The sequence below is a fragment of the Rhizobium sp. BT-226 genome (assembly GCF_025847085.2).
In the GTDB taxonomy this organism is placed as follows: domain Bacteria; phylum Pseudomonadota; class Alphaproteobacteria; order Rhizobiales; family Rhizobiaceae; genus Rhizobium; species Rhizobium sophorae.
Window position 1 is genome coordinate 1 of the sequence record NZ_JAOYTI010000005.1, and the last position, 455,540, is coordinate 455,540.

417 protein-coding genes, 8 pseudogenes and 1 riboswitch are annotated in these 455,540 nt (G+C 61.7%); of the genes and pseudogenes, 182 read left to right on the plus strand and 243 right to left on the minus strand.

All coding sequences use genetic code 11. The features are described 5' to 3' along the window. The 3 genes and pseudogenes from OIU37_RS27065 to OIU37_RS27075 form a co-directional block, all read left to right on the plus strand. Nucleotides 1-180, plus strand: a pseudogene (locus OIU37_RS27065) (alpha-glucosidase/alpha-galactosidase); the annotation flags it as partial. Nucleotides 181-535: 355 nt separating this feature from the next. Then, nucleotides 536-775 (plus strand): DUF982 domain-containing protein, encoded by a 240-nt coding sequence (locus OIU37_RS27070; RefSeq protein WP_018497060.1) that lies wholly within the window; start codon nt 536-538, stop codon nt 773-775. 63 nt (nt 776-838) lie between these two features. Beyond that, a complete protein-coding gene (locus OIU37_RS27075; protein ID WP_264259224.1) occupies nt 839-1,045 on the plus strand; it encodes a hypothetical protein in 207 nt (68 codons plus the stop codon). A 420-nt stretch (nt 1,046-1,465) separates the two neighbouring features. Here OIU37_RS27075 and OIU37_RS27080 read toward each other — a convergent pair whose 3' ends face one another. Continuing rightward, nucleotides 1,466-1,900, minus strand: coding sequence for a hypothetical protein (locus OIU37_RS27080; RefSeq protein ID WP_180696939.1), 435 nt, complete (start codon nt 1,898-1,900; stop codon nt 1,466-1,468). Nucleotides 1,901-2,147: 247 nt separating this feature from the next. Next, nucleotides 2,148-2,447: a hypothetical protein gene (locus OIU37_RS27085; protein WP_130747125.1), complete on the minus strand. Its 300-nt coding sequence runs from the start codon at nt 2,445-2,447 to the stop codon at nt 2,148-2,150. 257 nt (nt 2,448-2,704) lie between these two features. Between OIU37_RS27085 and OIU37_RS27090 the strand changes: the two are divergent. Beyond that, nucleotides 2,705-3,615 (plus strand): annotated as a pseudogene (locus OIU37_RS27090) (HNH endonuclease). A gap of 185 nt (nt 3,616-3,800) precedes the next feature. Here OIU37_RS27090 and OIU37_RS27095 read toward each other — a convergent pair. Together OIU37_RS27095 and OIU37_RS27100 are read right to left on the minus strand one after the other, a co-directional pair. Continuing rightward, nucleotides 3,801-5,759, minus strand: coding sequence for a hypothetical protein (locus OIU37_RS27095; RefSeq protein WP_240605294.1), 1,959 nt, complete (start codon nt 5,757-5,759; stop codon nt 3,801-3,803). Nucleotides 5,760-6,192: 433 nt separating this feature from the next. Then, complete coding sequence (locus OIU37_RS27100; RefSeq protein ID WP_264259225.1) at nt 6,193-10,254, minus strand: NACHT domain-containing NTPase; 4,062 nt, start codon at nt 10,252-10,254, stop codon at nt 6,193-6,195. A gap of 40 nt (nt 10,255-10,294) precedes the next feature. Here OIU37_RS27100 and OIU37_RS27105 point away from each other — a divergent pair, with 40 nt between their 5' ends. Then, on the plus strand, nt 10,295-10,756 hold the full coding sequence (locus tag OIU37_RS27105; protein ID WP_264259226.1) for a DUF2513 domain-containing protein: 462 nt from the start codon (nt 10,295-10,297) through the stop codon (nt 10,754-10,756). Between the two features lie 157 nt (nt 10,757-10,913). After that, nucleotides 10,914-11,798 (plus strand): hypothetical protein, encoded by an 885-nt coding sequence (locus tag OIU37_RS27110; protein WP_240605297.1) that lies wholly within the window; start codon nt 10,914-10,916, stop codon nt 11,796-11,798. Nucleotides 11,799-12,142: 344 nt separating this feature from the next. Here the strand turns inward: OIU37_RS27110 and OIU37_RS27115 are convergent, their stop codons facing one another. The 8 genes from OIU37_RS27115 to OIU37_RS27150 all read right to left on the minus strand — a co-directional run bounded on the left by OIU37_RS27115 (nt 12,143) and on the right by OIU37_RS27150 (nt 22,176). After that, the gene (locus OIU37_RS27115) at nt 12,143-12,955 is read right to left on the minus strand and encodes an ABC transporter ATP-binding protein (protein WP_240605298.1); all 813 of its coding nucleotides are present in this window, start codon (nt 12,953-12,955) and stop codon (nt 12,143-12,145) included. Continuing rightward, nucleotides 12,952-13,941, minus strand: coding sequence for an ABC transporter ATP-binding protein (locus OIU37_RS27120; RefSeq protein ID WP_240605299.1), 990 nt, complete (start codon nt 13,939-13,941; stop codon nt 12,952-12,954). The genes OIU37_RS27115 and OIU37_RS27120 overlap by 4 nt, the downstream gene beginning before the upstream one ends. Before the next feature lies 1 nt (nt 13,942). After that, nucleotides 13,943-14,800 (minus strand): ABC transporter permease, encoded by an 858-nt coding sequence (locus OIU37_RS27125; protein ID WP_077980211.1) that lies wholly within the window; start codon nt 14,798-14,800, stop codon nt 13,943-13,945. A 3-nt stretch (nt 14,801-14,803) separates the two neighbouring features. Continuing rightward, nucleotides 14,804-15,808: an ABC transporter permease gene (locus OIU37_RS27130; protein WP_020053050.1), complete on the minus strand. Its 1,005-nt coding sequence runs from the start codon at nt 15,806-15,808 to the stop codon at nt 14,804-14,806. 113 nt (nt 15,809-15,921) lie between these two features. Beyond that, the gene (locus OIU37_RS27135) at nt 15,922-17,826 is read right to left on the minus strand and encodes an ABC transporter substrate-binding protein (RefSeq protein ID WP_264259227.1); all 1,905 of its coding nucleotides are present in this window, start codon (nt 17,824-17,826) and stop codon (nt 15,922-15,924) included. Nucleotides 17,827-18,138: 312 nt separating this feature from the next. Beyond that, complete coding sequence (locus OIU37_RS27140; RefSeq protein ID WP_264259228.1) at nt 18,139-19,647, minus strand: alpha-N-arabinofuranosidase; 1,509 nt, start codon at nt 19,645-19,647, stop codon at nt 18,139-18,141. Between the two features lie 210 nt (nt 19,648-19,857). Further along, the gene (locus tag OIU37_RS27145; protein WP_011655028.1) at nt 19,858-20,784 is read right to left on the minus strand and encodes a transcriptional regulator; all 927 of its coding nucleotides are present in this window, start codon (nt 20,782-20,784) and stop codon (nt 19,858-19,860) included. A gap of 102 nt (nt 20,785-20,886) precedes the next feature. After that, complete coding sequence (locus OIU37_RS27150; RefSeq protein WP_264259229.1) at nt 20,887-22,176, minus strand: cytochrome-c peroxidase; 1,290 nt, start codon at nt 22,174-22,176, stop codon at nt 20,887-20,889. Between the two features lie 198 nt (nt 22,177-22,374). Here OIU37_RS27150 and OIU37_RS27155 point away from each other — a divergent pair, with 198 nt between their 5' ends. Beyond that, a complete protein-coding gene (locus OIU37_RS27155) occupies nt 22,375-23,919 on the plus strand; it encodes an acid phosphatase (RefSeq protein ID WP_264259230.1) in 1,545 nt (514 codons plus the stop codon). Nucleotides 23,920-23,973: 54 nt separating this feature from the next. On the opposite strand, the gene OIU37_RS27160 is transcribed toward OIU37_RS27155, so the two are convergent. Next, on the minus strand, nt 23,974-24,732 hold the full coding sequence (locus OIU37_RS27160) for an IclR family transcriptional regulator C-terminal domain-containing protein (RefSeq protein ID WP_182208239.1): 759 nt from the start codon (nt 24,730-24,732) through the stop codon (nt 23,974-23,976). Between the two features lie 158 nt (nt 24,733-24,890). Here OIU37_RS27160 and OIU37_RS27165 point away from each other — a divergent pair, with 158 nt between their 5' ends. The 9 genes from OIU37_RS27165 to ligD all read left to right on the plus strand — a co-directional run bounded on the left by OIU37_RS27165 (nt 24,891) and on the right by ligD (nt 34,524). Continuing rightward, nucleotides 24,891-25,598: a 3-oxoacid CoA-transferase subunit A gene (locus OIU37_RS27165; protein WP_180696950.1), complete on the plus strand. Its 708-nt coding sequence runs from the start codon at nt 24,891-24,893 to the stop codon at nt 25,596-25,598. Further along, nucleotides 25,595-26,284 carry a CoA transferase subunit B gene (locus OIU37_RS27170; RefSeq protein ID WP_113547648.1) on the plus strand — a complete coding sequence of 230 codons (690 nt, stop codon included), beginning with the start codon at nt 25,595-25,597 and terminating at the stop codon, nt 26,282-26,284. Before OIU37_RS27165 ends, OIU37_RS27170 begins: the two co-directional genes overlap by 4 nt. 10 nt (nt 26,285-26,294) lie before the next feature. After that, nucleotides 26,295-27,500 (plus strand): 3-oxoadipyl-CoA thiolase, encoded by a 1,206-nt coding sequence (gene pcaF, locus OIU37_RS27175; protein WP_264259231.1) that lies wholly within the window; start codon nt 26,295-26,297, stop codon nt 27,498-27,500. Nucleotides 27,501-27,575: 75 nt separating this feature from the next. Further along, complete coding sequence (locus tag OIU37_RS27180; RefSeq protein ID WP_180696952.1) at nt 27,576-28,058, plus strand: GNAT family N-acetyltransferase; 483 nt, start codon at nt 27,576-27,578, stop codon at nt 28,056-28,058. Nucleotides 28,059-28,192: 134 nt separating this feature from the next. After that, nucleotides 28,193-29,407, plus strand: coding sequence for an MFS transporter (locus OIU37_RS27185; RefSeq protein WP_264259232.1), 1,215 nt, complete (start codon nt 28,193-28,195; stop codon nt 29,405-29,407). Nucleotides 29,408-29,586: 179 nt separating this feature from the next. Beyond that, nucleotides 29,587-30,381: an SDR family NAD(P)-dependent oxidoreductase gene (locus OIU37_RS27190; protein WP_264259233.1), complete on the plus strand. Its 795-nt coding sequence runs from the start codon at nt 29,587-29,589 to the stop codon at nt 30,379-30,381. Nucleotides 30,382-30,476: 95 nt separating this feature from the next. After that, a complete protein-coding gene (gene glgX / locus OIU37_RS27195) occupies nt 30,477-32,633 on the plus strand; it encodes a glycogen debranching protein GlgX (RefSeq protein WP_264259234.1) in 2,157 nt (718 codons plus the stop codon). An 8-nt stretch (nt 32,634-32,641) separates the two neighbouring features. Next, nucleotides 32,642-33,649 (plus strand): DNA topoisomerase IB, encoded by a 1,008-nt coding sequence (locus tag OIU37_RS27200; RefSeq protein WP_264259235.1) that lies wholly within the window; start codon nt 32,642-32,644, stop codon nt 33,647-33,649. Next, nucleotides 33,646-34,524, plus strand: coding sequence for a non-homologous end-joining DNA ligase (ligD, locus tag OIU37_RS27205; RefSeq protein WP_264259236.1), 879 nt, complete (start codon nt 33,646-33,648; stop codon nt 34,522-34,524). Before OIU37_RS27200 ends, ligD begins: the two co-directional genes overlap by 4 nt. 71 nt (nt 34,525-34,595) lie before the next feature. On the opposite strand, the gene OIU37_RS27210 is transcribed toward ligD, so the two are convergent. The 3 genes from OIU37_RS27210 to OIU37_RS27220 are packed head-to-tail and all read right to left on the minus strand — an operon-like array spanning nt 34,596 to nt 35,989. After that, nucleotides 34,596-35,327 (minus strand): glutathione S-transferase, encoded by a 732-nt coding sequence (locus OIU37_RS27210; RefSeq protein ID WP_264259237.1) that lies wholly within the window; start codon nt 35,325-35,327, stop codon nt 34,596-34,598. A gap of 5 nt (nt 35,328-35,332) precedes the next feature. After that, a complete protein-coding gene (locus OIU37_RS27215; RefSeq protein WP_171604763.1) occupies nt 35,333-35,623 on the minus strand; it encodes a DUF3175 domain-containing protein in 291 nt (96 codons plus the stop codon). Nucleotides 35,624-35,674: 51 nt separating this feature from the next. Next, entirely contained in the window at nt 35,675-35,989 is a 315-nt protein-coding gene (locus OIU37_RS27220; RefSeq protein ID WP_017968330.1) for a hypothetical protein, read from the minus strand. A 161-nt stretch (nt 35,990-36,150) separates the two neighbouring features. On the opposite strand from OIU37_RS27220, the gene OIU37_RS27225 reads away from it, so the two are divergent. After that, nucleotides 36,151-36,528, plus strand: coding sequence for a hypothetical protein (locus OIU37_RS27225; RefSeq protein WP_264259238.1), 378 nt, complete (start codon nt 36,151-36,153; stop codon nt 36,526-36,528). A 31-nt stretch (nt 36,529-36,559) separates the two neighbouring features. Here OIU37_RS27225 and OIU37_RS27230 read toward each other — a convergent pair whose 3' ends face one another. The 4 genes from OIU37_RS27230 to OIU37_RS27245 form a co-directional block, all read right to left on the minus strand. After that, the gene (locus tag OIU37_RS27230) at nt 36,560-39,277 is read right to left on the minus strand and encodes a response regulator (protein WP_180696962.1); all 2,718 of its coding nucleotides are present in this window, start codon (nt 39,275-39,277) and stop codon (nt 36,560-36,562) included. A 174-nt stretch (nt 39,278-39,451) separates the two neighbouring features. Continuing rightward, on the minus strand, nt 39,452-39,619 hold the full coding sequence (locus OIU37_RS27235; RefSeq protein ID WP_264259239.1) for a hypothetical protein: 168 nt from the start codon (nt 39,617-39,619) through the stop codon (nt 39,452-39,454). 316 nt (nt 39,620-39,935) lie between these two features. Continuing rightward, entirely contained in the window at nt 39,936-40,190 is a 255-nt protein-coding gene (locus tag OIU37_RS27240; RefSeq protein ID WP_171604767.1) for a DUF2934 domain-containing protein, read from the minus strand. A 142-nt stretch (nt 40,191-40,332) separates the two neighbouring features. Then, the gene (locus OIU37_RS27245; protein WP_264259240.1) at nt 40,333-40,974 is read right to left on the minus strand and encodes a UdgX family uracil-DNA binding protein; all 642 of its coding nucleotides are present in this window, start codon (nt 40,972-40,974) and stop codon (nt 40,333-40,335) included. Between the two features lie 193 nt (nt 40,975-41,167). Here OIU37_RS27245 and OIU37_RS27250 point away from each other — a divergent pair, with 193 nt between their 5' ends. From OIU37_RS27250 to OIU37_RS27260, 3 genes are all read left to right on the plus strand, one after another. Further along, entirely contained in the window at nt 41,168-42,631 is a 1,464-nt protein-coding gene (locus OIU37_RS27250; RefSeq protein WP_264259426.1) for a phosphatidylserine/phosphatidylglycerophosphate/cardiolipin synthase family protein, read from the plus strand. A 95-nt stretch (nt 42,632-42,726) separates the two neighbouring features. Continuing rightward, nucleotides 42,727-43,542 (plus strand): endonuclease/exonuclease/phosphatase family protein, encoded by an 816-nt coding sequence (locus OIU37_RS27255; RefSeq protein ID WP_180696964.1) that lies wholly within the window; start codon nt 42,727-42,729, stop codon nt 43,540-43,542. Nucleotides 43,543-43,752: 210 nt separating this feature from the next. Further along, complete coding sequence (locus OIU37_RS27260; RefSeq protein ID WP_180696965.1) at nt 43,753-44,643, plus strand: LysR substrate-binding domain-containing protein; 891 nt, start codon at nt 43,753-43,755, stop codon at nt 44,641-44,643. A gap of 36 nt (nt 44,644-44,679) precedes the next feature. On the opposite strand, the gene OIU37_RS27265 is transcribed toward OIU37_RS27260, so the two are convergent. Next, entirely contained in the window at nt 44,680-45,585 is a 906-nt protein-coding gene (locus OIU37_RS27265) for a LysR family transcriptional regulator (protein WP_180696966.1), read from the minus strand. Nucleotides 45,586-45,695: 110 nt separating this feature from the next. Here OIU37_RS27265 and OIU37_RS27270 point away from each other — a divergent pair, with 110 nt between their 5' ends. Next, the gene (locus OIU37_RS27270) at nt 45,696-46,526 is read left to right on the plus strand and encodes an SDR family oxidoreductase (protein WP_180696967.1); all 831 of its coding nucleotides are present in this window, start codon (nt 45,696-45,698) and stop codon (nt 46,524-46,526) included. 72 nt (nt 46,527-46,598) lie between these two features. Here OIU37_RS27270 and OIU37_RS27275 read toward each other — a convergent pair whose 3' ends face one another. Both OIU37_RS27275 and OIU37_RS27280 read right to left on the minus strand, forming a co-directional pair. After that, nucleotides 46,599-48,224, minus strand: a complete 1,626-nt coding sequence (locus tag OIU37_RS27275; RefSeq protein ID WP_264259241.1) for a carboxylesterase/lipase family protein — start codon at nt 48,222-48,224, stop codon at nt 46,599-46,601. 368 nt (nt 48,225-48,592) lie between these two features. Next, the gene (locus OIU37_RS27280) at nt 48,593-48,871 is read right to left on the minus strand and encodes a hypothetical protein (protein ID WP_180696968.1); all 279 of its coding nucleotides are present in this window, start codon (nt 48,869-48,871) and stop codon (nt 48,593-48,595) included. A gap of 323 nt (nt 48,872-49,194) precedes the next feature. Here OIU37_RS27280 and OIU37_RS27285 point away from each other — a divergent pair, with 323 nt between their 5' ends. From OIU37_RS27285 to pepT, 11 genes are all read left to right on the plus strand, one after another. Further along, nucleotides 49,195-50,226 (plus strand): ABC transporter ATP-binding protein, encoded by a 1,032-nt coding sequence (locus OIU37_RS27285; protein WP_171604777.1) that lies wholly within the window; start codon nt 49,195-49,197, stop codon nt 50,224-50,226. A gap of 162 nt (nt 50,227-50,388) precedes the next feature. Then, nucleotides 50,389-51,384, plus strand: a complete 996-nt coding sequence (locus OIU37_RS27290) for a Fe(3+) ABC transporter substrate-binding protein (protein WP_372353394.1) — start codon at nt 50,389-50,391, stop codon at nt 51,382-51,384. Nucleotides 51,385-51,436: 52 nt separating this feature from the next. After that, nucleotides 51,437-53,095: an iron ABC transporter permease gene (locus tag OIU37_RS27295; RefSeq protein ID WP_264259243.1), complete on the plus strand. Its 1,659-nt coding sequence runs from the start codon at nt 51,437-51,439 to the stop codon at nt 53,093-53,095. 279 nt (nt 53,096-53,374) lie between these two features. Next, entirely contained in the window at nt 53,375-54,097 is a 723-nt protein-coding gene (locus tag OIU37_RS27300; protein WP_240605327.1) for a FadR/GntR family transcriptional regulator, read from the plus strand. Beyond that, nucleotides 54,094-55,263, plus strand: a complete 1,170-nt coding sequence (locus OIU37_RS27305) for a PLP-dependent transferase (RefSeq protein ID WP_264259244.1) — start codon at nt 54,094-54,096, stop codon at nt 55,261-55,263. The genes OIU37_RS27300 and OIU37_RS27305 overlap by 4 nt, the downstream gene beginning before the upstream one ends. Nucleotides 55,264-55,298: 35 nt before the next feature. Then, the gene (locus OIU37_RS27310; RefSeq protein WP_264259245.1) at nt 55,299-56,558 is read left to right on the plus strand and encodes a sugar ABC transporter substrate-binding protein; all 1,260 of its coding nucleotides are present in this window, start codon (nt 55,299-55,301) and stop codon (nt 56,556-56,558) included. 216 nt (nt 56,559-56,774) lie between these two features. Then, complete coding sequence (locus tag OIU37_RS27315) at nt 56,775-57,710, plus strand: carbohydrate ABC transporter permease (protein ID WP_264259246.1); 936 nt, start codon at nt 56,775-56,777, stop codon at nt 57,708-57,710. 4 nt (nt 57,711-57,714) lie between these two features. Then, nucleotides 57,715-58,545 (plus strand): carbohydrate ABC transporter permease, encoded by an 831-nt coding sequence (locus tag OIU37_RS27320; protein WP_264259247.1) that lies wholly within the window; start codon nt 57,715-57,717, stop codon nt 58,543-58,545. A gap of 4 nt (nt 58,546-58,549) precedes the next feature. Continuing rightward, nucleotides 58,550-59,608: an ABC transporter ATP-binding protein gene (locus OIU37_RS27325; RefSeq protein WP_264259248.1), complete on the plus strand. Its 1,059-nt coding sequence runs from the start codon at nt 58,550-58,552 to the stop codon at nt 59,606-59,608. A 70-nt stretch (nt 59,609-59,678) separates the two neighbouring features. After that, entirely contained in the window at nt 59,679-60,431 is a 753-nt protein-coding gene (locus tag OIU37_RS27330) for a metallophosphoesterase (RefSeq protein ID WP_264259249.1), read from the plus strand. A 104-nt stretch (nt 60,432-60,535) separates the two neighbouring features. Further along, entirely contained in the window at nt 60,536-61,768 is a 1,233-nt protein-coding gene (gene pepT, locus OIU37_RS27335) for a peptidase T (RefSeq protein WP_264259250.1), read from the plus strand. Between the two features lie 40 nt (nt 61,769-61,808). Here the strand turns inward: pepT and OIU37_RS27340 are convergent, their stop codons facing one another. From OIU37_RS27340 to OIU37_RS27360, 5 genes are all read right to left on the minus strand, one after another. Continuing rightward, nucleotides 61,809-62,645, minus strand: coding sequence for a cell wall hydrolase (locus tag OIU37_RS27340; protein WP_180696690.1), 837 nt, complete (start codon nt 62,643-62,645; stop codon nt 61,809-61,811). 263 nt (nt 62,646-62,908) lie between these two features. Continuing rightward, complete coding sequence (locus OIU37_RS27345; RefSeq protein WP_264259251.1) at nt 62,909-63,949, minus strand: sulfate/molybdate ABC transporter ATP-binding protein; 1,041 nt, start codon at nt 63,947-63,949, stop codon at nt 62,909-62,911. 10 nt (nt 63,950-63,959) lie between these two features. Beyond that, nucleotides 63,960-64,832, minus strand: coding sequence for a sulfate ABC transporter permease subunit CysW (cysW, locus tag OIU37_RS27350; RefSeq protein WP_171604787.1), 873 nt, complete (start codon nt 64,830-64,832; stop codon nt 63,960-63,962). Continuing rightward, nucleotides 64,822-65,679 carry a sulfate ABC transporter permease subunit CysT gene (gene cysT / locus OIU37_RS27355; RefSeq protein WP_168312180.1) on the minus strand — a complete coding sequence of 286 codons (858 nt, stop codon included), beginning with the start codon at nt 65,677-65,679 and terminating at the stop codon, nt 64,822-64,824. The genes cysW and cysT overlap by 11 nt, the downstream gene beginning before the upstream one ends. 8 nt (nt 65,680-65,687) lie before the next feature. Then, entirely contained in the window at nt 65,688-66,713 is a 1,026-nt protein-coding gene (locus tag OIU37_RS27360; protein ID WP_171604788.1) for a sulfate ABC transporter substrate-binding protein, read from the minus strand. A 361-nt stretch (nt 66,714-67,074) separates the two neighbouring features. Between OIU37_RS27360 and OIU37_RS27365 the strand changes: the two genes are divergently transcribed. Continuing rightward, a complete protein-coding gene (locus tag OIU37_RS27365; RefSeq protein ID WP_129419082.1) occupies nt 67,075-68,091 on the plus strand; it encodes a porin in 1,017 nt (338 codons plus the stop codon). A gap of 177 nt (nt 68,092-68,268) precedes the next feature. Here OIU37_RS27365 and OIU37_RS27370 read toward each other — a convergent pair whose 3' ends face one another. From OIU37_RS27370 to OIU37_RS27405, 8 genes are all read right to left on the minus strand, one after another. Next, nucleotides 68,269-68,724: a PTS sugar transporter subunit IIA gene (locus OIU37_RS27370; protein WP_171604789.1), complete on the minus strand. Its 456-nt coding sequence runs from the start codon at nt 68,722-68,724 to the stop codon at nt 68,269-68,271. Nucleotides 68,725-68,781: 57 nt separating this feature from the next. Beyond that, nucleotides 68,782-69,474, minus strand: coding sequence for a response regulator transcription factor (locus tag OIU37_RS27375; RefSeq protein ID WP_180696691.1), 693 nt, complete (start codon nt 69,472-69,474; stop codon nt 68,782-68,784). Then, complete coding sequence (locus OIU37_RS27380; protein ID WP_264259252.1) at nt 69,471-72,179, minus strand: sensor histidine kinase KdpD; 2,709 nt, start codon at nt 72,177-72,179, stop codon at nt 69,471-69,473. Before OIU37_RS27380 ends, OIU37_RS27375 begins: the two co-directional genes overlap by 4 nt. Before the next feature lie 308 nt (nt 72,180-72,487). Further along, complete coding sequence (gene kdpC, locus OIU37_RS27385; protein WP_264259253.1) at nt 72,488-73,054, minus strand: potassium-transporting ATPase subunit KdpC; 567 nt, start codon at nt 73,052-73,054, stop codon at nt 72,488-72,490. Between the two features lie 25 nt (nt 73,055-73,079). After that, nucleotides 73,080-75,140: a potassium-transporting ATPase subunit KdpB gene (gene kdpB, locus OIU37_RS27390; RefSeq protein ID WP_264259254.1), complete on the minus strand. Its 2,061-nt coding sequence runs from the start codon at nt 75,138-75,140 to the stop codon at nt 73,080-73,082. A 44-nt stretch (nt 75,141-75,184) separates the two neighbouring features. Next, nucleotides 75,185-75,340 carry a hypothetical protein gene (locus tag OIU37_RS27395; RefSeq protein ID WP_017957997.1) on the minus strand — a complete coding sequence of 52 codons (156 nt, stop codon included), beginning with the start codon at nt 75,338-75,340 and terminating at the stop codon, nt 75,185-75,187. Nucleotides 75,341-75,349: 9 nt separating this feature from the next. After that, complete coding sequence (gene kdpA / locus OIU37_RS27400) at nt 75,350-77,053, minus strand: potassium-transporting ATPase subunit KdpA (RefSeq protein ID WP_264259255.1); 1,704 nt, start codon at nt 77,051-77,053, stop codon at nt 75,350-75,352. A 69-nt stretch (nt 77,054-77,122) separates the two neighbouring features. Continuing rightward, entirely contained in the window at nt 77,123-77,212 is a 90-nt protein-coding gene (locus OIU37_RS27405) for a K(+)-transporting ATPase subunit F (RefSeq protein ID WP_003547774.1), read from the minus strand. Between the two features lie 493 nt (nt 77,213-77,705). Here OIU37_RS27405 and OIU37_RS27410 point away from each other — a divergent pair, with 493 nt between their 5' ends. Further along, nucleotides 77,706-78,749: an NAD(P)-dependent alcohol dehydrogenase gene (locus tag OIU37_RS27410; protein WP_264259256.1), complete on the plus strand. Its 1,044-nt coding sequence runs from the start codon at nt 77,706-77,708 to the stop codon at nt 78,747-78,749. A 125-nt stretch (nt 78,750-78,874) separates the two neighbouring features. Here the strand turns inward: OIU37_RS27410 and OIU37_RS27415 are convergent, their stop codons facing one another. The 4 genes from OIU37_RS27415 to OIU37_RS27430 all read right to left on the minus strand — a co-directional run bounded on the left by OIU37_RS27415 (nt 78,875) and on the right by OIU37_RS27430 (nt 82,585). After that, the gene (locus tag OIU37_RS27415) at nt 78,875-79,444 is read right to left on the minus strand and encodes a DedA family protein (protein WP_264259257.1); all 570 of its coding nucleotides are present in this window, start codon (nt 79,442-79,444) and stop codon (nt 78,875-78,877) included. A 43-nt stretch (nt 79,445-79,487) separates the two neighbouring features. Beyond that, nucleotides 79,488-80,849 carry an FAD-containing oxidoreductase gene (locus OIU37_RS27420; RefSeq protein WP_180696697.1) on the minus strand — a complete coding sequence of 454 codons (1,362 nt, stop codon included), beginning with the start codon at nt 80,847-80,849 and terminating at the stop codon, nt 79,488-79,490. Beyond that, nucleotides 80,846-81,307: a DUF4126 family protein gene (locus tag OIU37_RS27425; RefSeq protein ID WP_264259258.1), complete on the minus strand. Its 462-nt coding sequence runs from the start codon at nt 81,305-81,307 to the stop codon at nt 80,846-80,848. The genes OIU37_RS27420 and OIU37_RS27425 overlap by 4 nt, the downstream gene beginning before the upstream one ends. Nucleotides 81,308-81,397: 90 nt before the next feature. Further along, the gene (locus OIU37_RS27430) at nt 81,398-82,585 is read right to left on the minus strand and encodes an acyl-CoA dehydrogenase (protein WP_012763286.1); all 1,188 of its coding nucleotides are present in this window, start codon (nt 82,583-82,585) and stop codon (nt 81,398-81,400) included. Between the two features lie 173 nt (nt 82,586-82,758). Here OIU37_RS27430 and OIU37_RS27435 point away from each other — a divergent pair, with 173 nt between their 5' ends. Beyond that, nucleotides 82,759-83,097, plus strand: coding sequence for a cupin domain-containing protein (locus tag OIU37_RS27435; protein ID WP_182208268.1), 339 nt, complete (start codon nt 82,759-82,761; stop codon nt 83,095-83,097). A gap of 52 nt (nt 83,098-83,149) precedes the next feature. On the opposite strand, the gene OIU37_RS27440 is transcribed toward OIU37_RS27435, so the two are convergent. Further along, complete coding sequence (locus OIU37_RS27440) at nt 83,150-84,103, minus strand: LysR family transcriptional regulator (RefSeq protein ID WP_182208269.1); 954 nt, start codon at nt 84,101-84,103, stop codon at nt 83,150-83,152. 174 nt (nt 84,104-84,277) lie between these two features. Between OIU37_RS27440 and OIU37_RS27445 the strand changes: the two genes are divergently transcribed. From OIU37_RS27445 to mmsB, 7 genes are all read left to right on the plus strand, one after another. Beyond that, a complete protein-coding gene (locus OIU37_RS27445; protein WP_264259259.1) occupies nt 84,278-85,483 on the plus strand; it encodes an ABC transporter substrate-binding protein in 1,206 nt (401 codons plus the stop codon). Nucleotides 85,484-85,488: 5 nt separating this feature from the next. Beyond that, nucleotides 85,489-86,271: an ABC transporter ATP-binding protein gene (locus tag OIU37_RS27450; protein ID WP_180696701.1), complete on the plus strand. Its 783-nt coding sequence runs from the start codon at nt 85,489-85,491 to the stop codon at nt 86,269-86,271. Beyond that, complete coding sequence (locus OIU37_RS27455; protein ID WP_168312197.1) at nt 86,271-86,972, plus strand: ABC transporter ATP-binding protein; 702 nt, start codon at nt 86,271-86,273, stop codon at nt 86,970-86,972. Before OIU37_RS27450 ends, OIU37_RS27455 begins: the two co-directional genes overlap by 1 nt. A 4-nt stretch (nt 86,973-86,976) precedes the next feature. Beyond that, nucleotides 86,977-87,864, plus strand: coding sequence for a branched-chain amino acid ABC transporter permease (locus tag OIU37_RS27460; protein WP_003547797.1), 888 nt, complete (start codon nt 86,977-86,979; stop codon nt 87,862-87,864). A 1-nt stretch (nt 87,865) separates the two neighbouring features. After that, nucleotides 87,866-88,855: a branched-chain amino acid ABC transporter permease gene (locus tag OIU37_RS27465; RefSeq protein ID WP_171604804.1), complete on the plus strand. Its 990-nt coding sequence runs from the start codon at nt 87,866-87,868 to the stop codon at nt 88,853-88,855. A gap of 133 nt (nt 88,856-88,988) precedes the next feature. Further along, nucleotides 88,989-90,584, plus strand: coding sequence for a GMC family oxidoreductase (locus tag OIU37_RS27470; protein ID WP_180696703.1), 1,596 nt, complete (start codon nt 88,989-88,991; stop codon nt 90,582-90,584). 9 nt (nt 90,585-90,593) lie between these two features. After that, on the plus strand, nt 90,594-91,475 hold the full coding sequence (mmsB, locus tag OIU37_RS27475) for a 3-hydroxyisobutyrate dehydrogenase (protein ID WP_180696704.1): 882 nt from the start codon (nt 90,594-90,596) through the stop codon (nt 91,473-91,475). Nucleotides 91,476-91,494: 19 nt separating this feature from the next. Here the strand turns inward: mmsB and fhuB are convergent, their stop codons facing one another. From fhuB to OIU37_RS27540, 13 genes are all read right to left on the minus strand, one after another. Continuing rightward, entirely contained in the window at nt 91,495-93,483 is a 1,989-nt protein-coding gene (fhuB, locus tag OIU37_RS27480; protein ID WP_264259427.1) for a Fe(3+)-hydroxamate ABC transporter permease FhuB, read from the minus strand. Then, complete coding sequence (locus tag OIU37_RS27485; protein WP_171604806.1) at nt 93,476-94,360, minus strand: ABC transporter substrate-binding protein; 885 nt, start codon at nt 94,358-94,360, stop codon at nt 93,476-93,478. The genes fhuB and OIU37_RS27485 overlap by 8 nt, the downstream gene beginning before the upstream one ends. Before the next feature lie 3 nt (nt 94,361-94,363). After that, a complete protein-coding gene (locus OIU37_RS27490; protein WP_264259260.1) occupies nt 94,364-95,143 on the minus strand; it encodes an ABC transporter ATP-binding protein in 780 nt (259 codons plus the stop codon). 93 nt (nt 95,144-95,236) lie between these two features. After that, on the minus strand, nt 95,237-97,396 hold the full coding sequence (locus OIU37_RS27495; protein WP_264259261.1) for a TonB-dependent siderophore receptor: 2,160 nt from the start codon (nt 97,394-97,396) through the stop codon (nt 95,237-95,239). A 167-nt stretch (nt 97,397-97,563) separates the two neighbouring features. Beyond that, on the minus strand, nt 97,564-98,448 hold the full coding sequence (locus OIU37_RS27500) for an AraC family transcriptional regulator (RefSeq protein WP_264259262.1): 885 nt from the start codon (nt 98,446-98,448) through the stop codon (nt 97,564-97,566). Nucleotides 98,449-98,583: 135 nt separating this feature from the next. Then, nucleotides 98,584-99,342, minus strand: a complete 759-nt coding sequence (locus OIU37_RS27505; protein WP_264259263.1) for a fumarylacetoacetate hydrolase family protein — start codon at nt 99,340-99,342, stop codon at nt 98,584-98,586. A 79-nt stretch (nt 99,343-99,421) separates the two neighbouring features. Then, nucleotides 99,422-100,801 carry an FGGY-family carbohydrate kinase gene (locus OIU37_RS27510; RefSeq protein WP_264259264.1) on the minus strand — a complete coding sequence of 460 codons (1,380 nt, stop codon included), beginning with the start codon at nt 100,799-100,801 and terminating at the stop codon, nt 99,422-99,424. Beyond that, nucleotides 100,798-101,118, minus strand: a complete 321-nt coding sequence (rhaM, locus tag OIU37_RS27515) for an L-rhamnose mutarotase (RefSeq protein WP_182208274.1) — start codon at nt 101,116-101,118, stop codon at nt 100,798-100,800. The genes OIU37_RS27510 and rhaM overlap by 4 nt, the downstream gene beginning before the upstream one ends. Beyond that, nucleotides 101,115-102,122 (minus strand): ABC transporter permease, encoded by a 1,008-nt coding sequence (locus OIU37_RS27520; protein ID WP_264259265.1) that lies wholly within the window; start codon nt 102,120-102,122, stop codon nt 101,115-101,117. The genes rhaM and OIU37_RS27520 overlap by 4 nt, the downstream gene beginning before the upstream one ends. Continuing rightward, nucleotides 102,119-103,120 carry an ABC transporter permease gene (locus OIU37_RS27525; RefSeq protein ID WP_003553868.1) on the minus strand — a complete coding sequence of 334 codons (1,002 nt, stop codon included), beginning with the start codon at nt 103,118-103,120 and terminating at the stop codon, nt 102,119-102,121. Before OIU37_RS27525 ends, OIU37_RS27520 begins: the two co-directional genes overlap by 4 nt. 25 nt (nt 103,121-103,145) lie before the next feature. Next, a complete protein-coding gene (locus OIU37_RS27530; protein ID WP_264259266.1) occupies nt 103,146-104,681 on the minus strand; it encodes a sugar ABC transporter ATP-binding protein in 1,536 nt (511 codons plus the stop codon). A gap of 74 nt (nt 104,682-104,755) precedes the next feature. Then, entirely contained in the window at nt 104,756-105,751 is a 996-nt protein-coding gene (rhaS, locus tag OIU37_RS27535) for a rhamnose ABC transporter substrate-binding protein (RefSeq protein ID WP_018497178.1), read from the minus strand. A 48-nt stretch (nt 105,752-105,799) separates the two neighbouring features. Continuing rightward, nucleotides 105,800-106,612 carry a DeoR/GlpR family DNA-binding transcription regulator gene (locus OIU37_RS27540; protein ID WP_138331360.1) on the minus strand — a complete coding sequence of 271 codons (813 nt, stop codon included), beginning with the start codon at nt 106,610-106,612 and terminating at the stop codon, nt 105,800-105,802. A 198-nt stretch (nt 106,613-106,810) separates the two neighbouring features. Here OIU37_RS27540 and OIU37_RS27545 point away from each other — a divergent pair, with 198 nt between their 5' ends. Next, on the plus strand, nt 106,811-108,907 hold the full coding sequence (locus OIU37_RS27545; RefSeq protein WP_264259267.1) for a bifunctional rhamnulose-1-phosphate aldolase/short-chain dehydrogenase: 2,097 nt from the start codon (nt 106,811-106,813) through the stop codon (nt 108,905-108,907). Nucleotides 108,908-108,970: 63 nt separating this feature from the next. Here OIU37_RS27545 and OIU37_RS27550 read toward each other — a convergent pair whose 3' ends face one another. Next, nucleotides 108,971-109,129: a YqaE/Pmp3 family membrane protein gene (locus tag OIU37_RS27550; protein WP_017958027.1), complete on the minus strand. Its 159-nt coding sequence runs from the start codon at nt 109,127-109,129 to the stop codon at nt 108,971-108,973. A 76-nt stretch (nt 109,130-109,205) separates the two neighbouring features. Here OIU37_RS27550 and rhaI point away from each other — a divergent pair, with 76 nt between their 5' ends. Continuing rightward, nucleotides 109,206-110,498: an L-rhamnose catabolism isomerase gene (rhaI, locus tag OIU37_RS27555; protein WP_182208280.1), complete on the plus strand. Its 1,293-nt coding sequence runs from the start codon at nt 109,206-109,208 to the stop codon at nt 110,496-110,498. Nucleotides 110,499-110,590: 92 nt separating this feature from the next. Here the strand turns inward: rhaI and OIU37_RS27560 are convergent, their stop codons facing one another. After that, nucleotides 110,591-111,049, minus strand: a complete 459-nt coding sequence (locus tag OIU37_RS27560; protein WP_129419115.1) for a carboxymuconolactone decarboxylase family protein — start codon at nt 111,047-111,049, stop codon at nt 110,591-110,593. A 108-nt stretch (nt 111,050-111,157) separates the two neighbouring features. On the opposite strand from OIU37_RS27560, the gene OIU37_RS27565 reads away from it, so the two are divergent. After that, entirely contained in the window at nt 111,158-112,027 is an 870-nt protein-coding gene (locus tag OIU37_RS27565; RefSeq protein WP_171604815.1) for a sigma-70 family RNA polymerase sigma factor, read from the plus strand. Nucleotides 112,028-112,232: 205 nt separating this feature from the next. After that, the gene (locus OIU37_RS27570) at nt 112,233-113,441 is read left to right on the plus strand and encodes an amidohydrolase/deacetylase family metallohydrolase (protein ID WP_264259268.1); all 1,209 of its coding nucleotides are present in this window, start codon (nt 112,233-112,235) and stop codon (nt 113,439-113,441) included. A 23-nt stretch (nt 113,442-113,464) separates the two neighbouring features. Here the strand turns inward: OIU37_RS27570 and OIU37_RS27575 are convergent, their stop codons facing one another. Next, nucleotides 113,465-114,304, minus strand: a complete 840-nt coding sequence (locus OIU37_RS27575) for an IclR family transcriptional regulator (RefSeq protein ID WP_182208282.1) — start codon at nt 114,302-114,304, stop codon at nt 113,465-113,467. 257 nt (nt 114,305-114,561) lie between these two features. Between OIU37_RS27575 and OIU37_RS27580 the strand changes: the two genes are divergently transcribed. Beyond that, the gene (locus OIU37_RS27580; protein WP_182208283.1) at nt 114,562-115,419 is read left to right on the plus strand and encodes an SDR family oxidoreductase; all 858 of its coding nucleotides are present in this window, start codon (nt 114,562-114,564) and stop codon (nt 115,417-115,419) included. A 182-nt stretch (nt 115,420-115,601) separates the two neighbouring features. Here the strand turns inward: OIU37_RS27580 and OIU37_RS27585 are convergent, their stop codons facing one another. After that, nucleotides 115,602-115,817: a hypothetical protein gene (locus OIU37_RS27585; protein ID WP_182208284.1), complete on the minus strand. Its 216-nt coding sequence runs from the start codon at nt 115,815-115,817 to the stop codon at nt 115,602-115,604. Between the two features lie 127 nt (nt 115,818-115,944). Between OIU37_RS27585 and OIU37_RS27590 the strand changes: the two genes are divergently transcribed. Both OIU37_RS27590 and OIU37_RS27595 read left to right on the plus strand, forming a co-directional pair. Then, on the plus strand, nt 115,945-116,568 hold the full coding sequence (locus OIU37_RS27590) for a TetR/AcrR family transcriptional regulator (RefSeq protein ID WP_180696718.1): 624 nt from the start codon (nt 115,945-115,947) through the stop codon (nt 116,566-116,568). A gap of 82 nt (nt 116,569-116,650) precedes the next feature. After that, nucleotides 116,651-116,839, plus strand: coding sequence for a hypothetical protein (locus OIU37_RS27595; protein ID WP_003547852.1), 189 nt, complete (start codon nt 116,651-116,653; stop codon nt 116,837-116,839). Between the two features lie 49 nt (nt 116,840-116,888). On the opposite strand, the gene OIU37_RS27600 is transcribed toward OIU37_RS27595, so the two are convergent. Continuing rightward, nucleotides 116,889-117,329: a DUF1810 domain-containing protein gene (locus tag OIU37_RS27600; RefSeq protein WP_182208285.1), complete on the minus strand. Its 441-nt coding sequence runs from the start codon at nt 117,327-117,329 to the stop codon at nt 116,889-116,891. Nucleotides 117,330-117,505: 176 nt separating this feature from the next. Further along, nucleotides 117,506-117,784: a hypothetical protein gene (locus OIU37_RS27605; RefSeq protein WP_180696974.1), complete on the minus strand. Its 279-nt coding sequence runs from the start codon at nt 117,782-117,784 to the stop codon at nt 117,506-117,508. 273 nt (nt 117,785-118,057) lie between these two features. Here OIU37_RS27605 and OIU37_RS27610 point away from each other — a divergent pair, with 273 nt between their 5' ends. Both OIU37_RS27610 and OIU37_RS27615 read left to right on the plus strand, forming a co-directional pair. Next, nucleotides 118,058-119,428 carry an amidase gene (locus tag OIU37_RS27610; protein WP_182208286.1) on the plus strand — a complete coding sequence of 457 codons (1,371 nt, stop codon included), beginning with the start codon at nt 118,058-118,060 and terminating at the stop codon, nt 119,426-119,428. Between the two features lie 64 nt (nt 119,429-119,492). After that, on the plus strand, nt 119,493-120,353 hold the full coding sequence (locus tag OIU37_RS27615; protein ID WP_264259269.1) for a sugar phosphate isomerase/epimerase: 861 nt from the start codon (nt 119,493-119,495) through the stop codon (nt 120,351-120,353). Nucleotides 120,354-120,371: 18 nt separating this feature from the next. Here the strand turns inward: OIU37_RS27615 and betC are convergent, their stop codons facing one another. Then, nucleotides 120,372-121,886: a choline-sulfatase gene (gene betC / locus OIU37_RS27620; protein ID WP_264259270.1), complete on the minus strand. Its 1,515-nt coding sequence runs from the start codon at nt 121,884-121,886 to the stop codon at nt 120,372-120,374. A 143-nt stretch (nt 121,887-122,029) separates the two neighbouring features. Here betC and OIU37_RS27625 point away from each other — a divergent pair, with 143 nt between their 5' ends. From OIU37_RS27625 to OIU37_RS27640, 4 genes are all read left to right on the plus strand, one after another. Continuing rightward, nucleotides 122,030-122,932 carry a LysR family transcriptional regulator gene (locus OIU37_RS27625; RefSeq protein ID WP_264259271.1) on the plus strand — a complete coding sequence of 301 codons (903 nt, stop codon included), beginning with the start codon at nt 122,030-122,032 and terminating at the stop codon, nt 122,930-122,932. Between the two features lie 120 nt (nt 122,933-123,052). Next, nucleotides 123,053-123,256 (plus strand): hypothetical protein, encoded by a 204-nt coding sequence (locus tag OIU37_RS27630; RefSeq protein WP_180696724.1) that lies wholly within the window; start codon nt 123,053-123,055, stop codon nt 123,254-123,256. Nucleotides 123,257-123,355: 99 nt separating this feature from the next. Beyond that, nucleotides 123,356-124,150 (plus strand): HpcH/HpaI aldolase/citrate lyase family protein, encoded by a 795-nt coding sequence (locus tag OIU37_RS27635; protein ID WP_264259272.1) that lies wholly within the window; start codon nt 123,356-123,358, stop codon nt 124,148-124,150. A 110-nt stretch (nt 124,151-124,260) separates the two neighbouring features. Then, entirely contained in the window at nt 124,261-124,887 is a 627-nt protein-coding gene (locus tag OIU37_RS27640) for a CatB-related O-acetyltransferase (protein ID WP_168315090.1), read from the plus strand. 20 nt (nt 124,888-124,907) lie between these two features. Here OIU37_RS27640 and OIU37_RS27645 read toward each other — a convergent pair whose 3' ends face one another. From OIU37_RS27645 to OIU37_RS27735, 19 genes are all read right to left on the minus strand, one after another. Then, a complete protein-coding gene (locus tag OIU37_RS27645) occupies nt 124,908-125,585 on the minus strand; it encodes a spermidine synthase (protein WP_264259273.1) in 678 nt (225 codons plus the stop codon). A gap of 70 nt (nt 125,586-125,655) precedes the next feature. Then, the gene (locus tag OIU37_RS27650; protein WP_264259274.1) at nt 125,656-126,555 is read right to left on the minus strand and encodes an ABC transporter ATP-binding protein; all 900 of its coding nucleotides are present in this window, start codon (nt 126,553-126,555) and stop codon (nt 125,656-125,658) included. Then, entirely contained in the window at nt 126,552-127,355 is an 804-nt protein-coding gene (locus OIU37_RS27655) for an ABC transporter ATP-binding protein (protein WP_264259275.1), read from the minus strand. Before OIU37_RS27655 ends, OIU37_RS27650 begins: the two co-directional genes overlap by 4 nt. Continuing rightward, nucleotides 127,352-128,230, minus strand: coding sequence for an ABC transporter permease (locus tag OIU37_RS27660; protein ID WP_264259276.1), 879 nt, complete (start codon nt 128,228-128,230; stop codon nt 127,352-127,354). The genes OIU37_RS27655 and OIU37_RS27660 overlap by 4 nt, the downstream gene beginning before the upstream one ends. Nucleotide 128,231: 1 nt before the next feature. Then, complete coding sequence (locus OIU37_RS27665) at nt 128,232-129,209, minus strand: ABC transporter permease (RefSeq protein ID WP_130704444.1); 978 nt, start codon at nt 129,207-129,209, stop codon at nt 128,232-128,234. Between the two features lie 55 nt (nt 129,210-129,264). Further along, nucleotides 129,265-130,908: an ABC transporter substrate-binding protein gene (locus OIU37_RS27670; RefSeq protein ID WP_264259277.1), complete on the minus strand. Its 1,644-nt coding sequence runs from the start codon at nt 130,906-130,908 to the stop codon at nt 129,265-129,267. 42 nt (nt 130,909-130,950) lie between these two features. Then, entirely contained in the window at nt 130,951-131,973 is a 1,023-nt protein-coding gene (locus OIU37_RS27675; RefSeq protein ID WP_240605359.1) for a glycoside hydrolase family 3 N-terminal domain-containing protein, read from the minus strand. A gap of 24 nt (nt 131,974-131,997) precedes the next feature. Beyond that, complete coding sequence (locus OIU37_RS27680; protein ID WP_264259278.1) at nt 131,998-132,477, minus strand: GNAT family N-acetyltransferase; 480 nt, start codon at nt 132,475-132,477, stop codon at nt 131,998-132,000. 217 nt (nt 132,478-132,694) lie between these two features. Continuing rightward, nucleotides 132,695-133,504, minus strand: a complete 810-nt coding sequence (thiD, locus tag OIU37_RS27685) for a bifunctional hydroxymethylpyrimidine kinase/phosphomethylpyrimidine kinase (RefSeq protein WP_264259279.1) — start codon at nt 133,502-133,504, stop codon at nt 132,695-132,697. Then, nucleotides 133,501-134,136, minus strand: coding sequence for a thiamine phosphate synthase (thiE, locus tag OIU37_RS27690; RefSeq protein ID WP_264259280.1), 636 nt, complete (start codon nt 134,134-134,136; stop codon nt 133,501-133,503). The genes thiD and thiE overlap by 4 nt, the downstream gene beginning before the upstream one ends. Beyond that, complete coding sequence (gene thiM, locus OIU37_RS27695; RefSeq protein ID WP_264259281.1) at nt 134,133-134,936, minus strand: hydroxyethylthiazole kinase; 804 nt, start codon at nt 134,934-134,936, stop codon at nt 134,133-134,135. Before thiM ends, thiE begins: the two co-directional genes overlap by 4 nt. Before the next feature lie 50 nt (nt 134,937-134,986). Continuing rightward, nucleotides 134,987-135,083, minus strand: a riboswitch (TPP riboswitch). Between the two features lie 159 nt (nt 135,084-135,242). Continuing rightward, nucleotides 135,243-136,931 carry an ABC transporter ATP-binding protein gene (locus OIU37_RS27700; RefSeq protein WP_264259282.1) on the minus strand — a complete coding sequence of 563 codons (1,689 nt, stop codon included), beginning with the start codon at nt 136,929-136,931 and terminating at the stop codon, nt 135,243-135,245. Next, on the minus strand, nt 136,928-137,872 hold the full coding sequence (locus OIU37_RS27705; RefSeq protein ID WP_064246609.1) for an acetamidase/formamidase family protein: 945 nt from the start codon (nt 137,870-137,872) through the stop codon (nt 136,928-136,930). Before OIU37_RS27705 ends, OIU37_RS27700 begins: the two co-directional genes overlap by 4 nt. 67 nt (nt 137,873-137,939) lie before the next feature. Then, the gene (locus OIU37_RS27710) at nt 137,940-139,559 is read right to left on the minus strand and encodes an ABC transporter substrate-binding protein (RefSeq protein WP_264259283.1); all 1,620 of its coding nucleotides are present in this window, start codon (nt 139,557-139,559) and stop codon (nt 137,940-137,942) included. A 25-nt stretch (nt 139,560-139,584) separates the two neighbouring features. Continuing rightward, entirely contained in the window at nt 139,585-140,505 is a 921-nt protein-coding gene (locus OIU37_RS27715; RefSeq protein WP_027690185.1) for an ABC transporter permease, read from the minus strand. Next, a complete protein-coding gene (locus tag OIU37_RS27720) occupies nt 140,505-141,353 on the minus strand; it encodes an ABC transporter permease (RefSeq protein WP_264259284.1) in 849 nt (282 codons plus the stop codon). The genes OIU37_RS27715 and OIU37_RS27720 overlap by 1 nt, the downstream gene beginning before the upstream one ends. After that, nucleotides 141,353-141,934 (minus strand): ANTAR domain-containing response regulator, encoded by a 582-nt coding sequence (locus tag OIU37_RS27725; protein ID WP_264259285.1) that lies wholly within the window; start codon nt 141,932-141,934, stop codon nt 141,353-141,355. Before OIU37_RS27725 ends, OIU37_RS27720 begins: the two co-directional genes overlap by 1 nt. Then, the gene (locus OIU37_RS27730; protein ID WP_264259286.1) at nt 141,931-143,064 is read right to left on the minus strand and encodes a transporter substrate-binding domain-containing protein; all 1,134 of its coding nucleotides are present in this window, start codon (nt 143,062-143,064) and stop codon (nt 141,931-141,933) included. The genes OIU37_RS27725 and OIU37_RS27730 overlap by 4 nt, the downstream gene beginning before the upstream one ends. A 226-nt stretch (nt 143,065-143,290) precedes the next feature. After that, the gene (locus tag OIU37_RS27735) at nt 143,291-143,875 is read right to left on the minus strand and encodes a DUF1349 domain-containing protein (protein WP_264259287.1); all 585 of its coding nucleotides are present in this window, start codon (nt 143,873-143,875) and stop codon (nt 143,291-143,293) included. Between the two features lie 227 nt (nt 143,876-144,102). Here OIU37_RS27735 and OIU37_RS27740 point away from each other — a divergent pair, with 227 nt between their 5' ends. The 6 genes from OIU37_RS27740 (at nt 144,103) to OIU37_RS27765 (ending at nt 151,360) form a co-directional block, all read left to right on the plus strand. Next, entirely contained in the window at nt 144,103-145,629 is a 1,527-nt protein-coding gene (locus OIU37_RS27740; protein WP_264259288.1) for an ABC transporter substrate-binding protein, read from the plus strand. Nucleotides 145,630-145,850: 221 nt separating this feature from the next. Beyond that, nucleotides 145,851-146,792 (plus strand): ABC transporter permease, encoded by a 942-nt coding sequence (locus tag OIU37_RS27745; protein ID WP_003553764.1) that lies wholly within the window; start codon nt 145,851-145,853, stop codon nt 146,790-146,792. Further along, on the plus strand, nt 146,792-147,661 hold the full coding sequence (locus tag OIU37_RS27750; RefSeq protein ID WP_240605200.1) for an ABC transporter permease: 870 nt from the start codon (nt 146,792-146,794) through the stop codon (nt 147,659-147,661). Before OIU37_RS27745 ends, OIU37_RS27750 begins: the two co-directional genes overlap by 1 nt. 50 nt (nt 147,662-147,711) lie before the next feature. Continuing rightward, on the plus strand, nt 147,712-148,224 hold the full coding sequence (locus OIU37_RS27755) for a RidA family protein (protein ID WP_240605199.1): 513 nt from the start codon (nt 147,712-147,714) through the stop codon (nt 148,222-148,224). Between the two features lie 68 nt (nt 148,225-148,292). After that, a complete protein-coding gene (locus tag OIU37_RS27760) occupies nt 148,293-149,489 on the plus strand; it encodes an aminotransferase class V-fold PLP-dependent enzyme (RefSeq protein WP_240605198.1) in 1,197 nt (398 codons plus the stop codon). Between the two features lie 35 nt (nt 149,490-149,524). Then, the gene (locus tag OIU37_RS27765) at nt 149,525-151,360 is read left to right on the plus strand and encodes an ABC transporter ATP-binding protein (protein ID WP_240605197.1); all 1,836 of its coding nucleotides are present in this window, start codon (nt 149,525-149,527) and stop codon (nt 151,358-151,360) included. A 31-nt stretch (nt 151,361-151,391) separates the two neighbouring features. Here the strand turns inward: OIU37_RS27765 and OIU37_RS27770 are convergent, their stop codons facing one another. Further along, nucleotides 151,392-152,606 carry a polyhydroxyalkanoate depolymerase gene (locus OIU37_RS27770; RefSeq protein ID WP_171604838.1) on the minus strand — a complete coding sequence of 405 codons (1,215 nt, stop codon included), beginning with the start codon at nt 152,604-152,606 and terminating at the stop codon, nt 151,392-151,394. 123 nt (nt 152,607-152,729) lie between these two features. On the opposite strand from OIU37_RS27770, the gene OIU37_RS27775 reads away from it, so the two are divergent. From OIU37_RS27775 to OIU37_RS27820, 10 genes are all read left to right on the plus strand, one after another. Further along, the gene (locus OIU37_RS27775) at nt 152,730-153,383 is read left to right on the plus strand and encodes a glutathione S-transferase (protein WP_171604839.1); all 654 of its coding nucleotides are present in this window, start codon (nt 152,730-152,732) and stop codon (nt 153,381-153,383) included. 114 nt (nt 153,384-153,497) lie between these two features. Then, nucleotides 153,498-154,316: a bifunctional allantoicase/(S)-ureidoglycine aminohydrolase gene (locus OIU37_RS27780; RefSeq protein WP_171604840.1), complete on the plus strand. Its 819-nt coding sequence runs from the start codon at nt 153,498-153,500 to the stop codon at nt 154,314-154,316. Between the two features lie 19 nt (nt 154,317-154,335). Further along, nucleotides 154,336-154,869: a GNAT family N-acetyltransferase gene (locus tag OIU37_RS27785; RefSeq protein WP_171605070.1), complete on the plus strand. Its 534-nt coding sequence runs from the start codon at nt 154,336-154,338 to the stop codon at nt 154,867-154,869. A gap of 344 nt (nt 154,870-155,213) precedes the next feature. Then, on the plus strand, nt 155,214-156,203 hold the full coding sequence (locus OIU37_RS27790) for a DUF2332 domain-containing protein (RefSeq protein WP_264259289.1): 990 nt from the start codon (nt 155,214-155,216) through the stop codon (nt 156,201-156,203). A gap of 805 nt (nt 156,204-157,008) precedes the next feature. Further along, entirely contained in the window at nt 157,009-157,392 is a 384-nt protein-coding gene (locus OIU37_RS27795; protein ID WP_180696746.1) for an ACT domain-containing protein, read from the plus strand. Between the two features lie 493 nt (nt 157,393-157,885). Then, nucleotides 157,886-158,008 (plus strand): hypothetical protein, encoded by a 123-nt coding sequence (locus OIU37_RS27800; RefSeq protein ID WP_264259290.1) that lies wholly within the window; start codon nt 157,886-157,888, stop codon nt 158,006-158,008. Between the two features lie 27 nt (nt 158,009-158,035). Next, on the plus strand, nt 158,036-158,458 hold the full coding sequence (locus tag OIU37_RS27805; RefSeq protein WP_180696747.1) for a hypothetical protein: 423 nt from the start codon (nt 158,036-158,038) through the stop codon (nt 158,456-158,458). 504 nt (nt 158,459-158,962) lie between these two features. Next, entirely contained in the window at nt 158,963-159,775 is an 813-nt protein-coding gene (locus OIU37_RS27810) for a DUF1206 domain-containing protein (protein WP_180696748.1), read from the plus strand. Nucleotides 159,776-159,943: 168 nt separating this feature from the next. Then, the gene (locus OIU37_RS27815) at nt 159,944-160,813 is read left to right on the plus strand and encodes a TIGR02587 family membrane protein (protein WP_180696749.1); all 870 of its coding nucleotides are present in this window, start codon (nt 159,944-159,946) and stop codon (nt 160,811-160,813) included. A 6-nt stretch (nt 160,814-160,819) separates the two neighbouring features. Then, nucleotides 160,820-161,230 (plus strand): TIGR02588 family protein, encoded by a 411-nt coding sequence (locus tag OIU37_RS27820; RefSeq protein WP_094088621.1) that lies wholly within the window; start codon nt 160,820-160,822, stop codon nt 161,228-161,230. A 142-nt stretch (nt 161,231-161,372) separates the two neighbouring features. Here the strand turns inward: OIU37_RS27820 and OIU37_RS27825 are convergent, their stop codons facing one another. Both OIU37_RS27825 and OIU37_RS27830 read right to left on the minus strand, forming a co-directional pair. Beyond that, nucleotides 161,373-161,591, minus strand: coding sequence for a hypothetical protein (locus OIU37_RS27825; protein ID WP_018483477.1), 219 nt, complete (start codon nt 161,589-161,591; stop codon nt 161,373-161,375). A 93-nt stretch (nt 161,592-161,684) separates the two neighbouring features. Further along, complete coding sequence (locus OIU37_RS27830) at nt 161,685-162,497, minus strand: pirin family protein (protein WP_264259291.1); 813 nt, start codon at nt 162,495-162,497, stop codon at nt 161,685-161,687. Between the two features lie 263 nt (nt 162,498-162,760). Between OIU37_RS27830 and OIU37_RS27835 the strand changes: the two genes are divergently transcribed. Together OIU37_RS27835 and OIU37_RS27840 are read left to right on the plus strand one after the other, a co-directional pair. After that, nucleotides 162,761-163,243, plus strand: a complete 483-nt coding sequence (locus tag OIU37_RS27835) for a DMT family transporter (protein ID WP_264259292.1) — start codon at nt 162,761-162,763, stop codon at nt 163,241-163,243. Then, complete coding sequence (locus tag OIU37_RS27840) at nt 163,240-163,680, plus strand: DMT family transporter (RefSeq protein WP_264259293.1); 441 nt, start codon at nt 163,240-163,242, stop codon at nt 163,678-163,680. The genes OIU37_RS27835 and OIU37_RS27840 overlap by 4 nt, the downstream gene beginning before the upstream one ends. 140 nt (nt 163,681-163,820) lie before the next feature. Here OIU37_RS27840 and OIU37_RS27845 read toward each other — a convergent pair whose 3' ends face one another. From OIU37_RS27845 to OIU37_RS27880, 8 genes are all read right to left on the minus strand, one after another. Next, a complete protein-coding gene (locus tag OIU37_RS27845) occupies nt 163,821-165,269 on the minus strand; it encodes a M20 family metallopeptidase (RefSeq protein ID WP_264259294.1) in 1,449 nt (482 codons plus the stop codon). Between the two features lie 134 nt (nt 165,270-165,403). After that, nucleotides 165,404-166,948 (minus strand): ABC transporter substrate-binding protein, encoded by a 1,545-nt coding sequence (locus OIU37_RS27850; RefSeq protein WP_264259295.1) that lies wholly within the window; start codon nt 166,946-166,948, stop codon nt 165,404-165,406. 15 nt (nt 166,949-166,963) lie between these two features. Beyond that, entirely contained in the window at nt 166,964-167,833 is an 870-nt protein-coding gene (locus tag OIU37_RS27855; RefSeq protein WP_264259296.1) for a class A beta-lactamase-related serine hydrolase, read from the minus strand. A 1-nt stretch (nt 167,834) separates the two neighbouring features. Continuing rightward, nucleotides 167,835-169,463 carry an ABC transporter ATP-binding protein gene (locus OIU37_RS27860; RefSeq protein WP_264259297.1) on the minus strand — a complete coding sequence of 543 codons (1,629 nt, stop codon included), beginning with the start codon at nt 169,461-169,463 and terminating at the stop codon, nt 167,835-167,837. Then, the gene (locus OIU37_RS27865) at nt 169,460-170,278 is read right to left on the minus strand and encodes an ABC transporter permease (RefSeq protein ID WP_180696755.1); all 819 of its coding nucleotides are present in this window, start codon (nt 170,276-170,278) and stop codon (nt 169,460-169,462) included. The genes OIU37_RS27860 and OIU37_RS27865 overlap by 4 nt, the downstream gene beginning before the upstream one ends. After that, complete coding sequence (locus OIU37_RS27870; RefSeq protein WP_018448627.1) at nt 170,275-171,219, minus strand: ABC transporter permease; 945 nt, start codon at nt 171,217-171,219, stop codon at nt 170,275-170,277. The genes OIU37_RS27865 and OIU37_RS27870 overlap by 4 nt, the downstream gene beginning before the upstream one ends. Before the next feature lie 178 nt (nt 171,220-171,397). Next, entirely contained in the window at nt 171,398-172,303 is a 906-nt protein-coding gene (locus OIU37_RS27875; RefSeq protein WP_138389628.1) for a LysR family transcriptional regulator, read from the minus strand. 37 nt (nt 172,304-172,340) lie between these two features. Then, a complete protein-coding gene (locus tag OIU37_RS27880; protein ID WP_264259298.1) occupies nt 172,341-173,315 on the minus strand; it encodes a LysR family transcriptional regulator in 975 nt (324 codons plus the stop codon). Nucleotides 173,316-173,354: 39 nt separating this feature from the next. On the opposite strand from OIU37_RS27880, the gene OIU37_RS27885 reads away from it, so the two are divergent. Beyond that, complete coding sequence (locus tag OIU37_RS27885; protein ID WP_264259299.1) at nt 173,355-174,728, plus strand: MmgE/PrpD family protein; 1,374 nt, start codon at nt 173,355-173,357, stop codon at nt 174,726-174,728. Nucleotides 174,729-174,793: 65 nt separating this feature from the next. Here the strand turns inward: OIU37_RS27885 and yghX are convergent, their stop codons facing one another. Then, nucleotides 174,794-175,681: a YghX family hydrolase gene (yghX, locus tag OIU37_RS27890; protein WP_264259300.1), complete on the minus strand. Its 888-nt coding sequence runs from the start codon at nt 175,679-175,681 to the stop codon at nt 174,794-174,796. A gap of 319 nt (nt 175,682-176,000) precedes the next feature. On the opposite strand from yghX, the gene OIU37_RS27895 reads away from it, so the two are divergent. The 5 genes from OIU37_RS27895 (at nt 176,001) to OIU37_RS27915 (ending at nt 181,415) form a co-directional block, all read left to right on the plus strand. Then, on the plus strand, nt 176,001-177,158 hold the full coding sequence (locus OIU37_RS27895) for a Gfo/Idh/MocA family protein (RefSeq protein ID WP_168313093.1): 1,158 nt from the start codon (nt 176,001-176,003) through the stop codon (nt 177,156-177,158). Nucleotides 177,159-177,171: 13 nt separating this feature from the next. Further along, nucleotides 177,172-178,056, plus strand: coding sequence for a carbohydrate ABC transporter permease (locus OIU37_RS27900; protein WP_171604856.1), 885 nt, complete (start codon nt 177,172-177,174; stop codon nt 178,054-178,056). Next, on the plus strand, nt 178,053-178,910 hold the full coding sequence (locus tag OIU37_RS27905; RefSeq protein WP_168313095.1) for a carbohydrate ABC transporter permease: 858 nt from the start codon (nt 178,053-178,055) through the stop codon (nt 178,908-178,910). Before OIU37_RS27900 ends, OIU37_RS27905 begins: the two co-directional genes overlap by 4 nt. Before the next feature lie 73 nt (nt 178,911-178,983). Continuing rightward, a complete protein-coding gene (locus tag OIU37_RS27910) occupies nt 178,984-180,189 on the plus strand; it encodes an ABC transporter substrate-binding protein (protein WP_264259428.1) in 1,206 nt (401 codons plus the stop codon). Between the two features lie 92 nt (nt 180,190-180,281). Next, nucleotides 180,282-181,415, plus strand: a complete 1,134-nt coding sequence (locus OIU37_RS27915; RefSeq protein ID WP_240605190.1) for an ABC transporter ATP-binding protein — start codon at nt 180,282-180,284, stop codon at nt 181,413-181,415. A gap of 226 nt (nt 181,416-181,641) precedes the next feature. Here the strand turns inward: OIU37_RS27915 and OIU37_RS27920 are convergent, their stop codons facing one another. Then, nucleotides 181,642-182,226, minus strand: coding sequence for an N-acetyltransferase (locus OIU37_RS27920; protein WP_264259301.1), 585 nt, complete (start codon nt 182,224-182,226; stop codon nt 181,642-181,644). A gap of 302 nt (nt 182,227-182,528) precedes the next feature. On the opposite strand from OIU37_RS27920, the gene OIU37_RS27925 reads away from it, so the two are divergent. Both OIU37_RS27925 and OIU37_RS27930 read left to right on the plus strand, forming a co-directional pair. Next, nucleotides 182,529-182,906: a VOC family protein gene (locus OIU37_RS27925; protein ID WP_264259302.1), complete on the plus strand. Its 378-nt coding sequence runs from the start codon at nt 182,529-182,531 to the stop codon at nt 182,904-182,906. Nucleotides 182,907-182,925: 19 nt separating this feature from the next. Beyond that, nucleotides 182,926-183,819 (plus strand): arginase family protein, encoded by an 894-nt coding sequence (locus tag OIU37_RS27930; protein ID WP_264259303.1) that lies wholly within the window; start codon nt 182,926-182,928, stop codon nt 183,817-183,819. Between the two features lie 76 nt (nt 183,820-183,895). Here the strand turns inward: OIU37_RS27930 and OIU37_RS27935 are convergent, their stop codons facing one another. The 3 genes from OIU37_RS27935 to OIU37_RS27945 form a co-directional block, all read right to left on the minus strand. Then, nucleotides 183,896-184,399, minus strand: a complete 504-nt coding sequence (locus OIU37_RS27935; protein WP_264259304.1) for an SRPBCC family protein — start codon at nt 184,397-184,399, stop codon at nt 183,896-183,898. Further along, on the minus strand, nt 184,383-184,739 hold the full coding sequence (locus OIU37_RS27940) for a helix-turn-helix transcriptional regulator (RefSeq protein ID WP_171378296.1): 357 nt from the start codon (nt 184,737-184,739) through the stop codon (nt 184,383-184,385). Before OIU37_RS27940 ends, OIU37_RS27935 begins: the two co-directional genes overlap by 17 nt. A gap of 241 nt (nt 184,740-184,980) precedes the next feature. Then, nucleotides 184,981-185,877, minus strand: coding sequence for a LysR family transcriptional regulator (locus OIU37_RS27945; protein WP_264259305.1), 897 nt, complete (start codon nt 185,875-185,877; stop codon nt 184,981-184,983). A 132-nt stretch (nt 185,878-186,009) separates the two neighbouring features. Here OIU37_RS27945 and OIU37_RS27950 point away from each other — a divergent pair, with 132 nt between their 5' ends. Beyond that, nucleotides 186,010-186,993 (plus strand): MBL fold metallo-hydrolase, encoded by a 984-nt coding sequence (locus OIU37_RS27950; RefSeq protein ID WP_264259306.1) that lies wholly within the window; start codon nt 186,010-186,012, stop codon nt 186,991-186,993. 24 nt (nt 186,994-187,017) lie between these two features. Here OIU37_RS27950 and OIU37_RS27955 read toward each other — a convergent pair whose 3' ends face one another. The 3 genes from OIU37_RS27955 to OIU37_RS27965 are packed head-to-tail and all read right to left on the minus strand — an operon-like array spanning nt 187,018 to nt 190,107. Beyond that, a complete protein-coding gene (locus tag OIU37_RS27955) occupies nt 187,018-188,118 on the minus strand; it encodes a D-TA family PLP-dependent enzyme (protein WP_264259307.1) in 1,101 nt (366 codons plus the stop codon). After that, the gene (locus OIU37_RS27960) at nt 188,119-189,594 is read right to left on the minus strand and encodes a M81 family metallopeptidase (RefSeq protein ID WP_240605183.1); all 1,476 of its coding nucleotides are present in this window, start codon (nt 189,592-189,594) and stop codon (nt 188,119-188,121) included. 30 nt (nt 189,595-189,624) lie between these two features. Then, nucleotides 189,625-190,107: a hypothetical protein gene (locus OIU37_RS27965; RefSeq protein ID WP_180696767.1), complete on the minus strand. Its 483-nt coding sequence runs from the start codon at nt 190,105-190,107 to the stop codon at nt 189,625-189,627. Between the two features lie 111 nt (nt 190,108-190,218). Between OIU37_RS27965 and OIU37_RS27970 the strand changes: the two genes are divergently transcribed. The 5 genes from OIU37_RS27970 to OIU37_RS27990 all read left to right on the plus strand — a co-directional run bounded on the left by OIU37_RS27970 (nt 190,219) and on the right by OIU37_RS27990 (nt 194,810). Further along, nucleotides 190,219-190,605: a RidA family protein gene (locus OIU37_RS27970; protein ID WP_171604867.1), complete on the plus strand. Its 387-nt coding sequence runs from the start codon at nt 190,219-190,221 to the stop codon at nt 190,603-190,605. A 25-nt stretch (nt 190,606-190,630) separates the two neighbouring features. After that, on the plus strand, nt 190,631-191,494 hold the full coding sequence (locus tag OIU37_RS27975) for a MurR/RpiR family transcriptional regulator (RefSeq protein WP_113547747.1): 864 nt from the start codon (nt 190,631-190,633) through the stop codon (nt 191,492-191,494). A gap of 25 nt (nt 191,495-191,519) precedes the next feature. Further along, nucleotides 191,520-192,296, plus strand: coding sequence for an SDR family oxidoreductase (locus OIU37_RS27980; protein ID WP_264259308.1), 777 nt, complete (start codon nt 191,520-191,522; stop codon nt 192,294-192,296). Between the two features lie 15 nt (nt 192,297-192,311). Continuing rightward, nucleotides 192,312-193,511, plus strand: a complete 1,200-nt coding sequence (locus tag OIU37_RS27985) for an MFS transporter (RefSeq protein WP_264259309.1) — start codon at nt 192,312-192,314, stop codon at nt 193,509-193,511. A 96-nt stretch (nt 193,512-193,607) separates the two neighbouring features. After that, on the plus strand, nt 193,608-194,810 hold the full coding sequence (locus OIU37_RS27990; protein ID WP_264259310.1) for an ROK family transcriptional regulator: 1,203 nt from the start codon (nt 193,608-193,610) through the stop codon (nt 194,808-194,810). A gap of 26 nt (nt 194,811-194,836) precedes the next feature. On the opposite strand, the gene OIU37_RS27995 is transcribed toward OIU37_RS27990, so the two are convergent. After that, nucleotides 194,837-195,838 carry an NADP-dependent oxidoreductase gene (locus OIU37_RS27995; protein ID WP_171604872.1) on the minus strand — a complete coding sequence of 334 codons (1,002 nt, stop codon included), beginning with the start codon at nt 195,836-195,838 and terminating at the stop codon, nt 194,837-194,839. 47 nt (nt 195,839-195,885) lie between these two features. Then, entirely contained in the window at nt 195,886-196,701 is an 816-nt protein-coding gene (locus OIU37_RS28000) for an oxidoreductase (protein ID WP_182208331.1), read from the minus strand. Nucleotides 196,702-196,790: 89 nt separating this feature from the next. Between OIU37_RS28000 and OIU37_RS28005 the strand changes: the two genes are divergently transcribed. Then, complete coding sequence (locus OIU37_RS28005) at nt 196,791-197,255, plus strand: helix-turn-helix domain-containing protein (protein ID WP_264259311.1); 465 nt, start codon at nt 196,791-196,793, stop codon at nt 197,253-197,255. 85 nt (nt 197,256-197,340) lie between these two features. On the opposite strand, the gene OIU37_RS28010 is transcribed toward OIU37_RS28005, so the two are convergent. Then, the gene (locus OIU37_RS28010; protein ID WP_264259312.1) at nt 197,341-199,362 is read right to left on the minus strand and encodes a beta-N-acetylhexosaminidase; all 2,022 of its coding nucleotides are present in this window, start codon (nt 199,360-199,362) and stop codon (nt 197,341-197,343) included. A 569-nt stretch (nt 199,363-199,931) separates the two neighbouring features. Between OIU37_RS28010 and OIU37_RS28015 the strand changes: the two genes are divergently transcribed. Continuing rightward, nucleotides 199,932-201,524 (plus strand): DHA2 family efflux MFS transporter permease subunit, encoded by a 1,593-nt coding sequence (locus OIU37_RS28015; protein WP_264259313.1) that lies wholly within the window; start codon nt 199,932-199,934, stop codon nt 201,522-201,524. Here the strand turns inward: OIU37_RS28015 and OIU37_RS28020 are convergent. The 3 genes from OIU37_RS28020 to OIU37_RS28030 all read right to left on the minus strand — a co-directional run bounded on the left by OIU37_RS28020 (nt 201,516) and on the right by OIU37_RS28030 (nt 204,952). Next, on the minus strand, nt 201,516-202,829 hold the full coding sequence (locus OIU37_RS28020) for an MFS transporter (RefSeq protein ID WP_264259314.1): 1,314 nt from the start codon (nt 202,827-202,829) through the stop codon (nt 201,516-201,518). The genes OIU37_RS28015 and OIU37_RS28020 overlap by 9 nt on opposite strands. A gap of 340 nt (nt 202,830-203,169) precedes the next feature. Next, nucleotides 203,170-203,430: a hypothetical protein gene (locus OIU37_RS28025; protein WP_264259315.1), complete on the minus strand. Its 261-nt coding sequence runs from the start codon at nt 203,428-203,430 to the stop codon at nt 203,170-203,172. 853 nt (nt 203,431-204,283) lie between these two features. After that, entirely contained in the window at nt 204,284-204,952 is a 669-nt protein-coding gene (locus OIU37_RS28030) for a hypothetical protein (RefSeq protein WP_264259316.1), read from the minus strand. Between the two features lie 345 nt (nt 204,953-205,297). Here OIU37_RS28030 and OIU37_RS28035 point away from each other — a divergent pair, with 345 nt between their 5' ends. Continuing rightward, entirely contained in the window at nt 205,298-208,585 is a 3,288-nt protein-coding gene (locus OIU37_RS28035; RefSeq protein WP_264259317.1) for a cellobiose phosphorylase, read from the plus strand. A gap of 21 nt (nt 208,586-208,606) precedes the next feature. On the opposite strand, the gene OIU37_RS28040 is transcribed toward OIU37_RS28035, so the two are convergent. The 8 genes from OIU37_RS28040 to OIU37_RS28075 all read right to left on the minus strand — a co-directional run bounded on the left by OIU37_RS28040 (nt 208,607) and on the right by OIU37_RS28075 (nt 215,725). Further along, the gene (locus OIU37_RS28040) at nt 208,607-209,347 is read right to left on the minus strand and encodes a FadR/GntR family transcriptional regulator (protein ID WP_171604880.1); all 741 of its coding nucleotides are present in this window, start codon (nt 209,345-209,347) and stop codon (nt 208,607-208,609) included. Between the two features lie 42 nt (nt 209,348-209,389). Next, nucleotides 209,390-210,154, minus strand: a complete 765-nt coding sequence (gene kduD / locus OIU37_RS28045; RefSeq protein ID WP_319004761.1) for a 2-dehydro-3-deoxy-D-gluconate 5-dehydrogenase KduD — start codon at nt 210,152-210,154, stop codon at nt 209,390-209,392. Continuing rightward, nucleotides 210,151-210,987, minus strand: coding sequence for a 5-dehydro-4-deoxy-D-glucuronate isomerase (gene kduI / locus OIU37_RS28050; protein WP_171604882.1), 837 nt, complete (start codon nt 210,985-210,987; stop codon nt 210,151-210,153). The genes kduD and kduI overlap by 4 nt, the downstream gene beginning before the upstream one ends. A 625-nt stretch (nt 210,988-211,612) precedes the next feature. Continuing rightward, nucleotides 211,613-211,759: a DUF1127 domain-containing protein gene (locus tag OIU37_RS28055; RefSeq protein WP_003548073.1), complete on the minus strand. Its 147-nt coding sequence runs from the start codon at nt 211,757-211,759 to the stop codon at nt 211,613-211,615. 160 nt (nt 211,760-211,919) lie between these two features. Beyond that, complete coding sequence (locus tag OIU37_RS28060; protein WP_168315139.1) at nt 211,920-212,900, minus strand: 3'-5' exonuclease; 981 nt, start codon at nt 212,898-212,900, stop codon at nt 211,920-211,922. Between the two features lie 12 nt (nt 212,901-212,912). Next, on the minus strand, nt 212,913-214,313 hold the full coding sequence (locus OIU37_RS28065; protein ID WP_264259318.1) for a HAMP domain-containing sensor histidine kinase: 1,401 nt from the start codon (nt 214,311-214,313) through the stop codon (nt 212,913-212,915). Further along, nucleotides 214,310-214,984: a response regulator transcription factor gene (locus tag OIU37_RS28070; RefSeq protein WP_011655266.1), complete on the minus strand. Its 675-nt coding sequence runs from the start codon at nt 214,982-214,984 to the stop codon at nt 214,310-214,312. Before OIU37_RS28070 ends, OIU37_RS28065 begins: the two co-directional genes overlap by 4 nt. Nucleotides 214,985-215,125: 141 nt before the next feature. Next, the gene (locus tag OIU37_RS28075; RefSeq protein ID WP_180696778.1) at nt 215,126-215,725 is read right to left on the minus strand and encodes a class I SAM-dependent methyltransferase; all 600 of its coding nucleotides are present in this window, start codon (nt 215,723-215,725) and stop codon (nt 215,126-215,128) included. A 254-nt stretch (nt 215,726-215,979) separates the two neighbouring features. Between OIU37_RS28075 and OIU37_RS28080 the strand changes: the two genes are divergently transcribed. Both OIU37_RS28080 and OIU37_RS28085 read left to right on the plus strand, forming a co-directional pair. Next, nucleotides 215,980-217,236: an NAD(P)/FAD-dependent oxidoreductase gene (locus OIU37_RS28080; protein WP_180696779.1), complete on the plus strand. Its 1,257-nt coding sequence runs from the start codon at nt 215,980-215,982 to the stop codon at nt 217,234-217,236. Nucleotides 217,237-217,473: 237 nt separating this feature from the next. Continuing rightward, on the plus strand, nt 217,474-218,505 hold the full coding sequence (locus OIU37_RS28085) for an aldo/keto reductase (protein ID WP_180696780.1): 1,032 nt from the start codon (nt 217,474-217,476) through the stop codon (nt 218,503-218,505). 114 nt (nt 218,506-218,619) lie between these two features. On the opposite strand, the gene OIU37_RS28090 is transcribed toward OIU37_RS28085, so the two are convergent. Next, nucleotides 218,620-219,264, minus strand: coding sequence for a LysE family translocator (locus OIU37_RS28090; RefSeq protein ID WP_264259319.1), 645 nt, complete (start codon nt 219,262-219,264; stop codon nt 218,620-218,622). 130 nt (nt 219,265-219,394) lie between these two features. Further along, entirely contained in the window at nt 219,395-220,222 is an 828-nt protein-coding gene (locus OIU37_RS28095) for an AraC family transcriptional regulator (RefSeq protein ID WP_319004762.1), read from the minus strand. 226 nt (nt 220,223-220,448) lie between these two features. On the opposite strand from OIU37_RS28095, the pseudogene OIU37_RS28100 reads away from it, so the two are divergent. Then, nucleotides 220,449-220,677 (plus strand): annotated as a pseudogene (locus OIU37_RS28100) (carboxymuconolactone decarboxylase family protein); the annotation flags it as partial. Between the two features lie 74 nt (nt 220,678-220,751). Here OIU37_RS28100 and OIU37_RS28105 read toward each other — a convergent pair. Then, entirely contained in the window at nt 220,752-222,536 is a 1,785-nt protein-coding gene (locus OIU37_RS28105) for an APC family permease (protein WP_264259321.1), read from the minus strand. A gap of 248 nt (nt 222,537-222,784) precedes the next feature. Between OIU37_RS28105 and OIU37_RS28110 the strand changes: the two genes are divergently transcribed. From OIU37_RS28110 to OIU37_RS28125, 4 genes are all read left to right on the plus strand, one after another. After that, complete coding sequence (locus OIU37_RS28110; RefSeq protein ID WP_264259322.1) at nt 222,785-225,154, plus strand: DUF1989 domain-containing protein; 2,370 nt, start codon at nt 222,785-222,787, stop codon at nt 225,152-225,154. A gap of 301 nt (nt 225,155-225,455) precedes the next feature. Then, complete coding sequence (locus OIU37_RS28115; RefSeq protein WP_003548109.1) at nt 225,456-225,665, plus strand: cold-shock protein; 210 nt, start codon at nt 225,456-225,458, stop codon at nt 225,663-225,665. A 228-nt stretch (nt 225,666-225,893) separates the two neighbouring features. Further along, on the plus strand, nt 225,894-226,118 hold the full coding sequence (locus OIU37_RS28120; RefSeq protein ID WP_027687567.1) for a hypothetical protein: 225 nt from the start codon (nt 225,894-225,896) through the stop codon (nt 226,116-226,118). Between the two features lie 248 nt (nt 226,119-226,366). Beyond that, entirely contained in the window at nt 226,367-226,747 is a 381-nt protein-coding gene (locus OIU37_RS28125; protein WP_171604888.1) for a DUF6481 family protein, read from the plus strand. A gap of 41 nt (nt 226,748-226,788) precedes the next feature. Here OIU37_RS28125 and minE read toward each other — a convergent pair whose 3' ends face one another. The 16 genes from minE to OIU37_RS28205 all read right to left on the minus strand — a co-directional run bounded on the left by minE (nt 226,789) and on the right by OIU37_RS28205 (nt 242,070). Next, a complete protein-coding gene (gene minE / locus OIU37_RS28130; protein ID WP_003574994.1) occupies nt 226,789-227,049 on the minus strand; it encodes a cell division topological specificity factor MinE in 261 nt (86 codons plus the stop codon). After that, a complete protein-coding gene (gene minD, locus OIU37_RS28135; RefSeq protein ID WP_025397600.1) occupies nt 227,046-227,861 on the minus strand; it encodes a septum site-determining protein MinD in 816 nt (271 codons plus the stop codon). Before minD ends, minE begins: the two co-directional genes overlap by 4 nt. 85 nt (nt 227,862-227,946) lie before the next feature. Beyond that, nucleotides 227,947-228,666, minus strand: a complete 720-nt coding sequence (minC, locus tag OIU37_RS28140) for a septum site-determining protein MinC (protein ID WP_264259323.1) — start codon at nt 228,664-228,666, stop codon at nt 227,947-227,949. 209 nt (nt 228,667-228,875) lie between these two features. Beyond that, a complete protein-coding gene (locus tag OIU37_RS28145; protein WP_319004763.1) occupies nt 228,876-229,478 on the minus strand; it encodes a PAS domain-containing protein in 603 nt (200 codons plus the stop codon). Between the two features lie 121 nt (nt 229,479-229,599). Then, nucleotides 229,600-230,937: an NAD(P)-binding domain-containing protein gene (locus OIU37_RS28150; protein ID WP_171604890.1), complete on the minus strand. Its 1,338-nt coding sequence runs from the start codon at nt 230,935-230,937 to the stop codon at nt 229,600-229,602. Nucleotides 230,938-230,977: 40 nt separating this feature from the next. Continuing rightward, nucleotides 230,978-232,018 (minus strand): DUF3445 domain-containing protein, encoded by a 1,041-nt coding sequence (locus tag OIU37_RS28155; protein ID WP_171604891.1) that lies wholly within the window; start codon nt 232,016-232,018, stop codon nt 230,978-230,980. Between the two features lie 34 nt (nt 232,019-232,052). Then, nucleotides 232,053-233,018, minus strand: a complete 966-nt coding sequence (locus tag OIU37_RS28160; RefSeq protein ID WP_264259324.1) for a PDR/VanB family oxidoreductase — start codon at nt 233,016-233,018, stop codon at nt 232,053-232,055. Further along, complete coding sequence (locus tag OIU37_RS28165) at nt 233,015-233,620, minus strand: dimethylamine monooxygenase subunit DmmA family protein (RefSeq protein WP_264259325.1); 606 nt, start codon at nt 233,618-233,620, stop codon at nt 233,015-233,017. Before OIU37_RS28165 ends, OIU37_RS28160 begins: the two co-directional genes overlap by 4 nt. Nucleotides 233,621-233,631: 11 nt before the next feature. Then, a complete protein-coding gene (locus OIU37_RS28170; RefSeq protein ID WP_264259326.1) occupies nt 233,632-234,765 on the minus strand; it encodes an aminomethyltransferase family protein in 1,134 nt (377 codons plus the stop codon). Between the two features lie 150 nt (nt 234,766-234,915). Continuing rightward, entirely contained in the window at nt 234,916-235,800 is an 885-nt protein-coding gene (gene purU / locus OIU37_RS28175) for a formyltetrahydrofolate deformylase (RefSeq protein ID WP_264259327.1), read from the minus strand. Nucleotides 235,801-235,894: 94 nt separating this feature from the next. Further along, nucleotides 235,895-237,202, minus strand: coding sequence for a type III glutamate--ammonia ligase (gene glnT, locus OIU37_RS28180; RefSeq protein ID WP_027665464.1), 1,308 nt, complete (start codon nt 237,200-237,202; stop codon nt 235,895-235,897). 80 nt (nt 237,203-237,282) lie between these two features. Next, nucleotides 237,283-238,611 carry an FMN-binding glutamate synthase family protein gene (locus tag OIU37_RS28185; RefSeq protein ID WP_003548137.1) on the minus strand — a complete coding sequence of 443 codons (1,329 nt, stop codon included), beginning with the start codon at nt 238,609-238,611 and terminating at the stop codon, nt 237,283-237,285. 14 nt (nt 238,612-238,625) lie between these two features. Continuing rightward, nucleotides 238,626-239,312, minus strand: a complete 687-nt coding sequence (locus tag OIU37_RS28190) for a GXGXG domain-containing protein (RefSeq protein WP_264259328.1) — start codon at nt 239,310-239,312, stop codon at nt 238,626-238,628. Nucleotides 239,313-239,350: 38 nt separating this feature from the next. Beyond that, a complete protein-coding gene (locus OIU37_RS28195; protein ID WP_264259329.1) occupies nt 239,351-240,259 on the minus strand; it encodes a glutamine amidotransferase family protein in 909 nt (302 codons plus the stop codon). Between the two features lie 88 nt (nt 240,260-240,347). Continuing rightward, nucleotides 240,348-241,031: a helix-turn-helix domain-containing protein gene (locus OIU37_RS28200; protein WP_264259330.1), complete on the minus strand. Its 684-nt coding sequence runs from the start codon at nt 241,029-241,031 to the stop codon at nt 240,348-240,350. Between the two features lie 79 nt (nt 241,032-241,110). After that, entirely contained in the window at nt 241,111-242,070 is a 960-nt protein-coding gene (locus OIU37_RS28205) for a GlxA family transcriptional regulator (RefSeq protein ID WP_264259331.1), read from the minus strand. Between the two features lie 87 nt (nt 242,071-242,157). Here OIU37_RS28205 and OIU37_RS28210 point away from each other — a divergent pair, with 87 nt between their 5' ends. Genes OIU37_RS28210 through OIU37_RS28225 form a run of 4 tightly spaced genes read left to right on the plus strand, consistent with a single transcriptional unit; the run spans nt 242,158 to nt 247,193 of the window. Continuing rightward, nucleotides 242,158-243,408: a sarcosine oxidase subunit beta family protein gene (locus OIU37_RS28210; protein ID WP_264259332.1), complete on the plus strand. Its 1,251-nt coding sequence runs from the start codon at nt 242,158-242,160 to the stop codon at nt 243,406-243,408. 11 nt (nt 243,409-243,419) lie between these two features. Next, complete coding sequence (locus OIU37_RS28215) at nt 243,420-243,701, plus strand: sarcosine oxidase subunit delta (protein WP_264259333.1); 282 nt, start codon at nt 243,420-243,422, stop codon at nt 243,699-243,701. Then, nucleotides 243,698-246,655: a sarcosine oxidase subunit alpha family protein gene (locus tag OIU37_RS28220; RefSeq protein ID WP_264259334.1), complete on the plus strand. Its 2,958-nt coding sequence runs from the start codon at nt 243,698-243,700 to the stop codon at nt 246,653-246,655. Before OIU37_RS28215 ends, OIU37_RS28220 begins: the two co-directional genes overlap by 4 nt. Further along, entirely contained in the window at nt 246,648-247,193 is a 546-nt protein-coding gene (locus OIU37_RS28225) for a sarcosine oxidase subunit gamma (RefSeq protein WP_264259335.1), read from the plus strand. Before OIU37_RS28220 ends, OIU37_RS28225 begins: the two co-directional genes overlap by 8 nt. A gap of 224 nt (nt 247,194-247,417) precedes the next feature. Here the strand turns inward: OIU37_RS28225 and rtcR are convergent, their stop codons facing one another. Then, nucleotides 247,418-249,025, minus strand: a complete 1,608-nt coding sequence (rtcR, locus tag OIU37_RS28230) for an RNA repair transcriptional activator RtcR (RefSeq protein ID WP_264259336.1) — start codon at nt 249,023-249,025, stop codon at nt 247,418-247,420. A 210-nt stretch (nt 249,026-249,235) separates the two neighbouring features. Here rtcR and OIU37_RS28235 point away from each other — a divergent pair, with 210 nt between their 5' ends. After that, nucleotides 249,236-250,792, plus strand: coding sequence for an RNA-binding protein (locus tag OIU37_RS28235; RefSeq protein ID WP_171604900.1), 1,557 nt, complete (start codon nt 249,236-249,238; stop codon nt 250,790-250,792). A 694-nt stretch (nt 250,793-251,486) separates the two neighbouring features. Further along, a complete protein-coding gene (locus OIU37_RS28240; protein WP_264259337.1) occupies nt 251,487-252,893 on the plus strand; it encodes an RtcB family protein in 1,407 nt (468 codons plus the stop codon). Between the two features lie 83 nt (nt 252,894-252,976). Here OIU37_RS28240 and OIU37_RS28245 read toward each other — a convergent pair. After that, a pseudogene (locus OIU37_RS28245) lies at nt 252,977-254,369 on the minus strand (CpaF family protein). Nucleotides 254,370-254,762: 393 nt separating this feature from the next. Between OIU37_RS28245 and OIU37_RS28250 the strand changes: the two are divergent. From OIU37_RS28250 to OIU37_RS28305, 12 genes are all read left to right on the plus strand, one after another. Then, a complete protein-coding gene (locus tag OIU37_RS28250; protein WP_003548168.1) occupies nt 254,763-254,966 on the plus strand; it encodes a hypothetical protein in 204 nt (67 codons plus the stop codon). Between the two features lie 13 nt (nt 254,967-254,979). Then, a complete protein-coding gene (locus tag OIU37_RS28255) occupies nt 254,980-255,543 on the plus strand; it encodes a prepilin peptidase (protein ID WP_180696798.1) in 564 nt (187 codons plus the stop codon). A gap of 5 nt (nt 255,544-255,548) precedes the next feature. Beyond that, nucleotides 255,549-256,349: a TadE/TadG family type IV pilus assembly protein gene (locus OIU37_RS28260; RefSeq protein ID WP_180696799.1), complete on the plus strand. Its 801-nt coding sequence runs from the start codon at nt 255,549-255,551 to the stop codon at nt 256,347-256,349. After that, nucleotides 256,346-257,983: a TadE/TadG family type IV pilus assembly protein gene (locus OIU37_RS28265; protein ID WP_180696800.1), complete on the plus strand. Its 1,638-nt coding sequence runs from the start codon at nt 256,346-256,348 to the stop codon at nt 257,981-257,983. Before OIU37_RS28260 ends, OIU37_RS28265 begins: the two co-directional genes overlap by 4 nt. Beyond that, nucleotides 257,955-258,632 carry a TadE/TadG family type IV pilus assembly protein gene (locus OIU37_RS28270; protein ID WP_171604904.1) on the plus strand — a complete coding sequence of 226 codons (678 nt, stop codon included), beginning with the start codon at nt 257,955-257,957 and terminating at the stop codon, nt 258,630-258,632. The genes OIU37_RS28265 and OIU37_RS28270 overlap by 29 nt, the downstream gene beginning before the upstream one ends. A gap of 1 nt (nt 258,633) precedes the next feature. Next, entirely contained in the window at nt 258,634-259,572 is a 939-nt protein-coding gene (locus OIU37_RS28275) for a hypothetical protein (RefSeq protein WP_264259338.1), read from the plus strand. After that, nucleotides 259,569-260,525 carry a Flp pilus assembly protein CpaB gene (locus tag OIU37_RS28280; RefSeq protein ID WP_180696803.1) on the plus strand — a complete coding sequence of 319 codons (957 nt, stop codon included), beginning with the start codon at nt 259,569-259,571 and terminating at the stop codon, nt 260,523-260,525. The genes OIU37_RS28275 and OIU37_RS28280 overlap by 4 nt, the downstream gene beginning before the upstream one ends. 20 nt (nt 260,526-260,545) lie before the next feature. Next, nucleotides 260,546-262,444: a CpaF family protein gene (locus OIU37_RS28285; RefSeq protein ID WP_264259339.1), complete on the plus strand. Its 1,899-nt coding sequence runs from the start codon at nt 260,546-260,548 to the stop codon at nt 262,442-262,444. Nucleotides 262,445-262,454: 10 nt separating this feature from the next. Further along, nucleotides 262,455-263,318 carry a type II secretion system F family protein gene (locus tag OIU37_RS28290; RefSeq protein ID WP_264259340.1) on the plus strand — a complete coding sequence of 288 codons (864 nt, stop codon included), beginning with the start codon at nt 262,455-262,457 and terminating at the stop codon, nt 263,316-263,318. After that, nucleotides 263,315-264,220, plus strand: coding sequence for a type II secretion system F family protein (locus tag OIU37_RS28295; RefSeq protein WP_180696806.1), 906 nt, complete (start codon nt 263,315-263,317; stop codon nt 264,218-264,220). Before OIU37_RS28290 ends, OIU37_RS28295 begins: the two co-directional genes overlap by 4 nt. 2 nt (nt 264,221-264,222) lie before the next feature. Further along, the gene (locus tag OIU37_RS28300; protein ID WP_180696807.1) at nt 264,223-265,098 is read left to right on the plus strand and encodes an FHA domain-containing protein; all 876 of its coding nucleotides are present in this window, start codon (nt 264,223-264,225) and stop codon (nt 265,096-265,098) included. A gap of 225 nt (nt 265,099-265,323) precedes the next feature. Then, nucleotides 265,324-265,581, plus strand: coding sequence for a CrpP-related protein (locus OIU37_RS28305; protein ID WP_171604910.1), 258 nt, complete (start codon nt 265,324-265,326; stop codon nt 265,579-265,581). An 81-nt stretch (nt 265,582-265,662) separates the two neighbouring features. Here the strand turns inward: OIU37_RS28305 and OIU37_RS28310 are convergent, their stop codons facing one another. After that, entirely contained in the window at nt 265,663-266,088 is a 426-nt protein-coding gene (locus tag OIU37_RS28310; protein WP_264259341.1) for a hypothetical protein, read from the minus strand. 138 nt (nt 266,089-266,226) lie between these two features. Beyond that, nucleotides 266,227-266,919, minus strand: coding sequence for a hypothetical protein (locus OIU37_RS28315; RefSeq protein ID WP_180696808.1), 693 nt, complete (start codon nt 266,917-266,919; stop codon nt 266,227-266,229). Nucleotides 266,920-267,053: 134 nt separating this feature from the next. On the opposite strand from OIU37_RS28315, the gene OIU37_RS28320 reads away from it, so the two are divergent. After that, a complete protein-coding gene (locus OIU37_RS28320; protein ID WP_182208364.1) occupies nt 267,054-268,025 on the plus strand; it encodes a DMT family transporter in 972 nt (323 codons plus the stop codon). An 83-nt stretch (nt 268,026-268,108) separates the two neighbouring features. Here OIU37_RS28320 and OIU37_RS28325 read toward each other — a convergent pair whose 3' ends face one another. The 8 genes from OIU37_RS28325 to OIU37_RS28360 form a co-directional block, all read right to left on the minus strand. Further along, nucleotides 268,109-268,420 carry a DUF982 domain-containing protein gene (locus tag OIU37_RS28325; RefSeq protein ID WP_180696810.1) on the minus strand — a complete coding sequence of 104 codons (312 nt, stop codon included), beginning with the start codon at nt 268,418-268,420 and terminating at the stop codon, nt 268,109-268,111. A gap of 170 nt (nt 268,421-268,590) precedes the next feature. Then, nucleotides 268,591-270,996 (minus strand): serine/threonine protein kinase, encoded by a 2,406-nt coding sequence (locus OIU37_RS28330; protein WP_264259342.1) that lies wholly within the window; start codon nt 270,994-270,996, stop codon nt 268,591-268,593. A gap of 42 nt (nt 270,997-271,038) precedes the next feature. Beyond that, on the minus strand, nt 271,039-272,220 hold the full coding sequence (locus OIU37_RS28335; protein WP_264259343.1) for a serpin family protein: 1,182 nt from the start codon (nt 272,218-272,220) through the stop codon (nt 271,039-271,041). Nucleotides 272,221-272,233: 13 nt separating this feature from the next. Beyond that, nucleotides 272,234-274,762, minus strand: coding sequence for a trypsin-like serine protease (locus tag OIU37_RS28340; RefSeq protein WP_264259344.1), 2,529 nt, complete (start codon nt 274,760-274,762; stop codon nt 272,234-272,236). Beyond that, a complete protein-coding gene (locus tag OIU37_RS28345) occupies nt 274,759-276,375 on the minus strand; it encodes a caspase family protein (protein ID WP_264259345.1) in 1,617 nt (538 codons plus the stop codon). Before OIU37_RS28345 ends, OIU37_RS28340 begins: the two co-directional genes overlap by 4 nt. 23 nt (nt 276,376-276,398) lie before the next feature. Then, the gene (locus OIU37_RS28350; protein WP_319004764.1) at nt 276,399-278,348 is read right to left on the minus strand and encodes a DUF4384 domain-containing protein; all 1,950 of its coding nucleotides are present in this window, start codon (nt 278,346-278,348) and stop codon (nt 276,399-276,401) included. Nucleotides 278,349-278,558: 210 nt separating this feature from the next. Continuing rightward, complete coding sequence (locus tag OIU37_RS28355) at nt 278,559-278,936, minus strand: hypothetical protein (protein ID WP_171378010.1); 378 nt, start codon at nt 278,934-278,936, stop codon at nt 278,559-278,561. Between the two features lie 135 nt (nt 278,937-279,071). Continuing rightward, nucleotides 279,072-279,662, minus strand: coding sequence for a hypothetical protein (locus tag OIU37_RS28360; RefSeq protein WP_264259346.1), 591 nt, complete (start codon nt 279,660-279,662; stop codon nt 279,072-279,074). 160 nt (nt 279,663-279,822) lie between these two features. Between OIU37_RS28360 and OIU37_RS28365 the strand changes: the two genes are divergently transcribed. Then, the gene (locus OIU37_RS28365) at nt 279,823-281,433 is read left to right on the plus strand and encodes a hypothetical protein (protein WP_264259347.1); all 1,611 of its coding nucleotides are present in this window, start codon (nt 279,823-279,825) and stop codon (nt 281,431-281,433) included. Between the two features lie 269 nt (nt 281,434-281,702). Here OIU37_RS28365 and OIU37_RS28370 read toward each other — a convergent pair whose 3' ends face one another. Together OIU37_RS28370 and OIU37_RS28375 are read right to left on the minus strand one after the other, a co-directional pair. Next, complete coding sequence (locus OIU37_RS28370; RefSeq protein WP_264259348.1) at nt 281,703-282,965, minus strand: isoprenylcysteine carboxylmethyltransferase family protein; 1,263 nt, start codon at nt 282,963-282,965, stop codon at nt 281,703-281,705. 17 nt (nt 282,966-282,982) lie between these two features. After that, entirely contained in the window at nt 282,983-283,282 is a 300-nt protein-coding gene (locus tag OIU37_RS28375; protein WP_264259349.1) for a tail fiber domain-containing protein, read from the minus strand. On the opposite strand from OIU37_RS28375, the gene OIU37_RS28380 reads away from it, so the two are divergent. After that, the gene (locus OIU37_RS28380) at nt 283,269-283,445 is read left to right on the plus strand and encodes a hypothetical protein (protein WP_264259350.1); all 177 of its coding nucleotides are present in this window, start codon (nt 283,269-283,271) and stop codon (nt 283,443-283,445) included. The two genes, OIU37_RS28375 and OIU37_RS28380, sit on opposite strands and share 14 nt — an antisense overlap. A gap of 215 nt (nt 283,446-283,660) precedes the next feature. Here the strand turns inward: OIU37_RS28380 and OIU37_RS28385 are convergent, their stop codons facing one another. From OIU37_RS28385 to OIU37_RS28395, 3 genes are all read right to left on the minus strand, one after another. Beyond that, on the minus strand, nt 283,661-286,240 hold the full coding sequence (locus OIU37_RS28385) for a caspase family protein (RefSeq protein ID WP_264259351.1): 2,580 nt from the start codon (nt 286,238-286,240) through the stop codon (nt 283,661-283,663). A gap of 246 nt (nt 286,241-286,486) precedes the next feature. Next, nucleotides 286,487-287,764 carry an L-fuconate dehydratase gene (locus OIU37_RS28390; RefSeq protein ID WP_171604924.1) on the minus strand — a complete coding sequence of 426 codons (1,278 nt, stop codon included), beginning with the start codon at nt 287,762-287,764 and terminating at the stop codon, nt 286,487-286,489. A gap of 94 nt (nt 287,765-287,858) precedes the next feature. After that, nucleotides 287,859-288,593 (minus strand): SDR family oxidoreductase, encoded by a 735-nt coding sequence (locus OIU37_RS28395; protein ID WP_171604925.1) that lies wholly within the window; start codon nt 288,591-288,593, stop codon nt 287,859-287,861. Between the two features lie 311 nt (nt 288,594-288,904). Between OIU37_RS28395 and OIU37_RS28400 the strand changes: the two genes are divergently transcribed. The 3 genes from OIU37_RS28400 (at nt 288,905) to OIU37_RS28410 (ending at nt 291,209) form a co-directional block, all read left to right on the plus strand. Continuing rightward, nucleotides 288,905-289,690 (plus strand): IclR family transcriptional regulator, encoded by a 786-nt coding sequence (locus tag OIU37_RS28400; RefSeq protein ID WP_171604926.1) that lies wholly within the window; start codon nt 288,905-288,907, stop codon nt 289,688-289,690. A 75-nt stretch (nt 289,691-289,765) separates the two neighbouring features. After that, on the plus strand, nt 289,766-290,602 hold the full coding sequence (locus OIU37_RS28405; protein ID WP_264259352.1) for an amidohydrolase: 837 nt from the start codon (nt 289,766-289,768) through the stop codon (nt 290,600-290,602). 202 nt (nt 290,603-290,804) lie between these two features. Next, on the plus strand, nt 290,805-291,209 hold the full coding sequence (locus OIU37_RS28410; protein WP_171604928.1) for a helix-turn-helix domain-containing protein: 405 nt from the start codon (nt 290,805-290,807) through the stop codon (nt 291,207-291,209). A gap of 38 nt (nt 291,210-291,247) precedes the next feature. Here OIU37_RS28410 and OIU37_RS28415 read toward each other — a convergent pair whose 3' ends face one another. The 11 genes from OIU37_RS28415 to OIU37_RS28465 all read right to left on the minus strand — a co-directional run bounded on the left by OIU37_RS28415 (nt 291,248) and on the right by OIU37_RS28465 (nt 302,133). Continuing rightward, a complete protein-coding gene (locus OIU37_RS28415) occupies nt 291,248-291,514 on the minus strand; it encodes a hypothetical protein (RefSeq protein ID WP_004668299.1) in 267 nt (88 codons plus the stop codon). Between the two features lie 67 nt (nt 291,515-291,581). Beyond that, nucleotides 291,582-292,325: a TfuA-like protein gene (locus tag OIU37_RS28420; RefSeq protein WP_180696823.1), complete on the minus strand. Its 744-nt coding sequence runs from the start codon at nt 292,323-292,325 to the stop codon at nt 291,582-291,584. Next, nucleotides 292,322-293,584, minus strand: coding sequence for a YcaO-like family protein (locus tag OIU37_RS28425; RefSeq protein ID WP_264259353.1), 1,263 nt, complete (start codon nt 293,582-293,584; stop codon nt 292,322-292,324). The genes OIU37_RS28420 and OIU37_RS28425 overlap by 4 nt, the downstream gene beginning before the upstream one ends. 13 nt (nt 293,585-293,597) lie before the next feature. Then, the gene (locus tag OIU37_RS28430; RefSeq protein ID WP_012763602.1) at nt 293,598-293,741 is read right to left on the minus strand and encodes a hypothetical protein; all 144 of its coding nucleotides are present in this window, start codon (nt 293,739-293,741) and stop codon (nt 293,598-293,600) included. A 105-nt stretch (nt 293,742-293,846) separates the two neighbouring features. Further along, complete coding sequence (locus tag OIU37_RS28435; protein ID WP_180696826.1) at nt 293,847-295,793, minus strand: BTAD domain-containing putative transcriptional regulator; 1,947 nt, start codon at nt 295,791-295,793, stop codon at nt 293,847-293,849. A gap of 331 nt (nt 295,794-296,124) precedes the next feature. Then, the gene (locus OIU37_RS28440; RefSeq protein ID WP_180696827.1) at nt 296,125-297,477 is read right to left on the minus strand and encodes a cytosine deaminase; all 1,353 of its coding nucleotides are present in this window, start codon (nt 297,475-297,477) and stop codon (nt 296,125-296,127) included. Nucleotides 297,478-297,509: 32 nt separating this feature from the next. Continuing rightward, on the minus strand, nt 297,510-298,412 hold the full coding sequence (locus OIU37_RS28445; protein ID WP_171604933.1) for a LysR family transcriptional regulator: 903 nt from the start codon (nt 298,410-298,412) through the stop codon (nt 297,510-297,512). 71 nt (nt 298,413-298,483) lie between these two features. Beyond that, nucleotides 298,484-299,479 carry an isopenicillin N synthase family oxygenase gene (locus OIU37_RS28450; RefSeq protein WP_180696828.1) on the minus strand — a complete coding sequence of 332 codons (996 nt, stop codon included), beginning with the start codon at nt 299,477-299,479 and terminating at the stop codon, nt 298,484-298,486. An 86-nt stretch (nt 299,480-299,565) separates the two neighbouring features. Continuing rightward, nucleotides 299,566-300,360, minus strand: a complete 795-nt coding sequence (locus tag OIU37_RS28455) for an ABC transporter permease (protein WP_180696979.1) — start codon at nt 300,358-300,360, stop codon at nt 299,566-299,568. A 4-nt stretch (nt 300,361-300,364) separates the two neighbouring features. After that, on the minus strand, nt 300,365-301,138 hold the full coding sequence (locus tag OIU37_RS28460) for an ABC transporter ATP-binding protein (RefSeq protein WP_180696829.1): 774 nt from the start codon (nt 301,136-301,138) through the stop codon (nt 300,365-300,367). Between the two features lie 5 nt (nt 301,139-301,143). Beyond that, entirely contained in the window at nt 301,144-302,133 is a 990-nt protein-coding gene (locus tag OIU37_RS28465; protein ID WP_180696830.1) for an ABC transporter substrate-binding protein, read from the minus strand. Between the two features lie 593 nt (nt 302,134-302,726). Between OIU37_RS28465 and OIU37_RS28470 the strand changes: the two are divergent. Then, nucleotides 302,727-302,847: pseudogene (locus tag OIU37_RS28470) on the plus strand (IS6 family transposase); the annotation flags it as partial. A 97-nt stretch (nt 302,848-302,944) separates the two neighbouring features. Here OIU37_RS28470 and nadC read toward each other — a convergent pair. From nadC to OIU37_RS28510, 8 genes are all read right to left on the minus strand, one after another. Continuing rightward, the gene (gene nadC / locus OIU37_RS28475; RefSeq protein ID WP_264259354.1) at nt 302,945-303,868 is read right to left on the minus strand and encodes a carboxylating nicotinate-nucleotide diphosphorylase; all 924 of its coding nucleotides are present in this window, start codon (nt 303,866-303,868) and stop codon (nt 302,945-302,947) included. Continuing rightward, the gene (locus OIU37_RS28480; RefSeq protein WP_180696832.1) at nt 303,846-305,387 is read right to left on the minus strand and encodes an L-aspartate oxidase; all 1,542 of its coding nucleotides are present in this window, start codon (nt 305,385-305,387) and stop codon (nt 303,846-303,848) included. The genes nadC and OIU37_RS28480 overlap by 23 nt, the downstream gene beginning before the upstream one ends. Continuing rightward, complete coding sequence (nadA, locus tag OIU37_RS28485) at nt 305,384-306,355, minus strand: quinolinate synthase NadA (protein WP_180696833.1); 972 nt, start codon at nt 306,353-306,355, stop codon at nt 305,384-305,386. Before nadA ends, OIU37_RS28480 begins: the two co-directional genes overlap by 4 nt. A 69-nt stretch (nt 306,356-306,424) precedes the next feature. Continuing rightward, nucleotides 306,425-307,423: a hypothetical protein gene (locus OIU37_RS28490; protein ID WP_180696834.1), complete on the minus strand. Its 999-nt coding sequence runs from the start codon at nt 307,421-307,423 to the stop codon at nt 306,425-306,427. A 29-nt stretch (nt 307,424-307,452) separates the two neighbouring features. Continuing rightward, nucleotides 307,453-308,268 carry a 3-methyl-2-oxobutanoate hydroxymethyltransferase gene (locus OIU37_RS28495; RefSeq protein WP_180696835.1) on the minus strand — a complete coding sequence of 272 codons (816 nt, stop codon included), beginning with the start codon at nt 308,266-308,268 and terminating at the stop codon, nt 307,453-307,455. 26 nt (nt 308,269-308,294) lie between these two features. Beyond that, nucleotides 308,295-309,521 (minus strand): NAD(P)/FAD-dependent oxidoreductase, encoded by a 1,227-nt coding sequence (locus OIU37_RS28500; RefSeq protein ID WP_180696836.1) that lies wholly within the window; start codon nt 309,519-309,521, stop codon nt 308,295-308,297. A gap of 11 nt (nt 309,522-309,532) precedes the next feature. Continuing rightward, the gene (locus OIU37_RS28505) at nt 309,533-309,847 is read right to left on the minus strand and encodes a MocE family 2Fe-2S type ferredoxin (RefSeq protein ID WP_028758296.1); all 315 of its coding nucleotides are present in this window, start codon (nt 309,845-309,847) and stop codon (nt 309,533-309,535) included. A gap of 21 nt (nt 309,848-309,868) precedes the next feature. Continuing rightward, nucleotides 309,869-310,957 carry a fatty acid desaturase family protein gene (locus tag OIU37_RS28510; protein ID WP_264259355.1) on the minus strand — a complete coding sequence of 363 codons (1,089 nt, stop codon included), beginning with the start codon at nt 310,955-310,957 and terminating at the stop codon, nt 309,869-309,871. 133 nt (nt 310,958-311,090) lie between these two features. Between OIU37_RS28510 and OIU37_RS28515 the strand changes: the two genes are divergently transcribed. Next, nucleotides 311,091-312,119, plus strand: coding sequence for a LacI family DNA-binding transcriptional regulator (locus tag OIU37_RS28515; RefSeq protein ID WP_264259356.1), 1,029 nt, complete (start codon nt 311,091-311,093; stop codon nt 312,117-312,119). A 160-nt stretch (nt 312,120-312,279) separates the two neighbouring features. Further along, a complete protein-coding gene (locus OIU37_RS28520) occupies nt 312,280-313,092 on the plus strand; it encodes a TIM barrel protein (RefSeq protein WP_264259357.1) in 813 nt (270 codons plus the stop codon). Between the two features lie 21 nt (nt 313,093-313,113). Here OIU37_RS28520 and cobM read toward each other — a convergent pair whose 3' ends face one another. Both cobM and cbiE read right to left on the minus strand, forming a co-directional pair. Then, complete coding sequence (gene cobM / locus OIU37_RS28525) at nt 313,114-313,872, minus strand: precorrin-4 C(11)-methyltransferase (RefSeq protein WP_180696840.1); 759 nt, start codon at nt 313,870-313,872, stop codon at nt 313,114-313,116. 4 nt (nt 313,873-313,876) lie between these two features. Beyond that, on the minus strand, nt 313,877-315,109 hold the full coding sequence (gene cbiE, locus OIU37_RS28530) for a precorrin-6y C5,15-methyltransferase (decarboxylating) subunit CbiE (RefSeq protein ID WP_264259358.1): 1,233 nt from the start codon (nt 315,107-315,109) through the stop codon (nt 313,877-313,879). On the opposite strand from cbiE, the gene OIU37_RS28535 reads away from it, so the two are divergent. Further along, complete coding sequence (locus OIU37_RS28535) at nt 315,108-315,878, plus strand: cobalt-precorrin-6A reductase (protein WP_264259359.1); 771 nt, start codon at nt 315,108-315,110, stop codon at nt 315,876-315,878. The two genes, cbiE and OIU37_RS28535, sit on opposite strands and share 2 nt — an antisense overlap. Here the strand turns inward: OIU37_RS28535 and OIU37_RS28540 are convergent. The 5 genes from OIU37_RS28540 to cobF form a co-directional block, all read right to left on the minus strand. Beyond that, entirely contained in the window at nt 315,842-316,606 is a 765-nt protein-coding gene (locus OIU37_RS28540) for a precorrin-3B C(17)-methyltransferase (protein ID WP_264259360.1), read from the minus strand. The two genes, OIU37_RS28535 and OIU37_RS28540, sit on opposite strands and share 37 nt — an antisense overlap. Further along, nucleotides 316,603-317,334 (minus strand): precorrin-2 C(20)-methyltransferase, encoded by a 732-nt coding sequence (locus OIU37_RS28545; RefSeq protein WP_264259361.1) that lies wholly within the window; start codon nt 317,332-317,334, stop codon nt 316,603-316,605. Before OIU37_RS28545 ends, OIU37_RS28540 begins: the two co-directional genes overlap by 4 nt. Next, the gene (locus OIU37_RS28550) at nt 317,331-317,963 is read right to left on the minus strand and encodes a precorrin-8X methylmutase (RefSeq protein WP_264259362.1); all 633 of its coding nucleotides are present in this window, start codon (nt 317,961-317,963) and stop codon (nt 317,331-317,333) included. The genes OIU37_RS28545 and OIU37_RS28550 overlap by 4 nt, the downstream gene beginning before the upstream one ends. A gap of 2 nt (nt 317,964-317,965) precedes the next feature. Beyond that, nucleotides 317,966-319,345 carry a precorrin-3B synthase gene (gene cobG / locus OIU37_RS28555; protein WP_264259363.1) on the minus strand — a complete coding sequence of 460 codons (1,380 nt, stop codon included), beginning with the start codon at nt 319,343-319,345 and terminating at the stop codon, nt 317,966-317,968. A 73-nt stretch (nt 319,346-319,418) separates the two neighbouring features. Further along, entirely contained in the window at nt 319,419-320,183 is a 765-nt protein-coding gene (cobF, locus tag OIU37_RS28560) for a precorrin-6A synthase (deacetylating) (RefSeq protein ID WP_264259364.1), read from the minus strand. 202 nt (nt 320,184-320,385) lie between these two features. Here cobF and repA point away from each other — a divergent pair, with 202 nt between their 5' ends. The 4 genes from repA to OIU37_RS28580 all read left to right on the plus strand — a co-directional run bounded on the left by repA (nt 320,386) and on the right by OIU37_RS28580 (nt 325,257). After that, complete coding sequence (gene repA, locus OIU37_RS28565) at nt 320,386-321,582, plus strand: plasmid partitioning protein RepA (RefSeq protein ID WP_026154606.1); 1,197 nt, start codon at nt 320,386-320,388, stop codon at nt 321,580-321,582. Next, nucleotides 321,579-322,574, plus strand: coding sequence for a plasmid partitioning protein RepB (gene repB, locus OIU37_RS28570; RefSeq protein WP_264259365.1), 996 nt, complete (start codon nt 321,579-321,581; stop codon nt 322,572-322,574). The genes repA and repB overlap by 4 nt, the downstream gene beginning before the upstream one ends. Nucleotides 322,575-322,728: 154 nt before the next feature. Next, nucleotides 322,729-323,943 (plus strand): plasmid replication protein RepC, encoded by a 1,215-nt coding sequence (repC, locus tag OIU37_RS28575; RefSeq protein ID WP_264259366.1) that lies wholly within the window; start codon nt 322,729-322,731, stop codon nt 323,941-323,943. Between the two features lie 180 nt (nt 323,944-324,123). After that, a complete protein-coding gene (locus OIU37_RS28580) occupies nt 324,124-325,257 on the plus strand; it encodes an RHE_PE00001 family protein (RefSeq protein WP_264259367.1) in 1,134 nt (377 codons plus the stop codon). A gap of 185 nt (nt 325,258-325,442) precedes the next feature. Here the strand turns inward: OIU37_RS28580 and OIU37_RS28585 are convergent, their stop codons facing one another. From OIU37_RS28585 to OIU37_RS28595, 3 genes are read right to left on the minus strand one after another with little or no spacing between them, the layout of a single operon-like run. After that, nucleotides 325,443-326,153, minus strand: a complete 711-nt coding sequence (locus OIU37_RS28585; RefSeq protein WP_168266777.1) for a Bax inhibitor-1/YccA family protein — start codon at nt 326,151-326,153, stop codon at nt 325,443-325,445. 20 nt (nt 326,154-326,173) lie between these two features. Beyond that, complete coding sequence (locus OIU37_RS28590; protein WP_264259368.1) at nt 326,174-326,941, minus strand: anti-sigma factor; 768 nt, start codon at nt 326,939-326,941, stop codon at nt 326,174-326,176. Then, nucleotides 326,928-327,467 carry a sigma-70 family RNA polymerase sigma factor gene (locus tag OIU37_RS28595; protein WP_171604957.1) on the minus strand — a complete coding sequence of 180 codons (540 nt, stop codon included), beginning with the start codon at nt 327,465-327,467 and terminating at the stop codon, nt 326,928-326,930. Before OIU37_RS28595 ends, OIU37_RS28590 begins: the two co-directional genes overlap by 14 nt. Nucleotides 327,468-327,653: 186 nt before the next feature. Here OIU37_RS28595 and OIU37_RS28600 point away from each other — a divergent pair, with 186 nt between their 5' ends. Then, nucleotides 327,654-327,962: a hypothetical protein gene (locus OIU37_RS28600; protein ID WP_171604958.1), complete on the plus strand. Its 309-nt coding sequence runs from the start codon at nt 327,654-327,656 to the stop codon at nt 327,960-327,962. A gap of 42 nt (nt 327,963-328,004) precedes the next feature. On the opposite strand, the gene cueR is transcribed toward OIU37_RS28600, so the two are convergent. From cueR to OIU37_RS28625, 5 genes are all read right to left on the minus strand, one after another. Beyond that, on the minus strand, nt 328,005-328,394 hold the full coding sequence (cueR, locus tag OIU37_RS28605; protein ID WP_026158357.1) for a Cu(I)-responsive transcriptional regulator: 390 nt from the start codon (nt 328,392-328,394) through the stop codon (nt 328,005-328,007). Between the two features lie 9 nt (nt 328,395-328,403). Next, the gene (locus OIU37_RS28610) at nt 328,404-330,929 is read right to left on the minus strand and encodes a heavy metal translocating P-type ATPase (protein ID WP_264259369.1); all 2,526 of its coding nucleotides are present in this window, start codon (nt 330,927-330,929) and stop codon (nt 328,404-328,406) included. Nucleotides 330,930-331,038: 109 nt separating this feature from the next. After that, a complete protein-coding gene (gene treY / locus OIU37_RS28615) occupies nt 331,039-333,648 on the minus strand; it encodes a malto-oligosyltrehalose synthase (protein ID WP_264259370.1) in 2,610 nt (869 codons plus the stop codon). A gap of 61 nt (nt 333,649-333,709) precedes the next feature. Continuing rightward, nucleotides 333,710-335,788 (minus strand): penicillin-binding protein 1C, encoded by a 2,079-nt coding sequence (gene pbpC / locus OIU37_RS28620; protein ID WP_264259371.1) that lies wholly within the window; start codon nt 335,786-335,788, stop codon nt 333,710-333,712. Beyond that, a complete protein-coding gene (locus OIU37_RS28625) occupies nt 335,788-341,253 on the minus strand; it encodes an alpha-2-macroglobulin family protein (protein ID WP_264259372.1) in 5,466 nt (1,821 codons plus the stop codon). The genes pbpC and OIU37_RS28625 overlap by 1 nt, the downstream gene beginning before the upstream one ends. Before the next feature lie 198 nt (nt 341,254-341,451). On the opposite strand from OIU37_RS28625, the gene msrA reads away from it, so the two are divergent. Further along, nucleotides 341,452-342,156, plus strand: a complete 705-nt coding sequence (msrA, locus tag OIU37_RS28630; protein WP_264259373.1) for a peptide-methionine (S)-S-oxide reductase MsrA — start codon at nt 341,452-341,454, stop codon at nt 342,154-342,156. A gap of 16 nt (nt 342,157-342,172) precedes the next feature. Here msrA and OIU37_RS28635 read toward each other — a convergent pair whose 3' ends face one another. Further along, entirely contained in the window at nt 342,173-342,712 is a 540-nt protein-coding gene (locus OIU37_RS28635) for a murein L,D-transpeptidase family protein (RefSeq protein WP_264259374.1), read from the minus strand. Between the two features lie 282 nt (nt 342,713-342,994). Between OIU37_RS28635 and OIU37_RS28640 the strand changes: the two genes are divergently transcribed. Further along, a complete protein-coding gene (locus OIU37_RS28640) occupies nt 342,995-343,435 on the plus strand; it encodes a response regulator (protein WP_180696858.1) in 441 nt (146 codons plus the stop codon). A gap of 15 nt (nt 343,436-343,450) precedes the next feature. Here OIU37_RS28640 and OIU37_RS28645 read toward each other — a convergent pair whose 3' ends face one another. Beyond that, entirely contained in the window at nt 343,451-344,188 is a 738-nt protein-coding gene (locus tag OIU37_RS28645) for a TetR/AcrR family transcriptional regulator (protein ID WP_182208413.1), read from the minus strand. Nucleotides 344,189-344,382: 194 nt separating this feature from the next. Here OIU37_RS28645 and OIU37_RS28650 point away from each other — a divergent pair, with 194 nt between their 5' ends. Beyond that, nucleotides 344,383-345,582, plus strand: a complete 1,200-nt coding sequence (locus OIU37_RS28650; RefSeq protein WP_264259375.1) for a multidrug effflux MFS transporter — start codon at nt 344,383-344,385, stop codon at nt 345,580-345,582. A 134-nt stretch (nt 345,583-345,716) separates the two neighbouring features. Further along, nucleotides 345,717-347,009 (plus strand): MFS transporter, encoded by a 1,293-nt coding sequence (locus OIU37_RS28655; protein ID WP_264259376.1) that lies wholly within the window; start codon nt 345,717-345,719, stop codon nt 347,007-347,009. 32 nt (nt 347,010-347,041) lie between these two features. Here the strand turns inward: OIU37_RS28655 and OIU37_RS28660 are convergent, their stop codons facing one another. The 5 genes from OIU37_RS28660 to OIU37_RS28680 form a co-directional block, all read right to left on the minus strand. Further along, nucleotides 347,042-348,079: a LacI family DNA-binding transcriptional regulator gene (locus tag OIU37_RS28660; RefSeq protein ID WP_222397694.1), complete on the minus strand. Its 1,038-nt coding sequence runs from the start codon at nt 348,077-348,079 to the stop codon at nt 347,042-347,044. A gap of 127 nt (nt 348,080-348,206) precedes the next feature. After that, nucleotides 348,207-349,247 (minus strand): LacI family DNA-binding transcriptional regulator, encoded by a 1,041-nt coding sequence (locus tag OIU37_RS28665; RefSeq protein ID WP_264259377.1) that lies wholly within the window; start codon nt 349,245-349,247, stop codon nt 348,207-348,209. Nucleotides 349,248-349,456: 209 nt separating this feature from the next. Then, nucleotides 349,457-349,771: a hypothetical protein gene (locus OIU37_RS28670; protein WP_129419325.1), complete on the minus strand. Its 315-nt coding sequence runs from the start codon at nt 349,769-349,771 to the stop codon at nt 349,457-349,459. A 103-nt stretch (nt 349,772-349,874) separates the two neighbouring features. Next, nucleotides 349,875-351,773 (minus strand): ABC transporter ATP-binding protein, encoded by a 1,899-nt coding sequence (locus tag OIU37_RS28675; protein ID WP_264259378.1) that lies wholly within the window; start codon nt 351,771-351,773, stop codon nt 349,875-349,877. Between the two features lie 92 nt (nt 351,774-351,865). Then, entirely contained in the window at nt 351,866-353,827 is a 1,962-nt protein-coding gene (locus OIU37_RS28680; protein ID WP_264259379.1) for an ABC transporter ATP-binding protein, read from the minus strand. A 121-nt stretch (nt 353,828-353,948) separates the two neighbouring features. Between OIU37_RS28680 and OIU37_RS28685 the strand changes: the two genes are divergently transcribed. After that, nucleotides 353,949-354,566, plus strand: coding sequence for a flavodoxin family protein (locus tag OIU37_RS28685; protein ID WP_264259380.1), 618 nt, complete (start codon nt 353,949-353,951; stop codon nt 354,564-354,566). Nucleotides 354,567-354,831: 265 nt separating this feature from the next. On the opposite strand, the gene OIU37_RS28690 is transcribed toward OIU37_RS28685, so the two are convergent. The 4 genes from OIU37_RS28690 to OIU37_RS28705 are packed head-to-tail and all read right to left on the minus strand — an operon-like array spanning nt 354,832 to nt 358,564. Beyond that, nucleotides 354,832-355,605: an ABC transporter permease gene (locus OIU37_RS28690; RefSeq protein ID WP_171604975.1), complete on the minus strand. Its 774-nt coding sequence runs from the start codon at nt 355,603-355,605 to the stop codon at nt 354,832-354,834. Further along, nucleotides 355,589-356,419, minus strand: coding sequence for an ABC transporter ATP-binding protein (locus OIU37_RS28695; protein WP_171604976.1), 831 nt, complete (start codon nt 356,417-356,419; stop codon nt 355,589-355,591). The genes OIU37_RS28690 and OIU37_RS28695 overlap by 17 nt, the downstream gene beginning before the upstream one ends. 12 nt (nt 356,420-356,431) lie before the next feature. Continuing rightward, a complete protein-coding gene (locus tag OIU37_RS28700; protein ID WP_264259381.1) occupies nt 356,432-357,433 on the minus strand; it encodes an ABC transporter substrate-binding protein in 1,002 nt (333 codons plus the stop codon). A gap of 48 nt (nt 357,434-357,481) precedes the next feature. Continuing rightward, nucleotides 357,482-358,564: a 4-oxalomesaconate tautomerase gene (locus OIU37_RS28705; protein ID WP_180696865.1), complete on the minus strand. Its 1,083-nt coding sequence runs from the start codon at nt 358,562-358,564 to the stop codon at nt 357,482-357,484. A 114-nt stretch (nt 358,565-358,678) separates the two neighbouring features. Here OIU37_RS28705 and OIU37_RS28710 point away from each other — a divergent pair, with 114 nt between their 5' ends. The 3 genes from OIU37_RS28710 (at nt 358,679) to OIU37_RS28720 (ending at nt 363,443) form a co-directional block, all read left to right on the plus strand. Then, entirely contained in the window at nt 358,679-359,575 is an 897-nt protein-coding gene (locus OIU37_RS28710) for a LysR family transcriptional regulator (protein WP_180696866.1), read from the plus strand. 462 nt (nt 359,576-360,037) lie between these two features. Continuing rightward, nucleotides 360,038-361,444: an FAD/NAD(P)-binding protein gene (locus OIU37_RS28715; RefSeq protein WP_264259382.1), complete on the plus strand. Its 1,407-nt coding sequence runs from the start codon at nt 360,038-360,040 to the stop codon at nt 361,442-361,444. 70 nt (nt 361,445-361,514) lie between these two features. Continuing rightward, nucleotides 361,515-363,443 carry a PAS domain-containing sensor histidine kinase gene (locus tag OIU37_RS28720; protein ID WP_180696868.1) on the plus strand — a complete coding sequence of 643 codons (1,929 nt, stop codon included), beginning with the start codon at nt 361,515-361,517 and terminating at the stop codon, nt 363,441-363,443. Here OIU37_RS28720 and OIU37_RS28725 read toward each other — a convergent pair. From OIU37_RS28725 to cyoA, 5 genes are read right to left on the minus strand one after another with little or no spacing between them, the layout of a single operon-like run. Beyond that, a complete protein-coding gene (locus OIU37_RS28725) occupies nt 363,424-364,215 on the minus strand; it encodes an SURF1 family protein (RefSeq protein ID WP_264259383.1) in 792 nt (263 codons plus the stop codon). The two genes, OIU37_RS28720 and OIU37_RS28725, sit on opposite strands and share 20 nt — an antisense overlap. Next, nucleotides 364,212-364,613, minus strand: coding sequence for a cytochrome o ubiquinol oxidase subunit IV (gene cyoD / locus OIU37_RS28730; protein ID WP_171604983.1), 402 nt, complete (start codon nt 364,611-364,613; stop codon nt 364,212-364,214). The genes OIU37_RS28725 and cyoD overlap by 4 nt, the downstream gene beginning before the upstream one ends. Then, a complete protein-coding gene (cyoC, locus tag OIU37_RS28735) occupies nt 364,610-365,230 on the minus strand; it encodes a cytochrome o ubiquinol oxidase subunit III (protein ID WP_171604984.1) in 621 nt (206 codons plus the stop codon). The genes cyoD and cyoC overlap by 4 nt, the downstream gene beginning before the upstream one ends. A 6-nt stretch (nt 365,231-365,236) precedes the next feature. Next, a complete protein-coding gene (cyoB, locus tag OIU37_RS28740; RefSeq protein ID WP_264259384.1) occupies nt 365,237-367,240 on the minus strand; it encodes a cytochrome o ubiquinol oxidase subunit I in 2,004 nt (667 codons plus the stop codon). Between the two features lie 42 nt (nt 367,241-367,282). Further along, nucleotides 367,283-368,431 (minus strand): ubiquinol oxidase subunit II, encoded by a 1,149-nt coding sequence (gene cyoA, locus OIU37_RS28745; protein ID WP_171604986.1) that lies wholly within the window; start codon nt 368,429-368,431, stop codon nt 367,283-367,285. Between the two features lie 378 nt (nt 368,432-368,809). Between cyoA and OIU37_RS28750 the strand changes: the two genes are divergently transcribed. From OIU37_RS28750 to OIU37_RS28760, 3 genes are all read left to right on the plus strand, one after another. Then, nucleotides 368,810-370,141, plus strand: a complete 1,332-nt coding sequence (locus tag OIU37_RS28750; RefSeq protein WP_171604987.1) for an MFS transporter — start codon at nt 368,810-368,812, stop codon at nt 370,139-370,141. Nucleotides 370,142-370,275: 134 nt separating this feature from the next. Next, nucleotides 370,276-370,734: a hypothetical protein gene (locus tag OIU37_RS28755; RefSeq protein WP_171604988.1), complete on the plus strand. Its 459-nt coding sequence runs from the start codon at nt 370,276-370,278 to the stop codon at nt 370,732-370,734. Next, nucleotides 370,731-371,021: a type II toxin-antitoxin system RelE/ParE family toxin gene (locus tag OIU37_RS28760; RefSeq protein ID WP_180696872.1), complete on the plus strand. Its 291-nt coding sequence runs from the start codon at nt 370,731-370,733 to the stop codon at nt 371,019-371,021. Before OIU37_RS28755 ends, OIU37_RS28760 begins: the two co-directional genes overlap by 4 nt. A 6-nt stretch (nt 371,022-371,027) precedes the next feature. On the opposite strand, the gene OIU37_RS28765 is transcribed toward OIU37_RS28760, so the two are convergent. From OIU37_RS28765 to OIU37_RS28810, 10 genes are all read right to left on the minus strand, one after another. Next, entirely contained in the window at nt 371,028-371,495 is a 468-nt protein-coding gene (locus OIU37_RS28765; RefSeq protein WP_171604990.1) for a cyclic nucleotide-binding domain-containing protein, read from the minus strand. Nucleotides 371,496-371,595: 100 nt separating this feature from the next. Continuing rightward, on the minus strand, nt 371,596-374,310 hold the full coding sequence (locus OIU37_RS28770; protein WP_171604991.1) for an ABC transporter transmembrane domain-containing protein: 2,715 nt from the start codon (nt 374,308-374,310) through the stop codon (nt 371,596-371,598). Between the two features lie 182 nt (nt 374,311-374,492). Further along, nucleotides 374,493-375,638, minus strand: a complete 1,146-nt coding sequence (locus OIU37_RS28775; protein WP_264259385.1) for a glycosyltransferase family protein — start codon at nt 375,636-375,638, stop codon at nt 374,493-374,495. Beyond that, nucleotides 375,635-376,882, minus strand: a complete 1,248-nt coding sequence (locus OIU37_RS28780; RefSeq protein ID WP_264259386.1) for a glycosyltransferase — start codon at nt 376,880-376,882, stop codon at nt 375,635-375,637. Before OIU37_RS28780 ends, OIU37_RS28775 begins: the two co-directional genes overlap by 4 nt. A 9-nt stretch (nt 376,883-376,891) precedes the next feature. Next, nucleotides 376,892-378,100 (minus strand): glycosyltransferase family protein, encoded by a 1,209-nt coding sequence (locus tag OIU37_RS28785; protein WP_171604994.1) that lies wholly within the window; start codon nt 378,098-378,100, stop codon nt 376,892-376,894. Between the two features lie 96 nt (nt 378,101-378,196). After that, nucleotides 378,197-379,369 (minus strand): ABC transporter permease, encoded by a 1,173-nt coding sequence (locus OIU37_RS28790; RefSeq protein ID WP_171604995.1) that lies wholly within the window; start codon nt 379,367-379,369, stop codon nt 378,197-378,199. Continuing rightward, nucleotides 379,369-380,367, minus strand: a complete 999-nt coding sequence (locus OIU37_RS28795) for an ABC transporter permease (RefSeq protein WP_028755865.1) — start codon at nt 380,365-380,367, stop codon at nt 379,369-379,371. The genes OIU37_RS28790 and OIU37_RS28795 overlap by 1 nt, the downstream gene beginning before the upstream one ends. A gap of 3 nt (nt 380,368-380,370) precedes the next feature. Further along, nucleotides 380,371-382,278 carry an ABC transporter substrate-binding protein gene (locus OIU37_RS28800; RefSeq protein WP_264259387.1) on the minus strand — a complete coding sequence of 636 codons (1,908 nt, stop codon included), beginning with the start codon at nt 382,276-382,278 and terminating at the stop codon, nt 380,371-380,373. After that, complete coding sequence (locus OIU37_RS28805) at nt 382,278-384,167, minus strand: ABC transporter ATP-binding protein (protein ID WP_180696877.1); 1,890 nt, start codon at nt 384,165-384,167, stop codon at nt 382,278-382,280. Before OIU37_RS28805 ends, OIU37_RS28800 begins: the two co-directional genes overlap by 1 nt. Nucleotides 384,168-384,321: 154 nt before the next feature. Then, complete coding sequence (locus tag OIU37_RS28810; protein ID WP_129419344.1) at nt 384,322-385,665, minus strand: adenylate/guanylate cyclase domain-containing protein; 1,344 nt, start codon at nt 385,663-385,665, stop codon at nt 384,322-384,324. A 753-nt stretch (nt 385,666-386,418) separates the two neighbouring features. Here OIU37_RS28810 and OIU37_RS28815 point away from each other — a divergent pair. From OIU37_RS28815 to OIU37_RS28830, 4 genes are all read left to right on the plus strand, one after another. Beyond that, the gene (locus tag OIU37_RS28815; protein ID WP_264259388.1) at nt 386,419-387,756 is read left to right on the plus strand and encodes a nucleotide sugar dehydrogenase; all 1,338 of its coding nucleotides are present in this window, start codon (nt 386,419-386,421) and stop codon (nt 387,754-387,756) included. A 79-nt stretch (nt 387,757-387,835) separates the two neighbouring features. Beyond that, the gene (locus OIU37_RS28820; protein WP_182208428.1) at nt 387,836-388,087 is read left to right on the plus strand and encodes a type II toxin-antitoxin system Phd/YefM family antitoxin; all 252 of its coding nucleotides are present in this window, start codon (nt 387,836-387,838) and stop codon (nt 388,085-388,087) included. Between the two features lies 1 nt (nt 388,088). Next, complete coding sequence (locus OIU37_RS28825) at nt 388,089-388,361, plus strand: Txe/YoeB family addiction module toxin (protein ID WP_182208429.1); 273 nt, start codon at nt 388,089-388,091, stop codon at nt 388,359-388,361. A 248-nt stretch (nt 388,362-388,609) separates the two neighbouring features. Next, the gene (locus tag OIU37_RS28830; RefSeq protein WP_264259389.1) at nt 388,610-388,984 is read left to right on the plus strand and encodes a tudor domain-containing protein; all 375 of its coding nucleotides are present in this window, start codon (nt 388,610-388,612) and stop codon (nt 388,982-388,984) included. Nucleotides 388,985-389,054: 70 nt separating this feature from the next. Here OIU37_RS28830 and OIU37_RS28835 read toward each other — a convergent pair whose 3' ends face one another. Further along, entirely contained in the window at nt 389,055-390,281 is a 1,227-nt protein-coding gene (locus OIU37_RS28835) for a DUF3095 domain-containing protein (protein ID WP_171605002.1), read from the minus strand. Between the two features lie 73 nt (nt 390,282-390,354). On the opposite strand from OIU37_RS28835, the gene OIU37_RS28840 reads away from it, so the two are divergent. Next, nucleotides 390,355-390,834 carry a class I SAM-dependent methyltransferase gene (locus OIU37_RS28840; protein WP_264259390.1) on the plus strand — a complete coding sequence of 160 codons (480 nt, stop codon included), beginning with the start codon at nt 390,355-390,357 and terminating at the stop codon, nt 390,832-390,834. A gap of 33 nt (nt 390,835-390,867) precedes the next feature. Here the strand turns inward: OIU37_RS28840 and OIU37_RS28845 are convergent, their stop codons facing one another. Both OIU37_RS28845 and OIU37_RS28850 read right to left on the minus strand, forming a co-directional pair. Continuing rightward, a complete protein-coding gene (locus OIU37_RS28845; protein WP_264259391.1) occupies nt 390,868-392,658 on the minus strand; it encodes an ABC transporter ATP-binding protein in 1,791 nt (596 codons plus the stop codon). A 356-nt stretch (nt 392,659-393,014) separates the two neighbouring features. Next, nucleotides 393,015-393,470, minus strand: a complete 456-nt coding sequence (locus OIU37_RS28850; protein WP_264259392.1) for an Rrf2 family transcriptional regulator — start codon at nt 393,468-393,470, stop codon at nt 393,015-393,017. Nucleotides 393,471-393,599: 129 nt separating this feature from the next. Between OIU37_RS28850 and OIU37_RS28855 the strand changes: the two are divergent. The 8 genes and pseudogenes from OIU37_RS28855 (at nt 393,600) to OIU37_RS28890 (ending at nt 401,575) form a co-directional block, all read left to right on the plus strand. Beyond that, a pseudogene (locus OIU37_RS28855) lies at nt 393,600-394,504 on the plus strand (NAD(P)/FAD-dependent oxidoreductase). 246 nt (nt 394,505-394,750) lie between these two features. Continuing rightward, nucleotides 394,751-395,194: a DUF805 domain-containing protein gene (locus OIU37_RS28860; RefSeq protein WP_264259430.1), complete on the plus strand. Its 444-nt coding sequence runs from the start codon at nt 394,751-394,753 to the stop codon at nt 395,192-395,194. 3 nt (nt 395,195-395,197) lie between these two features. After that, nucleotides 395,198-395,953 (plus strand): hypothetical protein, encoded by a 756-nt coding sequence (locus tag OIU37_RS28865; RefSeq protein WP_180696882.1) that lies wholly within the window; start codon nt 395,198-395,200, stop codon nt 395,951-395,953. A 4-nt stretch (nt 395,954-395,957) separates the two neighbouring features. Beyond that, nucleotides 395,958-397,268, plus strand: a complete 1,311-nt coding sequence (locus tag OIU37_RS28870) for a hypothetical protein (RefSeq protein ID WP_180696981.1) — start codon at nt 395,958-395,960, stop codon at nt 397,266-397,268. 58 nt (nt 397,269-397,326) lie between these two features. Beyond that, complete coding sequence (locus OIU37_RS28875) at nt 397,327-398,283, plus strand: MoxR family ATPase (RefSeq protein WP_180696883.1); 957 nt, start codon at nt 397,327-397,329, stop codon at nt 398,281-398,283. After that, entirely contained in the window at nt 398,284-399,603 is a 1,320-nt protein-coding gene (locus OIU37_RS28880; RefSeq protein WP_180696884.1) for a DUF58 domain-containing protein, read from the plus strand. After that, entirely contained in the window at nt 399,603-400,679 is a 1,077-nt protein-coding gene (locus tag OIU37_RS28885) for a stage II sporulation protein M (protein WP_171605011.1), read from the plus strand. The genes OIU37_RS28880 and OIU37_RS28885 overlap by 1 nt, the downstream gene beginning before the upstream one ends. Then, the gene (locus tag OIU37_RS28890; protein ID WP_180696885.1) at nt 400,676-401,575 is read left to right on the plus strand and encodes an RDD family protein; all 900 of its coding nucleotides are present in this window, start codon (nt 400,676-400,678) and stop codon (nt 401,573-401,575) included. Before OIU37_RS28885 ends, OIU37_RS28890 begins: the two co-directional genes overlap by 4 nt. 184 nt (nt 401,576-401,759) lie before the next feature. Here the strand turns inward: OIU37_RS28890 and OIU37_RS28895 are convergent. Further along, nucleotides 401,760-402,694: pseudogene (locus OIU37_RS28895) on the minus strand (LysR family transcriptional regulator). An 85-nt stretch (nt 402,695-402,779) separates the two neighbouring features. Between OIU37_RS28895 and OIU37_RS28900 the strand changes: the two are divergent. Continuing rightward, complete coding sequence (locus tag OIU37_RS28900; RefSeq protein ID WP_180696886.1) at nt 402,780-403,667, plus strand: NmrA family NAD(P)-binding protein; 888 nt, start codon at nt 402,780-402,782, stop codon at nt 403,665-403,667. Between the two features lie 21 nt (nt 403,668-403,688). Here OIU37_RS28900 and OIU37_RS28905 read toward each other — a convergent pair whose 3' ends face one another. Both OIU37_RS28905 and OIU37_RS28910 read right to left on the minus strand, forming a co-directional pair. Beyond that, entirely contained in the window at nt 403,689-404,567 is an 879-nt protein-coding gene (locus OIU37_RS28905) for an FkbM family methyltransferase (protein WP_171605014.1), read from the minus strand. After that, complete coding sequence (locus OIU37_RS28910) at nt 404,567-406,285, minus strand: adenylate/guanylate cyclase domain-containing protein (protein WP_180696887.1); 1,719 nt, start codon at nt 406,283-406,285, stop codon at nt 404,567-404,569. Before OIU37_RS28910 ends, OIU37_RS28905 begins: the two co-directional genes overlap by 1 nt. A 179-nt stretch (nt 406,286-406,464) precedes the next feature. On the opposite strand from OIU37_RS28910, the gene OIU37_RS28915 reads away from it, so the two are divergent. Next, nucleotides 406,465-407,553: a glycosyltransferase family 4 protein gene (locus OIU37_RS28915; protein ID WP_180696888.1), complete on the plus strand. Its 1,089-nt coding sequence runs from the start codon at nt 406,465-406,467 to the stop codon at nt 407,551-407,553. Further along, nucleotides 407,553-408,305: a polysaccharide deacetylase family protein gene (locus tag OIU37_RS28920; RefSeq protein ID WP_180696889.1), complete on the plus strand. Its 753-nt coding sequence runs from the start codon at nt 407,553-407,555 to the stop codon at nt 408,303-408,305. Before OIU37_RS28915 ends, OIU37_RS28920 begins: the two co-directional genes overlap by 1 nt. 21 nt (nt 408,306-408,326) lie before the next feature. Here the strand turns inward: OIU37_RS28920 and OIU37_RS28925 are convergent, their stop codons facing one another. From OIU37_RS28925 to OIU37_RS28935, 3 genes are all read right to left on the minus strand, one after another. Next, nucleotides 408,327-409,193, minus strand: coding sequence for an alpha/beta fold hydrolase (locus OIU37_RS28925; RefSeq protein WP_180696890.1), 867 nt, complete (start codon nt 409,191-409,193; stop codon nt 408,327-408,329). Between the two features lie 25 nt (nt 409,194-409,218). Continuing rightward, nucleotides 409,219-409,593 carry a GFA family protein gene (locus tag OIU37_RS28930; RefSeq protein ID WP_180696891.1) on the minus strand — a complete coding sequence of 125 codons (375 nt, stop codon included), beginning with the start codon at nt 409,591-409,593 and terminating at the stop codon, nt 409,219-409,221. Nucleotides 409,594-409,740: 147 nt separating this feature from the next. Beyond that, nucleotides 409,741-410,571: an MBL fold metallo-hydrolase gene (locus tag OIU37_RS28935; protein ID WP_171605020.1), complete on the minus strand. Its 831-nt coding sequence runs from the start codon at nt 410,569-410,571 to the stop codon at nt 409,741-409,743. A gap of 498 nt (nt 410,572-411,069) precedes the next feature. On the opposite strand from OIU37_RS28935, the gene OIU37_RS28940 reads away from it, so the two are divergent. Next, on the plus strand, nt 411,070-411,738 hold the full coding sequence (locus tag OIU37_RS28940; RefSeq protein ID WP_130696256.1) for a GntR family transcriptional regulator: 669 nt from the start codon (nt 411,070-411,072) through the stop codon (nt 411,736-411,738). Nucleotides 411,739-411,811: 73 nt separating this feature from the next. Continuing rightward, nucleotides 411,812-412,486 (plus strand): GntR family transcriptional regulator, encoded by a 675-nt coding sequence (locus tag OIU37_RS28945; protein WP_180696892.1) that lies wholly within the window; start codon nt 411,812-411,814, stop codon nt 412,484-412,486. 109 nt (nt 412,487-412,595) lie between these two features. Here the strand turns inward: OIU37_RS28945 and OIU37_RS28950 are convergent, their stop codons facing one another. Continuing rightward, nucleotides 412,596-414,491 (minus strand): bifunctional sugar phosphate isomerase/epimerase/4-hydroxyphenylpyruvate dioxygenase family protein, encoded by a 1,896-nt coding sequence (locus tag OIU37_RS28950; protein WP_180696893.1) that lies wholly within the window; start codon nt 414,489-414,491, stop codon nt 412,596-412,598. A gap of 248 nt (nt 414,492-414,739) precedes the next feature. Here OIU37_RS28950 and OIU37_RS28955 point away from each other — a divergent pair, with 248 nt between their 5' ends. The 7 genes from OIU37_RS28955 (at nt 414,740) to OIU37_RS28985 (ending at nt 420,362) form a co-directional block, all read left to right on the plus strand. Further along, complete coding sequence (locus OIU37_RS28955; RefSeq protein ID WP_180696894.1) at nt 414,740-415,570, plus strand: transporter substrate-binding domain-containing protein; 831 nt, start codon at nt 414,740-414,742, stop codon at nt 415,568-415,570. Nucleotides 415,571-415,831: 261 nt separating this feature from the next. Beyond that, nucleotides 415,832-416,281: a type II 3-dehydroquinate dehydratase gene (locus tag OIU37_RS28960; RefSeq protein WP_171605022.1), complete on the plus strand. Its 450-nt coding sequence runs from the start codon at nt 415,832-415,834 to the stop codon at nt 416,279-416,281. Further along, the gene (locus OIU37_RS28965) at nt 416,278-416,946 is read left to right on the plus strand and encodes an amino acid ABC transporter permease (RefSeq protein ID WP_017991876.1); all 669 of its coding nucleotides are present in this window, start codon (nt 416,278-416,280) and stop codon (nt 416,944-416,946) included. Before OIU37_RS28960 ends, OIU37_RS28965 begins: the two co-directional genes overlap by 4 nt. A gap of 10 nt (nt 416,947-416,956) precedes the next feature. After that, nucleotides 416,957-417,598: an amino acid ABC transporter permease gene (locus OIU37_RS28970; protein WP_129419371.1), complete on the plus strand. Its 642-nt coding sequence runs from the start codon at nt 416,957-416,959 to the stop codon at nt 417,596-417,598. Between the two features lie 53 nt (nt 417,599-417,651). Beyond that, entirely contained in the window at nt 417,652-418,416 is a 765-nt protein-coding gene (locus tag OIU37_RS28975) for an amino acid ABC transporter ATP-binding protein (RefSeq protein WP_319004765.1), read from the plus strand. 43 nt (nt 418,417-418,459) lie between these two features. Beyond that, a complete protein-coding gene (locus tag OIU37_RS28980) occupies nt 418,460-419,527 on the plus strand; it encodes a Gfo/Idh/MocA family protein (RefSeq protein WP_264259394.1) in 1,068 nt (355 codons plus the stop codon). Nucleotides 419,528-419,531: 4 nt separating this feature from the next. After that, a complete protein-coding gene (locus tag OIU37_RS28985; protein WP_264259395.1) occupies nt 419,532-420,362 on the plus strand; it encodes a shikimate dehydrogenase in 831 nt (276 codons plus the stop codon). 39 nt (nt 420,363-420,401) lie between these two features. On the opposite strand, the gene OIU37_RS28990 is transcribed toward OIU37_RS28985, so the two are convergent. The 6 genes and pseudogenes from OIU37_RS28990 to pcaD form a co-directional block, all read right to left on the minus strand. Continuing rightward, nucleotides 420,402-421,169 (minus strand): SDR family oxidoreductase, encoded by a 768-nt coding sequence (locus OIU37_RS28990; protein WP_180696897.1) that lies wholly within the window; start codon nt 421,167-421,169, stop codon nt 420,402-420,404. A 67-nt stretch (nt 421,170-421,236) separates the two neighbouring features. Beyond that, nucleotides 421,237-422,283: a 3-carboxy-cis,cis-muconate cycloisomerase gene (locus OIU37_RS28995; protein ID WP_264259396.1), complete on the minus strand. Its 1,047-nt coding sequence runs from the start codon at nt 422,281-422,283 to the stop codon at nt 421,237-421,239. A 199-nt stretch (nt 422,284-422,482) separates the two neighbouring features. Then, on the minus strand, nt 422,483-423,094 hold the full coding sequence (gene pcaG, locus OIU37_RS29000; protein ID WP_182208451.1) for a protocatechuate 3,4-dioxygenase subunit alpha: 612 nt from the start codon (nt 423,092-423,094) through the stop codon (nt 422,483-422,485). A 2-nt stretch (nt 423,095-423,096) separates the two neighbouring features. Next, the gene (gene pcaH, locus OIU37_RS29005) at nt 423,097-423,846 is read right to left on the minus strand and encodes a protocatechuate 3,4-dioxygenase subunit beta (RefSeq protein ID WP_003553667.1); all 750 of its coding nucleotides are present in this window, start codon (nt 423,844-423,846) and stop codon (nt 423,097-423,099) included. Nucleotides 423,847-423,863: 17 nt separating this feature from the next. After that, nucleotides 423,864-424,259, minus strand: a pseudogene (gene pcaC / locus OIU37_RS29010) (4-carboxymuconolactone decarboxylase); the annotation flags it as partial. Further along, complete coding sequence (gene pcaD / locus OIU37_RS29015) at nt 424,256-425,065, minus strand: 3-oxoadipate enol-lactonase (RefSeq protein WP_264259397.1); 810 nt, start codon at nt 425,063-425,065, stop codon at nt 424,256-424,258. The gene pcaD and the pseudogene pcaC, both read right to left, overlap by 4 nt. 95 nt (nt 425,066-425,160) lie before the next feature. Here pcaD and pcaQ point away from each other — a divergent pair, with 95 nt between their 5' ends. From pcaQ to OIU37_RS29030, 3 genes are all read left to right on the plus strand, one after another. Then, complete coding sequence (pcaQ, locus tag OIU37_RS29020) at nt 425,161-426,078, plus strand: pca operon transcription factor PcaQ (RefSeq protein ID WP_264259398.1); 918 nt, start codon at nt 425,161-425,163, stop codon at nt 426,076-426,078. 71 nt (nt 426,079-426,149) lie between these two features. Further along, complete coding sequence (locus OIU37_RS29025) at nt 426,150-426,671, plus strand: MbcA/ParS/Xre antitoxin family protein (protein ID WP_264259399.1); 522 nt, start codon at nt 426,150-426,152, stop codon at nt 426,669-426,671. After that, complete coding sequence (locus OIU37_RS29030; RefSeq protein WP_180696904.1) at nt 426,668-427,339, plus strand: RES family NAD+ phosphorylase; 672 nt, start codon at nt 426,668-426,670, stop codon at nt 427,337-427,339. Before OIU37_RS29025 ends, OIU37_RS29030 begins: the two co-directional genes overlap by 4 nt. A gap of 38 nt (nt 427,340-427,377) precedes the next feature. Here OIU37_RS29030 and OIU37_RS29035 read toward each other — a convergent pair whose 3' ends face one another. Next, on the minus strand, nt 427,378-428,019 hold the full coding sequence (locus OIU37_RS29035; RefSeq protein WP_264259400.1) for an alpha/beta family hydrolase: 642 nt from the start codon (nt 428,017-428,019) through the stop codon (nt 427,378-427,380). Nucleotides 428,020-428,089: 70 nt separating this feature from the next. Here OIU37_RS29035 and OIU37_RS29040 point away from each other — a divergent pair, with 70 nt between their 5' ends. Next, complete coding sequence (locus OIU37_RS29040) at nt 428,090-428,272, plus strand: hypothetical protein (RefSeq protein ID WP_264259401.1); 183 nt, start codon at nt 428,090-428,092, stop codon at nt 428,270-428,272. Nucleotides 428,273-428,717: 445 nt separating this feature from the next. Here the strand turns inward: OIU37_RS29040 and OIU37_RS29045 are convergent, their stop codons facing one another. The 4 genes from OIU37_RS29045 to OIU37_RS29060 all read right to left on the minus strand — a co-directional run bounded on the left by OIU37_RS29045 (nt 428,718) and on the right by OIU37_RS29060 (nt 430,539). Next, on the minus strand, nt 428,718-429,338 hold the full coding sequence (locus OIU37_RS29045) for a glutathione S-transferase family protein (RefSeq protein WP_171605035.1): 621 nt from the start codon (nt 429,336-429,338) through the stop codon (nt 428,718-428,720). Further along, nucleotides 429,331-429,816 carry an SRPBCC domain-containing protein gene (locus tag OIU37_RS29050; RefSeq protein WP_264259402.1) on the minus strand — a complete coding sequence of 162 codons (486 nt, stop codon included), beginning with the start codon at nt 429,814-429,816 and terminating at the stop codon, nt 429,331-429,333. The genes OIU37_RS29045 and OIU37_RS29050 overlap by 8 nt, the downstream gene beginning before the upstream one ends. Then, complete coding sequence (locus tag OIU37_RS29055; RefSeq protein WP_028756051.1) at nt 429,797-430,141, minus strand: helix-turn-helix transcriptional regulator; 345 nt, start codon at nt 430,139-430,141, stop codon at nt 429,797-429,799. The genes OIU37_RS29050 and OIU37_RS29055 overlap by 20 nt, the downstream gene beginning before the upstream one ends. 152 nt (nt 430,142-430,293) lie before the next feature. Next, a complete protein-coding gene (locus tag OIU37_RS29060; RefSeq protein ID WP_264259403.1) occupies nt 430,294-430,539 on the minus strand; it encodes a hypothetical protein in 246 nt (81 codons plus the stop codon). A gap of 97 nt (nt 430,540-430,636) precedes the next feature. On the opposite strand from OIU37_RS29060, the gene OIU37_RS29065 reads away from it, so the two are divergent. Continuing rightward, a complete protein-coding gene (locus OIU37_RS29065) occupies nt 430,637-430,897 on the plus strand; it encodes a DUF982 domain-containing protein (protein WP_264259404.1) in 261 nt (86 codons plus the stop codon). 279 nt (nt 430,898-431,176) lie between these two features. Next, entirely contained in the window at nt 431,177-431,878 is a 702-nt protein-coding gene (locus tag OIU37_RS29070; RefSeq protein WP_264259405.1) for a DUF899 family protein, read from the plus strand. Between the two features lie 21 nt (nt 431,879-431,899). On the opposite strand, the gene OIU37_RS29075 is transcribed toward OIU37_RS29070, so the two are convergent. From OIU37_RS29075 to hutI, 6 genes are all read right to left on the minus strand, one after another. Next, complete coding sequence (locus OIU37_RS29075) at nt 431,900-432,529, minus strand: J domain-containing protein (RefSeq protein WP_264259406.1); 630 nt, start codon at nt 432,527-432,529, stop codon at nt 431,900-431,902. 175 nt (nt 432,530-432,704) lie between these two features. Further along, nucleotides 432,705-433,280, minus strand: coding sequence for a HutD family protein (locus OIU37_RS29080; protein WP_264259407.1), 576 nt, complete (start codon nt 433,278-433,280; stop codon nt 432,705-432,707). A gap of 6 nt (nt 433,281-433,286) precedes the next feature. Continuing rightward, a complete protein-coding gene (gene hutU / locus OIU37_RS29085) occupies nt 433,287-434,960 on the minus strand; it encodes a urocanate hydratase (protein WP_097625554.1) in 1,674 nt (557 codons plus the stop codon). A gap of 24 nt (nt 434,961-434,984) precedes the next feature. Next, the gene (gene hutG / locus OIU37_RS29090; RefSeq protein ID WP_264259408.1) at nt 434,985-435,806 is read right to left on the minus strand and encodes an N-formylglutamate deformylase; all 822 of its coding nucleotides are present in this window, start codon (nt 435,804-435,806) and stop codon (nt 434,985-434,987) included. 1 nt (nt 435,807) lies between these two features. After that, nucleotides 435,808-437,343, minus strand: a complete 1,536-nt coding sequence (hutH, locus tag OIU37_RS29095; protein ID WP_264259409.1) for a histidine ammonia-lyase — start codon at nt 437,341-437,343, stop codon at nt 435,808-435,810. Beyond that, on the minus strand, nt 437,340-438,602 hold the full coding sequence (hutI, locus tag OIU37_RS29100; RefSeq protein ID WP_264259410.1) for an imidazolonepropionase: 1,263 nt from the start codon (nt 438,600-438,602) through the stop codon (nt 437,340-437,342). Before hutI ends, hutH (OIU37_RS29095) begins: the two co-directional genes overlap by 4 nt. 122 nt (nt 438,603-438,724) lie before the next feature. Here hutI and OIU37_RS29105 point away from each other — a divergent pair, with 122 nt between their 5' ends. Together OIU37_RS29105 and hutC (OIU37_RS29110) are read left to right on the plus strand one after the other, a co-directional pair. Then, nucleotides 438,725-440,071 (plus strand): formimidoylglutamate deiminase, encoded by a 1,347-nt coding sequence (locus OIU37_RS29105; protein ID WP_264259411.1) that lies wholly within the window; start codon nt 438,725-438,727, stop codon nt 440,069-440,071. A 120-nt stretch (nt 440,072-440,191) separates the two neighbouring features. Beyond that, nucleotides 440,192-440,911, plus strand: coding sequence for a histidine utilization repressor (gene hutC / locus OIU37_RS29110; RefSeq protein ID WP_264259412.1), 720 nt, complete (start codon nt 440,192-440,194; stop codon nt 440,909-440,911). Nucleotides 440,912-441,265: 354 nt separating this feature from the next. Here hutC (OIU37_RS29110) and hutC (OIU37_RS29115) read toward each other — a convergent pair whose 3' ends face one another. Further along, nucleotides 441,266-442,021, minus strand: a complete 756-nt coding sequence (gene hutC / locus OIU37_RS29115; protein WP_180696919.1) for a histidine utilization repressor — start codon at nt 442,019-442,021, stop codon at nt 441,266-441,268. Between the two features lie 195 nt (nt 442,022-442,216). Here hutC (OIU37_RS29115) and OIU37_RS29120 point away from each other — a divergent pair, with 195 nt between their 5' ends. The 5 genes from OIU37_RS29120 (at nt 442,217) to hutH (OIU37_RS29140) (ending at nt 447,007) form a co-directional block, all read left to right on the plus strand. Then, nucleotides 442,217-443,059: a transporter substrate-binding domain-containing protein gene (locus OIU37_RS29120; RefSeq protein WP_180696920.1), complete on the plus strand. Its 843-nt coding sequence runs from the start codon at nt 442,217-442,219 to the stop codon at nt 443,057-443,059. A gap of 218 nt (nt 443,060-443,277) precedes the next feature. Further along, complete coding sequence (locus OIU37_RS29125; RefSeq protein WP_180696921.1) at nt 443,278-444,003, plus strand: ABC transporter permease; 726 nt, start codon at nt 443,278-443,280, stop codon at nt 444,001-444,003. 10 nt (nt 444,004-444,013) lie between these two features. Continuing rightward, nucleotides 444,014-444,718, plus strand: coding sequence for an ABC transporter permease (locus OIU37_RS29130; RefSeq protein ID WP_180696922.1), 705 nt, complete (start codon nt 444,014-444,016; stop codon nt 444,716-444,718). 28 nt (nt 444,719-444,746) lie between these two features. Next, on the plus strand, nt 444,747-445,523 hold the full coding sequence (locus OIU37_RS29135) for an ABC transporter ATP-binding protein (RefSeq protein WP_018448840.1): 777 nt from the start codon (nt 444,747-444,749) through the stop codon (nt 445,521-445,523). Next, nucleotides 445,520-447,007, plus strand: coding sequence for a histidine ammonia-lyase (gene hutH / locus OIU37_RS29140; protein ID WP_182208470.1), 1,488 nt, complete (start codon nt 445,520-445,522; stop codon nt 447,005-447,007). Before OIU37_RS29135 ends, hutH (OIU37_RS29140) begins: the two co-directional genes overlap by 4 nt. 6 nt (nt 447,008-447,013) lie before the next feature. On the opposite strand, the gene OIU37_RS29145 is transcribed toward hutH (OIU37_RS29140), so the two are convergent. Then, the gene (locus tag OIU37_RS29145; protein ID WP_180696924.1) at nt 447,014-447,556 is read right to left on the minus strand and encodes a hypothetical protein; all 543 of its coding nucleotides are present in this window, start codon (nt 447,554-447,556) and stop codon (nt 447,014-447,016) included. A gap of 191 nt (nt 447,557-447,747) precedes the next feature. Between OIU37_RS29145 and OIU37_RS29150 the strand changes: the two genes are divergently transcribed. The 3 genes from OIU37_RS29150 (at nt 447,748) to OIU37_RS29160 (ending at nt 449,666) form a co-directional block, all read left to right on the plus strand. Next, the gene (locus OIU37_RS29150) at nt 447,748-448,485 is read left to right on the plus strand and encodes a phosphatase PAP2 family protein (RefSeq protein WP_171605050.1); all 738 of its coding nucleotides are present in this window, start codon (nt 447,748-447,750) and stop codon (nt 448,483-448,485) included. Nucleotides 448,486-448,692: 207 nt separating this feature from the next. Then, on the plus strand, nt 448,693-449,445 hold the full coding sequence (locus OIU37_RS29155) for a COG4280 domain-containing protein (RefSeq protein ID WP_171605051.1): 753 nt from the start codon (nt 448,693-448,695) through the stop codon (nt 449,443-449,445). Further along, the gene (locus OIU37_RS29160) at nt 449,442-449,666 is read left to right on the plus strand and encodes a hypothetical protein (protein ID WP_171605052.1); all 225 of its coding nucleotides are present in this window, start codon (nt 449,442-449,444) and stop codon (nt 449,664-449,666) included. The genes OIU37_RS29155 and OIU37_RS29160 overlap by 4 nt, the downstream gene beginning before the upstream one ends. 73 nt (nt 449,667-449,739) lie before the next feature. Here the strand turns inward: OIU37_RS29160 and OIU37_RS29165 are convergent, their stop codons facing one another. The 5 genes from OIU37_RS29165 to OIU37_RS29185 form a co-directional block, all read right to left on the minus strand. Continuing rightward, nucleotides 449,740-451,260 carry a mechanosensitive ion channel family protein gene (locus tag OIU37_RS29165; RefSeq protein WP_264259413.1) on the minus strand — a complete coding sequence of 507 codons (1,521 nt, stop codon included), beginning with the start codon at nt 451,258-451,260 and terminating at the stop codon, nt 449,740-449,742. A 375-nt stretch (nt 451,261-451,635) separates the two neighbouring features. Continuing rightward, entirely contained in the window at nt 451,636-454,197 is a 2,562-nt protein-coding gene (locus OIU37_RS29170) for an FAD-dependent oxidoreductase (RefSeq protein ID WP_264259414.1), read from the minus strand. A gap of 308 nt (nt 454,198-454,505) precedes the next feature. After that, on the minus strand, nt 454,506-454,745 hold the full coding sequence (locus OIU37_RS29175; RefSeq protein ID WP_168289155.1) for a hypothetical protein: 240 nt from the start codon (nt 454,743-454,745) through the stop codon (nt 454,506-454,508). Between the two features lie 10 nt (nt 454,746-454,755). Continuing rightward, a complete protein-coding gene (locus OIU37_RS29180; protein ID WP_180696929.1) occupies nt 454,756-455,016 on the minus strand; it encodes a hypothetical protein in 261 nt (86 codons plus the stop codon). Between the two features lie 3 nt (nt 455,017-455,019). Further along, nucleotides 455,020-455,340 carry a helix-turn-helix domain-containing protein gene (locus OIU37_RS29185; RefSeq protein ID WP_129419404.1) on the minus strand — a complete coding sequence of 107 codons (321 nt, stop codon included), beginning with the start codon at nt 455,338-455,340 and terminating at the stop codon, nt 455,020-455,022. Between the last annotated feature and the right edge of the window lie 200 nt (nt 455,341-455,540).

Below are 455,540 nucleotides of genomic sequence, written 5' to 3' on the forward strand. Positions count from 1 at the left end.
GTTCAGGCGCTGATGACCGAGAATCGCGAGCACATCTATCACGCCGCGATGATGGACCCGCATACGGCCGCCGAACTCGACCTCGACCAGATCTGGTCGCTGGTCGACGATCTGCTCGCCACCCACGGCGACTGGCTGCCCGAATGGGCGCGCACCGCCCGCAAGGTACAGGCCGCCTGACCCCCTCTCCCGGGTGAGGCGTCAAGGAGCCCCGCGGTGGCAACAACCGCGGGGCTCTTTGCGTGGGGATGGGTCGTTTTGCGATTTGGGGACGTGACTCGCATGGCCGGATCGACATCCTTCGCCATTTTCTTGAATGCACCTTCAGAGCCGAATCGAAGGCGCTTCACCGAAGATAAGGCGAAGCTTTCGAAGCACGGCGGTAGGACGCAGCGCAACAGCGACGGCTATCGCGAGCGGTTGTGGGTTAAAACGAAAGAGCCTCATGCTGCTGCCAAAATTCCGGCCGGATCGTCCGCTTGGAACAGATCTTCCTAATATACGTTTGTGGGAAGCCTGCCCCACGGAGGACGCCATGATCAGCATTTGGGATGCGAACGTCGAATTGAAGATAGATGATCGTTTTCACGTCATCAGGAGCGCTCGAGAGGCGGTCGCATTTTTGAAGAAATCCTGGCCCGACAACAGAAGCGCGAGCTACGCGACAGCGCGGAAGGTATGCCTGGACGCGGCGAATGGCGTTGTTCCCGGTGCGGAAGCGCGAGCTGCGTTTGAGGCTGCGGCGAAGGAGGCCGGCATCCTGCGACAAACTTAGGGATTACCTTGTTCGTGCCTGCCATCCAACAGGAGGCGCTGGCGCAGTGCCATGAGGAGCGACATGACAGAGAGTGATACACTCCGCCAGGAAATCTATCGGCTTGCCGCGGCAGCCGAAGCTGACCCAGAAACAACGTCGAATTTGAAGGCGCTGGCCGTGCAGCTCTGGGCAAACTTCGACGAATTCACGGTCGAGGACCTGGAAGATATATTGAGGGACGAATGGAGAACTCGCGGACTGCCGTTCAACGACAACGCGGATATGTAGGCGCTTCTAGAATTGGAGACGTCTGTGCTACCTCAGAGGCCTCTTTGCTGCGTTCGCAATCAGGCCCCTAGCTTTTCAACCTGTTCCGGAAGCCCAAGCAGGCTAACGTCACTGACGTCACCCTCTGGTCACAAGTACGAGACACTCCTCCCGGCAAGCAGGATCCGGAAACGATTGAAGAATTCGATGCTCGACAATATTGAGGCTTAAAGCCCAACTGTCGCGCGGAACCTACACCTCTGCATTTGTCACGTCGGCTACGGAAAGCGCATTGTCGGCAATCAGTTAATGGTCGTTGGAGTGCCGGCCATGCCCCAACGGAGGCCGTGACCATGGCCTGTTCGTGCCACCCGCGACGGGGCGCCGACGGGGATCGATGCATCCCCGACCAGCACGTCAGATGGTGGCCTTTGGCCTCAATCAGGCAAACCACGCACGAAGCTGAGCGAAAAACCCGTCTGGTTTGGAACCTGACATCTTCCGCAAACGGCGAGCGACGACTGCCGCGCTGACGCGTTCACCGAAATGGCAGAAGCACACCAGATCGTGCAATTGCTCATCGCTGAGTTCGAAGAACCGTTTGGCTTCTCCATAGCTGTCATTTTCCATTCCTGCCGCCCGCAGAATGGGATCAGCGAATGCAACGGAGATCGGGGTGCCGTCATCCCTGAGAGCAAGCCGATCTGCCATCGGCTGATATTCGGTTTCGTGTAGCGTCTTCAGAAACGGTCTCGGGCTGCGTTCGAGACTTTCGGCCCAGCGTTCAAGCCTTTCGCGCCGCGTTATTTCGAGGCGCTTGCAGGTCGTGCTGACCTTGGCGATGGTTTTCAACTGATCGAGTGCGTACTGTTCCATTTCGGCCTCCTATCTCCGGAAAAATAGATGGTCCGCCTCCCAAAGATAGCGTCGCTCAGGTCGCAGCCGATGTCCAATCACGATTAGGCACGGCATCTACGTTGAGGTGGAACGGTCGCCTGTATCGGCGACACGCCGTTCGCGCAATTGCCTTCAAGGCGGCGCTGAGTTGGTGGTCTCTGGTCATTTTCAACTGGATTTGCCACCCGCCACATATCGAAACATCGCAACATGGCAGCGCGCGTTCTCAGATCCCTGAGCCGTGAAGCTCCTGGTCATCGTCGCCTTCCCAAGGGGAGGGCATCGAGGTGCGATTGGCCGAGGGCATCGGCATCCAACACTTCAATTCCGGCTCGGCATATTCGATGATGTGCCCGGGCGAGGAATCAGAGGCGCGCCAGCCTTCTGCACCAAACTGATCGCCATTCGACCAATAGGCGAGGTCAACTTCCGCCGGCCCCTGTTCGGACGGGCGAATCGTGACGAGGATCCGGCTGCCGTCTCTCGGTGCGCTTGCCATGTCGCGCCAGCGGTCTGTGTCGTCCATCGTTTTCCTCCTGCCTCGCTACAGGTTGCAAGTGTCGCCTCGCCATCGGAAACGGTCAATTGAAACTTTGCGCGAGTCGTCGTCTGTTGCCGCTCGTCTGCAAACCGAGTTGGCGAGTCGAGGGTTTTCAAACTGGTTGGTGGCCTGCGGCTTGATCATGAGTTGCACTCTTCGAAACACGGACGCCTGCAGCTCTTCCTCGCCAATTATTGCTGATCCCGTATTCCGAACCCACCTAGTCGTGCTAGGCATCGGGCATGGGATTCGGCGTTTTCATTCACCGGTCAGATTCGATCTATGACGATAGCCCGGCAGAACAATACCAATTCCCGAGCCAGTATCTCGGTCGCGTAAAAGCCTGCCTCGGGGATTGGATCATTTACTACGAGCCGCGCAGAGTCGCGGCGACCCGGGGCTATTTTGCTATCGCTAAGGTGGCCCGAGTCGTTCCGGATCCGAAGGCGTTCGGCATGTATTTGGCACTCATCGAGCCGGGCAGCTACCTCGATTTCATCAATACCGTTCCGTTCAGTGGGCCGGGCGGTGTCATTGAGCGAGGCGTGCTGAATGAGGAGGGGCGGATTTCCGGCAGAGCACAGGCCGCGGTGCGCCCCATATCCGTAGCAGATTTCAATCGCATCGTGTCGATTGGCCTGGACGAGCATGAGCCTGAACTGCCTCGGTTGGTTGAGCCGGCAGTAACGCTTGCAGCGGACGGATTTGAAGCGGAACTCAGGCGCCGTTCCTATTTGAGCACGAGCGCGACAGGGCTACACAGCTCTCGTCGCGGATCGTTCGCGATCGGCTGTTTCGCCGGCTCGTTTTGCAGGTCTATGACAAACGGTGCGCAATCACTGGGCTGAAGCTCATAAACGGTGGCGGACGTGCGGAAGTCGATGCTGCGCATATCCGCCCCGTCGAAGCAAATGGACCCGACATCCTCACCAACGGCATTTCTCTGTCTGGCACAGCACACTGGATGTTCGACCGCGGCCTGATCGGTCTCTCGGATGACCTCGATATCCTGATCTCGCGGCAAGCCAACGATCCGGAGAGCATCCAAGGCCTCATCAACACGTCTGGAAGGGCGATCGTCCCTTCAAGACCGTTTGAGCGGCCACATCCTCATTTTCTCCAGTGGCATCGCGAAAATTGCTTCAAGCACTAGGCGGGAGCGGTCCGAACTCGGTTTAGCTGCCCCTAAATATCGCAGACAATATACTGATAATCGGAGACGCTTCCGGCGCGTGAGGTGAGGCCAGTAACAAGAATGGCGAAGATGAAATCAGCGACAGTCGGTAGGCGCTGGACCTTTGAGTAATCCGATATTGTGCAGCTCATCAGGACTAAGAATTACGAACTCGCCACCGGACGCCAATACTTCGCAGTTATGCCCTGGATGTCGGCGAAGGCCGCCTCAGTCCAGAAGTCACGCGTCAAATACGTCATGTATTGAATAGGTTTGAAAGCGAAGGCAACAGAATGGGCGCGGTCGATCGCATAGAGCGCTTGGCCGAGATCAACCCAGATCACATCGATAAAATATGCAAAAGCGTCGCGCTTGCCGTCTGCTCCGATAGGAACAACATCAGTTATGAGCGTTCGGATATCGTCGAACGCCTTATTGAAGTCATCAGTGATCTTCTGATTTCTGTCGTTGATTTCGAGGGGATGAAGTCGAACGTTGAGGAACGACCTTACAAGCGAGCTTCCGAGCATGTTATCGCTTGCTGGGCCGTAGGAGAGGGGCGAGACCGCAACTTTGAAGGATCTAAGCTGGTCGAGGTCTTCCTCTTTCCCCGCCAACGGGGTGAGGCCTTTTCGAAGCGAAGAGTCATGGCGCACCAGCTGCTTGAGCATAGCCAGGAAACTTTTGGTGTAATCGGAGAAGAACGCCATCAAGTCGCCTGACCTGGCCATCGCCGTAATGGATTTGGCTTTTGTTTCAAAGAACACGACTTGATTTCCTTCTCTTGCGCCAACGTCGATTTCCAGCTTGCGCTTACCATCGGAGTATTGTGCCCCGCCAATGACGACGTCGCCCTTGGATTTGCATGCTGTTGCCAGCGTGTATTCGAAGATACTGCCGATCAGCTTCGACGATCTTTTGGAATTTAGGTTCTTTGCTATTGCCGTAAACACAATCAGACAGAACGCTTCTCGGAGAAACGGAGCAGGCATCGTCAACACAGTCTCATCCCCATGATCGAAAAACAGGAAATCACTCTGATTGCGATTTCCGCCACCGATGGGATTTCCATAAGTCGGGTTGACCATGCCATTCGCACCGAATCCCATCTTGAGCAATGTCGGGTAGCGCGAAGCGGCTCCGTGTCTTGGATGCAGGGTTGGGCGGTCGCTGAGCGATCTCGAAAGCAGCTCATCAATTTCCCGAATTGCCGATTCGACATCCCATGGCAATGACGATTGGTCCTCATCTGTGATCAAAGCAACGAACGCGTCATTCAACCCACGCAGAGCAACCGCGGGCAGTTGCGGGAGAACGAATAGCTCCCGCCAAAGGAGCGAATCCCTCAGAACCCGCTCCACTTGGGCCGCGTGAACGTCAATTTCTTCAAATTGGCTGTATCGCTGACAGTCGAGGGCCGCTGCGAAATCGACGGCTAGCTCGACAATCGATTTCCATAGCGCCGCTGGTTTGCGGGCCCTACTGCGCTTGCGGAGAAAGCGAAGTCCGAGCGAGTAGATCCATCCAACGGGGAAAGCAGGCATGCTTGTGGAGTGAATGCCCGGAATGCGATTGCCCAGTAACCACATGCCATCGTGGAGCATGTCGTTCGCTGAAACAAGAGCGCAGACTTGTTGGACGACCTCCGTGCCCCCTAGATGTCGGACCAAACCTTCCATCCGAGCGGTGACATCGGCCGTAAGCCGATCGGTAATTTCGACGCCAAAGGTGTTTATGGAGATTTTGACGCCCCGCTTCTTAAGCCTTTTGCAAGCGCTACCAACCTCCTTTGAGCGCGTGGTAAGGGCTCCAGAACGATGCTCACCTACCGAGGCAAGCAGGCACCAAGTGATTGCGCGGCGCCATTCGAGAGCATGCTCCAGATCAAGACCGCGTTTGTCGCCCATCTGGTCAACGATCATGCGGGCGACGACGGCGTGGCCGATTTCGGCATCGCCGGCAACTGCCGCAATCTGGAGCGATTGAGTCAACCGAAAGAGCTCAGCCGTAAAGAGACCGTCGTCGGCTGCTAAGATATCCGGTGGCGCTGCCGGCTCGTAGGCCTGTTGTCGAGCTGCATCGAAATGCGCTATGAACCGGGCTAGATCGTCTCGATGAAGCAAATCCGACTTCCCTGTGAATTTAGCCGCAATCAGAAGCTCCCGTAAGCCTTGGGTCCTAACCTATGGCGCGGAGAGCTTCCGACGGCTGATCGTGAACGCTACTCAAGCCGGAGGTCGTTCGGCCCCAGATAGGAGATGTCGACTTTATCCGTCTCGGCGCTTCTCGCAACGCGAGTAACACCGCATGGGGAAGGTCGCCGGAGCGGATGGGTTTGCTCGTAGGCAATTTGCCTTCGGCGAACTGGGCAGCCTCCGGCTTCCTAAGGCGCCGCAAGATTCCGGTTATGCGCTCCTCGCTGGCGTAGTGGCCGGGGACCGCGGCGGCTATCGCAGCGATACCCGCATTTAGCCATGCGGGGTCTCCCGACATCACGCGAAGCAGGTGAACGCCTACCGCGCCTTCGGAAGGTATCGCACCAATCGTTGAACTTGATCACGCGCGCGCTTTCTTGTTCCCGGTGGGTTTTGGCTTGGTCATCGTCTCCGGACGCGAAACGTCCAGAACTATGACAGATATTTTTCCTTCTAAGGTCGAGGGGAGGTCGGACCGTAGCATCGCCTCCAATTCCTCCGCGCTGGCCGGCGGTTTCTTCCGGTCGCGCCTTGCGGGCGTGCGATATTCAGTTCCGAACCAAAACACTAGATAGACGCCGTAGCCGAACGCATCCTCATCGGCAGCGTAACCGGCGAGCTGTTCTTCGGCGGCAATCCAAAGTTCGGGATTGAAGTGGCGCTTTGCCTCAATTGGCAGGTTCTTTCCTGCATGTGAGAGAAGCAGCACGTCTGCGCGGGTGTTTTCTCCGCGGCGCGCTTCGGGCAAGGAAGCTGCCACGCCGTATCGTTCCAGCCGAACTCTAAACAGTTCCAGCAGCCGGTCCCGGTCCTCGTTTTCAATTTGGGGTTTGTCGGCCGCGCCATTGTGGTCCGTATTCCAATAGCGTTTCCATGGCATTTCGCTGCCGGTCCGCAGGGTGCTCCTGTACCTTTCGATCTCTTCGAGCACGACAGCCGCAAGATCTGCTGGGCTCGCCGGCGGGCCGCCGGCGAGGGCCGCTTTCAACTGGGCAGCAGATGGCGCGACGAACAGATTGTCGCGCATGAGACGCGCGTGTTCTGCCGCTGCATGAGTGAGCAGCGACCGCCAGCTTGGATCAGATGGGACGATGAGGGACTTCAGGGTCTTGCCCGAATCAGGATCACTTGACGCGCTCAGACGATTGATCGCCGCCCTGATGATACCGCTTGGGCCATCGGGGCGGGCCCAATCCCTGTCTTCCAATGGGGAAATTCCAGCCAGGGTGGAGATCCGCAGCCGGTCGAGCCGGTCGGGCTGCGGGCAGATTTCGTGCAGCCGATTTGCAAGGCCGCCATCTGGAGCCAGCAATGCCGCATGAATTTCCTCGGGCATATGGGAGGTCTCGAACTTTTCCGGGTCGAGCGTCAGGGCAACAGATTCCCACAATTGTCTGCCGGAAATATCCAACTCTCCCGCAAGCGCACCTTCGGTAAGATCGCCCATCTCGACCTTCGTCAAAAGCTTCGCTGACGCCGTCAGGGCTTGGCGCAACGCCATGTGCGGCAGATTCGGACGCTCCTGCAGGAGCCGTTTAAACAGACCAGAGACGAAATCCCGCTCGCTCGATGAAGCCAGGTGGTGGATCGCATCAAGGTCCTTGTCTCCGGCGTCAAGCGCCGAATTCCAATAGCGAAGGATCTGCTCTGAGCCTGTCTCTGGATCGTGCGCAAGGCGCTGTACTCCCCAATTGGCGAGCGATGGCTGTTCTTCGCCGCTGAAGTAGCTTTGCCGTAGAGCTACGATCGCGATAACCGGCGGGCAGTTGCCGATCTCCTCGTCCCTTCCTGCGAGGAGCGCCTGGTGCAGGCCGGCTGCGACGACATATTCCTGGACGTAGGATCCGTTAGTCGCTTCAGCTTTACCGAGTTCACCGGCGTCGACCTTGATGTCAGTATGGATTGCGAACTGGACGAGTCCTTCGGCGATAGCGGATGTGATCCGGGCGTTGGTGAAGTGCTCGATCTTGGCAAGCGGAGGTTCTTTTTTGGAGATCACGGCGTTCCGGTAGAGTTCGGATGCCCATTTCAGCGCACCAAACTCGCTTACTCTGCCGGCAGCGATCGCGTTGAGCTTCGGTTCAAGCGATGCGATGTTGTGGGCGCGGGCCGCGTCGGTTTCGGCGAGTTCTTTTGCCTTTCGCTTTTTCTCCTTTTCCTTCCAGCTCTTGTTAGGATCTGCGCGCAGCCCCGTTATGAAGTCCGAAAAGTTTTCTTCCATTTCGAGCGCCGAGACGATGCGACCCTCCCATATGGGCCATTGGGATTCACTGCGAACCGCGTAGGCTGCAACTTCGAACAGTCGCCGGCGCCGAGCGCCAACGGGCGTCTTGCTGGCGAGATCGAGGAGGTTCTCTATAAGTGTGTCGTCGGGAACCCTGCGAGCAATCGTGATGTAGTGATTGGTCGCCACCCACGGCCCCTCGTCGGCAGGGCTGCTTTCCAGGAGGACAGTGAAAAGCTCAAGTTCGCGCTTTCCCTTGTCAACATCGATCCAAGCGCCTATCGTCTTGGCAAGCTCCTCCTCGAGCCGATCCCACTCGTAGTCGCGCGTGTTCTTGATCCACGACCAAAGCCGTTTCGCACCGATCTCTAGGTTCTCATTGATCGCGTAGGCCAGGGCCGCCTGTAGAAAGTGCCGCACTTCCAGCTTGAGACCTCGATCTTCAGTCGACTTGTGGATGATCGGCTGGTCGAAGAGATCAGGACGGGGCGCTTTCCTGAGCTTCAAAAGAAGCGAATAGAGGTTACCACTTTCCTCAATCTCGCCGTCCGCGGCCGGCGGCAGATCGTTGAACTCCGAAAGTAGGTCCGAGATCTCTTGGTGCGATAGCTCCCGCGTGGGGATGTCCGATAAGAGCACGGCTCTCAAGGAAACCTGATCATAGCTTTTGGTTGTTTGAGATAGTTCCGAGATCAACCTGCGCCTTGCCTTATCGGGATCCGAGCTTCCTTTGACCCAGGCTTCAGCCGCTCTTTGACGCTGCCAAAGGGGGCGGGACGAAGAAAGTGCGATGTCGTGCAGTTTGAGTTGCATTCCAACCAACGGGGGGCCATCGGCAAGCGCCTGAAGGACGGTCAACTGCAGATGGCTTGTGACCTCACTGTCCAGAATCGATAGGAAGTCGGGAACGAGGTCATCCCCAGCCAGACCACCAAATACCGTAGTCGTATCCCGCGAGGAGAGGAAAAACGGGTCGTCACGGTCAAGGTTGACGAGGATTGCCCTGCGCCCATTCGTGGTAAAGGCGGCTGCGTCGCCATAGGCCAGGACCGTGGCCGCATCCCGCTCGATCAGTCTCAATGCTGCCTTCTCGTCGCGCCTTTGTGAGAGATGCGCCGCAAGCCAGGCGTAGAGACCTCGCAGCTCGCTCGGTGCTTTTTGATCGTTGCCGGTGATGAGCGCAGTCGCCCGGTTCAAAGGAAAAATGACGCCTGTCGGCTGCCCGGTAACTCGCTCTGCAAGAAAGCGGCTCGCCAGAAATTCCGCGATCGTTCTGTGCGACGGCTCAAAGCTCTGGCCCTCTCCGCGAAATATTGCCGTATCCAAGGAAAACCCCGCCAACTCGGGGTCAATCGGAAGCGACTGGACAATCACAAAGTCTTTCGCACACGATCCAACGGCCAGCGCATTCGAGCGCCAAAGTGCCCGCGCGCCGGTCGTCAGCAAGTAGAATGATAATTGTCCTGCTGCATCGATAATATCATCGACTGGCGGCCGCCGATCAGTGACGCGTTGAGGATCATGCTCGTGAACAAGCGCATAAATGGCTCGGTCGAACAGCTCGAATCGGGTGCTCGGCCATACGCCGCCAGATGCGACGACCGAATGGAGGAGTTGCAAGCTCAACGGATTCTCAAGGAACGCGCCGGCTCCGCGAGCGCGTGCATCCCTAAGGAACCGCTCCGGATCAGTTTCACCGAGGCCGGATAAGACGATCTCTGCCTCGGTATCGTCCAGCGGCAAAAGTTGCGCAACCGTGACTAGCTGGTTTTTTGCGGCTCGCCGCATGGCGAGCATATCGGCTGCCGCACGCCAATCCTCCGCACGGCAGGTGAGGCGCCAACGCGCGACCCCGCTTTGAGTGATCGCATTGGCAAGTTGCAAAAGCTTGTCCTTGCCATTTTCTCCGGCGCGATATTCGTCCAGCGCGTCGAGATACGCTGTCGAGGAAGCAGCGAGCGGGATCCCGTTCATCGCTTCGCGGCACGTCAGAATCTCCCCGTCTTCTTGACTCGCCTCATATTCAAGGGCCGTGGATTTTCCAATACCTGGCTCGCCGAGTAAGACCACATAAGGCATGCCCCGCAATTCACTGAGGCGAAGTTCGACGGTTTCGCCCTCAAGCACCACAGAAACGCGTCTGTCTAAAGGTGTTTTGATCATGTATCTAAGGTAGTATTTGTTGCAGCTGTCGATCAATCGAGTCGTCTCTTTTCTCAACAACATTCGGAGGATCGTTTTGAAGCGCGATATGGACTTGGTGCGGGATCTCCTTATGCAGATCGAGGAATTCGACCAGGGCCTCGGTGGCGATGTCGAGATTGAAGCCGAGAATCATGAGCCACAAGTTATCGCCGAGCATCTCCGATTGCTTGTCGAGGCCCGGCTAATAGAAGGTGATGCCGTTCCCGATGATCAATACGCCTTCGACCATATCGTGCCGACCCGGCTAACTTGGTCCGGGCATGACTTCCTGGAAAGTGTCAGGGACGCGGAAATCTGGAGAAAAACGAAGGAGGGCGCACTGTCCGCAAAAGGCTTCACGCTCGATCTTTTGCAGGACCTCGCCAAGGGCTTTCTCAAAAACAGATTGAAGAGCGGACTGGCATCGTACTCTAAGGCTATCTCGACCACAGCTGTGATCCACCAACGCATGGGTCTCACACCCTCAAGCAAGTTTGGACGATATGGACGCACTTGACGTCATCTTGCGACGATTTGGTATCCCCCCGCGGCTCGATCCCCGACCGGACGACGCATCGGGTTTCCTGGTGCCGTTTCACATTGAGGGTCGCGAGATCTGCAGGTCAGTTAAGAAGACCCATGAATGCTGCTTCACCTTCGTTGAGGGAGTGGAGATGCAGGCGGTCGCTATACAGGACGAAATGGACATTATAGCGATGCACGCGGGGATGTTTTGGCTGCTTTGCAGACTTGCCGCAAATGCGGCCGAAAGCGGTGTATTTCCCTCATTTGAGGGACCGCTGGAAGCAAGATGGAACCCGGCCGTTGAACGATCGGTTGAAACGCCACGTACGCTTCTCGGTGAAGGCGTACCGTTTGACTGGAAGTCCGAAACAACGTCGTGGATTGCCTATCCTGAGCGACAGATATTGTTTCTGGCAATCCTGAGCGTCCTATTTCGCTTCGTGACTTATCATGAGGCAGGTCATCTTTGGTATGACCATGGGCGACGCCGCGGGGGAAGGGACCGGGCCTCCATTTTCGTTGACAAGACAGAGCCGAGGGAAGCTGGCTCTGTGGGTGCCATTGCCTCCCAGGCGAGAGAGATCATAGCAGACAGCTTTGCCCTCGAGAGAACAATCAAGGTCATTGACCGGGAGCTAACGCTCAAGGCCGAGTTCGAGATGACAAAAATCCTCAGAGCGAAATTGCTTCCCGACCAGAAAGCGATAGCGGGTTTCGTCCTGACAATGGTATTTATTTATTTTCGTGTTTCAGACCGGTCCAATTGGCATTCTGCTTCACTACACGCCCTGTCACATCCGCCGGCACCATTTCGAGCCAAGGCTATTGCGGCAGCCCTGTTCGAGCATCGGCACCTTTCGATATCAGAGGATGCTGCCGGATCTGCGATACGCAGTGCGACTGCGGGCAGCGAAGCGATCCTAAGCGTGATGCTCGGAATATATCCCAATCTCCACTGGCTCGAAAACGTCTCGACAACAGAATTCGACGATCATTTCAAGAAGATCTACGACGAAATCCCGCAATGGTGTTAGAATCGATACAGTTGGAGTTCCGGCGGGGTCGCCCCGACAAACCTCCTGCTCCTTCCTTTTTGATACCGTGCCCCGCAGTGGCACACTTATCAAGGGTTTCGTCAAATCAACTCAGGGCCTGACGGTTCGATTCCGTTCAGCTGCGCCAGACCTCAAATGACGGAGATCTGAGGTTCTGCTCTCATCAAGGCCAGCCACCTCAAACGTCAGCCAGACTGCGCAGTTGCTTACTTTGTCTGTCGCTGTCATTAGTTGGCTTGAGTGAATAACACCTTTTCGCGTCGTCCACCTCAAAGAATCACCCGGTGATAGACGCTCGCACTCGCTACATCTCCTCACACCACTCACACCGCCGCACTAAAATCCGCAGCCAGCACCGCATCCTTGAGCGCCCGCGAATACTCATGCTGCGGATCATCCAACACGGCCCGCGCCTGTCCCCGCTCGACGATTTCGCCTTTGCGCATGATGATAATGTTGTCGCTGATGTAATAGGCGGTGGCGAGGTCGTGGGTGATGTAGACGATGGAAAGACCGAGCTCGTTTTTCAGCCGGCCGAAGAGATTGACGATGGCCATGCGCAGCGATGCGTCGACCATGGAGACCGGTTCATCGGCGACCAGCAGGCGGGGTTGTGGGATCAGCGCGCGGGCGATGGCGACACGCTGAAGCTGGCCGCCCGATAGTTCGTGGGGAAACCGGCCTTTCACTTCTTCAAGGGTCAGGCCGACATGGACGAGGGCTGCATCCGCGATCTTCTCCGCCTGCTGCCGGTCCGGCCGTTTTCCCGAAAACGAAAAATTGCGGGCGGTCTCGAAGAGATAACGATCGACACGCTTCAGCGGATTAAAAGCTTCGAAGGGGTTCTGCAGAACCGGCTGGACCTCTTTCATGAAAGCCTTGCGTTCGGCTCTGCTATGGATGGCGACGGTCCTGCCGCTGAATTGAAGCTCGCCTTCCGTCGGTTCGGTCTGGCCGAGGATCATCGCCGCGATCGTCGATTTTCCCGAGCCGGATTCTCCAACGATCGAGAGGATCTCGGGCTCCGCGCCCAGTTCGAAGCTGACATCCTTGACCGCCGTGATCAGCCGCCGGCCGAGCATGCCGCCCTGGCGGTAGACTTTCGTGACATGCGAGAGGCTTAGAAGAGCGCTCAAACCTGATCTCCCGTAACGGCGAAACACGCCACGCGCCGCTGCGGCTCGACGGTGACGAGCGGCGGAACCTTCTGCGAGCAGATGTCCATGCGCTTCGGACAGCGCGGGTGGAACCGGCAACCCTCCGGCGGCATGGCGAGGTTCGGCGGACGACCCTCCAGCGAAGGGCGGGCCGTCGCATCGCCGATCCGCGGCAGGCTGCCGACGAGGTGCTGCGTATAGGGGTGGAGCGGCATATTGAAGAGCTTGGGGGTCGGCGCTTCCTCGACAAGACGCCCGGCATAGACGATGCCGATGCGGTCGGAGACCGTCGCGTGAACCCCCATGTCATGGGTGACGAACAGGAAGGACGAGCCCATCTCGCGCTGGATTTCGCGGATCATCGACAGCACGTCGCGCTGAACGATGACGTCGAGCGCGGTCGTCGGTTCGTCGGCGATGATGAATTCCGGCGTCAGGATCGTCGCCAGCGCGATGGTCATGCGCTGGCGCATGCCGCCCGACAGTTCGTGAGGATAGGCATCGAGCAGGTGCGGATCCAGCTTCAGCCGCTGCAGATGCGTGGCGACCCTTTCCAAAAAGACCGGGCCGCTGACCTTCATGTGGCGAAAGGCGAAATCGGTGAAGGAATGCCGGATCCGGCGCACCGGATTGAGCACGTTCATCGAGCCCTGCATGATGTAGGACAGATGCTTCCAGCGCAGCGCCAGCCGATCCTCCGGCTTCATCGCGTAGATATCCTGGGTGCCGCCGTCGAAATGAAATGTCACCTTTCCCGACACGACCCGCAGCGGCGGCCGGATCGCGCCGGCAATGGTCTTGATCAGGGTGGTCTTGCCGCTGCTCGATTCACCGGCGACGCCATAGACCTCGCCGCGGGCAATGGTCAGGCTGATATCGTCGACAGCTCGCACCTCGCGATCGACGCCATAGAGGAAGGCACGGTAATAGGCTTTCAGATTCTCAATTTCGACCAAGGGATCCATACTAACTTCCCATCCGGTTCAGCCGGCTGCGCGGATCATTGTATTCGTTCATCGACATGGAGAGCAGGAAGAGCGCCAGGAAGAGGACGACGATGACGGCGACGGGGGCGGCCACCCACCACCATATGCCCGATATCAGCGCCGAATGCGCATTGGCCCAATAGATCATCATGCCCATGGTCGGCGTCTCGATATCGGTGAAGCCGAGCACCGACAGGGTGATCTCCATGCCGATCGACCAGATCATGTTGTTCATCGTGGTGGCGAAGACGATCGGCAGAACATAGGGCAGGTGCTCCTCGACGAGGATCTTGCGCATGCTCATGCCGGAATAGACGCTCTGGGTGGTGAAGGATCTCGTCTTCAGGCTGATCGCCACCGAACGTATGAGGCGTGCGTCGTAGGACCAGCCGAGCGAGGCCATGATGAGGATCAGCGCCGTCCAGGTCATGCTGTCCTTCAGCACGAAATAGAACAGGATCAGCAGCGGAAATTGCGGGATGACCATGACGCTGTCGTTGATGGCCATCAGCACCCGGTCGACCGCGCCGCCGGCATAACCGGCGACAAGGCCGACGACCAGCGAGATGATGCGTGAAATGAAGGCGACGCCGATGCCGAAAAACAGGGTGTTCCTGAGGGCGGTCGTCAGCTGCCAGAAAACGTCCTGGCCGCGCGACGTGGTGCCGAGCCAATACTCGCCGTCCGGTGGCATATCGGGCGGCAGAAGATAGATGTCGGTCGCGCTGTAAGGCGAGAAATAGGACACCACTATCAATCCGACGATGACGGCAAAGAGCAGCAGGCCGCTGAGGAATTCCATATTCTGGCGCGCGAGGTCGCGGACAATCGTAAACATGCTCTATTCCACCTTGATGCGCGGATCGATCAGCGGGCTCAGAATGTCGATGATGAACACCGCGGCGGCGACGCCGACGATCGACAATGCGCTGAGGCCGAGCACCAGGCTGTAATCGCCGGCATGCACCGCTTCGATCAGCAGGTTGCCGATGCCCGGATAGCCGAAGACGATTTCGGTAATGACCGTGCCGTTGAAGATCGCGCCGAGCGACATGGCAAGCCCGGTGAACTGCGGCACCATGGCGTTGCGGGCGATATAGGAACGCAGGATCTTTCGCTTCGGAACGCCGCCGAGCTCGGCGAAGACGACGTAATCCTCGGTGATGATGTTGGAAACGAGCGCCCGCATGCCGATCAGCCAGCTGCCGGCGCCGACCAGGATCAGCGACAAGGCCGGCAGGATCGAGTGTTTCAGGATATCGAAGACGAGGGCAAAGGAGAGATCCAGATTGGCGTTCATCTCGTAGCCGCCATTGATCGGCAGCACCGGCCAGAGATAGCCGAACACAATCAGAAGCACGAATGCCAGAATGTAATAGGGAATGGGAAGCAGGGCGATGAAGACGAGGCTGACGGCCTTCAGCACCATGTCCTTGCGGTAATAGCCGGCGAGCGCGCCGATCGCATTGCCGAGCACGAAGGTTATCAGCGTCGACACCGTCATCAGCCCGATCGTCCAGGGCAGGGACCGCAGGATGATGGTGGAAACGGGTGTGGGAAAGGCCGAGAGCGAGGGGCCGAGATCACCGGTCGCAAGCCGCAGCCAGAAATTCAGATATTGCTGCCAGATCGAGCCCTCCATGCCGTAAAGCTCGCGAAGCGACTGGCGCATCAGCTCGATCGCATTGGGATCGGACTGCCCCATCTGGGTGATGGCGCCTATGCTTTCTTCGACCGGATCGATCGGGGTCAGGTGGGTGACGAAGAATGTGATGGTCACGCCAAGAAATACGACAAGCAGAAACTGACCGAACCGCTTCAGCACAAAGATCAGATAGGACGTCATAGGGCAGTGGTTCCTCTCTGGTTCCCTTCATCAAGTGGAAAGGATCGACGGACATGCCACATGCCCGTCGATTAGGGGGCCGGCGCGCAACACTCGCGCCGGCGTTGGGAGGATTATTTCGGTTGCGCCGGCTTCAGCTTGACCATCATCAGCCTGGAGTTGGCCCAATTCGGCACCGGATCGGTATAGGGATCTGATATCGTCGGATAGCCGGTCCAATAGGTCGTATCCATCGAGGTGAAGACGTTATACGACATCAGCGGGATCGTCGGCATTTCGCGGGCGACCAGCTTCAGATAATCCTTGCCGAGCTCCATGCCCTTGGGATCGTCGGCGCTGATGCCGCGGATGCTCTCGATGATCTTGTCGAGCTCCGGATTGCTCCAGCGCTGCCAGTTGCGCGGCGGCTGGTTGTCACCCTTCTTGGCCACGAACTGCGAATGCCAGCTATCGAGGAAGAACGACAGATCGGGATCGCCGCCCCAGGTTTCGACGCTCCAGGCGATCGCCACCTGGAAATCGCCGGGCTGTAGCGCCGTCTGCCAAAGTTTCGCGGCCGGCACGGCTTTGGCGTCGATGCCGAAGGCCGCCCATTGCTGCGCGATCAGCGTTCCGGCGCGGGTGAAGACCGAGCGCGTGTCGCCTTCCACCGTCATGCGGATCTTGAAGGGCTGTCCATCAGGGGTCAGCCATTTGCCGCCGGATTTCTTGAAGCCTGCCTTCTCCAGCAGTTCGCCGGCAGCCTTCGGGTCCGGTTTCCACCAGCCATAGCCGAAGGCACCGCTGATCGCTTGTGGGTCGGTCGGGATCTGGTCCTTGAACTTCGGCTGCTTGCGCAGAATATCGGCGATCTGTTGCCCGACCGTCGGGTCATAAGGCTTGATCTTGCTCTTGCCGGTATCGATCTCGAAATTCTTCAGCCAATCCTGCATCGGCGCCTGATAGTCTTTCATCGTGGCCGCCGTCGGCGGCACGCCGAGCGCCGAAAGCGTCGCCGCCCCGCGGTAGCTCGCCATATCCACGGCCTTGATGTCGATCAGCAGGGCCAGCGCCCAGCGTACATCGGCGTTGTCGAAGGGCGGATTCTGGGTGTTGAAGATCACCGCCGGAAGCGTCGGGTCCGGATGGGCGAAGGGGAAGCCCGGGAACCAGGTCTCGATCGTCTTGGATTTTTCCTTCAGCGTGAACATGCCCTCCGGCGTGTTGTCGTGAATGATATCGAGATTGTGCTCGAGCTGGGCGATCGTCCGCTTATCCGGCGGGCCGGGATCGGTATAGGTCACGTATTTCGGCGCCGGCTCGCCGAAGCGGGCAAGCGAGGTCCGCTGCCAGTCGTCACGCTTCTCCCAGGTATACCACTTGCCCTGGGGATCGAAGGACTTGAGCTTGTAGGCGCCGAGCGAAACGGGATTGGCGAAATCATAACGAAGCGGATCTTCGACTTTCTCGAAGACATGCTTGGGCATGATCCAGGCGCCGTTCCAGCGAACGGTGAAGATAGCGTGGAAGCGCGAATTGGGCTTCCTCAGCTTGAACACGACCGTCGAGGGGTCGGTCGCCTCGACGCTTGCCACCTGCACCGAGAAGGCAGCACTCCAGATCATGCCGGGGTGATCCATCTGCGTCTTCACGGTATAGACCACGTCGTCTGCCGTGAACTCGACGCCGTCGCTCCAGAAGAGCCCCTTGCGCAGTTTCACGGTCATCTCGGTGAAGTCGGCATTATATTGCGGCTTGTCGGCGGCGAGCGAATTGTCCCAGCTCGCGCCGCCAAGCCCTTGTTCGGGGTCGATATACCAGAGCGTATCCATGGTCAGCTGCTGCAGGCCGGTCGATACGCCGCCGCCGCCATTGACCCAGATGTTGAACCAGCCGGGATTTTTAATCGTCCCTTCCGGATTTTCGACGATGAGCGTCTCCTTGCGCGGCAAGGAGGTGTATTCTTGGGCACCGGCCACTGCGGTCAGGCCGAACGTGGCCAGCACGAAGCCGAATGCAAACCTCTTCCACTGTTGCATGAACTCCTCCCTTGAAGCGATCATGCCACGGCCGTAAAGGCACGCATGGGCACGTCGCGGTTGTCGGTTCGCAGAAGCCTCAGGACTTGAACAGTCAGGTCCAGGACCTCGGTGAACCATCCCTCCGGCTCCCTGCCTCCTCGCAGCGAGCCGAATATCCCAGAGCATGATGCCGAAAAGTGTCAGCGGTTTTCGGACGACATCATGCTCTAACTCTTTAATTTAGAACAGGATTCAGATTTTAGGCCGCCTCGGCCTAAAATCATCCTGTTCTAGCCGGGGGCGCCCCAATGGGCTACCCGGCGGTGGCAGTCACACCGACAGCCGGATGACGTTGTAAGAGAACGGTTTCAACGCCGCCCGCAGCCGTCCATCCTCGATCTTTCCACTCTCGACATTGACGGGGGCGACCGTCTTCGGCCGCGCTGCCGTGTTGACGGCCTCCAGGTCGCCGTGGGTCATCTCCACCTGCTCGACCACCCGGGCATTTCCGAAGCCTTCCAGCCGCACATCGAGATCGAGCGCCGTGCTCGGATGGCGGTTGACGGCAAAGAAGGTCAGCGTCTTGCCGTCCTCGGAATAGACTGCCGACACGTCGAGATAGGGAACGTCATTTTCCTCGTCGCTGTCATAGGTCGGGCCATCGACGACCAGCTGCAGCGCCGTTCCACGGCCATATCTGGAGGCGTAATAAAACGGGTAATAGATGGTCTGGCGCCAGGCGGCACCCCCGTCCTCGGTCATGATCGGGGCAATGACGTTGACGAGTTGAGCGATGCAGGCGATGCGCACGCGGTCGGAGCGGCGGATGAAGGTGTTCAAGATGCCGCCGACCTGGAGCACGTCCTCGAAGTTATAGATGTCTTCCAGGAGATGCGGCGCATCCGGCCATTCGTCGCGCGCCAGGATCTCCTTGTCCTGCTGGTTGGAATGATACCAGACATTCCATTCGTCGAAGGAAATGCCGATCGTCTTCTTCGAGCGCTTTTTCGCCTTGATGTAGTCGATCACGCCGCCGATCGTGGTGATGTAGCGGTCGAGCTTCGTCGCGCGGGCGAGATAGTTGAGCGTATTTTTCTCGCGGTTGGCAAAATACATATGCAGCGAGATATGGTCGGCGCTGTCATAGCACTGCTCGAGGACCTGCGCTTCCCATTCGGGATAGGTCTTCATGTCGGAATTGGACGAGCCGCAGACCACGAGCTCGAGCGACTTGTCGAAGCCGCGCATGGCCTTCGCCGTCTCATCCGCCAGCCGGCCATATTCATAGGCCGACTTGTGGCCGACCTGCCAGGGACCATCCATCTCGTTGCCGAGGCACCACAATTTGACATCGTGCGGATTGGACCAGCCGTGCTTGCGGCGCAGATCCGACCAGTAGGTGCCGCCAGGATGATTGCAATATTCGAGGAAATTGCGGGCCGCATCCAGGCCGCGTGATCCGAGATTGACGGCAAGCATCGGCTTGGTATTCGCCTTCTTGCACCAGTCGACGAATTCATTCACGCCGATCTGGTTGGCTTCGCGGGTGCGCCAGGCAAGGTCGAGGCGTACCGGGCGTTCCTCACGGGGGCCGACGCCGTCTTCCCAATTATAGGCCGAAACGAAATTGCCGCCCGGATAACGGCAGTAGGGCGTGTCGAGCTCACGCACCAGATCGAGGACATCCCGCCGGAATCCGTCCTCGTCGGCCGTCGGGTGTCCGGGCTCATAAATGCCCCCGTAGATCGCCCTGCCGAGATGCTCGAGAAATGAACTGTAAAGCCTGGAATCGATGGTCGCGATGCGGAAATCGCGGTGAACCACAACGTTCGTCTTCAACGGATCCTCCCGTTTATATATCAGGTATTTTGTTTTCTTACCTCTAACTTGATATCAGGAATGTCGTTCTGTCAACCAAGTTGCGATTTTAATCATACTAATATGAATATTGGGGAAAATTGTTTAATTTCAGTTGTTTGGGCGATTTTATCGGCGACCAAAACTGGAAAGAATCAAGATATTTAAATCAAGATTTCCGATTTATATTTTTCAGACGTGCAGCCGCATGATGATATCACGCCCGTGATTTCCGAAGCCGCGGCCGAAAATATTCACGCCGCCGGTATGGCCGGCATTCTCGGCGATGCCGACCCGAAGCCGGATGGAGGAGTGCTGGGCAAGGGCGAGATCGCTGAGCGTGACATTCGAGGCGGCGATACCGTCGATAAAGGTTCCGCGCGTGGAAATCCGCCAGGTTTTCATCATCCCATATTGCGAGCCCTCGAGCTTCCACCATGCCGGCGTGAAGGCGCCGCGCTTGTCGCCGTAGTCGCCGGGCGACGTCCAGGTGCCGATCGCCATTCCATTGACCCAGAGGGTTATATCGGACGGCCAGTCCGGATTGGTGCCCGGCACTTCCGACGACAGCTCCAGCGAAAATTCGATGGCGCGGATATCCTTGTTCAACACCTTGGCATTGTTGGGAAATTTATATTCCACATATCCCCTGCCGAACCAGACGAGCCCGGCCTGCATGCGCTGCGGATCGAGAAAATAGTCGGGAACATCGAGCGGGCCGATGACGCTCTCGGTGGAGCAAAGACCGCACGGCGCATGGACGTCGCAACTGGTGTACAACCCCACAGGCATCTCGACTTCGATGATATTGTTGGCCCTTTGGGCGGCACTTTCCTCAAAGCTGATCAGAATTTCGCTGTAGATCGCCGAGCAGATCTTCTGGTTTCCCTTGCGGGCCTTCGTCAGCTGGGAATCAACAAGCCGGGCGTCTTCCAAAATCTGGATCCCGGTGGCGACGGTCGATTGAGGCAGCGAAAGAGCACGCGCGATATCGTTGATATTCATCGGCCCTTTAGCGCAAAGCAGCTTGAGCATCTCCAGCCGCGCCGGCGCCGAAAGCGCGCGTATCGCATCATTATTCTCGCCGGCGGCAATCGTCAAAAACGAACGTTCCATCATTCCCCCAGTATTTCCGATGAAATGATGTATATCGGAAATTATGATACATCAAGTGGGAATGCTTCGACGGTTTGATTGTTATTGTTGAGAAAGACGTCATTCCTAATGCCCGGTCGCCTCAGGCTGCAGATCGGCATCGGTCAGGGTTCCGAGGAAAGCGACGATGTCGTCGATCTCGGGGTCGGTGAGGGCAGGCGCGTCGCCCGGTTTCCTGCCGAAGGGCGGATCCTGGTTGAGATTGTTCCAATAGGCTTGCGGCAGGTCGTCATATTTGCGGACGGTGCCGTCTGAATTTTTGGGATACCAGCGGCCGGGATCGCTGTCGCGCGTCGCATAGAAGGAGACGACGTCGCGCAGCGAGTGGAAATAGCCGTTGTGGAAGAAGCTCTGCTTCAACGCGACATTGCGCAGCGTCGGGGTGCGGAACAGGCCGCAATAGTCGCTGCGTCCGGCAAAGTCGGTGCGCTGAGGGCCGCAAAGGCCGAGATCGTGGTAGTTCGGGTCGCTGTTGGCCGGGATCGCCATGTTGCGGGGTGCGGCAAGCCCGAGGAAGCCGAAATCGGAAAATTGCGGCGGCTCGCCGTCATTGGCGGGCTCGCTTAAGTGACAGCTCGAACAGTTGCCCTTGGCGGGATCCTCGAACAGTTGCCGCCCGCGCAACTCCTGCGCCGTCAGTGTCGCCTTGCCGGCGAGAAAGGCATCGTAGCGACTGGAATAGGGATAGAAATCCGGGCCGCTCTGTTCGAAGGTGGCGAGCGCTTCGGCGGCGGCTGCGAAGGCATCCTCGGGATCGTCGAAAACGGTCTGACCGAAGGCCGCCTTGATGTCGTCGGCATAGGCGGCCTTGCGCAGCTTCGCCACCACCTCGGCCGCATCCCTGTTGCCCATCTCGAAAGGCGAGAGCAGCGGGATTTTTGCCTGATCGGCGCCGTGATCGACCCGGCCGTCCCAGGTCAGGCCGCCCGTCGGGCCATTGTCGACACTTTCGTCGCCCTCGTCCTCGGAATCGTAATAGTGCTCGGTGAAAGCAGGCACGGCCTGCAGGTAACGCAGCGTCGGAACGGCGCGCAGCCCCGGCTGGTCCATATGTTCGCCGCCCATTTCGACCGGCACGGCCGATGCCGGGCCGAAGGCGTGTGCCGGATTATGGCAGGAAGCGCAGGCCTGGAGCCCCGAGGCTGACAGCGAGGTATCGAAGAATATCTTGCGGCCGAGCGCGGTCAGCTTTTCGGCCCGGGCGAAAGCCTCAGTGCGCGACATCGGTCCGGGATGCAGGCCGGCGGCGGTCGCCGCGCTGCTTTGCCGCAGGGGAAAAATGGCAAGACCAAGCGCCATGGCACCCATGCCGACGGCCAGGCCGGACCGCACAAGCCAGATGATCTTCGTCGTCATGATAAGGATTCCAATAAGTTGGCGCTGGTTTCCTCCATGATCGAACCTCCTTGCAACAAATTGATGACGGCGATCCTCCTGCGGCATCACGGCAACCCCTGGTGTCACAAAGTTGATAGAAGGCCGGAATAGCGTCGAGGTGCCCCGAGCGTTCTCCGCTCCCTCTAGCCAACGCCCCTTAGCCATGAGGTACTCTCCGTGAAAAGACTGAAACTCCTCCATTCGATCTGTCTCGCCGGATCGGCCATCGTGCCGTTTGCGATGGCGACGGCAGCCCATGCGGCGCCGGCCGGTTACGACAAGATCGACAATGTCGTCATCATCTATGCCGAAAACCGCAGCTTCGATAATCTCTACGGCAGCTTTCCCGGCACCGACGGGCTCTCCAACGTCACTGCCGATCGCGCCCGCCAGCTCGACCGCGACGGCCAGCCGCTCTCCGAGCTGCCGCCGGCCTGGGGCGGCCTCACCGCCAAGGGTGTCTCGCCTGCCGTCACCGAGGCGCAGTCGGCCCATCTTGCCAATGCCTCCTTCGCGATCGACGATCCGCAGGGCTTCGCCCAGGCTCCTTCTGTCATCACCCGCGATCTCTGGCATCGCTTCTACCAGGAGCAGATGCAGATCGACGGCGGCAGGAACGACAAGTTCGTCGCCTGGGCCGATTCCGGCAGCCTGGTCATGGGCCATTACGACGGCTCCATCCTGCCGATGTGGCAGGTCGCCAAGAAATACGTCATTGCCGACAATTTCTTCCAGGGCGCCTTCGGCGGTTCCTTCCTCAACCACTTCGCGCTGGTCTGCGCCTGCGCGCCCTATTATCCGGATGCCGACAAGAGCCCGGCCAAGCCCACCATCGCCAAGGTCGATGCGGACGGCACATCCCTGACCGTGGCGGAGAACGCGCCGAAGTCGGCGCTGGAGGGCGCACCGAAATTTGTCTCCGACGGCACGCTGACGCCTGACTTCTACGCCGTCAACACCATGCAGCCGCCCTACCAGCCGAGCGCCAATCCGCCGGCCAAGGACGGCGATGCGGCCTATGCCGATCCGGCGGCGGCAACGACGCTGCCGCCACAGCACGAAATCACCATCGGCGACCTCCTGTCGCTGAAGGGTGTCAGCTGGGCCTGGTATAGCGGCGCCTGGCAGGCAGTCCTGGACGGCAAGAATGCCACCCCGGTGCCGAACTTCCAGTTCCATCACCAGCCGTTCAACTATTTCGCCAATTTCGCGCCCGGCACGCCGGCGCGCGCCGAGCATCTGAAAGACGGCGGCCTTGGCGGCGAAGCCTTCCTCAGGGATATCGACGATGGCAAGCTGCCGGCGGTTTCCTTCTACAAGCCGCAGGGCAACCTCAACGAACATGGCGGTTATGCCGATGTCTCGAGCGGCGACCAGCATCTTGCCGATGTCGTCTCCCATCTCGAAAAGAGCCCGCAATGGGGCCATATGCTCGTCATCGTCACCTATGACGAGAATGGCGGTTTCTGGGATCACGTCGCGCCGCCGAAGGCCGATCGCTGGGGCCCGGGCAACCGCATTCCAGCTTTCATCATCTCGCCCTTCGCCAAGGGCGGCATGGTCGATCATACCCAGTACGACACGACCTCGATCATCCGCTTCATCACCGCGCGCTACGATCTGCCGGTGCTGCCCGGCATCCTCGCCCGCGACAAGGCGTTGCGCAACAACGACCGGCCGCCGATGGGTGATCTCACAGCCGCGCTCGACCTGACGCATTGACCGATTACGAGCGGCCCCGGTGCTGGCTGGGGCCGCTCGGAACGAAGTCTATTGTCAGCGGCGCAGCAGCGGCCGCAATGCGGCCTGTGTTTCCTTCAGCAGCGGCAGATAACGTTCCTTCATCTCCGCGGCCGGGACGAGGGCGGCCGGCGCGCCGATATTGATCGCCGCGACCGTTTCGCCGCGGTCGTTGTCGATAGGCACGGCGATGGAGCAGAGGCCGATTTCCAGCTCCTGATCGATAATGGCGTAACCCTCAGTGCGGACCCGACGGAATTCGGCGATGAGATCATCGGGGTCGGTCCTGGTATTCGCAGTGTTTTGCTTCAGCTCGCTACGGGCAAGGATGGCGCGTGCCTCGCTCTCGGCAAGGGCCGCAAGCAGCACGCGCCCCATCGAGGCGCAGTAGGCGGGCAGGCGGCTGCCGGGGGTGAGGTTGATCGACATGACTCGGCGCTGCGAGGCGCGGGCGATATAGACGATGTCGGTGCCGTCGAGCACCGAAGCCGAGGCGCTCTGGCCGGCCTTTTCCGAGAGATGATCGAGATGCGGCTGCAGCAGCGCCGGCAGCGGCGTCGCCGCGAGATAGGCATGGCCAAGCCGCAGGATCTTCGGTGTCAGCGTGAAGAACTTGCCGTCATAATCGGCATAACCGAGCTCGGCGAGCGTCAGCAGCGAGCGCCGCACGGTGGCGCGGTCGAGCTCGGTCAGCTTCGAGGCCCCGGCGATCGAAAGCCGCTGCCGCGTTTCGCCGAAGGCTTCGATGACCTTCAGGCCGCGGGCAAAGCCGCTGACGAAATCCGTTTCGCGCATGGGTTCGGTCTCCAATAGTTTCATCCCATTCTGTGCGGTATACGAACAAATGTCAAATATCGCACAAAATACATTGCCGCCCGAGATGCCGCGCTTTATGTCTGCGCCAGAGGACGGGATGGAGTTCCCGGCCGCATTTAGCCAAGGAGAGATCCCGCATGGACAAGACAGTCGGGAGCACGGCGGAAGCCGTCTCTGAGATCGGTGATGGCGCGACCGTCATGATCGGTGGTTTTGGTGGCTCGGGCGCGCCGATCGAGCTCATCCATGCCTTAATTGACAAGGGCTCCAAAAACCTCACCGTGATCAACAACAATGCCGGCAACGGGCGCATCGGCATCGCCGCGATGATCGATGCCGGCATGGTGCGGAAGATGATCTGCTCTTTCCCGCGGTCGTCGGATCCGCGCGCCTTCACGGATAGATATCTGGCCGGCGAAATCGAGCTCGAGCTGGTGCCGCAGGGAACGCTTGCCGAGCGCATCCGCGCCGGCGGGGCCGGCATCCCGGCCTTTTATACACCAACGGCCTACGGCACCGAACTTGCCAACGGCAAGGTTATCGCCGAATTCGATGGCCGCCATTACGTGCAGGAGCGCTGGCTGAAGGCCGACTTCGCGATCGTCAAGGCTGCGATCGGCGACATCCAGGGCAACCTCACCTACAACAAGGCCGGTCGCAACTTCAATCCGCTGATGTGCATGGCGGCGGTAAAGACGATCGTCCAGGTCTCATCCATCGTGCCGGCCGGCGGCATCGATCCTGAGCAGGTGGTGACACCAGGCATCTTCGTCGACCGCGTCGTCGCCGTCCCCCGTCCCCAGCAGGAAGAAGAGCTCATTCGAGCCGGAGTGGCCTACGTATGACCATCGATACTCGCGAAGACATCAAGCTCTCCAATGCGCAGATCGCCTGGCGCGCCGCGCAGGACATCGCCGACGGCGCCTATGTGAACCTCGGCATCGGCTTTCCCGAAATGGTCGCCCGCTATCAGCCACCCGGCCGGCAGGCGATCTTCCACACGGAAAACGGCATCCTGAATTTCGGCGAGCCGCCGGCGGCCGGCGAGGAGGACTGGGACCTGATCAACGCCGGCAAGAAAGCGGTGACGCTGAAGCCGGGTGCTGCCTTCTTCCATCACGCCGACAGCTTCGCCATGGTGCGCGGCGGCCATCTCGACGTCGCGATCCTCGGCGCCTATCAGGTCGCCCAGAATGGCGACCTTGCCAACTGGCGGGTGGGCAGCAAAGGCGTGCCGGCCGTCGGCGGCGCCATGGACCTTGTCCACGGCGCCAAGCAGGTCTGCGTCATCACCGAGCATGTCACCAAAACAGGCGAGCCGAAGCTGGTGGAAAAATGCACCTTCCCGCTGACCGGCGTCGCCTGCATCACCCGTGTCTATACCAGCCATGCCGTCATCGACATCGTCAAGGGACGCTTCGTCCTGCGCGAGAAGCTGGCTGCGATGTCGCAAGAGGAATTGCAGGCGATGACCGGTGCTCCGCTGCACGTCGAGGGGCCGGTTGGCGACCTCGTCGTCCCGCAACTCTGAGGAAAAAGCCATGACCGAAGCCTTTATCTGCGACTATGTCAGAACGCCGATCGGCCGCTTCGCCGGCTCGCTGTCCCAGGTGCGGGCCGACGATCTCGGTGCGATCCCGCTGAAGGCGCTGATGGAACGAAATGCCGCCGTTGATTGGGAAGCCGTCGACGATGTGATCTTCGGCTGCGCTAACCAGGCGGGTGAAGACAACCGCAATGTCGCGCGCATGTCGGCCCTGCTGGCCGGCCTGCCGATCGCGGTTCCCGGCACGACGATCAACCGGCTCTGCGGCTCCGGCATGGATGCGGTAATCACGGCGGCGCGCGCCATTCGTTCCGGCGAGGCCGAGCTGATGATCGCTGGTGGCGTCGAGAGCATGTCGCGCGCGCCCTTCGTCATGCCGAAGGCCGAGACTGCCTTTTCACGGGCGGCCGAAATCCACGACACGACGATCGGCTGGCGCTTCGTCAACCCGCTGATGAAGAAGCAGTATGGCGTCGATTCCATGCCGGAGACCGGTGAGAATGTCGCCGAGGACTATCATGTCAGCCGCGAGGATCAGGATGCGTTTGCCGTGCGAAGTCAGGCGAAGGCGGCTGCCGCCCAGGCAAACGGACGGCTGGCGAAGGAGATCACTCCGGTGGTGATCCCGCAGCGCAAGGGCGATGCTGTTGTCGTCGACAAGGACGAGCCTCCTCGCGCGACGACGATCGAAACGCTGGCCAAACTCGCGACCCCTTTCAAGAAGGAAGGTGGCACGGTGACGGCCGGCAATGCCTCCGGCGTCAACGACGGGGCGGCGGCGCTGATCGTCGCTTCCGAAGCGGCGGCGCGGAAATATGGCCTGACGCCGATCGCCCGCATCCTCGGCGGCGCGGCTGCCGCGGTTCCGCCAAGGGTGATGGGTGTAGGTCCGATCCCGGCCTCGCGCAAGCTGATGGCGCGGCTCGGCATGACTGCCGAGCAGTTCGACGTGATCGAACTCAACGAGGCCTTTGCCAGCCAGGGGCTGGCGGTGCTGCGCGCGCTGGGCATTGCCGATGATGACGCGCGGGTGAACCGCAATGGCGGCGCGATCGCACTCGGCCATCCGCTTGGCATGTCGGGCGCACGCATCACCGGCACGGCGGCCCTCGAGCTTCTGGAGACCGGCGGACAATACTCGCTGTCGACCATGTGCATCGGCGTCGGGCAGGGGATTGCAGTCGCGCTTGAAAGGGTCTGAGGGAGCGACGCTTCCAGCTTTTGCCGGAGGCTACCGTCCCGTTGCGCGGAGCGCGCGGTTTCGTTAGAGATCGGGATGCTGATCCGACCCGCAGACAAGAACGATCAAAGCGCCATCTGGAGGATCATCGGTCCGACGATTGGCGCCGGCGAAACCTATGCTCTCGATCGCGATCTGACCGAAGCCGATGCGCTCGCCTACTGGATGGGAGCGGACCGCGAGACCTTCGTCGCCGAAGAGGATGGCGTCATCCTCGGCACCTATTACATCAAGGCCAATCAGGCAGGCGGTGGCCGGCATGTCTGCAATTGCGGCTACATGACCGACGCCGCAGCGAGCGGCCGCGGCGTCGCGCGGCTGATGCATGAGCATTCCCTGGAGCACGCCCGCTTGCGCGGCTTTCGGGCGATGCAGTTCAATTTCGTCGTCAGCAGCAATGAACGCGCGGTTTTGCTGTGGCAATCTCTCGGCTTCGAGATCGTCGGCCGGCTTCCTGGTGTCTTCCTTCATCCGACGCAGGGCTATGTCGACGCATTGGTGATGTTTCGCACGCTTTAGCGACAACATCGTGCGGCGAAAAAAGATGTGAATGCGCTGTCGAATTCGCGGCGGTTCAAACGTCTTAAGATCGCGGGCGCGGATGCTTGCCGCATGCGTCGCGATCACTCTGTCGGCATGGAGGTTATGAAGCCATGGGTGTTTCCTATCGTTGGGTCATCGTTGCCGTCGGCGCTCTGATGTCATGCGTGGCAATCGGCGCGATGTTCTCGCTGGCGATTTTTCAGGAGCCGATCGCAACCGCGACCGGCTGGTCGCATGTCGGCATAGCGAGCGCGATGACGCTGAACTTCATCGTCATGGGCTTCGGCGGCTTCCTCTGGGGGGCGGCAAGCGACCGCTTCGGCCCGCGCGCGGTCGTGCTGATAGGCTCGGTGCTGCTCGGCCTGGCGCTGGTGCTGGCGAGCCGGGCAGAGACCCTGCTGCAATTCCAACTGACATACGGTGTCTTGGTCGGACTGGCCGCCAGCGCCTTCTTCGCGCCGATGATCGCGGCGACGACCGCCTGGTTCGACGAGCACCGCGGCCTTGCCGTGTCGCTGGTCTCCGCCGGCATGGGGGTCGCGCCGATGACGATCTCGCCCTTCGCGCGCTGGCTGATCTCCGCCTATGACTGGCGGCCGGCCATGTTGATCATCGGCATTGCTTCCTGGGTGCTGCTGGTGCCAGCTGCGCTGCTGGTCAGGCGTCCGCCTGCCGAGACCGCAGATGCCGACACCGGATTTGCCGCGGAAGGCGCCAGGCCGCAGCTGTCGAAAGTCTTCCGGTCGCCGCAATTCATCGTGCTCGGCCTGACCTTCTTTGCCTGCTGTGCGGCCCATTCAGGCCCAATCTTCCACATGGTGAACTATGCGACGATCTGCGGCATCGCACCGATGGCGGCGGTCAGCATCTACAGCGTTGAGGGTCTGGCGGGCCTCGGCGGCCGACTGCTCTATGGCAGCCTCGCCGACAGGATCGGCGTAAAGCCGGTGCTGGTCGCCGGCCTGCTGGTGCAGGCAGCCGCACTCGCGACCTATCTCCTCGTCAGCGAGCTTACCGAATTCTATGCGCTCGCCATCGTCTTCGGCAGCGCCTATGGGGGCGTGATGCCGCTTTATGCGCTGCTGGCGCGGGAATATTTCGGCCAGCGCATCATTGGTACCGTCTTGGGCGCAGCGACGATGCTTTCCAGCCTCGGCATGGCCTTCGGCCCACTGATCGGCGGCTGGATCTTCGACACTTTCGCCAATTATTCCTGGCTGTTCATCGGCTCCGCAATGGTCGGGCTGGGGGCTGCGGCAATAGCGTTGGCATTTCCGCCTCTCGCCCGCCAGAAACCACAGCCGGCCTTTGGCGTGGCTCCGTAACGAGACCCTTTTCGGTTCTTGCAGGCAACCTCAGGCGGCCATCGGTGACGATGGCCGCTTGCATGAGCGACGCAAATCTCCCGCTTTCGTGCATTGCCCTTCGTCGATTTCCCCTGATAAGACTTCTCCTATTCGTTTCATCACCTATGTCCTTGGTTTTTCGGGAGGCTATCGTCGCCATGGTCGAACTTGCGCAATCGCTCGCATCCATCAAGCTGCCGGACCTCGCCGGCAAGGCCGTGCTAATCACCGGCGCCTCGACCGGGATCGGTGCGGCACTCGCTCGCGCCTTTGCCGCGCAGGGGGCGAAGGTCGGCGTGCATTACAATGCCAGCCGCGAACCGGCGGAAAAACTTGCCGAAGAGATCCGGGCTGCCGGCGGCACGGTGCATCTGATCCAGGGCGACGTGTCGAGGGAAGGCGAGACCGAGCGTGTCGTCGAGGAGACGGCGAAGACCTTCGGTCACCTCGACGGGCTCATCAACAATGCCGGCGGCATGCTGGGGCGCAAGCCGACCTCGGAATATACCGACGCGCATTATTCCGCGGTCATGGACCTCAACGCCCGCTCGGTGCTGGCCGCCACGCGTGCGGCGCATCCCTGGCTGAAGAAGCAGGGTGGCTTCATTATCAACACCACCTCGATCGCCGCGCGCAATGGCGGCGGCAATGGTGCGATCCTCTATGCGGCGTCCAAGGGCTTCGTCTCGACGATCACCCGCGGTCACGCCAAGGAATTCGTCGCCGACAGGATTCGCGTCAACGCGGTGGCACCGGGTGTTATCGCGACGCCCTTTCACGAGCGTTATACCAATGACGAGCAGATGGAGCTGCAGCGCAGGTCGATCCCGATGGGCTTTGTCGGCACATCGGAAGATTGTGTCGGGGCCTATCTCTTTCTCGCCTCGCCGACGCTGTCGGGCTACATCACCGGCCAGATTATCGAGGTCAATGGCGGCCAGTTGATGCCTTAATCTCCGCCTCCTCAAAAGATCTTCCCTTGCAAGGCAAGGGAACTTTCGCGCCGGCGTTACGTTTCCCGCATGGTCTTTTTATCGAGCGGGGCGCCATGAGCTATTCATTTTCAGAACTCGACTTCCTCAAGCCGGAGCTCGGGGCGGAATATACGGGTTCGGGCACCCATTTCGCGGTATTCTCAGCGCATGCAGAACAGATTGAGCTCTGCCTCTTCTCGCCGGATGGCAAGAAGGAGGTCGCGCGGTTGCCGCTGCCGAAGCGCGAAGGCGACATCTGGTCGGGCTATATTGCCGGCGTCGGACCGGGCACTGTCTACGGCTATCGCGCCCACGGTCCCTATGACCCGCAAGCCGGCCATCGCTTCAATCCGAACAAGCTCCTGCTCGACCCCTATGCCAAACAGGTGACGGGCGAGCTCAAATGGGATGACGCGCTGTTCGGTTATCAGATCGGCGAAGACGACCTTTCCTTCGACGAGCGCGACAGCGCGCCATTCATGGTCAAGGGCGTGGTGCAGGATCCGGACTTCGATTGGGCGGGTGAAGAGGCGATCCGCCGTCCCTGGCCCGACACCATCATCTACGAGGCGCATGTGCGCGGCCTGACGATGACCCATCCGAAGGTGCCAGACCGGCTGCGCGGCACCTTTCTCGGCATGTGCAGCGATCCGATCATCGACCATCTCGTCAAGCTCGGCATCTCGGCGATCGAGCTCTTGCCGATCCAGTATTTCCTCGACGATCGCTATCTCCTGGAAAACAACCTCAGCAATTACTGGGGCTACCAGACGCTCGGCTTCTTTGCGCCGCAATCTCGTTACATGTCCGGCGACAAGATCACCGAAATCAAGACCATGGTGAAGAAGTTCCATGCCGCAGGCATCGAAGTCATTATGGATGTCGTCTACAATCACACCGCTGAAGGCAGCGAGAAAGGCCCGACGCTCTCCTTCCGCGGGCTCGACAATGCCAGCTATTATACCCTCTCACCCGACGATCCTCGCCACACCTTCGATACAACAGGGACCGGTAACACCCTGAATGCCGCCAATCCTATGGTGATGCGTATGGTCCTCGACAGCCTGCGCTATTGGGTCGGCGTCATGCATATCGACGGCTTCCGCTTCGACCTTGCCAGCACGCTCGGCCGCCAGGATATGGAATTCGACCGGCAGGGACTCTTCTTCGGCGCCATCCGCCAGGATCCGATCCTCGCCGGTGTCAAGCTGATCGCCGAGCCCTGGGACGTCGGCGATGGCGGCTATCAGGTTGGCGGCTTTCCGCATCCTTTCCGTGAGTGGAACGACAAGTTTCGTGACGACGTGCGCCGCTTTTGGAAGGGCGACGGCGGTATGGTGTCGGAGATTTCGCAGCGCATCACCGGCTCGGCGATACAGTTCAACCACTCGGATCGCGGCGCGACATCATCCATCAATCTGCTGTCGGCCCATGACGGCTTCACGCTGATGGACACCGTTTCCTTCAACGACAAGCACAATGACGCGAACGGCGAGGAAAATAGGGACGGACATTCGGACAATCATTCGGACAATATGGGTGCCGAAGGAGTGACTGATAACGAAGACATCAATAGGCTTCGGGCGCGGCGGCGCCGCAACATGATGGCGACGCTGATGCTCTCCCAGGGCGTTCCGATGATCCTTGCCGGCGATGAGGTGGGCAACAGCCAGGGCGGCAACAATAACGCTTATTGCCAGGATAACGAGATCGGCTGGACGGATTGGGCGGGGCTCGACGATACCTTCCTCGATTTCTGTCGGCAGGCCGTCGCCTTCCGCAAGGCCCATCCCGTCTTGCGGCAGGAGCGGTTCCTGACCGGCGAGACCGCCGAGGACGGCCGCATAGAGATCGCCTGGTACAAGCCGGACGGCAATTTCATGGACGATGGGGCCTGGAACGACGACGGATTGCAGGTGCTAGGGGTCTATGTCTCGAGGAGTGTGAATGCACCAGACACCGAGACGATGGACGACCTCTTCCTCATCTTCAATGCCGGCGGCGATTGCGAGGTTCACCTGCCTGTCGTGAATGGGCTGAAACAGTGGTCGAGAATTCTCGACACGGGGACGGAGACGGGTGCCTTCGAGGTGCACGAGCCGGAGAATCCGGTCATCGTCTATGCCCAAAGCGTGGCGGTCTTTGCACCGAAGGGACAGACCGAGCCGCCGAAGGACGCGACAAAAGCCGAGCGCCGCCGCTGGTTCCAATTCGGTCGCAGGAGCAAGTAGCATAGAACATGAATGCCGAAGCCATCACCCAACTTGGTCTCATCTATGTCAGCGATACCGAACCAGGCATCCGCAGGCGAAGGAAGGGCAAGGGCTTCAGCTATGTGATGCCGGATGGCCGGACGCTCGCCGATGAATTGCAGCGGGCGCGCATCGGCGCGCTCGGCCTGCCACCGGCCTATGAGAATGTCTGGATCTGCCTCTACGACAACGGCCACCTACAGGCGACGGGCTTCGATGCGCGCGGACGCAAGCAGTATCGCTACCACAAGGAATGGCAATCCTTCCGCAGTGCCGGGAAATTCCATCAGCTGATCGAATTTGGCCGGGCGCTGCCGAGGATACGCCGCACCGTGCTGCGCCATCTCGACACCGGCGCGGAGGATGTCAACGGCGTGCTGGCCGCTCTGACAACGCTGCTCGACGAGGCGCATTTGCGCGTCGGTAACCAGGCCTATGTCCGGGAGAACGGCACCTATGGCGCGACGACGCTGCTCAAGCGCCACCTGAAGATCGTCGACGGACAGATCGAGCTGAAATTCCGCGCCAAGGGTGGCAAGCGCGTCCAGCGCAGCCTCAAACATCCCCGGCTGCAGAAGATCCTGGAGGAAATTGCCGACCTGCCCGGTCGCCAGCTCTTCGTCTGGAAGGATGAAAGCGGGGCGCTGAAGCCGATCGATTCCGGCCGGTTGAACGCCTATCTCGCCGAGATATCGGGCATTCCCATTTCGGCGAAGACCTTCCGCACCTGGGCCGGCTCGCTGGCGGCCTTCGGGGCGGCGCGCGAGGCGATTACCGGCGGCGGCCGGCCGACGGTCAAGCAGATGTCGGAAGCCGCGGCAGAGACACTGCACAATACACCGGCGATCTCGCGTTCGAGCTATATTCATCCGGCGATCATCGCGCTCGCCGGCAACGATCATCCGCTGATCGAGAGCGGCAACGAGCCGCTGCGGGGCTTGCGGGCCGAGGAAAACAGGCTACTTGATTTCCTGACACGCGAGATCGAAGAATGAGCCCCAGAAATCCGCCGACATCGGACGTGTCTTTGACGCATCCCGACCGGCTCTACTGGCCGGATGAGGGCGTGACCAAGCGGGCGCTGGCGGATTATTACGCAGCGGTCTGGCCATTCATGGCGCCCTATGTCGTCAATCGGCCGCTGGCATTGCTGCGACTGCCGGACGGGATAAAAAGCTACCAGCGGTTTTTCCAGAAACATGCCTGGAAGGGCATGAATCCGCATATCGAGGAGATCGCCGATCCGCAGGATGCGGACGGCGAAAACTTGTTGCGCATCGGCGATTTCAACGGTCTCGTGGCGCTGGTGCAGTCGGCCGTGCTCGAAATTCATCCCTGGGGTGCCACGACCGACGATTGGGAAAGACCCGACATGATCACCATGGACCTCGATCCCGGCGAGGACGTGGCCTGGAGCGCTGTGATTTCAGCAGCGCTTGAATTGAAGACGCGGCTGGAAGCCCATGGCCTGGCCGCCTTCGTCAAGACCTCGGGCGGCAAGGGGCTGCATGTGGTCACGCCGCTTGCGCCGAAGGCCGGCTGGGCGGAGGTGAAGGATTTCGCCCATTCACTGGCCGAAAGCATGTCGGCAGACGCGCCGGAGAAATATCTGGCAACCGCGACGAAGGCAAAACGCGGTGGGCATATCTACATCGACTATCTCCGCAACGGCCGCGGCAACACGGCCGTCGCGGCCTATTCGACGCGGGCGCGATCGGGTGCGCCGGTTTCGATGCCGCTGGATTGGTCGGAATTGAACGAGGTGAGCGGTCCCGCCGCTTTCACGCTCGGAAACGTGCCGCAACGGTTGGAGACTCAGCCGAGAGACCCGTGGGGGAATTTCTTCGATGCGGCGGTGCCGCTCGAATAAACGGCTCTATCCTTTTGCTTTTACGCAATTCCGGACGGAACCGCTTCTCGCTTTTCCTGAAATTGCTCGTCTTAGCTCGCACCGTCCAGCTCAGGATAATGCCTGAAGATCCCCTCCTCGTTGAAGGCGAGGCGGCGGGGGGAAGCGAGATAGCGGGCAATGTTAGGCCGCTTAGCCACTGCGTCATGCAGAGCCAAGAGGCCGGGATATTCCGCCTTGCGCTTCGCCATGGCTTTCGGAAAGGCATAGGTCAGGCCCTCGATCACCTGGAAGAGCGAGAGGTCGACATAGGTGAGCGCATCGCCGACCATATGATTGGCGCCTTTCGGGTTCTGCCGCAGCACCCGTTCGAAATAGCCGAGGAATTTCGGGATGCGGTCGCGGATGAAAGCGGCCGCGCGGGCTTTTGCTTCTAGCTTCTGGTCCTCGTAATAGAGCGACATGTCGATCGGGTGGTGCGTATCGTGCACTTCGGCGACGAAATCGGTGACGGTCAGCTGCAGGCCGTTGACGACGTGGCGAAGGCCTTCGTCTTCAGGCGCAAGGCCGAGCTTCGGACCGAGGTAAAATAATATGTTGGCGACATGGGGGATGATGAGGTCGCCATCCTTCAGGAAGGGCGGCGCGAAAGGAATGTGCGGTTCGCTTTCGCTCTCCATGATGTCGATCATGGCGCCGGTACCACGCCCACGGCCGGACTGGCGGGTGATATCGATATAGTCGGCGCCGGCTTCTTCCAGCGCCAACCGCACGAATTCGCCGCGGCCTTGAATGCCGTCCCAATAATAAAGTTCGTATGCCATCGCTCTCAATCCTTCGGTTGACGGCCGAAGTCTTTTCGCAATTCGTCCTTGGCTTTTTCAAGGGTGCCGCGCCGCTTTTTCGTCAGCTGGTCGCCGGCGCGGTTGATGTAGAAGGTCAGCATCGACATGGCGGCGCGATAAGGGCTAGACTTGCGGCGATCGCTCTCCTCGGCGGAGTGCTTGACGGAGCGGGCAATCTTCTTCGGATCGTCCGATTTGAACACGCCTTCCTTCAAGTCCATTGCATCGCTGTGTTCGGTGACGTCCTGCGACCATTGCTTCTTCGATTTGGCCATGGGTCAAACTCCCTGTGCGGCTGGTGGAAGCCCCGCTTGCCGCATCTGCCGTTAATGGTGGCTGTGGTGTTCGTTGCGCTTGCGCGTCGCAGCGGCCTTCTTCGCGGAAGCGGATCGTTCCTCCTTCGAGCGTGCGGCGGATGCCGCGCCGCCGATGCGGCCGCCTTTTTCGGAAGATTCATGCGTATCCTTCTTGCCGCGGCCGGAACCGGATTTGTTGCCGCCGCCGCTTTCCTTGTTGACCGTCGCCCAGGCACGGCGTTCGGCTTCCTTCTCGGAGACGCCGCGATCCTCGTAGCCCTCCTCGATGTGCTCGGCCTTGCGCTTCTGCTTGTCGGTATAGTCGGATTTGTCACCTTTCGGCATCTCGGCCTCCTCTGGTTTGCAAAGGAATTGAACCGGCACGGCGCCCAAAAGTTCCGGCCGCGGTCGTGGTCCGCAAGGCCCAGATTCGGACAAAAGCCGATTTTCCCAGGTTTCGAATGGGAGAAGCTTACATGAGCTGCACATAAGAAGGAGCCGAGAACATGAAAAAACACATCATCAAAGCCGATGGAAACGGCGCGATCGACGTGAACGGCCAGGTATCGCCGGTCACCTATACAGTCAGCCTCAAGCAAGGGAAGGGACGTTCCTACGAGGTCGACATTCGTCTGATGGCGCCGCGTGACTGGCTGTTGCAGCGGGGCTTCGAGCGGGATGCCGTGCTGGTCAGTCAGAGCGGTGCGCGCGTTCCCGTCTACCACGATGGCGTCAGCCATCATGGTGGCGGCAATCATCACGATGATAGCCGTCTCCATCCTGCCGACACGATCTCGATCGAACTGACGGCGCGCGACGACAGCTGCACCAGCGAGGTGGATCTGATGCGCAAATATCCCGAGTTCGACGGCGCCGACGCGTAAAGCAGAGGTTGCAGCAAAGAAACAGAGATGCCTAGGCGCCAGGCCGCTGCCGGACGGCGTTCTTGACCGCCTGGTCGAGCGCCGTGCTGCTGAAAGGTTTCGACAGCAGCACCGAACCGGGGAGACGGTTTGCATCCGGCAGGCTGCTATTGCCGGTGGCAAAGACCAGGCCGACCGACGGAAAGGCCTCGCGGGCCTTGGCGGCAAAGACCTGACCCGACATGCCGGGCAGGCCGACATCGGCGACGATGATGTCGACGATGGTGTGTCCGAGGATTTCCACGCCCCTTTCGCCGCTATCAGCTTCGATGACGTCATAGCCAAGATCCTGCAGAATCTCGGCAGTATCCATGCGGATGAAGGCGTCGTCTTCCACAAGCAGCAGCTTCAGCTTTTCGCGGGCGATCTCGGGGTGTTTGGCAGGGGCCACTGCGGCATCGCTCGCCCCTTGGCGGCGTTGCGTCCGGTTGGCAAGCACGTGGCGGATTTTGCGGGCGAGTTCCTCGCGCGTATAGGGCTTGGAGAGCAGTTCGAGGCCGGGATCGAGCCGGCCGCCATGGACGATCGAATTTTCGGTATAGCCCGATGTATAGAGCACGGCGATATCAGGCAGACGCTCGCGCGCCATGCGCGCAAGCTCCGGGCTCCGCAACGGCCCTGGCATGACGACATCGGTAAAGAGCAGGTCGATATGGGCGCCGCTTTCGATCACGGTGAGCGCGCTTTGCGCATCCTTGGCCTTCAACACGTAGTAGCCGAGATCCGACAGCATCTCGACAACGGTGGCGCGCACGCCCTCGTCGTCCTCGGCGACAAGAATGGTTTCCGTGCCCCCGGCGGCCGGCACGTTGTCGGCGGCCGTGACGCGATCCTCGCTTCGGAACGAGCGGGTCAGGTAGAGCTTGACGGTCGTGCCTTCGCCGATCTCGCTGTAGATCTTCACGTGGCCGCCGGATTGCTTGACGAAGCCATAGACCATCGACAGGCCGAGACCGGTGCCCTTGCCTTCCGGTTTCGTCGAGAAGAAGGGCTCGAAGGCCTGCTCCATCACCTCCTGTGTCATGCCGGCGCCGGTATCGGTCACGGCGAGCACGACATATTGCCCGGCGGTGACTTCAGGATGGGTGCGGCTGTAGGAATCGTCGAGGAAGGCGTTGCCGACCTCGATCGTCAGCTTGCCGGCGCCATCCATCGCGTCGCGGGAGTTGATCGCCAGGTTGAGCAGTGCGTTTTCGATCTGGATCGGATCGGCGAAGGTGTTCCAGAGGCCGCCGGAGACCATGGTCTCGACTTCGATCTCCTCGCCGAGCGCGCGGCGCAGCATGTCGTCCATGCCGGTGACGAGACGGCCGATGTTGATGACCTTCGGTTCCAGCGGCTGGCGGCGGCCGAAGGCGAGCAACTGGCTTGCCAGCCGCGAGCCGCGTTCGACGGCGGCAAGCGCGTTGGAAATGCGTTCCTTACCCCGGCCGCTATCTGCCACGTCCTTGCCGAGAAGCTGCAGATTGCCTGAGATCACCTGCAGCAGATTGTTGAAGTCATGGGCAACGCCGCCGGTAAGCTTGCCGATCGATTCCATCTTCTGCGACTGCTGGAGTGCTGCTTCGGCCTGCTGGCGTTCGGCAATCTCGGCCGCGACGCGGACCTCGAGCATTTCATTGAGTTTCCGCAACTGATCTTCCATGTCGCGGCGCTGGTCGATTTCGACTTTGGCGGCACGGAAGAGCCGGATATTGTCGATCGCGACGGCCGATTGGCCGGCGAGGCTGACGAGGCTCGCCTCGGCCGCTTGGGAAAAACGGCCGGGCTGGCCGTGACCGAAGAACAAGCCGCCGATGACGCTGCCGTCGCGGGATTTCACCGGTACGGCAAGATAGCTCCTGACCGGAAGATGCCCCTTCGGCATGCCTGCATGCGGCGCATTCTGCCCGTAGCGCGGGTCGAGCAGGATGTCGTCGGAGCGCACGATACCTTCGCCGTTGAAGGTCGGCGCGAAGACCTTGGTATTGCGCGGCATCGGGAATTTCTCGAAGTTCCTCCGATCGACACCGGAGAGCGCATAGAGCATGTAGCTGCCGCCCTCACCATCATCGACATTGTAGAAGAAGGCGCCGAATTCCGCGCCGGTCAGCGTCACGCCGGCATCGACGACAATCTGGGTGAGGCGTTCGACACTGGGCTCGACGGTGATCGTGGCCCCCGCCCGGTTGACGACCGCAAGCGCCTCCGATTTTGCACGCAGTTCTTCCAGTGCGATCTGTTCGCCGCGCTTGGCCGACACCTGGTCGGTGACATCAAGGGCCGCACAGAGGATGCCGGCGACCCTGCCGTCATCGTCGCGCAGGGGGGTGTATGAGAAGGTGAACCAGGTGTCCTCGGTGCGGCCGTCGCGGCGCATCGGGATGAGCAGCTCTTTGAAGAGCTGCGCACTGCCTTCCAGCGTGCTGGCGATGATCGGTGAGAATTGTTCCCAGATGTCCGCCCAAACCTCACGGAAGGGTCGTCCGAGGGCATCGGGATGCCGTTCGGGGAAAATCGGCACATAGGCGTCATTATAGAGAAAAGCGAGATCCGGGCCCCAGGCAACGAATTTGGCCTGGCGCGAATTCAACACCATTTCGGCGATATGCTTGAGAGACGCGGGCCAGCTTTCGACCGGACCGAGGCCGACGGCGTGGAAAGCCGGATGCCGTATCAATTCGCCGATTTCGCCGCCGCCTCTCGGCCAGCCGTTCCCGACGCTTCCCATTCAAAATCGCTTCCTTGTCGTCCGCCGCACCGGTGTGATCGGTCGTCTCGGGCTTCAGCCCTTCCAAACCGTCAACATAGAGGCTTGCGATAGGAGGGAAAGGGCGCGGTCGAAATATCCTTAACTGCCGGGCGTTCAACACTTTAGCAGTCTGCGGAGAGCGCCTGCGGACTGTTATTTTCGATAGAGTTTCTGCGATGCGGCAAAGGCGATGTAGACGGAGACCAGCTGCACCGGCGCGCGCGGATCGCGGAAGACCAGCCCGACGAGATTGTCGACGACAAGGATGAACCCGAGCGCGAGACCGAGGTAGAGCAGGGCGGCGATGAGCAGGAGCGACATCTCCATCTCTCACACGATCGCAGTCGAAGCGCGTTTGCCGGTAAAAAGGAGGATTTCGGTGTGACCGTCGTTCATGGCAACTTTCCCGTTCGGCCATAAACAGTCATCGTATCCTCTTGTTCCCCGTTACCGGGGCAAGGCTCAATTTTTTTTGGAAGCCTCAAAGCTTGCAGTGTCATCCGGCCTCTGTTCACCCCCGCATGGAAGCCCACCCCTGCAATTCAATATCGCACGACCAATTCAGGCATATGACAACAAAGGACCAAGGGCGTCGAGACGACGCCCTTTTTAATCGAGATGCGCAGTATTCTAGTGTTCAGGACGCGGTCTTGCGGCTCGCGGTCCGCTTCGGCGCCGGCGTGACCACGCCATTCGTCTTGGCGCCCGTCGCAGTGCGCTTCGCCTTGGGCTTGACCTCTTTGCCGTCGGAAGACGCAGCCGAGCCCTCAAGCGCGTCGCGCTCGTGTCGTGCCTGTTCCCAATGGATGGAATCTCGCCCTGTCGGATAACCCTCTTCTTCCCAGAGGGTATATGCACGTTTTTTGATCCACTCTTCCCGAGTTTCTGCCATCGCTGATCTCCAGTCACATGATGCCGTCGTTCGAACGCGATACTCTTCGGATGGTTCCAGAGGAGCGGAACTCTTTCAAGCGAAATCGCGCCGCAACCGGAAATATTTCGCATCGCAGCATATTAGGGTTGAGAATCGGCCTTCACTGGGACCGATACGCCGCCGCCTTGTGCAGATCTGACACGAAATCCCGGCGCTGCCGGCGCTGGTCCGCCTCGTCGCGAATGCGCAAGAGATAGGAGGGGTGGATGGTGACCAGGACAGGCGGACGGTTTGCCGGATAGAGGATGTGGCCGCGCTCCGGCGTCAGCTTCACCTTCGGCCCGAGCAGCGCATAAAGCGCGCTTGCGCCGAGCGTCACGACGAGCTTCGGCTGCAAGATGCTGAGCTCTGCACCGAGCCACCAGGCGCAACACCTGATCTCACCGGCATTCGGTTTTGCATGCAGCCGCCGTTTGCCGCGCTGCGTGAACTTGAAGTGTTTGACGGCATTGGTGACATAACAGCGCTGGCGGTCGAGACCGGCTTCTTCCAGGCAGCGATCGAGCAGGCGGCCGGCGGGACCGACAAAAGGTCTGCCGCTCACATCCTCCTGATCGCCCGGCTGCTCGCCGACAAGGACGATCTCGGCTTTGACAGGGCCTTCGCCGAAGACGATTTGAGTGGCATTCCTGTAGAGATCACAACGGGTGCAGCCTTCGGCCTGATGCCGGAGTTCGCCAATGCTTGTCGCGTTCGCGACTTCGCGCGCCAAGGCGGGACCGACGTTTGCGGCTATGGTCATGCTGGCGGTCTCATCTCCCCGGGATCAATCGATCTGTGCCGGCATTGTTCCCGTTCGGGAATGTGCGGGCCCATTCCGGAGCTTTTCGCCATCGATCCCCGAGCCGGCAAAATGACCACGGTGAAAAATTTCGCGTCATGAGAGAAGGGCGGCGCGATTGAACGCCTCCGTTTCCCGGCTATATTCGCCAGCGATGTTCTATCTCCTGTCGACCTACTGGCCGCATATCCTCTTTGTCGTTTCTGTCGCCATGGGGGCGGCCGCGGCGATCCATGCCGCCATGACCAAGGAGGAGGTGCGTGCCGCGATCGGCTGGGTCGGCGTCATCATTCTGTCTCCGATCATCGGCGCGGTGCTCTATGCAATTGCCGGCATCAATCGCATCCGTCGCAAATCGTTGAGCGTGCGGCGCGACGCACTGCTGCTTGCGGCCGAATTCGACGAATTGGAGACCTTCGACGCCGAGGCCGAGACGGTGATCAGCCAGTTCGGCCGCCGCTTTGCCGCGCTGCAGACGCTGGGCGACCGCGTGACGCGCAATCCGCTGACATCAGGCAATACGATCGACATGCTGGAGACCGGCGACGAGGCCTATGCGGCGATGAAGACCGCCATCGACGAGGCGACGCGCAGCATCCTGCTCGAAACCTATATCTTCGACCGCGATGCGGTCGGCCTTCGCATCGCCGATGCGCTGATCGCGGCGGTCAGGCGTGGTGTGGAGGTCCGGGTGCTGATCGATGCGGTCGGTGCACGCTATTCGGTGCCGAGCATTCTTGGCCATCTAAAGGAAGGTGGCGTCACGGTCGCTGTCTTCAACGGCAATGTCATCATGGGCTTGCGGCTGCCCTATGCCAATCTGCGCACCCACCGCAAGATCCTGATCGTCGACGGGAAAATTGCGCTGACGGGCGGGATGAACATCAGGGCGGGCTTCAGCGAGGAGGCGACGGGCGAGAGCTTTGCCCACGACACGCATTTCAGCGTCACCGGCCCTGTCGTGGCCGACCTTTTCGACCTCGCCGCCGAAGACTGGCGCTTCTCCACCCAGGAGTTATTGAACGACGAGCCCTGGCGCATCGAACCGCCGCAGCGCAGCCCCGGCGATCCCATCTTGATGCGCGTCGTCGCGTCCGGCCCGGACCGCAGCGTCGAGACCAACCATAAAATGCTGATGGGCGCCTTTTCCGTGGCGCGCCAATCGATCCGCATCATGTCGCCCTATTTCCTGCCGGACCGCGAACTCATCAGCGCCCTGGTGACGGCGGCGCGGCGCGGCGTCGAAGTCGATATCGTCGTGCCCGCGGTCAATAACCTCGTTCTGGTCGACCGGGCGATGACGGCGCAATTCGATCAGATCCTCAAGAACTACTGCCGCATCTGGCGCTCCACCGGCAGCTTCAGTCATTCGAAGCTGCTGACGATCGACGGCACCTGGGCCTATGTCGGCTCCTCCAATCTCGACCCCCGTTCTCTGCGGCTGAATTTCGAGGTCGATCTCGAAGTGCTGAACGAGGGCTTTGCCGCCGAGATCGACGAGCACATCGAGGAAACCTTGAAAACGGCAACGCCGGTGACGCTCGAGAGCCTGCGCGCGCGACCCTTCCCGGTACGGCTGCTCGAGAAGGTGCTATGGCTGGGTTCGCCCTATCTCTGAAGGATTTTTTGTGATCGGACATGGCAAGTTCCGCTCGGCCGCCTATACTGCGGAGTGAGTAGCCTTTTCGATCAACGGAACAAGTGCGCCTTCCGATGCACGGCAGAAAAGACAACCTTCCCGCCAGCATTCTCGCCTCGATCAGGAGCAGGAAAAAGCGGCTCGACGCAGCCCATACGGAGGCAAGGCCGCGCAGGGCGGGAACGCTGATCGCCTCCTACAATGTGCACAAATGCGTCGGCACGGACCGCCGCTTCGATCCGGAGCGCACCAGCCGGGTGATCCATGAAATCGGCGCCGATGTGATCGCGCTCCAGGAGGCCGACACACGCTTCGGCGAGCGCACCGGCATTCTCGATCTCGGCCGGCTGGAACGAGAGACGGGGTTGATCCCGGTGCCAGTTGCCGGCATGGCGAAGGCGCATGGCTGGCACGGCAATGTCGTGCTCTTCAAGAAGGGGCTGGTGCATGACGTGCATCAGGTCAAACTGCCGGGGCTGGAGCCGCGCGGCGCGCTCGTTGCCGAGATCGAACTCGAGAAGGGCGGGGTGCTGCGCATCATCGCCGCGCATTTCGGCCTGCTGCGCCACAACAGGGCCCAGCAGGCCCGCACGCTGGTCGAACTGATCAACAACCGGCACGAGATGCCGACCATCCTGCTCGGCGACCTCAACGAATGGCGGCTCGGCGACCGTTCTTCGCTCAACACCTTCCAATCGGCCTTCGGACCGCTGCCGCCCGCCGTACCGAGCTTTCCCGCCGGCCTGCCGCTTCTGGCGCTCGACCGGATCATCGCCAACCGCAAGGGGATCATCTCGGAGGTGGAAGCGCATGATACGCCGCTGGCGCGCATCGCCTCCGACCACCTGCCGATCAAGGCGCTGATCGATCTGGAACCGGTGCCGGGCTGATGTCATGGCGACAGTCGGTGCTGTCGCCATTGTCACTTCGGCCCGCGCTTTCACCTGGCCATGGCTGAAACGTCGCCAGCCGGATGACGTTCAATATGATCTCGAATATCCGCCTGCGCATCGATATCTCTCCTTTGCGATCATATGTCGCCTCTTGCCTCGCGCCTTCAAACGAGCTTATCGTCGGTCTCGAATGACTTGAGGTTATGGATGAAGCGCGGACGCCTGCCATTGACGGCTTTGCGGAGTTTCGAGGTCGCCGGCCGCCTCGAAAGCTTCACGCTGGCGGCGCAGGAACTGTTCATCTCGCAGGCGGCGGTCAGCCGGCAGATCCGCGAGCTGGAGACGTTGCTGGGCGAGGCGCTCTTCGAGCGCCGCCATCGCGGCGTCCATCTGACCGCCTCGGGCAGCAAGTTGCTGGCGATCCTGACGTCATCCTTCGACCGGATCGACGAATGCCTGGAAGAAATCCGCAGCCGACCGGCGACGGCAGCGGTGACGATCAGCGTGGAACCTTCCTTCGCGGCGTGCTGGCTCGTTCCCCGCCTGCCGGAATTTCGGAAGCGGCATCCTGAGATCGACGTGACGATCGACGCCGATTCACGCCTGATCGAGTTCCGGGGCGGGCAGGCCGAGATCGCCATCCGCCATAGCGCCAGCGTGACCGCCTGGCCGAGGACGGAGAGCGGACATCTCGCCGATGTCCGGATGGTGCCGGTCGCAGCGCCTGCGCTGCTCAATGCAGGGCAAGCGATCGTCCGCCCCGAAGACATGCTTCGTCATACGCTGTTGCATGAGGAGACCCGCGACGTCTGGTTCCGCTGGTTCGAGGCGGCAGGCATCGCCATGCCGGAAATCGCGCGGGGGCCGGTCTATGCCGATGGCGGGCTGGTCATGCAGGCGGTCCTGCGCGGGCAAGGCATAGCCCTGATGGACGACATCTTTGCCGAGGAAGAGATCAGGGCGGGCCGGTTGCTTCGCCTGTCCGACCTTGCCGTTGCCCACGGCGCCTACTGGCTGGTCGCGCGCAGCTTTGAGCGGCTCGCCCCGCCTGCCTCACTCTTTGTTCGCTGGATCAGCTCCCGGATCGAAACATTCTGAAGGCGGCCGATATCGGCAGAACTCGGCCAAGGCCGCCTATCGACCGTGACGTTCGACCTCGGTCAGCACCGTGATGAAAGCCCGCAAACCCTGCGGCACGTGACGGTGGCCGGGATAATAGAGACAGAGGCCCGGAATGGCGGGGCACCAGTCGTCCAGCACGGTGACGAGCGCGCCGCTTTCGAGAAAGGGCCTGGCAGTGCGATCCGAGACATAGGCGATGCCGAGCCCCTTTGCCGCTGCCTGCGCCATCAGCTCGACATGGTCGAGCGTCAGCACGCCCGGAACGTCGACGGCAAGCTCGTGGCCGTGTTTTTCGAACTCCCAGCGGAAGAGCTTGCCGCTTGGCAGCCGGAAGCGGATGCAGGCGTGGGTCTTTAATTCGTCCGGTGTCTGCGGCGCCGGATGCGCTGCGAGATAGGCCAGCGAAGCGACTGAGACGAAACGGGTATCGCCGCCGAACTCCACCGCGATCATATCGAGCGGCACCGCCTCGCGAAGCCTTATGCCGGCATCGAAACCGTCGGCAACGACATCAACGAGCCGATTGTCGGTGACGAGATCGAGCGACATATCGGGATAGCGGGTGAGAAAGGTCGGGACGGCAGCATCGAGCAGCACCCGGGCGGCGATCTCGCTGGTATTGATCCGCAATGTGCCGCTGGGATGGCCGCGGAATTCGTTGACCTCCTCGAGCGCCAGATCGAAATCCCTGAACAGCGGCGTCAGACGGGTGACAAGGCGCTCGCCGGCTTCCGTCGCCGCGACGCTGCGGGTCGTGCGGTTGAGAAGCCGAACGCCCATATTTGCTTCGAGCGAACGCATCATATGGCTGAGCGTCGAAGGCGACAGACCCAACTCGTCGGCGGCCTTGCGGAAGCTGCGATGGGTGACGATGGCAGAGAAGGCTCTCAGTTCGGCAAGGGTCGGCCTGTAATTCATGGCTAAAATTCACCAACTCATGCAGCATTCGACGGATGGAAGCAAGAATAGGCTCATCTATCTTTACCTTCAAGAGCAGCCGCAAATCCGCGGCGTGATAGGGTAAGACAATGGCAAAGACATGGATGATAACGGGAGCCTCCTCCGGTTTCGGGCGCATCATGACCGAAAAACTGCTGGCGCGCGGTGATCGCGTCGCGGCGACAGTGCGCAGGCCGGAAGCGCTCGACGATTTGGTGTCGCTTTACGGCGAGAACCTGTGGATCGCGACGCTTGACGTCAGCAATGATGGGGCGGTGCGCGCAGTCGTCGACGCCGCTTTTGCAGCGATGGGCCGGATCGACGTCGTCGTCAGCAATGCCGGCTACGGCCTGTTTGGTGCTGCGGAGGAGGTGAGCGACGAACAGATCCGCCATCAGATCGATACCAACCTGATCGGCTCGATCCAGGTAATCCGGGCAGCGCTGCCGCATATGCGGGCGCAGGGCGGCGGCCGCATCCTGCAGGTGTCTTCGGAAGGCGGGCAGATCGCCTATCCGAATTTCAGCCTCTACCACGCGACCAAATGGGGCATCGAAGGCTTCATCGAAGCCGTTTCGCAGGAGGTCGCTCCCTTCGGCATCGAGTTCATCATTGCCGAGCCAGGTCCGGCGCGGACCGATTTTGGGCGCGGCCTGGTCGCGCCGCAACCGATGGAAGCCTATGACGCGACGCCGGCCGGCGAAATCCGCCGCGCCATCGCCGACGGCACGTTCGAAGCCAAGGGTGACCCCGTCAAGATGGCGCAGGCGATGATCGAGGCTGCCGAACAGCACTCGGCTCCGAAGCGGCTGGCGCTCGGCGCCGGCAGCTATGCCTCGATCCGCAAGGCGCTGGTCCAGCGGTTGGCTGAGCTCGACGCCTTCAAGGAGGTGACGATCTCCACGGATGTCGATAGCTGACGCACGGCCAGCAAATGCCCCTGCCGGCGCCGGCCGGGTCTATGTCAGCCGGCGCCGTATGTCCAATTGGCGTTAAAGGGCGCCTGCTGCCTGCAGCAGCTTGCGATCGAGATCGACCGCCACGCGGGGTTGCTTGTCGAGGACCATGGTCGCTGGTTTGTCGGTTGTGTAGGCCGGCCACTCGGGCAAGCCCTCGGCGCTCGGCTTGCCGTTGCGCGCGAAGTTGACCCAGGCCTGGCTCACCTTTTTGGAAAGCGTAAGAGCGTCGCTGCCCCCGCCGGTCGACGTCTTGACCAAGGCGGCGTTCGCAAACACGTAGGGCAGTTCCGCACAATGCCAGGCCATGGCAATCCCATCCAGGACCGGTGACTCGTAGGCGAACATGTAGGAGTAGACCGGAGCCCCGTTCTGCTTCGCCTTCAGGTCGAGATCACGGATGGCGCCCGGCCGGAAGCGCAGGTCGAGGAAATAGGCGTCGGCGATCTTTTTCTCGGGGTAGGCGGCCATGAATGCCTTGCCGACCGCGTCGGATTTGTCGGCGAAGCGCTCCTTCAGCTTGGCCTGAGCCTTCGCATCGTCCCAGCCGTTCTTGTTGTCGGCAAGCAGCTCGCCCGCCTTGTGATTGATCACCGTCTCGAACTCGTTGAGGGTGTTGCCGACCATCAGCGGAATGTCCTTGGCCTGGTCGACCCACTGTGTCCCGACAGGGTTCGCTGGAATGTAGTCGCCGTCCTGAACGGGCGCATAGCGGGCGTCCTTCGCGCCCTGGGCGGTCGCCTCCTTGACGGCCTTGTCGGCCGCCGCAAGGAGATCGTAATAGTCTGCGTCGGCAAGCTTGTCGATGTCGCTGGCCTTGAGACCGAGATTGGCGAGCGTCAGTTCGGCCACCTTGCGCGAAGACGCTTGATCGATGACGGAATCGGTCCGCGAGCCGCTCTGGACGATGGCCTTCTGGAAGAGGCCCTTCGCTGACGGCGTCCCCATCAGGGCGCGCACCTTGTAGCCACCGCCGGACTGGCCGAAAATCGTCACGTTGCCGGGGTCGCCGCCGAAGGCCTCGGCGTTGTCGTGGACCCATTTCAGCGCAGCGACGAGATCGGTGACGCTGGCATTGCCCGACCGTTTGTACTTCTCGCCATAGGCGGAAAGATCGAGGAAGCCGAGCACGTTGAGCCGGTGGTTGAGGGTGACGACGACGACATCGCCGTCTTTGCTCAGATTGTGGCCGTCATACGAGGTCAGCTCGATGCCGGAGCCATTGGTGAAGCCGCCCCCATGGATCCAAACCATGACAGGCCGTTTCTTTCCGTCTTTGATCGCAGGCGTCCAAATGTTCAGGAACTGGCAGGCTTCGCTCATCGGCAGATAGCGGTGCGGATTGAAGAGTTCGTCGCCGGCCACCTCCTTCATTCGGGGGATGAAGCAGTTCTCGCCATAGGTGACTGCGGGACGGATGCCTTGCCAAGGCGCGACCTCTTCGGCTGGCATGAAGCGGTCGGCACGAGCATAGGGGACGCCAAGATAGCTGTAGATGCCATCGTCGAGTGCGCCGACGAGACTGCCCTTCTTGGTTTCGACGACCGTCCTGTTCTGCGAAGCAACAAATTCTTCCGCGAGTGCGGGGGCGCCGGCAATGGAAGCTGTCACCGCCGACAGCGCGGATAACAAAGCGCAATAATATAAGAACGTCCTTTTCATCAACTGATCCTCTTGTCGTTGATTTCGAGTTTTCAAAAGCCCGACGGCCGCCATCCCCGGCCGTCGGTGACTAACTAGGTCGGCACCGATGATTGTCAGGCCACAGTCAGATGGTTTGCTGGAGAGAGGATCACACCGGAGGGTTTGAACGGGTCTTCTTGCCAACTGGCCTCCAATGAGCCAGGAGATCCAACGCGCGGGCCGCTTCTGCGCGCTTTGGTCCTGCCGGACGTCGAGCGTCTTGAGCACGCCCGACGGAACACCACTCGGCGCCAAAGTGGTAGCGATTGGCCAACTATCCACACAGGTGATTAGGCGGCGAGATACATGGCGCCGCTTGCCCGGACCGCGTTAGCGTCTGCCACTGGTCAGAAAGATGACGAAGGGACCACCCCAATCGTTGGGACGGGTGGTTTGCGCTCCTGTATCTTGTCTCCCGGCTCGTCGCCGGCGCTCAGTGCCTCGCGCACTTCATCCTCTTCCCAACCCGCCTCGATGGCGGAAGCCACGAGCGTTTCGATTTTCTCGGTTTCCGAGTTGTGCGAAGTCTCATCGAGGTGGTGTCTGGCGGTATCGAGACACTGACGGAGGTTCGAAGCGCGGCTGGCGTCGTTACGGTCGTAGCTTGGCGATGCGACGTAGGTCATTTGAGAGCTCCCTGCTGATCGAGAGGAACAATTGAAGAGAGAGCCGGTTCCACTGCGTATCTCGGAAAAGCGAGACAAGGTGCAATCTCCGGCGTGACGGCACTTAAGGTGATCGCGGCCGTTGCGATTGGCGCGGTATTCCGGAACGGTCATCTGTGGCGATAGGTGGAAAGATGCCGGCGAGAAGTTTTTGCCGCAACTTTGAAACGGCAAATAGCTTGCCGTGCTTGCGGAACAGATTGCGCTTGTCCCGACCTGCCTCGGTATGTTCTAGGGGTGTTTCAGGACTTGCACTGGAAGCCACCGGCGAGCATGAAGCTGAAATGAACGCAATCGCAGTACGGCTGGAAAATGTTACCCGTCGCTTTGGTATCACTGCAGCCGTGCAGGATCTTTCTCTTCATATTCGGCGCGGAGATGCGGTTTCGCTCGTGGGCCATTCCGGTTGCGGCAAGTCTACGCTCCTGCGCATGATTGCCGGTGTCGAGATACCGGAATCCGGCCGCATCCTCCTCGAAGGCCGCGAGGTCGCCAGCTCGACCACTTTCGTCGAACCGGAGGCGCGTGGCGTCGGATTCGTCTTTCAGGACTATGCTCTCTTCCCGCACCTGACTGTACGAGCCAATATCCTCTTTGGTCTCAAGCGACATCCGAAAGGCGAAGCAACCGCGCGAGCAGAGGAGATGATCAGCAAGGTCGGAATCGAACATCTAACGCATCGCTATCCGCACACCCTTTCGGGCGGTGAACAGCAGCGTGTTGCACTAGCCCGGGCTCTGGCGCCTCGGCCGAGTATCGTCCTGATGGACGAACCTTTTTCCAATCTGGATCAGGGCCTGCGTGGAAAGGTACGCAGCGACACCTTGAGCCTCTTGAGGGCACTCGGCACGACCGTGATCATCGTGACGCATGATCCCCAGGAAGCACTTTCCGTCGGTGATCAGGTGGTTCTGATGCGGGCAGGTGAAATCGTCCAGTCCGGTTCCGCCTATGATCTGCACGACCGTCCAACGAATCCTTACGCGGCAGAGTTCTTTTGCGCGTCCAGTAAAGTTCCCGGCGTTTACCGTGGCGGATGGATCGAGACCGCGATCGGTAACTTCGCCTATGCGCTTGATCGTCCGCCCGCAAGCTCCGTGACCGTTTATATCCGCCCGCATGCGATTTCGCTGTCCCCCGGCTCGGGAATTGCCGCTCGTATCGAGGACCGTGTTTTGCATGGCGAATTCGAGCAGATAACGTTGAAGGTTGATGGCCTCGATGTGCCGCTTAAGGCGAGAGCTTTGGAGCGGCTCCCGGTCGACGCAGAGAATATTCAGATATCGATCCTCCCCGAGCGGCTCTTGGCTTTTTGACAGCTGACCTGCGCTGGCCCATGCTGCTGACCTCCTCATCAAGTTTCCGTGATATTCGGCATCAAGCTCCAGGGAAAACTTGACTTTCAGGGTCATGAACTGCTCAAGGGATGCGCATTCATTCGGAGGGACATAATGAATTCGCGCTCTATCCTCGCATCCATGCTGCTTGCTGCTTCGGCGCTGATGTCGTCTTGCATCGCTGCGGCCGCAGAAATCAACCTTTACACAACGAGAGAGCCGGCTCTGATCGCACCTCTTCTGGAGGCGTTCACCAAATCGACCGGGACGAAGATCAATACGATTTTCCTGAAGGATGGCCTGGCAGAGCGTGTCGCCTCCGAGGGCGCCAGCTCCCCGGCTGACATCCTGATGGCCGTCGATGCCGGCAACCTTGTCGATCTGGTCGACAAAGGCGTAACGCAACCAGTCGAATCGCCTGTTCTGAATTCGGCAATCCCGGAACAGCTGCGTGATCCCAAGGGCAACTGGTTTGCACTTTCGATGCGCGCGCGCGTGCTCTACGCGGCCAAGGACATTGACATTAGCACATTCAACTACGAGGAGCTTGCCGATCCCAAGTGGAAGGGCAAGGTCTGCATACGCTCGGGTCAACACCCTTATAATACGGCACTGTTTGCCGACTACATCGCTCATTACGGCGCGGAAGAAACCGAGAAATGGCTGACAAGTGTCAAGGCCAATCTCGCCCGTAAGGCAGCCGGCGGCGATCGCGATTCGGCCAAGGATATCCTCGGCGGCATTTGCGATATCGGTATCGCCAACTCCTATTATGTCGGCCTGATGCGGTCCGGCAAGGGTGGTGAAGAGCAGGTCAAGTGGGGCGACGCCATCAAGGTCATCCTGCCGACCTTCAAGAACGGCGGGACGCAGGTGAATATCAGCGGCGCGGCAATCGCCAAGCATTCACCGAACAAGGCTGAAGCCGTCAAACTTCTCGAATATCTCGTCTCTGACGAAGCACAGAAGATCTATGCTGAGGCCAATTACGAATATCCCGTGAAGGCAGGCGTCGCGGCCGATCCGATCATCGCATCCTTTGGCGAACTAAAAATCGACAGCAAGCCCTTGTCCGAGATCGTCAGCCATCGCAAGCAGGCGAGTGAACTCGTAGACAAGGTCGGCTTCGACAACTAAGGACAGGGAAGGCGCCGCTGACAGGCGCCTTCCCCCGAAAACGGACCAAGGGATGTTTCCGAGCTCGGTGCCCGCCCGTTCTGCAAAGCGCCCTGGCAGCGCATGGCTGACGATTGCCGCCACTATCGCCCTCATAGCCATGTTGCCGATCGGGGGATTACTCATCGAAGCCTCGAAGGGTTCGGCGGGTCTTTGGGGACATCTTTTCTCGACCATCCTTCCCGTCGCGCTTCTCGACACCGTCATTCTCCTTGCGGGGGTCGGCGTCATCACTGCTGTGGTTGGCACGACGACGGCATGGCTGGTGACCGCCTATGATTTTCCCGGCAGGCATGCTCTGGAGTGGATGCTGCTTCTGCCGCTTGCCGTTCCGACCTACATCGTCGCCTATGCCTATCTGGATATAATGCATCCGATCGGTCCGGTGCAGGATGCCGTGCGCTGGTTGCTAGGCTACGAGACCCCGCGCCAGTTTCGCCTTCCGGACGTCCGTTCCATGACTGGCTGCATCCTGCTTCTCGGAATCGTGCTCTACCCCTATGTCTACATCCCCACGCGCGCGATGTTCCTCACGCAATCCGGCAATCTCGTCGACGCGGCACGCACGCTCGGCATATCTCGCCGCGCGGTCTTCTGGCGGGTCGCTCTGCCGCTCGCGCGCCCCGCAGTTGCCGTGGGTATCAGCCTTGCCCTGATGGAAACGTTGAACGATATAGGCGCCGCCGAATTCCTCGGTGTCCGGACGATCACCGTTTCCATCTACACGACCTGGATCACCCGCTCCGATTTATCGGGAGCGTCGCAGATCGCCCTTGCCCTTCTTCTCATCGTCGTCGCAATTGTTGCGGTTGAGCGATGGGCGCGACGCAAGCAGGGCTACTCGATCGATGTGCGCCGGATGCGAAGTTTCCAACCGCGGCGGGTATCCTTGGGAAAAGGCGTACTGCTGTTTCTCGGCGGTCTTCTGCCTGTCATCCTAGGCTTCGCCGCGCCCGCGCTCTATCTGCTGATCGAAGCGGCAAAACGCTATCGGTTCGCCGGCATATCCCCACGGATCATCGATGAGGCCGTGAATACGATCGCTATCGCCACCCTGGCGACAATCACGACCGTCATCCTTGGCCTTCTCGCCGTCTACGCGACCCGCCTGCGGCCGGGCCAGCCGTCCTCCTGGCTCCTGCGCTGTTCCACGATTGGCTATGCGGCTCCCGGCACCGTGGTCGCCATCGGCGTGCTGATCATCCTTGGCGGGCTCGACCAGTTTATCGACCGCACCGCGCTTTCCTTGTTTGATGTGTCCACTGGTCTGCTCCTGATGGGATCGGGTGCTGCCGTCATATATGCGCTCATCGTGCGGTTTCTGGCGATCTCCGCCGGCAGCATGGAAGCCGGTCTATCGCGCATTTCCCTGTCGCTTGATCATGCGTCACGTTCGCTGGGGCAGTCCACCGCAGGCACCCTGCGCTACGTGCATTTGCCGCTTTCAAAGGCGGCAATCTCAGCTGCCGCGCTACTGGTCTTCGTCGATTGTGTAAAGGAGCTGCCGGCGACACTCCTCCTTCGGCCACTCAATGTCGAGACTTTCGCAACTCATCTTTATGGAGAGGCTGCCAGAGGCACTTACGAGGAAGCCTCGATTGCAGCACTCGCCATCGTGCTGATCGGCATCCTGCCGGCCATTTTGCTGTCGCGGATCGGACGTATCCGCTAGCAGGCATGCCGATGGGAATGCCGGCTCCGCGACCTCCCCTCGCAACGCAAAGCGACACATCGATCGCCATGGCAAGGTCGTGGCCGAATGGCTGCTTGACCTCTGTAAATGTAGCACCGGCACAAGGAAAGAGAGGCCATTCGGAGGGGCCTAAGGGACGTCGTGGAGGAGCGGGACCAAAAATGGACGTTGCCGACTTGACGTTTTCCGCCCTATGCGAAATGCTAAGATGTCAGACCAATTCGAGAGGTCGGCTGCCTGATAAGAAAATGGGGAACCATGAAGGCAAATAGCAGTGACAGGCCGGTGATCCGGCCGCTTCCCGTCATGGACCGCGCGCGTCAGGTGACCGATGCGCTGGCGGATTATGTCGAAGAAGCCAGGTTGAAGGCGGGCGACCGTTTGCCGGCCGAGCGCGAGCTGATGGCAGCCCTTGCCGTCGGCCGTTCGACCATTCGCGAGGCGATTCGTCACTTCCAGGCGCTCGGCGTCATCGAGACGCGCAAGGGCAGCGGCACCTATCTGCTGAAACCGGTTTCCAGGGCGACGATCCATATGCCGCTGTCGTTCGACACGGTGCATCTGCGCGATGCGCTGCTGCAGACGCTGGAGGTTCGCCGCGGCATCGAATGCGAGGCGGGCATGGTTGCGGCGCGGCGACGCACAAGCACGGATCTCGTCGTCATCGAGGAAAAGCTGAACGCGATGGAGCGTGTGCACTTGGAGAAAGGCACGTCCGGGCCGGAGGATCTGGCCTTCCACCTCGCCGTCTACGACGCCACCCATAATCCGCTGTTTCGCCAGCTTCTCGAGCAGATGCGCGAGACTTTCGAGCGCTTCTGGGAGCATCCGTTCGACCGGCAGGATTTCGCGCGCCGGTCCTTTCCCTTTCACCGCACCCTTTTCGACGCGATCGCTGCCGGGGATCCCGAGGCGGCGCGCGCCGAAACATTGAAAATTCTCGATATCGTCGAGGAAGACATCAAGGAAATGTCCAAATGAGTAACGGCTCTGAACCGTTCGATCTTGCTTCCCTCATCGCCGCGCATGACGAAGGCAACTTCGCCGACGCCGTCGTGCCGCCGATTTTCCAGACCTCGCTTTTCACCTTTTCCGATTATGACGACATGATCGCTTCCTATCGCGGCGAGAAGGTCCGGCCGATCTACACGCGCGGCCTGAACCCGACGGTGCGCGCCTTCGAGGAAATGCTGGCCAAGCTCGAAGGTGCGGAGGATGCGCTGGGTTTTGCCAGCGGCATGGCGGCAATCTCGTCGGCGGTGCTGAGCTTCGTCGAGCCGGGCGACCGCATCGTCGCTGTCAAACATGTCTATCCCGATGCCTTCCGCCTGTTCGGCACCATCCTGAAGCGGATGAAGATCGAGGTGACCTATGTCGACGGGCGCGACGAGGAGGCGGTCGCCAAGGCGCTGCCCGGCGCCAGGGTACTCTACCTGGAAAGCCCGACGAGCTGGGTGATGGAAGCTCATGATGTCGGCGCGCTCGCCGCACTTGCCAGGCATCACGGCGCCGTTTCGATGATCGACAATAGCTGGGCGAGCCCGTTCTTCCAGCGGCCGCTGACGCTCGGCGTCGATCTCGTCATCCACTCCGCCTCGAAATATCTCGGCGGCCACAGCGATGTGGTGGCAGGCGTCATCGCCGGCTCGAAGGAAATGATCGCGCGCGTCAAGGCCGAGGCCTATCCTTATCTCGGCGGCAAGCTTTCGCCGTTCGACGCCTGGCTCCTGATCCGCGGGTTGCGCACGCTGCCGCTGCGCATGAGAGCCCATGAGGCATCCGGCCTCGAAATCGCCAGGCGCCTGCAGAAGCTCGAGGTGGTGGAGACGGTCTGCCATCCGGGGCTCGCCAACCGCCTGCCCGTCGGGCTCAACGGCACGTCGGGCCTGTTTTCCTTCATCTTCCGGGAAGGCATCGATATCCGCGCCTTCGCCGACCACCTCAATCTCTTCAAACTGGGTGTAAGCTGGGGTGGGCATGAAAGCCTGATCGTACCGGGCGAGGTGGTGCTTCAGCAGAAGGCACAGCCGAATTCCGCGCAAAGCTTCGGAATCCACGCGCGATCCGTACGCCTCCATGTCGGCCTCGAAGGAACCGAGGCTTTGTGGAGGGACATTGAGGAGGCGCTCGCCGCCTCACAATCCTGAAACCCGAGAGAAACCTAATAAGGGGGAACTGAGCCATGAAAAAGCTAATAATCTCAACGCTCTTCGCTTCGATGATGGCCGGTACGGCTCTTGCCGATACGACGCTCAAGCTTGTCGAAGTCATCACCAGCCCGGAGCGCACCGAAACGCTGAAATCGATCGTCGGCAAGTTCGAGGCCGCCAACCCCGGCACCAAGGTCGACATCATCTCGCTGCCCTGGAACGAAGCCTTCCAGAAATTCGCGACCATGGTGTCGGCCGGCGACGTGCCCGATGTGATGGAAATGCCCGATACCTGGCTGTCGCTCTATGCCAATAACGGCATGCTCGAGAGCCTGGAGCCCTACCTGGAAAAGTGGGAGCACACCAAGGAGCTGACGCCGCGCGCCCTCGAGCTCGGCCGCGACGTCAAGAACACCGCCTATATGCTGCCCTACGGCTTCTATCTCAGGGCGATGTTCTACAACAAGAAGCTGCTTGCCGAAGCCGGTGTGACCGCGCCGCCGAAGACGCTGGAGGAGTTCACCGACGCGTCCGAAAAGGTCTCCAAACTGCCGGGCAAATACGGCTACTGCATGCGCGGCGGACCAGGCGGTCTCAACGGCTGGATGATCTTCGCCGCCACGATGGCCGGTTCGAACAAGTACTTCAACGAGGACGGCACCTCGACGATGAACAGCCCCGGCTGGGCCAAGGGCATCGAATGGATGGTTGATCTCTATAAGAAGGGCTATGCGCCGAAGGACAGCGTCAACTGGGGCTTCAACGAAGTCGTCGCCGGCTTCTATTCCGGCACCTGCGCATTCCTCGACCAGGATCCGGACGCGCTGATCGCCATCGCCGAGCGCATGAAGAAGGAGGATTTCGGTGTCGCGCCGCTGCCGAAAGGCCCCGACGGCAAGTCCTTCCCGACGATCGGTTACGGCGGCTGGTCGATGTTCACGACCAGCGGCAACAAGGATCTTTCCTGGAAGCTGATCGCCACCCTCGAAGGGCCGGAAGGTAATCTTGAGTGGAACAAGCGGATCGGCGCCCTGCCGGCCTATACGGCGGCCGAGAAGGATCCCTTCTATGCCGGTGACCAGTTCAAGGGCTGGTTCGAGGAACTGGCGGACCCGAACACGGTACCAACAGTCATGCCGACCTACCTCGAGGATTTCGCCTTCTTCAAGGATTCGCTGGCGATCAAGACCTCGCAGCAGGCATTGCTCGGCGATATCTCGGCGAAGGATCTGGCAGACCAGTGGGCGGATTATCTGACCAAGGCGCAGCAGAAGTTCCTGAGCAAGAAGTAAGTGGAAAAGGGGGCGTCGAGCTGGAGGCCCCCTCATCCGCCTGCCGGCACCTTCTCCCCGCTGGGGAGAAGGGATTCGCAGCAGCGCCTCCGTTCCCTTCTCCCCTCGGGGAGAAGGTGGCCCGAAGGGTCGGATGAGGGGCTCCGACCTCCCCATTCAAAAGCATGACCCACCCATGAATTCCCAACCGGGTAAGATAATGGAAACCGCAATCCGATGACCATTTCCGCCGATACGCTCGACATGCGTCGCGACCGCAGGCCGTGGCTGCGTCGCGTTGCCGATGCCTCGGAGCCCTATCTCTACAGCGCACCGTCGCTGATCCTAATCATTGCGGTGATGCTGGTGCCGCTGACCGTCGGCATTTCCTACGCCTTCCGCGATATCCAGCTGCTCAATCCATTTTCCGGCGGCTTCGTCGGGCTCGATCATTTCCGCGAGCTTGCCGGCGATGCCGCCTTCTACGGGGCGCTGAGGAACACGCTGTGGTGGACCGGCGCCTCCGTCGTCCTGCAGTTCGTCTTCGGGCTTATCCTGGCGCTGCTGCTCGACAAGCCCTTTAAGGGCAGGGCAATCGCGCAGGCGCTGGTCTTCCTGCCCTGGGCCGTGCCGTCTTTCCTAGCCGGCCTCAACTGGGCCTGGCTGTTCAATCCCGTCATCGGGCCGATCCCGCACTGGCTTTTCGGCCTCGGGCTGATGCATGAGCCGGGCAATATCCTCTCCGATCCCAACTATGCGATGTGGGGGCCGATCGTCGCCAATGTCTGGTGGGGCATTCCCTTCTTCGCCATCACGCTGCTTGCGGCGCTGCAGGCGATCCCGCGCGATCTCTATGAAGCGGCGTCGATCGACGGCGCCGGCTGGTTCCAGCGCTTCCGCTCGATAACCCTGCCGTTTCTGGCGCCGACGATCGCCATCACCGTGCTGCTGCGCACCGTCTGGATTTCCAACTTCGCCGATCTCATCGTCGTCATGACCAATGGCGGGCCGGCGGACCGGACGCAGATCGTCGCCAGCTACATCTTCACGACGGCCTTCCGGCGACTCGATTTCGGTTATGCCTCGGCGATCGCGCTGGTGCTGCTCGTGCTGCTGCTTGCCTATTCGATGCTGATCATCCTGCTCCGGCAGACGCTGCTGAACAAGGATTGAGATCATGAGACGATCCGTCATTCCCACCGTCGCACACCGTCTGGCGATCCTCTGCTACATCGCCTTCGCGCTCTTTCCGCTGTTCTGGCTGCTCAAGGTGTCGGTGACGCCGAACGATCTGCTCTATAGCGAGGGCGTGCGCATGTGGCCGTCGCGCACGACATGGGATCACTATGCTTTCGTGCTGCGGCACAGCGCCTTTCCGACCTTCTTCAAGAACAGCCTGATCGTCTCGGCCTCGACGGCCGTCACCGTGACGATCTGCGCCTCGCTGTCCGGCTACGCGCTGTCGCGCTTCAATTTCCGGGCAAAATACTGGATCGTCGCCCTGATGCTGCTGACCCAGATGTTCCCGCTGGTGATGCTGGTAGCGCCGATCTTCAAGATCCTGTCGCCTCTGCATCTGACCAACAGCCTGACCGGGCTCGTCATCGTTTACACCGCCTTCAACGTGCCTTTCGCCACCTTCCTGATGCAGTCCTTCTTCGACGGCATCCCGAGGGATCTCGAAGAGGCGGCGAAGATTGACGGGGCGACGCAGTTCATGGCGTTTCGCCAGATCATCCTGCCGCTGACGCTGCCGGGCATCGCCGCCACACTCGGTTTCGTTTTCACCGCCGCCTGGAGCGAACTGCTCTTCGCGCTGATGCTGATCAACGGCAACGACGCGGCGACCTTCCCGGTCGGCCTTCTCACCTTCGTTTCGAAATTCTCGGTGGATTTCGGGCAGATGATGGCGGCGGGCGTCATGGCGCTCATTCCGGCCGGCCTCTTCTTCCTGCTCATCCAGCGCTATCTCGTCCAGGGCCTGACGGCCGGCGCGGTCAAGGGTTAAACAAATGGCATCGATCGATATCCGCAATATCCGCAAAGCCTATGGCCATGTGCAGGTGCTGCACGGCGTCGACCTCGAAATCCAGGACGGCGAATTCGTCGTGCTTGTCGGCCCGTCCGGCTGCGGCAAGTCCACACTGCTGCGGATGATCGCCGGGCTGGAGGAGGTCACATCAGGCGAGATCCGCATCGCCGGCAATAGGGTCAACGAGCTGCATCCCAAGGACCGCGACATCGCCATGGTGTTCCAGTCCTATGCGCTCTATCCGCATATGAATGTCGCCGGCAATATGAGCTACAGCCTCAGGCTGCGGAAGGTGGCGAAGGAGAAAATCACCAGCGCGGTAGCCGCGGCGGCCACCAAGCTCGGCCTCGATCCGCTGCTCGAACGAAGGCCGAAGGCGCTTTCCGGCGGCCAGCGTCAGCGCGTTGCCATGGGCCGCGCCATCGTGCGCCAGCCGAAGGCCTTCCTGTTCGACGAACCGCTGTCGAACCTCGATGCGCGCCTGCGCGAACAGATGCGCGCCGAAATCAAGAAACTGCATGGCGACCTGAAGGCGACCTCGATCTACGTGACCCACGACCAGATCGAGGCAATGACGCTGGCGGACCGGATCGTCGCCATGCATGGCGGGGTGGTCCAGCAAGTCGGCAGTCCCCTGGAGCTCTACGACCGCCCCGCCAATCTCTTCGTTGCCGGCTTCATCGGCTCGCCGGGGATGAACTTCCTCGAGGCCACCTATGATGCAGGCGACGTGAAGCTGAAGGACGGCACGATCGTGCCGCTTGCAAAGCCTTTGCCGCTTGTCGACGGTGCGAAGGTGACGCTGGGCATCCGTCCGGAGCATGTGCTGATGAGCGATGGCGGGGCGGGGCTCGCCACCGATGTGGAACTCGTCGAGCCCACAGGCTTCGGCATCATCCTCCACCTTGCCCTGCATGGCCTGCCGTTCAAGATCTTCACACTGAACCGCGAAGCGCTGAAGGCAGGTCCCAAGGTCAATGTGGCCTTCCCGCCCCAGTATCTGCACGTGTTCGACGGCGAAGGAAAACGCGTCGACTGAGCCGCTGGGCCGGTGGCCCGTTGCTGCCGAATTTGGCATAGTGTCTCCGGCAGGGGCGGGGAGGCAGAACATGCTCGTTGCGCAGATATCCGATATCCATGCGAGGCCGGACCTTTCGTCGCTCCGGACGCTGGAGCGAGCGATAGGCTGGCTGGGAACGTTCCACCCGGATGTGCTTGTTGTCACCGGAGATCTGGTGGACGACGGATGGCGGCACGGCTATTGCCTGGTCGCCGAAAGCCTGCGGTCGCTGGACTGCCCTGTTCATCTGTTGCCGGGCAACGGTGATGATCTGCAATTGATGCGCTCCGAGCTTGCCTCCGTCGGCACGTGGATCAATGCGACGGGACCGATGCATTTCCGCACAGCCGTCGATGGCCTGACCCTGTTCGGTGTCGATGTGACCGTCCCCGGTCGGAGCTACGGCGATGTCCTGCCGCATCTGCCATGGCTGGTGAGCGCGCTTGCGGATGTGACGACTCCCGCCCTCCTGTTCATGCATCAGCCGCCATTCAGAATCGGCATCGAGGCGCTGGACCAGGTTGGATGCAGGAACGGCAATGCGCTTCTCAGCACCTTGGAGACGACGCACTGCCTGCCGCTGGCGATTCTCTGCGGCCATGTTCACCGACCCGCATTTGGTCGGCTGGGGACGATCCCCGTCCAGACCTGCGGCTCCCTCTGCCCGCCCAATCCGCTTCTGCTGGAAAGCCGGGCCGATCTTCCGGTGATCGACGGTCCATCCTTTCTCGTGCATGAGGTCAGTGACGGCAGGCTGGTTTCGCATGTGGTATCGATTCCGGCATCCGACAGGAGCGCATGAAACGGATTGAACGGTCATTCCTCCCGCACTGCGAGCGGAAAAATCTTTTGCCCCGTCGCCCATGAGGGCTATATCGTCCGTGTGCTCTTGCTGGACTGGATGCTATGACCGACACTGTTCTCGACCGCTTTCTCCGATATGTCGTTATCGACACGCAATCCGACCCTGCCTCGTCGACGCAGCCGACCACCGGCAAGCAGAAGGATCTCGGCCGGGTTCTGGTCGATGAACTGCTGAAGATCGGTCTGGCGGACGCGCATCTCGATGAACACGGCTATGTCTACGCCACCATTCCGGCCAATAGCGACAAGACGGTGCCGGTCATCTGTTTCTGCTCGCACATGGATACGGCACCCGATTTCAGCGGCACCGATGTCAAGCCGCAGATCGTCAGGAACTATGCCGGCGGGGATATCAAGCTTGCCGGCGACACGGGCCGGGTGATCCGCGTCAGCGACCATCCCGAACTGCAGAACCAGATCGGCAACGATATCGTCACGACCGACGGAACGACATTGCTTGGCGCCGACGACAAGGCCGGACTGGCTGAAATCATGACCGCGGCTGCGATGCTCGTCGACAATCCTGATATCAGGCACGGGACGATCAAGATCCTGTTCACCCCCGACGAGGAAGTCGGGCGCGGCGTCAACAACGTCGACCTGAAGAAACTCGGTGCCGACTTCGCCTATACGATGGACGGCGAGACGGCCGGCCATATCGAGGACGAGACCTTTTCGGCCGACGGCGTCGAGATCAGCATTTCAGGCGTGGCGATCCATCCCGGTTTCGCCAAGGACCGCATGGAAAACGCCATCAAGATCGCCGGCGCCATCATCGACCGGCTGCCGAGGGATATTGCTCCCGAGACCACGGAAGGCCGGCAGGGCTTCATCCATCCGATCGGCGTCACCGGCTCGATGGAGAAGGCGTCGCTGAGCTTCATCATCCGTGACTTCACCGACAAGGGGCTGACGGAAAAGGAAACGATGCTCGAAGCCATCGTCAAGGACGTGATGGCTGCCTATCCCGGCTCGACCTATCATTTTCAGGTGAAGGAGCAGTATCGCAACATGAAGGTGGTGCTCGATCGTCACCCCGAGATCGTCGAGAACGCCATCGAGGCTGTGCGCCGGGCCGGCATGACGCCGGTGCGCGGCAGCATCCGCGGCGGCACGGATGGCTCGCGCCTTTCCTTCATGGGATTGCCGTGCCCGAACATCTTCGCAGGCGGCCATGCCTTCCACTCGCCGCTCGAATGGGTGAGCCGCCAGGATATGGAAAAGGCCGTCAAGACGATCGTAGAACTGGCGAAGGTCTGGGAAGAGCGCGCCTAGGCGCGCTTCCACCTAACTCTTAAACCGGAAGGGTGGTTGACTAGCCGCCGTTCGCCGGAAGGCTTTCGCGCAGCATCACGCTGTCATAGGCGGGCCGGGGCGTCGGGATCGCGATGGGCATTCCCGGCTCAGGCTCGACCGATGTTGCCGGCGATGTTTCCGGCGCGGTCACCGGTGCAGTGATCTGCATCTGCGCCGTGCTCGCCGTCGCCATGGGGTCCGGAGCCGGCAGAGGAATGGGAACCGCCGAGGGTATCAATGCCTCGAATTGCGGCGGCAGCATGCTTTCGCCGGGCACATAATTCATTGCCACCTCGTAGGAGGGCAGCGGCGGCGGCGTTTGAAGCATGCCGTTGGAGTCGCGCTTCTCGTAGAAGGCGTTGCCGCCGGCGACCGTCACATAGTGCATGTTGTCGTAGGGGAATTTCAGTCCATTCGTGTGGAAGAACATCGCATCCTTCACCGCTGGATGGCGGGCGCCCTTGACAAGGATCGCGTCGGCCGCGCTCGCAAGCTCGGGTTCCGCCTGCGGCTTGACTTCGCGCGTCATCACGCCGGGCGCAAATTGCTTTTTCTGCGCCACGACGCCGCAGATGGAAGGGGGATAGGCGCCGGAAGTCAGTCTGTTCATGACAACGGTCCCGACAGCCATGTAGCCGTCCTTGTCCGAATGCTGCGATTCGAAATACATCGCGCGTTGCAGGCAGTCGCGATCCTTGGCCGTATAATTGAACGTAACTTTTGCCGATTGACCCTGCTTCGTCTTGGTGTTCGCCGCCGTTGCCGCCGGTTTCGATGTCGTCGTGCAGCTTGCAGCTGCCAGTCCTACGAACAAAATCCCGATCAGGGATTTTCCAAAGGAAATCTCCGCCCTCAACGCCAAGTGCCTCCTATGGGATTAGTCCAGCCCTTTGTGATTAAGTGAAAACGTTTTACTCGTCATATGACTGAAATACAAACAACCTCAGATCACAAAAAGCCCAAGGGACTCTCGCCAAATGCGATTCCGGCGGTGACCTCCCGCATGTTCCTTAAATCAGAATCGATTTAAGGATAAAATCATCCAGCAATTCAAAGTGTTACAGCTCCTTGCGGCTCTCGAAAAGACGCGCGGCGCAGTCGGTCGCCGCCCTATCTCCATCAGCTGCGGAACAGTTTCCAGCGGGTCGGCTTGAAAGCCACCCGGTTGCGGTCAAGCCTGTCGGCCTCGCTCGGCGGCAATTCGATCTCGATATGCGGGCGATCATTGCCGATATTGAGTTCGATATGGCGAGTGCCGGCCACGCGGCGGCTGGAGACCGGCTGGCCGGCGATACAGTTTTCAGCTGATTCGCAGAGCCTGACGTCATGCGGGCGGAAGTAGAGCTGCGCCGTGCCATCCGGCTCGCCTTCGGCATTGAGGCCGAGCGAGCGGCCGTCGAAGCGAATGTCGCTGTCGGCAACCTCGACCTCAAGGCAGTTCGACTGGCCGATGAAGCCGAAGACGAAGGGAGAATTCGGATTGTCGTAGACCTGGTCCGGCGTGCCGACCTGTTCGATCGCGCCCTGACTCATGACGACGACGCGGTCGGCAAGCTCCAGCGCCTCATCCTGGTCGTGGGTGACGAAGACGGTGGTGTGTCCGGTGCGGTCGTGGATCTCGCGCAGCCATTTGCGCAGGTCCTTGCGCACCTGGGCGTCGAGTGCGCCGAAGGGTTCGTCGAGCAGCAGCACGTTCGGCTCGACAGCCATGGCGCGGGCGAGCGCCACGCGCTGGCGCTGGCCGCCGGAAAGCTGCGCCGGATAGCGTTTCTCAAGGCCGGAAAGCTGCACGAGTTCGAGCAGTTCCAGCGCCCGCCGGCGGATATCGGCCTTCGGCGGCCGCCGCGCACCGCTTCTGACCTTCAGGCCGAAGGAGACGTTTTCGAGCACCGTCATGTAGCGGAACAGAGCGTAATGCTGGAAGACGAAGCCGATATTGCGCTGCTGCACCGATTTCTTCGAGGCATCTTCGTCGCCGAAGAAGATCAGTCCCTCGGTCGGGCTTTCCAGGCCGGCGATCAGGCGCAGCAATGTCGTCTTGCCGGAGCCCGATGGGCCGAGCAGTGCGATCAGCTCGCCGGAGCGAATGTCGAGCGTGACATCGTGCAGCGCCGGAAAACGATCGAATTCCTTGCGGATGTTTTGAACGCGTACTTCCATTCCAATTCCTTCAATGCCGCCGGCTGGCGGCGATTTCCGCGCTATAGCGCATTTCCAGCAGCGTCTTCAAAACAAGAGTCACGAGCGCGAGCAAGGCCAAAAGCGTGGCGACCGCAAAAGCGCCGGTGAAATTATACTCGTTATAGAGAATTTCCACCTGCAGCGGCATGGTGTTCGTCTGGCCGCGGATGTGGCCTGACACCACCGAGACGGCGCCGAATTCGCCCATGGCGCGGGCGTTGCAGAGCAGTACCCCGTAAAGCAAGCCCCATTTGATATTCGGCAACGTCACGTGCCAGAAGGTCTGCCAGCCGCTGGCGCCGAGCGAAAGGGCTGCCTCCTCGTCGGCCGTTCCCTGTTCCTGCATCAGCGGGATCAGCTCACGGGCGACGAAGGGGAAGGTGACGAACATGGTGGCGAGGATCAACCCCGGCACCGCAAACAGGATCTTGATGTCGTGCGCGCTGAACCACTGGCCGAGCCAGGTACTGGAGCCGAACAGCAGAACGAAGACCAGGCCCGATATGACGGGTGAGACCGAGAAGGGCAGGTCGATCAGCGTCGTCAGGAAGGCCTTGCCCTTGAACTCGAACTTGGCGATCGCCCAGGCGGCGGCAACCCCGAAGATGAGGTTGAGCGGCACGCTGACGCCGGCAACGATCAGTGTCAGGCGGATCGCCGAGAAGGTCTCGGCGTCGGCGAGCGCCTCGAGAAAGGGGCTGGCTCCCTTGCGGAAGGCCTCGACGAAGACGGCTGCGAGCGGCAGAAGCAGGATCAGCAACAGGAAGACGAGCGAGAGGATGATCAGGGTGAAGCGTGCGATCCTGTTTTCGGTGGTCACCGAACGCAGCTTCGTTGGTTGAGCGGTCGCATCAAGCGCCATAACCGTACCTCCGCCTGCTCCAGCTCTGGATGAGATTGATGACGAGCAGCATGGCGAACGAGATGATCAGCATGATCGCCGCAATGCCGGTCGCTGCGGCGTAATTATACTCTTCGAGTTTGATGATGATCAGCAGCGGCGCGATCTCCGATTTGAACGGCAGGTTGCCGGCGATGAAGATGACCGAGCCGTATTCGCCGACGCCGCGGGCAAAGGCGAGCGCAAAGCCGGTGAGCACGGCGGGCGCCAGCCCCGGCAGCAGTACGCGGAAAATCGTCTGGAAGCGATTGGCGCCGAGCGTTGCCGCAGCCTCCTCCACTTCCTTGTCGATTTCCTCCATGACCGGCTGCACGGTGCGCACCACGAAGGGCAGGCCGACGAAGATCAGCGCCACGACGATACCGGCCGGTGTAAAGGCGATCTTGATGCCGAGCGGCGTCAGGAACTGGCCGATCCAGCCGTTCGGCGCGTAGAGCGTCGTCAGCGCGATGCCGGCAACGGCGGTCGGCAGCGCAAAGGGCAGGTCGACCATGGCATCGATGACGCGCTTGCCGGGAAAGCGGTAGCGCACCAGCACCCATGCCAGGATGATGCCGAACACGGCGTTGACGATCGCGGCGATGAAGGCGCTGCCGAAGCTGATGCGCAATGCGTTCAGCGTGCGCGGATCGAGCGCGATCGACCAGAATGTTTCCCAGCCGAGCGCGCTCGACCGGACGGCAAGGCCCGAGAGCGGGATGAGGATCAGAAGGGTGAGCCAGGTCAAGGTAAGGCCGAGCGCCATTCCGAAACCCGGAATGACACTCGGCCGCTTGAACCGCCACCGCGTGGGGCTATGTGCTTTCATGAAGTCTATTATTGGGCCGGCTTGTAGATTTGGTCAAATACCCCGCCATCACCGAAGAATTTCGGCTGTGCGTCCTTCCAGCCGCCAAAGTCGTCGATAGTCGCCAGCGTCAGCTTCGGGAAGCGGGCGATGTCAGCCGGATCGGCGGCTTCCGGCTTGGTCGGCCGATAGTAGTGCTTGGCAGCAATCTTCTGGCCCTCGTCCGAATAGAGGTAATTAAGATAGGCTTCGGCGACCTTGCGTGTGCCCTTCTTGTCGACATTGCCGTCGACGACGGCGACCGGCGGGTCGGCGCGGATGGAGAAGGCCGGCGTTACGATCTCGAACTGGTCGGGACCGAGCTCTTCAAGCGAAAGGTAGGCTTCGTTTTCCCAGGCGAGCAGCACGTCGCCGAGGCCGCGCTGGACGAAGGTGGTCGTGGCGCCGCGGGCGCCGGTATCGAGAACCGGAACGTGCTGCAGCAGTTTCGTCACATATTCCTGCGCCTTGGCGTCGTCGCCGCCATTCGCCTGCTTGGCCCATGCCCAGGCGGCAAGGAAGTTCCAGCGGGCGCCGCCCGAGGTCTTCGGGTTCGGGGTGATGACCTGCACGTCGTCCTTGATCAGGTCGCCCCAATCCTTGATGCCCTTCGGATTGCCCTTGCGGACCAGGAAGACGATCGTCGACGTATAGGGCGTCGAATTGTTGGGCAACTTGGTCTTCCAGTCGGCCGGGATCTTGCCGGTCTTCTTGGCGATGGCGTCGATATCGCCTTCGAGAGCCAGAGTGACGACATCGGCGTCGAGGCCGTCGATGACGGAGCGGGCCTGAGCGCCGGAGCCGCCATGCGATGCCTGGATCGTCACGGTTTCACCGGTGTCCTTCTGCCACTTGGCGGCAAAGGCGGCATTGAAATCCTTATACAATTCGCGAGTCGGATCGTAGGAAACGTTAAGAAGCGTCTGATCCGCGAATGCAGGAGCGATGCTCCCGATTGCGAAGCTGCCTGCCATGACCGCGGCTGCGATGAGCCGGGTGAGCCGTTGTGTCTGCATTGGGGAACCCTCCGTGTTTGTGCCTAAACACTATCAAGTCAGTCGTATAATGAAACAAAGGTTCTTCCGGTTCCGGCGCTACCGTTAGAATGCCGTTCCATTTCAGGGTCGATTTTGAAATAGACGTGCCGAAGTTGGCCGCGGCCAATCGGCCGCCGCTGTCGTCCCGTCGCAGGGCCGTGTTTTTTTGGCCACAGTTCCTCCACGAAAGCGCCATTCTCCGCAGATTTTTGCCAAGTTTTTGCCGCGATGGCACTTGCGGGTTCCTATATGGCTCCCGTGCGGCCGTATTCGCCGACCGCTACGCGGGGGCATCCCTTGAAGTGCGCCTCGCATTCCAAACCTGTTAGGGCCATTCAAAATGAATATCAGAACTATCCTTTTTGCCTCCGTTGCCGCCCTTGCCGCGGCCTCCGGAGCCCGCGCAGCCGACGCCATCGTGGCGGCGGAACCCGAGCCCGTGGAATATGTTCGCGTTTGCGACGCCTACGGTACCGGCTATTTTTATATTCCGGGAACGGAAACATGCCTTTCGATCGGCGGTTACATCCGTACCGAAGTGCGCTTCGGTGAGCAGATATCCGGCGATTCCGACGTAAACTTCTGGACTCGCGGTCAGGTCACCTTCCAGGCCAAGAACGACACCGAGTATGGTACGCTCACCGGCGTCATCACGCTGCGTTACAATGTCGACAACGCCTCCGATCAGGAAGCTTTGCTGGATGAGGGCTATCTCGACATTGCCGGTTTCCGCGCCGGTAAGCTGTATAGCTGGTGGGATGACGACATGAGCGGCGAGACAGATACGCTCGCCAGCAACGAGACGACCCACAACTCGATCCGTTATCAGTACGAGTCCGGCGCTTTCGCGGCCGGCATTTCGGTCGACGAACTGGAAGATGACTACGCCACCAAGCCGGGCGAAGGCCCGAATAACTTTGGTGTCGCAGGCCAGGTCTCCTACAAGGCCGGCGCCATCAGCGCTTACCTGCTTGCCGGTTATGACACCGACACCAGCGAAGTCGCTGTCCGCGGTATCGTCTATGCCGACATCGGCCCGGGCACGCTCGGCATCGCCGGCGTATGGGCAAGCGGCGCCAACTACTACTACGAAGAGTCCGAATGGACGATCGCAGCAGAATACGCCTTGAAGATCAACGACAAGTGGAAGGTCACTCCCGGCTTCCAGTACTTCGAAAACATCGCTCTCGAGGCTGACGGCAACGGCTTCACCGGCGGCAGCGCCTACACGACCGGTGTTACCATCGACTACCAGATCGTCGAAGACCTGCGTTCGAAGCTCAGCGTGCAATATCACGATGAGGACGAAGGCGACGACGAAGTGTTCGGCTTCCTGCGCTTCCAGCGCGATTTCTAAAGCAATTCCAGGAAACGTGCGAAGCGGTTTTCCGTCCGGACTTGCGTAAAATCAAGAGATTAGAGCGGTTCTGCGTTAAGCTGAACCGCTCTAACTTAGTCTGATTGCAGACGAGCGGGCGCGACCTTCGGGCCGCGCCTTTTTATAGTGCCGAAAAGTGTGAGCGGTTTTTGGGCGTCACACCCGTGAATCGGCGATGAAATCGGAATAGAATTCGTCGACCGTTCTTGCCTTGCGCATGGCGGCAAGCACGCCGTCCGATTGCAGGCGGCGCGCGATGGCGGACAGCACGTTCAGATATTCGCCGCGATTGTTTTCTCCGAAGAGCAGCACGAAGGCGATGTCGGTCGGGATATCGTCGATTGCCTCGAACTCCAACGGCTGGGCGAAGCGGATGAGCAGGCCGCGCGGGCTGGTCATGCCGTCGATCGCCGCATGCGGGATGGCGATGCCGTTGCCGATCCCCGTCGAGCCGAGCTTCTCACGCACTTCCAGCGCCTTCAGGATGGTGTGGCCGTCGACGGAGAAAGCCTTGGCGGCCTTGTCGGCTATGGTCTGCAGCGCGCGCCATTTGGTCTGCGCCGACACGCCGATGAAGCTGTGTTCCGGCCTGATGATGTTGGGAAGGTTCATGTCATTCTCGATGCTGTTCGGGCTCGATACTGTTCGGGCAGCAGGAGGGAAGGGACGTCAGTCCGGTTCCCTGAGCCGGTAGCCGACGCCGGTCTCCGTGGTGATATAGTGCGGCTGGTCCGGAATCTGCTCGATTTTTTGCCGCAGTTGCCGGACATAGACGCGCAGATACTGCACATCAGCCGCCGGCCCCCATATCTGCTTTAGAAGAAACTGGTGTGTCAGCACCTTGCCGGCATGCTGGGCAAGCACGCGCAGGATGTCGTATTCCTTCGGCGACAGTTTTATTTCTGCGCCGTCGACCTTGACGATGCGCTTGACGAGATCGATCGACAGCCCGCCTGTCTGGAAGATCGCCTTTTCCCCCTGCTGCTGCAGGCGGTGGCGCAGCGCCACGCGGATGCGGGCGCCGAGTTCGTTGATGCCGAAGGGCTTGGTGACGTAATCGTCGGCGCCGCTTTCCAGCGCCTTGACGATGCCGGCCTCGTCGGTGCGACTGGAGAGAATGACGACCGGCATGGAAAGCCCTTCGTTGCGCCACTCCTGCAGCAGGTCGTGGCCTGATTTGTCGGGCAGGCCGAGGTCGAGCACGATGAGGTCGGGCATGACGTCGGCGACCGACTGGCGGGCGGCGCTGGCGTTCGGCGCTTCCTGCACCTCGTAGCCCTGCGCGGTCAGGCCGACGCGGAGCAGCTTGCGGATCGGAGGCTCGTCGTCGACGACGAGGATTTTGACGGCTGAACCGGTCATCGGAGTTCATCCAGTTTCGGAATGTCGGTGGGTTTCGGCAGGCGGATGGTGAAGACGGCGCCCGGACGGCCCGTCCGGTTGCCGGCGGTGATCGTGCCGCCCATGGCCTCGATGAAGCCGCGGCAGATGGAAAGGCCAAGCCCGGTGCCGGCGCGCACCTGATCGCCCTTGCGCACGCGGTAGAAGGTGTCGAAGACGCGGGTGAGATCGGCCGGCGGAATGCCCGGGCCTTCGTCCGAGACCTGCACGACGACGTTGTCGGCATCTGCCCAGCCCTCGATGTGGATCACCGATCCGTCGGGCGCGTATTTCGCGGCATTGTCGAGCAGGTTGAAGATCACCTGCTCAAAGAGGACAGGATCGACGCGCACCATCGGCAGGTCGGCGGGAATGCTCATTTCGGTCTTGTGATGATCGAGGATCTTTGCTGCCCGGCGCAGGGCGCTGCCGATGATATCGCCGGCATAATGCAGCGCGTGGTTCGGCTCCATCGCGCCGGATTCGAGCTTGGTCATGTCGAGCAGGTTCGCGATGAAGCGGTTGAGGCGTTCGGATTCGTCGACGACGGTCGACAGCAGATCGCTGCGGTCCTCCTCCGGCATCGAGGCGAAATAATCGCGCAGCGTGCCGGCGGCGCCGAGGATGGCGGCAAGCGGGGTCTTCAGGTCGTGCGAAATCGATGTCAGCAGGGCCGAGCGCAACCGGTCCGCTTCGGCCGCAAGTCTTGCCCGGTCGACATCGGCAACAAGCTGGATGCGTTCGATGGCAAGGGCCGCCTGGTCGGCGAGCGCATCGAGCAGCCGCTGTTGCTCGGGCGTCAACAGCGGTCCGTCGCGGCGGTCGCTGTCGAGGCCGATGACGCCGACGGCGGTGCGCCCGGTTCGGAGCGGCACATAGAGGCGTTTGGCGCCGGGCAGGGTATCGGCGCCGCGGCCGGCGGCATGATTATGCTCCCAGGCCCAGCGGGCGGCGGCGATATCGGCATCGTCGAGCGTATCATCAGGAGGATAACCGGCCTTGACGGCGATGCTGCCCTCTTCCGGCAGCAGCAGCACGACGCGGACCTTCAGCATTGAGGCGAGCTGGAAGGCGGTTGCCCAGAGCACATCGTCGAGCGTGCCGGTGCCGGCGAGCTTTTTCGAGAAGAGATAGAGGTCCTCCGTCGTGCGCGCCCGCTGGCGGGCGGCGGCGGCCTGGCGCTGCACGGTCGCGGTCAGGTTGCTGGCGATGATGGCGACGCCCAGGAAGAAGAACAGGGCAAGCACGCTTTCCGGATCGCTGATCGTCAGCGTGTAGCGCGGCGGCAGGAAAAAGAAGTTGAAGGACAGCGCGCTGAGGATGCAGCTGTAAAGCGCTGGCCGCAGGCCGTGGAGGACGGCCGAGGTCAGCACCGCCATCAGGAAGACGAGGGCGAGGTTGCGCACGTCGAGCACCTGGTCGAGCACGACGCTGACGCCGAGCGCGATGGCGACATAACCGGTCGCCAGCAGGTAGGCCCTGAAATCCAGTGGCGGCGCGGTAGCGGCCGCCCTGACGCCACGCGCGGTGGTGCCGTCCTTCTCATTACCCGAAATGACATGGACGCTGATCTCGCCGGTCTTGCGGATCAGCTCGTCGGTGATCGAGCGGTGCCACCAATCGCGCCATGTCGGCTTCTTCGGGGCGCCGATGACGATGTGGGTGACGTTGTTGGCGGTGGCGTGGCGGACGAGCTCTTCGGCTACCTCGCGGCCGGGAAGGGTGATCGCCTCGCCGCCGAGCTGCTCGGCAAGGCGCAGCGTGGATGCGACGGTATCGCGCTCGGCTTCCGTCAGATTGATCGAGCGGTTGGTCTCGATATAGACGGCGGCCCAGGGCGCACGCAGCCGCGAGGCCATGCGGGCGGCGTAGCGCACCAGCGAGGCGGAGCGCGGATGGTGGTCGACCGAGACGAGGACACGTTCGCCCGCCGCCCAGGGGCCTGATATGGCATGCGCCTGCATATGCGTGAGCAACTGGTCGTCGACGCGCTGGGCGGTCTTGCGCAGTGCGAGCTCGCGCAGCGCCGTCAGGTTGCCCGGCGTGAAATAATTGGTCAGCGCCCGCTCGGCGGTGCGCGGCATGTAGACCTTGCCGTCATGCAGGCGCTTAATGAGATCATCCGGCGTCAGATCGATGATCTCGACGTCATCGGCAAGGTCGATGATCGAGTCCGGCACCGTCTCGCGCACGCGGATGCGGGTGATCTGCGAGACGACGTCGTTCAGGCTTTCGACATGCTGGATGTTCAACGTCGTATAGACGTCGATGCCACGATCGAGCAATTCCTTGACGTCGAGGTAGCGCTTCGGATGGCGGCTGCCCTCGGCATTGGTATGGGCGAGTTCGTCGACCAGCACGAGATCGGGCCGGCGGGTGAGGATGCCGTCAAGGTCCATTTCCTCGAGCGGCCGGCCCTTGTAGCTGATTTCGACACGGGGGATGATCTCGAAGCCGGCGACGAGCGCCTCGGTCTCCTTGCGGCCATGGGTCTCGACGACGCCGATGACGACATCGAGACCGTCGGCGATCTTGGCACGGCCGGAGACGAGCATCTCGTAGGTCTTGCCGACGCCGGGGGCGGCACCCAGAAAGATTTTCAGACGGCCGCGCGTCTCAGCCCGGGCTTTTTCGAGAAGCGCATCGGGCGAGGGCCTGCCGGCCTGGTCGCGATTGTCGTCTGGCATGTGGTTCGGTCTTTCTGCGGGTGGCTGTACTTGAGGATGAGCGCTACGCTTCTCGGTCCCTCGTCAAGTTAGTACAGCCGAGGGGCCGGCATTGTTTGGTTCAGCTCGCGGATGGCATTCCTGACGCGGGCGCCCAACGCCGTGAATGGTTTCCTTCCGCTCGCCCCACCCTCCGTCATGCTCGGGCTTGACCCGAGCATCCATACCGCATCCGTCAGCAGCCATGGGCATGGATCCTCGGGTCAAGCCCAAGGATGACGGAGAGCGGGGTTGGCCTCGTCGCCAAACCCGCGCCCAGCCTGCCAGGGTCACTCAGTCATAGAAGCATCAAGGCTCTGGTTCAACGCCAGAACATTGACGGTGGGTTCGCCGAGAAGGCCGATTTCGCGGTCTTGGACAGCACCGTCGACCAGCGCCTTGACCTTGGCCTCGTCAAGGCTTCGCGCCTTGGCGACGCGCGCCACCTGAAAATAGGCGGCCTCCGGCGAGATATCGGGATCAAGGCCGCTGCCCGAAGCGGTGACGAGGTCGGCGGGCACGTCGGCTGTCGGGTTCGTCGCCTTGGCGGCCTCATAGTCGCCCTTGACGCGGTCGATCAGCTTCTGACTGGTCGGACCGAGGTTCGAGCCGCTGGAGGCAGCCGCATTGTAGCCGTCGCCGGCGGCCGAGGGACGGCTGTGGAAATATTTGTCGCTGGTGAAGGCCTGGCCGATCAGCGTCGAGCCGATCACTTGGCCGTTCTTCTCGATCAGGCTGCCGTTCGCCTGGGTCGGGAAGAGGGCCTGGGCGGCACCGGTCATGGCGAGCGGATAGAGAAGGCCGGTGATGGCGGTGGTGGCAACGATCATGACGACCGCCGGACGAAGTTCTTTCAATTGTCTTACTCCTTCGAATGTTCAGTTAGGCAAGGCCGAGGGCTGCGACAGCCATGTCGATCGCCTTGATGCCCATGAAGGGGACGATGATGCCGCCGGCACCGTAGATCAGCAGGTTGCGCGACAGCAGCGCACCGGCGCCGATCGGACGGTAGCGCACACCCTTCAGCGACAGTGGGATCAGCGCGATGATGATCAGCGCGTTGAAGATGATCGCCGAGAGAATGGCGCTTTGCGGCGTCGAAAGCCCCATGATGTTCAGGACGCCGAGCTGCGGGTAGAAGGTCAGGAACATCGCCGGGATGATGGCGAAGTATTTGGCGATGTCATTGGCGATCGAAAAGGTCGTCAGCGCGCCGCGCGTCATCAACAGCTGTTTGCCGATCTCGACGATCTCGATGAGCTTCGTCGGGTCCGAGTCGAGGTCGACCATGTTTCCGGCCTCGCGGGCGGCGACCGTGCCGGTGTTCATGGCGACGCCGACATCGGCCTGGGCGAGCGCCGGCGCGTCGTTGGTGCCGTCGCCGCACATGGCGACGAGCTTACCCTTCGATTGTTCCTCGCGCATCAGCGCCAGCTTCATCTCCGGCGTTGCCTGGGCGAGGAAATCGTCGACGCCGGCCTCGGCGGCGATGGCGGCCGCCGTCAGCGGGTTGTCGCCTGTGATCATCACGGTGCGGATGCCCATCCGGCGAAGCTCGGTGAAGCGCTCGCGGATGCCGCCTTTGACGATGTCCTTCAACTGGATGACGCCGAGCAACCTGCCGTCGCGGGCAACGGCCAGCGGCGTGCCGCCTGATTTGGCGACCTCGTCGGCGATCGACTGCAGTTCACGCACGACCTCGCTGCCGTTCTTCGAAGATGCGTCGCCGTTGACATAGGTCAACACGGCATCGACCGCACCCTTGCGGATCGAAGCGCCTTCGAGATCGACGCCGCTCATGCGTGTCTGGGCGGTGAAGGGCACGAAGGTGGCTTTGAGGCTTGCCATGTCGCGGCCGCGGATCGCGTATTTCTCCTTGGCGAGCACGACGATGGAACGGCCTTCCGGCGTTTCGTCGGCAAGCGAGGCGAGCTGAGCGGCGTCGGCGAGATCCTGTTCGGACACGCCGCGAACCGGGCGGAAGGTCGTCGCCTGGCGATTGCCGAGGGTGATCGTGCCCGTCTTGTCGAGCAGCAGCGTGTCGACGTCGCCGGCGGCTTCGACCGCGCGGCCGGACATGGCGAGCACGTTGAAGCGGACGAGGCGGTCCATGCCGGCGATGCCGATCGCCGACAACAGCGCGCCGATCGTCGTCGGAATCAGCGTGACGAAGAGGGCGACGAGCACGATGATCGGGATCGAGCCACCGGCATAGATGGCAAAGCTCGGGATCGTCGCGGTGGCAAGCACGAAGATCAGCGTCATGCCGGCAAGCAGGATGTTGAGCGCGATCTCGTTCGGCGTCTTCTGCCGCTCCGCGCCTTCTACGAGCGCGATCATCCGATCGAGGAAGGTCGAGCCGGCAGCGGCGGTGATGCGCACGCGGATCCAGTCGGACAGCACCTGTGTGCCGCCGGTGACCGCCGAGCGATCGCCGCCGGATTCGCGGATCACAGGGGCGGATTCGCCGGTGATCGCCGCTTCGTTGACGGAGGCTACACCTTCGATGACCTCGCCGTCCGACGGGATGATGTCGCCGGCCTCGACGAGCACGAGATCGCCGACCTTGAGGCTGGTGCCCGGCACCATGCGGTAGCCGCTGCCATTATTGGCGGTGAGCAGCTTCGCCTGAGTTTCGGTGCGCGCCTTGCGCAGCGAATCCGCCTGCGCCTTGCCGCGGCCTTCGGCGACGGCTTCGGCGAAATTGGCAAACAACACGGTGAACCAGAGCCAGAGATTGATCTGGAACGAGAAGCCGAGATTGCCGTTGCCCGCCACCAGATCGCGCAGGAAGAGGACGGTGGTCAGCACCGAGACCGTGGCCACGACAAACATGACCGGGTTTCTGGCAAGCGCGCGGGGGTTGAGCTTCTTGAAAGCGGCCCCCACGGCCGGAATGAGGATGCGAGAATCCATGACGCTCGCGGATTTTGCCTGGCTCATAAGAGACTCCAGCTTTGAAACGAGGATGGCGAACCGGAAGCCGGTCAGCCCTGTAAGATTTTGAAGATGGCGGCGATGACGAGGAGGCCTGCCATCATCACCAGGATGATGTCGGAGGCGCGGGTCGTCGGGCCATTCCCTCGTCCCGGCGCACCGGGACGAGGGTGGAAGGCGTTGCGAAGCCTGTGACGGAGGATCATGGCATCACCTCAGAAGGTCTGGCCGGCGATCATGACCAGCTGCTCGACGACAGGGCCGAGCGCCAAGGCCGGGAAGAAGGTCAGGCCGCCGACGATCAGGATCGTACCGACAAGCAGGCCGACGAAGAGCGGACCGTCGGTCGGGAAGGTGCCTGCCGATGCGGGAACCGTCTTCTTGGCGATCAGCGAGCCGGCGATGGCAAGGGCCGGGATGATGACCAGGAAGCGGCCGGCGAGCATGCCGATGCCGAGCGTGATGTTGTACCAGGGCGTATTGCCCGTCAGGCCGCCGAAAGCCGAGCCGTTGTTGGCCGCAGCCGAGGTATAGGCATAGAGGATTTCGGAGAAGCCGTGCGGGCCGGCGGTGCCGATCGAGGCGACGGCGGAAGGCAGCACCGTGGCGATCGCGGTGAAGACCAGCATGGCGAGCGGCAGGCAGAGGATGGCGAGAACGGCCATCTTCATTTCCTTCGCCTCGATCTTCTTGCCGAGATATTCCGGCGTGCGGCCGACCATCAGGCCGGCGACGAAGACGGCGACGATGATGAACAGCAGGATGCCGTAGAAGCCCGCGCCGACACCGCCGACGATGATTTCGCCGAGCTGCATGTTGATCAGCGGGATGAGGCCGCCAAGCGCGGTGAAGCTGCCATGCATGGCATTGACTGCGCCGCAGGAGGCGGCCGTTGTGATGACGGCAAAGAGCGAGGACAGTGCGACGCCGAAGCGGACTTCCTTGCCTTCCATATTGCCGCCGCCAAGACCGAAAGCGTGCATCAGCGGGTTGCCGGCAGCTTCCGCCCAATAGGTGACGATGACGCCTGCGAGGAACAGCACGCCCATCGTGGCAAGGATCGCCCAGCCCTGGCGCTGGTTGCCGACCATGCGGCCGAAGACGTTGGTCAAAGCCGCGCCGATCGCGAAGATCGAGACCATCTGGATGAGATTGGAGATCGCGTCGGGATTTTCGAACGGATGGGCCGAATTGGCGTTGAAGAAGCCGCCGCCATTGGTGCCGAGCATCTTGATCGCAAGCTGCGAGGCGACGGGGCCGACGGCAATCGTCTGCTGCGCACCTTCGAGCGTGGTCGCATTGACATAGGGCCCAAGCGTCTGCGGCACGCCGAGATAGACGTAGACGATGGTCAGCACGATGCAGATCGGCAGCAGGATGTAGAACGTGCCGCGGATCATATCGACCCAGAAATTGCCGATCGCCTTGCCCGAAGCCCGTGCGAAGGCACGGATGAAGGCGACAGCGATCGCCATGCCGGTCGCGGCCGACAGGAAGTTCTGCACCGTGAAGCCGGCCATCTGGGTCAGATACGACATGGTGCTTTCGCCGCCGTAATTCTGCCAGTTGGTGTTGGTGGGAAAGCTGACGGCGGTGTTGAACGAAAGCTCCGGCGGGACGGCGGCCATGCGGGCCGGATTATAGGGCAGGATATCCTGGAAGCGCAGGAGCGCGTAGAGTACGAGGACGCCGAGCAGGTTGAACATCAGCATCGCGAAGGCATAGGAGGTCCAATGCTGCTCCTCGCGCTCGCTGGTGCCGGCAATACGGTAAAGTCCCCGTTCGATCGGAACGAGGACCGGAGAGAGGAATGTGCGCTCGCCATTGTAGACACGCGTCATGTAGCCGCCGAGCGGTTTGACGAGCACGAGGACGATCCCGCAGTAAAGCAGGATCTGAAGCCATCCGTTGAGGGTCATGGAGGTAAACTTTCAATACCCGGCTGCTTCTCGGTTGCGCATGCGCGACCTCAGAAGCGCTGGTTCTCTTCAAAAGCGTTCTGGGCGAAGGAGAGCGTAGGTGAGGTAAACGGTGAGAAACACGGTCACGGCACCGCTCAAGACATAATCGAGGGTCATCGTCGGTTCTCCTGTCAAAGCCTGTCGCAGGCTCGGGTGTAGGCAAAGCACAGCACGAAGAATATGATCGCGGTGCCAAGTAGAATGATATCCATCATGATCGTGACTCCTGTTGTTCTTGTTGGAGTCAGACAAGACAAAGGGCGCTGGGAGGCCGCCTTTCATGCTTTCTGGCGTGGAGATGATCTTTTCGATCTCTCGGCCATCAATATGGAGCCGAAGCGCATAAAGGTTCGAGACGGACGACGGGCCATCTATATAAAAATCTTATAAATGCCCTTACAGGGCCGCTCGCCGTCGGACCAGGCTGGCGCCGTTTTCGGGCGGGCCGCTGCCGGTGCTATATCCTCCGGCAGATCTGCTTGAGCATTTTATCATTTGTTGAGCAAAAGCCTTTTCAATCTGGTTGAATTGGGAAGGCTTCGGGCCTTATAGTCGGCTTCGACGCTGCCCGATGGAGTCATGGGCAAGCCACTAGGGAAGGAAACCGACGATGACCAAAGTCCGCGCGCTTGTCCTCGAGCGCCAGCATGAGCTTGCGCTCCGCGATATCGATCTGCCGCTCGAAACCGGCCCCGGCGAGGTGAAGATCAGGATCCACACGGTCGGCGTCTGCGGTTCGGACGTGCATTATTACACCCACGGCAAGATCGGCCCCTTCGTCGTCAACGCGCCGATGGTGCTCGGCCATGAGGCGGCGGGCACGGTGGTCGAGGTCGGCGCCGGCGTCACGCATCTGAAAGTCGGCGACCGCGTCTGCATGGAGCCCGGCATTCCCGATCCAAACTCCAAAGCAAGCCGGCTCGGCATGTACAATATCGACCCGGCCGTCACCTTCTGGGCGACCCCGCCGATCCATGGCGTGCTGACGCCAGAGGTCGTGCATCCCGCCAATTACACCTTCAAGCTACCCGACAATGTCAGCTTTGCCGAAGGCGCCATGGTCGAGCCTTTCGCCGTCGGCATGCAGGCGGCCACCAAGGCGAAGATTACGCCTGGTGATACTGCCGTCGTCCTCGGCGCCGGGCCGATCGGTACGATGGTGGCGATCGCGGCGCTTGCCGGCGGATGCGCCCGCGCGATCGTCGCCGATCTTGCCCAGCCGAAGCTCGATATTGCAGCACAATACCAGGGTGTCATTCCGGTCAATATCCGCGAGAAAAACCTGGCCGAAGAGATTGCCCGGCTGACCGACGGCTGGGGCGCCGATGTCGTCTTCGAATGCTCCGGCTCGCCGAAGGCCTGGGAGACGATCATGGCGCTGCCGCGTCCGGGCGGCGTCATCGTCGTCGTCGGCCTGCCGGTCAACCCGATCGGCTTCGACGTCTCGACGGCATCCACCAAGGAAATCCGCATCGAGACGGTGTTCCGCTACGCGCACCAGTATGAGCGCTCGATCGCGCTGCTCGGCTCGGGACGCGTCGATCTGAAACCGCTGATTTCCGAGACCTTTAAGTTCGAGGATTCGATCACGGCGTTTGATCGCGCCGTCGAGGCCCGGCCGAGCGACGTGAAGCTGCAGATCGTGATGGACTAGAGCATGATGCCGAAAAGTGTGATCGGTTTTCGGACGACATCATGCTCCAACTATATAATTTAGAACAGGATTCAGATTTTAGGCCGACCCGGCCTAAAATCATCCTGTTCTAGGACGCCATACCGCTACGAGTGTCTGGCGCTCAGTTTCATGTTGCGAAAGGCAAGAACCGCGGCTGCGACGACAGCCGCGGCTCCGACTGCGATCAGCAGATGGCGATGAAGCGGAAGGTGGCCCAATGTCTGTTGGATGCCGTGCCCGAAGAGATAACCGAGCGCCGTGAACAGCTGCCCCCACACCAGCGCGGCCACAGCATTCAGGATGATGAATTTTCCGGTCGCTATTCGTGTCGTCCCGATAACGATCGGGCTGATCGTCCGCAACCCGACCAGAAAACGAAACGCAAGGATGAAGCCGGTCGGATATCTTTCCAGAAGCCGGGTTACGCGCGCCAGCGCCGGTGTTTCCATCAGCCGGCGGACGAGACCCCATCGAGCGGCATAACGGCCGGCGAAGAACCAGATCTGATCGCCGGCGAAGGAGCCTGCCGTTGCCGCAAGCGACGCCGACCAATAGGTCAGCAGCCCGCGGTGGGAAATCACGCCGCCAAGGAAGGCGGCTGTTTCGCCTTCGAAGGCGGCGCCTAGAAATATCGCCAGCAGGCCATAGTGCTCGATCAGCAGTTCGATAGACACTCAGCCCGCCTCCAGCTGTCGATTTCGAAGCATCAATTCATAGCTAAACCGGCTTCAAATCCCCAAGCAGCGTCGGGATCAGCTCCGACACCGTCGGATGGATCGGCACCGACCATTGCAATGCGGGATAGGTCGTTCCTGCATTCATCGCATCTATGATGCCGTGGATCACCTCGTCGCCTTCGATGCCGAGGATCGCCGCGCCGAGGATTGCCTTTGTCTCGGCGTCGGCGATCACCTTCATGAAACCCTTGGTCTCGCCGCGCTCGTTGGCGCGGCCGACGCGGCTCATCGGTCGGGTCGAGATCATGATCCTTCGTCCCGAGGCACGCGCCTGCTTCTCCGTCATGCCGACACGGCCAAGCGGCGGGTCGATGTAGAGTGCATAGGCCGGGATGCGGCTCGAGACCTTGCGATCGTCGCCGTCGAGCAGGTTGGCGGCGGCGATCTCGAAATCATTGTAGGAGGTGTGGGTGAAGGCGCCGTGGCCGTTGCAGTCGCCGAGCGCCCAGATGCCGTCGACATTGGTGGCAAGCCCGTCGTCGACGGTAATGAAGCCGCGTCCGTCGGTGATGACGCCGGCGGCATCGAGGCCGAGATCGTCGGTGTTCGGCTTGCGTCCGGTGGCAATCAGCACATGGCTCGCATCGATCCTCGCTGAATCGGTGGCGACCGTTATTCCGTCGCTGCTGTTCGCGAAGGCGATGTCGCTGGCGCCGGTATGAATGTCGATGCCCTCCGAGCGCAGGACATCGGCGATCGCGTCGGATATATCCTCGTCCTCGCGCGATGCGAGCTTCGGGCCATGCTCGATGACGCTGACTTCGGCGCCGAAGCGGCGATACATCTGCGCGAATTCCAGTCCGATATAACTGCCGCCGATCACGGCCAGATGCCGGGGCAGCGTGTCGAGATGGATGATCGAGGTGCTGGTGAGATAGTCGATATTGTTGATCCCGGGCAGGTCGGGGATGACCGGCCGCGCGCCGACATTGAGGAAGATGCGCGGTGCGGTCAGCGTCTCGCCGTTGACGCTGACGGTCTTGGGATCCTCAAAACGGGCGTGGCCGTAAATAACGGTCATGCCCTCCATGCCGGTAAGCCAGCCGATCAAGCCGTTGCGGGCATTCATCGTCACGGTTTCGGCGCGCGCCCTAACCACCTTCATGTCGATGGCGATCTCGCCAGGGATATTGACGCCGTAAGCAGCGCTGTTTCTTGCGACATGGGCGGCGCGGGCGCTGGCGACCAGCGTCTTCGTCGGCATGCAGCCGGCATTGACGCAGGTGCCGCCGAGGAACTTGCGCTCGATCAGCGCCACCTTCATGCCCTTTTCGACCATCCTGGCGGCAAGAAACGGGCCGGCCTGGCCGGCGCCGATAACGATCGCGTCGAAACTTTTCATGCGACGGCCCCCACGATCAGCACCGCGCCGATGACGGCGACGGCATCCTCGATGAGAGCGGCCGGCAGATCCTTGCCGAAGGAGGCGGCAAGCCTGCTGCGGACGGCGGCGCCACCATATGTGCCGATGACGGCGCCGATCACGCCGGCGATCAGCCCGCCGAAAAGCAGGCTGCTGGCGGCACCGAGCGTGGCGCCGGCCAGCGCGCCCGTGACAATCCGGGCACCGAATTGCACCGGCACCTTACGCGACGGCGTCGATGGCAACTGGTCGGTGATCAGTTCGACGACGGCGAGGAGCGTGAGGATCCACGGCGTCCATTGGTAACCCATGAAGGCAAGCGGCGTCTGCGACACGTCGAACCATCCAAGCGCCGCGCCCCAGGCGACGGCGGCGGGCGCCGTCATGGCGCGAAGCCCGGCAATGACACCAATCAGCAATGCAAGAAGCAGAAACATGCATGATCCCCCTTTTGCCGGCTCTTGCCGTCGTGAGGGAAGGTTGCACATTGTCAGGCGCGTGGCAATTCGCCCTTTCGCGCCAATGCGCTAGTTCGCAAAGGCGGCAATGCCGGTGATCGCCCGACCGATGATCAGCGCGTGGATGTCGTGCGTGCCCTCATAGGTGTTGACCACTTCGAGGTTGACGAGGTGACGGGCAATGCCGAATTCGTCGGAGATGCCGTTGCCGCCGAGCATGTCGCGGGCCGCCCGCGCGATCTCCAGCGCCTTGCCGCAGCTGTTCCGCTTGAGGATCGAGGTCAGCTCCACCGGCGGATGGCCTTCCTCCTTCATGCGGCCGAGCCGCAGGCAGCCCTGAAGGCCGAGCGAGATCTCCGCCGCCATGTCGGCGAGCTTCTTCTGGATCAACTGGTTGGCGGCAAGCGGCCGGCCGAACTGCTTGCGCTCCAGCGTGTATTGCCGCGCTCTCGCATAACAATCCTCGGCAGCACCGAGCGCGCCCCAGGCGATGCCGAAACGAGCCGAGTTGAGGCAGGTGAAAGGTCCCTTGAGGCCGGTCACATCAGGCAGAAGGTTTTCTTCAGGTACGAAGACCCCGTCCATCACCACTTCGCCGGTGATCGAGGCGCGTAAGCCCACCTTGCCGTGGATGGCGGGAGCCGAAAGCCCTTTCCAGCCCTTTTCGAGGATGAAGCCGCGGATGAGGCCGTCCTCGGTCTTTGCCCAGACGACGAAGACATCGGCGATCGGCGCGTTGGAGATCCAGGTCTTCGAGCCGGTGAGGCTGTAGCCGCCGTCGACCTTTTTGGCGCGTGTCGCCATCGATCCGGGGTCGGAGCCGTGATCCGGTTCGGTCAGGCCGAAGCAGCCGATCCACTCGCCGGTGGCGAGTTTCGGCAGGTATTTCAGCTTCTGCGCCTCGGAGCCGAAGGTTTCGATCGGCACCATCACGAGCGAGGACTGGACGCTCATCATCGAGCGGTAACCGCTATCGACCTTTTCGACCTCGCGGGCGATCAGGCCGTAGGCGACGTAACCGAGGCCGGCGCCGCCATAATCCGGCGAGATCGTCGGGCCGAGCAGGCCGAGTTCCCCCATTTCGCGGAAGATCTCAGGATCGGTCTTTTCATTGCGGAAGGCGTCGAGAACGCGGGGCGCCAGCTTTTCCTGCGCATAGGCGTGTGCGGTGTCCTGCACCATGCGCTCTTCGCTGGTTAGCTGCTCCACCAGGCGGAACGGATCGGCCCAGTCGAAAACCTCGCGCGTATGCTGCATGGCCGCGTCTCCTCATCCCGATTCTGGCTTGCCTCGCTTAAGTTGGCCATAGACCCGCCAGCCCACCGCGTCAACAGAAGGGGCAGTCTCGAAAAGACGGGCCGCGCCATCTTTTCAAAAGCGTCGGCATGATCCACTTTGCCCGCGATCGATTCTGGAATGAGGAGGCGGAAATGTCGTCAAGCGATCTGTTCGTATCGGCCGAAGGCGCCGAATGGGTCAATCCCGAGCCCGGCGTCATCAGGCGCATCATGACCTATCTGCCCGAGATGATGCTGGTGGAAGTGGCCTTCGAAAGCGGCGCCGTGGGTGCGGCCCATTCGCATCCGCACATTCAGGCCAGCTACGTCGCCGAAGGCAGTTTCGAAGTGACGATCGATGGCCGGACCGAGGTGCTGAAACAGGGCGGCAGCTTCATCGTGCCCCCCAATCTGGTCCACGGTGTCAAGGCGCTGGAAAAGGGCCGACTGATCGATGCATTCACCCCGCACCGGGCCGAATTCCTGAAATAGCGAGTATAATGCCGAAAACTGTGAGCGGTTTTCGGACGACGTCATGCTCTAATTAAATGTCCGATCTTGCCCGGCGCGCCGGGCCGGCGGCGGTGACATAGGGTGGCACAAAGCGCGCATCCTCGCCGCGCACCGCCTCGCGCAGGAAATCGATGACGGCGCGCACGCGCGGCGCCTGTTTCAGGTCACGGTGGCAGGTGATCCAGTAATGGCGCTTGAGGTCGATCTCTTCGGGCAGCACGCGCACCAGTTCGGGATAACGGCTGGCGAAGAAATAGGGCAGGATGCAGAGGCCGAGGCCGTTTCGAGTGGCGGTGAGCTGCGCAAAGATGCTGGAGCTCTGGAACTGCGGCTTGATGCGCGGGTGCACATCGCCGAGATAATCCAGGCCCGGCGCGAAGATCATTTCCTCGATATAGCTGACGAAGGGATGGTTGAGCAGGTCTTCGCGGCTGGTAATCGCAGGCGCCTTTGCCAGATAATCGCGCGAGCCATAGACCTGCAGGTGGTAGTCCGTCAGCTTCTCGGCGAAATAAGCCCCGCCCTTCGGCTCATCGAGCACGACGGAAAGATCGGCCTCCTTACGCGACAGCGACATGATCTGCTGGATCGTCACCAGTTCGAGCGAGAGATGCGGATGCTGCGCGGCAAACTGCGGCAGCACGGTTGCGAAGAAGAAATTGGCAAAACCCTCCGGCGCGCTCAGCCGCACAAGGCCGCGCTGCGCCATCGAGCCGTCGGCGAGGTCGGCGCGCAGCCGCTCGGTCTCCTGCTCCATTCTTTCGGCCGTCTCGACGAAGCGCGTGCCCATGGCGGTCAGCACATAGCCGCGCGGATTGCGCTCGAACAGCTTGACCTTGAGGGTGAACTCCAGCCGGTCGATGCGGCGTGAGACGGTGGCGTGACTGGATCGCAGCTGGCGCGCCGCGGTCGACAGCTGTCCAGTGCGGGCGACGGCTAGAAAAAACTGCAGATCGTCCCAAGTAAACTGCGGTGGATTGTTCATCGCGATCTTCTCTGTTCAAAAACGAACAGATACTGTTTGGAATTAGTTGTAAATCACCCGTTGCCTCAGGGCGGAATTTCCGTGATCGTAAGGTGAGGGTCCGTCGTTCTGAGGAGTGCGACTGGCCAAATTTGAACAGATCCGCAATTTGGCCAATCTCTGGGAGGAGAGAATATGCGAAAGAATCTCATTGCATCAGTTGCATTTCTGCTTGCGAGCAGCACAGCGGTGCTCGCGCAGAGCGCGACCGACGGCAAGGTCAAGATCGGCATCCTGAACGACCAGTCGGGTGTCTATGCCGATTTCGGCGGCAAGTCCTCCGTCGAAGCCGCCAAGATGGCGGTCGAGGATTTCGGCGGCAAGGTGCTCGACGTTCCGGTCGAGATCGTTGATGCCGACCACCAGAACAAGCCTGATATCGCCTCCAACATCGCCCGCCAGTGGTACGACACCGAGCAGGTGGATGCGATCATGGAACTGACGACGTCGTCGGTGGCGCTCGCCGTGCAGGCGATCGGCAAGGAGAAGAAGAAGATCGACATCGTCACGGGTGCTGCGACGACCGATCTCACCGGCAAGGCCTGCTCGCCTTACGGTTTCCATTGGGCCTACGACACCCATGCACTCGCTGTCGGCACCGGCGGCGCGCTCGTGAAGCAGGGTGGCGACAGCTGGTTCTTCCTGACGGCCGACTATGCCTTCGGCTACTCGCTGGAGCAGCAGACCAGCGACTACGTCAAGGCGAGCGGCGGCAAGGTCGTCGGCGCCGTCCGCCATCCGCTGTCAAGCCAGGACTTCTCGTCCTTCCTGCTGCAGGCGCAATCATCCGGCGCCAAGGTGATCGGCCTTGCCAATGCCGGCCTCGACACCTCGAACGCCATCAAGCAGGCGGCCGAATTCGGCATCACCCAGGGCGGCCAGCATCTGGCGGCACTGCTGTTCACGCTCGCCGAAGTCCATGGCCTCGGCCTCGAAGCGGCGCAGGGGCTGACGCTGACGGAAGGTTTTTACTGGAACCGCGACGACGAAAGCCGCGCCTTCGCCAAGAAGTTCTTCGCCCGCACCGGCAAGATGCCGAACATGGTCCACACCGGCACTTATTCGGCGGTGACGCAATATCTGAAGGCGGTGCAGAAGGCCGGCACCGACGAAACGGAAGCCGTCGCCAAGCAACTGCATGAAATGCCGGTCGATGACGTCTTCGGCCGCGGCGGCACGGTCGGCGCCAATGGCCGCATGATCCACGATATGTATCTGCTGCAGGTCAAGAAGCCCTCCGAAAGCAAGGAGCCGTGGGATTATTTCAACGTGCTCGCTACCATTTCCGGCAAGGAAGCCTATATCGATCCCGCCAAGAGCGGCTGCGATCTGGTGAAGTAAGCACGATGGCGGTTTCCGCAATTGAAACTCAGGAAAAGCCGCGGGTGGTCTTGTCCGCCCGCGGTCTCCGCCGCGATTTCGGCGGCTTCACGGCCGTCAAGGACGTCGATCTGGATGTGCATGATGCCAGCGTCCATGCACTGATCGGCCCGAACGGCGCCGGCAAGACGACGGTCTTCAACCTGCTCACCAAGTTCCTGCAGCCGACCTCAGGCACCATCACCCTGATGGGCGTTGACATCACCAAAACGCCGCCCGACAAGGTGGCGCGCATGGGGCTGGTCCGCTCTTTCCAGATCTCGGCGGTCTTCCCGCATCTGACCGTTCTCGACAATGTGCGCGTGGCGTTGCAGCGGCCGAACAATCTTTCCACACAGTTCTGGCGGCCGCTTTCGGCACTCGACCGGCTGAACGAGCGCGCCGAGCAACTGCTCGCCAGCGTCGGGCTTTCCAAGGAGCGCGATCACATCGCCGCCGATCTTTCCTATGGCCGCAAGCGCGTGCTGGAGATCGCCACCACGCTGGCATTGGATCCGAAGGTGCTGCTGCTCGACGAGCCGATGGCCGGCATGGGGCAGGAGGATGTCGGCGTCGTCTCATCGATCATCCGCGAGGTCGCCCGCGACCGCGCCGTATTGATGGTCGAGCACAATCTCTCCGTCGTCGCCAATATCTGCCAGCATGTCACTGTTCTGCAGCGCGGCGAGATCCTCGCCGAGGGCGATTATGCCACTGTCAGCCAGGACGAGCGTGTGCGTGTGGCCTATATGGGCACGGAGGAGCATTGATGGCCACTCTCCTCGAAGTCCAGGGGCTCAATGCCTGGTACGGCGAAAGCCACGTCCTGCACGGCGTCGACATGCGCGTGGCCGAAGGCGAGACGATCACCATTCTCGGCCGCAACGGCGTCGGCAAGACGACGACGCTGCGCACCATCACCGGCATCGTGCGCTCCCGCAAGGGCAAGATCAGCTTTGACGGCAGCGATATGATGCAGGTGCCGCTGCATAAGACGGCGCATCGGGGCATCGGCTTCGTGCCGGAGGAGCGCGGCATCTTCTCGACGCTCACCGTTTCGGAAAACCTGCTGCTGCCGCCCGTCGTGGCAGGGGGCGGCATGACGCTCGACGAAATCTACGAGCTTTTCCCCAATCTCTACGAGCGCCGCGCCAGCCCGGGCACCAAGCTTTCCGGCGGTGAGCAGCAGATGCTGGCGATCGCCCGGATCCTGCGCACCGGCGTCAGGCTGCTCATTCTCGACGAACCGACGGAAGGGCTTGCCCCCGTTATCGTCCAGCGCATTGGCGAGGTGCTGAAGACGCTGAAAGAGCGCGGCATGACGATCCTGCTCGTCGAGCAGAATTTCCGTTTCGCCAGCCGTATTGCCGATCGCTTCTATCTGATGGATCATGGGCAGATGGTGTCGGAATTCCCGGTCGGTGAACTGCCGCAGCGCATGGATACGCTGCACAAGGTTCTGGGAGTATGACCAGATGACGATGATCTTCGGCATTCCCCTGCAGGCGCTGTTCGGCCAGCTGCTGATCGGCCTGATCAACGGCTCGTTCTATGCGCTGCTCAGCCTCGGCCTCGCCATCATCTTCGGCCTGCTCAGGGTGATCAACTTCGCCCATGGCGCGCAATATATGCTCGGCGCCTTCGTCGCCTACCTGCTGCTGACCTATGCCGGCATCGGTTACTGGCCGTCATTGATCCTGGCGCCCGTTATCGTCGGCCTTGCCGGCGCTATCATCGAGCGGCTGTTCCTGCGCCGGCTCTACGATCTCGATCCGCTCTACGGCCTGCTCTTCACCTTCGGGCTGGCGCTCGCGGTCGAGGGCACCTTCCGCTATCTCTACGGCTCTTCCGGCCAGCCCTATGCGACGCCGGCAGCGCTTGCCGGCGGGGCCAACCTCGGCTTCATGTTCCTGCCGATCTATCGCGGCTGGGTGGTAGTCGTCTCGCTTGTGGTCTGCCTCGGCACATGGCTGCTGATCGAGAAAACCAAACTCGGGGCTTACCTGCGTGCCGCCACCGAAAACGCCGTGCTGGTACAGGTCTTCGGCGTCAACGTGCCGGTGCTCTTGACGCTCACCTACGCGCTCGGCGCCGGTCTCGCTGCCTTTGCCGGGGTGCTCGCGGCGCCGATCTACCAGGTCTCGCCGCTGATGGGCTCGAACATGATCATCGTCGTCTTCGCCGTCGTCGTCGTCGGCGGCATGGGATCGATCATGGGCGCGATCATCACCGGTTATGTGCTCGGCATCGCGGAGGGCCTGACCAAGGTCTTCTATCCCGAGGCGTCCAACATCGTGATCTTCGTCATCATGGCGATCGTGCTTCTCATCAGGCCCGCGGGCCTCTTCGGACGGGATGCTTGACATGGCTGACATCACCGAAACCATCCAAACGGAAAAAAGCCGAACCGCCCTTTCGGTGCAGGCGGGTTTCCTGCTTGCAGGACTGCTGCTCCTGCTCTTGGCGCCGTTCTTTTTCTATCCGATCTTCCTGATGAAGCTGCTCTGCTTCGCGCTCTTTGCCTGCGCCTTCAACCTGCTGCTCGGTTATACCGGCCTGCTGTCCTTCGGCCACGCCACCTTCTTCGGCGGTGCCGCCTATTTCACCGCCTATACGGTGAAAGAATGGGGCCTGCCGCCGGAACTCGGCATCCTGATCGGCGTGGCGGGTGCGGCGTTTCTCGGTCTCGTCATGGGTTTCTTCGCCATCCGCCGCCAGGGCATCTATTTCGCGATGATCACGCTGGCGCTGTCGCAGATGTTCTTCTTCTTCTGCCTGCAGGCGGAGTTCACCGAAGGCGAGGACGGTATCCAGTCGGTGCCGCGCGGCCATCTCTTCGGTTTCATTGACCTGAACAGTTCGACCAACATGTATTATTTCGTGCTGGCCGTCTTTCTCGTCGGCATCTTGGTCATCTGGCGCTTTATCAATTCGCCCTTCGGCATGATTCTGAAATCGATCCGCGAAAATGAGCAGCGGGCAATCTCGCTCGGTTATTCCGTAGCGCGCTACAAGCTCGGCGCTTTCGTCATGTCGGCAGCGCTTGCCGGGCTCGCGGGCGCGGTGAAATCGATCGTCTTCCAGTTCGCGACGCTGACCGATGTCGCCTGGCAGATGTCGGGCGAGGTGATCCTGATGACGCTGCTCGGCGGCATCGGCACGCTGATCGGCCCGCTCTTCGGCGCCGGGCTGGTGGTGGTACTGGAAAACTACCTCGCCACCTCGGAATTCCCGGTGACGATCATCACCGGCATCGTCTTCATGGTCTGCGTGCTGATCTTTCGCCGCGGCATCATCGGCGAATTCTACGCCTCGCGGCTGGGGCGGAAACTCGGCTTCGTCTATCGCCGCTGAACGGGCGGACCTCTCTCTTTCCGGAAAGAATTACTCTTTCCCGGGAAAGAGACGGGCGGCGGCGCTGCGACTCTTCCTCTCCCCGCGCCGCGGGGAGGGGGAAGCGGCAAGCATCTGGAGTCTCATGCGGGGCATGGATCGTTACGACTATATCATCGTCGGGGCAGGCAGCGCCGGCTGCGTGCTCGCCAACCGGCTGTCTGCCGATGGCCGGAGCCGGGTGCTGCTGCTGGAAGCCGGTGGCAGCGACAACTACCACTGGATCCATATTCCGGTCGGTTATCTCTATTGCATCAACAATCCGCGCACCGACTGGTGCTTCACCACGGCGCCGGAAGCGGGATTGAACGGCCGGGCGCTGAGCTATCCGCGCGGCAAGGTGCTCGGCGGCTGCTCGTCGATCAACGGCATGATCTACATGCGCGGCCAGGCGCGCGATTACGATCTTTGGCGGCAGATGGGCTGCAGCGGCTGGGGCTGGGACGATGTTCTGCCCTTCTTCCGCAAGTCGGAGGATTTTTATCGCGGCGAAGACGAGATGCATGGTGCCGGTGGGGAATGGCGCATCGAGAAAGCGCGCGTGCGCTGGGCCGTGCTCGATGCCTTTCAGCAAGCTGCCAGGGAAGCGGGCATCCCGGAGACTGCGGATTTCAACCGCGGCAGCAACGAGGGTTCCGGCTATTTCGACGTCAACCAACGCTCCGGCATTCGCTGGAACACTTCGAAGGCCTTCCTGCGGCCGGCGATGAGGCGCTCCAACCTGACCGTGCTCACCAAGGCGCAGGTCCGGTGCCTGTTGGTGGAGGAAGGCGCCGTTGCCGGCGTCGAGTTCCAGCATCGCGGCGTGGCGAAGCGCGCCTATGCCGCCAAAGAAACCGTCCTTTCGGCCGGTTCGATCGGCTCGCCGCATATTCTGGAACTGTCCGGCATCGGCAGGGGGGAGGTTCTCCAGCGCGCCGGCGTCGATGTCGTCACCGAGGTCAAGGGTGTCGGCGAGAACCTGCAGGACCATCTGCAGCTGCGTCTGGCCTACAAGGTGACGGGGGTTCCGACGTTGAACGAGAAGGCGACGAAGCTGATCGGCAAGGCCGCGATCGGGCTCGAATATCTCGTCCGCCGCTCCGGGCCGATGGCGATGGCGCCGAGCCAGCTTGGCATCTTCACCCGATCGGGCCCCGACCGGGAAACGCCTGATCTGCAATATCACGTGCAGCCGGTCTCGCTGGAAAAGTTCGGCGATCCCGTCCACCCTTTCCCGGCAATCACCGCGAGCGTCTGCAATCTGAGGCCGGAAAGCCGCGGTTCGGTCCACCTGTCCAGCCCGGATTTTGCCGCTCAGCCGACGATCAGCCCGAAATACCTCTCGACGCAGCGCGATCGTGACATAGCTGTCCGTTCTATACGGTTGACGCGCAAGATCGTCGCACAGCCTTCGTTTGCCCGTTTCAGGCCGGAGGAATTCAAGCCGGGGCCTGCCTATCAGACAGAGGCCGATCTGGAGCGGGCGGCGGGCGAGATCGGCACGACGATCTTCCATCCTGTCGGCACCTGCCGCATGGGCGCCGACAGGGACAGCGTCGTCGATCCCCGGTTGAAGCTCAGGGCGCTCGGCAAGCTCAGGATCGCCGACGCCTCGGTGATGCCGTCGATCACCTCGGGCAACACCAATTCGCCGACGATCATGATCGCCGAAAAGGCGGCAGCAATGATCCTCGAAGACAATCGATAGGAGAAGACCATGGCAAGGATCGCATTCATCGGCCTCGGCAACATGGGTGGGCCGATGGCGGCCAATCTGGTCAAATCAGGTCACGAGGTCCTCGGCTTCGATCTCGCGGCTTCGGTGCTGAAGGCCGCCGAGGAGAGCGGCGTCAAGCCGGCAAGCCATGCCAGTCAGGCGGTCAAGGACGCGGAGATCATCATCACCATGCTGCCGCAGGGCAAACACGTGCTGACGGCCTGGACCGATATCCTGCAGTCCGCCGCGCAAGGCACGCTGGTCATCGATTGCTCGACCATCGATGTCGAAAGCAGCCGCACGGCGCATGAGATGGCCAAGGCCGCAAGCTGCCTGTCGCTCGACGCCCCGGTCTCCGGCGGCACCGGCGGGGCGAGCGCCGGCACGCTGACCTTCATGGCCGGCGGCTCGGAAGACGCCTTCGCCAAGGCAAAGCCGATCCTGGAGGCGATGGGAAAGAAGATCGTCCATTGCGGCGAGGCCGGCGCCGGCCAGGCAGCGAAGATCTGCAACAATATGATCCTCGGCATTTCGATGATCGGCGTCTGCGAAGCCTTCGTGCTCGCCGAGAAGCTCAGGCTCTCGCATCAGGCACTGTTCGACGTCGCCTCGACCTCATCAGGCCAATGCTGGTCGCTCAATACCTATTGCCCGGTTCCGGGGCCGGTGCCGACTTCGCCCGCCAACAACGGCTATAAGCCGGGTTTTGCCGCGGCTTTGATGCTGAAGGATCTGAGGTTGTCCCAGGAAGCGGCGCTGACGAGCGGCGCTTCCACGCCGCTCGGCGCGGAAGCAGCACAGCTTTTTGCGCTCTTCGAGAAGCTGGGCAATGGCGGAAAGGATTTTTCCGCGATCATCGAGATGTTCCGCGAGAAGGCGTAGGCACTAATCCCTTCCGCCATCATTGCTGAACCTCCTTTCGCGAAAGCAGCCAGATGAGATAGGGGCCGCCGATCAGGGCCGCGAAGAGGCCGACCGGCACCTGGTAGGGGTAGATGACGACGCGCGACAGCCAGTCGGCCGCCATGAGCACGCCGGCGCCGAAGAGAAGGCTCGCTGTCAGCTGGTGGCCTGGGGCGCGAAAGCCGGCAAGGCGGGCAAGATGCGGCGCGATGAGACCGGTCAGGCTGAGCGGCCCGACGAGGAAGGAGGCGATCGCCGTCATCAGCGCGGCGAGGACGGCAAGCGTCAGTCGGCTTGCCCCGACATGAAGGCCGGCAGCGCGGCCGGGGCCGGCGCCAAGCGGCAGGATCGTCAGCCAACGGCTCAGGAAGGGCAAGGGCGCTGTCAGCACGACGAGCGAGATGATGGCCGTCCATGCTTCGAAGGCGCCGGCGCGGTTGGTTGAGCCGGAAAGCCAGGTGAGCAGGATATAGCCACGCATATCGCCCTGGGCGAGCACGATCGTCACGATCGCCATGGCAAAGGCGCCGATGCCGACGCCGGCAAGCAGCATGCGTTCCGGCGAGAATTGGGCGCGGGCTGATATGGCGATCATCGCAAGGAAGGCGGCCAGCGCGCCGAGCGCCATGGCAAGCAGCATGATGACGGGCGAGGGGAAGCCGAAGAGGCAGAGCGCCACGGTCAGACCCGCACCGGCACCGCTGCTGACGCCCAGCACTTCGGGGCTGGCGATCGGATTGCCGGTGACGCGCTGCATGATGAAGCCGGCTGCCGCCAGCATGGCCCCGGCCCCGGCCGCCACGATTGTTCGCGGCAGTCGGAAGGGCAGGAGATCGGTCAAGAGCGAGCCGGTCGCAACATGCCAGCCGTCCTCGGCTGGGCCGAGGATGAGGACGATGGCAAAGATCAGGGCGAGGGCAATAAAGAGTGCGCCAAGAGCCAGAAGCGGCCTAACGAGCCTGTTCAGCGCTGCATTCGACTGGGCGGCAACGGCCGAAACGGAATGCACGCGCGGCAGCAGGCAGAGCAATAAGGGGCCGCCGAGCAGGGCGGTTGCGGCTCCTGTCGGGGCAAGATCGGTGAAGCCGGGGCCGAGGATCTGGGTGAGGCAATCGGTCAGGAAGAGCAGGCCGGCCCCAGTCAGCGGAGCTGTCAGCATCAGTCTGCCGGTGCTGCGCGCGCCGGCAAGCCTTGCGATTGCGGGGGCGGCGAGCCCGATGAAGCCGATCACGCCGACCACTGATATCACTGAGGCGGCAAGCCAGACGGCGAGCGCGACGATCGCCAGGCGGGTCGAATGCAGGGCAAGGCCGAGGCTCCTGGCGCCGCTGTCGTCGAGGGCAAGGATGCGGAGCGGCCGCACCAGCAAAAGAGCGGCGGCAAAGCCGAGGATAAGCCGGGGCCCGAGCGAGCGCGCGCCGTTCCAATCCTGCTGACTGAGCGAACCGGCGCCCCAGATGTAGATCGACATGGCATATTCGCCGCGCGAAAGGATCAGCGTGACGCTGAGGGCCGAGGCGATCAGGCTGACGATCAGGCCGGAGAGTGCCACGGTCACCGGATCGAGCCCGCGCCGCCAGCTCAAAGCCAGCACGATGGCAACAGCCGCGAGCCCGCCGCCGAAGGCGGCCATCTCGCGCGAAAATCCGATGAGCAGGGGCGAGAAGCCCATGGCCGCCGTCATTGCCAGTTCCGCCCCGGAGGCAATGCCGAGCGTGGAAGCATCGGCAATCGGATTGCGCAGGACACGCTGCAGCAATGTGCCGGAAAGGCCGAGCGCGGCGCCGGCGATCAGGGCCAACGCAGCCCGGGGCATGATGCTGTTCCAGAGCAGCACCCCGTTCAGCATGGCCGCATCGGCATCGTCGTGCGGAACCTCGGGACGTGTCGCGATGAGGAGTGCGAAGACAATGATGCAGAGTAAGGCCAGGATCATGCCGATAACGGGCGTGCTCGAGCTTCGCGCGGGCCTGGCGCGGCTAACCATTCCATGCATGGCTGAGCCCCTCCGCCAGAAGATCGGCAAAACGGGCAGCGGCCGGCAGTGCGCCATAGGGGTTGATCGAGCCGAGCATCAGCACGCGTTTCTCGCGCACGGCCGGCAACGCATTCCAGAAGCTGCTGGCTGAAAGCGTGGCGAGCGCATCGGCCGGCTGTGGCGGGATCATGACGATCCAGGCGTCGGGCATCGATGCCAATATCTCGATGCCGACGGGAGCTGCGGCCGAGTAGCTGGTCTGAGCCTGCCAGGCATTGGTGAGACCGACGCGTTTCAGCACCTCGCCGAACATGCTGTCGGAGCCGAAGACACGGAAATGCCGGGCATCGCCGAGATTGATCGGGATCACCGGCCGTCCGTCGCCGGCGGCAAAGACAGCCCGGTAGCGGTCGAGCCGGGCTGCAAGCTCTTCGGTCAACTGTCTCGCTGCGGCAAGCTGCAGACGCTCGCCGATTGCAACTGTGGCCTGTTCGGCCAGCGCAAAGGGGCTTTGGCCGGGCGTGTAGATCGCATGGCTTTCCACAGGTGCGACCCCGCGCATGCGTTCGTCTGCCCAAGCATAGAAGTTAGAGTTGAAGATCAGGTCCGGCCGTGCAAACCGCAGCACCTCGAAATTCGGCGTGCCGCGCAGACCGAGATCGGCGGTCGTGGCCGGCACGTCAGGCGTGACTGCCACCTCGCGGAATTGCCGCAGTTCGGTCGCCGCAACGACGTTCGCGCCAATTGCCAGCAGGGTTTCGAGCAGCGCCCAGTCGAGCGTTGCGACGCGTAGGCCCTCTGCCGCCCGCAAACGCGCGGGGGCGGAGAGCGAGGCCGCCGCAGCGGCCAGAAACTGCCTGCGGGAGAAGAACGCCAAAAAAGCCATGGCCTACAACAGATAGCTGACCGGTTCGTTTCGAACCGGATGCGGGAAGACGCCCATGCCGACGCCGAAGATCGACTGCAGCGTATCGGCCTGCATGATCTCGGTGGGCGTGCCCTCGGCCGTGATCCGGCCGCGATTGAGCGCGATGATCGCGTCACAATAGCGCGCGGCGAGGTTGATATCGTGCAACACGATGATGACGGTCAGCCCGCGTTCATGGCTGAGTTCCTTGACCAGCGAGAGAACGCTGGCCTGATGGGCGAGGTCGAGCGCCGACGTCGGCTCGTCGAGCAGCAGGCAGCGGGCGTCCTGGGCGAGCATCATGGCGATCCAGGCGCGCTGGCGTTCGCCGCCGGACGTGCTGGCGACGAGACGATCGGCAAAATCCTCGAGTTCGGTGCGGATGATCGCCTCTTCGACCATGCTGCGATCCATCGCGGTGAAGCGGCCAAGCGTGCCGTGCCAGGGAAAACGGCCGAGCGCCACAAGTTCCCGCACGGTCATCCCGTCGGTCGCCGGCGTGAATTGCGGCATATAGGCGACGTGCCGGGCAAAGGCCCGGCTGCCCCAGTCACCCGCCGGCTTGCCGTCGAAGGAGATGGCGCCGGATTTCGGCCCGACTTGGCGGGCGACGATCTTCAACAGAGTGCTCTTGCCCGACCCGTTCGGCCCCACCAGTCCGTAAATGCGGCCGCGCTCAAGCGTCAGGTCGATGCCGGACAGGATGGATTTCGGCCCGATGGCATAATCTATCCGCGAGAGGGCAAGGAAAGGCGAAGGCATGGTCTGCTCCAGGTTCGGCGCTGCAACGGGTTCGGGAGGGCAGGCCCTCCCTTTCCCCACAGGTTCCTGCAAAACTAAACTAAGATTGTCAACTTACCACTTCCTGCTGAGCTTGAAGGTGACGGTGCGGGCATCGCCGTAACCGCAGACGGTCAGCCCGCCGCAACCCTTGACATATTCCTTGTCGAAGAGGTTCGCGACGTTGAGCGAGGCGCCCCAGTTTTCCTTCTCGTAGCGGATCGCAGCGTCGACGAGCGTTGCGGCCGGCACTTTCTCGGTATTGGCCTCATCGGCCCAGGACCAGCCCTGATGGCGGACGCCGGCACCCAAGCTCATGCCCTCGAAAGTCCCTGTCGTCAGCGTGTAGTCGATCCAGAGAGAGGCGGTCACCTTCGGGACGATATAGGGTGAATTGCCGACCAGCGCCGGATTGGCGTCGTTCTCCATCACCTCCATGTCGGTATAGGCGAGCGATGCGAGAACCTTCCAGTTCTCGTTGATATTGACCTTGCCCTCGAGTTCGGCGCCGCGCGAAACCACCTCGCCGAGCTGGCTCTGCGCGAAGGTTGCCGGATTGGTGACCGTGTTGTTGCGCTTGGTGATGTGGAAGATCGACGCCGTCAGCGAGCCGTCGATGAAGGTCGGCTCATATTTGATGCCGCCTTCGAACTGCTCGCCTTCCTCTGGCTCAAGAGCGCCGGACACGCCGGTGCCGACAAGCGGGTTGAAGAAAGTCGCGGCGCTGACATAGGGCGTCAGGCCGTTGTCGAACTCATAGGCAAGGCCGATGCGGCCGCTGAGCGCGCTGTCGTTGGTGCTGTAGGTCGTGCCGATTACGGCGTCCTGGTCGATATCGACATAGTCGTAGCGGCCGTTGAGCGTCAGCAGCCAGCCATCGCCGAAATGGATCCGATCCTGGGCGTAGACGCCGATCTGGTTCTTGGTAACGACGCCGTCCGCATAGACGAAATTGGCGCCCTGTATCGTGCCATAGATGGGATCGGTTGCGCTGATCGAATTGGAGCCGCAGCAGGCCTGCCAATTTTCCAGGCGATAATAGGTGTAGTCGAGCCCGACGAGAAGATTATGCGTGGCGCCGCCGATTTCGGTCTCGCCTTCGATCCTGTTGTCGATCGAGAAGCTATCGACCCCCGAACGGCCTTCGAAGCCGATGCGCGCCAACTGATAGTCCGGACCCGTCGGCACGCCGCCGACCCAGCCGTTCAGGTAGGGGCCGATCTCATGCTTGTCGAGATGGCCGTAGCGGAGGTTTTGCGAGAACTTGATGCCATTGTCGAATTCATGTTCGAATTCGTAACCGATCATCTTCTGCACATAGCTGCCGTCGTCGATGTCAGGCTCGCCATAGAAGGCGTCGCGGTCGATCTTGCCGAACGGCGCATCCTCGACAGTGCCGACATAGGGGAAGAAGCCGTTGCCGGTATGGACCTGGTCGAGGCCGGCGAGGTAGCCCCAGACGGTGAGGCTGGTGCTGTCATCCGGCGCAATGGTGAGCTGCGGCATGATGAAGCCGCGCAGATCCTCGGAAAAATCCGAATAATTGTCGCCGCCGGCAACCTTGCCGGTGATGCGATAACTCATCGTTCCGCTGGAGCCGACCTTGTCGGAGACATCGAAGCCGGTGAAGGCGTTGCCGTTGCTGTTGATGCCGATCTCGGTATAGAAGAGCGGCTCGTCGAGCGGGCGCTTGCGGACGAGATTTACGATGCCGCCGGGGTTTGCTCCGCCGTAAAGCACGGAGGCCGGACCCTTCAGCACCTCGACGCGCTCCAGCATGAAGGGATCGAGTTGGAAGCCGCCGAAGCCATAGCTGAACAGCGTGAGATTATCGAAGAAGACGCCGGTCTGCGTCGCGTCGAAGCCGCGGATATAGAACCAGTCGGTATCGCCGTCGTTGCCAAAAGGCTGCGCGGTGACACCAGGCGTATAGAGCAACACCTCGTCGATCTTGTTGGTGATGCCGCGATCGTCCATTTCCTCCGTGCCGATGACGGAGACGGATTGCGGGATTTCGTTGAGCGGAGTGTCGCTCTTCGAGCCGGCGGAGGAGTTCTTGGCGACATAGCCTTTGACAGGGCTGGTGGCGGTGTTGCCGCCGCCCTGGATGACGATCGGCGCGAGTTCAGTCGAATTCGCTTCCTGTGCCGCGGCGGGGCCCGCGATCAGACCGGCGACCGCAACGCCTGCCAATAGATTTACCTTGAAAATGAGACCCCTGGTCTGCCCGCTCATATGTCCTATACCCCACTCGTGCCGCGCGATACTTAGCGTGCGGCGAAGCCCTGAATAAGATGAGTGATTAACTCAGTTTTACCGGGGTGGATTGTCGCGATCGGGGAAAATTGAACGTTTTTGGGCAATTCTCCGCGTTGCAAGCAATTGCCCGTTAAGCGTTGCAATCAGGCAACTTGCGCCTTCTTCCAACTCGCCGGCGTAATGCCGACATGCTTGCGGAACACACGGGTAAAATGCGCCTGATCGGCAAAGCCAGTTTCGGCGGCGATTGCGGTCAACGCATTTTCGCTTTCGACAAGCAGCCGCTTGGCCCTATCGAGCCGGGCATTGGTCTGCCATTGATGCGGGGCGATGCCGGTCGAGGCCTTGAAGGCATGGCTGAAGTGCGATTGCGACAGGCCGGTGAGGCCGGCGAGTTCCTCGAGGCGGATATTGCGCAAGCAGTTTTCCTCGATGAATTCGGTGGCGCGGCGAAGCTGCCAGGAGGCCAACTTGCTGCGTTTGCGCGGCATCGCCTTGACAATCTTCAGGACATCGATGATCAGCGCCAATGCCAGGCCGTCGCCATAGAGATCGTGCAGCGGCTCCGGATTGAGGCATTCGGCGGCGACCAGTTGTGCCAGCGACAACACCCGCTCATCGGAAAACAGAAGCTGCGGACTTTCCAGACGGCGCGGATCGATATCCTCCATTAGCCTGCGGCTGATGGTGTCGGCGTCGAAATGGAGATCGAGATGGCGCACCGAATGCACGTCGGTCAGATCGGCCCAGACTTCCATGCCGGCCGGTACATAGGAGATCGGCCGTTTTTCCGTATCCTGAATTGCACCCTGCGCCTTCGGCGAGAGCTTGATACGCGAATTGCCCGGTCCCCGCTTGTCGAGCATGATGAACAGCCGCGGGTCGCGCGAGACATAATAGCCGCCGGCATAGGAGGCGCATTCCACATCCCAGACATCGGCGACGATGCCGTTCCACAGCCGGCGATGCACACCGCCGATGACGGAGAAGCCCTGGATCTTGTTCTGCATCCGCGGTTGAAACGTCATTTCCACTTCCGCCTCCGGCCATGCGCCGGAGTTAAACTTTCAACTAATACTCAAGTTTATTACCGCAGGCGGAAGCGGATGGCAATTCCCAATCCGGCACCAGATCGGCCCGAATCCGGGGAAAGCGGCGTCAAATCAATCCTTCGACACAGAGAAGCTGAGGTGGGCATTGCCGAGCATGATGTCTATCTCGCCGGGTTCGGTCAGTTCGATCGCGCCGCTCAACGTGCCCGTCGTGATCAGCGCACCGGCCATTAGCGATGTCTCGGGGCGCACGCCGTCATTGGCATAATCGACGAGCCAGGTGAGAACGTCGCCTTTCGGATGCTGCGCCGGACCATCATAGATCGTGCGGCCGGCATGGGTGACCTTGAGCGGTGTGCCGGCGGCGGTATCGACGACGCTTTTGTCGACCTCCGGGCCGAGCACGTAGCCGCTGTTGCCGAGCCGGTCGGCGACGAACAGCAGAAACGAAACGCTGCCGCTTTCCTTCACGGCGCTGACCAGCAGCTCGGCGCCGAGATAAACAGCGGAAATCGCCTCGACCACCTCGGCGCGGCTGTAGGGAACACCCGCGCGGACCGGCAGGTCGCCGCCGAGACGGACGGCGATCTCGGTCTCGAATTTCAGGCCCGGATACCAGGGAATGTCAGCGCCCGAGACGGCTTTGGCATAGGGATACAACGGAGCGGTGACCGCCTGGCCCTGCGGCGAGACCGTGACTTTCCAGGCATTACTCGAAATATGGTCTGCAGCAGTGAGCAAATTCTGCGCCTCCATCGCCTGATGGAGATCGGCGGGCAGCGCGAAAGTGTCCGTTGCCTCCTGCCGGCCGGCGTGTCGCAGGCTGTGAAGCCTGGCTGCAAGGGTGCGCGGATCGAATCTCTCTGTCATGCTATCTCCTCGACATGATTTTCGAGGTGCCACACTAACGAGAAGGCAGGGACGAACAAGGTCGCTTTTGGAAAGACTGCTATTCCATCGCCGCGTACCAGCGGGTGCGATAGGCGGCCAGCCCCGGGATATCGGTCGGCGGAATATGCGTTTCGGCGCCCGATACCGGCCGGATGCCGGTGAGAAGGGCCGCCCCCTGGCTGGTGCCGGTCGAGCCCCGAAGGGCCATGACTTCGCGGCCGGTCAGGGCGGCCAGCAGCTTGAGATAGGTCCCATTCAGCGCAAAGGGCCCTTCGACGATAATTGGCCCCTTGGCGCTGACCAGTCCGAGGCAGGCATCGGTCATCAAGGCGAGATAGAGACAGGCAGCGGCAGAGCGCTCCTCGCGGCTTGCCTCTTCGGCGCCGATCCAGCGGCTTGCCTTTCCCGGAAAAGGCCCGGAACCGGAGGCGATATTCGGCAGGAGCATCATGCCCTTGCCGATGACGGGACCGATTGCCGCCTGAGCGGCTTTTTCGTCGACAAGGCCGATCTCGGCCGACAGGATCTCGAATTCCCGGCCACCCATGAAACGCGAGGAGGGGACGGCGCGGCCATAAGCATCGACATTGGCGAGCGCATCGCGTTTCGGATCGAGATGATCGAGATCGCCGCCGACGCCGAAATTGATGACCCATGTGCCGGTGGAGACGACGGCGAAGGGCGCTTCCCGATGGACCAGATGCGGCAGCAGCGAGGCATTGGAATCGTGAATGCCGCAATAGACCGGCACAGGCGCGGCAAGGCCGAGCTCTGCGGCGATATCAGGGAGGACCGGGCCGAGCGCATCGAAGGCGGAACGGATCGGCGCCATCAGGTCGCGAATGCCGAGCCTGTCGACGAGCGAAGAATAGTGGCCCTCCCTCGGGTTCCAGAGGTCGGTGTGACAGCCGAGCGAAGTCAGCTCATTGGCGGCGACACCCGTCAGCCGCGCCGTCCAGTATTGCGCATAGGTGAGGATGGTCGCAACCTCTACGAATTCCTTGGGAAAGACGGTCTTCTGGTAGTGCAGCTGTGCGCCGACATTGAGGCCCATCGTGAGGTGCGGCGAAAAGGTTTCGTCGAAAGAGGGGCGCAGCCGCGTATAGGCGTCGCGGATTTCCTGCGGATATTCGTGTTCATAGTCGATGACAGGCATGGCAAGCGCGCCGTCTCGGCCAAGGAGTGCTGCGGATGCGCCATGGGTGGTGATCGAAATGGCGTCAAAGCCAGGCTCGCGCGCAAGGCTCTTCAGCGCATCGAGCGCAAAGGACCAGAGAGCCTCTACGTCGTAATGCGGATAGAAACCGGATTTGATCGCGATGTTCGGCCGCTTCAGGACGGCGATCTCGGCGCCCGTCTCGCTGTCGAGGACGACGACCTTGGCATTGGTCTTGCCGATGTCGATGACGGCGATGCGGCGATAGGAGGTGGCGTTCATGGCATATGGAAGACGGTGACCAGGTCACTCTGGATCGGCGAATTATCGGGATTGGTCGCCATGATATCGGCCATATAAGCCCACCATTTTTTCATGACGGGATGGTCCGGCAGGCTCGCCATCGTGTGGTCGGTGGGCCGCGTCAACACGCCGAACAGCGTGTTGGTCTCGCGGTCGAGATGAATGGAATAGTCGCTGGCGCCTGACTTGTGCAGGAGATCGACCAGTTCCGGCCAGATCTCGTCATGCCGCCTGCGGTATTCGGCTTCCATGCCGGGATTGAGCTGCATTTTGAAGGCGTGTTTTTCTAAAGTCATCGGGAGCTCATGACCTTGATGCGGCGGGCGATGATCGGGATGGCGATGGTGATGATGAGAAGCAGGCCGATGAAGATCGACATGACGATGCCGGGCACGTTCAGCAGGCCGAGGCCGAAGGTGACGAGGCCCATGACGAAGGCGGCGATGACGACGCCGACGATCGTGCCGGAACCGCCGAGGATCGAGATGCCGCCGAGCACGACCATGGTGACGACCTCGAGTTCCCAGCCCTGGGCGATCGACGGCCGGGTCGAGCCGAGGCGTGAGGTCAGGCAGACGGCGGCAACGCCGCTCATGACGCCGGTCAGCAGGAAGAGGATGAATTTGACGCGTTCGACCGGAATACCGGAGAAGCGGGCGGCGAAGTCGTTGTTGCCGATCGCATAGACCTGCCGGCCGAAATTCGTCGCGTGCAAGAGGATGGCGAAGAGGATCGCCAGCACGATGAAGAGCACGAATTCGAAGGAGAATACCCAGACGACATAGCCTTGGCCGAAATAGGCAAAATCGGCGGGGTATTTGCCATAGGCCTGGTCGCCGAGCACGATATAGGAAATGCCGCGGAAAAGGCTCATCGTGCCGATGGTGACGACGATTGACGGCAGTTTCAGCACCGAGACCAGCACGCCGTTGAAGATGCCGCAGGCAAGGCCGGTGCCGATGCCGATCGCAACCAGGCCCGGTGTGCCGATGCCGACTTGCGCTGCCGCGCCCATTGCCGTCGAGGCGAGCGCGATGATCGCAGCGACGGACAGATCGATCTCACCTGATATGACGAGCAGCGCCATGGCGAAGGCAATCATTGCCTTTTCGGTGAAATTGAAGGTGGCGTCCGAAAGGTTCCAGGCATCGAGGAAATAGGGCGAGGCGAGCGAATTGAAGATGAAGATCAGCACGGCGACGGCAAAGAGCAGTACTTCCCAGCTCGCGACAATGCGGCGGAAGGGTGTGCCGAGACGGTCGGGAATGACCCGCTTTTCGTGTGTGGACACGATGCTCATGCTGCGGCCTCCGTTCTGATCTCGGCTGCGGCGCGGTCGCGCAGGATGATGCGGCCGCGGTTGCGCTCACGCCTGGCGTTGAAGGCGACGGCGAGAATGATGACGGTTCCGGAGATCGCCATCTGCGTGAAGGGTGAAATGCCGATGACCGGCAGCGCATTCTTGATGACGCCGAGGAAAAGCGCGCCGAGCACGGTGCCGGCGACCGAGCCGACGCCGCCGGCAATCGAGATGCCACCGATGACGCAGGCCGCGACGCTGTCGAGCTCGAAGCCATTGGCGATATCGACATAAGCAACAGCATAACGCGACACCCAGAGATAGCTCGCAAGGCCGGCCAGCGCGCCCGACAGAACGAAGGCCAGGAATTTCGTCCAGCCCGTATCGATGCCGGCATAGACGGCCGCAGTCGGATTGCCGCCGGTCGCATAGGCCGAGCGGCCGAACTGGGTGTATCGGAGCAGGACATACATCAAGAGCACGATGACGATGCCGACCCAGCCGAGAACGGGCAGGCCGAGGATCGGCGTGCGCGGCACCGATAGAAAGACCGGCGTCATCTGGTGAGCGTTGACCCACGCCCCGCCCGAGAGCACGAAGGCCATGCCGCGATAGATGGTGAGCGTGCCGAGGGTGACGACGATCGGTGGGATTTCGAGCGCCCAGACGAGAAAGCCGTTGATGGCGCCGAGGCAGGCGCCGATGACGATCGCGGCAAGGATGAGCACGACGAGCGGCAGGTCGGGATAGGCGGCATTCATCATCGCGATCGCCATGCCGGTGAAGGCGAGGTTGGCGGCGACGGAGAGGTCGATCGATTTCGTCAGGATGACCGTCATCTGCGCGAGCGCCAGGATGATCAGGATGGAGGTATCATTGAAAATGCCCGCGAGATTCTCCGGCGTTGCGAAATCGGCAGCGCGCGTCGAAAAGATCGCGATCATCACGACGATGATGAGGAACAGCAGGGTTTCGCGTTTTCTGATCAGTCTTGCCATGCTCTTACCTTATGCATTGCGGGCCTCATGCATTGCCGGTGGCAGCGCGCACCAGCGCTTCCGGCGACAGCTCGGCGCGGTCGAAAATCCCGGCGGCGAGACCTTCCTTCATCACCAGGACGCGGTCCGACATGCCGATGATTTCGGGCAGTTCGGACGAGACCATGATGATCGACAGACCCTCGGCGGCGAGTTCGCTGATGAAGCCGTGCACGGCCGCCTTCGAACCAATGTCGATGCCCTTTGTGGGTTCGTCGAGGATGATGACCTTCGGCGCCGTCGCCAGCCATTTGCCGATGACGACCTTTTGCTGGTTGCCGCCCGACAGCGTGCCGACCGGGACGGAAAGGGCTGCGGCGCGTAAGTCCAGCCGCTCGGCAAATTTGCGGGCGAGCGCGAATTCTTCTGCCGCCCTGAGGAAGCCCCGGCGCGAGGTGCGGGTAAGCGACGGCAGCGTCATGTTCTGGAAGATCGGCATCGGCAGCGCCAGCCCGTGGCGGCCGCGTTCCTCCGGCACATAGACGATGCCGGCGCGGATCGCGTCCTGCGGCGAATGGATGGTGATTTCGCGGCCCTCGAGCATCATGGTGCCCGAGAGCGGCCTGGTGATGCCGAAGAGCGATTGGGAGAGTTCCGAACGCCCGGCGCCGATCAGGCCGTAAATGCCGAGAATTTCGCCCTGACGCAGGGTGAAGGAGATGTCGCGGAATTCGGTGCGGTGGCTGTAATTGCGGATCTCGAGAACCGGGCCGCCGATGGCGACATCGACCTTCGGAAAGGCATTCTCGACGTCGCGGCCGACCATCATGCGGACGATCTCGTCCTGCGGCGTTTCCTTGAGCCGGCCCTGGCCGACGGCGCGGCCGTCGCGGAAGACGACGAAATCGTCGGCGATCTCGTAGACCTCGTCGAACTTGTGGCTGATGAAGAGGATCGCCTTGCCCTTTTCCTTCAGGCCGCGGACGATGCGGAAGAGATCGTCGATCTCCTTGCGGGAAAGGGCTGCCGTCGGTTCGTCCATGATGACGATGCGGGCCTCGATCGACAGCGCGCGCGCGATCGCCACCAGATGACGCTGCGCGATCGAGAGGTCCTTCAGCCGGATCGTCGGATCGATATTGCTTTCGAGCGCGGTCAGCAGCGCCTTGGCGCGGCTGTTCATCGCCCGCCAGTCGATCGTGCGCAAACGCGTGCGCGGCGCATGGCCTAGGAAAATGTTTTCGGCAACCGTCAGCTCGTCGAACAGCACGGTTTCCTGATGGATGGCGGTGACGCCGGCATCAATTGCGGCCTGGGCGCTGGCAAAGGTCACTGGCTGGCCGTCGACCAGGATCTCGCCTTCGTTCGGCCTGTAGATGCCGGTCAGGATCTTGACGAGCGTCGATTTGCCGGCGCCGTTTTCGCCAATCAGCGCGGTCACCGTGCCGGAATGCAGCGCGATGCTGACATTGTCGAGCGCCTTCACGCCCGGAAAGATCTGGGAGATGCCGCGCATTCCCAGAATGGCGGGCGCATCACCGGTTTTGCTGTCCGTGGCGGTTTGTTGAAAGGCAGCGTTCATCGAGCTTCTACCAGTGTCGAATGAGAAATCCCGGCGGCCATCGGGCCGCCGGGCTTTTATGCGTCGGCTCCGGATCAGAAGACCTTGGAGAACTGGTCGATATTCGAAGCATTGTAGACGAAGGGATCGGCCATGGCGGCTTCACCGTTGTCGCCGACCTTGATCTTGCCCATGCGGCCGGCTTCGATCTCGCTGCCCGGCTTGCCGTCGGTCTCGCCCTTGACGAGGCGATAGGCGATCTGCGTTGCGGAGTAGCCGAGATCGATCGGGTTCCAGATGGCGAATTCCTTCGTGGCGCCCGACTTGATCGCGCCGGCCATTTCGGACGGCAGGCCAAGGCCGGTGACGTAGACCTTGCCGACAAGGCCCTTGTCTTCGACAACCTTCGACGCGGCGAGAACGCCGACCGTCGTCGGAGCGACGATGACCTTGATGTTCGGGTTCGCCTTCAAGAGGCCCTCGGCTTCACGGTAGGACTTGTCCGAGAGATCGTCGCCATAGACCGTGGTGACGAGGTTGAGGCCCGGGAAATCCTTGAGCTGCTTCTTCATCTGGTCGATCCAGATGTTCTGGTTGGTCGAGGTGGTCGTTGCCGACAGGATGGCGAAGTCACCCTTGCCGCCGTCGAGATGGTCCTTGACGAGCGTCAGGCACATCTTGCCGATCAGCTCGTTGGACGACGGGTTGAGCTGAAGGATACGGCCTTCAGGCGCCACGCCGGAATCCCAGGAGATGACCTTGATGCCGCGCTGTGTAGCCTTCTTCAGCGCCGGAACGAGCGCGTCGGGATCGTTGGCCGAAACCGCGATGGCGCTGACGCCCTGGGCGATCAGCGAGTTGATGACTTCGATCTGGCCTTCAGCCGTCGTCGTCGTCGGACCGGTATAGATGACCTCGACGCCGCCGAGTTCCTTGGCGGCTTCCTGCGCGCCCTTGTTGGCGGCATCGAAGAAGCCGTTGCCGAGCGACTTGACGACGAGGCCGATCTTGATGTCGGCAGCACTTGCCGTGCCGGCCATCATGGCGACGGCAAATGCCACGCCGATTGCGAGTTTCTTTGCGAGTTTCATGCTTTCATCCTCCCACTTGATTGACACTCTTCACACCTGGCCGGCGCCTTATGCGACCGACGAGGAATCCTCCTTGATTGCCTGGGCGACCGGGCTTGCGACAATGAGCCTGATGCCGGCATTCTCGATCATCCTGACGGCTTCCTCTGGAATGCCGTCATCGGTGATGATCGTCGACACACGCTCGAGCGGGCACAGAATGAGGCTCGACCGGCGATGGAATTTGCTGGAATCGACCATGACGACCAATTCGTCGGCCTGATGCATCAGCTTCTGTTCGCTTTGAATAATCAGCGCGTCGGCTTCCATGATGCCGAGCGGGCCGACGCCCTGCGCGCCGATGAAGAAGCGACGGGCGTAGAAATTGCGGATCGCGTCATTGTCGAAGGGGGAGAGGATCAGGCTCTGCTCGCGATAGATCGCGCCACCCGGCACCGTCACCGTGTTCTTCGAATGCTTGACCAGATGTTCGGCGATGGCGAAGGAATTGGTCATCACCTGCAGGCGGTGCGCAGCCATGAAATGCACCATCTGGAAGGTGGTCGTGCCACCGTTGATGATGATCGCATCGCCAGGATCGCAAAGCTCGACCGCCTGGCGGGCGATTGCGCGTTTCTTGTCGATATTGACCGATTCAGATACCCGGAAGGGGCGCCCGGCGAGATTGCCGAGCTGCGGCGGATGCACCGCTTCAGCGCCGCCGCGCACACGGCGGATCTTGCCCTGAACATGAAGAGCCGCGATGTCGCGCCGGATCGTCGCCTCGGAAGCCTCGGTCAGTTCGGAAATATCCTGAACCGTCACGACGGACTTTTCCTGAACGGCGCTCAGAATGATGCGATGGCGTTCGCGTTCGTGCATGGGGCTCCTCCTTCGATCGTTTATTTCGCACATATGACAATGTGTCAATCAAAAACGATCATAAATTTTCATATTGCGCTGCACAATAATCGAATTTGATCGTTTTCGATTGACAACCCCGGTTTTGATGAGCGATACCGTCTGCGAAAAGGGGCGCGAACTTTGCGCTCCGATGATGATTTCATATGGGAGGATGACATGGCGGCGAACGTCCGGCTTCTGGAAAACCGGTGGGATGATGCTTACGCGGCAGGCCTCGATGAGCCTGGCAAGCTGCTCTATCGTTCCAATCTGCTCGGCGCCGACAAGCGCATCACCAATTACGGCGGCGGCAACACCTCGGCGAAGGTGCTGGAAACCGACCCGCTGACCGGCGGCAAGGTCAAGGTACTTTGGGTCAAGGGATCGGGCGGCGACGTCGGCACGATCAAGCTCGACGGTTTCGCGACGCTCTACCAGGATAAGCTCGAATCGCTGAAGGGCATCTACAAGGGTGTCGAGGACGAGGACCGCATGGTCGGCTTCCTGCCGCACTGCACCTTCAACCTGAACGCCCGCGCTGCCTCGATCGACACGCCGCTGCACGGTTTCGTGCCTTTCACCCATGTCGACCACATGCATCCCGACGCGATCATCGCGATCGCCGCGTCGAAGAATTCGAAGGAGTTGACGCAGCAGATCTTCGGCGACGAGATCGGTTGGCTGCCCTGGCGCCGTCCGGGCTTCCAGCTCGGCCTCGACCTCGGCGCATTCGTGGCCGCAAACCCGAATGCCAAGGGCGTCGTGCTCGAGAGTCACGGCCTCTTCACCTGGGCGAACGATGCCAAGGCCTGCTATGAGCTGACACTCGACATCATCAACAAGGCGATCGTCTGGTTTGCAGAAAAGACCGAGGGCAAGACGATTTTTGGCGGCGCGCTCACTGAGAGCCTGGCCGTTGCCGAACGCCGCGCCATCGCCGCCCGGCTGATGCCGGAGATCCGCGGCCGCATCGGCAAGCAGGAGCGCAAGCTCGGGCATTTCGACGATCAGGACGCCGTGCTCGAATTCGTCAATTCCAGCGATCTGCGTCCGCTCGGCGCGCTCGGCACCAGCTGCCCTGACCATTTCCTGCGCACCAAGATCCGCCCGCTGATCGTCGATTTCGACCCGGCCAAGCCGGATGTCGACGCGATCGTCGCTGGTCTCGACAAGGCGCTGGAGGACTACCGCGCCGACTACGCCCGCTATTACAACGACTGCAAGCATGACAATTCGCCCGCCATGCGCGACGCCAATCCGGTCATCTTCCTCGTGCCCGGCGTCGGCATGCTGTCCTTTGCCCGCGACAAGGCGACGGCTCGCATTGCCAGCGAATTCTACGTCAACGCCATCAACGTCATGCGCGGCGCCTCGACGGTCTCGCAATATCAGGGCCTGCCGGAGCAGGAAGCCTTCGACATCGAATACTGGCTGCTCGAAGAAGCCAAGCTGCAGCGCATGCCGAAGCCGAAGAGCCTTGCCGGCCGCGTCGCCTTCGTCACCGGCGGCGCCGGCGGTATCGGCCGGGCGACCGCCGCACGCCTCGTCGGCGAAGGGGCCTGCGTGGTGCTTGCCGATATCGACCAGGCAGCGCTCGAGGGCACTGAAGCCGATTTCGTCAAGAAGTTCGGCGCCGACGCCGTGCGCAGCGTCCGGCTCGACGTCACCAAGGAAGATGCGGTGATCGCCTCCTTCGCGGAAACCTGCGTCGAATTCGGCGGCATCGATATCCTCGTCTCGAATGCCGGCATTGCCTCCTCCGCGCCGATCGAATTGACCGAACTGGCGACGTGGAACCGCAATATCGATATTCTCGCCACCGGCTATTTCCTCGTCTCGCGTGAAGCCTTCCGCCTGTTTCGCCGTCAGGCACTCGGCGGCAACGTCATCTTCGTCGCTTCGAAAAACGGTCTTGCCGCCTCACCGAACGCGTCGGCCTATTGCACCGCAAAGGCTGCCGAAATCCATCTCGCCCGCTGCCTGGCGCTGGAAGGCGCGGATGCCGGCATCCGCGTCAACACCGTCAACCCGGATGCCGTCCTGCGCGGTTCGAAGATCTGGAGCGGCGAATGGCGCGAGCAGCGCGCTGCCTCGTCGAAGATCGAGGTGGACGACCTCGAGGAACATTACCGCAAGCGTTCGATGCTGAAACTCAACGTGTTTCCGGAAGATATCGCCGAGGCGATCTATTTCCTCGCATCGGACCTTTCGGCAAAATCGACCGGCAACATCATCAACGTCGATGCCGGCAACGTGCAGAGTTTTACGCGCTAGAGCAATTCCAGCAACAGTGTGCAGCGGTTTTGCGTCCGGAACGCGTAAAGCAAACGGATAGAGCTATTTCCGGAGGATCACCCATATTGCGTGGATGATCCCCGGCAGATAGCCGCAGAGTGTCAGCAATATATTGAGCCAAAAATGCAGGCCGATCCCGACCTGCAAGAATACGCCAAGGGGCGGCAGGATGATCGCAAGAAGAATGCGGACAACGTCCATCGTAGCTCCTTCGTTGAAGACATTTAAGCGTTTGAACGCGAACCGTGCCCTATGGTTCGCGACCAGGGAGGAATAGATGACAGATTCCAGGATTGCGCCAGATCTGGTCGCGACGGATAACGACACCCGGGCAACCGCGCTGAAAACCGATTACGAGGCACTGGGCGCGACGCTTGCCCGTCGCGGCGTCGATATCGAGGCGGTCACCCGGAAGGTTGCGGAATTCTTCGTTGCCGTTCCCTCCTGGGGTGTGGGCACCGGCGGCACGCGTTTTGCCCGTTTCCCCGGTACCGGCGAGCCGCGCGGCATCTTCGACAAGCTCGACGATTGCGCTGTCATCAATCAGCTGACGCAGGCGACCCCGAACGTCTCACTGCATATTCCCTGGGACAAGGCGGATGTTAGCGAATTGAAGGCCAAGGGCGAGGCGCTCGGCCTCGGCTTCGATGCGATGAATTCGAACACCTTTTCCGATGCGCCCGGCCAGGCCCATTCCTACAAATACGGCTCGCTCAGCCACACCGATGCGGCAACAAGGGCACAGGCAGTCGAGCACAATCTCGAATGCATCGAAATCGGCAAGGCGCTCGGCTCCAAGGCGCTGACAGTCTGGATCGGCGACGGTTCGAACTTCCCCGGCCAGAGCCATTTCACCAAGGCTTTCGAGCGTTACCTTGCCTCGATGGCGGACATCTACAAGGCGCTGCCCGACGACTGGAAGCTGTTCTCCGAGCACAAGATGTACGAGCCGGCCTTCTATTCCACCATCGTGCAGGATTGGGGCACCAACTACCTGATCGCTCAGACGCTCGGCCCCAAGGCCTATTGCCTGGTCGATCTCGGCCACCATGCGCCGAACACCAACATCGAGATGATCGTGGCCCGGCTGATCCAGTTCGGCAAGCTCGGCGGCTTCCACTTCAACGATTCGAAGTATGGTGATGACGATCTCGACGCTGGCGCGATCGATCCCTACCGGCTGTTCCTCGTCTTCAACGAACTGGTGGACGCCGAGCAGCGCGGCGTCAACGATTTCAATCCGGCCCATATGATCGACCAGTCGCACAATGTCACCGACCCGATCGAAAGCCTGATCAACAGCGCCAACGAAATCCGCCGCGCCTATGCACAGGCACTGCTCGTCGACCGCAAGGCGCTGTCTGCCTACCAGGACGACAACGACGCGCTGATGGCATCGGAAACGCTGAAGCGCGCTTATCGCGCCGATGTCGAGCCGATTCTGGCCGAAGCCCGCCGCAGGGCCGGCGGCGCGATCGACCCGATTGCCGTCTATCGCGCCAGCGGCTACCGCAGACAAGTGGCGGCCGAGCGCCCGGCATCCGCAGCCGGCGGCGGCGGCATCATCTGAACACCCGATTGTTTCGCATGGCCTGAAGCCTGCTGACTAGGGTTGATGGTTGCCGGCAGCGCAGGGGTGACGCGCTGCCGGCGTCCCGCCGTTTACGGCTTCCAGGCCCCGGCGATCTGGCGGGTGGCGATGTTCAGCCGGTTCCAGACATTGATGTTGGCAATGGCGATGACGAGTGCTGCAAGGCTCCTGCCGTCATAATGCCGGGTCGCTTCGTCCCAGACATCATCCGGCACAGGGTCGGCGCGGTCGCTGACGCGGGTCACCGCCTCGGTCAGCGCAAGGGCTGCCCGCTCGGCATCGCTGAAATAGGGCGAGTCGCGCCAAGCGCCGATGGCGAAGAGCCGTTCGTCGGTTTCACCGAGCTTCTTTGCGATGCGGGGATGCCCGTCGACACAGACGCTGCAGCCGTTGATCTGGCTGGCGCGCAGGTTGACGAGTTCGAGCAGCTTAGGCGAAAGGCCGGTTTCGGCCGGCACCTTGCTGAGAGCCGCCAGCGCCTGCATGGCTGCTGGAAGGACGAGGGCGGGATTTCCCATTCTCTCCTGCATGATAAGTCTCCTCTATAGGTTTACTGTTTGACGATCCGCCGGCGCTGTCACATCGGCCGGGGTTCATTCGTCATGGCCTTGACGGGATGCAGCGGAGGAATGTGACAAATGGACGAGAAAAAATGGCTGACCGAAGAGTTCGAGGCGAACAGAGCGCATCTGAGGGGCGCAGCCTATCGCATGCTCGGCTCGGGCAGCGAGGCGGAGGATGCAGTTCAGGAGGCCTGGCTGCGGCTTAGCCGCACCGATACGACAGGGGTCGGCAATCTCGGCGGCTGGCTGACGACGGTGGTGGCGCGCATCTGCCTTGACATGCTGCGCGCCCGCAAGACCCGGCGCGAGGAGCCGCTGGAGGCGCCTGTTCACGCTGGGATCGCCGATCCGGCGAACGATCCCGAGCGCGAAGCCGCCTTTGCCGATTCGGTCGGGCTGGCGCTGCTCGTCGTGCTGCAGACGCTGGCGCCCGCCGAACGCGTCGCCTTCGTGCTGCACGACATGTTCGACCTGCCCTTCGACGAGATTGCGCCGATCATCGGCCGTTCGTCCGCCGCGACCCGCCAGCTCGCAAGCCGCGCCCGCCGCCGAGTGCAGGGGGTGGACGAAGCGCCGGATGTCGATTTCGGCCGTAAACGGACGATCGCCGAGGCCTTTCTGACGGCGTCGCGCAATGGCGATCTGGAGGGATTGATCGCGGTGCTTGCCCCTGACGTCGTCTTCCGGCCGGATGCGACGGCCGCCCGCTTCGGCACCATTGGCGAAATGCGCGGCGCAGCTCACGTGGCCGAAGCCTTCAAGGGGCGGGCGCAGGCGGCAGAAATCGCCATCGTCGACGGTGAGCTTGGATTCGTCGTGGAGATCAAGGGCCAGCTCCGCGTCGTTGTGGCGCTGACGATCGCTGATGGCAGGATCGCCGCGATCGACGCCATCGCCGATCCGGATCACCTGGAACAGCTCGACTATTCGATCCTTCGGAATTGAAAACACACGCGAATTTGCCGGACTTTCGATATAGGCGTGCTTTAGAAGGAGCGCCCCGCTGACATTTCCTGAGCGGTGTCGCCCGCGTCATTTTTCTTGACAGCAGCGTCCTCGGCTTTATTCTATTATAAAGATTTATATAACATAACTATGGAATTTTGACCGAGGAGCGATCCCGGTCCGAGACTTCGAAAGGAATGCATTCATGTCCGGCGACCAGGCGAAGAAGCCGCTTCTTCTCACCAATGTCAAACCGATCGCTTTCGGCTCTGACACAGCAGAGGGGGCGATCGACATTCTCGTCAATGCCGATGGGAGGATCGCCGAGATCGGTTCTTCGCTTTCCGTCTCGCAGGATGTGACGCGCATCGACGGCAAGGGGGCCTTCATTTCGCCGGGCTGGGTCGATCTGCACGTGCATATCTGGCACGGCGGCACCGATATTTCCATCCGCCCGTCCGAATGCGGCGTCGAGCGCGGCGTCACCACGCTGGTCGATGCCGGCTCGGCCGGTGAGGCGAATTTCCATGGCTTTCGGGAATATATCATCGAACCGTCGCGCGAGCGCATCAAGGCTTTCCTGAACCTCGGCTCGATCGGCCTTGTCGCCTGCAACCGCGTCGCCGAACTCAGAGATATAAGAGATATCGATCTCGACCGCATCCTCGAAGTCTATGCCGAAAACAGCGAGCACATCGTCGGCATCAAGGTGCGCGCCAGCCATGTCATCACCGGGTCCTGGGGCGTCACCCCGGTCAAGCTCGGCAAGAAGATCGCCAAGATCTTGAAAGTGCCGATGATGGTGCATGTCGGCGAGCCGCCGGCGCTCTATGACGAAGTGCTCGAAATCCTCGGCCCCGGCGACGTCGTCACGCACTGCTTCAACGGCAAGGCCGGTTCGAACATCATGGAGGATGAGGATCTCTTCAATCTGGCCGAGCGCTGCGCTGCCGAAGGTATCCGCCTCGACATCGGCCATGGCGGCGCCTCCTTCTCCTTCAAGGTCGCCGAGGCGGCGATCGCGCGCGGGCTTCTGCCGTTCTCGATCTCGACCGACCTGCACGGCCATTCGATGAACTTCCCGGTCTGGGACCTGGCGACGACGATGTCGAAGCTGCTCAGCGTCGGCATGCCTTTCGACAAGGTGGTGGAAGCCGTCACCCATGCGCCGGCATCGGTCATCAAGCTGTCGATGGAGAACCGGCTTTCAGTCGGCTCGCAAGCGGAATTCACGGTTTTCGATCTGGTCGATTCCGATCTCGAGGCAACGGATTCCAACGGCGACGTTTCAGTCCTCAACAAGCTGTTCGAGCCGCGCTATGCGGTGATGGGCACCGATACCTTCACCGCCAGCCGCTATGTGCCGCGGGCGCGTAAGCTGGTGCGCCACAGCCACGGCTATTCCTACAGGTAGGATCCGCGGGCCGGGCGCAATGCTCAGCGGTTGCGCCAGCCCATCAGCTTTTCGATCCGTTCCGCCGAACTGCGCACATGCGCCGTATAGTGGTTCTCGTCGGAAAACGCCTTCTGTTCCGGCAGCACGATGGAAATGGTGGCGACGCACTGGCCATCGCGATCGCATATCGGCGAGGCGATGCAGGCAACCGCATAATCCGATTCCCCTGCCTGGATCGACAGGCGCGACTCGAAGGCCTTGCCGGCGGCTTCCGACAGCGTGCCCGGATCGATCTCGGCGCGGCCGGTCGGTGAAGAGCGGGCGCAGCGCTTGAACAGTTCGATGCGCTCCTCCTCGGCCAGGTGGCCGACGAGCAGGCGGCCGGAGGCCGTCCAGTTCAGCGGCACCCTTGTGCCGACGCGGGACGCCACCTGAAAATGGCTTGGGCCGTCGGCCATGGCAAGCACCAGCATATAGTCGCCGTCACGGCCGCAGACCTGCACGGTTTCGCCGGCCTGGCGGCAGAGATCGTGCATTTCGTGGGTGGCGATGCTCATGAAATCCAGCGACCTGGCATAGGCAAGGCCGTAATGGTAGAGCCGCGCGCCGAGCCAGATCGAGCCGTCGGTCTGGCGCGTCAGCATGTTCTTCTCGACGAGGTCGTCGACGATCACGTAAACGGTCGACAGCGGCGCCTTCACCGCCTTGGCGATAGCATAGACGCCGGCGGGTGATCCGGTCTCGTAAAGATGATCGATCACCTGAAGCGCCCGGTCGATACCGCTGACACGCGCGCGGCGCGCGCCCTTGCCAGCAGCCTCGCCGGCAACACCCTCATCTTCGGAGTAAACTGCGGATGATGTCTTTCCGTCCAATTCCACGTACCTCGTTAAAACTGCGATCGTGTTACATTACTATGGCATAGCTGTCGCTGTGGCAAATGGCAACATTTCGCGGGTTGCTAGTCGGATTGAGCCGACCAGATGAGGCTCTGTTTTCAATATCACCGGAAATTTAGGATGTGGCGACGACCGCGAGCGTGCTCAGCGCGCGCGGTTGCTCGAGTAGTCATTCCGCGGCGAGACTTGGAACAACAAGCATCAGCCCGAGTTTGACCCCCTGAACCCAGGAGGTCACCATGCCAAATTATCCCACACCGCCTTTCCCATCCCAGAAACAGCCGATGCCAGGTTTTACCGCGCAGATGGACCCTGTCCCCGACCACGGCGAAAAGAGCTATCGCGGTTCCGAGCGGCTGAAGGGCAAGCGGGCGATCATCACCGGCGGCGATAGCGGCATTGGGCGGGCTGTGGCAATCGCCTATGCCAGGGAAGGTGCCGATCTGGTGATCTCCTATCTCGACGAGGATGAGGATGCCGATGAGACGAAGCGGCTTGTCGAGCAGGCCGGGCGCAGGGCTGTCCTGGTCAGCGGCGATATCCAGGATCCGGCTCTGTGCCGGCAGATCGTCGAGACCGCGGTCAAGGAGTTCGGCGGCATCGACATTCTCGTCAACAATGCCGCGCATCAGGCAAGCTTTAAGAGCATCGACGAGATCAGCGACGAGGAATGGGAACTGACCTTCAAGGTCAATATCCATGCGATGTTCTATCTGACCAAGGCGGCCGTCGCCCATATGAAGCCCGGCAGCGCCATCATCAACACGGCTTCGATCAATTCGGACAGTCCGAACCCGACGCTGCTTGCCTATGCGACGACCAAGGGCGCGATCCAGAATTTCACTGCCGGCCTTGCTCAGCTTCTGGCCGAGAAAGGTATTCGCGCCAATGCGGTGGCGCCTGGGCCAATCTGGACGCCGCTCATCCCTTCGACACTGCCTGAAGAAAGCGTCAGCAATTTTGGCAAGCAGGTGCCGATGAAACGGCCGGGACAGCCGGCCGAACTGGCGACAGCCTATGTGATGCTGGCCGATCCCTTGTCGAGTTATGTCTCCGGCACGACAATCGCGGTCACCGGCGGCAAGCCGATCCTCTAAAGCGGGTCGCGATCGTTCGGATTCACCCCTTGCGCTTAAGTCTTTGTTTGACGCTTGCCGTTGTCGCAAAACCGCTGAACACTTTTGCGCGACATGTTTTAAAGCGGCAAGGGCCGCCGTCTGGTTTTGACGGCAGCCCTTGACGGGGGCAGGGAGATCCCCAAGCTGTTCAGGCGGCGTCTTCAGCCGAAGCAGGGCATAGCCGGCAGATTGGTGCGGCTTGCGAGTGCTCCGATCATATTGCCCACCGATTTCGAGCGCGGTTCGCGCTTGCGGGCGGCCGTCTCCAGGAGTTGCTTGAAGTCTTCAAGCTTTACGCCATCGGCGCGCAACACCATGGCGATCAGGGGGTCGCGAAGGGCTTCGGCTATCGTCAGGTCATCTCTGGTCTTTGTCATGGTTGTCCTCCTTTCGTGGGCGGTCGCCCGTGTTCCACTTTCCGCTGCCATGCCCTCGGCATTGACTTTCGCGTTTCGTGGTGTTACCGGTAAGTAACAATGCATTTGTTACCGATCGGTCACATTGATGTCAAGGACTACGTCCGCAAAAAAATCAGAAACTTCGAATGAAATCTCCGTAGTCGTTTCCGAAGATCGCATCCCGCCCAGGGAGCGTATCGTTTCGACCGCTTCGGAGCTTTTCCGCGAGCGCGGCATCCGCGGCATCGGCGTCGATGCCATTGCCGACGCGGCTCTGACCAACAAGATGACGCTCTACCGGCATTTCGGCTCGAAGGACGAGCTGGTCTGCGAGACGCTGCGCCGCGCCTCCGAAAAGGCGGGTGCCATCTGGCGTGATCTGGAGACGGCCTATCCCGGCAATCCGCGCGCCCAGCTGGACGCCTGGGTGGAGCTGCGGGCGCAATGTCTGAACGGCGAGCCCGCCGGCTGCGATCTCGCCAATGCCGCCATCGAGCTGAAGGGCGAGGGTCATCCCGCCCACGAAATGATCGAGCGGCACAAGGCCGAACAGCGTGATCGCCTGGCCGCGCTCTGTTCGGCGGCCGGCGCGCGCGAACCCCAGCTTCTTGCCGATACGTTGACGCTATTGCTCGAAGGCGCGCGCGTCAGCCGCCAGGCCATGGGCGCTGCCGGTTGCTGCAGTCATTTCGCCAAGGCCTGCCACGCGGCGATCGCTTCGTTCGCCTGACCGTCGCAAGTGTGTGGGAGGGGAACCTTACCGTTTCCATGCCGTTTTCACACTAACCCGAGGGCGATGTGGAGGCAGGGAGATGAACTACGTCTATCTCAAACGGCTGTATGCCAAACGCGCCGAGCTCGAAGCCAAGCTGGAGCTCCATGATGCGCGCTATTGTTTCGGCGAGGAAGAGGTCGATGACGGCACCGACAGCGATCTGCGTCAGCGGTTGAGCGAAATTTCCGAGGAAATTGCTACGCTGGAGAGCAGGCCGGGCCGATAACTATTTAATTTGGGAACAGCATTCAGATTTTAAGCCGACCGGCATAATATCATGCTGTGCTGGCGCTGAGGATTTCCATCGTCCGACCGTCGAATTTTCCCTGATAGAAATGCTCGATCACTTGATGGAAAGGCGAACCGTGATCGCTGATCGCGGCAAACAAGGTCATCGACGAGCGCAGCTTGAGGTCGTCGGGTGAACCCAGGATTTCGTGCGCCGATCGGCCGTCCACGGACAGGATCGCCTCGACGCAGCGCAGCAACCGGCTTGAGAGAATCGGATCGGCAAGATAAGCGGCGGCTTCTTCGGCCGAGCGGATCGCATATTTTTCGGCCATCGCCGACGTACCGAGGCCGGCGATCTGCGGGAAGATGAACCACATCCAATGGGACGTCTTGCGTCCGGCCTTCAGCTCTAAGAGCGCCTGCTCGTAGACGCCGTTCTGGGCGTCGATGAAGCGGTGAAGCTTGTAGTCGATGTCGCCGGCCATGGTCCTTTCCCCTTTTCCTGCCGCCGATGCAGCCTGGGCCAAGGTTTCCACGCCCGGCGATCTACAGCGCCGCACGTCTTTCAGACGCGCAAATGACGCTGTAGCACTTTGAATGACTGCATAATTTCATCCTTAAATCGGTTTCCGATTTAAGGAATTATGCAGTGGTTTTACTATCAGCAAACCCTCTCAGCGTAGGGGCTGCTATCGCGGCAATGGCCATAGGCCGGATGCGGCGGCATGTTATCGCCGGCCGGGGCGGCAATGGCTGATGTCGTCATTGGGTCCGTATTGCCGGAAGAATATGCGGCAATACCCGTAAAGCTCAAGAGAACCAGCGCTCCGACCACGACAATGCGCTCGAAGGCCGAAAGTTTCTGTGCGCTGACATGATCGACATAATCGCGCTCGCCTAAACCGGCGGTTTCGTCCTCTTTTACATGGAGGGTCACCATATCCTGGCGACGGCTTAAAGTTTCACAATCTGTCATTTTAATTACTCCTGCAACACATGCGCAGCCAGGTTCTCAGAGCAAACTCTCACCCTCATCCGAACCGGCTTCGCATGCGAGCAGCATGTGTGTCTTCGATCGTGGCAATTGAAGGGGCGATATCCAAACTCAGTGTTCAAGAAATCGTACCAATAAATGCAAAATATCGTGAAGCTCTGGTTCACCGGAATGATCCGGGGTAGTCCAGAGAGGAACATCTCTCTTCTGGATAGTCCCATGAGCAAATCCTTCGGCGCGATGTCGGTCGCACAGCTTTCCGCCCTCATTCAAGGTGGCGCGGCCGATCCGGTCGAGGTGGCCGAGGCGGTCTTCGATTCCATCGCGAATTATGCCGACAAGGCGGTCTTCACCACATTGCTCGAAAGCCGGGCGATGGAGGAGGCGGGTGCCTCTTCGCGACGTCTGCGGGAAGGGCGCTCGCTTGGATTGCTGGACGGTATTCCGATTGCCTGGAAGGATCTCTTCGACATTGAAGGCTTGCCGACGACGGCGGGTTCCGTCGTTCTGGCAGAGGATATGCCGGCCAAGCGCGACGCGGCTGTCGTTGCTTTGCTCAGGCAGGCGGGCATGGTCGCCGTTGGACGCACCAATATGAGCGAATTCGCCTTTTCCGGCCTCGGCATCAATCCGCATTACGGCACGCCGGCAAATCCGCGCGCTACTGATCTGCCGCGCATTCCGGGCGGCTCATCCGCCGGTGCCGGTGTCGCCGTCGCTGCCGGACTGGTGCCGGTCGCCATGGGCACCGATACCGGCGGCTCGGTGCGTATCCCCGCCGCCTTCAACGGCATCGTCGGCTACAAGGGGACGCGCGGCCGCCACGCAATGGCAGGCGTCTATCCGCTGGCAAAGAGTCTGGATTCGCTGGGACCGCTCTGCCGCAGTGTCAGGGACGCGGTCTGGATCGACGCGGCAATGCGCGGCCTAACGGCGCCTGATGTCGTTGCACATCCCCTGCAAGGGCTGGAACTCATCGTGCCTGAAAATATCGTCTTCGATGGCGCTGAAGCCGGTGTCGTCGCCGCGTTCGAGGCGGCTTTGGGACGTCTTCAAAAGGCCGGCGCCAAGGTTGCCCGCACCATCATCCCTGCCTTCGACGAGATATTCGATCTGATGACGAGATATGGTCCGCTGGTGACGGCGGAGGCTTTCGCACTTCATCAGGAACGCTTGGCCGGACCGGACGCGGACAGGATGGATCACCGTGTGGTTATGCGCACCCGCCTCGGAAGCAAGACGACGCTGTCCGATTACCTCAGAATCCTCGACGCGCGCCACCGCCTGATCGCCGATGTCGAGCGCCTTGTCGGCGACCGGCTGATCGCCTTTCCCACAGTCGCCCACGTCGCTCCGCCGATCGGGCCGCTGGAGCAGGATGACGAGCTGTTCTTCGCGACGAATAACAAGACCTTACGCAACACGGCGCTCGGCAATTTCCTCGACTGGTGTGGCGTTTCCATTCCCTGCGGGACGGGTGTGTCAGGCATGCCGGTTGGCCTGCTGCTTTCGGCCACGGCCCATCGCGATGAGGCGCTGCTGGGGATTGCCCTTGCCGCCGAGGCGGTCATCCGCGACGATTTCGCCTGATGGCAATTGAACCGACGGGCTTTTGTTGCCATTGATGCCGTGAGGAAATCCTGGAGGAAGGCACGTGCAGGTTTTGCAAAACGGACGCTTCGCGGTTTCGACATGGTCGCTGCATCGGCTGCTCGGCGCCGTTTATGCCTATAGTCCCGATCCCGGCAAAAGTGCTGTGGCGAAAGAGCCCTATGGCCCGGGTGCCACGGCGCTGATAGACGTGCCGGCGGCGCTCTCGGCACGCGGCATCAACCGGTTGGAGGTCTGTTCCTTCCATCTGCCGAGCCTCGATGCCGCCTATATAAGCGAATTGCGCGACGCGATGGCGGCCTCGAATGTGCTGTTCCAGACGCTGTTGGTCGAGGACGGCGATCCGAGCCATCCGGAGACGGCTGAACGCGACGTAAAATGGATGGCAGAGTGGATCGACATCGCCGCAGTCCTAGGGGCTGAGAGGATGCGTGTCATTGCCGGCAAGCAGAAGCCGACGGAGGAAAACCTTGCCCGTGCCGCCCGCCATCTGCATTGGCTGGCGGACAAGGCGGACGGCAGCGGCGTGCGTGTCGTCGTCGAGAACTGGTTCGACCTGCTGCCGTCGCCGGTCGAAATGAACTGGCTGCTGGACCGGCTGGACGGCAAGGTCGGCCTTAACGGCGACCTCGGCAACTGGGCGGCGCCAGCGAAATACGAGGGCCTTGCCGATATCATGGGCCGGGCGGAAATCTGCCATGCCAAAGCCGATTATGGCACTGCCGGCCTCGATGCCGAGGATTACCGCAAGTGCCTGGAGATGTGCGAGAGAGCCGGTTACGACGGTCCCTTCACGCTGATCTACGACTCGCCCTTCTTCCCTGACGAATGGGACGGCATCCTGCTGCAGAAGGCGTTCATCGAGGATTTCCTGCGCGAGGCGCCGGCGCGCAAGACGGCTTAAATCAGCAGTGCTTCTTGCTCATTCCTGGCGCGGGAACCTTTGGTTTTCCTCCAGCACGTTCAGATCCATGTGGTTGCGCATATAGCGCTCCGAGGCTTTCTGCAGCGGCTGGTAGTCCCATGGATAATAGGCCCCATTGCGCAGCGCCGCATAGACCACCCAGCGGCGCGCCTGGCTCTCGCGTACGGCTGCGTCGAAATCGGAAAGCTTCCAGCGCCGGCCGGCCTGTTCGGCAAGCCTTGCCAAGATCTCGGCATGCGCCGGGTCGGCCGCCAGATTGTCGAGCTCCTGCGGATCGGCCTCGATATTAAACAGCATCGGCGGGTCCTTCTCGCAGAGCGAGAGTTTGTATTGGCCATCCCGGATGCAGACGAGCGGCGCTTCGGAGCCCTCAGCGGCATATTCCATCGGTACCGGGCCGCGGCTGCCGGTGCCTTCGGCAAGCGCTGCCAGATCCTCGCCCTCGGTCCACGGCTTCAACGAGGCGATATCGATCCCGGCAAGACCCGCCAGCGTCGGCGTCACGTCGAGCGTGGAGACAGGTTGGTCGATCCGCCTGGGCTTCCAGCTTGGTGCCGCGATCATCAGTGGAACGCGGGCCGATCCTTCGAAGAAGTTCATCTTGAACCAGAGGCCGCGATCGCCGAGCATGTCGCCATGGTCGGAGGCAAAGAGGATGATCGTGTTTTCAGCCATGCGGCTCCGTTCCAGGACGCCGAGAATGTCGCCGATCTTCTCGTCGACATAGGAGATATTGGCGAAATAGCCCCGCCTTGCCCGCCTGATCTGCTCATCGCTGATGTCGAAAGCGTCGTGATCGCAGGCTTTCATGAGACGCTGCGAGTGCGGGTCCTGCCGCTCGAAGGCAATCGGCGCAACCGCAGGGTCCAGTGCCGGGCAGTCCTCATAGAGGTCCCAGAATTTGCGGCGCGCGACATAGGGGTCATGCGGATGGGTGAAGCTGACGGTCAGGCACCAGGGGCGCTTGTCATGACCGCGCGAGAGATCGAACAGTTTGCGGCCGGCGTGGTAGGCGACCTCGTCGTCATACTCCATCTGGTTGGTGATCTCGGCAATACCGGCGCCGGTGATCGAACCGAGATTGTGATACCACCAGTCTATGCGTTCGCCCGGCTTGCTATAGTCGGGCGTCCAGCCGAAGTCGGCCGGATAGATATCCGTGGTCAGCCGCTCCTCGAAACCATGCAGCTGGTCGGGGCCGACGAAATGCATCTTGCCGGAAAGTGCGGTCTGGTATCCGGCAGCACGCAGATGATGCGCATAGGTCGGAATGTCGGAGGCAAATTCCGCCGCATTGTCATAGACGCGGGTTCGGCTCGGCAATTGTCCGGACATGAAGGAGGCCCGCGCCGGTGCGCAGAGCGGGCTTGCCGTATAGGCGTTGGTGAAGCGCACGGAACGCTCTGCCAGTGATTTCAGATGCGGCGCATGCAGAAAATCGGCAGGGCCATTGGGAAAGAAAGTGCCATTCAACTGATCGACCATCAGGATGAGGATATTCGGACGCACCATGCGAAATTGTCTCCTGTGGTCTCGAAGGCGGGGGAAGGTCTTGCTGGAAATCGACGCCCATTGCTATTTGCAGATCTTATCAAAGCCATTATCATCCTGCTTGTAAAGCAGACTTTTTTTGATACTTACCAAAAGGAATTTTTATGCCAGACCGTCGGCCTGAGCTGGGATGGATGCGCGTCTTTGCGGAGGTCGCAAGACTTGGCAGCTTTTCGGCCGCGGCGGCAGGTCTCGGCCTGACGCAGCCCGCCGTCAGCTATCAGATTCGGCGGCTGGAAGAGCAGTTCGGCGTCGCCCTGCTGCGCCGACAGCACCGCGGCGTCGAGTTGACCGCGGAGGGCGAACGGCTTTTCCAGGTCGCGGCCAAGACGGTTGGTGACATCGATGCCCTGGCGCGCAGTTTCCGCACCGAGGCTCAAAGGCCAGTTGTCCGACTGAGAACCGACTATGCCTTTTCAGCGCTTTGGCTGATCCCGCGCATGCATGGCTTTCGCCTGCTTCACCCCGAAACGGATATACAGATCGTCGCGACCCAAAGGCTTGAACCCGGCTTTCGTGACGACGCAGATGTGGTGGTGGTTTTCGGCACAAAGGCGGAATTCGGCGCTATCGGATCGCTTCTGCTGCAGGAAAAGGTGGTGCCCGTCTGCACGCGAGGCTTTCTCGATCGCAACGGCCCGTTCGATGATCCGCAGCAGCTTGCCAAGGCGATTCTGATCCATCTCGACTCGCCGATGCCATCGCCCTGGTTCGACTGGCGAAGTTATTTTGCTGAATTCTCCGTCACTCGCGATCTCCATGCCGGCCGCGGTGATGTCAGCTTCAACACTTACTCGCTGGTCGTCCAGGCCGCTCTCAGCGAACAGGGCGTGGCGATCGGCTGGATGGGGCTGGTCGATACGCTTCTGTCCACACATATGCTGGTGGAAGCCGGGCCGCCGCTCGATTCGCCCGACCGCGGTTACTGGCTGATACCGCCGCGATCGGCAAATGTTGATAGCGAGAGGCTCAGCACCTGGCTGGTGGATGAAGTCGGCGGGACATGACATTCGGACCGAGGCCGGCGCGTCATCGCATCCGGAATATGTGCGCTCTCGGGAGAGAAGCCTTGTCATGACCGATGCCGATCGACATTGTGGCATCGATTCATAGGGAAGGGCCGAAGCATGTCGCGAACCGTCGGATACGTCGTTGGACTGCTCATGATCCTTCTGGGGCTGATTTGGATCGCCCAGGGAAGCGGTTATTTTCCCTATCCCGCATCCAGTTTCATGATCAACCAAAGCATCTGGGTTCTCTGGGGAAGCATCATGGCTGTCGCGGGGCTCGCTGTGACAATCATTGTTTCACGGCTGCGCCGGAGAGGATGAGCCGGCAATCGTGCATGGCTTTGAGGGAATTCGACATCGACAAGTTCCTCGAGCAGAAATATCTGGCGGCTAACGGCCTGTCGAATTGAGGAGAATGGCATGAGCGCAGCTGAAATCGACGGCTTTGCGGACCGGATCAGGCACCACCGGGGCGGCATGATCTCCGCCTGGATCGGTATTCCCGACGCCACGCTCGCCAATCACCTGGCGCAGGAGGCCTTCGACGCCATCGTGCTGGATATGCAGCACGGCATGTGGGACATGCCCTCGGCAGCGAACGCCGTCGCCCAGGTGCGCCTTGCCGGCAAGCCAGCGCTGGCGCGCATACCGGTCGGTGATTTTGCTTCCGCCTCGCGCCTGCTCGATGCCGGCGCCTCCGGCATCATCGCGCCAATGATCAATTCGGCCGAAGACGCGCAAGCCTTCGTCAAGACCACGAAATATCCGCCTCTTGGCGAACGCAGCTGGGGACCGTCGCTGGCGCTCAATCATACCGGCCTGTCGGCCGATGATTATCTGAAGAACGCCAACGCACTCACCGTCGCCATCGCCATGATCGAGACCCGGGCGGCACTCGAGGCGATCGACGGCATCCTCGGCGTTGCCGGCATCGATGGCATTTTCATCGGTCCTTCCGACCTTTCGATCGCACTCTCGAACGGCGACCAGGTGGCGCCGAACGCCGCCGAGATCGACGGCGCCATGCAGCATGCGGTTTCGCGCTGCCGCGCCCATGACAAATTCGCCTGCGCCTTCGCCGGCGACGGCGAGCGGGCCGGCGAACTGCTGAAATTCGGCTTCGATCTGGTCATTGCCGGCGCCGAGACCGCGCAACTGCGCTCCGGCGCCCGCCGCGCCATCAACGCCGCCCGCAGGATCGCTTCGGGAAGTTAGTCGGAGCGCGCTTCATTGCGCAGTTCCCTACCTGACACGCATTTGTTGCGTCGACCCAAGCTTCGCGAAAGCTTTGCCCGGCACAATCTCCCGCGATTGGGGGACCGTCTATGGATGATGCAGTAGCTGAGGATCGCGTACTCGAATTCGGGGCGAGCCGCGTATATATCGGAAAGTATTCCTACGGCGTTTTGGGGACCAAGGTGTTCACCTACGACCAGGGCGCGTCGTTGCGGGTCGGCAGGTTCTGCTCCGTGGCCATGGATGTGAGTATCCTGCTTGGTGGCGAGCATAAGACCAACTGCTTCACGACCTATCCTTTCGGACATGCGAAATTTTTGTCGCAACTCGGCGGCGAGGGGATCAAACAGCCGAGCGGCACGAAGGGCGACGTTGTTATCGGCAACGATGTCTGGATCGGCTTCGGAGCCACCATCCTTTCGGGCGTTACCATCGGCGATGGCGCGGTCATCGCCGCCCGCTCGCATGTTTATAAGGATGTCGAGCCTTTCGAGATCGTGGGCGGTAATCCGGCTCGGCACATAAGATATCGCTTCAATCCTGAAATCCGCGATCTCATGATGCAGCTCAAATGGTGGGAGCTGCCGGATGAGAGCATCAAGCAGATTTCCGAAATCCTCTTCTGCAGCGAGCCCACCAAGGAGCTTCTCGACCTCATGCTGCAGGCATTCCGGGGACAGGGCACCGACGGTGAGCGGCAGACGGACGCCGCCTGAAGTTTCTGTCAGGCATTCCATCAGCCGCCCGATTTGACTGCCAGCCAGATCACATGCCGGGCGCCGCGTTTGCGGTTGGCGCGGGTATTGACGACCTCGACGGTAAAGCCGCTATCCTTGAGACGCCGCGTGAAATCGGGGTCCGGACCGGACGACCAGACGGCGAGCACCCCGCCGGGGCGCAGCGCGTCGCTGGCGGCGCGAAGGCCGGCGAAGTCGTAGAGCCGGTCGTTGGATTTGCGGGTCAGGCCATCAGGGCCGTTATCGACATCGAGCATAATAGCGTCATAGGCAGCCTTGCCGGCGCGGATCGCCTCGCCGACATCGCCCTGATGAATGCCGACGCGCGGATCGTCGAGGCAGCCTTTGAATACCTCGGCCATCGGGCCGCGTGCCCAGGCGATCACGGCAGGCACCAGTTCGGCGACGGTGACACCGGCATCTTCCGGGAGGACGGCGAGAGCGGCGCGCAGGGTAAAACCCATGCCGAGCCCGCCGATCAGCACCCTCGGCTTCGGGTGCGATTTGATCCGATCCCAGGAAAGGGTCGCCAGCGCTTCCTCCGAGCCACTGAGACGGCTATTCATCAGCTCGTTGGCGCCAAGCATGATCGAGAACTCGCTGCCGCGCTGCTTCAGCCGCAATTCGCCGTTTTCGCCGGGAATTGTCGCGGAATCGAGCTGGATCCAGGGCAGCATGACGGTTTCGCCTCATATGAAAGAGACCGTCCCCTAGCATAGGGCGCTAGATGAGGCCAGCAAGGTGGCCTCAGATCATCCGCATGAAATGATCCTGCTCGAATTCGACGATGTCGTCCTGCGGCACGGCCGAACGGCGGCGGATATCCTCCACCTCGTCCGGTCTCAGGCGGGCCTTCGGGTCGTCGAACCGGACCTCCGGATCAGGCACGGCCGAGAGCAGCAGACGGGTATAGGGATGCAGCGGATTGTCGATCACCTTGGCGACGCTGCCCCATTCGACGATCTGTCCGGCATACATCACGGCGATATCCTCGGCGACATAGCGGGCGGTGGCGATGTCATGGGTGATATAGAGCAGGCCGAGATTCATCTCCTGCTTCATCTCGTTCAAGAGGTTCAGCACGCCGAGGCGCACGGAGACGTCGAGCATCGAGGTCGGCTCGTCGGCGACGATCACCTCCGGCTTGACGGCCAGGGCGCGCGCGATGTTGACGCGCTGGCGCTGGCCGCCGGAAAGCTCATGCGGATATTTCGTCGCGACGAGATCGGGATCGAGCCTGACACGCTGCAGCAGTTCGCGGACCGCGACGTCGATCTCGGCCCCTTTGATCTCCGGGCGATGCAGCTTCAGCGGCCGCCGGAGATGATGGGCGATGGTGTGGGCCGGGTTGAGGGAAGCGAAAGGGTCCTGGAAGATCATCTGCACCGAGCGGCGGTAGCGGGCGATCTCGGCGGATTTTGCCGCCTCGACAGGCCGGCCCTTGTAGAGAATCCGGCCCGACGTCGGCAGATATTCGCGCATCGCCATGCGGGCGCAAGTGGTCTTGCCGCTGCCGGATTCGCCAACGAGCGCCAGCGCCCGGCCGGCATACAGCGAAAACGAGATGGCGCGGGCCGCATGCACGGCTGATGGGCCGTGGCCGAAGGTCTTCGTCACCTTGTCGAGGGCGAGGACGGTATTGCTCATAACAGCACTCCTCCATGCAGCGAGGGGAAGGAGGCCCAGAGCTTTTTCGTGTAGTCGTGCTTGGGCGTCCTGTAGATCGCCTCGGCCGTGTTTTGCTCCACCAGCTGGCCTGATAGCATGATGCCGATGCGGTCGCAGAATTGCACCATCAGCCCGAGATCATGGGTGATGAACAGCACGGAGAAGCCGAAGCTGCGGCGCAATTCGTTGATGCGCTGCAATATCTCGCGCTGGACGACGACGTCGAGCGCCGTCGTCGGCTCGTCCATGACGACGAGCTTCGGATCGAGCGCCATGCAGATGGCGATGACGATGCGCTGGCGCATGCCGCCGGAAAACTGGTGCGGGTAGTCGCGCATGCGATCCGGCGCGATGTCGACGAGCGTCAGCATCTCGGCGGTGCGCTCGCGGGCTTTCGCGCGGCTCATGCCTTTGTGGGTCCGCAGCATGTCGTAGAATTGCGTTTCGACGCGCAGCACCGGGTTCAGCGAGTTCATGGCGCTCTGGAAGACCATGGCGACCTCGCGCCAGCGAAACGCACTGAGCGCCTGCCGGTCGAGGCCGAGCACGTCGCGGCCGTCGAGCAGGATGCGGCTCTCCTTGCGGATCAGCGCCGGCGGCTTGTGTAGGCGGCTGATGGCAAAAGCGATGGTGCTCTTACCGCAGCCGGATTCGCCGGCAAGGCCGAAGACTTCGCCGGGCGCGACATCGAAGCTGACATCGCTGACGGCGCGGAAATCCTTCTCCTCGCCGATATAGTCGATGGTGAGGTTCCTCACCGAGAGCAGCGGCTGCGTCACAGGCGGCCCTCCCCGGACCGGACGAGCAGGGACCAGCGCTTCAGATGATTGCCGGTGCGCAGCCGCGGATTGGCGATTTCGTCGACGGCAAAATTCAAGAGCGACATGCCGATACCGAGGAAGGCGAGTGCGAAGCAGGGGGTGAGAATGTCCCACCAGGCGCCGACCGAAAGGGCCGAGGCCTTCTGCGCATTGTAGAGCATGGTGCCCCAGGAGATCGCTCTCGGATCGCCGAGGCCGAGGAATTCCAGTGTCGCCTCGGTGATAATAGCGAAGATGACGCTGCCGATGAAATTGATGCCGACGATTGAAATCACGTTGGGAAAGATCTCGAATGTCATGATGCGCCATTGCGGCTCCCCCATCATCTCGGCCGATTTGACGAAATCCTTCTGCTTGACGGAGAGCGTTTCGGCACGGGTGACGCGTGCGCCCCAGGCCCAGGACGTGGCGCCGAGGATGAGGGCGATGACGAGGGGGCTTGCCTGGCCGAGGAAGGCGGCGAGCACCAAGAGCAGCGGCAGGTTCGGAACGACCAGCACCATGTTGGTGAAGAAGCTGATGATCTCGTCGGTCTTGCCGCCGCGATAACCGGAGATGATGCCGAGTGCGGTGCCGACAAGCGTGATCAGCAGGCCGGCGCCGAAGCCGACGGCAAGCGAAGTACGGGCGCCGTAGATCAACCGGGCGAAGACATCCTGGCCGATGCGGGTCGTACCGAGGATATGGTCGAGTGATGGCGCTTGATGCGGCCGCCCGGTGCGGGCGGCGGGATCGTACTGCGTCAGCAGCGGCGCTGCGATCGCGACGAGGACGATGAAGGCGATGATGACGAGGCCGACCAGCGCCTTGCGGTTTCGAAGCAGGGTCTTCATATCACGCTCCCTTCAGCCTGGGATCGAGCAGCACATAGCTGACGTCGACGATAAAGTTGGCGATCAGCATGGTTGCGGTCATGATGAGGAGCTGGCCCTGGATGACGGGGTAATCGCGGGCGAGTATCGCCTGGTAGAGAATGTTGCCGAGGCCTGGATAGTTATAGACGACCTCCGTCACCAGCGAGCCGCCGAGGATGGTGCCGATGGCGATGGCAAGACTGGAGACGGTCGGCAGCAGGGCGTTGCGCGCCGCGTACCAGAGCATCACATGCCGGTCCGAAAGGCCCTTGGCGCGGGCCATGACGATATAGTCCTCGCCGAGCAGGTTGATCATGTTGTTGCGCATGGTGACGGTGAAGCCACCGATCAGCACGGTGCAGAGCGTCACCATCGGCAGGATGCCGTGATAGGCGAGGCTGCCGATATATTGCAGGCTGAAGGCCGGATCGAGCGATGGGTCGGCGGCATAACCGTTCGGAAACCAGCCGAGCGTGAAGCCGAAGATGAAGAGCACGATCAGCGAGGTGACGACGGCCGGTACCGAGGTCGCGAAGATCGCGCCGACGGAGACGATGACGTCGAACTTGCTGCCGCGGCGCCAGGCGGCGACGATGCCGAGGAAGGTGCCAAGCGCAAAGCTCACGATCGTCGCCGTGCCCATCAGGCCCACGGTCCAGACGAGCGCATGGCCGAGCACCGAGGTGACCGGCAGCGGAAAATATTTGATCGAGCGGCCGAGATCGCCGGTGAAGATGCTGCCGAGATAGGTGAGGTATTGCTGCCAGAGCGGACCGTCGACGAAGCCGAAGGTGAGCTTCAGCGCCTGCAGGCTTTCCGGCGGCAATTCGGTGCCGGCACTTGAAAACATGATCTGCACGGGATCGCCCGGCATCAGACGGGGCAGGAAGAAATTGATCGTCGCTGCCGCGATGAAGGCTGCCATGTAGAAGACGAGGCGGCGAAGCAGGAAAGCCATAGGGACTCCGTCGTGACGGAGCGGCGCTTTACGCCGCTCCCGAGGATTGCGATGCTTACTTGACCGGCTCGAGAGCGAGCAGATTCAGCAGGCGTGCAGGATTGGTCCGCGAGATCGACGGATTGACGAAGGGGTTTTCCTTGGTCGACCAGCCGGTGAAGCGCTTGGTGTTGTACTGATACCAGTTCGGATTGTTGAAGACGGGAATCATCGGCAGATTTTCAGCGACGATGCGCTGCGCCTTGTTCATCGCGTCCTTCTGCTTGGCAAGATCGGCGGTATGGGTGAACTCGGTGACGAGTTTCTCGACCTCCGGGTTGAACCAGCGCTGCGCGGTGAAGCGGGTCTTGCCCTTGTCCGAGGCGCTGAAGGCGCGCTTGTAGGGATAATAGGGCGAGGCCGATGCCGGCAGGCTGTTGATCGCCGCATCGAAGGTGCCGTTGATGAGGTTGCCGGTCCAGACGGCTTCCTCAGGCGTTTCGATCTTGGCGTCGATGCCGACCGCCTGCATGCCCTCGACGGCGAGGTTGACGGTGTCGATCCAGTCGGTCCAGGCGCTGGGGACGATGATCGAGAAGGAGATCTTGGTGCCGTCGGGATTATCGCGGAAGCCGTCGCCATCCTTGTCCTTGTAACCCGCCTCGTCGAGCACGGCCTTGGCGGCATCGGCATCATAGGTTGCGAACTTGCCGAAGTCGGCCTTGACGGACGGGTCCGCCCAGCTCTTGTAGAGCTCGCCCATCAGGCCGGGGTCCTCGTTCAGCGTCGGATAGCCGTAGCCGGCGACGTCGATCATCGTCTTGCGGTCGAGCGCCATCGAGACGGCACGGCGGAACTTCAGGTCGTTGAAGGCCTTCTTGTTGTTCTCGTTCGCCGTTTCCAGGTTGAACAGGAAGGCGACCATGCTGCTTGGCGAATACCAGTAGTGGAAATGCGCCGGATCCTTGGAAACATAGACATTGTCGATGTCGGGAATGAAGGAGACGCCCCAGTCGAGCGTGCCGTCGGCCGTTGCCGTCAGCATCTGGTTGTTGTCGGCAAGCTGCGGGAAGCGCATGCAATCGACCTTCAGGTGCTCGTTGTCCCAGTAGTTCGGGTTACGGCACTGGTCGTAGGTCTGGCCGGTGAAGCGCGGCACTTCCGTCAACGGGCCGCTGCCGACCGGGGTTTCGTTGGCGAAGGTGACGGGATCAGCGACATCCTTCCAGACATGTTCGGGAACGATCGGCAATTGCGAGATCTGCTCGGCGGCGAGCGAGCTCGGATTGGCGAGCGTGAAGCGCACCGTCTGGCCGTCAACGGCCTGGACATCGGTGATGAAGGTCCAGATGCTGACGAAGTCGAGCGCCGGAAATTTCTTCAGGTAGTCATAGGTGAACTTGACGTCGGCTGCGGTCAGCGGCTTGCCATCAGACCATTTCAGGTTCGGGCGCAGCTTGAAATCGATGCTCTTCAGGTCGTCGGAGAGTTTGAAGCTTTCGGCCAGGCGATAGACCGGCTTGTTGCTGTCGAAGCGGTTGAAGACGACCAGCGGCTCGTAGATGAAGTCGAGTGTCGACTGGCGCGACGAGGTCTGGTTGAACGGGTTGAAGTTGCGAACCCAGGTCGTCGCCGGTTCGATATTCACTGTGAGGACCGTCTGCGCCATGGCAGAACCCGAAAGCAGTGTTAGTGCGGCGGCAAGAAGATATTTTTTCATGTTTATTCCCCTTTTCTTATGCGGTGAGAGATGATGGGCCGGTCAGGAGACCAGCGCGCTTGCAAACATGTCTTCGACTTGCGCATGGGCGGCGCGGACATCGATCTTGAGATTGCCGAGGCGGGCCTTGCCGGCAGCGATCCGCTGCAGCGCGGCTTCCGTCAGCGGACGGGCGGCCTTGGCGGCGGCTTCGCTTTCCGGGATGTCGCCGTGGCTGTGGAGCGCGATGTCGAAACCTGCGTCGAGCACCTGTTTGACGCGTTCGGGCAGGGTGCCGGAAAGCGACTCCATGAAAATGCAGTCGGAAATCAGCACCCCGTCATAACCCATGTCGTTGCGGATCACGTCGTGCATGATCGGCGAGACGGACGCCGGCAACTCCGCGTCATAGGCCGAGTAGACGACATGGGCGACCATCGCCCAGGGTGTATCCTTCAGCGCCACGAAGGGCTTGAAATCGGTGGCGGTAAGCGTCTCGCGGCTGGCGTCGACCACCGGACGCTCCTTGTGGGAATCGAGCGTTGCGCGGCCATGGCCGGGAATGTGCTTGATGACAGGCATGTTGCCGGTCTCGAGCAGGCCATCGACCACCTCGCGGCCGAGGGCAGCGATGAAATCGGGATCAGGGCCGAAGGAACGGGCGCCGATGACCGCGCTCGTCGTCTCGAAGACGAGGTCGAGAACGGGTGAGCAGCCGCTGGAAAGGCCGAGTTCCGTCATCATCGCGCCCATGGCCTGGGAGGAAAGGCGCAGTGCTTTTTTGCCGAGATCGAAATCGCGGCGTGCAAGTTCGGCGAACTGGCCGAAACTGCGGAAGAGCGGCCAGGGGCCGGCATCGAGATGCTGAACGCGGCCGCCTTCCTGGTCGGTGAAGACAGGCGCGCCGTCGCGGCCGACGGCTTCGCGGAAGCGCTCGATCAGCCGCCTTGTCTGCTCCGGCTCGCGCTGATTGCGCCGGCCGACGAAAAGGCCGAGCGGATTGGTTTCGCGAAAGAGGGCGAATTCGTCATCCGAAATGGTGGGATTCGGAAGGCCGACGAAAAGGGCGAGCGGGGTCGAGGACAATTCTGGTGCTCCGGTATCAGATGATCATTTCGGCGTGCTTCTCAGCATGCCTTCGTAGATGCCCTTGTCGGGGGCGGGGATGATGGTTGCGCCTGCAGTCTTGGCGTAGAAATCGACCGGCCCGGCATCGCCGATGAAGGCATAGGCGTGGCCGAGCGTCTTCATGGTCTCAAGGCAGGCGGAAAAGAGGGCGAGCCCGATGCCCTTGCCGCGTGCGTCGGGGTCGACGCCGGTCGGGCCGAAGAAGCCGCGCGCCGTCGTGTCGTAGCAGGCAAAGCCGAGCAGCTTGCCGCTTTCGACGGCGATCAGGCAGGCAACGGGCTGGCGGGAGAAGGCGACCGCGACTTCGCTCGCCCAGTTCTCGCTGAACCGTTCGCGAACCCAGCTGACGATAAGATGCAGTTCCGGGGGCAGGGCCGGACGGATGAAGACGCCGGCGTCGTCGGCTTTGCGTTTCAGATCGGCGAGCTCAGTGGAATATAGGCTCACAAGCAGGTCTGGCACCTGTCACTCCTCCAGTTATTCCGTTATTGCGGAACATATCCCCTTTTAGTGTCATAGACTTGGCCATCTGGCTGGGCTTGTCAACAAGGTTTTTCAAACGGCCAAAGGCGCGACCTGCCGCTGTCCCAGGGTTTCAACGCAAAGTAGGTGCCGAACGCAAAAACGGCCCGGAAAGGCCGGGCCGTTTCGATTGGCGGAGTATTGGTTGAGCGAGCGCCTATTCGCCCTCTTTCCAAAGCGCATGAAAATGCTGCACCGGGCCGTGGCCGGAGCCGACGGCGAGGTGTTCGGCAGCCGCGACCGCGCCGGCGAGATAATCCTTGGCGATGGCGACGGCTTCCTGCGCCGAGGCGCCCTTGGCGAGCTCGGCCGCCAGCGCGCTGGAGAGCGTGCAGCCGGTGCCGTGGGTGTTCTTGGTCGGCACGCGCCTGGCTTCGAACCAGTGCAGGCCGGCGGCCGTGGCAAGCACGTCAGGGCTCTCGTCGCTGTCGAGATGGCCGCCCTTGACCAGCACTGCGGCCGGGCCAAGCGCCCGCAGGCGCTCGGCCTGGGCCGCCATCTCAGCCCGGTTTGTCGCGACCGGCTGATGCAGCAGGGCGGCGGCTTCGGGCAGGTTCGGGGTCAGAAGCGTGGCAAGCGGCAGCAGCCGGCGGGTCAGCACGTCGACCGCTTCGGGCGCGAGCAGGGCGGCACCACCCTTGGCGATCATGACAGGGTCGATGACGATCGGAATGTCGCGGTGGTCAGCCAGCGCGCCGGCAACAGCGTCGGCGATGCCGGCATTGGCGATCATGCCGATCTTGACGGCATCGACGCGGACATCGGCAAAGACGGCATTGATCTGGTCGGCGACGAATTGCGGCGGCACCAGATGCACGCCGCTGACCCCTTGCGTGTTCTGCGCCGTCAGCGCGGTCAGCACCGCCATGCCGTAGACGCCGCGGGCGGAAAAGGCCTTGAGATCGGCCTGGATGCCGGCGCCGCCGGAGGGATCGGAGCCGGCGATCGAGAGAACGTTGCGGATCATGCGCGAGCCTTTCGGATTTCTGCGGCGATGCGGCGCGTGGCCGCTTCGGGATCCGGCGTGCCGCAGATGGCGGAGACGACGGCAAGCCCCCTGGCGCCTGCGGCAAACACCTCGGCGACATGATCCACCTTGAGCCCGCCGATCGCGACCGATGGCACCGGCGAGGCCTTTACCAGCCTTGCAAGGCCGTCAAAGCCGATCGGCTGCTTGTGATCGGCCTTGGTCGGTGTCGCAAACACCGGCCCGACGCCGGTGTAATTGATGAGATCAGGATCGACGGCGTTAGCAAGCACCTCGCTCTCGACCGACAGGCCGAGGATCATCTCGGCACCGACCATCGCCCGCGCTTTGCGCGCATCCATATCCTCCTGGCCGATATGCAGGCCGTCGGCGCCGATGGCGATTGCCGCCTCGACATCATCGTTGATGATGAGGAGGGCGCCGGTCCCATCCAGCGCCTGTTTCAAGGCGCGGCCGGTCTCGATCATCCTGATGGTGCCGGCATGTTTGTCGCGCAGCTGCACCATGGTCGCGCCGCCGGCAACGGCAAGGCGTGCGGTCTCCACCATGCCGATCCCGGCGCAGAGATCGGGGTCGAGGACGAGATAGAGCGAAAGGTCGAAAGCCTTCATGCGGCTGATATCCTTGCCCTGGCGTCAAGCGTTTCGGCGTCGAGCGCAGCCAGCGCATCGAGGAAGCGCCAGGAGAAGGACCCAGGCCCGGCCGCCCCAAGGGCGGCCTCCTCGCCGGCGATGGCGAAGGTTGCAAGTGCTGCGATCGTCGCGCCGAAGATATCCTCTGGTGCCGTCGCGGCAAAGGCGCCGACGAGGCAGGTGAGCGAGCAGCCGAGCGCGGTGACTTGAGGCATCAGAGCTGATCCGCCTTCGATGCGCACGGCCCGCTCGCCGTCGGTGACGAAATCCACGGCGCCGGTAACGGCAACCACCGCTCGCTGACGCTCGGCGAGCCATCGCGCCGAACTTTCCGCCTGCTCGACCGGGTCGCGGCTGTCGACGCCCTGGCCGCGGCTCTCTCCGCCGGCCAGCGCGATGATTTCGGAAGCGTTGCCGCGGATGATGGTCGGACGCAGCGCTAGGAGATCGGCGACCGCATTGCGGCGGAAAGCCGTCGCATAATGCGCGACGGGATCGAGCACCCAGGGCTTGCCGGTTGACGTCGCAGCCTTCGCCGCCGCCTGCATGCCGTCGATCCATTGCGTCGACAGCGTGCCGATATTGATTGTCACAGCACTGGCGATCCCGGCGAATTCGCCGGCTTCTTCAGCGGCATGCACCATGGCGGGGGAGGCGCCGGCGGCAAGCAGCACATTTGCGGCGATGTTCATGGCGACGTAATTGGTGATGCACTGAACGAGCGGCGGCTTCTCGCGCATCGCCTTCAGCATAGCTCCTGGTGTGGTCCTGGTCTGCATATGGCCCCTTTCAGGCGGGGGCGGGCACGGGGCGGTTCGTGCGGGCAGTGCCGCGGCCCCGAGCGACTCCCTCCGCCGGCATTATCCGGTTCAGGTTCGAAGGGTGCTTCTCAGCCCGTCTGTCGACGAACGCCCCTGTCTCTCATCGCGATTCTTTTCGCAGAGAACGGAGGTGATGTCATCCCGAAAATGATCGACGCGGCGCAACGATTGTCGACGATTTGAGAAAGGCGATCAGCCGACGATCTGGCCAACCGCCGCCGACATCCTCCTTCGCGACATTTTAGTCATGTCTCAGTCCTTCAGTCACGCATGCACTTCCTTGCCGCGATAGACCTCCGGATCGGGGATCGGAACCGCGGCGATCAGCGCGTGGGTGTAGTCATTCCTCGGGTTCTCGAAGATATCCCGCCGCGTGCCGGTTTCGATAATGCGGCCGGCGCGCATGACGGCGACGTTGTGGGACATGCGCTCGACGACGGCCATGTCGTGGGAGATGAAGAGATAGGCGAGCCCCATCGTTTCCTGCAGTTCGAGCAGCAGGTCGAGCACCCGGGCACGGACGGAGACGTCAAGCGCTGCGACGCTCTCGTCGGCGACGATCAGCTTCGGCTCCAGTGCCAGCGCTCGGGCGATGCAGATGCGCTGGCGCTGGCCGCCTGAAAATTCGTGCGGATAGCGCGTTGCCGCATCAGGCGTCAGGCCGACCCGGCGCAGCAGTTCGGCGACGCGGTCCTGCCGTTCACTATGGTTGCTGATGCCGTGAATGACCATCGGTTCGCCGATCGCTTTGCCGACGGCCATGCGCGGGTCGAGCGAGGCATAGGGATCCTGGAAGATCATCTGCGCCGAGCGGCGCACGGGCCGCATCTCGCGCTGGCTGAGGCCGGCAATATTGCGGCCGTCGATCAGGACATTGCCCTTGAAGGGGATGAGACCGAGCACGGCCTTGCCCGTCGTCGATTTGCCGGAGCCGCTTTCGCCGACGAGGCCGAGCGTTTCACCCGGCAAGATATCCAAGGAAACGCCATCGACGGCTGCAACTGGCGGCTTGCCCTTGAAAAACCGGCTTGCGGCGTTGCCATAGGTGACGGTGAGGTCGCGCACATTCAGCACCGGCGTGCGGTCCGGATGCAGCGTCTCGACGGCGCGCTGGGTGATGCGCGGCGGACGGTCGGTGCCGGCAAGCGCGCCGAGCCGCGGGACGGCGGCCAGCAATTGCTGCGTATAGGCCTCCTTCGGCCGCTGGAAGATGGCGAGCGCCGTTCCCTGCTCGACGATCCTGCCATTCTGCATGATGACGACGCGATCGGCCATTTCGGCGACGACGCCCATGTCGTGGGTAATGAGGATGATCGAGGCGCCGAATTCGCGCTTCAACTCGCGCATCAGCCTGAGGATCTGCGCCTGCACGGTGACGTCGAGTGCCGTCGTCGGCTCGTCGGCGATCAGCACCTTCGGCCGGCAGGAGAGCGCCATGGCGATCATTACCCGCTGGCGCATGCCGCCGGACAGCTCGTGCGGATATTGCTTCAACCGCCGGGCCGGCTCGGTGATCTGCACGGCGTCGAGCATCTTCAGCGCCACCGCCTCGGCATTCTCGCTGCCCTGGTGCGCGCGGATTGCCTCCGTCAGCTGGTTGCCGACCGACATGACCGGGTTCAGCGAGGTCATCGGCTCCTGGAACACCATGGCGATATCGCCGCCGCGCACGCTGCGCATCGCCCGGTCGGAAAGCTTGAGCAGGTCGCGCTCGCCAAGCAGCACGCTGCCGGAGGCGACCCGCAGCGAGGCTTTCGGCAAGAGCCCCATGATCGACAACGAGGTGACCGACTTGCCGGAGCCGGATTCGCCGGCAATGCAGAGCGTTTCGCCGCTTGCAAGCTCGAAGCTGACATCCTGGAGCACCGGCTTGCGGCCTTCGGGGGTGCGGGCATCGACGCTCAGCTTGCGAAGGCTGAGCACCGGTGCTGCGGCGGGCATGGCTTCGTTCACGCGAACACGATCCTCGGGAAGTAGAAGGAGACCACCCAGTTCGGCTGGTCGACGATCTCGCTGATGCGGAGATCGCCGCAGACCGAGCAGAGCAGATAGGCATCGACGGCGCTCATGCCGTGTTCGGCGCCGAGAAGATCGATCATCCGCATGACGCTTTCGCGTGCGCCGGTCATCAGGTCAGGGCCGATGCCTGTCGTCACCTCGTAGCCGGCGCCGTCGAGGTGGCGGGTCACCGGTTCGGTCGTGGTGAAGCGCGGCGTCTGCAGCTTGGCGTCCTTGACGAGCTCGATCGTCGCTTCGACGTTCATCTGGCTTTCGATCGCCGTGCCGCAGACTTCGCCATCGCCCTGGGCGGCATGGGTATCCCCGATCGAAAACAGCGCGCCGTCGACCTCGACGGGCAGATAGAGCGTCACCCCCGCCGTCAGGTCGCGGATGTCCATGTTGCCGCCGACGCGACGTGGGGGGACGACGGAGTGGGTGCCGGGCTCGGCTGGTGCGACACCGATCGTGCCGGCAAAAGGCTTCAGCGGCACGCGGCCGCCCGGGCCGTAAAGGGCGGGCACCATGCTGGTCGCGTCATAGGACCAGACATGCAGGGCCGGATCCTTGAACTGGTCGGCAAGCAGGCCGAAGCCCGGAATATTGGCCGTCCAGCCGACGCCCGAGGGAATGAACTTGCGCAGCGTCACCTTCAGCGCATCGCCGGGCTTGGCGCCTTCGATATAGACCGGGCCGGAGACCGGGTTGATCTTGCCGAAATCGAGCGCGTTCAGCGTTTCCAGGGTGGCGTCGCTTCCGAGCTGGCCACCCGATGAATCCATGCATTCGAAGTGGATCGTCTCTCCGGGCTTGGCGACGACCGCGGGGGCGAAATCCTTGTTCCAGCCGAAATTATGCTGGGCGCGGTGAATGGTGTGAGTGCAAGCGATGCACATGTCATGTCTCCCTCGATTTTATGATGCCTTCCCCGCGTGGACCGGGAAGGCTTTGTTTCTTCAGGGCTTATTGCTTCACGTAGATCGCGTCGTAATTGATGACGCGGGTCGGATCGATGTAGATGTTGTCAGCACCGCCCATGCGCAGCGACTTGGCGACGACGCGGCGTTCGTTGATGACAGGGATCCACGGCGCATCGGCCATGATATCGGTGAAGATCTTGCCCCAGGCGGCGGCGCGCTCGGCTGATTTTGCCGGATCGGACATGGAGTCGGCGGCAACGGCGCGCTTGTCGAGATCGGCGTTGCAGTACCACGACCAGTTCCAGCCGCCCGGAACCGCGCCGGCACAACCGAGGATCGGGCCGTAGAAGTTGGACGGATCCGGGAAGTCGGCGATCCAGGCCATGCCGCCCGACCAGATCATCGGCGCTTCGCCTTCCGTGCCGCCGGCCGAGATGACGTTTGCCTGGGCGAGCGCCCGGACTTCGGCCTTGACGCCGACAGCGGCCAGATCCTGCTGGATCGCCTGGGCGATACGCGGCTGCGGGTCGGTGTTGGTGGAGTAGAGCACGGTTTCGAAGCCGTCGGGATAACCGGCTTCGGCAAGCAGCGCCTTGGCTTTCGCCACATCATAGGCATAGCCGGTGAAGGACTTGTCGTAACCCGGCATCAGCGGCGGTAGCGGCTGGTTGGCAGGCGTTGCGCGGCCGTTGAGGATGCGGGTGATGCGCTCCTTGTTGATCGCCATGTTCAGCGCCTGGCGAACCTTGACGTTATCGAAGGGCTTCACCTTGGTGTTCAGCGTGATGTAGCCGGTGTGCAGCTGTTCGCCGTCGACGATCATCTGCGCGCCGTCGGCCGAATTCTTGATTTCGAGGAACTTCGCCGGCGGAATGCCGTCGCCGGCAATATCGACCTCGCCCTTCTGCAGGCGCAAGAGCGCCACCAGCGGCTCCTGGCCGACCTCGACCTTGAAGCTGTCGATATAGGGAACACCCTTGACGAAATAATCCTTGTTGCGTTCGAAAACGAGCTGCTGGCCGATCGTCCAATCCTTCAGGATGAAGGTGCCGGAGCCGACCGGCTTCTTGCCGAAGTCGCCGGCGGCCGCCTCGACGGCTTCCTTCGGCACGACCGAGGCGAAGTTGATGGCAAGCACGTGCAGGAAGGTGGCGTCTGGGCGCGAGAGATTGAAGATGACGGTGCTGTCGTCCGGCGTCTCGATGCCGGAGAGCGTCGTCGTCTTGCCGCCGGTTTCATCCTCGAAGCCCTTGATGGCGCCGAAGAAGCCGGCGCCGGGGCCTTGCGTCTTCGGGTCGACGGCGCGTTCGATCGAATATTTCACGTCGGAGGCGATGACCTCACGGCCGTTCGAAAACTTCACGCCCTTGTGCAGCTTGAAAGTATAGGTCAAGCCGTCGGGCGAAACGGTGAAGCTTTCGGCAAGCGAGGGAACCGGGTTCGGCGTGCCGGGAGCGTAGTCCATCAGGCGGGAATAGAGGCTCTTGATCATCGACCAGTTGACCCAGTCGTAGCCGATCGCCGGGTCGAGCGTGGTGATGTCGTCCTTGTAGGTGACGACGATATCGCCACCCTGCTTGGGCGTTTCCTGCGCCATGACGGACAATGGCGCGAGCGCCACCATCGTTGCCATGGTCGTCTGTTGCAGCCAGCGTTTGAACATCTTGGTTCCCCTTCTTTGGTTGCTGTCAGCGTGTGCGGATGCGCGGGTCGATGACCGGCGCGACGAGGTCGGCAAGCAGATTGCCGATGATGATGGCAAGCGCCGAGGTCAGGGTGACGCCCATGATGATCGGAATGTCGACCTGCTGGATCGCCTGCCAGGCGAGCTGGCCGATGCCGGGCCAGCCGTAGACCGCCTCGACCACGACCACGCCGCCCATGAACTGGCCGATATCGATGCCGATCATGGCGATGATGGGCAGCACGGCGTTGGGCAGCGCATGCCGCAGGATGACGCGCTTCGAGGAAAGGCCCTTGGCGCGCGCCGTGCGGACATAATCCTGATTCAGCACGTCGATCATCGACGAGCGCACCATGCGGGCGTACCAGCCGGCGCCGCAGATACCGAGTGTTACAGCAGGCAGGACGAGATGCGAGAAGCTGCCATAGCCGCTCATCGGAAACCAGCCGAGCGTTGCCGCCAGCAGATAGAGCAGCAGCAGGGCGACGAGGAACTGCGGTGCGGAAGTGCCGACAAAGGAGGCCATCATCACCAGCCGGTCGATGAAGCCGCCGCGGCGCACGGCGGCGATGGTGCCGAGTGTCAGGCCGAGCACCACCTCGACGAAGATGCCGGCAAGCATCAGCGTCAGCGTCGCCGGCAGCCGTGCGGCGATTAGCGTCCAGACATCGGTTTTCTGCGCATAGGAGCGGCCGAGATTGCCGTGCAGCAGATTGCCCAGATAGGTGCCGAACTGGACCAGCAGCGGCTGGTCGAGGCCGAGCTCATGGCGGATGTTGGCGACTGTCTGGGCGGTGGCACTGCGGCCGGCGATCATGCGGGCCGGATCGGCCGGAAGGGCATAGAGCAGCACGAAAGTGATTGCCGCGACCCCGAGTAGGATGAGAGCCGCCTGCGCCAACCTGCGGAGCATGAGTGACGCCATCAGCCCCTCCCGCGCTGGGTCGGGTCGAGAATGTCGCGCAGCGCGTCGCCGACCAGATTGAAGGAAAGCGCCGTCAGGAGGATGATCGCGCCGGGAATGAAGACCAGCCAGGGGGCGGCCTGGAAATAGCTTTGGCTCTCGAAGATGATGTTGCCCCAGGAGGGCTGTGGCGGCTGGACGCCGACGCCGAGAAAGGAAAGCGTGGCCTCGAGCAGCACGGTGGTGGCGATGCCGAGAGTTCCCCAGACGATTGCCGTCGGCATGAGATGCGGCAGGATATGCATGAAGAGCACGCGCATATGGCCAGCGCCGAGCGAGCGCTCCGCCATGATGAAATCGCGCTCCACCAGCCCGCGAGTTTCGGTATAGACGATGCGGGCGACCTGCACCCAGTTGACCAGTGCAATCACCATGGCGACGATCCAGAGACTCGGCTTCAGCAATGCGGCGAGCACGATGGCGAGCAGCAGCGCCGGAAAGGCCATCATCAGATCGGTGAAGCGCATCAGGATGTTGGCCGGCAGTCCGCGGAGATAACCGGCAACGATGCCGACGAAGAGGCCGATCGCCACCGCGATGCCATTGGCGACAAGGCCGATGATTAGCGAGGTGCGGGCGCCGAAGAGCAGGCGGGAGAAGAGGTCGCGGCCGAGCGTGTCGGTGCCCAGCAGATAGGGACCGCCCGGCGGCAGCGGCGCGCCTTCGAGCGACAGGCCGTCAAACATCTGCTCGTCGGGGCTGAACGGCGCGATCCACGGCGCTGCGATGGCGAGCGCGATGACAAGCGTGACGACGATCAGGCCGAAGAGGGCGGTCGGCTGGCGGATCATCTGTTTCAGCACATGCATCAGCCCGCCTCCGGCAGGGGTTCCGCGCCCGCCAGGATGAAGGCTGATATCTGCTCCATCGGCAGGCGGCGGCGCATGGCGCAATTGCGTAGGATTGCGTAAGCGCTCTCCTCGTCGATGCCGTGTGCGGCCTGAAGCTTTTCGACGGCGGCGTGAACGAGCGGCCGCAGCCGGACGCGCTCTTCGAGATATTGCAGCTTTTCCGCAGTCGTCTTGCGCTCCCGATGAATGGAGACGGCCATGACAAGCGCCGGATAGACGGCCGAGGTGGCGATCGGCTTTGCGATGATCGCGCCGGCGCCCTGTCCGAGCGCCCAGGCGATGCGGCCGGGCGCTTCCGAACCAAGCAAGGCGACAACGGGGCAGGCAGGCGTTTCGCCGTTCCAGGGCAGCAGCTCGTCCCAGCCTTGGTCGGCATCGACGATGACGAGATCAGGCAGCACCGCGGCCGAAAGCGGCGCCCATTGCAGCGTTGCGTGGATGCCGAGCAGGCGAAGCTGACGGATCAGCCTTTCGGTGTTGCCGTCCTCGCGATGCAGGACCGTCGCCTGCCAGCCGGTGAAATTGGGTGTCTCTCTCATGACACCACCCTCAGCCGCGGATAGGCCTGCCGGTTGCGGCCGGTCAGATAGGGGTCGGCGGCGAGCGGCGGCCGCGAGGCGACGACATCGAAGCCGTTGTCGGCGTTGATCCGGCCGAGATGGAAGGGCAGGGCGGCATGATTGGTCTCGCGGTCGATCGCCAGCGCGCCGAACGGGGTCGGCCAGGATCTATTGTAGAGCTCGCGCCGGACGGCGTCGGGATCGTCACCGCCGGCAGCGACGATCGCGTCGACGCAGAGCCGGACGGCAGTATAAGCGCTGGCAAAGACGCTGGAGACACGCCGCTCGGCGCCGTGACGCTCAGTGACACGGGCCTTGAAGGCGGCATTTTCGGCGGTCGCGATACTGTCGAAATAGGAAGCGGCGCAAAGCTGGCCGGCGGCAGCACCTGTGGCGATATCGTCGAGCTCGCATTCCATCAGGTCGCAGCTGACCACCGGGCAGTTTTCCGGGCGAAAGGCAGGGTCGCGATCACCGAGGGCCTTGATCGCCTCCAGGAAGGCGTAGCTCGAGGGGCCGATCAGATTGTTGAGGATAAAACTCGGGCGGCGCTGCGCGATCTCGGCGACGATGCGCTCGACGGCGGTTTCCTCGAGCGGAAGATAGCGTTCGCCAAGCACCTCGCCGCCGGCATTGGTAATGAGTTCGCGGGCGAGCCGGTTCATCTCCCAGCCCCAGACATAGTTGGCGCCGACGAGATAGGGCCTTGCGCCGTAACGCGGGATCAGGTGCTCGAACAGCGGCAGCAGATGCTGGTTCGGGCAGCCGCCGACATAGATGACGTTCTCGTTGGCCTCGAAGCCTTCATAGGGGCACATGTACCAGAGCAGGCCGTCATGTTTCTCGACCAGCGGGATGACTTCCTTGCGCGCCGCAGACGTGATCGTGCCGACGATATGGCGGCAGCCGGCGCGCAGAAGATGGCGCGCGCCGTCGAGATAGGCGGCAAGATCGGCATGCGGGTCGAAGAAGACGGGCTCGATCGCCAGCCCTTCGACGCCGGCATATTCGGCCATCGCGAAATCGGCACCGTCGCGCGCGTCGCGGCCCATCGAGCCGTAGGGCCCGGTGGTCGAAAAGAGGATGCCGATTTTCAGCGCGTCATTCATGAAGTGACCACATCAAAAACCCCACGACGCTGGTCCCATCGAGCGATGAGGCGTCATGGGGCGAAACTGCCCAGAGACTATCGGAGTCATGTCAATGCGGGCTGGCCTTCTGCCTATTCCGCAGGCCTGAGTAAAATACAGGCAGCTTGTCTTTGTCAAGTGTGCTGCGCTGCACTCGCAGTCATTTGATCTTGTTCTTGCGGTAGAGGCGCGAAAGGTCGCTCTTCTAGCTCAAATCATGCAGATCCTTGGTGATCGCCGGGCCGATCCAGAATTCGGAAAAGCGGACAGTCAGGCCGCTGCGCTCCGGCGTGCAGGCCGTGGGTCCGACCTCGTAGTGTGCTGCTGCCGGGAAGGGGGCGAGCCGCAGCAGCGGCCAGAAGCTGCCATCACGCGAAGCCTGGATGCGCATCGCTCCGTTTGCAACGGTGACGCGGATGCGGAAATCCTCCAATTCCTTGAAGGGCTGTGCCACGGACCAGTCGGACTTGCCGTCGGTGACGACGGTGCTGAGGAAGGCTTCGCCGTCGGTGAACTCGACGCCTGTTTTCACCCAGCATTTCTCGTCGATGCGCACCATCAGGCCAGCCTGGTCATAGAGCGTGCGGAATGCGCCCTGAACGCGGATCTGCGCTGTAAAACTGTCGGCTGTGGGAAAGCCGAGGAAATGGCCGCTGTCGCGGGTGAAGCCGTAATGGGTCTCCCGCCAGAAATCGGTTTTCTCATCGGTGGTCAGGGTAAGGCCGGCTTCGTTCGCCAGCCAGTATGCCGGCTCGTTCATCCATTTGCCGTCGTTGAAATCGATGCTCATCCTGTTTTCCCGTTCCGTTGAAGCCTCACCACAGGGCGATTGACTCACCTTGGCACAATGCACGGCCGTGGTGCAGGCCGGCGCAGCCGAAGATTGTGTATTTTTCCGGCGTGTCGGGTATCCCCGAGGGCATAATCCGTCGCTCACGCTTGACAGGATCGATCCATCTCCTATTCTGTTACAAAAAGATGAATTACATAATTGTGGAACTAAACGGGAGCCCTCACATGAAAACACTAGTCGCATTCCTTCTCGGCACCGCGCTCGTCGCCCTGCCTTCGACGCTCCTTGCCCAGGAAAAGGGCGGCGTCATCAATGTCGCGACGATCGGCGAGCCGCCGACGCTCGATCCGATGTCGTCGACGGCCGATCTCGTCGGCATCGTCACGCAGCACATTTTCGAAACGCTCTACACCTTCGACAAGAGCTGGAACGTCACGCCGCTGCTCGCCGAAAGCCTGCCTGAGATCAGCGCCGACGGCAAAACCTATACGATCAAACTCAGGACCGGCATCAAGTTCCACGACAATACCGACATGACCTCGGAAGATGTCGTCGCTTCGCTTGGCCGCTGGATGAAGATCGCCTCGCGCGGCAAGCAGGTGGCCGGCTTCATCGACAAGGTCACCGCCGCCGATCCGGCAACCGTGACGATCACGCTGAAGCAGCCCTATGCGCCGCTGACCTCGCTGCTCGCCTTCAACAATTCGGCCGCGATCATCATCCCGTCCGAAAAGCAGGACGAGCCGATGAAAGACTTCATCGGCACCGGTCCCTACATGCTGAAGGAGCGCAAGGCCGACCAGTATATCCAGCTCGCCCGCTTCGACGGCTACAAGTCGCGTGAAGGCGACAGCAATGGTTATGGCGGCGCCCGCCACCAGTATCTCGATGAGATCCGCTTCGTGCCGGTGCCGGATCCGAACACCCGCGTCGAGGCCGCCGTTTCCGGCCAGTACGACTACGTCGACTCGATCCCGGTCGAATCCTACGACAAGCTGAAGGCCTCCACCGCCTCGCAGCCGATCATCCTGAAGCCCTTCGGTTATCCGGTGTTCGTCTTCAATACGAAGGAAGGTATTGCTGGGAATGTCGAGGTCCGCAAGGCGATCCGTCAAGCGCTCAGCATGGAGGATATGCTGGCCGCGGCCTTCGGCAGCACGGATTTCTACGCGCTCGACGGCGCCATCTATCCAAAGACCTTTGCCTGGTCGACGGATGCCGGCGTCGAGGGCGCGTATAACGTCGCCGATCCGGAAGGGGCGGCTGCCGCCGCCAAGAAGGCCGGCTACAATGGTGAACCGATTCGTATCCTGACCAGCCGCCAGTATGAGTTCCACTACAAGATGGCGCAGGTCGCCGCCGAATATCTGAAGCTTGCCGGCTTCACCGTCGATATGCAGGTTGTCGACTGGGCGACGCTGACGCAGCGCCGTACCGATCCGAAGCTATGGGATATCTACATCACCCATAGCCCCTTCCTGCCGGAGCCTGCTCTCATCGGCTCGCTCTCGACCAGCTCGCCGGGCTGGTGGGATACGCCGGCCCGCAAGGCCGCCGTCGATGCCTTCACCTCGGAAGTCGATCCGAAGAAGCGCGTGGCGCTCTGGGCCGATGTCCAGAAGGCGATCTATGCCGACGCCCCCTTCATGAAGATCGGTGACTTCAACGCCGTTTCGGCAGAGTCGACCAAGCTTGAAGGTGTCGATCCGGCTCCGTGGCCGTATTTCTGGAATGCTTCGATCAAGAAGTAATGGAGTGATTTCGTGGCCGCCCCTCTCTCCCTCATTCCTGTGCTCGTCACAGGAGTCCAGCCACGGCGCGTCTGCGCCGGGAATGACCCATTTACGACAGGCGAGGAGTCTCCCGCGCCCAAAGACTTGGGCGCACTGGATTCCTGTGACGAGCACAGGAATGAGGGAGGTTGGGCGGCCGCGACAATGCTACATCGACCAAGCGTAGGAGCGACGTTCGGATGATACGCTACATCCTCCAGCGCCTGTTCGGCATGATCGTCGTGATGTTTCTCGTCGTCACGATCGTCTTCGTCATCGTGCGCGTGACGCCGGGCGATCCGGCTGCCGTCATGCTCGGGCCGGATGCGACGCCGCAGGATATTGCCGACCTCAGGGCCCGGCTCGGCCTCGATCAGTCGCTCGGCCTGCAATATGTCTATTATATCGGCCAGATGCTGAGAGGTGATCTCGGCCAGTCGATCTTCCTCAACATGCCTGTCACCTCGGCCTTGCTCGACCGGGCCGAGCCGACCTTCTTCCTGACTTTGTTTTCGCTCGCCATTGCCAGCATCATCGCCCTGCCGATCGGCATCTATGCCGCCTATCGGCGCGGCTCCTTCATCGACCAGGCGGCAACGACGCTCGCCATGTTTGCCGCCAGCATTCCGAGCTTCTGGCTCGGCCTGATCCTGATGCAGTTCTTCGCCGTCAGGCTCAACCTCTTCCCGGTCTCGGGTTATGGCGGTCCGGGCTCGACCTTTCTCGATCGGATGTATCATCTGACGCTGCCCGCTTTTGCGCTCGGCATCGTCTCCTCGGCGCTGATCCTGCGTTTCACCCGCGCGTCGATGCTCGATGTGCTCGGCGACGATTATATCCGTACGGCGCGCGCCAAGGGGCTGATCGAGCGCCGGGTCATTCTCAAGCACGCGCTGAAGAATGCGCTGATCCCGATCCTGACGGTGATCGGCCTGACGGCAGCGGTACTGATATCTGGCGCCGTCGTCACCGAGACCGTCTTCGGCCTGCCGGGTGTCGGCAATCTTGTCGTCTCGGCGGTCCTGCGCCGCGACTATCCCGTCATCCAGGGGGCTCTGCTCGTCATCGCCGCTCTCTACGTGCTGATCAATTTTGCGATCGACATGCTCTATCTTCTGATCGATCCGAGGGTGCGCTACTGATGGCCGATATCGCAATCAAATCAGTCGAAGGCGAGGGCAGCAAATTCGCCAGGCGCCTGCTGAAGCGCAAGACGGTCGCCTTGGGTCTGCTGATCCTGACGATCTTCGTGCTTCTGGCGGTCTTCGCGCCTGTTGTCGCGCCCTATTCGCCGTCGAAGCTTTCCATCGTCAACCGGCTGAAGCCGCCGAGCAGCACGTTCTTCTTCGGCACCGACGAGTTCGGCCGCGACGTCTTCTCGCGGACCATCTTCGCCGGCCGCCTGTCGCTGCTCGTCGGTATTGCGGTCGTGACCTTGTCGGCCGTGATCGGCGTGACGCTCGGCCTGCTTGCCGGCTTCTTCCAGAAGCTCGATACGCCAATCGCCCGGCTGATCGACGCGATGATGGCGTTTCCGGATATTCTGTTGGCGATCGCGCTCGTTGCCGCCCTCGGCCCGTCGTTGACGACTGTCATCATCGCGCTGTCGATCGTCTATGCGCCGCGCCTTGCCCGCATCGTGCGCGCTTCGACGCTGGTCATTCGCGAACTGCCCTATGTCGAGGCGGCGAGGGCGCTCGGCATTTCGACCTTCCACATCATGACGCGGCATGTGCTGCGCAATCTGCTGTCGCCGATCCTGGTGCAAGCCACGTTCCTCTTCGCCAGCGCGATGCTTGCCGAAGCCGGCCTGTCTTTCCTCGGCCTCGGCGTCAGCCCCGAAATCCCGACCTGGGGAACGATGATCGCCGCCGGCCGCCAGTATATCGGCCAGGCCGACTGGATGACGCTTTTTCCGGGTGTCGCCATCATCCTCTCCGTGCTGTCGCTGCAGATGGTCGGCGATGGCCTCAGAGACATGCTCGATCCAAGACTGCGCAAGGATCTTTAATCCGCCGACCAAGCATCGGCCCAACCGAAATTCGCCAAATCGAAAATTGCATGACAGGAGTTTGCGTGAATCAGTTTCCCACCGCCGCTGGCAAGGTCGAGAACTCGCCTTACGAACGGCTTGCCGCCCTCGGCATTGCGCTGCCGCCGCCGCCGCCGCCGATCGCCAATTTCGTCACGCACGTGATCGAAGGCAATATGCTCTACCTCTCCGGCCAGGGACCGCGCGAGGCCGACGGCTTCATGCATGCCGGCAAGGTCGGCGCCGGCATCAGTGTCGACGAGGCCTACGGTCATGCGCGGCTGACCGGCATCAACCTGCTTGCCGTCATGCAGGATGCGCTCGGCGATCTCTCCCGCGTCAAGCGGGTGGTCAAGCTGCTCGGCATGGTCAATGCCGTGCCTGATTTCGAGGATCATCCAAGCGTCATCAACGGCTGCTCGGATCTGCTGATTGAAGTCTTCGGGCCGGCCGGCGAACATGCCCGCTCGGCCGTCGGCTTCGGTTCGCTGCCCGGCAACATCACCGTCGAGATCGAGGCGATCGTCGCCTTGCATGGCTGACGGGAGCTCGACACATTTGATCGACCGCGCCATGTTTCGTTTTTCGACCCAGACTCCTGGAGACCTCCATGTCCACTGATATCCGTCCGTCGCTTGGCCTTCGCCCTGTCATCAACGTATCGGGCACAATGACCAGCCTCGGCGCCTCGATCGTCGTTCCCGAAGCGATCAGCGCGATGGCATCGATCCTGCCGCACTTCGTCGAGATCAACGACCTGCAGCGTAAGGCCAGCGTCGTCATCGCCCGGCTGACCGGTGGCGAGGCGGGCTTCGTCACCGCCTCCTGCTCGGCCGGCATTTCGCTGGCCGTTGCCGGCGCCATCACCGGCAACAATCTGCTGGCGATCGAGAAGCTGCCGGATGTGGTGCCCGAGAAGAACGAAGTGCTGGTGCAGATGGGTCATGTCGTCAGTTACGGCGCCCCGGTCGACCAGGCGATCCGGCTTGCCGGCGGCAAGGTCGTGCTTGTCGGGCAGGCGACCTCGACGCATCGCTTCCACATGGAAAACGCCATCACCGACAAGACCGCCGCCGCCGTCTATGTCGTCTCCCACCATGTCGTCGATTACGGCCTGCTGAACCTGAAGGAATTCGTCGAGATCGCTCATGCCAAGGGCGTGCCCGTCATCGTCGATGCGGCCTCGGAATATGATCTTAGGATTTTCCTGGAGCAGGGGGCCGATATCGCCCTTTACTCCGGCCACAAATTCCTCGGCGGCCCGACCTCGGGCATCGTTGCCGGCAGCAAGGAGCTGGTGCGCCATGCCTTCCTGCAGAATATGGGCATCGGCCGCGGCATGAAGGTCGGCAAGGAGAGCATCTTCGGCGTCATGGCAGCACTCGAAGCCTGGGAAAACCGCGACCATGCCGGCATCCGGGAACGCGAGACCGGCTATCTCAACCTGTGGAAGCGCACGCTCGACGGCCGCCCTGGCCTCACTGCGCTGATCGAGCCCGATCCGACCCACAATCCCCTCGATCGGTTGCGCCTGATCGTCGATCCCGAGCAGGCGCATATCACCGCCTGGGATCTGGCCGATGCGCTTGCCAAGGGCAGCCCGCCGATCATCGTGCGCGATCATGAGGTGGAGCACCGCTATTTCTACCTCGATCCGTGCAACCTGCACCCGGGCGAGGAGACGATTGTCGCGGAGCGCCTGGCGCAGGAACTCGACAAGGCGCGCGCCTCCAACGAGATCATCGCAACGCCGATCGAGAACCGCAGCAGGCACCGCTTCGACGGTGCGCTGCGCTGGCCGGATTGATCCGCCGCCGCTCATCTGTCGCAAGAGGAACCACCATGGCCACTGCCCAAGCGCAACCGATTGAGACAACCACCGACGTTCTTTCCGTCGAAGGTCTGACGACATCCTTCCTGGTGGACGGCGTCTGGAAACAGGTCGTGCGCGACGTCTCCTTCACCGTCGCTCCGGCGGAAACGGTGGCGATCGTCGGCGAATCCGGCTCGGGCAAGAGCGTCACCTCACTCTCGATCATGCGGCTGCTGCAGGCGGATACGAGCCGTGTCGAGGGCCGAGTCATGCTCGGCGGACGCGACCTCCTGGCCTTGCCGGAAAATGCCATGCGGCAGGTGCGCGGCAACGAGGTGGCGATGATCTTCCAGGAGCCGATGACATCGCTCAATCCGCTCTTCACCATCGGTGACCAGATTTCCGAGGCGCTGCTCTGCCATTCCGATATGAGCAGGGCCGATGCCAAAGCCGAGACGATAAGGCTGCTGGAAAAGGTCCGCATCCCCTCGGCCGCCTCGCGCTTCGGCGAATATCCGCATCGTTTTTCCGGCGGCATGCGCCAGCGGGTAATGATCGCCATGGCGCTCGCCAGCCGACCGAAACTCTTGATCGCCGACGAGCCGACGACTGCGCTCGACGTCACCATCCAGGGCCAGATCCTCGATCTCATCAAGATGCTGCAGGACGAGGAGGGGACCTCCGTTCTCTTCATCACCCATGACATGGGTGTCGTTGCCGAGATCGCCGACCGGACGGTGGTGATGTATCGCGGCGAACAGGTGGAAAGCGGCGCCACCGCCGATATCTTCCACCGCGGCAAACACCCCTACACGAGAGCTCTACTATCAGCCGTGCCGGTGCTCGGCTCGATGCAGGGCCGGCAAAGGCCGCTGCGCTTTCCCGTGGTCAATACGGCAACCGGTGAATCGGACATTCCTGCCGAGGTCGCCGATACGGTGGCAGCGACGCCGGTCCTGCAGGTGAAGAACCTCACCAAGCGTTTCGACATTCATTCCGGCCTGTTCGGCCGGCTGACCAGCCGGGTGCATGCCGTCGAAAACGTCTCGTTCGATCTTCATGCCGGCGAGACGCTGTCGCTGGTCGGCGAATCCGGTTGCGGCAAATCGACGACCGGCCGCGCCATCATGCGGCTGATCGAGCCGCAGGCCGGTTCCGTTCTCGTCGAGGGCAGGGAGGTGCTCGGCCTCGACAGGAAGGATCTGCGCGAGATGCGCAAATCCGTGCAGATGATCTTCCAGGATCCCTTTGCCAGCCTCAATCCGCGCATGACGGTTGGTGCCGCGATCGCCGAACCCTATCTCGAACACAGAATGGGCAATGCGAAACAGGCGAAGGACATCGTCGCCGATCTTTTGGTGAAGGTCGGCCTGTTACCGGAGATGGCCGCGCGCTATCCGCATGAATTTTCCGGCGGCCAGCGCCAGCGCATCTGCATTGCCCGCGCGCTTGCATTGCAGCCGAAGGTCATCGTCGCCGATGAAAGCGTCTCGGCGCTTGACGTCTCGATCAAGGCGCAGGTCATCAACCTGATGCTGGATCTGCAGCAGAGCCTCAACCTCGCTTTCCTGTTCATCTCGCACGACATGGCGGTGGTCGAACGCGTCAGCCATCGCGTGGCGGTGATGTATCTCGGCGAGATCGTCGAGATCGGCCCGCGATCCGCTGTCTTCGAAAATCCGCAGCATCCCTATACGAAGAAACTCATCGCGGCAGTGCCCGTGCCGGATCCCGACCGCCGCCATGAAAAGCGGATGGTGGCGAATGACGAGATCAAGAGCCCGATGCGCCCGGTCGACTATCAGCCTGCAAGCACGTCTTATCGCGAAGTCGGGCCGGGCCACCTGGTGATGGCCGATCGGTAGACCTGCCATCGCGTTTCGGATTTGGCCGGCACTATTCCATCGCCAGGATCATGTTGCGCACGACGGGGTAGATTTCCCCCTCCCAGCGGCGGCCGCTGAAGACGCCGTAATGTCCGACATTGGCCTGAAGATGATGGCGCTTCAGATGCGGGCGCAACGCACGACAGAGATCGTGCGCGGCCGAGGTCTGGCCGAGTGCGCAGATGTCGTCGCGGCCGCCCTCGACGGTCAAAAGCGCCGTGTTGCGGATCTGGCCCGGGTCGACCCTGCGGCCATGGTGGGTGAGGTCGCCGGTCGCGAGTTCCGCCTTCTGGAAGACGCGCTCGATGGTTTCGATGTAGAATTCTTCAGTGAGGTCGAGCACGGCGAAATATTCGTCGTAGAACGTCTTGATCTTGCCGGCTTCGGCCGTCTCGCCCTTCGCCAGATGATCGTAGAGCCTGCGATGGGCGTCCTGGTGGCGCTGCATGTTCATCGACATGAAGGCGACGAGCTGGAGGAAGCCGGGATAGACCCGCCGCCCGGCGCCCCGATAACGCCAGGGAACGCCCGTGATCAGCGAGTTCTCGAACCAGGCGAGCGATTTCGACACGGCAAGCTCGTTGACCTTCGTCGGGCTTTCGCGCGGGTCGATCGGCCCGGCCATCAGCGTCATGGTGCGCGGGGTGGCGGGATGCCGCTCTTCCGACATCACGGCAACGGCGGCCAGGGCCTGCACGCAGGGTTGGCAGACGGCGAGGATATGAGCGCCCGGACCGATCTCCTCCAGGAAATGCATGATATAATCGACATAGTCGTCCATGCCGAAACGCCCTGCCGACAGCGGCACGTCGCGGGCGTTCGCCCAGTCGGTAATATAGACGTCGTGATCGCGCAGCAGGGTCTGCACCGTGCCGCGCAGGAGTGTGGCGAAATGGCCGGACAGCGGTGCGACGACCAGCACCCGCGGCCGCTTTGCATCGGTGTCCGTTGCAAAGCGCAGCAGCGTGCCGAAGGGCAGGTCGAGCACGGACTCGACGGTGACGGGCGCCATGCGGTTGCCGATCAAGGCCGAGGTGATGGCGAAATCCGGACGTTCGTGAGTAATCTCGAAGCGGGAAATCATCTCCATCGCGGCGGAGAACTGCCGTCCCATTTCGCCGCCGGGGTTCCAGAACGCTGTCGCGGAAAACATCTGCAGGCGCCGCGCCAGATCGCGGAGCGGCGCGATGAGGTCATCCTGGAACTGATAGGCCTGGTAGAGCATGGCCGAAATCTCCCGCACTGCCGCATCGATGCGGCGGTGCAAAAAAAGCTAGTTGAATATGTCCTGCCATGCGAGAAGATTATCGAGGAAGAAGCAACATTGTCCGACAAGGATACGAGCCCGATGTCGCAAGCTGCACTGACGATTTCCTCAAAGAACTACTCCTCATGGTCTCTGCGCGGCTGGCTGCTGTGCCGGATGGCGGGGCTGGACTTCGCCGAGGTGCTTGTGGAGATGGATGACGAGGCGCGCCAGGAACTCCTGCTGCTCTCGCCGTCGGTTCTGGTGCCGAGGCTGACCCATGACGACGTGACGGTGTGGGACACGCTGGCGATTGCCGAATATCTCCACGAGGTGGTGCCGGACGCCGGGCTCTGGCCCTCCGAGCGCGCAGCGCGGGCCCGCTGCCGGTCGGTCTCGGGCGAGATGCATTCGGGTTTCCATAACCTGCGCTCGGCACTGCCGATGAACCTCAAGGCGCGGCATGCAAGCTTCAAGATATTCTCGGGCGCGCGGCCCGATGTCGAGCGCGTCAAGGCGATCTGGACCGAATGCCTCGAGGCAAGTGGTGGGCCCTGGCTGTTCGGCACCACACCGACCGTAGCCGATGCGATGTACGCGCCGGTCTGCACCCGCTTCCGCACCTATGCGGTGGAGCTCGAACCGCGGCTTGCAGCCTATGTCGAGACGGTGTTGTCCTGGCCACTGATGGGCGAATGGACCGAAGGCGCGATGGTCGAGCCGGACGAGATCGTCGAACTGGAAGTCGAGTTCTGACGGAAACGCGGCCGGGCGGCTCCCTATCGATTTTCACGGTCCGAATTAAGAGTTGCCTGGACGATGAGCGGCGCATAAAGCAGATGCATACCAAATGCCGCGAAGCCTGGACCGATGAACAGAGATTATTATTCGAAACTCGGCGGATTGCCGCCGCAAACCGAGCTGCTTTCCAGCAAAGCCGTTTTCACCACGGCCTACGCGGTCATCCCGCGCAGCGTCATGACCGACATCGTCACCAGCGTCCTTCCGCATTGGACGGGGACACGGGCATGGGTTCTCTCCCGGCCGCTCTCCGGTTTCTCCGAGACCTTCTCGCAATATGTGATGGAGGTTGAGCCCGGCGGTGGAAGCGATCGGCCGGAGCCCGATAAACGGGCCGAAGCGGTCCTGTTTGTCGTCGACGGCGAGGTGACGGTGGAACTCGATGGCGTCAGTCATGCGCTGCGCTCCGGTTCGTTCGCCTATATTCCGGCGGGTTCGGTCTGGGGCCTGAAAAACGGCGGTTCGACGGCGGCAAAATTCCACTGGATACGAAAAGCCTTTCAGGAGGTCGAGGGGCTGGAGCCACCACCGGCGATCTTCACGCATGAGGACCAGCACCCCATCTCGGCGATGCCTGATACCGATGGACGCTGGGGGACGACCCGGTTCATCGATCCGGCCGATGTCCGATACGACATGCACGTGAATATCGTGACTTTGGAGCCGGGCGCCGTGATCCCCTTCATGGAAACCCATGTCATGGAGCATGGTCTCTATGTGCTGGAAGGCAAGGCCGTCTATCGGCTGAACCAGGATTGGGTCGAGGTCGAGGCCGGCGACTTCATGTGGCTGCGCTCTTTCTGCCCGCAGGCATGTTACGCCGGTGGCCCCGGCCGTTTCCGCTACCTGCTCTACAAGGATGTCAACCGTCACATGACGCTCTGGTAGGAGCTAGAGCGCAGTGACGATGAAGCTCGAAAGCGAACGTCTGATTTTGAGACCTTGGCGGCAGCAGGATCGCAAACCCTTCGCTGCGATCAATGCCGAGCCCGACGTCGTCAGATATCTCAATCCTCTGACCGACGAACAGTCGGATGCGATGCTCGACCGCATCGACCGGCACTTCGAGGATCATGGCTGGGGGCTGTGGGCGCTGGAGGAGAAGGCAAGCGGCGCGTTGATCGGCATGTGCGGCCTCAACAACGTTTCGCCGGCTTTGCCGTTTGCCCCGGCAGTCGAAATCGGTTGGCGGCTTTCAGCCTCGCGGCACGGCGCCGGATATGCACGCGAGGCCGCAGAACGGTCTCTCGACTTTGCATTCAAGACGCTGAAGCTTGACCGCATCGTCAGCTTCACGGTGCCCGCAAACAGCAATTCCTGGGGTTTGATGAGACGGTTAGGGATGAACCGGATCGGTGAGTTCAATCATCCCAATTTCGCCGAGGGGCATCCATTGCGTCATCACGTGCTCTACGAGCTGCGATCACCAAACGGTATTTGACCCTCCCACACATCGGCTTCAACCGAGAGGTGGTGTGTGCCAAGCGCTTGTTCTGGATCCGTTCGATGCTGTCCACAGTTTGCAACCGATGGCGCGGGTAGCGGGTGCCGTGGATTCTGGATAGCATTCGCCACCTTAGGTCTAAAGATTCGCGCGGGCGACGATGGTCGAAAAGCCTCGAGGGCAGCCGGAGGTGACGAGGCATTGGGCTACCCGCATAAGCGTAACACCCCCGTCTTGACGACCGGAATGGGTCGAACTTGTGTAAAAACGCCGCGCCTGGCTCCAATTTAATCCCTGGATCGTGTACGGTGACGAGACGTCGGGATTGGAGATCAGCGGATATGGGCGAGGAGGGATTGGCCGAAATCTCAGCCCGATATATTCGCTTCGCCGATACGGAGGCTCACGGTCGGTCGCCGCTATACGAGGAGTTGGCTCGTGCGGTCGCTGGGGACCGGGAAACACTCGGCTTCCTCTCGACCCTCCCGGACGTGAAGCGGCAACCGAACCTTCTGCTCGCCGCGGTGCGTCACCTGTTCGGCACGCCGACAGGATGGAACGAGTTTCGCCAGGCGCTTCAGGCTAATCCCGGCGCTATCCGTTCGCTAATGCTCGAGCGCTCGACGCAAACCAACGAGCCGGGAAGGTGCGCCACATTACTCCCCGTATTGGCGCGCTTGCCGCAGCCGCTGGCCCTCCTGGAGGTCGGGACTTCCGCAGGCCTCTGCCTCATGCCCGACCTCTACAGCTACGATTACGGGCGTAAGGCGATCCGCGCACCCGCGATGGTCGTGGAGCCGCCTGTCTTCCGATGTTCCGCCAGTGAGACAACGCCGATGCCTCCGGCCGCACCGCAGGTAGTCTGGCGGGCAGGACTGGACCTTAGCCCGATCGATGCTTCGAACCCCTCGCAAGTCGCATGGCTTGAGACGCTGGTCTGGCCAGAGCAGACGGCGCGGCTCGCCAATCTGCGGGCGGCCGTAAAGATCGCTGCCACGGTCAAGCCCCAAGTGCTGAAGGGCGACCTGCGCGGGAGCGACTTAGTGCGGCTCTGCAGCGAAGCTCCAAAGGATGCCACCCTCGTCGTCTTTCACACAGCCGTCCTCGACTATGTTTCCGACCCCGCAGACAGAGAGGCTTTCGCTGAGCAGGCGATGCGTCTCTCTCCGTATTGGATATCGAACGAGTTCCCTCGCGTATTCCCGCGCATTGCCACGTGCGCCGGAAAAAGCCGGCCGCCAGGCCGCTTCCTCCTATCTGTGAACGGCTTCCCTGTCGCTTGGACCGACCCGCATGGCGCCTCGCTCGAATGGATCGCGGACGAGGCGTAGGCGGCTGGCAATGACAACGTCTCCAAACCGCTCGCCAAAGGTCAGCTATAGGTCCGACCCGAGCCGTTGCGCGAAGGGTAGCTTTGAGAGAGCGCCATGAAGGTCGCCTTATGGCGCGTCCCGCTGGTTCAGGCATATGGGCCGCAGAACGGCCGAAATGAGCGTCGAAGGACTGGGTGGGTGGGAGGCGGCCATTGCCGCGAGGGCGGAGGTTCGGCTCGGGAGCGGGCCAGTAAAGCAGACATGAGTTTACATTCGAACCAGACAGTAGGTTCGAATCTCGTCCGGCGCGCCAAAATCGCTACCACTCCAGAACAATACTCGGCACTGCGTGGTGTTTCATTGTGTGTCTCAAGCGTCTCGGAAGACGCTCATAACGATCGGCGGCATTGCGCCGATACCGTTCTCTAATGGGTCAAGGGGCGCGATCGGTTGGTCGGCATAGGACGCCCCGGCGGACATCCCAGAGTCGGTGGCAGGGTGGCTGCAGCTCGCTCGCGCGAGGAACATCATCGAATCCCATCGGCCTCGCTCGAAGGCCTGTGGCTCGAGCTGATCGGGCGCGGGCATCTAACCGGTCAGGAGATCGCCGACGGCCTGCGACCTGACGAAAAAAACGGACCTGCCGACGCCGAAGACGCGCCTGAAGATCAGACAGCGGCTTCACGGATAATGGAGAGAAAAGGGGCCGGGTGGTTTCCGTGCTTATCGCCGCGGCCTTCGGGCTGATGCTGTCGTTGATGGGGCGTCAGCCTTGTCGCCTTAGTTTTATCTGGTAACCTCCGGATAGATGAGGGAGACGAGCATGGCACCACGCATCACGATCAGGGAACTCGAAGGCTCCTATGCCATTGCCCGGCTCGCGCCTGACGCGGCCATTCCCGCCTGGGCAGATGGGGAAGGTTTTGTAAGCATCGGCCGCAGCGACGAAGAACTGTCGATCGTCTGCCGCGCAGAACGCGTGCCGGCCGACATCAAGCATGACGGCGGCTGGTCGTGCTACAAATTCCAGGGGCCGTTTGCCTTCAACGAGGCGGGCATACTGCTCTCGGTCATCCGGCCGCTGTCGGAAAGCAATATCGGCATCTTCGCCGTGTCGACCTTCGATACCGACAACCTGCTGATCAAGACCTCAGACAAGGCCCGCGCCGACGAACTGCTCGCCGCCGCAGGCCATACGCTTCTCTAAGCCCCGTCAGCGCTTCGACCGGGCGGCCGCCGACCGAATCCTCGACGACCTCCGGCACGTCGCCTACCGGAACGGCCTCGCCGCCGCGCTGGTCTTCCAGTTCGTCGATCAGGAGTACATCGACGCGGACGAGGACTGTCGTCGGCGCAGGACGACCTTCACCGGATGTCGAGACTTCGCGAGGTTACGGCCGTTGTCGAAGAAATTGAATCCATACGGGACGAGATGTCGGATGAAGCTCGGTTCTTCTTCGGATGGCGGCCCTATGCGGAGAAGTGGGCGTTCCCGAATCCATTGTGGAGCGAGCTGCGGACGGCGTTTCAGGAGGGCAGGGGACGATGCGGAAAGGGCCCAACGCGTTCCGTCTCCAAGGTTTCTATGAGGTTCCAGCACGCGGTCCGTCAATGGTTCGTTTGTGATCGCGTGAAGGTTGAAGGTTTCGCTTTAGGCGAGCCACCTTTCGTCCTACCGTGCGTGAAAAAGGAGATTGGAGATGGACGAGTTCGAAAAGCAACGGATTGAATACCAGCAGCGCCTCGACGTCATCTGGAACGACGCCATCCACGTTGCCTTCGGATCTTCGCCGCCGATGTCGAGGACCTGGACGGATCCCTAAGACTGCGCCGAAGTCCTTCGGCCTTTCATGGATGGTAATTATTCGTTCCTGCCGCCAAACGGTCATCCACCTTTCGATGGCGTCGACGTTCATGACGACGGCAAAAAGCTTTTATTCATTCTGGGTGAGAGCGGTCTGCTTGAGACGGCACCGCGGGCGCTGAGGTTCGAGTATATCGAGAAGGCGCCTATCGAATCCTTCCTCCTCCTCGAACTGCGGCAAATGCAGCCAACCGGCGTCTACGAAAGCGTCGATGAATATTCCGAGCAAGTCGCCCGAATTGATGGAGAGGATTACGACTATAGCTTGATGGAGCATGGTATCTGGCACCATGACGAGGATGGTAACGAGGTCCCGATCCCAGAGTACGCCAAGACAGTTCTGCGCCTATCCATTTCGTGGGATTTGTCAGTAGCGTTCAGAGGCGAGCGACGCCCAGGCGCTATTTGAAGCGGCGGCCTGCTGGCGCCTTCGAGCAGGCGAGTGCGCGAATCCAAAATTATGGGTGCACAGTCCAAAAATGCGTGACCACAGTCCAAAATTATATGGCGACGCTCAGCCGCATTAATAAATAAGAAATTTATGATTGTAAAAGTGGCGTAATCTATCTTATGGAACTGGCAAAGATTTAGCCGCGTTTCTGCATGGACAGCACGTTGTAGGACGTCACGCTCCCCTGATCCCTTGCCGGTGTTTGTGACTTCAGCACACTTCTGCTCCGTCGCTTGATACTGTTTCTCGTGGCGACCATCCGGGCGACCTTCGTCCTCTCGAATTTGCAGGCTCGTTCGCGCTGCTCGTAATCTCGTTGCATTGGGAAATTCCGGTGGGCGTCCGACCAATCAAAATCGCGATGAAAGTTTGAGGCGCTTGCCTCGTTGAAGACATTCATCGCGGAGAAGTCGGAACTGTTTTGCTGGGCGCTCGTTAAAAAGCGCGGCGGGGGAACCAGAGATGACCAGGTCGAAATTTGAATGGCTTGCGCGGGCCGGATATAGCGCTCGAGGTATTGTATTTTTGCTCGTTGCTGCGCTGGCAGTATTTTCGAGCTTCGGCGGCGGAAAGGCCGATACCAAATCAGCGTTCGACGCTGTCTTGGAACAGCCATTGGGCCGGGTGTGGCTGGGGTTGATAGGGCTCGGGCTACTCGGCTTTGTAGCATGGCGGCTTGCCCAGTCCATCGCGAACGCAGACAACCATGACCTCAGTGTCAAAAGCTACCTGATCCGTGCCGCCCTTCTCGGGAGCGCCGTGACGTACATGGGGTTGGCGATATACGCCTTTCAGGACGCCCTTGGATTTGGATCCGGTGGCGACGGCGGAGAAAAGGGCGTAGCAGCCTGGGCCATGTCGCAACCGTTTGGTCGATTCCTAACTGGTGCGATTGGTCTCGGGCTCGTCGTTGGTGGTGCTGTTACCGCGCTGAAAGGTGTCACGCGACGATTTGAGCGATATCTCACGCTCGGTCAAAGCCGACCTCTGTTATTGGTTTGCGTCTATGGGCTTGTTTCCCGCGGGATCGTTTTCGTGATCGTCGGCATCTTCTTTTGCTATGCGGCCTTCACCATCGATCCGGGCCAGGCGGGAAGCATAAGCGATGCCTTGGCCTTCGTGAGACAGCTTCCTTTCGGAGCTGTTCTCTACCTCGTCGTGGCTATCGGCTTGGCTGCGTTCGGTATCTATAATTTGGTCGAGGCACGATATCGAACCGTGTCGACACCAAAACTTTCGCAGGTACGGTCGGAACTGCCAGGATCTCAGAACTAAGAAGCAATTGAGAAAAGTCATGTCAACCTTGATGTCCATGACGGTTTTGACTTCGGCGGCTCTGGTGCTCGTGCGTCCAACCTGCGCTTCTGCAGCGAGCGCTTGCGTTTTGAATGCCGCGGCATCGGTTTACAGGTGGTGGGACTTTTTCATTTAGGGGGATCAAACTTGAGTGCCGCGACCACGCGCCAGGATTTCAATAGCAGCAGATTTTTTTCAGGTATCGCGCGCGGTATTGCTGGAGCATTGCTTTTCGCTCTGCCCATGTTCATGACCATGGAAATGTGGGAACTCGGCTTCTACATGGACCGCAGCCGCCTGTTTCTCTTGTTGATCGTCAATATTCCCCTTCTTGTTATTCTCTCGGACCGGGTCGGATTTGAGCGGACATGGACCTGGCGACAAGCGATGCGTGACGCAAGCATTGCCTACGGCCTTGGAATTCTGGGCAGTGCACTGATCCTCATCGCCATGGGGGTTCTGAAACACGATCAATCCCTGCATGAGATAACCGGAATGATCGCGATCCAGGCCATACCTGCCAGCATCGGCGCGATGCTAGGTCGGAGCCAGCTCGGCGGACAATCGGACGATGGCGACGATGCCAAGCAAAACGATAGTGATGACCCAGTCCACGAACGGGAAACGAGCTACGCCGGTGAACTATTCCTGATGGCGGTCGGCGCCTTGTTCCTCAGCCTTAACGTCGCGCCCACCGAGGAAATGGTCTTGCTTTCGTACAAGATGACGCCGTGGCATGGCCTGATCATGATCGCCGCCTCGCTGGCAGTCATGCATGGGTTCGTCTACGCCCTTTCTTTTAAGGGGAGCCACGATCTCGCCGAGGGTACGCCAGGCTGGCACGCTTTCGTTCGTTTCACCCTGCCGGGCTACGTGATTGCCGGTCTGATCAGTGCCTATTGCCTCTGGACGTTCCACAGAACCGATGACATCGGGTCTACCCAAATCCTGATGGCCGTTGTCGTTTTGAGCTTTCCCGCTGCCATTGGCGCGGCGGCAGCTCGACTGATCCTGTGAGGCACCATGACAAAAACCTCCAACAACAAAAATGTGGAAGCAGGCGAACCGCATTGGATTGAATGGGCCACTGGCGTCGTCTCGGCCGTAATTGTCCTTGGCGTGATTGCTTGGATTGGCAAGGATGCATTGTTGGACCGTGATTCTTCGCCGAATCTGGTCGGGGTCGTGCTGCAAACCGAAAAGCGCGACGGTGGCTTTCAGGTCCTCTTCGAAATCAGAAACGATTCAAGCGCAACCGCGTCGCAGGTAACCGTCCACGGCGAGATACGAGAACAAGGTGCAGTGATTGAAGACGTCGAGACCGTCCTGGACTATGTCCCGGGGCACTCGAAAGCCAAAGGTGGGCTGATATTCCAGCAAGACCCCACCGGGAAAACGTTGACGGTCAGAGCGTCCTCATTCGATGAGCCATAGTCGATTTGTTAGGTTTCGACTTTCATCCAGCGGCCGCGATATCTCCGTAGCCGCCGTGCTAGTCAGCACGCCGCGCGAGACCGTTCGGTAACTGATAGCCGGCGCTCCGACAGGAGACGTCGATTATTCTCGGAGTTTTCGGTCAGTCCGTTCGTCCAAGGGTGGAAAGTGCATCCTGCAGTCTAAGCGCCGCCAGCGCCTCGGTTGCCTCATCCGAAGACCATCCCGCTTCCAGCGCCGCAGACAGGACCAGCGATTCCGTTTGAAGCTCGAGCTTCTCATAAAGCGGCTCGATGGCTTCGCGGGCTGTTACAACATGCTGGTCTGGTGGGGTGATGGGTGTGGCGGCAACCGTAGGCATGAAATGCTCCTCCTATTGAACGCTAAGGTTCGAAACCCGTTAGGGGCATCCTTGTTCCATTCATATCGCCTTTTCCGTCTTCGAGCGGCGATACTAAAGATGACGACGCCACATATGGCGAAATTTCTTCCATCGCAGGAACGCGCGAATGATGATTGCCGGCGGGATCTTTTTGTGGTCGCCGACAGTCCCCTGCCTGGTGATAGATGCGTTCGGGTCGAGCAGAAACGCGACCAACGTGCTTGCACTCTGCGCCTCTACTTCGAGCTTGTCATCCGATAAATGCAGCCCCTGCTCGCCTTCGGCGAACGTCTGCTTATCGACGACAACGGAACCGCTAAAGACATAGAAATAGAGGGCTCGGCCTTGTTTCTGCGGGAATTCCACCCGTACGCTTGCGTCCAGCCGCATGTCGAAGAAGTCGATTGCGCTGCGGACATAAAAGGGCGCGCCCTCTCCTTCCGGCCCGACCAGGTGTCGCCAGACGTTTGCCGCGGCAGGTGGCATCGGCCCGTACTGGATCTTCGGCTCGCGATCGACCGCATAAGGGCGGACGAGGATCTGCAGCATTCGCAGAGGCGGATCGGATGCCAGCGTCTCTTCGGAATGCCAAAAGCTTTTTCCGGCATTCATCACCATCAGATGATCGCGGTCGATCACCAGTCGGCCCGCGGCCTTGTCGTCGTGACGCATGACGCCTTCGGGCACCCAGGAAATGATCTCATCGTTCCGGTGCTCGTGCATGGCGATCAGGCGGCCAGGATCGAGAATGGATTCAACGACCATGGCGAGAGGGCCGTGGCCGTGATCGGTCGGCTTCGGCTTCAACCAGCCCGGCATGTTGACATGTGCGACGAAGCCTCCCGCATCCCGCACCACGAACGTTCGTGCGCCCTTGAGCAGCATCGCATCCTCCATGCTTGCAAGGCAGTGACGACACCCGGCCATTAGCCATCGGCCGGAAGGGCTCGTCAATGGAAAGGATGTTTGTCGGACCACGATTGACGCCAGGCAGGAAATCCGCTGAGACGTACCGTCCTAATCAGGAACATGGTCGACGCATTCGTAAAGGCGAGTGCTGCAGCGTCCTTTGCGCGTCTAAAAGACGCGGCGCTGTAGTGGCAATCTGATAAATATCGGGCGCAATCGATTCTTTGACGGGATCTGCAATGACCACCGAAGCACGTAATTCGCATCCCATCTACTTCATCGGAGCTTTTGCCACGGGCGGGCTCCTGACTTTCATGGTGCACCTCAACGGGGAGTTGGCCCGCTATGGCAATCCCCTATTCTCATCTTGGACCGCCCACGGCACAGGCATCATCGCAGCCGTTATTCTTCTCCTGTTGGTCCACCGCCGGCGCACGCCGATGGTGGAAAAAGCCCCCAATGCGCCTTGGTGGGCTTACTTCGGTGGGATATCCGGTGCGTCAACGGTCATTCTGACCTCGACTGCAGTCAACTCGCCGCTCGGGCTCTCCGGCACCTTGGCTTTGGGTTTGGCAGGCCAGGTCGCCTTCAGCGTCGCGGCCGACAGCTGGGGACTGTTCGGTCTGCCAAAGCGGCGTCCAGATACACAAGACATCGTAGCGCTCGGCTTGGTCGTCACGGGGGCTGCGCTCATCATCCTGTTTGGGCGAGGTGCGGCGTGACAGTGTTCATTCTCCTGGCCTGCCTGGGTGGTGTGCTCGTCGGCCTCAGTCGTCAGCTCAATGGACGGTTGAGCATATCGACCACGCCGCTGATCGCATCCTTCTGGAACCATGCCATAGGCTTTGCTGCCCTCACCTGCCTTGGTCTCGTTGTCGGAGGTCTGCTTCCCGCGAGTGCTGCCGAGGCGCCTTGGTATGCCTATCTGGGTGGTCCCATCGGCGTCATCTTCGTGGCGGCGGGCAGTTGGGTCATTGCTCGAATAGGTGCGGTGAATTCGGCTCTGCTGATCATCGGTGGCCAGATGGTAACAGGGGTAGCGTTTGATTATATCAGCGCCGTTCCAACGTCGTTTTGGGCGAACGCGGCCGGAATTGTTCTCATCGTCGGCGGAATGATGGTCAGCCGGAGACGACGCAAAGCCGGCGGTCCGCAATAGCCAAACGCTGCGTTACGATTTCGGTGCCATTGCGACCGAGCAATTTCATCGGCCGGTCGCAAGCCATGGGGACAGATAGACGGCGGGGGATGCCTCCCCGCCCCGCAGCATCTTTTAGGCGCGGCGTTCTCAGGGCAGGGTTACCGGCTATGAACCGATGCAGGCATCACATCGTCGGGTATCGGGCACACATAGGCTTTGCCGCTGGTCTTTTCTCGCCATTCGGCCGTCGCGGCTGCCAGGAGGTCGGGTGACGACATCAATGCGAGACCCGTTGTCGCAAGCGTTTTGGCCGCATGCGCCATGGCTTTGTGCGCGGCCGGGCTTTTCCCCTGCGCGACGACCTGCCAGGTATGGGGATTGGTGCCGATTGCCCAGGCTGGCGCCCAGCATTGCGCGGTCGGTGTCACCCAGCTGACATCGCCGACATCGGTCGACCCGGCCCGGAAATGCGATTGTCCCTCGAAATCGCGCAGACCGGTGTGCAAGGGCGTCGAGCCATCGACCTTGGCATTGGAGAACACATCGCCCTTGATCTGATAGAGGCGGATGCTGCTCCTGATCGCTTCGGGCGTGAAGGTATCCTGGATTTTCCTGGCAAAGGCGATGTCGGCCTCGTCGAAGGCTATCGGCCCGAGTGCGACCATGTTCTCGTGCATCGCCGTTTCAAGCGTGATGTTGGGAATAAGGTTCGTCGAAGCGGTGTCGAACACGATCTCGACCTCGGTTTCGGTCATCATCGCGGCCCCTCGTGCAACCTTCTCGACGCGCCCGGCAAGCTCAAGCGCCTGCGGCATGTCAGGCGCCCTGATCAGATAGAGAACTTCGGCGCTCGCCTGCACGACGTTGGCGGCCCTGCCGCCTGTGTCGGTGATCGCGTAGTGAACGCGACAATCCTGCGGCATGTGTTCACGCAGGAAATTGACGCCGACATTCATGAGTTCGACCGCATCGAGCGCCGAGCGGCCGAGATGGGCGCTGTTGGCAGCATGTGCCGCGACACCCCTGAAGCGATAGTAATATTCGAGAACGGCAAGATTGTTCGTCGAGCGAACACCGTTGAACGGAGCCGGATGCCAGGTCAGGGCGGCATCGACGTCATCGAATGCGCCGGCGCGAACCATGAAGGTTTTGCCGGAACCGCCCTCCTCTCCCGGGCAGCCGTAATAGCGCACCGTTCCGGGCAGCTTGTTCTCCTTCAGGTGGCGGGCAAGCGCAACCGCCGCCATCAGCGACCCGACGCCAAGCAGATTGTGCCCGCAACCGTGACCGGTTGCTCCCGCTGCCTCGGGAAGAGGCTCGGCCAGGTCGGCGGCCTGGCTCATTCCGGCCAGCGCATCGAATTCGCCGAGGAAAGCAATCACCGGCTTGCCGCTGCCGGATTCGCCGATGAAGGCCGTTTCCATGGCTGCGACGCCGCGGCGCACGGCAAAGCCGTTTTCCTCGAGCGTCCTTGCCAGCAATTGCGACGAGCGCCGCTCCTCGAACTTCAACTCCGCGAAATCCCAGATACTGTCGCTGAGAGCGATATAATCCGGCTTCATCTTTTCGATCGTCGCGGCAATGGAGCTGATCGCGTCAAGATTCATGGTATTCCTCGCTGTCTGCCCTGCCGCCACAGGGACGTGTTGCACCGGACCCGGCAGAGCGGCCTGCCGGATCTCTTATTGACTGTCGAAGCGGGATGGCGGCGCCCGAACCATCCGGGCACGGCAGTTCAGGCTCAATTGTCGAGCGAAATTTCCCAAAGACGGGCATTCGATTGCCAGACGGGCTGGCCCTTCAGCTTCTTGGTCGCGCCCCAGACATCGACCATGTCATAGAGGAAGATGCCCGGCATTTCCTTGAGCATCAGCGTGTGAAACTCGTCGAAGATCGCCTGACGCTTCGTCTGGTCGGGCTCCGCATAGGCGGCCTTCATCAACTCGACGGCCTTCGGGTCATCCCACATCAAGGAAGCATTTTTGTCCTTGTTGCCGACATAGAAGCCGTACATCAGTGCCGGATCGAGCCGCGGCGCGACCGATTGCGAGATGATCTGGTAATTGCCGGAACGGCGGCGATCGACCTGCGTCGCATAGTCGAGCACCTCGATCTGCACATTGAGACCTGCCTGTTGCATCATGGCCTGCGCCATCACCGCGGCCGGGAAGCTTGGCACGTTGCTGCGCTTGTTGGCGATGATGGTAATCGGCTCGCCCTTGTAGCCGGCCGCCGCAAGCTCCTTTTTCGCGGCCTCGATGTCGTAGGGCAGACGCTCCTTCTGGACATCGTCGAAATAGAGCGAGTCTTGCGAAACCATGGAGCCGTTGGCTGCGCCGGTGCCATTGGAGGCGGCCTCGACGAGCTGGTCGAGATCGAGTGTCATCGCCATGGCGCGGCGCACGCCGGGATTGCTCAGAACCTTGTCGCGCGTCTGGACGTAGAAGAGGTTTTTGCCGTTGTTGCGGGCCACGATCAGTTGCATCGTGTCGCTCGTCTTGAATTCGGGAATGAGATCCGGCGAAATCTCCGCGGTATCGAGCACGCCGGACTGAAGGCCGGCCTTTACGGTCGAAGCATCGGGAATGACCATGAACTTGATGCCGTCGACGAGAGGGCGTTTGGAGCCGACCATGCCGTCGGGCTTGCCGTCGTTCTCTGGCGAGATATAATCGTCGAACTTGGCGAGATGGATATACTCGCCCTTCTTCCATTCATCCCATTTGAAAGGACCGGTGCCGATCGGCTTGACGAAGCTTCCGTCCGCGCCGACCGATTCCGGGGAGATCATCCCGGTGTAACCGCATTCGGGGCGAGACATCAGGCCAAGGAAAACCGCCGATGGCTTTTCCAGCGTGATGGTGACGGTCGAAGTATCGACTGCCTTGACCCCGGTAACATGCACGGGGCCACTGCCGTCGAAATCGGGAAGGCAGGTCCATTTCGTTTCAGGCTTGAGATAGCGGTTCCAGTTCCACACGACGTCATCGGCGGTCAATTTCTTGCCGTTGTGGAATTTGACGTCGTCACGCAGTTTGAAGCTGTAGGTCAGCCCATCGGCCGAGACTTCGAAGCTCTTTGCCAGCAGCGGCTTGACCTCGCCATTGTTGGCATAGCCGACGAGCCCCTCGACGATATGCAGGATGACGCCATCGGTATTGCCGTCGCGATTGACGCCCGGATTGTTGCTGCGCAGATCGGAACTTTGAGCCACGACGATGTCGCGGGCGTCGACCACGCCGGTCATCGCCATCAACATGGTGCCTGCAAGAAGAAGTTTGTGCATTGTTCTACCCTCTTTTTATGATGGTTGGGATTGGAATTCATCCCAGCAGGCGCGTGAAAGCCTGCCGATGGTTTCAAGCGCGACTGTGTAGCCGGGGGTGCCGTCCGGCATTTCCTGCGGCACGTCGTCGGTATAGACGGCGATGATGTAGAAGGGGGAACCGTCGCGATAGACGATACCGGCATTCATGCGGCCGCGCTTTCCCGTGCCGCCCTTGTGGGCGACGAGCACTCCGAATGGCAGCCGGGAGGGAATGGCATAACGCAGGATCTGGTTCTTCAGGGTTTGAAGCGCATAGGCGCTGAGCGCCTGCGAGCAGCCGAGCCGGTCCGCGGCTTCCCGCGAATCCTGCGCATCCAGGATGGTTTGCAGCAGATAGACCTGATCCCGCGCCGTCGTCGTGGTGACGGCTTTCAAAGAATGATCGGGCGACAGCGCCAAGGGAGGGATGAGGAAGCGATGGTTGGTGCCCGTCATGCCGATCGACTTGCAATAGCTGTCTACCTCTTCGAGTGTCAGCCTTTCGAAGACCATCTTGGTGCAGACATTGTCGCTCAGCACCATCATGCCGGTGATGGCATCGCGTAGCGATATGACGATACCGGGCGTCAGATAGCGAAACATCCCGCTCGCCACTTCCTCGGCGAAACGTTTTTCGTAGGTGATCCGTTCGTCCAGGTCCAGGCGGCCTTCATGGGCGGCCTTCAAGGCCGCCATCATGATCGAGGTCTTTCGGGTGCTGGCGGAAGGGGTTTCCTCGTCCGCGCCCCTGCCGATCGTTTCGCCGCTGCCAAGCGCACGCACCATGAAGCGGGTCACGAAAGGCTGGGCATCGCAGATCGCGTTCAATCGCTCCGCGAGCTTTGCGGATTCAATCATCGTCATGTCAGTTCTCCAGGCGCCATTTGAGGATCACGCCGCCCTGAGCATTATGGTCCAGAGCGGGGATGGCCGAGAGAAGCCTTTGCGTATAGGCCTCCTTCGGGCTGTCGAAAACCGTATCGCGGTCGCCCTGCTCGATGATCCGGCCGTCCTGCATGACGACGACGCGATCGGCCACCTGTTCGACCACGCCGAGATCGTGGCTGATGAACAGGCAGGAAAAGCCGTAGCGTTTTTGCAGATCGGACAGGAGTTCGAGCACCTGCGCTCGGACCGTCACATCAAGCGCCGATACCGGTTCGTCGGCGATCAGGAATTTCGGCCGGCGCGTAATGGCGCGGGCAATCGCCACGCGCTGACGCTGGCCGCCCGAAAGCTCATGCGGGTAGCGCCCGGCATAGTCGGACCCAAGGCCGACTTCCTCCAGCGTCTCCAGGGCGCGCTTGCGCTTTGCCGCAGCGTCGAGATCGGGAACGAGCCGCAACGCTTCTTCCACGAGCGCGAGGATGGTCATGCGCGGATCGAGCGAGGAATAAGGATCCTGAAACACCATCTGGCAATTCAGCCGATAATCCATCCAGTCGTCGTCGCGGCTGCGTCCCTTGAACCGGATATCGCCTTCGTTCTCGCGGACCAGTCCGGCAATCGTGCGGCCGAGCGTGGTTTTGCCGGAACCCGAACCGCCGACCAGCGCCACGACTTCGCCCTCGTGGATATCGATGCTGACGCCATGCAGCGCCCGTTTCGGCTTTGCCTTCTTCATCAGCGACCGCCGGCCTGGATAGTCGACGACGATATCCCGCGCTGAGACCATCGGCGCCCTGGTCTTGTCGATCATCCGCGTCTCTCCGCGGAACGGCAGGGAGGAAAGCAGTTTCTTCGTATAGGCACGCTGCGGTGCGTCGAGCAGATCGGCGGTGCGTCCTTCTTCGACGATCGCGCCCTTTTCCATGACGACGATGCGGTTGGTGTAGCGGGCAACCATCGGCAGATCGTGGCTGATCAGCAGCACGGCGGTGCCTTCCGCCTGCGTCAACCCCACCATCAATTCCATGACATCGCGCTGGATCACGGCATCGAGCGCCGTCGTCGGCTCGTCAGCGATCAAGAGCGCCGGTTTCAGCAGCATCACCGATGCCAGCATGATGCGTTGGCGCATGCCGCCCGAGAATTCATGCGGGTAGGACGTGAGCGCCCCGGCGGGATCGCGGATCCCGACCCGGTTCAGCATGTCGAGGATCCGGCTGCGCCGTTCCTCCTGCGAGAGTTTCGTATGCAGCTGCAACCCTTCTTCGAGTTGGCGGCCGACGGTCATCGAGGGATTGAGCGAGGTCATCGGCTCCTGGAAGACGACACCGATTTCCGCACCACGCAATTGGCGCAATTGCGCGCCGTTCATGGAAAGCACGTCGCGTCCCTTGTAGGTAACGGAGCCGCCGATCACCTTGATGGGCGCCGGCAGCAGCGAGATCAGGGCGCGTGTTGCCAGCGTCTTGCCCGATCCGCTTTCTCCGACGATGCCGAAGATCTCGCCCGGCGCGATGTCGAAGCTGACCTCCTTGACGACCTGCACACCGGTCCCGGTGACCTGAAGCGACAGGTTGCGGACATTCAAAAGCGTTCTATTGGTCATTTCAGCCCCCTCATCCGCGGATCAAGCTTGTCCCGAAGAGCGTCGCCCAGAAGATTGATGCCGAGGAGCGTCAGGGCGATCGCCAGGCCCGGGAAAAGACCCAGCCAGACCGCCTGCTCGATGAATGGTCGCCCGGCGGCCAGCATGTTGCCCCAGGTCGGCGCCGGTGGCGGAACGCCGAGGCCGAGAAAGCTGAGCGCGCTTTCCGAAAGGATCGCCCAGCCGAACATCGAGGTCGCTAGCACGGTGATCGGGGCGACGCAATTGGGCAGGATATGGCGGAACATGGTGTAAAGCTCGCCATTGCCCATCACCTTGGAGGCCTCGATGAATTCCCGCTCGCGCAGCGACAGGACGGCGCCCCGGACGACGCGGGCCATGGAGGGAGAATAAGCAATGCCCAGCGCGAAGATGATGCCGTATTGGTTGGCGCCGAAGACGGCGAGCAACCCCAGCGCCAGAAGGATGCCTGGAAAGGCGAGAAGCGCATTGTTGACGGCCATGATGACGGCATCGACCCAACCGCGGGCATAACCACTGACGAGACCGATCAGCGTGCCGCAGACCGTTGCGAATGTGACCGTCAAGGTGCCGATCCAGACGCTCGCCCGGGCGCCGACGATCAGGCGGCTGAGCACGTCGCGGCCGAATTCGTCGGTTCCGAGCCAGTGGGCGCTGCTTGGCGCCGCCAGCCGTGCCGTGAAGCCGAGCTTCATCGGATCATAGGGGGTCCAGAAAAGGCCAATCGCAGCCGAGACGAGCAATGCGGCAATCAGAATGCTGCCGATGAAGCCGTTGAAGGTGACGTTTTTCATTCGGCGACTACCCGCGGATCGAATAAGGGATAGAGCAGGTCGACGACCAGATTGACCAGCACATAGGAGAGCGAGACGAACAGCAGGCAACCCTGGATCACGGGGTAATCGCGGGCAAAAATACTGTCCACCATCAGTCGCCCGAGCCCCGGAATGGTGAAGACCGTCTCGATGACGGCAATGCCGCCGAGCAGATTGCCGAGGATCAGACCGATGACCGTCCAGGTCGGGCCGAAGGCATTCTTGAAGGCGTGCCGCCAGAGGACGGCGCTCTCGGAAAGCCCCTTGGCCCGGGCGTGGGTGATATAGTCGAGACGCAGCACTTCCAGCGTCGAGGCGCGTGCCATGCGGATCAACACACCCATCTCGTGAATGACCAGGGTCATGATCGGCAGCACGAGGTAAAGCAGGCCGCCGGTGACGTTGCTGCCGATCGAGACATAGCCGAGGACCGGTAACCAGCTGAGTTTCAAGCCGAAGAAAAGCAGAAGCAGGAGGCCGAGCCAGAATGTCGGGATCGACAGCAGGATCGTGGCCGTGCCGACCAGCGCCAGGTCCGTCAGACTGTTTTGCCGCCAGGCGGCGATGACGCCGGCCGGCACGGCGATGAGGCTCGCCAGAAGCACGGCGACGACGACGACTTCGGCACTGACCAGAAAACGTGATGCGACGAGCGGCAGAACCGCCTCATCATTGACGATCGAGCGGCCGAAATCACCCTGCACGACATTGGCGGTCCAGATCAGGAACTGTTGCGGCAGCGATTTGTCGAGGCCGAGTTCCGAGCGCATCGCCGCGATCTGAGCCGGCTCAGCCATATCACCCAGCATCAGTGCCGCCGGATCGCCGGGTATGAAGCGGATCAGCGTGAAGACGGTCACCGAAACGAGGACGATCGTCGGCAATGCCATCAACAGACGGTTCAGAACGAATTTCAGCATTTTTGTTCCCCGCGATGGGCGACGGACAGTGCCCGGCGCCATCGGTTTCGTTGCCGCAGACTATGATCGAATGAGGAAATATCCGCAATATTATGCGATTCTGTCATACGTCTATGCGGAATACGACCGCAACCAAAACGGCTGCGTTGGCGTAAGTGCTCAGGTTAAAAATCTGATTTTAAATGTCTTTTTGAGAAAGCTGGATCTGTCGCTTCAATGCATCGCTCAGAGCGTGGGCGGCAATCGAGAGTGGCGTGCCCACCGCCCTCGCCAATCCGAATTCCTGGGTCGCGCGCGGCACGAAAGGACGGTGAACCACCGGCAGGTGGCGATAGAGATTCGCATAAAAGCTGCTGATGATCGTGACCCCAAGGCCATGCGCGACGTAGGAACAGGCGGAACTGTTGGTATGCGTCTCGATCTTGACGATCTGCTTGACGCCGGCCCGCCGGAAGGTCTGGTCGAGCGCCATGCGGTTCGGCCGTTGGCGGCCAATCAGAATGAGGGGCACGTCGCGCAGATTCCTGACCGTGATTTCCTCCAGTTTCGCAAGAGGATGATCCTTTGGAACGACGCAGACACTTTCGCCGGTGGCGACGCGCTCGACCTCGATGCCCGGTCCGCTCTCGCCCTCCATACGCAGAAAGCCGAAATCGATCACCCTCTGCTCGACGAGCTTGTTGATCGCGGTCGTCGTCTCGAAGAAGGTTTCGATCCGCACACCGGGGAAATCGCTGATGTAATCGGCCAGCATTGCCGGCGCGAAATGCTCCCACATGCTGCTCGGCAGGCCGACGCGGACGATCTCCGGGCCGGCGGCGCCGCTTCTTAAGTCCTCCGCGTGGCCCGACATCCGATCGACCGCGAGCAAGATGTTCTCGGCATCACGGGCAAGAAGCAGGGCCTCGGGGGTGGGGATGAGACGGCCCTTGTCGCGCACGAAAAGCGACATTGAAAGGTCCGCCTCGAGCTGCTGGAGGAGGCGGCTGACGCCGGACTGACTGAGGCCCATCGTCTTTGCCGTGGCAATCGTCGACCCCGTCGCCAGAAGCGTGCGCAGGACTTCCAGTTGCTTGATATTCATGCGTTCGCGATCCCCCGGGACGGTTCAAGCAGCGTCATCATGCCCAGTCCGAAATGCTTTGAAGGAAGAGGCTGGCGGCCTTGGGCATCGGAAATTTCTCTCCGCTGATCAGCGCGTAGGCAACCGGCAGTTCCGGTTCGAGCGGAATGAACTGCAGCGGCAGCGTCGCATATTCGCGGGCGATGATCTCGCCGACCAGCGCAATGCCGAGCCCCTGAGCGGCCAGCGCGCAGGCACTCGCCACCGAATGCGCTTCGAGCAAGGGGCGTTGGCGGATGCCGGCTTTGTAGAACAACGCCTCAAGCTCGTGACGAACCGGTCGCTCCCTGTTCAGCATGATCAGATCCTGCCCCTTCAGGTCGGCGACCGACAATTGGCGGCTGCCGGCCTTGGGATGATCGTTGTGCAGGGCGCAAATGACCCGCGACGACAGGATCTTCTCCTGTTTCAATCCCGGGCTCATCAGCGGCAGACGCGCGAAGCCGAGATCGGCCTCGCCGTCGGCCACCATCCGTTCAATTGCCAGATAGCTGCCGGACGCGACTTCGACGCGCATTGGACCATTCGCCGCGAGAAAGTTCTTCAGCAGCTTCGGAATGCGCGTCGAGGAAAGACTGGAGGGAAAGGCGAGCCGCAGCATGATCTCGCGCGACCGACCGCTCTCGAGCTCCATCGCCGCCGTTTTCAAGGCGCGTAGCCGGTCGGAAATGGCACGGATTTCCGGGCCGAGCTGCAGCCCCTCGCGGGTCGGTTGCAGCCGGTTCTTTTCCCGGTCGAAAAGCCGGACGCCGAGATAGTCTTCTAGTTGCTGCAACAAACGGCTGGCGTTCGATTGCGAGATCCCAAGCTCGACGGAAGCGGCGATCGTCGAGCCAGTCGCCGCGATGGCGTCATAGGCCTCGATATGCTTCAGGCTGATCGCCGCACTCGTGTCTCGCGCCATTCTATCTCCAATGTCGATAGCCCTACCCGCAAACCGCATAAGATTGCGGACCTGCGGAAAGTTGAACATTTTTCGCTGAGAACCAAACTCACGGAAAGACTTTCGTCAATGGCCACCATTCTCCGGAAGATCGCGGAACAGGTCCTGTCGCGAACGACGTTCTCAGACCTCGCCATGGACCGGGCAAGAGATGCTGCGGTGGACACCATCGGCTGTATGATTGCAGGCCGTGGCGATGAAAGTGTTGCCGCGCTCACCCGCGCCTTCGACGGGGAAATCGCCGGGGGCGGCGAAGCGCGGCTCGTGACCGGCGGCTCCGCCTCGCCCTCTTTCGCCGCACTCATCAACGCAACGGCGGCGCATGCGCTCGATTTCGATGACAATTTCCATCCGGCGAGAGCGCATTCTTCCGCAGTGCTGGTGCCGGCGCTGCTGGCAGTTCTGACGCGCCGCAAGGTGACAAGCGGAAGACGGTTTCTCGAGGCCTACCTGGCCGGGCTGGAAGCGCAAGCGGCGGTCGGCTTCGGCGTCAATCCGTCTCACTACAACAGGGGCTGGCACGCAACGGCGACGGTCGGCAGCATCGGGGCCGCGGCTGGCGTGGCTCGGCTTCTCGGCGGCGACGAAGAGAGCCTGACCGCGGCGATGAGCCTCGCGACGAGCTTCGCCTGCGGCCCGAAAGGGCAATTCGGCACGACCGCCAAACCGCTTCACGCCGGCATTGCCGCGCGCAATGCCGTGGACGCGGCCCGCATGGCGCTTGCGGGCATGAGTGGGCGGCCGGATATCCTCGAGCGGCCGCAAGGCTTCCTCGATCTTTTCGGGGGCGATGATGCCAAGGGCTGGGCGGGCTTGACATTCGAGGAGGAGCATATCATCGAAAGCCGGGGCGTGGTCACCAAGCGCCATCCTTGCTGTGCCTCGACCCATCGCGCCATCGATGCGCTTCTGGATCTGAAGCAGGAGCAAGGACTTTTGGCGGGCGACATTGCCAGGATCGAGACGAAGGTCGGCATATCCGCTGCCCGCAACCTCGCCTATCCCGATCCCACCGACGAGATGCAGGCACGCTTCTCAATGCAATATTGCCTGGCGACGGCTTTCCTCAAAGGCTCCCTTAGCCTTTCGGACTTTACACGGCTGGAGATTGGGCGAGCGGAAATCCGGGAATTCATGCCGCGCATCGAAATGCAGTCCTATTCGGCTGATGAGGAAAAAGGCGTGGAGCGCCTCCCGCATACCGTCACGGTCACGATGCGCGACGGGCGCATTTTGAACAAGTCCCGCTTGCACGCGAAGGGATCGCTCGAAGCGCCGATGAGCGTTCATGAACGTGAAGTCAAATTCCTGGACTGCTTGCGCTGGGGAAATCGGAATGTGTCCGGCGCCTCTTTCCTGCAGCTTCGCGGGCTTGCCGATTTTGAAAACCTGTCCGGCGACAGGCCCTTCTGGAGCCTGATCACAGGCCATCAGTCGTCTTGACAGCCGCGGGGACGGATAGGCGGCGGGGAATGCTCCCCGCCGCGGCTCGTTCAAGTCCGGCCTTCTCAGGCGAGGTATTTCGTAAACCAATCGACCGTTCGCTGCCAGGCGAGCTTGGCTGCCGCTTCGTCGTAGCGGGGCGTGGAATCATTGTGAAAGCCGTGATTGACGTCAGGGTAGACGTAGGCATCGAATGTTTTTCCGGATGATTTCAGCGCAGCTTCATAGGCCGGCCAGCCTTCGTTGATCCCCTTGTCCAGCCCGGCATAATGGAGAAGCAGCGGCGCCTTGATCTTCGGTACGTCTTCGGCGCGCGGCTGCCGGCCGTAGAAGGGCACGGCTGCGGCAAGCTCCGGATAAGCGACCGCCGCAGCGTTGGCGACGCCGCCGCCATAGCAGAAACCGGTGATGCCGACCTTGCCGGTGGTGAGATCGCTGTGCATCAAAAATTCGACCGCCGCGAAGAAGTCGTTCATCAGCTTTTCCGGGTCGACCTTCTGCTGGAGTTCCCGCCCCTTTTCGTCATTGCCAGGATAGCCGCCGACCGAGGTCAGGCCATCCGGCGCAAGTGCGATGAAACCCGCCTTTGCCACGCGCCGTGCCACATCCTCGATATAGGGGTTCAGACCTCTGTTTTCGTGAACGACCACCACGGCCGCGACTTTGCCGGCGGCTTTTGCGGGGCGGACGAGATAGGCGCGGACATCGCCATTTCCCTTTGGCGACGGATAGGTGATGTATTCGGCTGATATATCGGGATCGGTGAACTCGACCTGGGTCGCCAGCGCATAGTCAGGGCTCAGCGATGCAAGAATGGCGGCTGCCGTCACGCCGCCGACGGCGAATTTGCCGGCTCGGTCGAGAAACTCACGCTTGGTAATTCTCCCGTGGGCGTAATAGTCGTAGAGTTCGAGAAGTTCCTGAGGGAAATCCTTGGCTGTCATACGCGTCATGATGGCTCCTCCTTGCCTCTTTTGTTCTCACACCATCCTACACAGGTAAGCTCGCGTCTCTTTTCAACATTTCGAGAGTTTCGCGTGAGCTTGCCGGCTGGGGCAGCCGGCGCTGAACGACTGCCTTGGCTTCGGGAGCATACGCGCTGCGTCCATCGGCGAACCGCGTCCGGCCAGTCGCTGTAAGCAATCGGTCGCCAGCTATCGATCTATGAAAATTAATTTCATGCTCGTGCTTCGATGCCCGTTTTCTATTGACGCCTCCCGATTTTTGTCCCAACTTAAAGAAAATAAATTACTAAATGGGAACTTGATCGGCATGAAAGTGGGAATCATCGGGCTAGGATTCCGGCTCGGCTATCTCGGCTATGTTTTCAAGGCAATCGATAGCAGCTTCGACATTGTCGGCTATGTGGATCCGGAACCCGCCGGACTTCCCGGATTGACGGAAAAGGGAATTTCAGTCGGCAAGGCCTATGGTTCGCCGGAAGAGCTCCTCGCCTCCGAAAAACTCGATCTGCTGATGATCGGCTCCCCCAATCACCTGCATCTCGACCATATCAGGCTCGGGCTTCAAGCCGGTCTCAAGGTCTTTTGCGAAAAGCCGATCGTCACGACCATCGCCGAAAGCATCGAACTTGCCCATCTGATGGCAAAATTCGGCCATGAGCGACTGATGGTCGGTCTCGTGTTGCGCTATTCTCCTCTTTATAAGGATCTCCGCGCCATCCAGGCCGAGGGCAAGCTTGGTCAGATCGTGTCGATCGAGGCCTCCGAACATATCGAGCCTTATCACGGCGCCTTTTTCATGCGCGACTGGCGCCGCTATGAGCGCTATTCCGGCAGCTTCATGCTGGAGAAATGCTGCCACGACCTCGATCTGTACAATGGCGTCGCCGGCGCACGTCCGGAGCGCGTCGCAAGTTTCGGCGGCCGCAAGAGCTTCATTCCGGCAAACGACCCGGCGCGCGAGGGCATCAACGACCTCGAGCTTTTCCACCGCAAGCCGAGCGGATGGATGGGATCGGACAAGGTCTTCGACAGCGATGCCGATATCATCGACTATCAGGTCGCGATCGTCGAATATGCCAATGGCGTCGGCATGAACTTCCACACCAATCTCAACGTGCCCGACCAGTTCCGGCGTTTTGCCATCATGGGGTCGCGCGGCATGGCCGAAGGCGATTTCGTTCGCGGCTATCTCGACGTTCACGAGCAACTGACCGGCAACAAGATCGTTGAAAACAAATATGCCGCCACCGAGCTCTCCCAGCATTACGGCGCCGATGAACAGATGGCGAGCGACCTGCTTGAAAGCGTGCGCACCGGGCTCGAACTTCCTGTTTCCACGCTGAATGCGCTCGAAGCCGGCATTCTCGCCTTGGCAATGGACGAAGCGAGGATGAAGAAAACGGTCGTCGATCTCAGACCCATCTGGGACCGCTTCGACGAAGCCCTTCACGCAAGAGCGGCTTGAGGAGCGCGGCAAGATGAGTGTTCAAAAAAGCACGGTCATCTTCGCCTGGATCCTTCTTCTCCCGGCTGTCCTCTATGTCTTGGCGATCGTCGCCTATCCGCTCGTCGATACGTTCATTCTCTCCTTCACCGATGCATCGCTTAGGAAGACCACCAATTGGGTCGGCTGGATCAATTACGAGAAGATCTTCAATGAACGGTTTGCCGAAGTCATCTTCCGGACCTTCATCTGGACGTTCTTCTCGGTCGCCCTGAAAATGGTGATCGGCACCTTCGGCGCATGCATGCTGAATGCCGCCGTACCCGGCCGCTCCTTGTTCCGGCTTTTGACCATGCCGCCATGGATCGTGCCGATGGCGATCGGCATCTTCATGTGGGGCTGGATGTATAATGGCCAGTTCGGCATGATATCGGGCATGCTGCAGCGCTTCGGTCTCGTCGACGGCCCTGTCGCCTTCCTCGCCTATGGCAGCACCGCCTTCTGGGCAACGATCATCACCGACGTGTGGATCGGCGTGCCGCTGGTGACGATCTACTTTCTGGCGGCGATCCAATCCATTCCGAAGGATCTCTACGAGGCCGCCTGGACCGACGGCGCCGGCCGCTGGTATCGCTTCCGCCGCATCACCCTGCCGCTGATGGTGCCGGCGATCATCACCATGTCGATGCTGTCGCTGATCGCAACCTTCAACTCGTTCGACATCATCTGGATCCTGACGCAAGGCGGACCGAGCGGCGAGACGACGACGATGATCATCGATACCTATCAGACGGCGATCGGCTCGAAGAAATACGGTGAAGGTGCAGCGCGCGCCGTTTTGATCTGCATCTTCCTGTCGCTCTTCTGCTTCGCCTATTTCCGCGTCACCCGCCGCCTCAATCCGGAGAAGCGCGCATGAGCAATGCAGCCATGATCGACCGTTACCGCTGGTGGGAAATCATCCTGATCTATTGCGGCATTGCGCTGTTTCTTTTCTTCGTGCTGTCGCCCTTCGTCGAAGGTTTCCTGGTTTCGCTGAAGCCGCTCAGCCAGCTCTTCTCCTCGCCCTATCGCTTCTGGCCGGAGAACGGCTCCTTCGAAGCCTATCGGACGATGTGGATCAGCGTGCCGGGCTTCGGGCGCTATATCTTCAACTCGTTTTTCATCTCGACCGTGGTCACGCTGATCGTGCTCTGCCTCGTCATTCCGGCGGCCTATGCCTTCGCGAAGTTCGAATTCAGGGGCATGGGCATCCTGCTCGGTGCCTTCCTGACGGTGAACATGTTCTCCGGCGCCGTGCTTTTGATCCCGCTCTTCCGGCTGATGCGCAGCATGGGCGTGCTCAACACCTATCTCGCCATGATCGTGCCGGGTGTCGCCTTCCTGATCCCCTCGGCGATCTGGCTGCTGCGTACTTACATGATCCGTATTCCGCAGGAACTCAACGAAGCGGCCTACATGGATGGCGCCAGCCATTTCTACACGCTGCGCCGGGTCATCCTGCCCATTGCGATGCCGGGGATCATCGTCGTCGCCATCACCACCTTCATCGGCGCTTACGCCCAGCAATTCATCTTCGCGCTGACGTTCAACTCGAAGACCGAATACATGCCCTTGCCGGTGGGGCTCTTTGCTTACTTCGGCAAGCAGGAGGTCATCTGGAACGAACTGATGGCGGCTTCCTTCGTCGGTATCGCGCCGGCGATGGTCGTCATCTTCTTCCTTCAGCGCTACCTTGTCGGCGGGCTGACCGCCGGTGCGGTGAAACAATAAGACCAAAAAACGAGTGAACAGCTAACACAAGAATGGGAGTCACGACGTGAGCATTACCATCAAGACAGGCCTGATGGCCCTCGCCTTGCTCGGTTCGACGGCATTGACCGCAGTCACTGCCCAGGCGGCCGACAAGGAAATCAGCTGGATCTATTGCGGCGACACGATCGACCCGGTCCACACCAAATATATCAAGCAGTGGGAAGAAAAGAACACCGGCTGGAAGATCGCCCCCGAGGTCGTCGGCTGGGCGCAGTGCCAGGACAAGGCAACGACACTCGCCGCCGCCGGCACGCCGGTCGCGATGGCCTATGTCGGCTCGCGCACGCTGAAGGAATTCGCCCAGAACGACCTGATCGTTCCGGTGCCGATGACGGATGACGAGAAGAAGACCTATTATCCGAACATCGTCGACACGGTGACCTTCGAGGGCACGCAGTGGGGTGTTCCGATCGCCTTCTCCACCAAGGCGCTCTATTGGAACAAGGATCTTTTCAAGCAGGCCGGCCTCGATCCCGAGAAGCCGCCGAAGACCTGGGCTGAAGAAATCGAGATGGCAAAGACCATCAAGGAAAAGACCGGGATCCCGGGCTATGGTCTCCCTGCCAAGACCTTCGACAACACGATGCACCAGTTCATGCATTGGGTTTACACCAACAACGGTAAGGTGATCGATGCCGACGGCAAGGTCACGCTCGACAGCCCTGAGATTCTCGCTGCGCTGAAGGCTTATAAGGACATCGTCCCCTACTCCGAAGAAGGCCCGACGGCCTACGAGCAGAACGAAGTCCGCGCCATCTTCCTCGACGGCAAGGTCGCGATGATCCAGGCAGGCTCTGGCGCAGCCGACCGCCTGAAGGCGACGAAGATCAGCTGGGGCATCACGACGCTGCCGCTCGGCCCCGACGCCAAGGGCCCCGGCACGCTGCTGATCACCGACAGCCTGGCGATCTTCAAGGGTTCGGGGGTCGAGGACAAGGCGACGGAATTCGCCAAGTTCATCACCTCGCCCGATGTGCAGTCGGAATACGAGCTGCAGGGCGGGGCCGGCCTCACCCCGCTGCGCCCGTCCGCCAAGGTCGATGAATTCGTCGCCAAGGATCCTTACTGGAAGCCGCTCATCGAGGGTATCAGCTACGGTGGTCCCGAGCCGCTCTTCACCGACTACAAGGGCTTCCAGAACTCGATGATCGAGATGGTCCAGTCCGTGGTGACGGGCAAGGCCGAGCCGGAAGCCGCACTTACGAAGGCTGCCGGCGAAATCGAAGCGTTCAAGTAAACCGCTTTGGACTCTTTGGGATCGCGGGTGCAACAGCCCGCGATCCCTCCCCGATCGAATGTGCGACGAAGGCCGCCGGTGGAGACAGATTTTTGGGACAGCTCTTTCTCAACAAAGTTCAGAAATTCTATGGCGACTACGAAGTTCTGAAGGGCGTGCAGCTCGAGGTAAAGAACGGCGAGTTCGTCGTCTTCGTCGGCCCGTCAGGCTGCGGCAAATCCACCCTGCTGCGCATGATCGCCGGTCTCGACGCGACGAGCGCGGGCGACATCGTCATCGATGGTATCAGGGTCAATGATCTGCCGCCGGTCAAGCGCGGCATCGCCATGGTGTTTCAGTCCTACGCGCTCTACCCCCACATGACCGTCTTCGAAAACATCGCCTTCCCGCTTCGCGTCGAACGGATGGAAGAGGAAAAGCTCAAGGCCAAGGTGGAAAATGCCGCACGCATCCTTCACCTCGAACAGCGGCTGCAGCAGAAACCCGGCATGCTGTCCGGCGGCCAGCGCCAGCGCGTCGCGATCGGCCGCGCCATCGTGCGCGAACCGAAGATTTTTCTGTTCGACGAGCCGCTTTCCAACCTCGACGCGGCGTTGCGCGCCGACATGCGCATCGAGCTTGCCAAGCTGCACAGGCAGTTGAAGGCGACGATGATCTATGTGACGCACGACCAGGTCGAGGCGATGACGATGGCGGATCGTATCGTCGTGCTGGATTCCGGCGATATCTCCCAGACGGGGGCACCGCTGGAGCTTTATCACAAGCCTGCAAACCAGTTTGTCGCCGGCTTCATCGGCAATCCGAAAATGAATTTTCTTCCCGTAACCTGCAAGGGCGTCAGCGCCAATGGCGTCGAGGTGGATTATCAAGGCCAGACAGCCGTTCTGCCCGTGACGCCGCGTGACGGCATGGCCGGCAAGGCTTTGACGCTCGGCATCCGGCCGGAACATATCCAGCTCGGCGGCGGCGATATCGTCTTCAAGGTGACGCCGACGGTCATCGAGCGCCTCGGGGCAAACACGGTCGCTTACGCCTCGCTCAACGGAGAGTCCGAGAATTTCTGCGCCATGCTGCCGGGCAGCGTCGGCATCCGTGCGGATGCACCGGTTGCGACCGGCATCAATGCCGCGGATTGCCACCTCTTCGATGAGGCGGGTATTGCCTTCGAGCGGCGGGTTGAACTGACCGAAATCGATATGAACGTGATCAATCCGACGGCTGCCTGAACCGACCGGCTCCGTGTCGAGGTTCGTCCTGACAGAGGTCGGTTCCGGCTAGGGGCAATAACACCCTATGCAATTATGGCTGTCCACCGGTAGGAATTCGGGGAGTTTTTCACTCCGCGAACGTCTTTGGAAATCTCCTGCAGTCCGGCCCGAAGCGGACTTTCATTGGGCAATCAGTGTTCTCGGCGCCGCCCGTATGCCACAAACGATCTGATCGAACTGAAGCTCAACGCGGCCGCCGCAGCATCGGGACGAGCGTCGGCGACGAACCGGCCTGGATCGCGCCGAGTGGTTCAAAGCCGTAGCGTCGGTAGAACGGAATGTTGCGCGGGTTCGAGGACTCTAAATAGGCTGGCGCGTGATCGCGATCGCACCGTGCGAGTGCGTAGGCCATCAAGGCGTCGCCGTGACCTTGGCCTTGATGCGCCGGGTCGACGCCGATCAGGGGCAGGTACCAATGTGGTTCCGTTGGGTGGTACGCGGCCATCTGCTCGAATATGGCCGTGGTTTCGGGGGCAAGAGCGCGCGCAACCGTGCTCTCGAGCACCGCACCAAGCCCTTCCTCGTCGGAATGCACCCCGGGCGATAACCACAGCGCCGTCCCGGCGTAGCCGTCGGTGCAAAAGGCGCTTCCGTTAGAGAATGCGTTGCTCCCAAACGCCCGGATCATTCGCGGCATGGCCGCAAGATACTGATGTGCGTGCGGCCAGGTCCATCGCGCCATAGGATCCGCTGCAAACGCCAGCATGACCGTTTCGACCGCCAGATCTTCCTCGGCCGTGGCCATAACTCTCACTGTTGGCGATTTCACACTGCCCTCCTGACGTAGGTGGTCCGACGAGGCGCCCGTGCTCGTTCTCAGCTGCGCATCGTAACCCGGATCGCGTGGGAGCGATACCGGTTGCTGCTGGCTCAGCGGTTCCAGATTCGCTTGGAATGCCTGTTCAAGGTCCGGAACGGCCGCTTCTCATTGGTGTCATCCCGTAAGCTGCCCGTCCGCTCTCCGCCAATCGTTCGCACCACCTGCTTTAGTTCCGACAAACGACAGTCGGCTTTGAGGGAACAATGACCAGAAGCTGCCGTTAGGGGGACAAGGCTGGAGCGGAGGTAGTTGTGATCCACCATGTTTCGGTAGGGACGAATGATGTTGGGCGTTCGAAGCGCTTCTACGATGCCGTTTTGCCCATCGTCGGCCTTGTGCCGATGGCCGAAGACGAGGGTGGACTAGGTTACGGAAGCGGCACGTTTCACTTCAGCGTTCAGGTTCCGATTGATGGAAAACCAGCGACCGTGGGCAATGGCACTCATATCGCCTTTGCCGTCGAGGACCGTTCGATGGTCAATCGATTTTACGCAGCAGCACTAAAATATGGTGGCAGCGACGATGGCGCTCCGGGGCTGCGGCCGAACTATGATGCAAACTATTATGGAGCGTTCGTCCGCGATCCGGACGGTCACAAGATCGAGGCCGTGACCTACTCCGCAAAATGACTCGCTAACGGAGGAGCGCATGCCGACCCTTCCCTATGCAATTCTCGAAGCCCCCTCTACTCTGGGCCTCGCGACCGACGGTGTGGAGCACTTGCCCGACCAGCTCTTGGGCCTCGGTCTTGCGGAGCGCATCCATGCGCGCCGCGTCGAGCGGCTGGCGGTGCCTCCGAAGGACCCTACGCCCGATCCCGAGACCGGCACCCTGAATGCCAGGGCAATTGCGGCGTGGTCGCCCAAGCTTGCCGACGCGGTGGAAGCGGTGCTTGACGCGGGCGAATTTCCGGTTGTACTCGGCGGCGATTGCACGATCCTAATGGGCTCGATGCTCGCGTTTCGACGGCGCGGCCGCTACGGCCTGTTCTTCATCGACGGCAACGCCGATTTCTTCCAGCCCGAGGCGGAACCCAATGGTGAGGGCGCCTCGATGGATCTTGCCTTCGTCACCGGCCACGGCCCGTCGCTCCTGACCGACATCGAAGGTCGCGGTCCTTTGGTCCGTCCCGAAGACGCCGTCGCGTTCGCATATCGCGATCATAAGGATCAGGAGGAGTACGGAAGCCAGCCGCTTCCCAAAGAGCTCAAGGCGATTGACCTTCCCGCCGTGCGCCGAGTGGGCATCGAGGCCGCCGCGCGCGAAGCGGTCGACCACCTGACGCGAGAGGAACTGGACGGCTTCTTCATCCATCTCGACGCCGATTGCCTCGACGACGTCATCATGCCGGCTGTCGATTTCCGCATGCCGGGCGGGTTGTCGTGGGACGAGCTAGGGACCGCGCTTCGGCTTGCCTTGGCGAGCGGCAAGGCAGTCGGTATCGAGATCAATATCTACAATCCGCGCCTTGATGAGGACGGCAGCGCCGGGCGCGGCCTGGCCGACGTACTAGCCGCAGCACTCGGAACAGCAGCGCACTGAACGCTCCGGCCGGAAAGGCCGGTGGAGTCACTTCCCAAGAGCAGATGTTCCCTCGAGGCGAGTTACCCGACCCGCGCTACTCCCCTATGCTGGAAAGCAATTCATCGAGCTGTTCCAGTTGCTCCGGCAATGCAGCCGCCCCGCCCTGCAGTGCTTCCTCAAGCGCCTCCTTGGACGGATAGACCTCGTGGAAAGTCAGTAGTGTCCTCCCGCCTTGGTCCTCGAACGTCACGGTCGTGATCGCGCCCTCTTCGCCCTCGTCGTTGGTCCAGACGATGCGCTCGTTCGGCACCACCTCGAGATATCTGCCGTAGAAGGCCATGGTGTCCGAACCGCCGGCGCCGAATTCCAGCCGATATTTGCCGCCTGTACGGACGTCCATATCGCACGATACGAGCGAAACGCCGGGTGCCGATTTTGGCACCCACCAGCGCTGGAACAGCTCGGGCTGGCTCCACGCCCTGTAGACCGTGCTCGGCGGCGCATTGAATGTCCGCGTTACGACGAGTTCGCGATCCCCTTTGCGCTCGACTGACGTGCGGTTCTGCGCACCACCTTCACTGTCAACTTGCTGATTCATCGCTTCCCTCCCGTTTCATTTCGCTGATGATTTCGTCCAATGCTTCGAAGCGGGCCTCGAAGAGCTTGCGATGCGCCTCGATCCACTCGGCCTCCGCCTTGAGGCCGCGTTTCCCAAGCTTGCAGGTTCTCACCCGTCCGACCTTCTGCGTGACGACGAGCCCCGCGCGCTCGAGAACCTGGACGTGCTTCTTCATGCCGGTCAGCGTCATCTGGAACTTATCCGCGAGACTGGTGATCGACGCGTCCCCTCGCCCAAGCTGATCGATGATCCCGCGGCGGGTCGCATCGGACAGCGCCGCGAACGAGAGATCGAGAGGAAGGGTTACATACTGAACCATCTAGTTCAGTGTATAGCCTTCTCGCTACGAAGCGCAAGCGCCTCAATACGTGTCCCGCCGCAACAAGCCGGCCAGCGTGGAACGCCGGCCGGAAGGCTGGGGCCGCCGCAGGCTTTGGTAGTATGGCTGTATTGCGCCTCTAGCTCAGCTCTCTCTGGAAAGACGACAGGGCCAGCCGCGGCCTGAAGCATTCGGACTGATGCGCCTGATCGTCATCGACGGATGCGCACCTGCGGCTACGCTACTGGGCCATCCGCGCACGTAGGCGGGGCCCGATCCAGTCGAGGAAGCACCGCACCTTCAGCGACTGGGGATCGGCTGGTCCGTGCATAACGTTCACAGGCAGAGGTTCCGGTGCGAACTCGTTCAACAATTCCTGCAGAGCGCCGGAGCGCAGTTGATCGGAAATCTGATAAGACAGCACGCGGATAATGCCGATACCGGCCAGCGCAGCCTGAATGGCCGCCTCCGTCGTGTTGACTGCGAGTTTGGAGCGCGGCTCGATGGTGAAGGCCGGACCATCCCGGCGGTACCGCCATTCCGGTGCGGTCGCAAAGCCCTGGAAGCTTACGCCATCATGTCGTAGGAGGTCTTCCGGCCGACGCGGCACGCCGCGGCGGGCTAGATATTCGGGGCTCGCGCAGATCACCCGGCGGACACTGCCGACGCGCGTCGCGATCAGCGCACTGTCCGTCAGGTGACCAATTCGCAGAGCCACGTCAACCTGCTCATCTGCCAAATTTATTTGCCGATCAACGAGCGTCATGCGCAGGTCGATGTCGGGTTGCTCCTTCAAGAATTCCAGCGCGATTGGCAGCAGATAGCGCTCGCCGAAAGCAATAGGTGCGGTCACATGGAGCCCGCCACGCAGCGCACCATGATCGCCGCTGGCCTGCCGCTCCGCTGCGTCCAGGTCCTCAAGAATACGACGTGAGGCGGCGACGAAGGCGCGCCCCTCCTCTGTCAGCGAGAGACCGCGGCGGGTGCGCAGCACCAAGCGCACCCCGAGGTGCTTTTCGAGATCGGCGACCTTGCGGCTGACCGTGGCGAGCGGTGCATTGAGCCGCCGCGCCCCTGCAGAAAGACTGCCGGCATCGACCACCGCCAGCAGTACCGACATCGCGTCAAAACGATCCATCCAATCCTTCCGAAATCTGAGAGTAAACTTCCCGAAATGGCAGGATACCCTACTGTTTGTGGATGTCATAGCTTCACGTCGTTCGAGGGCGCTGTCAGGCTCCCCATATTGCCAATCATCAGGAAGGACGTCATGCCTCAGCTTTCGCGTCGTGCCTTTGCAAGCGCTCTGCCTCTCGGTCTCCTCGGGGGAAGCCTCTTCGGCGGAATGATTGAAGGCGCTTCTGCGCTTGCTGCGACGCAGGAGGCCGCCAAAGCGCCGGTCAGCGTTACGCCGCTCGCGCAGATCCGCATCGGTCGCTTTACCGTGACGGCGCTGACGGACGGGTATGCCGATATGCCCTATGACTATTTTCCAGGGCGTACCGCGGCGGAGGTCGAACAGGCGGCAGTCGCGCAGTTCACCGCCCGGCCGAGTGGGGTACGATTGCTCTTTAACCAGTACCTCGTTGAGGATGGTGAACGTCGCATCCTGATCGATGCCGGTACAGCGGGCTCGATCGGGCAAACCGGGCAGTTGCCGCAGGCGCTCGCCGCGCTAGGCCTGCAGCGCGACCAGATCGACGCCGTGATCGTGACGCACATGCATCAGGATCACATGGGTGGTCTGATTCTCGGCGGCAAGAACAACTATCCCAAGGCCGAACTTTATATAGATCGCCGCGACGTCACCCATTGGACTGATCCGGCCAAGCGCAACGGCGCGCCCGATTATCTGCAAACCAGCTTCAAGATGGCGGAGGAGGTCGTGCGTCTCTACCCGAGACTTCAGGCGATCGACGGAGAGCGAGAAATTGTGCGGGGCGTCTCAATCGTCGACCTGACCGGCCATACACCCGGCCACATCGGTGTGCGGGTCGAAGATGCCGGGCAGAGCCTCATCATGGTTTCGGATATGATCTTTCCGGTCGTGCATCCGGGGGCGACCGATGTGTTCTTCCTGTTCGAGCAGGATCCTGCAGCAGCCAAAGCGATGCGCGACCGGTTTTTCCCTCGCGCCGCTTCGGAAGGCGCCCTCATCGCCGCCACGCACATGCCCTTCCCAGGGCTCGGTCGTGTCGTCGCCGACCGTGGGCAGATGCGCTGGCAGATAGCGGACTGGGCCTTGCAGAACTGAGGTCCGCTCCGGCGGTCGCGAAGGCTACCAGACGAGACCGCGGGCTGCGACTTCCTCGACGCGAGTGACGATGCCACCCCGATGGAAGACCATCGTATCGAACAGGTTGGAAACCACGCAGGTGTGGTTCGGGATGATGAAGAGCCTCTCGCCGATCTGCGGCCGGGGGCCGGTGCAATTCGACAGGTCGATCACGCCGTGTTCTTCCGAGAGGCTGCTGATCCGCGCCTCAGGATAACCGACGATCAGCCCGTAATCGCTGAAACCCTGAAGATCTGATGTCAGCGCCTTCGACCCGGCATCGATGACGGCGCGGTCGGCATTTGGCCGCGACACGACGGTCGCCAGCACGTGCATGGCGCAATCATCCTCGGTGCAATGGCCCATGCGCACCATCTGGCGATCATTATAGATATAGGTGCCGGCGCGGTGTTCCGTGGCTGAGGTGACGAGATGCGCCTCGAAGAGGCTTGGCGTTCCGCCATTGCTGACGATCGGGCAGCTTATGCCTTCCGTTTTCAGTTGTTTCAGCGCCTCAGCGATGAAGGCTTCGACGGCGGCGGCCGATTGCGGCTTCGGATAGGTCACGATGCCGCCGAAGGTGAGGCCGTCGGCAGCGGCGATGCGCTTGGCGAGCGATGCCGCCTCCCCCGGTGTCTGCACGCCGCAGCGGCCGCCGCCGGTATCGCATTCGACCAGCACGTTCAGCGGCTTGTGGCCGGAGAAATGCGCCGCGAGCCCGTCGACCGTCACTTCGCTGTCGGCGACGACCTTGAGGGCCGAAATTCTCTCGTTCAACCTGGCCAGGCGCTCGAGCTTCTGCGGTCCCAGGATGTTAAAGGTGATGAGGATGTCCTCGAAGCCGGCTTCGGCAAAGACTTCGGCTTCCGTCACCTTCTGGCAATTGATGCCCTTGGCGCCCGCGGCAACCTGCGCGACGGCGAGAGCCGGGATCTTGTGCGTCTTGATATGTGGGCGGAAGTTCAGCCCGTGCTGATCCATGTAGGATTGAACGCGGTCTATGTTTGCAGCCAGCCTGTCTTCGTCGATCACAGGACGCGGCGTCGAGAGATCGGCGATCCTGTCGCCTGCCTTGGCGATGACGGCAAACCTGTTGTCATGCATCTAGGCGGCTCCGCGTTCTGGCCCGTGTGGATCGGCGACGATCGGCCATATGGTCTTCGGCGCCCGCCGGTACGGCGTCGTCGCCGGATTATTGGGATAGGGCGTTCCGGCGGAGCAGTAAAGGATCTCGGCCGCGATCTTCGAGAAGGACGCGAAGAAGTGGTTGGTGGATTTGATCACCAGGATCTTCTGCGTGGCGGGGTCGATGCCCATCGCCGAAAAAAGGCTCGGATCGAAGCTTTGAGCGCGTGTCGAATTGAGGATGATGTCGATGCCGTCGAGCACGATATGGGCGGCATCGCCGAAAGGTGCGAGGCTCTCGCCGAACTGCATCTCGGCATTCTTCACCAGCTTGACGATCTTGACGGTGCCGTCGACAGGGTTGCCGGTGCCGGGCGCCGACTTGGCGCCGAAGCGCAGTGGAATTTCTGCCCCCTCGCCTGCCGCAAAACAGATCTGGACGGCCACCGGATCCCAGATGGTGCCGATCGCGGCACTCGTGACGCCGCGGGCGATCAGCTCCTCGAGGATAACAGTCGCATCCCCTGCCGTGCCGCCACCCGGATTGTCCCAGATGTCGGCGATGACGACAGGCCATGCGGTGGCGGCCGTCGCACGCGCGACGGCTTCCTTCTCGTCGATCTGCGGGACCATGAAGGTGCCGCGCTTCGAAAACAGCTCAAGGCCGAGTTCGCGCGCCAAAGCCGCGCCTTTTTCCGGCTTGTCATCAGTTACCACCAGCAGCTTCGTTCCCATTTCGGGAACGTCGCCCACCATGAAGCCGTGGATCACCGAGATCGACAGGACGTCCGGATCATCCTTCTCGATCTGCATGATCTTGTCGACGAAGGACCGCATCGGTTCGCGTGATGTCGGGAAGACGTCGATCATCTTGCAGTCGAACACCGACATATCAGGCTTGACCCGGCCGTCGAGGGTTTCGACCGCGATGCGCCAGAGATCCTCGGCGCGGTCGACGAAGTCCGTATGCGGAAACTCTTTGAAATAGACGGCGAAATCGAGAGCGGCGACACGTTTTGCGGTGAGATGGCTGTGCGGATCGAGTTCGGCGCAGATGAGGACATCAGGCCCGACGATCTCGCGGATGCGCGACAGCAGATCGCCTTCGGTATCCTCGTATCCGGCGGCCACCATGGCGCCGTGCAGGCCCATGACGACGGCGTCGACAGGCATTGCCGCACGGAGTTGGCCGAGGATTTCGTCACGCAATTCCTCGTAGGTCGCCCGGTTGACGAGGCCTGCGGGGTCGGCCCAGGTGGCGGTTCCTTCGATCAGTTCCCACCCCTTTTCTCGGGTGACGCGCCTTCCGACGGTGATCGGCGCGGTGCAGAGCGTTGGTGTTTCGGGATGCTGGCCGGGCGGGGCGTAAAGAGAGGCTTCGAATGCGCGACGATCCACGCAGATCGGGGAAAAGGTGTTGGTCTCCGTCGCCAATGCTGCCGTGAAAATGCGCAAGAAAGTGGCCTTCGTGTTGTCGGCCCCGCGTCAACCCATCGGGTTCGGCAGGTAGCCGGTGAAACCTGAGATTTTCCAGCGTCCTTGGTGAAGCCTGCAATAATAGAGCGTCTGCCATTGCATGACGTCTCGGGTACCGTCAGGCTTGGAAATGCCGCCGTCGAATTTCTTGCGGACAAGCGCCATGTCGCCTTCGATTTCGATATCTTCCAGCGTCGTCGTGGTGAAGATCGCCGTGCGAGCATCCTCTGCGAAGCTCTGGCCGGCGAAATCCTTCGCCTGCCTCAGCCATTCCTCGCGATAGGCAGACAGTGTCGGAAATGCGAGACGCCACTTGTCGGGGCTGACTTCCTTGCGGCCATCGATGCCGATGAAGCCCTCTTCCACGAAGTCATGCTCGACCATCGACCAATCGGCGGCCAGAAAGGCATCGATATCGCGCGGAACGAGCATCTCCCAGATAGAATATCGGGCGCTGTCGGACGGGAATGGATTCTTGAAAGGATCGCGCATGTTTGCCCTGGATTGAAATTCTTTTCATAAATCGCGTTTTTCACTGGTCAAATTCTGCTTTCTATGGTCACTTGTCAACTTATCAAGAAAATAATTTGCAAGGACTTCAGCATGCCGATCAAGCGCTATGGCACTGTTCAAACGGGCGCCGGCGGCAAGGCGCTGCCTTTCGCACGTGCGGTCGAAGCCGACGGATGGCTATATGTTTCCGGGCAGGTTGCGATGGAAGATGGCGAAATCATCGACGGCAATATCATCGCCCAGACCCACAAGACGATTGCCAACGTCCTTTCGATCCTCGATGAAGCCGGATACGGCGTCGAGGACGTCGTGCGCGTCGGCGTCTGGCTCGATGATCCGCGCGATTTCTGGACCTTCAATAACATCTATCAGGAGTATTTCGGCGAACATCCGCCGGCACGCGCCTGTGTGCAATCGTCGATGATGGTTGATTGCAAGGTTGAGATCGACTGCGTGGCCTATAAGAAGAAGGATTAGACATAGAACTATCGGGGGGACGGGCTTGGATATCTTTTCAACGCTGCAGGAAGACAAGGGCCGGCTCTCTCCCTCCGAGAGCCGCATCGCGGAGATCATCGTCAACGACTTCGAGTTTGCCGTGAATGCCTCGATCATCGAGCTGGCGGAACGGGCCGAGGTATCGCCGCCGACCGTCACGCGCTTTTGCCGGCGGCTCGGTTGCGAGAGCTTTTCCGACTTCAAGGTGCAGCTTGCCCGGACCGCCCATATCGGCGTGCGGTATCTGAAGCCGGAATCGAAAAGCACCGATCCGGCCGATGTCGCCCAGGATATCATCACCAAGGCGCAGAACGCGCTCTTTCTGCTGCATCGATCGCTCGATCTGGCCGCGATCGAAGCCGCTGTTTCGCATATCGCCAAAGCCGATATGATCTATGCGTTCGGGTCGGGCGGCAATTCGTCGATGATTGCCGACGAGCTCCAGAACCGGCTCTTCCGTCTCGGGCTTCGCATCACGGCAAGTTCCGACCACAGCATGCAGCTGATGATGGCTGCCGCGGCAAGGCCGGGCGACGTGCTGATCGGCTCGTCCTTCTCCGGGCGTAATATGGAGCTGGTGCGGGCCTTCGAGCTTGCCCGTCAGACCAAGGTGAAGACGATCGCGCTGACCCAGACGGCCAGCCCGGTTGCCAAGGCCGCCGAAATCGTCGTGCCGATCGATCTTCCCGAGGGCCACAATATCTATCGCCCGACCTCGACGCGCATCGCCTACATCGCGACGATCGATATCCTTTCGAGCCTGGTCGCCTATGCCGTTCAGCCGAAGGCGACGACCACGCTTCGGCGCATCAAGCAACAGCTCGTCATTCACCGCGACGGCGACGACCGGCAATTGCTTGGAGATTGAGGTTCATGAACGGGAGCGACAGAAAATGACGCAGTCGATTGCCATCGTTACCGGTGCTGCAGGCGATATCGGCGCGGCGATCGCCGCACGGCTCGCCGATGACCACGACGTCGTGTTGCTCGCCGACATAGATACCGCGGCTGCGGCTGCCGTGGCATTGAAGCTCGGACCGGATAATCGCTTCGTCGCCGTCCAATGCGATGTAACCAGCGAGACGAGCATTGCCGAATTGGCAAGACGCGCCGCCGACGTCGGCGTAGTTCGAACCCTGGTCAACAATGCAGGTGCCGCCCGCGCGACCAGCCTGCACGACACGACGCCCGAGATCTGGCGGGCGGACAATGCGCTTAATCTCGAGGCGGCATTCTTATGCTTCCGCGCGTTCGAGCCCATGCTGACCGTTGCGAAGGGTTCTGTCGTCAATATCGCCTCGGTCAACGGCATGCATGTCTTCGGACACCCGGCCTATAGCGCCGCCAAGGCAGGACTTTTGCATTTCACCCGGCTGGTCGCCGTCGAATACGGTAGGTTCGGCATTCGGTCCAACGCCGTTGCACCCGGCACGGTGAAGACGCAGGCCTGGGAAGCACGCGCGGCCGCCAATCCAAATGTTTTCGAGGAAGCGCGCCGCTGGTATCCGCTGCAGCGCGTCGTCGATCCGAGAGATGTTGCGAATGCCGTAGGCTTCCTTGCCGGTCCCCAGGCTGCAGCCATCACCGGCGTCTGCCTGCCTGTCGATTGCGGCCTCACGGCTGGCCAGGCCGAACTCGCGCGGACCTTCTCGCAATCGGAACATTACTGACATTCAGATGACCGCATGAGCCGCCTTTTCCCCGACGTCTTCCGTAATCCGGCGATCCGCGCCAGCATGATCGCTATTTTCACCTTCGGAATGGCGGGGGCAATGACCGCACCCTACCGTTCGGTCGTGGGTATCCGAGAATTGGGCTTGAGCGACGGCCTCTATTCCTTCCTGAGTTTCGTCTCGGCGGCGGTGAACGTCGTCATCAGCATTCTGCTCGGCAATCTCGCCGATCGGCTTGGCGAATACCGGTCGACGATGATCGGCGCCTGCCTGTTCGGCATTTTCGGGTACGGCATGGTCTACGCTTTTCCCACAGCGGCCATATTCGTCATCAGCGGGTTGCTGCCCCTGCCGATCTACGGGGCGCTGAACTCGCTGCTGTTTGCCAATGCACGGGCGGCGATGCACGGCATGAACCGAAGCGACATGGTGACGGCCAACTCCGGCGTGCGCGCCATGATCTCGCTGTCCTGGGTGCTGATCCCAGGGATAACCGGCCTGCTGCTGTCTGGCGCATCGAGCATGCTGCCGGCCTACCTCTTTGCCAGCATTTCATGTCTGCTCTGCCAAGGCATCATCGTCTTCGCCCTGCCGAAGCGGGCGGGAACGGAGATGGCAGCAGTTCATCATCTCAGCTATCTCGGCGCGCTTCGCCAGGTGGTTTCGCCACGGATCTCGGCGCATATTTGCGGAGTGGCGCTGATCACCAGCACGCTGCATCTCAATGACGCCCTGCTGCCATTGATCGCCACTGGCGCTGCGCATGGCAGGCTGAGCGACGTCGGCATCCTTGTCGGCATCGTCGCATTGCTGGAAGTCGTCTTCATCATCGTCTGGTCGCGGATCGCGCGGAAGGCCGGCCAGATGACGGCGCTTGCCGCCGGTACCATCATCTATGCCGTGTTCCTCAGCCTTCTCGGCTTCGCCTCCGAGCCGTGGCACCTCTATGCGCTCACCTTGCTCGCAGGCATCGGGGCGTCGGCGATCATCAGCATTCCGATCACCTATCTGCAGGATCTCATCGCCGACCGACCGGGACTCGGCAGCGCCCTGATCTCCGTCAATATCTTTGCCAGCGCCGGGATCGGCGCACTGGTCTTTGCCGCCGGCACCTATGTGACAGGCTATTCGGGAACCGCGATCCTGAGCGCCGTCACCGGATTGGCGGGGATAACGATCATCGGCCTCCTGCATAGAGGCAGAGCCCGTTAGCCGGCGCCAACGGCAAAGAGGACCTGACGAAGAATGTTGCTTTCATCGGTGTTCGTCTTGTGACAAGGGTGACGCACCATTTCCTTTGAAGGCGACATGAAGGCGATCTCCGGCACGAATCTCGAGCAGGCCAAGTCTCACAACCGGCGTGTGGTGATCGAGGCTGTCCGCACGAACGGTCCCTTGTCGCGGGCGGCGATCGCTCGGATGACGGCGCTGACCGCCCAGACCGTGTCTAACATCGTCGAGGAACTGGAGAGGTCACATCTTCTCGTTCCGTCCGAGGCGCAGAAGCTGGCGCGCGGCCAGCCGATCATCCCCTACTCGATCAATCCGCGCGGCGCCTATTCGATCGGCCTCGAACTTGGCCGCCAGCGCGCAAGTGGGGTCCTGACCGATCTCTCCGGCGCCGTTTGCGCGCGGATCGAGCGCCATGTCGAACATCCCGATCCGCAAAGGGCGATGCCGGCTCTCCAAGCCATCGTCGAGGATCTTCAGCAAGCCTTCGCATTCGACCGGAACCGCCTGCTCGGCGTCGGGATGGCGCTGCCCGGCCGATATGCCGATGGCGGCACGACCTCTCTCAGCCCGCTGAACCTGCCCGGCTGGCAGGGTTTTCCTGTCGGGCATGAGCTGGAACAGCGGGTAAAGGTGCCGGTGCTGGTCGAGAACGATGCGACGGCAGCAGCGATCGGCGAGCGTCTTCATGGCGTCGCCCGCGGTCTGGGCAGCTTCGTCTACCTGTTTCTCGCGGGCGGGGGCGGCATCGGCGCCGGAATGTTCCTGGATGGTCACCTCTACAAGGGCAGCCGCAATAATGCCGGCGAGATCGGGCATATCATCGTCGAACCGCATGGCAAGCTCTGCAGCTGCGGCAAGCGCGGCTGTCTGGATCGTTATATCTCGCCGGCCGTCGCTTACGAATACATGGGCATTGCCAATGCCGAGGAGCTGTCGTCTGACGAGTTCGATGCGCTGATCGCCAAGGGCGGCGAAGGTCTCGACGCCTGGCTCGACCAGGCCATCCAGCCGCTACGGCAGACCCTCGATTTCCTCGAGCTGGCCTTCGATCCGCAGACCATCGTGCTCGGCGGCAGCATATCGACATCGCTGATGCGCCGGCTCGCCGAACGGCTGGAGCCGCTGCACGTCCCGATCGATCCCGACCGGAAGCGGGCGGTACCTCGGGTGATGATCGGCATGACCGGCAAGGATACGGCAATCCTCGGCGCCGCCGCCCTGCCGATCTTTTCCGAAACCAATCCACGCTTCGACGTCCTGCAAAAGCCGGTCGGCTAGGCCGGGGCTCATCGGACGTCCAGACCTCACTTCACCGCGATGACGACCTTGCCCTTGACGCGGCCTGTCTCCACGTAGTCCAGCGCCTCGTTGGTCTTCTCGAACGGGAAGGCCCGATCGATGACGGGGCGGATGGCGCCTGCCTCGATCAGCGCGGCGATCTTGCCGAGCTGCGCGCCGTTTGCCGTCATGAAGAGGAAGGAATAGTCGATCCCCCAGCGCTTCGATTTTCGCCTGATGCCAAAACTCAAGAAGCGCGTGACCTGCCGCAGCAGCCAGCCGAAACCGTTTTCCCTGGCGAAATCGGGATCGGGCGGACCTGATATCGAGATCAGCTTGCCGCCGGGCTTCAGGACGGCGAGCGATTTCTCCAGCGTCTCCTTGCCGAGGCTGTTCAGCACGACGTCATAACCCTTCAGAACCTTCTCGAAGTCGTCCTTCTTGTAATCGACCACCACGTCGGCGCCGAGGCTTTTCACCAGATCGATATTTGCCGTGCTCGCTGTCGTCGCCACCTGGGCGCCGAGATGTTTGGCAAGCTGGATCGCGATGGTGCCGACGCCGCCGGAGCCCGCATGGATCAGCACCCTTTGCCCCTTCTGCAGCTTGGCGCGCTCGACCAGCGCCTGCCATGCGGTCAGCGCCACAAGCGGAACGGATGCGGCCTCTTCCATGGTGAGATTGGCGGGCTTCAGCGCAACATCGGCAGCGTCGATGGCGATATACTCGGCGAACGTGCCAATGCGATCCTGGTCAGGACGCGCATAGACTTCGTCACCGGGTTTGAATTGCCGGACATTGGCGCCGACCCGGACCACGACACCAGCGACATCATTGCCGAGCACCAAGGGAAGCCGGTAAGGCAGGATAAGCTTGAACTCTCCGTCCCGGATCTTGGCATCCAGCGGGTTCACGCTGGCGGCATGGATCTCGACCATGACGTCATTCTCGCGCAGCTGCGGTTCAGGGCTCTGGCCGAGCCTGAGGGCGCCGCCTTTCTTGTAGCGATCGATCAGGAATGCTTTCATGAGGGCGAACTTTCGTTTTGTGTGATCCGACAATGCCGCAAGCAGGATCAATCGGGAAGTTTGTTGAATTTCCGGAGGCTCTTGTCGACGAAGGACTCGGGCAGGAAGCGGCGGATGAAGCGCACCTGTCCTGCTGCTTTCCCGGCCGTATAACGTCTCTTGGGCGAAGGTGCATTGGCGGCCCGGACGACGGTTGCGGCGACCACCTCGGGCGCATCGCCTTTTGAGACGATCTCGCGCATCAGCTTTTCCGCGTCGGCGCGCACCGCATCATAGACGGCAAGCGGCCGGTCGGGGCGCGTGATGTTCTCCTCGAAGGAGGTGCGGGTGACACCCGGTTCGACGAGCACGACGCGGATGCCCTGTGTGCGCACTTCATGGTCGAGGGATTCCGAATAACCTTCGATCGCGTGTTTGGTCGCTGCGTAGAGCGCGTTGAAGGGCGCCGGGATCAGCCCAAGGATCGAGCTCAGGTTGACGATCCGGCCGCTACGCTGCCGCCGCATCACCGGCAGCACTGCATTGGTCATGCGCATCGTGCCGAAGACGTTGACGTCGAACACGGCTTTGGCCTGCGCCGTCGTCGATTCCTCGGCGCCGCCGAGCAGGCCGATCCCGGCATTGTTGACGAGAAGATCGATCCGTCCCGTGCGTTTCAGAACCTCGTCGACGACGCTCTGCACCGATTGATCGTCGATGACGTCGCACACCAGCATGGTGATGCCGTCGGCGGTATCCGCCATCGGCTTTCGGCTGGTGCCGAACACCCGGTAACCATCGTGTAGCAGGGCTTTCGCCGTCACCAGCCCGATGCCGGAGGAAGCCCCGGTGACCAGGGCAATGCCGTATTCTCTTTTGCTCATCGACGTCTGCCTTCATTTTGTCGTGGAACATTCATGCACATTCTGTTACTATCAAATTGATAGCAAGTCACTACTAAAAAGATATCGACATGAAGAATCTTTCGGGACAGCCCTGCCTGATCGCCCGCAGCCTGGCGCTCGTCGGCGATGCGTGGAGCTTGCTGATCATGCGCGACGCCCATGTGGGGCTGACCCGCTTCGATGAATTTCGCAAAAGCCTCGGCATCGTCCCGACAATGCTGGCGGGGCGGCTGTCATCGCTGACCGAGGAAGGATTGCTGGAAAAGCGTCGCTATTCCGAGCGTCCGCCGCGCGACGAATATGTGCTGACGGAAGCCGGCCGCGACTTTCTGCCGGTGCTGTTTGCAATCGGCGCCTGGGGCCGCAAGCATCGCGGCGGCGGTGTAGTCACCTGCTTCTTCGACGTGGAGACCGGTACAGAGATCGATCCCGTCACCATCGACCGCGCGACCGGCGCGGAGATTGGAACACGTCCTATTCGTATCGCCGCACCCGAATGTCAGCCGCCAGCGGCAGCTGACAACGCCCTGTGAAAGCGATGTCAGTACCCTTGCCATCACCGCCTCCGGCGATGGCAAGGGTGATCCTCAAATCAAAACCCGTGGCCCGATCCGGGCGCTACGACTGCTGCAGCCCGTAGAGCAGCGGCATCAGTCCTGCGAGCGCCCTGAAACGCTCCCACGACTTGGACGACGGCTTCGTCCAGCCCGTTTCGGCAAGTGCGGAAAGGCGCGGAAAGACGAGGCGGTCGAAAACGGCACGATCCGTCATCGGCTCGGACCAGATGCAGGCCTGGATGCCGAGGAGTTTCTGTTTCTGGCTCGCCGTCCATCCGCCGATGGGATCGAAATTGTAGAGCTTCTCGGCATCCGAAGTCCCCGCCCAGCTGGCGCCGGGCTCGTCCCAGTCGGGCCTGAGCGCCATGTCGAGGTAATAGACCTGTCCGGGGCAGACGACGATTTCGTAGCCGCGCTCGGCAAGTTCGGCCGAGACCTCGACATTGCGCCAGCTGCAGAGATAGCTCTTCGATTTGTCGATGACATCGCCGTGGGCCGCCTCTTCCCAGCCGCCGGTGATGCAGCCCTTGCTAGCAAGGAAGCGCTGGACGCGGCTCAGGAACTCCGCCTGCAGGATGGCGGCACCCGAGCCGTGAATGTCATCGGCGCCATGCGTATTGGTCACGACGTTCAGCCGCTTGGCATGCGCATCGGCAACCTCGTCGCCCGCCACGCTACGCAGGCGCTCGAGCGCCTCCGGCGAACCGGACCATGCGCCAAGCGGAACCTCGTCGGCGCCGAGATGGATGATCTTGAACGGAAAGAGTTCGATGAGCTCGGAGAGGATCGTCTCGACGATCTCATAGGTCTTCTCGCGGGCCGGATTGATGCAATTGTCGGGGAAGCCCTGAACCGAATAATAGCTGCCGACCTCGGCCGGATCGCGCAGCTCCGGTATCGCCTGCAGCATGGCGTAGCAGTGGCCGGGGACATCGATCTCCGGCACGATCTCCACGCCGAAGCTCTTGGCATGGGCGACGATCTCGCGGATGGCAGCCTTGGTGTAATAACCGCCGGTGCGGGCAGGGCTCGAACCGAGCAGCGGCGGAACGGCCAGGCCGTGGCCGCGCCAGGCACCGACCGCCGTCAAATCAGGATAGGCGGCGATCTCGACGCGCCATGCTTCGTCGTCGGAAAGGTGCCAGTGGAAGCGGTTGAGCTTGTTCCAGGCAAGCACTGCCAGCAGCTTCTTGACCTCGGCGGCGGCGTAGAACTGGCGGGCGACATCGAGATGCAGGCCGCGCCAGCCCATCGACGGTTCATCGACGATCTCGCCGGATGCCGGAAACTGGAAGACCTCGGGATGCAGCCTTGCACCGCGCCAGATCTGGCCGAGTGTGACGAGGCCGTAGAGGAAGCCGGTCTGGCGGCTTGCCTCGATCGTGATCGCCTCACCCTCGAAGCTCAGCCGATAGGCCTCTGGCCCGAGCCCGGCGGCATCCTTCAGGGCAACCGGAACCGCGCCTTCCGCCTCGCTCCGCACAATGCCTTCGACGGCGAAGAGATGCTCGACCAGCGCTGCGAAACTTTTTGATCCCGCCTCCCCTTCAGCGCTCTGCGCCTGCGGCGCAAAACCGGCCGGCAGCGGACGGCGGGAAGTGACCGCCACATGGTTCGGCCAGGGGATGATCGACACTTGAACGGGTGCATTGACGGGAACCGGATAGATCTCGGCGCCACGCTTCAGCGGCGCATTGCTGACCGAAGATCGCGTCGGCTCTATGGTGAGCACGACCGTGCTGCCGTCGGAAAGCGCGAGATAGCCGCTCGTCGCGCCGTCCGTCCAGTGACGGAACTGCCAGCTCAGCGCGTAGACCGATATCGTCCATGTCTCGCCGGCGCCGAGAACGAAATTGGCCGGCGGCTGGAATTCGGTGAAATTCGAGAGCCGCTGCGAAACCGTGGCGCCTTCGACGCGCCCGGCCGGATCGACTCGACCCGGGCCGCTCACGCACAGCGAAAAATTCGAAAGCGGTTCGGTGCCGAGGTTCTTGAGGCGCAGGACGTAGGAAAATTCCTTACCATCAGCAGGCGGATTCCAAAGGGTTTCAAGCCGCAGGGTTTTCGGTCGCGATGTGGACATGGTCACTCTTTCCTTTTGAAGATCGGATCATGCGTATTCCGGCGTACTACCGGGAACGGAATTGGGGATCGGCATAGCGCCAGCTTGGTAGAAGGCCGAGGGTGTGATGCTGTCGACGATCTCGTAGGCCAAGCCCGGTCGAAGCGCTTGCTTCCGGAAAGCCGGCTCCGATGGAAATGGGCGGGGTGATCCTTGCTCAACCTCATTCCCGCAATCCCATTGTTTTTGAAGTCAATCAAATTGATTTAAGATTGATAGTCAGTTTCCCGCCAACACGTCAATTGCCGATTGGAAATTTCTACAGCGGCTCTCAGCGACGCGCACCGAACTGCAGGAAGACCTCGTCGGGGCGCTCTCGGATTCCGTCGAGTCGGGCGTGGGACGGCTGGTCGTTGGTGACGTGTTTGTGTTGGCACATCCCTATCGCTTCCGTCCTCATCCGAACTATGGTGTCGTGATCGGCGAAATCGCGGACTTCCGAGCCATGCTGTCCGTCGTCTCGATCGCAACCACGATCGGCCTTAGTCTTCGCACCCGAGGGCGAAGAATGCAGCGCGCGGGATCATCGCATGTCGGAACGACTTGAATCTGCCCGTCCTGATGAAACGCCCGCCATCGTCTGGCTCGGCTTCCTGGCGATGTGCGTCGGCATGTTCATGGCGATCCTCGACGTCCAGGTGGTGGCGACATCGCTGCCGACCATCCAGTCGGCGCTGGATATCGATCCGGATCAGATGAGCTGGATACAGACTGCCTATCTCATCGCGGAAGTGGTCGCGATCCCGCTCACCGGCTTTTTGACCCGGCTTTTGACGATGCGATGGCTGTTCGTTACCGCCATCAGCCTGTTCGTCGCAGCCTCTGCCGGTTGTGCGATGAGCGGCAGCTTCGGCGAGCTGGTCGCCTGGCGGGTGCTTCAGGGTTTTTCCGGCGGAACCCTGATCCCCTCGGTGTTTTCAGCCGTGTTCATTCTCTTCCCGAACGAGCGCCAGGCGCTTGCTACGACGATCGCCGGCGTTCTCGCCGTGTTGGCGCCCACGGTCGGACCGATCGTCGGCGGATGGTTGACGCAGACCTATTCCTGGCACTGGCTGTTCCTGATCAACATCCTTCCAGGCATTGCCTCGGCAACCCTGGCGACACGGTCCTTGCCAAAGCAGGCGACCGATCCGTCCGAACTCAGGCATCTCGACGGCCTATCGCTTCTGCTGATGGCAACCGCGCTGACGAGCCTGGAACTCAGCCTGAAAGAGGCGCCCACGAGCGGCTGGATCTCGACCTATGTTTTAAGTCTGCTGGCAGTCTGCCTTGCATCCGGAGCTGTCTTCATCTGGCGAACGCTGCGCAGAAACCGGCCGATCGTCGATCTCGGCAACTTCGGCGATCGAAACTTTCTCGTCGGATCGGTTCTGAGCTTCGTGCTCGGCATCGGCCTCTTCGGCTCGGTCTATCTCATGCCGGTCTTTCTCGCTTTCATCAGAGGACACGACGCCCTCCAAATCGGCATGACGATGCTGGTCACCGGCATAGCGCAGCTGATCACGGCGCCGATCGCAGTCGCGCTGGAGAAGCGGATGGACGCGCGCCTGCTGTCGGCGGCCGGTTTCGCGCTGTTTGCGATCGGTGTCGGGATGAGCGCGTTTCAGGATCCTCGTTCGGATTATGACGCGATGTTCTGGCCGCAGGTCGTGCGCGGCGTTGCCATCATGTTCTGCCTGCTGCCGCCGACGCGGCTGGCTCTCGGCACTCTGCCGCCAGACCGCATTCCCGACGCGAGCGGACTTTTCAACCTGATGCGCAATCTTGGCGGGGCTATCGGCATCGCTCTCATCGACACCATCATCTACACGCGGTCGGAACCGCTGGGACAAGCCCTCTGGACCCGTCTTCAAGCCGGCGACGTCGAGGCTGCGACATTCGTCGGCGCACCTCTTCAGACCATATCGGGGCATAGTGGCAGCTTCGACGCGGATACCACGGCACTGCTCGATCCGCTGGTCCAGACCGCGGCAAGCGTCCGGGCAATCAACGAAGCCTGGATGGTGATTGCCGTCCTGACCGGCTGCGCCCTGCTTTCAGTGCCTTTTGCCAGGCGGCCAACGTCTACCCCCCGCGATCCTGAGATGGAAGCCAACGCATCGGCCAAACGGCTTCTAGGCTAGCTTAGCACTGCGCGTCTCGGCATCGATGAAATAGGCTGCAGCACCTGCCAACAGCAGCAAAGCAGCGAAAATCCCGATGACCAGGCCGAAATCCTTAGTCACAAAAAGACCGATCAACGATGGCGCAAGCAGCCCTCCAAGCCGAGCCATAGCACCGGCGGCACCCATTCCTGTTGCCCTAGACGCAGTAGGATAAAGCTCTGGCGTATAGGCGTAGAGTGCACCCCACGTACCAAGTAGCGCGAAGCTCATGATGAGCAGTGACGACGCTACCAAGAGTGCGGACGAGCCGACGACGAACAATATGGATCCCATCGCGGAAAGGATGCAAAATGCCACAAGCGTTGGACGCCGCCCCCACTTTTCGACACCGTAGGCAGCGAGCGCATATCCAGGAATCTGGGCAAGCGCGATCAGCACAAGAAAACCGTAGCCTCGAACGAAGCCAAAGCCGTCCCCGGCAAGTTTCGGAGGTATCCAGGTGAAGACGCCATAGTAAGAAATGGACACCAGAAACCAAACCGCCAGGATCAGAAGGGTTCGACGCCGCAGAGCGTGGGAGAATATTCCGATACTACGGGTCGGTGCCGCAGGCGCGATGTCAACCTCTTCTCCCAGAGCACTGCGGCCATTCACCAGGGCCATCCGGTCGATGATCGCCTTTGCATCTCCACCCCTTCCCTTGCGCAGAAGATAGAGCGGCGATTCCGGCACGAAAAACCGCAGACCGAAACCGATAATCGCCGGGACCGCTGTTACTGCAAAGATCAATCGCCAGGCTTCGGCCACGTTCCACAGACTGAGCAGCCAGGCTGCAAGTGCGACAACCAGGGTTCCGACGGCCCAGAAACCCTCCAGCAGCACCAGCCACCTGCCTCGGTTCTTCGCCGGTAGGAATTCGGCCATCATCGCATAGTCCACCGGCAACGTCCCGCCGACCGCTGCTCCGGTCAGGAAGCGCATGAACAGGAGGAAGGTGAAGTCTGGCGCGAATATCGACAGCGTGCCAAAGACCGCATCACAGGAGACAGTCGCGATCAGAACGCCGCGGCGGCCGATCCGATCGGCAAGCCTGCCAAATCCCATTGCGCCCAGAAACATGCCAAGGAAAAACACCGTGCCCGTCTGAAGCGCCTGCGGCACCGTAAGTTCGAAGCTCGTGGCGATAGAAGCCGCTGTGAAGCCCACTGCGATGACCTGCATGGCGTCAGCTGCCCAGACCAGGCCGAAGATGGCCATCAGCCGTCGCTGATATCGTCCTGCCCCCGCATGTTTGAGTGCATCGTCGATTGTGATTGTGGTCATTTGTTTTCCATACCCGGCTGCCGTGGTCCGCTCATAGCGCATCAGCCCAAAAGATCACAGCCGCAAGCCGCGATGCCGATTTGCCAGCTTTACCTGGGCGTTTTATGACACTCTGCAAGGTGATCCGTTCGTACATCTGATCTGAAGCTTAAGGCCGAAGCCTGAGAGGCCGCTGCCAAGGTTGGGAGGAAAGTGTGTGAGAGGCTTGGACTGCTTTTTGCGGCAATCGCGCCGTTCCTGCGATGCCAGCAAATCTCGCTCATGCACAAACGAACATTGGCGATGCGACCGCCATGGGCCTGACGGTTCATGCGACAGGCCATTTGTAGCGAAATCTAACCTATGACTTCGGCTTAAAGAACCTATCGGCTTCCTTCATCGCATTCTGCGCCGAGCGGTACAGCGCGCTTACGGCATCGCGCATTTCGGCAAACGCCTGCATGGTTCGTGGCGAAATGTAATCGCCTCTTGCTTCAGCATTGAGCCGCAAAGCTTTCTCGCAATCGGCGGCAATTCTATCCAGCTCCGGGGAAACCCGATAGAGCCGTTCCAAAATCGCGTCGATGTCACCTTTGGCGCGTTCAGACATTCGTTCTGCCATCAAACCCTCACCGCTGTGTCCCTTCCCCTGCCGGAGCCGAAGAACTCCTAAAGTAGTGTTCCCTACTCGGCTTCGTCAGCCACTTTTACGTCCGCGTTGCCACGGCGGCGAAGTTCCGTCTCCGCGCTGAAGCGGACGTCTGCATCCCGATCGCAAGCGAACGCCTGGAATGCCGCAATATCCATCCGATCCCAGCTTTTGCCACGCTCCGGGCCTGGCAAAAGCTAGGATCTACTCTCAATCAACATATTTAGCTATTTCGGCCCGGTGCCGTAAAAGTCCAGATATCACTCGGACACGGTGCGACAGCTTGCAAACGATTGTCGACATCTTAAAGCTATCATGTCGCGACGTAGCTCGCATATTCACTCCGATCTCAAACAATTCTATTTAACGACTGAATTGCGGTTATAGGACCGAGGCCAGCGCCTGGGGATTGGATGCCGGTCGATCAAACCCGGCGGCAGCAACGCGTGATCTTCGCGGACAAAAAAGAGGGCCGACGGAGAACCGTGGCCCATTAATTGTGAAGGTATAAACCTCCAGAGGGGAACAGCTGAAACGACGGAACTGGGAGGAAAGCCGTCGTGTTGCATCAGCTGTAATCACCATGCCCCTTTTTTGATCGGTTGGAAAACATTTTTTGTGCAATGCAGCTATGCAACAGCGGATCATCCAGCCGAAGTAGTCCGATAGCATCTTGAACGCTGCTACCGCGACCTGGATCTTGAACTCTTTAGAAGGCGTCGATCTGGCGCCGGACTAGGCCACAGAGAAACGAGCCATCCAATCGTGGAGAGGCCATACGTGAGGACGCGACGCCTTTGCTCAGGTTCGACGATTTCGTTTGATTTTACTCGGCGTCGTCGTTCGCCTTTGGGAACAGTTGCAGCACATTTGACCCACCCGGGTGCGCGAGAGCGCGCGCCTTTGAGCGCCGCGAGTTGTTTTCTCCAGCCTTTTGGACAGCTGAAACGAAACCTTCCCGCTGGCGATAATATTCCGGCTTGGCAGGCAGGGTGAGGTCAAACTCTTCAAGCATACGCTCAATAATGTCCATCGCTTCAGCCGCCAGACCAGCATAACCTTCTTGGCGTCGCTCGAAGAAGCCATCGTATCCGGGCCTGGAAAGGTCGAGACTATCCAACGCATAAGAAAGGGTCTTCACCCGGTTCGACAGCCACAAAATTTCCTCTGAAAGCTCGGTATTGAAAAGGCCCCAGTTTGCGTCCTGCGGAAGTGCAAGGGTTGGATCGCGAACGTGAAACGCGAATTCGCCTTCATCCATAGGATTGAATTCGGGCATGTCGTGAACGGCCGCATAGCTGGCGCCGACAAAATCGTCCAGGGCCAGCACCGTCAGCATCGCTAGGTTTCTAACCTCGGCTTTCGGGCGCCGGTTGATCCCAGACTTCGCAAGCCGGATGGCGATGGGAAGCAAGGAGCCAGCGGCTAAACCGCCAGCGCCGATGAGCGCTCCCATTGCCATGATCCCTTGGGTGGTTTCGAAGAACTGCGTCAATAGTCACCTCGTTGAATGGGAGTTGCGAGTTGCGTCAAGAAGCACACACAGACGGAATCAGCGCTTTGCCGTCCCAGTTTGCCTTGAACTTAAATGATAGGGAACTCCGTTCCCGCCTTATGGCGCCATTGAGCAACCTGACGGCATCATCGTCACCGTCGACCTCAGTTCCTTTGACGCCTTGGCAATGACCTCTCGGTGCAACTTTCGAATTGAAACATCAAGTGATATCGGCTGGCCTGTCTTTCAAGGACCTAATCGAGAACCGGCGATAGTGGTAAGATTTCCCTCAACCATTTTGCGTCATCCTCCAGTTCCCTTCTGAAGCCAATCGACGAGATCTCAATGGCCACGGACCTTACGCGCAGTTTTCAAATGCCCCGACGCGACGAGCTTGGCCTCTTTGCGATCAGCAACGGTTCCGGCCTGTCGATATCGGTCCTGCCGAACGGCACGCTGTTTGCCATCGAATATAACGACGACAAGGGATCGGTGCAGATCAACCAGATACAGGGCTCGCCGCTCGCCGGCGGCGTCGGTCGCCTTTATCTGCGCATCGGCGGGGCCGCGCCCGAGGTGGTGGAGCTCGTCGGGCCACGCGCTAATGGCAGCTTCGGGCACGATGCGACGAGCCTCTCCTGGAGCGGCAAAACGGGCGATATCGGCTACAACGTCCGCCTCGAGCTTCATCCCACCGAAACGGCCTGGTTCTGGCGTGCCTCTATCCGGCATCTGAAGGATGGCGCGCTGCCGGTCGATCTGGTGCTGATCCAGGACGTCGGTCTCGGCGATCGCGGTTTCCTGATGAACAGCGAAGCCTATGCATCGCAATATGTCGATCATCATATCGCCGGTCACCAGACATTCGGCCCTGTCGTGATGAACCGGCAAAATCTCAAGCAGTCGGGCGCCCGCAACCCCTGGCTCGTGCAGGGCTGCCTCGAGGGGGCGGCTGCCTATGCCACCGATGCGATCCAGCTGGTGCAGGCGAGTGACCGCCTGGACGACCGGCTGGTCGGCCCCTTCGGCACCAGCCTGCCGAGCAAACGGCGCCAGCAGGAGACGGCATGTCCTGCCATCCAGTCGAAATCGCTCTCCGTGCCGGCAAGCGGTGCGACCGTGACCTTCTTTGCCGTATTCGCTGCCGATCATCCCGAGGCGTCGAGCGATGCCGACCTTTCACGGCTTGACGAATTCGCGGCGACAGACAGTGCGACCGCCGATATCGAGGAGGCCACGCCGGTCCGCAGCCTGCTGCAGGATGCGGCCCTGCTGAAGGCCGAGGCGCTGGACAAGAAGGCGATCGGCAAGCTCTATCCGGAGCGGAGCCTGGAAGAGCGCGTCGACGGAAAACTTCTTTCGTTTTTCGTGCCGGACGGCGTTTTGAACCGCCATGTGGTCCTGCGCGACAAGGAACTCATGGTGGCGCGCCGTCACGGTGCGATCGTCAGAGGCGGTGAGAATATGCTGCTCGATGATGCGACGCTTGCCGCGACCTGCTGGATGCAGGGCATTTTCGCGGCCCAACTGACGATCGGCAACACGTCCTTTCACAAGCTCTTTTCCGTCTCCCGAGACCCCTACAATCTGACCCGCGCCAGCGGGCTGCGCATCATGGCGGATATCGGCGCCGGCTGGCAGCTTCTGGCGGTGCCGTCGGCTTTCGAAATGGGGCTCAGCGATTGCCGCTGGATCTATCGCCTCCCCGAACGCACGATCATCGTGTCGGCGGTCGCCTCCGGCGAGGATGCAGCGATGCGGTGGACCGTCTCCGTCAAGGGCGAGCCGTGCCGCTTCCTGGTGTTCGGCCATGTCGTGCTCGGGGAGCGCGAATATGATGCGAGCGGGCAGATCGAATTCGATACGTCAGGCAAACGCATCCTTTTCCGGCCGGACCCGGCCTGGCTCTGGGGCGAGCGTTATCCCGATGCCGGCTATTGGCTGGTGAGTTCGACGCCCGATGCGATCGAGGAGATCGGCGGCGACGAATTGCTCTACAATGATGGGATTGCGCGCAACGGCCCCTTCGTGGCGCTTAGATCCAGGCCGACGCAGGCGATCTGCTTCGCCGTCGTCGGCTCGATGACCGATGCGGCGGAAGCCGAGCGCCTGGCGCAACGTTATGAGGCCGGCGTCACCGATGAAGCCATGCTTGCACCTGCATCGAAATTCTGGCGGAACACCGTGCGCGGCCTGACGATCGGCAGCACGTCGCCGGACCTTGCCGCGCAGACGACGCTGCTGCCCTGGCTCGCGCATGATGCCATTGTGCATCTGAGCGTACCGCACGGTCTCGAGCAATATACCGGTGCGGCCTGGGGTACACGCGACGCCTGCCAAGGCCCGATCGAATTCCTGCTCGCCTATGAGCATGACCGGGAAGCCAAGGAAGTGCTGAAAACCGTCTTCGGCGAACAATACCTGGAAAAGGGCGACTGGCCGCAATGGTTCATGCTGGAGCCCTATGCCAACATCCGGGCGGGCGATAGTCACGGCGACATCGTCGTTTGGCCGCTGAAGGCGCTCTGCGACTATATCGAAGCGACCAGCGATCTCGCCATCCTCGACGAGAAGGTCTCCTGGCGCGACGAAAAGACGATGGCCCGGGCGCCGGAGTTCGACACCATTGCGTTCCATGTCGAGAAGCTGCTTGATACCGTTCGTGAAGCTTTCATCCCGGGTACGCATCTGATCCGCTATGGCGAGGGAGACTGGAACGATTCCCTGCAGCCGGCCGATCCGCATCTGCGCGACTGGATGGTCAGCAGTTGGACCGTTGCCCTGCTCTATGAGCAGATCGTCCGTTATTCGGCGATCTTGCGCCGCCTCGGCCACGGCGACAAGGCCAAGGGTTTGAGGAAGATCGCAACGGCGATACGCCGGGATTTCAACCGCCATCTCGTGCGCGACGGCGTCGTTGCCGGCTATGGCATCTTCGATCCCAGCCATGACGGCGTCGAATTGCTGCTGCATCCGAGCGACCGGCGCACCGGCCTGCATTTCTCGCTGATCTCGATGACGCAGGCAATGCTCGGCGGCCTCTTCACGCCGGCGCAAAGACGCGATCATATGAAGCTGATTAAAGAGCATCTGCTTTTTCCCGACGGCGTGCGGCTGATGGAAAGACCGGCGACCTATGCCGGCGGGCCTGAGACGCTGTTTCGCCGCGCCGAATCCTCCTCCTTCTTCGGCCGCGAGATCGGGCTGATGTATGTGCATGCGCATCTGCGCTACTGCGAAACGCTGGCACTCGATGCCGAGGCGGACGAACTCTGGCAGGCGATCGCCGTCGTCAATCCGATTTCTGTCACCACGGCGCTGCCGCATGCATCGCTGCGCCAGCGCAACACCTATTTCAGCAGCAGCGACGCGGCTTTCCATGATCGTTATCAGGCAGCGGCCGAATGGGAGCGCGTCAAGGCGGGAGAGATCGCGGTCGACGGCGGATGGCGCATCTATTCAAGCGGCCCCGGGCTCTACACCAGGAGCTTCGTCGAAAATATCCTCGGCTTCAAACGGCGCTTCGGCCGGCGCAAACGCAAACCGCTTCTGCCGGAGGTTCACGCTTCCGTCGATCTGCAGACGGATCACGCCGCCTGGCGGCGGCTGATGACGCCGAAATCTGAGGCGTAACAGTTCAGGACGAGGCGCTGTCTATGCAGTGGCGTCGCGCAGCTCTTCGAAGCGCGCGGCGCTCTTCGACAGGTGGGTTCGGATGGCGCGGCGGGCAGCTGCTTCTTCGCCGTCGCGGATCGCCGTGAATATGGCATGGTGCTCCCGGCGCATGCGCGCCGCATGGCGCTTGCGCTCGGCTGAAGTCATCTTGTCCAAGCGCGCCCATTGCCGCGGCACCATGATGTTGCCGAACGTGTCGAAGAGGCGGCCGTAATAGGAGTTTTGTGTCGCGACCAGAATGGATCTGTGGAACGCGTAATCCTCTTGCGCGCCATATCCGCCCTCCTCGAGCGCCTTGTCGAGGGCGTCGAGACGGTCCTGCATGCGGTCGATATCCTCCTGCGTGCGCCGCAGGGCGGCAAGACCGGCAGCTTCATATTCGACCCCCATGCGCAGCTCCAGCACACGCAGGACCTCGTCGATCGACTGAAGGTCGTTCGGAATGATGGAGAAGGATCTTGGCGTCGGATCGTTGGAGACGAACGCTCCCAGTCCCTGGCGGGTGGTGATCAAACCCTTCGCACGCAGGGCGGCGAGCGCCTCGCGCACGATCGTCCGGCTGACGCCGGTCGTCGCCATGATCGCCTGTTCGGTCGGCAGGCGCTGGCCGGGCTTCAGGTCGCCGGACTCGATTCGCGCCGTCAACATGTCGGCAAGATTGCTGCGCAGGTTCGGCGCCTGCTGAAAGGTGTTGAAGACCGCGTTGTCCTTGTCCGTCATCCTGTTTCGATCCTGGTGTCGGGGCGGCTGCGCCGAAACCGATCAGCGCGCCAGCCAACCGCCATCGACGGGCAGCACCGTTCCGTGCACGTAGTCGGACGCCGACGATGCCAGGAAGACGGCGGCACCGCCGAGTTCGGACGGCGTTCCCCAGCGCCCGGCCGGGATGCGGGCGAGGATGGCGGCGTTGCGGTCCGGATCCTCACGCAGCGCCGTCGTGTTGTTGGTGACGAAATAGCCGGGGGCGATGGCGTTGACGTTGACGCCCTTGCCGGCCCATTCGCAGGCCAGCAGCTTGGTCAGTCCGGCGAGGCCACTTTTCGAGGCGGTATAAGACGGAATGCGGATGCCGCCCTGGAAGGAGAGCAGCGAGGCGATGTTGATGATCTTGCCCCTGCCCTTGTCGACCATATGGCGGCCGGCCGCCTGCGACAGGAAGAAGGCGGTCTTCAGATTGACGTCGATCACCGCGTCCCAGTCTTCCTCGGTGAAGTCGAGCGCATCGGCGCGGCGGATGATGCCGGCATTGTTGACGAGGATGTCGAGGCCGCCGAAGGTCTGGATGGTCTCAGTGACGATCCCCTTGACCGGTTCGATGCTGGCGAGATCGGCCTTGACGACATGGAAGCGGCTGCCCGCCTCCTTCACCAGCGCCTCGGTTTCATCCATCGAGGAACGCCCGACACCGACGATCGATGCACCGGCCTCAGCGAGTGCGGCCGCGATCGCCTGGCCGATACCGGTATTGGCGCCGGTGACGACGGCAGTTCGGCCGGAAAGGTCGAAGGGATTTGCCACGGTGCTCACCTCAGATCCGCAATGGCGATATGGTCCATGTCGGTGAAGCTCTTATTGTCGCCGGCCATCGCCCAGATGAAGCTGTAATTCTTGGTGCCGGCGCCCGAATGGATCGACCAGGGCGGCGAGATGACCGCTTGTTCGTTGGCGACAAGCATATGCCGGGTCTGCTGCGGCTCGCCCATGAAGTGGAAGACGCGCTGCTCGGCTTCGAGATCGAAATAGAGATAGGCTTCCATGCGGCGGTCATGCGTATGGGCAGGCATTGTGTTCCAGACGCTGCCCGGCTCGATCATGGTGAAGCCGAGCGTGAGTTGGCAGGACTGGCAGACATCCGGATGGATGAACTGGTAGATCGACCGCTTGTTGGCCGTCGCGGCTTCGCCCGGCGTCAGGTGACGGGCCTTTTCGCGGGTGAGCAATACGGTCGGGTGCGTTTGATGCGCCGGCGTCGAGACCAGATAGAACTTTGCCGGATTGGCCGCATCCGCGCTCTCGAACCGGATGTCCTTGGCGCCCTTGCCGGCATAGAGGCAATCATATTTGGCAAGATCGTAGTTCGTGCCGTCGACAATGATGCGGCCGGCGCCGCCGATGTTCAGGGCGCCGAGTTCACGCTCGGCAAGGAAGGTTTCCTGTCCGATCGCCGTCGGCGCCGTCAGCGTCAGCCCCGGGCCGAGCGGCGTCGCGCCGCCGATGACCATCCGGTCGTAATGCGAATATGTGAGCCGGATCTCGCCGCTCGCGAAGACGGTTTCCACCAGAAAATGACGCCGCAGCGTCTCCGTGTCGAAATCACGCACGGCCTCGGGATGGGAGGCGTGCCTCACGTCGATCTGCATGTCAATTTTCCTTCCGCTTCATTGTCGCTACGGGTCGTCGCTATTGCGGGAGCCGGTCTTGCCCGGCCTGTTCCGCTGCGGCGGTATCCATCCGGTTACATAGTTGTACGACAAGTTTGGAGTCAACATGTTTGTCCGTGCGCGCTTGAGGAGCCGTAAAGGCCCGCAAGAGCACGAAGCGAATTCGGGAATAGATAGGAGAGTTTCCGGAGATGATGACGCCATCATCAAGCGATGATCGCAAGCGGACGCTTCGGCGCGGTCCGGCATTTTCTGGGGCCAAAACGAAAAAGCCTGCCGCGGGAGGAGGTGCGGCAGGCTTTCGAAAAAAACCGAACGACAGCTGGGAGGAGGAGTGCTGTCATTCCACAGACGGCCCTGGGAGGAGGATGGGACGCCTGTACATCGAAGGGACGCGGGAGGAGGTGCATCGCTTCGATAGAAATAATCATACTTATTTCTTGCTCAGTTGGTAGGCATTTCTTTGCAGGGCAGCTATGCGTTATGCGAAAAGCGGGAAGCTTAATCACCCTGGATCCATTTGCCGGAAGCACAAAAGCAAAGCGCCCGCTCGGGAGGAAGCAGGCGCTGGGCAAGTCTCGAAGATGCTTGGTCTAAGCTGCCGTTAGCGGGCGATGGCTGCGCGGGCGACGTTGCGGATTTCGCTGCGGCCGATGCCGAGGTCGTCCAGTTCGCGTGCGGACATACGACCCAGTTCAGCGACCGTCTGACGGTACTTGCGCCAGTTATTGAAAGAGCGTGCTACGTTCATGATGATCCCCTTTCGTGGGCTTTCGAAGCTTAGCTGCCAGTCCTTGGCGCTTCGTTCGCTTCGATGAGATGTATATAGTATGGGACATCTGATTATTGCAGCGCCAATGCATCACTGCACCTATGCGGCGCCTGCATGGGTCGCCGTATCTAGTAGCCAATCAGGATTTGAAACGATCGAAGGCCGTCAGCCGCACGATCGGCGGCTCCGCCTCGGCCCATCGGTAAATATCCGATCGCAGATAGGAGAGTTCGTCGTCGAGATCCTCCTCGCCGACTTCGATCCACCAGGACTTCAGGCGGCCGTCGCTGCCGTCCGACCAGCGATAACCCCTCGCCTTCAGATGATCCTTCATCTCGAACGGGCTGTGTTCGGCAAAGATACGGATGCGCGAGCGCTGGCTGGCGCGGTAAAGCTCGGTGAACGGGCTTTCACCGTCGCGCTGCTCTCGATCGAGGATTTCCAGGAGCGCGTGGCAGTCGTCCACGGCGCGATGGCCTTCGTGAAAATATCCGGCCTGACCGACGAGGTACCCGAGTTTCGTACCCTCGAAGCCGCGGGCGCTCCAATCGACCTCCGAAACGGAGCATGCCCAGGCTTTGCCGCTGAAAATCTTGGAAAAGGCCTCGCAGAACGGCCGGTCGAAACCGGCATTGTGGGCAATGATCAGATCCGCCGGCTCGATCAGACTGCGCAGCGATTGGATATCGATGAGCTGTCCTTCGACCATCGCATCGGTGATGCCCGTCAGCCGGGTGATCTCCGGCGGGATCGGCCGGGACGGCTGTTGCAGGCCGCCGTAAATGCCGACGATATCGCCGATCGCGCCATCATCGTCAAAGGTAAAGGCTACGGCGCCGATTTCGATGATCTCGTCGCTGCGGTGGTTGAGACCTGTGGTCTCCGTATCGAGAATGACGCCGAGCCGCGAAAACCCCGGCTGTCTGACTGACGCGACCGGCCGGGCGGCCAGTTTTCTCAAGATGCGGTAGTTGCCGCTCTCTTCCAGCCTCCGCGCCATATCTTCTTGGGAAGAGCCGACCGGCCGCGACGGCGGCCGGCGCGATGGACTGCGCGCCTTGGCTATCGTAGGCGATGCCTTGGCAAACATGTCGAGTTGCGAATCTCTGTGCACGCTCATCGAATCTATATGTCACGGAGACGCGATTGAATCCATCACTCGCGCCAGCCGCCGTGGAGTATCCCCACCTGCTGCCCTCTCCAACGGGAAGGTCAGCCGGCAGACCGCGCCGGGATTGCGGTTGTCGATCGTCACCTCGCCACCGTGCAAACGCAGGATGTCACGAACGAGATTGAGGCCGAGGCCGGCGCCGCGTCCGTCGTGATGGCGCTTGAAGAAAGGCTCGAATATCCGATCCCGGACATCGGCGGGGATGCCCGGTCCTTCGTCGCTGACCTCGATCCAGTTGCAGCCTGACGTCAGCGAGATGGTACCTTTCCTGCCGCCGTGGTTGATCGCGTTCTGCAGGATGTTCATCAGGGCGCGTTGCAGCGCCAGAGGATCGCCCTCGATCTCGCCGGCGCCGTCGACATCGAACTGCACCGTATAACCGGCGGCAAAGGCCAGCGGCGCCATCTCGATGATGACCTTCCTCGCCAGCTGGCCGAGATCGACCTTGGTGAACTGGACCTTGCCCTGTTTCAGTCGCTGAAGATCGAGCATCTGCTCGGTGAGGACCGCGAGCCTTGCGGCATCTTCCAAGAGGTCGGTCTTGATCGAACTGTGCGGCAGGGATCCAATTCTCGTATTCAGAATCGCGATCGGCGTGCGCAGCTCATGGGCGGCATCGGTCAGAAACCGTTCCTGCCGCTCATAACCCTCGTCGAGACGGCCGAGCGCGCGGTTGACGGCGTGCACCAGCGGCGCGATCTCTTCGGGAATATCGTTTTCCGACAGCCGGCCGCCACGCTGGTCGATATCGATCGTATCGGCCTGGAGCGCGGCCTGGTCGATCCCGACCAGCGACCTTCGCACGACGAGCGGCGTCGCGATCAACGCACCCAACGCCATCACTGCGACGATTGGAATAACAATTTTCGCAAGGACCAGCGAAAGCTTGAGCAGGATGAAGGTGGACGAGTTGGGGCCGTCGGTGCCTGTCAGAAACTGCACCTGTCCCCAATCCATCGCAATCCACTTCATCCGGGCAGCCGGACGGTCGTGGTCGCCGAGATTCGAGCCGAACTTGGCCTGGCCGACATGATCGAGCGTGTTGCCGATTGCGGCATATTCTTCCGGGATTCGGCCCTCGGTCAAAACATGTCCCTGCATGTCGCGTATGGTGTACCAGAGATCGGGCGCGTCTTTGCGCAGCTGCCGCAAATCCTCGGTCTCCCTTAGGCTCAACTCTCCGGTAGGCTGGCGGAGGACGGCCTGGCGCAGGATCTCGATCGTGCCCTCCGTCGACCTGAATTCGGATATCTTGCCAACTGAAATCAGCACGATCATCACCAGGATGAGCACGACCGATTGCACGGCAAGAAGCCGCCAGAACAGGCGCTTGCGCAGCGAATAGGAGCATCGTTTGCTCATGATGCTTCACGCAGGAGATAACCCACGCCCCGGATAACGTTGATGACAACGCCTGCTTGCGACGCTGCCAGCTTGCGCCGCAACCGCGATATGTGGGAATCGAGCGCGTTCGACTGGATCTCGTCGTCGAAGCCGAAGACCGCTTCCATCAAGGCCGGTCGCGGTACCATGCGACCGGCACGGCGCATGAGGCATTCGAGCACCAGCGCCTCCCGGCGCGGCATTTCCAGACGCAGGCCGGAAACGATGATGTCGCAATAGGTCGGATCGAACGAAAGACGGCCGATCGAGATCAGCGCCGGGCGCAAGGTTTCGGAGCGGCGCATCACGGCGCGCAGCCGCGCCAGAAGTTCGTCGAAGACGAAGGGCTTGGCAAGGTAATCGTCGGCGCCGGTCTCAAGGCCGGTGATCCTGTCTGGAACCTCTCCCTTGGCGGTGATGACGATGATCGGCAGCGTCAGCCCCTTCTTGCGGATCTTCGGAATGAGTTCGAGGCCATCGCCGTCGGGCAGTTGCCGATCCAGAAGGACGGCGTCGTAGGCGCCGTCGCCGATCACCAGCTCGGCGTCGCACAGGGTCGAAACGTGATCCATCACCATGTCGTGCCTGGTGAGCGCCCCCCGGAGCGCCACGGCCATTTGAGGTTCATCCTCGATCAGTAATATGCGCATCTCACATTCCTGTCGTGGGGCCTATCGGAGGCCACTATCGGGGTCCAAGGTTGAAACCATATCACCCTCGAGCAAGTCTGCGATGCCTGTTGCGCATCGAACGCCGGATTGCCGCTTCGTAGCAAAGGATCGTATCCGTCATCATGCGCGGCGTTGCTCGATCAATATCATTGGCTGGTACCTGCGGCTGATCCGGTAGACGGCGGCCGGCGGGAGATTGCGCAACGTCCAGCCTATCCTCGTGGAGACAAGGCCGAGGGAGTCGAGGATTTCGACGGGCACCGGGCATTTCGGCCCATAGGTGAACTGATAGAAGGCACCGTATGGCCTGAGATTGGAAAAGCAGCCCTCGAGCAGCGCCCGCACATCGTTGGGCCGCATGGCAAGAAGCGGAAGCCCGCTGACGACGCCGCCGAAGAAGCTTCCGGAAAGCGCCGTCTTCCAGATCTGCCGGACGTCCAGCCGCAGCACCCTGGCGTCGGGAAAGCGGCCTTGAAGCAGCGTGGCGAAATCCCGCTCGTATTCGACCAGCGTCAGATCGCGCTCGGCAATGCCGCGTTCCAAAAGGGCTGCGGTGAAAACGCCGGTGCCCGGGCCGAGTTCGAGAACCGGCCCGGTGAGCGCAGAAATTTCCTTGGTCATCAGGCCCGCAAGGCAGGGACCTGACGGCGTGATCGAGGCGATGCGCAGCGGCGCGCGAAGCCAGGCGAGAAGAAAGCGTCGTCGATCGAAACGTGGCATTGGACCTTCACATCGATGTTCTGATCCCACCTATGAAGCGGCTCAACATTGCAGCAGTCTGTCAGATCGCTGGCGGATCGCCGCTAAGGCAGATATTCATACAAGACAGGCTGCAGGTACATTTTCCAATCGAACGTGATCGGGCGGGAACTGCCGTCCGGCCGTCCCTTGCGTTCCACGGATAGGGGGCTTAGCTGTTAGATCCCGGGCCCCTCGAGTAGGCAAATAGGCGGCGAGCGACCGAAGGAGAATGCATGCCTGGTGACAAAAAAGGTGCCGACGAGGATGTCGTCATCATCGGCGCCGGTGCCGCCGGCATTGCCGCCGCCCGCCGCCTGCAGGCAATCCGCCCGGGTCTTTCCATCCTCCTGCTTGAAGCCGGCGACCGTCTCGGCGGGCGCGCCTGGACGATCGGGCTGCCTGACGCCGATATCGCGCTCGATCTCGGCTGCGGCTGGCTGCATGGTGCGCGGACCAATGCCTGGACTGCAATCGCCGGCGAGGTCGGACTGACGGTCGACCGCACGCCGGCACCCTGGAACGATGGCGGACGGCGGCTTCAGCGGGAGGATGCGGAGGCGCGTGCCGCAGGCCAGGCGATCGGCGCCTATTTCGAGCGCCTCGAGAGCCACGAGGGGAATGACGCAGCCATGGCCGATATGCTCGAGCCCGGCAATCCCTGGAACGGCCAGATCCGGGCGGTCGGCACCTATATCACCGGCGCCGAACTGGAGCGGTCGTCGGTTGTCGATTACAACAGATACGATCCCGGCCCTGGCCCTGACTGGCGGGTGCGCGAAGGCTATGGAACGCTGGTCTCGCTTTACGGCAAGCCGGTTCGGGCCAGGCTCGGCACCGAGGTCACGCGCATCGACCATCGTCACGCCGGCCGTATCGGCATCGAGACGAACCAGGGTGTGCTCAGTGCCCGCGCGGTGCTGGTGACCGTGTCGACGAATGTGCTTGCCGCCGGCAAGATCGCCTTCGACCCGCCCTTGCCGGAGAAGATCGAGGCAGCGGCTCAATTACCGCTCGGGCTTGCCGACAAGCTGTTCTTGAGGCTCGCAAATCAGGAGGCGCTGCCGGCGGATACGCATATGCTCGGCTGTACCCGTCGCGGCGCGACCGGCACCTATCAGCTCCGGCCGTTCGGCGCTCCCGTCGTCGAGGCCTATTTCGCTGGCGACCTTGCGCATGATCTGGAGGGGCAAGGCAGGGAGGCTGCCTTCTCCTTCGCTGGAGATGAACTGGCGGCACATTTTGGCGCGGACATCCGCAAGGAGCTATCAGTCGCCGCAATGTCGGCCTGGGCCGCAGCACCCCATATCGGCGGCTCCTATTCCTTCGCCGAGCCCGGCGCCTCCGACCAACGCGGCCGTCTCGCCGCGCCGCATGACGAGCGGATCTTCTTTGCCGGCGAAGCCTGTTCGACGTCGCGTTATTCGACGGCGCACGGCGCCTACGAGACCGGCGCTGCCGCTGCCGATCGGATCGCCGGCTCGTTTTGGTAAATCCGTGATCGTCACCGGCTGCGGCGGCAGGCAGGAATATTTTTTTCTCACTTGTCGCGCGGGCGGGATTGGTTATGCTCCGCTTGCCCCTGCGTTATCAGCTCAGGGCGCTGTACGTCATCCGGCGGCAAGCGGCCGCCTCAAGCACAATATTGTCATTGTCATTGATTGCAGGAGCCCCGGCTTCTACCCCGACGTTTGCACGTCGGCTGCGGGTATCCGCATGAGGAGGAAGAAATGGATTATCGCAAGCTCGGTCCGAGCGGGACCGTCGTCACCGCCTATTGCCTCGGCACCATGACGTTCGGCGCGGAGGCCGATGAGGCCGCCTCGCACAAGCTGCTCGACGATTATTTCGCCTGGGGCGGCAATTTCATCGATACCGCCGATGTCTATAGCGCCGGCAAGTCGGAAGAGATCATCGGACGCTGGCTGAAGGCGCGCCCGACCGAGGCCCGCCAGGCGATCGTCGCCACCAAGGGGCGTTTTCCGATGGGCAACGGACCCAACGATATCGGCCTGTCGCGCCGGCATCTTGGCCAGGCTCTCGACGATTCGCTCCGCCGCCTCGGCCTCGAGCAGATCGACCTTTACCAGATGCATGCCTGGGACGCGCTGACGCCGATCGAGGAAACGTTGCGTTTCCTCGACGATGCGGTTACCTCCGGCAAGATCGGCTATTACGGCTTCTCCAATTATGTCGGCTGGCACATCGCCAAGGCCTCGGAGATCGCCAAGGCGCGCGGCTATACCCGCCCGGTGACGCTGCAGCCGCAATATAACCTGCTGGTGCGCGACATCGAACTCGAGATCGTCGCGGCCTGCCAGGACGCCGGCATGGGTCTGTTGCCGTGGTCACCGCTCGGCGGCGGCTGGCTGACCGGCAAGTACAAGCGCGACGAGATGCCGACGGGCGCCACCCGCCTCGGCGAAAACCCCAATCGCGGCGGCGAATCCTATGCGCCACGCAATGCGCTGGAGAGAACCTGGGCAATCATCGCTGTCGTCGAGGAGATCGCCAAGGCGCATGGCGTCAGCATGGCGCAGGTGGCGCTCGCCTGGACGGCAGCGCAGCCGGCGATCACGTCCGTGATCCTCGGCGCCCGCACGCCGGAACAGCTCGCCGACAATTTGGGCGCCATGAAGCTCAAACTCTCCGACGACGACATGGCGCGGTTGAACGAGGTGAGTGCGCCCCAGCCTTTCGACTATCCCTACGGCAAAGGCGGCATCAACCAGCGCCACCGCAAGATCGAGGGCGGCCGCTGAGCCTTACGGCTGCCATTGAACGAAGCCTGTCCGCTTCTTGCTGAGGCGGACAGGATGGCCGGGTCTAGGAGGACCGACCGGCAGCAGATCCTCGTCTGAAAAGGGTCCGCACCACTACCGACTGTTGCCTCGGTTTCCCGCAAAGGCGGCCGTCAGCCCGAGGCCGATCAACAGGCCCCCGCTGACATAACGTTCGAACGTGAGATAACGGCGATTGCGCCTCAACCAGTTGCCCGCGATACCGGCGGCGAACGCGTAGCTGCCGTCGGTTATGATGCCGAGGCAGGTGTAGATCAGACCCAGGAAGGCGATCTGCATCGCTGCGTGACCCCGATCTACCGCGACGAACTGGGGCAGGAAAGCAAGAAAGAAGAGCGCGGTCTTGGGATTGAAGAGATTGACGACGAATCCGTCGCGGAGAAGGCGTGCATAGCCGAAGGGTTTCAAGCCGGTGTCGGTGTCGGGAAGTTCGTTTCGGCCGAAAATCTTCTTGAACCCAAGCCACATCAGATATGCCGCGCCCGCATATTTGACGGCGCTGAACGCTAAAGCCGACGAAGCTAGGACCGCTGACAGGCCCAACCCCGCGACGATCACATGGACCAGGGTCGCAGCATGAATGCCGAGAATCGACACAAAGCCGGCGAGGCGGCCCTGCTCAACCGAGCGGGCAAAGATATAGAGAACCGCCGGCCCTGGAATCAAAAGCAGGGCCAAGGAAGCGCCGATAAACAACCAGATATTGCTGAGGGTTGGCATGATAATCGCCCTGCTCCTGTTTTCCCATCGCCTCGCAGGAATGTCGCTGGAACCAGCCCGTGGCTACCCCCGCGAAACGCTGCGCAAGAGTGGACAGCATGCACAGGTGGAAGCACCGCTGTCTTGAACGCTATAAACCTTTCGCATAGTCGGCGGGCGTCACGCCCGTCGTCTGCTTGAACAGCCGGGAGAGATGGCTCTGGTCGGCAAAGCCGACCATCTCGGCTACGTCGGCCGGCGGCATGCCCGATCGAAGCAACTGCCGCGCCCGGCTCAGTCGCAATTGCCTCTGATAGGCATGCGGCGGCAGCCCGACGAACGAGCGGAAGGATCGCACGAGGTACACTGGGTTCAGCCCCACCAACCGAGCAAGGTCGGCAAGGGCAATGCGCCTGTCGTATTTGGCGTCGAGAAATTCACGAATGGTCGTGATGTGCCGCGGTTCTCTCCCTGCTTCGATCCTTGTGTGCCGCTCCCCGGAGTAAGCGGCCAGCGCCGCAAGACCAGTTGTCAGCAGCGTCTCGGCTTCAAATGCGTCATCGTCAGTTTCGAGGTATCGATGAGCACTGCCAAGGCTCTGAAAAAGCTTGATGTCTCCAAGGCATAACAACCACTCGAACAACGGAAGGCGTGTCGCCCCAGGATCGAGCACCGCATATTGTAAAAACGCAGGCGATACGAACAGGCAGCGGTAGTTCAACGCTTCTTCGTCGGTCAGCAAGCACATGTGAACGACACCGGGTGCAAGGACGTTTATGTTGCCTGGCTTCAGGGCTACCTGCGGCTGACCATATTGGAACGCCATCGTTCCGCGTTCGTGGAGATGGATGGCGTAGGTGTCGTGGAAGTGTTTCGGAAAGCGATGCTGCGTTCCCGAAGCGCGCAGCAATTCCACTCCGGCTACCGCGTCGTTACGCCAGATTCGAATGCGCCCTGTATCCTGCTTCATCCGCGTCATTCGATAGTCTTTCTACAGACTGTCCCAGCCTTCAAGCGATTTCCACGACAATTTTGCCATCGACCGCCTGCCCGACAAGGACGAGCGACGGCGGCGTCCGGCTGAGATCATGGCAGGACGTCATCGACCGGCGTCTGAAGATGTCCTTCCGAGACCAGATCTGCGAGCCGAGCCAGGGCCATTCTATAGTTTTCCGCGGGCTCAGTACCGAGCCACGCTCTGCGGGGAGGCGCCCTGCCGTACCGACCGCGAACGCGCTGCGCTCGGCTGGACCTTCCGAGGGACGGGAGCATGCGACCGCTTACGAAACCCTCAAGGCCCAGTTCACGGAGGAGGAGCAGGTCAAGCTCACCGTGATGATCAACATCATCAGCGGGTGGAACCGTATCGATGTCGGCTTCGGCCTCTATGTCGACGCGGCCACCATCAAGGCCGCCAGGGCTTCGGCCGCCTGACGCCGCCGACCGTCCATGAAAAAGCCGCCATGTTTCCATGGCGGCTTTTCGGCCTGTCTGCTTGGGAGGCGATTTTAGGCCGGAAGCTGGAAGATGACGTTGGCGATCAGGACGATCGCCAGGCCGCCGGCGAGTGCGAGATAGGGCAGCATGCCGGCTTTCTTGACGCCGAGGTCCTGGCCGACCAGGCCGAGATCCTCCATCGCGCCGGCCGGGAACTTGCCGCCGTCGCGCACATAATGGCGATAGGCGAAGACCGGCAGGATCAGGGCGGCGAAGATGAAGCCGACCCAGAGCGCATTGGAATAACCCCAGACCTTGGCACCCGCACCGAGGAACAGCGCATTGACGAAGGCCAGCACGGTGTTGAGGCCGATCAGCCAGGTCGGCGCCTTCCAGGGGCGTTCGATATGGCCGGAATCCATCCGGTGGATCCAGCCGGAATTGAGGTTCAGGAAGTTGAAGATGATGTAGCCGACATTCGAGACGGCGAGCACGAAGAAATAGCCGCCGACATCCGAGGCGATCGCCAGCAGGAAGAGATTGAAGGCGAAATCGGTCCACATCGCCCTGGTCGGCGCGCCGTGCTCGTTGACGTGGTCGAGGTATTTCGGCAGCCAGCCATCCTTCGAGCCCTGGTAGAGCGTGCGCGAAGAGCCGGCCATCGCCGTCATGATGGCGAGGAAGAGCGCCATGATCATCAGTACGACGAGCAACTGGGTGATGACCCTGCCGGCGCCGATCAGGCCGCCGAGCGCTTCGGCAACGCCGGTGCCGTCGACGATGCCGGGGGCCAGCATGCCTGCATGGCCGAGAACGCCCTGGAAGGCGAAGGGCACGAGGAAGAAGAACAGGCAGCAGGCAAGGCCGGAATAAAAGATCGCCTTGAAGGTGTCGGTCTTCGGGTTCTTGAGTTCGCGGGTGTAGCAGACCGCCGTCTCGAAGCCGTAGGTCGACCAGGCGGCGATATAGAGACCGCCGAGGAAGAGCGTCCAGCCGCCATTGCTCCAGGTGCCGTCGGTAGCGGCATAGGCGGCTGTCGGCGGCACGAGACCGGTGACGTTGGTGGCAAGGATCTGGCCGCTGACGATCGGGTAAAGGCCGATGATGAGCAGCGGCACCAGCACGATGATTGCCAGCCATTTCTGCACGCTTGCCGTTTCCGAAATGCCGCGATGCTGGATCGCGAAGATGATCAGCATCAGGATGCCGCCGATGAAGAAGGTGGCGTTGATATTGGCGGTGGCAAGGAAGGGAATATTGAAGCTCAAAAGCGACCAGCTGCGGATCGCCGGCGTCAGGGCGGCGACGCCGTCGGTGCCGAGCAATGCCTTGACGGCGTCATCCGGCGTGGTGCCGGCATGGGCCGCGATATATTCGGCGACGCGGGGGCTGTCGGCCGTGATGGAAGCGGCATGCGCTGAGATCCAGTCAAGGACCATCTGCGAATCCGCCGCGGGAATCGGGTAGAATGCGTTGAGGATGTATCCGGCGGCGATGGCGCAGCCGAGCGATAGCACCGGCGACCAGGCAAACCAGTTGCACCAGACGGAGAGCGGCGCGATGAATTTCGAATAACGAAGCCAGGCGGTGGCGCCATAGACCGAGGCGCCGCCGGATTTGTTGGCGAACATGCCGGCGATTTCGGCATAGGTGAAGGATTGCAGGAAACCCATCACCATCGAGATGATCCAGACGACGAAGGCGAGCTTGCCCGTCGTGCCTGCGATGCCGCCGATAGAGAATAGGACGAGCGGCGGCACGCCCGCAGCCACCCAGAATGCGCCCTTCCAATCGAGGGCGCGTATAAGCTTACCTTCGGTGCCGGACGAAATCCCGGCCTCCACAGCGTCTGTCATCGTTGAAATTCCCCATTATATCTGTTCCGGACGTATCTTTTGTACGTCTCCCTGAACGTGTCTCCCTCACTGTCTCAAGTCCGCCCGGATGATTTTTGCGGTCCGTGTTCCCGACGGATTCCCGAGTCTGAACTCTTTATGCATAGTGAAGATATTTTCTTTTTAGTCAACATCACTTTACTTTCTCCACCTATTTTGTAACCTGTGTTGGCGTGCCCGAGGGCATGCCCGATCCCCATGAGGGCAGCATGCGAGAACTTCATCCTGCTATGAGCGGCCTGCGCCCGGCGACTGCGAGCCTCGTGCATTATCCCGGCATTCCCGCCCTGCCGGAAGGAACCGAGCGCTACCGGGCAAAGGGGGGCGGATCGGTCGTCATGCGCGTCGAGCCGGGCGACCGCGTCAGCGTTATTGACAGCGAGGGCGGGCAGGTCTGCGAGATCTCTTTTCTCGACGAAAAAGGACGTTTCCTGGCGGCTGGTCTCGGAACGGCTTTCAGCAATTCAGCTGAAGGTTTGAAGGCCATTCTTCAGGCAGAGGATGAGAGTGCTGCCCGCACGCGTGCAGCACTTCAGCGGCGCGGCGCCGATCTGGCTTCGGCCGCGGCGCTCCGCATTTTCGGGGTAGGATCGACCCCAGGCAGCCAGGCGGATTTCACGATTGCCATGAAGGGTCTGCTGATCGTCGCGGTACCCGCCAGCTCCATGTCGCCGGAGGCACAGGATACGGCGACGCCGATCGAGATCAGGATCAAGCGCAGCCAGCTGATCCGCGACTATGCCGCCGCCCTACCGGAGCCGGTTGCCGATCCCGTCGAGGATATCCGCATCCGGGCGGCGACCGCCACGGCCTATTTCGTGCGCGCCGGCGAATTCATCCAGATCATCGACGTCTATGGGCGCCAGTGCACCGATTTCCAGGCCTTCGCCGCCCGCAAGGTCGACAAGGGCCTTGATCTTGCGCTTGATTCCACCGTCACCCGCACGTTGCTCGGCCGCAGCTATCCGACACCGGGTCTCCCCTCCAAGGCCTTCGACCGCGACTTCGAGCCGCTGGTCGAAATCGTCCAGGATACGGTCGGGCGCCATGACGCTTTCGCGACCGCCTGCAATTCGCGCTATTACGACGACATGGGTTATCCCGGCCACGTCAACTGCACGGATAATTTCAACGCTGCGTTGGCGCCCTACGGCATTGCCGGCCGCAAGGGCTGGGAAGCGCTGAACTATTTCTACAACACCAATATCGACCACAATAACCAGCTCTATCTCGACGAGCCCTGGTCGCGTCCCGGCGATTACGTGCTGATGCGGGCGCTGACCGATCTCGTATGCGTCTCCTCGTCCTGCCCTGACGATATCGATGCGGCGAACGGCTGGGATCCGACGGATATCCACGTCCGCACCTTTTCCGGAAAAGAGAAATTCTCACGAGCGGTAGCCTATCGCATGACCCCAGATGCCGACGCCGAACTGACGCGCGAAACCGCCTTCCATCCCCGCCTCTCCGCATTGACGCGGGACTACGCCGAATATCGCGGCTACTGGCTGCCGAACCGCTTTTCAAGCGAAGGGCCGGTTGAGGAATATTGGGCCTGCCGAGAGCGCGCCGCCGTCATCGACCTCTCGCCCTTGCGGAAGTTCGAGGTGACGGGGCCGGATGCCGAGGAGCTGCTGCAATATTGCCTAACGCGCGACGTGCGCAAACTGTCGACCGGCCAGGTCGTCTATTCCGCCATGTGCTACGAAAACGGTGGCATGATCGATGACGGCACCCTCTTCCGGCTTGGCGACAAGAACTTCCGCTGGATCGGCGGCGATGATTTCAGCGGCATATGGCTGCGCCAGCAGGCCGAGAAAAAGGGCTTCAAGGCCTGGGTCCGCTCCTCGACAGATCAGATGCACAATATCGCCCTGCAGGGTCCGAAGAGCCGCGATATCCTCAAGGAAATCATCTGGACGGCGCCGCGCCAGCCTGATATCGGCGAGCTCGAATGGTTCCGCTTCACCGTCGGCCGCATCGGCGGCTTCGAGGGTACCCCGATCGTCGTCTCGCGCACCGGTTACACCGGCGAGCTCGGCTACGAGATCTTCTGCCATCCGAAGGATGCGCTGACCGTGTTCGACGCCGTCTGGGAGGCCGGGCAGCCGCATGGGTTGAAGCCGATGGGGCTGGAGGCGCTCGACATGGTCCGCATCGAGGCGGGCCTGATCTTCGCCCATCACGAATTCACCGACCAGACGGACCCGTTCGAGGCCGGGATCGGCTTCACGGTGCCGCTGAAATCCAAACAGGACGATTTCATCGGCCGCGAGGCGCTGATCCGGCGCAAGGAGCATCCGCGCCATTTGCTCGTTGGCCTCGACATCAAGGCCAACGAGGCCGTCGGCCATGGCGATTGTATCCATATTGGTCGCGCCCAAGTGGGCGTTATCACCAGCGCCACGCGCTCGCCGATCCTCGGCAAGACGATTGCACTCGCCCGCATCGACGTGATGCATGCAAGCCCCGGCACCGAGGTCGAAATCGGCAAGCTCGACGGCCACCAGAAGCGCCTGCCGGCGACGGTCGTGCCCCTTTCGCATTACGATCCGCAGAAAACGCGGCCGCGCTCGTAATGCCTGCTTTTGAGGGCGAGGACGTTGATCGGCTTCTTGCGCTGTTGCTGAAGCGCACGTTTTAGCGGCGGCATGCAAACCGACTGAGATGCAACCTCATATTGAGTGTGCGACCCTAAAAAACTAAAAGTTGACAAATTTGGATTGAATGACTATATCTCGATTGTCGATATTGCTTGTTTGACTTTTGTTATCGCACGCTGGCAACGTGCCCTGGACGAACTTCCCTCTTCAAAATCGAGATCATCATCCGTCGTGCTTCCGCACGTGCGGTCGTTCAATTGTTATGAAAGGGTTTGTTATGACCACTGGCACAGTTAAATGGTTCAATTCCACCAAGGGCTTCGGCTTCATTCAGCCTGACGATGGCGGCGCTGACGCCTTCGTCCACATCTCTGCCGTCGAACGCGCTGGAATGCGTGAAATCGTCGAAGGCCAGAAGATCGGCTACGAGCTTGAGCGCGATAACAAGTCGGGCAAAATGTCCGCTTGCAATCTCCAAGCTGCTTAAACTGAAATCTGCTTCCCTTTGACCGCGGATGTACCGGCACTGTCGAAAGCATGATATTATTGAGGTCAGGCACGTTGCCTGGCCTTTTTGCTGAGTCGGCCAGCGGGCTGCTGCGTAATTCCTTAAACGCGGAATCGATTTAAGGAATTATGCAGGAATTCAAAGCGTTACAGCGTCTTTTGCGCTTCTGAGAGACGCGTGGCGCTTGTAATAAAATCCGGGATGAATATGACAGAGACACACAGCAAATCACGCAAGCAGGCGGAGATTGCCTTCGGAAACGTGCAATCGCAGTTCTTGGAGCGAAGCCGCGCGGTCGAAGAGATCGACTCGACAGTGCGGGCTCGCGAGGAAAAAACCTTGCGGTTACGCGAGGCCCGTGAGGCCAAGGAATTGCAGGATCGCTTGACAGCGACGACTGCGCCTGCCGCGAAGCGGAAAAAGAAAATCTGACCTTGCCGCATAATTCCTTAAATCGGATTCGATTTCAGGATAAAATGATGCGGCAGTTCAACGTATTGCAGCGTCCTTTGCGCGTCTGAAGACGCGCGGCGCCCTAGAACAGGATGATTTAGGCCGGATCGGCCTAAACTCTGAATCCTGTTCTAGATTAAAGAGTTAGAGCATGATGTCGTCCGAAAACCGCGCATACTTTTCGGCATCATGGTCTAAGGTCGAAATCCAACAGTCAGGAAACAGATTTGAAAAACGCCAGAAACAACGAGCTTTCCGATCGCCGCAGCGCCGCTGCCGAAGCCAAGGCAGCTCTCCTCAATGCGTATCGTAGCGCCAAGGATTCAGCCGAACCGACAAGGCTGGCAAAGCAGGCGGAGCGTCAAGCTATTGCCGCGGCCAGGGAAGAACGTCGCGCTCAGCGAGAACGTGCCAAGCTCGAGGAGCTGGAGCGGGCTCAGGCGGCCGAGGCCGAACGTCAGGCTGCCGCCGAGGCCGCAGCACGCGCCGATGCCGACGCCCGCGAAGCGGCTGACAAAGACCGGATCGCTCGCGTAATTGCCGACGAAGCTGCCCGAAAGGCCGAACGCGACCTGCGTTACGCCAATCGTAAAGCCAGGAAGTCCTGATCGTCAGCGCCGCCTGTTTTCGCAACAGGCAGCGCTCTCTTTCAAGCGGCCTGCACGGCCGCATTCAGCGGGATTTCGACGTCGATTTCGAGCGTTGAAACGTATTCGTTGCGATCGATCGTCACCTGCACCTTGTCGTGGTCGAGCTGCACATGCTTTGCGATCACTGCAAGGATTTCCTCGCGCAGCAGGGAGACCAGGTCCGACCCCGCCGAGGAACGTTCATGGGCGAGAAGGACCTGCAGCCGTTCGCGGGCCGCCGGGGCGGTTCTCTGCTTATTGAAAAGACGGAAAATATTCATGCCGCCCTCCGTCCAAAGATCTTGCCGAATATATTCCGCTTTTCCTCTGGGATGGCGATCGGCACGACTTCACCGGCGAGCCGGCGAGCGGCGTCGAAATAGGCCATGGCAGCCGCGCTGCGGCTGTCTGCCAGCGTGACCGGCGCACCAATATTGGATGCCCGCAGCACATCCATGCTTTCGGGTATGATGCCGAGCAGCGGGATGGACAGGATCTCCAGGACGTCGTCGACCTTGAGCATGTCGCCGCGTTCGGCGCGGTTGGCGTCGTAGCGGGTCAGCAAAAGGTGCTTTTCCATCCGCTCGCCGCGCTCGGCCTTGGCGGTCTTGGCATCCAGCAGGCCGATGATGCGATCCGAATCGCGCACCGACGAGACCTCGGGATTGGTGACGACCACGGCAACGTCGGCGTGGCGCATGGCGAGCGTTGCGCCGCGCTCGATCCCGGCGGGGCTGTCGCAGATGATCCAGTCGAAATAGCGCTTCAGGTCGTTGATGACGCGCTCGACACCCTCGGCCGTCAGATTGTCCTTGTCGCGCGTCTGCGAGGCCGGCAGCAGGAACAGCGTTTCCAGCCGCTTGTCGCGGATCAGCGCCTGGGTAAGCTTGGCATCGCCCTGGATGACATTGATCAGGTCGTAGACGACCCTGCGTTCGGCGCCCATCACGAGGTCGAGATTGCGTAAGCCGACGTCGAAATCGACGACGACGACTTTTTCATTGCGTTGCGCCAGCGCCGCTCCCAATGCGGCGGTCGAGGTCGTCTTGCCAACCCCACCCTTGCCTGACGTGACGACGATCACTTTCCCCATCATTGTCTCTCCTTTGCCGTGGCCCCAGTAATTCAAAGTGTTAACGCGTCCTTCGCGGCTCTCGAAGAGACGCGCGGCGCTGTCGTCAGATCAGTTTCTCTGCCATGATCGCGTCGTCTTCGAGCCAGAGCTGAACAGCCTGTCCGCGAAGATTGGGGGCCATGTCTTCCGCCATTTTGTAGATGCCGTCGATTGCAACCAGCTCGGCCTCGAGCTTGCGGCAAAAGATCCGCGCCGATGCGTTTCCGATGGAACCCGCCATGGCTCGGCCACGCAAGGCGCCGTAGATATGGACGGACCCGCCGGCGATGACCTCGGCACCCGAGGCGACCGATCCGATGACGGTGACATCGCCTTCCGGAAAGATCACCGATTGCCCCGAGCGCACCGGCTCCCTGATGACGATCGATTGCATGGCCGGGCGGCTCTCCGCCACCGCCGGTTTGCCGGGCGGATCGGCGGGCTCCTTTGCCTGAACCTCGATATCGGAAACCGAACGACCGCCTTTGAGTGCCGGCGGCATGCCGGAGCCGAGGATCGAAGGCCGGGCGCCCTCGATGCCCATGATGCTGACATTGCGCTTGGCAAGTTCGGCGATCAGATCCTTCAGCTGCGGCCGGTCGATTTGCAGGTCCGTCAGATCGAGCACGACAGGCCGTCCCAGGAAGAAGCCGGCCGAACGCGCGGCCAGATCGTCCAGCCTGATCAACCAATCATCGATCGGAAGATGCGGAGACAGCATGACCGCGAGGAATGAGCGGCCCTTGATGCGGATAGAGCGAGCGTCTGTTAGCACTTTGGTCATCTATGTGAAGAAATCGTTGACCATGTCTACCGCTGCTATGGTTAACAAAAAGTTAACGCAGGCTTAATTTCACCCACAATCACTTGAGATTCTTCAAGCGCGGGATTACCGCAAGTCATTGGAAAAGCGTTGCAATCTGCGGAGGCACCGAACGGTTAATAATGCGGCTTTGAACGTGAGCCGCAAAGTCTCCGCTGCCTGGGAAAAGCTCAGCCTTCCGCCTTGCGTTGTGCGTTGGAAATGGCGCGTGCGGCCTCTTCCGAGGAGTTGGCAAGCGTGCGCATCTCGGCGGCAAGCACAGCAAAGCCCGATCCGGCCGTGCCGGCGCGGGCCGCCTCGATGCCGGCATTGACGGCGAGCAGCTTCAGGTAACGCAGCGATTGCAGGATCTCATTGGTCTTCGAGGCGGTGACGCGCATGTCGGCGGTCTGCTCATCGATTCGCTGATAGAGCGATTCGATGTTGATGATGCTGCCTTCGAGATAGAGAAGCTCACCCTTTTCGTCCCAGATACCGCCGCCGGTCTCGGTGACCCAGATGAGATGGCCCATGGCGTGACGGATGCGGTATTCCATCGTCCAGTCCGTGCGCCTCTCCAGCGCCCGTCCGACGATCTCGTCCATGAGAGGCACGTCTTCCTCGTACATGATCGAGGTGAATGTCCGCGTACGGTTGCCGATGATCTCGTCGGCCGGATAACCGAAGATGCGCTCGATGCCGTTGGTCATCTCAAGCATCGTGTAGTTTTCATCGGCGCGGCAGCGATAGAGAAAACCGCTCATGCGCCCGAGAATGCTCGTTTGAAAATCCATGAAGGCCACATCCGAAAAGAAGAATTGCAGATGGATTTATGTCGTCTCATTTAAAAAGGCGCACGTCACAATGCCGGAAGAGAGCACGAACACCCTCCTCCGGCAATGCAGGTCCGCCTCATCAGTTGCGCAGATATTCCTCCATGGAATCGTCGAGTGCCTCGATCCAGGGTGTATGGTGCGTCGGCGACATGTTGCCGGTCATCAGCGACCGGTAGGCATGGTCGCGGAAGCCCATGATGTTGTGGGCCTTGTGATGTTCCCACTCCATGAAGGTCCGGTTGGTGCCCTCGATGTCGAAGCTGGGATAATCGGTTTCGGCAAGCAGTTCTTTCACATAGTCGCCCTGATACCAGATCATCTGCTCGGCATCTTCGAGCGTCTCCTCGCGGGCGCGCCACATGTCGAAATTGGCCTTCAGCTCCTCTTCCGGCGGCAGCGTGATGCGGCCCATCATCACGTCGCGCGCCCACCAGGCCTGCACGTCGAACATGTTGAAGGTGTAGAACTGATCCTGCATGCCGATATAGAAAAGCTGTGGGTTCTTGTCGAAGATCACCCCCTTGTAGAGGCTGTCGGCCCAGAGGCGATTGGCGGTCTTCAGCCGGAGGTCGTCGGGCAGGAAGGGGAAGTGGTGCTGGTATCCGGTGCAGAGGATCAGGGCGTCGACCTCCTTCGTCGAGCCGTCGAGGAAATGCGCCGTGCGGTTTTCGAGCTTCACCAGCAGCGGCCGCTCCTCGAAATTCTCCGGCCATTTGAAGCCCATCGGCTTCGAGCGATAGCTCGTCGTCACCGATTTCGCGCCGTATTTCCAGCATTGCGAGCCGATGTCTTCGGCCGAATAGCTGCGGCCGACGATCAGGATGTTCTTGCCCTTGAACTCAAGCGCGTCGCGGAAGTCGTGGGCATGCAGCACGCGGCCGTTGAAGGTTTTGACGCCTTCGAAATAGGGCACGTTCGGCGTCGAGAAGTGACCGGATGCCACGACCACATAGTCGAATTCCTCATCATACATCCGGTCCTCGACGCGGTTATGCGCCGTCACCGTGAACTTCTTCGTCTGATCGTCGAAGCGGACCATGCGCACCGGCGTGCTGAAACGCACCCAGTGGCGGACGTTCGCCTTCTCGACGCGCCCCTTGATATAATCCCAGAGCACGGCGCGCGGCGGATAGGAGGCGATCGGCTTGCCGAAATGCTCCTCGAAGGAATAATCGGCGAATTCGAGGCATTCCTTCGGGCCGTTCGACCAGAGGTAACGATACATGCTGCCGTGGACCGGCTCGCCATATTCGTCGAGCCCGGTGCGCCAGGTATAGTTCCAGAGCCCGCCCCAGTCCGACTGCTTTTCGAAGCAGACGATCTCCGGGATCTCGGCGCCCTTCTGGGCGGCCGATTGAAAGGCGCGCAGCTGCGCCAGTCCGGAAGGACCGGCACCGATGACGGCTACTCTTGTCATGAAGCATTCCCCTCTTGATTATATCGTATTGTCCTGCGTGTCAGTCCGGATAGATGCCGGGGCTGGTGGGTGCCCCATCGTCATATTTGGCAAGCCAGTCGATCGTCGTCTCGCGGAAGCGGGTGAGGCCCTTGTAGTCGATGAGCTCAGGCGGCAGCGTCTTCAGTACGCGCGGAAAGCGTCGCGCCCATTTCGGCACGGTGACGAGCTCTTCCATGTTCATCAGGTAGCAGCGGATGACGAAGAGGATGGCGTTCGAGCGCGGCAGGCGCCAGAGGCTCTGCAATTCGACACGCAGATGCACCTTCTCACCGACATTGTCCGGCGTCACCGTGGTGCGGTCGGGCCCCCATTTGTGATAATTCTCCGGGCTGGTGTCGAGCCGCGGATTGATCGTCATCGTCCAGTTGAAGCGTCGCGTCGGCTTGCCCTGCTGCAGGTTCAGCAGGAATTTCAGCGCCCTGTCGAAGACGCCGATCTGGTGGGCGAGCGGCACCGGCCCGTGCCATTCCATGAAGTTCATGCCGATATCGAAATCGAGCGACCAGTCGGCCTGAGTCGTCACCATGCCGGCATCCATCCAGAGATTGCTGTCGCGCTGGTCGACGATGCAGAAATCGCCCTGGGCCTGGCGGGTGATATATTCGAAGGGCTCATAGGGCAGCGTCGAGGCATCGCCGAAGGTGAAGCTGTCGTCGATGCCGAGTGGGCGGTTGATCCAGCGCCACTGGTCGCCGTTGCGGATCAGCGTGAAATGGTCGGGGTATCCTGCCGCCTGCTGTTCCATCAATAGTTCGAGCGTGTCCCACTGCGCGCTCATCATGTGCGGCAGCGCCTGGTAGCGCAGCGGATCTTCCTTCAGCACCAGCGCCCGGTCGTGCATCTCGGCGACATAATGCTCGTCGACGTCGATCAGGCTTTCGTAGACGGTTCCCGCCCGGCCGTGCACATGCGGCTCCATATTGACCGAATACATGTATTCGTCGCGGTCGAAGGGAAACGGGAAACGCCGGATGTTTTCGGGGCTGTTGCGGTAGCTGAAGTCGTTCCGGAAGGTTTCCTGCTTGAAGGCGATTGCCATGTTCGGTCTCCTTGTTCCGCTTTTCCCGATGCCGCTAGAGATCAAGATGAAGCGTGTTTCCCTCGAAGCGGGAAACGCAGATCATCACCTTGCGGCCGGATGCTTTTTCTTCGCTCGTCAGATAGACGTCATGGTGCAGCAGCTTGCCGTCGCAGGTGACGACCCCGGTCTCGCATTGACCGCAGGCGCCGCCGCGACAGAGGAAGGGCGCGTCGACGCCCGCCGCCTCGATCGCCTCCAGCATGCTTTCGTGATGGCCGACCTTCACGGTCTTGCCGGACCGCAGGAGCTCGATCGCGAAGGGCTTGCCGGGCAGCGACGACAGGAACCGTTCCGAATGCAGGTTCTGTTCCGGCCAGCCGGCGTTGAGGCCGGCTTTCAACACGCCGTCGATCATGCCGGACGGGCCGCAGACATAGAGATGTGTGCCGAGCGGCTGGCTGTCGAGCAGCCGCGTCAGGGGGATGGCGTCGCCTTCGGCATCGCAATAGACCTTGATGCGATGTCCGCCGTAACGCTCCTGGAGTTCCCGCCAGTAGGCGCCGCGGTCGCGCGTGCGGATGGCATAATGCAGCTCGAAATTGGCGCCTTCGCGGGAGAACTGCTCCATCATCGCGATGAAGGGCGTAATGCCGATGCCGCCGGCGATCAGAAGATGCTTGCGCCCGCGCCAGTCCGGCTGGAACAGGTTGACGGGATAGCTGACCTTCAGCTCGTCGCCTTCGCGGACTTTCTCATGCATGAAGGTGGAGCCGCCGCGTGAATCCTCGACATGCAGCACGCTGATCTCATAGGCTGCGCAATCATGCGGCGGCGACATCAGCGAATAGGCGTTGCGGCGCATATGGCCGCCATCGTTCATCGAGACGATGACATGGGCACCGCCGGAGAAATAAGGCATCGGTTTGCCATCCAAGCGCTCGAAGCGAAAGCGCTTGACGCGCTCGGCGATCGGCGTGATCCGCGCCACGCGGACAGGAATTTCAGTACCACCGCTCAAAGGAACAACTCCTCCGGATCAGGCGCGCTGCCCGGTTCTTCCGCATCGATATTGACGCCCTGGAAGGCCGCGAGCCGGCGCGAATAATGGTCGCGCACCAGAAGCGGCAGCCCGCAATGGCTGCAGGCAAACGGGCTGGTGGTGACGTCGTCGGTGATGCCCTTGCAATGGACGCATTGCACACGCCGGGCCAGCGAGCCGCGATGCTCGGTGATGACGGACGCATGGTCCATACCGTAATCGAGCGCCACGAGCATTGCCTGGCCGATAAAGCCTTCCGTGCCCGAAAGATAAAGCCGCGTGCCCATATGAGCAGTGGCAAGCGAACCCTTCAATCGGACGAGCAGCGTTGCGATTGTCGGCGCCGTGAAGAACATGTCGGCGCCGAGGCGGCGCAGCGTCTCGTCCAGGCCGGATCCTTGCGAGCCGCGGGCGACATAGAGGATCTCGCTGCGGGAAAGAGCCGTTTCGTCAAGCGCCGGCTGCTGATCGAGCAGAGCCTTGGCGCCCTCCCCTTCGAGCGCGAAAATGTGCCGCCGGGCGTTGGGCTGGATGGTCAGGCCCGTGTAGACTGGTCGGCTTTTGATGCCTGCAACGAGCATTCGCGTGCTCCTTAACCTACGGCGGTCCTCTTCTTCTTCTCCGGATCGTCGAAAGGAAGCGTGTGGGCGGTGGCGCCTGCCTTCACGGTCTTACCGCGAACTTCGAGTTTCGTCCCATGCACCGCCTTGTCAACGTCCAGACGGGCAATCGCCATGGATTTCTGCGTCAGCGACGAATAGCTCGGGCAGGTTATGACGCCGACCTTTTTGCCGTCGGCAAAGACTTCGTCGCCGAGATCGGCCGGCCCGTCGGCATCGATCAGCATGCCGAAGATCTTGAAGCGTTCCTTACCCTTGAGGCGAGCATGTTCCTCGGCCCCACGGAAGCCCGTCTTGCCGGGGCTGACGGTGAAGTCGAGGCCGAGTTCCCAGAGACTGTCGCCGGGCGGCTGATCGGCGAAGGGATACATCTGCGAATTGTCGTAGGGGTAGAAGAGCAGGTAGCTTTCGACCCGCAGCATGTCGAGAACGGAGAAGCAGCAGGGGATAATGCCCATCTCCCTGCCTTCCTCGACGATCCGGTCCCAGACCATGACGGCGTCCTGGCCGCGCACGAAGATCTCGTAGCCGCGTTCGCCGGTATAGCCGGTACGCGAGATCATCACCGGTGCGCCGAACAGCGTCGTCTGCATGTGGTGGAAATATTTGAGGTCGCGGATGCCAGGCACATATTTGGCGAGATAGTCGACCGCGATCGGACCCTGCAGCGACAGGTCGTGCAGGTCATCGTCGAAGAGCACGGCGCAATTGCGGCCCGCAGCCTGCTTGACGAGTTCCTCATGGCCGGAGCCGGAGCCATGCACGAGCATCCAGGAATTCGGGCCGGTGCGATAGACGATGCAGTCGTCAGTGAAGTGGCCGTGGTCGTTCAGCATGGTCGCGTAGACCGATCGGCCGGGGTAGATCTTCGTCAGGTCGCGGGTGGTGATGGAGTCAAGCACGGCGATGGCGTGCGGGCCGACCAGGTGCACCTTCTTCAGGCCCGAAACATCCATAATGCCGGCCTTGGTGCGGACGGCGACATGCTCTTCCGACATGTCCTTGTCGTAGGTCCAGGCGGTTCCCATGCCGCTCCAGTCCTCGAGCTTCGATCCCAGAGCGCGATGCCGATCCGCCAAGACGGAGAAACGCCATGATAAAGCCATTGTCCGTTCCCTTTTATTTCCTCTACGGAATATTTATTTCCTGACTATATTCGTCTTTTGCGCCGTGGCAAGCCCGACCGGCATGCATTTTCCAAAACTTTGACGGCGTCTGTCCTGCGGCGCGATGGGTGCGATGACGCCAATCATCTCTCAGCCCATCCGCTCCGACGCATAGCTGCCGGGGCTTGCCGGGAAGACCACTGTGCGGTTGCCGTTGATGAAGGTGCGGTGATGAATATGGGCGTGGATGGCGCGCGCGAGCACCTGGCTTTCGACATCGCGGCCGATCGAGACGTAATCGTCGGGCGACTGCGCATGGGTGATGCGCGCCGTGTCCTGCTCGATGATCGGGCCTTCGTCGAGATCGGCGGTGACGTAATGCGCCGTCGCCCCGATCAGCTTCACGCCGCGGCCGTAGGCTTGTTTGTAAGGATTGGCGCCCTTGAAGCTCGGCAGGAAGGAATGGTGGATGTTGATGATCTTCCCGGACATTTTCTGGCACATCTCGTCCGACAGGATCTGCATGTAGCGGGCGAGCACGATCAGCTCCGTGCCGGTCTGCTCGGCCACCTCCATGATATGGGCCTCGGCCTGCGCCTTGTTGGCCTTGGTGACCGGAATATGGTGGAAGGGAATGTCGTGGTTGACCACGACCTTCTGGTAATCGAAATGGTTGGAGACGACGCCGACGATATCGATCGGCAGTGCGCCGATCTTCCAGCGGTAAAGCAGGTCGTTGAGACAATGGCCGAAACGCGACACCATCAGCAGCACCTTCATGCGCTTCTCGCTGTCGTGAAAATCATAATCCATTTCGAAAGGAGCGGCGATGGCTGCAAAACCGGCGTCGATATCGGCGCCCGAAAGTCCCTCTTCCGAAATGAAGCTGACGCGCATGAAGAACTTGCCGGTATCGAGATCGTCGAACTGCGAGCTGTCGATGATGTTGCAGCCCCTGTCGGCCAGATAGCTCGAAATCGCCGCGACGATGCCGCGCGTCGATTTGCAAGATACGGTGAGTACGAAGTTCTTCATGCTGTCTCTTTCTTCGCTATCCCAAGCGCAAAGGGCCAGATCACGCCGGAGCTTGTTCGCCCCGGCGCGTCAGTGATTGGAGGCTTCCAGCCACTCAGATGTCGAGTGTACTGTCGCGTTCCCACTGGGTGAAATGCGAGCAGTAGGCATTCCATTCCTGATGCTTGAGCTTGAGATAGGCGGCGGAAAACTCGGCCCCGATCGCCTGCTTCAAGCCCTCGTCGGCATCATAGGCGCGTAGCGCGTCGAGCAGATTGAGCGGCAGGCGCGGCGCGTCCTTTACCAGATACCCCTCGGCATACATGTCGATATCGTAGTGCCGGCCGGGATCAGCTTGGCTGCGGATGCCGTCGAGGCCGGCCGCGATGATGATCGCCTGCAGCAGATACGGGTTGACCGCACCATCAGGCAGGCGCAGCTCGAAGCGGCCCGGTCCCGGCACGCGCACCATGTGGGTGCGGTTGTTGCCCGTCCAGGTCACGGTGTTCGGCGCCCAGGTCGCGCCCGATGTGGTGCGCGGCGCGTTGATGCGCTTGTAGGAATTGACCGTCGGATTGGTGATCGCGGCCAGCGCGGAGGCGTGCTTCATGATGCCGCCGAGGAAGGTTTTACCCTGAGCGGAGAGCCCAAATGGCATTTCCTTGTCCGCGAAGGCGTTGACCTTGCCATCGATGTCCCAGACCGAGATGTGGGCATGGCACCCGTTTCCGGTCAGGCCCTTGAAGGGCTTCGGCATGAATGTAGCGCGAAGGCCGTGTTTTTCGGCGACCGACTTGACCATGAACTTGAAGAAGGAGTGCTTGTCTGCCGTCTGAAGCGCGTCGTCATATTCCCAGTTCATCTCGAACTGGCCGTTCGCGTCCTCGTGGTCGTTCTGATAGGGCTTCCAGCCGAGCTCGAGCATGTAGTCGCAAATCTCGGCGATGACATCATAGCGACGCATCACGGCCTGCTGATCGTAGCAGGGCTTTTCGGCTGTATCGAACTGGTCCGAAATCACCGAGCCGTCGGCGGAGATCAGAAAGAACTCGGGTTCCACGCCGGTTTTCACCCGGAGCCCTTCTTTCGCAGCTTCGGCGACCAGTCTTTTCAGCACCACACGCGGTGCCTGTTCGACAGGCTGATCGTCCATGACGCAGTCGGCCGCAACCCATGCGACGTCTTTCTTCCAGGGTAGCTGGATCACGGAGGAAGCATCGGGAAGCGCGAACAGGTCGGGATGGGCAGGCGTCAGATCGAGCCAGGTTGCAAAGCCCGCAAAGCCGGCGCCATCTTTCTGCATATCGGCAATGGCTTCCGCGGGGACCAGCTTGGCGCGTTGGCCTCCGAACAGGTCGGTATAGCTGATCATGAAATATTTGATGCCTTTGTCTCTGGCAAAAGCAGCAAGGTCCAGTGTCATTCTCGTTCCCCTTTGGATTTCTTGGAGACACTTTGGTTATGGATGCGAGACGGCCGGGACGTTTGCCCGGCCGGTAGAAATCAGTAGCCTCCCTTGCCGGGATACCAGTTTGTGCCAGCGAGCGGGATCTGGGCCATGGCGGCCGCCTCCATCGTCAGGGCGCAAAGATCTTCCGGTTCCAGGTTGTGCAGGTGGTTCTTGCCGCAGGCGCGCGCGATGGTCTGGGCTTCCAGCGTCATAACCTTCAGATAGTTGGCGAGACGGCGGCCGGCGGCGATCGGATCAAGCCGCTTCATCAGTTCCGGGTCCTGCGTGGTGATGCCGGCCGGGTCTTTGCCTTCGTGCCAGTCGTCATAGGCGCCGGCCGTCGTGCCGAGCTTCTGGTATTCTTCTTCCCAATGCGGATCATTGTCGCCGATCGCAACGAGCGCTGCCGTGCCGATGGCGACGGCATCGGCGCCCAGCGCCAGTGCCTTCGCCACGTCGGCGCCCGAACGGATGCCGCCCGAGATGATCAGTTGCACCTTGCGGTGCATGCCAAGATCCTGCAGCGCCTGGACGGCGGGGCGGATGCAGGCGAGCGTCGGCATGCCGACATTCTCGATGAAGACATCCTGCGTTGCGGCGGTTCCGCCCTGCATGCCATCGAGCACCACCACGTCGGCACCAGCCTTCACGGCGAGCGCCGTATCGTAATAGGGACGCGCGCCGCCGACCTTCACATAGATCGGCTTTTCCCAGTCGGTGATCTCGCGCAGTTCCAGGATCTTGATTTCGAGATCGTCCGGGCCGGTCCAATCCGGATGGCGGCAGGCCGAGCGCTGGTCGATGCCCTTCGGCAGGTTGCGCATGTTGGCGACGCGATCGGAGATCTTCTGGCCGAGCAGCATGCCGCCGCCGCCGGGCTTTGCACCCTGACCGACAACCACTTCGATCGCGTCGGCGCGACGCAGATCCTTGGGATTCATGCCGTATCGCGACGGCAGATACTGGTAGACCAGAGTCTGCGAATGCCCGCGCTCTTCATCGGTCATCCCGCCGTCGCCTGTCGTGGTGGAGGTTCCGGCAATCGTTGCGCCGCGTCCGAGCGCCTCCTTGGCATTGCCAGACAGAGCGCCGAAGCTCATGCCGGCAATGGTGATCGGCGTCTTCAGGTGGATGGGCTTTTTGGCGAAGCGTGCGCCGAGGACGACTGACGTGTCGCACTTCTCGCGGTAACCTTCGAGCGGATAGCGCGAGATCGATGCGCCGAGAAACAGCAGGTCGTCGAAATGCGGAACCTTCCGTTTGGTGCCGGCGCCACGGATGTCGTAAATGCCGGTCGCCGCAGCGCGGCGGATTTCCGCCAGCGTGTAATCGTCGAAGGTCGCGGACTTGCGCGGCGGGGTATAGGGGTTGTGATAGCTCATGATGGTCCCTCGCCTTAATATGCGTCAGCGTTGTCGATATTGAAATTGTAGAGCTTGCGGGCGGAGCCGTAACGCTTGAATTCCTCGGGCCTCACTTCGCTCACACCCGCCTTTTCGAGAAGTTCGGCCAGCTTCGTCAGATGCTCGGGACGCAGCTCCTTTTCGATGCAATCGGCACCCAGGCTCTTGACCGAACCGCGCACGAAGAGCTTCGCCTCGTAGAGCGAATCCCCAAGCGCATCGCCGGCATCGCCGAGCACCACGAGGTGGCCGGACTGGCCCATGAAGGCGGACATGTGGCCTATATTGCCATGAACGACGATGTCGATGCCCTTCATCGAGATGCCGCAGCGTGACGCCGCATTGCCCTTGATGACAAGGAGGCCGCCGCGGCCGGTTGCCCCGGCATACTGGCTGGCATCGCCCTCGATGACGACTGTTCCAGACATCATGTTTTCCGCAACACCCGGACCTGCCGAACCGTGAACGGTGACGGTCCCGCCGTCGTTCATGCCGGCGCAATAATAGCCGACCGACCCCTTCACGTCGACCGTGACGGGCGCATCGATGCCGACGGCAACCGAATGGCTGCCGCGCGGATTGACGACTTCGAAGGAAAGATCGTTCGAACCGTTCTGGATGTTGTGCAGGGCGCTGTTGAGTTCACGCAACGGCATAGTGGCAAGATCAATGACAGGCATGTTTCGATAACCCTTGGAGAATGCGCATGAGGTGCCGGTCAAGCGACCTTCTGGTGATCCCAGAAATAGACGGTTGCAGGCTCCGGCTCCCAGACCCGGGCATTCTCGATGCCGGGCAGATTGACGAGCGCCCGGTATTCCGAACCGAATGCGACATACTGGTCCGTTTCGGCCATGACAGCGGGCTTGCAGGCAATCGCATCGCGCACGACGCCGAAGCCGGACTTCGTACCGACGACGAAGGTGAAGAAGCCGTCGAGGTCATCCACCGCGCCTTCCAGCGCCTGGCCGAGATTCTTGCCCTTCGCCATCTCTGCCGTCAGATAGGCGGCGGCGACCTCGGTGTCGTTTTCCGTTTCGAAGGTCATGCCTTCGCGCTTCAGCTCGCGGCGGAGATTGTTGTGGTTCGAGAGCGAGCCATTATGCACCAGGCATTGGTCGGAGCCGGTGGAAAAAGGATGGGCGCCGAGCGTCGTGACGGCCGATTCCGTCGCCATGCGGGTATGGCCGATGCCGTGGGTGCCGGCCATTGAATTGACCGCGAAGCGGGAGACGACATCCTTCGGGAGGCCGGTTTCCTTATAGATCTCGATGGCATCGCCGCTGCTCATGATGCGAACGTTCGGACGCAGTTCCGCGACGGCTGCCTTGCCCGCGTCGAGCAGATCCTTCGCAAGCGTGATGACGGCATGCGTGCTCTTCACCTGGATGGCGACCGGTGCGCCAACCGCCTGGCCGAGCTCGGCCTCGAGGCCGGCGAAATCTTTCTTCGGATTGGGCGACTGGATGGTGATCTTGGCATTGCTGCCGCTGGCGTCGCCATAGATCGCGATACCGGCGCTGTCCGGCCCCCGATCCGTCATCGTCACCAGCATGGACGACAGGAGCGCGCCGAGCTCCGGTTCGAGACTTTTATCCTTGAGGAAGAGACCCACAATTCCGCACATGACCAGACCTCCGTTCGTGTTGAGAAAGGACTAGCAGGTCTGTTTTGGGATTTCAACTCGGAAGAAAGATTTTTTCTTTTAAGGCAAGTCAGCCTTTCGAGCTCCGCTGAGGATAGGTGATGATCGAAAGGTACTTGCTCGGGAGTTTCACCAACTGCTCCGGCCCATGCGGCGCGTCGGCATCGAAGAACAGGCTGTCGCCCGGCTCCATCTGGAAAAGCTGGTCGCCATGGCGATAAACGACCACGCCTTCGAGCATGTAGAGAAATTCCATGCCCTCGTGCTGGAAGGTCGGGAAGGTGTCGGAGTCGGCCGTCAATGTGATGAGATAGGGCTCGACGATGACGCCGCTGGTATTGTTGTCGATATGGCCGAGCAGATTATATTGATGGCCGGCGCGCGTGCCGCGCCGTTCGAGCTCGATGCCCTGCCCCGCCTTGACGAAGACGGCATTGCGCGGTTCCTCATAGCGGCGAAAAAAGGCAGTCAGCGGTACGCCGAGCGCCCGCGACAGCGATTGCAGCGTCGTCAGCGACGGCGAGATGTTGCCGTTCTCGATTTTCGACAGCATGCCGAGTGAAATGCCGGTCGCGGCCGCCAGATCGGTGACCGTGATGCCGAGTTTCTTGCGGTAGGCGCGCACCTCATGGCCGATCGCCATTTCGAGGTTGTTTTCCTTCGGCTCGCGAACGGCGTGCGGGTCCTGGGAAAAGGCAGCGCGTCCACTATGCGCCTGTTCCGGTTGCTCTGCCGCTGCACGCTTGGATTTCATGGGGTTTCTACCGCCGCCTTCTCATTTGTCCAAAGGCAACCCTATCGTCATAGTGAAAATTCCTCAACCGTGAAGAAAACTATTCCCGCCGCGCCGCGCGCGGAGCGATGCCGTAGGCCGCACGGAACATGCGGGAGAAATGGCTCAGACTGGAAAAACCGGTGGCCACCGCGATTTCCGAGACGGAAAGCGGGCTCTGTTTCAGCAGGCGATGGGCATGCTGCAGCCTGATCCTGCGGTATTGATCAAGATAGGTGGTGCCGAGATGGGCCGAAAACAGCCGGTCGAGATGGCGGGGGGTGACGCCAGCGATGCGCGCCATGGCGGCGCGCTCGAGCGGCATCTCGATCGTCTCCTCCATCCGTTCGAGAACGCTGAGCAGACCGGGATGATAGACGCCATAGCGCTCCGCCAGCGAGGCGCGCTGAGGTGCAGCGGGCTCGTTGACCTCTGTATGAAGATACCAGTCGCTGACTCGGCGGGCGAAATCAGGCCCCATGCGCTCGGCGATCAGTACATGCATCATGTCGAGCGGCGCGATGCCGCCGCCGCAGGTGATCCGGTTGCCGTCGATCATGAAACGCGCATGGCGCGGCGTGAGGTCCGGGAAGGCTTCGAGAAGGGCGGCCGCATGCTCCCAGTGGATCGTGAAGTCGCGGCCGCCGAGCAGTCCGGCGGCGGCCATCAGATAGGGGCCGCCCGAGATACCGCCGATCCGCACACCTTCGCGCGACAACTGCCGCAAGCAGGAAAGCACGCCGGGATACCGCCAGTCGCGGGGCAACCCGCCGGCGCAGACGAAGGCCGTTCCGAGCCCCGCGCCCCTGACGGGCAGAGGTTCGGCGGGAACGCTGACGCCCGAGGAGGAAAGCGCCGATGCGCCATCGGGCGAGAAGATCTGCAGCCGATAGATCTCACGTCCGGCCAAGAGATTTGCCGCTCGCAGCGGTTCGGTCGCCGAGGCATAGGACATCAGCGCAAATCCCGGGATGAGGATGAAGCCGATCGTCTGCACATTTCTGCTATCAAGCGAGGACATGTCTCTTTCCTAGCGATTTATGTCCCTATCGTGCAAGTCTGCCCGCTTCTTTCTGGCATCATGCAGCTGTTCATTTCGGATTGACCCATGCGCTATTCCGCTCTTTCGATTTTCCTGAACGGCCTTCGCGGCAACAAAAGCTGGGCGCCCGCCTGGCGCGATCCGGCGCCAAAGCCGCATTACGACGTCATCATCGTCGGTGGCGGCGGCCATGGTCTTGCCACCGCCTATTATCTTGCCAAGGAATTCGGCGTCACCAATATCGCCGTCCTCGAAAAGGGCTATCTCGGCTCCGGCAATATCGGCAGGAACACGACGATCATCCGCTCGAACTACCTGTTGCCGGGTAATAATCCCTTCTACGAGCTGTCGATGAAGCTCTGGGAGGGGCTGGAGCAGGACTTCAACTTCAACGCCATGGTCTCGCAGCGCGGCGTGCTCAACCTCTTCCATTCCGACGCGCAGCGTGACGCCTATACGCGCCGCGGCAACGCCATGCGGCTGCACGGGGTGGATGCCGAGCTTCTCGACCGCGAGGCGGTGCGCAGGAAATTGCCCTTCCTCGATTTCGACAATGCCCGTTTCCCCGTGATGGGCGGCCTGTTCCACCCGCGCGGCGGCACGGTGCGCCACGATGCAGTCGCCTGGGGTTATGCGCGCGGCGCCGATCAACGCGGCGTCGACATCATAACCCAGTGTGAGGTGACCGGCATCCGCAGCGAAAACGGTCAGGTGACCGGCGTCGAGACCAGCAAGGGCTTCATCGGCTGCGGCAAGCTGGCGCTTGCGGCAGCCGGCAACTCCACCGTCGTTGCCGATATGGCCGGGCTGCGGCTGCCGATCGAAAGCCATGTGCTGCAAGCCTTCGTCTCCGAAGGGCTGAAGCCGTTTATCGACACGGTCGTCACCTTCGGCGCCGGGCATTTCTACGTGTCCCAGTCGGACAAGGGCGGCCTCGTTTTCGGCGGCGATATCGACGGCTATAATTCCTATGCCCAGCGCGGCAATCTTGCTTCGGTCGAGCATGTCGCCGAAGCCGGGCTGGCGATGATCCCCTCCTTGTCGCGGGTGCGGTATCTGCGATCCTGGGGTGGCGTCATGGATATGAGCATGGACGGCTCGCCGATCATCGACCGCACCCATATCGACAATCTCTATCTCAACACCGGCTGGTGTTACGGCGGCTTCAAGGCCACGCCCGCCTCCGGCTTCTGCTACGCCCATCTGATTGCCCGCAATGCGCCGCATCAGACCGCCCGCGCGTTCCGGCTCGACCGCTTCGCACGCGGCTACCCGATCGACGAAAAGGGCGTCGGCGCCCAGCCCAATCTGCACTGAGGACATTTAAGATGGCAAGCCTGATTTCCTGTCCTCATTGCGGCGCCCGACCCAAGGAGGAATTTTCGATCCGCGGCGATGCCGGCCTTGTCAGGCCGGCGCCGGATGCCGGTGCGGAGGCTTGGTTCGATTACGTCTATCTGCGTGACAATCCGAGGGGCCGGCACAGCGAATACTGGCACCACTCCTCCGGATGCCGCCGCTGGCTGATCGTCGAACGCGATACCGTCACCCATGCGCTCCACGGCGTCAGGGATGCCGCTCTTTCCAAGCTCGGCGGAGAACCGGCATGACGAGCTTCCGTCTTTCCTCCGGCGGCCGCATCGATCGTGCCACGACGCTCGGCTTTACTTTCGACGGCAGGCCACTCGAAGGCCATCCGGGCGACACACTCGCCTCGGCGCTGCTTGCCAACGGCGTCCAGCTCGTCGGCCGCAGCTTCAAATATCACCGCCCGCGGGGCATCCTGACGGCGGGGGCTGCCGAACCGAACGCGCTGGTGACGACAGGCAGCGGCGGGCGCACCGAGCCGAATACGCGCGCCACGATGATCGAGCTCTACCAGGGGCTGACGGCAAAGAGCCAGAACCGCTGGCCTTCGCTCGGCTTCGATGTCGGCGCGGTCAACGGGCTGCTGTCGCCCTTCCTCAGCGCCGGCTTCTACTACAAGACCTTCATGTGGCCGGCGGCCCTCTGGGAAAAGCTCTACGAGCCGGTGATCCGCAAGGCGGCGGGCCTCGGCAGAGCCTCCTACGAAACCGATCCCGATTCCTACGAGAAATGCTGGGCGCATTGTGATCTGCTGGTGATCGGCGCCGGCCCTGCCGGCCTTGCCGCAGCGCTGACCGCCGGTCTCGCCGGCGCGCGCGTCATCCTCGCCGACGAGGGAGCCGAACTCGGCGGCAGCCTGCTTTCCGAGGCCGGCACTGTCGACGGCAAGCCGGCGAACGCTGTTCTCAACGACCTGCTTGCCGAGCTGGAGGGCCTTCCGAACGTGCGCCGCCTGCCGCGCATGACGGTGTTCGGCTGGTACGACGACAATGTCTTCGGCGCCGTCGAACGCGTGCAGAAGCATGTGGCGATGCCCGATCCCGATCGTCCTGTCGAAAGATTGTGGCGCATTGTCGCCCGCCAGGCGATCCTTGCGACGGGCGCCGAAGAGCGGCCGCTTGTCTTCGGCGGCAACGATATTCCCGGTGTGATGGTGGCAGGCGCGATGCGCAGCTATCTCAACCGGCAGGCGGTCGCGCCCGGCAGAAGCACGGTGGTCTTCACCACCAACGACGCCGGATATCGCACCGCTGCCGACCTTGAAGCCGCCGGCCTCGCGGTCGCGGCGATCGTCGACAGCCGCGGGGATGCGGCCGAGAGCTGGCAGGGCCGCGCCGAAGTGCTGAAGGGCGCCAGGGTCATCGATGCGTTTGGCGGCAAGCGCCTGCGCGGCGTCAGCGTCGAAACCAAAGGCGGCCTTCGCCGGATCGAAGCGGATGCGCTTGCCATGTCGGGCGGCTGGAGCCCGATCATCCACCTTGCCTGCCATCGTGGTGCGAAACCGCAATGGTCGGACGAGGCCTCGGCGTTTCTGGCGCCTGTCCAGCAGGAGGGCCTTGCCGTTGCCGGCTCGGCTGCCGGCATGGCGCAAACCGCGACCTGCCTCGGTGATGGCGCCGCAAAGGCAGCGGCCGCGTTGAAGACGATCGGCTTCGCGGCTGCGGAACCGGCCTTTACTGTGGCTTCGGAGGCAGCCGCGCAGGCAAAGCCGCTCTGGTCGATCACGGGCTCGAAGGGCAAGGCTTTCGTCGATTATCAGAACGACGTGCATCTCAAGGATCTGGGCCTCGCCGTCCGCGAAGGCTACGGCCATGTCGAGCTCGCCAAGCGCTACACCACAAGCGGCATGGCAACCGACCAGGGTAAGCTTTCCAACATCAACGCCATCGGCATCCTTGCCGAGGCACGCGGCGTGTCGCCCGCCGAGGTGGGAACGACGACCTTCCGGCCCTTCTATACGCCGGTTTCCTTCGGCGCCTTGACCGGGACATCGCGCGGCAAACATTTCCAGCCGGCGCGCAAATCGCCGCTGCATGGCTGGGCTGAGAAGAACGGCGCGGTCTTCGTCGAAACCGGCCTCTGGTACCGTTCCTCCTGGTTTCCGCGCGCCGGTGAGGCGACGTGGCGCGAAAGCGTCGATCGCGAGGTGCTGAACATCCGGAAGAATGCCGGCCTCTGCGACGTCTCGACCCTCGGCAAGATCGAGATTTTCGGGAAGGATGCTGCGACCTTCCTCGATCGCATCTATTGCAACGGCTTCGCCAAGCTCGCCGTCGGCAAGGCGCGTTACGGCATCATGCTGCGTGAGGACGGCTTCATCTATGATGACGGCACCACCAGCCGGTTCGGTGACGAGCATTTCTTCATGACGACGACGACGGCGCTCGCCGCCGGCGTGCTGACCCATCTCGAATTCTGCGCCCAGACGCTCTGGCCGGAACTCGATGTCTGCTTCGCCTCCTCGACCGATCAATGGGCGCAGATGGCCGTTGCCGGGCCGAAGTCGCGCGCCATCCTCTCCGAGATCGTCGACGAGGATCCGTCGGATGCGGCCTTCCCCTTCATGAGCGCCCGCAAGGTCTCCCTCTTCGGTGGCCGCCTCGAAGGCCGGCTCTTCCGGATTTCCTTCTCCGGCGAACTCGCCTACGAGCTGGCAGTACCGGCCGGCTATGGCGAAGGTGTTGCCGATGCGGTCATGGCGGCGGGCGAGAAACATGGCATCTGCGCCTATGGCGCCGAAGCGCTCGGCGTCATGCGCATCGAAAAGGGCCATGTCACCCATGCCGAAATCAACGGCACGGTGACGCCCGGCGATCTCGGTTTCGGCCGCATGGTTTCATCAACCAAGCCGGATTTCATCGGCAAGGCAATGCTGGCGCGCGAAGGGCTGCAGGATCCCGAGCGGCCGCGCCTCGTCGGCGTCAAGCCGCTCAATCCGGCGACCGGCTTCCGCACCGGCTCGCATATTCTTGCCGATGGCGTTGCGGCGACGCTCGAAAACGATCAGGGTTACGTGACATCAAGCGCCTTTTCGCCGGGGCTCGGCCATACGATCGGCCTGGCGCTCGTCAAGCGCGGGCCGGAGCGCATCGGTGAAAAGGTGACGGTCTGGAACGGCCTGCGCAACGAATTCACCGATGCGGTGCTCTGCCATCCCGTCTTTATCGATCCCGAAAACGAGAACCTCCATGCCTGAACTTCCGCACCACAGACCGGTTCTGGCCGGCATGGCATATCACGGCATCTCAGGGCCGGGCCTCCGGCTGGAAGCCTTGCCGGAGGGCCATCTCCTGCATGTGCTCGGCGCCATCGAGCCATCCGCGCTCGCCGCGGAATTGGTGAAAGCAGGCTTTGCGAAAAGTTCGATCCGTAAGGCGGGTTTCCGGCAATGGTTCGTCGCCGGTGACGAGCCGCTTATGCCCGCCAGCCTCGATGCTCTCGTGGCAGCACTAGCGGGAAAGGCCTTCGTCATGGACCAGAGCCACGGGCGCGTCCGCATCGGCGTTTCCGGTCGTTCTTCGCGCGCACTTCTGTCACGAGGCACAGCCGTCGATCTCGATCCTTCCGTCTTTCCGGAAGGCCATTCGGCCATGACGATGGTCGGTCATCTCTCCGTGCAGATCGTCCGCACCGGCGATGACAGCTTCGAGCTTACGGTCCTACGCAGCTTTGCCGAAAGCCTCTGGGACGATCTCGCGCATATGGCGGCCAGCGCCGAAAAGGATAGTGCATAAAGGCCATCCGTGCGCTTTGACGGGATGACGAACTGCGCTCCGCTTTGCGCAATCCTGGCGCACGGATGATCAGCAACATAGCCTTTGTCGGCAAGCGCACCACCGGCTCGAAACTGTCGATGAGGTCGTGGACAAAGGCGATGTCCTTCACCGTCCCGGTAACCGCCAAATGGTTTGTCTCATAGCGAAAGAGATGATTGGCGTTCACGCCCAGCACATAGCCCTTATCCTGCTTTCCTAATGTCTTCGAATCTGAGACTGAAACGCGCGAGATATTTACTCAGGCGATCGGCATCGTTGCTGCTCTTTTTCTCCAATCGCGAGATCGCAAACAAGGCCCTGCCCGCCGCGCTTGCCGTGGCATGTTGACGGCAGGTATGCAGAACAGTGGCAAGCTGTGCTGCGTCAAAGCGATCGAGGCTGGCAGCAGTCTCTGCACCCAGCACTTCTTCAAGGATCATATCTACCTTGCCGTCGTCACTCGAGGCGCGCCAAAACGCATTCAGCCGTCGGACTTCATCATCAACGACGTCAGGCGTGATGCGCCCATGCGGTGCGAGGGTCGCCATGCGGGTCACGGAAGCCGACAGGTCGCGGAAATTGGCGCTCCAGACGGCCTGCGGGCCAGTTGCGAAAGTAAGATAGCGTTCGCGTGCTTCCTTGTTGAACGTAACATTTTCGCCTTCTCGTTCTAGATAGCGCCTGAGCTCGAAGTCGAGGTTGGGCTCTATGTCCTCCTTGCGCTCGCGCAGGGCCGGCAGCTGGAACGTCCAGAGGTTCAGGCGGGCATAGAGATCTTCGCGGAACCTTCCCTTTCGGACATCTTCGCCGAGATCGCGATTGGTTCCGGCAAGCAGCTGAAAATCCGCGGACACTTCGCGATCAGCGCCCACGGGCAGGAACTTCTTTTCCTCGATCGCGCGCAGGCACATGGCCTGTTCGTCAAGGCCGAGCTCGCCAATCTCGTCGAGGAACAGCACGCCCTTGTCGGCGGATTTGAGCAAGCCGGCACGCTCGCCGGCAGCGCCGGTAAACGCTCCTTTCACATGGCCGAACAGGGTGGACATGGCCTGGTCACCGCGCAGGGTCGCGCAGTTGACCTCGATGAACGGACCACTGACCTTGCGCTGGCTCTTCTTCAACTCGTAGATCCTGCGGGCGAGTTGCGACTTGCCGGCACCGGTTGGCCCGGTCAGGAGAACAGGCGCGGTCGAGCGGATCACCACCCTCTCGATCTCGTCGATCATTCTGTTGAAGGTGGCGCTGCGGGTCGAAATCCCCGATTTCAGGAAAGAGGCGGCGTCTTCCCGCTCGGAAGCGAAGCGCTTGGCGATCTCGTCATAGCGGGAAAGGTCGAGGTCGATGATCCGGTGCGTGCCGGCGAAATCCTGCTCAGGTTCCCGGTCGCGCGGCGGCGAGAGCTGCAACAGCTGGCCGGGAATGATGCGGGCTTCGGTCAGCAGGAACCAGCAGATCTGGGCGACATGGGTGCCGGTGGTGATGTTGACGAGATAGTCTTCCGTTTCGGGGTCGAAGTTGTAGTTGCGGGCAAAGTCCCTGAGGCTCGTATAGACCTCCGAAAAATCCCAGGGGTCCCGGAAGTTGATTATGTTGCTCCGCACCTCCGTTGCCGGTGCCACGGTTTCGATGTCGGCAACGATGCGGTGACAGAGAGCTTGCGAGTGGTTGTCGTGGATCAGCTCCAGCCGGTCGATGAACTGGCCCGGTTGCTGGCAGAGCGCGACATTGGGCCGCCAGCGGCTCCAGCGATTTTCCCATTTCCCTGCATCCAGGGTGGTTCCCAATATGCTGATGGCGACGCGGCGCTTCATGTCTTATCCAAAATTATAAGAGACTATAATCCACGATAATATATTCGGGATAGCGATTTTCACAATTCATGATTGCGTGTAAAGGCGTCGAAAAATTTTATATTTAAAAACATATGGATAAAAGAAAAACACACGCAGGATGTGTGCTTTTCTCCAAACTGGCACGCGTCTTGAAATGTATCTGGCAAGAACCAACCAAGAGGCGCTGTCATGGTCAGCAAGGCAATCTTCAAAACCTACCTCGGGAAGCTGCTTCCGGGAACGGATACAAAAAATCATGAAGCGGCCCCAGCCTACCAGCTGACGCCGCGCGAGGCGCTGGCGCAATATGCTGTTACCGGCACCTTCAACGGCACCTTCTATGCGGATGGGGCTGAGCAGCTCGAAGCGGTAAAGACGCTTGCCCTTCAGGTCGAGCCGGAGTTTCTCGCCAGAGTGGCGGTCTACGCGGCTGAAAAGGGCCACATGAAGGATATGCCGGTGACATTGCTCGCCATGCTCTCCAGCCTTCAGAGCGATGCCTTCGCCCGTGCGTTCCCGCGGGTGGTGAAGAGCGGCAAGATGCTGCGCGGCTTCGTGCAGGTCATGCGCTCCGGCGCCACGGGTCGCAAGTCGCTCGGCACACGCCCGAAGAAGGTGGTGCAGGCGTGGCTCGAACGGGCCGGCACCGAGCAGATCCTGCGTGCGATGGTCGGAAACGATCCTTCGCTCGCCGACGTCATCCGCATGGTGCATCCGAAGCCGGCGACAGAGGAGCGCAAGGCGCTTTATGCCTGGGCGATCGGCAAGCCGCACGACTACGCGGCCCTGCCGGAACTCGTCAAGGCATTGGAAGCGTTCCGACGTGACCAGACCGGCCCGGTGCCGGACGTCCCGTTCCAGATGCTGACCTCGTTGCCGCTGACACGGGAGCATTGGGTCGAGATCGCCCGCAAGGGCGGCTGGCAGATGGTGCGGCAGAACCTTAACACCTTTGCACGCAACGGCGTGTTCGAGGTCGAGGGTTTTGCCGAGGCGCTGGCGGCGCGGCTTGCCGATCCGGAGGAAATCCGCAAGGCAAAGGTCTTCCCCTATCAGTTGATGATGGCGTGGAAGATGGTCGATGGCCAGGTTCCGGATGTCGTGCGGGATGCGCTTCAGGACGCGATGGATATCGCCATCGCCAATGTGCCGTCCCTGATGGGCAATGTGGTGCTCTGCCCCGACGTGTCAGGTTCCATGGGCTCGCCCGTGACCGGCTACCGGAAGGGCGCGACGTCCTCGGTTCGCTGCATCGATGTCGCCGGTCTGATGACCGCGGCGTTCCTGCAGCGCAACCCGAAGGCGCGGGTGCTGCCGTTCGAGAATGACGTGGTGCACGTCAGCCTCAACAAGCGGGATTCGGTGATGACCAATGCCGACAAGCTGGCGAAAATCGGCGGCGGCGGAACCAACTGCTCCGCACCGCTGAAGAGGCTGGCAAACGAGAAGGCCAAGGTCGATCTCGTGGTGTTCATCTCGGACAACGAGTCCTGGGTGGATGCAGGCAGGCACGGCCAGCCGACGGCTATGATGACGGAATGGGCCAGGATCAAACGGGTCAACCCGGCTGCAAAGCTTGTCTGCCTCGATATCCAGCCCCATGCCACGACACAGGCGCCGACGCGGGAAGATGTGCTCAACATCGGCGGCTTCTCGGATGCCGTCTATGGGGTGATCACGGCGTTCGCGGCCAACAGCGATGGAGCGGATGGCTGGGTGAAAGCCATCGAGGCGATCGAGCTCTGACGGGCTCACAGGACGCAATACCCTCGCGCTGCCGTGAACGGCGCGAGGGGGCCGTGACGAATGCCGGATGAAACTACAGATCGTTAATCTCCAGGTCGCGGGTTCGAATCCCGTCGGGTCCTCCAGTTCATGGACCCGTAGCTCAGCGGATAGAGCAGGCTGTTTCACCACACCTCGTCGTCACGGACGAATGGAATGACATGGAATGCCAAATGCAGCGGCGAATGCCGGACGGAACTACAGCCGCCAACGTTGGATGGTCTGGCAGGTTCGACTCCTCCTGGGCATACGCTCTCTGGCACGAGCGGGGCCATCCGGTTTCGTCCACCCTCGTCGCCGCTGCATGGCGTGCACTATCCCTGCTCCACAGGGACGGAATAACTCGGCGAATGCCGGCAGGACTACAGGTAGAGCGGCCCATCGGATTTCCGGCGGGCAGGTCGGGTGTTCAAATCATCCCGCGCTTCCGAAAGGAGCACGTAGCTCAGCAAATTGTCCTGCCACATCTCGTCGCCGGGATGATGAAGAAAGCCCTGGGCGAATGCCGCCGGTGACTACAGGGGCTGCATCGCGCCATGATCATGGAATGCGTGCGGCGAGATAGATCTCCGGCAACGCTCGTCGCCCAGGTGGTGTGAAGAGAAGCAACGGAACAAGAAGGACTGCAGACGCAGGAAAGACGATGATAGCGGTAATGAGCGGACAGGATTTGATCGATGCCGGCATGAGCCAGGGGAAGTGGTTTCGCCCGGCTCTCGACGCGGCCAACGCGGTTTTGAGCAAGGGTGGCTCGGTGACAGATGCGCTGGAGGCGGCAAAAGCGTTCCAGCCCGGGCCGACGCTTGCCTTGAGGGCCGACAACGATATCGAGATCTATTCCAACATCCGTGCCGAGAACGCCTTCGAGCAGGACAATGTCGAGAAGGTCAACGCGACGATGCGGGCGCTGGTGCGCACACCCGTCGTCCGTTCCGCGGCGATCATGCCGGACGCTTGCCCGGCGGGTCCGGTCGGAACGATCCCGGTCGGCGGCGTAGTTGCGTCCGAAGCAATCCATCCCGGCATGCATTCGGCCGATATCTGCTGTTCCATGGCGATTTCGATCTTTCCTGGCGTGGATCCGAAGTCGCTTCTGGATGCCGTGCATGCCGTGACGCATTTCGGTCCCGGCGGCCGGCCGCGCGACGCGCAGCTGAAGCCTTCCGAGGCGACGCTTTCGGCCTTCGAGCAGAATCCTTATCTGCGCGACGGCGTGCTGAGCGCTGGCATCGAGCATTTCGCGACCCAGGGCGACGGCAATCATTTCGCCTATGTCGGGACGATGAAGTCGACCGGCGAAACCGCGCTTGTGACCCATCATGGATCGCGAGCACCGGGGGCGCGGCTCTATGACAAGGGCATGAAGGTCGCCAACCGGTTTCGGGAACGCATCTCGCCTGAGACGCATAGGGAAAATGCCTGGATTCCGGCGGATACCGAGGAAGGTGACTTCTACTGGTCGGCGCTGCAGACGATCCGCCAGTGGACGAAGGAAAACCACTATGTCCTCCACGACATGGCGGCGCAAAAACTCTCGGCTAAGGTCGCGGACCGCTTCTGGAACGAGCATAATTTCGTCTTCCGGAAGTCGGACGGGCTGTTCTACCACGGAAAGGGTGCGACCCCTGCCTTCGACAACTGGGCGCAGGACGCGACCGATCTGACCATCATTCCGCTCAATATGGCGGAACCGATCCTGATCGTTCGTGGCTCGAACGCTGCCCATGGCCTCGGCTTCTCGCCGCATGGCGCTGGCCGCAACTTTTCGCGCAGCGCGCATATGAGGCAGCTGTCTGCGGAGTATGGGGCGGATTCGCGAGGTCTGAGCCCGAACAACATCGCGGCTATTCTGGAGAAGGAAACAAACGGCCTCGACGCGCGGTTCTTCTCTGGTTTCGCCGATGTGTCGGAACTGCCGAGTGCCTACAAGAGCGCTAAGAACGTGCGGGCGCAGATCGAGCACTACGGTCTCGCCGAAGTGGTCGACGAGGTGATCCCCTATGGGAGCATCATGGCCGGCGACTGGCAGAAGAATGCGCCCTGGCGCAACAAACGCCGGTAAACATCGGGGAAGGCAACTAAGCTTGCCTTCCCTCGAATGCACCATGCCGGGCAGACGTTCCCAAGTAGCGTCCGCCCATAGGTTCAAGCCGTTTGCTGCAGCACGGCGGCGCCTACCCACTCGGGGCGCTCCGCGCCTTGCAGCTCTTCTACTGCATCGGCGGCAAAGCTCGGTACGACACCGGTCCACAGCAATGCGCCATCGGGATTGGAATGGCCGTCGCCCTCGAGCTTGTAGATGCTTTCGACGATATACTGGCCGTCATTGTTCAGGCCCTTGATCTCGGAAATCTCGATCACCCGGCGCCGGCCGGTGCGCTTGAAGCGGGCGATCTGCACGACGACGTCGACTGCCGAGGCTATCTGGGCGCGCAGTGGCCGAAGCGGCATGTCGATATCAGACATCAGCGCCAGCGTTTCCAGTCGGTGCAGGGAGTCATAGGGCGTGTTCGCATGCACCGTCGAAAGGCTGCCGCTGTGACCTGAGGTCATCGCCTGGATCATATCGAGTGCCTCGCCGCCGCGGCACTCGCCGACGATGATGCGGTCGGGCCGCATGCGCAGCGACGAGCGGAACAGGTCGCGGATGCTGGCGCCGCCGCGGCCGAAACGGTCGGGCTTCGTCACTTCGAGATAGACCACGTGTTCCTTGCGGATCTGCAGTTCCGACGTGTCCTCGATGACGATGACGCGCTCGTGGTCGGCGAAGGCTTCCGACAGCGCGTTCAGCATCGTCGTCTTGCCGGTGCCGGTGCCGCCGGAGATGATGACGTTCTTCTGCAGCCCGACAGCCGCCTGCAGCAGCGACAGCGACTCCTCGGTCAGGCTGCCCTGGGTGACGAGGTCGCGGATGCTGCGATGTTCTTTCAGGAAACGGCGGATGGAGATGCAGAGCCCGGTGCGGGCGGCCGGCGGCTGGATCATCTGCACGCGCGAACCATCCGGCAGACGGGCCTCGATGCTCGGCTCCTCCGGCGTCAGCCGCTTGCCAGAGAACTGCGCGATGCTGCGCGCGGCCGATTCCAGATCCTCACGGCTGGCGAACCGCGTATCGGCGCGTTCGAGCTTGCCTCGCCTTTCGACGAAGATGTCGGATGTGCCGTTGATCAGGATTTCGGACACGCTCGGATCGTCGAGGAGAAAACGGATCGGTCCGAGCAGTTTGTCCAGCGCCCGGGTCAGGACCTGGAAGGTTGCCTGTTCGGCAGCGTCGTCGGAAACGGCTTTCATCAGAGCGGCATCCCGACCAGGACCGTGCTCATGCCGAACAGCGTCGCCATCATCTGAACCGCGGTCGGAAAGAACATCATCAATGGAATGAGGACCAATCCAAGTATTAAGATGCTGCTCATCGTTTCCATCGTTCTCTCTCCGGATCGACTGGCGGGCGATACCCCGCCATTTGACGAAAGCTTAATCCAGATCGCCAAACAACACCATGGCCGGCCCCCGCGGAGGCAGTTATTATGGGCGCCACTCGCCGTTTCTTCTATCGCTTTGAAAGAATTGGCCAATTATGGAGCAGTAGACAAAGCCTCGCGAGGCCGTCAAAAACTTCATATCTGCAGGTAAAACTGCAACCAGTTCAAAAGCTTAGTTAAAATAATTGGGCGTCAACTGCGATTTTGCAGCGGATGCCTCCAAGACAATTGGAACCCTTCGTTTCGTTTGCTTGACGGAGGGCTGGCCTTGGGCGCACTCTTGGGTCTTAATGGTGTTGCTCAACAAACGTTGGCCGCCGGGGAAGAAAAGCTGAAGCAGAAAATATCATTGGATCGAGCAACATGCTCGTTCGGATCGATAGCGCATGCTTGGTTTATCTTCACCACGGCTTCGAACCGAAACAAACCTGGGAATGAGGAGTAATCAGATGTTTGGAAAACTCAAGACTCTCGCAATTGCACTTCACAAGGACGAACGCGGCGACATGGCCCAGATCGTCTTGGCCGTCGCCCTGATCGTCATTCCGCTGATGCTGATCCTGCTCGCATTCGGCAAACAGATCGGCGAATGGTTCAACGAAAAGAACACGGCGCTCTCGGATGCCGAGAGAATTCCTGAGCCGGGTCAATAAGCGGGTCGGGATCATGGATACGACCTATGATCTGACCCTGATGCCTGCGGCGGCGGCTCTTGCCGTCGCCTGCACCATGACCGCGGCGGTGCTCGACCATCGCCACGGTCATATCCCGAACGCCGTCACTTATCCCTGCCTGCTTGGCGGGTTCATGTTGGCGGCAGTCAGCGGCGGTCTAGCAGGGATAGGGCTTGCCTTCGCAGGCCTCCTTGCAGCCGGCCTGATCTTCATCATCGCCTTCGCAGCCGGAAGCTGCGGCGGCGGCGACGTCAAGCTGATGGCGGCGCTCGGCGCCATTCTTGGCCTCTGGCCCGCCATCGACGTCACACTTGCATCGCTGATGGCCGGCGGCGTGATCGCCGTTTTCTCCATGGCGCGGCGCGTTCAGTGGAGCGTGCTGGCCCGAACGGTCGGACTGTTTGCGCTTCTCCTGCCTGCCGGTTTCCGCGATGCCACTTCGGTGCTGAAGCCGCGCGAAACCCATCATACCGTCCGCTTCGGCGTTGCCGCAGCTCTCGGACTTCTCTGGTGCCTTTTCATGCCCGATTTCACCCCTCTTTCACTCGTGAGGTAACGGCAATGCGCGCGGAACTCGAACGCCCCATCTTCGACGGTGCCTTCTGGAGTTCGATCCTGCACTCGCGGACCTTCTGGGTCCCTCAGGATCACGGCGCGCTTCTCGGTACCTTTGCGATCGCCATGATGCTTTTTGCCTCGATGCTGCTGCTGCCGCGGCTTTCCGCCCGCCGGCGCCGTATATCGGAGCTTCACGGCGATATCTCCGGCAGCACGACGATGATGGATTTCGTGCTCGTGACACCGGTCTTCGTCTTCTTCATGTTCGTGGTCTTCCAGTTCACGATCCTGGCCAAGAACCACCTCTTCACCCATTATGCCGCCTATGCGGCGGCCCGCAGCGCCCGCGTCTATTTCTGCCCGGCTTTTCCGATCACCCTCCGCAGCTTAATCGACGTCAAGACCTGCGATGACGATGCCGCCGCCGGCAAGGCCGATCTTGCCGCCCGCCTGGCACTGATCCCGGCTGCCCCTTACGACCAGCTGAGATGCGTTGGCGCCTGCCAGCCGCCGGAAGATGCGCTGAAAAGCCTTGCCGATGCCTCGGGCCTTTCGAAGAACTGGCGGGCGATGCGCAACCAGGCCCGCTACATGTTCGACCCGCAGAACGTCACGGTCACCGTCGACCGCGCGCCGATGGCGCTTTATGCCGCCGCCATCAAACGCTCGCCGCACGTGCCGGTTACCGCCAAGGTGGAAGCGCGTTTCCTGCTGCTCGAATATGCCGGTTGGGTCTTTGCCCGCGGCCAGAGGAAGGACGGCCGCTACTACACGATCTCGACGGCGGAGGTGAACCTGCTATGACACCGACCCTTATCAAGCGTCTGCACCGCGACGAACGCGGCTTCCTGTCGCCGATCATTCTCTACATGACGATCGCGCTCGCCCTGATGATCGTCTGGATCCTGAATACGGGACAGATGATCTACGACAAGCAGCGCACGCAGGACACGGCGGATGCCGCAGCACTCGTCCATGCCGATTGGGAAGCCCGCTATCTCAACATCATGGCGATGAACAACGTCGCCTCCTCGCAGGCAACCGTCGTCATGGCGACCTCGGTTGCCTTCCAGCTGACGACCGCGGAACTGGCCCTGCGCTCGGGCGCCATTCTGGCGAAACTCGCCGAATATTCTTTCACGGATGGCTTCGGACCGGCGTCGCTCCTGCCGCCAATGCCGCCGATGCCCCACTGCCCGGGCTGGCAGAAGGTCCCGATCGTCGGCGGCATCATCTACGGCGCTTGCCTGGCGTTCCAGGGGGTCCGGGCGATAGGAGCCACCAAGGCGATTGCATATACGGTAAAAGTACAGATCGATTATGATCCCTGGGGCCTCATCGTGAAGTCCAGCGACATCATCGACGCCATGAACGACCTCAACGACTATCTGGTCGAGAGCTTTCCTCAGCGCGTCGGCAACGAAGCCCTGCATCTGGTGCGCCTGAACAAGTCGGACCACGTCGTCTTCCATCCGCCGTGCGAATCCTGCGGCCAGGCTGGAGAAGGCGCTGGCGGTAACTTGCCGGTCGATCGTGACGGCATCAATCCCGCCTCGGCCTATGCTGAAATGTGCCTCGCCATGACCTATGGCACTCAGGGGCAGGATCCGTTTCTCATGCGCGGCGAGTTTGCCAATCGCGGCTTCCCCAACGGCAAGGGTCCGTTGACCGCAGGCGGCGTCGACGGCAGCCATATCCGCGACTGGGTCAATCACGAGAGCGGCATCGACGATGCTTTAGTGGATTTCTACATCTTTTATGAAGCCTTCGGCCCGGCCTATCTGAGCAAGGTCCCGTTCAAGGCGATCATCGAGCAATTTGGCGATCTCAGCTGGTGGCAGGAACTACTGCTCGATGGCAGCTTCTTTGTCGCGGAGGAATTCTTCGGCATCGAATTCGGCATCGTGAACCCCTTTCAGCTGCCGATCGACGTGCCGCCGCGCTATTCCGACAAGCAGACAAAGGATGAAAACGATTTCACCCGCAAGTTCGACACGATCTGGAATGGGGTCTGCAGCCCGGCGGGCGCTGCAATTTCGATGGCAGGCGCACTGCCCGTCATCTCCTTCCCGAAGCCTTACTGGCTGAAGGGACGCACACCTTTCAACTTCACGCCCTTTGGCGGCGAGCAACTCGACGATTACCAGACGCTGGCGATCGTTTCGCGCGCCCCGCGCGCCCGGCTCCAGATCCGCATCTTCAAGGACAAGACACCGTCCGCCTATGCCTTGGCACAGAGCTGGGTCCACAATTACACGGCCTTCGACCTCTACACGCAGGACTGGCTCGCATCGCTTGCGCCCGCCACGCTTGCCGACGATATCGGCGAGGTTTCGAACACCATCAAGCAGAGCCCGGCGGCCGACAGTTTTACCGGCTTGACGCGCGTCTTCGATCAGGGAGGAGCCAATGCCTGGGCTGCCGTCAACACACACTGAGCCTATGAGCGGTCCTCCCGGCCGCGGGCTGCTGATGCGGCTGCACCGCGACAAGCGCGGCCTGGCATCGATCGAATTCGTGCTCGCTGCGCCTGTTATCCTGCTGATCGTGATTTTCGTCATCCATGCGAACAAGATTTCCACCAAGAAGGTCGGAACCATGGTGGCGATGCGCAACGCCGCCTTCGCAGAGGCGAATGGGCTGGACTGCACGTCGGATTTCTCGAACGCCTTCCCGATCCCGGCTTTGCCGGCACTGCCCGGACGCGACGCCATGAACTGCTCGCGCACGCCATCGCATGAAGGCGGCGGCGACCCTCAGCGCACCTTTGTCTGGGACGACGTACAGAATACCTTAAAGAACGGCCGCGATTTCGGCGATATGGTCGGCGACCTCGCCAATGAAAAGCCGCAGCTCGTCACCGCGACGGCCGACCGGGTCTACAAGTTCAGGGATTCCGACGATCTCGATACGATCAGGAGCCTCCGCTGGAAGGACGCGTTCACGGTCGACGACTCGACGCTGTTTGCCTCACACAACAACGATACCACGAGCCGCGGCTACGATCCGACGCTGCGCCGGGAAATCCGCGATGTGGCCGACGATTCCGGCGATCTGTTCGACGGCGTCTTTCCGGGAGCGAAATAAGATGAGACAGGGCTCGCGCATCTCCTTTTGCCTCGTCGGCCATCTCGCCGGTCATCTCACTGGTTTGCTGCTCGTCGTCGGGCTCGCCGCCGCCATGGCCACACCGGGCCGCGCCGAAATCTACAAGGATTTCAAAGTGACGCTGAATTCGGTGCTGGCCGGCATCCTCGGTGCGCCGGAGCGGGCGCCGCGCGATCTCGTCATCAACGGTCAACCGCTTGAATTCACGCCCTACCAGAGCGATCGCAGCATTTCCGATATCACCGACGAGTGGCTGCGGGTACTGGCCGTCAATACCCGCCCTGCCCTGCCGAAAAGCAACGACAAGGAAGAACTGACCGCCGTCATTGCCGCCAACATGCTGATCGTCCCGAAGACGAGCCGCATCCGCGACGATCTCGCCGTGGTGGTACGGTTCTTCGACGGCGACGGCGAGGCGGCCCTCGACTATCTCCGTCGGCAGGATCCTAAGAATCCTTCGGCAAGAGCGCCGATCCCAGGCGTCTCGATCATGATCCGCCGTCCCGCCGATGCGCCGAGGACCGAGGTACTGATGAGCCGCTTCGAGGATGTTGCCTCGACGCTGCCGGCCTTCGCGGCTCCGGCCGATATCAGCAAGCTGCCGATGTCGCTGCGTCCGCCGGCCGGTGTCGAGGTGCTCAGCGATATCGGCGATCGCGACAAGGGCCACACGTCGCGCACGGTCGTGTCGAAAGGCACGCTGTCGGCCGTGCGCTGGTCCGATCAGCGCGCCGATCTGCTTGCCCGCGACGGCTTCACCATCGAGACGCCGCCGGCGCAGCGCGGCGGAGTCACTGCCCTTTATGGCCGGCGCGGCAGCGTCGAGGCCAATGTTCTTTACACCCGCAGCAAGACTGACGGCCGGACCGTCGAGGTCATTCAAATCAGGCAACCCTTCGTAGGGGGAATAACACCATGAACTGGAAGCTCATTGCGGCTGTCATCGTCGGGCTGATCACCGGCGTTCTGCTCTACTTCTGGACCGAGAGCGTCAAGAACGAGCAGACGGCCTATGCCTTCATGCGGCTCCAGCCCGACAGGAAGGTCACGCGAGGACAGGCGATTACGCCCGACATGCTTGCCGAGCCGGTGATGCTGCCGGAAAGCTTCGGGGCGCTCGCCAAACTCGCGGTGCCTGCCGCCAGCGCCTATCAGGAATGGCTGAAGGACAGGACGGCCGCCGCCGATATTCCGGCCGGCTCCGTGTTGCTCTTCCAGTATTTCGACGATACCGACGGCGGACGCCTGACGACGATGATCGCGCCCGGCAAGCGGGCGCTGACCCTTCCGGTCAATGCGGCCGCGGCCGTCGGCCATTTCGTCGAACCAGGCAGCTATGTCGATATCATCGGCACGGTCGACGAACCGGTCGAGCCTGTGGCGCCGGCCGCCGCGACCCAGCCGGGGGCGCCTGGCCAGCCCGCTGCCGTGCCAGGTCAGCCTGCCGTCCCGGGCCAGGCACCGGCCGTGGCCGGACAGCCGCAGGCTCCAGCCCAGCCGCAGTCGCCGGTCGAGCAGATGCTGAAGAACTATCTCACCCAGTATCCAGGCGCCGACGAGAACGATGTCAACGCTTACCGCAAACAGGCGCAGGATTATAAACTCGGCATCAGCTCGCGCACCCGCGTCGTCACCCGCACCTTCCTGCAGAATGTCAAAGTGCTGGCCGTCGGCGCGGCGACGACGGCGGAGGGCGCGGTCACCAAGGCCAACAGCACCTACAACAATGTGACCGTCGAAGTGACGCCGTCGGAAGCTGAAATGTTGATTTTTGCCATGGGCCAGTCGAACGGCAGCCTGAACCTCGTGCTGCGCAATCCGGCCGACAATACTGTCGAGGACCTGCCGAGCATCAACTGGACGCGCATGTGACCGCCGCGGGGGAATGAGCCATGCTGTTGAAGATTTCCTATGAGGACGGCAGCGGTCGGGAGGTAATCCCGCTCTCGGCGAACGAGACCTATTTCGTCGGCGAAAGCAGCACGCTGACGCTGCCCGCCGGCGCGGGCGTCGTGCGGCTGCGCGGCAGCCATGTCTCTTCGCCGCAATTCGTGCTGCGCAAGTCCGGCCAGGGCTGGTCGGTGCAGCATCACGGCCGCAACCCAACTCGGGTCGACGATCAGCCGCTTCGGGCCGGCATGCCGGTTGCGGTATCGGCCGGCATGTCGATCTGGGTGCCGAACGTCACGATCGAACTCGTCGAGCCGGCCGCGGCCGCCGAAGTGGTCACGCAATTTCCCGATCAGGAACGTGTGCTCGCTCTGCAGATGGAAATTCACGAACGGCTGCTGAAGGACACGCAATATGACCGGCTGGTGAAATCCGCGGATTTCGGCCGCGAGGAGACGCGCGGCCGCATCCGCGAACGCCTCGACATGTTCATCAAGGAGGCGCTCGACAGTGCGCCGCAGGATCTCGTCATCCTCGTCATCAAGAACGCCGTCTATCGCTGGCTGGCAAAACGCATCGCCCGCACGGGGCGGCGGGATGGTTCGTCGAATGCCGCAAGCCTCTCGCGCGAGGAGCAGGACAATCGCCGTCTCTTCGACGTCGGCAAGGCGCTGATTTCGGCTCTGCAGCTCAAGCTGAACTTCGAATCCACCCGCTCGGACTTCGCCCAGCTCGACACCCGGTTCAGCGCCGCCTTCCAGTCCCGGCAGGCTCTTTTCAACGCCGGCGACCGTTACGAGATCGCCCATATGCACCTGCGCTCCAGCATCGAGGAGCTGATGTACCGCTGGGGGACGATCTCCGAACTGATGGATCTCGACGTCATCTCGGAAATCATGGTGACGCGTTACGACGAGATCTACGTCGAAAAATTCGGCCTGTTGGAACGCTATCCCTTCGCCTTCGCCAATGAGCGGCAGTTGATGAAGGTGATCGAGCGCATCGCCGTCGATTCCAACCGCTCGATCAACGAGAGCGAGGCGATGGCCGACTTCCGCATGCCGGACGGCTCACGTGTCAACGCCGTCATTCCGCCGCTGGCGGTCAAGGGCGCCTGCCTCACCATCCGCAAGTTCGGCGGCAAGTCGCGGCTCGATATCAGCAAGCTGGTGACCGCCGGTGCGCTCAGCGAGCCGATGCGCGCCTTCCTCGAGGCGGCCGTCCGCTCGCGCAAGAACATCGTCGTATCCGGCGGCACCGGCTCCGGCAAGACGACACTCTTGAACAGCCTGTCGCAATTCATTCCGGTTGGCGAGCGTGTCGTTGCCGTCGAGGACACGTCCGAACTGCAGCTCGACGGTATCCATGTCGTCTATCTGCAATCGCGGCCGAAGACGGCGGAGTCGGAAACCAGCGTCACCATCCGCGACCTGGTGCGCAACGCGCTGCGCATGCGACCTGACCGCATCATCGTCGGCGAGTGCCGCGGCGCCGAGGCGATCGACATGCTGCAGGCGATGAACACCGGCCATGCCGGCTCGATGACGACGGCGCATGCCAACACGCCGCAGGACATGATGACCCGCCTGGAAGTGATGGTGCTGCAGGGCCAGAGCTCGCTGCCTGTCATGGCGATCCGCCAGCAGATCGTTGCCGCCGTCGAACTCGTCGTGCAGCTGAACCGCCTGGCGAACGGCCGGCGCGCGGTGACGGAGATTTCGGAGGTGATCGGCATCGATCCGGATACCGGCCTCATCATCGTCGAACCGATCTTCAATCTCGTCGGCCGCGCCGGCGGCCAGGCCGTGCATGCCTTCACCGGCTACCTGCCGAGCTTCGTCGCCGAGCTCGTCGAGTTCAATGACGACGGCGAGATCGAAAAACTGGACATGTTCGTCTGAGGGAAAAGCGATGAATATCAGCATTCTGCAGATTTTTACGGTCGCCCTCGGCGCAATAACGGCGGGACTGCTCGTCTGGGGCGCGCCGGTGCGCTGGCCGGCGCCGCTGCTGCGTGCCACCGAACGTGACATCGCGCTCGCCAGCGAGGCGGCGCAGGTCTTCGGGCGCGATGCCGTTCCGCCCTATACGATGATCCTCGCCTATGCCATCACGGCGATCGTCGTCTTCGTGGTGATCTCGCTGATCTTCGGGCCGATCTTCGGCTTTGTCATCGCAATCCCGGTCGCCTTCTTCCTGCCCAAGGGCGTGATCCGTTATTTTCTGCAGCGCCGCTGGCTGCAGATCGAATCGCAGCTTCCCTATGCCGTCGACCAGATCGTCTCGGCGGTGCGCACCGGCAAGCCGCTCGCCATCGCCGTCAATGCGGTCGCCGATACCGGCCAGATGCCGGCCTCGCGCGAGTTCGAGCGCATCGCCCGTGAACAGAAGCTCGGCATCGGCCTGGTCGAAGCGCTCGACCGCCACGGCCGCAACGTGCCGAGCCTGCACTTCAAGATGGTCGATGCGGCACTCGGTCTCTTTGCTCGCCAGGGCGGCGACATTTCCGAGCCGCTGACGGAAATGTCGAAATCCTTCAAGGAAATCTGGAAGCTCGATCAGAAGATCACCACCTCGTCGTCGCAGGCGCGCATGAACTTCCGCGTCGTCAACGGCGGCGCACTGTTCATGATCCTGATGATCTTCTTCGGCCAGCCCGAGTTGATCGACAAGGTCTTCGGCAACGCCATCGGCATCGTCATCGCGATCGTCGGCGCCATTCTCTATGCCACCGGTTTTTTCTGGATGCGCTCGATGATGAAGGTGTCGGTATGATGTCTCAGATACCTCTGGCCCCGATCGCCGTCGTCTTTGCCGGCATTACCGCTGCGCTGTTCGTCTGGTGGATCGGCGATCTGCTCGGCAGCATTCAGGTGGTGCGCCGGTCCGCGGGCGGCGATGGTCCACCGCCGAATATCGTCGACAGCATCGGCATGCGCACGCCTGTCGAATTCGTGCTGACGCATTTCGAGCCGCTTCTGGCCGATTATGGCGCGCAGCTCGAGCAGAAGCTGATCTATGCCGGCCGGCCCTTCGGCGGCGTCACGGGACGGGAATATATCGCGCTTCTCGTCGTTCTGAGCCTCTTCGGTTTCGTCTTGCTCGGCCTGCTGTTCGGCATCGCCAGCGGCAGCGTGATCGGCGGGCTTGTGGCCGGGCTGATCCTCGGCCTGATCCCCGCGATCTATTTCTGGGTCGTCGCCGACGACAAGGCGCAGGACCGCAAGGAGCGCATTTCGCGCGAATTTCCCTATTTCCTCGATCTCGTCGTGATGACGCAGCAGGCGCAGGCGACGCTGCCGGAAAGCCTGAGGCTTTATGCCGAGGCGGCACCCGGCACTGTCATGAGCGAGGAGATCGAACAGACGCTGAAGGACGTGGCGCTCGGCACCGGCATGATCGAGGCGCTGCAGCGCCTGGAGCGCCGCATGACCGCCGAAGAGGTCATCCGCGTCATCCGCGCCGTGATCCAGGGCGAAGTCGAGGGCAGCAACCGCGTCGAGCTGTTGCGCGAACATGCGCGCGACCTGCGCTTCCGCCGCTGGGAAAAGGCCGACAGGGCCAGTGAAAAGCTGAAGGCCAAGATCGTCATGCCGGCGATGATGATCGTCGTATCGATCCTACTTCTGGTGCTGGCGCCTGCAATTGTCGAGATGATGTCGAGTGGGATGTTCTGATCATGGTCTTTTCCTTCTTTCGCGGAAACAAGCCTAGCCTTCTGCAGACCGGTCCCGGCGGCCAGAGCCGCAGCCATGTGCTCGACAAGCCGGAAATGTCGATCGGCCGGGCTGCTAATGCCGATATCGTCGTCGACGATCCATTCCTGGCGCCGATCCATGCACGCATCGAGCGCCAAAGCGACGGCGGCTTCATCATCCGCCGCATGGGGCTGAACCCGATCATGCTGCGCGGCGAAGCCCTGTTGCAGACGGCCTCGCTGAAAGCCGGCGACAGCTTCCGTCTCGGCAAGGACGTCGAATTCCAGTTCGTCGTCAAGGCCGCCGCCAAGGAAGCGCCGAAGAAGGAGGCCTCCAAGACAAGTGACGACAAGCCGAAAAAGTCGCTCCTCAAGCAGCCGGCCTTCCTCGCCGGCATGGGGGTCGCCTATCTCGCCATCGTCGGCATCATCGGCTACGTGATCCTCTCCGATAGCGGCAGCGCCGACGGTGGCCCGACGGCCGAGCGCATCAATGCGGAAGCCTCCCGCATCCCGACATGCATCAAGAACGCCCGGCGCATGCGCCAGGTTTCGGAAGCAAGTTTCAACGGCGCCGTCGGCGGCCGCGTCGGCAGGGATGGCGACGCAACCTATGCCGCCCTTTCGCTCGCGTCCGAACCGTCTGAGGACACCGCGCTGGCCAAGGCCGCCGAACCGATCGTCGAGGCCTACAAACGCACGGCGCTTGCAGCCCTCGCCTCGGAAAACCGCGGCAACAATACGCTGGCGCAGACCCTCTACCAACAGACCTACGATCTCGTTCCCGACGTCAACTGCTCGGCCGCGCGCTTCGCGCTGCAGCGGCGGGCTGCGGTGAAGCCGGTGGCGCGCCGCTGATCGCGGAGCTTTGATCAAATAGGACACTGTGAAGGTACGTCTTGGATGAAATCCTGAAAGAGGACATATGAGGGCTGTAGGGGCCAAAGCAGGCACGCTCGGGCTGCGGGATAGCCATCGAAGGTGCTCTCCACTCGCAACTGTCCCAAATTAACCCATAATTTAGCATTCGCTTGCATGCGCGGACCGCGATGCTACCGTCGACGACATCGGGGGGGATCGCGTATGACAATTGAAGAGCTGATCGATTTACAGGAAGCAGGCTCAAGGGCGCGGGTGCTCGGACTGAAGGCTCACGAGAATCCATACCTTGCGGCCCATAGGATGCCGACTGGTGACAGCGCTGCTCTGGGAGATTGGCTTGCGCGTCACGACGCGTGGAAGTTCGGTTGGGAAGCCGAGAACGCTAGCCGCGAAGGTAGAATTGTTACTCACTTCAAGGAGCTGATCTCGACTGCCAAACGAGATACGCTCGATGCGTGACGTTGTTGATTTTGGTTGCGACGCCTGAGTTCAATGACAAGCGTCTTGTCCGGGCGCTGGTGAAACAATATGGCATTGCCCTCAAGCTTCTGAGATGCGCAGGATCTTGCAAACCACCGCCGTTGATGTGCCATTGACGAAGCCTATGATGGACAAAAACTGTGACCTATCTCGATCGATTATTTTTCTTATATCCTCCTCAAGATATTGGAGGCTTGCCCGCCCCTGAAACAACGCGTTCCATCCCACATCTACCGACTGCGAAGCCGGCACATTTTCGACGCTCCAGACGAAAATATCGATGACGATCGAATCATCCCAAATTTGCCCCAGGGAAATTTCTTGAACTCCCTCATACGAGAGTTTTACCTCCGTTCCATCAACTCTCCTTAAAGTTAAAAGTAGATGGCGACGGTTTGCAAACTCCAACGAAATCAATCTTGTATCGTGGACTCTGGCCCCAAGAAGCATCCCGTCGTCGTCGTTTCCCCATGCAATTTCTCTCATTTCCCTACTCCTGATCATCACTTATTTGCGCTGCTCAACATGTTTTCGACGATAGACGAACGGACAGCTTTCAGCGCCAAGAGCGGACGCGATCCCCTGACTGCTCTTGGCCCAAAGCGATCAAGGATCGCTCACTGATTACTGAGATATCCAGACTTGAAGAGGGCCAAGTTTTGCCAGTCCCATATCTTCATCGGAAATATCGTCCCTAGACCAGCATACGATAGGTAGCCCTTGAGAAGACGGTCCTGCAGCTTGCAACACTGCCATCTGCGCGAATGATTGGCTTTTGATGGAGAACCAGTTTGATAATCCGAGCGAAAATCCGGTGTCAAAGCTGATAAAGCCAGATTCGATTGCGCTAAGCTCACCCTTGAACCAAAAGGTTATCCTCTGATCTTCAAGTAAGGTGCTGGGAAAAATGGTGTCGTCAGGAGACCCCCAAGCTCTTTCCCATAAATGCAACTCGGCTGGGGAGGTTACGGTCTTCCAGCCGACAGACTCGCCGTTCGAAACCGTCCCACCGTACCAATGCCCAGCGACTATTCGTTCGAAACCCTGCTCGGTGAGAGTCAGGTCTCCGAAGCTGTCTTTGATCCCCCACTTTCGAGAGTGATTGGCTTCACGAACTTTGTGAGTGAGTTCAACAACTTCGTTCTGAACGCCCTTTTCGCGGGTTATTATGTTCGGATAAAACGGTGGCGAAATAGCCAAATTCGCCCAGGCCTCCGAAGACCGAGTTTCGTTGGATCCATGTGCAGAACAAATCCTACTGCACCAGGCGATGTTGTCTTCCACTGCGAGTTGAAGCAGTCGGGAGGTATCAGTCATAAGCCGCACCCCTGGATACGCGCGGAGGATAACCTATTCGGCAATTGCCGCAATGACCGCAAATGACGCTTCGCAACCGGGGATACCGCTGCCTTCATCTGTGCAGCGCTGGGGAACTGTGGCATAACTGGGCCATGGCGATACATGTCTTGGCGGTCCATCGCGACACGGTCGGGACGGAACAGGCGGCGGGCGGTTCGCTTGCAGCCGCCTATTCCGTGGGGGTTTTCTGCTGGCTGCTGTCGGCCGGCGTCTATATCGCCGCGAAATGGGTCTCTTCGGAGATGCCGCCCTGGGCGCTTTGCTTCTGGCGCGTGCTGATCGCCTGGGCGATCCTGATGCCGATCGTGTACCAGCATTTCGGCGCCATGGTCGCCCTTGTGCGGGCTCGCGGCCTCGAGCTGCTCGCCATCGGCGGCGTGGGGCTTGCGATCTGCCAGGGCCTGATTTTTGTCGGCCTCGAACATGCCGATGCCACTACCGCCGGCATCATCATCGCCCTGATCCCGATCATCACTATGATTCTTGCCCGTTTCATTCTGGCTGAGCCGATGGGACGCTGGCAGGTGATCGGATCAATCCTCGCCTTTCTTGGCATCGTAGTCATCATCGTCAAAGGCAGCCCGGCTGCGCTCTTACGTCTCGACCTCAATCCCGGAGAGCTGTGGATCGTCGCTGGCGCGTTCTGCTTCAGCCTCTATACCGTCCTGCTCCGCCGGGCAAAATTCGATGTGAATCGCCTTGCGCTCCTAGTGCTGCTCCTCGGTGCAGCGGTGCTGACGGCGCTGCCCTTCTACCTGTTCGAGCTTGTCTCCGACGAGCGCTCGACGCTGAATGCCAGCGGCCTTATCGCGCTCGGCTATGTCGCGATCCCGGGCGGCGCGGTTATGTATTATCTCTTCAATCGCAGCATCGAGGCCCTGGGGGCGGCGCGGGCGGGCGTGCTGCTTTACATCCAGACGATCTTTATCGCCGTGCTCGCCTACCTGTTCCTCGGCGAACAGCTGCAACGCTATCATCTCGAAGGCGCGGCACTCATAGTCGCCGGCTTGCTTCTCATCATCCTGCTGAAGCCAACGACCAGAGCGGAAGCGACCAAAGCCTGAGTACGAGCGCAATGGCTTTCCTAATGACCGCTTCTTGGCGCAAACCTGACGTCGATAGGCAGGTGGCCGCCTTGAAATAAGACCTATGTTCGCATCATTGGAGGCAGGTCCGGTCGCCGCTCTCCCATTCCCTGCCGGACGAGCGATAGAGTTGCGATGCCTGCCTCATCGGCCGCACGCAGAAGTGCTTCCCGGAATTGTTCCGGGGCAATCTTCCCGCTCAATGCGTCGACGCAGGCTTTCACGGCAGCCACATATTCTTCGCCGTCATCGCAAGGCCAGTCGTTGATCAGGAGACGCGCCGCGTCGCCCAGCGTCCATACGATCTTGCGAGATGCCGGGCCTCGCAAAGCAAATCCAACCGGCGTGAATGCTGATGATGTGTTCCAGCACATTGTCCTCGACCCCTCAAGGCACGGATACTGCAGTCCCCACGTTCAATATACGCGCGTATTTTGTAATTTGGAATTGAAATTTGTCGAATGATACGGCTTGAGCGCGAGCTGCCGAATGAAGCAGAAAGGGTGCGCACGCCAACCCCATTCGGTACCATTTTTCGCCGCGCTCACCGCAATTCGGCGGTAACCCGGAAGATGCCGCCGGCCGACGCGTCGGAGCAGACGACGAAGGTCGAGCCTTCCTGCGCCATGAAGGCGACATTGCCGCCGGCCTCGCAGGGGGTGGCGCTCCATTGCAGGATGATATCGCCATTGTCGGGCAGTTTTTCCGGCGTGATCTTCGCCGCACTTGCCATCCATTCCGTCGCCGACGGCAGGTGGACGGGCGCGTTCAGCTTTTTCGACAGCCAGGCCGTATAGTTCTGCGCCACGCCAAGCGGCACGTCGTCGGCCGGCTGCTCAGGATTGTCGGCATAGGCCTGTGCTGCGGCGGGATCGGAATTGGCGGTGTAGTATTCCGCCATCTCGGCACGGGTGACGGCCTTGGTCTGCATGCAGAAGGACTTGTCGATCTTCACCGCGCCATTGGCAACGCCGAGCATGCCGCCGAGCTCCTGCATCGACGAGGTCATCAGCCGGACATTCTCCAGCGAATAACTTCCGGCCGGCACGGTCTCGAAGGCAAGGGTCTGCGAAACCGGGCAGAAGCCGCGCGCCGACAGCGCCTCCAGATCGGCAAGGATCGGCTGGTAGGCAACGATGGCGAGCTTATAGGCCTCTGCAGTGTAGCGGCCGTCGGCCTCGCTGATCTTCGGGGCGAGTGCGGCAAGCGTCGGATCGGCAGCACCGGCGCGGGTTGCAATGGAGGCGGTGAGATCGGTGACTTTCTGCTTCAGCGCCGTTGCCTCGTCCTTCGCCGCCATGACATCGGCGATGACGGCGTCGAACAGTTTGGCGGCGTCGCCATAGCCTGTGGTCGCGGCCGGCATCTGCCATTGTTCTGCTTTGGCCCTGGCCTCGGTCATCAGCCCGCTCGCCTTGGCGACGTCGGGGCTATCGCCGGCGCCGATGCGATTGACGGTTTCGCGCTTTGCCGCGGCGTTCTTTTCGGCGGCCGTCAGCGCGGTGAGCGCCTTGGCGAGATCGTCAAACGTCGTTTTCGACTCGTCGTAGGCGCTGACCGCAGCATGCATCTGCTTTGCGGTGGCGGCATCGGCAGCGGTTTTCATCTTGGCGTCTGCCTCGGCAAAACCCGGCGCCTTGTCGCCGCCGGCGGCCGAAGCGGCAGCCTTCGCCTTCTCGGCATTCTCTTTCGAGATGCCGATCAGCGCATTGCCGAGGTTGATGGCGGCCGTCTGGAAGCCCGGGAGCGCCTTTTCGTAGTCTTCGTCCTTGAGCAGGGCATCGGCCGATGTCAGCGCCGCAGCACCCGTGTCATAGGAGAGTTTCGCCTGGTCACTGGCCGGGCGCTCCGGCGCCTTGGCGGCGATCGCCTTCTGCTTGCGGCTTTCGGCCTCCTTCTTCCAGGTTCCCACGTCGGCGACGAGCTTCGGATCCGGGCGGAGCAGCTTCGGGATGGTGATGGCACCGACGCCGATGCAGATCAGCAGCAGTGCGGCGATCATGGAGATTTTGACGGGCGTCCATTTTTTCGGTTTCGGGGTGTCCTGCTGCTGCGGTATGCCGCCGCGCGGATCCCACGACATCGGCTGGATGCCTGTCGTCACGCGCGCGAATTCGCCCAGCGCGTCGGCGCCCGTGCGCGGTCGCGCGCTCGGATCGCGGCTCAGCATCCTTTCCACAAGGCTTGCAAGACCTTCGGGAAAGCCGGGGATCAGCACGTCCAAGCGGGGAAAGATGTTGGAAGGGTCAAGATGGATGTTCTTCCAGCTCTGCTCGCGCTGGTGCTCGTCTTCCCAGACCATGACGCTGTCGAAGACGCTGGCATAGGTCTGCCGCGGCAGGAATAGCTTGTAGGCGATCATGCCCATTGCGTAGATATCGAGCGCGGCGGAGGCGGAGAAAGTGCCGCTGGCATAGATCTCCGGCGCGCCGAATTCCGGCACATAGGGCGGGATGATGTGCTCGCCGATCTTCGAGATCAGGTGCAGGTTGCCGATCCGGACCGACAGGCCGGAATAATCCTCCGACACGTAGATGCACTGGTCCGTCAGGGCATTGTGGGCGTAACCGGCGCCGTGCAGTGTTGCCAGTCCCTCGAGGATGTGGCGGCCGATCTCGACGGCGCGCTCGTAAGCTACCATTTCCGTTTCGTCGAGATATTGGTGCAGCGTTTTCGACGGCCGCTTCTCGACGATGTAGAAATTGTCGTCTTCCGGCGACGGCGGGATGAGGTCCTCGATTTCGACGAAGCGCCGCGCCGTCAGCGATTTGGCCTCGTTGATGGAGGTCCAGACCCGCTCGAAACGGGCCTTGTCCAGTTTCAGCGCCATATCGGGCGCGACGATGAACACCGCATGGTCCATCCGCTTGTCCTGGGCCGGATAGACGATGAACTCGTTCTCATAGACCGGCTCGCCGATCGTGTAGCGGGCGATCAGATCACTTCTCATGCACTTGTCCCCCTGCATTCATTACATTCATGAAACCGAATTCTATTCGCCTGCCAGTAATGGATCGCCGATAAGTCCTGCGGCCAGCAGCAGGCCGGTTCTTGTATCGCGAAGCGCGAAGGCAAAACGGGCATCGGCCACGACTCGAATAAGCTTCGGATCGATGCTGCGTTCCGTGATAACAGCGGTGGCTGCCGCCGCCTCCGTGCCGTTTTCGTCAACCTTGATCATCGTCTTCTGAAGGACGCGCGCCAGGCTGATGTTTTCCTTGGTGAAACCCGGGAAACCCGCATCCTTGGCCTTCTCGGGTGCCACGCCCATCGCATTGAGTACCGGCATCAAATCACGCCCGTCGTTCAGGGAAAAGCGGGGCAGGAAGATTTCGCCCTTGGCGGCTTCGAATTTTTCCCCTTGCAGCCAGGAAGTGAGCCCCTTCAGGTCCGCGCCGCCCACGCCCTTGCCGGAGCGCGCCGCCACCACGACCATGCTGTAGCTCTCGCCGGCATAGGCAAGGTCGACGGCGGTGAATTTCTCGTCGAAGCGGAATTTCTGGCCATCGCCGGCAAGATGCATCATCGGCACCGAAATCGTCGAGCCATCCGGGCGCTGAAAGGGGCTTGCCGGGCTCTCCTTCTCGAAGGAGGTTTTCCAACGCGCCTTGAAGGAGAGTGCGCCGAGGCTGACGAAGCCGCCGCCGGGTGGCGCGTCGAGGATCGTGGGAATGGCCCCTCGCGTTGCCTGTTTGACCCAGCCGTTGATGTGCTCGACCGATTTCGGTCCGTCGAGATCCTCGATCGAGGGCTTGATCCGGTGGCCGGCGAGCATGGAGAGCGCATCAGGGACGAGCACCAGTCTGTCGTCGAAGATGATCGCGACCGCCGTCGCCAAAGGCGCGTCCGCCGCTGCGGGCTTCTCCGGGGTCATTGCGTCAAGCGCAATCTCCGGTCCCTTCACGTCACTGCCGAAGCCAAGGCCCTTGGCGATCGAGGCCTTGCCCTCGTCGGAGGCGCCGAGGCTTGCAAGACCGAGTGCTGCGGCAAGGCTTGCCGGCGACACCATGATATTGGCCGCCCCTTCCTTTGCCAGTGTACGGTCGATGAGTTCGGCGGCAAGTCCCGCCTGCGCAGCGAGCATCGCCTTGCTGTCGCCGGAGTTGCCGGCATGGGCTGGGGCAAGCGCCATCAGGGAAGCGGCAAGACCCGCCAGCAGAGTGGATTTGGGCATGGTTCGCTCCTGTTCAGCGGATGCGATAGAATTTGGAATCGAACGACCATTTGCCTTGGGCGCCGTTCTCGTCGTCGCCGACGATCCTGAGGCTTCGAGCGAGATCGTAGACATAGTTGAAGGCGGCGCGCTGACCGACGAGCGGCGTCGGCACATCCGGCATGTCGAGCACCTCGATCGGCTTGTCGCTGAGGATGGCAACGACCATGCCGACGCCGGCCGGTCCCTCCACCACATATTCGAAGCCGGTATAGGGATTGCGCGCATCGGGCACGACGACCGGCCGGGCCGGATCGAGCCGGTTGTCGCCGCTTTTGGCGGTCGGCTTCAGGCCCATCGAGCGCTTGTTCGGGTAAAGCTGCGTCAGCTTGCCGGAGGCGTCGATATCGACCAGGATCAGGTAACCGGATTTTTTTGTGGAGACACGCATCGCCACCTTGTCGCCGATGCTGACCGCGGTGCCGGGCAGCACGTCGACGGCGATGCCGGCCTCGTTGTCGCTCTTCAGCGTGTTCTCGACGGCAGCGACCGGCGTCTTCGCCTCCTCGCCGGTGATGACATCCCGGCCGAGCGCATCCGGCTGGCCATAAAATTGCGGGACCGGCGTGAAGCGGCAATCCTCGGCATGCGTCCGGCAATATTCGTCCGATTTGCGCCGGACATAATCGAGAAGCGCGGCATTGCTGACATTCGGCTTGTCGGCTGCGCGCGCCACGCCATCCTGCACGCCTTCGATGAAGTGGCGGGTAAAGACGCCGAGCGCCGGCTTGGCCTCGCGGTCGACAAGGGCCCACTGCCCCGCGTTGACGGCCGACCAGACCATGGCGTTTTCGCCGCCGAAGGAGAATTTGGCTTCCTTGCCTGACTTGTTCGGCGGCTCGAGCGCTGCCAGCGCCGGGCCGAGGCAACGCACGGCGCCGGAAGGTGCGACCACCGCGCTGCGACTGCCAGGCCCGACATGGCAGGCATCGATCAGCAGCGTGACGCGGCGGTCCTTGAGGCTGTTGAGCCGTGCGGCGATCTCTGTTTCGCGGATCTGGTTGGTGACGGTTACCTTGCCGCCCTCGCGCACCAGCTTGGCATCGGCTGCCACCAGCGTCGGGCTGGTCGTTGCCTCCGCCCCCATTTCTTCCGAACCCTGGCCGCTGAAATAGAGGAAGACGCGGCTTCCGGGGGTCGACTGGCGCACCAGCCAGTCGTCGATTTCGGCAAGAATCGCCTCGCGGGTCGCCTTGCGATTGGTCAGCGTATGGATCTGTTCCGGGCGGTAGGCGAGCGTCTTGACGAGGAAGACCTGCATCGCCTTCACATCGGTGGCGGAACCGGTCAGCTTCGCCTCGCGCATCTCGTAATCGTCGATGCCGATCAACAGGGCGCGGTCGCCGGGCGAGCTTTCGATCACCGGCGCCTGGACGACCGGCGGCTGCATGGCGGGTTCGTCGGCGACGGGCTGGTTTGCCGGCGAGGTATCGCCGGCGGGCGTGTCGGCGGCAGGTGTTTCGGTCGTGCCGGCCGGCGCCGTATCGCTGGCGGGCGGGGTGGTGATGGCGAGATTGGCCGTTTTCTGCCCAGACTGCTGCTTCGTCCCGCCACCGGTCGTGGTGGACGCGACCTGATCGCCGGCGGCAGGTCCTTCAACATTCGGCACGTCGCCGTCGGTCTTTGCGGCGATCCAGTCGCGGAAGGCGGCAACACGGGTATAGACGCCGTAGTGTTCGGCCTCGGCGCAGCCGGCGCCCCAGCTGACGACGCCGAGCTGGATCCAGCGCTTGTCGGGACGCTGGGCGACCAGCGGCCCGCCGCTGTCGCCCTGGCAGGCATCCTTGCCGCCTTCGGCATAACCGGCGCAGACATTGCGCTCGTCGATCGGGTTCATGCGCATCGAGCTGTCGCGGTAGGCGGCGCGGCAGTCCTCGCGCGGCACGATCGGCAGTTCCACTTCCTGCAGCTCGGTCGGCAGGTATTTGTCGTCCCAGCCGTGATCGGCCTTGGTGTAGCCCCAGCCGGTGACGACGGCCGGGTGGCCGGCGGCCTCGACTTCGTTATCCGAGGCCGAAGCGAGGATCGCCGGCTTCGATTTGGCGGGCTCGCTCAGCTTGATGAGGGCGATGTCGTTGGCGAAGACCTTGCGGTCGAAATCCTCGTGGATGATCACCTCTTCCACGGCAAGCCCCGGCTTGTCTGGCCCGTCGACCGCGATCACCTTGTCGATCTTCGACTTGCCCTCGACGATCAAGAGATCGCGGGCGAAGAGATCCTGCTTGCCGGAGCGGCCGCTGGTGACGCAATGGGCGGCCGTCAATATCCAGCGCGGCGCGATCAGCGAGCCGCCGCAATGGCCGCCGAAGCGGCCGCGCTGTTCGGGGTCGGGCGCCAGGATCTTGACCTGCCAGGGCCATTCGCCCTTCTTGGCCGCCTGGCCGCCGATGACGCGCCCGCCATCCTCGCCGGCAAAATCGGTGTCCTGCTGCGCCAGCACGGGAGTAGCCAGAAGCAGCATGACGGACGCAATATTGAGGACCTTGCTGATCGACGTGCTCATAGCTTGGCTCCGGCGGAGGTATAGAGGACCGTAAATCCGACGCGCGCGCCCTCGGGCAGGAAATCGCCGAGGCGCTTGGCGATATTGCCGGCGGTGCGGCGCCTGTCGTTCTGCTTCAGGAATTCAATAAGTTCGGGCATCGGGGTTTCGGAGGTGACGGCGACGAGCAGGTCGGTGCCGAAAGGTGCGACGACCGAAAGATCGAGATCGAAGGTCGCGGACATCTCGGCATCGACCTCCTTCTCGCCCGGATAGAGGAACTGCACGGTTCCATCGCCGGTGACGTCGAAGAGTGCGAGCTTGCGGCCTGATATATCGGACACCGTGACGCCGACGCGCTCACCTTCGCGATGGACGGTATCGGAAGGCGTCACGCGCACGGTCTGCGGGTTGGTCTCCGACAGCCGCTTCAGCGCATCGAGCGCGGCCATCCGGTCGACGACGAAAGGCATGTCGCCGGCGCCGACGCCGGAGGCGACGACATCGCCGCCGGCAATCGCCTCGTGCTTTTCGGGGTCGAAGACGAGTTCGGCATCAGCACCCTCCGTCAGCTTGAACGGCGTGACGGCGGGGTCGATCCCCTGCAGCACCGGCTCGGAGCCGAGGGCGGCAACGCTGATCGGCGCGGGCTCGGCGGGCAGCGGAGTGTTTGATGTCTCCGCTGCCGCCTGTGCCCCCGCCCCTTCGAAATTATAGACGACGGCGCGATCGAGATCGGTTCCGGGCGGGCTTTCGGTAAAGATGTTCTGCCGCTGGTTGGTGAACTGGTAGACGGCCTGCCGCACATATTCGAACAGTTCGCGGCGGCTGACGGCGCCGTCGGCGTTCCGATCCGCAGCCCCTTCGAAGGCGCGGGCGGTGGCATAGCTCAGCGCGCCGCGTTTCTGCGGAATGCCGGGAATGGTGATCTCGGGCGACTTGGTGTTCTCGTCGACGGCGGCGAGAAAGGTCAGCCGCTTGAAATCGAAGCCGGTGGACAGCGCATCCGCCGTGGTCGAAATCGGCGCGAGATCGTCTTCCTCGATCGTATAGGACGGCGCCTGACGCCAGGTGATCTCGGCGCCGCGCGGATCGACGTCGCGGGTCATGCCGCCGGCATGACAGGTATCGGCGATGAAGACGACATCGGCGCCCTTGGCCTCGATATTGCGGATCAGCGCCTTGAATTCGTCGCCGAAGATGCGCTCGCGCGATCCCGGCAGCCGGGTGTCGAAGCCTGCAAGGATATAGACCTCGTCGCGGCCGCTCGGTTTCGAGCCCTTGACGCGCTCCGGCTCGCTCGAGCCGTGGCCGGCGATGCCGAGCACGATCAGGTCGCCAGGCCCTGCCCTTTCCGTCACGGCCTCGATCGCATGGAAGATGCCCTCGCGGTCGGCAGTACTATTCTTCAGCAGCGTCATGTCCTCGACGCCGACCGAGCGCAGCGAAAGCGAAAGGTCCTCGGCATCGGCGACGGCGCCGTGCAGCGGCGGAACATTGCGGTACAGGTCGATGCCGATCAGCACGGCCCTGACCGCACCACGCTCGGGCGCCTCGATCACCTTTGCCAGGCTGTCGGTGGCCGCCATGGTGAGGAGGGCAAGTGCTGCGGCCATGGAAACGAATGCGGTCATGGCCAGATTCCTCCTCGCCCGGCCTATTCGCGGCGCCATTCGACGCGGCGGTTCAGCGCATCGACATCGTCTTCGGTGAGGTTTGCGGTTGCCGTGACGTCCACCGGCTCGGAAGCTCCGCGGCCTTCGGCGTCAATTGTGGCGTCGAGTCCGTGGCTCTTCAGGAAATCGGCAACGGCCTGAGCACGGCGCTCGGACAGCTTCTGATTATAGTCGTCACTGCCGCGCCGGTCGGTGTGACCGACGAGGATGATGCGGCCTGGCTTCTGCTCCTTAAGCGCCTCCAGCAGCTCCTCAGCGGCTTCGGTGCCGATCGAGGTGAAGCTCGACTTGTTGAAATCGAAGGTGATCGGAACCGGAATGGAGACCGGCACGATGCCGCGCACATTCTCGGAATAGATGCCGCCGAGCACGCCGCTGCGATGATCCTTTTCGGCCGGCACGAAGCTGCCTTGCGGATTATCGCTCGTCGGGTTGGCGGCAAGGATGCGGGCCTGGGCGGCGCGCTGGATGAGATCGGAGATCGTCTCGGCGGGCGGTGCCTTCGGCGTGCGGGTCTCGTTCTTGATGATCTCGATCGCCTGCTGGTAATCGGCGGCGGCATCGGCGAAGCGGCGGGCGGAGAAATAGATCTCGCCGAGCGTGGCTGAGGCCTGCCAGAGCACCTGCGGGCTGTCGGCGGCGACAAGCAGCGGCTCATAATCGGCGACCGGCTGGTTGGCGGCCATCATCTCCTGGGCAGCGGAAAGCCTGAGGGCCGCGACGCGGCGCTGGGCATTTATCTGGAACTGGCCGCAATCGGCGCTGACGGCGATCGCATCGGCTTCAGCTGCGGCAGCGCTGATATCCTTGGCAGCAACGGCGGTGTTCAGCTTGTCGAGAAGCGCGGTGCAAACAGGCGTATCGGCGTTTGCTACCTCGATCTCCTCGCCGGCTTGATCAGGTTCGGCCGAACGGCCAAGGTTCAGCTGCGGCATCTTGATACTGAAACCGCCGGGAAGCTTGAACTGCGGCATCTTGATCTGCGGCATCGGCAGTTTCGGCATCTTCGTCTGCGAAGTCTGGCTCGGCTGCTTGTACTGTGTCGGCTGTTTATATTGGGTCGGCCGGGTGGATGAGGTGGTGTCGGCCGGACCGATCAGCTCCAGTTCATCGGCGGCAAGCTCCTGGCCGGGCGCCAGATTGGTGACGATCTTGTACTTCTTCGGCGGCTGTTGTGTTGCCTGCTCGACAGGCTTCGGCGCGACCTTTTTCGGGGCTGCCGGCTTCGGCTTTTCCACGACCGTTTCCGGCTTCTTGGCGACTTCCTGTTTCGTTACCGGCTTCGGCTTCGGAGCGGCCGCAGGTTTCGGCGCGACGGGCGGCTTTGCAGCCTGCTCGACCGGTTTCGCTGCGGGGGCGGCTGCGACGGGCGGGAGGGCAGCCAGACTATCGACCGTCGTCAGCATCAGCGTCTTGCTGCTGATCTTGGTGCCGAGGCTGCGGGCTTCTTCAAGGCTGCGGGAAACGGCATCCATGCCGCCGTCGATCGAGCGGAACATACCGCCGCCGCTGCCGCCGAGATCGGCGAAGATATCGAGCGGCTTGGAGGAATAGAAGACTTTGATCTGCTCCTGGCCGACCGGGCCGGAAACCTGCAGCTTGGCACCGCTTGCCGGATCCGGCACCTGCACGCGCTTGCCGGCGCCGACAAGGGCGTCGGTCTGGTATTTGTTCGGGAAAAGCTTGACGACCGAGCCGTTCGGCGAGACGTTCAGCACCGTGACATAGGCGTTCTCGGTCGACTGGATGAAGAGGCCGACAACTTCGCCGATGGCGTATTTGGCTTCCGCGCGATCGAAGGTGATGCTGACAGGCCCGGTCTGCGCCGGCGCTTCGGTCAATGTGCGTTCGTTCTGCGCCTCGAGGGCGGGAACCACCGAAAAAAACGAAAGGAAGGTGGCTGCTGCCAGGATGGCTTTGCGGTTCGGCATTGGAAAACCTCCTCTTCGAACATCTCACACTGTGTTGAAGATGAGAATAGCACTGACTGGCGAAATTGGGATGGCTTTGCCTGTCTTGCTTGAGGGAGGGTTACAAATTATTTGGAGCCTGGAAGAATCCGCCAAGGCAAGACGTGAGCAAGACTCACGCTCTGGAATATCCGGTGCCTGTTATAGTCCGTTCCAACTGCGAGGAGGCGGTTAGTTCTTGGGTTTCTGCCCGGCTGATTTCAAAATCGAGATCAGATCGCTCATTCCTTCGGGCGAGGAATTGTAGAGCCAGAGAATATCCGGATTGTCGACCGTGAATTCCTTGCCGGGCCCTGAGCCCATGTCGCGGCCGGGCGAGGTCGCATCGGGCAGCTTCGCCTCGCCGGGCGTCAACCCCTTGGCGCGTTCGTGTTCGGCGATGATCGCAGTCGCTGCAGCAAAGGCCTTTTCGTCATGTTGACGCAGCGCTGCCAGCGAGGGGTTTCGCGCCGCAAGCGCGTCTTCGGCCGGGCCGGAATGCGCGAGCTCCGGTATCTGCAGCGCCAGCAGAAGGCTGATCGACAAGGTCATGAGCCAGGATTTCGTCATCGTCGTCAAATCCGTTATCAACCTGATGCGCGCCGCAAGAGCGCAAGCAGAGCGACAATAGGGAGAGGTCGGAAAGAAGGCAACGGCGCTCAGTGCCAATCGATTGGGAGGGTTGAAATCGGCTGGCAGCGGAGGTCAGAGAATCTTCAATTGCTGCAGGCTAAGGCGCAGATCACGCAGCATCTCCCCGAAAATCTCCTCGATCATTCCGGTCGACCAGACGACCATGGTGCCGTAGGGCGAGCGTTTGCGCTGCATGAAGCCTGCTGTCTCGAAATCGATCAACGTCTTGCGGCAGGTCTCGCTCGACATCACCGCGACCAGGAAACGGGCAAGATTGGACTGGTCGATCGCGCCTGATTTATCAGCCCAGTTCTGGATCAGCCGCGGCTTGGTGTCGGCGGTGAACATCGAGGCGAGCGCACGATCCTGTGACAGCCCCAGACGCTGCAGCTTGGCCGGATCGCGGGTCAGCGAAACCACGTAATCATTATGCAGATCGGCGAAGCGTTCGATATCCTCGGCGGTGCTGATGCCGAAGACCTTCATCGAATAGAGGAACTCGGCCATCAGATAGGTCGGCTCCGAGCGCAACTGCGCCAGATGCTTGTCGTCCTTGCCGGCCGAGGCGGCGCAGACGCGATCTGAGAAGTTTATTCTTGCCGCACGAACCTGCTCCAGCAAGCTTATGTCGAGCGCCAGTTCGTCACCGTTCCATTCCAGCATAAGCATTTCCTGCCGACAAATCTTCGAGACGATGTTCTTGTACTATCGCCGGCGCAGATCTCCAAATCGTTTGGAAAGCAACGGCTTGCTGAGAAGTTATATCTAGCCTACCATTTTAAAGACTTGACGGTCACAGAGCATGATGCCGGGGGTCGAGGCAATGCGTAGTTTTGGGTCGCATATTTTGTTTGCCGCGGCACTTGCGGTCGCCTCGCCGGTTTTGGCCAAAGATACGACGATCATCGAGCTTCGCGGCGGCGACGGCGCGCGTTCGGTCGGCATCATCTCTTCCAACGAGGAAGCGGAGGCATCCGGGCCGGCGGCGATCACCGTCGGCGACGACGGCACCATTTACATCCTCGACCAGAACAACGGCCGCGTGCTCGCCGTCGACGCCGAACGCTCGCAAGCCGAGCCCGAGATCCTGCCGCTGCCGGAAAATGCGACGCCGGAGGATCTCGCCGTCGTTCACAACGAACTTTACCTCTGGTCGGACGGCGTCGTGCCGCTCGAGCGATCCACCGATGCCGACGGCCGGTCGCAGACACTGCGCGCCGTCGACGGCGGCGCTGATGCCGACGACTACACCCGCTCGGTCTTCGCCTCCATGGGCTCGGTGTCGCCGGGGCCGCTGAACAGCATCATCGATGAGATCGGCCGCAGCACCAGCCGGCCAGAGTCCCGCCCGCCGATCATTCAATACGTGCCGAGCCGCGGGCTCGGCGATATCGTTGCCGAGGTCCGGGCCGCCGCAAACGACAAGGCGGAGATCCTGCTGCGGCGCGCGAGCTCGGAGGAGAATTTCCTTTCGCTGCAGCTGGCCTCGGAAGGGCGAATCGGCACCGTCGAACTTCTCGACATCGACACGACAGGCAGGCCCTATGCGCTGGTCGAGCTCGTGCCCGCCGACCGGCCCGAGCGCACCGGCATGCTGGTAGTGCGCTTCACGCCGAACGGGGCGATGGACCGGGTTTACGACCTGCCGATCGAACCGGGCACGGTATTCTCCAGGCGCTTCGTGGCGATCGGCCCGCGCGGCGACGTGCTTTATCTGCGATCGCAGGAAAGCCGGGCGCAGGTGCTGCGGCTCGACGGTCGGGAGCCCGGCCGCAAGCTTGCCGTCGCCCGCCCGGCCAAGCAGCCGAATGCCGGCAAGCTTGGCAAGACGCCGAAGGTGGCGATCGTGCCGAAATCGCGCAGCGACGTCATCGAGCGGGCAATCGGCTTCGAGACGCTGAACTGGCTGGTGACATCAACCGCCTATGGCAAGGATCCCGGCCCGGGCTGCGTCAACATGAACCGGCTGCGCCGCCCGATCTACCTGATCGGCAAGCGCGGCCAGACGGTCAAGGGTGTTCCCTACTGCTGGGGCTGCAAGACGCCGCTCGAGAATTTTATCGGCGGCGTGGAAAAGGGCCAGACCGCCGGCAACGTCTGCACCAAGAGCGCGCCGCAATCCAATATCCTCGGCGTCGATTGCTCCGGTTTCGTCAGCGATGCCTGGGGCCTGAAGATGCACGTTTCGACGCGTGCCATCCCCGGGATCACCAAGCGCCTCTCCGACCCCTGGTCGATGCGGCCGGGCGACGCGCTGAACAAGCCCGGCTCGCATGTGCTGCTGTTCATGCGATTCACGGCCGACAAGAAGGTGGAGGTTATGGAGGCCTCGCCGAATGCCTGCAAGGGTCGCGTCTGCCGCAATACCTATTCGCTCGGCAGCCTGTTGATGCGCGGCTACCAGCCGGTGCGCTTCAAGGGACTCGACGGCTGAACGGCGGGAGTCACGCCGGTCTGCTGCATAATTCAAAGTATTACAGTGGCCGCCGGCTGTCCGATTCGTACCAGCAAGTTGCCCCTCACCCTCACCCTCACCCTCTCCCCGTTCTGACGGAGAGAGGGGACGTGCCCCGCGGGAGGTTGATGGGGAACGAAGAGTTTGCGGCATGTCCCTTCGCCCCGTTTACGGGGAGAAGGTGCCGGCAGGCGCATGAGGGCCGACCTCGCCGATCTCCCTTTGGTTTAAGTACTATGCGCGTCTTTTCAGACGCGCGGCGCTGTAGGCGCCAGCCGCCGCTTCGCCATGGCCAGAAGCCCATGCGCTGCAACGCGCTCGGCATAGTCCCGATAGGCGGGATCCCGGCTCAGCATGCGCTCTTCGGCGCGGGCGCGCATGACGTAGATAAGACTGACGATCGCCAGCATGCCGGCCCGGGCAAGCCCTTCCGCGAGGCCGCTGGCGAGGAAGCCTGGGATCGCAACCAGCCACCAGGCGATGTTCTTCGAAACATAGGCCGGATGTTTCATGAAGCGATAGGGGCCTGATGTGATGATGCCGCGATGCGTGAGGTTTGAAAATCGCGGCCCGAAAGCGACGGTCGCCCAGACATAGATGACGGTGCAGAACAGCGTCGCGACGCTCCAGAGGATGAAGACGGCCGACCCTTCCTGGATCATGGTCTCCCAGCCCGGCCCCTCGCCATAGGGCACGAAGGCATGCGAGATCGCAGGGAAGAACGGCTCGTAGCAGATGAGGCAGACGAGCCAGCCGAGTGCGGTCGTCTCCGTTGCCCTGACATGCCATCCGAAAAGCTTGAAAGTCGCGACATAGCCGCCGGTGGCAAGCACGATGTCGAGAAGAAAGGCAAGCTGCAACAGGCCTTCGAACCAGGCCGCCGAGAGCGGCGGAAACGCCCAGGCCGGCTTCTCGGCAAGATCGGAAAGAGCCGCCATGCCGCCCGAGAACATCAGGACGAGAAAGAAGCATTTGATCGCGAGCAGGCGCAATGCGAACAGCACGTCCTCCTCTCGAAAATCCTGCATCAACACCGCGCGCCCGACCTGATTGAGATAATCGTCGGGCTCCTCCGCGACCAGATCGGTGACCGCGACGTAGAGAATGGTGGCGCCGGCAAGTGCGATGGAAATGGGAATAGTGGTGTGCCCAGCTTCGATGATCCATCGGACCGCTGACGACTGCATGAAAAACGGAAAGACCGAACAGGCGATGACGACCACGCCAAGCAGCGCGGCGAGGCCGACAAGCTTCGTTCCGATGCGACGCCAGAAGATGGCGGGAGCCTCGTTTCGTCTCTTTCCCGATATCCAGGTCGAACGAGCAGTGAATGTGCCGTCGACGGCCATCCACGCCAGGAGAAGGCAGAATACGGCAAGCGCCATTGCCTTGCCGGGCTCAAGTTGCAGATAGGTCGAGAGCGAAATGCCGATAAGAACTCCGGCAAGGGTCGCCGCCTGGCTGACAAGAGGGCTGCCGGTCTCGGTATCCCTGTCCTGCGGTATCGGCACGCGCTCGGCCTTCTCGATTACATTGCCGGCTGAACGAAGCCCCGAGAGCGTATCCGTGCCGCCCGCTTCGCAAGCGCCATCGCTGCTTCAGCCGTAAGCGGAGACGCATCCTCCGGCAGCGAGATCATCGCAATATCGAGCTTGTCGTAATCGACCATGTAGTAACCCGATGCGGTTTCGATGACTGCCTCAGGCCTGATCGCCAATAGATCCTGCGCCATCGTGCCGACGAACAGCGGGCCGCCCCAGATGTAGCGGAAGGAATAGACCGGTATGCCCTGAGCCGAAGTGCCGAGCCGACGGATGTCGGTCTTCAAGCGGAGATCGGACCCCCAGCCGCCGCTGGAACTCGATGAACTGCTGGAGCTCGATGAACTACTGGAACCAGAAGAACCGCTGGATCCAGAGCCGCCGCCCATGCCGCCGCCGGAGCCCGAATTCCCACTGGAACTGTTCTCAGAGCGGGCGAAAGTCGGTTGATTGCTCGTTGTGGGCACTCTCCTGACGGTGGACGTGGTTCTCCTGGTAGGCGTGGCGCTCCTGGCCGCCGGCTCTTCGCTGGCAAACAGTGTCCTGGCGCCCGGATCGAAGATGCAACTCTGTAGGATTGCGCCTGAGCCTGCAAGGAAGGTCGAGCAAAGCAGAACACGGATGATGAGTTTTCTGTTCATGTAGGGCGCCCCCAGACCGCCGTTTCAGAAGAGATCGTACCTCGGATTTCGCTTTACCCAGGTCGCTTTGGCGAGCTTGACGAGCCTGTCATCGAGCGACTTGGTCTTCGGAATTGCCTTTTTTTCCTGAGCGGTCAGCTCGGCGGCAAAGGCGGCCTCCGCTTTCTTCTTCGCAGCGCCAGGCAGCCTCTTGAGTTCTGCCAGCGCCTGGTTCTTCGGATCGCCGCTGCCCGGCATGTTGATGGCGGTCGCCAGCGCGAAATAACGCGCCGCGACTGCAAGGCTGTCAGCGTCCGCACCGTCTTCCTTAGCCAGTATCGCGCGGTCGAGTGCGCCCCAATAATCGCCGCGTTCCGCGCCCATCTCCAGCCACTTCACTGCTTCCGCCTTGTCCGCGGCAACGCCGACGCCGTCGCGGTACATGCGCCCGAGGTTTGTCGGGGCATAGGGCTGACCGCCTTCTGCCGCCCGCGTGAAAAGGTCGAGCGCTTTCGGGAGATCCTCCGGAGCGCCTTTTCCGAAACGGTAGACGAGTGCAAGATTGTTCAGCGAATAGATGTCGTTGCGCTGGACGCCGGCCTCGTAGAATCGGATAGCCCGCTCCGGATCCGCCGGAACGTTGACGCCGTTCAGGAAGATATAGCCGAGTTCGTTCATCGCGTAGGTATGGCCGAGGTCGGCGGCCTGCAGCATCAGGCGCAACCCCAGCTGCTGATCTGCCTTGGTGCCACGACCATAGTAGAGCGCCTTGCCGTAGCTGTGCAGGGCAAAGGGATCGCCCTTGGCCGCACCGCCCTTGGCGATCTCACTTGCCTTGGCTGCGTCGCGCGGGACGGAGGCGCCGAACTCGTAAAGGCTCGACAGTTCGTAGATCGCCCTGACATGCCCGGCATCCATCGCCTTCTTGATCGTCGCAAAAGCCGTCTTAGTGTCGCGGTTCGCAAGCTGGGCGCGGCCGAGCTGGTAAACGAAGCGCGCCACCTCAGGATAGGCCTTTATCGCCTCCGTGCAGGCCGGCAGTGCTTCATCGGGGTCGATCTCGTTCGGCAACTTGCCTGCTGTCACGCCCTGCAGGTCGAGGGGTGCTGCGGCTGCAGTGTCGCAGGCGTCGAGCGTCGGCTTGAAAGTGACGGTCGCCGGCGGCAAGTCGTCGTTGGCGGCCTGCAGCGTCAGGGCGAAAGGCTGGTTTTCGGTGCCAATCTGCGGCTCGTAGGAAAGGGCCGGAATATCGGCTGCTTCGAGCACGTGACCGAGCCCGATCACCCGGTCTCCGGCGCGCAGCGTGCCCTTGTCGGGCAGGGCCGCGACTTTGAAGGTCATCTCCGCAGCCGATGCCGGCACGACCGGCAGGCTGGCTTCAACAGGGCCGACGCCGATCGTCGTGTCCACGTCGCGCGGCAGCGCCTTCAGATAGGCTTCGGCATCGGCCAGCCGCACCTGCTTTTCCTGTTCGAGTTGGGCGAGCTTGGCGCCGGCATCCGCCGAGACGGTGATCGCCACGACACCCTGCGTCGCCTGGCCGTAAGGGTCGCTCACGGTATAGCCGATCAGGCCGACGGTTCCGGCGGCAACACCCGATGAATCATAGGTCAGCGCCGTCAGTGCCGCGGCCGGCATCTTCGCGCCCTGCTCGACCGGCTTGCCGTCGAAGCTGAGTTTGCCGGTCTTGGGAAGCTGGTTGAGGGTGACGAGCAGCGCCGAGCCGGTCTCGTCATGCGGCGGGGCGATCGGCAATTTGGTCGTGGCCGCACCCTCCGGCACGCTCACCTGCTGCATCGGTTCGACGCTTGGCGGCGGCGGCGCCGGGATGAAATAGAAGCTGTCCATCAGCGAGGAGTTTTCCCAGGGAACCTGCTTGCCGTCGGTCATGGCGATCACGTCACGGCGCACATCGGTCAGAACCTGGCGGATCTCCTTGTTGGGTTCGCTGGCGCGCTTGATGAAGGATTCGGAATAGGGGCTGAGCGCGCCCTCGCCATCGAGCGCCACCTGGCCTGGTTCTGTGGAAAAGGCGATCAGGCTGCCGAGATCGCTGTCGATGCGTGCAAGCCCGCGTGTGGCGCCGACCGGTTCCAGTTTTTCCGCCATCCAGAATTTTTGGGCATTGAAGGGATTGTTGCGGCAGGCATCGAGGAAGATCAGCTGCACCCGCGAATTCTGCTTGAGATGGTTCAGGATCAGGTCGAGCGGCATGGTCTGCGTCTCGACATCATAGGGCGTCTCCAGCGTCGCATCGACCGGCACGATGAAATTCTGTCCGCCCACCTGGATGCCGTGGCCCGAATAGTAGATGAGGCCGGCCTCGGCATTGCTGGTCGAACGCAGGAAGCGGCGCACCGTATCTTCGAGCCCGATGCGGTCGACATTGACGCCGATCGTCACGTCGAAACCGGCCGCGCGCAACGTGGTCGCGACCTCTTCGACATCATTGGCAGGATTGGGAAGCGAGGGCAGCGTCTTGTAGACCGAGTTGCCGATGACGAGGGCGACGCGGCGTCCGCTCTCCTCGGTGACGGCGGCATGCACCGTGCCGATCGATAGCAGCATTGCTGCGACGATCAGCAGAAAAGCGCACAGTCTCTTGACGTCGTGAAACTTGGGCATGGCTCGATCGCAAACATTCTATTGTCTAAGTTCAATAAAATTTGCTGGCCTGCTGGTGCTGGGCCCCCTCCGCATTCACATTTCAAAACTATTCCTCGGCGGTCCAAAAAGCAAGCTTCGCCGCCTCCAAGTGAATTGGAGCAGTCCCGTCAGATTGGAAGCCCATCGACGGCAGGGAAAGACTATAAAAAATCAAGAAACTATCATGCGGCCGGCATCGGATACGTCAGCTGCGGCGAAACTTCCTTAATCTCGAAACGTATAGTTGCTGATCGAGGCTGATTTCATCTCGATGGAGAATCCCGGTAGGGTGGGCGGCATGTAGGCGGCGTTCTCGATCAGGCAGGGGTCGAGGAAGTGTTCGTGCAGGTGATCGACATATTCGATGACACGGCCTTCTTTGGTCCCCGACACCGCGACGTAGTCGATCATCGACAGATGCTGCACATATTCACAAAGGCCGACGCCGCCCGCATGCGGCCAGACCGGCAGGTCGAACTTGGCGGCAATCAGCAGCACGGAGAGGACCTCGTTCAGCCCGCCCATGCGGCATGAATCGATCTGCACGATGTCGATCGCGCCCTCGGCGATGAACTGCTTGAACATGATGCGGTTCTGGCACATCTCGCCGGTTGCGACCTTCACCGGGCCGATCGCCTGGCGGATCTTGCGGTGGCCGGCGACATCGTCGGGGCTTGTCGGCTCCTCGATGAAGAAGGGCTTGGCGAAGGAGAGCGCCTTGACCCAGTCTATTGCCTGGCCGACGTCCCAGACCTGATTGGCGTCGATCATCAGGTAACGATCGGGACCGATCACCTCGCGGGCGATCCTGAGGCGGCGGATATCGTCTTCCAGGTCGCGGCCGACCTTCATCTTGATATGGTTGAAGCCGGCATCGATCGCCTCCTGGCAAAGGCGGCGCAGTTTCTCGTCGCCATAGCCAAGCCAGCCGGCCGAGGTCGTGTAGCAGGCGTAACCCTCTTTTTCGAGGATGGCGATGCGTTCCGCCTTGCCCGCCTCGGCACGCTTGAGGATCTCGATCGCCTCGGCGCGCGTCAGCACATCGGTAAGATAGCGGTAGTCGACGATATCGGCGATCTCTTCCGGCGACATCTCGGCGACGAGCCGCCAGACGGGCTTACCGGCCTGCTTGGCGAGCAGATCCCAGACGGCATTGACGACCGCGCCGGTCGCCAGGTGAATGGCGCCCTTTTCCGGGCCGATCCAGCGCAGCTGGCTGTCGCTGGTCAGATGGCGCCAGAAGGCGCCGGGATGGGCGAGAACTTCTGTGAGGTCGGCGCCGACGACGAGGTGGCGCATCGCTTCGATCGCCATGCAGCAAATGTCGTTGCCGCGGCCGATGGTGAAGGTCAGGCCGTGGCCGGCAAGGCCCGGCGCATCCGTATCGAGAATGACATAGGCCGCCGAATAATCCGGATCGGGGTTCATCGCATCAGATCCATCCAGGCTTTGCGACGTGGGAAAGCGGAGATCGAAGACACGAAGGTCGGTGATGCGGGTCATGGTGTTTCTCCCGATTGTATGGGCGATTATATAGGGCCGATTGCAGTGGCCGGGCCGGCCGGCAAGACTGCCGGGCCGGCCGCATCCGCTGAAATCAGATCGTCCAGCCGCCGTCGATGGCGATCGCCTGGCCCGACGTGTAGGTCGCGCCGGCGAGATAGACGGCGAGATCGGCGATCTCTTCCGGCGAGCCCAGCCGGCCCATCGGCTGGCGGGCGATGAAGGCGGCGCGCGCCGCGTCGTAATCGCCCTGCGCCCGCATACGGTCCTGCAGCGACGGGCTTTCCACAGTGCCGGGGCAGATGGCGTTGCAGCGGATGCCCTGACCGACATAATCGGCGGCGACGGCTTTGGTGAGCCCGATCACCGCCGCCTTGGTGACGCCATAGGCGAAGCGGTTCGGCACGCCCTTGATGCTGGAGGCGACGGAGGCCATGTTGATGATCGCCCCGTCCTTGCGCTCGATCATGCCGGGCAGCACGGCGCGGATGGTGCGGATCATCGCCTTGACGTTGAGGTCGAAGGCGAATTCGAGATCGGAATCCTTCATCTCGAGGATCGAACCGGCATGGACGAAGCCAGCGCAGTTGAACAGCACATCGACGGCGCCGATCTCGGCGACCAGAGCCTTGACCGCATCCTCTTCGAGCACGTTCAGTCTATGGATAAAAACGCCGGTTTCCGCGGCAAGCGTCGCCAGCGCCTCGGTGTTGATGTCTGTCGCGTGGACCTTGGCGCCGATCGCGGCAAAGGCTGCCGCCGTCGCCCGGCCGATGCCCTGACCGGCGGCGGTGATGAGAACGGTCTTGCCGGAAAGTCTGTTTGTCATATCACGGGCCTTTTCTGGAATTGTCTACGCTGGACGACGGAATGCGGTTTGTCTTGATGAGGCTCGGGCATACACCCCTTTTCCCATTTTGCGCGCTTCGACTGTCCTCCGGCAAGATATTGTTGGCGGCTTGCCGCCCGGTCCTCAGTGCCGGGAAGGCGTGCGGTTTTTACCTGATATCGAGCGATGTCTTCAGGCATGATTTGTCTGTTTATAGACAAACAGACGATTGGCCAAGGGTCAAGCGCGAAGTTTTCCTTTTCCGGCTGCGGTTCTGCGTATATGCAGAATGATATTCACAGGAGGAAGGAATGGAGACCGACGAGTCAGACCGCTACCGCGCTCCTGCCCTCGACAAGGGCCTCGATATCCTGGAGCTGCTCGCCGGCGTCGACAGCGGCCTCACCCAGGCTGATATCGCCAAGCGGCTCGACCGCAGCCCCAACGAATTCTACCGCATGCTCGATCGCTTAGTGCGCCGTGGTTACGTCACCCGGCTGGATGGCGACCGCTATTCGCTGACGCTGAAGCTCTTCGGTCTTGCGCAGCTGCACGCGCCGGTGCGCCGGCTCGCCTCTTACGCCACGCCGCTGATGCGCGATCTTGCCCAGCGCACGCGCCAGGCCAATCATCTCGCCGTCTTCGATCGGGGTGCTGCTGTCGTCATCGCCCAGCAGGAGGCGCCCGACTATTGGGGATTCTCGATCCGCATCGGCGCCCATATCAGCCTCTTCGACACCGGTTCGGGGCATGTGCTGCTGGCTTTCCGCAGCAAGGAGGAGCGGGAGATGATGATCTCCGAACATGTGCGCAGCCGCGCGGACGTCGAACTCGGGCCCGAATTCTACGATCGTCTCGACCAGATCCGCGAGCGCGGCTACGAGATGATGGCAAGCGCCCAGACATCCGGCGTCTATAATCTCTCCGCTCCCGTTCTCGGGCCGGATCGCCGCTGCATCGCCGCCCTCACCTGCCCCTTTATCGCGCTCGTCAATGCGCCGTCCGCTCCCGATATCACGCAGGCGATCACACTGGTGCAGAAGACCGCCGCCCAGCTTTCGCTGCTTGCCGGCGCCGATGTCGTCAACCCGGCCTGAGGCGTAAGAATTTCTATTTGAACAATCCATTCACGGGGAATAGGTTTGCCGCAACCACTCTTGGAGGAGAAGAGCGTGTTCATCGACACCCATCTGCACATCATCGATCGATCGGCCCTGCCCTATCCCTGGCTTTCCGACGCGCCCGCTCTCGATCATGATTTCCTCTACGAGACCTATGCGACCGAGGCCCGCCGCTGCGGCATCACCACGGTGCTGCATATGGAGGTCGATGTCGATCCCGCCGCGATGCAGGCCGAGACGGATCACGTCGTCAGGATCGCCAAAAAGGAAGGCAGTCTGATTGCCGGCGCCATCGTCTCCTGCCGGCCGGAAGAGCAAGGCTTTGCCGCCTATCTCGAGCGGCAAAGGGCCGATCCCTTCGTCAAGGGGTTTCGTCGCGTGCTGCATGTCGTGCCCGATGATGTCTCCGAAGGCGCCCTGTTTCGCGAAAACATCCGGCGCATCGGCGGCAGCGGCCTGACCTTCGACCTTTGCACCTTGCCGCATCAGGCGAGCCGTGTGACCGCCCTCGCCGATCTTGCGCCTGATGTACAGTTCGTGCTCGACCATTGCGGCGTGCCGGATATCCGCTCGGATGCCTTTGAGACGTGGAAGGCCGGCATATCGGAGATTGCCCGGCGGCCGAACGTCGTCTGCAAGATCTCCGGCGTCGTCGCCTATGCCGATGCGAAGACATGGACGGCGCAAACGCTGCAGCCCTATATCGAACATGTGACCGCAAGTTTCGGCTGGGACCGCGTCGTCTGGGGCAGCGATTGGCCGGTCTGCACGCTCGGTGGCGGCCTCTCTACCTGGGTCTCGGCGACCCATGCGATGCTCTCCGGCAGCAGCGAGGCAGAGCGATCGAGGTTGCTTTTCGCCAATGCGCAACGCCTCTGGTCGCTCTGACGTCACAAAATAAAGCGACCGGTCTCCAGGGCGTGCCATTTCGGCATGTTTTTTTGTACCATTCCGGGACAAAAAGGCCAGATTTTCGGGCTTAACTCTATCTACATGCAAGCAATTGCTAGCCTTATTTATCTCGGCTAAAAGTTGTTGACACGGATATGGCGAATAACTCCCTGTCCGCTGCCTTCAGAAGGGAAATGAGATGAAAGAAGAACCGCATTCCGTCGATGTTCACGTCGGAAAGACGATCCGTATCCAGCGTCTGTTGAGGAAAGTTTCTCAGACGGAACTGGGCGATCGTGTGGGCGTAACGTTCCAGCAGATCCAGAAATACGAAAAGGGCTCCAACCGCGTTTCCGCCAGCATGCTGGTCGAAATCGCCGGCGCGCTGAAGGTCGATGTCAGGACATTTTTCGACGACCTGTCGACCCCTGATACGGCGAACGACAACCCCGCTCCGAGCGAGGAATTCGTTATTTCGCGCGAAGGCGTCCTTCTCAATGCGGCGTTCTTTTCGATCAAGAACGAAGCTCTGCGCAAGAAGATCCTGAAGCTCGTCCAGGCGATTGCCAACACCGAACAGTTGGATACTGAAGCGGCCGAATAAACCGGCCCTTCACGCAATCCCAACGGACCGCATGAGGATCAATGGCGATCGATCAGGATTAGGTTCTCGCTGGCATCCTTCATTGCGATCTTGGCTTTGCTGCCGAGCAGCTTCTCGAGATTGACGTCAAGCTCCCTGTCGGGATCTATGCCGTCCCAATCGATGACGACCTGCAGCAGCGCCATGTTCGTCAGGTGCATCAGGTTACGCAGCTGAAGCTTTTCAGCCTCCTCCTTGGCTGCCGACAGCAGCCGGAAGATCCTTGCGTATTCGCTGCCTGTACCTTCGTTGTGTTGTTCAAACATCGTTCCCGCCCTCTTTGGCCGTGGAACCCTACGATTCCATCACCAGTGCATCTTTCCGCCGCGACCGTTATTCAAGCGTTACAGCAACCGCATTGCGCGTGACTTCGGCGTGCAGGAGCTCCCAGTGCGAGGTTGCGGCAAAGTGCCAGTCACGGTTGACGGGGAGGAATCTGTCCCGGCGCAGCCATTCCAATACCAGTCGCGCGTCGTTGCGCTTGCGCTCGACGCGGTTCTTGCGGATGGCGGCGAGGATGTGGTCGCGGCGCGGCTTGCGGAAATGGCACTCGTCGGCCACCTTCGCATAGGTGCGCTCGGAAAAATGCAGGAAACGGCCGGCAAGCAATAGCTTCTTGCGCTCGCCGGGCGAAATCTCGCCTTTGGCGTAAAGCGCATCGATCGTCGGCTCGAAATCGACCCAGGGCACGGAAAGCGGCAGCCAGCCAAGCTCCTGCGGCGCATGCACCAGGGCGACGGCCTCATCGTCGAGCAGCCGCCCGGACTCGTAATCTTCGAAGATCGAGCCGAGCCCGACCATGCCGAAGGGGGCGCATTCGGCTGCCCGCAGCGCGCCCATGCTGGCGCCGCCGGCAACGGCGACATCGTGTTCGAGTGCGTAAAGAATTTCCTTGTGCCAGACCGAAGGCAGATCGCCGAAATAGCCGTCGACGAGACCGATCGCGGTGGCGCCGTCCTGAATGGCCTTCAAGATGTCGCCGCAGGCGGCCGGCGGCCGGAAATCGATGCCGGGGGACATGGCTCTTGCCGCGGCAAGATCGCTGCCAAGGCTCGGGCCGACGAACAGCACCTTCATGATTCGGCTCCTCTGATGGTGTTGACCGCGCGCAGGCCGAGCTGGACGTATTGGCCTGAGATATCGACCTCCAGTCCCGGCACGATCACCCTGACGACGGAAACCGGCAGGGCTCGATGCGGGAATGGCACGACGACGATCTGTTCGATGCCGGTCGCCGCCAGCCGGCCGGCAATATCACCGATAGTGTCCTGGATCGTCGCCGGGCGGCGATCGCGAGCCTGGAACGAGCGCATCCGGCCGTCGCCCTCGCAGAGTTCGACCACCTGCTGCATCGCCGCACTCTTGTCGAACCGCTGATAGATGCGCGGCGAGAAATCGTCGCGGCTGCCGGCAATCGCGGTCAGCCGGCTCTGAGCCGCTTCGGTGATGGCGCGCAGCGCGGCGCGCACGGGATCGGGGTGGCAGCCGCAGCCGCCGCAGACATGCGACCAGCGCGCATCGACACGGTCGGAAAGATTGCCTGGCATGATGACGGCCAGAAAAGCGGGAACGCCGATATCGGTCGTCATGTCGAGCAGCAGCAGTTTCATACCGGCGCGGGAGATCCGGTCTGTCATGACGTCGATGACCGCATCGCCGAAGGAGGCGGGGTCGATGCGGCTCTCCTTGAGGCGCTCAGGCGATTTCAGCTGGGTCAAGGCCCAGGCGTCGCGCTCCACCAGCTCGCAAAGCCCATGCAGAACCGCCTCGGACGGCGTGTTGCCGGAGGCAAGCCCATCGCTCGACTGCTCGAAGCCCGGTGGCCTCTCGCCGCGATGGTCGAGACCGACGAGCCACCAGGGCACGAAGACGCTGCCGCCGGAAAGAATGTCGAGCCCTGAGCACCACGGAATAGGACTGCTGCCGATTTCGTCGGGGGCGCAGCGTGCGACATTGTCGAGATCGATCATCGCGGCACGCTCCGCCCGCATGCTCTCTACCGTCGCCTGCGTCAGGTCGGCGGGGGCGATTTCGGCGATCCGCGTCTCGACCGCCTCCATGGCCGCCGAGGCCATGGCGGCATCATTGTCGATGCCCTTGCCCTGAAACACCGAGAGCGTATGGCTGTTCGGCCTCGTTGCAAAGGCGACGGGGATGTTCAGAACGTCGAGTGCGGTCAGCAGACCGACGCGCGTAATGCCGAATTCGCGCAGATGCGGCCTGATTGCTGCCAATGTCTGAGCCGGCGTGACGGCGCGGTCATGATAGTCGCTGACGCCGGCCGATGATCGTTTGAGGTCACCGGCAAGCGTTTCAAGGTCGGTGAAAGCAGACATACCGATTTGTTCCTTAGCGGAACCTCAGCGCATGTGTCAGGCTCTCGAGCGCATTGGCGGAAACGTTGAGCTCGTCCTGCTTCATGGCTGCCTTGGCGGCTGCAGAGAAGCGCAGTGACTGTGTCTGAGCTGCGGTGGTGTCAGCATTCGTCTTCATGTTTCATCTCCGATTGGTTAGGCAGCGCCTTGCTGCCGTTAACCTTCGGAGGGAAACATTGCCTGCGTCATTTAAGCGTTACAGGCTTCATTAAAAGGCGGTGCATCAGGGAAGTCCGGCAAGTTGCAGGCCCTGTATCAACGGTTCCGTATAGGCGGGATCGCGATCTGGGACGAAGTGACGAATGTCCTCACTGCGGAAATCGGGGAAGTTTTCCAGCACCACCCTGGCGTAATTCCTGGCCTTGCTCGTATCGCCTGCCATGGCATGCGAGGCGGCGAGCAGACGGGCCGTTGCCTGCTTCGCCTTCACCGGTTCCAGCGCCTCGATCGCCATTTCATATTCTTCGCGCATGAAGTGGATGCCGCCGAGGTTCCAGTAATAATAGTCCGGCGGCAGCGGATTGAGTTTGAAGGCAGCGCGGCTGAGCTCCAGCGCTCGATCGAAATCGCCATCATGGGAAAGCGCGTCGGCATAGTCGGCCAGGATGTCGGCATCGTTGGGATTGAGATCCTGGGCCTGCTGGAAATATTCCAGGCTTTCGTCGAAGCGGCGCCGATAAAGCGCCACGAAGCCGAGCTCGCGATAGGCCCGGCCGCTGTTCGGGTCGGACTGCTGCGCCTGCCGGGCAGCACCGTTCGCCTCGTCGAGCAGTTCCTTGTCCCGCATGCCGCGGATCAGCCATTCCATGCCGAGCGCGCGTGACATGCCTGCATGGGCTGCGGAGAAATGTTCATAACGATTGAGCGAGGATTTGAACCATTTGCGCGCCTGGCGCAGATGCTGCAGGTCGGTCTGGGCGATCAGCCGCTTGCCTTCCAGGTAGAGACGGTAGGCGGACGGCGGCGCCTCGCCGATCGGTATCGCCAGTTCGTGGCGCTCGATCGTGTCGGCAAGCGAGGAGACGATCCGCCGCGTCAGATGCGCGAAGGATTCGCTGATCTTCTGCATGACCAGCGGCAGCTCGATGGCCCAGATCACTTCCGAAGTCGTCGTCCGCGTCAGCCGGCAGGTCGCATAGACATCCTCGTCGCGGCCCTGGATGGTGACGTAGACCGCATAGTCGAAGCTGAGGTCGAGCGGACCGGGCACGGCGCGGGAGGGATCGATCGAACGGCTGAGGATTTCCAGGCTCGTATGCGCCGCGATCACCTTGAAGCCGCGCTGCTGGCTGAGACCGATGGTGACGTCTTCGAGAAGCGCCCTGCCGACGCGCTCCATCAGCGGATCGGTGAAGATGCTTTCCGGCGGCAGGATGATGATGCGCGGCTGGCCGACCGAATTGACGGACAGCTCCGGCGCCGGCTGGGAATGCCCTGACGTCGCCTGTGCCGCCGGCACCAGGTTCAGTTCGCGGGCAAGAGCGGTGGTGCTTTCTTCCGGCTCGGTGTCGAAGTCGTCCTTCAGCTGGCTCTTGCACTTCAGATAGGCCTGACGCGCCGCTGCCGGATCGTTCATCCTGACATAGGTGCGCATCAAGGCGCGATAGGCCGTCTCACTGGCAGAGTCGAGTTCCAGCAGGCGCTTGGCAAGCGTGACCTGATCTTCATCCGATCTGTCTTCTGATGTCTCGACCAGCCGGGCGAGATGGGCCGAGCGCAACTCGTCGACCCGCTGGCGCTCAAAGGTCAGCCAGTCCTCGGCGCCCTGCGTCGGCGATTTGACGCCTTCGAGCAATTCGCCATTCAGCAGGTCGCCGTCTTCGGGTGCGAGCGGCCCTTTCTGTTTCAGGATATGAACGTCGACCTCCCAGCCATCGGCAAGGCCGATATGGGTTCGGGTCGCGGCAAGCAGCGGTGGAAGGCCGGCGGGAATGCTTTGTTCGATGCGCGCCAGCAGCTGGCGCAGGCTGCCGGCCCGTTTTTCCGGCAGTTCCGATTGCCAGAGCTGCCGCCTGACGGTTTCGCGGTCGAGTTCGAAATTGGGTTCGGCGGCGAGCATGGCGAGGAGAAAATAAGACTTCTCCGGCAAGGGGAGTTCCTTCCCCGCCGCCATCAATCGCGGTCTTCCGAGCAGGCACAGCCTGTTCGTCAGCATCTGCCGGATGTCCATCGCATCTCGGTTCTCACCCCTGAAAGCCAAGGCGCACAAGCGCACCGGCGGTCAAGAAATCATGTTAAAGCTATAAAGCCGCCGCGCATAGCGGCTTTGCTATAAAAAGAAGAAATTTCAGCGATTATTTGCATTTTCGCATGTCGCTCGCCGAGAAGATGCTTTGCCGATATTTTGGATGGTAGGCGTTTTGCGTTCCCTGGCGGCAGGTTATTAAGCTATCGACGGCCCGTATCACAGGCTGTCCCCGACCAAAATCGCCGCTGCGCTACAGGCCAAGCGCCTTGACGTGGGCTTCGCGGGTCCCCTTTTTTGTTTCCGAGAGAGCGGCTCAAGCGGTCTGGAAATCTGTGAGCATACTGTAGGAGGGCAATGTCCTGTTGGCGAAGATCCCCTTGCGGAGGAGGACGCGGTCGGAGTGCGGACGGGCGATAACCTGGTCGAGGCTCCAGGCTTCCAGGATCATCAGGTCTGCCGGACGATCGACGCCGATCGTACCGGCGTCGATGCCCATGATGCCAGCGGGTGCCGGGCCGGCAAGAGCGGGCGCATCCGCGTAAGGGTGGTCGAGATGCAGGATGCGCACCGCTTGCCGCCAGGTGTCCAGCATGTCGTGATCGCCGTAGGCGAAGAACGGATCGCGGCAATTGTCGCCGGCAGCGGCGACCGGAATGCCAGCCGCCTGCAATTCCTGCACGGGCGTGACCCCGCGCCAGCGCGGCGTGCGGCCGTCTTCGCGATCCTGGAGATACATGTTGACGGTTGGCAGCGTGATGATCGAGAGGCCGGCATCGGCGATCAGCGCGATCGTGTCGCGCAATTCTTGCTCGCCCAGAAGCGCAAGCGAACAGCAGTGGCCGCACGTAACGCGCCCCTCGTAGCCGTGGCGAATGGCGGCACGCGCCACATGCGGCAGGGCATCGGCCTGTGCCGCCTCGTCGACATGTAGATCGATATCGAGTTCCCGCTCCTTCGCCAGCGCAAACAACCGGTCGAGCAGCAGGTCGATATCGTCGAGGCCTGACCCATGGGTGCCCCCGGAGGCGCGGGTGACGCCGCCGAGCAAGCCGCCGTGGACGGCAACGATATCGGCAAGCCGGGCGCCATAGTCGTCGCGATAGGCATCGAGCGGCACGAGGCCGGCAGCCTGCAAGGTGATGCAGCCTTTCCAACGTTCGCGCATTTCGGCAAACGCGCTCCAGGTGATTTCCGCCTGCCCCTCGTGACTGTCGAGATGGGTGCGGATAGCGGCCACGCCATGGGCGTCGGCCGTTGCAAGACCGAATTCCATCCGTCGCAGGAGGTCGTCGGCATTCCAGTGGGCAAGGCGGTCCGCCGTCGTCGCGGCGCGCGCGCCGGGATGCGTGCCGCCGGAATCGGGCGCACGTCCCATGGTGTGGCCCTTGTCGAGATGGGCGTGCGCGTCGATCAGAAGCGGCCAGACATGGCGGCCGTCGAGTGCGACTGCATCTTCGCCACCAACGGCAAGGGACGGCGTTATTGCAGCGATCCTGCCGTTCTCGACCAGAATGTCGACGAAGGCGGAACCGTCCCGGTCCACCTCCGCACCACCAGGCACGTCATTTGCAAGCAGCGCGACCGGGACGCGCGCCTTCGCAAGACGAATGCGCTCCGGTCTCGCCAGACGGGCGGCAAGGCTGGGAAACAGGGAAAGATCGTTCATGGTGGGTCTCGATTGGATGGGTTGCCGAGCGGTCAGTTCTCGTCGAACGAGGCGAGCAGACGCTCCTGGGCGAATTGCATGAAATGGCTGCCGGCGGGCGAAAGCGAGCCGCGGGCGCGGTGGAGTATATTGAGCCGTTGCAGCGAGCCGGTTCCCGTCAGCGGAATGAAGACCAGGTCGCCAGTCGCCATTTCGCGGTCGACGTCGAGCCGGTTGAGGAAGGTGATGTGAGGCGTTGTCCGGGCAAGGCGCTTCATCAGTTCCATCGAATTGGTCTCTACGACGGGAACAAGGGTGGCACGCGCCGGGGCAGTTGCCTCGACGACCTCGCGCAGCGACAGCGATCGATCCGCCAGAACCAGCGGATAGAGCAGGCAATCGGACATGCGCACGGTCTTGCGGTTTGCGAGGGGATGGGCGGGCGCGACCACGGCCCCCAGCGCATGGCGGAATTCGGCGGCACGTTGCAGCCGGGTATCATCCGGCAGGTTGTAGGCAATGGCGAGATCGGCCTGGCCGAGCGCAACCATCTCCGCAACAGTCGTCCGGTCGCCGACCATGATCCGCAGACTAACCTGCGGATGTTTTTCCCGGTAAGCTGCAACGATCTCGGCAATCCGGCCCGCCGCGAGCGTTGCCATGGTCGCCAACACCACTTCGCCTCGATTGAGCCCCTTGAGGGACTGGATCTGCGCCCGCATCCGCTGATGCGCCTGCAGTGTCTCGCGAATGTGCTGGATGAGGATCTCTCCGGAACTCGTGAGTTTCAGGCCGCGCGGCAGGCGCTCGAAAATGGGTGCCTGCAGCTCTTCCTCAAGGTCCAGGATATAGCGGTTCACCGCAGAGGCGGCGACATGCAATGTCTTTGCCGCCTTGCGGATGGAGCCCTGTCGGGCCACCTCGTCGATATAACGCAGCGCGCGTCCATGAAGCATGATGGGTCCGTTGCCTGACGGGAGTCGGATTGACTGTTCCACGATGTCACCGCAACGGACCATCTACAACGTCACTTCCTGGCGAAATTGGCGTTGATGCGCCGGGTCAGGTATTCGCCGGCGGTGATCGCCTCGTATTTGCCGAGCGGACCCTCAATGACGGCATCGCGGTTTGCCTGGCAGAAGAAGGGCAGGGACAGTCGGCGGCCCATATACTCATTCTCGCGCGGCATGCGCACCCGGTGCAGCGTCGACTGCAGCTGGTCGTCCGACCAGCGCATCAGCATGTCGCCGATGTTGCAGGTGATGTAGCCCTTGCGCGGCGGAACATCCGTCCATTCCTTCAGGGCTGCATCCTTGCCCGGGCACACCTGGAGCCCGCCTTCGCCCTCCTTCTGGTGAAGGATGGTCAAGCAATCGAAGTCCGAATGCGCGCCGGCACGCCACGACGTGAAGTCTTCCGGCTTGGCGCCTTCCATCGACATGTAGTGGATGAGGCGCAGGGTCGATTGATACTGGTCCGAAGAGGGGTCATGCGCCTTGGTGAAGAAATCCTCAGCAAAGCCCATCTTCAGCGCGAAGCAGGAGAGGATGCGCATGCCGAGTTCCCAGTTCTGGCGCTCGAAGCGGAGCATCTTTTCCCGGAAGCCCGGAAGATCGTCTTCGCTCGGCCACAGGTTGAGGCGGATCATGTCCGGCCGGGTGAGTTGGAAGCTCTCCTTGTTATCCGGCGTGCCGGTGGAGGGGCGGACCTGCGCCTTGAATTCCCAGCCGGCATTGATGCCCTTCGGCATCGGGGTTCTCGCCTTGACCTCCGCCGGCAGTTCGAAGAATGTCCAGGCCGTGTTGAAAGCCGCGTCAATATCGTCCTGGGCGATGCCGTGATTGTAGACCTGGAAGAAACCGATATCGACCGAGGCCTGCCAGAGCGCATCGGCGATCTCGTGCTTGCGGTTGTCGAAGTCAGAAAGGTCGATGACGGGGATTTCCCGGTCAACGGTCGTGCCCATGCCGCCGATGGTCGCTTCCTTGGCGAGTTCCGCGAGGGTGTCTGTCTGGATATTCATACTATTCTCCTTAGGTGAATGCCGGCGAACCGGCGATTGAGGAGCAATGTCCGGGCGGGGCCCGACTGCTTCTACTCCGGATGGGTTCAGCCGTTTTTCGGCAGGCTCCAGGGAAAGAGAAGCTTCTGCGCCAGGACCACGGCCTGAAATAGCAAGAGCGACATGGCGGCAAGCAGCAGCAAGCCGGCCCAGGCCTGTGGCAGCTTGAACAGGGAGGTCGACAGCTGGATGAAATAGCCGACGCCGGCTTCGGATGCGCAGAACTCCGCAACCACGGCGCCGATGACGGCTAGCGTGATCGAGATTTTCAGCGCCGAGAAGATGTAGGGCACCGCAAACGGCAGGCGTATCTGGGTGATCTCGCGGAAGCCCGAGGCGCGCAGGCTTCGCGACAGCTCGATCAGCTCCGGCGGGGTTGCCGCAAGGCCCGTTGCGGTAGAGACGACGAGCGGAAAGAAGGTAATGAGACAGGTGATAACGATGCGTGGCGCATCGCCGGCCCCGAGCACGACGATGATGATCGGCGCAATCGCCACCACCGGCGTCGACTGCACTACGACGAGCAGCGGATAGAGCGTTCGCGACAGGAATGGCGAGCGCATCATGACCACCGCGAGCGGTATGGCGATAACGATGGACATCGCATAACCGATCAGCGCCACCCGCAACGTCGCGGCGATGTGACCGATCCAGCGCTCGAAGCCGATGGAGGAGAACGAGCCGAGGATCGCGCTTGGCGGCGGCAGCAGATAGGTCGGGATCGACAGGAGCCGCGCCGCCGCTTCCCATAGCAGCACCGTGCCGATCAGGGCCGCGGCGGTCGTGATGCCCGGCAACGCCAGCACCCGCTTGAGGAGCGCGACCGGTGTACGGCTCTGCATGGCCTCACGCCGCGTGACGGGTGAGGAGGAGATCGCGGAGGTAATCGGAGAGGTCATGGATCGCCTTGTCCTTTGCAGTTTCGGGGCCGCGTGGCCGGCCGACGGGAACGGTGACTTCGGTCAGGATCGAGCCCGGTCGTCCGGTCATCACCAAAACGCGGTCGGACAGAAGCGCCGCCTCGCCGACGGAGTGGGTGATGAAGACCACGGTCTTCGGACGTTCGGAAAAGATGCGCAGCAGATCGAAGCCCATCACCTCGCGCGTCAGGGCATCCAGCGCCGAGAAGGGTTCGTCCATCAGCAGGATATCCGGGTCCATGAGCAGCGCGCGGGCGATGCCGACACGCTGCTGCATGCCGCCGGACAGTTCGTCCGGCAGGCGTTTCTCGAAGCCGGCAAGCCCGACCATGCTCAGCAATTCACCAGCCCGCCCGCGCTCCTCTGCCGTTACCCGGCCGGTCTTGTGGCGGGCGGGAAACACGACATTGTCCTCGACAGTCGCCCAGGGAAGCAGCGTCGGCTTCTGGAAGACGATCCCGATGTCGTCACGCGGGGCCGTCACCGGCAGATCGAAGACATCTACCGAGCCGGACGTCGGCTTCAACAGGCCGGCGATCATGCGCAGCAGGGTCGATTTCCCGCAGCCCGAAGGGCCAAGGATCGAGACAAATTCATGCCGGGCCACATCGAAACTGACGTCGCGCAGGGCTTCCGTGCGCCCGGACCGGGTTTCGAAAACCTGTCCCAGCCTGTCGAAACGGATAGCGGGCATCGCCATGGCGGTTACTCGGTTACGGCGAAGGTGCGGTTGACCATGGTTTCCGGATCGAGCTTGGCCGGATCGATGTCCTGCGCTTCAGAGACACGGCGCCAGGTTTCGGCGAGGCGGGCGGTTTCGAAGGCACCGAGGCCGTCCTTTTCCGTCACCTCGTTGAAGATCAACGGCAGCGTGTCCTTCAGCGAACCCTGGACATCTTCCGAGCCGAGTTCCGGTACGATGGCGGTGACAGCAGCGGCAGCCTTCTCCGGATTCTCCTTGGCGAATTCGACGGATTTCTTGTAGGCGGCGACAAAGCTGGCGGCGACCTGCGGACGCTTGGCGAGGAAATCGTCGCTGGCGATGAGAGATGCGGAATAAAGCTCGAGCCCGGCTGCCGACCATGGCAGGGCAACGATCTCCTTGCCAGCTTCCTTGCCTTGGTTGCTGTAGCGCGTCAGGTCGGTCATCCAGGCGATGATGCCGTCGGCATTGCCGGTCATCAGCAGCGGGCCGAGTGCACCGGGATCGGCCTTGATGAGCTTGATATCCGCCATGTCGATGCCGGCATCCTTGAGGACCAGCGGCAGGTAGACATTCGACGACGTGAAGGGCGACGTCGCGATCGTCTTGCCCTTGACGTCAGCGACGCTTGCGATCGAACCGCCCTTGGCGACGTAGAAGGCATGCGGCCCCTTGTTGAACAGCGACATGACGGCGGTCACCTTCACGCCTTCATTGGCGCGGGCGGCCATCAGGGCGCCGATATCGGAAATACCGATATCGGAGGACGCGGAGGCAAGGCGCGAGATGGCGTCGGTCGAGCCGCGACCGGAGGCAATCTCCACCTCAAGGCCGGCGTCCGAACAGAAACCTTCCTGAATGCAAACGTAGATCGGCGCCTTGTCGCCACCCGGCAGCCAATCGAGCTGAAAGATCACCTTGTCGGCGGCGGGGGCGGCGCCGGCAGAAAGGGTTGCGGCAAGTGCATAGAAGGCAAGCTTGGTGCGGGACATGGGTCGACCTTTCGCAATTGGTGTTCGGTTTTTAAGGACGGATAGTGATTGGCGACGCGCTCCGGGTCGAAGCCATCCGCGACGAGCCTGGCAATTGCGCAATCGCGTTTTTCAGGACGCTTGCTGCTCAGGCATGCAAAGCAACGCTGCGCGCGAAGGTGATCAGCTCCCGCGTCGATCTCTGCGGATGTCGGGGCGAAATGGCTGGTTTTTCCCTGCATTAGGACACCTCCTCGACAGATTTACCCGTCGAGCAATGTCCAGAACCGAGGCTCAGACCGCTTCTACTCGCAGGTCTTTTGTCTCATGAATATCCGGCGTTCTGCAAGATTTTAAACGCTTCAATTCTTGTGCTGAAAAAACAGGCGAAATTGACGGAATTGAGGTTGAAGTGAGCAGGATCTTCAGCAAGATGATTGAAATAAAAGGAGAAATTCCTCTGCAATCGAGTGGGGCGGCGGCTGAAGAAATAAGCGTTCTAATATTTAGAGCGCTTAGCTCGTAATTTTCTTGTCGCACCTTCAGCTTGCATCTGCGTTTTCCGGCGCATTTTTCTTGTGATCGACCCACATCTGGACGGTTTCAAATGGCGCGCGCCGCGAGTGATGATCACCGACAAGCTTCGATCCTGCGACGCTGCAAAAGCGTGAGATCATGCCCGGCGTTGAACATCGCTCTCACAAGGGCTTGAATAATCGGGTCGATGGCGGCCACGGATGTTATGCCTATTACGACGGTGCCCATCTCGGCGTGATAATCGAGCTGCTGGAATTCGACAGCGAAAAGGAGGCCCAGCCGAAGCGGGCCTAGATCACAGAACCTGTGCGATCCGTTTCGAGCTTGTGTCCGTTGCGATCGCGGCTTCGAGGATATCGAGCCCGATGTCCAGCACCGGCGCGCTGTGCGTCAGCCAGCCGACCGAAATGAGGTCGACGCCGGAAGCCGCGATTGCGGCGGCCGTTACCGGGGTGACCCGGCCGGATGCCTCGGTGATGGCCCGGCCGGCGACGATGGCGACGGCCTCGCGCAGCTGATCCGGCGTCATATTGTCGAGCAGAACGGCGTCGACACCGGTCTCCATCGCTTCGCGTAGCTGATCGAGCGTATCCACTTCGACCTCGATCTTCACCAGATGACCGACGCCTGCCCGCGCTCGGCGGATCGCCTCAGTGACGCTGCCGGCGATGGCGAGGTGATTGTCCTTGATCAGCACCGCGTCATAAAGGGCGAAACGGTGGTTCATACCGCCGCCTGCTCGCACCGCATACTTCTCCAACGCCCTCAGCCCCGGCGTCGTCTTCCGCGTGCAGGCGACGGAAGCCTTGGTGCCGCGGATGGCGGCGGCGATGCCTGCCGTTACCGTGGCGATACCTGAGAGATGGCCGAGGAAATTCAGCGCGGTGCGCTCGCCGCTCAGCAGGCCACGCGACGGGCCTTCGATGGTGGCGATCACGTCGCCGGGCTTGACCGCATCGCCGTCCTGGAGATGGCGGCACATGACGATCTCGGGATCGACGAGGGTGAAGGCGAGTTCGGCGGCATCGAGCCCGGCGATCACGCCCGGCTGGCGGGCCGCCATTACCACCGTCGAGCGGTGATCGTGGGGGATGACCGAGGCCGAGGTGATGTCGCCGGCAAGGCCGAGATCTTCGAGCAGGGCGGCCCGCACCAAGGGTTCGACGATCAGGCGCGGGAGGGGAACGAGGCTCATCTCAGGCACTCCTTGCAAGGGCATAGGGCGGGGTCGCTCGGGCGATCTCCAGAACGTCGGAAAGGCACATCTGGCGCCGGTTGGCGTTGGTGAGCTTCAGCGGAAAATCGGTGCGGGCATGGGCGCCGCGCGATTCCATCCGCAGGCTGGCAAAGACGGCGACCGAGAGCGCGACGATGGCCGGATCGGCGGCAGGGCCGCTGCCTTCGGCAATCGGCAGCAGGGCGGCGATCGCGCCATGAATGGCGCCGGCATTGCGCAGCACGCCGAGATGGCGCGAGACGATCGGCCGCACGAATGACGAATCGGCCGGCGTCGGGAGACTCCCGGCGGAGATGGTGCCGGTACCACTTCCCGGCATGCCTGATATGTTGCGCGCCGCCCGCATGCCCATGACAGCCGCCTCCAGCAGCGAATTGCTGGCAAGCCGGTTTGCGCCGTGCAGGCCGGTCGAGGCCGCCTCTCCCGCGACCCAGAGACCGGGAACCGAGCTGCGGCCATTTGCATCCGTGGCCACACCGCCCATGTGATAGTGAACGGCCGGGCGAACCGGAATGAGGTCTTTCGCCGGATCGATGCCGGCCTCGCCGCAAAGGGCGGAGATGACAGGAAAGCGGGCGGCAAAGCGGCTGCCGAGAGCAGCGCGGGCATCGAGGAAGGCTCGTCCGCCACGGGCGATTTCGGCGCTGATCGCTCGAGCCACCACGTCGCGCGGCGCAAGCTCGGCGCCGGATATGCGGGCCATGAACCGTTCGCCGCGTTCGTTGACGAGCAAAGCCCCCTCGCCGCGCACCGCCTCGCTGACCAACGCCAGCGGCCGGCGGCGTGAATCGAGCGCGGTCGGATGGAACTGGACGAATTCCATATCGGCGAGCGCTGCACCGGCTCTTGCCGCCAGCGCGATCCCCTGGCCGAAATTGCCCATTGGATTGGTGGTCGCGTCGTAAAGCCCGCCGATGCCGCCGGTGGCGAGCACCACCTTCGCTGTCGGCAGAATGACGGCGCCTTTCGCGGTCGCGCAGAGCAGACCGGCGACCTTTTCGCCATCCATCAGAATCCGCCGCGCCTCGAAGCCTTCAAGCACTGATATAGCTGGCGTTTTCATCACCGCCTCGATCAGCGCGGCGATGATCGCCGCACCCGAGCCGTCGCCCTCGGCATGGGCGATACGGTGGCGATTATGGGCCGCCTCCAGCCCGAGCGAGAGTTCGCCGGCGGCATTCCGGTCGAAACGCACGCCGGCTTGCTCCAGCGCGGCGATCGCCGCCGGTGCCTCGGCGATGATGTCGGCGGCGACCACCGGATCGCAGAGCCCGTCACCGGCCGCAAGCGTATCGGCAAGATGCAGCGCCGCGCTGTCGTCGGCGCCGACGCTGGCGGCGATGCCGCCCTGCGCCCAGGCGCTCGACGTCTCCGCGCCAAGGGCCGCGCGGGTGACGATCACGGAGGGTTCAGGCGCCAGTGTCAGCGCGGTCATCAATCCGGCAAGCCCGCTGCCGACGATCACCGTACGTCCGGCAAGATGGTCGAGGACCTCGGTCATATCGCCAGCATCCTCTCGACGGCGCGGCGCGCGGCCACCGCAATTGCCGGATCGACGGTGACCTCGTGGCGGTTCTCCTCGAGGGCGGCGCGGATGTTGGCCAGGGTGATCCGCTTCATATGCGGGCAGAGATGGCAGGGTCGAATGAACTCGACATCGGGATGATGCACGGCGACATTGTCGCTCATCGAGCATTCGGTGAGCAGCACGACCCGCGCCGGCTTCTGCTGGCCGACATAGTCCGACATGACAGCGGTGGAGCCGGCGAAATCGGCTTCGGCCACGACGTCGGGCGGGCATTCGGGATGGGCGAGCACGGTCACGCCCGGATGGTTTTCGCGCAACTGACGCACATCCTCGGCGGTGAAGAGTTCATGCACCTCGCAATGGCCATGCCAGGCGATGATCTCGACATTCGTCTCGCGGGCGACGTTGCGCGCCAGATATTCGTCCGGGATCATCAGCACCTTCGGCACGCCGAGCGATTCTACTACCTGTTTGGCATTGCCCGAGGTGCAGCAGATGTCGGAGGCAGCCTTTACCGCGGCCGAGGTATTGACATAGGTGACGATGGGCACGCCGGGATGGACCTGGCGCAGCAGCGCGATATCCGCGGGCGTGATCGAATCCGCCAGCGAACAGCCGGCGCCGAGATCCGGGATCAGCACGGTTTTCTCGGGGTTCAGCAGCTTGGCGGTTTCAGCCATGAAATGCACGCCGGCAAGCACGATGACGTCGGCGTCGACCTCGATCGCCTTGCGGGCGAGCGCCAGGCTGTCGCCGACGATATCGGCCACGCCGTGGAAGATCTCCGGTGTCTGATAGTTGTGCGCGAGAATGACGGCGTTGCGGCGGCGCTTGAGCTCGAGGATGGCGTCGACGTCATTCTCGAATGTCAGCCATTCGGCTTTGGGAATGACGCGGCTGACACGCTCGTAGAGCGAGGATGCGGAAACAGGATGATTCATGACCGGCTCCTAATTATGCTCTATCTGAGCATATCATAGGCAAAGAGATATTCTCACGGTGAGCATATGTCAATTGCGAGAGAGCGGTAATTTTGTTCCGGCCAGCGCCCGTTCTTCGAGCACGGTGTGGCGGAAGCGGAAAAGCTTGGCCGGCCGGCCGCCGGTTTCGCTTTCGGTTCGGCCGGTTTCCTCGACCAGTTCCTGCTGTTCGATGAGGCGGCGGAAATTCTGCTTGTGCAGCGTCAGTCCCGCCAAGGCCTCGATGGTGCGCTGCAGCCTCAACAGCGTAAAACTCTCCGGCATCAGCTCGAAGACGACGGGGCGGTATTTGATCTTGGCGCGTAGCCGGGCGATACCGGTCGCGAGAATACGCCGGTGATCGGCAAACATTGCGCGGCCGAGATTGGCCTCCGCGTCGCATCCGGCTTCCGCGACGAGCCTTGCTTCGTAAAGCAGTTCGTAGCGCTGCAGCGCCAGATCCTCGTTCCAGCCGCCGCCGTCGAGGCCGAAGGTGAAATCCGCCCGGCGATGGCGATGGTCACGCCTTGCCGGATCGGCATCGGCCCAGTTCCTCAGGCGCGCCATGATCTCGTCAAGCACGGCCGGCCGGCCCTGCCGGTGGTCTTCCCAGGGGAAATATTCGTACCAGCCATGCCATCCCGGCCGGCCGGCGCCCGACTGCTCGTTTACGAGGCCGAGATAACTGATCGAGATCGTCCGCCCGCCCGGGATGTCGTTGTTCCGGTCGCGGTCGGCGAAGGTGTAGAGCTGTTCGAGATAACCGACGGGATGCTCCGTCTGCTCCTGCACCCATTCGCGCAAGCCCGACTGCAGGGTGCGATGCCCCATCTCGAAAGGGCCTGACGGCAGCGCATTGCCGGAACGGATGGTCATGACGCGCGGTTCGTCCTCCGTCACCGCGACGAGCACCGCAATCAATTCCGCATGCGCAAAGCCGATCGTCACAGGGGACCGAATACTCCGTTCCGAATGAATCGAACGGATAATTCCTGACACAGGCCGGGACGGAAGCCAATGGAGAGGAAGCGCCTTTGCGGCGCTTCCCACATCATCGAGACAAGAGAGCGCGTTTGCCCTTAGCTATTGCCCGTCTCACTTCTCAGCCTGTCCAGGAAAACCTTCAGCTCCGCCTCGTCGATGCCGACGTTGTGGCGCTTTTCCGGATAGGCGCCGGTCCGGACATCCTCGGCGAACTCCGTGAAGGCGGCGATGCGTTCGCGCTGCAGCCGATCGTGTTCGGCGGCGAAATTGCGATAGACCTTGGCATGGCGGGGATAGTGATCACGATTGGCGCCGAGCACGTCGTCGGCGAAGAGATATTGGGCGTCGCAGCCGCTGCCGGCGCCCATGGAGATCATCAGCATCGAGGTGTTGCTGCTGATGGCGGCAGCGACATCGCCCGGCACGACTTCGATTTCGGCGGCGAAGGCGCCGGCCTCTTCCAGGGCCTTGGTCTGCCGCCAGATCTCGGCCGCACTTGCCGCCGTCTTGCCGACGGCGCGGAAGCCGCCGGTCCAGGTCGCCTTGGACGGGATCAGCCCGAGATGGCCACAGACTGGGATGCCCTCGTCGCGCATGCGCCGGATCGTCTGGAGGCTGGCGGCGCAATAGACCGCATCGCCGCCCGCCTTCAATGCCGCGAAGGCGGCACGCAGATAGTCCTCGGCCGAGACGTGATCGCCATATTCGAGCCCCGGAATGGCAAAGAGCGTGGGGGCGATCTCGCGAAAGACCGGCCCGAGCAGCGAGGGCGGCACGGAGACGATGTCGATGCCGGCCTTTTCGGCGGCGTCCGCCTCCTCCAGCGAGGTGACGCGCAACATGGTGAGCTGGCGCTTGCCCTTTTCCGCAAGCAGATCGGCAACGGTTGCGCGTCTATGTTTTTTCATCATCAATTCCTTTGAAAATATCGGGCGGCTCAGGCGGCCAGCAGGGATTTCAGCTTGATGTCGCTGGCTGCGAGTGCTGCCGGGTTCGGATGGGCGCGCGCGGCGATCAGCATTTCGGCGAGGCGGATGTCGCGTGCCACCGCATTGCCCGGCCCGATGCCGCTTGCAGCGATCAATCGTCCGCCAGCGTCGAGATGGAAGAGAATGAAGGCGCCTGCGCCGAGCTCGCGGCGCTGATGCGTGATGGCTCCTTCAGCAAGGCCTGATATCTGCAGCGTCATGTCGTATTGATCCGACCAGAACCACGGCACCGCCGAAACGGCCTCGTTAAGGCCGAGCATGTTGGCCGCGGCCAATGTGCCCTGCTCCTGGGCATTGCGCCAGGATTCGAGCCGCACCCGCCGGCCACCATAGATCGACAGCGGAAAGGAGCAGCAATCGCCAGCGGCAAAGACATCTGGTGCGGAGGTCTGGAGATAGGTGTCGACGGCAATGCCATTGTCGATGGTAAGGCCCGCTCTTTCGGCGATCTCGATATTCGGCCGTGCACCGATGCCGACAAGGACGAGATCGGCTTCGACCACCTCGCCGGTCGACAATCTGATCAGGGCTTTTCCGTTTTCCTCAGTCAGCGTCTCGATGGAGACACCGCAGCGGATATCGACGCCCTCGGCGCGATGGCGCTCGGTGAGCAGATGGGCGATCTCCGCCGGCACGCCACGCTTTAGCACGCGTTCCAGCCCCTCGATGACGGTGACCTCGGCACCGAGCAGCCGCGCCGTGGCCGCAAGTTCCAGTCCGATGAAGCCGCCGCCGATGATGGCGATATGCTTCCCCGGCTTCATGACATCGCGCAATGCCGCCGCATCGTGATGCGTCCGCAGCGAACGAATATGTCGGCTGCCTTCCGATGCGCCGGGGAATGACCGCGCGGCCGCACCCGTCGCAAGCAGAAGCTTGTCGTAGGAAAGCACGGTGCCGTCCGAAAGCGTGACGGTCCTGGATGCGGTATCGAGATCCTTTGCCTCGAGGCCGGTCAGCAGCCGGATGCCGTTTTCGGCGTATTTTTCCGCCGCGGCGATGAATTTCGGATCGCCCGCATCGGTGGAGCCGGCCTTCGAAAGCGGCGGCCGTTCATAAGGCGGAAGAGGCTCGGCGCCAACCAGCGTGATCTCGCCGTCAAAACCCTTTTCCCGCAAGGCGAAGGCGGCGCGCGCCCCGCATTCGCCTGCGCCCAGGATAACGAAATGTGTCACAGCAGCCTCCCTCAGAGCGAGATGAAGACGGCGCCGTCTTCGATCTTGACCGGATAGGTCTTGAGATTGACGCAGACCGGCGCACCCTTGGCTTCGCCCGTCTTGTAGTTGAAGCGGCCGTTATGTTTCGGACATTCGATGATCTCATCCATGACGAGCCCGTCGGCGAGATGGATATGTTCATGCGTGCAGAGCCCGTCGGTGGCGAAGAATTCGTCGTCCGGGCTGCGATAGACCGCGAAGGTGCGCCCGTCGTGATCGAAGCGGATGACATCCTCTTCGTCGATCTCGTCCTTGCCGCAGACCTGGATCCAGTTTCCGCTCATCTTGTCCTCCCTCGATTGTGATTATTGCGCGGCCGGAGCCAGCTCGTTGTGGAATTCTTCGCGATAGGGCCGCGCGGTGGCCGGCAATTCGCGCTTCAGGAAATAATCCTCGTTGCGCAGTTGGCGCAGGAAGGCCGGGATCATCTCGCGGTAGCCGGACAGGATCGACGCGTTCGGCGCCGGCAGGTCGTGCTTGATCATCGCGTGCAGCTGGGGCAGCGCGTGGTAGGGCACCATCGGAAACATGTGATGTTCGACGTGGTAGTTCATGTTCCAGTAGATGAAGCGGCTGATGGGGTTCATGTAGACCGTACGGCTGTTCAGCCGGTGGTCGATGACATTGTCGGCAAGACCGCCATGCTGCAGCAGTCCGGTCAGCACATGGTGCCAGGCGCCGTAGAGGCGCGGCAGGCCGATCAGCATCAGCGGCAGGAGCGAGCCCATGGCGATGGCGGCTGCGATCGTCGCGACATAGATCGCCAGCCAGATGCGGGCGAAACGGATCGCTTTTGGCTGCTCCATCTCCGGGATGAAGGTCTTTTCCGCCGCGCTGACGCCGCCAAAGGCATTGCGCAGCATGTCGACGACCGCATGCCAGGCGTCGAGGATGCCGAAGAAATTGAGCACCAGCCGGAAGAGGTCCGGCGGCCGCATGACGGCGATCTCGGGATCGCGGCCGACGATCACCGTATCGGTATGATGGCGCGCATGGCTCCAGCGCCAGGTCACCGGATTGCGCATGATCATGAAGCAGGCGATCTGGTAGACGGCATCGTTCATCCAGCGCGTCTTGAAGGCGGTGCCGTGACCGCATTCGTGCCAGCGGCTATCCGAAGCCGAGCCGTAGAGCACGCCGTAAGCGAGGAAGAAGGGCAGCGCGATCCACGAGCCCCAGAAATAGATGCCGAGCCCGGCCAAGATCGCCATGCTGCCGAGCCAGATGACGGTGTCACGGATCGCCGGCGCATCGGAGCGCTGCATCAGCGCCTTCATCTCCTTGCGGGGAATGTCGGTGTGATACCATTCGGCTGCCGCCAGCCCCGTCTCGACGGCGGTGCGGCCGCTTTCGCCGAGCAGGTCGTAGTCACGCTTCTTTGTCTGGGTCGCCATTATCCGCCTCCCGCTATGCCCTTGCCTGGGAGAATAGGTTGACTTTGGCGGGCGCTCAATGCAGGCTTGATATAATCTATCAAAAGCCATCATGAATGGCTTGCATTCATGATTGAATCCATCAGGAACGCCCATGCGCCGTCCCACCATATCCGATCTCGCCCGCGCCTCCGGCGTCAGCGTCGCCACCGTCGACCGTGTTCTCAATGCGCGCCACCGGGTGCGAGAGGAAACAGCGCGACGGGTCTATGATGCGGCGCAATCGATCGGCTATCACGCTGTCGGGCTGATCAAGCAGCGCGTCTTCGAGGATCTGCCGCAATACAAGCTCGCCTTCCTGCTGCAGAAGCCGATGCAGCCCTTCTATCAGAGCTTCGTGCGTGAGATCGAAACCGCAGCGCGCGCGCTGACGTCCGCGCGCATCCAGACGCAGATCGACTTTCCGTCAGCCGCGACACCGGCTGCGATCGTCGAAAAGATCAAGACGCTCGGCGCCCGCAACCAGGCTGTTGCTCTCGTCGGTCCGGATTATCCGGCGGTAACGACGGCGGTCGAAGAGCTGAAGGAGCGCGGCATTCCGGTGTTTTCCCTGCTCTCCGATCTCGCCACCGGCGTGCGCGACGCCTATGTCGGCGTCAACAACCGCAAGGTCGGGCGCACCGCCGCCTGGACGATCGCGCGCACGGCGAAGAAGCCCGGCAAGGTTGCCTGTTTCGTCGGCAGCCACCGCTTTCACGGCCATGAGCTGCGGGAAATCGGCTTCCGCTCCTATTTTCGCGAGAATGCGCCGGAGTTCGATGTCGTCGACACGCTTATCAATCTCGAGACTGCCGAAATCACCCATGAGGCGACGTTGACGCTGCTGCAGAAACATTCCGATCTCGTCGGCCTCTATGTCTGCGGCGGCGGCATGGAGGGGGCGATCTCGGCGTTCCGCGAAGAAGGCGTCGGCGGCAAGATCGTGCTCGTGGTCAACGAGTTGACCCCCGACAGCAAAGCCGGTCTTGCCGACGATATCGTCGCCATGGCGATCGGGACCCCCCTGCCCGCCCTCTGCAAGGAGCTGATGGTGCTGATGACCAGCGCCATCGAAAACGGCGAAACGGCGGTTCCCGGGCAGCTCTTCCTGCCTTTCGATATTCATATTTCTGAGAACATCTAACAATGATGGAATTCCGTCATTTCGTTGGAAATTCTCTCAGCAATGAAAGCGAGCGCCGGCAATGACGGATGGATTGCGACGCGAATTCCGATAGAGATTCGCTGACCCATTCACGAGGACTGCTCCGCCGTGACGCGGAGATCAGGAGGAGATATCAATCATGACTACGATCCGTTTTGCGCTCAACCACATGGCCGCACCGTCGCTCGCCATCGACGACTTTTTCGCACTGGCCAGATCGCTCGGCATCGATGCCGTCGAGATCCGCAACGACCTTTCCGGCAATGCCATCCTTGACGGCACCAAGCCCGAAGCGATCAAGGAGGCTGCCGCCCGCCATGGGCTGACGATCATCTCGATCAATGCCCTGCAGTGCTTCAACGAGTGGAACGCGACAAGGGCGGCCGAAGCGCAGGAACTGATCGATTATGCCAGCGCGTCGGGCGCCAAGGCGCTCGTCCTCGTGCCGAAGAACGACGGCACGGGCTGCGCCGATGGCGAACGGCAGGTCAATCTGCGCCAGTCTTTGGCCGCGCTGAAGCCGATGCTCGAGAAAGCCGGCATTATCGGTCTCGTCGAGCCGCTCGGTTTCGAGATCTGCTCGCTGCGCTCGAAGACCGAGGCGGCCGAGGCGATCAAGGAACTCGGCGCGGAATCGACCTTCAGGCTTGTCCACGATACTTTCCACCATCACCTTGCCGGCGAAGCCGCGACCTTCCCTGAGCTCTCCGGCCTCGTGCACATCTCGGGCGTCAGCGACCACGCGGTTTCCGTTGCCGATATGCGCGATTCCCATCGCGTGCTCGTCGACGGCGACGACCGGCTCGACAATGCCGGGCAGATCAAGGCGTTACTGCAGGCGGGCTATGCCGGCCCGTTCTCCTTCGAGCCCTTCGCAGCGGAAGTTCATGCGCTGAAGGATCCGGCCGGCGCGCTTCGCGCCAGCATGGAGTATCTCGGCGCGCGGGTCTAAAAGCCGCGCGGTCGCTTGACGCTACTCTCTACCTCTGAACCGACGCTGATAGGCAGGATTGTAGAGCGAGCTTTCGCGGAAATCTTCCACTGCCAGCGATGGGCCGACGAAGATGATCGCCGTGCGTTCGATCGGTTCGGCCGCAACCTTTGCCTCGATATCGGCGAGCGTGCCGCACAGGATGCGCTCGTCCGGCCAGGAGGCCTTGACGATGATGGCGACCGGGCAGTCGACGCCGTAAAGCGGCGTCAATTCTTCCACCACTTGCTTCAGCGCGTGGATGGCCAGATGGATCGCCAGCGTGGCGCCCGTCGCGCCGAATTTTGCCAGCGTCTCGTCGTTGGGCATTGGTGACGCGCGGCCGGAAACGCGGGTCAACACCAGGCTTTGCGCCACGGCGGGGATCGTCAGCTCTCGGCCGAGGGCTGAGGCTGCGGCGGCGAAGGCCGGAACGCCTGGCGTCATCGTATAGTCGATGCCGTGTTTTTGCAGCCGGCGCACCTGTTCGGCGACCGCACTCCAGACCGAGAGATCGCCGGAATGCAGCCGGGCGACATCCTGGTCGGCCGCGGCAGCGCGAAGATATTCTGCCTCGATCTCGTCGAGCGACATCGGCGCCGTATCGACGATGCGTGCGCCCGGCGGGCAATATTGCAGCAGTTCGGGCGAAACGATCGAGCCGGCATAAAGGCAGACCGGGCATCGGGTGATGAGATCGCGGCCACGAACCGTGATCAGATCCGCAGCACCTGGCCCCGCGCCGATAAAATGCACCGTCATCTCGTCATCCTTTCGTCCACCGCCACTGCGTCACGGGCATCGCCGGCCGCCAGCCGCTCATGCCGCCGACAGGCTGTGCGCGCGATATCTCGATCCGTGTGAGGAAGCCGCCGCGTTTTGCATGTTCGGCGAGCAGCGCCGCCTCCATTTCCAGCGTCACCGCGTTGGCAACCAGCCGCCCTCCCCGCTTCAGCGCGGCAATCGCAGTGTCGATAACACCCTGCTCACTGCCGCCACCGCCGAGGAAGATCACATCCGGTTCCGGCAGACCCTTCAGCGCATCGGGTGCTGCACCTTCGATGACGGCAAGATGCGGCACGCCGAAAGCGAACGCGTTGCGGGCGACACGTGCGGCCCGCTCCGGCGACTGCTCGACGGCGATCGCCTTCAGGCTGGGATCGGCCAGCATCCATTCGATGCCGATCGATCCCGAGCCTGCACCGATATCCCAGAGCAGTTCGCCGTGACGCGGGCCAAGCGCCGAAAGCGTCATTGCCCGGATTTCGCGCTTGGTGATCTGCCCGTCATGTTCGAACAGCTCGTCCTCGAGCCCTGGGGCAAAAGGCAGAATGCGAGCCCCCTCCCCTGCCGCAACATCAACCGCGCAGACATTGAGGGGATCGATGTTCAGAAGATCGAAATCCGCAGCCACTGCACTTCTCAGCCGTTCCCGAGCGCCGCCAAGCGCCTCGATCACGGTAAGCTGCGACTGACCGAAGCCGGTAGCGGCCAACAGGGCAGCCAGGTCGCCTGGCCCCTTTTCGTCCGAAGTCAGCGCGAGGATGCGTCGGCCGGGGTGCAGATGCGGCCGGATCAGGTCGATCGGCCGTCCATGCAGCGAGATCGTCGCGACCTCCTGTAGCGGCCAGCCAAGGCGGGACGCGGCAAGGCTGAAGGCCGAGGGTGCGGGGATGGTGCGCATCTCTTCCGCCGCCACGTAGCGGGAGAGCGTTGCGCCGACGCCATAAAGAAACGGGTCGCCGGAGGCGAGCACGACAACAGGTTTGCCGCGCCTTTTAACGATGGCCTCGACCGAGCGCTCGAACGGGCTCTGCCAGGAAAGCCTTTCGCCTGTGATCAGCGATGCAGCGAGTGCATGATGCCGCGCGCCACCGAAGACGGCAGGTGCGGCCGCGATCAGCCTCTTCGCCTCCTCACCCAACCCTTCTGGACCATCTTCGCCGATGCCGATAATAGTCAGCCAGCGCTGGCCGGACGCAGGAGAGACATCAGACATGGGAAGACCCCGCATCCTGATCCTTGGCGGCACCAGCGAGGCGCGGCTGCTGGCTGAGGCGCTCGCGGGGCGTGATGATTGCGATGTTCTTCTGTCGCTTGCCGGCCGCACCGAAAAACCGGCCGCGCAGCCTGTTCCGGTTCGTATCGGCGGTTTCGGCGGCGCTGCCGCACTTGCCGATTTCCTGAAGGCCGGCGGATGTGACCTGTTGATCGACGCCACCCACCCTTTCGCCGAGCGCATTTCGGCCAATGCCGCTTTCGCGGCTGAGACCACCGGCATTGCTGCCATCGCTTTGCGCCGTCCCGAATGGCAACGCCGGCCGGGCGATCGCTGGCGGGAGGTGCGGAGCATTCCGGCTGCCATCGAAGCGCTTGGCCCCTCCCCCCGCCATGTCTTCCTGGCGACGGGCCGGCAGGGCGCGCATCATGCGCAAGCCGCACCGCAACATCACTATCTCGTCCGCAGCGTCGATCCCATCGAACCGGCGCTTGCGCTTGATAATGTCGATTATGTCCTCGAGCGTGGTCCGTTCACGCTGGACGGTGAATGCGATCTGCTGAGGCAGCACGACATCGACGCCATCGTCGCCAAGAACAGCGGCGGTGCCGCCACCTATGCGAAGATCGAGGCAGCCCGCCTGCTCGGTATCGAGGTGATGATGGTCGCGCGCGCGCCGGCCTCGAACGTCAAGGCGGTCGACACTGTCGAGGCAGCGCTGGCGGCGATCGATCACCTGTTTCCTCCCGCCATGAAACGCGGCGTATAGATGAGGTCCAGCCGGCCTGGCCGCGTGACGATGCGTGTCTCGGCGGAGCCGATGATGATGCAGGTCGCCATATCGGCAATCGACGCGTCCGCGTCTGACAGCTGCTGGACTGCGATGCGCTCATCCGGCCGCCCGGCCGCCCGCCCGAAAATAACCGGCGTTGCTGGGGGCAGATGGTCACGCAACAGCTTGAAGGCGTCGCCGAGCTGCCAGGGCCGCGCCCGGCTGATCGGATTGTAGAGAGCGATGACAAAGCCTGCCTTCGCCGCCAGCTCGAGACGTTTTTCTATTATATTCCAAGGCTTTAGATTGTCGGATAACGAGATGGCGCAGAAATCGTGGCCAAGCGGCGCGCCTGCTCTTGCCGCCACGGCCAGCATCGCCGTGATGCCGGGCAGGATGGTGAGATCGACCGCGCGCCAGCCGGCCGGCCCATTCTCGATCGCTTCGCAGACCGCAGCAGCCATGGCGAAGACGCCGGGGTCGCCGCCGGAGACGACGCAGACCTTGGCTCCATCCGCTGCCATGGCAAGGGCTGCCCCTGCCCTGCCGAGCTCCTCACGATTGTCCGAGGCATGCCGCAGCTGATCGTCGCGGAGCTGCAGCCTGTCGAGATAGGGTCCGTAGCCGAAGAAATCGGTTGCCTGGTCGACGACGGCGAGCGCCTCCGGTGTCATCTGCTCGGGATTGCCGGGACCGGTGCCGATCACGAAAAGCCTGCCGCTCATCGGCTCGCCTCCCAGCCCGGCACCAGCACGAGCGAAAAATACGGTGCATCGCCGTCGGTCCGGTCGGCAAGCTTTTCCATCGCCGCATTCGCCATGGTGCCGCGCTCGACATAGACGGCTTCCTCAAGCCGGCCGGCCGCCGCTAAGGCCCGGCGGATCTTCGGCAGGTTGCGGCCGACCTTCATGATGACGGCGGCTTGCGTATCGGCAAGGCGGCGTGTCAGCTCGGTCTCGGCCATCGTACCGGGCAGTACGGTAAGGACGTCGTCGCCCTGGACGATCGGCATGCCCGCCAGTGACCAGCAGCCCGACATGGCGCTGATGCCCGGGATCACTTCCGTCGGGTACCGCGTGGAAAGCCTGACATGCAGGTGCATATAGGAGCCGTAGAAGAGCGGATCGCCTTCGCTGAGAACGGCGACAGTCAGCCCGGCATCGAGATGCCCGGCAACAGCTTTGGCAGACAGATCGTAGAATTGGGTGATCAGCCTCTGGTAGCGTTCGTCGTTCTTGTCGATCTCGGTCGTCACTGGATAGTAGAGCGGCAGCAGCGTCACCCCGGATTTCAGCAGCGGCTCGACGATCGCCTTGCCGTTGCCGCCCCTGCCCTGCTTGGCGAAATAGGCGATCACATCCGCGCCTTCGATGGCGCGCACGGCTTTGAGTGTGAGGAGCTCCGGATCGCCGGGACCCGTGCCGACGCCGATAAGACGGCCGCTTGTCGTCATAGGCCCGGCCTCGCCAAAGCATTGATGGCGGCTGCCGTCATGGCGCTGCCGCCGAGCCGGCCGCGGACGATGGCAAAGGGTACGCCATAGGAGTTTTCCGCCAATGCATCCTTCGATTCCGCCGCGCCGACGAAACCCACGGGCATGCCGAGGATCGCCGCCGGTTTCGGGGCGCCGTCGCGCAGGAGTTCGAGCAGATGGAAGAGGGCGGTCGGTGCATTGCCGATCGCGACAACGCTGCCGCCGAGCCGATCGAGCCAGAGATGCATGGCGGCGGCAGAGCGCGTATTGCCGGTCTCGCGCGCAAGCTCCGGTGTCGCGGGATCGCGCAGCGTGCAGATCACCTCGTTCAGCGCCGGCAGCCGCGCCCGGGTCACGCCCTGAGATACCATCTCCGCGTCGCAGAAGATCGGCGCGCCGCCCTTCAGCGCTTCGCGCGCCGCGCCGACGAAATCGGCCGAGAACAGGAAATGCTCCGCCGCCTCGACCAGCCCGCAGGCATGGATCATGCGCACGGCGATTTCGGCTTGGTCTTCGGTGAAGCGCGAAAGATCGGCCTCGGCACGGATGATGGCAAAGGAACGCTCGTAGATCGCATCGCCGCTGCGGATATAATCGTAGTCTGGCATTCCTATTCCTGTCGCAGCGCCTTCGAAACGCCGGTTGCGCCAAGCCGTGTAAGGCAGGCGGCGGTCGATTCGCCAGCGTCTTTGTTGTCTTCGATGGCCCGGGCGAGCCTCTCTATAGCGAAATCGATCCGACCGCCAGCGATCCGTTCGTCCGGCTGATCCGCCGCAAGCCCATTGAGGATGAGGCCATAACCTTCCGCGGAGCCCGTCAGGGTCAGCGCCGGCCGGGCATGAGCGCAGCCCTTGGCACAGCCGGATAGATGAAGTGTCAGCGAACCATCGAAAAGGGCAGGTGCCGCGGCAATGAGCCGGCGCGCCAGGGTCCGCGTCTCGTAGAAGGCCGAGCCGCAGGCGCCGGCGCCGGCGCAGGCGGCGATATGCTCGGTATTCTCGCCGGGCTGGGTGCTGAAGCCATGTCTGGCTGCAGCGATCTGCATAGCCGGCACTGTATCGGCGGAAAGCCCGATGAAGAAAAAACCGCGACCGGGCGCAAGCCGGATGGTTGTTGCGCCACGAGCATTCGCCAGGTCAAGCAAGGCGATCAGATCAGAGGCTCTCATCTGCCCGAATTCCGGCCGGACGCCGAGTATGGTTTTGCCGTCCTCAAGCCTGTGCGAGCCGGCAAGCGGCATCCCTGCCGCGCGGGACGAAATGAATTGAATGTCATCCATTGCGGGAAAACGCGCCCGCAGAAGCGCCGGATCGATATCCCTTGCCCGCCTGCCCTGCCCCAGGGTCGCCAACAAGCTCAGAATTTCGCCAACGGCCGATATCGCAGCCTCCGTGGGACCGATGGCGACCGGCATTGCAGTTTCACCGTCGCCATTGATCGCGACAAGCCAATCTGTGGGGGATTGCGCGACGATACGGATATCGGCGGACAGCGCTGACAAGCCGAAGGCTCCGCCACCGTCAACGACGAGCGAGAGCTTTGGCGCGAGCCGCGGCGAGGCAAGCAGATCGTGGAGCGTGCTGCGCAAGGCCATTTCCATAGCGGCCGGATCGCTTCTCTCCTCCGGGTCGATGCCGTGCAGCGGCGATGTCTCGATCGCCGGCCCGTCCGGCACGGTGATCCCGGCGGCATCGATATCAGCGGCGAGCTGTCCGACCGTCTCAGCCCGAAGGCCTCGGATCTGCAGATTGCCGCGGGCAGTGATTTCCAGAATGCCGTTTCCATGTGCTGCGGCAGAGCGGGCAAGGCTTGCGAATTGCGACGGCGTCAACGCGCCGCCGGCCGGCCGCAGCCGTACCAGCAAACCGTCGCCGGTCGGCGTGGGCGCCGCAAGGGCGGGGCAGGCGCCGCGTCTACGCATCGCCGTCGGGCGACCGCGCAGATCCGCCTCGCCTGTCCTGTCGCTCGCCTTTGCGGCCTTAATGCTCATTCTCGATCCTCTGGCCACTTCTTACATGATCGCAGCCGGGCCGGCAAAGCATGCTGGAAGCGCTTCGAACTGGCTATTCGTCGAAATCCCGGCCCTTGCGCAGGAGATAGATGTCCATGATCCAGCCGTGCCGCTGCCTGGCCTCGGCCCTGAGCGTCAGAATGTCGGTAGCAATGTCGCCAAGTCGTCCTGATCTGACGATCTCGTCCTTGGTACCGAGATAGGCGCCCCAGAAGATCTCGGCGTCGGGATCGTCGATCTTGGCAAAAGCCTGTTCGCCGTCAAGCATGACGACGGTGCTGTCGGCCAGAAGTCCGTCCTGCGCCAGCCTGCGGCCTGTGGTGACTTCGATCGGTTTGCCGACGAGGTTGACCGGGATCCTGTGGCTGGCCGCCAGCGCCTGGATGCTGGTGATGCCGGGAATGACGCTGTAGTCGAAAGCCACGCGGCCTTCCCGGCGCACGCGTTCGATGATGCGGATCGTGCTGTCGTAGAGACTGGGATCGCCCCAGACGAGAAAGGCGCCGCTGCCATCATCCGGGAGACCGGAGATCAGTTCTCCATAGATGCGGGCAATCTCGCCATGCCAGGTGTCGACGCTCTGCACATAGGTCTTGTCTGCCGTCTGCCTTTGCGGCACTGCGAATTCTGAAATCCTGCCGGCCGGCTGGGAGATATAGCGTTCGCAGATCTCCCGCCGGATCTCGGCGAGCTCTTCCTTGCCGGCGCCCTTGACTGGCAGGAAGACCATGTCGGCCGCGTTCATCGCGTTGATTGCCTGTATGGTGAGGTGCTCCGGGTTGCCCGTGCCGATGCCGATGATATTGATATGCTTCAAGCGGATACTCCCCGTTGAGTCCTGGCGGTCTTGCCGAAAAAGCCTGGTCGTCGCAAGTGCTGAACGGGAGTTGGCCGCGGCCAACCGGGCCTGTGGGTGGCATCTGAGCCCTGTTGTTGCTGCAAATCCCGAATCGTGTCACTTTCGATACGCTTTTTGACGCTATGTTGACAGAAAAGCGCATCGAAAAGGATTGAGTGTTTTGGACAACATTAGCGTATCGACGACAGATGTACGGATCGAGCGGCATGCGAACCAGCTTTCGCGGCAACTGAAGCTCCTCCGCGACAAGCTGTTTCCGCCGCTCTCGCAGAAGACGCTACGTACCTTCTCCTCCGGCGAGGCTGCCCAGATGATCGGCGTCTCGGACGGCTATCTTCGCCAGCTTTCACTGGATGGCAAGGGACCGCAGCCGGATCTTGCCCAGAATGGCCGGCGTTCCTACACGCTCGGCCAGATCAACGAATTGCGCCAGTATATGGCGAAGCTCAAGCCGAAGGACGCGCTTTCCTATCAGCCGTGGCGTCGCCCTGGCGAAAAGCTGCAGACGGTTGCTGTCACCAATTTCAAGGGCGGCTCGGCCAAAACAACGACGACGCTCTATCTGGCGCAGTATCTGGCGCTGGCGGGTTACCGGGTGCTTGCGATCGATCTCGATCCGCAGGCTTCGCTCTCCTCAATGCTCGGCGTTCAGCCCGAATTCGATCTTTCCGAGGGCGATACGCTCTATGGCGCAATTCGTTACGATGAGGGCCGCAAGCCGCTGAAGGAGATCGTCCGCAAGACCTATTTCGACGGGCTGGATCTGGTGCCGGGCAATCTCGAACTGATGGAGTTTGAGCATGAGACGCCACGGGCACTGAACGACCGGCAGCGACCTGGCGAGCTGTTCTTCCGTCGCGTTGGCGTTGCCATTGCCGAGGTCGAGGCCGATTACGACATCGTCGTGATCGACTGCCCGCCGCAGCTCGGCTATCTCACGCTTGGCGCCGTCTGCGCAGCTACATCGCTGCTCATCACCATCCATCCGCAGATGGTCGACGTCGCTTCCATGTCGCAGTTCCTGCTGATGACCTCGGATCTGCTTTCTGTCGTACGCAAGGCCGGCGGGGACCTGCAGCATGACTTCATCAAATATGTCGTCACGCGTCACGAACCCTTCGATGCGCCGCAGTCGCAGATCGTTGCGCTGCTGCGCAGCCTCTTCAGTGATGACGTGTTGACGGCGACCATTCTCAAATCGACGGCAATCGCCGATGTCGGTCTAACCAAGCAGACCCTCTACGAGATCGAGAAGGGGCAGGTGCGCCGCTCGACCTATGACCGGGCGTTGGAATCGGTCAATGCCGCCAACAGCGAGGTTCTCGCCGGTATTCACAAAGCCTGGGGTCGAGCATGAGCAGACGCGATCGCCTAAAAGGTCTTTTCGACGATACGGCGCAGGAGTTGGCCGCGGCCAACTACGAGGAGCCATCTTTGCGCGGATCGGCCGGGCCGGTTCGGACGATGGCGCTGACCCTTGGCCGCATGGAGGAAGAGAGCAGGGCGATGCAGGAGGCCTTGCTCTCGGGTGAACGCATCGTTGAACTCGATCCCGATCTGGTCGATTCCTCCTTCGTCCGCGACCGCCTTGCCGACCAGCCGCTCGATATGGAAGATGAGCTGGTGCAGTCGATTGCTGAGAACGGCCAGGAAGTGCCGATCCTCGTTCGCCGCCATCCCAATGATGAGGACCGCTACCAGATCGCCTACGGCCATCGGCGCCTACAGGCGGTCAAGCTGCTCGGGCGCAAGGTGCAGGCAATCGTCCGCAAGCTTGATGATACCGATGTCGTCATTGCTCAGGGCATTGAGAATTCGGCGCGTCGGAACCTTTCTTATATCGAGCGCGCGGTCTTTGCCCTCAATCTCGAGCTCAAGGGTTTTGAGCGTCCCGTGATCATGAAAGCGCTATCGACGGATAAGACGGAGCTATCGAAGTTGATATCCGTCGCAAAAGCCATCCCCGCCGAAATCGTCAGGTCGATCGGAGCCGCGCCTGGCATCGGCCGACGCAGGTGGATGGCGCTTGCCCAGGACTGGAATGGGATGACGGGCGCGCGGCTTGCGAAGCTCATTGCTTCGGAAGGTTTCCTGGCGGAAGAGAGCGACCGCCGTTTCGAGCTTTTGGTTGCCGAGCTCGCCAAGAAAGAGGCGAAGTCCGAAACCACGGAATATGACTGGAAGCCGAAGAGCGGCGGCAAGATTGCCGGCCGAATCAAGAGCGCCGGCAATTCCTTCACGATCGCGTTGAAGACCGGCGACGCGCCGGATTTCGGCGCTTACATTTCACGCCGTCTCGATGAGCTTTACGAAGCCTATCGGGCCGGCAAGTTGCAAGCAGGAGAGTAGACCGCAAAAGAAAAAAGCCTCCGAACGTTGCCGCCGCGGAAGCCTTTCTCATATCTGGACAATCTGAGAATCGCACTTCCTCGAATCACTGTCAAGCGTCTTCGGCATCCTTTTGGGTGGTAGGTTTCTTTTGCCTTGAAAAAAGGTGAGGGACATGGAGCCTCAATATATATCGACGCCCTTTGGGCGGCGATCGATGACACGTGGCATGCTGGCAAGCCAGGAAAGCGCCCGCAAGGTCGATCCGGAGGCATCGGTCGACAAGTGGAAGATTTTTCGTGCGCTCTGCGAAGCAAGGGACATAGTCGGCGTATCGGACCGTGCTCTCGCTGTTCTCAACGCGCTGTTGACCTTCTACCCGAAGAACGAGATTGCCGAGGCCAACGGTTTCGTTGTCTTTCCGTCGAACGAGCAGCTGTCGCTTCGCACGCATGGCATGGCTGGTACAACGTTGCGGCGGAACCTGGCGATGCTGGTGGAAGCCGGCTTGATCATACGGCGGGATAGCCCGAACGGGAAACGTTTTGCCCGCCGCAACGGCGAGGGCGGACTTGGAGAGGCATTTGGCTTCAGCCTGGCGCCGCTCCTGGTGCGCGCTCGCGAGATCGAGGCGCAGGCGGCTCAGGTGATGGCCGCCAAGCTCGAATGGAAGCGCCTGAGGGAGCGCCTGACACTTTGCCGGCGTGACATCACCAAGCTCATCGAGATCGCTCTGGAGGAGGAAATTGCGGGCGAATGGATCGAGATGCAGAAGCATTTCAATCTGCTTTCCGCAAGCCTGCCACGGCGCCCGTCGGCCGCCGAGATGGAAAGCCTGCTGGCCGATCTCGAAGCTTTCCGGGAATTGATCGTCAAGACGTTGGAATCGAAGTCGAAAACAGAAAAAACAGACGCCAATGATAACCAAAACGGTCGGCACATACATAATTCAAACCCACACCCCATTTCTGAACTTGAACCAAGCTTCGAACCGAAGCAGGGCGCAAAGCCGGAGGAAGAGCCGAGGCCTTGGCGCGAACCGCCGAAATCCTTCCCCCTCGCCATGGTGCTGCAGGCCTGCCCTGAGATCATCGCTTACGGCCCGAGCGGCGGCATCGGCAGCTGGCGGGATCTGATGGCCGCGGCCGTCATCGTCCGGTCCACTCTTGGCGTCAGCCCCAGCGCCTATCAACTGGCCTGCGATGTCATGGGGCCGGAAAACGCGGCTACGGTGATCGCCTGCATTCTGGAAAGGGGCGGACATATCAACTCGGCCGGCGGCTACCTGCGTGACCTGACACGGCGGGCGGAACGCGGCGAATTCTCGCTCGGACCGATGCTGATGGCACTGATGCGGGCAAATGGTCCGACAGCGAGGAAAACCGGATGAACGGCTGTGAAAAAGCTTCGCGCCAGCTGCGGCGGCTAGAAGCATATGCGGCCGGTCAATCAGCCAGCTTATCGGCATCATTCCCTCCAGTTTTGTTGAAATACACTGTTAACCATGCCATACATGGCGGAAGGAAACACGCGTTTTGCTTCCATTTGTGAAAAACCGTAAAGCTTAACAATGCGCTACGATATCGACGGTGCAATGCTTCAAACCCTGCTTCCAGCCCTTACCGCGGCAGAGGATGCGGTGGCGCGGCTGGACGAACGGGTATTGCGCTCGCCGGTCGGCGAGGGATTTGCCGAACGCAGCCATTTCTTCGACGCTGCCGGCGCGCTCTGGGTGGCCGGCGAACTCGTGCATGTCGAGGATCTCGTTTTGCATGATGCGCATATGGATAGCCGCGCTCCCACCCACGAACTGACGATCGCTCATTCCGTGCTGCGGGCACGTCGGCGCATCTGGACCGGCGACCCCTCCTGGGCACTTGGCGTCTCGGGCCTAGCGACTCTGACTGCGACTGGCGGGGAAGGGGAGGGGAAAGCGCAGGAAGCGAAGAGCCTGGCAGTTCCGCTCGAGACCGACGGAGAGGGCGAGGATGAGGACGGGCCGCTCGTTGCCGAGATGGCGGAGATCGATGCGCTTCTTGCCCGCTCGCAGAAGCTGCTCGATATTCACACCGGGAAAACGCCGGCAAGCGAGACGGCCGCCGTTACCCCGGCAAGGCACAACGAGGATCCTCTCGGCTTGCTCGGTGATGACGAATGGGATGAGGAACAGCGGCTTGCGGAGTGGCGGAGTGTCCAGCCATTGGCCGATAGCTTGCCGCCGGTTCTCGGCGCTATCATCCTCTTCGAAGCCTGGGAAAGGATCGAGCCGTTGCGGCGTCAGCACTGGCTCGGGGGTCTTCTGGTCGCAAGCCATCTACGCGCCCGCGGCAAGGTCGCCTCGCATCTCTTTTCTTTCTATGGCGGGCTGAAGCTGGTGCGCCATGAGCGTCGTCGGGCACGCGATCGCGTCACGCGGCTGCAAGCCTTTCTGGAGGCGATGCATCTGGGTGCTGTGGCCGGCCTCAAGGAAATCGATCGCTTGTCCTTAGCGCGCACGCAGATGGAGCTTCGCTTTCGCGGCCGCCGTTCGAACAGCAGCCTGCCGGAACTTGCCGATTTCATCCTATCGCGGCCAATGGTCTCGGCGGCGATGATCGCCCGTCATCTGCGCATCACGCCACGCGGTGCGCTGAACCTCGTCAATGAGATCGGCATTCGTGAAATTACCGGCAGGGGCCGCTATCGCGCCTGGGGTATCATCTAATGCATGTCGCCCAAAAGTGTGCAGCGGTTTTGGGACAACGACAGGCAAAACGCGACGCGCTTTAAAACGAAAACGGCCGGGTGTTGACCCGGCCGTTTCCTTTAAGTGAGCACCCAGTCCGCCATCCTGTCACAGACTGCAGACCAGGCGCTCTTGCGCTTCCATTGCCCCCAGAAGCGCAGTCCCTATTCCCGCTCGCCCGTGAAGTTGAGCAGAAGCTGGAAGATGTTGACGAAGTTCAGGTAGAGCGAGAGCGCACCGAAGACGGCGAGCTTCTGGTTCGATTCCTGATCGTAGTTTTCCGAATACTGTTCCTTGATGTTCTGCGTGTCGTAGGCGGTGAGGCCGACGAAGACGACGATGCCGATCACGGAGATCGCGAACTGCAGTGCGCTGGAACCCAGGAAGATGTTGACGACCGAGGCGATGATGACGCCGAAGAGGCCCATCATCAGGAAGGAGCCCATGCGCGAGAGATCACGCTTCGTCGCATAGCCATAGAGGCTGGTGGCGCCGAACATCGTGGCGGTGATGAAGAAGGTCCGCGCGATACTCATCCCGGTGAAGACCAGGAAGACGGAAGCGAGCGACAGGCCCATCACGGCGCAGAAGGCCCAGAAGGTGATCTGGGCGGTGCTGGCCGACATCGTCTGGATCTTGAACGAGAAGAAGAAGACGAAGGCGAGCGGGGCGAGCATCACCACCCACTTCAGCGGCGAGCCGAAGATCGGGACGTAGAGTGCCGGCGTCGAGCCGACGACGAAGGCGACGAGGCCTGTTATGACGAGGCCGAGAGCCATATAGTTGTAGACGCGCAGCATGTGCTGGCGCAGGCCTTCGTCGAAGAGGGCCTGGGAGCCGGCGACGGCGCCGTAGCGGGGATTGATCGGGTTCATGCTGATCTCCTCGGTTTGAATTAATAGAGCGAGCGGGCGAGCCGTTCGGCCGCCTGGTCGAGATTGAGGCCGCTATCGTTGGCAATCAGCGCATAAGCGACCTCGCCAATCTGCCAATAGGCGGCTTCTGCTTTTTCCAGCGTGAGATGACTGACCGGCTTGACCTCGAAGGCCCCCGGACGGACGGCGAAAAGCGACAGTTGCTTTCCATCTGATTGTTCGATCGCCATCTCGACGCTGGGGCCGAATTCGGACGGGAAGATCTGCACGTCGGCGACTTTCCAATCCCTAGGCAGTTCGGGCATCACGATCGCGGTGGCGGCACGAATATCGTCGGCGCTATAGGTGGCCGGCGTCTGCGGAGGCATCGATTGGCGCAGCGCCGCGGTCTGATAGGCGCGGACGGCATCCTCGACATAGGCGGGTGCCGGAACCGATGCTACCACCTCAGTCGCCGAGAAGGCGCCGAAGGAATTGTGTGCCACCCAGCCGGCCGCGATCAGAATGCCGACGGCGGCAACGCGCTGCATCGAATGGAAGATGCGGCCATAGGAAAGGCCACGTTCCAGCCGGCGGGCGGCATCGCGGGTCTCGGGGCGGCCAAAGGCACTTTCGCCGGCAAGCGCCAGACGCAGTTCGCCCTTGACGCTGAGGTCGGCCATGACCTTGGCGGCAATCGCCGGATTCTCGGAAAGATAGGATTCCACCTGGATGCGACGGGCAACATCGAGCTCGCCGTCGACATAGGCGTCGAGATCGGCATCGAGGATCGGATCAATTGCTTTCATTGCCGTTCCCTTCGATCAATCTCAGATGCGAAACCCGCGGCGTCTTCTCCTCGAATTCGCGCAGCTGCGCGCGGGCCCGCGAGATGCGCGACATCAGCGTGCCGACTGGAATGCCGAGCGCCTGGGCGGCTTCCTGGTAGGACAGGTCTTCGATGGCGACGAGGTGCAACGCCTCGCGCTGTTCCTCCGGCAGGTCGAAGAAAGCGTCGCGCACCTGCTGCAGGCGCACGGCATGTTCCTGGCCGGCCGGCAGCGACTGCTCGGCTTCGACAGCCGCCTCATCGTGACGGCGCGTCAGCGACCGGTTCCGGCGAAGACGGTCGATATGGGCATTATGCAGGATGGAGAGTAGCCAGGTGCGCAGGTTGCCGCCGCTGCGGAAGCTTTTCCGCTTCTCGAAGGCGCGCACCAGCGCATCATGCACCAGATCCTCCGCCTCGTCCGAATTGCGCACCAGCGAGCGAGCGTAGCGCCTCAACGCTGCGAGCTGTCCGATGACATCGAAGGGGCGGTCTTTCCGTTCCATGATTGAGTATACGGAAACGCGGAGGATTTTATTCCCGGCGGGCTTAAAAAAATCGTGCGGGCCGAAGTCCGTCGCCGGATCATCTCAAATATCCCGCTCCAGCGAAGGGGTGCCTTAAATCCGCGATTGTTTATGACAATTACATGACAGATCATGGCGCGGCTGATTTGAAGGGGAAAATCAAGAATGAAGGAAAAGAAGCGGGTCTACGAAGCTCTCGTGGACGGCGCCATGGAAGGGCTGACGGATCAGGCGCTCTACGATTTCGTCAAGGGGCGTTGCCCGAAGGCCACCAGCAGAAAGATCGTCCGGGCCTCGCTTCTCGCCCTAACCGATCCTCATCTGAGAGACCGCAATATTCTCGACGTGATCTATGCGCTCGCGATCAAGCACCGCTTGGATGACGGCGTGCTGGACGACGGCGAAGATGAGGAGACCGACGAGCGGGCTCAATCCTCGCAGGCGGCCAACCAGAACATGCCGCAGCTTTCCTGAGCAGGTCTCGCCAGAAGCGAGGCGCTCGCTTTCCTGAAATGGTCAGCTGCCGTCCGAAAGCTCTTCGAGGATCGGACAGTCCGGCCTGTCGTTGCCGTGGCAGGCATGCACGAGATGCTCGAGCGTGCGGCGCAGTTCCGTCAGTTCGCGGATCTTGCGGTCGATCTCGGCAAGCTTGGTCTCAGCAATATCCTTGACGTCTGCGCTCGCCCGGTCCTTGTCCTCGTAGAGCGCCAGCAATTGCCGGCATTCCTCGACGGAAAAGCCGAGGCCGCGCGAGCGCTGCAGGAAGCGCAGTTTGTGGATGTCGGTTGCGGCATAGTCGCGATAGCCGTTTCCGCCCCTTTCGGGGCGGATGAGACCGATATCCTCGTAGTAGCGGATGGTCTTGGAAGGCAGGCCGGACCGTTCCGATGCTTCGCCGATATTCATCGCCGTCTCCTATAATTTTGCCAAGCGCAGTCTCAGCGCATTGGCAATGACCGAGACCGACGACAGGCTCATTGCCGCCGCGGCGATCATCGGCGAAAGCAGCAGCCCGAAGATCGGATAGAGCATGCCGGCCGCGACCGGCACGCCGAGCGCATTATAGCCGAAGGCGAAGCCGAGATTTTGGCGGATGTTTCGCATCGTCGCCTCCGCCAGCCGCCGCGCCCTGACGATGCCGTTCAGATCGCCCTTCACCAAGGTGATGCCGGCGCTTTCCATTGCGACGTCGGCGCCGGTACCCATGGCGATGCCGACATCGGCGGCGGCAAGCGCCGGCGCGTCGTTGACGCCGTCGCCGGCCATACCGATGATGGCGCCCTTGGCATGCAACTCGTCGATCAGCGCCTTCTTGCCTTCCGGAAGCAGATCGGCGCGCACCTCGTCGATGCCGAGGCTTTTTGCCACCGCCCGCGCCGTGCGCTCATTGTCACCCGTCGCCATGATGATCTTCAGCCCGCTGTCGTGCAGCGCCTTGATGGCGGCAGCCGTCGTCGGCTTGATCCGGTCTGCAACGGCGACAAGGCCGGCAAGCGAGCCATCGAACACCACGAACATCACCGTCTTGCCGTCGCCGCGCAACGCTTCGGTCGTCTCGCTAAGTGCTGCCGGATCGATACCGAGATCGGCGAGCATCGCCGCATTGCCGAGCGCGACCGTCGTGCCGCCGGCGAGGCCCTGAACGCCCTTGCCGGTCTGTGCCTCGAAGCCGGTGACCTCGACGAAGGGAACACCGCGCTCCTCGGCGCCGGAAACGATCGCTTCGGCTAGCGGATGTTCGGAGCCGCGCTCCAGGCTTGCCGCCAGCGATAGTAACCGCTCTTCTCCGACGCCGCTGAAGGCGACGATATCGGTAAGCTTCGGCTTGCCTTCGGTCAGCGTGCCGGTCTTGTCGACGATCAGCGTGTCGACCTTGGAAAAACGCTCCAGCGCTTCGGCGTCCTTGATCAGCACGCCTTCCTGCGCGCCGCGCCCGGTGGCGATCATGATCGACATCGGCGTCGCAAGGCCGAGTGCGCAGGGGCAGGCGATGATCAGAACGGCGACGGCGGCAAGCAGTGCATTCGCCATGCGCGGCTCCGGCCCGATCGCGGCCCAGACGAGGAAGGCGAGCACGGCGGCGGCGACCACCGCCGGCACGAAGACGGCCGACACCCGATCGACCGCGCCTTGAATCGGCGCCCGCGAGCGTTGCGCCTTGGCGACCATGTCGACGATGCGTGACAGCACCATGTCGGCGCCGACTTTCTCGGCGGCCATGACGAAGGTGCCGTTCTTGTTGATCGTGCCGCCGGTCAGCGGGTCGCCCTTCGACTTTTCCAGGGGCAGGGGTTCACCAGTGATCATCGATTCGTCGACCGTCGACTGGCCTTCGAGGACGGAGCCGTCCACCGGCACCCGCTCGCCGGGGCGCACGCGCAGCCGGTCACCGGTCTGGATATCGTCCACCGGCACGTCGCTCTCGCTACCCTCGGCATCGATGCGCCGCGCCGTCTTCGGCGCAAGGTCGAGCAAAGCGCGAATTGCCGAGCCGGTGCGTTCGCGCGCTTTCAATTCCAGCACCTGGCCGACGAAGACGAGCGCGACGATGACGGCTGCGGCCTCGAAATAGACAGGCACGGCCGCGCCATGGCCATGGAAGCTCATCGGAAAGATGCCTGGTACAAGCGTGGCGACGACACTGTAGAGATAGGCGGTGCCGACGCCGAGACCGATCAGCGTCCACATATTCGGGCTGCGGTTGATAAGCGACGCCCATGCGCGGCGGAAGAAGGGGAGGGCGGCCCAGAGCACCACCGGCGTTGCCAGCAGCAGTTCGATGAAGGTCGCCTGCGGCTCGCCGATCGCTTCGCGGAGTGGCAGGCCGAACATCGGCCCCATGCCGAGCGCCAGCAGCGGTATAGCGAGAATGGCGCTGACCCAGAGCCGCCTGACGAAATCGACGAGTTCCGGGTTCGGGCCTTCGTCCTCAGGCGGAATGCCAATAGGCTCCAGCGCCATACCGCATTTCGGGCAGTCGCCCGGACGATCGCTGACGACTTCAGGATGCATCGGGCAGGTATAAAGCGTACCCTTGGGTGTCGGCTTTGCCGGCGGGCGGCGGCCGTCGCGATAGGCTGCGGGGTCGGCTTCGAACTTCGCCTGGCACGCGGCGGAGCAGAAATAGAATTTCTCACCCTCGGCTTTCAGGAAATATCTAGCCGTCGAGCGATCGACGCTCATGCCGCAGACGGGGTCCTTCGCCGTCAGGTAATCCTCAGGGGCAACCGCAAATTTCGTTCGGCAACCCTCGGAGCAGAAATGATAGATGCGGCCGTCATGGTCGAGTGACGGCTTGCCAGCCTGCGGATCGACGGTCATGCCGCAGATGGGATCACGGATCATGGCGTCGGCAGTTTTCTCCTGGTCATCGCCGCAATGGCAATGATCGTCGCCATGGGCGTGGCTGTGATGGTGATCGTGTTCGTGCTTGATATCCATAACTTTCTCCGCGCCGGGAGCGGCACCTGGACAGGTTTATGAACCTTCCAGCAACTGGAAGGTCAAGCACTATTTTCGTGAATGACGAGGCGTTTGACGCTTGGATGCCTCAGAGCGGGGTGATCAGCCCAACTGGCTGGCTCCCGAGCAGGGCAGCGACCGAGATGCTGCCCCCGGGCTCGATCGTCTTTCCGGTCACCAGATCCGCCTTCAGCCCGTGAAGCGGGGAGGGGACGGCGATTGCCGTATCCTCCCAGAATTCCGGGCCGGCAAAGAGCACGCCCGGGTCGAGCCAGCCGAACATCAGCCGCGGCGCCGCGACGATGGCGAAATCACCCTTATGCACTCGGGCAAAGGCAAGGACATGGTCGCGGCGGTTGCCTGTGACCTTCAGCGGCAGATAGTCACCTTTCGTAAAGAGGTCCGCGTGCCGCTGGCGCAGCTGCAGGCCGATCGCGACGATGCGCTGCTTCAAGGCCGCCGCCTGCAGCTTGGCGATCGGTCCGGCTTCATCAAGCCAGGCCGTCAGCCGTTCATGATCGACCGGCCGGCGGTTGTCGGGATCGACGAGGCTGAAATCGAAGCCCTCCGTACCCTGGTAGATATCGGGAATGCCCGGGGCTATCAGCTTGAGCAGCGTCTGCGACAGGCTGTTGAGGTAACCCGCCGCGATGAAAGGCTGCAGCACCCTTTCGAAATCCTCGAGGAAGGCGTCATTCTCAGGTGAAACCAGCGCCATGGCATAGGTCGTCACCGCCTCCTCGTAAGCGGCATTCTGTTCCGTCCAGTCGCCGCGCAGTTTCGCCTCGCGCACGGCCTTGACCGCGTAGTCGGTGAGGCGTTCGCGTAGTTCTTCCGTCCGTCCTCTGTCGAAATCTTCCGGCCAGATGCCGGCCAGCGCCTGATAGAGCATCCATTCGACATTCGGCTCCGGGGCTGCGCCATCCGCCAGCTCCTGCAGCCATGGCCGGTTCATGTCGCGCCAACGCTCGACCGCCTGTGCAAAGACATCCGCGCCTTCGCTCAGCGCGTAAAGCCTTGCACGCGCATCCTCGCCGCGTTTGGTGTCGTGGGTGGCGCTCGCCGAAAGCCCATGCGGCTGCAGCCGCGCCCGCTCGGCCATGCGACGGTGGAATTCCTCCGTGCCGCCGGGCGCCTTGCCCGGTTCGCCGCCCACTTCGTTTGCGGCAAGCAGCCTGTTATAGCGGTAAAACAGCGTATCCTCTGTCGCCTTCGCCATCACCGGGCCGCTCAATTGCTGAAAGCGGATACGGAATTCATGGGCCGCACCACCTTCGACCTTGCCTTCGAGAAGCTTCAGCACATGGTCGCATGCCCGCCGATCATCGAGCTTTGGCATGACTTGCGATGCGGTCCCGGCAAGGACCGCTGCATCCTGCCAGGAAAGCGGGCCGCCGTCGCCATAGGTGCGGTAGACGGGAAAGGCGATCAGCAATTCGGTGAGCGCGGTGGCGATCTCGTCTCTCTTTAGCTCGGGATAAATGCCTGCCGCGATCGACACCAGCCTGTCGGTCTCGCCAGCGAAATTGCGTTCGACCATCAGCCGCTTGGCAATCCGCCGGCCCTCTTCGAGATTGCCGGTCTCGCCCGCGAGGCTGCGATAGGCACCGTCCAATATGCGCAGACCGCCGGTGTCGATGAACAGCTCGCTCAGTGCGGCGATGAATTCATATCCCGTGGTGCCGGCGACCGGCCAGCTTTCCGGCAGGACCTCGCCGGGTCCGAGGATCTTTTCGACGATGATATAGGTGTCTGGTCCCGCCGCCTCCCGCAACCTATCGAGATAGGCCTTGGGTTCGGCGAGCCCGTCGACATGGTCGATGCGCAGGCCTTGGACCTTGCCATGGCGCACCAACTCGATCACCAGCCGGTGCATATCCGCGAACACGGCGGGATCTTCGACGCGGATGCCGACCAGGCCGGTCACCTCGAAAAAACGGCGATAGCTCAGATGCCGTGCCGCATCCTTCCAGTGGGTCAGCCGCCAATGCTGTCCTTCATGCAGGCTTCTTAGGAAATCGAGATCGGCCGAGATGTCGCCGAGTTTTTGCTGGAGGATGGCCCGATCGCCGCCTTCGAAGAGCATATCGCGCATCGCGCGGTTGAAATCCTCGCCGGAGGTCTCGGCCGCAGCCTCCGCCATTCTGGTGGCGACGGGATCGTCGAGTCGGTTTGCGATCGCGCCGTAACTCGTGGGGTTCAGCGGCAACAGTGTCTCGAAGTAACCGAGCGCGAAATTGCCATGTGTTTCGTCGAGCGCGATGCGCAGCTCGCCATCGGCCAGCGCGCGATCGAAACTCTGACCGAGCTGCGGCAGGGTCAGCGGTTCGCTCCAGTCGATGTCAAAATGGTTGGCATAGGCGCTCTGCCGGCCGAATGCCAGTACGTCGCGCCACCAGCCGTTTTCCGGCGAGGCCGCCATGTGGTTCGGGACGACGTCGAGGATCAATCCCATGCCTGCGGCGGAAAGGCTTTCCGTTAGCCGCTCGAATCCGGCCCGGCCGCCTAGCGCCGGATCGATTTCGTTGGCGTCTGTCACGTCATAGCCATGGGTCGAGCCGCTGACGGCGGTGAAGATCGGCGAGGCGTAGAGGTGGCTGATGCCAAGCGTCTTGAGATAGGGGACGAGGCCGCAGGCGCGATCGAAGGTCATGCCGTTGCGGAATTGTATCCGGTAGGTCGCTGTCGGAGGAGTCATGAGGCCGTCTGACGTTGGAAGGAGAGACTATTCCGAACGGTTGCAGCCGGGTTTTGTTCCCTCAGTCGATGAAAACGCCGACGCTTGCGGCGCGTCCGGCCGAGTCGATGACGGTCAGTTTGGAGTAGCCGCCGCCATCGGGCAGCCATTGCTGGATGCGCCGGCGGGAGAGATCGGGCAGCGGCTTGCCGTTGGCAAGCCAGCGGAAGGGGGCTCGGCCGCCCTGGAGCTTCAGCATCAGCGGTGACAGCTTGCCTTGCCCAGCGCCGAGATCGACATGCGCGCCCTCGGGCGGATAGATGATCTGCGGCGCGGCCTCGCGCCCGGAGGCGAGCAGGCCGCTGGCATTGAGGGCGAAACGCCGCTGGCTGATCGGCAGCTCGGACTGGGCGATGCGCACGGCGCCTGCAGGCGGGCGGGGCAGCGGCGTCGTCGCAATGCCGGATTTGGCGAAACCTTCGAACAGGATGGGCGCGGCGGTGCCATAGCCGGTCAACCCCGGCACGGCGCTATTGTCAGGCCGTCCGACCCAGACGCCGAGCACATAGCGGCCATCATAGCCGACCGACCAGGCGTCGCGATAGCCGTAACTCGTGCCGGTCTTGTAGGCGATGCCTCGTTGCGGCGCGCCGGCGGGGGGAATGACGCCGGAGAGAATATCGGCGACGTTCCAGACCGCGACCGGCTCCAGCAGCGGTTCGCCGTCGAGCTTGCCCGGTGCCCCGGTGACGCCGTCGCCGAGCCTAACCGGCTGGCCGCGATTGGCGAGCGCCGTATAGAGTTGCACCAGATCCTTCAGGGTGATGCCGACGCCGCCAAGCCCGATCGCAAGCCCCGGCGTCTCATTCGGCGGCAGGACCGGGCGTACCCCGGCGCGGCGGAAGCGTACCATCAGCCGCGACGGCCCGACGGCATCGAGCAGCTTGACGGCCGGCACGTTCAGCGAGAGCTGCAGCGCCTCGCGCACGGTGACGTCGCCCTGATAGCTCATGTCGAAATTGCGCGGCCGGTAGCCAAAGAAATCGGCGGGCCGGTCTTCGATGATCGTCTCCTGGGACACCAGGCCCTGTTCGAAAGCGAGCCCATAGATGAAGGGCTTCAGCGTCGAGCCCGGCGAGCGGTTGACGCGCGCCATGTCGATCCAGCCGGAGCGGCTGGCGTCGAAATAATCGGCCGAGCCGACCTCGCCGACGATCGCGCCGGTTTGCGCATCCGCCATCACCATGGCGAGCGACAGCTTCGGCCCGAGCTTCATCGCCGCTGCCCGCGCGACCGATTCCAGCCCCTGCTGCACCTGTTTCTCCAAAGTCGTCTGGTGCTTGAGGACATCAGGCTCCTTGCGCCGCGCGGCTTCCGCAACATGGGCGGCCAGCGCCGGCAATTGCATGCGCCGCGGTGGGACCGCCACACCTTCGGCCCGCTCCGCTTCGCCGTCGCCCACGGCCTCAGTCACCGCCACGCGGTCAAGCACGCGCTTGCGTGCCGCCTCGGCTGCCTTGAGATTGCGGTCTGGCCGGCGCCGTTCCGGCAATTGCGGCAGGGCGACGAGCAGCGCCGCCTCGGCCACCGTCAGGCGCCTCGGTTCCTTGCCGAAATAGGCAAGGCTTGCGGCGCGCACGCCTTCCAGATTGCCGCCATAGGGCGCATGCGTCAGATAAAGGTCGAGGATCTGTTCTTTCGACAGCCGCCGCTCGATCTGCACTGCGCGCACCAATTGCAAGAGCTTTGCCGAAAGCGAGCGCCCTTCGCGCGGCTCGATCAGCCGCGCCACCTGCATCGACAGCGTTGAGGCGCCGGAGACGATGCGGCCGTTGCTGGCCAATTGCACGGCAGCTCGCCCGAGCGCCCAGGGGTCGACGCCGCCGTGATCGTAAAAACGCTGGTCCTCATAGGCGATCAGCATGCGCAGGAATTGCGGGTCGACGTCGGCGACCGCTGTCTTCAGCCGCCAGCGGCCTTCCGAGGTCGCGAAGGCACGCAGCAATTGCCCATCGGCATCCAGCACCTCGGCGGAGACGGCATTCGCCTTGTCGAGTGGCGGCGGATAGGCCTTGTCGGCAGCGTCGAGCGCGAAAAGGGCCGCGCCGGCAAGAACGATGCCGGAGGCGGATCCGATCGCAAACTTGTGCCACCGCTTCATTATTGCGCCGCCACGACCTCCATCTTGCCGGTCGCCGTGCGGGCCGAAAGCTCGGGACGATACATGTCCTCGACGCTGGCGGCCGGATGGTCGTAGGTGCCGGGGGTGACGGCGCGCACGACATAGGCGACGTTGAATTCGCGATTGTCGCCTGCTGCGCGGTTGAAGGCGGCGACGAAGCGGTCGTAGCGGAATTCGGTATGGGCAGCGGAGATCTCGCCGATCCAATCGAAATTCGTCATCTGGGCGCTGTCGACGAGATTGGGATTGTCGATCTCGAAGCCGGCCGGCAGCAGGTCGGTGATGACGATGCGCGACGGCCAGTCGTTTGTTTCGCGCACATGGATGACGACGACGTAGCGCTCGTTCTGTTTCGCTTCGCTGACATTCGCCTCCTCGCCGTCGAGCGTGTAATAGCTGCGCTCGATGAGGAAGCCGTCGCCGCCGGCCGGCAGCGGCGCGGTGGGGGCGGCCACGGTGGTGACAACGGCCGACACTGCGTCACTCGTCTGGTTGGTCAGCGTCAGCGGATGGTCGGCGAGCGCCTCGCCGGTCATGCGGGCCATATAGGCGCCGGTGTGTGCGGCACCGTTGACATCGACCTTCAAGCTGTCGTCACCGCCCTGGATGGCGCGCGCGGCAAGCAGCATCCAGGTTTCTTCTTGGGTGCTCTTGTATTTGCTGCGGCCCCATTCCTTGGCGACGGCCTTGGCGAGGTCAGGGATGACGGGCGGCACCGGCCGGCTTTCGGCGGCAAGCGCCAGGATCGCCGCGCCATCGCGCAGGATCGTGCCATAATCGGTGCGCGACAGGTTCACGCGCGAGACCATCGACTGCTGCGACATCTGTAGGGCGTCGAGGAAGATGTTCTTCGAACGCTGGGCATCGCCGTAGAGCGCCAATGCGGCGGCGATATGCGCCTTGGCGAGCGGTGTCGGAAAGTCGTTGATCATCGTATCGGCATAATAACGCAGATCGCTGATCGCCGCCTTCTTGTTGCGGGCAAGCACGTAAATGGCATAGGCGATCTGGTCGCCCTGGCCCTTGATGTCGGTGGTGTAGGACAGCGTGTTCTGCAGGTTTTCCAAGGCCTGGACGAAGGCCTTTTCCGGCACGTCGTATTTCATTTCGCGAGCCCGCGTCAGGAAATCGGTGACGTAGGAATCGAGCCAGAGGTCGCCCGAATCCGGTCCCCAGAGACCGAAGCTGCCAGCCGAGGCCTGATAGGAAAGGACGCGATAGATCGCGTCCTGCACGCGCTTCTGCACGTCGTCGTCATTTTCGATGCCGGCCTGCTTCGCCACTTCGGCGAGGTAGAGCAGCGGCAGCGCCCGGCTGGTGGTCTGCTCGGCGCAGCCGAGGGGATAGCGGTCGAGCGTCATCAGCAAGGCTGGAATGTCGAAGGCTGCCGAACGCGTGACGTTGACGCTGATCGAGGCGCCGGGCAGCACGCTGTCGGCGAGCAGGTTCTTGTCGACGGTGAGCTTTGCCCCGGGCTTCAGCGCCAGCACCCGCCGTTCGGTGATCGGCAAGGATGCCGGGCGCACCGGCACGTCGGCGGTCTGGTCGAGCGAAAGACCGGAAGCGTCGGAGAGGTTGATCGAGACGCTGCCGGCGCCCGGCTGCTTGCCGATAAGCGACAGCGTCAGCTCGGATTTCGCCCCGGCTTCGAGACGGATCGTCTGCGCGGCGGCGGCTTGTTCGATGCCGACCGCATCATTGCCGGTCAGCTGCAGCTTGTAGTCGCCGGCCGGTGCATCGGTGTTGGCGATGTCGAGGCGAAGATTGGCCTTGTCGCCGGGGGCGAGGAATTTCGGCAGGCTTGCGGTCACGACGACGGGATCGCGGATAATGACGTCCTTGACGCCGTGGCCGACACCCGTCTTCGTCCAGGCGACCGCCATGACACGCGCCGTACCGTTGAATTGCGGAATGTCGAACGAGACATGGGCCTTGCCTTCGGCGTCGAGCTTCACCGGGCCGGAGAAGAAGGCGACAAGTTTCTGCGTCGGCGGGCTTGCCTGCAGCGCCACCGCACCGCCGTCGCCACCGGTCCTAAGCTTGCCGGTCGCGCCCAGCGAGCCGTCGATCAGCCGACCATAGAGGTCGCGGATTTCAAGGCCGAGCTGGCGCTGGCCGAAATACCAGTCCTCCGGGTTCGGCGGTTCGTAGCGCGTCAGGTTGAGAATGCCGACATCGACGGCGGCGACCGTGACATAGGCATCCTCGTTGGCGCCGGCGCCGGCCACCTGCAGGCCGATATCGAGCGGTCCGCGCGGCAACATCTTTTCCGGCGTGTCGAGCTTGACCTGCAGGGCGCGCTGTTCGGGATCGACCTTCAGCCATTTGATGCCGATCGAGCGCATCGGCATGTGGCTGTCCTGGGCATCGCCGGGACGGAAGAGCGTGGCGGTGACATAAGCGCCGGCGCCCCAGTCCGCGGTAACGGGGATATCGACCTCGCCGCCGGTCTCGCCGATCGCAGCATTCTGCACGGCCACCAGCTTTTCGGTTCCGGCCGTGACCATGAGCTCGCCGCCGTAGCGCGAGGTGACTTTCAGCTTGGCGGTATCGCCGATCTTGTAGCTGTCCTTGTCGAGGGCGATTTCCAGCCCGTCCGGTGTTTCGGTCGAGGTCGAGCTCACGAACCAGCCGGCGTCGAATTCGACGCTGGAGGTCGGGCCGTCGGCATCGGGGCTCTCCACTTCGAGGCGATAGCGGCCCCATTTCACCGGCACGGAGATCTTGCCGCCGTCCATCGTCGCATCGACGCTGCCGTTGGCGACCTGCTCGGCGGTGTAGACCGGCTCGTATTTCCATGCCGTTCCCTCGCGATACCATTGGTATTCGCGGTTGAGGCTATAGAATTTCCAGCGCAGGCCCTTCGCCTCCTGCTTCTGTCCATCGGCCTTGACGCCGATCACCGTGAAGTTGGCGATCGAGTTCTCCGGCAGGTCGTCGGAAAATTCCGGCTTGATGCCGATCGAAGCCCGCTCGGTCTTCACCGGAAGCACCAGCGAGCGCTCGATGGCGCGGCCGCCCGCCTCCTGCATGCGCATATAGACGGTGGCGTTCAGCAGTTGCGTCGTTGCCGGCAGTTCGCTGATGGTCAGGTCGGTCGAGGCTTCGCCATTCTCGTCGAGTTCCGGCAGGCCGTCGATCGGCTGGCGCGAATCCTCGCTCGCCTCCTCGTCGGCAAGCCCGAAGAAGAAGCCCTTATAGGCCGCACTCTCGCGCGTCGGCTTGACGACGACATCGCCTTCGAGTGTCAGGCCGGCGGCCGGGGCGCCATAGAGATATTTACCCGAAACGGTGATCAGCGCCGGCGTGTCCGGACCGACTTCCTTGGCTTCGGTCTTGATCTCCATGTCGGTGCGATCGGGCACGAAATCGTCGACGAGGAAACTCTTGCTGGCGATCGCGCTGCCCTTGGGATCGGTATAGATGTTCATCGTCCAGGTGCCGCGCATGGCGTTTGCCTGGGTCGGGAAATCGACCGTATAACCGCCGAGATTGCTGGTTTGGCTGACGATCCGCCGGTCTTCGACGCCATCCGGGCGGCTGAAGATGAAGGTGAGCGGCAGGTTCTCGATGGCGGTGCCGTCGGTGTCGCGGGCAAGCGCCTGGGCATGCACGGTTTCGCCGGCGCGGTAGATACCGCGTTCGGTGAAGGTCAAGACGTCGATCGCGCCGGGTGCGGCGCGGCCGGTGACGCCGCGGTCGGAGAGATCGAAGCCGGCCCGCGTCATGTCGAGGAAGACATAGTCCGAGGTGCCGTTCCTGGCGGCAATGACGGCAGGCGTCAGCGCCGCCGTGCCGCGGATCAGGCCGGCGGTGAAGGTGGCGCGGCCATTTTCGTCGGTCGTCGCGGTGCCGAGCACTTCATTGTTCTTGGCGAGCAGCTGCAGCTCGACGCCTGATATCGGCTTGGCCGAGCCGAGCGAACGGGTGAAGACGTTGAGCCCGTCGGTGCCGGCATAGGTGGTGACGCCGATATCGGAGACCAGGAACCACTGCGTCGCCTGCGAATCCCACTCCTGCGCCGGGCCGTTTGCCGCCGTTGCGGTCATCACATAGATGCCGGGCTTGCGCTCGGGCAGCGCCTCGTCGACCGGGAAGCTGGTGACGATGTCCTTGTTGAGTTCGTTGGCGATATCGATCGAGCCCTGCCAGACGAGTTCACCGTTCTGTTCCTGAATGTTCTGGGCGCTGTAGCCGTCGAGCTGGCTCAGGAACTGCGAGTTGGTCAAGAGCGGCGCGATGGCGCGATCGCCGATGCGGTAGAGTTTCAGGTTGGCCGAGGTCATGTTGACCGAGACGATCGGGATGCCGCGGCGCGCCGTCGACGGCAGCACGAAGCTGTCGCCGGTGAAGCGCACCATCTGGCCGCGGTCCTTGATATAGACGTCGATGCTGACGGCTGCTTCGAGCGCCTCGTCGACGGAGGACGGCAGGCCGGTGCGGAAGCCGATCTTATAGGTCTGGCCGTGCGTCAGTCCTTCGACGCAGATCTGCTTATCCTTGGTTTCCAGCGCCTTCGGCGCTTCGCCGTTCAGCGTCACGAAAGGCGTGTAGTCCGTGGTCTTGACGAGCGCTTCGGAGAAGGTGACGCAGGCGCGCGGCGTGGCGCTGTCGGCATCGACCGTGTGTTCGGTGATGCGGAAGCCCTGCGTCGATTTCAGCTGCAGATAGGCCGTCTGCACATCGTCGGTGGCGACGAGCGCCAGGCTCGCCTTATAGGCATCGAGTGCCGGGCGGTAATTGGCGTTTCGCTCCAGAGCGGTAGCGAGGACGGCGAGCGCTTCTGCGCGCTTGGCCTTGGTGCGCGTCAGCTCATAGCCGTTCAGCGCGTCGACCACAGCCTGGCCCGTAACGCTGCTTTCCGTGCTGCCGAACGAAATTGCGGCACGGGCGGTTTCGAGCCAGAGATCGGCGTCATCGGGCGTGAGCGACAGCGCGCCGTGGAAGGCTATCAACGCGTCGGTCAGGTTGTTGGCGGTCATGTCGAGGCGGGCGTTGGCCGTCAGGCTGTCGACGCCCTGGCCCTGCTGGCCGTCGGCGAGGGTGAGATTGTCCTTGAAGTCGTGGGCCTGCTGGATGAGGTCGTTGCTCAGGAAGCTCAGGCGCGGCGCGGCGCCGATATCCGGCTCCCGCTGGCCGGCCGTTTCGACGATCTTGCCGGCGATGGCACCGGGGAAGGCGTTCATTGTCTTGAAATCGGATTTCAGGAAACACCATTTCACCTTGGGATTGTAGGTGAAGGCCTTGCAGCTCTTGTCGCCGATGCAGGAGGTCTTGCACTGATCGAGCGAGACGTTCTGCTCGGTGCGAAGATCGAAGCCGAAGAAATCGGCGTCCTTGATCGTCTGGATGTCGCGCTTAGTGTCCGCAGCGGCGGCGGAAAAGCTGATGGCAATCGTGGAAAATGCGATTGTCGCGAAAGCGAAGAACGAGCGCACGGACATAGGTTCCCCCCGGAAATGCAGGCTCTGACCGGCGGCACTCTCCTCACTCCTCGCGAGATTGTCAACTCAAGTTGAGTGCTGTTTCAACTTCGCACAGGCGCTTTCGCCTGGCTGTCACATCGGCGTGAGTGACCGCCTTGTGATTTGCGGCTTTTGCAAGGATGAGCAAGGATTTGAGCAGTCGCAGGAGGTAGCGCAATGTCCCTGTCTTCCCATCCCAGGCGCCTTGCCGCATTCCTTGCCGCCGCCGTCGTCTCGCTCAGTGCGTGTGGCGCAGCCGCGGCCGAGGATGCGGTCGTCATCCCGCCGCCAGCCGTTGACCAGGCGGCCGGGTCAGGCACCGAAACGGCCATTTTCGCCGGCGGCTGTTTCTGGGGCGTCCAGGGCGTCTTTCAGCACGTGAAGGGCGTTAAGAGCGCCGTCTCCGGCTATGCCGGCGGCGATGCCAAAACGGCGCATTACGAAACCGTCAGCACCGGCTCGACAGGCCATGCCGAAGCCGTCCAGGTGAAGTTCGATCCGAAACAGGTGACCTACGGCAAGTTGCTGCAGATCTTCTTCTCTGTAGCGCACAACCCGACACAGCTGAATTTTCAAGGTCCGGACCGGGGAACGCAATACCGTTCGGCACTGTTCGTTGCCGATCCCGAGCAGCGCAAGGTCGCCGAGAGTTATATCGATCAGCTCGACAAGTCGCATGTCTTCCCGCAGCCGATCGTCACTAAGGTGTCCGAGGCTACCGGCTTCTATCCCGCCGAAGCCTATCATCAGGATTTCCTGACGCTCAATCCGACCTATCCCTATATCGTCTATAACGACTTGCCGAAAATCGAGAACCTAAAATCGCTGTTTCCTGCCGACTACCGCAGCCAGCCGGTCCTCGTCCTGAAGGCCAAGGGCTGACGAAGCCGACAGCGGTTCAGGGCATGATGTCGATGGGTGTGTGGTCGGGGACGCGCGCCCAGATATCGCGCATCTCGGCGTTGGTGACCGCAATACACCCATCCGTCCAATCCCACAGATGATGGGCGTTTCCGAATGGGCCCCAGCCGTTGGGAAGGCCGTGGATCATGATAGCGCCGCCGGGAGGGAAACCACCGGATTGTGCGTTACGCTGGTCATCAGGATTTGGATAGGAAATGTGCAGGCTGAGATGCGCCATCGACCTGGGATTTCGCCAGTCTATCTCATAGCGTCCTTCGGGTGTTTTCTCGTCGCCTTCGCGCTGCTTCGGACCCTCGTCGGCAGCTCGACCAAGAGAGATCCGGTATGTCGAGATCGGAGTATCGCCTTTGAGAAGGACCATGCGGCGTTCGGATTTATAAACGCGAATGAGGTCAGCCTGTTGCTCCAAAGGCGCATCCGGAGGCGGCGAGCCTGAGCCGACCCGGGCCATCAATTTCGTGTAAGCGAACAAGCCGACGACCACGGCGGCCAAAACGATAAATGTGTTTCTCAATATGATTCTCGTTTTTAAGGTAACGGAAGAGCTATACCGTCTTATCGCGCCCTCAGCCATAAGATGTAGCCTCGATATTGACCACGATCAGGCACGGTCCTTTTCTCCACCCTTTTTGCTATTAAGAATTTATCAACGTTAACAATGCCTTAAATATAGAAAATCGCGTTCCAGCGCGGAACATATCGTCGAGTTGCCCGTTACCGCCATGAGTTTCGCTTGAGGACAGGCTGGCGGAGCGGATCCCTCTTTCTGGGTATAGGCGTAACAAGGGGACGTATCATGGCCACCAATGTCGTGCGGCGCTGGCAACGAGATGATCTCATGAAACAGAGAGTATTGATCGTCGAAGATGAATTCCTGATCGCGCTCGATCTCGAGGCGACGGTAGAAGGCATGGGAATGCAGGTTGCGGGCCTTGCGAATGATCGCGAACAGGCGCTGCGACTGGCGCCGCTTGCCGATATCGCTTTCGTCGACGTCAATCTCGCCGACGGCCCGACCGGGCCTGAGATCGGCCGACGGCTGGCGCAGGAGCACGGCATTGCGGTCGTCTTCATGACTGGCAATCCCGAAGTGGTGGCTGACGGCGTCAAGGGCGCGGTCGGCGTGATCCAGAAGCCGGTCATGCCTTCGGTTGTCGAACAGCTGGTGAAATATCTTGCCGCGCGCCGTGTCGGCATGTTCGCGGTCGTCCCCGCACAGATGACGGTGTTTGCCTGATAAGAGGGGGCCTGATCAGCCTGAGATGGCTGCGAGTTGCGGCTGCATGCCGGCCTTTTCGGCCGGCCTGCCATAGGCCTTGAGAAAGGTACGGACGGCGTTGCGTGCCGCCTTTTCCAGCTCTTCATCGGTGGGCGTGCCGCCGAGAAGGATCATCATCTGCAGATCGGCATTGCCGAGCGCCACGAACTGCCGAGCAGCGACGTCGAAATCGTCGATGATGAGCGTTCCCTTGTGGGCAAGCCGCGCGAACAGTGCAGAAAGGGCGGTGATCAGCTTGCCCGGCCCCTGCTGGCGCCAGCTTTCGAAGAGGTGGGGATATCGCTCGCCTTCGGTCTGCACCAGCTTGCGCAGGAATTTTCCGTCGTGGTTGCAGATGCAGTTCTTGTTGAGGCGCACGGCGAAAGCCGTCAGCTCGTCTTCCAGATCGTCGGCGCTGTCCGGGAACGATGACAGTACCGAGAAGAGCATGGCGTTGGCACGGTTCATGACGTCTTCGACGACGGCGACGAACAGCGTTTCCTTCTCGCGATAGTGATTGTAGATCGTCTGGCGCGAAACGCAGGCAGCGGCGGCGATCTCGTCGATGCTGGCGCCGGCAAAACCCTGGCGGCAGAATACGTCGGCCGCGGCATCGAGGATCGACATGCGCTTGGCGCATTGTCCGCGCTGCGTATGCCCCGTCATCCGGACTGCCGGTGTCATCCGATCTTTCATGAGAGCGAAGATAAGACGTCTTGACGTTTTAGACAATGGCGTCTAGTTTTACATCTGTGTCCAAATTTATTGACACTCTTGCTTCCGCCGCTGGAGATATGAGCTCCCAACTTCGTCTTCGCGCGGACAATCATCATTTGTGCGTCCGAGAGGACGTATGGCGCTCTAAGAGCAATGCGGCGGGGCGTTGATCCGGTGCCTCCGCTGCGCTTTTAAGAAAGATCACCCTTATGACGGCTTCATTCTTTCGCATTGCCCTCATTCTCGGCCTTTTGTCGGCCATCGGGCCTTTCGCCATCGACATGTATCTGCCTGCGCTGCCCTCCATCGGCCAGGACCTGCATGCCGACAACAACGTCACCCAGCTCACCCTTCTCGCCTTCTTCATCTCCTTTGCGCTCGCCCAGCTCGTCTATGGTCCGCTGTCGGATATGTGGGGCCGCAAGCTGCCGCTCTATCTCGGCATCGGCCTCTTCGCCATCGCCTCGATCGGCTGTGCGCTGGCGACCGATATCGAAACGCTCATCGCCTTCCGTTTCGTTCAGGGTATCGGCGGTGCCGCCGGCATGGTCATTCCGCGCGCCATCGTCCGCGATATGCACACCGGCGTGCAGGCCGCCCGCCTGATGTCGCTGCTGATGCTGGTCTTTTCGATCTCGCCGATCCTGGCGCCGCTGACGGGCAGCGCCGTCATCGAGTTCTACGGCTGGCGCGGCGTATTCTGGGCCGTGACGATCGCCGCCTTCATCGGCCTCGTCCTGCTCGCCACCCAGCTTGACGAAACCCGCTCGGCGACCGAACGCAGCGGCAGCGGTCTGAAGAGCGCCATGGCGGCCTACCGGCTGCTGCTCGCCGACCGCAATTTCCTGACGCTGACCTTCATCGGCGGCCTCGGCATTTCAAGCTTCCTGGTCTATCTCGCCAACTCGCCCTTCGTGCTGATCCAGCATTACGGGCTGACGCCGACGCAATACAGTTTCGCCTTCTCGATCAATGCCGTGTCCTTCTTCGCGGTATCGCAGGCGACGGGCTGGCTCGGCGAGCGTTTCGGCCTCGTGCGCGTCATGCGGATTGCGGTCAGCGCTTTTGCCCTTGCCATGGTCGTCATGGCGGTGGTGATGGCCGCGGGCTTCAACCAGCTGCCTGTCCTGGCGACTTTCCTGTTCATCGGCTACGGCTTCCTCGGCCTCGTCATCCCGACGAGCGCGGTGCTCGCGCTCGAGGATCACGGCGAGATCGCCGGCACCGCCTCGTCGCTGATGGGCACGCTGCATTTCGTGATCGCCGCCGTCGCCATGGTCATATCGAGCGTCTTCTTCGACGGCACGGCCGTTCCGATGGCCGCCGGCATCGCGCTCTGCGCCTTCTCGGCCTTCGTGCTGACCCAAGCAACGATCGGCCGCTGCGCCGCCGTCGCCGCCGCTGAATGATTAAAGACCGTACCGGCTTCGGGTACGGTCACATCATCAGGGTTGCGGCTGCGAGAAAATGCCGCGCCCGATTGAATATCGGCTGGCCGCGCTATTTATCCGATCCCGAAGCATGGTCATACCGGAGCACATTTATGGTCGACGAGAAGCGGCTGATCTCGAAAATCACCTGGAAGCTGATGCCGTTTCTCGGCATCCTTTATCTCATCGCCTATATCGACCGGCAGAACGTCAGCTTTGCCAAGCTGCAGATGGTCGATGCTCTCGGAATGAGCGAATATGCCTATGGTCTCGGTGCTTCGCTCTTCTTCATCGGCTATTTTCTCTTCGAGGTGCCGAGCAACCTCTTCCTCGATAAGCTCGGCGCCCGTGTCTGGTTCGCGCGCATCCTGGTTTCCTGGGGCATCGTCACGGTCGCGCTCGCCTTCACGCAGAACGCGACGATGTTCTATATCCTGCGCTTCCTGCTCGGTGTCTGCGAAGCCGGCTTCTTTCCCGGCGTCCTCTATCTGCTGACGCTCTGGTTTCCCTCGGCCTATCGCGGCAGGATGGTCGGGCTGTTCATGATCTTCAGCGCCATCGCCAATGCCGTCGGCGCGCCGCTCGGCGGTATGCTGCTCGATCTCGACGGTCTCTACGGCTTTGCCGGCTGGGAGTGGGTCTTCCTGGCGACGGGCGTTCCGGCTGTGATCGCCGGCATTGTCACTTTCTTCTATCTTCCCGGCCGGCCTGAAAACGCAAGCTTCCTGAATGGCGAGGAGAAGCAGTGGCTGGAACGAAGGCTCACTTCCGAAAATGCCGGCATGGGCGAGAATGCCTCAAACGGCTTCAAGGCGCTCATTGACCCGCGTGTCTTGCTGATGGCGCTCTGCTATATCGCCTTTCCGCTTTCGGCCTATGGTCTCAGCTATTGGCTGCCGACCATCGTCCAGGCCTTCGGCGTCAGCAACACGGTGAACGGATTCCTCAACATCATTCCCTGGGTGCTGGTCGCGGTCGCGCTCTATGTCGTTCCCGCCCTGGCCGACAAGGCGCAATCGAAGACGCCCTATATCGTCATTCCGGCTTTCATCGGCGCCGCCTGCTTGCTTCTCTCGGCGCTGATCCCGAACCACACTTTGCAATTCGCCTTCCTCTGCGTCGCCGCTGCTGGGATCTTCGCGCCTCAGCCGGTGTTCTGGAGCCTGCCCTCCCGTTTCCTCAAGGGGGCGGGGGCTGCGGCGGGCCTTGCCGCCATCAATTCGGTCGGAAATCTCGGCGGCTTCGTCGCCCAGAACGTCGTGCCCTGGATCAAGGAAGCGAGCGGCAGCACGATCGCGCCGATGTTCTTCCTGGCCGCCTGCCTTGCTACTGGAGCCCTGCTGGTCTTCGTCATCACGCGTCAGCTGTCGCACAGGGAGCATTCGACGGCTCCGAGCCGGGTCTGATCAAGCCGCCAAAAGTATCTACGCGGCGGGCTTCAGGCCGTCAGCGTGAAAGCGTCGCTTTCGCCGGGAACGAGTTCCAGCGGCCAGATCCTGTTGCGGGCGCCCTGCGGATAATGATCGGCATAGGCCGGCATGGTGGCGAGCAGGGTTTCGCCGAGCTGCGCGCCGAGATCGCGCAGCGACATGCGGAAGGAGGTCAGCGTCGGCTGCAGGAAATGCGTGCGCGGCTCCTCGCGGAAACCGACAACGGCGAGGTCGCGGCCGGGCACGATACCGGCCTCGGCAAGCCGGCGGTAAAGCCCGATCGCCATCAGCTCGTGGATCAGGATGATCGCCGTCGGCCGCTCTTCGATCATCAGCAATTCGTGGCCGGCCTGATAACCGCCCTGTTCGCTCGACTTGACCCGGATGACGAGGGCCGGGTCGAAGGCAATACCGTGCCGTTGCAGCGCCTGGCGGTAGGCGTCGAGGAAGAGATAGCCAAGATTGATGTCGGAGGAGGGGGCGGCCACCGCGATCCGTCGGTGGCCCTTGGAAACCAGCCGGTCGACGCCGCGCGCCGCCACGCCCTCGAAATCGAGGTCCATCCAGGTGTAGCTGCCGCCTGACGCACTGCGGCCAAGCGCCACGAAGGGGATGCGGGCCTTTTCCAGAAGCTCGATGCGCCTATCGGTGCGCCGTGTCGCCGAGATGATGAGCGCGTCGACGAGACGGCGCGCCACCATGCGCTTTAGATATTCGTGCGGGTCCTCGTCATCGGGGCAGGGCAGCATGACGAGATCGAGCTTGTGACGGGAAAAGACGCTCTGCAGCCCGTCGGTGACGCCAAGGAAGAAGTCGTCGCTGTTTTCGACCGTCTCGCGGCTGACTTCGAGCATCAGCCCGATGACGTTGGTCATGCCCTGGCGAAGGCTGCGGCCCGACTGGTTGGCGACGTAACCGAGCTCTTCGGCGGCGGCGAGCACGCGCCGGCGCGTTTCGTCGTTGACGTCGGGCTTGCCGTTCAGTGCCCGGGACACCGTTCCGATCGAAATGTCGAGATGCTCGGCGAGCTGGCGGATTCCCTTCATCTGCGGCGATCTTCCTCCCCAATGCATGTCGCCCAAAACTGTGCAGCGGTTTTGGGATAACGACATGCGTCAAACCGTCAGCCCTTCTTGCCACAGGATGACGCCTGCGAAAAGGCGGAGGGAGAGGTCAGGGTCTGAAGCTCTGGCGGATGACAAGCTCGGGAATGACGCGTTCGTAACCTGGAGGCAAGCCCGGGTTTTCAAGCCGCCGCTCCATCAGTTCGACGGCGCGCTGCGCCATGGTCAGCGGATCCTGGCGGAAGGTGGTCAGCTGATAGCTCAGCCAGGAGGATTCCGGCACGTCGTCGAAGCCGATGACGGCGACATCCTCGGGGATGCGCAGTTGCGCTTCCAGGCGCACGACATCCATCAGTCCGAAAGCGATCTGATCGTTGGCGCAGAAGACGGCGTCGGGCTTTATTGTCTGCGAAAAGAGCGCGCGTGCGGCGGTGACGCCGCCGTCATAGTCGGAATCGCCGCCGCGTCCGACGACGACGGATACACCGAGCGATTCGGCTGTCGACAGGAAGGCGCTTTCGCGCTCGATGATGGAAGGCGTTCCGGTGTTGGAGCCGATGACCGCCAGCCGCCGTCTGCCGCTTTCGTAAAAGGCCGTTGCCGCCTTGCGGGAGGCCTCGGAGTTGCCGGCGCGCACATGGTCGGCGTCGGGTTCCGAGCGGCCGATCACCACCAGCGGCTGGCCATTTCGCTGCGCGAGTTCGAAGAAACTCGCCGGTGGCGAGCCGGACAGGATGATGATCGCTTCGGCACGATGGCCGATCAGCATTTTCTGGGCGGCGAGCAGCTCGTCTTCCGTCTGGCCGGTATTGATGAGAATCGGGATGCTGCCGCGTTTGATCAGGCATTTGGCAAGCGCTGCGGCCAGATGTGCGCGAAAACCCACTTCCGGCCGGGTGGCGACGATGCCGACAAGGCGGCTCTGATTGGCAAGTACGCCGCGCGCCAGGTCGTTGACATGGTAGCCGAGTGCTTCGGCCGCCCGCAGCACCTTTTCGCGCGTTGCAGGCGCCACGCTGGTGCCCGGCGTGAAGGTGCGCGAGACGGCGGAGCGCGAAACGCCCGCCAATTGCGCTACCTGCTCGGCGCTGACGAAGCGCATACGTTCTTTCTTTGGCGTCTTGGCGCCATTCACTGGACCATCATTCATCGGCTTTCAGCTATTGGCCGTCTCTAACAGCCGGATGACAGGCGAACGAAGCAGCCAGAATTTTTTGCTGTGGGGAGTGACTGCGAACCAACTGCATCGGCCCAAACAGAAAAAACCGAGGCTGGCGGATGCAGCCTCGGTTGATGGGCGAAAATCAGCGGCGGCGACGAATCAGATCCGCGACGCCATAGGAAGGTCAGGTCCGCCCGCTACTCGCAGACCTGCACGGTTTCGGTATGATAGCCGCCGTCATAGCGGTTGCGGACATCGCGGTCCTCATACCAGCATCTCGGCGCCGGTTCGACATAGCGGGGACCATCGACATAACGCGGACCATCGACGTAGCGAGGGCCGCTATTGGCGATCGCGCCACCGATCAGACCGCCGACGACGCCTGCGGCAACGCCGCCAGCGATAGCCCGACCCGTGTCATCGTGATGATGGCGATCACGCGCGGCAGCGGGCTGAATGGCCGATCCAACAAGGGCCGTTGCGATCAACAGGCTGCTAATAACTCTCTTCATAACATTCTCCTCAGTGGCACTGATCCCCCGATAGGAAATAAATGCGGCAGCAAGGCGTTTGTTCGTTCAAACTTTGCGACAGCCATTAATGCATGTCCTGAGATCAAGTCGCTGAATCCGCCGCCGCCGTCTCTTCCAGCACGTCTTCGGGAATGTCGTCGAAGGAGGAGTAGTTGAGATTATAGAGCTTGGAATAGAGCTTGCCGTTCTTCATCAGCTGGCGGTGGTCGCCGCTTTCGATGATTTCGCCGTTCTGCAGCACGATGATGCGGTCCGCCTCGCGGATCGTCGCGAGGCGATGGGCAATGACAAGGCCGGTGCGGTTTTCGAGCAGTTTTACCAGCGCCTTCTGGATCAGCATCTCGGTGTAGCTGTCGATATTGGCAGTCGCCTCGTCGAGCACGAGGATCTTCGCGTCCGCCACCAGGGCACGGGCAAAGCTTAAAAGCTGGCGCTGGCCGAGCGACAGGTTGCCGCCGCGCTCGCCGAGGACACTGTCGTAACCATCGGGCAGGCGCATCACGAAGTCATGCGCGCCGACGGCCTTCGCCGCCTCGATCACCTGTTCGCGCGTCGCCTGCAGCTTGTGGTAGCGGATGTTTTCGAAGACCGTGCCGGTAAAGAGGAAGGGTTCCTGCAGCACCATGGCGATCTGCGCTCCGAGCGAATCCTGCGTCAGATCACGCACATCGTCGCCGCCGACCAGCACCTGGCCCTGCTGCACGTCGTAGAAGCGATGGATCAGCGACATGCAGCTCGATTTGCCAGACCCCGTCGGCCCAACCAGCGCCACCGTCTCGCCGGGATTGACCTTGAAGCTGACGTGCTTCAGCACCGGATGTTTCGGATTGTAGCCGAAGACGACGTCCTTGAATTCCACCGATCCGTCCATGTCGCGCGACAAGGCCTTGGCATCGGGCGCGTCCTTGATGTCGACAGGCACGTCGAGCACTTCGGTCAGCCGCTGGCCCGACGCCATGGCGCGCTGCATCACCGAATATTGCAGCGTCAGCGAACGGATCGGGTCGAAGAAGCGCTGGATGTAGAACAGGAAGGCGACGAGCACGCCGACATCGAGCGCCTGATTGAGAACGCGGGCGCCGCCGACGACGATGACGAGCGCCATCGCCACGCCGGTCAGGCTGTCGACGATGGGCACCATCACCTGCGCATAGCGCGCCGCCGTCAGATGCGTCTTGAGGTTGGCATGCGCCTTGTCGTCGTAAAGCGTGAAGTTGACGCCCTGCCTGTCCATGCTCTGGACGGCACGCACGCCATGGATCGCTTCTGCAAGCGCACCGTTCGCGACCGAATTGGTCTCGTGCGCGGCCATGAAGGATTTGCGCGCCAGCGGCAGCCAGAACAGCCGGACGATGAATAGCACCGGCAGCACCGAGAGCGTCAGCAGCCCCAATTTGAAATCGAGATAGAGCATCACGAAGACGATGCCGAAGAGCAGCACGATGTCGCCGACGGAGAGCACCGAGGTTTCGAGGAATTCCTGCATCGAGTTGACGTCGCCCTGCAGCCGCGACATCAGACGGCCGACCTCGGTCTTGTCCATGAAGGAGAGCGAGACGCGCTGGAGATGCGAAAACATCGCCTTGCGGATATCGAAGAGCACGTCCTCCGCCACGCCGCCAACCAGCGTCTCCTGCGCATAGCTTGCCGCATAGTTGATGAGGATGGCGATGGTGAAGGCGATGATCGACCAGACCAGGGCCGAATGGTTGCCGCCCGGCGACATGCCGTGGTCGATGGCATAGCGGATGATCAGCGGGATGGTGAGCTGCATCATCGTGAAGGTCAGAACGGCGACGACGGACCACAGAACCTGGCGGCGATAGGGGTGAACGAAAACCCAGATGCGCTTGACGATATTGCCGTCGAAGGCCTTGCCGAACATCTCCTCCTCGACGCGATGCGAACCGACCACCGCCCGCGGCGGTCGGCGTCCATCCTCGCGAACGTCGGGACGCTCGGTTTCCAGTTCCTCGGCCATGCCATTCCTCCCGCGGCCATCACGTCCGGTGGCCTGCATAGTCATTGCTTGTCCGCTCTTCTCCCCGGTGGGCAGAAGAAGGGAATCCATTGTTAGGCGCTCAGGACCTCGTCGCCCGGCCGCACCTGCAGGTCGTAGAGTGCCTTGTAGCGCCCGCCGAGCGAAAGCAGCGCTTCATGCGTTCCGCGCTCGACGATCCGGCCGTCTTCGACGAACAGGATCTGGTCGGCATGCATCAGCGAACTCAGGCGGTGGGCGACGATGATCGTCACGCGGTCGGCCGCATAGCGGCGCATGGCGCCGCGGATGCGCTGCTCGGTGGCGGCGTCGATAGCCGCCGTCGAATCGTCGAACACCATCACCGCCGGTTTCAGCATCAACGCACGGGCGATCGAAAGACGCTGGCGCTGGCCGCCGGACAGCGAAACGCCGCGCTCGCCGACGACGGTGCCGTAACCTATGGGAAGGCCGAGCACGTAATTGTGCAGCTGGGCGCTTTCACTGGCGCGTTCGATGCGGCCTTCCTTCGCCCAAGGGTCGCCATAGGCGATGTTGTTCTCGATCGTCGTCGTGAACAGGAAGGAATCCTGCTGCACGACGGCAACCGCCCGACGCAGCGATTGCAGCGTCACCTTGCGGATGTCCTGGCCGTCGATCGTGATCTTGCCGCCGCTGACGTCGTAGAAGCGGGGAATGAGATGGGCGATCGTCGACTTGCCGCTGCCCGGAGGCCCGACGATGCCGATCGTCTGGCCGCGGCGGGCTTCGAAGGAGACATCGTCGAGCACGGTGCGCTTTTCCGAACCGGGATAGGCGAAGCTGACATTCTCGAAGCGCAGCACGCCGTCCGTCACCGCCAATTGCTTAGCATCCGGCGCATCCTTGATCGCGATGTCGAGGTCGAGAAGGGCAAAGAGGCGCGAGCCGCAGGTGGAGGCGCGGGCAAAGGCATTGACCATCAGGCCGAGCTGGCGCACCGGCATCTGCAGGATGGTCATGAAGGTCAGGAACGAGGCCAGCGTGCCGACGGTGATTTCGCCCGACATCACCTTGCCGCCGCCGACCCAGAGCACGAGGCCCATCGCCGCGAAGAAGGAGAAGGTCATGGCGCTGGTGTTGGTGACGCGGATGCCGACGCGCTGATGCGCGAGCGCGAGCGCGCTCTTCGACGCCGCCTCGAATTTCGAAATCTCGTGTTCGTGGGCGGCAAAGGCGCGCACGACGCGAATGCCGCCGAGATTTTCCTCCATGATGCGGGTCAGCACCGAAAGCCGCTCCTGCAGGTCGAGCCAGGTGGCGCGCAGCTTGAGCTGCGTCACCGACGAGCGCCAGCCGACGAAAGGCACGAAACTCAGCGCCAGGAGACCGAGCACGGTATCGGTCGACAGCAGCATATAGGCGCCGATGCCGATCAGGATCGACAGCAGGATCATCCGGACGAGCGCGGTGGAAAAATACATGCGCACGCCTTCGAGATCGAGCAGGCCGACGGTGATCAGGTCGCCGGAATGCACGGTGTCATGAAAGCTGAAGGACAGTCGCTGGATCTTCTCGTAGCAGGCCAGCCGCAACTCGTAGCCGATGTGATGGCCGACGGCTTCGCCGTAATAGTTCTGAACCATAGTGAAGAGGCCGCGCAACACACTGGCGCCGAGCAGTAGCAGGGCCGTGGTCAGAAGCGCGTCCTGGGCCGCCTGGCCGGCTGCACCGCCGCTCATCGCCATCTGCGTATGGTCGACGGCTTGGCCGAGAAGGCGCGGGATCATCAGCTGGAAGGTGGAGGCAACAAGCGTGGCGCCGATCGCAAAGCCGGATTGCCAGGGGTGGCGGAAGGCCATCATGGTGATGCGCACCAGTGTGTAGAGGCCTCGGCCCCAGCCTGCCGCAGTTGCAAGCGCCATCGAAGCCGAAGGCTTCGTCGCGCGTATTAACGCATCGCTGCTCACGGTATTTTTTCCAATAGATGTGTGGTCGGACGCTGGCCCGAAAAGACGGCAAATCCATGAAGGGATTGATAGCACCGACACTTTTGCCGATTCCATTTGGGGGTTCAAGTAAAGAATTCACCAGTTGGTTATTTTTACGTGAGGTCTCCTCGCATCCCGACAGGAACAATCTGCGCGCGAACGGGTTGCAGCAGGCGAATGCCAACCGCCGACGGTGCCGGAGAGACCCATGCCGCTGAAAGCCCTCGCCCTCAACGCCACGCTGAAGACCAGCGACGCCAAGGACGCGTCCTCGACCGACCGAATGATCGGTCTCATCGACAAGGCGATGTCCGCTTATGGCGTTGAGACCGAAGTGCTCCGGCTGGCCGATTTCAACGTCAAGCCCGGCGTCACCTCCGACGAAGGCGCCGGCGATGACTGGCCCGATATTCGCGCCAAGGTGCTCTCCGCCGATATCCTGCTGATGGCGACGCCGATCTGGCTCGGCCAGCCATCCAGTGTCTGCAAGCGGGCGCTCGAGCGCATGGACGCCTTCCTCGACGAAACCGACGATCAGGGCCGGATGGTGTCTTACGGAAGGGTGGCTGCCGTCGCCGTCGTCGGCAATGAGGACGGCGCCCATCATGTCTCCGCCGAACTCTATCAGGCGCTGAACGATGTCGGTTTCACCATTCCGGCAAATGCCGTTGCCTACTGGGTCGGCGAGGCGATGGGCTCCACCAATTTCGTCGATCTCGACAGGGTGCCGAAGGTCGTGACGACAGCCGTCGATATGCTGGCGCGCAACACGGCGCATCTGGCCGGCCTATTGAAGGCGAAGCAATATCCGGGCGAAGGCGACTGAAGAAATGCGGTGAAACGCGGCCTAGGGCGGGGCCGCCTTGCCCTTCCAGGTCGCCTGCGGGCCGCTCGTAGGACCCGATCCTGCGGCATGTTTGTGAATGGCCGCATGAACCTCATCAATGCACGATCCGCTGTTTATGCGTTGAACCCCAATCTGCACAGGTGCGGCCGAAGCCGCAGAGGAGTTGCGATGACGGTTCAGGGACTTTTTTCGGCGAGAGCCAATGCGGCGGCGCAGATCTCCGCCGTGCCGCGCATTGCGATCGTCACGCCGGCCGTTCGGAATCGCTTGCTCGCCACTTGATGAGGCGCTTCTCGGCGATGTCAAGAATGCTGTCGATAATCAAGACGAAGATCGCGAGGATCAGGATGCCCGCGAAGACTCCAACTGCATCGAAATTGCCTTCGGCCTGAGCGATCAGATAGCCGAGCCCGGCAGAGGAGCCGAGATACTCGCCGATGATTGCCCCCACAACGGCGAAGCCGACCGAAGTGCGCAAGGACGACAGAATCCAGCTTGCCGCTGCCGGGAAGTAGACATGGCGGAGCAGGTCCGACCGCTTGGCTCCTAAAATGCGAGCGTTCGACAGCACCACCGGGTTGACTTCGCGGACGCCTTGCATGGCGTTGAAGAAGGTGACGAAAAAAACGAGCGTCACGGCGAGCGCCACTTTGGACCACAGACCGAGGCCGAGCCAAAGCACGAAGATTGGCGCAAGCACGACTCGAGGGATCGCGTTCAAGCCTTTGATAAAAGGGTCCAGGATGCGCGCCGCCGAGCGGCTGAGGCCGAGCCAAACGCCTGCCGCGACGCCAAGTGCCGTTCCGACCAGATAGCCGAGCACGGTTTCCGTCAACGTGATCGCCACATGGCTATAAAAGCTGACGTCCGCGACCCAGGATACGACCTGGTTGAAGATGTCGACCGGCGCCGGGAAAAAGAAGACGTCAATGACGCCTGCCGCGACACCGAGCTGCCAGCCGCCGACAATTGCCACAAGCAGCACGATTTGGATAAGGCGTTCAGTCATGACGTTCATAGCTTTTCTCCACTTCGCCGCGCAGCGATGACCAGATGTTGCGATAAAGATCCATGAAGCGCGGATCGAGCTTGATTTCAGCGACATCACGCGGACGTTCGAGGTCGACAGGGAAGCTGTCGATCACCCGCGAGCGCGGTCCGGCGGCAAGCACGACGACCCGATCTCCGAGAGCAATGGCCTCTTCGAGGTCGTGCGTTATCATCACCACGGCGCGCCGTTCCTCCTGCCAAAGACGCAACAGCTCGTTCTGCATCAGGTGACGGGTATGGATGTCAAGCGCGGAGAAGGGCTCGTCCATAAGGATGACCTTGGGGCCGGTAATCAGCGCCTGGGCCATCTGAACGCGCTTGCGCTGACCGCCGGAAAGCTGATGTGGATAGCGATGCTCGAACCCTTTGAGCCCGACTTTCGCCAGCCATCTCATCGACCGCTCGCGGCGTTCGGCAGCGCCGACACCTTTGAACATGGGGCCGAGCTCCACGTTTTCGATTGCGGTCTTCCACGGAAGCAATGCATCCTGCTGGAACAAATAACCGATGTCGTTCTGGATCCCGCGCACGGGCTGTCCATCGATGGAAACAATGCCACTTGCAGGTTTCAGGAGACCGGCAATGGCATTGAGTATGGTGCTCTTGCCGCATCCAGTAGGTCCGACGATGGCGAGGAACTCGCCATCGGAGACACTAAGGTTGACATCCTGGACGGCAACATAGGCGCCGAAGGACATGGTGACCGAGTCGATGGAAACCATCGGCTTTGCTTGACTCGGATTGTTCGTCGGGGGTGCGGTTTTCAATACGGCCAATTCCATGACCTCCTCCTGTCAGTTGGCAGCGGCGTCGGGGACCTTGTCGACGAACTCGTTCGTGTAGGTTTTCGTAAGGTCGATTTCAGCTGCGGCGACTTTTTCGTTGAAGCTCTTCAGGACGGCGAGCGGAATCTTGATGTCTTCCTCGTTTATGCGCCCGTCCTTGGAGAAGATCGCCTTCGCGTTCTCCACTGCCTTGATGTAAGTGTCACGATCGCCGGAAATGAACTCCTTCGGGAGTTTTTCGACGATCTCTTCAGCGGAATGGCTATTCATCCATTCGAGCGCTTTGACGGTCGCATTGGTGACCTTCTGAATGGTCTCGGGGTTTTCATCGATATAGTGCTGTGTGGCGTAGAGGACGGAGGTTGGGTAAATCCCGCCATAGATCGCTCTGGCGCCGTCGTCGCTGCGACCGTCGATCAGGATCTTGCCGACACCCTTGGCCTCGATGAAGGTGGCAGCCGGGTCGTAATTGACGAGTAGGTCGACTTTGCCCTGTTCAAGCGCTGCGACAGCGGCCGACCCGGAGCCGACACCGATCAGAGAAACGTCGTTTGCGGACAAGCCGTTGCGTTGTACGTAGTAGCGGACAAAGAAGTCGGAAGACGAACCCGGCGAGGTGATCCCGACTTTTGCACCTTTGATCGTTTCCGGCTTTGCCGGATCGAATTTACTATCCTTGCCCCCAGCCAGAACGAGCCCTGAATTGCGGGCGAGCTGCACGAACGCCACGACGGCCTTCTTCTGCGATTGCATCTGGATCGTATGGTCGTAGAAGCCGACGGCGATGTCCGTTGAGCCTGCAACAAGCGCCTGAAGCGTCTTCGAGCCGCCCGACGCAAAGTTTTCCACGGTCACCTCCAGCCCCTCCTTTTCATAAAGGCCGAGCCCTTGGGCGACGGGAAAGGGAAGATTGTTGAGGTTGTAGGATCCGACACTGATACGGACTGGATCCGCCAATGCGGAGCCGGTAAACGCGACAGTTGCCGCGAGGGCGAGCATAAACTTGCGCATGATGATATTCTCCTCCTGTTGGTGGCGCCCTCCCGGCGGCCAGAGCTATTATGCCGCGCAACCCAGTTGCGTGACAGGTTTTGCTAACACATGTCCTTCGAACAGCCGGCGGGCAGTGCGAAGAATTCCGGCGACGACCTTGCTGTCCCGCTCATACAGTTTGACATCCAGGTGGCCGCTGGGGTGCTCGATGGAAAGAACAACCGGGGGAGCTTGCCTGCCGATCAGAAGCGAAGCGACCGTATCCTGGCTGATACAGGCCGTGGCGATCCCAACGGCGCCCGTGGTCGCCAAGGATGGATGACATTGATGCGGCATGAAATACCGCACGCTGATGTCGCCTCCGGTCTTTGGACGGGATATGAGCACCGGCTTTGGCGTTACCTGATTGCGCACGTCTCCAAGGCCCATTCGTTCGCCAGCGGCGATGCGCAACTTTTCCAGGCGTTCAAGCAATTCCTTATCAGCGTTGAGTTCTGCCGCTGATTCCAAGCCGGTTGTGCCGATCGAAACTGCCTCGATCAAGATCATCGGCATGGCGCAGTCGATGCAGGTGACAGCGACGCCATCGATCAGGTCGATGGGTTTGCCGGTGGGAAAGAGCTGTCCGGTACGAGCCCCGGCTGCGTCCATGAAAGTCAGCGCGATCGGTGCTGCACGGCCGGGCACGCCGTCAATCGCAGCTTCCCCGAGATAGGAGACGCCGCCATTTGGGGTAGGGACTTCGGCCTCGATCAGCTTGCCGGTGTTGACGTTATGGATCCTTACGAGCGTGGTGTCTCCACGAACCGGGACAAGTCCAGCTTCGATGGCAAACGGTCCGACTGCCGCAAGCATGTTGCCGCAGTTCGGCGAGGTGTCGACTATCTGTTGATCGACCCGCACCTGAGCAAAGAGATAATCCACGTCCGCGCCAGGAACGGTGGCAGGTCCAACGATGGCCACCTTGCTCGTGACCGGGTTGCCGCCACCAATCCCATCGATTTGCAACGGATGGCCCGAGCCCATGATCGAGAGCAGGATTTGGTCACGCTGATCGGCAGCCGCGGGAAGGTCGCTCGCAAGGAAGAACGGGCCTTTTGATGTGCCGCCTCTCATCAGAACGCAAGGGATAGCCGTCAGGTCGTTCATTGCTTGTGCTTCCATCGGAATTATGTCATCGCCGTATCAATCGGCGCTCTTTGATCCAATTATCGGAGAAAGCGTTTATTTGTGAAATGCTAAGAATCACAGGATTGATGCACAATGAGCATTAATTGCGAAATTCTTGACCTTCGAGCCTTCCTGGGGGTCGTAGAGTTGGAGAGCTTTAATCGCGCTGCGGACGCTCTGCATATGTCCCAGCCTGCGTTGAGCCGCCGCATTCAAAAATTGGAGCAGGTTATCGGGGCGCCGCTCTTGGAACGGACGACCAGGCACGTATCCGCGACGGCTCTCGGTACGGAACTCGTGCCGCTCGTCCGACGCATGCTCGAGGAATTTGATGGCTCTCTCTTTGCTGTCCGTGACGTTGGACCCAATCGAGGCGGATTGGTGACGATTGCATGCCTTCCAACCGCGGCATTCTACTTCCTGCCTACGGTCATCCGCCAGTTCAATGAAGACTATCCGAACATCCGCTTTCGTATCCTCGATCTGCCTGCCACGGACGGTCTTCGCGCCGTGGCAAGTGGGGAGGTGGAGTTCGGCATAAACATCATGGGCACTTCCGACCCCGACCTCACCTTCGAGCGGCTTGCGGAAGATCCATTCGTGCTTGCGGCGCGAAAGGATCATCCTCTTGCGACAAAACAATGGGTCGAGTGGGCGGAACTAGAGCCCTATCATTTGATTACGGTTCATCGGTCGAGCGGCAACAGAACGCTGCTGGACGCGGCACTGGCAAAATCCAACATCAAACTTCGCTGGTTCTACGAGGTAACACATCTGTCTACCTCCCTCGGGTTGGTGGAGGCGGGCCTCGGGATCTCGGTGCTGCCACGAATGGCAACCCCGCGAGAAGATCACCCATTCCTGATCACCCGCCCCATCCGCAATCCCGAGATATCCCGCACAATCGGTGTGGTTCGACGTCGCGGCGGCACCTTGTCGCCGGCGGCAGAGCGGTTTCTTGAGATGCTGATAGGTGTATGGGGAGCGTGATTGAAAGGCTCGGCGCAACGCAAACGTGGCCGGGTTGAAGATACGCTAAGAAGAAGCGCAGAAAGTAGATGGCCGAAACCTCCGATATTGACCCGCAAATCGGCGGATCTGGCAAATCTGCTGGAGACGAGGTGGTACCGGGCCAAGGCTGATGACGAGTCGCGGCCCTGCGGCGCGAGGCTGTTTGATCGAAAATATGCCGTGATTCCGACAACTTAAGCATCGCGCCTAATAAACCCCTTGCCACTGCCGGTTTTTAGCGCTTTCATACACGACTAGTTTGATAGACTATGGGTGGGGCGGCCTTGCCCTTCTCAAAGCGCCTGCGGGCCGCTCGTACGGACCCGATCCTGCGGCATATGTTTGTGAATGGCCGCATGAACCTCATCAACGCATGATCCGCTGTTTATGCGTTGAACCTCAATCTGCACAGGGTGCGGCCGAAGCCGCAGAGGAGTTGCGATGACGGTTCAGGGACTTTTTTCGGCGAGAGCCAATGCGGCGGCGCAGATCTCTGCCGTCCCGCGCATTGCGATCGTCGGGCGCGGCTTTTCCGGCATGATGACGGCGATCGCGCTGATGAAGACAGTGCGTGCACCCTTCCATCTACAGCTGTTCGATCCGAATTCGTCGGTCAGCGGTGGGCAGGCGCTGGCCTCGGTCCGTTCCTCGACTATCCTCAACACCCGCGTCCGCGATCTCTCGGTCTCGGTCGGAGACAATGACGATTTCAACGACTGGCTCTGCAGCAACGCCGCCTTCCGCGCCGCCGTGCCGGCCGCCATTCCCGGATTCCGGCAGATCTTCGTGCCGAAGGAAATCTTCAGCGATTATGTCTACCAGCGCTTTTCGGAAGCACTCGCCGCGCGCAGGGACATCACCGTTCAGGTCTGCAACGATCCGGTCGTGGCGATCCGAAAGAGCCACGGCAACCGCTTCCTGCTCGAAAGCGCCAATCCCGCCAATCCGCTGTTTGATACCGTCATCCTCGCCACCGGCTACGGCCTGACGGCGCCGGATTCAGGCGGTGAGGACGCTTCGCCGGTCCGGGCCCAACGCCTCGTCGCGCGGCCGCATGCAGTGCTTCTCGGCAGCGGCATCCGCGTCGTCGACCAGTTGCTGCAGCTGCGCGATTCCGGTTATGCCGGCCAGGTGACGATCATTTCCCGGCGCGGCTTCCTGCCCCAGAGCCATACGCCGAATTCCGCCGATCCGGTGTTCCCGGCTGAAGCGCTGCCTCAGAGCCTGCCGGAGATCGTGCGCTTCATCCGTGAAGCCTGTCGCGAGGCGGAGGAAGCGGGCCGAAGCTGGCAATCGGTGATGAACGGCCTCAGAAACCATGCCCGCTCGCTCTGGCGCTCGCTGCCGGCCCGCGACAAGCATCAGTTCAACCGGCATCTCAGGGCGATCTACGACAGCCACCGCAATCGCCTGCCGGAAGACATGTACCTGCGCCTGAGACGCGAACTTGCCGAAGGCCGCACGGTGCTGCGCCGCGGCCGGGCCGGCCGCCGGGGCCTGAGCGGCCTGTTCTTCACACCGGCCGGTTCCTCTGTCGAGGAAGTCATCCATACCGAGCGCATCATCGATTGCCGCTGTCAGGCGCCGGATCTTTCAGCGCCCTTGATGCAGAGCCTGCTTTCCGCCGGCCTCGCCATGCCGGACGAGCTCTCGCTGGGGCTCGCGGTCAACGCGCGCGGCGAGCCCTTCCTGGAGGATGGTTCGACGGTCGCCGGGCTCTTTGCCGTCGGACCGCTGGGCCTCGGCAGCCTGCCCGATATCGATCTCGTGCCGGAGATCGTCTCGCAGGCCTATGCCGCCGCCGAGCGCGTCGGCGAGAGGTTCTACCCGCAGGTCAAGGCCGTCTGAAAATTTGAGGCTGAATCGGAACCATCCGCCTGCCGCGGCGTTATAAAGCGCTGGTGACTCCGAGGGGCCGATGGAAGTGTTAAATCGACATGATACGTCTCTTAACGAAGAGGGACGCTTTCGCCTTCTGGTCGATGCCATCACCGACTACGCCATCTATATGCTGAGCCCCGAAGGCATCATAACCAGCTGGAATACCGGCGCTCAGCGCTTCAAAGGTTACAAGCCTTCCGAAATTCTCGGCGAGCATTTTTCCCGTTTCTATCTGGAAGAGGATCGCGCTGCGGGAATGCCGGCGCGCGCGCTCGCCACGGCGGCGGAGCAGGGCCGGTTCGAGGGGGAAGGCTGGCGCCAGCGCAAGGATGGAAGCCGCTTCTGGGCGCATGTGATCATCGATCCGATCCGTCGTCCCTCCGGCGAGCTCATCGGCTATGCCAAGATCACCCGCGACCTAACCGAACGCAGAGCAGCTGAACAAACGATCCGCCAGAGCGAGGAACAATTCCGCCGGCTCGTCCAGGGCGTCTCGGATTATGCGATCTACATGCTCGATCCCGACGGCAATGTCAGCAGTTGGAATTTCGGCGCCGAGCGTATCAAGGGCTATCGACCGCACGAAATCATCGGCCGGCATTTCTCGACCTTCTATACCCCCGAGGATCGCGAAGCGGGCGTGCCGCAGACTGCGCTGGACATTGCGCGCGCCGAGGGCCGGTTCGAAAGGGAAGGCTGGCGCGTCCGCAAGGACGGCAGCCGTTTTTGGGCCAGCGTCGTCATCGACGTCATTCGGGACGACGAAGGCGATGTGCTCGGTTTCGCGAAGATCACCCGCGATATCACCGAGAAGATGGAGACCCAGCGGGCGCTGGAGCAGGCGCGCGAAGAGCTTTTCCAATCGCAGAAGATGGAGGCGATCGGTCAATTGACCGGCGGTATCGCCCATGATTTCAACAATCTTTTGATGGCTGTCCTCGGCAGTCTCGAAATCCTGAAAAAACGCATGCCGCAGGATCTCTCCCTGACATCGCTTGTTGATAATGCCATGCAGGGCGCCCAGCGGGGTGCTGCGCTGACGCAGCGCATGCTGGCCTTTTCCCGCCGGCAGGAACTGCACATGGAGCCGATCGACGTCTCCGGCCTGGTCCGTGGCATGATGGATATGCTGAGCCGTTCGCTCGGCCCGCTGACCGTGATCGAGACCTCTTTCCCTGTCAGGCTGCCGACGATCCTCACCGATCCGAACCAGCTGGAGATGGCGATCCTGAACCTCGTCGTCAACGCCCGCGACGCCATGCCGTCCGGCGGCCGGATCGTGCTTCGCGCTTCCGAAGAGTCGCTGCCATCAGGCAAAAGCCCGTTGCCGCCTGGCCGTTATGTCCGTATTGCGGTGATCGACGAAGGCGAGGGCATGGATGCCAAGACGCTGGAGCAGGCCATCACGCCGTTCTTCACCACCAAGGGTGTCGGCAAGGGCACCGGTCTCGGCCTTTCCATGGTGCAGGGCCTTGCGTCCCAGTCCGGCGGCCGCCTCATGATGAAGAGCAGCCTCGGCGAAGGCACGACAGTAGAATTGTGGTTCCCGGTCGTAGTTGGCGAACAAGTGACCGAGGCCGCTGCCGATTGGCCGCAGCAGGAGGAAAATGCGCCGCGCCGGCTGCGCATCGTTGCCGTCGATGACGATGGTCTGGTGCTGATGAATACAACGCTGATGCTGGAGGATCTCGGCCATACCGTGTTCGAGGCGATGGCGGGTCCCGAGGCACTCGACATCCTGCGCAAACAGCAGGTCGACCTGGTGATTTGCGACCATGCCATGCCGCGCATGACGGGCGCGCAGCTCGCCCAGGCGATCCGCAGCGAATGGCCTGATATGCCGATCATCCTCGCAACCGGTTACGCTGAAATCCCCGAAGGGGCCGGCATCGTCGACCTGCCGCGCCTCGGCAAGCCCTTCTCGCAGGCGCAACTCGCCGAGGCGATCAGCCGGATCGCTTCATAGCGGCTTTCTCGCCGCGAAGAATGAACACCAGCAATGCCAGCACCATTGCCGCCAGGCCGTACCAGGTGATCGCGTAGACGAGATGGTTGTTGGGGAAAGCGATGACGGTCAGGCCGCCCACCGGCAGGCCGCCTGGATTGGGAGTGGCATCGGCGTCGATGAAATAGGGTGCAACCGCACCGACGCCGCGCTTTTCAGCGATCGCCGCGACATCGCGCGAATACCAGCGGTCGGCGGCGACGTCATTGGATTGCAGCAGCGATCCCTTCGGCTCCGTCATCCGCATCAGCCCGGTGATCTCGACCGGGCCAGATAGTTCACCCTCGCGGCGCGAGGCCGGGTCGCGCCGGTCGGTCGACACGAAACCACGATTGATGAGGATCGATGTCCCGTCGGCAAGCGTCAGCGGCGTCATCACCCAATATCCCGGACCGAGCGCGGTCGAGGCATAGACCAGCGTTTCCTTGTCATTCGCCAGCGTTCCGGCTGCCGTCACCCGCCGATATTCGTCATCAGTGGCATTGACCTTGTTCCAGTCGGCGCGTGCCGGCGCCGGAACGGGTGACGCATGCACACGCTGGTCGATGCGGGCGATGAGGTCGCGTTTCCAGGTCAGGCGCTCGACCTGCCAGGTGCCGAGCGCGGCGAGTGCCGCGGCAAGCAGCACCAGACAGACGGCGAAGATGGCACGTTTTGCCCGATAACGCCGTCTATCCGATTTTTCCGAGGGAGCCTGCGGGTGACGCTGCCGCCGCCCCTTCGTGACCGTCACGGCATGTTCTTCATCATCTCGGGGCTCATCGGCATCATGTTGGTGTTGAGATGATGCATGACCCAGAGCGAACCGGAGAGCGCGATGGCGACGATGATGAGGGTGAAGATCAGCGCCATGACTGTCCAGCCGCCCTCGCTCCTGGTATTCATGTGCAGGAAGAAGACCATGTGGACGACGATCTGGATCGCGCCCAGGCCCATCACCAGAACAGCCGTCAGCGTCGGGCTGGCGAAGACGCCGGCCATGACAAGCCAGAAGGGAATGGCGGTCAGGATGACTGAAAGCACGAAACCCGTCATGTAGCTGCGGAACGTGCCGTGGCCAGCCTGATGGCCGTGGCTGTGACCGTGGTGAGCCTCGTGGGCATCCTCATGTGCAGGGGCTTGCGAACTCATCCGAGAACTCCCAACAGGTAGACGAAGGAAAAGACGCCGATCCAGACGACGTCGAGGAAGTGCCAGAACATCGAAAGGCACATCAGGCGGCGGCGGTTGGCCTCGATCAGCCCGTGCATCGACACCTGCACCATCAGCGTGATCAGCCAGATGATGCCGAAGGTGACGTGCAGTCCGTGGGTGCCGACCAGGGTGAAGAAGGAGGAGAGGAAGGCGCTGCGCGTCGGCCCGGCGCCTTCATGGATCAGGTGGATGAACTCGTAGAGCTCGAGCCCGATGAAAGCCGCGCCGAACAGGCCGGTCACTCCAAGCCAGAACAGCGTTTCCGCCTTGGCGTTGCGCTCCATCTGCAGCATCGCGAAGCCGTAGGTGATTGAGGAGAACAGCAGCATCGAGGTGTTGAGGGCAACGATCGGCAGATCGAAGAGATCGGCCGGCGACGGGCCGGCGGCATAATTGCGGCCAAGCACGCCGTGTGTGGCAAACAGCACCGCGAAGATCAGGCAGTCGCTCATCAGGTAGAGCCAGAAGCCGAGATTGGTGCTGTTTTCCGGATGATGGTCTTCCGTCAGGTAGAATTCAGGCTTTTCGGCCGCGTCGATGGTGTGATCGCTCATTGTCTCTTACACCTGCTCGGCAAGCAGCGCGGTGCGCTTGCCTTCCGTTTCGGTTACCTCTTCGGCGGGGATGTAGAAGTCGCGTCTGTAGTTGAAAGTATGGCCGATCGCGATCACCAGCATGGCGACGAAGGAGACGACGACCAGCCACCACATGTACCAGATCAGGCCGAAGGCGAGTGCGACACTGATGCCCGACAAGATCGCGCCGGTGCCGGTGTTCTTCGGCATGTGGATCGGCCGGAAGCCTTCCAGCGGACGCGCATAACCGCGGTTCTTCATATCATACCAGCCGTCATGATCGTGCACGACGGGCGTCAAGGCGAAGTTGTATTCCGGCGGCGGCGAGGAGGTCGACCATTCCAGCGTGCGGCCGTCCCAGGGATCGCCGCTGTCGTCGCGCAATTCCTCGCGTTTCATGAAGCTGACGACGATCTGGATCAGGAAGGCGGCAATGCCAAGCGCGATCAGGCCGACGCCGAAGGCAGCGATGATGAACCAGATCTGCAGTGACGGATCCTCGAACTGGCTGACGCGGCGGGTAACGCCCATCAGGCCTAGCACGTAGAGCGGCATGAAGGCGAACCAGAAGCCGATCTGCCAGAACCAGAAGCTCATCTTGCCCCAGAAGGGATCGAGCTTGAAGCCGAAGGCCTTGGGGAACCAGTAGTTCACGCCGGCGAACATGCCGAAGAGAACGCCGCCGATGATGACGTTGTGGAAGTGGGCGATGAGGAACAGCGAATTGTGCAGCACGAAGTCGGCCGGCGGCACGGCAAGCATGACGCCGGTCATGCCGCCGATGACGAAGGTCACCATGAAGCCGACCGTCCACAGCATCGGCACCTCAAAACGGATGCGGCCGCGATACATGGTGAAGAGCCAGTTGAAAATCTTCGCCCCCGTCGGGATCGAGATGATCATCGTGGTGATGCCGAAGAAGGAATTGACAGAAGCGCCCGAGCCCATTGTGAAGAAGTGGTGCAGCCAGACGATGTAGGAGAGAATCATGATCACGCAGGTGGCGTAGACCATGGAGGCGTAGCCGAAGAGGCGCTTGCCTGAGAAGGTGGCGACGACTTCCGAGAAGATGCCGAAGGCCGGCAGCACGAGGATATAGACCTCCGGATGACCCCAGATCCAGATGAGGTTGATGTACATCATCGGGTTGCCGCCGAGGTCGTTGGTAAAGAAGTTCGTGCCTGCATAGCGGTCGAGCGACAGAAGCGCCAGCGTTGCCGTCAGGATCGGGAAGGAGGCGACGATCAGCACGTTGGTGCAGAGCGCTGTCCAGGTGAAGACCGGCATCTTCATGAAGGTCATGCCCGGCGCACGCATCTTGACGATGGTGGCGATTAGGTTGATGCCCGAAAGCGTCGTTCCGACACCGGCCACCTGCAGGCCCCAGATATAATAATCGACGCCGACGCCCGGACTGTAGGCTGCGCCCGACAGCGGCGGGTAGGCGAGCCAGCCGGTCTGGGCGAATTCGCCGATGAACAGCGACAGCATGATGATGATCGCGCCGGCGGTGGTCATCCAGAAAGAGAAGTTGTTGAGGAAGGGGAAGGAGACGTCGCGCGCGCCGATCTGCAGCGGCACCACGAAGTTCATCAGACCGGTGACGAAGGGCATCGCCACGAAGAAGATCATGATGACGCCGTGGGCGGTGAAGACCTGGTCGTAATGGTGCGGCGGCAGATAGCCCTCCGAGCCGTTGAAGGCGATCGCCTGCTGGACGCGCATCATGATCGCGTCGGAGAAGCCGCGCAAGAGCATGATGACGGCGAGGATCACATACATGATACCGATCTTCTTGTGATCGACGCTGCAGATCCAGTCGCGCCAGAGCGGACCCCAGAATTTGAAATAGGTGATGATGCCGAGCAGAGCGAGACCGCCGATGACGACGCCGATGAAGGTCACGACCAGGATCGGCTCGTGATAGGGGATGGCATCGAGGGTCAACCGGCCGAAGACGAACTTCAGGAGGTCAGGATTGGAAAACATGGAACAACCCGTTCATTATGTCTCGCGACGCAAAGCGCCAGGTTAATTGTTGTTGTTGAGCTGCGCCGGCGCCGGATTGGCGCCGTTGTCCGTGCCGGGCATGGAATGACCCTCATGCTGCATGTCCATGCCGGGCATGTCGTCGGTCCGCTCGGCAGGCTCGCTGCGTGCCGGAGCCCCGGTCGCCGGCACGGTGGCCGCTGGCGCCACGATGCCTTCCTCGGCATGACGGTTGTCGTATTGCAGCTTCTCGCGGTTCTCCGCACTTTCCTTGCCGCCGCCGCCCATCATGTCGATGTGCATCATCTCGTTCATGCACATCTTGCCCGGAGTGGCGCACATGTTGAGGATGGCGTTGTAAAGGTCGGCATCGGCGCCGGCATAATAACGCACCGGTTCCTTCTCGCTCGGCTTCTCAAGCTTCAGATAGGCGTCGCGGTTGAGCATCGTGCCCTGCTGCTTGACCTGCGCCACCCAGGCGTCAAAGCCCGCTTGGTCGAGGCCGTGGAATTTGAAGCGCATATGCGAGAAGCCGCTTCCGCTGTAGTTGGCGGAGAAGCCCTCATATTCGCCTTGCCTGTTAATGACGGCGTGAAGCTTCGTCTCCATGCCGGGCATCGCATAGATCTGGCCGGCAAGGGCAGGGATGTAGAAGGAGTTCATCACCGAGGAGGCGGTGATCTTGAAATTGATCGGCATGTCGACTGGGGCAGCGAGCTCGTTGACGGTGGCAATGCCGAGTTCGGGATAGAAGAACAGCCACTTCCAGTCGAGCGCCACGACCTCGACGGTCAACGGCTTGGTATCGGCCGGAATGGCGCGCTCCGCATCGAGGCGGTCGAGCGGGCGATAGGGATCGAGCTTATGGGTGGAAATCCAGGTCACGGCTCCGAGCGCAATGATGATCGCCAGCGGTGCTGCCCAGATCACGATTTCGAGACGGGTCGAATGGTGCCATTCCGGCGCGTAGGTGGCGGCCGTATTGGAGCGGCGGTAGCGCCAGGCGAAGTACAGCGTCAGGAAGATCACCGGGATGATGATCAACAGCATCAGCACCGTCGAGATGACGATGAGATCGCGCTGTTGCACGGCGATGTCGCCGGAGGGCGCCATGACCACCATGTTGCATCCTGCCAGGAAAAGCAGCGGCAAGACGGATAGAAGGCGGGAAAACTTCACGAGTTTTGGCACGTCTCTAAGCTCTTGTTGTTTCGTTCGTTCCGCGACTAAAGCACTGAACCCGATAGCGACATGAGGTGTTTGGTCGCAGTGCAGCAAGTATGCCGCACTGCGGCACAAATCATGGTGCACTACAGCTTTGAAATCCTGATGAAATCAAGAAGGATTCTTTCGCCAGCGCATGTTTCAATCAATATATCCGCGAGAGCCGCCCACGCCAGCGTCCCATGGGAAAATCGCGCTCGTGATCACGCTATTTTTCCCGCCCGCGCCTCATTTTGAGCCGCGATGATGAACTATTTACGTCTTACGGACTTGATAAGCCTGCAGGTTTGATCAAGATCACGCTGAGGCGCCTTGGCGAAAGCGCTTCAACGAGGGAGGCGTTTTATGGCTACAACATCGAATTACGGACCGTCATCGTCGTCGCTGGAACGCGACGCGCGGCGCATTCACGACGACAAGCCGGTTTCGCCGGGCAGCATCGCCATTGGCGTGGTGATCGGCCGCATGTCGGAATTCTTCGATTTCTTCGTCTACGGCCTCGCCTCGGTCCTGGTCTTTCCACAGCTGATTTTCCCCTTCGCGCCGGACAGGCTGACGGGAACGCTCTATTCCTTCGCCATCTTCTCGCTGGCCTTCCTGGCCCGCCCCGTCGGCTCCGTCGTCTTCATGACGATCGACCGGCTGTACGGCCGTGGCACAAAGCTGACGATCGCGCTTTTCCTGCTCGGCGGCTCCACCGCCTCGATCGCCTTCCTGCCGGGATATAACGAGATCGGCGTATGGTCGATCGCGCTTCTGGCGCTCTTCCGTCTCGGCCAAGGCTTCGCGCTCGGCGGCGCCTGGGACGGCCTTGCCTCGCTGCTTGCGCTGAATGCGCCGGCCAAGCACCGCGGCTGGTATGCGATGATCCCGCAGCTTGGGGCGCCGATCGGCTTTGCGCTGGCCAGCACCCTGTTCGGTTATTTCGTCGCCAATCTTTCTAGTGAGGATTTCCTCTCCTGGGGCTGGCGTTATCCCTTCTTCGTCGCCTTCGCGATCAACGTCGTGGCGCTGTTTGCGCGTTTGCGGCTCGTCATGACCAAGGAGTTTGGCACGCTGCTGGAGCAGCATGAGCTGGAAGCAGCTCCCATCCTCGACGTGCTGCGCGTTCACGGCCGCGACATCCTGATCGGCGCCTTTGTGCCGCTGGCGAGTTTTGCCATGTTCCACCTGGTCACCATCTTCCCGCTCGGCTGGATGAGCCTTTACGGCGACCAGCCGATCGGCGCCTTCATGGTGGTGCAGGTGATCGGCGCCGCCGTCGGCATCCTCACGATCATCGCCTCGGGCCTGATCGCCGACCGTATCGGCCGGCGCGCCCAGCTTGCCATCTGCGCCGTCATCATCGCCGTCTTCAGCTTTATCGGGCCGAGCCTGATCGCGTCCGGCAATAGCGGCCATGACGCTTTCGTCATCATCGGCTTCGGCGTGCTCGGCCTTTCGTTCGGCCAGGCGACCGGCTCGATCTCATCCCGCTTCGGCCGCGGCTACCGCTACACGGGCGCGGCCTTCACCTCGGATCTGGCCTGGCTGATCGGCGCGGGTTTTGCGCCGCTGGTGGCGCTCAGCCTCTCCAGCCGCTTCGGCCTGACCTTCGTCGGTTACTACCTGCTTTCCGGCGCCATCTGCACGCTTGCAGCGCTCGCCTTCAGCAGGGCGCTGGAACAGCGCGAATAGACGGACTTGAACACACGAGCCTGCATGGGAAACCATGCAGGCTTTCATTTTTCGGACTGCGCAATTCCAATTATTGAATGCATTGCAATCTATAATTAAATGCATATCCTTGTCGGCCTGAACGAGGATATGCCATGACCGCAGAGACCATCGATCATTCGACCCTTTCCCGTCTTGTCGAAGCAGGAGCGGTCGATGCCGCTCACGTCGTCGGCAAGACCGGCGGCTGGTCCGTCGTCATTCGCTACGGCAAGGCCGAGCGCCCGCTCGCCGCCCAACGCAGCCGGCAGGTGCGTGTGTTCAAGCGCATGGATACCTTGGTTTCTTATCTGAAGGATGTCGGCATTTCGCAGTTCGATGTCGACGCTGCCGATTACGCTCCTGAAGCGGCACCGCGGCCGGATCGGGCCGCAGCTCTGCGTCGTACCCATGAGGCGGCGGAATACGACAAGTGGTTCCGCGAACAGGTCGAGGAAGCGATCCGGGAAGCCGATGATCCCAATACCGTCTGGATTCCTCACGAGGTCGTTGAGGAGGAGATGGCGCGCGAGCGTACCGAATTGCTTGCCTTGCTTAAGAATGAGGGCAAGTGAGGATCATCTGGACTGAGACGGCCCGCAGAGCCAGGCAGCAGGCGACCGCATATATTGCAGCGCAAAACCGTGCGGCTGCCTTGGATGTTCTGGACGAAGTTTCGCGACAAACGATCCTGTTGCGAGATCATCCGGAAATGGGACGAAAAGGGCGAAGGCAGGGAACGCGCGAATTCATCATCGCTCGAACGCCGTTCCTTGTCGTCTATCGCTATCTCCCGAAGAGCGAGACGATCGAAATACTGCATTTCCTGCATGGTGCCCAGCAATGGCCGCCGAAACGCTGAGTGCGTTTACTGCGCCATCTGCGGCTGCTTTGCCGCCCGGGCCGCGGTCAGTTCCGCGGTGGTGTGGTTCAGGCGGTCGGCCAGCACCCGCATGATTTCCACGGCCATCTCGGGGAAATCGCTGAGCAGCTTCAGGAAGTGCTCCTTGCTGATGCGCAGCACCTCTAGCGACGAGGTGGCGCGGACCGTCGCCGTGCGCGAGACGTCGCAGAGGATGGCGATTTCGCCGACGATGGAATTGGGTTCGACGTCGGCGACCTTGATCTCGCCGGCCGGCGAGGAGACGACGATATCGGCGGTACCCGAGAGGATGACATAGGCGGCATCACCGACATCGCCCTGATGGAAGAGGTTCTGCCCGGCCTTGTAGGTCATGCGATCGGAGGTAAAGGCCAAAAGCTTGAGCTTTGCTGGAGCGATCCGTGAAAAGATCGGCACCCGTCGCAGCATTTCGACTTCGTCTCTCAACAGCATGAGCGTTTCAACCCCCTGACGCAGGGTCCGCGGGACCAGGCGTCTTCAAACTCCAAGGCGTCCCGTCGGGAACGCCCATTATCGCCGCCCCTATAGAATATTACGATAACAGTTCCTTGAACATCCCGTTTTTCTCGGAAAGTTCCGGATAGTTTCCGGCTTCGGCCAATCCGCCGCGATCGAAGAGCAGGATCCGGTCGAACATCTCTGCCAGCCGGGCATTGGAGAGCACCCAGATGATCGCCGGCCGATGGCCTTCTTCGTGCAGGCCTTCGATGATGTTGTGGGTGATCTGATCCTGAACGCGCTGGTCGAGCGCCGACAGTGGCCGGTTGAAGATGAAATAGTCCGAGCGCTTCAACAGCGCGCGGGCCAGATTCAGCTTCTGCCGCTGCACCATGGTCAGTCGCTTGCCGCCGGAGCCGACGTCGAATTCGAGGCCGATCGACAGCACGTCGTCATAAAGATCGAGCGCATCGAAGAGTTCGCCCATAATGCCGCGGATGCGGTCGGAGGCGTCGGCCTGCTGATAGGCTATACGGCCGAAGAGCACATTGTCCATCAGGCTTGCCGACGGGGTGAAGCGCTCGGCGTCGTAGCGCTCGATCAGCTCGGCGAGATCGGCCGGAATATGCTCGTGGAACTGCTTGCGGGCGCTCACGATCTTGTCCATGAGCTCGTCGGTCAGCAAGCCGAAGCGATGCCGCGGCTCAATATAGGCAAAACTCAGCCGGATGATGGCCGATCGTTCTTCCGGCGTGGCATCCTCGAAGCGACGGCTTTGCAGCTTCTGCAACAGCGCCTGGTAGGTCGGAATGTCGTCCGCCGTCATGAAGGTCAGCTGCTGGAAGAAAGGATGGTCCGGCGGTAGGTCGTGGAAGAGTTCCACCGCGTTCTCGGCGATCTCGAGGCCCATGGCGTAGAGATCGGTACTGAGGCCGGTCTCACGAAAGAGCTGCTGGAAATAGGGATGCGCGGCCAGCCTGCGGTTGGTCATCAAAGGCCGCTTCATCGTGCCGAAGAGCAGGTTCTCACCCACCGTCGCCTGGCCGTTATAGGCGTCGAAATCGAAAGGCACGACAATCGTGTCGAGCCCTTCGTCGCGCAGCCGGTCCCTGAGCGAGGCGCGCAGAGCGACGACGTGATCGCCGAGCGCCACATGCACGTCAGTGTTGACGGTCGAGCGCAGCGCCAGATCGAGGATGTCCTGTGAGATCAACACGGCGTCGAGCACCGGGCGGATCGCCTTCAGCAGATCTTCCGGACCGCTGGCGCCGGCTGCCTTGTAGTCCACCCAGTCGCTGTTGAGGTCGAGCGTCGGATTGCCGGCCTTCTCCGCCTCGGCGGAATGCCATTTATACTCCAGCGCTTCCCGCTCGTCGTAAATCGGATCGGTCATCGGCGCATGTTTCAGGCCGTAGAGCAGATTGCTGGCGAGCGTGCCATGGAAGAAGAAGGTGTCGGCCGAGGCATAGGAGATCCGCCGGCCGGTAATCGATTCCGGCAGGTCCAGGAGATCGCGGCCGTCGATGGTGATACGGCCCGAGTCCGGCCAGACCATGCGGCCGAGCGCTTCGGCGAAGGCTTCCGCGCCGCTGCCGTTCGGCCCGACGATCGCCACCGTCTCGTTCGGCTTGATCTCGACGGAGACGTGGTCGACGAGGCGGGCGCCGCTGTCGTCGGAGAGCGACAGGTTGGTGACGACGAGCGCGCTCGTCAGCGCGCCGACCGGGGCGGTCGCAAGTTCCTGGATACGGCTGTCGATCAGCGGCTCGACATTGAACTGCTCGTAGACCTGCTGGTACTTCACCTGCACGTCCTGGCGCATCTGATCCCAGTCGATCAGTTCCTTCAGCGGGCCGGGCAGGTCCTTGTAGGCTGATATGACGGCGACGAGCTGGCCGATGTCGAGCCGGCCCTGTAGCGCCAGGTAGCCGCCGATCGCGTAGAACAGGAAGGGCGTGACCTGGGCGAGGAAATTGTTGATGAACTTTACCAGGAACTTCCACTGGTAAAGGTCGTAGCGGATCGAGAAAATTCGGCCGAGCCGCGAGGCAATGTCGGCGCGTTCGAGGTTGGACGTGTCGTTGCCGTGGATCGTGCCGATGCCCTCGACGATTTCGCCGACGCGGCCGGAAAGCTCGCGCGCCGTCAGTTGCCGCTGGCGGCCGAGATCCAGCAGGCGCTTGCGCATGCGGGGAATGACGACCGCCTGGACGCCGACGATGCCGGCGGCGATCATGCCGAGCCAGAAATTCTGGACGATGATGAAGGCGAGAGCCGTGATGGCCTGGCCGCCGAGAAGGGCAGGGGAGACGAAGGCATCGCCGGTGAAGCCGCCCATCGGCTCCACCTCGTCCTTGATCATGGTGGCGATTTCGGCTGATTTCACCCGCTTGAAGTGAATGGGCGGAAAGCGCAGCACGCGGTCGATCAGCTCGAAGCGGATGCGGCGCAGCATGCGCTCGCCGAGCCTGCCCTTATAGGTGTTGATGTAGAACTTGAAGAGGCCGTTCAGCACCACCAGCGCCAGAAACACCAGGCTGAGAGCCATCAGCATCTGGAAGCGGTTGAGCTGCAACCCTTGAAAGAATTCGACATGGCCGATCAGCGGCAGGTCGTAGGCAATGTGCATGAAAGTCTGCGTCGCGCCCGGACCTTCGAAGCCGTCACCCTGGATCGGTCCGTTGACGATCTGCTTCGGCAGGTCGAAGGACAGGAAGTAGGGCACCATCGATGCGGCGACGACAGCCAGAATCCACAGCTGCTGCAGCCGCGTGTTCTTCCAGATGTAGCGGGCGAGGCTTTTTTCCATGGCTAACCGTCAGCTTGCTGGGAAATTCCGGGGGCGCGATCCGGGCGCCGGGACGGGGAGGAATCTTGAGAACAGGATCATGCAGCCGGACCGCCGATATCGCAATGAAAACAAGGCGAAGCGACCGGCTGCTAAAATGCCGATTCTCGCCGGAACATTGCTTATATCACAGGAATTTTGGATTAGGCGAGGGATTCGGCAATCATGGAGCGAATGATGAGGGCGGTTTTCTCCGCACCGTCGAGGTCGAGCAAGACCGGCCCCCGTAGCTGTGCGGCGAGCGCCCTTTCGACCGCCTCCTTCACATGGCCCGACGTCAGTCCGTTTTCCGGCAGGATATCGGCGAGGCCGAGTGCCTGCAGCCGTTCGGCGCGCACCGTCTGCTCGGTCTCGCCGCCGGCGACGAAGGGGATGAGGATCGCCCGGCATTCGGTGCGCAGCAGGTCGCCAACGGTGTTGTAGCCTGCTTGCGAGATCGAGACTTTCGCACCGCGCAGAAGCGAGGGAAAATCCTTGCGGAAGCGCACCAGCGTCACATTCGGAGCCGCGTCCTCGGACAGCGGGGCGAAATCGGCCTCCGGCAGGTTCGGGCCGGCGACCAGCAGCCAGCGAAGACTGTCCGGCAGCAGCGCTGCGGCCTCTTTTGCCGCGCCGATCAGCTCGGCGCCGACCGCGCCGCCGCCCGCCGATGCGATGATGTCGAATGTCTCGGTCGGTTCCGGTGCCGGCGGGGCTGCGACGAGGCCGGTATAACGCAGCCTGTCGGCGATCTGGGGTGTCAGCGGGAAGGTGTCCTCGAGCCTGACGAAACCGGGATCGCCATGGACGAGCACGGCATCGAAATGATCCCTGACCAGCGTGACCGTCTCCGCGTCGCGGCCGGCCTTGCGGTTTTCCTGCAGGATATCGCGCACAGAACTTACGAGTTTCGGCCGCGGTTCGGCCTGTTCGATCGCCTCAAGCAATGGCAGCAATTCGAAGCGCATCTGTCGCCGGCCGAAGGGGAAGGCTTCGATAATCACGACATCGGGCCTTACCGCATGAAAGGCGTCAAGCAGCAGTTCGCGGCGGGCGTTGAGGAAATCCTCGCCCGCCGGCCGGCCATCGGCATCGGCGAGACCGGAGAAACCGGCATTGCTGGCGACGACCGCCGGCAAGGCGACGGTCTTCACGCCTTCGCCCGGAAAGCCCGGCACCGGCAGGCCGCCGGTCACGACAGTGACATCAAAACCGTCCTTGACCAGAGCATTGGCGATGCGGCTGGCGCGGGCTATGTGGCCGATGCCGAGCAGATGCTGGACGTAGAAGAAAATACGCGGTGCCGTCATGACGCCTTCTGCCATTCAGCCTCGAACAGGCCGGTGAGCTGTCTGATGCTGGAGTGATAGTCGAAATGTTCGCGCACCTGGCTTTCAGCGGCGTCGCCGAGCCGCTTGCGCAGTGCCGGGTCGCGGATTGCCGCCTCCAGCGCTCCGGCCAGCAGCGCCGGGTCCTCAGGCGGCACGACGAGGCCGTTTTCACCGTTCTTTAAAAGCTCCGGCACGCCGGATACGTCGGTCGAGAGGCAGACGAGCCGCTGGCTCGAGGCCTCGACCAGGACGTTCGGCAGGCCGTCGCGGTCGCCGTTGGCGGCGATGCGGCAGGCAAGCGCGAAGAGGTCGGCGCGGCGATAATGGTCGAGCACGTCTTCTTGTGCCATGGCGCCCTTCCAGATGATGCGGCCGGAGATGCCGAGTTCGGTGGCGAGCGCCTTCAGTTTCGCAAGCTCCTCGCCGCCGCCGATATGGTCCATGCGCCAGTGGAGGTCATTGGGCAGCAAAGCGAGGGCGCGCAGCAGCACGTCATAGCCCTTCTTCTCGACGGCACGTCCGACGCTAAGGATGAAGGCCGGATCGTCGGGGTCGCTGCCGGTCCGGTTCGAGCGCTCGCCGGCAAAATGGCCGAAGCGGGCAAGATCGAGACCGTGGTAACTCAGATGTACGGCGTCCTTGCGTGATGTCAGCGTCTGCATGTGCTCGTAGCCCGTCCTGGTGCACGTAACCGCCCAGCGGGCGCTGGCGAGCTTCTCGTGCAGCTCCCAGTCCGGCGACGTCCATATGTCTTTGGCGTGCGCCGAACAGGTCCAGGGCGTGCCCGTGAGGATGCTCGCATATTCCGTCACCGAGGCCGGCGTGTGGATGAAATGGGCATGCAGCCATTCACCCTCGTCCGGCCATTCGCGCCCCAGCACCAGCGCCTGGCCGAGACGGCGGAAGCGGTTGCGGGAGAGGTCGCGCGGCAGGTCGGCGAGGAAGCGTTTCATCAGTGCCTTGAAGCCGGGTTTGGAGAAACCGGCGATGAGGCCCTTCAGCACGCGGATCGGCTCCTCGTGCAGATATTCCGGCAGGTAGACGACGCGAGCTTTGATCTCGTCATGCACGGGATGGCGCTTCTTGTCGGTCGGCCGGCGCATCGAAATTAGCGTGAGGTCGAAACCGGCCTTCTCAAGACCGAGCAGCTCCTGGGCGATGAAGGTCTCCGAAAGGCGGGGATAGCCTTTCAGCACGACGAGGATCTTGCGGCGTGGTGGCAAGGCTGTGCCCTATTCCGCGCCGACGAGGGAGAGGTGGCTGCCGCGGCCGTCGATCCATCGGCCGACGGTCTGTGAGATGTGGTCCAGCCCTTCGAGATGCATATTGCTGCCGCTCTTCGACGGCGGCAGGCGGGACGGCAGGCGCTTCAGCGCCTCGGCCATGATTGTGGGGTCGACCGACTGATCCGGCAGCAGCATGTCGACGAGGCCGAGCGCGCTTGCCCGCTGGGCGCGCAGCAGTTGTTCCTCGCGTGGCTTGACGCGCGGCACGATGAGGGCCGGCTTGTCGAAGGAGAGGATCTCGCAATAGGTGTTGTAGCCGCCCATGGCAACGACGCCGGTGGCACCGTCGATCAGCTCTTCCATGTGGTTGTCGAACTCGATCACCTCGATATAGGGGATGGCTTCCCCCTTCTGCACTAGCTTGGCCCGCTCGGCAGCCGGCATATAGGGCCCAAGCACGACGAGCGCCTTCTGCGTCAGCGTCGGGTCGGCCTCGTAGGCGTTCATGACGTCGTGGACGAGATCGGAGCCGTCGCCGCCGCCACCTGTGGTGACGAGGATGTAATTATCCTTGCGGGCGTTGATCGAGGTCTTGCCCTTGGAGACGCTGCGCTGCAGGAAGCCGACGAAATCCATCTTCCGGCGCAGGCTGGCCGGCACGTCGAGGCCGATCAGCGGATCGTAGAAATCCGGCGGACCGTAGACCCAGACGCTGTCGTAATATTGGTCGATCTTCTGCATGATACCGTTCTTCTTCCACTCGGCCTCGAGCAGATGCGGCGCGTCCATGATCTCGCGCAGGCCGAGCACCAGGACGGTGCCGCGGGCCTTGAGATAGGCGAGCGTATCCTCGACTTCGCCTTTCAGTCCCATCGGTTCCTTGTCGACGATGAAGATATCGGGCTGGAAGGTCTCGGCCGTGTGGCGAATGCTCGATTCGCGCATCTTCAGCGTCTCGTGCAGGTCAATATGGCTGGCGAGCGAGGTATATTCGCCGTTGCGGAGCTTGATGACGCTCGGGATCTTCACGAAGTCGACACGGGCGCGGTAGTCGAAGGCGCCGGCGATCGTGGCACCCGAAATGATTAGAATATTGAGGCCGCGATAATCCTCGACCAGCGCATGGGCGATGGCGCGACAGCGGCGCAGGTGGCCGAGACCGAAAGTATCATGGCTGTACATGAGGATGCGCGCATCTTCGAGACGTCTGGACATGGGCATCCCTTCTGGGGTCAGCAACATATTTAGTACCCCCACCGTCCGGAGGCCAAGAGGCGGGGGCGGTGCCGTGATGCGCCGCCGCGTTTCCTGCTATTTGTAGGGATCTGCCGCATCACGCAAGCCATCTCCCAGAAAGTTGAACGCCAAAATGACAAGAACAACAGGAATGATCGGATAGAGCAGCCATGGATAGAAGGCGATGACGCTGACGCTTTTTGCCTCGGTCAGCAGAATGCCCCAGCTGGTGATCGGCGGACGAAGGCCGAGGCCGAGGAAGGAGAGCGCGGTCTCTCCAAGGATCATACCGGGGATCGAAATCGTCGCCGAAGCAATGAGATGCGACATGAAGCCCGGCACAAGATGCCGGCCGATGATGCGCGGTGTGCTGGCGCCCATCAGCTGCGCGGCTTGGACATAATCCTCCTCCCGCAGCGCCAGGAGTTTGGAGCGCACGGCACGCGCCAGCCCCGTCCAGTCGATGATGCCGAGGATGACGGTGATTCCGAAATAGATGACGATCGGGCTCCACGTCACCGGCATGATGGCGGCCAGCGCCATCCACAGCGGCAGGCTCGGCAGCGATTGCAGCACTTCGATCAGGCGCTGGACGATGAGATCGAAAACGCCGCCCCGATAACCGGCAAGGCCGCCGATGACGATGCCGAGCACGAAGCTGATCGAAATGCCGATCAGACCGATCGTCAGCGATATCCGCGCCCCGTAGAGGATGCGCGAGAGCACGTCGCGGCCGAGCCGGTCGGTGCCGAGCAGGAACATCTGCCCGCCGATCGCCGGGCAAACGAGATGATAGTTCGAAGCGACGAGGCCCCAGAATTTGTAGGCATCGCCGCGGCAGAAGAAACGGATCGGCTGCACGTCGTTCGGCCTGTCGGTATAGACGCGGTGCAGCGTGTCGAGATCGAGCGCCATGCTGCGGCCGTAGACGAAGGGACCGACGAAGCTGCCCTTGTCGAAGAAGTGGACGCGCTGCGGCGGCGCATGGATGAAATCGACATTGCGGGTGTGCAGGCCGTAGGGCGCCAGGAACTCGACGATCAGGATCATCAGGTAGACGACGGCGAGAAAGATGCCGGAGATCAAGGCGAGCCTGTGCTGCTTGAACTTCCACCACATCAGCTTTTTCTGCGAGGCGAGATGGATGCGCGATTGCGCCGCCGTCATCGATTCGGTCGCAAGCGGATCGAAAGGAGCTGTGGAGACGTAGTGCGGAAGCGGCGCGCCGGGTGCGGGAAGGGGCGACATTATTTGGTGCTCCTGCCTTGCAGACGGATGCGGGGATCGAGGAAGCCGAGCGCGATGTCGGAGATCAACACGCCGATGACATTGAGGAAGGCCAGGAACATCAGGAAGGAACCGGCGAGATACATGTCCTGGCTCTGCAGCGCCTTGATGAGCATCGGCCCGGTCGTCTCGAGCGACAGCACGATGGCGACGATCTCGGCGCCGGAGATGATCGACGGCAGGATCGAGCCGATATCGGCGACGAAGAAGTTGAGCGCCATGCGCAGCGGATATTTGACCAGGGCCTTCAGCGGTGGCAGGCCCTTGGCGCGCGCGGTGACGACATACTGCTTCTGCATCTCGTCGAGCAGGTTGGCGCGCAGCCGCCGAATCATGCCGGCCGTTCCCGCCGTGCCGACGATGATGACCGGGATCCAGAGGTGAGAGAGGATCGATCGTGCCTTCTCCCAGCTCATCGGCGCCGAGATATATTGCTGGTCCATCAGATGGCCGATCGAAACGCCGAACCAGATATTGGCGAAATACATCAGGATCAGCGCCAGCATGAAATTCGGAATGGCGATGCCCATCAGGCCGAGGAAGGTCAGCCCGTAATCACCCCAGCTGTACTGATGCGTGGCCGAGTAGATGCCGATCGGAAAGGCGATCAGCCAGGTGAGCAGGATCGTCGTGAAGGAGACGAGGATCGTCAGCCAGAGCCGCTCGCCGACCACATCGGAGACCGGCAGCTGGTATTCGAAGGAATAGCCGAAATCGCCGTGCAGCATGCCGCCGACCCAGTAGAAATAGCGCACGATCTCCGGCTTGTCGAAGCCGTATTGCTGGCGCATCTCCTCGATTTCCTGGAGATTGGCGGTCTCGCCGGAGGCACGCAGCTCGGCGATCTGGCTCTCGAAGAAGTCGCCCGGCGGCAGCTCGATGATGGTGAAGACCAGCGCCGAAATGACGAAGAGCGTCGGCACCATGGCGGCGATGCGCCAGAGGATGTATCTGAGCACGCCTCAGGCCTCCTTGTACCAGAATGCATCCGGCATATAGACGCCGAGATAGGAGGTGGGGTCGAAGCCGTAGAGCGCTCTCGCCGGCAGGTTCTGCAGCTTGGCGGCGCGAAGGATCGGCTGCGGCGTGCTGTTGATGAGGCCGATCGAGAATACCTGCTGCGTATAGAGCGACAGCATCTTGTGCCAGATCACCTGGCGCTCTTCGAATTTCGCCGCCGTCCCCCATTGGCTGAGCAGGTCGACCAGTTCGGCTGCCTCCGGCAGGTCGGGTGCGACGCCCTCCTGGCCGGCCGAGAGGTAGTGCATGCCCCAGAGCGGCCATTGCAGCTGATCGTCGAGCGTCGGCGCAAGTCCGGCGGGCGACATGTCGGCCGTCGGCACGCCATTGTCGAGGCCGTACCAGATCGACATCATGATCGAGCCGCTCATGGCGCGGTTGCGGAAGACGTCGCGCTGCGAGGTGCGCGTATAGAGCGCCAGGCCGATATTGGCCCAGTGGTCGTGCACCAGTTCCAGCACGTCGGTGTCGAGATTGCTCTCGCCGGCGGTCTCGACGGTGATCTCGGCGCGCCGCCCGTCCGGCAGCCGCCGGATGCCGTCGTCGCCGCGCTTGCTCAGGCCGAGTTCGTCGAGCAGGCGATTGGCCTCGTCGGCATCGAACTTCACATAGGCATCGGCATATTCCTGCTTGAAGAGCGGGCTGTCGGGCAGGACGGTATCGGCGCTCGGGGTGCCGAGGCCGTAGAAGGCGACCATGTTGATCTCGTGCCGGTCGATTGCCAGCGACAGCGCCCGGCGCAGTCGCACATCGCGGAAGAGGCCGCGCCACACCTCGTCGGCGCAGTTGAGGTTGGGCAGCAGCGTGATGCGCGAGCCGCGCGCCAGCTTCCAGAGGTCGACCTTCACCGGGAAGCGCTTCTCGGCCTCCTTCAGGAATGTGTAGTCGTTGAAATCGATGCCGGTCGCCTGCAGGTCGGCTTCGCCGGCTCCCGCCTTGGCGGCGATGATCGACGAGGAGGAGACGTTGAGGATGAAACGGTCGAGATAGGGGAGCTGCCTGCCGGTCTCGTCGACGCGATGGAAGAACGGGTTGCGCTCGAAGACGAACTGCTCGGACGGCAGCGCCGTCGTATTGCGCCAGGGATCGAGCGTCGGCAGGTTCGGATTTTCCGGACGGTAGGAGCGTGCCATCTTGATGTGCAGATCCTGCCATTTCTTGACGCGATAGGTCTTCATCAGCTCGTCCATCTTCGCCTGGTCCGGCTGGAATTTCTTGTGGAACTGCTTGAGATAATGACCGGGGCCGCAGATGACGAGCGGCAGAGGCCCCGCCAGCGTCGGCAGGAACATCGGGTTGGGTTTTTCCCAGGTGTAGCGCACCGTCAGCGGATCGAGCACCTCGAAGCGCGGCAGGCTGCCGTGCGGGCGAAGCTCGAGCGCGCCGCCGCCCGGTGTCAGCTTGTCGTTCAGGATGACGTCTTCCCACCAGTAACGGAAATCGTCGGCCGTGAACGGCTGGCCGTCGGACCATTTATGGCCCTCGCGCAGCGTGAAGGTGAAGACCGTGTCGTCCTCGGACTGGAAACCGGCCAGGATATCCGGCTGGAACTGCAGGTGCTTGTCGTAACCGACGAGGCGGGCATAGCCGTAGATCGTCATGAAACGGATGTCGCGCTGGCTGCCGATGATGGTGCGCACCGTGCCGCCGTAGGCCCCGGGTTCGAGCCCCATCTCCTTCAGATTGACGATGCGTGGGCGGACGGGAATGCGTTCGGCCATCGGCGGCAAGCTGCCTGATGTCAGCCGCTCCTTCAGGAATTCCGGCTCGCCGACCTGTCCGGCGCGAAGCACCGCGGGCGCGATCGCCGCGCCGACGAGGCCGCCGAGAAACGTGCGACGCGTCACCATCAGCGCAACTCCTTGGCATCGGCGCCTTTGCGGGCGCGCACCAGATGACCGTCGCCGAGGTCGGCATAGGCAAGTTCGGAAGCGTCGTCATGCTCGGCGGTGAAGGTCGCCCCCCAGTTCTGCTTGTCGGCGGCGCCGTTTTCCCTGAGCGCCTTGAAATCGAGCGGCCGGTCGAGATCGGGGAAGGGGACGGCGGCGAGCAGCGATTTCGTATAGGGGTGCACCGGATCGCGCAGGATGATCTCGCGCGGCGCAATCTCGACGATGCGGCCCTTGCACATCACCGCGATGCGGTCGGCCATATAGTCGACGACGGCGAGATTGTGCGAAATGAACAGATAGGTCAGCCCCAGTTCCTTCTGCAGATCCTTCAACAGGTTGAGGATCTGTGCCTGCACGGAGACGTCAAGCGCCGACACCGGCTCGTCGAGGATGACGAGCTTCGGGCCGAGCGCGAGCGCCCGCGCGATACCGATGCGCTGGCGCTGGCCGCCCGAAAAACTGTGCGGGTAACGGCTGAGATAACGCTTGTCGAGGCCGATTGCCGCCATCAGGCCTTCGACCTTGCGCTTGCGCTCGTCACTGTCGCCGCGGTCATGGATCTCGAGAGGTTCGCTCAGGATGTTGCGCACCGTCATGCGCGGCGAGAGCGAGGAGACCGGATCCTGGAACACCATCTGGATCTTGGTCCGCATGTCCTGCAATTCTGAGCCTTTGACGGAGAGGACGTCGACGACCTCCTTGCCGTCGTTGAACACCACCGCGCCGCTGTCCGGCGTGATGGCGCGCATCAGGATCTTGCTGAGCGTTGTCTTGCCGCAGCCGGACTCGCCCACCAGGCCGAGACATTCGCCGCGGCGGATGTCGAAGCTGACGTCGTCGACGGCGCGCAAGATGGTGGCTTCGTGCTTTCCGAAGAAACTGCGCTTGCGCGTCTTGTAGGTCTTTGAGAGATTGGCGACGGACAGCAGGATGCCGGGCGCCTCCGCCTGGAGCGGCTTTTTCTTGCCGACCAGGGACTCGAGATTGACCGTTACATCGCGCAGCGCTTTCAGCCGCTCGCCGGGTTTCATGTCGAAATGCGGAACGGCGGCCATCAGGCCCTTGAGATAGGGGTGCTGCGGATTGCGGAAGATATCCTCGACCGGCCCGGCTTCCATGATCTCGCCGTGATAGATGACGACCACCTCGTCGGCCATGTTGGCGACGATGCCGAGATCGTGGGTGATCAACAGCATCGCCATGCCGAGCTTGGCCTGCAGCTCGCGGAGCAGTTCCAGGATCTGCGCCTGGATCGTCACGTCGAGCGCCGTCGTCGGCTCGTCGGCGATCAACAGTGCCGGCTTGCAGATCAGCGCCATGGCGATCATCGCGCGCTGGCGCATGCCGCCGGACAGTTCGAACGGATACATGTCGTAGGTGCGATGTGGATTGGAGAAGCCGACAAGGCCAAGCATCTCCTCGGTCTTTTCACGGGCTTCCTGCTTGTCGGCTTCGGTATGGATCAGCAGCACTTCGCTGATCTGATTGCCGATCGTATGCAGCGGCGAGAGCGAGGTCATCGGCTCCTGGAAGATCGTCGCCATGCGGCGGCCGCGCAAGTCGCGCATTTCCTCGCTGTCGCGCGGAAAGGACAGGATGTCGGTCGTGCTGCCGTCGAGCGGATCGGTGAAAAGGATGCTGCCCGAGGCCTTGGCCGGATTGGGCAGGATGCCCATGATCGACTGGCTGATCACCGATTTTCCCGAGCCGGATTCACCAACGAGAGCGGTGACCTTGCCCGGAAGAATGCGAAGATTGGCTTGCTTTACGACGCGTAGCCGGTCACCGAAAACCGAGAAGGAGACGTCGAGATTTTCAATACGCAACAGATCCGCTGCAGACGCCATACCAATGAAATTCCCCAGTCTTCTATGTTCCCGTTAAGGCACACTATCGTACCGCAAACGGGGTGTCCAGTTGATGACAATCATAGAAAAACCCCCACGTCCCGCCGAAGTTCCCCGGGCGAGACGCGCAGATTATGACGGGGGTTGTAAGCTCTTACTGGATGAATTTCTCCATGCTGGTGCGCTTGACCTGATTCTTGGCGTCGCGATGCAGGAGAATGACCTGCTCGGCTTCTGAAAGTCCGTTCTGCACGGCCTCGCGGAAGCTCTCGTCGACGTTGATCGCCGGCGCCGGCGCGCGCGGCTGCAGCACGGTCACCTTCTGGCGGATGCCGCGCAGCTTCTCTTCGCCGAGCGTCGTCCATTCGCCGCCGCAATAGCCGGCGAAAGCCTGGCTGGCGACGACCTCGCGTCCGTATTTCTTGGTGAGGATCTGCAGACGTTGCACCTCGTTGACCGCCGAGCCGAAGGCCGAAAAGGTCAGGCGGTCCTTGAGGCCGACATTGCCGAACATGACGTTGCCGACATGCAGGCCGATGCCGTAGCCGACCCTGGTCAGGCCCTTCTGCTCGCGGTCCCTGTTGAGCTCGGCGACCCGCGCCTGCGCCTGATGGACGGCCGAAAGAGCCGCCTCGCAGGCAATTTTCGATGGGTCCTTGTGACGTCCACAGGGATAGACGGCGAGGAAGCCGTCGCCGAGGAAACTCAGGATCTCGCCGCCATTACGGTTAAACGGGGCGGCGATCGCGTCGAAGAACTGGTTCAGCGTGTCGATATAGGCCTGTCGGCCTTCCTTTTCGGCATACATGGTGGATTCGCGCATGTCGCCCATGACGAGGGCCGCGCGGATCGTCTCACCATCGCCGCGGCGGATCTGGCCGTTCAGCACCCGCTTGCCGGCGTCGCCGCCGAGATAGGTGGTCAGCATGTTGTTGGCGAGCTTGCCGAGCACCGCCATCTTGGCGGCGACCGCCAGATGGTTCTGCATCCTGAGCAGCGCGTCGATCATGTCGTCGGAAAAGCCGGTGTTATGGTCCGTCGACCAGGAACCCATCATGCCCTGCACCGAGCCGTCGCCGAAGGGCTGCACGAAGGCGAGGTAATCGGTGATGCTGTCCTTGCGCAGGTCCTCGAAAATCGGGAATTCGTTCGGCCCTTCCTGCATCAGCCGGCGGCGGATATGCTGCAGATTGTTGTCGAGCAGGTAATAATACGGGCTCTGCAGGAAGCGGTCCGGCTTTTGCCCGGCGGGCATGCGGAAGCCCTCGATGGTGACGCCGCTGGCGCGCCGCCAGGTGAAGCTGAGCGCATCGTAGAGCGGATGCAGCATCGAAAAAGAAAGATGCACGCGCGCGAGCGGCAGGCCCGCAGCGGTGAGCCTTTCGCAGAAACCGCGGACGATGTTTTCAAGCTCGTCTCCGGCCAGCGAGGAGTTCGTCAGCCATTCAGCGACCCGGTCCAACAGGATGGAGGACACGCTGGATTCGATCGTGCTCATTCTCGGTATGATCCTCATAAGGCACGCCATCCCCAAGAGAAAAAGTCCCTCGGCCGGCACATTGTCATGCGCAGGTCACAAGGAAATCAGGATGTACGAGCGGTATTATTTGTCAACGATCTGCCGAGAGCCCGGCAGCGGCGCCCCTCATCTCCCCGGCTGGGGGATCGGACGGGAAGTCCTTTCTCGGTGGTTCATTATCAAAAGTCAAAATAGGGATGCTGCAAATGCGAAACAATGGGATCGGGATTTTTTTGTGCGCTCAAGTTGCAGCGAAGGGCACGGCCTGAGTCATTTCCGCCACACCCGGCTAAGGGTGCTGTCCTGTTAGCAGATCGGCGCCAGGAGGTGTGACGCATCATCCGCTGCGCCAACGGTGAGTTTGGCAAAAACAGGCCCCCACGCTCCGTCATCCCAGGCCTTGATGAGCCTGGGATCCATGCCCGTTTTTGATGGAGGCCGGCGTGGATCCTCGGGTCAAGCCCGAGGAAGACGGAGGGTGAGGTGAGTTCTGGAGCAAGGCCAGCCAGGAATACGAGCGCCGCTGCGATTTTTACGCGGGCTTGGTCAGCCCATCGTCCGCCCTAGGGGCACCGACCCGACTGGGGGTGGCGGCAGCCAAGTGAGGGGCAGTCACGGGCGCGAACAAGACAGCAGCATCGCCGGCGATAAGAGGAAGATCGGCGTCCGGGTTTAATTTGCCTGGATCATGCATTAGATCAGCCTTCTCTTCCCCGTTTGAAAGATCCCGCCTTGGCCAGCTCCTCCTTCGATACGCTTTTGCAGAAGATCGAAACCCGTACGGCTCGCGCCGGCATCATCGGCCTCGGCTATGTCGGCCTGCCGCTGGCGATGGCGGTGGCGCGCAGCGGCTTTGCGGTCACCGGCTTCGACATCGATCCCGGGAAGATGGTGGCGCTCGATGCCCGCCGCTCTTATATCGACGCCGTCAGCGACGCGGCGCTGGCCGCCGAGATCGATGCGGGACGCTTCCAGGCGACGACCGACTTCGCCGGTCTTGCCGCCTGCGACGTCATCATCATCTGCGTACCGACGCCGCTCACCAAACATCGCGATCCCGATCTTTCCTTCGTCGAGGCGACGTCGCGCTCGATCGCCCAGCACCTGCGCCCCGGTCAGCTCGTCGTGCTGGAATCGACCACCTATCCCGGCACGACTGACGATGTGGTGAAGGTCATTCTCGAAGGCACCGGGTTGAAATCCGGATCGGACTTCTTCGTCGGCTTCTCGCCGGAACGCGAGGATCCCGGCAACCAGCATTATCATACTGCCACGATCCCGAAGGTCGTCGCCGGCGACGGGCCTGAGGCGCTGGGGCTGATGAAGGCCTTCTACGGTGCGGCGGTATCTTCGGTCGTTCCCGTCTCTTCGAATGCGACGGCCGAGGCCGTGAAGCTTACCGAAAACATCTTCCGCTCGGTCAATATCGCCCTCGTCAACGAGCTGAAGACCGTCTATGCGGCCATGGGCATCGACGTCTGGGAGGTCATCGACGCGGCCAAGACCAAGCCCTTCGGCTACATGCCCTTCTATCCCGGCCCCGGCCTCGGCGGCCATTGTATCCCGATCGATCCCTTCTATCTCACCTGGAAATCGCGCGAATACGAGCTGCCGACCCGCTTCATCGAGCTTGCCGGCGAGATCAATTCGGCAATGCCGCGTTATGTCGTCGGCAAGCTCGCCGAAGCCCTCGACATCCGTGCCGGCAAGGCATTGAGCCGCAGCAGGGTGCTGGTGCTCGGGCTCGCCTACAAGAAGAACGTCGCCGATATCCGCGAGAGCCCGTCGCTGCGGCTGATAGAGATCATTGAGGAGCGTGGCGGACACGCAGATTATCATGATCCCTTCGTCGCCGAGATCCCGCCGACGCGCGAATACCAGGCGCTGAAGGGCCGCAAATCGGTGACGCTGACGTCTGATACCATTGCCGGCTACGATGCGGTGCTGGTCGCGACCGATCACGACAGGGTGGATTATGCTACGCTCGCAAAAAGCGCCGCGCTGATCATCGACACGCGCAACGTCTTCAACCGGCTCGGCCTTTCGGCCGATCACGTCATCAAGGCGTGACGGAAACACGACCGCCTATTTGACTCTTGAAGAAATATGTACATATATACGTACATTGGTGGCCAGGAAAGGATGCTCGATGGCACATGTTCGTTTGACGGAGTTCCGGCAGAACATTGCAACCTATTTCGATCAAGTCCTGTCTTCTCGGGCTCCTTTGCTCGTGACCCGTCAAGGTTCGGAAGCAATGGTCCTCATTGCCGAAAGCGAATACGAGAGTATGCAAGAGACGCTGCACCTGCTCTCGACGCCTGCCAATTCTGCCCGGCTGCGGGAAAGTATCGGACAGCTTCGCAAGGGCCAGGTGATTGAGAGCGATCCAACTCTCTGACATGAAGCTGCTATGGACCCCGAATTCCTGGGAAGAATACGAATACTGGCAGAAGACCGACCAGAAGATGGTCGAAAAAATCAACGAACTGCTCAAGGATGCAAAAAGGTCACCCTTTAAAGGTCTTGGAAAGCCGGAGCCGCTGAAGGGCGACCTCTCCGGATTCTGGTCAAGGCGCATCCTTGGAGAGCATCGACTCGTGTACTGCGTCACAGGCAAGGGCTCCAACCAGCAGTTGGAAATCATCCAGTGCCGATTTCATTACGAAAAATAGCGTCTGGCGGATTGCTGGTGATCGAGATCATCGACACACGCAACGTCTTCAACCGCCTCGGCCTCTCGGCCGATCACGTCATCAAGCATGGCGGGACGCGTCTATAATCGAAATCGATTTAAGGAATTATACAGCTAATCCGCGCAGATTTCTTTCGTTAATGCAGACTTCATCCCTACACTTTAAGCATTCCGAGCTCGCCACAACCATTTCGGGGCGGATTGGACTAGTTCCGAGGGAGGAATATCTTGAACAGTTTTGTTGCTGCGGCTATCGCCATCGGTGTTATGTGCTCCGGCGCTTCTGTTGCATCTGCGCAGACGAAGGGCGACTGGGTTCTCGGAAACTACAAGGGGGCCGGTTATTGGTTCCCTGGCGTTATCGACAACACCTCCGGCGGGAAGGTCACCATCCGATTTGATGACGGCGATAAGGAAACTGTTCCTTTGAGCGACGTGCGCCCTTACAACTGGGTCATCGGGATGAAGGTGGAGTGCAACTACAAGGGCGCCGGCGATTGGTATGCAGGCAAGATCACCTCGCTTGGCGGCGAGAAGATCGGCATTGCCTACGATGACGGCGACAAGGAAACCACACGCACCGGTCGTTGCCGTTCCCGATAAATCGTTGCATGAACCAAGATGAGATCAGCCGGCCGCCGTCAAAGCGGCGGGTTTGCCGTCGCTGCGCGTCTCAAATGACCTGCGGCGCTGTCGAAAGCGATTTGCCGGTCATCCGGCTCGCAGCCACGGCATAACCGCCTGATGCACCGTCGATGAAATGCATGTGGTCGCGCGAGATCGGCGTCGGCACGAAGCAGGTCATCAGCGCCGAGGCCTGCCGATGCAGGCCATAGCGGGCGATGCCCTTGGCCCGCGCCGCTTCCAGTAGCGTCTCGATCCGCTTCAGATGTTCGGCGTCGACGTCGATTGTCATCTTCAGCCCGTCATCGAACTTGCGGAAATCGGAATTGCCGGCGACGTCGCGCTTGTAGCGGCGGGCGTCGAAGCGGCCGAGTGGAATGCCGAGCTTGTAGCACACGACCGTGATGGCGAGCTGCAGGAAGATGATGAGCTTCTGCCGCAATCGCCGGCCAGCCGGCGCGGTGGCCTTGGCCTCGCGGTTGATGCCGTGCAGCGAGAAGGCAAGGTTCGGGCCATCCGCCGGCACCGGGTGGCTGTCCCGGTTCTGCTCGGTGGTGATGGCGACGATGCCGTTGACAAGGTCCCGGAATTCCTGCCCCGGCCGGCCTTCGCCGGGAACCGCGATGATCGAGACTATCTCGCCGTGCCTGGCGTCGATCGGGCTCCAGCGGCAGGAAAGGCCGTTGAGATCGGGGCGCGTTCCCGGGGCCGCGCGGGCAACGCCGTACCGGCCGAGCTTCATCTGTTTTTCGGCCCAGCTGGTGCCGCCGCCCCAGAACATCGCATAGGTGACGTGGGGGCTTGCGGAGTAACGCGCGACGCGGACGTCGAGGCCCTCGGCGCGGGTATCGGCGACCGGCACGATGGCGATGCGCAGCGTCAGGCCCAAATCCTCGTCGACCCAGATCTGCACGGCGGCAAGGGCGTCGCGCGCCTGTTTCTCCAGCGAACCCGGAAGCGCAATCAGCGCGCCGTCGCCGCCGAAGACGAAGGGATAATCGCCCTTGCCGACGGAATTCAACACCGCTGATATAACGCTGGCGCCCGCCATGTTGACGTCCTTGTAACGGCCGGCGGCGATCGCCGGCGTCGAGCCGACGATGTCGGCCAGCGCCAGCACCCAACCGTCCGGCAGTGGCCGGTAGTTGGCAGCATCGGTCACGCCCGCGAATTCGCTGAAGAGCGGCACGGCGGCAAAGAAATCTTCGTCAGTCACGGTTTTCATATCGTCCAGCTTAGCACAGACCCATGTCGCCACTGCAACGCCAATTCCCATTTACGGCAATCGACTTGGGAAGGTTTCATGTGTTAGCACGCGCTCACGATTTTCATCACGGATACGGATTTCGATGAGCCGCCTCGACAGCTTCATTCGCCGGTTGACGGCCCAACGCGACATTTTGAATTCGATCATCGATCTGGTGGGCGAAATCGAAGGCCCGGTGCTGGAATTCGGCCTCGGCAACGGCCGCACCTATGACCACCTGCGCGAGAACTTTCCCGGCCGGCGCATCGTCGCCTTCGACTGGGAAGTCCGTTCCTATTCGGCTTCGACACCAGAGGCAGAAGACATGGTGACCGGCAATATCCGCGAGTCCGGCCAGGCCTTTATCGGTATCGGCGCAGCCCTTGCCCATGCCGATATCGGCACCGGCCATGACGAGATCGACGCGGTGACGCTGACCTGGCTGCCACAGCTGATCGCCGGCGTGCTCGCCCAAAACGGCATCGCCGTCAGCGGTCTGCCGCTGGAGCATCCCGAGCTGATAGCACTACCGCTGCCGGATGGCATCAAGGAAGGCCGTTATTTCCTTTACCGAAGGACGTGATACGCCAGAGCATCAGCCCTGGCGTATTACGGTTCACGCCACCAGACCCTTGGTCAGTTCCAGCGCCTGCCGTTCGAACAGCCGGCGATAGATGCCGTTGCTAAGCCGGATCAGCGCCTGGTGGTCGCCTTCTTCGACAATATTTCCCTTGTCGAAGACCAGTAGCCGGTCCAGCGCCCTGACCGTCGACAGCCGGTGCGCGATGACAAGCGTGGTGCGGCCGTTCATCAGGCGTTCCATGGCCTGCTGGATCTGAACTTCGCTCTCGCTGTCGAGGCTCGACGTCGCCTCGTCAAGGATCAGCACCGGCGCATCGGCGAGGAAAGCCCGGGCAATGGCGACACGCTGCCGCTCGCCGCCCGACAGTTTGACGCCGCGCTCTCCCACCATCGTCTCATAGCCTTTGGGAAGGTCCATGATGAAGTCGTGGGCGCTCGCCTGTTTCGCCGCCTGCTCGATCTCGCGGCGCGAGGCATTCGGCCGGCCATAGGCGATGTTCTCAGCCAGCGTGCGGTGGAACAGGATGGGCTCCTGCTGCACGATGGCGATCTGGCCGCGCAGGCTTGATTGCCTGACCCCCGCAATATCCTGCCCGTCGATGCGGATCGAGCCCGACGTCACGTCGTGGAGGCGCTGGATCAGCTTGACGAAAGTCGTCTTGCCCGAGCCCGAATGCCCCACAAGCCCCACGCGCTCACCCGGCTTGATGGTGACGGAAAAGTCCTCATAAAGCGGGGTTGGATGAGCGCCATATTGGAAGGTGACGCGATCGAAGACGATCTCGCCTTCGCCAATCCTGATCGGCGTGGCGTTCGGCCTGTCCTCGATGCCGAGCGGCATCTTGTCGAGCAGCACCAGCTCTTCCATGTCGTTGACGGCCCGCTGCAGATTGCGGATGTCCTGGCCGACATTGCGCAGATAGCCTTGCAGAACGAAGAACATGGCCAGCACGAAGGTGATGTCGCCAGGCGTCGCCAGCCCCTGCCGCCACATGACCAGGCCCGTTCCCAGAATGCCGGCCTGCATGGAAACCATCATGAAGCCCTGGATCGTGCCGCTCGCCGTGCCGCGCTTCCATGTCCGTCGCGTGCGGCTGTCCCATTTGGCCAGCACGTGGCGCAAACGTGCCTCTTCGCGGTTTTCGGCGCCGAAGGCTTTGACCACCGCATTGCAGCTGATGGCATCCGCCAGCGCACCGCCGAGCTTGGTGTCCCAGGCATTGGCAAGCCTTGCCGCCGGCGACACGAAGCCCATGGAAAGCGCCACGGTCACGCCGATGTAAATCAGCGATCCCGCGGCCACGATCAGGCCCATGACCGGCCAGTAGCTGCCGAGCACGATACTGGCGCCGACCAGCATGACGATGGAGGGCAGCAGGGCGACCAGCAGCAGGTCGTTGAGCGAGTCGAGCGCCCACATGCCGCGGGTGATCTTGCGCACCGTCGAACCGGCGAAGCTGTTGGCGTGCCAGTCGGTCGAGAACCGCTGCACCTTGTGGAAGCCGTTATTGACCACATCCGCCATGGTGCGCAGCGTCAGCCGGATAATGCCGTTGAAGATGAACCAGCGCAGCGCCACGCTGGTCATGCCCAGAGCGACGACGACGACAAAGGCACTGAGCGCCTCATCAGCCGCATTGCCGCCGGCGATGGCATCGACGATCCGGCCTGAGAACACCGGCACCATGACTTCGGCGAGCGTGCTTGATATCACCAGCACGACAATAAGGCTCACCAAACCACGCCGATGGCGCCAGTGTTGAAAGACAAAGCCGAGCACGTTGCGATAGGCATCGGCGCGGAAATCGAGCTTCTTGCGAGTCATTTTAACCAGCCCGGCCCGTCTTTCGGCAACCGGTCCTCAAAATCGAGAGTTAGACGGCACAGCCCGAGCGGGAGACGAAATGATCCCGTCGATCAATCGGGCTATGAAGGAAGAGAAAACCGCATGTGGCGCCCCGAGGCGGGCCGCGAATGGCAATGACCTAGCGTCGGGACATGCCGCATCGGAAGGCTTCGATGAATGCTGGTGTCATGCAACGCCTCCCTTGTTCGATCTAAAGCGGTGAGCGTTTTCTACCGAACCAATTCGCTGTTGCCAAGCGGATATTTGCAACCTGACGGAAAGTGATGCGGAAACGACACACCTTGTGCGCTTGCGAGCAGACGCGGCCGTCCCGCTCAGGAGGCGCAGGAATAGGATGTGGCCGGGCGCGTGGCCAGTTTCGCCTCGAAGTCGGCCGCGATTTTGTCCAGCGTCACGCTGTCCAATCGCCGCAGCAGCAGGGCCTGGGCTTCTTTCATCGCGTCGCCGAGGACGACATTCACCGCCTGTTCCACCAGGCATTGCGGCTGGTCGTCGGCCGGGCCGATGGCGAAGAGATGCGGCTCGCCGATGGCGCGGTAGACGTCGAGCAGGGTAATGTCAGACAAGGGACGCACCAGCGTCCAGCCGCCGCCATGGCCTTTTTCGGAGCGGACGTAGCCTTGTTCGCGAAGGCCGGCCATGGTGCGGCGGACGACGACGGGATTGGTGTTCAGCATCTTTGCAATCATGTCGGAGGTCGCCGAATGCTGATGCTTATCCATGTGGATCAGCACGTGCAGCATGCGTGAAAGGCGGCTGTCATTGCGCATGGTTCTCTTCCTATCGATCGGGCGGGCCATTATCGCAAGCTGATCGTAACAAGACAAGTAACATGATACTTGACGGCGGCAACTCATGTAACTTATGTTGAGTCATGAATTATATCAAAGGAGAGTTCCATGTCGTTCGAAGCCATCGTCATCGGCGGAAATTTTGCCGGCCTGTCGGCCGCCATGCAGCTGGCCCGAGCGCGGCGGCGCGTGCTGCTCGTTGACGCCGGCGCGCCGCGCAATCGCTTTTCTCAAGCCTCGCATGGCTTCCTCGGTCAGGACGGCCAGACGCCGGCGGCGATCATGCGGGAGGGAAAACGGCAGCTTTCGCTCTATCCGACCATCAGCATCCGCGAGGGGAAAGTCATCCGGGCGCACAGAGATGGTGACGCATTCATCGTCGGCACCGAAGACGGCGGTGAAGAACGAGCCGCCCGCATCGTGCTTGCAACTGGCGTCAGCGACACGCTGCCTGAAATCCCCGGCCTCAAGGAGCGATGGGGCCGCTCGGCGCTGCATTGCCCCTATTGCCACGGCTTAGGGTCGGCGGCGGCAAGCTCGGCGTTCTCGCAAACCATCCGCATTCGGCCCATTCGGCCATGATGATCCCGGACTGGGGCGAAACGACCTTTTTCACCCAGGCGCTGTTCGAGCCCGATGAAGAGCAATTGGTGAAGTTGACGGCTCGTGGTGTCCGGATCGAACGCAGCCCTATCGTCGAATTGTTGGGCGTCAATCCGACGCTTGAGGCCGTTCGCCTCGCCGATGGCCGCGTCGTGCCGCTCGATGCCGTCTTCGTCGCGCCGAAAACGACGATGGCGAGCCCGGTTGCCGAGCAACTCGGCTGCGCCTTCGACGACGGCCCCTTCGGGCCAATCTTTCGGATCGCCGATAACAAGGAAACCACCGTCAAGCGTGTCTTCGCCGCCGGCGATGCAGCAAGCGCCATGCACAATGCCACGCTCGCCTCCGCCTCAGGCGTGCTCGCCGGGGTCCACTGCCATCAATCGCTTGTCATGCAGTCGGTCGCATAAGGCAGAAACGGCAAGTTAAACGGGTTGAATTCTTCCCCAGCAGTCAAGGACCTTCACGTCCACCTCGCAGCCCCGTGAAAATCTCAACGCGTTAATCATTGCTCTTAAAATAATGGGCCGATGCAACCGACTTATTGCAATTTCTACGTTTGAATTGTAGCTGTTTTCATCTGGATGACTATCAAGCAAGTCGATGGAGACCGTGGATCACCGCGCTTGCAGCAAGCAGAAATGGGGGCATTTCAAATGGGGTTTACTGAAGCTGTTCGGACTGTGCTGAAGCAGAAATACGCAACCTTTTCCGGCAGGGCTTCCCGGTCGGAATATTGGTGGTTCATGCTGTTTTATTTTCTGGCGATGGTCGTACTTGGGTTTCTGGGCGGTGTGCTCGCCTTCGCTACCAGTGGCGGCGGAGCCGCGTCTCCGGCTAGTTACGCTGTAGTCATTTGCGGATTGTTCATCCTCGCGATACTTTTGCCGCTAACAGCTCTGCAGGTTCGCCGCTTCCATGATCGGAACATTTCCGGTTGGTGGTATCTTGCGCTGGTCATCCTGGGCTTTATTCCCTATGTCGGTTTCGGCACGGGTCTTGCGATTTTCATTATCGATGTGCTTCCGGGTACTGAAGGCCCAAACAAGTTCGGGGCGGATCCCCTGCGTCCGGAGATAAGAGCAGAGGTCTTCGCCTAGAGCATGACCATCCGCAACGTCGGCCTGCTGGTGGTTCTGTTGCTCGCCGCCTCGGCTCAGTTCCCGCCCGCACTGGCGCAAGACAGCGACAGTCAGCAGGTTGCGGGCGGCGATCATCAAAGGAGCGCCGCCGGAGCCGAATATGCCGCGCAGTGCCAGCAGAATGGATTGCGCTGCACGCTCGTCTATGGCGACGCTTCTGCAAAAGACGAACCGGTATCGAATACGACAACATCGTCACCACAACGCCGGCCGTTGATGATCCCGCGGGAGCCGGTCGTCAGCGGACCTCTGGCGGTTGCTGCCGTGCTTGTCGGTCTCATCGTGGTCATCGGCTTGTGGATCCGCTTCGGAAATGGCGGTGTGCTGCTCTCATCTGCTCCACGCGACATCAAGCGGCAGGGAGAGGCGCCGGAAAGCTGGCGCACGTCGGCAGCCGAGGCCGAGGAAAAGCCGAGCGACTTCCTGCAGCGCATCGCCGCCATGGCGGATCGCCGGCAGGCGCTGGTCCTGCTGCTCAGGCATTGCCTGCTGCATGCGGCCGACATTACGGGAACGCGTCTTTTCCGCTCGGATACGGAGCGTGCGGTTTTCGCCCGCCTGCCGCGAGATATGCCCGAGCGCGAACGCCTGGAAAATTTCCTGACGGCGGTAGAGCTCGTTCACTATGGCGGCCGCACGCTTGCCGAAAACCATTTCGGCGTCCTGCTGACGACCGCGCGCGGCTTGCTGTCATCAGGCAGAGTGGCCAATGCGTAACTCAATGCACAACTCGGGGCCTCTTCTGTTTCTGGGGCTGTTGCTTGCGCTGGTGGCGGTGGCGATCTTTGCGCTGTCGCGCGGCAGCGATTTCGACCACTCGCCGCTTGGCAACAAGGGGTTGGAATTGTGGCTGCAGGCCAAGGGTATCCCTGTCGTTCGATCCGACCCTCATGTCGCCCGCGCGCGTTCGGAAATCTCGCTGCGCATCATTCCTTTGTCGATCCGCCAAGGCGAGGCTGCCGTATCCCAGGCAAACGAGGATGCGGATGACGCCGGCCCGGAAAGCCCGGTTCGGGAGTCGAACCGTTATGCGCTGCCGACGCTGATCGTTTTGCCGAAATGGCGCGGCAGTGTGTCGACGGAGGGGGTTGCCGACAAATCGGCACTGGTCGATCTCGCCGATATCGGCGGCGAACTCGACAAGATCGGTTATTCCGATTTTGGCTTTGCCCGCAGCAAAACGGGTTTCGAAGCGGCGCAGCCGCAGCTGAAAACGGGCCAGCCGATCAAGATAGCCCTCTATCAGGCACAAACCTTCGAGCGGTCGAGCCTGCCGAGCGGCTGCCGGGAGCTAGCCGGCACGCCGCTGGGGGCGCTGCTCCTGCGTTGCACGGATAACCCCAACGTCTATCTGCTGTCGGATCCGGACCTGATGAACAATCATGGACTGGCTCTCGCCGACAACGCCTCCTTTGCCGTGTCGCTCGTTACGCTGTTGCGCAGAGCGGGCGAAACGCGGCCGGTCTATCTGGATACAGCAGGCCTGCCTCTGGATAGGAAGAAACCGGTCGACGAGGGCCGCTCCTATGAGCGCTCCGCCAGCGATCTCAAGCGGTTTTTCGTCTATCCGCTGTCCCTCATCTGGGGAACGCTGCTCGTCGTTGCAGCTGTTTGTTTCTGGCGCGGCGCCTATCGTTTCGGGCCGGCTTTGCCCGAGGCATCCGCAAACACCGAGCTGTCGAAGACCGCCGCGATCGAAGCGATGGCGCGTCTGCTCCGCCTGTCGGGCAATGATGGCCGGATGACCGGGCAGTTCGTGCTGCATCTGCTTGCGGACAAGGCGCAGCAGCTCTTCGGCCCCGGAGCCGGAAACGAGGCCGGCATAGCGCGGCTGTTTCAACGCCTGGCGCGCCGCGATCCGGCGGCGGCGAAGGCATTGCATTCGTCGGCGCAGGCGCTGATCGATCGTGGACATCTGATGACGCGGGCGAGCCTGCACCGCAATCTCGAGACATTCAGAAAATCGCTGGAGCAGGATGATTTCAGGCCGGTCGGCCTGAAATCTGAATCCTCTTCCAAATCAAAGAATTAGAGCATGATGCCGAAGAGCGCCTACGCTTTTCGGCATCATGCTCCAGGGAGCATTGACCTTGGATCTAGGTGAATTTCGCGATCTTATCGCCGCGGTTCGTGGCGAAATCGGCAAAGCGGTGCAGGGGCAGGATGCGATCATCGATCTCGTCCTGATCTCGATCTTTGCCGGTGGACACTGCCTGGTCGAAGGGCCGCCCGGCACGGCCAAAACGCTGCTTGCCCGGTCGGTCTCCGCCGCCATGGCACTGCAATATCGGCGCATCCAGTTCACGCCCGACCTGATGCCCGGCGATGTCCTGGGCGTCAATCTCTTCAATTTCCAGACGAACCAGTTCCACCTGACCAAAGGCCCGGTCTTTACCGACATTCTGCTCGCCGATGAGATCAATCGCGCGCCGCCGAAGACGCAATCGGCCCTGCTGCAGGCAATGAACGAGCGGATGGTCACGCTTGACGGAACCGATTATTCCCTGGGGCCGGATTTCTTCGTGCTTGCCACGCAGAACCCGATCGAACAGCAGGGCACCTATCCCTTGCCCGAAGCCCAGCTCGATCGTTTCCTGTTCAAGCTCATCGTCGATTTTCCCGATCGCGATACGGAGATTGCCATCCTCTCCAAACACGCGAGCCAGGCGCTGAAATCAGACCTGCGCAATGCCGGCATTCGTCCGCTTGTCACCAGTGCGGCACTCGCCGAGGGCCGCGCGCTGATCGATGCGATCCATCTCGACAACACGATCCTGACCTATGTCGTCGACCTGGTGCGCGCCACGCGCTCGGATCCCGACATTCTCTATGGCGCATCGACGCGCGCGGCCGACGCGCTTGCCGCGGCCGTGCGGGTGCGTGCCGCCTTCGAGGGCCGGGATTACGGCTTGCCCGATGATGTCCAGGCCTTGCTGGTGCCGGCATTGCGCCATCGCATCGTGCTTTCGCCCTCGGCGGAAATCGATGGCCGCACGCCGGACGAGGTGCTGCGCAACATCAAGAACCGCGTGGATGCGCCCCGGTAAATGCGGCCATCCTCCACTCTGATCGCGCTCGTTCTGATGTCCGCCGCGGTGACGGTCTTCACCAGCGTGTGGTGGCGCGACATGAGCTACCTCTTGCTCCTCATGTGGCTTGCCCTTGCAGCCCTGACGGTCGCCGATCTGGTCATCTCCAACCTGGCTGGCAGGATGACGATCGATTTCGATCTGCCGCCGCAAGGCTTTGTCGGCCACACCACCGCGTTTACGGTCGGCATCCGGCCGCTAAAGGGCGCGCTGCCTCAGAAAATCGAAATCCGGCTCGATCTCGCTCCCGAACTCGTCATCGGCGAAATCAGATGGCTCAACCCTGCATCGGGTGCCGGAGAAGGGGAGGTCAAGGCTTCTCTGGACCTTCATCTGACCCGGCGAGGACGATACGCGGTCAACGAGCTGTGGCTGAAGTGGCCATCGCGGTTGAAGCTGCTCGAGATCATTGCGAAGATGCCCGTCGGGAAAGAGATCGCCGTCCAGCCCGACATATCGCCGGTGCTGTCGGGAGCGATCAAGACCCAGATCCTGCCGCTGGAGGCCGGCCAGAAGGATTTGCGGTTGCGCGGCGAGGGATCGGAGTTCCACCAACTGCGTGAATTTGTAAGCGGAATGGATCCGCGCAGCATCGATTGGAAGCGGTCGGCGCGCATGCGCAGTCTCGTCGTGCGCGAGATGAGGGCCGAGCGAAACCACCAGATCATCCTCTGCGTCGATTCCGGGCGGCTGATGGCCGAGCAGCTTGCCGGCTTCACAAAGCTCGATCGCGCCATCAATGCGGCGCTGGCCATGTGCTGGGGCGCAGGCCTTGCCGGCGATCTTGTGGGTTTTTACAGCTTCGACAGCCGTCCGCGTCTGTTCGTGCCGGCCTTGCCCGGACGCGCAGCCTTTCCGCGGCTGCAGACGGTGTGCGCCGGGCTGCGCTACGAAACTCAGGAGACCAACCATACCTTGGGACTGACCCACCTGTCGGGACGCCTGAAGCGACGTTCGCTGATTGTGATATTCTCCGATTTCGTCGATACCATCACGGCGGAGCTGATGATCGAGAACATACAGGTGCTCGCCCGGCATCACTTCGTCGTCTATGTCGCCTTGCGCGATCCGATGCTGGCCAAGCTCATCGAACCAGAGGAAACGACTCTCGATGCCGTCGCTCGCTCGGTCGCGGCGCGCCAGATCCTTCACGAAAGGCGCGCCGTCATGGAAAAGCTGGCGCGTCTCGGCGTGCTGTGCCTCGACAGCACGCCGGAGGCACTGACCTCGGATCTCATTGCGCGCTACATCGAAATCAAATCCCGTGAGATGATATAATGGATATCGGTATCGACGGCAGGATGGATAAGGGCGCGACAGTCAATGTCAGCGCCAGCCACAACGATACGCTTCGCTCGGCCCGTTTCCGGCTGGAACGCGAGGCGCACTGGCGTCAACTGGACGAACTCGTAACGCGTGCCGAGAAAGGGGGCGCGGCCACGCTCGGCTATGATGAAGTCCGCAATCTCGCCACCGGATACAGGCAGGCGATGAACTCGTTGAGCGTGGCGCGCGATATTTCTCTCGATCGCGCCCTGATCGCCTATCTGGAAAGCCTCTGTGCCCGGGCCTATCTCGTCGTCTACGCTCCGCAGGAAAGCCTGGGCGGCCTGATGTCGCGCCTGCTGTTGCACGGCATTCCCCAGGCCGTGCGGCGCTCGGCCCTGCCTTTGTTCATCGGCTTCCTGGCGCTCATTTTGGGCGCGCTGGCCGGATACAGGCTCTGCACCAACGACCCGAGCTGGTTCTATACCTTGGTGCCGCCGGAGATGGCCGACCAGCGCACACCTGATGCCTCGACCGATTACCTCCGCTCGACCATCTATGGCGATGAAGGGCATGACAGCGACCGGCTGGCCGCATTTTCCGCCTTTCTCTTTTCCCACAACACCACCATCGTCATCCTGATCTTCACGCTGGGTGTGTTCGTGTCGGTGCCGAGCTTCATCCTGACCTTTTATAATGGTCTGATCCTCGGCGCGTTTTTCGCCATGTTTGATCAAAGGGGGCTGGGTTACGACGTCTTCGCCTGGCTCTCGATCCATGGCGTGACCGAGCTTGCGGCAATCGCCATTGCCTGCGCGGGTGGGGCAAGGCTCGGACTTGCCGTTCTCCTTCCCGGTGCCAGAACGCGAAAGGAAGCCTTGCGTCACCAGGCGCATGATGCCGTCAAGCTCGCCATCCTCGCAGCACTGATGCTCGTCGTGGCAGCCTTCATCGAAGGGTTCCTACGCCAGCTGATACAGGATCCGCTCTGGCGCATCGTCATCGGCTGGGGGATGGGCCTCTTCTGGGTGGGCTGGCTGCTGCTTGGAGGCCGCGAAAGCACAGCTTCGCGTGAGGCCGTGCGATGAACCGGACAGACAAGGACGGCAAGCGGGTCGAGCAGTTCATCCCGCCGGAGGGCGTCCCGATCACCTTCGCCATTGCCTCGATCGGAACCCGTTTCGGCGCGCAATTCCTCGACATCGTCTTTACCTCGATCATCATATTCATCGTTTCTATCGCCATCCTCTTTACAGGCGTGCTGCCCATGACGGCGGAGGCGATGCTCTTGGTGATGCTCGGTTTTTTGGTGCAAACCCCCTATTACATTCTCTCGGAGCTCATCTGGAACGGACGCACGCTCGGAAAAAGAATCACGGGCATCCGCGTTATCAACATGGACGGACGGCGGCTCACGCCGCACCAGGTGACCGCACGCAACCTGATGAAACAGGTGGAGATTTTTGCCCCCATGGGCCTTTTGGCTTCGGTCGGCACGCAGTCGGCCTGGGAAAACGGTCTGACGAGCCTCTGGCTTCTGGTGGTGGTCATCGTCCCCTTCACCAACCGACGCCGGCAAAGGCTTGGCGACATCATTGCCGGCACCCTGGTGGTCGACACTCCGCGCTCCGTGCTGCTCTCCGACCTCGCGCTGTCTGCTCCTGCCGCCGTCTCGTCGCAGGCGGAATTCGAATTCTTGGCCGAGCATCTCGATGTCTACGGCAAATATGAGCTGCAGACGCTAGAGGACGTGCTTCGCGACTCGACAAAGACGTCCAATCACAAAGAGATCGAACAGATCGCGCGAACCATTACCCGAAGGATCCGGTATGAAGACACCGTGAAGCGCGGCCAGGAACTGGTTTTCCTGAATGAGTTCTACCGCGCCCAGCGCGAGCATCTGGAAAGCTTGAAGCTTTTCGGCACGCTTCGCGAAAACAAATATCATGAGCATTCGCGATCAGAGGCGAAGAAACTGGTTTGAAGCGAGCCACATCGCCGAAATTGCCCGCCTCCTCTCCCTGAGTGTTCTGTTCCCTACTGCGATATATGCGGCATACGCATATTTCCCCTCTGGCGACTTGTGCGCTCAAGGAGACATCTAAAGCATCTTCGATAAACGCGGAGTCGGCTTGAGGAGTTATGCGAGAGACAGCGCGCTTACGGACTCAGCTTCCAACGTCAATCGCCGATGACATATCCATCGCCGCCGCGACAATGGCACGTCTCAACCATATATGCCTGGGCGTGTCTTGCTGGCGCGCGTGCCAGGCGAGGCTCATCGTGAAGCTCCCAAGATCGAGGGGCGGCGGCAACGATACGAAGCGCCTCATGTTGGCGCGGCGGCTCGTGCCAGGCTCGATGGCAGGGTCATGATGAGGTCCGAGCGAGCGGCGATCTCGACCGCCGCGAAGAAGTTCGGCACGCGCAGCTTCACTCGTCGCGTTCGCCCCATCCGCGCAAGTACCTCATCGACAGGTGCAAGCCCGACGCCGGTAACGCTCACCACGATATGCTCAAGCGCCAGAAAGCGGTCGAGCGTGAGTTTTTCGGCGAGCGCAGGGTGATGCGCCCGCCTGAGTGTCACGAGTTCTTCGTCATAGAGGCCGCGTCGACGAATGCCGGCCGGCGCGTCGTCGATCAGCGCCACCATCGCATCCGCCACGCCGTGCTCCAGCGCTTCGATCCCGTTCGTGCCCGGCGCGACAATATCGAGATCGAGGGACGGTGCCTCGCGGGCAAGGCGAGCGAGCAAATGCGGCGTGAGCGTGGCGGCCTGGAGATCAGGCATAAGCAGCCGGATTCGACCCGTCGCCGTCGCGGGATCGAACGAGTTCGCTTCCAACAATTCTCCTACGCCTGCCAGTATCCTGCGCAGCGCCGGACGCACCTCTTCGGCACGAGAGCTGAGGACGTAGCCACCCGGCCCATCGACCAGCAGCACGTCCGAAAACAGCGTGCGCAATCGGCCTAAAGCACGGCTCGCGGCCGGCTGGCTCATGCCGAGCCGGCGGGCGGCCCGTGTGACGTTCTTCTCATCCAGCAGCGCCTCAAGCGCCACCAACAGGTTTAGGTCGATCCGGCGTAAATTCACTTCGCGCATGCTGACTATATAAATCATGCATTGGACGCATGACAACTCCGCGCTTATTGGTTCCTCTATCGAGTGAGCTGACGGAGCGGCAATCATGTATGTTGTACTTGGAGCAAACGGGCGGGCCGGCGGCGAGGTAGCACGCGCCCTTATCGAACTCGGCGAGGCCGTGCGTGTCGTCCTACGTTGCAAGGAGCAGGGTGAAAAATGGACAGCCCTCGGCGCTGAGGTGGCCGTCGCGAGCATCGAGGATGCCGAGGCGATGGCCGAGGCGCTGAAGGGCGCGTCGGGAGCGTTCCTGCTCAATCCGCCGCCGGTGAGCGATGATCCCTATGCGCGCACTGAAGAACTTGGCGCGGCGCTGACCGATGCAGCACGGCGGGCGCGTCTGCCCAAGGCCGTTGTCCTGTCGTCCATCGGAGCGCAGCATGTCTCCGGCACTGGCGTCATCGCCACCCTCAACCGGTTCGAGGCGCTACTTGACGGGGTGGCGCCGGCGACCGCCTTCCTGCGGTCGGGCTATTTTATCGAGACCTGGGGCGAGGTGGCGGAAGCTGTCATGTCGCAAAGCATGCTGCCGACCTTTCTCGAACCCTCCCAGAGAATTCCGATGGTCAGCACAATCGATGTCGGGCGCGTCGCGGCAATCGTGTTGCGCGAGGAATGGACCGGGAAGCGGGTGGTTGAGTTGAGCGGACCGGAAGACTGGAGCGCTGGCGATGTGGCGTCGGCCTTCGCGGAGGTTCTCGGCCGTCCGGTGGTGCCGGTGCTTGTCCCGCCGGAGCGCCGCACCGCGCTGCTCGCCGAGGAAGGCCTTTCCCCCGAGGTGGCCAGTGCGCTTCTCGGCATGTATGAGGGAATCGCCAACGGCCTGTTCATGCACCAGAACGACAGCGAACGCCGGCGCGGCACGATTTCTCTGACGACAGCGATAGAGCGCATTGCCGCAACGGTTGAACCAGCCCGCGGCGGCCGGATATGACCGGAATAAGTCGAATCTGCTCTATGGCAGGAACAGCACGTTGTACTGATCGAACTCGCCTGGCAGGTCGCGGACCTTCATCTCCACCTCGCGGTCCTCGAAGAGGACGAGGCAATCCTCGTAGAAGCCGGACAGCATGGATATGAAGGCTTTCGTTCCCTCCGGTCCGTAGAAGAGCGGCGTGAATTCCATGTAGAGCGGCACGCGGCGAGCAAGCAGCGGCTGCATCGACCGGCAGGCGACCGGCTCGTAGCCCTCGATATCCATCCAGACGAGGCCGATTGCGGCCGGGTCGATCGACAGCCCGGCCAGGATCTCGGAGACCGGTTTCACCGGTACGCTGATCTTCCTGTCGCTCGGGCTCTGGCGGATGGCGCTGCTCTTGCCGTGATTGTTGAGGTTGAGGAAAAAGTCGATCTCGCCTTCGCTCTCGCCGGCGGCGCAATGGACAAGCCGGACCTTTTCCCCCAGCCGGTTCTGGCGGATGTTAAGTTGAAGCAGCGGGAAATTGCGCGGATCTGGCTCGATGCTGACGATATGGGCGTAGGTGTCGCTGAGGGCGAAATAGACGGTCTGGGTGCCGATATTGCCGCCGATCTCGAGCAGCGTCGCGTCCTTTCGCAAGAGGCCGCGCTCGCGCAGGATGACGATCAGCCGGTCGACGGCGTCGCGCTCGAAATGGCCCTTCCGGAACACCTTGCGGCCGATATAGTCGGCGGGCGAGAAGGTCATCAGGTGGTCGCCGGTATCGACCGTCATCGAGACGACGCGCGGGCCGACATTCTCGATCAGCAGGCGGCGGCCGAAGCGGGTGTCGAAGAAACGCGAAGCGGCGGCATTGCGCGCCTTACGCAGCCGGCGGCTCCAGTATTTGGCGGTCAACCAGGGCTTGCCGGGCATCAGACTTTTCCTTCGAGCGGTTCTGCTGCTTTCTCTCTCGGAATGACATAAACTTTCAAGGGCAGGGCCCGGCCGCGCACACTGATTTCACGGCTTTCGATGCCGGAGAGATTAGCACCGGAAAGGTTCGCCACCGGTTCGGAGATGACGATCGCCGCCTCGAACTCCTTGGCAGCACTTTCCAACCGGCTCGCAACATTAACGGTATCGCCGATCGCCGTCATGCTGCGCACCCGGCCATATCCCATCGTGCCGACGACGGCAGGGCCGGTGTGAATGCCGATCGCGATGCGCAGCGGCAGCGCCAGTTCGTCGGCCAGCTCGGCGGCGAGTTTCTCGATCTCGGCGACGATCGCCGCGGCCGCGTTAAGCGCCTGGCGGCAGGCTTCCTCCGGCGCCGTGTTGAGCCCGAAGAGCGCCATGGCGCCGTCGCCGATGAACTTGTCGAGCCGACCGCCGGACTGCTCCACCGCCTTGCCGATGATGGCGAAATAGCGGTTCAGCAGGAAGACGACGTCGAAGGGCAGGCGAGTTTCCGTCAGCGTGGTGAAATGGCGGATATCGACGAAGAGCACGGCGATCTCGCGCTCGCGCCCGGGGCTGGTCTCCTGGCTGTTGGCCGGAAGCGCCGCCTCGATCGCCGGCACGAGAAGCGGCGCGACGGCAACGTCACGGTTCGGACGAAGCTGGCAGGCGAGCCGGACATCGGGGCCGGCATTGATGCGCTTCAGTGTCGTCTGTTCCATCTTGTCGGGGGCAGGCAGGCTCTCGTAATCGCCAAGGATCTGCACCCGGCAGGTGGAGCACTGGCCCTTGCCGCCGCAGACGGCATAATGCGGCAGGCCGCCGAGCCGGCTCGCTTCCAGCACCGAGAAGCCGCGCGGCACACGGATCACCTCGCCGCCCGGATAATGCACGGCGACCTGGTCGAGCCGCTCTTTCAGCTTGCGCCGGGCGCGGGCGACGACGACGATGAGCAGCGAAGCCGAGAAGGCGCCGTAGAGCCCGGCGCGGATCATGGCGACCTGCCGGCGAACGTCCGGGTTCGAGGCGTAACGGGTGTTGACGCCCTCCTTGTAAGCGCTGACCGTCATTGACCGCTGGTAGGAAGGGTCGGCGAGCGTCCGGCCCATTTCGACGAAGCCGAGCAGCGCGAGAACCGGCACGAGGATGGCGAGCGCCAGCATGAGCGGTGCGAAGTCCGGATACCAGGAGCGGTAGCGCAGCCAGAAATGAATGCCGATGCAGCCGTGGATCCAGACGGCGACGACGGCGAGCGCCTGCCGCGCGCCGTTCGCCGGATTCCGGATCCAGAGCATGCTGACGACCGTCTCGTAGTCGTCGATGTAGCCGTAGAACTCGTGGGCGATGCGCGTGCCGATGACATGATCAAGGAGAAGCAGCGGGATCATCAGGCCGAGCACGATCTGCGCCATTTCCCCCTTCGGCATGACGAGGCTGCGACGCATGTAGATGGCGCGCAGCACCAGCGCGATGTGGATGAAAACCGACGAATAGAAGACGGCGGTCCCCAGGGGATTGCGCCAGATCGCCAGGAAGAGATGGGCGGCTTTATCGGCGGCGGCGACGGAAATCAGGCCGATCGCGTGGTTCGACAAATGCAGCAGGACGAAGATGAAAATGACGAGGCCGGAACCGAGCCTCGCCTTTCTGATCGTACGCTCCGAAAAAATCTCTGTGGCCGAGACCGTCGTCATTCATTCCCGTTCTTGTCGATGTAACCGCACGCCCATAGAGATTGGGAAAGAGGCGGAATTGCTTCTATCGCGATCACATTCCATATGCTTATGCGCAAGTTTTCGGCAAAGGGACAATAGCGGGATTATCCCGACAGGCGCGAAAGTTGTAAACAGTGTGTCTTACCTGAGGTGTCCCAATGCGGGTGGCTTTCTACGCGCCGATGAAATCGCCTAACCATCCGGTGCCGTCGGGCGACCGGCTGATGGCGCGGCTGTTGATCCGGGCGCTGGAGCTTGGCGGGCATCAGGTCGACGTCGCCTCCGAATTCCGCACCTATGCCTCGACACCGGAGGCGGCAGCGGCACTCGAACCTGCCATCTCCGCCGAACTGGAGCGGCTGCGGCTGACATGGAAATCTGGGCCGCGGCCGGAACTCTGGTTCTGCTACCATCCCTATTACAAATCGCCCGATCCGTTCGGGCCGGCGATTTCTGCCGAATTCGCCATTCCCTATGTCACGGCCGAAGCCTCCTATGCGGCAAAACGCGACCGAACCGGCTGGGCAGCTTCACAGAAGCTGGTTGGCGAAGCGATCATGCGGGCGGCGGTCAATATCAGCTTCACCGAGCGTGACCAGGCTGGGCTTGAGGCCGCCTTTCCGCAGGCGCGGCTTGCCAGATTGAAACCCTTCATCGACACGGCGTTGTTCGAGAGGGTGTCGCCGGCGACCGATCCGCGCCGACTGATGACGGTCGCGATGATGCGGGCCGGCGACAAGATGGACAGTTATGCGATGCTTGCAAAAGCGTTGCGGCTGATCGAAGACCGGCCCTGGACGCTTGCCGTCATCGGCGATGGTCTGATGCGCCAGGAGGTGCAGGCGCTGTTTGCCAGCCTTGCCGGCCGCATCGAATGGCTGGGCGAGCGGAATGCCGTCCAGATCGCCGAACTGCTCGGACGCGGCGGCGTCTATGTCTGGCCCGGCTGCGGCGAGGCCTATGGCCTTGCCTATCTGGAGGCCCAGGCCGCCGGCCTGCCTGCCGTCGCGCAGGAAACGGCAGGCGTGCCGGCGGTGGTCGAGGCTGGCGCGACCGGGTTGCTGACGCCGGATGGTGATGTCGCCGCCTATGCCGAGGCCGTGGCTGCCCTGCTTGACGACAGGCAAAGGCGCGACGCCATGGGACAGGCGGCGCGGCGCTTCGTGCTTGGGCAACGCTCGCTTGCGATGGCCGCGCAGCTATTGAACGGAATTTTGCGGGACAGCGCAGCAACAGGAGTGACGTGATGACCGACGGGATGGTCTGGGACCCCCTGCACCGTGAGCTTGACCGCTGGCAGGCTGACGGCCGCGTGGCGCGATTCTGGCTGCGGGATGACGATGCCGTCGAGCCGACGCCGGCGCTGGAGACGCTGATGGCGCTTGCGGGTGAAAGCCAGGTTCCGCTGACGGTCGCCGTCATTCCCGGCCTGACCGGCGAGGCGTTGGGCGTGCGGCTGGCGGAAGAAGCAGCCGTCGCTGTCGCGGTGCATGGCTGGTCTCATACGAACCATGCGGGGCCGCAAGGGAAGAAGCAGGAACTCGGCGGCGAGCGGCCGGCGGAGGCCGTGCTCGGCGAGTTGGGTGAAGGGTTCCGGCTTTTGCAGCGGCTGCATCCGGCCCGCTTCCTGCCGGTGCTGGTGCCGCCGTGGAACCGGATCGATGCGGCCCTCATCCCGGCGCTGCCGGCGCTCGGATTTGCAGCACTTTCGGTCTATGGGCGGGCAAAGCAGGACGGCCCGATGCCACTCCTCAACACCCATGTCGACATCATCGACTGGCACGGCACGCGCGGCGGACGGAGCGAGGGGGAATTGGTGGCCGAGCTGGTGGCCGAGCTTCGCGACCGGTTTGCCGGCAGCCAGGAGCCTGTCGGCGTGCTCACCCACCATCTGGTGCATGATGCGGCCGCATGGGATTTCCTATCGGCCTTGTTTGCGACGACCGGCCGGCATCCCGCCGTCCGCTGGTCGCCGGCGGCGACACTTCTCCAGACTTAGAACAGTCGCGAAAAGCAGCGATCACGCGTGAATTCGTCCGAGGAACTCGCGCATGAGTGCGACGACGTCTTCGAGATGTGTCTCGAGCAGCCAGTGACCGCCGCCGAGCAGATGCAGTTCGGCATCCGGCAGATCGCGCAGATAGGCCCGAGCCGACTTTTCCGGCATGTAGTGGTCGTTGGGACCCCAGACGATCAAGGTCGGCGGCCGGTATTCGCTGAGGTATTTGCGGTGTTCCGCAAACCAGGCCCGGTTCTCCTTCAGTCCGGCGATTAGATCTATGGCGATTTCCTTGCGCCGCGGCGTGATCAGCGACCAGTGCAGCTTCCAGAGATCGGGCGGGATGGTATCGGCCAGAGGAGGCGGCAGATCGTTGAGGAATTCCTCCTTGAAAGTCTCCTCGCTGATCGCCTCCGCCAGCACCTTCCTCATCTCCGATCTCGGAAGCGTCCACGTCGCCTCGATATCCGCATATTTCGGTCCGAGGGCATCTTCATAGGGGATATCACCATTCTGGATGATCAGCCCCGCGATGCGCTGTGGGGTCCTGATCGCCAACCGGGCACCGATCGGCGAGCCGAAGTCGTGGAGGTAGAGGACGAACCGGTCGACATTCATCGCAGCGACGAAGGCCTCCAGCCAGGCGGCATATCCATCGAAGCTGTAGTCGAAATCGTCAGGCGTTCCGCTGTAGCCTGCACCGGGGAAATCCGGCGCGATTAGGCGCCAACGGTCGGCAAGGCGCGGCATGAGATTGCGAAATTCATAGGATGAGCAGGGATATCCGTGCGGCAGCAACAAGACCGGCGCATCTTCCCGGCCGGCCTCGCGGTAAAAAGTCTCGACGCCTGCAACCGTCATCCAGCGATGTCGGACGAGAGTGACCATCGGGAAGCTCCTCAGAAATCTATCTTCACTTTCGGTCTTCGTCATACTGCTTGGCGCCTTCCACCGGTCGCAGCCACGGCTCGCGGCGTTTGATCCAGAGTTCGTAGCTCGGCACCAGAGGCGTCGGCGCCTCGGAGAGGATGCCAAGCTTGATTTCCGCCTCCTGGTCATCGGCGGAAAACAGCCGCGAGCCGCAACCGGTGCAGAAATGCCGACCTTGGAACTCGGCGGTTTGCCCTGAATGTTCGAATTGGCCGGCGGGCCAGATCCCACAAAAGGTGAAAGCCGAACCGCTTTCTTGCCTGCAGTCCGTGCAATGACAGATTCCAACGCGTAAGGGTTCGCCCCGGACAGAAATGCGCACCTGCCCGCAGAGACACTTTCCGGAAAGCACGGTCATGACGGATCCCTGTTTCTTTGATTTTGCGTTGCCGGGAAAACGGTCCGGCCCAGCATCTGTTCCGTCGAGACGTCGCGGGCATGCCCGTTTGACGGATCTGTCGAGGAGCTTCGACTGGACAAGATGAAGGCGGCCTTCGGCGGCCTGCTAGATCACCACGATCTGATTGTCGCGGGCGGCAAACGACTCGGGGAAGGCGGCCTGCGCCTGCGTTTCCATCTCCGCCAGTTGTTCGTCCGTACGGGAGGGGGCGTGGTGGAATAGCGCGAAGCGCTTGCTGCCCGCCATTTTCGCAAGCTCGGTGCCGTGCTGCCAGGTCGAATGGCCGAAGCCCTTGAAACGCTGCATCTCGTCTTCATTGTAGGTGCAGTCGTAGACGACGAGATCGGCGTCCCGCATCATCTCCAGCGAGACCGGATCATAGCTGCCGGGATTATGCTCGATGTCATAGACGAGAGCGATCGAACGGCCCTGCCATTCGATGCGGTAGCCGATAGCGCCGCCCGGATGGTTCAGCATGAAGGTCTTGATCTCTATGCCCTCGTGCGGGGTCAGCACCTGACCGGCATGGAAATCGCGGAAGTTCATTGTCGCCTGACAGATGTCGGTCTTGACGGGAAACCAGGGCGGGCTGATGAACTGCTCGACCATTTCCCGCGTGCTCATCTTGCCATCGAGATGGCCCGACCAGATGTTGACGTTGATCGAGGGATAATAGATCGCCTTGAAGAAGGGCAGGCCGATGATGTGGTCGTAATGGCAGTGGCTGAAGAACAGGTCGACGTCGCTGACGCCGTCGGCGAGCATAGACAGCCCGGCCTCGCGCAGGCCAGAACCCGCGTCGAAGATCATCCGATGTTTTCCGCAGCGAATTTCGATGCAGGAAGTGTTGCCGCCGTAGCGATCGAACTCGGGGCCCGACACGGGAATACTGCCGCGGACGCCCCAAAATTTTATCTGAAACAGTTCTGTCGTCATCGTTCTTCAAACCGGCCTTCCCGCATCGCCATCGTAGTCATAGTTCATCCCGATGCGAAGCAGCAGAATTCCACGGGTTTGCCTGTTCCCCCTTTCATTCTCCTAACCGCTAGCGGAAGAAGAAGTAGATTTTCCTAAGCAATCGGCTTTCGGTTCGGAAAGCAACCCGGTATGGTTGGTTTTCGGTAAACAGGCTGCTGAGGGCGGGGACATTTTCCCGTAAGTCATGCCTATTAGATGGTTGCGCGCGATTGAAAAAACAATTGCCGCCATGTTGAGCCGAAAATCCAGTTTTAAAAGCAACACGAAAGCCGCGCCGAAGAGCCTGGCCCAAACGACATGTGGCGCATGTATTGTGGTCAACCCTGCTCGACCCGGTTCTCCGGGAAAACCAGCTTCATATGAGAAAATTGTGCTTCCTATTGTGCGAATGTTTCCTTGATTGAGAACGCCAGAAAGCGATATATCCGACGATACAGGAAATATAAGAGACTCGCCATGTTGCAGCCGGTTATCAATGAGACCATTGCCGAGAGCAGCTATAGGCGTATTCGGGCCGACATCATTTTCGGTCGGCTGGCTCCCGGACAAAAGTTGAAGCTGGAAAGCCTGAAAGAGTCCTACGAGACCAGCATCAGCACACTTCGGGAAGTGCTGAACCGGCTGTCCTCCGAGGGGCTTGTCGTTGCGGAGGGGCAGAAAGGTTTTGAAGTGTCCCCAGTGTCCGTTTCAGACCTCAAGGAGACAGCGGCGCTGAGGCTTCTCCTGGAAACACATGCGCTGGAGCAGTCGTTCGTGCATGGCGACGTCGAGTGGGAGGCTCCGCTGGTATCGGCGCATTACAAATTGGCGCGGATGGAACAGGTTATGGCCTCAGGTGATACCAGCCGGGCCGAGGACTGGAAGCGCTACGACTGGGAGTTCCATCAAGCCCTGATATCCGCCTGCGGGTCGAAACTGCTGATGGAGACGCATTCGGTGATCTTCGACAGATATCTCAGATATCAGATGGTTGCCTTGTCCTATCGAGGCGATGTCGCGGCCAATGAACATCAGCAGCTTTTGGACGCGGCATTGCGACGTGACGCAGAGACGGCCAAGCGGGTGCTTGTCCTGCATATCCAAGGCGGGGTCGAACATGCGCTGGCGAGAGGGACGCTGAGATAGAAATGGTTCGGACGTTTCTCTTCGAGCTTCAGGTCCCGACCTAAATTGCATTTCGGCGAAACCAGGAAAAGCCATGCTCAAGCAAGTCCACGACCCGGCGGAAACAGTAAGCGATGTCGTCTTCCGGCAGATTCGCGAGGACATCATATCGGGCACATTGCCGCCGGGGGCCAAGATCAAGCTGGAGCAGGCAAAGGAGCGCTACTCCATCGGCATTTCATCGCTGCGCGAAATTTTGAGCCGCCTGACCACGGAAAACCTCGTCGTCGCCGAGGGGCAGCGTGGTTTTGAAGTGAGCCCCGCTTCGCGCCGCGAACTTCTGGAGCTCGCCGACCTCAGGATCGTTCTGGAAACACATGCGATCGGCCTTGCCTTCGTTGCTGGAAATCTCGAATGGGAGGGACGCATCGTCGCCGCACATCACCGGCTGGCTGCCGCGGAACGCAAGCTCCTCGCGGGCGACGTCTCGCGGACCGTCGACTGGGTCCGATACGACTGGGAGTTCCATCAGGCGATCGTCTCGGCCTGCAATTCAGCGACGCTGATGGCGACATTGTCATCCGTCTTCGACCGCTTTCTCCGCTACCATATGCTGGCCGAGAGTTTTCGCGGCAAGCCCGTGGTCGATGACCACAGGCTTTTGTTCGAGCTTTCCATTCGGCGCGACGTCGCCGGCGCGACCGACATCGTCAGGCGGCACGTTCAAAGCGGCGTGGACCATGTGCTCAAGAGCGGCCGGATTGTTTAGAGCAATTTCAGGAAAAGTGCGCCGCGGTTTTCCGTCCGGAATGCGTGAAACAAAAGGTTGGAGCGGCTCTGCGCTTTCATGAAAAGCTGAGCCGCTCCCAAACCATGGCTCAAGAGGCGTCTTTAGGAATTCCTTCCGGACGCATCTGTTTCTTCAGAGCGGCGATCCGGAAAATCGCGTTCGGGGCGCCGTAGCCGCGGTAGCCGCGGCGCTCGACGATCTCGAAAAAGAAACCCTCTCCATAGGTTCCGCTATAGAGCTGGAAATATTCGCCGTGCTCGTCGCGGTCATAGAGGATGTTTTCCGCCTTCAGCCGCTCGGTCAATGCAGGATCGAGGCCGAAGCGTGCTTCGACGTCGTCATAGTAGTTCGGCGAAATGTGCAGTGATCTGAAACCGCAGGCACGAAGGCTTTCGGCGGTCGCGAAGATGTCGTCGGTCAAGAACGCCAGGTGCTGGATTCCGGCCCCGAATTTCTCGGCGATGAAATGTCCCGCCAGGGTGCGGCGGTTCTCGGCGCCGTTCATGGTAATGCGCAGCGCCCCGGTGTCGTTCTCGACGACTTGACTGCGCACCACCCCGGCCGGATCGATGATATCGACCATCGGCGTCTTCCGCGTCTCGAAAATCGACGTGTAGAACAGAAGCCAGGTGAGCATTTCATCGTAGCCGACCGTCTGGGCGACGTGATCAATGCGCAAAAGGCCTGCCGACGGCGCGTCGCTGTCGTCGGTGACCGGCTGAAAGTCGATTTCGGAGAAGCGACCCAATGCGCTCTTGTCGTCGATGAGATAGACGATCCCGCCCCCGACACCCCGAATGGCGGGCAGCTCGAGCTCACCATCTGCGACCGGCTGGGTGAATGGCTCGGCATCCAAGGCGAGCGCGCGCTCATATGCTTTGGCGGCATCGTCGACGACCAGGGCCATGGCATAGGCAAAAGTACCGTGAACGGCGTAGGCGGCGTTGGCGAATCCTGCCTGATCGACATTGACGAGGATCCGGATCTCGCCCTGCTCGAAGAGGGAGACCTTTTTCGTGCGGTGGAGCGCCGTCCTCTTGAATCCGAGGGTACGCAGCAATGCAACCAGTTCGACTTCGTCTTCCTCGTCCGTGGCGAACTCGACGAAGCCGACGCCCTTGACGGAAGGCCTTTCCGGCATCGCCGCCCCGGTCATGCTGCCGATACCGAGATTGCGTCGTACCTGATCGCCTAGATAGATCAGGGAGCGGTGGCCATCGGCCGCGATCGCCCGCGACAAACCGCCTCGAAACTGGTCGTTGAAGATCTCCAGGGAGAAATAGCCGTCGTAACCTGTTGCCGCGACGGCTTCGGTGAACGCCGTGACGGGAAGGTCGCCTTCACCCGGCATGTTTCGGAAGTGGCGGCTCCAGTAGAGCAGGTCCATGTCGATATCAGGGGCATCGGCAAGCTGGACGATGAAGATCTTCTCCTTGGGAATCGAGCGGATCGAATTGACGTCGATTTTGCGCGACAAGGTGTGGAAGCTGTCGAGGATAAGACCGATATTCGGATGATCGGCGCGACGGACGATCTCCCAGGCGTCGCGGTGGTCGCTGATATGGCGGCCCCAGGCAAGCGCTTCATAGCCCACCCTCAGTCCACGCCGGGCGGCACGCTCGCCAAGTTCGCGGAAGTCCGCCGCTGCCCGGTCGATGCCGCCGATGGCTGCCGGCGAGACGTTTGAACAGACGAGCACCAGGTCCGTTCCCAACTGCTGCATCACGTCGAATTTCCGTTCCGCGCGGTCAAATGTGCGGCTTCGCAGCGGCTCCGGCATGCCCTCGAAATCACGAAATGGCTGAAACAGGGTGATCTGCAGGCCATGGTCGCGGACGAGTTTTCCGACATCGGCCGGGCTTCCGTCGAAGGCGAGGAAGTCATTTTCGAAGATCTCGACGCCGTCGAAGCCCGCCCGGGCAATCGCCTCGAGCTTCTCCGGGAGTTCGCCGCTGATCGTTACAGTCGCAATCGAGGTCCTCATGTCAAAGCCCTTCCGATATCCGTGCGAGATTAAATGAGCGTCGAACACGACGATGCGTCCCAGAAAGTCGCTCGCTACTATTATGGCAAATGTCGTGAGGAATTCAAATAGCGTGTCTTATGATAAATTCTCATATGATTTCGAAAAACTCTGTTGATTTGAGCGCTCGTCTCTGGCAATCATTCTCCTCACAGTCAAAAGGTGAGGTGGCTGTCCGGTCGAGTGACCGCCAAAGGAGGAGGAATCACATGTTCAAATCTATGCTGACGCGCCGAAACGCGATGCTCGGAGCCGCGGCCCTGGTGGCTGTCGTCACTCTGGCGCAACCGGCCGCCGCCATCACGCCTGATGAAATCAAGGCTCGCGGCAAGATCATCGTCGGAATTCAGGGTGACAACCCGCCTTGGGGCTTTGTGACCAGCGGCGGCAAACAGGACGGCCTCGACGCCGACATCGCAACGCTGTTTGCCAAGGAACTGGGTGTTTCCGTCGAGTTCGTGCCGCTTGAAGTCAATAACCGCATTCCCGCACTGACGGCCGGCCGCGTCGACGTTCTCTTCGCAACGATGGCGATGCTGCCGGATCGCGCAAAGGCCGTGCAGTTCAGCAAGCCCTATGTTGCTAATGCCATCGTTCTGATTGGTCCGAAATCGGCTGAGATCAAGACGAATGACGACATGGCCAAGTTCACGGTCGGCGTCGCCAAGGGAGCTGCCCAGGATACGCAGGTCACCAAGAACGCACCGGCGAGCACGACCATCCGCCGCTATGATGGAGACGCCGCGAGCGTCCAGGCGCTGGTGTCCGGCCAGGTCGAGACGCTTGGTGGCAACATCTTCTACATGGACCGGGTGGAGAAGGCCCGTCCGGGCGAATTCGAAAACAAGCTTGAATTCCAGAAGCTCTACAACGGTGCTTGCACCCGTCTCGGCGAAAAGGAAATCAATGCGGCGCTCAACACCTTCATCGACAAGATCAAGGCCAACGGCGAACTCAAGGCAGTCTACGACAAGTGGATGAAGGTTCCGGTGCCGGAATTCCCGGAAACGCTGGAAGGCATTCCGTTCGCGGCGAACTGACATCGTTCTCTACTCACGGCCGTCCGGTTCACGTCGAGGCTGCCCCTCACCCTAACCCTCTCCCCGTAAACGGGGCGAGGGGACGTGCCCTGCGAGAGGTGGGAGAGGAACGGAGAGGTTGCGGCTATCCCCTTCGCCCCGCGAGCGGGGAGAAGGCGGCGGCAGCCGGATGAGGGGCAGGCGGCGATCTCCGCTCTTATCAAACAAGACGGGCATTCCGATGCCCGCAACCGCCATGCCCAAGGCCCTGAGGTGCGCGACATGACCAGAACCATCTTTGTGCTCAACGGACCAAACCTGAACCTGCTCGGTGAGCGCGAGCCCGCCATCTACGGTTCGACGACGCTGGCCGATATCAGGGACAACTGCTTCGCAAAGGCTGACAGTCTCGGCTTTGCCATCGAGTTCCGCCAGACCAATTTCGAGGGCGAGCTCGTGGAAAGTGTGCATCAGGCCCGCAAAGAGGCCTGCGGCATCATCATCAATCCGGCCGGCTATACCTTCACCTCGATCGCTCTTCTCGATGCGCTGAAAACCTTCGATCCGCCGAAGATCGAGCTGCATATTTCCAACGTGCATGCCCGCGAGGAGATCTATCACAAATCCCTCGTCTCGCGCGTCGCTACCGCCATCATGATCGGCTTTGGCCCCCGCGGTTATGAACTCGCCATAGAAGCGATGGCCGGCATGGTGGGAGCAGCGAAGGCATGAACTACAAGTTGGATTTCACCCCGGTCATTGATGGCCTGCCCAGCCTTCTGCTCGGCTGCCTCGGGACATTCTTGCTTGCCATTTGTGGAATGCTGCTGGCGATCATCATCGGGATTGGCGGCGTTGCCTTGCGCGACTCTGCCCTGAAGCCGGCGCGATGGCTGGTCATCGCCTTCGTCGAATTGATCCGCAACACGCCCTTTCTGGTGCAGATCTTCTTCATCTACTTCGCGCTTCCGCTGACAGGCATCAGGCTGGATCCGACACCGACGGCGATTATCGCGCTCGGCATCAACGGTGGTGCCTACGCAATCGAGATCATTCGCGGCGGCGTCCAGTCGATCCCGAAGGGACAGATGGAGGCGGGTCTGGCCCTTGGTCTGCACAAGGCTCAGGTTTTCCGGCTGATCATCCTCAAACCGGCATTGCGGGCGATCTATCCGTCTTTGACCAGCCAGTTCGTCCTGCTGACGCTGACCACAAGCATTGCATCGGCGATTTCGGCCTACGAGCTGACGTCCGTTTCACAGCGCATCGAGTCGGAGAGCTTCCGCAGCTTCGAGGTCTACTTCACCGTCACAGTTTTCTATTTCGTGATCTCCTGGCTGATGATGCGCATCTTCGCGCTGTTTTCGGCGCGCTACTTCAAATATCCGGTCAAGTAGGAGGAATTCCATGGGTCACGAAGAATTCGTCTTCCTCCTGATCGGCCTCAAATGGACCGTGCTCCTGTCCGCCGTCGGCTTTGTCTGCGGCGGCATCGCAGGGCTCGGCGTCGCCCTTGCCCGTGCCTCGGGCATACCGCTGCTGGAACGCGTCACGGCCGGCTACATCGCCGTCTTCCAGGGAACCCCGCTGCTGATGCAGCTTTTCGTCGTCTATTACGGCCTGGCGCTGGTGGGGCTGATGCTCGATGCCTGGGTGGCCGTTGCCATCGGCTTGACGCTGCATGCCAGCGCCTATCTCGGCGAGATCTGGCGCGGATCGATCGAAGCGGTTCCGCGCGGCCAGACGGAAGCGGCAAAGGCTCTCAGCCTCAGATACATCTCGCGCATGAAGGATGTCATCCTGCCGCAGGCGCTGCGCATTTCGCTGCCCGCCACGATCGGTTTCCTCGTGCAGTTGATCAAGGGCACCTCGCTTGCGTCGATCGTCGGCTTCACCGAGCTGACGCGGGCCGGCAACATCATCTCCAACCAGATTTTCCAACCGCTGACGGTCTTCGGCATCGTCGGCATTCTCTATTTCCTGATGTGCTGCCCACTGACGATTCTTGGCGCCCGCCTCGAACGAAAGTTCGCCGCCTCCGCGCGCTGATCCGCATCCCTCGTCTTCGATGCGGTCCAGCCCGCCAATATGGAGTTCTACTGATGACCAGTCCCAGTCCCGCTCAAGGCGCGGAAACCATGATCACCATGGAGCGGGTGGAGAAGTGGTATGGCGCTTTTCAAGCCCTGCACGACATCAACATATCGGTTCGCAGCGGCGAGAGGATCGTCTTGTGCGGGCCCTCCGGCAGCGGCAAGTCGACGCTCATTCGCTGCATCAACCATCTCGAGACCTACGAGAAAGGTGAAATCCGCGTTGGCGGGATTCTTCTCGGCAATCAGGCCAAGACCATCGATGCGATCCGTCGTGAGGTCGGCATGGTCTTTCAGCAGTTCAATCTGTTTCCGCATCTGACCGTGCTGCAGAACTGCATGCTGGCGCCGATGAAGGCAGTCGGCGTCGGCAGGGCGGAGGCCGAGGAACGGGCACGCGGGCTGCTCGAGCGGGTCAAGATACTGGAGCAGGCCGACAAATATCCGGTGCAGCTTTCTGGTGGCCAGCAGCAGCGTGTCGCGATCGCCCGTGCGCTTTGCATGCGGCCCAAAGTGATGCTGTTTGATGAGCCGACGTCGGCGCTTGATCCGGAGATGGTCAAGGAGGTGCTGGATACGATGATCGCGCTGGCCGATGAGGGCATGACGATGATCTGCGTCACGCATGAGATGGGCTTTGCCCGCCAGGTCGCCGATCGCGTGATCTTCATGGCCAGCGGCGCGATCGTCGAGGAAGCCCCGCCCGCTGATTTTTTCACAAATCCACAGCATGAGCGGACCAGGAAATTCCTCGGAGAAATCCTGCGGAAGTAAAGGGCTCAAGGGCGATGCGTCTGGCAGATTATGGGAGCCGGCAATGAAGCCATTAGAGATTGCAGTCATGGGAGCCGGCCTCATCGGCAGGCGCCACGTCGAGCGCATCATGTCCCAGCCCGGCACCGTTCTCTCGGCCGTGATCGACCCTTCTGCCGCCGGTCGCGACTTTGCCGAGACTGTCGGCGCCCGATGGTACCGGAGCTTCTCGGACATCCGCGTCGAGGACAGGCCTCACGGCATCATCGTGGCAACGCCGAACCAGCTCCACGTTGAGAACGGAATGGAGATCATCGCTGCCGGCATCCCTGTCCTGATCGAGAAACCGATCGCCGACGATGTCGATGCTGCCGCGGCACTGGTCGCGGCCGGTGAGAAGGCAGGCATACCGCTTCTGGTCGGCCATCACAGGCGCCACAATCCGATGATCCAGGCGGTCAAACAGGTCGTCGACGGCGGAAGGCTTGGCCGCATCATCACGGTGCACGGCACGTTCTGGGTGGCCAAGCCCGACGACTATTTCGATATCCCCTGGCGGCGCGAAGCGGGCGCCGGCCCGGTCTTCGTCAACCTGATCCACGATGTCGATCTCTTCCGATATCTCTTCGGCGAGGTCGAGGCCGTCCATGCGATGGAATCGCACGCCGTGCGCAACCATGCCGTCGAGGATACGGCCGTCGTCACGCTGCGGTTCGAAAGCGGGGTGCTTGCCACTCTCAACGGCAGTGATGCCGCGGCCGCGCCCTGGAGCTGGGAGACGACCACTGGGGAGAACCCCACTTTTCCCCGCTACGATCAATTCTGCTATCAGATCGGCGGCACCACGGGTTCGCTCGGAATTCCTGATTTGATGCTTTGGACGAGCCCTTCGAAGCCCGATTGGCTGGAGCCGCTCGCCCAGGAGCGGGTGCCTTACTCAGCAGCCGATCCTCTTTGCGTTCAGCTCAGACATTTTTGCGACGTCATTCGTGGCGATGCGACGCCTCTGGTGAGTGGCCGGGAGGGCCTTGCTACGCTCAGGGTCGTCGAAGCGATCAAGAGATCGGCGCGCTGGGGGCAGATGATCCACCTCTCCAACGTCAGCGCCTCTTCCGATTCCCAGAAAGTCTGACCACATGATCACCGGGACGACCAAACTCATCGCTCACCTCGGCTATCCGACGGAGTCCTTCAAGGCCCCGCTGATCTACAATCCCTATTTCGAGAAGAACGGAATTGATGCCGTTGTCGTGCCGATGGGCTGCAGGCCGGAGGACTATCCGGCGTTTCTGAAACTTCTGTTCCGGCTATCCAATATCCACGGTGCTCTCATCACCATGCCGCACAAGATTTCGACGATGGCGCTGCTCGACGAAACATCGACCAACGCGAAAGTCGCCGGCTCGTGCAATGCAGTGCGTCTCGGTTCGGACGGCAGGCTGATCGGTGACATGTTCGATGGCGAAGGCTTCGTTCGCGGCGTATTGCGCAAGGGCAAAAAGGTTGAAGGAGCCCATGCGCTCATCGCGGGTGCCGGCGGCGTCGGCTCGGCAATCGCGGCGTCGTTGGCACAGGCGGGCGTGGACCATCTCGCCATCTTCGACGCTAACGAGGCGACCGCGACCGCGCTGCTGGACAGGCTGAAGAAATACTATCCGCACCTGAAAGTGACGACCGGCTCCGCCGATCCGGCAGGTTTCGACATTGTCGTCAATGCGACACCTCTCGGCATGCGACGGGGTGACCCGCTGCCGATCGATATCGACCGCATCTCCCCATCGACCTTCGTCGGCGAAGTCGTGATGACGAAGGAGATAACCCCTTTTCTCGAGGCCGCGCGGGCGCGCGGCTGCGCATTTCAGGTTGGGACGGACATGTTGTTCGAACAGATCCCCGCCTATCTCGAATTCTTCGAATTCCCGACGACGACGGCCGACAATCTGCGGGCAATCGCCAAACTCGGATGATGTCGAAAAGTGTGAGCGGTTGTCGGACGACATCCTGTTCTAGAGCGAGGCGGTGATGCCGCCGTCGACCGTCAGCATATGGCCGTTGACGAAGGAGGAGGCATCCGAGGCCAGGAAGACGGCGGCGCCGACGAGCTCCTTGACCTCGCCCCAGCGGCCGGCCGGCGTGCGGGTTTCCAGCCAGCCAGAAAACTTCGGATCGTCGACGAGCGCCTGGTTGAGCGGGGTGCGGAAATAGCCAGGCGCGATCGCATTGACCTGCAGGCCGTATTTCGCCCAGTCGGTCGCCATGCCGCGCGTGAGGTTCTTCACCGCGCCTTTGGTCGCGGTATAGGGCGCGATGCCGGGGCGGGCGAGTTCGGCCTGGACGGAGGCGATGTTGATGATCTTGCCGCGGCCGCGAGCAATCATCGCCTGGGCGACCGGCTGGCTGACATAGAACAGGCTGGAGACGTTGGTCTTAAAGATCTCGTCCCATTTGTCGACCGGGAAGTTTTCCAGCGGTGCGCGGAACTGCATGCCGGCATTGTTGACGAGGATGTCGATCGGGCCGATCTCCGCCTCGATATAGGCGATGGCGGTGCGGCTGGCCTCGGCATCGGTGACATCGAAGGCGGCGCTGACGGCATGGCGATGGCTGCGACGGATATCCTCGGCGGCGGCCTCGGCCTTCTGCGCGTTGCGGCCGTTGATGATAATCGAAGCGCCATGCTCGGCAAGCCCGACCGCCAATGCGCGGCCGATGCCCTGGCTGGAGCCGGTGACGAGGGCGCGGCGCCCGGAGAGGTCGAAGAGGGGGAAGGTCACGAGGCTGCTCCTGATTTCATTGCACTCTGCATAGCCGGTCTCCGGCATTACATGCAAAGGTGCTGGATCAGGCTGTTCCAAGCCTGTTGATATTTCCCGCAAGCGCCCCGGCGAGCCGCAGGCTGGCGGCCGTTGCCATTGTCATTTGCGGCAGCAGCAGCCATTCGAGCGTCCAGGCAGCGCCGGAGCGTTCCTGTTCGTGCACAAGGGACTGGTGGACGCCCGATAAAGCCGTGGCGTTGAAGCGGGCGAGCGAGACGAGGACTTCTGCGGAGACGGGGTTCTGCTTGTGCGCCATCGCCGACGAAGTGCCGCCGCCTGAGATTTCGATCTCGCCGCCGGCCTGGGCAAGCAGCGCGATGTCCTGGCCCATCTTGCCGAGACTGCCCGATATCGACGCGAACAGGCCGGCGATATCGGCGATCGGCAGACGCCCGCTCTGCCATTGCGGCGCATCGGTGAGGCCGAGTTCCTGAGCGAGCGAGGCACGGATGGCTGCGGCCTGAGACCCGAGCTTGTCCAGCGTGCCGGCCGCACCGCCGAACTGAACGGGAAAGCTCTGTTCGGTCAGGCGGTCGCGATAGGTTGCGAGCGGCGCACGCCAGGCATCGAGGCGATCGGTGACGGTGATGGGGATCGCCGCCTGCATGCGGGTATGGCCCATCAGCCGGTTTTGGCCGAACTGACCGTCGAGCGCATCGAGCTCAGCAGCGATGGCGGATAGCCTTCCGGCAAACAGGAAGACGACGGCCTTCAGGCGGATCATCAGGCTGGTATCGATGACATCCTGGCTGGTCGCGCCGCAATGCAGGCTTTTTGCCGCTTCCTCGCCGACAGCGGTGCGGAGTTGGTCGATGAGGTCGGGAACGACGACACCGTCCCTTGCCGTTGCTGATCGAAGACTGGACACATCGGGCGAGAAGGCGGCGCAGGTGTCAGTGATGCGTCTTGCGGCTTCGGCAGGAATGAGGCCATGAGCGGCTTCAGCCTTGGCGAGTGCGGCCTCGAAGGAGAGCATGGCCCGGATATCCGCCTCGGCGGAAAAGTAGGGCGCGATTTCATCGTCGCCGAGCAGGCCGGAAAGGAAAGGATGGTCGAAGGGCGATGCGGTCATGGACGTCTCGTTTGTGGTTGTGGCCCCTCATCCGCTGCCGCCACCTTCTCCCAGCTGAAGGCGCTCAAGGCGGCGTCCGCGCTTTATGGGCAGGAGATCTCGCGTGGGCACGTCCCCCCTCTCCCCTCGGGGAGGGGGCAGGGTGAGGGGACGCTACCTGCACATAGCCGCCCCAGCAAGCTGATCGCGACGCCGGCCCTCAGATATCGAGAAACACCGTTTCCTTCGGACCCTGCAGGTGGATGTCGAAATGGCAGGTGGCGCCGTCGCGGGTGGCGACCACTGTTGCGACGCGCTCGCGATGTTCTATGCGGGAAAGCAGCGGGTCGGCGGCGTTGGCCTCCGTCTCCTCCGGAAAATACATGCGCGTGTGCAGGCCGATATTGATGCCGCGGGCGACGATCCAGAAGGTGATGTGCGGGGCTTGTCTGCGGCCGTCCTTGAAGGGGACGGGGCCGGGCTTGACGGTCTCGAAGCTGTAGACGCCGTCCTCAGCGCGGGTCGGGCAGCGGCCCCAGCCGGTGAAATTTGGGTCGGCGGCGCCACGCATTTCCGACGGGCTGTTGTAGAGGCCGGCGGCGTCGGCCTGCCAGATCTCGATGACCGCATCGCGCACCAATGCGCCGGCGCCATCGAAGATCCGGCCGGTGACGGTGATGCGTTCGCCGAGCGTCTTGTCGTTGACCATCCCGATGCCGAGATCGGTGTCGTAGACGCCCGTTATGTCACAAAAATTCGGCGTCAGGCCGATATGCACATAGGGACCGGCCGTCTGCGATGGGGTTTCCTTGAGGTAGCCGAGCTGCTGCATGGTCAGTTGCCCTCCGGTCTGTTTTCGAACATCGTCGAGCGGCGGCCGCGCAGCACGATATCGAATTTATAGGCGCGTGAATCCATCGGAATGGTGTTGCCCCAGTCGAGCGGGGCGATCAGTTGCTCGATCGCCGCCTTGTCGGGGATGGTGCCGACGATCGGACATTTCCAGATCATCGGGTCGCCCTCGAAATACATCTGGGTGATCAGGCGCTGGGCAAAGCCGTGTCCGAAGATCGAGAAATGGATATGGGCCGGGCGCCAATCGTTGATGCCGTTCGGCCAGGGATAGGCGCCGGGGCGGACGGTGCGGAAATGGTAGCGGCCATCTTCGTCGGTGATGGCGCGGCCGCAGCCGCCGAAATTCGGGTCGATCGCCGCCAGATAAGTTTCCTTCTTGTGGCGATAGCGGCCGCCGGCATTGGCCTGCCAGAACTCGACCAAGGCGCCGGCAACCGGCCTGGCGCGCTCGTCGAGCACACGGCCATGGACGATGATGCGCTCGCCGATCGCACTTTCGCCGGGCTGCGCGTAGTTCAGGATCAGGTCGTTGTCGAGTTCGCCGATCATCGAATGGCCGAAGACCGGACCGGTGGTCTCGGAAATCGTGCCGTCGAGCGAGAGCAGGGCGCGCTGCGGCGCGCGCAGCACGGAGGTCTTGTAGCCGGGGGTCAGCGCCGGCGCATGCCAGGCGCGGTCGCGGGCGAAGAAGCCGCCGGTCTCGGGCTTGCGGTTCGGTCGTTCGGACATGTTCCTCCCTCAGGCCGCCTTTCGGCGTCCATCCGTTCAAAAGCCTGCTTTGCGATCTTGATCGCGTGATTGGCGGCGGGAACGCCGGCATAGATCGCCACATGCAGCAGCGCCTCGCAGATATCCTCGCGGGTCGCCCCCGTATTGGCGGTGGCGCGCACATGCATGGCGACCTCGTCGTCCTGGCCGAGGGCGGCAAGCAGAGCGATCGTGACGATCGAGCGCTCGCGCTTCGTCAGTGCCGGGCGCGACCAGACATGGCCCCAGGCGGCTTCGGTGATCAGTTCCTGGAAGGGGCGGTCGAACTCCGTCGATGTGGCGGCGGCGCGGTCGACATGGGCGTCGCCGAGCACGGCGCGGCGGGTCGCCATGCCCTGGCGATAGCGCTCGGAAGGGGACGCGGTCTCATTCATGGGCTGACTTCTCCAGGCGGAATGGATGTGAGGAAGGCGCGGATGATCGCCGTCAGCGCCTCCGGTTGCTCGACGCAGGGAATGTGCGCGCAATTAGCGATGACCTCGTAGCGGGCGCCTGATATCAGCTTCGCGGTCGAAAGCACGAGATCGGGCGGCGTCGAGCCGTCCTGGTCGCCGACGATGCAGATCGTTGGCACGGCGATCGTCTTTGCGACCTCGGTGAAGTCGGCGTCGCGGATCGCGGCGCAGGCGGCGACATAACCCTCGACGGGCTGGCGCGTCAGCATGTTGCAATAGCCGGCATAGGCGGTGCTCTCGGGCCGGCGGAAGGCGGGTGTGAACCAGCGTTGCATGATGGCGTCGACAATGCTGCCGATGCCGTTTTTCTCGACGGCGGCGATGCGGGCGTTCCAGCTCTCCGTCGTGCCGATCTTATGGGCGGTGTCGCAGAGGATGAGCGCGCGGACCAGGTCCGGCCGGCTGTGATAGAGCGACTGGGCGATGAGGCCGCCGACGGAGAGGCCGCAGATGACGGCATCCTTGACCGACAGCAGATCGAGAAGGCCGGCGAGATCCGTCGCATGGTCCTCGATCGATGAGGGAAGCTGGCCGACATCGGAAAGGCCGTGGCCACGCTTGTCGTAAAGCACGATGGCAAATTCGCCTGCAAGCCGCACCACGACATCACGCCAGATGCGGAAATCCGTTCCGAGCGAATTGGTAAAGACGATCACCGGCCTGTCGGCAGGCGCGCCGATGATCTGATAATGGATCGTCACGTCATTTATGCGGGCGAATTGCACGTCACTCTCCTCCTGAATGGTGAAATTGACTGTTTGATCCGGTTAAGTAAAATGATATTTATTGGCATTTCGATAACCCAGGAGTTATGCGAACGATGATCGACAGCCGGGTCAAGTTCCGCCATCTGCAAACCTTTGTCGAGGTGGCGCGGCAGAAGAGCGTCATGAAGGCCGCCGAATTGCTGCATGTCAGCCAGCCGGCAGTCACCAAGACGATCCGCGAACTGGAACAGGTGCTGGGTGTCGATGTTTTCGAGCGCGATGGCCGCGGGATCAAGATCACCCGCTACGGTGAGGTCTTTCTACGTCACGCCGGGGCGGCGCTGACGGCGCTGCGCCAGGGTCTCGATTCCGTCTCGCAGGAGCAGTTCGCCGATGCGCCGCCGATCCGGATCGGCGCGCTGCCGACGGTGTCATCGCGCATTATGCCGCGGGCGATGGAACTGTTCCTCAAGGAAAAGACCTGGAGCCGGGTGAAGATCGTCACCGGCGAGAACGCGGTGCTCCTCGAGCAGCTTCGCGTCGGCGATCTCGATGTCGTCGTCGGACGTCTGGCCGGCCCCGAGAAGATGGCGGGCTTTTCCTTCGAGCATCTTTATTCCGAGCAGGTGGTGTTTGCCGTGCGCGCCGGCCATCCGCTGCTCGACGGCCGGCAATCGCTGTTTGCCGGCTTCGGCAACTATACGGTGCTGATGCCGACGCGCGGTTCGATCATCCGGCCGGTCGTCGAAAATTTCCTCATCGCCAACGGCGTCTCCAGCCTGCCGAACCAGATCGAGACGGTGTCGAATTCCTTCGGCCGCGCTTTCCTCAGGGCAAGCGATGCGATCTGGATCATTTCCAACGGCGTCGTGGCCGGCGATGTCGCCGACGGGCGGCTGACGCTTCTGCCGGTCGATACCGGCGAGACCAAGGGGCCGGTCGGATTGACGATGCGCGCCGATGCCGTGCCGTCTCTGCAGCAATCCATCCTGATGCAGACGATCCGGGAGGCGGCAGGCGAGCTTTCCTGACGCCGGCTCTTTAAATCCGCTTGATGATTGCCCAGATTTGGACTATGTCTAATTCAAGACAGGAGGCTGTTATGCAACACGCACGACGCAGGGATCGGGAAGACGAGGGGCCGCAGCGGCTGGAAACCGGACGCTTCGCCCCGGCAAACCGCCGGCGGCTGAGCGCACCGGCCTTGCGGACCTTCCTGGCGATCGCCGATCTTTGGGGCTTGAACGAAGAACAGCGGCTGTTGATGCTCGGCTATCCCTCCCGGTCGACCTACCACAATTGGGCCAAACAGGCGCGCGAGCACGGCGCTTTCACGCTCGATGTCGATACGCTGACCCGCATCTCGGCCGTGCTCGGCATCCATCAGGCGCTTGGCGTGCTTTTTTCCGATGAACGCGCCGGCGTCACCTGGCTGCGCACACCGCATCAGGCGCCGGTTTTCGGCGGCCATCCGCCGCTTGATATCGTGACGAACGGGACCCAGGACGGGTTGATGACAGTCCGCCGGTTTCTCGACGGCGCCCGCGGTGGTCTCTACATGCAGCCGAATGTGCTCGACGAAGCCTTCACGCCCTACGAAGATACGGACATCGTCTTCCGGTGAGCGATCGTTTTGCAGAGGCGCCGCGTCCGTCGTACCGGCTGATCCCGTCGCAATTTCCGCCAATCGGGCTTTTTGAGACGGTAACGAGGGCGGCCGATCTAGAAGCCGTGATGGAGCTCGCCGGCTGGACCAACGACCGTCTCGTCGCCGACCGCATCCAACGGCTTCCTGAGGACCAATGGGTTTATGGCGTTGCCAATGCCAGCATTGTGATGGCGGCATTCCTGCATGTCGCGCCGGGAGGAATGCGCTTCAACGGCCCTGATCTCGGCGCCTGGTATGCAGCCGACGGTCTCCGCACAGCCGCCGCCGAAGTTGGCCATCATCTCAGGCGCGAGGCTGTCGCGCGCGGGGTCGCGACGATGGCGCGCACCTATAGAAGCTATTCGGCCGCTCTGATTGGTGATTACCTCGACATTCGCGGAGAGCAGACGCTACGGCCCGATGTCTATGACGGCACCAGCTATGCGGCGTCGCAGGTGCTGGGGGAAGAGGTGCGCTCGAGCGGCGGCGCCGGTATCCTCTATGACAGTGTCCGGCTGAGAAGCGGAGTGGCCATCGTCGCACACCGGCCGCGCAATATTCAGGGCGTGGTGCAGGCCGACCACTTCGAAATCACCGTTTCCGCTACCGAGCGGCGCATCGATGTCAGGAAGCTTGCAGCTTGACAACGGCAACCGCAGGCGCGCCGGGGGATATGGGATGCTCAAGCCGGCAGTCGTTCGGCCCATGCCTTCACCGCTTTCGCCATCGTGGCGAGGTGATCGGCACTGGAGAAACCGGAGATCGTCTTGCGCGGCTTGAGGTCGTGGTCGCCGTCCTCCAGCCAGAGGATCTCGATCCTGTCGGACAGATCGTAGCCCGGCACCTCGTCCCGTCTGCCGAATTCGTCGCGTGTTCCCTGGCAAATCAGGGCGGGCGTCGTCAGCCCTGTGAGATGGCCGGTGCGCAGCTTCTCCGGCTGGCCGGGCGGATGGAAGGGATAGCCGAGGCAAAGCAGGCCGGCGATCTTCCCCTGACGATGGAGATCGTCGGCGACCATGCTGGCGACCCGGCCGCCCATCGACTTGCCGCCGATGATCAGCGGGCCGCTGGCGCCGAGCTCGGCAATCGCCGCCTCGTATTCGGGATTGAGCGTTTCGGCGCGTGGCGGCGGCTTGCGACCTTCTAAGGTGCGGCGGGCGGCCATATAGGCGAATTCGAAACGGGCGACGCGGAAGCCGACACCGGCGAGCGCATTTGCCGCTGATGTCATCGATGCCGAATCCATCGGCGCGCCGGCGCCATGCGCAAGAAGGATGGTGAAGCGCGCATCCTGGGGCCCCTGCAGCAGAAACCTGTCAAGCATCGGTAATCCTCCATCCCATCGCCGGAACCATGTCGACGGCCGTGACTTTTTCCTGGAAAGGAGACTGACAATGTCGACGAATGATCAAAACGTAAAGCCCGAGCAGCGGCGCCCTAAAGATGTCGGCGCCGTTCCTGAAAAGCCGGAGCCCGCCGACACAGAATCGGTGGCGCCGCCGGTGGTGCAGCCGGCTGGGGTCAGAGACAAAAGCGAACGACCTGTGGTCAATCCGATCACCGGGGTCGCCTCCTGATCGACTAGAGCATGATGCCGAAAAGTGTGAGCGGTTTTCGGACGACATCATGCTCTAACTATATAATGTAGAACAGGATTCAGATTTTAGGACGACCCGGCCTAAAATCATCCTGTTCTAGGGTCAATTATCGTGCAAAACCGCAGAACCGCCTCTTGAAACCCCGGTGGAAAGGGTCCATATACCCGTCCTGCCTGAAAAATGGATGCGCGCGGTATCGACGTCGTAGAACTGTTCGTTGTCCGACAGGATAAGGGCGCTCCCCGCAAGGGTCGAGCGCCCTTTTTGCGTTACAGCTCTTGCGCACATCGCCGCTTTCGTCTTGTCGTTTGATGGCGGAAGGGATTCCAGCGGCGGAGAAGCGAGGCCCCGTGGAGCGAATTACCGGCGAAACTTGTAGAAATGTGAGCGGAAATAATAAGCACGGAACTGCGGCCGCACCTTGTTACGCCGGGAAAGGGTTTCGCCACGCATCGAGTTGTTCAAGCCGTTCGTACCACGCCTGTATATGCGTAAACTCGGAAAGTGGAATCTCAGCAGAAGTCGCATAAGGAAGTGCAGCGGCCAATGCGAAATCTGCGACAGTCAGTGTCTTCCCGACCGCGACGCTGTTGGTAGCCAGATGGTCGTCGAGCACGCGAGCATGTAGTCGGAAGCTCGTCTTCGCATCTTCGATCACGGCGACGTCAGGCTCTCCGCCGAACAAAGGTTTGATCAAGTATTCAAACCACAGGGCTGCCGCGTGCCGGGTGAAATGACTGGCGTCCCAGCTCAGCCACCGGACGACGTCGATCTGCCTGTGGTCGTGCGGCCAAAAATCCGATTCGGCGCTGTCAGACAGCCTGCACATGATGGCATTCGCTTCCCACAAGGTTCCGGCATCATCCTGCAGCACGGGGACTTTCCCGTTCGGGTTAAGCGCCAGGAATTCTGCGGTGCGCTGCTCTCCGTTTGCCAGGTCAACCCTGACGAACTCGACGTCGGCTTTCAGATAACGAGCGGCGGCGCAGGCCTTCCGGGGATTGAGCGTCTCGCAATAATAGAGCTTCATCGCCGCCTTACGCATGATCCGGCCTTTCCGATCCAGCCCCCAGAAAAACGCCCAGTCGCTCGAAGCTTTGCGACCAACCACCTTCATGACCCTTAAGTGATGATGCGTTTTCAAATCCACTTTGCCGAAACGTCATTTCCGTTCCTCCGTCGCTTTCCTTTAACGTGATGGTGACGACTGTTTCCGGGCTTTTTTCGCCGGTTGCGAGCTCCCAGGCATGTGTGAAGACAAGCCTATGCGGCGGCTCGACCTCCAGATATTTTCCGCCGACCCAATGCTCTTCTCCATCTGGCGCGACCAGACAGGCGCGGTGTCTACCGCCGGGCCAGGCTTCAAGCCGATCGCCCACCGCCTTGAAACCGTGAGGACCACACCATTGCGCCAACGCTTTCGGGTCGGTCCATGCCCTGAAAACCAGATCGCATGGAGCATCGAACCTTCGTACAAAAACCAGATCGCGGGCGTTGTCAGTATCAGTCTCCGGATTTGTCATCTTCGTATCCTTGTACCTTGGACAAATAGCCATCGAGACGATCAAAGCTCTGATCCCAGAAGCGTCTGTAATCGCCAATCCAATCAGAGATTTTCTTCAATGCGTCCGGCTCAAGTTCGCGGGGACGCGAAGTCGCTTCACGGCCGGAGCGGATCAATCCGGCCTGTTCCAGGACCTTGAGATGCTTTGAAATGGCAGGCTGAGACAGCTCGAAGGGATCTGCAAGTTCGGCCACGGTCGCCTTGCCGTGTGCAAGCCGCCCAAGAATTGCTCTCCTTGTTGGATCTGAGAGTGCAGAGAAAATCGCATCGAGGCTGCTTTTCATATATCACCACATGGCTATATACCCGTGTAGATATATTGTTTATCGCGACGTGTCAAAGGCAATCTTGCGGTAGGTTGGCAACTACGGAAAGAGACTCATGCATTGGCAACAGAGCGGGAAGTCCCGCATCTGTCGTGCCGGAGCAGGAGGCGCTACGCTCTCTTTTTGCCGCTCTGCTGATGAAGTATTTCCGGTTGCAGAGGCACACCGCTGATACCGCCACGGATCAGTTGGAGTTGCTGAGGAAGCAGAAGACCGGGAAGGGCGTCTGGCATAAACATGTCGGCGGCTTTGGGGGCTTCAGCATGGCGGGTAATGAGGCCGGCGACCATTTCCCTGCCAACAGGTGCCCATGCTGACGCGCTAAAGCGCCCTTTAAGAAATGTTCTCCTTTCCATTATGCGGCCTCCGAAACGAGTTTCGGCGCGCTTGCGAAGGTCACGGAACGGTTCTTGCACGGTTACTAATATGTTTACCGTGGGGAGACCTAATGTCATGAATTGGCACACATCCGGAGAGTTTGCCCCTCTGATGCTCGTTGTGAATGGGCCGGAAAAATACAAGCTTGTCGCAACCCTTTGCCAGGCTGCCGAGATGCTGACGGTTAGCTGGCCGATCGACGACGGAGAAGAATATCTTACAGCGATTAGGGCGTGCCGAAATGCAATTCATGGGGAAATTCCGGCTCAGGACGCGCGAGCAGCGCTTATCCGTGCCGCCGACGAAGCTGGCATTCCGGTGATCACCGTTCACTGAGTTTCGCAGCCGACGGTGATTTGAGTTCACGGGCTCCTTCATGATACAGCCTCTGGTTTCGCTGCATGCGCAGGTCAATGAGCGGCTGGGTTCGATGATCCGCATTTCGGAACGCGCGATCTTCTGCTTGGCTTTGGCGATCCGGGCGCCTAGCCCGCGGGGCGAATATTTTCCGTCGGCTCTGTCGATTTTCGCATCAGCCGATCGTCCTTGTAATGATGTGCTGCGACCCGGTCGTGGCTTCAGCACGCCCTAAGGCAATAGAAGGAGGATATCGTCATGGATAATCAGCATCTGGTACCCGCCGCCGTGCTTGCGGCCAAGAACGGCGCCCGCTTCCCAAATGAGAGCGAGGCATATCGCATCGCCCGCGATGCACTGCTCGCCGAAGAGATCGAATTGCGCCGGCATATCGAGCGTGTGGCGAAACAGCGCCGGGCGCTGCCGCCGGGCGGCGAGGTGACGAAAGAATACCGCTTCGAAGGCAGCGATGGGCCGATCTCCTTTGCCGAGCTCTTCGCCGACAAGGACACCCTGATCGTCTACAGCTATATGTTCGGCCCGCAACGCGAGCGTCCGTGCCCGATGTGCACCTCGCTGCTGTCGGCTTGGGACGGCGAAGTGCCTGACATCCAGCAGCGCGCCGCCCTTGCCGTCGTCGCCCGCTCGCCGATCGAAAGGCTGCTCGCCTTCAAGAAGGAACGCGGCTGGCACCACCTGCCGCTCTATTCCGACATGTCGGACGATTACAGCCGCGACTATCGTGCGATCGGCAGCGACGGCAGCGATGGCGCCGCCTTCAACGTCTTCACGCGGCGCGACGGCACCATCCGCCACTTCTGGAGCGAGGAGATGGGCGAGGCGACGGCCGACCCGGGTGAGGATCCGCGCGGCGCGCCCGACCTGATGCCGCTCTGGACCGTGCTCGATGCGACGCCCGAAGGCCGGGCGCCGGACTGGTATCCGAAGCTGTCCTATTAAGATCAGCGGCGTCGTACGCCGTCAGCCGGTGGAGCGGTTTCTGGAGGGCTCGGCCCATTCGATGCTGGTGACCGCGTCATCCGGCAGCGGCGGCGGATCGATGTCGTAGACATAGCCGGAGATCATGTCGGCGGCGCATTCCGTCGCCTTGATCTTCGCCTCGGTTTCGGCGACCGCCTTGGAGATCGCCTCGATGCGGGCGCGGAACATGTGGGCGAGCACATCGCGGCCGGACTGTTTTTCGAGCCGCTCTAGATGCAGGCCGATTCGCGAGGCGTGGCGCTCCAGCTCGCTCTTGCTGAAACGCGCCTTGCGCAGTTCTTCGGAAAGGCTGTCCTGCATGACGGCGACGGGATCGAAACTTCCGGGTGCGCGCTCGTCGAGCACTGCGTCGGTGACGAGCTTCTCGATCATCACGAGCGCCTGCAATTCGGCCGCATCGGCGAATTCGACGTCATAGCCGGTATCGTCGTAGACCTTGCGCCGGACCGGATCGAGAAGCAGCCCATAGGCTTTCTGCAGATTGGCAAAGGCGTCCGAATCACCACCCGAATCGGGGTGGGCAACCTTCGCCAGGCGCCGATAGGCGGCCTTCAGCTGCGCCTCGTCCGCATCGCGTTCAACGCCGAGAATATCGTATGGATCCGTCACGCCTGCTCCCTTGCTCCCCGGCACGTTGCGGGCAGTCTAGGTCTTCTTCTGCATCAGAAGGGCGAAGTTTAGACCGAAACGAGGAAAGACGTCCATGGCCCGAGATGGCGATGGTTTATCCTGATGCTCGACCAAATCATCGATTGTTTAATGTTTTCAATTTGTTGTTCGAAGATCAGCCTGTGGTGATCGAAGCGAGATAACATCTGGCTTCGCCATCGATTTCCAGCACAGTCGCGACCGCCTCCTCGATCAGCAGCGCATCGCCAGCCGCAAGCGCACCGGTCTCGCCGTCCCGCCGGAATGATAATGCGCCGCGATGGCAGAGGAACAGGCATGCCGAGGGCGACAGCGGCACGGTCTTGCTGCCATCGACGTCGATGCGGATCAGCGTATGGGCGAGCCCGTCACGGCGCGTCATCACGTTGAGGTCGGTGATCGCTCCGTCCTCGAGCCTGGCCGCGACGGGGATATCCGCCGGGAAGGCCAGCGGATCGCTTGCCGTTGTCAGCAGCACGGGCGTGCTGCCTGCCACATCGAGCACCATGCCGTTGCCATCTAGGATCGCCAGCGTGCGGTCGATGCCGGGAAAGATCGAAAACGGGCCATCCTCGGCGACCGTCGCCATGCTGATGCGCCAGTCGAAGTCGTTGATCGAAGCGCCGGGTGGAAAGACGGCGATCTCCACCGTCTCTCCCTTGCCGTTTTTCCAGGGCACGCGTTTGTGATCGCCGGCGCGCAGGATTTTCATCGGGGCTCAGTTCCCGAGAATGCCGGGCAGGCGCAGGCCCTTTTCTTTGGCGCAATCGATGGCGATCTCGTAACCGGCATCGGCGTGGCGCATGACGCCGGTCGCCGGGTCGTTCCAGAGCACGCGCTCGAGGCGTCTTGCGGCATCGTCCGTGCCATCGGCGCAAATGACCATGCCGGAGTGCTGCGAGAAGCCCATGCCGACGCCGCCGCCGTGATGCAGCGACACCCAGGTGGCGCCCGACGCCGTATTGAGCAGGGCATTGAGCAGCGGCCAGTCGGAGACGGCGTCGGAGCCGTCCTTCATCGCTTCGGTCTCGCGGTTTGGCGAGGCGACGGAGCCGGAATCGAGGTGATCGCGGCCGATGACGATCGGGGCGGAGAGTTCGCCTGTTCTCACCATTTCGTTGAAGGCGAGGCCGAGCTTGTGGCGGTCGCCCAAGCCCACCCAGCAGATGCGTGCCGGCAGGCCCTGGAAGGCGATGCGCTCCCTGGCCATGTCGAGCCAATGATGCAGGTGCTTGTTGTCCGGCAGCAGCTCCTTCACCTTGGCATCGGTCTTGTAGATATCCTCCGGGTCGCCGGAAAGGGCCGCCCAGCGGAAGGGGCCGATGCCGCGGCAAAACAGCGGGCGGATATAGGCCGGCACAAAACCCGGAAAGGCGAAGGCGTTTTCGAGGCCTTCGTCCTTGGCGACCTGGCGGATATTATTGCCGTAATCGAGTGTCGGAATACCGGCGTTCCAGAAGGCGATCATCGCTTCGACATGTTCGCGCATCGAGGCGCGGGCTGCTTTTTCCACAGCCTTCGGATCGCTTTCGCGCTTTGCCTTCCACTCACCCATCGTCCAGCCCTTCGGCAGATAGCCGTTGATCGGGTCGTGCGCCGAAGTCTGGTCGGTGACGATATCGGGGCGGATGCCGCGGCGGACCATCTCCGGCAGGATTTCGGCAGCATTGCCGAGCAGGCCGACGGACTTTGCCTCGCCGGCCTTGGTCCAGCGGTCGATCATCTCAAGTGCCTCGTCCAGCGTCTCGGCCTTGGCGTCGACATAGCGGGTGCGCAGGCGGAAATCGATCGAATCGGGATTGCATTCGACGGCCAGGCAGCAGGCGCCGGCCATGACGGCGGCGAGCGGCTGGGCGCCGCCCATGCCGCCGAGGCCGCCGGTCAGGATCCATTTGCCCTTGAGATTGCCGCCATAGTGCTGGCGGCCGGCCTCGACGAAGGTCTCGTAGGTGCCCTGCACGATGCCCTGCGTGCCGATATAGATCCACGAGCCGGCCGTCATCTGGCCGTACATGGCGAGGCCCTTCTTATCCAGCTCGTTGAAATGATCCCAGGTCGCCCAATGCGGTACGAGGTTGGAATTGGCGATCAGCACCCGCGGCGCATCCTTGTGGGTGCGGAACACGCCGACCGGCTTGCCGGATTGGACGACCAGTGTTTCTTCTTCCGTCAGCGTCTTCAGGGTCGCGACGATGCGGTCGAAATCCTCCCAGGTGCGGGCGGCGCGGCCGATGCCGCCATAGACCACGAGCTCGTTCGGGTTTTCGGCGACGTCAGGGTCGAGATTGTTCATCAGCATGCGCAGCGGCGCTTCGGTCATCCAGCTCTTGGCATTGAGATCGTTGCCGCGGGGCGCGCGGATTTCGCGGATATTGTGGCGTGGATTGTTCATGGCGGTTCCCCTGTCGAGAGATCGTTATCGTTTCAGGCCTGGTGCAATCTGTTCGATGCGCACCAGAATGTTTTTGAGATGAACGCGAAGTCTGTCTGCCTTGGCGGCGTCGTAGGCAAAGGGCGCCGCCTCGGTCTGGAGATGCGTCGATTGCGCGAGCTCCATCTGGATCGCGTGCACACCAGTGTCGGGCCGACCATAGTGGCGTGTCGTCCAGCCGCCCTTGAAGCGACCGTTGAGCACGCCGTCGTAACCTTCGGCGGCTTCGACGACGGTCAGCGTCGCCTGCTCGATGGCGCTGTCGCAGGTCTTGCCCATATCGGTGCCGATATTGAAATCCGGCAGTTTGCCTTCGAAGAGAAAGGGAATGTGCGAGCGGATCGAGTGGCAGTCGTAGAGGATTGCGACGCCGTGGATTGCCTTGACGCGTTCGATCTCGGCGGCAAGTGCTGCATGATAGGGGGCATGGAAGTCCCGCAGCCGCGCCGCGATGTCGGCCTCATTAGGTCCTTGCCCATTCTTCCAGATCGCCTTGCCGTCGAAATCCGTTTCCGGCACGAGGCCGGTGGTGTTCTGGCCGGGGTAGAGGCTGACGCCGGCCGGATCGCGGTTGGCGTCGATCACGTAGCGGTGGAAGGTGGCGCGCACGGTGGTGACACTGTCGAGCAGGCCCTCATAGAGCTCGTGGATGTGCCAGTCGGTGTCGGCCAGCATCCTGCCATTGTCGTTGAGGCGGTCGGCGATCTCAGGCGGCACCTCGGTGCCGGTATGGGGAAAGCCGAGGATGACGGGGGAGGTGCCTTGGCGAATTTCGCATGGGACGGAGACTTTTTCCTTGATCGTCATCTCAGCTCTCCAGAACCGGCAATATCCCAGATGAGACCGAGGCGTTCAGCGCGCCCGTCGCCACCAGCTCGGCGGCGGCGGCGAGGTCGTTTGCCATGTAGCGGTCGACGTCGAGGCTCGGAACTTTGGTGCGGATCGTGGCGATCGCCCCGCCGAGTTCCGGGCTGGTCGAAAGCGGCGCACGCAGTTCGACGCCTTGAGCGGCGGTCAGCGCCTCGATGCCGATGATGCCAAACAGGTTCTCGGTCATGCCAAGCAGCCGACGGGCGCCGTGGCAGGCCATCGAGACATGGTCTTCCTGGTTGGCCGAGGTCGGCGTCGAATCGACCGAGGCCGGGTGCGACATCTGCTTGTTCTCCGACATCAGCGCCGCCGAGGTGACCTCGGCGATCATCAGACCGGAGTTCAAGCCCGGCTTCTTGGCGAGGAAGGCCGGCAGGCCATAGGAGAGGGTCGGATCGACGAGCAGCGCGATGCGGCGCTGCGAAATCGCGCCGATCTCACAGATGGCGAGCGCGATCTGATCGGCGGCGAAAGCAACGGGTTCGGCGTGGAAATTGCCGCCGGAGACGACGGAATTGTCCGAGAGTACCAGCGGATTGTCGGTCACCGCATTGGCCTCGATCTCAAGGGTGCGGGCGACCGAACGCAGCAGATCGAGGCAGGCGCCGTCGACCTGCGGCTGGCAGCGAATGCAATAGGGATCCTGCACGCGCTCATCGCCCTCGATATGGCTCTGGCGAATGATGGAATTTTCGAGCAGCGCGCGAAGCGCCGCTGCTGTGTCGATCTGGCCCCTATGGCCACGCAATGTGTGAATATCCGGATGGAAGGGCGCGGAAGAGCCCATGGCGGCATCGGTGGACATGGCGCCGGTGATGAGCGCCGCCTGTGCGGCACGATGGGCGCGGAAGAGGCCGGCAAGTGCCAGCGCCGTCGAGGTCTGGGTGCCGTTGATGAGAGCCAAGCCCTCCTTGGCGGCGAGCACCACTGGTTTGAGGCCAGCTCTTTCGAGGGCTTCAGCGCCTGAGAGCCGTTCGCCGGCGAAAAAGGCTTCGGCCTCGCCCATCATCACCGCCGCCATATGGGCAAGGGGCGCAAGGTCGCCGGAGGCGCCGACGGAGCCCTTTTCCGGGATCAGCGGGATCACGCCTTTTTCCAGCATGCCTTCGATCAGCCGCACCAGTTTCAGACGCACACCGGAGGCGCCGCGACCGAGCGAAACCAGCTTCAGCGCCATGATCAGCCGCACGATATTGTCGGGCAGCGGCGCGCCGACGCCGCAGCAATGCGACAAGATGAGGTTGCGCTGCAAGGTGGTCACATCGGCGCTGTCGATCTTGATCGAGGCGAGTTTGCCGAAGCCGGTATTAATGCCGTAGACCGGCGCATTGCCGGCGGCGATCTCGGCGATGCGGGCAGCGGCCTTGGCGATCCCCGCATCGAAGGCGGGATCGAGCCTTGCCGGCTCACCGGTCCAGTAGATGGTTTCGAGATCCTTGAGCGAGACGTAGCCCGGGTGGAGCGTGATGGTCATCGGCCGTTCCTTTCGCCCTTGAAGACGCGTGCGTGAAGCGGGTTGAAGCCGATGCGGTAGACGAGCTCGGCGAGGTTTTCGATATTCCAGACGGCGAGATCAGCGGATTTGCCGGGTTCGAGCGTTCCCGTCTTGTCGAGCAGGCCGAGCGCGCGGGCGCCTTCGCGGGTGGCGCCGGCGATGCACTCCTCGACGGTGAGGCCGAAAAGTGTGGCCGACATGTTCATGGTGAGCAACATCGAGGTGAGCGGCGAGGTGCCAGGATTGCAATCGGTGGCGATCGCGATCGGCACGCCTGCCCGCCGCAGCGCCTCTACCGGCGGCTTCTGCTTTTCATGGATGGCGTAAAAGGCGCCGGGCAGGAGCACGGCGACGGTGCCGGCTGCGGCCATCGCCGCAACGCCATCTTCGTCGAGATATTCGAGGTGATCGGCTGAAAGTGCGCCATAGGATGCGGCGAGCCTGGCGCCGCCGAGATTGGAGAGCTGCTCGGCATGCAGCTTGACCGGCAGGCCGAGCGCTCTGGCCTTGTCGAAGACGCGGGCGATCTCGGCGGTCGAAAAAGCGATACCCTCGCAGAAGCCGTCGACGGCATCGGCAAGACCGAGGCCATGCATGTCGTCGAGACCGGGCAGGACGACATCATCGAGGTAATCGCCGTTGCGACCCTTATATTCCACCGGCGTCGCATGGGCGCCGAGATAGCTGGTGGCGACGCGGACCGGACGGATATGGCCGAGCAGGCGGGCGGACTGCAGCATCTTCACTTCACCGGTCCGGTTCAACCCGTAGCCGGATTTGATCTCGATCGTGGTGACACCTTCTGCAAGCAGCGTGTCGAGCCGCGGCAGAGCCTCGGCGACAAGCTCCTCGACCGACAGCGCATTGGTCGCCTTCACCGATGAGACGATGCCGCCGCCGGCGCGTGCGACCTCCTCATAAGTCGCGCCTGCCAGGCGCATTTCGAACTCGCGGGCGCGATTGCCGCCGTGAACGATATGGGTGTGGCAGTCGACGAGACCGGGCGTTACCCAGCGGCCTTCGAGATCGACGATGTCGGAATGTTCGATGGCCGATGCGGGCAGCTCGCTTTCGGCGCCGGCAAAGGCGATGCGGCCGTTTTCGATCAGCACAGCGCCCTTTTCGACGATGCCGAGCCCCGATTTCGTCGGCGCGAGCGTGGCGAGCCGCGCATTGCGCCACAGCGCCGGACGGGTGTCGGCAGGTAGGGCTTCCTCTGAAAAATTGTTCCCGGTCATCAGCTTTGCGCCTTTCCTTATGCCAAAACATGTATATACATAATCGGCAGGTGACAAGAGAAATTTTGTGCGCTTTTCTGGAAAAGAAAGATCGGACGCACGGCAAGAGGAGAGGGAAGGTCATGACCACACTTCACGCAGGCAGGGCGCTGACGCCGCAGGGCTGGCAGAAGGATGTGCGACTGACGCTTGAGGCCGGGCACATCGCGCGGGTCGAAATCGGCACTGCTCCCGAGCCCGGCGACGAACGCCACGCTCTCCTCGTTCCCGCCATGGCGAACCTGCACAGCCATGCCTTCCAGCGGGCGATGGCCGGTCTTGCGGAAGTGCGCGGCCCGGCAAATGACAGCTTCTGGAGCTGGCGCACGGTGATGTACAAGTTTGCGCTGGCGATGACGCCGGACCATGTTGAGGCGGTCGCGGCCAAGCTCTATGCAGAGATGCTTGAAGCCGGTTTTTCCCGCGTCGGCGAGTTCCACTATCTCCACCATGATAGAGATGGCAGCGCCTACGCCAACATCGCCGAGCTTGCCGAACGCATCGGCGCAGCGAGCGAAGAGACCGGCATCGGGCTGACGCTGCTGCCGGTCTTTTATGCCCATTCCGGCTTCGGCGGTGCTGCCCCCATCGACGGCCAGCGGCGTTTCATCAATTCGCTCGAAAGCTTCGAAAGGCTGATGGAGGGATGCCGGGCAGTGACCGGCCGGCTCGACGGCGCCGAGCTCGGGCTGGCGCCGCACAGCCTGCGCGCTGCAACACCCGACGAGCTCACAAGGCTCGTGCCGATGGCGGCGGACGGCCCCATCCATATCCATGTCGCCGAGCAGGTGAAGGAAGTCGAGGACTGTATCGCCTGGTCCAACGCGCGGCCGGTGCAATGGCTGCTCGATCATGCGCCTGTGGATGAGCGGTGGTGCCTGATCCATGCGACGCACATGACCGAGGACGAAACACGGCGGATGGCGAAAAGCGGCGCGATCGCCGGCCTCTGCCCGATCACCGAAGCCAATCTCGGTGATGGCGCCTTTGCCGCACCGCTCTTTCTCGAAGAGGGCGGGCGTTACGGCATCGGCTCGGATTCGAACGTGCTGATCTCCGTGCCGGAGGAACTGCGCCAGCTCGAATATTCGCAGCGCCTGGCGCTTCGCGCCCGCAACGTCATCGCAGCACCCGGCGGTTCGACGGCGCTTTCGCTGTTCAGCCAAGCACTTGCCGGCGGCGGTGCCGCACTCAAAGCGCCGGCCGGGCTCGTCGAGGGCCATTCCGCCGATATCGTCTCACTCGACACCGAAGCCGTTCCCTATCTCTCCGGCGACCAGATCCTGGATCATTGGGTGTTTGCAGGCGGCGTCGCCGTCGATTGTGTCTGGGCGCATGGCCGCAAGCAAGTGGAGGGCGGACGCCATCTCAGGCGCGATGCTATCGACCGGCGTTTCCTGGCGGTCATGGGCGAGCTGCTGGCCGCCTGAAAAAGAGCTTTTCCTGTCCGGACATTCAAATTAGAGCAATTCCAGCAAAAGTGTGTAACGGTTTGCGTCCGGGATTGCGTAAAAACAAAGAGATAGCGGGAGACCAATCGGAACGTGGCGATGAACCAAAGCAGGGATCTCACCTTGCATCAGCGCATCCTCAGCGACATCGAGGGCCGTATCGTCTCGGGCGATTGGCCGCCGGGGCACCGCATTCCCTTCGAGGTCGATCTCGCCACGCAGTATGACTGCTCGCGCATGACGGTGAACAAGGTGCTGACCCAGCTTGCCAAGGCTGGCCTTATCGAGCGCCGCAAGAAGTCCGGCAGCTTCGTGACCCAGCCGCAGGCGCAATCGGCCATTCTCGAAATCCACGACATCAAGGCCGAGGTGCAGTCGCTGAACCTGCCCTATTCCTACGCGGTTTCGAAGAAGACGAGCCGCAAGGCCAAGGCGGACGACAGCCGCCGGCTGGAACTGCCCGTGGCGTCTTCGGTCGTCGAGGTCGTCTGCATCCACAATGCCGGCGCGCGGCCCTTTTGCCTGGAGGAGCGGCTGATCAGCCTTGCGACGGTTCCTGAAGCCGCCGATGCCGATTTCCTGATGATGGCGCCGGGTCCGTGGCTGCTCAACCAGGTGCCGTGGAGCACGGCCGAACACCGGATCCATGCCGTCTCAGCTGGTGCCGAGCTGGCCGTGGCTCTCGATATACCACGCAATACCGCCTGCCTCGTGGTCGAACGCCGCACCTGGAGCAATGCCGGCCCAGTGACGCATGTGCGCTTCACCTATCCGGGCGATCGTCACGCGCTGGTGGCGCGTTTCACGCCGGCATCGTGATAAGTGCCCGATCCAACCGGCCGGTGCCCCGGTGACGAACCTGCTGGATCTCAAAATCCCGCCCATGGCTGGCTATCGGAACTGCTCGGCATGAGGGTCGCCGGCTGTGTCATCCTCCGCTATTCGATCGCAGACTCGGCCCACGCCTTGTCCATGCGTTCTCGCCTCCTTTTAAAAAGGTCGCCTCCGCCCGTTTTCACAGGCCGTTATAAGTCTCTGCCAAAACCTTATAATGGGACCGCCTGATGCTATGGGCGGTTTCCTCAGCCGAGCAATGCGAGCCTCTGCTGATCACAACCTCACTCCTGGCGGTGTCGTAGCCTGGAAGTCCCATATACAACATCGCGGGTGTTTTCATTCCTCGAACAGCTTGCCGCTGCGCGCTTCCAGCCGGTAGCGGTGGCCGGGATAGACGAGACGGGCGGTCGAGACTACCTGCTTTGCCGACCATGTGCGCCGGCGGATCGTCAGGCACGGCTCGGTCTTCATGATGGTCAAGAGCTTGCATTCCCAGGCCTGCGGCATTGCCGCCTCGACGACGTGCTCGGAGCCGCTAAGCGGGGCTGCGGCCGTCAGATAGGCGTTCGGTGTCAGCGTCGAAAAATCCTGAGCGAGATATTCTGGGGCGGCTTCCGGATGGACGAAGCGGTCCTCGATCTGCACGGGAACGCCGTTTTCGCTGTGGACGATCAGCGAGTGGAAAACCGCAGCGCCGATTGGCAATTCGAGCGCGTCGGCAACCTCGGGAGAGGCGGTTTCCTGGGCGAGAACGACGACGGAGGCCTCATGGACATGGCCGCGTTCGGCGATTTCCTCGGCGATGTTGCGGACTTCGAACAGTGCCGAATAGCCCTTGCGCTCGGCGACGAAGGAGCCGACGCCCTGGATGCGGATGAGTTCGCCCTCGTTGGCGAGTTCGCGCAGCGCCCGGTTGGCGGTCATCTTGCTGACGCCGAGTTCGACGACCAGCTCGTTTTCCGAGGGCACGCGGTATTTCGGCGGCCACTCGCCGCTCTGGATGCGGTCGAGGATCACCTGCTTGACGCCGGCATAGAGCGGCGTGCTGTCATTTTCCGCCAGTTCGCGCTTCATCTCGCCGGGACGTTTCATTGCCTATTCCTTTTGCACGAATGGAATTCGCCACATAATTCGACTTTCCCTCTTGCATATCACAAAATATCTCATATGGTACCATATACAACCTCCCAATCAGTCCTTTAAGAAAAAAGGACAAGAAAGGGCAAACCGGCGAAGATCGGTCGTGGTGCCGCAAGGTCTGTTTCAACTCCAGAGGAGAATTCACAAATGAAATTCAGCGCAATCCTGCTTTGTGGCGTGGCGGCTTTTTCCGCCTTCGCCGCGCCTGCCTTTTCCAAGGACTGGACGAAGGCGACTATTACTCTCGAAGGCGCCTATGCGCCCTGGAACCTCACCAATGCCGACGGCACGCTCGGCGGCTTCGAGCCGGAACTCGCCAAGGTGCTGTGCGAGCGCGCCAAGATCGAATGCACGCTGGTTGCCTCCGACTGGGACGGCATGATCCCGGCGCTCAACGCCGGCAAGTTCGACGTTATCATGGATGCGCTATCGATTACCGAAGAGCGCAAGAAGATCATCGACTTCACCATTCCCTATGCCGCCACGCCCGCCGCCTTCGCCGCCGCCAAGGACAGCCCGCTGGCGAACGCCGCCGGCACCGGCGCCACGATCAAGATGACGCCCGGCCAGACCGGCGTGAAGGAGATCGACGCGCTGAAGGAAGTCTTCAAGGGCAAGACGATCGGCATCCAGGCGGCCACCGTCTACGCCAAGTTCGTCTATGACAATTTCGGCGACATCGCCGAGATCCGGGAATACAAGACCGGCGCCGATCGCGACCTCGACCTGCAGAACGGCCGTATCGACCTCGGCTTCGACGACGCCGTCTATTTCGCCAACGCGTTCAAGGCCGCCAACGACACGCTCGCCTTCACCGGCCCAGAGATCGCCGGCTCGATCTGGGGCGAGGGTGAAGGTCTCGGCCTGCGCAAGGCCGATACTGATCTGCGCGACAAGTTTAATGTAGCGATCAAGTCCGCACTCGCCGACGGCACGGTCAAGACCCTGTCGATGAAGTGGTTCAAGATGGACGTCAGCCCGCAGCAGTAAGCGTTTCGGCCTTTCGGCCGCAAACGCCTGTCTCCGGCTTTATCGCCGGAGATAGCATGCTAGAACAGGAAGATTTTAGGCCGGGTCGGCCTAAAATCTGAATCCTGTTCTAATTTTCAGAGTTAGAGCATGATGTCGTCCGAAAACCGCTGACACTTTTCGGCATCATGCTCTGGTGTCAATCCGCAAAACACTGCCACGGACGGGGAACGGACGCTATGGCAAGCTTGGAACTGCTCGGCTTCGGCTCGACCGGATGGGGCGCGCTGCTCATTGCCGCAGCCTTGATGACGCTGGCCGTCACGGCCACGGCGCTGGCGATCGGCGCGGTGCTCGGCGCGATCGTCGCGGCGGCGAAACTCTCCGGCAATCTTGTCCTCGTCGCGCTCGGCAACGTCTATACGACCGTGTTTCGCGGCGTGCCCGAGCTGCTGATCATCTATCTCATCTATTTCGGCGGCTCCTCGGCCGTCACCTCGATCGGCCAGGCGATGGGTTACGAGGGCTTCCTTGGTCTGCCTTCCTTCCTCGCGGGTGCGCTTGCCGTCGGCATCATCTCCGGCTCGTACCAGGCGGAAGTTTTCCGCGGCGCCTTCCTCGCCATCTCCAAGGGCGAGCTCGAAGCCGCCTCGGCGATCGGCATGCATCGCGGCCTGCGCTTTCGACGCATCATCATGCCGCAGGTGCTTCGCCTCGCCATTCCAGGTCTCGGCAATGTCTGGCAGCTCAGTCTCAAGGATTCGGCGCTGGTCTCCGTCACCGGCCTTGCCGAACTGATGCGCACCAGCCAGGTGGCGGCGGGCTCGACCCGGCAATATTTCCTGTTCTTCATCGCCGGCGGCTGCCTCTATCTGATCCTGACCAGCCTTTCGGACCGCATCTTCAACGGAGCCGAACGCCGCGCCAACCGCAGCATGCCGGCATCCGCCATGGGCAAGGCGTAAGGAGGCGACAATGGATTTCACCTTCATCGCCTCGACCATGGTCACCCTGCTCAAGGCCGTACCGACGACGCTCATCCTGTTTTCGCTGTCGATCATCACAGGTGGCCTGCTGGCGCTCGTCATCGTCTGGATGCGGACCAGCGGCAACCCGGTGCTTTCTAGCTTTGCCAAGGGTTACATCTTCATCTTCCGCGGCTCGCCGCTGCTGATCCAGATGTTCCTGGTGTTTTACGGCCTCGGCCAGTTCGGCGTCATCCGCTACTCTTTCCTCTGGCCGTTCCTGCGTGAGCCGATGGTCTGCGCCGTGCTGTCGCTGGCGCTCTGCACCGCCGGCTACACGGCGGAGATCTTCCGTGGCGGCATTCGCGCCGTCTCGCCGAAGGAGATCGAGGCGGCGCGCTCGATCGGCATGTCCGGCTTCCTGCTGGTCCGCCGCATCCTGGCGCCGATCGCCTTCCGCCACGCATTGCCGGCCTATTCCACCGAGATCGTGCTGATGATGAAGTCGACGGCGCTCGCAAGCCTCGTCACCGTCTGGGAGGTCACCGGCGTCGCCCAGCGGCTGATCTCGCAGACCTACCGCACGATGGAAGTCTTTCTCTGTGCGGCGATCATCTATCTCGTCCTCAACTTCATCATCCTGCAGGGCATGGCTCTGCTCGAATATTCGCTCTCCCGACACCGCCGCGCGGCCCCGCAGGCGCTGAAGGCGTAAGCGGCTTTTTGACCCGATTGGAGCACTCATGCCAGGCGTAACCCGACTATCGGTCCGCAATATCCGCAAGAGCTTCGGTACGCACGAGGTCTTGCGCGGCATTTCCCTCGATGCGGAAGACGGCGACGTGATTTCGCTGCTCGGCGCCTCCGGCTCCGGCAAGTCGACCTTTCTGCGCTGCATCAACATGCTGGAAACCGCCAGCGACGGCGAGATCTGGGTCGACGGCGAGGAGATCCGCATGGTTCACAAGGGCGGGCGGAGCAAGCCGGCCAGCCAGAAGCAGGTGGACCATATCCGCTCCGAACTCGGCATGGTGTTCCAGTCCTTCAATCTCTGGTCCCATATGACGATCCTGCAGAACGTCATCGAGGGCCCGATCCATGTGCTGAAGCGGCCGCGCGCCGACTGCATCGCCGAGGCTGAAGCGCTGCTCGAAAAGGTCGGCATCGCTGATAAGCGCCACGCCTATCCCGCCCATCTCTCCGGCGGCCAGCAGCAGCGCGCCGCAATCGCCCGCGCGCTGGCGATGAAGCCGAAGGTGATGCTCTTCGACGAGCCGACTTCGGCGCTCGATCCGGAGCTTGTCGGCGAGGTGCTGCGCGTCATGCGCGCGCTTGCCGAGGAGGGCATGACTATGCTCGTCGTCACCCATGAGATGAGCTTTGCCCGCAACGTCTCGAACCGCGTGGTCTTCATGCGCGAAGGGCTGATCGAAAGCAGCGGCAAGCCGGACGAGATGTTTACCGGCGGCGCGACACCCGCTTTCCGCCAGTTCATCGGTCATTTCGGAAGCGGTCAATGACGATCACCATCGATGCCGTGCTCACGTGGCGCGATGTTGCGCGCGTCGGGGCAGGGGAAGCACTTGCGCTGTCGCCCGCCGCCTCAGCGCGCGTCGAGCAGGCAAGCCGCATCGTTGCGCGCATCGTCGAGACCGGGGTGCGCGCCTATGGCGTCAATACCGGCGTCGGGGCGCTGGCCGATACCGTGGTCGATCGTGCCTCGCAGAGCCTGTTGTCGCGCAGCATCGTTCTCAGCCATGCCTGCGGCGTCGGGCCATTGCTGGCTGCCCGCGAGGTACGCGCCATCATTGCGGCTGAGATTGCCAATTTCGCCCATGGCCATTCCGGCGTGCGACGCGAGATCGTCGAGCATCTTGCGGCCATGCTGGAACATGATTGCATTCCCGACGTGCCGTCCAAGGGCTCTGCCGGTTATCTCGTCCACAATGCCCATATTGCGCTTGTTCTGATCGGCGAAGGCAGCGCTCACCTGGGCGGCCGGCGCATGAGTGGCCGCGAAGCGCTGGCCGCCATCGGCCTCGAACCGCTGGTGCTCGGCGCCAAGGAGGGCTTGAGCCTTGTCAACGGCACGGCCTGCGCCACCGGCCTGACCGCTGTCGCGCTTTCGCGCGCCGAACGGCTGCTCGACTGGGCCGATGCGATCGCAGCGCTGACGTTGGAAGCGGCGGGCTGCCAGATCGCCGCCTTCGACGCGGCCGTGCTGGCGCTGCGCCCATCGGCGGGAATAGAGAAAGTCGGAGCGACGCTGCGCGCCCGGCTCCAGGGCAGCGGCCTTGTCGCCGCCGCCTTCGGCCGGCGTACGCAGGATGCGCTCAGCCTTCGTTCGGTTCCGCATGCGCATGGCGCCGCCCGCGATGTCTTCGACAATTCCGCTCGCGTCGTCGATCAGGAACTTGCTTCGGTGACGGACAATCCGGCTGTTTCAGGCACGCCGGAACAGCCGATCGTCTCCTCCGAGGCCCATGCCGTTGCCCCGGCGCTCGGGCAAGCGGCCGATAGCCTGGCGATTGCGCTCGCACAGATCGGCGCCATCAGCGAACGGCGCATGGACCGGCTCGTCAATCCGCTGGTCAGCGGCCTGCCGCCCTTCCTCGCCAGCGACGCTGGCAGCCATTCCGGCTTCATGATTGCCCAATATACTGCCGCCGCGCTCAGCAACGAGAACCGTCGCCTTGCCGCACCCGCGGCCATGGATGGCGGGCTGACCTCCGGCCTGCAGGAAGATTTCCTCGCACACCCGACGGCCGCCGCCGGCAAGCTGCTCGCCGTCATCGATAATGCCGAATATATCCTGGCGATCGAACTGATGGCCGCTGCCCAGGCACATGATTTCCTGGCGGCGACGGCGGCGCGGGCGGCGGGCACGAATCTTGTCTATCAAGCCGTGCGGGAACATGTTTCCCATTATGATGACGAACGGCCGCTCAACGGCGATATCGAGGCTGTCCGCAGCCTGATCCGCGAGACTGCGCCGCCGCTATAATCGGCCTCAGAACGGCTGTGTTTCGGAATTCTGCTTTGGCTTTTCGCCGGCCTCGAGACGTTTGAGGCACAGGACGAAGGTCGGGTAGAGCTGCTCCACCCGCGAGAGCGGCAGCGTCCAGTCGCCTTCGTCACCGGCAAAGGTGATCTGCACGTCAGGCATTCCGGCAAAGGAATTCTTGATGATCTTCTTCAGTCCGGCGCTCCCCTTGCTGGCAGGACCCCAGAGGCGAAGCGTGTTCTTGTCGAAGAAATCGGCCGCGATTACTTTCGTCGCCGCACGGTCGGTCAGCGTCACCTCGGTCTTGGTGCCGGCCGGAATGTCCCATGTGGTCTTTGCGACCAGCCAGAACGTCTCGGTCGCGCTCTGGCGGAATTCCATGGTCTTGCCGATCTCGCTGTCCCACACCAGACGGCAATAGGGATGCGGGCTCTCATTGGCGAAACCGACCGACCATTGTCTCGCGCCACCGATCCATTCGGTCTCGCCGAAGGCTGAGACCGGCTGCAGCGCGGCTGCCATCAGAACCATTACTGTCGGAATTTTCATCGCGAAACCATCTCCAACGCAATAGGCTCCAGCGATAGCAAAAGAAGGTTGAGCTTTTGCTACCGAGCGCGCCCATATCAGCCGGCGGCCACCATCGGGAATGCTCTTGAATGCCGTAAGGTCTTGAAACCTCGCTTCGCATTGCCAATCTGGCGGGGACCGACATGAGAAACGGGAGTTCGACGGCAGGCATGACTGAGGTTCAACGACAAGGTTTTCTGACAAGGCTTACCGCCTATGAACCGCTGACGCTGATTACGCTCGCGTCAATCGCGGGCGGACTGTTCGTGCTCCAGCGGCTGACCAGCGAAGTCCTGGAAGGGGAGACCTTTCGCTTCGACGAGGTGATTCTGCTGGCGTTGAGACGTGCGGACGATCTTGCCGTGCCGATCGGCCCCGGCTGGCTGACGCATGCCGTCGACGATATCACCGCCCTCGGCGGCATCACCGTCCTCTCGCTGCTGACGGCTCTGATCACCATCTATCTTCTGTTCGACCGGCGCTGGCCGATCGCCATCTTCGTCTTTTCCTCGGTGCTGACCGGCTGGCTGGCGAGCGCGACACTGAAGATCCTTGTCGCCCGGCCGCGTCCCGATATCGTGCCGCATCTGGTCGAAGTGAGCGATCTCAGCTTTCCCAGCGGACATGCCATGGTCTCGGCGGTGACCTACTTGACGCTAGGGGCGCTCGTGGCGCGAACGCAGCGTTATCCCTCGACGCGGATCTTCGTGATGGGCGCCGGCGTCTTCCTTGCCGTCATCGTCGGTTTGAGCCGAATCTATCTCGGGGTCCATTACCCCACGGACGTCTTAGCCGGATGGTGCGCCGGCGCACTCTGGGCACTTGGCTGCTGGCTGATCTCGAAACGGTTCGTTCCAAGCCGCGCGCCAGATGGTGCCGCCGAGGCTGGAAACGGCGACAGCAGATAGCTCTCCCAAGTCTCGTCCATGGCGTGACGGCGGAGAGATAGGGGATGCCGATCAGGGCCGATCCGCTTCCAGATTTTCAATCTCATGCTTCAATGCCCTTCATGCACAATCTTTAGCAGCGCACGCCTTTTCCCCTTCATGCAGCTGTTGCACAGTGTTGCGGCATCAACTGGACCTTGATCTCCGTCGGTATAATGGACAAAAACCATGGCAACTCTGACAACGATCACCTCGACGGTTACGGCCGCATTTCTCGGCTCCTTCGTCGAGGTCGTCGAAGCCTTCACCATCATCCTCGCCGTCGGCGTCACGCAAAGCTGGCGTCCGGCCTTCATCGGCACTGGTCTGGCGCTCGGCGTTCTGGCCATCCTTGTGCTGGCGCTCGGTCCATTGCTCCACCTCATTCCGGTCGAGCTGATGCAGTTCGTCATCGGAACGCTGCTCGTTCTCTTCGGCCTGCGCTGGTTGCGCAAGGCGATCCTCAGGGCTTCGGGCATCATCGCGCTGCACGACGAGGACAAGGCCTTTGCGGCCGAGACGGATAGTCTGAGGCGCCAATCCTCAGAGCGCCGCGCGAATTTACTGGCGGGCATTGCGGCCTTCAAGGCCGTGCTGCTCGAGGGGATCGAAGTGGTGTTCATCGTTATCGCCACCGGCGCCGGACATGGCATGATCGGCTATGCCAGCCTTGGGGCCGCCGCGGCTTGCCTGCTGGTGCTGATCATCGGCCTCTTCGTCCACAAACCGCTCTCGGCGGTTCCGGAGAACAGCCTCAAATTCGTCGTCGGGCTGCTGCTCAGCGCCTTCGGCATATTCTGGGTCGGCGAGGGCATCGGCGCCGAGTGGCCGGGCGCCGACCTTTCGCTCCTGGCGATCCTTGCCGTGCTCGCCGTCTTTTCTTTCGCCGCAGTCCGGATGCTGCGGCAGTATTTCAACGCCAATGCCGAGGTCGCCGCATGACGAATATTCTCAAACTCGTGTTCAGGGAATTCTTCGGCATGTTCATCGACGACGGCGCGCTGGCGCTGGCGGCGCTGCTATTGATCGCCCTTGTCGGCGTGCTGGTAAAATTCGCCCATGCCGACGCGCTGCTCGCCGCCGCCCTGCTTCTCCTCGGCTGCCTGCTGATCCTCGCCGAGAGCGTGGCGCGCGCGGCGCGGAGGAAGTTTCAGCGGAAATAGTCCGGAGCATGTGATGCCGAAAAGTGTGAAGCGGGTTTCGAACGACATCATGCATTTCTTTGATTTAGGGCAGCTATTGCGGCACCTGGAACAGGTGGCGGATGCGCGTCACCAGCGAGCTCACCGAGCGGCCGTGCAACGTGGCGCCTTCGGCCGCGAAAGAGTGCTGGCCGGTCTCGATACGGCGTAAGAGGGTGGCGGCAAGCTCTTCGGCGATGCCGGGCCGGTCGTGCAGCAGCGGCGTCAGGCTTGCCTGGGCGATCTCGTAGACGACGACGAAGGTCAGCGCCCGCAGGCTGGCGGCTTCGCCGACGCCGATCAGCAGTCCGCTTTCGCCGAAATAATCGCCCGGCGCCAGCCGGCCGAGTTCGATTTCCTTATGGCCTTCCTGCCGTGTCGCGACGAGGGCGCCGCTGCGCACGATCATCAGCGATGCGACCGTATCGCCCTGCTCGATGAGGATGGAATCCTTTTTGTAGGTCCGCCGGGTCATGGAGGCAGCCAGCGTTTCCTTCTCGTCCTCGGTCAGCGAGGAAAACAACGGGATGGCGTCGAGAAGCTTGAGCGGCGTCGGCCGGTGCGGCTTCACCACCTCTTCCGGCTGCAACTGGTCGGGCGGTGGGCCAGCGGCGTCGAGCGGCCGTGCCAAGGTGAGGCCGGCAGCCTTGATATGGCGGTAGATGAGATCGAAAATCTCGTTCTTCGCCGGCCCCGTCTGGCCGATATCCTTGACGCGGAAGGAGAGTTCCAGCTCCACTGCATCTGATGTCAGCGATTTGATCTGCACGCCGGGTTTCGGCTCAGTCAGGATCGAGCCGCTGCTCAAGAGCACGGCGCGCATGACGTCGATGATCGCCGATGGCCCGATCGTCGGCACGACGCGGACCGTCAGCGTTGCCCCGTGACTGCGGTCGGGACTGCTGAGGTTGGTCAGCCCGACCTTGGCCAGAAAACTATTGGGCAGGACGACGAGGTCGTTCGAGCCGTTCAGCAGATGGGTGGAGCGCCAGTTGGTTTCGACGACACGACCCTCGACGCCGTCATTCAGCACGATCCAGTCGCCGATCGTATAGGGACGGCCGAGGTTGAGCGCGATGCCGGAAAAGACGTCGCTCAGGGTGCTTTGCATCGCCAGGCCGAGGATGATGGCAAAGACGCCCGATGTGGCGATCAGCGTGCCGACGGGAAAGCTGAAGACATAAGCGACCACCGAGAGGATCGCGCCGAGATAGATCAGGCCGATGACCAGATCCTGAACGAGGCGACCTTCGCGCGGTTGGCGTTCGAAGATCAGGAAGACGCGGACGAAGGCGATTAGCGCCCAGGCGGCATTGATCCACCAGACCACCTTGGCAAGGGCGATGAAGACGCGTTCGAAGGTCGAAGCCGTCGCCGGCCCGACTTCGTAGGGTACGATGTCGTGATAGAGCAGCAGGACGGTCAGCGCCGCGAAGAAAAACACTTGGCCTGCGAGCTTCCAGCTCGGGAAGGGCCGAAGCGCTATGCGCGTGATGATCGCACCGACCACGGCCAACGTCCCGGCCTGGACGACAGGATCAGCAAGCACTCCGGACCATGTGGGATTATCAAGCATAGACTGTCCACTCGCCAGAGCATGATGCTGGAAAGTGTGAGCGGTTTTCGGACAGCATCATGCCTCACTCTCGAATTCTAATGATGGCTCCGCCGCATCCTGACTTCCAATCCGACTGCGAGGCAACCGCAAAATAGCGCCAGCATCCAGAGCGTCGGAAGCGGACAGCTGACGGATCCGGGTCACCAGCGACCATCCGAGCCGCCGTTCAGCGTGGCGCTGACGATCAACCTCATGTTTGTGGCGCCCCATCCTTGCGGCGTCACAAGTTCTGGAGCGCTTACAGCGCCGCGCATCTTTTAAGACACGCGGCGCTGTAACACTTTCAATCCTCGCACGTTTCCGGAAATCGACTCCGATTTCGGGCCGATGTGCTCAGGTGCGCGGCTTCAGATTTTCTGGGTCATAGATCGGCTTGTACCCGACGCCGACAACCTCGACCGGATAAGTCTCGGCGAAATACTCGACATTCAGCCTGCGTCCGACCTGGCAATGCGACCAGGGCAGATAGGCCAAGGCGATGTTCTTTCCGACCGTTGGGCCGTAGGCGACCGAGGTCGTGTAGGACCGACGGCCAAGCTCGTCGACCAGGACCTCTCCCGTGGCGGGATCGACAACCGGCATGTTGCCGACGGGATAACGCTTCACGCCTGATATGTCGGTGTTCTCGGTCATCACAAGCGTGCAGAGCATGGCCGGCTGGTGCTCGCGCGCCTTGTATTCCAGATGTTTTGCCTTGCCGCGGAAATCGGCTTCCTTGACCTTCGGACGGGCGAGATCGGCTTCGATCAGGTTGTACTGGGTCAGCAGGTCGGCGTTCTGCAGGCGTAGGCTCTTCTCCATGCGGCGCGAGTTTGCATAGGTTTCGACGCCGAAGGCCATCACACCGGTCGCGCGGAGTGCATCCCAGACGGCGAGGCCGTCTTCGTACTTCATGTGCAGTTCCCAGCCCTGCTCGCCGACATAGGAGATGCGGAAGGCGGTGACGGGCTTACCGGCGATTTCGATCGGCTTGATCGCCGCAAAGGCGAAGTTTTCCTGATCGAGGCCGGCCGGATCGGCGACAGCCTTCTTCAGCGTGTCGCGCGCGTTCGGACCCCAGATGCCGATCGTCACGAATTTTTCCGAGACGTCGGTGATGGTCACGTCAAGGCCGCGGTCTTCGGCGACGCGCTTCATATAGTGCAGGTCGCGCGGGCCGGCATCGGCGCCGTTGACGAGACGGCACCGGTCGGCCATGCGGAAGACGGTGAAGTCAGCGCGGACCATGCCTTCGTCGTCGAGGAAGTGGGTGTAAATGCCCTTGCCGATGTTTGCATCGCCGCCGATCTTGGCGGCGCACAGCCATTCCATCAGCTCGACATGGTCCGGTCCCTCGATATCGACCATGTGGAAGTGGCTGAGATTGACGATGCCGCAATCCTCGCTCATCGCCAGATGCTCGGCATTCGACACGCGCCAGAAATGGCGGCTGTCCCATTCATTCTCGCGAAGCGGGACGCGGTCGGCGTATTTCTCCAGAAGGTGCTCGTTGGCGGCGTAGCCGTGTGCACGCTCCCAGCCGCCAAGTTCCATGAAGTAACCGCCTAGCTCCTTTTCGCGCTCGTAGAAGGGCGAGCGTTTGGCGTTGCGGCCGGATGCATAGGGTTCGCGGGTGTGAACGGCCGGGAAGTAGATCTTCTGGGCGGCTTCGTAGCAGCGGCCCTCGATGAACTCTTCGGTCAACTGATGCGGATAGAAGCGGGCGTAGTCGATGCTGTTGTGATCGATTTCAGTGCGGCCATCGGTCATCCAGTCGGCGATCAGCTTGCCATAGCCCGGGCCGTCCTTGACCCAGATGGCAACGCAATACCAGAGACCGCGCACCTTCTGGCTCTCGCCGCAGGATGCGCCGCCGCCGGCGGAAACCTGCAACAGGCCGTTGAAGGAATGACCCTCGTTATAGCCGAGTTCACCGAGGATCGGCGTCAGTTCCATGGCGCGCTCGAGCGGCTCGATGATCTGTTCCATCTCGAGGTCACGCTGGGAGGGCGAAAGGCGGGCTTCGTGTTTTTCAAGGAGCTCGCGCGGATGGCACATGCGCGGATTGGCGGCTTCGTAATAGCCCCACTCAATCTGGCCGCCCTCCGTCGTCGCCGGGTCGCCGGTATCGCGCATATAGGCGGAGTTGCCCTGGTCGCGCAGCAGCGGGAAGCCGATTTCCTTGCCGGTGCCTTCAAACTCGTTATAGGGGCCGAAGAAGGTGAGCGGGTGGTCGACCGGCATGACCGGCAGGTCTTCGCCGACCATCTCCGCGATCAGGCGCCCCCAGAGGCCGGCACAGACGATGACGTGGTCGGCTATGATCGTGCCGCGATGGGTGACGACGCCCTTGATGCGGCCGCCTTCGACGATCAGCGACTTGGCCGGCGTGTTGCCGAACACCTTGAGCTTGCCGGCCTGTTCGGCGGCATCGACCAGTTTGCCGGCAACGGTCTGCGAGCGCGGAATGACCAGGCCGGCATCTGGATCGTAAAGGCCGCCCATCACCTGATCTTCCTCGATCAGCGGGAATTTCTCCTTGATCTCGGAAGGGCTGACATAATGGGCGCGCGTGCCGAAAGCGCGTGCCGAGGAAAGCTTGCGCTTGATTTCCTCCATCCAGGTATCGTCGCCGGTGCGCGCCACTTCAAGGCCGCCGATGCGCGCGTAGTGGCCCATCTTCTCGTAGAAATCGATCGAATATTGCGTGGTCCAGACCGACAGATAGTCGTGGCTCGTGGTGTAACAGAAGTCCGAGGCATGGGCTGTCGAGCCGATATCGGTCGGTATGCCCGACTTATCGATGCCGACGATATCGTCCCATCCGCGCTCGACGAGATGATGCGCGATGGAGGCGCCGACGATACCGCCGAGCCCGATGATGACGACCTTTGCCTTTTCGGGAAATGCTGCCACGTGCTGTTCCTTCTGCTTCCGCACGAATTGAATTATTTAGCCGCGCTTGACTTACGCTTCGCGCGTCAGATGCAGGAGCCATGTCAGCCTGGTAAAGGTGTCACATTTGCCGAAGCTGCGGAACCCCTAGACCTTTCCGCATGGAAGCTGCGATGGGCTATTATGCACAAGGCTCATGATCGTCATTGGTCCTACGCCGCCGAGTCCCGGCGTAATTGCGTCAGCCCGGATCGAACGGTTAGCCAAAGCGGCGACGACCGGATATGGGCAGGCGTTTGCATTGGCTCGTCCGCCCGCACGCCCCGGGATCACGGCGCTGCAATCGCTGCAAGTCGGTCGATGTCGGCCAGCACGATGTCTTCGGAAACAGGTTCGCGATTGTGCAGCCGGAACCATTCGGCAGCTTCGCGCACGCGGTCACCATGCGGCGGCGGATAGGCGCCAAGTCCGAGAACCCATTCCCGCACGGTCTCGCGTTCCATCCGACCGGCCCGGTATCGATCGCAGACGGTTTTTGCTGATGCGACCAGATCATTGATGCTCTTCACCGGATATCCTTCAATGCACGGATGGTTCTTCATCTTCGAGAAACGATCGAATGCCGTCGCGGGCGACGACGGCCAGGAATTCGTCGAAGGCATCCCGGTCGGTCGGAAATGGCTCGTCCCAGCGGATCAGGTCCTCCGCTTGCGTGACCACCTCCATCGTCCAGTCCTCATTGCTGCCGGATGTGCGGAAGATATCGACGAGCACGGTGATCCCGTCCTCGGTGAATTCTCCCGCCAGTTCGGAGTGTTCGAGCTTTTCTTTTTTTGCCATCATTCAGCCACCCGCACCGGGCGGTGCGTCGTTTTCGAGATATTCTTCATATTGAACCGTCTCGGTCTCATTCGTGTCGATCGAGGCATCGGCGCGTTTTGCGAGGCGAACGCCCGCACCCCCGCCATTTTCAGGGATGAAAACAACGCCTGCGCCCTCCAGGGCGTGCTTCATATCCTGAAGGGTCCGTTCGTAGGGAGAGCGCTTCCCCGCCTCGAAATTAGCAATCGTCGCTTTGGCGACTTTTGAAGCCGAGGAGAGATCGTCCTGAGACCATGCCAAAAGGGCACGAGCAGCGCGGCATTGAGCGGAAGATAGGCACAAAACAATAACCTTGCATCAAAAGTGTGATTCTGCCTCGGGCAGATTATATTAAAAACGCAATCTCGATACAAGCAATGATGAGAGCAGGTGCATGACGGCACAGCATGTTAGTGAGCGCTGGAATGGACCCGCCTATTCCAGTCTTTCGACCATAATACTCCGCGCTCATCTACCCAACGACCAGGTTGATTGACTGAATA

Bases quoted from the DNA above. Each gene is read 5' to 3' on its own strand.
- OIU37_RS27985 (WP_264259309.1), top strand. From the start codon at position 192,312: ATGAGCCGCCTTTTCCCCGACGTCTTCCGTAATCCGGCGATCCGCGCC.
- OIU37_RS27775 (WP_171604839.1), top strand. From the start codon at position 152,730: ATGTCGCAAGCTGCACTGACGATTTCCTCAAAGAACTACTCCTCATGG.
- OIU37_RS28770 (WP_171604991.1), bottom strand. From the start codon at position 374,310: ATGGAAAAAAGCCTCGCCCGCTACATCTGGAAGAACACGCGGCTGCAG.
- minE (WP_003574994.1), bottom strand. From the start codon at position 227,049: ATGAATATTTTCCGTCTTTTCAATAAGCAGAGAACCGCCCCGGCGGCC.
- OIU37_RS27935 (WP_264259304.1), bottom strand. From the start codon at position 184,399: ATGAATCAGCAAGTTGACAGTGAAGGTGGTGCGCAGAACCGCACGTCA.
- OIU37_RS27160 (WP_182208239.1), bottom strand. From the start codon at position 24,732: ATGCGCGAAACGGATTTCGTCAGCGGCTTTGCCCGCGGCCTGAAGGTC.
- OIU37_RS28065 (WP_264259318.1), bottom strand. From the start codon at position 214,313: ATGAGCAAACGATGCTCCTATTCGCTGCGCAAGCGCCTGTTCTGGCGG.
- hutC (WP_264259412.1), top strand. From the start codon at position 440,192: ATGAACCAAAGCAGGGATCTCACCTTGCATCAGCGCATCCTCAGCGAC.
- OIU37_RS28590 (WP_264259368.1), bottom strand. From the start codon at position 326,941: ATGAAAGCAATTGATCCGATCCTCGATGCCGATCTCGACGCCTATGTC.
- OIU37_RS27565 (WP_171604815.1), top strand. From the start codon at position 111,158: ATGGACGAGAAAAAATGGCTGACCGAAGAGTTCGAGGCGAACAGAGCG.
- OIU37_RS27940 (WP_171378296.1), bottom strand. From the start codon at position 184,739: ATGGTTCAGTATGTAACCCTTCCTCTCGATCTCTCGTTCGCGGCGCTG.
- OIU37_RS28585 (WP_168266777.1), bottom strand. From the start codon at position 326,153: ATGAACCCGATCAATCCCCGCTACGGCGCCGTCGCCGGCTCCCAGGCC.
- OIU37_RS29045 (WP_171605035.1), bottom strand. From the start codon at position 429,338: ATGCGTAAGGCGGCGATGAAGCTCTATTATTGCGAGACGCTCAATCCC.
- repB (WP_264259365.1), top strand. From the start codon at position 321,579: ATGAGCAGACGCGATCGCCTAAAAGGTCTTTTCGACGATACGGCGCAG.
- OIU37_RS28890 (WP_180696885.1), top strand. From the start codon at position 400,676: ATGAACCGGACAGACAAGGACGGCAAGCGGGTCGAGCAGTTCATCCCG.
- OIU37_RS27330 (WP_264259249.1), top strand. From the start codon at position 59,679: ATGCTCGTTGCGCAGATATCCGATATCCATGCGAGGCCGGACCTTTCG.
- OIU37_RS27910 (WP_264259428.1), top strand. From the start codon at position 178,984: ATGGCCCTCGCCTTGCTCGGTTCGACGGCATTGACCGCAGTCACTGCC.
- OIU37_RS27085 (WP_130747125.1), bottom strand. From the start codon at position 2,447: ATGGACGACACAGACCGCTGGCGCGACATGGCAAGCGCACCGAGAGAC.
- OIU37_RS27360 (WP_171604788.1), bottom strand. From the start codon at position 66,713: ATGCAGACACAACGGCTCACCCGGCTCATCGCAGCCGCGGTCATGGCA.
- OIU37_RS28685 (WP_264259380.1), top strand. From the start codon at position 353,949: ATGCCGCTGAAAGCCCTCGCCCTCAACGCCACGCTGAAGACCAGCGAC.
- OIU37_RS27380 (WP_264259252.1), bottom strand. From the start codon at position 72,179: ATGCCAGACGACAATCGCGACCAGGCCGGCAGGCCCTCGCCCGATGCG.
- OIU37_RS27580 (WP_182208283.1), top strand. From the start codon at position 114,562: ATGCCAAATTATCCCACACCGCCTTTCCCATCCCAGAAACAGCCGATG.
- OIU37_RS29070 (WP_264259405.1), top strand. From the start codon at position 431,177: ATGGATAATCAGCATCTGGTACCCGCCGCCGTGCTTGCGGCCAAGAAC.
- OIU37_RS28150 (WP_171604890.1), bottom strand. From the start codon at position 230,937: ATGACAAGAGTAGCCGTCATCGGTGCCGGTCCTTCCGGACTGGCGCAG.
- OIU37_RS28595 (WP_171604957.1), bottom strand. From the start codon at position 327,467: ATGGAACGGAAAGACCGCCCCTTCGATGTCATCGGACAGCTCGCAGCG.
- OIU37_RS28325 (WP_180696810.1), bottom strand. From the start codon at position 268,420: ATGTGCTGGAACACATCATCAGCATTCACGCCGGTTGGATTTGCTTTG.
- OIU37_RS28420 (WP_180696823.1), bottom strand. From the start codon at position 292,325: ATGAAGGTGCTGTTCGTCGGCCCGAGCCTTGGCAGCGATCTTGCCGCG.
- OIU37_RS29120 (WP_180696920.1), top strand. From the start codon at position 442,217: ATGAAATTCAGCGCAATCCTGCTTTGTGGCGTGGCGGCTTTTTCCGCC.
- OIU37_RS27545 (WP_264259267.1), top strand. From the start codon at position 106,811: ATGGCGGCGAACGTCCGGCTTCTGGAAAACCGGTGGGATGATGCTTAC.
- OIU37_RS27445 (WP_264259259.1), top strand. From the start codon at position 84,278: ATGCGAAAGAATCTCATTGCATCAGTTGCATTTCTGCTTGCGAGCAGC.
- OIU37_RS27430 (WP_012763286.1), bottom strand. From the start codon at position 82,585: ATGCAGCATACGCGCGAGGTTTTCGACTGGGCCGATCCGTTCCGCCTG.
- OIU37_RS28105 (WP_264259321.1), bottom strand. From the start codon at position 222,536: ATGACAGACGCTGTGGAGGCCGGGATTTCGTCCGGCACCGAAGGTAAG.
- OIU37_RS28315 (WP_180696808.1), bottom strand. From the start codon at position 266,919: ATGACTGATACCTCCCGACTGCTTCAACTCGCAGTGGAAGACAACATC.
- OIU37_RS27990 (WP_264259310.1), top strand. From the start codon at position 193,608: ATGAAGGCGATCTCCGGCACGAATCTCGAGCAGGCCAAGTCTCACAAC.
- OIU37_RS28715 (WP_264259382.1), top strand. From the start codon at position 360,038: ATGACGGTTCAGGGACTTTTTTCGGCGAGAGCCAATGCGGCGGCGCAG.
- OIU37_RS29055 (WP_028756051.1), bottom strand. From the start codon at position 430,141: ATGAAAAGCAGCCTCGATGCGATTTTCTCTGCACTCTCAGATCCAACA.
- glnT (WP_027665464.1), bottom strand. From the start codon at position 237,202: ATGACACTGGACCTTGCTGCTTTTGCCAGAGACAAAGGCATCAAATAT.
- OIU37_RS27665 (WP_130704444.1), bottom strand. From the start codon at position 129,209: ATGGCTTTCCTGCTTCGCCGCCTCGTCTTCTACATGGCAGCCTTCATC.
- OIU37_RS27645 (WP_264259273.1), bottom strand. From the start codon at position 125,585: ATGCTGCCCTGGATCCAGCTCGATTCCGCGACAATTCCCGGCGAAAAC.
- OIU37_RS28820 (WP_182208428.1), top strand. From the start codon at position 387,836: ATGGCACATGTTCGTTTGACGGAGTTCCGGCAGAACATTGCAACCTAT.
- OIU37_RS28310 (WP_264259341.1), bottom strand. From the start codon at position 266,088: ATGAGAGAAATTGCATGGGGAAACGACGACGACGGGATGCTTCTTGGG.
- OIU37_RS27500 (WP_264259262.1), bottom strand. From the start codon at position 98,448: ATGACGTTTCAACCGCGGATGCAGAACAAGATCCAGGGCTTCTCCGTC.
- OIU37_RS27800 (WP_264259290.1), top strand. From the start codon at position 157,886: ATGGACGAGTTCGAAAAGCAACGGATTGAATACCAGCAGCGCCTCGAC.
- OIU37_RS28695 (WP_171604976.1), bottom strand. From the start codon at position 356,419: ATGGAATTGGCCGTATTGAAAACCGCACCCCCGACGAACAATCCGAGT.
- OIU37_RS27270 (WP_180696967.1), top strand. From the start codon at position 45,696: ATGGCAAAGACATGGATGATAACGGGAGCCTCCTCCGGTTTCGGGCGC.
- OIU37_RS27290 (WP_372353394.1), top strand. From the start codon at position 50,389: ATGCTGCTTGCTGCTTCGGCGCTGATGTCGTCTTGCATCGCTGCGGCC.
- OIU37_RS29135 (WP_018448840.1), top strand. From the start codon at position 444,747: ATGCCAGGCGTAACCCGACTATCGGTCCGCAATATCCGCAAGAGCTTC.
- OIU37_RS27395 (WP_017957997.1), bottom strand. From the start codon at position 75,340: ATGATCCTCCGTCACAGGCTTCGCAACGCCTTCCACCCTCGTCCCGGT.
- OIU37_RS27145 (WP_011655028.1), bottom strand. From the start codon at position 20,784: ATGATGGAACGTTCGTTTTTGACGATTGCCGCCGGCGAGAATAATGAT.
- OIU37_RS28860 (WP_264259430.1), top strand. From the start codon at position 394,751: ATGGGGTTTACTGAAGCTGTTCGGACTGTGCTGAAGCAGAAATACGCA.
- OIU37_RS27440 (WP_182208269.1), bottom strand. From the start codon at position 84,103: ATGAACAATCCACCGCAGTTTACTTGGGACGATCTGCAGTTTTTTCTA.
- OIU37_RS28075 (WP_180696778.1), bottom strand. From the start codon at position 215,725: ATGCCACGTTTCGATCGACGACGCTTTCTTCTCGCCTGGCTTCGCGCG.
- OIU37_RS29155 (WP_171605051.1), top strand. From the start codon at position 448,693: ATGGCAACTCTGACAACGATCACCTCGACGGTTACGGCCGCATTTCTC.
- OIU37_RS27295 (WP_264259243.1), top strand. From the start codon at position 51,437: ATGTTTCCGAGCTCGGTGCCCGCCCGTTCTGCAAAGCGCCCTGGCAGC.
- OIU37_RS28625 (WP_264259372.1), bottom strand. From the start codon at position 341,253: ATGTCCGTGCGCTCGTTCTTCGCTTTCGCGACAATCGCATTTTCCACG.
- OIU37_RS27260 (WP_180696965.1), top strand. From the start codon at position 43,753: ATGAAGCGCGGACGCCTGCCATTGACGGCTTTGCGGAGTTTCGAGGTC.
- OIU37_RS27955 (WP_264259307.1), bottom strand. From the start codon at position 188,118: ATGCATGACAACAGGTTTGCCGTCATCGCCAAGGCAGGCGACAGGATC.
- OIU37_RS28115 (WP_003548109.1), top strand. From the start codon at position 225,456: ATGACCACTGGCACAGTTAAATGGTTCAATTCCACCAAGGGCTTCGGC.
- OIU37_RS28110 (WP_264259322.1), top strand. From the start codon at position 222,785: ATGCGAGAACTTCATCCTGCTATGAGCGGCCTGCGCCCGGCGACTGCG.
- OIU37_RS27465 (WP_171604804.1), top strand. From the start codon at position 87,866: ATGGCTGACATCACCGAAACCATCCAAACGGAAAAAAGCCGAACCGCC.
- OIU37_RS27830 (WP_264259291.1), bottom strand. From the start codon at position 162,497: ATGCTGCTCAAGGGCGCACGAACGTTCGTGGTGCGGGATGCGGGAGGC.
- OIU37_RS28930 (WP_180696891.1), bottom strand. From the start codon at position 409,593: ATGACCGTGCTTTCCGGAAAGTGTCTCTGCGGGCAGGTGCGCATTTCT.
- OIU37_RS27490 (WP_264259260.1), bottom strand. From the start codon at position 95,143: ATGCCTTCGCCTTTCCTTGCCCTCTCGCGGATAGATTATGCCATCGGG.
- hutH (WP_264259409.1), bottom strand. From the start codon at position 437,343: ATGACCATCACGCTCCACCCGGGCTACGTCTCGCTCAAGGATCTCGAA.
- OIU37_RS28710 (WP_180696866.1), top strand. From the start codon at position 358,679: ATGAGCATTAATTGCGAAATTCTTGACCTTCGAGCCTTCCTGGGGGTC.
- OIU37_RS27220 (WP_017968330.1), bottom strand. From the start codon at position 35,989: ATGCCGAAAGGTGACAAATCCGACTATACCGACAAGCAGAAGCGCAAG.
- OIU37_RS28155 (WP_171604891.1), bottom strand. From the start codon at position 232,018: ATGGCAATCGCCTTCAAGCAGGAAACCTTCCGGAACGACTTCAGCTAC.
- OIU37_RS27640 (WP_168315090.1), top strand. From the start codon at position 124,261: ATGGATGATGCAGTAGCTGAGGATCGCGTACTCGAATTCGGGGCGAGC.
- OIU37_RS27625 (WP_264259271.1), top strand. From the start codon at position 122,030: ATGCCAGACCGTCGGCCTGAGCTGGGATGGATGCGCGTCTTTGCGGAG.
- OIU37_RS28960 (WP_171605022.1), top strand. From the start codon at position 415,832: ATGACCAGAACCATCTTTGTGCTCAACGGACCAAACCTGAACCTGCTC.
- OIU37_RS28120 (WP_027687567.1), top strand. From the start codon at position 225,894: ATGACAGAGACACACAGCAAATCACGCAAGCAGGCGGAGATTGCCTTC.
- OIU37_RS27805 (WP_180696747.1), top strand. From the start codon at position 158,036: ATGGATGGTAATTATTCGTTCCTGCCGCCAAACGGTCATCCACCTTTC.
- OIU37_RS28880 (WP_180696884.1), top strand. From the start codon at position 398,284: ATGCGGCCATCCTCCACTCTGATCGCGCTCGTTCTGATGTCCGCCGCG.
- OIU37_RS27900 (WP_171604856.1), top strand. From the start codon at position 177,172: ATGAGTGTTCAAAAAAGCACGGTCATCTTCGCCTGGATCCTTCTTCTC.
- OIU37_RS28665 (WP_264259377.1), bottom strand. From the start codon at position 349,247: ATGAATGATGGTCCAGTGAATGGCGCCAAGACGCCAAAGAAAGAACGT.
- OIU37_RS28225 (WP_264259335.1), top strand. From the start codon at position 246,648: ATGCCTGAACTTCCGCACCACAGACCGGTTCTGGCCGGCATGGCATAT.
- OIU37_RS28145 (WP_319004763.1), bottom strand. From the start codon at position 229,478: ATGGATTTTCAAACGAGCATTCTCGGGCGCATGAGCGGTTTTCTCTAT.
- OIU37_RS28305 (WP_171604910.1), top strand. From the start codon at position 265,324: ATGACAATTGAAGAGCTGATCGATTTACAGGAAGCAGGCTCAAGGGCG.
- OIU37_RS29145 (WP_180696924.1), bottom strand. From the start codon at position 447,556: ATGAAAATTCCGACAGTAATGGTTCTGATGGCAGCCGCGCTGCAGCCG.
- OIU37_RS27525 (WP_003553868.1), bottom strand. From the start codon at position 103,120: ATGGCAAGACTGATCAGAAAACGCGAAACCCTGCTGTTCCTCATCATC.
- kduI (WP_171604882.1), bottom strand. From the start codon at position 210,987: ATGCAGATCGACGTGAGGCACGCCTCCCATCCCGAGGCCGTGCGTGAT.
- OIU37_RS27770 (WP_171604838.1), bottom strand. From the start codon at position 152,606: ATGCTCTACCAGGCCTATCAGTTCCAGGATGACCTCATCGCGCCGCTC.
- OIU37_RS27450 (WP_180696701.1), top strand. From the start codon at position 85,489: ATGGCGGTTTCCGCAATTGAAACTCAGGAAAAGCCGCGGGTGGTCTTG.
- OIU37_RS28260 (WP_180696799.1), top strand. From the start codon at position 255,549: ATGCGCGCGGAACTCGAACGCCCCATCTTCGACGGTGCCTTCTGGAGT.
- OIU37_RS29025 (WP_264259399.1), top strand. From the start codon at position 426,150: ATGCAACACGCACGACGCAGGGATCGGGAAGACGAGGGGCCGCAGCGG.
- OIU37_RS28910 (WP_180696887.1), bottom strand. From the start codon at position 406,285: ATGACGACGGTCTCGGCCACAGAGATTTTTTCGGAGCGTACGATCAGA.
- OIU37_RS27305 (WP_264259244.1), top strand. From the start codon at position 54,094: ATGAGTAACGGCTCTGAACCGTTCGATCTTGCTTCCCTCATCGCCGCG.
- OIU37_RS28300 (WP_180696807.1), top strand. From the start codon at position 264,223: ATGGTCTTTTCCTTCTTTCGCGGAAACAAGCCTAGCCTTCTGCAGACC.
- OIU37_RS27710 (WP_264259283.1), bottom strand. From the start codon at position 139,559: ATGTTCAAACGCTGGCTGCAACAGACGACCATGGCAACGATGGTGGCG.
- OIU37_RS28200 (WP_264259330.1), bottom strand. From the start codon at position 241,031: ATGAAATCCAAGCGTGCAGCGGCAGAGCAACCGGAACAGGCGCATAGT.
- OIU37_RS28950 (WP_180696893.1), bottom strand. From the start codon at position 414,491: ATGAGGACCTCGATTGCGACTGTAACGATCAGCGGCGAACTCCCGGAG.
- OIU37_RS27825 (WP_018483477.1), bottom strand. From the start codon at position 161,591: ATGCCTACGGTTGCCGCCACACCCATCACCCCACCAGACCAGCATGTT.
- pcaQ (WP_264259398.1), top strand. From the start codon at position 425,161: ATGATCGACAGCCGGGTCAAGTTCCGCCATCTGCAAACCTTTGTCGAG.
- OIU37_RS28090 (WP_264259319.1), bottom strand. From the start codon at position 219,264: ATGCCAACCCTCAGCAATATCTGGTTGTTTATCGGCGCTTCCTTGGCC.
- OIU37_RS27435 (WP_182208268.1), top strand. From the start codon at position 82,759: ATGTCGTCAAGCGATCTGTTCGTATCGGCCGAAGGCGCCGAATGGGTC.
- OIU37_RS27670 (WP_264259277.1), bottom strand. From the start codon at position 130,908: ATGAAAAAATATCTTCTTGCCGCCGCACTAACACTGCTTTCGGGTTCT.
- OIU37_RS28520 (WP_264259357.1), top strand. From the start codon at position 312,280: ATGACTACGATCCGTTTTGCGCTCAACCACATGGCCGCACCGTCGCTC.
- OIU37_RS28610 (WP_264259369.1), bottom strand. From the start codon at position 330,929: ATGGATATCAAGCACGAACACGATCACCATCACAGCCACGCCCATGGC.
- repC (WP_264259366.1), top strand. From the start codon at position 322,729: ATGGAGCCTCAATATATATCGACGCCCTTTGGGCGGCGATCGATGACA.
- OIU37_RS28905 (WP_171605014.1), bottom strand. From the start codon at position 404,567: ATGCCCGGCAAGCCCTGGTTGACCGCCAAATACTGGAGCCGCCGGCTG.
- OIU37_RS28380 (WP_264259350.1), top strand. From the start codon at position 283,269: ATGTCGGTCTTCAAGCGGAGATCGGACCCCCAGCCGCCGCTGGAACTC.
- thiM (WP_264259281.1), bottom strand. From the start codon at position 134,936: ATGCAGACCAGGACCACACCAGGAGCTATGCTGAAGGCGATGCGCGAG.
- OIU37_RS27070 (WP_018497060.1), top strand. From the start codon at position 536: ATGATCAGCATTTGGGATGCGAACGTCGAATTGAAGATAGATGATCGT.
- OIU37_RS28190 (WP_264259328.1), bottom strand. From the start codon at position 239,312: ATGCCTGTCATTGATCTTGCCACTATGCCGTTGCGTGAACTCAACAGC.
- OIU37_RS28540 (WP_264259360.1), bottom strand. From the start codon at position 316,606: ATGAGCGGCAGGCTTTTCGTGATCGGCACCGGTCCCGGCAATCCCGAG.
- OIU37_RS27510 (WP_264259264.1), bottom strand. From the start codon at position 100,801: ATGAACGCCACCTCCTATCGCCGCATCGCCGTCATCGACATCGGCAAG.
- OIU37_RS27725 (WP_264259285.1), bottom strand. From the start codon at position 141,934: ATGAGAGAGACACCCAATTTCACCGGCTGGCAGGCGACGGTCCTGCAT.
- pbpC (WP_264259371.1), bottom strand. From the start codon at position 335,788: ATGAAGCGGTGGCACAAGTTTGCGATCGGATCCGCCTCCGGCATCGTT.
- OIU37_RS27130 (WP_020053050.1), bottom strand. From the start codon at position 15,808: ATGACGTCCTATCTGATCTTTGTGCTGAAGCGGTTCGGTCAGTTTCTG.
- OIU37_RS27320 (WP_264259247.1), top strand. From the start codon at position 57,715: ATGAGACGATCCGTCATTCCCACCGTCGCACACCGTCTGGCGATCCTC.
- OIU37_RS28010 (WP_264259312.1), bottom strand. From the start codon at position 199,362: ATGTCCACATCGCGACCGAAAACCCTGCGGCTTGAAACCCTTTGGAAT.
- hutH (WP_182208470.1), top strand. From the start codon at position 445,520: ATGACGATCACCATCGATGCCGTGCTCACGTGGCGCGATGTTGCGCGC.
- OIU37_RS27420 (WP_180696697.1), bottom strand. From the start codon at position 80,849: ATGAAAAGTTTCGACGCGATCGTTATCGGCGCCGGCCAGGCCGGCCCG.
- OIU37_RS27945 (WP_264259305.1), bottom strand. From the start codon at position 185,877: ATGGATCGTTTTGACGCGATGTCGGTACTGCTGGCGGTGGTCGATGCC.
- OIU37_RS28210 (WP_264259332.1), top strand. From the start codon at position 242,158: ATGCGCTATTCCGCTCTTTCGATTTTCCTGAACGGCCTTCGCGGCAAC.
- OIU37_RS29130 (WP_180696922.1), top strand. From the start codon at position 444,014: ATGGATTTCACCTTCATCGCCTCGACCATGGTCACCCTGCTCAAGGCC.
- OIU37_RS27265 (WP_180696966.1), bottom strand. From the start codon at position 45,585: ATGAATTACAGGCCGACCCTTGCCGAACTGAGAGCCTTCTCTGCCATC.
- OIU37_RS28425 (WP_264259353.1), bottom strand. From the start codon at position 293,584: ATGTCTGCTTTCACCGACCTTGAAACGCTTGCCGGTGACCTCAAACGA.
- OIU37_RS28450 (WP_180696828.1), bottom strand. From the start codon at position 299,479: ATGAATATCCAGACAGACACCCTCGCGGAACTCGCCAAGGAAGCGACC.
- treY (WP_264259370.1), bottom strand. From the start codon at position 333,648: ATGACTCCTCCGACAGCGACCTACCGGATACAATTCCGCAACGGCATG.
- OIU37_RS29080 (WP_264259407.1), bottom strand. From the start codon at position 433,280: ATGAAAATCCTGCGCGCCGGCGATCACAAACGCGTGCCCTGGAAAAAC.
- OIU37_RS28850 (WP_264259392.1), bottom strand. From the start codon at position 393,470: ATGCGCAATGACAGCCGCCTTTCACGCATGCTGCACGTGCTGATCCAC.
- OIU37_RS27345 (WP_264259251.1), bottom strand. From the start codon at position 63,949: ATGGAAGTACGCGTTCAAAACATCCGCAAGGAATTCGATCGTTTTCCG.
- OIU37_RS27885 (WP_264259299.1), top strand. From the start codon at position 173,355: ATGGCCACCATTCTCCGGAAGATCGCGGAACAGGTCCTGTCGCGAACG.
- OIU37_RS27190 (WP_264259233.1), top strand. From the start codon at position 29,587: ATGGTCGAACTTGCGCAATCGCTCGCATCCATCAAGCTGCCGGACCTC.
- OIU37_RS27785 (WP_171605070.1), top strand. From the start codon at position 154,336: ATGAAGCTCGAAAGCGAACGTCTGATTTTGAGACCTTGGCGGCAGCAG.
- OIU37_RS28235 (WP_171604900.1), top strand. From the start codon at position 249,236: ATGGTCAGCAAGGCAATCTTCAAAACCTACCTCGGGAAGCTGCTTCCG.
- OIU37_RS28330 (WP_264259342.1), bottom strand. From the start codon at position 270,996: ATGAGAAGTGATCTGATCGCCCGCTACACGATCGGCGAGCCGGTCTAT.
- OIU37_RS28055 (WP_003548073.1), bottom strand. From the start codon at position 211,759: ATGAACGTAGCACGCTCTTTCAATAACTGGCGCAAGTACCGTCAGACG.
- msrA (WP_264259373.1), top strand. From the start codon at position 341,452: ATGTCCCTGTCTTCCCATCCCAGGCGCCTTGCCGCATTCCTTGCCGCC.
- thiD (WP_264259279.1), bottom strand. From the start codon at position 133,504: ATGATCCGCAACGTTCTCTCGATCGCCGGCTCCGATCCCTCCGGCGGC.
- OIU37_RS27280 (WP_180696968.1), bottom strand. From the start codon at position 48,871: ATGACCTACGTCGCATCGCCAAGCTACGACCGTAACGACGCCAGCCGC.
- OIU37_RS27315 (WP_264259246.1), top strand. From the start codon at position 56,775: ATGACCATTTCCGCCGATACGCTCGACATGCGTCGCGACCGCAGGCCG.
- OIU37_RS27590 (WP_180696718.1), top strand. From the start codon at position 115,945: ATGTCAAGGACTACGTCCGCAAAAAAATCAGAAACTTCGAATGAAATC.
- OIU37_RS27120 (WP_240605299.1), bottom strand. From the start codon at position 13,941: ATGGATCCCTTGGTCGAAATTGAGAATCTGAAAGCCTATTACCGTGCC.
- OIU37_RS28255 (WP_180696798.1), top strand. From the start codon at position 254,980: ATGGATACGACCTATGATCTGACCCTGATGCCTGCGGCGGCGGCTCTT.
- OIU37_RS28005 (WP_264259311.1), top strand. From the start codon at position 196,791: ATGAAGAATCTTTCGGGACAGCCCTGCCTGATCGCCCGCAGCCTGGCG.
- OIU37_RS29165 (WP_264259413.1), bottom strand. From the start codon at position 451,260: ATGCTTGATAATCCCACATGGTCCGGAGTGCTTGCTGATCCTGTCGTC.
- OIU37_RS27540 (WP_138331360.1), bottom strand. From the start codon at position 106,612: ATGCACGAACGCGAACGCCATCGCATCATTCTGAGCGCCGTTCAGGAA.
- OIU37_RS28920 (WP_180696889.1), top strand. From the start codon at position 407,553: ATGACCGACGGGATGGTCTGGGACCCCCTGCACCGTGAGCTTGACCGC.
- OIU37_RS28080 (WP_180696779.1), top strand. From the start codon at position 215,980: ATGCCTGGTGACAAAAAAGGTGCCGACGAGGATGTCGTCATCATCGGC.
- OIU37_RS27720 (WP_264259284.1), bottom strand. From the start codon at position 141,353: ATGCATGTGCTGAAACAGATGATCCGCCAGCCGACCGCCCTCTTCGGC.
- OIU37_RS28215 (WP_264259333.1), top strand. From the start codon at position 243,420: ATGGCAAGCCTGATTTCCTGTCCTCATTGCGGCGCCCGACCCAAGGAG.
- OIU37_RS29125 (WP_180696921.1), top strand. From the start codon at position 443,278: ATGGCAAGCTTGGAACTGCTCGGCTTCGGCTCGACCGGATGGGGCGCG.
- cueR (WP_026158357.1), bottom strand. From the start codon at position 328,394: ATGAATATCGGCGAAGCATCGGAACGGTCCGGCCTGCCTTCCAAGACC.
- OIU37_RS28410 (WP_171604928.1), top strand. From the start codon at position 290,805: ATGAAAGAAGAACCGCATTCCGTCGATGTTCACGTCGGAAAGACGATC.
- OIU37_RS27930 (WP_264259303.1), top strand. From the start codon at position 182,926: ATGCCGACCCTTCCCTATGCAATTCTCGAAGCCCCCTCTACTCTGGGC.
- hutI (WP_264259410.1), bottom strand. From the start codon at position 438,602: ATGACCGGGAACAATTTTTCAGAGGAAGCCCTACCTGCCGACACCCGT.
- OIU37_RS28000 (WP_182208331.1), bottom strand. From the start codon at position 196,701: ATGAGCAAAAGAGAATACGGCATTGCCCTGGTCACCGGGGCTTCCTCC.
- OIU37_RS28085 (WP_180696780.1), top strand. From the start codon at position 217,474: ATGGATTATCGCAAGCTCGGTCCGAGCGGGACCGTCGTCACCGCCTAT.
- OIU37_RS28885 (WP_171605011.1), top strand. From the start codon at position 399,603: ATGGATATCGGTATCGACGGCAGGATGGATAAGGGCGCGACAGTCAAT.
- OIU37_RS27405 (WP_003547774.1), bottom strand. From the start codon at position 77,212: ATGACCCTCGATTATGTCTTGAGCGGTGCCGTGACCGTGTTTCTCACC.
- OIU37_RS27860 (WP_264259297.1), bottom strand. From the start codon at position 169,463: ATGACCAATAGAACGCTTTTGAATGTCCGCAACCTGTCGCTTCAGGTC.
- OIU37_RS27585 (WP_182208284.1), bottom strand. From the start codon at position 115,817: ATGACAAAGACCAGAGATGACCTGACGATAGCCGAAGCCCTTCGCGAC.
- OIU37_RS27600 (WP_182208285.1), bottom strand. From the start codon at position 117,329: ATGGCCGGCGACATCGACTACAAGCTTCACCGCTTCATCGACGCCCAG.
- OIU37_RS28790 (WP_171604995.1), bottom strand. From the start codon at position 379,369: ATGTCGCCCCTTCCCGCACCCGGCGCGCCGCTTCCGCACTACGTCTCC.
- rtcR (WP_264259336.1), bottom strand. From the start codon at position 249,025: ATGAAGCGCCGCGTCGCCATCAGCATATTGGGAACCACCCTGGATGCA.
- OIU37_RS27505 (WP_264259263.1), bottom strand. From the start codon at position 99,342: ATGACAGAGAGATTCGATCCGCGCACCCTTGCAGCCAGGCTTCACAGC.
- OIU37_RS27610 (WP_182208286.1), top strand. From the start codon at position 118,058: ATGAGCAAATCCTTCGGCGCGATGTCGGTCGCACAGCTTTCCGCCCTC.
- OIU37_RS28870 (WP_180696981.1), top strand. From the start codon at position 395,958: ATGCACAACTCGGGGCCTCTTCTGTTTCTGGGGCTGTTGCTTGCGCTG.
- OIU37_RS28655 (WP_264259376.1), top strand. From the start codon at position 345,717: ATGGTCGACGAGAAGCGGCTGATCTCGAAAATCACCTGGAAGCTGATG.
- OIU37_RS28535 (WP_264259359.1), top strand. From the start codon at position 315,108: ATGGGAAGACCCCGCATCCTGATCCTTGGCGGCACCAGCGAGGCGCGG.
- glgX (WP_264259234.1), top strand. From the start codon at position 30,477: ATGAGCTATTCATTTTCAGAACTCGACTTCCTCAAGCCGGAGCTCGGG.
- OIU37_RS28545 (WP_264259361.1), bottom strand. From the start codon at position 317,334: ATGACGACAAGCGGCCGTCTTATCGGCGTCGGCACGGGTCCCGGCGAT.
- mmsB (WP_180696704.1), top strand. From the start codon at position 90,594: ATGGCAAGGATCGCATTCATCGGCCTCGGCAACATGGGTGGGCCGATG.
- OIU37_RS28495 (WP_180696835.1), bottom strand. From the start codon at position 308,268: ATGATGAAAAAACATAGACGCGCAACCGTTGCCGATCTGCTTGCGGAA.
- OIU37_RS28650 (WP_264259375.1), top strand. From the start codon at position 344,383: ATGACGGCTTCATTCTTTCGCATTGCCCTCATTCTCGGCCTTTTGTCG.
- OIU37_RS27325 (WP_264259248.1), top strand. From the start codon at position 58,550: ATGGCATCGATCGATATCCGCAATATCCGCAAAGCCTATGGCCATGTG.
- OIU37_RS28165 (WP_264259325.1), bottom strand. From the start codon at position 233,620: ATGCTCGTTGCAGGCATCAAAAGCCGACCAGTCTACACGGGCCTGACC.
- OIU37_RS28240 (WP_264259337.1), top strand. From the start codon at position 251,487: ATGAGCGGACAGGATTTGATCGATGCCGGCATGAGCCAGGGGAAGTGG.
- OIU37_RS27970 (WP_171604867.1), top strand. From the start codon at position 190,219: ATGCCGATCAAGCGCTATGGCACTGTTCAAACGGGCGCCGGCGGCAAG.
- OIU37_RS28865 (WP_180696882.1), top strand. From the start codon at position 395,198: ATGACCATCCGCAACGTCGGCCTGCTGGTGGTTCTGTTGCTCGCCGCC.
- OIU37_RS27455 (WP_168312197.1), top strand. From the start codon at position 86,271: ATGGCCACTCTCCTCGAAGTCCAGGGGCTCAATGCCTGGTACGGCGAA.
- hutC (WP_180696919.1), bottom strand. From the start codon at position 442,021: ATGAAACGTCCCGGCGAGATGAAGCGCGAACTGGCGGAAAATGACAGC.
- OIU37_RS28975 (WP_319004765.1), top strand. From the start codon at position 417,652: ATGACCAGTCCCAGTCCCGCTCAAGGCGCGGAAACCATGATCACCATG.
- OIU37_RS27905 (WP_168313095.1), top strand. From the start codon at position 178,053: ATGAGCAATGCAGCCATGATCGACCGTTACCGCTGGTGGGAAATCATC.
- OIU37_RS28265 (WP_180696800.1), top strand. From the start codon at position 256,346: ATGACACCGACCCTTATCAAGCGTCTGCACCGCGACGAACGCGGCTTC.
- OIU37_RS28940 (WP_130696256.1), top strand. From the start codon at position 411,070: ATGTTGCAGCCGGTTATCAATGAGACCATTGCCGAGAGCAGCTATAGG.
- cobM (WP_180696840.1), bottom strand. From the start codon at position 313,872: ATGACGGTGCATTTTATCGGCGCGGGGCCAGGTGCTGCGGATCTGATC.
- OIU37_RS27755 (WP_240605199.1), top strand. From the start codon at position 147,712: ATGACAGGAGTTTGCGTGAATCAGTTTCCCACCGCCGCTGGCAAGGTC.
- OIU37_RS28400 (WP_171604926.1), top strand. From the start codon at position 288,905: ATGGAGACCGACGAGTCAGACCGCTACCGCGCTCCTGCCCTCGACAAG.
- pcaF (WP_264259231.1), top strand. From the start codon at position 26,295: ATGACCGAAGCCTTTATCTGCGACTATGTCAGAACGCCGATCGGCCGC.
- OIU37_RS28970 (WP_129419371.1), top strand. From the start codon at position 416,957: ATGGGTCACGAAGAATTCGTCTTCCTCCTGATCGGCCTCAAATGGACC.
- cbiE (WP_264259358.1), bottom strand. From the start codon at position 315,109: ATGTCTGATGTCTCTCCTGCGTCCGGCCAGCGCTGGCTGACTATTATC.
- OIU37_RS28765 (WP_171604990.1), bottom strand. From the start codon at position 371,495: ATGCTGTTGAGAGACGAAGTCGAAATGCTGCGACGGGTGCCGATCTTT.
- OIU37_RS27560 (WP_129419115.1), bottom strand. From the start codon at position 111,049: ATGCAGGAGAGAATGGGAAATCCCGCCCTCGTCCTTCCAGCAGCCATG.
- OIU37_RS28700 (WP_264259381.1), bottom strand. From the start codon at position 357,433: ATGCGCAAGTTTATGCTCGCCCTCGCGGCAACTGTCGCGTTTACCGGC.
- OIU37_RS28800 (WP_264259387.1), bottom strand. From the start codon at position 382,278: ATGGTGACGCGTCGCACGTTTCTCGGCGGCCTCGTCGGCGCGGCGATC.
- OIU37_RS27870 (WP_018448627.1), bottom strand. From the start codon at position 171,219: ATGCTGAAATTCGTTCTGAACCGTCTGTTGATGGCATTGCCGACGATC.
- OIU37_RS28170 (WP_264259326.1), bottom strand. From the start codon at position 234,765: ATGGCTTTATCATGGCGTTTCTCCGTCTTGGCGGATCGGCATCGCGCT.
- OIU37_RS28955 (WP_180696894.1), top strand. From the start codon at position 414,740: ATGTTCAAATCTATGCTGACGCGCCGAAACGCGATGCTCGGAGCCGCG.
- OIU37_RS27875 (WP_138389628.1), bottom strand. From the start codon at position 172,303: ATGAATATCAAGCAACTGGAAGTCCTGCGCACGCTTCTGGCGACGGGG.
- OIU37_RS28455 (WP_180696979.1), bottom strand. From the start codon at position 300,360: ATGCAGAGCCGTACACCGGTCGCGCTCCTCAAGCGGGTGCTGGCGTTG.
- OIU37_RS28505 (WP_028758296.1), bottom strand. From the start codon at position 309,847: ATGAGCGGAAACTGGATCCAGGTCTGCGGCAAGGACGAGATCGACGAA.
- OIU37_RS27365 (WP_129419082.1), top strand. From the start codon at position 67,075: ATGAATATCAGAACTATCCTTTTTGCCTCCGTTGCCGCCCTTGCCGCG.
- OIU37_RS28205 (WP_264259331.1), bottom strand. From the start codon at position 242,070: ATGTCCTCGCTTGATAGCAGAAATGTGCAGACGATCGGCTTCATCCTC.
- OIU37_RS28355 (WP_171378010.1), bottom strand. From the start codon at position 278,936: ATGACGAAATCCTGGCTCATGACCTTGTCGATCAGCCTTCTGCTGGCG.
- OIU37_RS27285 (WP_171604777.1), top strand. From the start codon at position 49,195: ATGAACGCAATCGCAGTACGGCTGGAAAATGTTACCCGTCGCTTTGGT.
- OIU37_RS28705 (WP_180696865.1), bottom strand. From the start codon at position 358,564: ATGAACGACCTGACGGCTATCCCTTGCGTTCTGATGAGAGGCGGCACA.
- OIU37_RS28840 (WP_264259390.1), top strand. From the start codon at position 390,355: ATGAGCCGCCTCGACAGCTTCATTCGCCGGTTGACGGCCCAACGCGAC.
- OIU37_RS29060 (WP_264259403.1), bottom strand. From the start codon at position 430,539: ATGGAAAGGAGAACATTTCTTAAAGGGCGCTTTAGCGCGTCAGCATGG.
- OIU37_RS28660 (WP_222397694.1), bottom strand. From the start codon at position 348,079: ATGAAGGGAATCCGCCAGCTCGCCGAGCATCTCGACATTTCGATCGGA.
- OIU37_RS27740 (WP_264259288.1), top strand. From the start codon at position 144,103: ATGAAAACACTAGTCGCATTCCTTCTCGGCACCGCGCTCGTCGCCCTG.
- OIU37_RS28390 (WP_171604924.1), bottom strand. From the start codon at position 287,764: ATGACCCGCATCACCGACCTTCGTGTCTTCGATCTCCGCTTTCCCACG.
- OIU37_RS28675 (WP_264259378.1), bottom strand. From the start codon at position 351,773: ATGGCCGAGGAACTGGAAACCGAGCGTCCCGACGTTCGCGAGGATGGA.
- OIU37_RS29040 (WP_264259401.1), top strand. From the start codon at position 428,090: ATGTCGACGAATGATCAAAACGTAAAGCCCGAGCAGCGGCGCCCTAAA.
- OIU37_RS29180 (WP_180696929.1), bottom strand. From the start codon at position 455,016: ATGGCAAAAAAAGAAAAGCTCGAACACTCCGAACTGGCGGGAGAATTC.
- minD (WP_025397600.1), bottom strand. From the start codon at position 227,861: ATGGGGAAAGTGATCGTCGTCACGTCAGGCAAGGGTGGGGTTGGCAAG.
- OIU37_RS28460 (WP_180696829.1), bottom strand. From the start codon at position 301,138: ATGGCGATGCCCGCTATCCGTTTCGACAGGCTGGGACAGGTTTTCGAA.
- OIU37_RS28945 (WP_180696892.1), top strand. From the start codon at position 411,812: ATGCTCAAGCAAGTCCACGACCCGGCGGAAACAGTAAGCGATGTCGTC.
- OIU37_RS27375 (WP_180696691.1), bottom strand. From the start codon at position 69,474: ATGACCGGTTCAGCCGTCAAAATCCTCGTCGTCGACGACGAGCCTCCG.
- OIU37_RS27735 (WP_264259287.1), bottom strand. From the start codon at position 143,875: ATGAGCATCGATTTCAACGACGGCAAATGGATGAACGAGCCGGCATAC.
- cyoC (WP_171604984.1), bottom strand. From the start codon at position 365,230: ATGAGCGATCACACCATCGACGCGGCCGAAAAGCCTGAATTCTACCTG.
- OIU37_RS27980 (WP_264259308.1), top strand. From the start codon at position 191,520: ATGACGCAGTCGATTGCCATCGTTACCGGTGCTGCAGGCGATATCGGC.
- rhaM (WP_182208274.1), bottom strand. From the start codon at position 101,118: ATGACTTTAGAAAAACACGCCTTCAAAATGCAGCTCAATCCCGGCATG.
- cyoD (WP_171604983.1), bottom strand. From the start codon at position 364,613: ATGAGTTCGCAAGCCCCTGCACATGAGGATGCCCACGAGGCTCACCAC.
- OIU37_RS27235 (WP_264259239.1), bottom strand. From the start codon at position 39,619: ATGTCGCTCCTGCTCATCGCCGCCCTGCTCTACCTCGGTCTCGCGCTC.
- OIU37_RS28515 (WP_264259356.1), top strand. From the start codon at position 311,091: ATGCGCCGTCCCACCATATCCGATCTCGCCCGCGCCTCCGGCGTCAGC.
- OIU37_RS28290 (WP_264259340.1), top strand. From the start codon at position 262,455: ATGAATATCAGCATTCTGCAGATTTTTACGGTCGCCCTCGGCGCAATA.
- OIU37_RS28280 (WP_180696803.1), top strand. From the start codon at position 259,569: ATGAACTGGAAGCTCATTGCGGCTGTCATCGTCGGGCTGATCACCGGC.
- OIU37_RS27605 (WP_180696974.1), bottom strand. From the start codon at position 117,784: ATGGTGACCCTCCATGTAAAAGAGGACGAAACCGCCGGTTTAGGCGAG.
- OIU37_RS28845 (WP_264259391.1), bottom strand. From the start codon at position 392,658: ATGACTCGCAAGAAGCTCGATTTCCGCGCCGATGCCTATCGCAACGTG.
- OIU37_RS28360 (WP_264259346.1), bottom strand. From the start codon at position 279,662: ATGCTGGAATGGAACGGTGACGAACTGGCGCTCGACATAAGCTTGCTG.
- OIU37_RS27170 (WP_113547648.1), top strand. From the start codon at position 25,595: ATGACCATCGATACTCGCGAAGACATCAAGCTCTCCAATGCGCAGATC.
- OIU37_RS28810 (WP_129419344.1), bottom strand. From the start codon at position 385,665: ATGAGCACGATCGAATCCAGCGTGTCCTCCATCCTGTTGGACCGGGTC.
- OIU37_RS27780 (WP_171604840.1), top strand. From the start codon at position 153,498: ATGAACAGAGATTATTATTCGAAACTCGGCGGATTGCCGCCGCAAACC.
- OIU37_RS27660 (WP_264259276.1), bottom strand. From the start codon at position 128,230: ATGAAGACCCTGCTTCGAAACCGCAAGGCGCTGGTCGGCCTCGTCATC.
- OIU37_RS28095 (WP_319004762.1), bottom strand. From the start codon at position 220,222: ATGACGCGGATGAAGCAGGATACAGGGCGCATTCGAATCTGGCGTAAC.
- OIU37_RS28415 (WP_004668299.1), bottom strand. From the start codon at position 291,514: ATGTTTGAACAACACAACGAAGGTACAGGCAGCGAATACGCAAGGATC.
- OIU37_RS28755 (WP_171604988.1), top strand. From the start codon at position 370,276: ATGACCGCAGAGACCATCGATCATTCGACCCTTTCCCGTCTTGTCGAA.
- OIU37_RS27750 (WP_240605200.1), top strand. From the start codon at position 146,792: ATGGCCGATATCGCAATCAAATCAGTCGAAGGCGAGGGCAGCAAATTC.
- OIU37_RS28275 (WP_264259338.1), top strand. From the start codon at position 258,634: ATGAGACAGGGCTCGCGCATCTCCTTTTGCCTCGTCGGCCATCTCGCC.
- hutU (WP_097625554.1), bottom strand. From the start codon at position 434,960: ATGAACAATCCACGCCACAATATCCGCGAAATCCGCGCGCCCCGCGGC.
- OIU37_RS27865 (WP_180696755.1), bottom strand. From the start codon at position 170,278: ATGAAAAACGTCACCTTCAACGGCTTCATCGGCAGCATTCTGATTGCC.
- OIU37_RS28670 (WP_129419325.1), bottom strand. From the start codon at position 349,771: ATGAAGAGAGTTATTAGCAGCCTGTTGATCGCAACGGCCCTTGTTGGA.
- OIU37_RS28915 (WP_180696888.1), top strand. From the start codon at position 406,465: ATGCGGGTGGCTTTCTACGCGCCGATGAAATCGCCTAACCATCCGGTG.
- OIU37_RS27950 (WP_264259306.1), top strand. From the start codon at position 186,010: ATGCCTCAGCTTTCGCGTCGTGCCTTTGCAAGCGCTCTGCCTCTCGGT.
- OIU37_RS28805 (WP_180696877.1), bottom strand. From the start codon at position 384,167: ATGGCGTCTGCAGCGGATCTGTTGCGTATTGAAAATCTCGACGTCTCC.
- fhuB (WP_264259427.1), bottom strand. From the start codon at position 93,483: ATGGTTAGCCGCGCCAGGCCCGCGCGAAGCTCGAGCACGCCCGTTATC.
- OIU37_RS28345 (WP_264259345.1), bottom strand. From the start codon at position 276,375: ATGACCGCATTCGTTTCCATGGCCGCAGCACTTGCCCTCCTCACCATG.
- OIU37_RS28510 (WP_264259355.1), bottom strand. From the start codon at position 310,957: ATGGCGACCCAGACAAAGAAGCGTGACTACGACCTGCTCGGCGAAAGC.
- OIU37_RS27855 (WP_264259296.1), bottom strand. From the start codon at position 167,833: ATGACGATGATTGAATCCGCAAAGCTCGCGGAGCGATTGAACGCGATC.
- OIU37_RS28015 (WP_264259313.1), top strand. From the start codon at position 199,932: ATGTCGGAACGACTTGAATCTGCCCGTCCTGATGAAACGCCCGCCATC.
- OIU37_RS29160 (WP_171605052.1), top strand. From the start codon at position 449,442: ATGACGAATATTCTCAAACTCGTGTTCAGGGAATTCTTCGGCATGTTC.
- pepT (WP_264259250.1), top strand. From the start codon at position 60,536: ATGACCGACACTGTTCTCGACCGCTTTCTCCGATATGTCGTTATCGAC.
- OIU37_RS27210 (WP_264259237.1), bottom strand. From the start codon at position 35,327: ATGGCATACGAACTTTATTATTGGGACGGCATTCAAGGCCGCGGCGAA.
- OIU37_RS28295 (WP_180696806.1), top strand. From the start codon at position 263,315: ATGATGTCTCAGATACCTCTGGCCCCGATCGCCGTCGTCTTTGCCGGC.
- minC (WP_264259323.1), bottom strand. From the start codon at position 228,666: ATGACCAAAGTGCTAACAGACGCTCGCTCTATCCGCATCAAGGGCCGC.
- OIU37_RS28480 (WP_180696832.1), bottom strand. From the start codon at position 305,387: ATGACCGAGGTCCTCGACCATCTTGCCGGACGTACGGTGATCGTCGGC.
- OIU37_RS28365 (WP_264259347.1), top strand. From the start codon at position 279,823: ATGCGTAGTTTTGGGTCGCATATTTTGTTTGCCGCGGCACTTGCGGTC.
- OIU37_RS27200 (WP_264259235.1), top strand. From the start codon at position 32,642: ATGAATGCCGAAGCCATCACCCAACTTGGTCTCATCTATGTCAGCGAT.
- OIU37_RS27705 (WP_064246609.1), bottom strand. From the start codon at position 137,872: ATGTGCATCGCTTGCACTCACACCATTCACCGCGCCCAGCATAATTTC.
- OIU37_RS27635 (WP_264259272.1), top strand. From the start codon at position 123,356: ATGAGCGCAGCTGAAATCGACGGCTTTGCGGACCGGATCAGGCACCAC.
- OIU37_RS27810 (WP_180696748.1), top strand. From the start codon at position 158,963: ATGACCAGGTCGAAATTTGAATGGCTTGCGCGGGCCGGATATAGCGCT.
- OIU37_RS28550 (WP_264259362.1), bottom strand. From the start codon at position 317,963: ATGCCAGACTACGATTATATCCGCAGCGGCGATGCGATCTACGAGCGT.
- OIU37_RS27370 (WP_171604789.1), bottom strand. From the start codon at position 68,724: ATGAACCTTCCCAACATCATCAGGCCGGAACACAGCTTCATCGGCGTG.
- OIU37_RS29105 (WP_264259411.1), top strand. From the start codon at position 438,725: ATGACCACACTTCACGCAGGCAGGGCGCTGACGCCGCAGGGCTGGCAG.
- OIU37_RS27520 (WP_264259265.1), bottom strand. From the start codon at position 102,122: ATGAGCATCGTGTCCACACACGAAAAGCGGGTCATTCCCGACCGTCTC.
- OIU37_RS27075 (WP_264259224.1), top strand. From the start codon at position 839: ATGACAGAGAGTGATACACTCCGCCAGGAAATCTATCGGCTTGCCGCG.
- pcaH (WP_003553667.1), bottom strand. From the start codon at position 423,846: ATGTCCGAACGACCGAACCGCAAGCCCGAGACCGGCGGCTTCTTCGCC.
- OIU37_RS27595 (WP_003547852.1), top strand. From the start codon at position 116,651: ATGAACTACGTCTATCTCAAACGGCTGTATGCCAAACGCGCCGAGCTC.
- OIU37_RS27495 (WP_264259261.1), bottom strand. From the start codon at position 97,396: ATGAGCGGGCAGACCAGGGGTCTCATTTTCAAGGTAAATCTATTGGCA.
- betC (WP_264259270.1), bottom strand. From the start codon at position 121,886: ATGGTGCGTCCGAATATCCTCATCCTGATGGTCGATCAGTTGAATGGC.
- OIU37_RS27730 (WP_264259286.1), bottom strand. From the start codon at position 143,064: ATGAATGACGCGCTGAAAATCGGCATCCTCTTTTCGACCACCGGGCCC.
- OIU37_RS28965 (WP_017991876.1), top strand. From the start codon at position 416,278: ATGAACTACAAGTTGGATTTCACCCCGGTCATTGATGGCCTGCCCAGC.
- OIU37_RS28320 (WP_182208364.1), top strand. From the start codon at position 267,054: ATGGCGATACATGTCTTGGCGGTCCATCGCGACACGGTCGGGACGGAA.
- OIU37_RS28640 (WP_180696858.1), top strand. From the start codon at position 342,995: ATGGCCACCAATGTCGTGCGGCGCTGGCAACGAGATGATCTCATGAAA.
- OIU37_RS29150 (WP_171605050.1), top strand. From the start codon at position 447,748: ATGACTGAGGTTCAACGACAAGGTTTTCTGACAAGGCTTACCGCCTAT.
- OIU37_RS27110 (WP_240605297.1), top strand. From the start codon at position 10,914: ATGCAGGCGGTCGCTATACAGGACGAAATGGACATTATAGCGATGCAC.
- OIU37_RS27165 (WP_180696950.1), top strand. From the start codon at position 24,891: ATGGACAAGACAGTCGGGAGCACGGCGGAAGCCGTCTCTGAGATCGGT.
- nadC (WP_264259354.1), bottom strand. From the start codon at position 303,868: ATGCCCTTGCAAGGAGTGCCTGAGATGAGCCTCGTTCCCCTCCCGCGC.
- OIU37_RS28720 (WP_180696868.1), top strand. From the start codon at position 361,515: ATGGAAGTGTTAAATCGACATGATACGTCTCTTAACGAAGAGGGACGC.
- OIU37_RS28435 (WP_180696826.1), bottom strand. From the start codon at position 295,793: ATGGACATCCGGCAGATGCTGACGAACAGGCTGTGCCTGCTCGGAAGA.
- yghX (WP_264259300.1), bottom strand. From the start codon at position 175,681: ATGACGCGTATGACAGCCAAGGATTTCCCTCAGGAACTTCTCGAACTC.
- OIU37_RS28060 (WP_168315139.1), bottom strand. From the start codon at position 212,900: ATGAGCGTGCACAGAGATTCGCAACTCGACATGTTTGCCAAGGCATCG.
- OIU37_RS27240 (WP_171604767.1), bottom strand. From the start codon at position 40,190: ATGGCAGAAACTCGGGAAGAGTGGATCAAAAAACGTGCATATACCCTC.
- OIU37_RS28270 (WP_171604904.1), top strand. From the start codon at position 257,955: ATGCCTGGGCTGCCGTCAACACACACTGAGCCTATGAGCGGTCCTCCC.
- OIU37_RS28220 (WP_264259334.1), top strand. From the start codon at position 243,698: ATGACGAGCTTCCGTCTTTCCTCCGGCGGCCGCATCGATCGTGCCACG.
- OIU37_RS27410 (WP_264259256.1), top strand. From the start codon at position 77,706: ATGACCAAAGTCCGCGCGCTTGTCCTCGAGCGCCAGCATGAGCTTGCG.
- OIU37_RS28430 (WP_012763602.1), bottom strand. From the start codon at position 293,741: ATGAAGACGAATGCTGACACCACCGCAGCTCAGACACAGTCACTGCGC.
- OIU37_RS27460 (WP_003547797.1), top strand. From the start codon at position 86,977: ATGACGATGATCTTCGGCATTCCCCTGCAGGCGCTGTTCGGCCAGCTG.
- OIU37_RS28335 (WP_264259343.1), bottom strand. From the start codon at position 272,220: ATGCCCAAATCCACTCTGCTGGCGGGTCTTGCCGCTTCCCTGATGGCG.
- OIU37_RS28825 (WP_182208429.1), top strand. From the start codon at position 388,089: ATGAAGCTGCTATGGACCCCGAATTCCTGGGAAGAATACGAATACTGG.
- OIU37_RS27850 (WP_264259295.1), bottom strand. From the start codon at position 166,948: ATGCACAAACTTCTTCTTGCAGGCACCATGTTGATGGCGATGACCGGC.
- OIU37_RS27135 (WP_264259227.1), bottom strand. From the start codon at position 17,826: ATGCAACAGTGGAAGAGGTTTGCATTCGGCTTCGTGCTGGCCACGTTC.
- OIU37_RS28465 (WP_180696830.1), bottom strand. From the start codon at position 302,133: ATGTCCCGCACCAAGCTTGCCTTCTATGCACTTGCCGCAACCCTTTCT.
- cobG (WP_264259363.1), bottom strand. From the start codon at position 319,345: ATGAGCATTAAGGCCGCAAAGGCGAGCGACAGGACAGGCGAGGCGGAT.
- OIU37_RS28995 (WP_264259396.1), bottom strand. From the start codon at position 422,283: ATGACCGCATCGCCCTTCGACCATCCTTTCCTTTCCGGCCTGCTCGGC.
- OIU37_RS28985 (WP_264259395.1), top strand. From the start codon at position 419,532: ATGATCACCGGGACGACCAAACTCATCGCTCACCTCGGCTATCCGACG.
- OIU37_RS27530 (WP_264259266.1), bottom strand. From the start codon at position 104,681: ATGAACGCTGCCTTTCAACAAACCGCCACGGACAGCAAAACCGGTGAT.
- OIU37_RS27425 (WP_264259258.1), bottom strand. From the start codon at position 81,307: ATGTTTCTGCTTCTTGCATTGCTGATTGGTGTCATTGCCGGGCTTCGC.
- hutG (WP_264259408.1), bottom strand. From the start codon at position 435,806: ATGACGATCAAGGAAAAAGTCTCCGTCCCATGCGAAATTCGCCAAGGC.
- OIU37_RS27300 (WP_240605327.1), top strand. From the start codon at position 53,375: ATGAAGGCAAATAGCAGTGACAGGCCGGTGATCCGGCCGCTTCCCGTC.
- OIU37_RS28195 (WP_264259329.1), bottom strand. From the start codon at position 240,259: ATGTGCGGAATTGTGGGTCTCTTCCTCAAGGATAAAAGTCTCGAACCG.
- OIU37_RS28750 (WP_171604987.1), top strand. From the start codon at position 368,810: ATGGCTACAACATCGAATTACGGACCGTCATCGTCGTCGCTGGAACGC.
- OIU37_RS27310 (WP_264259245.1), top strand. From the start codon at position 55,299: ATGAAAAAGCTAATAATCTCAACGCTCTTCGCTTCGATGATGGCCGGT.
- OIU37_RS28440 (WP_180696827.1), bottom strand. From the start codon at position 297,477: ATGAACGATCTTTCCCTGTTTCCCAGCCTTGCCGCCCGTCTGGCGAGA.
- OIU37_RS27630 (WP_180696724.1), top strand. From the start codon at position 123,053: ATGTCGCGAACCGTCGGATACGTCGTTGGACTGCTCATGATCCTTCTG.
- OIU37_RS28350 (WP_319004764.1), bottom strand. From the start codon at position 278,348: ATGCCGAACCGCAAAGCCATCCTGGCAGCAGCCACCTTCCTTTCGTTT.
- OIU37_RS28025 (WP_264259315.1), bottom strand. From the start codon at position 203,430: ATGGCAGAACGAATGTCTGAACGCGCCAAAGGTGACATCGACGCGATT.
- OIU37_RS27795 (WP_180696746.1), top strand. From the start codon at position 157,009: ATGGCACCACGCATCACGATCAGGGAACTCGAAGGCTCCTATGCCATT.
- OIU37_RS28070 (WP_011655266.1), bottom strand. From the start codon at position 214,984: ATGCGCATATTACTGATCGAGGATGAACCTCAAATGGCCGTGGCGCTC.
- OIU37_RS27255 (WP_180696964.1), top strand. From the start codon at position 42,727: ATGCACGGCAGAAAAGACAACCTTCCCGCCAGCATTCTCGCCTCGATC.
- thiE (WP_264259280.1), bottom strand. From the start codon at position 134,136: ATGAAGGCTTTCGACCTTTCGCTCTATCTCGTCCTCGACCCCGATCTC.
- OIU37_RS27185 (WP_264259232.1), top strand. From the start codon at position 28,193: ATGGGTGTTTCCTATCGTTGGGTCATCGTTGCCGTCGGCGCTCTGATG.
- pcaG (WP_182208451.1), bottom strand. From the start codon at position 423,094: ATGCAGCAGCTCGGCTACCTCAAGGAAACCCCATCGCAGACGGCCGGT.
- OIU37_RS28040 (WP_171604880.1), bottom strand. From the start codon at position 209,347: ATGACGGACAAGGACAACGCGGTCTTCAACACCTTTCAGCAGGCGCCG.
- OIU37_RS27745 (WP_003553764.1), top strand. From the start codon at position 145,851: ATGATACGCTACATCCTCCAGCGCCTGTTCGGCATGATCGTCGTGATG.
- OIU37_RS28980 (WP_264259394.1), top strand. From the start codon at position 418,460: ATGAAGCCATTAGAGATTGCAGTCATGGGAGCCGGCCTCATCGGCAGG.
- OIU37_RS28785 (WP_171604994.1), bottom strand. From the start codon at position 378,100: ATGTCCAGACGTCTCGAAGATGCGCGCATCCTCATGTACAGCCATGAT.
- OIU37_RS28925 (WP_180696890.1), bottom strand. From the start codon at position 409,193: ATGGTCACTCTCGTCCGACATCGCTGGATGACGGTTGCAGGCGTCGAG.
- OIU37_RS28020 (WP_264259314.1), bottom strand. From the start codon at position 202,829: ATGACCACAATCACAATCGACGATGCACTCAAACATGCGGGGGCAGGA.
- kdpA (WP_264259255.1), bottom strand. From the start codon at position 77,053: ATGACCCTCAACGGATGGCTTCAGATCCTGCTTTACTGCGGGATCGTC.
- ligD (WP_264259236.1), top strand. From the start codon at position 33,646: ATGAGCCCCAGAAATCCGCCGACATCGGACGTGTCTTTGACGCATCCC.
- OIU37_RS28395 (WP_171604925.1), bottom strand. From the start codon at position 288,593: ATGACAAACAGACTTTCCGGCAAGACCGTTCTCATCACCGCCGCCGGT.
- kdpB (WP_264259254.1), bottom strand. From the start codon at position 75,140: ATGAGCCAGGCAAAATCCGCGAGCGTCATGGATTCTCGCATCCTCATT.
- OIU37_RS27995 (WP_171604872.1), bottom strand. From the start codon at position 195,838: ATGAAAGCATTCCTGATCGATCGCTACAAGAAAGGCGGCGCCCTCAGG.
- OIU37_RS28600 (WP_171604958.1), top strand. From the start codon at position 327,654: ATGAAGGAAAAGAAGCGGGTCTACGAAGCTCTCGTGGACGGCGCCATG.
- OIU37_RS27715 (WP_027690185.1), bottom strand. From the start codon at position 140,505: ATGGCGTCACTCATGCTCCGCAGGTTGGCGCAGGCGGCTCTCATCCTA.
- OIU37_RS28835 (WP_171605002.1), bottom strand. From the start codon at position 390,281: ATGGGAATTGGCGTTGCAGTGGCGACATGGGTCTGTGCTAAGCTGGAC.
- OIU37_RS27760 (WP_240605198.1), top strand. From the start codon at position 148,293: ATGTCCACTGATATCCGTCCGTCGCTTGGCCTTCGCCCTGTCATCAAC.
- OIU37_RS27835 (WP_264259292.1), top strand. From the start codon at position 162,761: ATGACCACCGAAGCACGTAATTCGCATCCCATCTACTTCATCGGAGCT.
- nadA (WP_180696833.1), bottom strand. From the start codon at position 306,355: ATGAATCATCCTGTTTCCGCATCCTCGCTCTACGAGCGTGTCAGCCGC.
- OIU37_RS27470 (WP_180696703.1), top strand. From the start codon at position 88,989: ATGGATCGTTACGACTATATCATCGTCGGGGCAGGCAGCGCCGGCTGC.
- OIU37_RS27250 (WP_264259426.1), top strand. From the start codon at position 41,168: ATGTTCTATCTCCTGTCGACCTACTGGCCGCATATCCTCTTTGTCGTT.
- OIU37_RS27550 (WP_017958027.1), bottom strand. From the start codon at position 109,129: ATGGACGTTGTCCGCATTCTTCTTGCGATCATCCTGCCGCCCCTTGGC.
- rhaS (WP_018497178.1), bottom strand. From the start codon at position 105,751: ATGAAACTCGCAAAGAAACTCGCAATCGGCGTGGCATTTGCCGTCGCC.
- OIU37_RS28935 (WP_171605020.1), bottom strand. From the start codon at position 410,571: ATGACGACAGAACTGTTTCAGATAAAATTTTGGGGCGTCCGCGGCAGT.
- OIU37_RS27225 (WP_264259238.1), top strand. From the start codon at position 36,151: ATGAAAAAACACATCATCAAAGCCGATGGAAACGGCGCGATCGACGTG.
- OIU37_RS28285 (WP_264259339.1), top strand. From the start codon at position 260,546: ATGCTGTTGAAGATTTCCTATGAGGACGGCAGCGGTCGGGAGGTAATC.
- OIU37_RS28900 (WP_180696886.1), top strand. From the start codon at position 402,780: ATGTATGTTGTACTTGGAGCAAACGGGCGGGCCGGCGGCGAGGTAGCA.
- OIU37_RS27080 (WP_180696939.1), bottom strand. From the start codon at position 1,900: ATGGAACAGTACGCACTCGATCAGTTGAAAACCATCGCCAAGGTCAGC.
- OIU37_RS27765 (WP_240605197.1), top strand. From the start codon at position 149,525: ATGGCCACTGCCCAAGCGCAACCGATTGAGACAACCACCGACGTTCTT.
- OIU37_RS27245 (WP_264259240.1), bottom strand. From the start codon at position 40,974: ATGACCATAGCCGCAAACGTCGGTCCCGCCTTGGCGCGCGAAGTCGCG.
- rhaI (WP_182208280.1), top strand. From the start codon at position 109,206: ATGACAGATTCCAGGATTGCGCCAGATCTGGTCGCGACGGATAACGAC.
- OIU37_RS27230 (WP_180696962.1), bottom strand. From the start codon at position 39,277: ATGGGAAGCGTCGGGAACGGCTGGCCGAGAGGCGGCGGCGAAATCGGC.
- OIU37_RS27845 (WP_264259294.1), bottom strand. From the start codon at position 165,269: ATGAATCTTGACGCGATCAGCTCCATTGCCGCGACGATCGAAAAGATG.
- OIU37_RS27790 (WP_264259289.1), top strand. From the start codon at position 155,214: ATGGGCGAGGAGGGATTGGCCGAAATCTCAGCCCGATATATTCGCTTC.
- OIU37_RS27570 (WP_264259268.1), top strand. From the start codon at position 112,233: ATGTCCGGCGACCAGGCGAAGAAGCCGCTTCTTCTCACCAATGTCAAA.
- OIU37_RS27965 (WP_180696767.1), bottom strand. From the start codon at position 190,107: ATGCGCGATCCTTTCAAGAATCCATTCCCGTCCGACAGCGCCCGATAT.
- OIU37_RS29065 (WP_264259404.1), top strand. From the start codon at position 430,637: ATGAATTGGCACACATCCGGAGAGTTTGCCCCTCTGATGCTCGTTGTG.
- purU (WP_264259327.1), bottom strand. From the start codon at position 235,800: ATGAAGAACTTCGTACTCACCGTATCTTGCAAATCGACGCGCGGCATC.
- OIU37_RS27275 (WP_264259241.1), bottom strand. From the start codon at position 48,224: ATGAAAAGGACGTTCTTATATTATTGCGCTTTGTTATCCGCGCTGTCG.
- OIU37_RS27180 (WP_180696952.1), top strand. From the start codon at position 27,576: ATGCTGATCCGACCCGCAGACAAGAACGATCAAAGCGCCATCTGGAGG.
- OIU37_RS28185 (WP_003548137.1), bottom strand. From the start codon at position 238,611: ATGAGCTATCACAACCCCTATACCCCGCCGCGCAAGTCCGCGACCTTC.
- OIU37_RS28340 (WP_264259344.1), bottom strand. From the start codon at position 274,762: ATGAGCACGTCGATCAGCAAGGTCCTCAATATTGCGTCCGTCATGCTG.
- OIU37_RS28580 (WP_264259367.1), top strand. From the start codon at position 324,124: ATGCGCTACGATATCGACGGTGCAATGCTTCAAACCCTGCTTCCAGCC.
- OIU37_RS27650 (WP_264259274.1), bottom strand. From the start codon at position 126,555: ATGAGCAATACCGTCCTCGCCCTCGACAAGGTGACGAAGACCTTCGGC.
- OIU37_RS28775 (WP_264259385.1), bottom strand. From the start codon at position 375,638: ATGACGGCACCGCGTATTTTCTTCTACGTCCAGCATCTGCTCGGCATC.
- cysT (WP_168312180.1), bottom strand. From the start codon at position 65,679: ATGAAAGCACATAGCCCCACGCGGTGGCGGTTCAAGCGGCCGAGTGTC.
- cyoB (WP_264259384.1), bottom strand. From the start codon at position 367,240: ATGTTTTCCAATCCTGACCTCCTGAAGTTCGTCTTCGGCCGGTTGACC.
- OIU37_RS28385 (WP_264259351.1), bottom strand. From the start codon at position 286,240: ATGCCCAAGTTTCACGACGTCAAGAGACTGTGCGCTTTTCTGCTGATC.
- OIU37_RS27215 (WP_171604763.1), bottom strand. From the start codon at position 35,623: ATGGCCAAATCGAAGAAGCAATGGTCGCAGGACGTCACCGAACACAGC.
- OIU37_RS28690 (WP_171604975.1), bottom strand. From the start codon at position 355,605: ATGAACGTCATGACTGAACGCCTTATCCAAATCGTGCTGCTTGTGGCA.
- cysW (WP_171604787.1), bottom strand. From the start codon at position 64,832: ATGGCGCTTGATGCGACCGCTCAACCAACGAAGCTGCGTTCGGTGACC.
- OIU37_RS27880 (WP_264259298.1), bottom strand. From the start codon at position 173,315: ATGTTCAACTTTCCGCAGGTCCGCAATCTTATGCGGTTTGCGGGTAGG.
- OIU37_RS28250 (WP_003548168.1), top strand. From the start codon at position 254,763: ATGTTTGGAAAACTCAAGACTCTCGCAATTGCACTTCACAAGGACGAA.
- OIU37_RS27125 (WP_077980211.1), bottom strand. From the start codon at position 14,800: ATGTTTACGATTGTCCGCGACCTCGCGCGCCAGAATATGGAATTCCTC.
- OIU37_RS28445 (WP_171604933.1), bottom strand. From the start codon at position 298,412: ATGCTTCATGGACGCGCGCTGCGTTATATCGACGAGGTGGCCCGACAG.
- OIU37_RS29050 (WP_264259402.1), bottom strand. From the start codon at position 429,816: ATGACAAATCCGGAGACTGATACTGACAACGCCCGCGATCTGGTTTTT.
- OIU37_RS27895 (WP_168313093.1), top strand. From the start codon at position 176,001: ATGAAAGTGGGAATCATCGGGCTAGGATTCCGGCTCGGCTATCTCGGC.
- OIU37_RS28035 (WP_264259317.1), top strand. From the start codon at position 205,298: ATGGCCACGGACCTTACGCGCAGTTTTCAAATGCCCCGACGCGACGAG.
- OIU37_RS29035 (WP_264259400.1), bottom strand. From the start codon at position 428,019: ATGCTTGACAGGTTTCTGCTGCAGGGGCCCCAGGATGCGCGCTTCACC.
- OIU37_RS27150 (WP_264259229.1), bottom strand. From the start codon at position 22,176: ATGACGACGAAGATCATCTGGCTTGTGCGGTCCGGCCTGGCCGTCGGC.
- OIU37_RS27485 (WP_171604806.1), bottom strand. From the start codon at position 94,360: ATGGCTTTTTTGGCGTTCTTCTCCCGCAGGCAGTTTCTGGCCGCTGCG.
- OIU37_RS27820 (WP_094088621.1), top strand. From the start codon at position 160,820: ATGACAAAAACCTCCAACAACAAAAATGTGGAAGCAGGCGAACCGCAT.